Here is a 454,241-nt window from a genome sequence, read left to right as displayed (position 1 = left end):
GGCTCTACGAACGGCTGGGCTTCCGGCTCGCGTCGGAAACCGGCACGAGCGCGAGCATGATCTGGCGCGCGTGACGCGCGCCATTGCAATGCCGCCGCATGACGATTACTGCGTGATCTTCGCGTCCTTCAGCAGATTGCCGATCATCTGCGCGCTCGCCTTCTCGACCGCGATCGCCTGCAGCTGCTGCTGAAGCCCCGGCTTCGCGGCCTCGAAACCCGGCACCTGCGTCGGCCGCTTCGCATCCAGCTTCACGATCGCCCGCACGCCGTCGACCGGAATCGAATCCTTCGTCACCGCGCCGGCGGTCAGCTTCTCGAGCGCCTGCGCGACCGGCAGCGGCAACCCGCCCGTCTTGCCTTCCGCAGCGGGCGTATTGAAGCTCACCCACGGCAGTTCGCCGCCGCTGTCGCGGCTCGGCGCCATGCTGTACTGCCGCGCCAGCCCGTCGAACGACTTGCCCGCTTTCAGCTCGCTCAGCACGGTCGCAGCCGTCACCGGATCCTTGACGACGATCACGCGCGGCTTGTATTCGCTCTTGCCGAGCGTCGCGACGAGTGCGTCGTAGCGCGCCTTCACCTGCTCGTCGGTCACCGGCTCGGGCTTCACGTTGTCGCGCAGGTACAGCTGCACCTCGGCCGTCACCTTCGCCTGCTGTACCGCCGCCTTGACCTCGGGCTTGTCGCCGTAGTTCGCCTTCTCGGCCGCCTGCTGCACCAGCAAGCGCGTGATCAGCTGGTTCTTGATCGCCTGGCGAACCTGCGGCGAGTCGGGCTGCCCGGACGCGCGCAGCAGCGTATCGACGTCGGCCTGCGTGATTGGCGTGCCGTTGACCGTCGCGACGGTCGCCGCCGTCTGCGCGTGGACAGGACCGCTCAATGCGCCTGCGAGCGCGGCAATCAGCAACAGGCGGTTCGGTGTCGTTTTCATCTTCATCGTTTCGTCACTTCGAGCATGGAAAGCGCGGCACGGGGTGGCCGCGCCCGTTCATCGTGCACACCTGCACACGCAGCGTCTGCGTGTGCCGCTGTCATTGTGCACGGAACGGCATTTCCGCGTCGGGAGGTTGGGGAGAGGCCGCGCAACGCGGCACGGCGCGCATTGTGCGCGCCGTTCATTGCATTCGTGTTGTGCAGCAATCCCGCGAGAACGCCCCGATTGCCGTCATGACTTCGCGAGTACGGCCGCCAGCCGAAGCGGCCGCGCGTTCAGCGGCTCAGGGCGTCCACCGGTACACGGTGATGCTGTTCCCTTTCACGTTGTTCTTCATCACCACGTACTCGCCATTCGACCGGCGGTACGCGCGGATGCTGTACATCGCGTCGATTGCGCTGCTGGTATCGACGGTCGCGGGGCTTGCATTGACCAGCGTGGCGTCGAGATTGCCGGTGGTGAGGTTGAACGCGTCGACGTTCGGCCACAGCGGCCCGCTGCTGCTGAACCAGTAGCCGACGAACAGATGATTGCCCACCGCGTCGATCGATTTCGCGCCGCTGTGCGGCAGCGTGATCACCGGATCGGGCTTCGTTGTGTTGCCGGCGCTCCAGCCGTGATACACCTCGATGCGCGTGCCGATCGACGTCCAGTCGTTGCTGCCGGCCGCCCCTTGCGCGAGCACCATCGTGTCGCTGTCCGCGAGATAGACGATGCGCGTCAGCGGCACGATGCTGGCCGGAATGCGGGTCGCGACGCCCGGCCCCCACGACGGCTTGCCGTTCGCGTCGAAGCCGCTCAGCGGGTAATGCGTGATCGCACCGGTCTTGTCGAGGCCGGTCCACACGCCCCCCTTGCTGTCGAGGCTGAAGCCGCTCGTCACGCGTTGCGTCGTGTTGAACGCGGGGCCCGGAATCGATCCGTCCGGAATCGCGATATAGCCGTTCGCCGCGTTGAAATGGTAGAAGTAGAAGACCGGCGGATTCTGGCCGGCCGCGACGAGGATCCGGTTCGCGCCCACTGACGTGAGCAGCCCGAAGTGTTCGTCGCGCTGCGTATCGCTCATGTTGATGCGCGGGTCCGACGGGTAGGCGAACGGGTCGACGGTGTTCGCGACGAACTTGCCGCCCGCGGTACCGCTGTACACGTGCGTGCCGCCGTAGAACAGCGCGCCGTCCGTGACGGGGTCCGGCGCGGCGATGCCTTCGAAGTTCAGCGACTGCAGCGTGTAGCGCAGGCTCCCCGTGCTGCTGTACGCATGAATGTCGGTCGCGCCGTTGCGGCCGAGATCCCAGCTGCCGCCCCACGGGTTGTTGAGCACGTAGAGGTTGCCGCCGGTGTCCTTGCCGATCCCGACGATGCGCGTGAAGCGCTGCGCGCCGACCTGCCCCTTGATGCCCGTCGTCGTGTCGAGATAGCCGCCGCGCACACCGAACGTGCCGGCCAGCGCGGGGCGGCCCGCTATCGAATAACGCTTGATGTTCTGGTCGGGGCCTTCGTCGCCCACCAGCAGCTGGGCGGCCGCCGCATCGACATACAGCGCCGACGGCTGCGAGCCGGCCGGCATCCGGATCGTGTTCAGCAACGCACCGGCCGGGCTGAAGCCGACGATCGAGCCCGCCGCCTTCTGCGCGACCCACACGTTGCCCGCGCCATCCACCGCGAGTGCGCCCGGCGCCGGCACGTCGATGTCGCGCTGCCACACGCCGTCGGTGGTGAACACGCGCACGCGATTGCCGTAGAAGTCGCTGGCATAGAGCAGCGAGCCGGCCGTCGCGAGCCCGGTGACGACATCGATGCGCGGCTGGTTGGTCGCCGCGCTGATCTGGATCACGCGGTCGCGATACTTCGTCGCGCGGTTGTAGCGTCCCACCGCACCGCTGCCGTACGTCTTGCCAGGCTGCAGCGCGACGAACAGCGACGTCGCGTTGCCGGTGATCGCGCTGCCCTGGAATTCCGAATGCGTGCCGATCGAGCCGATGCTCTTGCCGTTCTGGTAGATCGCGACGCCGCCTTCATCCTCGTCCCACATCGACGCCGTGTAGATCACGCCTTCGGGCGCGACCCACATCGCGCGCGCGACGTTGCCGACGTGCGCCGCGAGCGTGCCGTACGTATTCGCCAGCCAGTCGGTGGTATTGCCTGCATGAGTCGCCGGCGCAATTGCGGCGATCGCTGCGGCAAGAAGCGCAGCCTGGATTCGTTTACTGGCGACCATGACGGATGCGCTCCTGAATGAGGCAAACATTCACATGAGGGATCGGGCCGGCCAGATGGCTTGAAATCCGCAATGCGGAACTTCTTCCCCTGAATCATCTGGCGCAGTCGGTATTACGTACGGCATGCCTTCGATAATGAGCAGGGCGAGAATAGCGTTATATAAATCGAAAAAAATTGCGAATCGCACGCTTGCGGCAAGCGCGACTGCGCAACAGTGAATGTTCACTTGCGCGCCGGAACGGGAATGGAGAAAGTCGGGCGTTCGCCTGCGGGAATATCGCCGCTTGTCCAGCGACGACAGATTGAAACGGCGGACGCTTTTACCGGAAAATCGGAACAGGCCGCCGCATACGGCGCAAAGTCATTGCACAAAGCAAATCGCCGGCCTGAATCCGTATCGAATCCAGGCCGGCGATCGTCATGGACGCCGGGGCAGGCAACGCGTCGCCGCGTTGCCGCGCATCATGCCGATGTCTCCCGTACTTTCACGTCGGCAACCGTGCCGCCGTCCGACTCGTTGTCATCGCGCGGATCACCGAGCTGCCCTTCCCACTTCGCGACCACGGCCGCCGCGATCGAGTTGCCGACCGCGTTGGTGGCCGAGCGCCCCATGTCGAGGAACATGTCGACGCCCATGATCAGCAGCAACCCGGCCTCGGGCATGTTGAACTGGTTCAGCGTCGCGGCGATCACGACCAGCGACGCGCGCGGCACGCCGGCCATCCCCTTCGACGTCACCATCAGCATCAGCAGCATCGTGATCTGCGTGCCGAGCGGCAGATGGATCCCGTACACCTGCGCGATGAACAGCACCGCGAACGTGCAATACATCATCGAACCGTCGAGGTTGAACGAGTAACCGATCGGCAGCACGAAGCTCGAGATCTTGCGGTTCACGCCGAAGCGGTCGAGCGCATCCAGCAGCTTCGGATACGCGGCCTCGGAGCTCGCCGTCGCGAACGACAGCAGGAACGGCTCGCGGATCAGCCGGATCAGCGTGAACGCACGCTTGCCGAGGAACGTCACGCCGGCGAGCGTCAGTACGCCCCACAGCAGCGCGAGCGCCAGATAGAAGCTCGCCATGAACTTCGCGAACGTCAGCAGGATGCCGAGCCCTTCGGTCGTGATCGTCGACGCAAGCGCCGCGAAGACCGCGATCGGCGCAAACCACATCACCGCGCCCGTCACCTTCAGCATCACCTGCGCGAGATCCTCGATCACGCCGGTCAGGCGCTTGCCCGCATCGCCCAGCGCGGACAGCGCGGTGCCGAAGAAGATCGAAAACACGACGATCTGCAGGATTTCATTGTTCGCCATCGCCTCTGCGATCGACTTCGGCACCAGATGGACCACGAAATCCTTCAGCGTGAAGGCGCCCGTCTTCAGGTTGAGCGCCGCATCGGAAGGCGGCAGCGGCAGGCTCAGGTGGCTGCCCGGCTGCAGGATCGTCGCGGTCAGCAGACCGAGCAGCAGCGACGTGAACGATGCGATGAAGAACCAGCCGAACGCCTTGACGCCCACGCGGCCCACCGCGCTGCCGTCGCCCATCTGCGCAATGCCGACGGTCAGCGTCGCGAATACCAGCGGCGCAATGATCATCTTGATCAGTCGCAGGAACACGTCGGACAGCAACGACACGTAGCCGGCGACTTCCTTCGCCATTTTCGGGTCGGGAAACGCGCTATGGCATGCGTAACCCACGGCGATACCAAGAATCATCGCGACAACGATGTACTTGGTAATGTTGTGCTTCTTCTTCATTAGTAATCCAAATTACAAAACGTATGTTGCTAACGGCTGGCAAATCATTCGCGTCCGGCTGCGAATCGGAACCTGTGTCGCCGCGCGGGCGACGCGTCCGCTTTGGCGGTCTCTGGCGGTCGCCTGGGCGGACAAGGGGGGGCATTCTAACGCAAATGGCGCACCGGCTTTCAAATCTGAAAGCGGCGCCGGTTGATTTGCGTCCGGATGTCGTCGTAAAAGGCGGGTTTGTCGCGATCCGGCCCGCTTCCTGTGGGGCCGGATGCCGGGGAATGCAGGCGGATCAGGCAGGGAACGGCGCGGCAGGCCCGTGGATGCGTCAGGGCGCGGGGGCCCGGCCGAACTGTGCGAGAAAGTCCGCCGCCTCGGCGGCAAACCGTTGCGCGAGCGCGCGCGCATGACCGGTGCGCTGGAAGCTGCCCATCAAATCCCGTGCGCCGCCATCGTCGGCCAGCAGCAGCAACGCTTCCTGCCGGCGCGTGCGGCCATCGAGCGCTTCGACCTCGATCGACAGGCCGCCCGTGCTGACCGGCCACAAGATCAACGACGTCGTCACGATATTGAGCAGCGGCGACGCGTCGGCCACGCGCGTGATGCGAACGCGAACGGTGAGCGAGGGGCCGGCATCGCCGCTCGCCGGCGCGGCGAAGCGCTTGTGCAGTTCCGCTTCCAGGCTGTGCTGCAGCACATCCCGCACCGCCTGAACCTCGTCGGGTGACACGTCGGCCGATACGGACGGCGTGGCCTGCACCGACTCGACGACGACCCGCTCATAGCGGCCCAGATCGGCCGGCCGCGGCGGCACCGCCATGCCATGCTCGCCGCTTTTCACGAGCCCGCGATAGGACACCGCCTCGCCGGACTTCACCACCTCCGGCGGCGTCGCGCAGGCACCGAGCAGGAGGACGCACACGATCGGCAACAACCGGCTGCACCGTTTGAGCAAGCCTGCAAGCGCATGTATCCAATAATAAACGGAGTACTTCGTCTCGTTAATGAGCAAAAAAAACGACCCGGGCGGGCGGGCCGATGCGTGAACGACGTCGGGCGTCATTGTCTGCATGATGCGATGTTCCTCATGAAGGGCAGCGTGGGGTGTCAGGAAACCAGGACGTAGGTCCGGAAGAAGTCGCCGAGCGCGGCGGCCATGTGCTCGATGTCGCTCGCGGTCCCGAGGCTCTGGTCGAGCCACAGGCCGTTGAACAGCGAGAAGACGATGTTCGCGGCCCCGGCCGGATCCAACGATGGCCTGACCCAGCCATCGGCCTGGCCGCTCGCCAGCACGCGCGCGAACTCCCCGCGCAACTTCCGGTCGAGTGCGACGAAATCGGGACGGCGGTCGGCGTCGCGCGCAAGTTCGAGCCAGCTGTCGACACCGAGGCCGCCATCGGTCTGCCCCGTCATCCCGGCCAGTTCGTCGGCCGTGATGCGGGCGAGCCGCGTCAACCCTTCCCGGTTCAGAAAACGCTCGACATCCCGCGTATAGCGCTCGACCTCGGCCACGATGATCGCGTCGATCATCTCGCGCTTGTCGGCGAAGTAGCGGAACACCGCGCCCGCGCTCATGTCGGCCGCCGCGCAAATATCTTCGGTGCGCGCGCCGTGGAACCCCTTGGCCTTGAAGACTCGGGCGGCCGCGGCAAGGACCTGCTCCCGGCGCTGCCGATGAAGGTTTTCGTTGCGTGTGCGAGCCATGCTTGCAGAGATAACCGGACTAATTCGTCGCATTATATGGAAAGCGCCCGTCGAGATCAAATCCCGGGGGCACATCTTCCAGTCTGGTTCACCGGAGATCGTCACGCCGGTGGCGACACGATCAAGCGATCGCGACACATTTTCACAAAGATGCGCAGACCTCGACACTACGGCACGTAAACGATATGTAATATTTGGAAATGTTTCGCCTTGACGCCATCCCTTGACGTCAATGCGCGATCCAGAGCCGGAAATGCAGCACCGTGTTCGAGTCATTGCTCCCATCAGGCTGAGTCGTTCATTTCATCAGGATTCCTTTGAAGTGAGCGATCGAGAAAAAACGGCATCGTGATGAACATTCTGTACACCAACTTCCACGGCGATTACGGCGGCGGCCAGGACACCTACGTCCGCGATCTCGCCGTCGCGATGAGCCGCCATCACAGCGTGACCGTCGCGTCGCCGGAGGGGAGCCGCCTGTCGCGACTGTTGAAGGACAGTCCCGGCGTGGCCATCTTCGACATGGAATTCAAGCCGCGCTGGAACCGGCTCTGCCAGGAAATCGTCCGGCTGCGCCAGCGGATCGTCGCCGAGCGCTTCGACGTCATCCACGTCAACGGGTCCGCCGATCACCGGCAGGTGATGCTGGCGCTGCTCGGGTGCCGGTACCGGCCCGCGGTCGTGCTGACCAAGCACAACACCTATCGCGCCGACAGCTTCGGCAACCAGTTGCGCGCCCGGCTGGCCACCGACCACACGATCGCGGTCAGCGACTACGTCGCGAGCATGCTCGCGCTGCGCTCGCCGTATGGAAACGTGACGGTGGTCAAGCACGGCGTGCGCCGGCCGGCTGCCGAACGGCTGGCGGGCGACGAGCTCCGCCGCCGCAAGATCGCGCTGTTCGGGTCGTCCGGTGCGGATGCGATCGTGCTGGGCAGCAGCGCCGGCACTGCGCCGGAAAAAGGCTGGATGGATCTGATCGCGGCGCTCGGCCGCCTGCCCGAACCCGAGCGCGATCGGTTTCGCGTACTGCTGGTCGGCGCGGAGCCCTCCGGCGAGCAACGCGAGCAGATCGCGCGGCACGGCATGGCGTCGCGCACCGCCTTCACCGGACGGCTCGACGACGTACGGACACCGTTCTCGATCATCGACGTGTCGTTCGTCCTGTCGTACCACGAGAGCCTGTCGTACGCGTGCCGCGAAGCGATGTCGCTCGGCTGCCCGGCCATCGTGACGCGCGTGGGCGGGCTGCCCGAGAACGTCGAGCCGGGCGTGGACGGGTGGGTCGTCCCGCCGCGCGAGCCCAAAGCGATCGAGGCGATCCTGCGCGCGATCGTGCGGGAACCAGGCTGCGTTCGCGCCATGGGGCGCAGCGCGCGGCTGAAAGGCAAGCACGAATTCTCGTTCGACAAATTCGTCGAGGCGACCTTGTCCGTCTATCAGAACTCGATTCGACACAACCCCTATCGCTGGGTGACATCCCTGGGAACCACGAAATGGCAATGAATATCTGGAAGAAGTACTGGGATCTGCGCACGCAGGAATGCCCGTGCGACGTGCACTTCGTCGAATGGCTGGAATCCGTGCGCCTCAAGGGCGTGCGCATCTATCACTTCGGCACCGGCGGCCATCACCATGTCGGCGTCGAATGCGCGCGGCCGCACCTGAACAACACCGTCTTCGGCGTGACGGCGTCGCCGAAGGAATACAAATCGTATGTCGATCTCGTCACGCGGCAACCCGAGGTGAGCAAGACCTATCTCGCGTATTTCGGCGACATCTACACGAGCAATTCGGGCCTGCTGCCGACATTCGACGTCGTCACGCTGTTCCATCTGTGCGAATTCCGCGACGAGTCGAACAGCCGCTACGGCGCGAAGACCGACGAAGAGGTGCTCGACCTGTTCGCACGCCATACCACGCCCAACGGCCACCTGCTGTTCTACAAGGGTTCGTCGGCGTACCGGAAGGCCGAGCCGATCATTGCGCAATGGGCGGCGAATGCCGATTTCGTCGAGGTCGGCGACTTCAAGACCCTGCGGATTTTCCGCAAGGCCGCGTAACCCCGCTTTCCCGCGATCCGCCGATGCTTGCGCGCACCCCACGCTATCCGATCCTGATGTATCACCAGATCCGCCCGCTGCCGCCGCCGCCCGACCGGCTGCGCGGCCTGAGCGTCGCCCCCGACGCGTTCCGCCGCCAGATGACGCTGTTCAAGCGGCTCGGCTACCGCGGTGTGAGCGTGCGCGAACTCCAGCCGTACCTGCGCGGGGAGCGCAAGGGCAAGGTCTTCGGCATTTCGTTCGATGACGGCTTCCTCAACGTGCTGACGCACGCGATGCCCGTGCTGGACGCGCTCGGGTTCACCGCGACCTGCTACTTCGTCGCCGGCCGGTTCGGCGGGGCGAACGACTGGGACGCAGATGCCCATACGGCACGCTCGCCGCTGATGACGCGCGAGGATATGCTCGCGTGGCGCGATCACGGCCATGAAATCGGCTCGCATACGCTGGATCACGTCGCGCTGTCGTATGTGCCGACGCCCGTATCGGACTTCCAGCTGACCGAATCGAAGCGGCAACTCGAAATGCTGAGCGGCCAGCGTGTCGAATCGTTCTGCTATCCGTACGGCGACCTGGACGCGCGCGTGCGCGACCAGGTCATGGACGCCGGGTACGGCAACGCGACGACCACCCGGCGCGGATGTGCCAGCGCGGCCGACGATCCGTTTCTGCTGCCGCGGATTCCGGTGGCGGGCGGAGTCGGGGCCGTGCGGCTGTGGTTCAAGTGTGCGAGCGGGCGGTTCCGAAGGACCCGGTAGCATGCGCCGCCTCCGGCGTACCCGCCGGAACACGGCCCACCTGCCGACACTCCGATACCCGTCCATGCCGCGACGACACATGGACGGGCTCCGCCGTCCGCTCAAACCGGCGGACGAAACACGCGCGTCGCTGACGGCGCGCGTGCCTGCTGCTTCAGGTAAGCCAGCGCATCGTCGAGCTTCAGCACGTGCTGCTCCCCGCCTCTCGTCCGCAACGACACCTCGCCGGCGAGCGCCTCCTTCCGCCCCGTTACCGCGACGATCGGCGCGGCCAACTCCCGCGCATCGAAGATCTTGCGTGGCAAGCGTTCCGAACGAAAATCCCGCAGCACCCGGCAACCGATTTCTTCGAAGGCGAACGCCGTATCGTCGGCAAACGCGCGGTCGCCCTCCCCGATGTTCGCGACGACGATCTGATCCGGCGCCAGCCACGTCGGCAGCCACCCTTCATAGTGCTCGAGCAGAATCCCGATGAACCGTTCGAGGCTCCCGAGCACCGCGTGATGCAACATGACGGGCGTGGCCTTCGCACCGTCCTCCGCAACATAGGTTGCGCCGAGCCGCTCCGGCAACACGAAGTCGAGCTGAATCGTTCCGCACTGCCACTTCCGCCCCTGACGGTCGAGCAAATGAAACTCGAGTTTGGGGCCGTAGAACGCGCCTTCGCCCGCCAGGACCGCGAAATCCAGGCCCGCCGCTCGCGCAGCGGACGCCAGCATCGCTTCCGCGCGATCCCACACCGCATCGTCGCCGGCTCGAAGCGCCGGCCGCGTCGACAGCGCCACGTCGAATCCGTCGAACCCGAAGTCTGCGTAGATCGTCTTCAGCAGCATGCAGAAGCGCGCCACTTCGGCCTCGACCTGATCGGGCATGCACAGCACGTGGGCGTCGTCCTGCGTGAACGCACGGGCACGCATGAGGCCGTGCAATGCCCCCGACGGCTCCGCCCGGTGAACCGCGCCGAACTCCGCATACCGGACCGGCAGATCGCGATACGAACGCGTGCCTTTCCTGAAAACCTGTACATGGCCCGGGCAGCTCATCGGCTTCAGGCAGTATGGCTTGCTGTCGCTCTCGAGCGAAAACATGTTTCGCCCGAACTTCTCCCAATGACCGCTCTGCTCCCATAGCTCGCGCGAGACAATCTGAGGTGTCCTGACTTCTGCGAAGCCGGCCTGCCGCATCCGGACACGAATATATTCCTCGACGACGCGAAAAAGGATCATGCCGCGCGGATGCCAGAAAATGGCACCCGGGCTTTCATCCTGCTGGTGAAACAGATCGAGCCTGTTGCCAAGCACTCGATGATCGAAATCGTCCATCACGTTCTCCGTTGACGTCAGGTGCCGGTCGAACGGAGCATGAAAAAAGCCCCGTCCGTTTCCGGCGGGGCTTCTGGGGATGATCGACGCATGGATCTACGACGTGCAACCTCCCCCCAGCCCGCCATTGGCGGTCGTGGTGGTGGTCGTGGTGGTCGTGACGAAACGTGCGTTCATGCGATGAATCTAGTCAACCTCGTGCCGCCTGTCAATCAGGCGTTCGAATTTACCCGAATGAATCGCGTCGCACGATCGCGCTGCGCCGGCGATCCGCTGCACCGGACCGCAAGCAGTCACCCGGAAGGGCGACGCCCGTCGGCACTTGCGCCGACGCTGCCTCCGTTCCGACCAGTTTGGTCATCCCGCTGATCACGCCGACGTGATCCTTCGGCACCCGATCCGCGGCCACCCAGCAACCCGCCGCGACCGTGGCGGGAACACAGGCCGGGCAGATCCGGCGCGAAACCCGCGAGGCTGGCGGTATCGGTTCCGACATGAACAGGGAACAGCAGTCGACGGATATCACGAGTAGACGCAGGGGCAGAACAGGCTCGCCCAGAGAAAGTAGCGTCAAAAACTACAAGCTGAAATAAATGCTGCCGGGGCTTCCAGCAGGCAGCGCGACGTGAACGTCAATCGAACAAAGCAGATGTTCGGAGCGAATGCCAACGGCAGCGACTATGACGTCGCGGCAGAAATAGCCCTCGAAGCGGCTCGCCAAAATTCACTCGTGTGGGCATGGATTAGTGAGCGTATCGATAACGATATCAGAGCGAGAAACAGCACAAGTCAATCCGCAAACCCAAGCCCGGACCAATCCGTGAGTCAGCTTTCTGATCGTTCTGGGCGCGCGAGCCTCTTTCAACTCGTGTGTCGACCTTTGATGAGCAAGTCGTTTCAGAAGGGCGCACTGAAGACCTGCTGTGTTACGTCACAGCGCTCAATAACAGGTACAGCGGGATAGCGGCGGATACACCCGTCGCGAGCATACAAAATGGCGACTAGCCAACACGGGTTGCCGGCGCGGACGCGAGCGAAGTTTGCCTGCCTGAGGACAACGCTTGGCCCGGCTCACACAGGACGCCCCCGAAGTGCTTTCCTTCGATTTGACCGTCGATGGGACGCTCGTCTCTATCGTCACCTGGATGGGCCGCATCTGGAAAAATACCCAACTCGTCGTGCTGCTCGCGCGAGATTCTCGTCAGCCGCCCTGCCTTGGCATTCAGTCGGCTGGAACCACCGATAAGATTCCGCTGCCCATTACCGCCCTCACGACCATGAAAATCGCCGCTTCTCGAAGAGGGCTAAAATCAGATCGCCGAGTTAGGTAAAATCCCACTTGTGTCCGCTCACTCGTCACATCAAGGTGATGAAAAATAATCAAACAGACCGAGGCGCGCTCTTCCTGAATGACAACGCGATACCAGGCTGCTACGAGACCATCATTCGCGAGAATTACAGAGTGGAAGGGGATATCGGGTGCCTTCAAAGGGCAGTCTGCCCATTTTCGACATGCGGACCGGAAAACCCACGCGCTAGATACCGCTTGTCCAATATATTGTTCATCGCTATTAGTCGCATTTCACGAGAATGTTCAATTCCCCTCCCGATCTACGCCAGTGGTACTACTTCGTGGCAGTTGCTGAAGAGCGGCACTTCGGCCGCGCGGCCGTGCGTCTTTCAATCACCCAACCTCCCCTCTCACAGGCAATTCGTTCCCTGGAGCGGGAACTCGGCGTCGTTTTATTTGCGCGCACGAACCGAACGGTTGCACTCACCCCGGTCGGCGAAGCGTTGCTCCCCGAGGCGCGCAAACTGCTCGCTGAGGCTGAAGCGCTTCCGCGACTCGCGCAGAGCCTCGCGCGCGGCGAAACCGGGAAACTGTCATTCGCATTTGTTTCCATTGCCGATTACGGGCTCCTGCCATCGCTGCTACGCGAATTCGGCGCCCGCTATCCGCTAGTGCGGCTGCAACTCACCGAAGCGACAAGCGACGTTCAAATCGACGCGCTGGTCGCAGGCCGCATCGACGCGGGCCTGATTATCCCGCCAGTATCGCCGCGCTACGCGGCTGAAATATCGTATTTTCCGGTCTTGAGCGAACCACTCGTGCTCGCGATGCCGGCCGGCGCGTCGAACGCACCCGAGGACGTACCCATTCATCTGCCAGACGTCGCAGCGCTTCCGCTCGTGATTTTCCCGCGGCATCTCGCACCGGCTTTCTACGACACCATTATGGAGTGCTACAGTTCTGCCGGCGTCGTTCCTCGCATTGGTCAAGAAGCGATCCAGATGCAAACAATCGTCAGTCTCGTTTCCGCCGGCATGGGCGTCGCCCTGGTTCCGCAATCGCTTCGCAACTTGCGACGCACGGGCGTCGTCTATCGCCCTCTGGCACACGGGCCATCCATCGTTGAAACGGGTCTTGTGTGGCGGAAAGACGATATCGGGCACGTCCTCGCCAGCTTCATCAACATCGTGCGAACCCTCGCACCTCAAACGAGACAAAATTAATCCCGAGAACGGTCAACGCTCGAGACCGATTCGCCATCCGCTCACGGCTCGACCATCCATACGCGCGTCAATACGCGCGCTCGAGTTGCTCGGTCATTTAAAGCGTCGGGCATGCTCGTCCATTTGTCGGCGCCGTCGCATCCGATCGAAAAGACCGCTTGCTCGTCCATCTTCCGGGTAGAAACGCAGCACCCCGTCCGGTAGCCGGCCAACCAAGCATGGCATCCGTTGCCAACGCAAACAAAGAAGCCCCGCGTATCGGGGCTCCGTCCCACCAGTCGGATCCACGCTGGATCACACTTGCAACGCCTACGTGAGCGCGCTCAATGCAGCCCCCGCGGCACTTCGCCGAGCGTCGGGTGCGCGTGGATCGTGCCGCCGATGTCGTCCACCGGCACACTCACCTCCGGCAACTGCAAGCGCATCGCAGCCTGTCCGCGCACCGCGGCGGGCACGCACCGGCCGCCGGTCAGGCCTTGCCGTGCCCCAGCGATCCGGGGCCGGACGAAAATTCGCGCACGCCGTCGCGATTGATGCCGAAGCCGAGGCCCGGCGCATCCGGCAGCGCCAGCGTGCCGTCCTGCTCGGCCGGCAGGCCGGTAAACAGGTTCCGGCAGATCTCCACCGCGACAACGTGCCACTCGACCGACCCGCCGTTCGCGAGCCCGCCGTGCAGGTGCATGTTGTGGAACGGGAACGTGCCGCCGTTGTCGATCGGCACGCCGAACGCCTGCGCGAGCGCGGCCGCACGCGCCGCGACCGAAAAGCCGCCGCACACGCATACGTTGGGCTGCAGGATGTCGACGGACTCGTTCACGAGGAAATCGCGGAACCGGAACAACTGCCCCTCGCTCTGCCCGGTCGCGACCGGAATGCCGCCGCGTTTTCTCAGGTCGGCGAGCTTGACGGGATCGTTGTCGGCAATCGGCTCCTCGAAAAAGCCGATGTCGCAGTCGGCCACGCGCTCGGCGAGCCGCAGCGCGTGATAGTGGTCGAGCCCGCAATTCGCGTCGATGTAGATTTCCGCGGCATCGCCCACCGCATCGCGGACGGCCCGCACGCGCGCCACGTCGTCAGCGACGACCTGGTCGAGCGGCCGGCCTTCGTTGCGGCGCGCCAGCGCGTGATAGCCGACGATCATCTTGATGCGTCGGTGCCCGGCGCCGACGAGCGCGCGCGCGGCATGCGTCAGCTCTGCGCGCTCGAGCGACGCGAAGCCGAACGTCGTGTACAGCGGCACCACCGGGCGCGCGCCGCCGAGCATTTTCCATACCGGCATGCCGGCGATCTTGCCGATCGCGTCCCAGACCGCGATGTCGATCGCGGAGATCACGTGCCCCGCGTAGCCGGTCTGCCCGCGCGGGCACAGCAGCCAGTAAAGCTTGTCGAGAATCCGCTCGCGCTCGACGACGTTCATCCCGACCAGGTTCGGCGCGGCAACGTGATCGATCGCGGCGGCCACGACCGCTTCGTCGGTGATCGCCGTGAAGCCGTGGCCGGTCACGCCCTGCGACGTCTCGATTTCGACGATGACGCCCGACAGCTTGCCGGACAACCGGACACCGGCGATCTCGGCGTCGCCGCGCGCGAACACCGGCGTCGCGGTCATTTTCACGATGGTGTGCTGCATGTCTGCTCCGTTTTGTTTTGATGAGTGCAACAGGACTTCGTCAGGCCGCGCGCTCGCGCGGCATCACCGGCTCTGCGCGCGACGCAGCACGAACGTGACGCCGATGCCGGTCAGCAACCCCCAGAACGCGCCGCCGATGCCGAAGAACGCGTGGCCGGCGATCGTCACGAGGAAGGTCAGGATCGCGGCTTCGCGCGCCTCCTTGTCGGTGAATGCGTTGAGCAGCGCGCCGCCGAGCGCGTTCATCAGCGCGAGGCCCGCAACGGCCTCGATGATGATCGGCGGTGCGACCGCGATGAAGAGCGTCGCCGCGCTCGCGGCCAGCCCGTACACGATGTACGCGGCGCCGCACACGATGCCCGCCCAGTAGCGGCGCGATTCGTCGGGGCCGGCCTCGTCGCCCGCGCACAGCGCGGCGGTGATCGCGGCCAGCCCGATCGGCGGTGCGCCGAACGGCGCCGCCAGCAGGCTGCACAGCCCCGTGGCGGCGAACAGCCGCGACGCTTCGGGCCGGTAGCCGTTCACGTTGAGCACCGCGACGCCCGGAATGTTTTGCGACGCCATCGTCACGATGAACAGCGGCACGGCGACGCTCATCATCGTCTCCGCCGAGAACACCGGCGCGACGAGCGCGAGATGCGGCATCATGCCGTCCGCACCGATGCCTCCCGTCTTTGCGATGAACGCGATCACGATCAGTGTCGCGACTGCCGCGCACGGCACCGCGAGGATCTTGCGGATCCGCATCATGACGACCCAGACGAGCAGGATCGGCGCGACGACCAGCGGGTACCGCGCGAGCGCATGCACCGGTGCGACGCACAGGTTCAGGATGATCCCGGCGAGCATCGCGTTCGCGATCGGCAACGGGATCTTCGAGATCGCGCGGCCGAGCGGCTTCCACAGCCCGGCCAGCGTCAGCAGCACGCCGGTCAGCACCAGTGCCCCGACCGCCGCCGGATAGCCGCCTTTCACCGCGCCCAGGCCGAGCAGCAGCGCGGCACCGGGCGTCGACCACGCGACGCTGACGGGCATCCGGGTCCGGACGCTGAGCACGATGCCGGCCAGCCCCATCACGATCGACACGGCCATCAGGCCCGACGCGGCCTGCGCGCGCGTCGCGCCGACGTTCGTCAGCGCATTCACGATCAGCGTGAATGTCGACGCGAACCCGACGAACGACGCCAGCGCGCCTGCGCCGGCCGCGCGTGCCGAGAACCCGCGTTCGGTTTTCATTTCCGCGATACTGCTCATCTGTCCTCCGTGGAATGGATTCGGTACAGCAGCGGCCTCATCGCGCGTCGCGCGCCGGCTCGCCGCACTCCTGGTTCAGCGTTCCCGCGTGATACGCGGCGAGGAACGCGTCGAAATTGCCGATCTGCGTGCGTTCCAGATCGGCCTGGCGGCTCAGCGACTCGGCCGCCGTCGCATCGAATCGCGCCTTCAGGTCAGCCGGCAGCGGCCGCGCGCGGAAGTCCCCGGTATGCGTACGCGACTGCCGCATCCCGAACGCAAAGCACGCGCCGCGCGGGTCGTCGCGCAACGTGTGCAGCGCGTCGAGCACAAGTGCCGACGGCGTCGCCCGCGGATCGTCGAGCTTCGCGTATTGCGCATCGAGCGCCGCGGTCGTGCGCGTGTCGCCGCGCTGGAGATCCAGCACACCGGCCGCCTCGTGAACGCGTGCGAGCAGTTCGTGCGCCCAGGTGCGCAGCGCAACGCGTTCGCCGCCGCGCTGCAGTTCGAGCCCCGGGCGCCGGCCCTCCCGTGCAACCGTCGCGAAATTGCGCCGGCACGTGTCCTGTTCGGCATCCGTGAAGCACGGGCTGTCGTCGAGCGCGCAGAACAGCAGGAATGCGTCGACGAAGCGCAACGTCGTCTCCGCTACGCCGTGCGGTGCAAACGGATCGATATCGAGGCACCGCACTTCGACGTACTCGACGCCGCGGCCGCGCAACGCATCGAGCGGCCGTTCACCGCTGCGCACCGTGCGTTTCGGGCGAATCGCCGAATAGAACTCGTTCTCCATCTGCAGCAGGTGCGTGCTGAGCTGCAGCCACTCGCCATCGCGCTTCGCACCGATCGCCTGGTACTCGGGACACGGCTGCGCGACGGCCCGCGCGAGCCCTTCCAGATAGGCCGGCAATGTGTCGAGGCACGGCGCGAACGCGCCCTGCACCCGGTTCTGGTAACCGAGGTCGCTCATGCGCAGGCTCGTCGCGTACGGCCGGTACAGCGTCTGTGCATCGAACGTGTCGAGGTCGTGCAGGTCGCCCGCGACGAAGCCCGCGCACAACGCCGGCGACGCACCGAACAGGTACAGCAGCAGCCAGCCGTAGCGGTGGAAATTGCGGATCAGCGCGAAATAGCCGGCCGAACGCGCGTCGTGCCCGTCGCGGCCGGCCGGCGTGCGCCCGTCGCGCAGCAGCGGCCACACGGCATCCGCGAGCGAATAGTTGTAGTGAATCCCGGCGATGCACTGCATCGCCTTGCCATAGCGGAACGCGAGCCCGCGCCGGTACACGTGCTTCAGGATGCCGAGGTTCGACGTGCCGTACCACGCGATCGGAATGCGGCGATCGTCGTCGAGCGGACACGGCATCGACTGGCTCCACAGCAGCTCGTCGCCGATCGCATCGCACGCGTAGCGATGCAGCTCGTCGAGCCGCTCGATCACGTCGGCGGCGTCGTGCTGCGGCGGCGTGACGAACTCGAGCAGCGGCTCCGCATAGTCGGTCGTGATCGACGGGTGCGTGAGCGCCGCGCCGAGCGCGCGCGGATGCTGCGTCATCGCGAGCCGGCCGGCGGCATCGACGCGCAGCGTCTCGCGCTCGACGCCGCACAGCCCGTGGCCGAGCAACGGCAGGTGGGCCGCGTCGCTCAGCACGCCCAGCCGGCGGCGATAGGTCGTCGTCATCCACGTGTGTCTGGGTGAAGCTTCATGGGTCATTACGGTCTCCCGTCACGAAATCGGATGCGGCGCCGCTCAGTCGAGCGGGCTCTTCGGCCGCGGCAGGCCGATGTTCTCGCGCAGCGTCGCGCCTTCGTAGCGCGTGCGGAACAGGCCACGCCGCTGCAGCTCGGGCACCACCATCGTCACGAAGTCGTCATAGCCGTCGGGCACCGTGTAGAACACGACGATGAAGCCGTCGCATGCCTCCGTCATCAGCCACTCCTCCATCTGGTCGGCGATTTCCGACGCCGTGCCGACCATTTCGCCGGTGCCGGATTCGGCTGCCCGCTTCGCAAGCTCGCGCACCGTCAGCCCCTCGCGACGCGCCAGCGCCGCCCATTCGCGCTGGTTGCCCTGCCCTTGTTCGGTATGCGGCAGCTCAGGCAACGGCTTGTCGGGATCGAATTTCGAGCAGTCGACGCCGAGCCGGATCGACAGGTTCGGAATGTTGCTGTCGACGTGCACGAGATCGTCCATGTAGCGCTTCTTCGCCAGCGCCTCGGCACGCGTGCGGCCGACGTACACCTGGTTCGCGGGCAAGACCTTCAGATGGTCGGGATTGCGTCCGGCCGCGACCGCGCGCGACTTCACGTCGCGATAGAACGCGCGGCCCGTCTCGATGCTGCGTGCGTTGCCGAACACGAGATCGGCCGATCGCGCGGCCATGTCGCGCGCCTCCTCGGACGCCCCGGCGAGCGCGATCACCGGCCAGCCCTGGACCGGCCGCGCAACGTTGAGCGGCCCCTTCACCGAGAAGAACTTGCCCTTGTGGTTGAGCGGCCGGATCCGGTCGAGATCGGAGAACACACCGGCTTCCTTGTCCATCACCAGCGCATGATCGGACCAGCCGTCCCACAGCCCCGTCACGACCTGGAAGAACTCTTCCGCGCGCTCGTAGCGTTCCGCGTGCCGCAACGCCGTCTCGAGCCCGAAATTGAGCGCGGCTTCCGGATTGACGGTCGTGACGATGTTCCAGCCCGCGCGCCCGCCGCTCAGGTGATCGAGCGACGCGAAACGGCGTGCGAGCAGGTACGGATCCTCGTAGCTCGTCGTGCCGGTCGCGATCAGGCCGATGCGGTCGGTGCACGCGGCGATCGCCGACAGCATCACGAGCGGGTCGTACGACGTAATCGTGCCGCTGCGCTTGAGTGCGTTCGGCGGCATCGGCATCACCGCCAGATGGTCGGCCGTGAAGACCGCGTCGAAGCATGCGTGCTCGAGCTTCTGCGCAAGCGACCGGATGATCGGCCAGTTGAAATTTGCGAGCGTCGGCGCGCTGGGATGCCGCCACCACGCGGTGTGCAGGCAGATCGGTCGCATGAATCCACCCAGGCAGAGTTGCTTCGTCATACGGGGTTCCTCGTCGTCGGAATGGGGCGCAATGCGTGCGGGCCGCGCGCGGCGGGCCCGTCAGCGCGCGTCGTTGAAGCGGGCGAAACCGGCCTCCAGATCGCCGATCAGGTCGTCGGCGTTTTCGAGACCGATGTGAAAGCGCACGCACGGGCCGCCCGGATCCCAGTGCGTCGCGGTGCGGTAGGCCGAGCAGTCGAACGGCATCGCGAGGCTTTCGTAGCCGCCCCACGAATAGCCGAGCCCGAAATAGGCCAGCCCTTCGAGCAACGCGGCGACGGCCTGCGCGGGTGCCGGCCGCAGCACGACGGAGAACAGCCCGGTCGCGCCACTGAAGTCGCGCGCCCACAGCGCATGGCCGGGATCGTCCTCGAGCGCCGGATAACACACCCGCCGCACTTCCGGGCGGGCCGCGAGCCAGCGCGCCACGCGCAGCGCATTCGCCTGGTGCTGGCGAATCCGCACGCCGAGCGTGCGCACCCCCCGCAGCGCGAGAAACGCATCGTCCGAGCCGATGCACTGCCCCGTGTCGCGCTGGTACTGCTCGAGCGCGGGCAGCGCGCGCGCCGACGCCGACACCATGCCGATCATCACGTCGGCATGGCCGGCGAGATACTTGGTGCCGGCCTGGATCACGAGATCGGCGCCGTGCGCAAACGCATCGAAGAACAGCGGCGTCGCCCACGTGTTGTCGAACAGCACCACCAGCCCGCGGTCGTGCGCGAGTGCGGCGAGCGCAGGCACGTCGCACATCTCCATGCTCTGCGACGCGGGCGCTTCGAGATACAGCGCGCGCGTGTTCGGCCGGATCAGCGCGGCGAGCGTGTCGACCGACGCGCACGGATCGAAGTACGTAGTCTCGATGCCCGCGCGCCGCAGCACGCCGTCGCACAGCTGCCGGGCCGGCCGGTACACCGCGTCCGTCATCAGCAGATGGTCGCCAGCCGACAGGCACGACGACAGCGCGGTCGTGATCGCGGCGAGCCCCGACGGGCACAGCACCACGCCGGCGCCGTGATCGAGCGCAAGCACCGCGTCCTGCAGCGCGGCGGTCGTCGGCGTGCCGCGCCGGCCGTAAACGTATGGCTGCGTGTAGCCGAGCAGATCGGCCACGCTGGGCGCGAGCACGGTCGAGCCGCGATAGACGGGCGGATTGACGAAGCCGTGATGCGCGGCCGGCGCGCGGCCGCCCGTGACGAGCACGGTGTCGACCTGCGCGTCGGCTGCCGGACGGATCGGGGCGGGCCGCATGATCACCCCTTCACGATGCGCACCGCACCGCGCGCGGCGCTGGTGGTCATCGCCGCATACGCGCGCAACGCACCCGACACGCGGCGCTGCCGCTTCTCCGGCTGCCACGCGCGTTCGCCGCGTTCTTCCATTGCCGCACGACGACGCTGCAACTCGTCGTCGTCGACGACGACACGGATCGAGCGGTTCGGGATGTCGATCTCGATCACGTCGCCGTTCTCGATCAGGCCGATCTCGCCGCCTTCGGCCGCCTCCGGCGACACGTGCCCGATCGACAGTCCGGACGAGCCGCCCGAGAAGCGGCCATCGGTGATCAGCGCGCACTGCTTCGCGAGCCCTTTCGATTTCAGGTAGCTGGTCGGATACAGCATTTCCTGCATCCCGGGCCCGCCCCGCGGCCCCTCGTAGCGGACGATCACGACGTCGCCCGGGCCGACCGCACCGCCGAGGATGCCCTCGACCGCCTCCTCCTGCCCCTCGAACACGCGTGCGATGCCGGAAAAGCGCAGCATCCCGCCGTCGACGCCGGCGGTCTTCACGATGCAGCCGTCACGCGCGATGTTGCCGAACAGCACCGCGAGCCCGCCGTCGCGCGAGAATGCATGCTCGGCGTCGCGAATGCAGCCGGTCTTGCGGTCGAGATCGAGCTCGTCGTAGCGGTTGTCCTGGCTGAACGCGACGTGCGAACGCACGCCGCCCGGCGCCGCGCGATAGAAGCGCGCGACCGAATCGACCCGATTGCGCATCACGTCCCAGCGCTCGAGCATGTGCGCGACGCTCGGTGCATGAACCGTCGGCAGCGTCGTATTCAGCAGCCCCGCGCGATCCAGTTCGCCCATGATCCCGATCACGCCGCCGGCGCGATGCACGTCTTCCATGTGCACGTCCTGCACGGACGGCGCGACCTTGCACAGCACCGGCACGCGGCGCGACAGCCGGTCGATGTCGGCCATCGTGAACGGCACTTCGCCTTCGTGCGCGGCGGCCAGCAGGTGCAGCACCGTGTTCGTCGAGCCACCCATCGCGATGTCGAGCGTCATCGCGTTCTCGAATGCATCGCGCGTCGCGATCGAACGCGGCAGCACGCTCGCATCGTCCTGCTCGTAGTAGCGGCGCGCGAGATCGACGATCACGCGGCCGGCCTCGAGGAACAGCCGTTTGCGCTCCGCGTGCGTTGCGAGCACCGAGCCGTTGCCCGGCAGCGCGAGCCCGAGCGCTTCGGCCAGGCAGTTCATCGAGTTCGCGGTGAACATGCCCGAGCACGAGCCGCAGGTCGGGCATGCGACGTTCTCGACCGCGCGCACCTCGTCGTCCGATACCTGCTCATCGGCGGCCACCACCATCGCGTCGATCAGGTCGAACGACCGCCGCTTTCCGCGGAAGGTCAGCTTGCCGGACTCCATCGGCCCGCCCGACACGAAGATCACCGGAATGTTGAGGCGCATCGCGGCCATCAGCATCCCCGGCGTGATCTTGTCGCAGTTCGAGATGCACACCATCGCATCCGCGCAGTGCGCGTTCACCATGTACTCGACGCTGTCGGCAATGAGTTCGCGCGACGGCAGGCTGTACAGCATGCCGTCGTGGCCCATCGCGATGCCGTCGTCGATCGCGATCGTGTTGAATTCCTTCGCGACCGCGCCGGCCGCTTCGATCTCGCGCGCGACGAGCTGGCCGAGATCCTTCAGGTGGACGTGGCCCGGCACGAACTGCGTGAACGAGTTGACGACCGCGATGATCGGCTTGTCGAAATCGGCGTCGGTCATTCCGGTCGCGCGCCACAGCGAGCGAGCGCCGGCCATGTTGCGTCCGTGGGTGGAAGTACGTGAACGATAGGTAGGCATCCTGATCCTCGGTTGATTCGATTCGAAAAGGTCGGCGCGGCGGGCAAGCAGCCGGCCGTCAGTGCGGCCGGCCGGCCGCACCCCAGTTGTTGTCGTTCTTCGCGAGCGTCGGCAGCACGAACGACAGGATCTTTCTCCGGTCGAGATCGGACGACACGCTGAGCTTGTATTCGAGCGCGGTCAGCTTGATCACGATGGACCTGAGCGCCTGGGTCAGGCGTTCGTAGCCCCCTTCGAAATAGAGTGTTTCGCCACGCTGCGCGATCACGCCGTGACGAGACAGGTAATGAAACAGCGCGACGGACGAGCGCGCGTCGTAGTTGTCGAGCGGCGGCGCCTGCAGCGGGTAGCGGATCAGACGCTCGGCCAGGATGTACTGGATCGATGCGCGCAGCACGCGATCGTCCGAGCGCAGCCGGAACAGCGCGAGGATCGACAGGATGTCGACGCGCAACTCCTCGGCGCCGGCACCGTTGCGCGTACTCTTCGCATCGAGGTACTCCGGAATCGGCAGGAAGCCCGTGCGATGGTGGTATTCGTGCAAATGCACCCAGATCGCGCTGGCCTGCGTCAGCAGTTCGTCATCGGCCGCGAGCAGGTCCGGAAAGGCCGTCGGCGACCATCTCGCCTCGATCGCCGGGCGCGTGTAGCGTTTGAAGCGCTCGACGAACTTGTCGATGAAGTAATACGCCTTGTGATAGGCGTGCAGATCGGCATCGATGAAGTTCTCGCCGAACACGGCGACCGCCAGCGGATTGCGGAAGCCGTCCGTGCACATCCGGATCTGCACCGGCAGCGCATTGCCGTCCGGCGCGATTTCAAGCACGCTCGGCGGAATCGGCACGGGTGCGATGGTGGCCGCCTCGAGAAACGCGTCGGCGTTGTACGGCACATCGAAAAAACCGAGGATGAAGCTAGGGTCAACCGAGTACGTCAGGTCCAGCAGGCGCCCCGATGCGAGGCAACGGTTTTCCAGCGTCACGAGCAGCGCGCGCACGTGCGGATTGTCGGCATAGTTGCCGAGGTGCGTCCGTGCGCATTGCGCAATGCGCGTAACGTCGGTGCGAAAGCCGCCCGCGAGGATCTCGCTCCGGCAGCGGTTGGTGGCTTGTACGATTTCGCGTTTCATGTGAGTCGTCCTGTCGGCGCGCGTCGTTATACGACGCGGAATTCGCGCTGCAGATAGACGAGCGCGTCGTCGTCGGGCGCCGCGCAATGCAGCGACACCACTTCGCCCACGAGCAGCTCGTGCGTCGCGGCGCTCATCGATGCCACGAGCCGGCAGTCGAGCGCGATGCGTGCACTCGCCAGCACCGGCGCGCGCGTCGCGAGCGTGCCCCATTCGCCCACCGAGAAGCGCTCGTCGCGTGCGTGCGCGGTGCGGCCCGCGAACACGTCGGCGAGAAACCGGTCGGCCGCGCCGAGCGTGTTCACGCAGAACACCGCGTTCGCGATCAGCCGCTGCGCCGACACGCTGTCTCGATTGACCGACACCAGCACCGTCGGCGGCGCGTCCGACACCGACAGCACGGCGGTCGCCGTCATGCCGCAGCGCCCCGCCGGCCCGTCGCTCGTGAGTACGTGAACCGCCGACGCAACGCGGCACATCGCGTCGCGAAAGCGTTGCGGCGAAGCGCCGATCGACTGGTCGGTGAACAGCGCGGGTTCGTTGTGGATCATGTCCTGTCTCCGGGATGCATTGGGGGAAACGCCGCGCTACCGGTTCACCAGCGCCTTCGGCAACGACAGCGCGAGCAGCCCGCCCAGCGCCATGCAGCCGGCCATCATGTAAAGGCCTGCGTCGTTCGATCCGGTCACCTGCCTGAGCAGCCCCATCAGATAGGGGCCGAGGAATCCCGCGAGATTGCCGATCGAGTTGATCATCGCGATCCCGGCCGCCGCCGCGGTGCCGCCGAGAAAAGCGGTCGGCAAGCTCCAGAACAATGGAATCGCGGTGAGGATGCCCATCGTCGCGAGCGTCAGCGCCGCGATCGCAAGCCCGGTCTGATGCGCCCATCCGACCGCGAGCACGAGCCCGACCGTGCCCATCGCGCCAGGCACCGCAAGGTGCCAGCGCCGCTCGCGCTGCCGGTCCGAACTGCGCGCGATCGCGATCATCGCGAGCACCGCCAGCGCGTACGGCACCGTCGACAGCAGCCCGATCGTCAGCGGATCGGCCACACCGGTCGCATGAATGAGCGTCGGCAGCCAGAACCCGACGCCATACAGTCCGATGACGAACGAGAAGTAGATCGCGCACATCAGCCAGACCCGCGGATTCACCATCACGGCGCCCAGCGACAGATGCGACTTGACGGCTTCCTCCGCGTTCACGTTGCGCTCGAGCAGCGCGCGCTCGTCGTCGCTCAACCATTTCGCCTGCGCAATCCGGTCGTCGAGCAGCGCATACACGAGCACGCCGGCGACGATCGACGGCAACCCTTCGAGCAGGTAAAGCCACTGCCAGCCGTGCCAGCCGTTGAGCCCGTCGAACGCCTTCAGGATGTAGCCGGACACCGGGCCGCCGACGACCCCCGACAGCGCCACGGCCGTCATGAACACCGTCGTCATCCGCCCGCGCCGGTGCGCCGGATACCAGTAGGTCAGGTACAGGATCACGCCCGGGAAGAACCCGGCCTCGGCGGCGCCGAGCACGAAGCGCATCGCGTAGAACGTCGCCGGCGTCGTGACGAACATCGTCAGCGCGGAGATCGCGCCCCACGTCACCATGATCCGCGCGATCCAGACGCGTGCGCCGACACGATGGAGAATCAGGTTGCTCGGTACTTCGAAGATGAAGTAGCCGAAGAAGAAGATGCCGGCGCCAAGCCCGTAGGCCGCATCGGACAGCCCGAGATCGCCGGCCATCTGCAGCTTCGCGAAGCCGACGTTGACGCGATCGAGATACGACACGAGATAGCAGAACAGCAGCAGCGGCATCAGCCGCCACGCGACCTTGCGATAGGCTGCTTCCTCCGAAACCCGCAATGCGGACGATACGGTCGATACAAGCGTCTCCATGATTTTTCCTTTCTTTCGATCGGTTATTTTTTGTTGCGCACGGCGTCCGGATTCCGGCTTGCGCCGCTCGGCATCGGGCCGCGTCGCCCAGCGCGGCCGAGCGCAGCCGTCACGTTCGCGCGCGCAGGATGCCGCGGGCACGCACGCCTGCGTGCGACGTCCGTTCAGCGGTTCGTCGAATCCGGTTCGGGTGCTGCGGATCAGGTGCGCATCGGTGTCGCGATGGCCGGTCGCGACAGCGCGACGCCTCCGGGGGCTCGTTGTACGTCGTTGTGCCCGGGAACTGCGTCGCCGGCAGGATGGAACGCGCGCAGCGCGCGCGGGTAGTCGAAAGCGTTCTTCATGTTCAGCCTTTTGCTCACATGCCCGCTTAGGGCTCCTTTACAACGTTCGTCGACGTTCGAAGTCGAGAACGCACCGCTGGACCGGACGCCCTTGTGGAGCCTCCGGTACCGTGATTCCATCCGGCCGCGCACGGCGTGCCGTCACTGCATTGCTGGCGGGCGATCGCGCAACCCGACGATGTAGGCGACCGTGCTGTCCCGATACGACGTCGACACGCCCGCATCGGCCAGCCCGCGCACCAGCAGGTCGCGATAGCGTGCACTCGGCGCGGCGTCGCAGTCGAGCGTGACTGCACCGCGATACGTCAGCGCGTGCACGCGCTGCCCGCCCTGCTCCGACACCTCGACCGCGCACCGTACGTAGCGGCCGAGATGCACGCCTTCGCGGCGCTCCAGCGCGGCGAGCATGCCCATCGGCAACCGGTACAGCGCCCCCTCGACGATTGCGCCTGCAGCCGGTTCGATGTTGGCGCAGCAGACCGGCTCGTTGAGCGACGCGTAGTTGAAGGCGAGACGGTGGTCATCGAGCCGCGCCGCGCCCGCGAAATATGCCGCCGCATCGCATCCGAGCGAGGTCGACAGGCTCGCGAGATTCATGCACGAGCCGTACGCGAAATACGCGAAATGCTCGCCGCTCAGCAGGTCTTCCGTCGTCATCGTGTCGCGTCCCGGGTCGTGACGTTCGAGGTTGGACAGGCGCGCATCAGCATGAAGAACCTGCAGCGCGCGGCGTACCCAGCACGTAGTGGTCGTAGATCGCCGCGACCGACGCGATCGAGTCGAGCACGAAATCGCCGATCGGAATCTCGATCCTGAGCGTCTGCTCGATGAACAACACGAAGTGCACGAGCGACAGCGAATCGAGCAGGCTGGCATCGAGCAGGTTCGTCTGCGCCGTCACACGTGCCGGGGCGCCCGGATCGATGCCGGCCAGAAACGTCTTCACGCTGTCGATCAATTCGTCGAGACTCATCATCCGCATCACGATTACGCTCCAGAAACTTTCGTTCGTCCCGTCCCGCATGCATCGCGCCCGCCGGCGACATCCGCATCGAGCCGCACTATCCTTCACATCGTCTTTCGTTTTTGACTTTCGAGCAGGCGTCATGCACCATGCGACGCGTCGACACGACAACCCGGTCAGCTTCCCGATTCATATAAATAGGACACTTAACCAATATGAAAACTCATACGTTGTTCTACTGCCCCGGCCACCTGTCATTTGCACCGCACGTCATCCTGCGCGAGCTCGGCGCGCCGTTCGAACTCGCACTCGTCTCGATCAAGGACGGTGCAACGCAGAGCGCCGAATTCCGGCAACTCAACCCGAAAGGCAAGGTGCCCGTGCTGCACACCGGCGACGATGTGCTGACCGAGTCGTCCGCGATCCTGCTCTATCTCGGCATGCGCTATCCCGAGGCCCGGCTGCTGCCCGATACCGCGATGGGCGTCGCACGTGCCGTCGAGTGGATGAACTGGCTCGCGTCAGTGCTGCCCGGGACGGTCGCGCTCAATTTCCATCCGTCGCGCTTCAGCGACGACACGGCCGCGCACGACGGTATCCGTGCGAAAGGACGCACCGGCATCCTCGCCGCGTACGCGCAAATCGACGAACGGCTCGCCGCGCACGACTGGGCACTCGGCGAGCATTACTCGATTGTCGATCCGATGCTGCTGATCTTCTTCAAATGGGGGAACATGCTGAAGCTCGACATGCGCGGGTTCGCGCATTGGGCTGCGCATACGGAGCGCATGCTCCGCCGCCCTGCCGTTGCGACCGCGCTGTCGGTCGAACAGATCTCGGTCTGGGCGTAATGGCGAAACCGGGTCGGGCATGTGCCCGATCCGGAGTGCTGCCCGCGTCCGTCGCGTCTCCTTCATCTTCTCAGGTCCTTTTCGCCGCTTTTCTTTCTTTGTTGCCCCGGCCTGGCCCACGGACATTATTTTCAATGCCCGGCCGACCCGTGCCACGACTCCGGGAACAGGAGCCGCGACCGCAATCGTGAATGGCGTTCGCTCGTGTCACCTGGCCCCTTCGGCACAATTTCCGCGATCACGGCGAATGCGTGAACAATGCAGCATCCATTTCGAGACGTCCAATATATTTTCGACAACCGATTGAGTCGCGAAAAATATCAATCCGGCGATTCCAGCCTCGTCGGAAACAATCACGCACCTTCTCGCCGATCACCAAACACGGCAAACGTATCGGCTGGCATGTAGATGGAGGGCAACAGATTGAGAAGCCGGACATCTTTTCGGAGAGACAACAACAACTGGGGCCCCTCGGAAAAAGGGACTTTTCCGCCCGATAAAAATCAATGACTTAGCCATATTTTTTGAAACAACCCCATGCTACCCAGCTCGGAAAAAATGTCCTTGGGTATGGGATTTCTCAGAGAATTCGTCTTTGGGAATGTCGCCCGCCTGCATCGGAGTATTCCGGTAGAACCATCCGATGAATGATTTGCCGTGTGCCGCTGGTTTCCGGAAGTCGCTCAGGACCCGAGCCCCAGCGAAATACCATGGCCCATCGTCGGGTAAGGCATGGTCCGGCCGCGATCCGCGCCCGAAATGGCTCGCTGGCAAGCCGCTCGACTACTATCCGGTCGAGCGAGCAGCGAAGCCGTGGTGGCTCGAAAAGGACGCCTGACGCATAGCGACAGATATCTCGGGTTCGATCGAGCATGCGCCCCTGTCGGCCAAGCGGCCCGGGAACAGCAATCCGCCTGGGTATCGGTGGCGTCGAAGCGATCGGATGGCGCCTGTTGGCCCCGCGACTGTTCAACCGCGGTCTGTCGCAAGACACATGAGAGCGCATTTGCCTGCATCCTGGTGCCGAGACAGCAGAGGTTCGCTTTCCGACGCGACGCTTGTCCAGTCCATGACCTGCTTGATCGCTTGTGAACCGGGTCCGTGGCTATGGGGCGCTACCGATCGGAAAGAGGTCGAGCGTACCGTCCCCAGGATCGTATATGTGGAGGCGATACATCCTCGCGGCGTAGCAGAACTTGGGAATCCTTCCCCCAAGACGCCTAGAATTCAGTCATGGCTGCATTCCACAAGGAGGCTGTCATGACTCAGTCGATGATTGGTTGGGTGGTTGGTCTTGCGGTGGTCGCGGTGGTTGCCCTCGCGTTGGCGCGCCGTTACCAGAGCGAACATCCCGGTATGGAAGTTGTTCAGTGGTTGGACTCGCATCACCTGGGGTGGCTGCATCGCAAACATTGACGTGCCCACGCTGGCGGCGACAACCCCGCCTTGCCGAAGTTTACCGGGGGCCAAACGCACGGATGCAGGCGGGCGGGTGTAGTCGACCATGTCGTTGTCTTACCAGGGGTCCTGGCAAGGAAGGCATCATGGATGATGAAGTGTGTACGACCCATACGCACGTGGCACGCCTTCGCGTGGTGAAGACCGTGTCTGGGCGCTATCGCGGAATCGTCCACGTGCACCGCATTGGAGAGGATCCTGACTCCTCTGAGCAACACGATGCCGAAGGGGATTTTTCGACGGACGTAGAGGCGCGTGACGCCGCGCGAACGCTCGCGCGCAGTTTGCTCGACGAGCAAATCGAGGTGCACGAAAAAGCGCAAGGAATCGATTGAATCTGCGTCGGCGGATTGGTCGCTACGCAGCGTCGCTCGGCAACGCGACGTCCATCAGCGCGTAGCGCGCCAGTCGCACAATGCGGCCGCTCGTCCGTTGATCTGCTTTGAGAGCACGGAAAAAAGGAATGCCGGTGCTACGGTGCAAGTTTCCCGTGACCGGCAGCATGGCATCGGCTCGCTCAATATCGGATCGGGACGCGAGTCTCCGATTGACGCGCACGCCCATGCATTGCTGTTCGACAAAGAGTCGTCTCAAAGAACCGCGTCGAGCATCCAGTGCTCGCCTCGGTTCCGGTCGATGATGTCTTCTGCGTAACGTTGCGAGGCCCGGCGTGCGTCACCGGCACTGGCAAACGGCGCACCGTCGACAAGCTTGAAGGTCTGGCTCCGGGTCAGCGTGGTGTCGGTGCCGCGCAGGCAAACCTTGACCGCCGCGTCGAAACCGGCTTCGTAGTTGTGAGTACGGCCGGCGCCTGCGTGAAAGTGAGGGTAGATCAGCGGATATATTTCGAATCCGCGATAGGTACACATACTCATGATGAACTCCTGGTGATTGATGGCTACAAACTGCGTAGACGAGCGCAATCAATCCTGTATCGACGCTACATGGTCAGCGTCGAACAAATCGGTTTCGAGGCGCACTGGGCGAAGCCCGTTCGTCTTTGTGCCGGAAATTGATACGTCCTTTGGTCAGGTCATAGACCGACAATTCGAGCCTGACCTGATCGCCAACGAGAATGCGAATGCGGTGCTTGCGCATGCGGCCCGATGCGTACGCCGCAACGACCGCACCGTTTTCCAGGGTGACGCGAAACCTGCTGTCCGGAAGCACCTCATTCACTACGCCGTCCAATTCCAGCAATTCTTCCTTTGCCAAATCAATTTCTCCAATCGATGTGACGCACCGCAATCGCAGTGGCGTGCGGATCTCCGCCCCCCTGACAGGGCGCGGCTTCATTGCAAATACGAGATTGACCATGCGTGGGGAGCGCGTACCCACACGACATGCGGGCCACGCCCTGTCCGGCCGCTAGCGCGTCCCGGTGGAGCGCTTCTTCCCGCTCGATCTGGCGGGCGCGGCGGGTGCCTTCGGCGGCACCCAGTTCAGCGCCGCGCCGAGCACCGGCCAATCCTTGGAGCGCCGTGGTCTTGCGAGTGATCGCTTGTTGCGCAACTGACTCTTGGTCAAAGTTACCTCCGTACGCGTCGATCGCAAACTCACGATGAATGAGCCGTCCAGTCGTTCGCCGCCGGACGCGCGGCGTCCCCACCTTCTTCCTTGTGGTGTACGTTCGCACATATCCGTGCAAGTCGTCTCGACGCGAAACGGTAGTCGCAGGAGGACCGGGGGCGTCTGCGGCGGATGCGAAAGATCCCGACCGATCACTGCATGACCGACCCTGTACACAGGATCGGAGAATGATGTGGATTACTGAGGAGTGATGTTCGATGCCTGCAGACCCTTGGGCCCGTGCTTCGTCTCATAGCTGACCTTTTGACCTTCGGCCAGCGTCTTGAAGCCATCGCCGCGAATCTCCGAGAAGTGCGCGAACAGATCATCGCCGCCGCTGTCAGGCGTGATGAAGCCAAAACCCTTGTTGTCGTTGAACCACTTGACGGTACCGGTATCCATGGAAACTCTCCTGATATTGGACAATATGCATGCGCCCCGATAGGGGTGCACGAAAAAGGATCAAGGAGGGAGAGGACAACGAATACCGCGTTCCGCGGTCAGTGATGAGCAGCAATCACGCTTCTTGAAGGCTTCAGACACCCACCCTACGCGGGGCCAAACACCCTGTCAAGCTGTTTCGGTCGGAGCATGTCGGGTGGGCGCGCAAGAAGACGCCGCGATAGGCGAAGCTCGCCCCGGTTGCACATCCTCGTCTCCGTTGCTTCGAGTTGTTTCGAATTTCTAAGTGAAATTTCGACGATACCGTCAGGGCACCATCGCTCCGCGTACCGGCGATTGTTCACACGTGACGGAACCGATGCGTCCCCGCGCCCGATCGGGGCCGCAAGCCATGCGGCGGTTCGCGCAGAACTTTCGCTGTACAAGTTCGCCAATGGGCGTAGGATGGATTCGTTGACTGACTCGCTACCGATTCCCGCGCCACTCAAGGCGCGCCCCCCTCCGAACGTGATCGGGCCTCTCATCGAAACCGCGCAATGCGGACGAGCGCGACACGCATCGCCTTCCTATACGAAGCGTCTGATCGATACGTGTCTACAGGGCATGAGCGTGTTGGATAGCGCGTCCCGATCTCTTCCCCTGTCCATCCTGCTTCTGCGTCCGCGGCGGCGCCACAGACTCGAGCACGCCTGGCGCATGGCGTGCCGGCATCGGCGGGAGACTGGACATGAACAGGAAAGACCTGTTGAAGTGAATTCGACACGATGGTTCTGGCGTCATCGAGCAGTTCCTGCCGTATGACGCTCGTGCCGAGCTGGATGACGTCATTCTCGATCGTCGTCATGAAATCGATGAGGATGCCTTTCTGATGTTTCTCTCGATCCGCGCGCTGTTGCGCAAAGGCGGAATGTCGAGCTGAGAATCGGGCCCGGAGGCAGGTCATATCATGGCATTCCTCAATATTTGATGGTCCCGGTCGCGACGAAACGCTCGCGGTGGCCACTGGTCCCGCAGCAACTGAAGGAGGAAGGAAAATGCAGCTCGATTCAACCCGATTCCATATCGACCCGACACCGCGCAGAGCCGACGGGGAATACATGGCACACGCGCGGATCAGCATCAATCGTTCGGATGGCAGCGAGTATGACGTGCAACTGAGCGGAGATCTGGCTGGCTTCGATGTGCGCGAGGACGCAATTGTCTTTGCGAAAAGCTGGGCCCTCGAATGGCTCGAGGCGTATTGGGTCGACGATCTCCCAGCGTCGATGATTTGAACTTCGGGTGGCACGCCAGCCACCCGCGCAGGAAGCGCCTCCATTGCGCCGCTCGTCTTTCCCGCGCTCACGCCATCGGGCCGCACGAGTCCCACGCCCACGAAGTCCGCGACTCTCGCAAGCCGGACTTCCTCCCAGGTGCGGCACGTCGCGTCGGGAAATCATTCCAGTCTATCGAAGGCACCCGCTTCGAGATCTTTCCTGAAATGCTGTAGCCAGTCGCTTTCGTCGCCGACCACGTATTCCCTCGCAATCTGCGTCGAGAACCTGGTTATGGTGACATAGCCCTGCAGACCGAGGTTCTCATCACCCTTCGGGTCGGTCGTATCGGTTTCCTGCAGATCGAAATCGCCCTCTGCCAAACCACGGCGCTCCAGGGTCGCCAGAAAGTCTCGGTGTTCATCCGGTTCGATCAGCCGCATATTCAGCCCCCTTGTGTTCAGCGCGGATGTCGCGGGGCTCGATGTCACGGGGGCCGACGGCACCCGCTCAGGCGTTGAAATCATGCGCACTGAACCCATGCGGTGTACATCACGATCCCCGACATACGGCGCTACCAGACAGCAAGCATCATTGCCTGCGGTTTTATCGTCTCGGTCCTTTCATGCTTTCCGACTCCATGGCCGCATTCCGCTCTTCACTCGCCTCGATGGGGTCCATCGCTTCGTCAACCGACGCCGTTGCGCGCTCAGCAGCCGCTTTGGTTTCGTCTTCCGGGGAGTCGGCATCGCTGTTGCTGTCACCCGGGGGGAGCAGCATGTCCTTGAGCATCGCGCTCAGCTCCGGCGTGTCCCACGGCAGGCCACGGCTGGTTCGGACCTTGATGTAGTGCCTCACTTCCGCGTCCTGCTCCGCAGTTAGCGGCAGCCCCCGGAAGGTGCTTTTGGGGTCGGGGTCTCTCATCACTGTCTCCTACTGCTATAGCGTCTTCAGTGTAGTCCCATTGCGACCATGAGAGCCGTGACCGCAGCGCTCATTCGTTGAATCGAGTGCCATGCGTCGCTGCGGCAGGCAACAGGCGGCCATCAGCTGCCGCTGGCTGCCTACGTCGCGATGACATTCGAGCCGCCGTGTCCCTCGGTTAAGCGGCATTCCGCCCAGGATTCCGTTCGCGAGTACGTCCCCTGGTACCGCAGGCAGTGTCTCCAGCCGCAGGCTGACTACGCACACGATATCCAGGCGCGGGGCGTTCAGGCAGGCGCCCTCTACGTTCACGACCTTCATCCGGACCGGTAACGCAGTTGCAGCCGTCGCAGATATCCTCCTTCGTCGTTCATGACCGACTAGTCCTGCGGACTGCGAATGGATTTAGCCAGGCACCCGGACGATATTGGAGCAAGACAAATCAGCGACGGCCGGTGGCAGCAACTGGCCAACGCGGTTCAGGGGATGCTCGGCAATGCGAGCGATGACGTGGCGCAGGCAGGCTTTAACCGATCCATATGCACGTGGCATGTTGACGTCAACGGAACGGGACACCGGGTCGAACCGCTAATGGCCGGTTTCGGCTTGTGGCCACGGGCAGAGCGAAAATCGAGCGCGCGACGAAGTAGGGGCGGACGCCCCCGATCAACTATGCTGGAAGCTCACAAGGAGCCGACCATGAAGCCACATGACGTGATGACGATCTTCGAGCGGATGAACGCGGAAGGAAAGGCGGCCGCGGATCTGGACCATGCGTGTGCCGGGTTCGCTGGCTGGTTGGCGGAGGCATGGAGTCGATTGAGTGAGGATGAGATCGCACTGCTGACGTCAATCGGCGCTACGCTGTATCGCGAGGGGTATGCGCGGCGGTACTAGGCAGGTTCAGGGGCTGGCGTGACATATGGGCGGGGCGGACCGAAAGGGCGTATAAAGTCCGAATGACTATCCCCTCCGTGACCGCCGAGTCGGTCCTTGGTCTGTTCCGGCTCATTGCCGGGAGGGAGGAGCGCCGGACTTCTGGCGAGTCGGCCAGGATGGTGGCGCTCCTGGCTCTTGCCGAGCAGCTTGCACGCAACCATCAAGCAATGACCGAAGATAGCTGGGATGCAGCCGTTCGTGTCGGCGGCCTGCTGTTGCGAGCGGAAATGCTCAACAACGACGCTGACACGGTGGCACTTGAGCTGCTAAGCCGGCTGCGGCGGCGGAAATGAAAAGCCGCGTTCGGGCGGAGATGGATTCGAAGAGATCGCCACGCACCGAAGAGGAGCGAGGCTGACAGCCGTCGTCACGTGCAGGCAGCGATCCGCTTCGCGGAGCTCGTGATCGCGATACGCGCCAGGCCACCTTCGGTCAATTCAATTGCGGCAATCGTCTCGGCGCCGCCCTAAGGTGCTCGTTCGAAGGTATAGTGACTCACCCCCTGTGGAGTGACCAACATGTCGACACGCCCGCTTCTTTTCTACAAGGGGTATGAGCTTCATCCCCTCGTCTTCGCCCGCACATTCATTCGCTTTGACGGACATTCCCGCTACGCCGAAGGGTATGACGTTGCGGTGCGGATATGTCGCCCGGGCGCGATAGCAACCTCCGCCGCGAGCCGTGTTTTCAGGCTGGACCAACCGCTTGCATTCTCTGACTTTGGAATGGCAAGGCGTGCCGCCCGGCAGCAGGGAGAGGACATCATCGACGGAAAGGTGAGCGGCGCTTCGGTCATCGACATGTGACGAGGCTGCCGATGCCCGGCATCAGCTGACTGGTTCGGGCCGCGAGTTGCTCTCTCGTCGATGGCCGATTTGACCGTCGTTGTTTCTGAAAAACGATCACGTGCGGAGGGTATCCTCCGGCACATTTCTTCGTTCGGTCGAGCGCAGCGATCGGCCACGGCGACGCCAGAAGCCGAACGCACGCGTCATGGGTTCGCTTCCGCGGCGTTCATCGCATCGAAATGACTTGCGATGCCCGGGCAGCGAGCGATCCTCGCGGATATTCCCCCGCCAGGATCGATGCGTGGGCTTGCGCATCAAGGCTGAATCTCGTACGGCGGACATGCCGACAGGCGTGGATCGTCCACCGCGCCACCGACGGTGAAGTGATACAGGGATTGCCAGACATGATCCTTCACGCCGAGCAATGCGTGCATCTCATCATCGAAAAAGCAGCCAATCCCCGTCGCGCGCACACCGGCGGCTTCTGCTTCGAGATAGAGCGCCTGGCCAAGCATGCCGCATTCCCAGAACAGATGGCGATAACGCCAGGGTTGCTTCAACGCGATTTCGAATCTCGCGATCATTCCAAGCGCAAAGCAGGAATCGGCACCGATATCCTGATGGCAGCAAATCAACTTTGCCGCCGCGCACAAATCGTACGGCAGTAGAAGATAGAGCGGCAGATGGTCCGGCCCGATCTTTTGCCACAACCATTCGGGACGCAGAGATCGCTTGAGATCCGGCAGTGCGCCCGGTGTCCTGACGAGCATATACAGGCCCGGCTCCAGCCCGTCGACGCGGTGCACCAACAGCGCCGCATGCACTGCGGCAGGAGACATCAGCGCATTCCACGGCGGCGTGTCGGGATGTGTCAGCAAGCACGCCAGCATGCTGAATAAAGTCGCGTCGCTGATGCGCGTCGTGCCATCGAAATTCACGGCGCTGCGACGCTGTCTGGCGATTCGGGCGAAGCTGAGATCGAGGGTTGGCGTCGCCGGCGCTGGACACTGCTCCGGATGCGGTGGCGAGGGTGGTTCGCGAGTGTGGGGCTTGTGGGTGGCGCGATGAATCGAATCGATGTCCGGCCAGGCCACATGTCCCGAACTCAGTCGATTGGCGCGTCCGTGCCACTGTGCGCCGTCCAAAGCGATCAGCATGCTCTCGAGATCGGGCCGCGTGTCAGGGTTACCAATCCAGAGCAAAAGATCCGGCGCCTCCGTTTCGGCTTCCCTGAAATCTTCGCGGCGGTCCACTCCAAGCAAGCCGGCCACCGCATCATCCGCAACCGACTCCATCAACCGCGTCTGCCAGCCGAGCGCTGCGGCTGCGTAACTCATCGCAGCGATGACATGGCCGCAATCCTGCTGGCAGTAGCGCCAGGCGCGCATGCCGTATTTCCATGCCTCGCGCCAGTGGATCGAGCTTATGCCGACCAGGACACCACTTTCAGAAAACGCCTCGTTCCATCGTGGCTCGTCCACTGAAGCGCGATGTTCAAGCGCATGATCCCGGCTCAGGTAGTGGTAGACGCCTGCGGGCAAGCCGGGCAGAGCCGGACACAGAAGATAGCCCTCGGTCGGATGCAGATTTCCGCTCGAAGGGTTGCAGCGCAGTGCCCACCGCTGGGCACCAAAGGATTTCCACGCCGACAAGCCAAGCGAGAGTTCGAACAGGATTGCCAGAGTGGATAGATCGAATCCCTGCGTGGGCGGCAGGGTGCCGCAGCGTAACGCGTTGTAGCAGGTGGCCAGAGTGTCCGCGGCCAACGGCAGAGCAACGCGCGGAGCGCCGTGAAATACGCGAAACGAATCCGGCTGGGTTGCCCAGTCGAGCCCCCCAGGGCCAGGAGCGTAGAAGTTGAGACGGTGCTTGCTGCGTTCGTGATAATCAAGCACCGCACGCCTTGACCGATCCATGTCCCCTCAGACCCGGAATACCCGCACGCGCGGCGAGTGCAGGTCAGAAAGAAGCCGCGCATGGGGTGCACGCGCAAACGGGGGCCACGCTCACGAGATCGTGTACCGGTTCTGGGGCCCCCCCTTGTAAAGGTCTCTGGCAAGTCCCAGAATCCGGTCGCGATTGCGGTCGAAGGCCGCAAGCAAGGCGGGCTCGCCGGAACCCATGTCGGAGTTCAGTTTCGCCAGCATCGCATCGTCGACCAGAAAGGTAATCTCGCGAGAATTGTCGTAACCCCAGAAGCACACACAGTGTCTGGAAGCGTCGTAGGTGCGGCTGGGATTGGGAAAGTTGAGTGTTACGGCGCTATTCCCCATCTAACCCTCCTGACAGATATAACGCCACTTGCTCGCGTTGACATTAATTCGGGCGTCATTTTCGCGCCGCTTCTCGGCGCGCTCGCTGTCCGCGCGCTTCAGTGCCAAGGCGCGCGCCTTTTTCACGTCAACGTAATCGCCTTGCCTGGCGGGCGTGTCTGGGTTCAGTTCAGTTTGCTTAGGCATGCCGGATCCCAAAAGAAGAAATTCAAGTTTCAGGACCGTCGCGGTGACTGAGTTTCGTCGTCGCCCGCCCCAGACGAGGAGCGGACGACGACCCGCGGGCTTGCGGCCGACGGCATCTCTCGCGCACGGAACTGCCGGATCGAACCTCGGACGGAGGCTCGGTTGACGCGCGAAGTTCGCAGCTTCGACGTTCGCGCGCGGGATCGTCGTGGTGAGCCTTCTGCGTAGCTTGCGGACAGGGGGAAGCGTAAGGAGTCGAAGCAAAACCGTCGGTCGCGCGCATCGAACCTCACGAGAATGCGCCCTATACCACGGCCGTGCAAGCGCTATCTCATGTCAGGGCCATGATCGGCCCGCCCCCCCCAGGCAACGCTACCGTCATCAAAATCTGGGCATGGCGGCCGCCAGCCTTCCTGCCCGATGGCCTGGGACGGGGCGCGTTCATACCATCTTCGTTGAATCGCCTCTTCATTGCCGGTCCTCAACAACCGCCGACAAGCCCTTCCGCCCCCACCTCCCCCGTACCGGCAATCGTCAATCCAACTGTACCGGTACTGTACAGAGAACCGTCGCTAAACTGATCTCCATCCCAGCCTCGAACCGAACGGAGAATCCGCGATGGAATTCCTCACCTTGAGCGCATTGCCCGCCGGCATGCTCTTCGCGCTCGTCACATCGATCACGCCCGGCCCGAACAACACGATGTTGCTCGCATCCGGCGTCAACTTCGGCTTCCGCCGCACGATGCCGCACCTGTTCGGCATCAGCATCGGCGTCGCGATCCTGATGCTCTGCGTCGGCTTCGGCCTCGGCGAAGCGTTCAAGCGCCTGCCGCTGCTGTACACGATCCTCGAAGCCGCAAGCGTCGCGTATCTGCTGTACCTCGCGTGGCGCATCGGCACGTCGGGCGAAGTGAAGGCGCACGGCGCCAAGCCACGGCCGATGACGTTCGTCGAAGCCGCCGCATTCCAGTGGGTCAACCCGAAGGCCTGGATGATGGTGCTGACCGCCGCGACGACGGTCCGCCTGTCCGCCGACTACGGGATGAACGCCGCGTGGATGTCCGTCGTGTTCATCCTGATCGGCTTCCCGTGCATCTGCCTGTGGGCCGCGTTCGGCCTCGGCCTGCGCCGCTTCCTGTCGAACCCCCGCGCGCTGCGCATCTTCAACGTGACGATGGCCGTACTGCTGATCCTGTCGCTGTATCCGCTGATCGCGCACCTGCTGGCGTAGTGAACGCTCACCGCGCGCCCGTTGAGATTCGCCCGATGCAGGCGTACCCTTTTGTTACGAGCGCGCGCCACCGTTTCGCCGGTTGCGCCGCTGCTGCCGGGAGAGTGCCGATGAAGCCACTGCTGAGGGCGGGTGAACACATCGAGGGGATGCACTGGATCGCCGAGTATCACCCGCTCACGCACGAGATTCGTGTGCTGCGCGAAGACATCGAGATCGGCACCTACTGCGCGCCGCCGACGATGTTCGGTGAAGAGGAAGAGATGGGCGCCGCGAACCTCGCCGATCATCGCAGCCGGGAAGCCGCGCTGCGCGCGTATCTGCGCAACTTCGTGAAGCAACACGACGCGGAAGAATAGCCGGCGGCCCGATGGCTGCCGTATCGGCGGGCCGGCGCAGCGCACCGGCCCGCGCTTCGCTCAATGCCCGAGCGACTCGATCTTGCCTGCCGGCTGCGCGACACCATGCGGCCGCGCCATCTGCTTGATCAGCAACGCGATGCACGCGAGCAAGCCCGCAACGGCGATCGTCGCGAACACGCCCGCGAACGAGAAGTGCCGGCGCGTCAGTTCGGCGACGAGGAACGACCCCGCGATCCCGCCGAAGCGGCCGACGCCGAGCATCCACGCGACACCAGTGCCACGCCCTTCCGTCGGATAAAACGCAGCGGCCAGCGCCGGCATCGACGATTGCGCGGTGTTCATCAGCACGCCGGCCACGAACACGACCAGCACGAGCAGCCCGACGTTGCCGGCCGCCTGCCCGATCGCATACACGCTCACCGCCGTCAGCGCATAGCACACGGCGATCACGCGGTTCGCGTTGAAGCGGTCCATCAGCACGCCGCACAACACGGCGCCCACGCCGCCGAGCGGGAACAGCGCCGAGATCAGCGTCGCGCTCTTCGGCGTCAGGCCCGCATCCTTCAGCAGGATCGGCATCCAGTTGATCGACGCGTAGAAGATCACGAGGCCCATGAAGTACGCGAGCCACAGCATCACCGAGCCGACGATGTACGAGCGCGACAGCACGACGCCGAGACCCTTGCTGCCCGTCTGCGGCGCGGCTTCGGTCATCGCGAACGAGCCGGCGTTCAGCGCGTCGCGCGAGATGCGTGCGAGCGTGGCGCGGATCTTGTCCACCTGCTGGCCGCTCGCGACCATGAAGCGCACCGATTCCGGCATCTTCAGCAGCAACAGCACGCCGAGCAGCAGCGGTGTCACGCCGCCGAGCATCAGCACGCTGCGCCAGCCGAAATGCGGAATCATCCACGCGGCCAGGAAACCGCCGAACGCCGCGCCGAGCGGGAACCCGCAGAACATCAGGTTGATCACGGTCGCGCGGCGCTTGTCCGGGCAGAACTCGCCCATCATCGTGACCGCGTTCGGCATCGCCGCGCCGAGTCCGACGCCGGTGATGAAGCGCAGGATCGTCAGGTGTCCGATTGTGTTCGAAAAGGCGGACATCAGGCATGCAACGCCAAACAGGAACACCGAGCCGAGCAGCAACGAGCGGCGGCCGAGCCGGTCGGACAGCGGGCCCGACACGAGCGCACCGCACGCGAGGCCGAACAGCGCGGCGCTCAGCACCGGTGCGAGATCGGGTTTGGTCAGGTTCCATTCGCCGAGCAGCGACGGTGCGATGAAGCCGATCGCGGCCGTATCGAAACCGTCGAGCAGCACGATCACGAAACACATGAGGAACACGAGCCATTGAAAGCCGCCGAACGGCTGCTCGTTGATGAAGGTCTGGACATCGACCACGGGTGTGCGATTCATCGCTAGTCTCCTGTGTGGATCCAGGTTGGCCCTTTAGCGCTTGCCTGGATCCCATGCTTCGCGGTCGACCGGAGTGCGCGCTTCAGCGCTTGCTCCAGCCCCATGCAAAGCCAGTATGTTTATAAGCGACGCGGCCTCGGAACCGCGTCTTGCCTTTGTTCGCGCACCGGCCATCCGGTGCGCCGCGCGCCGATACTCTGCCGGCGCGTTCATTCATCGTCGACGGCCCGCCAACCATCGACGGCAGGCCCCGACTCAGGATCGCACTACAGCCGTTGCTTAACCGGCCTCGTCCTGTTCCTTGAAAATCTTGTCCGCGAGATGGAATGCGGAGTTCGCAGCCGGCACGCCGCAGTAGATCGCGGTTTGCAGCAGCACTTCCTTGATCTCGTCGCGCGTCACGCCGTTGTTGCGCGCGGCGCGCAGGTGCAGCGCCAGTTCCTCGCCACGGTTCAGCGCGACCATCATCGCGATGGTCAGCAGGCTGCGCGTATGGCGCGGCAGGCCGTCGCGCGTCCAGATCTCGCCCCATGCATAGCGCGTGATCAGGTTCTGGAATTCGTCGGTCACCTCGGTGCGGTTCTCGATCGAACGGTCGACGTGCGCGTCGCCGAGCACTGCGCGGCGCACCTTCATCCCTGCTTCGTAACGTTCCTGGTCGTCCATCGCCATGCCCTCACGCGTTGAGGAAATCGAGCAGCGCGCGGTTGAAGCCGTCGGTGCACTCGATGTTCGAAATATGCGCGGCGTCGAATTCGATGTGCAGCGCGCCGGGAATCGCGGCAGCGAGCGCACGGCCCTGATCGGGCGGCGTCGACATGTCCTTCGCGCCGGTCACGACGAGCACCGGCAGCGTGATGCCCTTCACTTCGTCGCGCAGGTCGGCCGCGTTCAGCGCGTCGCAGTTCGCCGCATAGCCATCCTTGTCGGTATGCACGAACGTATCGCGGATCGCGTCGAACAGGCGCGGCTCGCGTTCGACGAATGCATCGGTGAACCAGCGCGGCAGCACGGCGTCGGCGAGCGCGGCCATCCCTTCGGCACGCGCCTTCTGCGCTCGCGGCGCCCACACTTCCGGCGAGCCGATCTTCGCGGCGGTATTCGACAGCACCGCACGCACGATGCGCGACGGGTAGCGCGCGGCGAGCGCGGCGCCCGTCAGCCCGCCCATCGAGATCCCGCAGAAATGCGCGCAGTCGATGCCGACGTGGTCGAGCAGGCCGATCACGTCGCCGGCAAGCTGCTCGATCGTGTACGAACCGGCCGGTGCGTCGGAGTGGCCGTGGCCGCGCGTGTCGTAGCGCAGGATGTTGAAGTGCTGCGTGAGCGGACGGATCTGCGGCGCCCACATCTGCAGGTCGGCGCCGAGCGAGTTCGAGAAGACGAGCCACGGCGCGTCGGCGCGCGCGGCACGGTCGATCCGGTAATGCAGATTCACGCCGTTGACAGTGGCGAAAGGCATCAATGTTCTCCTGGTTGAGTCGTGCCCGCATGCAGCGCGAGCACGGCGTCGACATAGGCCTGCGCCTCGCCGACGTAATGTGCGGGATCGAGCAGCCGCGCGAGCGCGTCGCGCGACAGGTGGGCCGACACGGTCGCGTCGGCGGCGAGCACGTCGAACAGCGTCGCGCCGGTGCGCACGGCTTCCTTCGATGCGTGCTCGACGACATGGTGTGCGTCGAGCCGGCCGATGCGGTCGCCGAGCGCAAGCATCACGGCTTCGCCGAGGATCAGGCCGTGCGTCAGGTCGAGGTTCGCGGCGAGGCGTTCGGTATTGACGTCGAGGCCCGCGACGATCTGCGCGATCTGCGCGAGCGCGCCGCCCGTCAGGCGCGCGAGGTCGGGCAGCGCATCCCATTCGGCCTGCCAGCCGCCGAGCGCGCGCTCGTGTTCCTGCACCATCCCCGCGAACACGGTCGCAACGAGGTTCGGTGCGCGCACTGCGGCGGTCAGCACGGCCGCGCAGCCGACCGGGTTGCGCTTGTGCGGCATCGTCGACGAGCCGCCCTTGCCGGCGGCGGCCGGTTCGCCGAGCTCGCCGACTTCGGTCTGCATCTGCAGCGACACGTCGCGCGCGATCTTGCCGAGCGTGCCCGTCAGCATGCCGAAGCAGGACGCGGCTTCCGCGATGCGGTCGCGCTGCGTGTGCCACGGCACGGCCGGCGCCGCGAGCCTCAGGTCGGCCGCGAGTGCAGCCGTCACGCCCGCCGCCTGCTCGCGCAGGCTCGCGAGCGTGCCGGCCGCGCCGCCGAACTGCAGCACGAGCACGCGCTCGCGCAATTCGGCGAAACGCGCGCGGTGACGCAGCAGCGCATCGAGCCATTGAGCGAATTTCAGGCCGAGCGTGATCGGCAGCGCCTGCTGCAGCCACGTGCGGCCGATCATCGGCGTCGCGCGATGAGCGCGCGCAAGCGCCGCGAGCGACGCGCACGCTTCGTCGAGCATCGGCTCCAGCACGTCGAGCGTGTCGCGCAGCTGCAGCACGGTTGCGGTATCGATGATGTCCTGGCTCGTCGCGCCCCAATGCACGAACTTCGCGGCCTCGGGGTCGTCGGCCTTCACCTGCGCGGTGAGCTGCCTGACGAGCGGAATCGCGAGATTGCCGCCGAGCGCCGCGCCATGCGCGAGCGCGTCGGCGTCGAGCCGGCCGGCGTCGCACGCGCGCTCGATCGGCGCGACCGCGGCGGCGGGAATCACCTGCTGCGCGGCGAGCGCACGCGCGAGCGCGGCCTCGACGTCGAGCATCCGCTGGATCGTCGCGCGGGGCGACCAGATCCGGTTGAGCGGCTCGGTGCCGCAGATGAGGGAGGTCAGGCGGGCGCTGTCTTCGAGCATGGCATCAGATAGGGGAAACGGCGTGCGCCTATTGTCCACCCAAGCGTGCCGGCCTGCGCGCGAGCGCACGCGGCGGCACGCCGGCGGTTCACGCAGCGGCCTTCTGCGTCGCGTCGATCAGCGGCACGCCGGTCAGCTTCTGCAGTTCGTCGAACGACAGGTCGGTGAAGATCTCGCTCACAGCGAGGCCGTCGGCCGTCACGTCGAGCACCGCGAGATCCGTATAGATACGGCTCACGCATTGCACGCCGGTGACCGGATACGAGCACTGCGCGACGATCTTGCTTTCGCCCTGCTTCGTCAGGTGCTCCATCATCACGAACACCTGCTTCGCGCCGATCGCGAGATCCATCGCGCCGCCGACGGCCGGAATCGCATCGGGCGCGCCCGTGTGCCAGTTCGCGAGGTCGCCGCTCGCCGACACCTGGAACGCACCGAGCACGCAGTAGTCGAGGTGGCCGCCGCGCATCATCGCGAACGAATCGGCATGGTGGAAATACGCGCCGCCGGTGAGCAGCGTCACGTGCTGCTTGCCGGCATTGATCAGTTCGTCGTCTTCCTCGCCGGGCGCGGGCGCGGGGCCCATGCCGAGCAGGCCGTTCTCGCTGTGCAGGAAGATTTCCTTGCTCGGGTCGAGGTGGTTCGCCACCAGCGTCGGCACGCCGATGCCGAGGTTCACGTATGCGCCTTCGGGGATGTCCTGGGCAACGCGCTTGGCCATTTCATCGCGGGTCAGTCGTTTCATCTCGGTCTCCTCAGGCGGCTTGCGATGCATGTTCGGCAGCCAGCTCGGCTGCATGCGCAGCCTGCGGCACTTCGACGACGCGCTGGACGAAAATGCCCGGCGTCACGATGTGTTCCGGGTTCAGCGCACCGAGCGGCACGACTTCCGACACCTGCACGATCGCGACCTTCGCGGCGCTGGCCATGATCGGCCCGAAGTTGCGCGCGGTCTTGCGATACACGAGGTTGCCCCAGCGATCGCCCTTGTACGCCTTCACGAGCGCGAAATCGGCATGGATCGGCGTCTCGAACACGTACGGCTTGCCGTCGATCACGCGCGTTTCCTTGCCCTCCGCGAGCTTGGTGCCGTAACCCGTCGGCGTGAAGAAGCCGCCGATGCCGGCGCCCGCCGCGCGGATGCGCTCCGCGAGATTGCCCTGCGGCACGAGTTCCAGCTCGATCTCGCCCGCGCGGTACAGCCCGTCGAACACCTGCGAATCGCTCTGGCGCGGAAACGAGCAGATGATCTTGCGCACCTGCTTCGCCTTCAGCAGCGCCGCGAGGCCGGTCTCGCCGTTACCCGCGTTGTTGTTGACGATCGTCAGGTCGCGCGCGCCCTGTGCGATCAGCGCGTCGATCAGCTCGGACGGCATGCCGGCCGTGCCGAAGCCGCCGATCATGATTGTCGCGCCATCGTGGATGTCGGCCACCGCCGACTGGAGCGATTCGAAAATCTTGTTGACCATGTCTCTTCCTGATACGAACCCGCGGCTCGATGCGCGGCCTGTCGAGGGGACACGCGCGTGCCGCGTGCCGCGCCGGGGCCGATGTCGATCCCGGTATTTGTTCGCTATTAGAACCTAGATTCGATTAGCGAACGATGGGCCGATCATAGAGTCGCGCACAGCGCGTTGTCAAGGCGGGTTCCCTCGGGGGCCGTCGCGTCGTCGAACGGCAGGCCGACATAGTTTTCGGCGAGCGACTGCGCGGCGGCCCGCGAGCGCGTCACGTATTTCAGCTCGGCAAACTTCAGGCGATTGACGAACGGCGAATCGTCCGGCGACGCGTGCAGCATGTTCGTCATGAAGTACGAGAAGTGCTCGGCGCGCCACACGCGTTCGAGGCAGGTCGCCGAATACGTGTCGAGCGGCGTCGCGTCGCCCGTCCGGTAGCGCGCGCCGAGCGCGCGGGACAGCGCGCGGACGTCGGCCACCGCGAGGTTCATCCCCTTCGCGCCGGTCGGCGGCACGATGTGCGCGGCGTCGCCGGCGAGGAACAGGCGTCCGTGCTGCATCGTCTCCGACACGAAACTGCGCATCGGCGTCACGCTCTTCTGCGTGATCCGGCCCTCGGTCGGCGTCCAGCCGGTATCGTTCGAGAAGCGCGTGTGCAGTTCATCCCAGATCCGCGTGTCGGACCATTCGGCCAGGTCCTCGTCCGGCTTGCACTGCAGGTACAGGCGCGTGACCGTCGGCGAGCGCATCGAGAACAGCGCGAAGCCGTTGTCGTGATGCGCGTACACGAGTTCGTCGAGCGACGGCGCCGCGTCGGCGAGGATGCCGAGCCAGGCGAACGGGTAGACGCGCTCGAACGTATTCAGCCGTTCGGCCGGGATCGTCTGGCGCGCGATGCCGTGGAAGCCGTCGCAGCCGGCGACGTAGTCGCAGTCGATGCGGTCGGCGCGGCCGTCCGCGTGCTTGAACGTGACGAACGGATGCTCGCCTTCGACGTCGTGCAGCGCGACATCGCTGACTTCGAAATGCATCGAATGGCCATGCTCGACGCCGGCCGCGATCAGGTCGCGCACGACTTCGTGCTGGCTGTAGACGGTGATCGCGCGCCCGCCGGTCAGTTCGGACAGGTCGATGCGATGGCGCTGGCCGTCGAACAGCAGTTCGATGCCGTGATGTTCGAGCCCTTCGCGGCGCATCCGGTCGCCGAGACCGGCTTCGTTCAGCGTGTCGACCGTGCCCTGCTCCAGCACGCCGGCGCGGATGCGGTTCTCGCAGTATTCGCGCGAACGCGCTTCGACGAGGATGGAATCGACGCCTTGCAGGCGCAGCAGATGGGACAGCAAAAGGCCGGACGGCCCGGCGCCGATGATCGCGACTTGGGTGCGCATTGTTCGTCTCCTGAACATTAATTCGAATCGTCGAACACATTTGAGCGCTTTCCCGACTATGCGGCAACGCGATTCAGGAGATATGTTGTATACGTTTTGACGATACTGGACCGGCGATGGATACGCTCGATCTGAACCTGATTCCCTACCTCGTCGCGCTCGACGACACCCGCAACGTGAGCCGCGCGGGCGACCTGCTCGGTGTGAGCCAGCCGCGCGTGAGCACCGCGCTCGGCCGGCTGCGCGAGTATTTCGGCGATCCGCTGTTCGTGCGCACGTCGCGCGGGATGGAGCCGACGCCGCGCGCGCTCGCGCTGCTGCCGGCCGCCCGCGATGCCCTCGCGCAGATCGAGCGCGGCCTCGTCGCGCCGCACGACTTCGATCCGGCCGAGAGCACGCATACGTTCTCGATCGCGCTGTCGGACGTCGGCGAAATCGTGTTCCTGCCGAAGCTGCTACAGGCTTTCGCGACACGCGCACCGCATGCGAACCTGCGTTCGGTCTCGCTCGCCCACGACGAAGTCGGGCGTGGCCTCGAAGCCGGGTCGATCGATCTCGCGGTCGGCTACTTCCCCGACCTCGACGGCAACAACTTCTTCCAGCAGCGGTTGTTCACGCACCGGTTCGTGTGCCTGATGCGGCGCGGCCATCCGTTCGAGCAGGCGCCGCCGTTCACGGTCGAGCAGTTCCTCGCGTGCGGGCACGCGGTGGTGCGCGCCGAAGGCCGCAGCCAGGAGGTGCTCGAGAAATATCTGGCGAAGCAGCGCATGCAGCGCCGCGCGGTGCTCGAGACGCCGCACTTCATGAGCCTGCCGTTCATCCTGAGCCGCACCGACCTGATCGCGACGGTGCCGCACGCGATCGGCTATGCGTATGCGGCCGAGCACGCGTTCATCGTGCCCGTCGAGCCGCCGCTCGCCCTGCCGCGCTTCGACCTGAAACAGCACTGGCATCGCAAGTACCACAACGATCCGCGCACCGCGTGGCTGCGCGGCGTCGTCGCGTCGCTGTTCAACGACGAGCAGGACGAATGGCCGAAGTGACGAAGGGCGAGCGGCAGCCCGCACGCACGACCCGCGAAAGCATGAAACAATGGCCGGATATCCGCCGCCGCTGGCGGCCTTCGATGGAGCCACTACATGGGTAAGGGTAAGAAATCCGCAGTGACCGAGCCGGCCGCATCCCGGCCGAGCCGCGAAGAAGCAGAAGACGCCGTCCGCGTGCTGTTGCGCTGGGCCGGCGACGATCCCGCCCGCGAAGGCCTGATCGATACGCCCGCACGCGTCGTGCGTGCATACGAGCAGTTCTTCGCCGGCTATGCGCTGGAGCCGCGCGACATCCTCGCGCGCACGTTCAGCGAAGTCGACGGTTACGACGAGATGATCGTGCTGAAGGACATCCGCTTCGAGAGCTACTGCGAGCACCACATGGTGCCGATCATCGGCCGCGCGCACGTCGCGTATCTGCCGAACCATCGCGTGGTCGGTATCTCGAAGCTCGCGCGCCTCGTCGACGCATTCGCGAAGCGCCTGCAGATCCAGGAAAAGATGACCGTGCAGATCGCCGATACGCTGTTCGACGTGCTGCAGCCGAAGGGTGTCGGCGTGATCCTCGAAGCCGCGCACCAGTGCATCTCGACGCGCGGCGTGCACAAGCCGGGCGTTGAAATGGTCACGTCGCGCATGCTCGGCACGTTCCGCACCGATCCGTCGACGCGGCGCGAATTCCTGTCGATCGTCGCCAATCCTTCTTCAGTCAACCTGACGAATACCTGATGGCGCAGACGAAGCAAGCGGCGCACGCGCCCGTCGTGCTCGTGACCGGCGCCGCGCGCCGGGCCGGGCGCGCGTTCGCCGAGTATTTCGCGAAGCATGGGTATCGCACCGCGGTGCATTACGATCGTTCGGCCGATGCCGCGCAAGCGGCCGCCCGCGCGATCGCCGAACGCGGGCACGATGCGGTCGCGCTGCAGGCCGACCTGTCGGATGCCGCACAGATCACCGCGCTGATCGACCAGGTGTATGCGCGCTTCGGGCGCCTCGACGTGCTGGTCAACAACGCGTCGGTGTTCTGGCAGGACCATTTCCCGAGCTTCGACCTCGCGGCGTTCGACCAGGCGTGGGCCGTCAACTGCCGTGCGCCGATCCTGCTCACGCGCGCGTTCTACGAACGGGCGCGTGCGGCCGGCACGCAGGGTGTCGTCGTGAATGTGGTCGACCAGAAGATCAAGGAAAACTTTCATCGCGACCACTTCAGCTACACGGTCGCGAAGGCCGCGCTCGGCAACCTCACGCAGATGCTCGCGCTGTCGTCCGCGCCGGTGCTGCGCGTGAATGCCGTATTCCCCGGGCTGATGCTGCCGAGCGACGACCAGACGCAGGCCGACTTCGAACACGCGAGCCGCGCGTCGACGCCGCTCGCGCGCATCGCCGGCCCCGACGACGTCGCGAGCGCGATCCTGCTGCTGACGGGCAATGCGTACAACGGCGTGGATTTCGTTGTGGATGCGGGGCAGAACCTGATCCGCGTCGACCAGGACGTGCTGTACAAGCACCGCTCGCCCGCCGGCAAGCACTGACGCACGGCACGCGCCCGCGCGAACCGGGCGCGCCGCCGCCCGCCGCATTACGGCTTCTCGGCGCTCCCGCCTTCGCGGACCTTGCCCTGCGCGACGCTCGTGCCGGCCGGCACGCTGTGCGTGAGCCACACGTTGCCGCCGATCACCGAGCCGCGCCCGATCGTCACGCGGCCGAGAATCGTCGCACCCGCATAGATCACCACGTCGTCCTCGACGATCGGGTGCCGGGCATTGCCCTTCACCAGCGCGCCTTCGCCATCGGCCGGGAAACTCTTCGCGCCGAGCGTGACGGCCTGGTACACGCGCACGCGCTCGCCGATGATCGCGGTTTCGCCGATCACGACACCGGTGCCGTGGTCGATGAAGAAGCTCGGGCCGATCTGCGCGCCCGGGTGGATGTCGATGCCGGTGGCCGAGTGCGCGATTTCATTGATGAATCGCGCGAGCAGCGGCACGCCGAGCTGGTGCAGCGCATGCGCGAGCCGGTGGTGCATCATCGCGAGCACGCCGGGGTAGCACAACAGGATCTCGGTGATGTGCTGCGCGGCCGGATCGCCCGCGTACGCGGCCTGGATGTCGCTGACGAGCAGCGCGCGAACCGCCGGCAACTGCCGGCCGAATTCGCGCGCGATCTCGAACGCACGTTCGTCGAGCTCGGCGAACGGCGTATCGGCATGTTCGGGCAGAAACGGCAGCGCACGGCGGATCTGCTCGGACAGGATGCGCAACGTGCTTTCGAGCGTGTGGCCGACGTAGTAGTCGACGCTTTCGTCGGTCAGGTCCGGCGCGCCGTAATGCGTCGGAAACATCGACGCGCGCAGACCGGTCACAATCTTGCAGATCGCATCGCGCGACGGCAGTTCGCGGATGCCGCGCGGATGGCGCGTGCGATGGAGTTCCTCGCGCGACTCGCGCAAGCCGGCAACGATTTCTTCGAGGTCCCACTGACGGACGGGTGATGTCGACATATGCCAATGCAGGCGACCGCGCTCGGTCGCACGGCCGCTAATAAAGTGACGGGTTCCACAAGATTACCGCGTTTTTTGTCCCGGAGCGGTACACCGGGGATCGGCCGGACGGCCGGCGCTGCGCGAGCGCGGCGGCGTCACATCGTGATGCTGCTCGCGTCGATCCATCGCACGGCCCAGTCGCGTGCGTGCGCGATTGCGTCGCCTTCGTCGTTGAACTGGAGCTCGATCGGGAAAAAACGGTTCGCAACGAGTTCCCCGTCGCTCGATCGGGAGATCACGACGTAGGGTTTGAACGAACCATCGCTGGCGCGCGCGGGCGCGCAGTTCAACAGATAACCGCGGTGCGTGAAGGCAGTAGTCGCTTGCATGAATCCGCCACCTCTAGTCCCTTGCTTTGTTGTTCACTACCCGTCTTTAAGGGTGCTGCGGCGCCCCGGCGCGGGCAGAGGCGGCGAGACTTCATCCCCTGTCGCCGCTTCGCAGGAAAAGAATCATACTCTGTAGAAAACGCGTCTTCTAGCTGAAATAAATCATGACAAATCAGTGCGCGTCGCGCGACCGCGGCGATCGCCCGCGCGCCTTTTCCCGTCGTGCCCGGAACGGGATTTGCTTCGATCCGGAGCGTTTCGCCGCCAGGAGAGCCGCGATGGAATCATCCGGTCAAACAGGTCGTGTACGTCCGCGCAGCATCGAGCTCGACAACGACGACACGCACGACAGCACGGTCGACACCGACGGCAAAAATCGCGAAGCGTCGCGCCTCGCCGGCGGCGGGCCGTTCTCGCCCGACCAGATCACGGGCAGCAACGCCTCGCTCGTCAACGCGATGCCGGAAGCCGGCGACGGCTTCGCCGGTTTCGACAGCCGCCCCGGCGGCAACCACCCGGCGTTCGCACTGCGCGCGGGCTACATGGTGGTCGAGAAAGGCTTCGACGCGCCGTCGCCCGGCGATGCGTGGTTCGGCCCCGTTCACAGGATGTACGGCAGCACGTACTGGCCCGGCCACGGACGGCGGCCGGAACGCATCATCGAGCTGACGGCCGTGCCGAGCCAGCCGGGCGTTTGAATCGGTCGTTCGTTTGCGGAGCGGCACCGGTCGACGACCGATGCCGACGGGTCGGCGCGCGCGACCGACGCTCGAGTGAACGATTTCACGCATCGGCGTCGACGGTTTCATGCATGCCGCACATCGTGCCGATGCCGTTGCGTTGATCGAAGTCATGTCGAAACGGCGCAGTTGCGATTGAATGGCGATGCGTGCGGTGCATCGATGTGCCGGTCGCGCACGGTCGATGCGCGTACCCACGCAACGCATCACGTCGCTGCGTGCATCTGCGCTCCGCCGCCGGCGCGAACAGCGGCATCGATCCAGCCACGCGCCACATCTCGCGCGGTGCAGCATGCGCCGCGCGCATGGCCGTTCGCCGCTGCAACAGACGCGATGCGACCACGCGACCCGACGGGCACCTCGCTGCAAAGTCCCCGCCGTTGGTTTACTCTGCCTCGCAGCATTGCGCATTGCCCAGCCTGATCGGCCATCCGGCCGACTTCGTTTCAACCCGCCACTCGGAGACACTATGTACAAGCGTATTCTGGTTGCCGTCGACGGCAGCGACACGTCCCGCCATGCGTTCGATGCAGCACTGGCGCTCGCGAAAGCGCACGGCGCCGAGCTGCAGCCGTTCTACGTCGTCGAGAACGCCGCGATCTACTACAACGTGCCCGGCTACGATCCTTCCGTGCTGCGCGATCAGCTCGTCGCACAGGGCAACGAACTCGCTCGGGATTTCTCGAAGCTGATGCAGGCAGCCGGCGTGAAGGGCGAAACGCGGCTGAACGAAGCGACGTCGCTCAACGATGTCTCGTCGCTGATCCTCGACGGCGCAACAGCGTTCGGCGCCGATCTGCTCGTGCTCGGCACGCACGGCCGCCGCGGGTTCCGCCGGCTCGTGCTCGGCAGCATCGCCGAACAATGCGTGCGGCACGCGACGCTGCCCGTGCTGTTGATTCCGGCGGCCGCGAACGTCGACGAACAGGCCGCCTGAACGCCATCCGGCAGGCGCCACCGGTCGCGACGTTTTGTCACCCGACAGCGGCAACTTGCGGTGGGACAATGATTCCGTCGATTCAACGCCGGAGTAAACGATCATGCTGACGCCCGTCGCCACACGTCCCGCCGCCACGCCTCATGCCGGTAGCTGGGCTCCTCGCCAGGCCGCGCACTGCTCGTCGTGCGCAATGCGGCACCTGTGCATGCCGCAGGGCCTGGCACCTGAAGCACTCAGTCGCCTCGAGTCGGTCATCTGCGCAGCGCGCCCCGTGAAGCGCGGTGAAGCGCTGTTCCGCGAAGGCGACGCATTCGACAACCTGTATGCCGTGCGCTCGGGTTCGCTGAAAACCGTCGCGACGCGCCATGACGGCCGCGAACAAGTCACGGGCCTGCATCTTGCCGGTGAAGCGCTCGGCCTCGACGGCATCTGCGACGATGCCCATCCGCGCACCGCGGTCGCGCTGGAAGACAGCTCCGTCTGCGTGATCCCGTACAGCGCGCTGAAGACCCTGTGCTCGGAAGCCGGCTCGATGCAGCTGCGCATGCACAAGCTGATGAGCGAACAGATCGTGCGCGAAACGTCGCAAACGATGCTGCTCGGTTCGCTGAATGCCGAAGAGCGCGTCGCCGCGTTCCTGCTCGACGTCTCGTCGCGTTACCTGAAGCGCGGGTACTCGCCGTCGGAATTCAACCTGCGGATGACGCGCGAAGACATCGGCAGCTATCTCGGCATGACGCTCGAAACGGTCAGCCGCACGCTGTCCAAGTTCCAGAAGCGCGGCCTGATCGAAATGCAGGGCCGCCACGTGCAGATCGTCGACTTCGACGGCCTGCATCAGGTCTGATCCTGCGCGGCGCGCGCGGTTCGCGCGCCGCCTGCATCGCATCCCGAATCAATCGAGAAACAGTGCGGCGCGCGTCTTCAGCGCCGCGCTGAAATCGTCGAGCCAGCCGATCGACAGACGCCAGCTCTGCCAGTAGAGATCGATGTCGATGGTCCGCCCGCGCGACATGTCCACGAGCTCACCCGCCGCCAGTTGGCGATCGACCATCCGGTCCGGGCACATCCCCCATCCCAACCCCGTTTCGCATGCGCGCAGATAGCCTGCGACGTGCGGTATCCAGTGCTGCGGCGGATCGAGATCCGCGCGCGTCACGCGCCGGATGAAACGCGCCTGCAGCCCGTCCTTCGGATTGAACATCACGCACGGCGCGCGGCGCAGCGCATCGCGCGTGATGCCCGCACCGAAATAGCGTTCGTAAAACGCCGGCGAGCACACCGCGCGATAGCGGATCCGCCCGAGCCGCTCCGACCGGCATCCCTGGATCGGCTCCGCCTGCGCGGTCACCGCGCCCTGCACGCTGCCGTCGCGAATGCGCGACGCCGTGTAATCCTGGTCGTCGATCACGAGGTCGAGCAATGTCTCGCGCTCCGTGCAAAACGGCCCGACCGCATCGATGAACCACGTCGCGACGCTGTCGTCGTTGACGGCCACGCGCAACGTCGGCCATGCACTCGCGATCTGGCCCGGCAGCGCCGGCATCCGGCCGCCCAGTTCGGCTTCCAGCAGTTGCACGCGCTCGGTGTGCCGGCACAGCAGCGCGCCCGACGTCGTCGCGACGCACGGCTGCCCGCGCTTGACGAGCACGCTGCCAACCCGTTCCTCCAGCAGCTTCACGCGCTGCGACACGGCCGACGGCGTGACATTCAGCTCCTTGGCCGCCCGCTCGAACGAACCGTGCCGGATCACGGCTGCGAGGGCATCGAGCAACGCGTAGTCGAGCATTAGATTTCCTTAATCTGCATTAGGTGATTTAGCTTCTCTTATCTTCATGCTGACCGCAGACTAGCGCTACCCGATTCATTCGTCTACTGCTTCTAACGCTGCCCATCATCATGAACTGGCTCGCTTTCTCCCACGGCGCCGCCCTGTGCGGATCGCTCATCGTCACCATCGGCGCACAGAATGCGTTCGTGCTCCGTCAGGGCATCATGCGCTCGCATGTCGGCAAGATCGTGCTGCTGTGCGCGGCGTCCGACATGATCCTGATCGGCGCGGGGGTCGGCGGCGCATCGGTACTCGTCGAGCGCTATCCGGCCTTCGTTCACGCGGTGCTGTATGTCGGCCTCGCCTATCTCGCGTGGTTCGGCATCAATGCGCTGCGCCGTGCGTTCAAGCCGGGCCACGAAACGCTCGACGTGCGCGGCGACGCGGTCGCGCCGCCGCCGCAGAGCGGGCTCTCGATCGTGCTGATGACCCTCGCGTTCACGTGGCTCAACCCGCACGTCTATCTCGACACGTTCCTGCTGATCGGCACGGCCGGCGCGCGCGAGCCGGAAGGCGCGCGGCTCGCGTTCGCGATCGGCGCGATGACGGTCAGCGTCGTGTGGTTCCTCGGGCTCGGATACGGGGCGCGATTGCTGGCGCCGTGGTTCCGCAAGGCGATGGCGTGGCGCGTGCTGGATGGTGCGATCGGCAGCATGGTGCTGTTTCTCGCGGCGGTGCAGTTGCGGTAGGGAAAGGGGTGTCGCGGCAGATCCGGTCTGCCGCGACCTCAGGTCAACCGTTCGCGGTAGCGAACGGCATCGCGCTCGGCATCAGGCCGTCGATGCCGCGTCAGGCAGCGCGCCGCCGGTCATCGCGGGCTGGTTGCTCGCGAGCTGAGGCTCGTTGGCCGCCATCGGATCCTTCTGTTTGGCCGGATCGGCCTTGGCCACCCGCGTGTCGGCATGCTCGGCCTTGTCACCTTCGTAGCGCCAGTACAGGTACTTCTGGGCGCGTTTGCCCATGAAGTACTGGCGGTTGACCGACCAGCGGCTCGATTCGGCAAAGCCGACGTGACCGTCATCCATCTGTTTCTTGAACCCGGCAATCGAGTCGTGCACGTAATGGTCGAAGAACCGGTCGAACGTCGCGCGTGCCGCGGGATCGATGCCGCCCAGCCAGTTGCCCTTGACCCGCGTGGCCGCATCGATGGCCTTGTGCTGCTCCGATACGTAGCTCGTGAAGTAGCCGCCGGCGTCCTCGCGGATGCTTTCGGCGTCGTCGTTCCATTCGCTGTCGGTAGTGGCCATGTACGAATTCACGCCGCCCGGCGGCTTCAGCCGACCGTCGTGCAGGCGCCGGCTGCGGCTGGCACGCCACTGGTAGTAGCGATTCATGTGCCAGATGATCTGGGGTTCGAGCCTGTCGCTATTCGGCGCCACGCCCGCGCGCTTCTCGTTGCCCTGGCCCATGTACATGTTCCAGGCTGCCTCCAGGTCCTTGGAAATCTCGAACAGTTGCCCCGCGCTCGCCATGACTTCTTGCGGCGAACGGAACGGCACGCCGGCCTTCCATCCCTCGATATAGAGGTTGTTCAACGCGACGTTGGCCAGCTCGTTGGTGCGCCCCTCCTGGTAATCGCGCTCGTACCCGCCGCCCACGTCCGAGTGCATGCCCGGGTAGTACACCTCGCGGCAGTTCCCCGGAACCATCTGGTCCTCGCGCACCGAATCGCCGGGGAATTTCTCCCGGACTTCCTGCGACGCCACATAGTGAACGCACTGCCGCACGTAGCCCGGAATGCGGATATCGTTCGCCCACTCTGCATGGCCGCCTTTGTCGAGACCACGCAACACGCCACCCGCAATCGTCCCGAAGAACGGCCCGAGGATCGGCTGAACGAGGGTCGGCGCCTTCTTTTCGAGGCGGCTGCCACCAAAGCCCGTCGACGACACCGTATCGAGAATTCCCAGGAAATAGACGACCAGTTCGGGACGATGCCCCTTCATGTTCTTCTTGTTCCACCAAAGCCGCCCACCGATATTCTCGGTGAGTTTCTGGGTCAGCATGCGGACGAAGGCACGTGCTTCCGTCGCGCCGCGCGAGAAGCCGAACACGGCCACATTGATCTGGCTCACGGCCGGCATGTGTCGGGTCACGTGCCGATCGAGTTCGTTCAGCATCCATTGGATGCGCAATTCGCCTTTTCGCGCAGCGGCCATACCGAGCGCGTTATCGAGCCCCTTACCGGTGTCACCCACTTTGCTGCACGGTGTACCAACGCCCTCCACGTAGTTGCGGGACGTACGAGGAAACACGTCGTCTTCAGCATGCGCAAACTGCCAGAGCTTGGCGATGTTGCTGTACTTGGTCCGGTTGACGTCCGTCGAACCGCCGCCGTCGGCATCGTAGTTGTTGCCGGTACCATCGAAAAACGCCGTGAACCAAACGGGTTTCGGACATTCCTTGCATTGCTCGATCAGCAGCGGATCGAGCGCTTCCCGCTGCTTGCTCCGGATGGCGTCCTCGGCAGGCGTGATATCGGTGATGCGTCGGATGATGGGGGGATTGCTCATGGCAGATAGGCTCCTGTTCCGGCAATGCGTCCGGCGTCAATTCCATTGCGCCGGCTTCTTGCGGCCGTAGAACGGATTCGGAATTTCCTTCACGCATGCGCGATCCGTCAGCTTGGGCTGGCCGTCCCGCCGGGAAAGCTCGACCTTGGTCGGCGCACGGCCCAGGCTGAAATCCATGTCCCCTTCGACTCGGCCGTCCGGAAAGAAATGCAGCAATACGTTACCGTCCTTGTCCTTGATGGGCGGGCGCGTGATCGTGATTTCGCCCTCGCACCACGCCATCCCGGGCTGGGTTTCGCGATGCGTGTATTCGTCGTAGTTCCGGGACGACGCTTCCATCGCGCGCTTGTCGACCACGCGCTCCCACCACACCTTGAACTTCTTTGGCGTTTTCCAGCGGAAATCCCATGCGAGACTCGGCCGCGACCCCTTGCCGCCGCTCCAGTAGCTCTGCGTCCGCGGCGTCGCCCGCGCACCGTCGACACTCGCGGCATCATCCAGGTTGCCCTGGCCCGGCGGCAGCAGGTAGACCCGGTAAATGTCGTAGTCCGAATAGTTGTACGAGCCGGCCTTGATGATCTCGTAGTTCGGATCGTTCCATTTGGCGGTCGCGCCGGTTCCGAGGCTTTCCGGGCCACTCTCGGCCTTGCTGCACCCTGCCGCAAAGAAAGCCAGAACCGACAGCAGCGCGATCCAGCGGTGTTTCGTTCTCGACATCGTTGTTCTCTCGTGACATCCATTTAGGTGCGCATGACGCCCGTACGACAAACCTGACTCGATCGAGCTCAGCGGCGATGCGCACGGCGTGCGACGACATTCGCGCCAGCCGTCATCCCGCTGCTTCCTGCATCCGCTGCCAGCCCTCCGCCGGCACCAGCGCCAGCGCGTCCGGAAACGCCTGCCCTTGCGCCACCGCGTCGAACACGGCGGCCATCGCCGGGTCCTCGTCGAAGCGCGCGCCGTACCGCAATGCCAGTTCGCAATAGATCAGCAGCGACACCGCGCTTTCGGCGCCGTGCGCCTGGCATCGTGCCAGTTGATCGCGCACGAAGCCGTAGTGCTGCGCGGCCGGCAACGACGCCAGCAGCGCGGGCTTTTCGGCACGCAGCCGCTCGAGCATCGTGTACGGATAGCAGGCGGCGAGCAGGCCGTCCTCCTGCGCCTGGGACAACTGCAGCGGAAATTCGGCGGCCTGCCTGGCGTGGGCGGGCACCGCGATTTCCGCCGTCCGGATCCGCAGCTCGGTATCCCGGTGAATCCAGTGCCGCACGCCCTGCGCCAGATACGCGCGATGCGCAGCGGGCAGCATGTCGAGCCAGAACGGCAACACGCGCGGATCGAAGAAGCGCATCAGCATCACGCTCTCCATCTGCTCGAGCTGGACATCCACCATCGGCGCAAGATGCGCGGCCAGTCGCTCGAGCGGCAACGGCGAAACGAGCAGGCTCGCCGCCGGCCACGGAATGCTGCGCGGTTCGATCGCGTCCGCGCCGTCGGCGAGGGGCGCCCATTCGAACAGCAACGGTCCGACCGCTCGTGCATCGTCGTCGGCGTTGTCGAGCAGCGACGCCGCGACAAACGCGGGCCACGACGCCTTTTCTTCGTCCGCCAGGGTCTCCAGCAATGCGCCGTCGATCAGTACGTAAGCGTGCAGCCCGTCCTGCGACGACAGTGCAGCCTGCAGCGCGTCGGCCGCCTGCGCGGCCATCAGGTCATTCGTCATTCGCTGCCTTGCCTCACGCCTTGGCCGCGAACGGCGATGCCATCGACGCCGCATTGACCATGCACGGCGCGCACGCCGTGCCCGGGAACGCCTGCGCGGGCACCGGCAGGCTGTCCGGCCCGATGAACGTATGCGATGCGGCATGCGCAGTCCATTCGCCCTTGGTCCCGTGGACGATGCCGCTGCCGTTCCAGCGCGTATAGCTGGTGCCGCCGTTGATCAGGACTTCTTCCTTTGCGGTGATGGTGATGCGGTTCGCATCGACCTTCACGTCCAGCTTGGCCAGCACGTTGACGCTGTCCTTCAGCGCCTGGATGTCGATGTCCGCGGCGGCTGCCACGAGCCGGATGCCTTTCTCGAACGCGGCGACGCGCACCGCCTCCTGCGCGCTGACCAGCATGCTCTTGCCCGCGCCAATGCTCGTATGGGCGCCGCTCGTCAACGCGACGTGCTGGTCGCTCGCAACGTGGGTCGACCCCGTCGTCGTGGTCAGGATGCCGGCCGGGCTGGCGAGCGCCAGGAACGGCTGCGCGAACTCCGGGAACTCGCCCTGCTGCGGATTCCCACCGCTCCCCTTGAGGCCGTCGTTCTGCGTCCTGAGCGCCTGATGGACCGCATCCTGGTCGCCGGACTCCTGCGCCTTCACGTCATGCGCGGAACCCGACAGCGATTCATGCAGATCGTGCGCCTTGTCGAGGCGCGCGACGGTCTCGCCGAGGTCCGTCGCATGAGCGCGCGCCTCGAAGCGCGCTTCGCTCGTCACCAGCAAACCCTTGGCCGCGCGTACCGCACCGTGCGCGTCGGTCCGCAACTCGAAACCGCGCGCGCGCTGATCGGTGCGCCCTTGCGTCTGGTCGATGCGGACGTTATGTCCCAGCGTCAGTTCGCTCGCGTCGGTATCGCTGCGCAGCTTCAACTGGAGCTGCTGCGGCGTGTCGTCGAGCAGCACGTGATTCGACCGGCCGCCCGCCGCATTGCCGCCGTCACCGGACAACTCGCGGCTGCGCAACCCCGTCAGCACCTGCTGGTCCGGAAGCGCCCACGGCGGCATCCGTTCCGCGTTGTACGTCGTGCCCGACACGACGGGCCGGTCGGGATTGCCGTCGAGGCACATCACCAGCACCTCGCTACCCACGCGCGGATGGGCAATCATGCCCTTCTCGCCACCGGCCCAGCCGGCGGCCACGCGAATCCGCGCGCTGAGCTGTGCCGCGCGATCCCAGTGGTACACGATGCAGACCCGGCCGTACTCGTCGACATCGACGCTGCCGGCGCCCTTCGCGCCCGCGACGGTCGCGGTTTGCGGTGCCAGCACGCGCACGGGTTCGCTGTTGAACCCGCGGCCCGGGCGCCACGGCGTATGCCGGAGGCCCGCGACGAAGCGGTTGCGGTACTCGGGCTTGCCGTCGGCCTGCAGGTAATTGTTCGCCGCTTCGTGCCGGGCTTCGAGAATCAGGTAGCGGTGATCCTCCGGGCTGCCCGACGACACGCTGAAGTGATCGGACAGCTGGAACCAGCGCCCGGGCAGGATGCCGTGATGGTTGCCGGCTGCGTCGAAACGCGATGCCGCCGCCTCGATCTCTTCCATCCGCACGCGCGTCAGCGCATCGCCGGCGCGCGCGTCCTTCACGAAACCGTAGTGCCCCACGTATTCATGGTGCTCGACCTGCGGCGCGACGCCCGGCGGGTGAAGCGTCGGAATCTGCGCATGGGCGGCATGCGGCGCCTTGAAGTCGAACGCCGTCGCGCTGTAACTGCCCGCGGACAACGACCGCACCGCGGACCATTGCGAAATGGCGTCCGCGGCCATCGGGCCGTCGTGCGTCTGGAAGCGGATCTCCGGCGAACGGCCGTCGATGGCCGGGCACTGCACGGTGCTGTCGTCACCGACGATCAGCTTCAGGCCCTTCTCGTCGTGCTCCCACCAGTACAGGAACCCGACGGCTTCCAGATGGCGAACGATGTAGTTCCAGTCGCTTTCGCCGAGCCCTCCGCCCTGGACGTTCATGGTGCGCGCGGGATCGTCGCCGCGCACGCGCCAGTCCCAGGACGGTGCGAGCCCCTGGTAATCGGCGAGCAGCGTGCCGATCTGCTGCTGAAGCGACTGCCCGAGGAACAGGCGGTTGTTCACGCGGGTCCGCAGGAAGTGGCTCCACGGGCGCAGCACCGCGCGATATTCCGCGATCGAGTCGTCGTTGCGGACGAGCGAAAACTCCGTGCAATAGCCGGTGAAATAGCGAAGACCGCCGTCGGGGCGCACCATCGACACCGCGAGCAGCTTGCCCAGCATGTCGGCCAGCGTGACGCCCGCTTCGCCGGACAGCAGCGTCAGCTCGAACGTGAAGTCGATCCCGAGCCCCTCGTGCGCGACGAGCCGCTCGGCAACCAGCCGCGCCGGACGTTGCCGGCCATACGAGTCGGTAACCGAGGGGGCGTCGTCGTGAGGGAAAGACAGCGCAAGCAGGCGCTTGTCTTGCAGAAAAAACGGGGTTCGAATGAGTGCCGCAAGGTCAGCCATGACCGCCTCAGAATGATTATTCGTTCGTATGGCAGCGGCCTGTTGCCGCTCTTAATTTTGGGATGAAAGGATATCGTAGACAATCCACCGCGACAACATTGGCGTCCTGCGTCGCTTCCCTAGTTCCGCACGGAAAATCGGTAATAAATACAGCATCTTGCGTGCGCCGGCTGCGACGCTCGAACGGATATCGGCGCCATGATGACGTCGCCTTGTCCGGCATCCCGGCACACGATCGCGAAACACGCCGATTGGCACGCCCGTGACGGAACCTCGCCACGCGCTTTGCCGTCTCAACGCGACCGGCTTCACCTCCCGCAGTCCCATCCCTTCACCCGCAGCTATCGGAGCAGAACATGGCACACCGCACCCTCGGCACGTCGACTATCCAGGTTTCGCCGCTCGCATTCGGCGGCAACGTCTTCGGCTGGACCGTCGACGAGCACGCATCGTTCGCACTGCTCGACGCGCTCGCCGACACCGGCATCAACTTCATCGACACGGCCGACGTCTATTCGGCCTGGGTACCCGGCAACAGCGGCGGCGAATCGGAAACGATCATCGGCAAGTGGCTCAAGCGTTCCGGCAAGCGCGAGCAGGTCGTGATCGCGACCAAGGTCGGCCTGCTGGCCGCGCGCGCCGGGCTGTCGAAGGGCAACGTCCTGAAGGCCGTCGACGATTCGCTGCGCCGCCTGCAGACCGACTACATCGACCTGTATTTCTCGCACCGCGACCTCGCCGACACGGCCCCGCTCGAAGAAACGCTCGGCGCGTACCAGGCGCTGATCGACGCGGGCAAGGTGCGCATCATCGGCGCATCGAACTACAGCGGCGCGCGCCTGCGCGAAGCCGCCGCCATCAGCCAGCGCGACGGGTTGCCCGCGTACCAGGTCATCCAGCCCGAATACAACCTGATCGACCGTGCCGACTACGAACGCGATCTCGAGCCGGTCGTGCGCGACCTGAAGCTCGGCGTCGTGAACTACTACGCGCTCGCGAGCGGCTTCCTGTCGGGCAAGTACCGCAGCGAGGCCGACCTGAAGAAGAGCGTGCGCGGCGATCGCGTCGCCGGCTATCTCAACGAACGCGGGCTGCGCATCCTCGCGGCGCTCGATGCCGTGTCGGAGAAGCACCGCACGCAACCGGCCGCGATCGCGCTCGCGTGGCAGATCGCGCGGCCGACGATCACCGCGCCGATCGCCAGCGCGACGTCGCTCGCGCAGCTCGAACTGCTCGGCGAAGCGATCCGCGTTCAGCTCGATCAGGACGATATCCGCCAGATCGACAAGGCGAGCGCGACCTGAGGTCCGCGACGGCGGCGGGCCGGCCGGTGGAGCCGCGCAATCCGCGCGGTTTCACGACCGGCCTGTGTCCTGAGTGCTTCGGTTTCGCCGCGTGCGCGAAGGCGGCAGTTCGCGGAATGATGGATGGATACAATGGCGAGCCTCCTTCGCGCCCGAACCCGTCCCACGCACACAAACCGTCGATGATCCGAATCACGCGCCGCGCCCGATTCTCCCGCCCGTTCGCCGCAGCGATTGCCGCACTGCTCGCCTGCGCGCCGGCCGTGTCCTTTGCAGGCTGGTACGAAATCGCGAATTACACCGGCACGATCGGCAATGCACCCGTCCACGTATCGCTGCAGACCTACGACGCAATCAACCACAACGACGCAGGCCGCTGGCGCGTCGACGGCAGCTATTACTACGACGCGCATCGCAAGCCGATCCCGTTGCGGGGCCACCGCGAGCCCGACGGCCGCATGACGCTGTGCGAAGCGTCATCACCCGCATCGAACGCCGATTCGCCGGTCGTGCCGGCCGCATCGCCAGCGCGGCCGAAGCCCTGCCCGATCGCGCTGACGGTCGCCGGAAAAACGGCAACCGGCACCTGGGACGACGGCCGCAACACGCTCCCGATCACGCTGAACGAAGTCGGGCGACTGAACGACAACGACCAGGATCACCCGCAGCTCGACGGCACCGTCGAGATCCCGATGTGGTATCGCACGAAGACGCACATGCTGGTCGGCGCCTATGCGCTGTCCGACAAGTGCGGCGTGGCGATGCAATCGCTGCGGGCCGTGAACATCGCGACGGGCCGCATCGACCGCACGATCGCACTCGGCTGCGATGCGGGGATGGTGATGACGTCGATCTACGCGAACGTCGCCGACGCGCGGCGGGCCGGCTACGTGAGCGTCGAGTTCCGTGACAGCAAGATGGGTTACGAGCAGGACGTGTCGCTCGGGCTGCCGTCGTCTTCATCGAAGTAACCCGGCACGGCCTAGCCCAAAATCGCATACGCGTTTTGACTCGCACGGCCGCTTCCTTTGACTCAGCCGGACATCGATCGCGCAACCGCCCGCAGCGCCCCGCTGCAAGCGCGTCACGCGCTTGCCCCGGGTCTTTCACGGATTGACCGCGCCATTCGGCGTGCCCGAGACTGCGCCGCTCAGGCGGTCATTGGGAGAACGTCATGCCGGACACCAGCACGGAGATCGCCACGGTCTCGACGCGCGCCGTACGCGGCGCCGAGCGCGTCGACTTCTGGGTCGACCATGTCGCGCGCACGCTCGTGCGGATCGAATGCAGCGGAAAGTCGTCCGAAGGCATCGACGCGTCGATGCGCAAGCGCGATCTCGGGCTGTTCGGCGCATGCGACATCGTCGCGAACCGGCACGCGGTCGTGCGCACGCCGCACAACATCCACGCAGACCAGCGCGACGCGGTGTTCATCTGCCTGATGCACGAAGGGCGGGGTTACACGTTCCAGGACGTCGACTGCATGCAGCACGGGCCCGGCGACCTCGTGCTGTACGACACGTCGATGCCGTACGGTCACGGCTTTCCCGCGGACATGGCGATGACCGTGCTCGACGTGCCGCGCGACGTGTTCGAAGCGCGTGTGGGGCCGTGGCGCTACCGCAGCCTCGTCAAGATCGATCGCGACGACGGTGTGACGTCGTGGGCCGTGCGGCAGGTGTACGCGCTGCTCGCCGCGCCGCAGGAGCCCGCGCCCGACGCACGCGAACGGCGCGCCGCCGCGATCCTCGATCTCGTGCAGTCGATGCTGCGGCTGCGCGACGGCGACGCATCGCCGACGAAGTCGACCGTCCACACGCTGTCGCGCGCAAAGGCGTTCATCGACAGCCATCTCGCCGACGACGAACTCGACAGCCGGTCGGTCAGCCGCGCGATCAACCTGTCGCCACGCCAGCTTGCGCGCGTGTTCGAGATCGAAGGGATGCCGCTCACGCGCTACATCCTCGCGCGGCGGCTCGAACGCTGCCGCGCCGACCTGCGCGACCGGTCGCTGAAGCACCTGACGGTCAGCGAAATCGCGTTCCGCTGGGGCTTCAACAACAGCGCGCACTTCAGCCGCAGCTATCGCGCACGTTTCGGCGAGACGCCGAGCGACACGCGCGCCCCCGCCGACGCGCGCTAGCGCGCGTGCGCGCCGCCCCCCGCCGCCATGTCCGGACGAGGCAAGCACGGCGTCCGTCCCGGTCAAATGGGGCCGCAACCCGCTCGCTAAGCTGGCTTCCTGCGCGGCGGCACTCGTTCCGCCGCCGGACAGCAAGGAGAAGAAGCGGGATGGAGACGTACGACCACATCGTCGTCGGCGGCGGTTCGGCCGGCTGCACGGTTGCGCACCGGCTGGTGAAGGCCGGCCGGCGCGTGTTGCTGCTCGAGGACGGCCCGAAGGACGACAGCCTGTTCATCCGGATTCCGGCGACCTTCATCCGTGTGCTCGGCACGCAGCGCACGGTCACGTTCGAGAGCGAGCCGCAACCTGGCGCGGCGGGACGCAAGACCTACGTGCCGCAGGGCCGCACGCTCGGCGGCGGCAGCTCGGTCAACGCGATGCTGTACGTGCGCGGCACGCGCGAGGACTATGACGACTGGGCCGCACTCGGCTGCACGGGCTGGGGCTGGGACGACGTGCTGCCGGTGTTCAAGCGGGCCGAATCGCACCTGCGGCTGTCCGAGCCGTTTCATGGCACCGACGGGCCGTTGAAGGTCGGCGACACGCGCTTCCGGCACCCGCTGAGCCTCGCGTTCGTGAAGGCTGCGCAGGAAACCGGCATCGCGTACAACGACGACTTCAACGGCGCCGCGCAGCACGGCGTCGGCTTCTATCACACGACGATCTTCGACGGGCAGCGCGGCAGCACCGCAGCCACCTATCTGGCCGACGCGATCGCCCATCCGAACCTGCATGTGCTGACCGGCTGCCGCGTGACGCGCATCCGGTTCGACGGCCGGCGCGCAACCGGCGTCGAATGGCGCACCGAAAGCGGCGCGACGGGGTCGGCCGCGGCGCGCGCCGATGTCGTGCTCGCGGCCGGCGCGCTGAGCACGCCGAAGCTGCTGATGCTGTCGGGCATCGGGCCCGGCGCGCACCTGGGCGCGCACGGCATCGACGTGCTGCATGACAGCCGCGACGTCGGCGCGAACTATCAGGACCACCTCGAGGTATCGATCTACGGCCGCAGTCAAGCGCCGGTCAGCCTGCTGGGCGAGGATCGCGGGTTGAAGGCATGGCGACACGGGCTGCAATGGATGCTGTGCCGCACGGGCCTGCTGACGTCGAACGTCGTCGAATCGGGCGCGTTCGTCGATACGACGGGCAACGGCCGCCCGGACATCCAGTTCCACGTGCTGCCGACGCTCGTCGGTGACGTCGACCGCGAACCGCTGCCCGGCCACGGCCTGTCGATCAACCCGTGCCTGCTCAGGCCGCGTTCACGCGGTTCCGTGCAACTGCGCGGCAACGATCCGGCCGCGCCGATCCTGTTCGACAGCGGCGCGCTGTCCGATCCGGCCGATGTCGACGGCCTCGTGCGCGGCGTCGCGCTCGCGCGGCAGATCATCCGCGCGCCGTCGCTCGCGCGCATCGTTCGCGAAGCCGAGACGCTGACCGATGCGGCGCTTGCCGACTACGTGCGGCGTCGTGCGAAAACCGTCTATCACCCGGCCGGCACCTGCCGCATGGGCAACGATGCGGACGCCGTCGTCACGCCGCGCCTCAAGGTGCAGGGCGTCGACGGATTGCGGATCTGCGATGCGTCGGTGATGCCGCGCATCGTGTCCGGCAACACCAACGCGCCGACGATCATGATCGCGGAGCGCTGTGCCGAGTTCATGCTGGCGGAGTGACGCGGCGGGCGCGTTACTGCCGTACGCGCGACGAAAACAAAAGCGGCGCGTGACTCACGCGCCGCCGAACCTTCGAAAACCGGCTATCAGCCCCCGCCCGCACGCGCCGCATCGCGCAGCGCCATCGGCGACGCACCGTAGCGCTCGCGAATCGCGCGGCTGAAGTGCGCCTGGCTCGAAAACCCCCAGCGAAACGCGATCTCTCCGACGCCCGTCTTGCGCAGCCGCGCATCGGTCAGCTCGCGATGGGCGTGCGACAGCCGCTCCGACCAGATGTGCTGCGTGATCGACTCGCCCTCCGCCGCGAAGAGACGGCCCAAGTGCCGCAGCGACAGCCCGACCGCATCGGCGACGGCCTGCGGCCCGAGCTCCGGCTCGCCGAGGTGCGTTGCGATGTACTGCTTCGCGGTCAGCAGGTACGACAGCGACGCGCGCGTCGCACCCGCACCGTTCACTTCCGTGTCGATGAGTTCCGCGATCAGCGTGCGCGTGTGCTCGGCGAAGCGCGCGGCATCGCGCTCGACGGGCGCCTTCATGAACCGCTCGACGCTCGCACGCAACGTCGCGCCGAGCATCGCGCCCGCGCCCGGTTTCGGTGCGATCCGCAGCGGCAGCGCAGCCAGCTCGGCATCGAGCCGGTCGTCGAACGACGTGACCGGAATGTCGATCAGCAGCTGCCGCATCGGCGTCAGGAATCCGAACAGATAAGGCACGCGCGTGTCGTAGACGACGACATCGCCGGCTTCCGCGAGCAGGCACCGGTCACGCTGGATGAAATACGCGCGCCCGCTGAGGATCTGGCACGCGAACAGTGATTCCTTCGGCAACTGGCGCACCAACGCGGGGCTGCGCTCGATCACGTGGTCCCGGCCGCTGATGTCGGCGATGCCGAGGCCCGGCAGCGCGATGTCGGTCTTCTCGACCTCGAGCCCGGCCGGCGACAGCGACGAGCAGCGCAGCCCGACCAGCGTCGCCGCATTGAATGCATCCCAGTACGCCATCCTGTCGCGCGCCGGCACGTCGGCCGTCGAGCCTCGCGTGCATGAAAAAACGGTCGAATTCGTCACGTCGCCTCCTGCGGGCGCCTGTCGTGCGGAGCGGCACGGATTGGGGGATGGTTCGTCTGGATTTTGGTGCGATGCAATGTCCGGCGCGGTCAAGCAATTCGTCCAGCCCAGTCAAGAGTGGCGCGCACCGGCTGGCTAAAGTCGAGCCCACGACAACTCATGCAAGGAGACAAACCGTGGTCGACAAAGCCGTATCCGAATTCTGGCAAAACATCCCGGCGATTGCCAATCCGTTCAAGCCCGATGCGCTGCCCGAAGCCTACATCCCGAACGCGGCCACCGACGACGAGCGCTATTACGTTCCGTTCACCGAAACGGTTTCGTCGCGGCCGCTGTGGATCTCGCCGTCGCAGAACAAATGGTGCGACATCCTGATGGCGAAGGAAGCCGGGCTCGTGAACCGTCACTATCACCCGCACGAGGTGTTCGCGTACACGCTGTCGGGGAAATGGGGCTACCTGGAGCACGAATGGACCGCGACGCGCGGCGATTTCGTGTACGAGACGCCGGGCGAAGGCCACACGCTGGTCGCGTTCGATCATCCGGAGCCGATGCGCGCGTTCTTCATCGTCACCGGGCCGCTGATCTGGCTCGACGAGGAAGGCAACCCCGACGGCTACTTCGACGTGCACTCGTACATCGCGATGTGCAAGGCGCACTACGAGAAGGTCGGCCTCGGCGCGCAAGCGATCGAGAAGCTGTTCCGCTGACGCACGGCGAGGCTCCCCATGACATCCCCAACCTCCTCCAGATCGGCCTGGACGTACGAGAACAGGCTGTTGCTGATCCTGTTCATGACGTTCGGCTTCGTGTTCTTCGACCGCCTCGCGCTGTCGTTCCTGTTCCCGTTCATGTCGGCCGAGCTGCACCTGACGAACACGCAGCTCGGCATGGTGTCGTCCGCGCTCGCGCTCACGTGGGCGCTGTCGGGCGCCGCGACCGGCGCGTGGTCCGACGCGCGCGGCACGCGCAAGCCGCTGCTGATCGCGGCTGTGTTCGGCTTTTCCGTGTGCTCGGCGCTGTCGGGGCTCGTCGGCGGCTTCGCAAGCCTGATCGCGTTTCGCGCACTGATGGGCATCGCCGAAGGCCCCGTGCTGCCGCTGTCGCAGTCGCTGATGATCGAAAGCTCGACGCCGAGCCGCCGCGGGCTGAACATGGGACTGCTGCAGGGCTCGGCCGCCGGCCTGCTCGGCGCGATGATCGGCCCGCCGGTCGTGATCGGCATCGCGACCGCGTACGGTTGGCGCGAAGCGTTCTACGTGTCGTGCATTCCAGGCTTCCTGATCGCGTTCTGCATCTGGCGCTGGGTGCGCGAAGTGCCGCCCGACGGCGTGCGGCATGCGCAGGCCGAAAGCGCCGGCGCGCCGGCCGCGAGCGGCGCAGCCATCAACCGCTGGGCGCTGCTGAAGGAACGCAACATCCTGCTCTGCGTGCTGATCAGCTGCTTCTTCCTCACGTGGTTCGTCGTGATCATCTCGTTCGCGCCCGTCTTCCTCGTGGAAAGCCGCCATCTGTCGCCGTCCGACATGGGCGTCGTGATGACCTGTCTCGGCGCCGCATGGGTGTTCTGGGGCTTCGCGGTACCGGCGATCTCCGACCGGATCGGCCGCAAGCCGACGATGATCGTGTTCGCGCTGATTGCGGCCGTGTGCCCGGTCGTGCTGATCCATGTCGGCTCGGTCTGGGCGCTCGGCGCGCTCGTGTTCGTCACGTACACGGGCCTCGGCTGCTTCACGTTGTTCATGGCGACGATCCCGGCCGAGACGGTGCCGCCGCGCGCGATTGCGAGCGCGCTCGGGTTGATCATGGGCGCGGGCGAGCTGATCGGCGGCTTCGTCGCGCCGACCGTCGCCGGCTTCGCGGCCGACAAGTACGGCCTGCAGTTCGCGATGTGGACGTCGGCTACCGGCGCGATCCTCGCGTGCGTGCTGTCGTTCGGCCTCGTCGAAACCGCGCCGGCCGTGCTGCGCAAGCGCGCGCTCGCCGGCGCTGCCGCCGGCCGCCTCGATACGCAAAACCTCGGAGGACGCTGACATGCGCGCACTTCAATGGCATGGCCCGCGCGACGTCCGTCTCGTGGAAATCGACACGCCGCGCGTCGGCCCCGGCGACGTCCGCATCGCGGTCGCGTATTGCGGCATCTGCGGCAGCGACCTGCACGAATATGCGGACGGCCCGCATGCGATTCCGGTCGATGCGCCGCACCCGCTGTCGCAACGCACCGCGCCGCTGACGCTCGGCCACGAGTTCTGCGGCACCGTCGTCGAAGTCGGCGCAGGCGTGACGGCGCTGCGCGCGGGCGACCGCGTCGCGGTCGAGCCCGAGTACCGCTGCAGCCAGTGCGCGTACTGCCGCGCGGGGTCGTACAACCTGTGCGTGTCGATGGGCTTCGCCGGGCCGATGGGCGACGGCGGGATGGCCGACTTCGCGGTCGTGCCGGCCTACATGCTGCATCGCCTGCCCGACGGCGTGAGCCTCGAGCAGGCTGCGGTGATGGAGCCGGCCGCCGTTGCGCTGCATGCGCTGCGGCGTGGCGAACTGCGGCTCGGCGAGACCTGCGCGGTGTTCGGGCTCGGGCCGATCGGCCTGCTGCTGATCATGCTCGCGAAGCTGCAGGGCGCGACGACGATCGTGGCCGTCGACGTATCGCCCGAACGGCTCGCGGCGGCGACGCGCGTCGGTGCGACGCATGCATTCGATGCGCATGCATTCAGCGCGCTCGCGCTGCAGGACGCGATCCGCTCGGCCACGGGCGGGCTCGGCGTCGATACGAGTTTCGAAGCGGCCGGGTTGCCCGCCACGTTCGAATCGGCCATGCAGGCACTGCGCAAGGGCGGCCGTCTCGTGATGGTCGGCCTGATGCCGCATGCGGGCTTCGACGCGTTCCGTGCGGTCAACGACGAGCTGACCTTCACCGCGAGCGTCGGCTACCGGCATGCGTATGAAGACCTGCTGCGCATTGTCGCGTCGGGCGCGCTCGACCTCACGTCGATCGTCACGCGCACCGTGTCGCTCGAAGACGCCGTCGCCGACGGCTTCGACGCGCTGCTCGCCGACCGCGCACAGATCAAGATCCTCGTTTCACCCGCGCAACGGCCGGCCCGTCGCGCACACACCGTCGGGAGTGTCGAGCATGAGTCGTCAGTGGGCGTTTGAAGGGCAGTCCGTCGTCGTGACGGGCGGCACGTCGGGCATCGGCGCGCGTACCGCACTGCGGTTCGCGCAGGCGGGCGCGTCGGTCGTCGCACTCGGGCTCGACGCGGCCGGCCCGCATGCGCCCGTGCATGCCGGCATCCGCTGCGTGGCGCTCGACGTGACCGACAACGACGCGCTGACACGCACGATCGCCGCGCTGCCGCGGCTCGACGTGCTCGTCAACGGCGTCGGCATCAGCCGGCACGCGGACGAATACCGGATGGATCAGTTCGAGCTTGTGCTGAACGTGAACCTGACGTCGGTGATGCGCGCATCCGATGCCGCACGGCCCGCGCTGTCGGCGAACGGCGGCAGCATCGTCAATATCGCGTCGATGTACACGTACTTCGGCAGCAAGGACCGGCCCGCGTACAGCGCCAGCAAGGGCGGCATCGCGCAGCTCACGCGCTCGCTCGCGCAGGCGTGGGCCGATCGCGGCATCCGCGTGAACGCGGTCGCGCCTGGCTGGATCGACACGCCGCTCAGCAGCGGCCTGATGGCCGACACGCAGGCGTCGCGCCGCATCCTCGAGCGCACGCCGCTCGGGCGCTGGGGCACGGCCGACGAGGTCGCGGAAGCGATCCTGTTCCTGTGCTCGCCCGGCGCATCGTTCGTGACCGGCGCGGTCCTGCCGGTGGACGGCGGGTATTCGACGGTCTAGCGCAGGGCGCGCGCTGGCATCGGCGGCCGACGAGACCTGCCGATGCCCGTTGCGCGCCGCGGCGTCCTTCGGCTGCCGCTGAATCGGGATTCACCCGCTTCATCTTTCTTCATATCAATCAGTAGTCCAATTAAAAATATCCGATCCGATCGGAAACATGTGAGGAGCACTTTGGAGATGACGAAAAAGACCTTTCTGGCACTCGCGGCCTGCACGATTCCGGCTGCGGCGTTTGCACAGAGCAGCGTGACGATGTTCGGGCTGATGGATGCCGGCATCAGCTATGTCAGCAACCAAAGCGGCCACGGCGCCGCGAAATTCGACGACAACATCTTCTTTCCGAACCTGCTCGGCTTCGAAGGCAAGGAGGATCTCGGCGCGGGCACGCGTGCGATTTTCCGGCTCGTGAACCAGTATTCGCTGGGCAACGGCTCGATCATCGGCGGCGGGCTGTTCGCGCGCACGGCCTACGTCGGGCTGCAGAACGACCGGTACGGCACGCTGACACTCGGCAACCAGTACGAATTCATGGTCGATTCGCTGGCCGCCAGCGGCAACGAGATCGCACAGGATCTCGTCGGCCTGTACGGTTTTCGCAACGGGCCGTTCGACAAGCTCGCGCTGCCGAACAACCCGACCGGCGCATTCGACTGGGACCGTGTCGCGGGCAGCAATCGCGTCGCGAATTCGGTCAAGTACACGAGCCCGTCGCTGTCGGGCCTGACCGTCGGCGCGCTGTACGGCTTCGGCAACGTCGCCGGGTCGGTCGGCGCGAACAACACCGTCAGCGTCGGTGCGAGCTACGACAACGGCCCGTTCGGCGCGGGCGCGGCCTATACGAACCAGAAGTACGGCGCGGCCGGCGGGCTGCCGCCCACCAGCGTGCGCAACTGGGGCGCGGGCGTGCATTACACGATCGGCACGGTCACGGGGAAGGCGCTCTTCACGACCGTGCACAACGCACAGAACGGCGCGGGCGCGTGGTCGGCCGAAGCCGGTGCCGCATGGCATCCGTCGCCCGGATGGGTCGTCGGCGCGAGCTACACGTACATGAAGGGCAACGACACGCTCGACAACGCGCACGCGCATCAATTCCTGGCCGCCGTCCAGTACTGGCTGTCGAAGCGCACGATGGTGTACGTGGCGGGCGTGCATCAGCGCACCGGCCACGGCAGCAACGCGCAGATCAACGGCGTGATGGATGCGAACGGTGCATCGAGCGGTGCGCTGCAGTCGATTGCGCGCATCGGGTTCAGTACGCGGTTCTGATGGAAAAAAGCGCCGGCCGCGATATCGCGGCCGACGCCAGCGGGCGCGCTGCCGGGTTTTCATCCGGCAACGCGCCTGTCACTTGCTCGACTCAGAAACGAATCGTGACGGATTTCGGTTCCGTATAGGCATCGATGAACGACGAGCCGTACTCACGGCCAATACCCGATCCTTTCGCACCGCCAAACGGCACGGCCGGATCGACGAGCGTATGCATGTTCACCCACACAGTGCCGGCCTCGATGCGCGGGACATAGCGCAGCGCCTTCGAGAGATCGTTCGTCCACAGGCTCGCGGTCAGCCCGAATGGCGTGTCGTTCATCATCGCGATCAGTTCTTCGTCATCGTCGAACGGCACGAACGCGCCGACCGGGCCGAAGACTTCGTTGCGGTACACACTCGATTGCAGCGACTTCGGCAGCACGACCGTCGGTTTCACGTAAAAGCCGTCGCGCGCATAGGCACCGCCGCCCGTGACGATCGTGTCGCCGTCCGCGCGCGCCAGGTCGAACGCGTCGAGGCACTTGCGAAATTGCGGCTCGTTGCACACCGGGCCGATCATGCCCGCGTCGTCCATCGGGTCGGACGGCTGGAAGCTGTCCAGCCGCGCCTTCAGCTTCTCGACCACCTCGTCGAACTGCGAACGATGCACGAAGTAGCGCTCCGCCGATGCGCACACCTGCCCGCTGTGCAGGAACCCGGCCTCGATCACGCCATCCAGGATTTTCTCGACCGGCGTATCGCGCAAGAAGCCCGCCGCGTTCTTGCCGCCCAGCTCGAGCGTGACGCGCGTGAAGTTCGCTTTGACGGCTTCCTCACCGATGATGCGGCCGGTCGGTACCGAGCCCGTGAACGACACTTTCGCGATGCGCGGATCGCGGATCACCGACGCACCGACCCTGCCCGGGCCGTTGATCACGTTCAGCGTGCCCGGCGGCAAGCCGGCTTCGGTGCCCAGCTCGGCGATGCGCAGCATCGTGAGCGGCGTGAACTCCGACGACTTGATCAGCACCGTATTGCCGGTCGCGAGCGCCGCGCCGAATTTCCACACGGGAATCATCACCGGAAAATTCCACGGGATGATGCCGAACACCACGCCGAGCGGCTCGCGCAACGTGAACGACGTGTACCGCTCGCCGTTCATGCTCGGAAACGACGGCGCGAGCGTTTCGCCTGCGATCTTGGTGGCCCAGCCCGCGTAGTAACGCAGCCAGCGCGCCGACCAGCTCACTTCGATCGCGCGCGACAGGCCGATCAGCTTGCCCGACTGCGCCGTTTCGATTTGCGCGATCTCTTCGCCGTGCGCGTCGATCAGATCCGCGAACCGCAGCAGGATGCGCTCGCGATCGGCCGGCGTCACCTGCGCCCACGCGCCGCGAAACGCACGATGCGACGATGCAACCGCCGCCTCGATCTCGTCGGCGGTCGCCTGCGCGACGGAGCCGATCACCGCGCGCGTGGCCGGGTTGCGTACCTCGATCCGTTCGCCGCCGCTGCCGGCGACGGCCCGGCCGTCGATGTAGTGGCCGTGCTCGCGCGCGAGAAACCGTTTGACCTCGTCCAGCATCTGCACCAATGCCATTTGCCTGCCTCCGGAAACCCATGTGAATGAAACGCTCGATCAAGCCGCGTTGGCGATCAGGTCCGATGCCTTTTCGGCGAGTGCGATGGTCGGCGCGTTCGTGTTGCCGCTCGGGATGCTCGGCATCGTCGAGCTGTCGGCCACGCGCAGCCCGGCGATGCCGTGTACACGCAGTTGCGGATCGACGACGGACGACACCGCATCCGTGCCCATCCGGCACGTGCCCACCGGGTGATAAACGGTCTTCGCTGCGCCGCGCACCCAGTCCTCGATGCCCGCTTCGTCATCGGGCGGACAATCCGGCGAGAAGATCTCGTCGACGTGCTCCGCGAGCGCGGGCTGGCGCAGGATCTTCAGCGCCAGCTTCGCCGCGCGAATCTGGCCGTCGACGTCGCGGCGGTCGGCCAGATAGCGCCCGTCGATGCGCGGCAGGTCTGCCGGATTCGACGAGCGGATCGTCACGCGTCCGCGCGAATGCGGTTGCAGATGGCCCGTCTTGATCGTGATGCCGTGCGTCCTGCCCTGCGTCACGCCGATCGGGTCGTCGAACGAATCGATCGTTGGCAGGAAATGGAACTGCACGTCCGGCTGCCCCTGCCCGCAGGTATCCACGAACGCGAACCCCTCGAGCACCGGCGAAGTCAGGATGCCCGAGCGGAACAGCTTCCATTCGATGCCATGCTTGAGCGCGCGCCATCCCTTGTCCTGGCCGTAGAGCGACACCGGCGTGCGGATCGTCGCGTTGACCGACATGTGCATGTGATCGTGGAAGTTCTCGCCGACCGGCAGCACGTGCTTGACCGCGACGCCCGCGCCGTCGAGCACGCTGCGCGGCCCGATGCCGGACAGCTGCAGGATCTTCGGCGAACCGATCGCGCCGGCCGTCACGATGATTTCCGCACGCGCCTTCGCGGTTGCGCGACGGCTGCCCTGGCGATAGGTGACGCCGATCGCACGGCCGCCTTCGATCTCGACGCGCTCGACCAGCGCATCGACTTCGAGGCTGAATTCAGGGCGGTTCCGGATCGATTTCAGGTACGTCGCGGCGGTCGAGCCACGCTCGCCGTTGAAGATCGTCGCCTGATAGAACCCGACGCCTTCCTGCCGCTCGCCGTTGTAGTCGACCAGGTAATCGAGGCCCATCTGCTGGCCGGCCCGCACGAACGCCTGCGACAGCGGATGCCGGTAGCGGATCTCGGTGACCTGCAGATGCCCTGTGTTGCCGTGATAGGGCGCCGTCAGCGATTCGTTGTTTTCCGCCTTCGCGAAGTAGCGCAGCATGTCGTCCGCGCCCCAGCCCTTGCAGCCGAATTCGTTCTCCCAACGGTCGTAGTCGTTGCGGTGCCCGCGCACGTACAGCATCCCGTTGACCGAACTCGATCCGCCGAGCACGCGCCCCTGCGGCACCGCGATCGAGCGGCCCTTCACGTCGTCCGACGGTTCGGCCGCATACGGCCAGGTGTGACGCGGAATGGCCTTGGCAAGCCCGCCCGGCATGTGGATGAACAGGTCCCTGTCGTGCCCGCCCGCTTCCAGCAGCAGCACGGTGCCCTTGCGGCGCTCGACGAGGCGGGTCGCAATGGTGCAGCCTGCCGACCCGGCGCCAATGACGATGTAGTCGAAAGTTTTATCGGACATCCTGGTATGCGCCCGCCGTCGTCCGCGCAACGTTCGCCGGCGCGTCGTGCCGCCACGTGCGTCGCCTGGCCTCCGGCGGTGTCTCCTTGAAAATCGGTGATGGTTCCTGATGGCGCGAGCCAGCCCGTGCGGTTCGTTGCGGCGCGACGGGAATCGCCGCGGCGAAAGCCCGATGCGCGGACGGCTTGTCGACCGCGTTCCGATTCTAGAAGTGGTCCGCCGGCATACCTCGGCGCTCCGTGCACACTTTTAGCTTCAGCGTGCAGAACGGCATGGCCACCGTACCGGCTTTTTTCATTTGCATTAATCTTGGTGCGTTCCCGGCACCTCCCCTCTCCCGGCCATGGCACATGAACTCGTCGTCAGCGCCAGCAACGGCAGCGCAAACCTGCGAGAACTCGTCGCAGACAGTTTCCTGCCGCTGGTTTTTCACGACACCGGCCCTCTTTTCCAGATGTCGGTGCGCGTCGCATCGGTGGGCGGGCTGCGCATGGCGGAGGTGGACACCACGGCCGTCCGGGTCGACCGCGATCGCGCACTGGCCGCGCGCACCGAAAGCGACTGCTACAAGATCCTGTTCCAGATCGCCGGGCAAAGCCGCATCACGCAACGCCACACGACGTCGACCGTCAATCCCGGGGAATGGGTGATCTACGACGCGACTCAGCCGTACCGGATCGAATCCGCGCATGCGTCGCGCTTCGTCGCCGCGCTGACGCCGCCGCGCAGCAGCACGATGTGGCGGTGGTTCGTCGAACGCGCGGGCGTCCAGGTACGCCAGACCGTCGGCAATGCGCGGCTGGCACTGCAGTCGATCCACTTCCTGATGGACGGGCAGGTGCCGAACGATCCGGAAAGCCTGTTCGGCTTCGAACAGTCGACGCTGATGCTGCTCGATTCGGTGATCCGCCGCGAGGCCGGCGATTCGCTCACCGGCGCCGACGCGCGCAGCGCGACGCTGCGCATGAATGCGGAAATCCATCTCGCGCATCACTACCACGACCCCGACCTGTCGCCGGACCGGCTGGCCAGCGCGCTGAACGTGTCGAGGCGCACGCTTTACAGCGCACTCGCGGCGACCGACCAGACGCCGCAAAGCCTGATCCAGGAATACCGGCTGCAGGCGAGCCGGCGTGCGCTGGAGGATCCGGCGGATACCAACCGGAATCTGCTGGAGCTGGCGATCGCATGCGGCTTCTCGGACATCACGCACTTCGGCCGCGCGTTCAAGGCGCGGTTCGGATGCAGCCCCGGCGCTTACCGGCTCGCGCACCGCACCGTGCCGGGGGCGTGACGCGCCGCGTCCTGCGGCCTTTCATCCTTCTTTCTGCATGCCGTAACAACCACGCCAGACCGCGATCCTCTCCAGCATCGGGAATAAATCCGGCACCGCGCCGGTACATCGGGTGTCGCCACGCCGTTCGCCGCGCCGGACGTGCGGGCGCGCGACGCCCCACCCGATTCCGCGAGACCGATCATGTCACAGCCCAACCACACCGCCTACGCACGCTTTGCGATCGCCATGCACTGGTCGATCGCGATCCTGATCCTGTTGAACCTGTCGATCGGGCTCTACATGGATACGTTTCCGCACAACTCGTCGCAGTTCAACGGCATCCTGTTCTATCACGCGTCGATCGGCAGCCTGATCTTCATGCTGACCGTGCCGCGCCTCGCGTGGCGCGCGACGCACACGCCGCCGCCGCTGCCGGGCAGCGTTCCGGCGTGGCAGGCACGGATCGCCGGCGCATTGCACGGCGTGCTGTACCTGCTGCTGTTTCTCGTACCGCTTACCGGCTACGTGCACCGCCTTGCGGGTGCGCACGCGGTCAGCTTCTTCGGCATCGCGAACCTGCCGATCCTCGTTGGCCGCGACGAGCCGTTGCGACTCCTGACGGATGCGCTGCATCGCGCGCTCGTACTGACGCTCGGATTGCTGCTGGCCCTGCACATCGGGGCCGCACTGAAACACAAGTTCGTCGATCGCGACGGAGTGGCGGGGCGGATGGGGATCTGACGGGAACGGGAACACGCGCCGGCACGCGCGCTGTAAGCATGTGTAATCGATTTGGGAATCGATCCTTCGTACGCTGTCGTCACTCTTCCGTGCGCCCGGTGTCTCCGCAAGCGACGCTGCGCAGGACGGGAGAGATTCAGACGCCGCAAGCGTCGTCACTCAGCCGAGTGTTCTTCAACGATAAAGCGTGAAAGGAACCGTCATGTCCCAGATCCTGAGTACCTTCAACATCATCGATGTGCTGACCGCGTTCGACGTCGACGAAATCCTGAGAAAGAACAACAACGTGCTCAGCACGAATCCGGACAAGCCCACGTCGCTCGGGAACAACCCCGACACCGTCTACATGATCACCACGCTGGCCAACGCGGCGTATGGCTACGGCCAGGGCCCGCTGCAGGGCGTGAACCAGGGCGAAGCCGGCAGCAATCTGCGGATCAAGGCCGACGTCAACGACGTGATCCGCTGGCGCACCGTGTCGTTGACCGACGTGGCCGACTACAAGTGCTTCATGTATCGCTTCACGGCGGTCAGCGGCAATCTGCTGAGCGAGGTGTCGTACCTCACCGCCAACGTCACCGAGCCTTACCCGGCGGCGGGCTGGCCCGGCAGCAACCGCGTGAACGAAGAGCCGCGCGCGGACTACTACGCGCAGGCCACCGTGATCCGGCCCGGCACCGAAACCTACACGTTCGTCGTCGCCATCTACGACCGCCACGCGCAACTGAAGGGCTATGTCACCTGGGATCCGTACATCACCGCCAACAACCGCTGATCCCGGACGGGCGCCTCGACACGGCCGGTGCAGGCTTCGCACGAGGCGCCCGGCGATACCGGGCGGGCCGAACCGGTCCGCCCCATGCCGCTTTCCGGCCAGGCGGGCCCGCGATCAGGTCACAGAAACAGCAGCGCCGGATTCAACGCCGTTTCGTCGCACGGCTGCCCGCGCCAACCGAGTCTCACCGGCACCGAGTACAACCGTTGCGCACCGAAGCGCGGCCAGAAATGGCACAGCCCCGGCGCGATGACCTGCACCACGCACAAGCCGATGTCGGGCCGCGTCTTGTCGACGACGAGCACGTCCATGCCGGCCGCCGCGATGCGCCCGGTGCAATGCGCAAGCGCCGCCGGCAACGACCCGGCATCGATCGGCTGCCACGTCGAGCGTGTCGTTGCGGGCACGCCCGCCGCCGGATACAGGAATCCGGTTTCCGGCAGCGTGTCGCGATCCCACGGATGCGGTGCATCCGCTGCGATATCGAGCAACTGGTTGACCTCGGTCAGCGCCCGCTGCACCGCGATCCGGCCATCGGGGTGGCAACCGAAGCCGATCGAGAAACGCCCGTCCTGTGGATTCTCCGCGAGCGCGGCCACGGTCGGCACCCCGAGATCGGTGGTGATGTCGAGCGCCCACACACGCCATCCGAACGTCGCGTATTCGTGTACGAGCGCGTCGAAATACGCGTCGCCGAAACTCGCGAGATCGATGCCGGGGCGGGCGACCCGGTTGTACCACCAGATCGCGACCGCATCGCGCTCGATCAACTCGAGCATGCCTTGCAGAATCGCCTCGTCGACGCTCGAACCGGCCGCGCAGCCGTTGGGGTTGTGCACGCAGGCGGCCAGGGCCCGCGCACTGCCGGGCGTTTCCGCATAGCAGTAGCTGAGCGGCACGAGCCGGCGCCTGCCATTCACGAGCGACCACGCAGGCGTCCAGTCGATGACGTCATGCGACGTGAAGCGCGGCGGCACCTGCTTGCGAACATCGCGGGTCAATGCATTGATCGCGTCGCGCGTGTCGAATTGCCGATCGCTGAACTGCTGAAGTTCGTTCACGTGGATGGGTTCGGCGTCACCGGCCGGATCGGCGAGCAGGCTTTCCATGCTGCCGGTCAAGGTCGCCTCGTCGCCCTGATACACGCTGCTGAAGCGTTCGAGCGCTTCGCACAGTGCGCTCACGCGGGCTTGCTCGTCGGTGCTGCCCTTGCCGGAGCAGATCCGGTCGAACCGGTTGCTCTCCGGCACGGCGGCCGGGCACACGAGAAAACCCGACGCATAGACCTTGCGCAGGCCCGCGTGCCGCTTCGGCATCGGATGCAGATACGCAATCGCGCCGCTGACCGGCGAGATCAGGTGCGCGTGGCGCTCGAACACCTGTTGCGGACCGGCGGTCCGGTAACCACCGTCGGCGCGTGCCAACGGCGCATGCCCGGCAAGCCGCGGCGCACGCGCCGCCTGCTCGCGCATCCACGCGGGATTGCCGCAGCACGGGCATTGCGGACGCCGGATCACGCGGTGGCGTTCGACGGCCAGCGTGTCGATGCGTTGCGCGACGATATGCGTGTGCAAACGTTCCACCACCGCGCGGTTGACCGCGATCTGCTCGACCGTCGCCGCGACGAGCGCCGCCGCCGCCGCGGCCCCGGCACGCGACGCGGCCGGCGGCAGACGCGCCGCGCCGCTGCCGTGATGACGCGCCAGCAGCGCCTCGACCGGCCGGTTGATGCGAATCCAGTAGCGCACGCATTCGATGCACGGCGCATCGGCATGCGCGCCGCCGCCGGCCAGCAGCGGCCCGATCAACGTCTGCACACCGCTCGCCGCCACGACCAGCAGCGCGCCGCCGCGCGCCGTCACGCGGGCGGCGCATGCGGCGAGGTCGTCGCGGTCGTGCGTATCGGCGATCGCAACCGTCAGTTCGGCATCCGGCACGACAGCGATGCCGGCCGTATCGAGCGCACGCCGCAGCGCCGCGCCGTCGGCGCCGAAGGTTTCCACCGCGACGCGCAGTTGCGCGACGCGCGCCTGCGCCGCGTCGCCGTCCAGCCCGGCGCGCTCGAAGAAGCCGCGCGCCGCGTCGTCGTCGTGCGGCGGATCGGCACGCACGTACCCGCGGCGCACCAGGTGATCGAGCCGCGCGAGCACGTCCCATTCGCCGAACGTGCCGGCCAGCGCCGTCACGATTTCGGCGATCGTCATGCGCGCCCGCACACAGGCGGCAATCTGTACGTAGATCGCGCCGGACAGCATTGCGCGCCTGAATTCGTCGACGACGAACAGGGTCTCGGGCCCTGCATCGAGCACGAGCAAATGCGGCTTGAAGCGCAACACGCGCGAAGGGTCTTCGAGCATCGTCTGGTTCCGTGCGACGGATCGGAAAAACGTTGCGCGGCCCGGACAACCGCCCCGGGCCGCGCAACGGTGCGCGGCTCAGCCGCGCCGGGTCAGCAACAGGTGAACAGGTAACACGGCCCCGCGTCGCAGTAGGCTGCGAGCGCGACGGCCTCCTCGTCCAGGTGCGTCGGCTGCTCCGGTATGCCGACCGTCATCACGTTGCGCGGCAGGTTCCAGCTCCCGCCGCCTTTCCCGTCGCCCGTCCAGCCATGATCGCCGTCGGTCTTCGCGATCTCGATGTCGATGATCCACGGACACTGGTAACCGAAGTATTTCGCGAGCGTATCCAGCGGCTTGTCCAGCAGTTCGCCCTTGAACGCCGGGTCCCGCCATGAAAGCGCGATCGCGCGCAGATAGACCTTCTGAAACTCCAGCATCGATTCGAGCGTCGGATTGGCGTTGTCCTTTGACATGTCGGTTTCCCCGGAGTCATTCCATGATGGTGATGTGGCTCGCGTTGTACGCGGCCAGGGCTTGCGCGAACTGGGCCTCGTCGGCCGGCGCGGGCGGCAAATACAGCGTGAGCCTGTTTTTCTGGCCGGCCGTCCAGTCACCATTGACGGTCGGCGTCCACGCCGACGACTTGATCTGCACCTTCAGGTCGAGCTTGAACGGAAAGTGATAGTCGAAATGCTCGCGCAACGCGTGGACCGGATCGGTCTCGAGCTCGTGCAGAAACGCCGGGGAATGCCATGCGAGGGCGATCGCCCGGATGACGGTCGCGCGGTATTCGAGAAACTGTTCGTACGTCGGTAATCGAAGATCCTTGCTCATCGGTCTGTTCTCCTGAATGACGAATGGAACTGCTTACGGCAACGACTGCAACGTCGCTTCGGCGAGCCTGGCGATCCGGCCCATGCCCGCCGCCGTTGCAATTTCGACTGCGCGCCGGCACGCGTCCAGCGCGGCCACGCCGCCGCAACGCGGATCGGCCTGGCGCAAGTACTCGCACTGCTTCAGCAACAGCTGGGCTTCGTAATACCGTTCCCCGGTCGACTCGCACCATGCGAGACACTGCCCGACCTGCGCGAGCGCGGCACCGTAGTCGCCGCGTCCGGCATCCAGCTCGGCGAGCAGCGACGCGTAGTAGGTCAGCCCCAGCAGGCCGCCCGATTGCCGCTGCGCGTCGAGATGCGCGACGACGCCCGCGCGATCCCCCTGCGCCCACGCATGAATGATCGCCGCGTAGTGCCCGACCGCACGCAGCCGGTGCGCATCCGACAGGCGGAGAATCGCTTCCGACAGCGAGCGCGCCGCGTCGCGATCGCCTGCGAGCTGGTATGTGCGCGCGAGGTACATCATCGTGACGCCGAGCGTCGGCAGATGGTCGAGGCACGTCGCGCAATACACGGCGTCGCGCGCCATCGCGAGCGCCGGCTGCGGGTCGTCGTCCATGCACCAGCGCACGCTCGCGAGCGATGCCATCGTCCACGCGCGCGTATCGAGCCCGAGGATGCGCCGGTGGCCCGCATCGCGCCGTACGTCGTAGCCGGCCAGCGCCGCATCGAACGCGGTACGGGCGCGCGCGAAGTGGCCGTCGACCCACAGGCTCATGCCGCGCATCGCATCCGCCGCGACCTGGACGCCGGCATCGCCGCGCTCGGTCGCGAGTGCATCGAGCCGCAGGCCGATCGCGCGCACAGTGGGACGATCGCCTGCGACGTGGTAATAGGTCGACAGCGTCCACAACGCGCTGATCTCGAGTTCCGGATCATCGAGCGTCTGCACGTGCCGCAGCAGCAGCTCCGCGTGCTCGCGCACCTGCGGATCGGCCCAGCCGAAGCGCGCCATCGTCGCGTGCGTCAGCGTGGCGCGGACGCGCGCGCTGTCGTGCTCGCGCTGCGCGTAGTCGGCATTGCCGAGCCAGTCGAACACGGCCTGTCCATAGCGGATCGCATCGTCGTACCGGGAACGCTCGAGTGCGCGGCGCGCGGCGTCGATGCCGTGAGCGATCGCATCCGCCCAGGCGCCTGCACGCGCGAAGTGCCCGGCGACGCCGAACGCATGCGCACCGGCGCCGCGATCGGCTTGCTCGACCAGCGCACGGCCGACGCGCGCATGGTTGCCGCGCCGCACGGCAGGCGGCATCGATTCGTACGCCGCATCGCGAATCAGCGCATGGCGGAACGAATAGAACACGCGATCGCGTCGATGTTGCGCATACACGATCCGCTCTTCGAGCAGCAGCCGCAGATGCGCGTCCAGCGTGGCCCGATCGTGCGGCGATGCCTCGGCGAGCAGTTGCGCCTCCACCTCGAGCCCGATGGTCGCGGCGAGCTGCACGGTGTCGCGCGCGTCGTCGATCCGGTCGAATGCAAGGCCGAGCATGCCGCCGAGACTGAGCGGAAGCGGATCGGGATCCGTTGCCCACGGTCCGGCGAGCGAGCCGTCCGCGCCGCTCATCGCCAACTCGCGCGCGACGGCCTCGATGAACAGCGGAATGCCCGCCGTGCGATCGGCGAGACGGTCGAGCCACGCCGGATCGAATGCGCCCGTGCCCAGATGCGCCGACATCAGGCGCTGCGCATCGTCGCGCGGCAGGCGGCGCAGCACCAGGCGGTCGGTCGCGCCGCGCCAGCGGGCGAGCTTGTCGGGGCGTGACGTGAGCACGATGCAAAGTGCCGCCGCGCGCGGCGAGCGCTGCAGATACGCGAGAAACGCCTCGGTCGAGCGATCGATCCATTGAACGTCCTCGACCACGAGCAGAACCGGTGCGCCGTTGCCGAGCGACATGATCAGTTGTTCCAGGACGTCGAACAGCGCATGTTGCTCGCGTACGCTCGACCACAGGAACCCGTTCGCATCGCAAGGCAGCCCGAGCCAGGTCGCGAGCGCGACCCGGGCTGCCGCATGATCGCAATCGAGTGGCGCGATCATCGCGTCGATCGCCGCGAGCGCCGCCCCAGGCTCGCGATCGGCTTCGATATGCCAATGCGCGCCGATGAACCGCAGGACCGGGAACAGCGCATGGTTTTCCCGCTCGGGCAGGCACCCGCAATGCGCGAACGCGTGGCCGCGGGTCCGGACGGCCTCGCACAGCTCGTGCGCGAGCCGCGACTTGCCGAAGCCCGCATCGCCGACAATGAGCCGCGGCACGCCGAGCGGCGCAGGCTCGCCGCGCATCGCACGACGATGGCGCCCTTGCGTCTCCTGCCATGCGCGCAGCAGCGCGTCGAGCTCGCGCGCGCGGCCGACCATCGGTGTCCGCATGCCGGCGTCGAGCGAATCGAACGGCGTATCGGCCTGCCGCTCGCCGAGCAGTTCATGAACCGGCTGCGATACGAGGCCCGCCCGCGCGAGCCGCAATGCGGTCGGCCGGGAATCGGCATGCCGTTCGAGCACGAGCCGCGCGTCGTCGCTGATCAGAACCTGTCCGGGCCCGGCCAGCCGCAACAGCCGCGACACCGCGGCCGACGTCGATGCGCCCGACATGTGCGATGCGTGCGCGAGCACCTGCCCGACATGAATCGCGGCGGCCACTTCGACCCGCCAGCTTTCTCCTGCGCCGGCCACGCCGACGGCGGCCGACGGCACCGGCAGCAGGGCACGCTCGGCGACCCGCACCATGTCGAGCGCCGCCCGCGCCGCGCGGCGTGCGGGCCGGTCGATGTCGCCCTGCAGACCGAAATGGAACAGCAGCGTGTCGCCGAGCCGTCCGCCCGCGTGCGCGCCGTAGCCGACCGCGATATCGGCGCACTTCGTCAGCCACTGCGCCTCGTAGCCGTCGAGCGCATTGCCGTGCTCGGTGCCGGCATGGCGTTGCGGGCCCTCTCCGGCAATCGTCACGCAACAGCACAGCGTGGTGATCTGGCGATATTCGCCGACCGCGGCGATCGTCTCGCCGTGGGGCGCAGGCGGGCGCGAACGCGTCTGCCGGCCGGCACGACCGGCGTCGAACTGGCCGACGAGCGCCGCGAAGTTGAGCGCACGAAACTGCGCCGCGAGCGCGTCGGCCGACGCCGCGCGCTGCTGCGGATTCTTGTTCAGGGCGCGCCGCAGCACCGCGCCGAGCGGATGCGATGCGATCGACGGCGGGAGCGCGACATCCACCGGGCTCAGCTGCTGATAGAGGATGTCGGCCACGCTTGCGCCCTGCATGACGACATCGCCCGTCAGGCATTCGATCACGATCAGGCCCCACGCATACAGGTCGCTCGCCGGCGTCGGCGGCTCGTTGCGCAACTGCTCCGGTGCGCAATAAGGCGGCGAGCCGAGCACCTCGGTCGCGAGCGTGGCGGTCTGGCGCGCGATGTCGTCGGTACCGGGCAGCAACGCACCGATGCCGAAATCGAGGAGCTTCGCGTGCGGCCCGTCATCGGCCATCGCGATCACGATGTTCTGCGGTGTCAGATCCCGATGCACGATGCCGCGCCGATGCGCGGCCGCGAGCGCGTCGAGCACCTCCGTCATCAGCCGCCCGGTGTCGACGGCCGACAGCGGCCCCTCCGTGGCGAGCCGGTCGCGCACGGTCCGGCCCTCCACCAGTTCAAATACGGCGAACAGCCGCCCGTCGAGCGCCTCCCCCTGATCCAGCAGCGCAACGATGTTCGGATGCCGCAGCGCCTCGCACAGGCTCGTTTCGCGCCGGAAGCGCGCACGCCGGCGCGCGCGCTCCGCTGCGGTCAGCGCGGCATCGTCTCGCATCAGCTTGATCGCGACGTCTTGCCCGGTCTCGTCGCAGGTCGCACGAAACACCACGCCGTTGCCGCCTTCGCCGAGCAGCGGGCCGAGCCGGTAATGCCGCTTGCCGGCAAGCGCCGCGAGCGGCACGGCATGCTGACCCGGTTCAGGGGCGTCCGGCCCGGCGGGCGGGCGGGATAGGGTCGTCGACACGGCCGGCTCCCCCGCGTTCACGAGCAATGGACAACCGGGCCCGGCGCCGCACGCGGCACGCCGATACGCGGCCCGGCGACCGGCACCGACTGGCATTCGAGGTGCTCGCCGCGCATGATCCGGAACGGAAAATCGCCGAAGCGGACGCTGCCGCGCCGGCGCTCGACGAGCTGGCTCGCGCCCAGCCCCGGCAGGGCCGCGAACTGGCTTCGCGCACGATGAATCTGCACGTTGACATGGGACGTGTCGATGCCGAGCATGCGCGCGAGGCGATCGAGTTCGATCCATCCTTGCGTGGCGGCGTCGTAGCCGGCCTGCATGTCGGCCGAACGTGCGCGAGCGAGCGTGACGAGGCTGTAGTGATGGGCGCGCTCGCCGAGGTCGACCACGCCGCCGCGGACATGCAGCAGCATGCGCACGTGCTCCTCGTTCCGGCTGACGAAGAATTCGAGCAACTGCGCGGGCGCGGCCGGAACGGTGGAGGCGGCGAGCATCACCGTCGAGGCGTTGCGCACGAGGTCGAGGCGCCACGCGAGGTCGCCGGTCGACACTTCGTCGCCGTCATGGAGCGCGCGCGGCGGCAACGTGTCGTCGCACAGCCATTCGCCGGCCGGCGAACGGACGATCGTGACCGGTTGCGCGGCAGGAGCAGGCAGACTCTGGCGCGGCGCGAGCACGATCGGGGCCGCGGCGCCGCGGATCGGCCACAGCGTATCGGCCGGATCGTCGAGCGTCTCCACGCGCCAGGGCGCCACACCGGCCCTGCCGAAGCGGATCACGTCGCCTTGCCGCAGCACCGCGTGCTCGCCGTCGCGCAACGACACGCCCGATACCGACGTGCCGTTGCTGCTGTGATCGTGCAGTTCCCACAGCCCGCCGACCCAGCGGATATGGGCATGCACACGGGACACCGACCCGTCCCGGATGACCGTGTCGCAGCGTGCATCGTCGCGGCCGAATACGTGATACGCGCGGAGCAGGCATGCTTCCCCGGATGAATCGTTCTTGAGTATCGCCATGGCCGCCCCGTGTCGGATTCGCCCGGTTCGCTCGAGTGACGCATCGACGCTGCCGGGCAAGCGATTGATTCAATGATCGCGAACCGTGCCGAATGTCCGCGCCTCGTTACCTGTTTTCTGGTCAGCTTCCTTTCAAATCGTTGTCCAGGCGCCGCGCGTTATTTTCATCAAATTAAATTGTCGAGCGCGTTGTTGTTGTAAAACCATCCAGCCCGATGAAAATCCTGCCAAATAAAATCACGCACCGCAACCGGAATACCCAGCCGGCGATCTTATATTGCAATGCTTTACATTTTCGAAGAAATTCCAGCTCGAAAATAAAAGGGTCGAAATTCTTAATATCCGCGCAAACCTCCGCCAGACATACGCCAAACCAACAAGACGATATTGAATGACGGTGCAAATTTAATGACCTTTGCCACCGCGGAAATTTTGTTTGATCGGCCGAAAATAAAATCTGACAGTTTCAATAAATTAAACAATGTTAATTGATGTTTTTATAATCGCCATTGCTTAACTTATTCGATAAATCGTGCTGCACCACGGCGAATGTTTCGTGGAATGACCGGTAGTCGTCGGTAAACGGGCCTGGGCACCCGTCCCACCGAAGTCGGTGGCGTGCTGCCGTGGGCTTGTGAGCCCACGGCGGTGACAAGCTATTCGCGCAACGCGGTACTTTTTCTCCAGCGGATGCCGCTCAGTGGAGGGGCTTCATACGGGACACGCGCATCTCGTCGGCCAGCTTTTCGGCCATCATGATGACGGTCGGATTCAGGTTGATCTGCGGAATATCGGGCATGATCGACGCGTCGACAACACGCAGCGCCGCGATGCCATGCACGCGGCCGCTCGCGTCGACCACCGCGAGCGGATCCTCGGGTTGACCCATGCGACAGGTGCAGCACGGGTGCTGCAAGGTCATCGCGCCACTCTCGAGTGCCTCGACAATGTCAACCTCGCTGTCGCCAACCAGCGGCCCCGGATAGAGTTCCTCGACGATCAGACTCTTGAGCGGCTCCGTCTGGGCCAACTGGCGAGCGAGCCGGAAGGCCGCCACCATGCGCTGCATATCGCCGTCATTGGTCAGGTGGTTGAAGCGGATATGCGGCTTCGCTGTCGGGTCCGTGCTGCGCAGTTTCACGAAGCCGGTGGAGCGCGCAAACATCAGCTCCAGGCCCAACGAGAAAATCACCCCCGTGGGGCTGCTGCCGGCGTCAAGCAGATGCGAGGGCGAGATACCGATGTCCAGGTCCTCGGGCCGCTCGGCATGCGCGGAGCGGGTCCACAGTTGGGCCGCCACGACGGGGTGCTGCCGTCCCTTCAGCTCGGGCTTGCCCGCGTAGTTGATCCAGAAAAAAACATGGTCGAGCAAGGCGGTGCCTACGGGCGCGTCTTTCAGCACCGGGATCCCCAGAGCCTCGAGATCGCTCTTCGGTCCGATGCCAGAGCGTTGCAGGATGTTCGCCGAACCGAAGGCACCGGCACTCAGGACGATCTCGGCACCAGCGAGCTCCCGGCCGTCGGCCAGCTTGACCGCCCGCGCGCGCAGCCCGTCGAACAACAGCTTGTCCACCACGACGTCGTCAAGGATGCGGAGGTTCGGCCGTCGGCGTACCGCATGCGGCAAGTAAGCCATGCCGGTGTTGACGCGCGTACCGTTGACGATGTTCATCGGATTCGGGCCTGCGCCGTTGTTGGCGCACGGATCGTTGAAATCGTCGACCTTGTCATAGCCCAGCGCCCAGCAGGCCTCGACCATCGCACGTTGCACATCGGTGATGTAGTCCATCGACATCTGATGGATAGGCAGCGGCCCGTCGCGCCCATGCAGAGCGTCGTCGCCGTGCGGAGCGCTCTCCATCTTCTTGTAGTAGGGCAGCACCTCGTTCCAGGACCAGCCCGGCACGCCCTTTGCGCGCCAGCGATCGAAGTCGACCGGTAACGCGCGCACGGCTACCGCGGCGTTGATCGCCGAGCCGCCCCCCAGCACTTTGCCGCGGGGCGCATACACGGGATCGGCCTGCTTGACCGGTTCGGCCGCATAGCCCCATTCGTAGCGCGCATCGCCGTTGGCGGCCACGATGTTGCTGCTGTAGACCAGTTCCGGATTGGCATGCGGATCGAAGGCATGGCCGGCCTCGATCAGCAGGACGCGGATGTCGGCATCCTCGCTCAGGCGGGCCGCCAGCACACAGCCGGCGGAGCCGCCTCCCACGATCACGTAGTCGTAGTTGTCTTGCTCGATGTTCATGGTCTTGCGTGTTCTCACATGGAAGATTCGATATCGCGGTGATTCGAATTGCATTGCTAAACTAATGAAACAACCAGCCTGCCACGGCACGGACGTAGCGCGGCATGATCCAATAGACCATCAGCCAAACCATGACGCCGGTCGTGATCAGATGAGCCAGGAAATCGGGCAACGCCAGGCTCGTGGTTACGCTTCCGAGCGCGGCAGGTACCACCTGACTGAGCGGATAGATTGCCGAGTACGTCAAAAGGAATTGCTTGTAGGGCTTCGCCTGCGGTGCGCCCGTCAGAGCCGGCGCGCACCACAGTCCCATCCCTGCCCGGATACGCTCGGCATGCCGCAGCAGTGGATGCAGCGCCTCCACCAGACGAAGCCTCTGTGCCGACCCGACCCATTCCATCAACTGCGCATGCGTCGCGAAATTCACCATCACCGTGTAGGTATCCTCACCCTTTTCGGGACGAATGACCGCCGCGCCCTGAAAGCCGGGGAATTGCCGGCATGCTTGCGTGACCTCCGCAAGCCATGCCTCGTAACGCTCTCGTGCTTCCGGAGCAATCTCGTGCCGCACCAGCAACGCCGCGTTGTCCGATGCAGCGCCGCTCACAGATCGGTGAAGGTGACGTGCTTGAACTCCAGAAAGTCATCGATCGACGACAGTCCGTTCAAGCGTCCCTGACCAGACTGTTTGAATCCGCCCTCTTCGAACGCATCGAAGATCTGCGCCCAGTCGTTGATCCATACCGTGCCGGCCTTGATTTTTCTGGCCGCGCGCAGCGCGCGTTTCGTATCGCGGGTCCAGATGGCTGCCGCCAGACCAAATTCGCTGTCGTTGGCCAGCGAAATGGCTTGGGCTTCGCTGTCGAAGGTCTGCAGCGTCATCACCGGGCCAAAAGTCTCATTCCGTACGATCGGCAATAACGGGTCGCTGACTTCCAGCAGCGTCGGACGATAGAAAGCGCCTGAGGCAAGCGGGCCATCGCAGATCGGACCGCCGCGAACCAGGACCTTGGCGCCGGACGCAATGGCCTGCTTCACGAGCGCATCCACACGTGCCACATTCGCCTTGTCGATCAACGGCCCCATGTCGCTGCCGGCGTCGGCGGCCGGACCCACGCGTACGGCCGCCAACCTGGCGGCCAGACGCTCACGGACCTGCCCGGCGATGTCTCGATGGACCAGCAAGCGCGAGCCGGTCATACAGAATTGACCTGCAAACACGGTCAGGGATTTTTCGATGACAGGGAGTGCCGTATCCAGGTCGGCGTCATCGAACACCAGATGTGGCGTCTTTCCCCCGAGCTCCAGGCCGAAGCGTTTCAGATTCTCCGCGCCCACGGCAGAGATCGCCTGGCCCGTACGAGTCGAACCGGTGAAGCTGATCACCGGGACGTCGGGCGACGCAACCATCGACTTGGCCCCGTCGGCTCCCCACTCGGTGAAGAGATTGATCACCCCGCGAGGCAAGGATGGGGCTTCCGACATCACACGTGCCACGTGTTCGTTGATTTGAGCGGTCTGGCCTGGCATCTTGATGACGGTCGTGGTGCCTGCAGCAAGCGCCGGCGCCAACGAGCGAATCATCAGGATGACGGGAGAGTTCCAGGGGGCAATGATGCCGGCCACCCCGACCGGCTCGCGCAGGAGAAGCGATACCGCGTTCGGGCGTGGCGTACCGCTGCGCCCCATTTCCGTTCGCGCCATGGCTGCCGCAAATCGCAGCTTGGACGGCACCATATCCACTTCGAATGCGGCCTCTTGCTTGATCTTGCCGTTTTCCAGCGCCAGCAGATCGATCAGGTCGGTGCGATGACGCTCGAAGGACGTGGCCAGTTCCTCCAGCACACGGGCGCGGAGTATCGCATTCTCCGCCCACTCGCCGTGCTCGAATGCATGCTTGGCCGCCGCGATGGCCAGCGCGGCCTCACGGGCGCCCCCGTTTGCATAACGGCCAATCACGTTGCCGGTGGCCGGGTCGATCGAATCGCGACAGTCGTCCGACGTCAACCATTCGCCGTTGATCCAGTGTTGGGCAACGTTGGCGTTGCTGATGGGATGGCTCATTTGATGTTGTTTCCGGTTGAGTAGAAGCGATCGGCGACATGCTCTGCCACGGCAATCGTGGTGACGTTGGTTGCGACCGACACCGTGTCGGGAAAAATCGATGCATCGACCACGCGCAGGCCTTTCAGGCCGCGTACGCGACATTGGAGGTCGAGCACGGCGTACGGGTCGTCGTCGCCGCCCATCGGGACAGTCGAGGTCGGATGATGATAGGTATCGAGCGATTCGAGCATCGAACGCTCGATTGCGTGGTCGTCCCGGGCCGCCGGGCCGGGGGCCAGCTCGGCATGCACCAGGGCATCGAGAGGGGTGGTTTGCCCCAGCTTGCGCGCGAGCTTCACGCCCTCCATCAACCGGGCACGATCGCCTGCGTCGGCCAGGAAGTTCAGGTCGATGCGTGGTGCCGACGCTGGGTCACGCGACGTCAAGCTCAGCTTGCCGGTGGAGCGGGGTAGCGTGAGGGCAACGGCCAGCACGAAGCCGACCTTCGTCGGGCTGAGCTCATGCGGGAACAGATGCGTCGCCGTGATGTGAAGATCCAGCTCGTCTGCTCCGGCCATGCTGCTGCGCGTCCAGAGCTTTGCGCCGATAACCGGCGATTGCGCACCGATCGCCTCCGGATTGGCTGCATAGGCGTTGTAATAGAACGGGTGGTCTTTCAGCCGCACCCCCACCGGCAGATCCGCCAGCACCGGGATCTCCAGTGCGTCGAGGTCGCGACGCGGCCCGACCCCCGAGCGCAACAGGATGGCGGCACTGCCATAAGTGCCGGCACACAGGATCACCTCGTTGGCGTGGACCGTTTGGCCATCGGCGAGCCGCACACCGACGGCCTTGCCCGCCGAAAACAGCACATGATCGACCAGCGACTGCCCCTGGACGCGCAGATTGGCGCGAGCCCGCACGCGGTGCCCCAGATAGGCCATGCCGGTATTGACCCGCACGCCGTTCACGACGTTCATGCGATACGGACCGACACCATGAGGATCAGGGCCGTCGAAGTCGTGCACGGCCGCGTAGCCGAGCTTCCGCGCGGCGTCGACGAATGCGCGCTGCATCGGCGTGATGTCTTCCGCCGTGAGTTGGCGCACCGGCAGCGGGCCACCCTCGCCATGCAGGTCGGTCTTGCCGGCCTCGTTGTCTTCAAGTCGCTTGAAGGCCGGCAACAGGTCCGCATAGGACCATCCGGGCAGGCCCCAGTTTGCGAAGTCGCTCTCACGGGCGCGGATCGCAACAGCACCATTGATTGCCGAACTGCCGCCGAGTCCTTTGCCGCGCAATGCGCCGACCGCGTGACCGATGACACCGGGTTCGGCCTTGTAGCCCCACTCGTGCGTCTCGTCTCCACCGAGGCGATCGCTGCTGCTGACGTGCGCAGGATAGTTCCAGGCCGCATGCGCTGTGCCGGCTTCCAGCAGCAATACGCTGCGATCCGGACGCTCGCTCAGGCGGGCAGCCAGCACCGCGCCGGCTGATCCGCCACCCACAACCAGCACGTCGACTGCTTGCGCATGCTGCGCCGGGCCACGCGGCGATCCGGCATTGGTTTTTCCGTCGATATTGTCCATAAATTCAGGAGTCCATTGTTTACAGAATGCAGGATGAAAGCTTTTTCGGCTAACTGCACGGTCGATTGCTACCGGTCAGCCGAGAGATCGGGCAGCGGGAAATTCGCGTGATTGCCGCAGTACGATCAGCTTTGCTTGTCCGGCGAAAGCTGGCGATATGTCGTCAACATCCGCACTCATTCGGCACAGCAAGCCACGCAGTACGGACGTTCCGAAGGCGATTCGCACCGGATCAGCGTACGACCTCGCGCTTTCCGATACCGGCTGCCTCCAGAATGACTTGAGCCACTTCAGTCGGGTGCGAACGATGCGGTACGTGACTGGACGGCAGGGAGGTCACCTTGGCGTGGATCCTCTCTGCGAGCGCACGCTGGAGCGCCGGCGGAATCATCCGGTCTTCTTCGCTGACCACATACCACGATGGCTTGCTCGCCCACGCGGCTTCGCTGATGCGCTCGCTGAAAGCCCTGGCCTGAATCGGTCCCTGGGTGGCTGCCATCACCCGTGTGACCGAGGCAGGCAAATCCTGTGCAAAGTCCTGGCTGATACCTTGGGGGGTGAGCGTCAGGTAACCGTCCGCCCCTTCGACGAACTGACGTTGGCCTGGCGACGGCGCATCGTCCTTGCCGAGTTCAGCCGTGCTCTGTCCTGCCGCGGGAGCGAAGGCTGCGACATAGACAAGTGCGCTCACTTTCCGATGCGTACCGGCTTCCGTGATCACGCTGCCGCCCCACGAGTGACCGACCAGCACGACTTTTCCAGGCGCACCATCGATGGCGCGACGTACTGCGGCTGCGTCGTCCGACAGAGAGTTCAATCCATTCTGAACCGCCTGTACGTGCAGCCCCCTCGCCTGCAGAAGCGGAATGACCTGGGCCCAATCGGAGCCATCGACGAAGGCACCATGCACGAGCACCACCGACGTCGAAGCCGTGACAGAACCGTCAGCTTGAGCGCCAAGCGGAGCAATCGAGCACAGGGTCAATAATGCCGTGGCGAGCATCTTCATTGGTGTCATATTTAGTCATCCTAGTTAATTGTCGTTTTCCTGTTACCGTTAGCGCCTGCTCGCGCCAAGGCGGTAAACCCTGCTGCGGACTGGCACCATGGGATCATCCGACAACATCAGCCCGTCGATCAGCCGCCCGGGATCGAGATCGAGTGCGCGGGCGGCAACGGCGGCTTCATGAACGACGCGCTCGATGCGCAGTTCCCCTAGCACCACTTCCTCCCGTGCATCCGGGCCCGCGTGAGGCCAGGCGATTGACCCGTCCGCCGTGTTGTCGCCAGCACGAGCGATCTGGAAAACCAGTTGCATGGAAAGCGGCGCACGCCGAAGTCGTTCGGTGAGTTCGTTCGTCAGGTAATCCGCAGGCAGCAGCGGGCGTTCCGCGTCGGAAACGTAGTCCGGCGGCGTAAGTGAATCGATTCGATAGCGTCCGGTCGTCACAGTACCGTCCGCGGCTACAAGACGGAACGCATTGACCCCGAAGTAACGCGTCGAGCCGAAGCTTCTGGGCAACGGCTTGTCGGCTTCCAGGTATCGGCGTGCGCTCACGTTCGATTCGAGGAAAGCTTCCAGCGGCGCCGGATTCGGCCGACTCTCGTTCACGGAAGCTGCGACGGCCTCCAGAAAGCGCAGGAAGTCGCGCGGCGCCCCGACTGGAAATCCGTCGAACGTATGCGCAACGAGATCGGTTGTCTGGTCGGGTGCCGCACGAAACCGGACTCCCAGCCCCAACGGCGTGGAGGTTGCCTCCGCATCGGTGACGGTGGGTACGCCGCTGAATGTGCTGAATCGCATCGTGACGGGGATGGCCGAGCCACGGAAGTGTGCTGCGCGGGACAGCCTCCGCGCGCCGGACGACGCGGTAAAGGTGCCTGCCACGACCAATCCCTTTGCGTGCGTCGCGCGGCATCCGGCATGCTCGCCAAAGGTTGAGTGCAAGGCGGCCAGCAGATCGGCCGGCAGCGTGTCGTTATCGTCGGCACCGCGGTTGGAGGGGCAAGTCATCTGCGGCCCTCAGGATGCCTTGAACGTCTGGTCCTGACGATCGACCCACGGCTGGAACGTCTCTGCGGGCCAGTTGGCGTCCACGTGAGAAATGCGCTCGAGGCACTTCCAGATGCCGTCGCGCTTCTCGAACTTGTCGAAATACGTGCCCGTCGACAGGAACCCTTCGGCTCCGGCGCGCCACGTGACGATCCAGTTCCACTCGACGCGGGCATGACGCCCGTCGCCTTCGATCACGAAAGTGCCGAGCGAATGCCGCATGCGGTCCATCGGAAAGACACTGTGCGCATAGTCGTAGAGCAGCTTGAGGCCATCCGCACCGGTGAAGGTATTCTCGCGAATGTCGTTGACCGTGAAAGTGGCTTCCGGCCAGTAAAGCGACACGTACAACTCGGCCGATGCGCGGCTGGCGTCGTTGTCGATATAGCGTTGGTGACGATGCAGCTGCTCGAAAATTTCGAATCGGTCGATGCTGGAAAGCGGGGGCGAATCAATCATTTGAATCTCGTTGTCGAGGAATTTTCTGGGCAGAACTACGGGATAGCCGACTCCGGCCTGAACGGGCGCGACGCGTCGAACCCGCGACACGGCAGGTCTCGCGACGCCGGTCCGCGGCTCAAGAAAGTGAAGTGTAAGTTTGTCCGAAACGTCAAACTAGCCTGTCGCAGCGGACTGCATCGTGCCGCTGATGGCACACTGAAAGCTCACGTGGCCTCGATACACTGGCAGTTTGTGCCGAGGCACCCAATCGATACTTTTTTATGATTGATCTGAACGATCTGCATTACTTTGTTTTGGTAATCGATCACGGAGGATTTGCGCCTACTGCCCGCGCATTAGGCATCCCGAAAACCAACCTCTGTCGTCGCATCGCGCTGTTGGAAAAGCGGTTGGGCGTGCGGCTGATCGTGCGTAATACACGCAACTTCAAACCGACGGAGATCGGCCAAAGTTATTACACGCACTGCCGCGCGATGCTCGCTGCCGCCAATTCCGCGGAAGACGTCGTAGCGATGACACGTAACGAGCCGACCGGATTGTTGCGGGTGACGTGCCCGATCGCATTGCTGGAGGAGTGCGTCGGCTCCATGGTGACGCAGTTCATGGCCGAACATCCGCGCGTAGAGGTCCAACTCGAAGCGACCAACCGGCGGGTGGATGTCGTTGCCGAAGGCATCGATATTGCGCTCAGGGTACGAGTGCGGCCGTTCGAAAACTCCGACTTGATTACGCGGGAGTTGTCTCAGCGCGTACAACGCCTGGTTGCCAGTCCGTTGTTGCTGGATCGTTATGGCGCGCCCAAATCGCTCGTCGATCTGGCGCGTTTTCCAACGGCTTATCACGGCAATCCGCAACGGGACTACGAATGGGCGCTGTTTCACGAGGACGGAACCAGTCAGGTCATTCGCCACCGGCCCCGTGTCGTGACCAATGATCTTCGAATGCTCCGTCTGGCAGCGTTGAGAAGCGTTGCGCTCGTTCAGTTACCGACGGCGCAGGTTTTTCACGACTTGTCCGACGGACTCCTGGTCGAAGTCCTGCCGGAGTGGGCACCCAGGACCGAGGTGATTCACGCCGTCTTGCCGACCCGGCGCGGCATGCTGCCTTCCACCCGGCTGCTGCTCGATTTCTTCACGGAGCGCTTCCGGCTTCTCGATGATCCGTTTCGTGGACCGCGACATAGCCCATGAAGCGAGGCTCGCGTGCGGGTCGCCTTCAGCGAAAGAACGTCGAAGGGTGCAGCGTCCAAACATCGCTTCCGCATCCTTAAGCGAGGTCGTATATGCCACAAACGCCGAAGGCACCGGTGTCGCCAGAGAGGCCACGAAACCCGTCCCGCAATCACATCGGCGCAAGACCATGCTGCTCCAAAAATCGTCTGATCGTATAGCCGGTCAAAAACAAAAATACCGTACCGAGACAAGACGCCAGGAAGCGCATCGACGGATAACGATGGGCAGGTTCACGTGATCCGATCTGAAGCGCTTTGAATGTCATCGTTTGAAGGCCGTCGAGTAACACGACAACGTCTGTCAACGTGCCCTATGGTCCGGAAAAACGGCCACCACCATAGAGCAGGACTGTCGGCTCCTCCATTCAATATGTGAGAAAACGCTCACAATCATTGAGACCCTACAAAACCTGCAGTCCGCGCCATCCATCATCCCACCCCAATAATTCCCCTTGACGCCCTATCTTTCGAAATATATCTTTAGATATGTTTTACGACACATAGGACAGGATCATGCGACACAACCACTTCCGCGGCCATGCCCGATGCGACGGTCATGGTGCGCAGGCCCGCCCTGACTGGTTCGCCGGTCTCTGGTACGCGATCGGCCGCCACCGCCGCGGCCACGATCCATTCGGTGGCGGCCCGTTCGGTGGCCGTGGCGGGCGCGGCGGCTTTGGCGATTTCGGCGACGACGGCATGCCGCGCGGCCGCCAGTTCAGCTCCGACGATCTCCAGCTGCTGCTCCTCGCACTGGTCGCCGAGCAGCCGAGCCACGGCTACGAGCTGATCAAGGCGCTCGACACGCGCTCGAATGGTTTCTACAGCCCGAGCCCCGGCATGGTGTATCCGGCGCTCACGTATCTCGAAGAAGTCGGCTTCGTCGCGTCGCAGGCGGAAGGCAACCGCAAGCGCTATGCGCTGACCGACGCCGGTCGCACGCATCTCGACGCACAGCGCGAACGCGTCGACACGCTGTTCGCGCGCCTCACGCACCTCGCCCGCAAGATGGAATTCATGCGCCGCGCGTTCGCCGGGGAATCGGCGGGCACCGAAGCGCAGGACGAATCGCAGGCCGGCTGGCTGCCGGAGTTCGTCGAGGCGCGCCTCGCGCTCAAGCGGGCGCTGCTGCACAAGAGCGCCGCCGATGCCGACGAACAGCGCCGCATCGCGGCCATCATGCGCCGCGCGACGGCCGAAATCGAAGGCGGCTCCGGCGCGTGATCCGCGCCGCCCCGTCAAAACCCAAGGAGAACGGATTGATGCAGAACACATCCGAGCGCACCGTCACCCGCGTGCGCCACACCCTCAAGTTCCGCCTGTTGCAGGTCCTGCGCGTGCATGCCGTGACGCCGCATCTGCTGCGCGTCACGCTCGGCGGCCCCGATCTCGCGGATTTCGAATCCGCGTCGTTCGACGATCACGTGAAGGTATTTTTCCCGCCGCCCGGCGCCGAACGGCCCGCACTGCCGACGCTCGGCGAGAACGGCCCCGAGTTTCCGGAAGGCGAACCGAAGCCGGTCGCGCGCGACTTCACGCCGCGCCGCTTCGACCGCGCCGCCTGCGAACTCGATCTGGAATTCGTGCTGAACCATCCGGGCCCGGCGTCGCAGTGGGCCACGCAGGCCCGCGTCGGCCAATGGCTCGGCATCGGCGGCCCGCGCGGTTCGTTCGTTGTCCCGACCGGCTTCGACTGGCATCTGCTGATCGGCGACGATACGGCGCTGCCGGCCGTCGCGCGGCGTCTCGAGGAATTGCCGGAAGGTGCGCGAGCGGCCGTCGTGCTGGAAGTCGCCGATCGCTCCGCGCAGATCGCATTCGACACGCGCGCCGACGTGCATGAAATCTGGCGCTTTCGCGCGGAAGCCGACGCGGCGAATGGCGACGTGCTGCTGAATGCCGTTCGCGACCTGCCGCTGCCGCCGTCCGGCGACGGCTACGTGTGGGCGGCCGGCGAAGCGCTGTCGATGCGCGCGGTACGCCAGCACCTGACCGGCGAGCGCGGCATCGACAAGTCGCGCATCCGCGCGGCGGCCTACTGGAAACGCGGCGCGGCGGCCGTGCACGAAACGCTGGAAGACTGACGTCTACGGGTCGCTGGCGCCGAACAGACGGCATGCGCACACGCTGAAACAATCGTGGCGCCGGCGCACCAGCGGGCTTGGCACCGGTATCGCGGCTGGTATATATCTATGTCTGCGACGCCGCTGTCAGGCGACAGCCGCCGCAGCCCGCCCAGGAGCGCCCGGTCATGACAAAAGCAAGCCACGCTTCGCCTTTCCTTCGCAACCTGAAGATCGCCGGTTATTGCGGCCTTGCCGCGGTGGTCCTCGCGCTGTTTGTCGCGATGTGCGCGATCCTGAAGGAAAGCGCCCTCGACCGCGATGCCGCTCAGCACCCGGCCGATACACCCGAACTGCACGATGCGGGCGGTGGCCCGTCCGCATCGGCCGATGCGTCGACCAAGACACCCGGCTGACGGCGTCCTGCCCAACGACCTCCCGCTGTTTACGGCGCGTGCCGGCGCCCCATCACGACGGCATGCACCGAATCGCCGATCCGTTCGAGCGGCGCGCTCACGCGTTGCCCGTACAGATGCGCGGCCAGCGCGCCGGCCGTGCCGACCAGCACGCCGCCCGCCATGTCGAACGGCCAGTGCACACCCGCGTAGACGCGCCCCCATGCGATGACCACGGCCAGCGCAGCCATCACGAACCCGGTGACACGCGTCGTGCTACCGAGCATCAGGCCGACCGCCATGCTCCACGCGAACGTCATGTGATCGCTCGGAAACGAGCTGTCCGGTGCATGCGGAATCAGCTGCGTACCGACGCCGGCCATGAACGGGCGCGGCGAAAACCAGAAATGTCCGAGTACCTGCGCGAGCGCGAGTGCCACGCAGACGCCGACGCCGGCTTCGATCGCCTGGCGCCGCGCCGGGCGCGCGCCGAAGATCCAAGTCAGCAGCAACATCGCCGGCAGCGCATAGACGAGCCAGTCGGCGGCAAAAATGGCAAGGCGGGCGACGCCCGGCTGCGGTGCAACCCCGGCGTTGATGGCGGAAAAGAGGGTGAGATTGAGGTTCTGCATGAATCCGGTTGCGTGGGGCGTAAAAGGTCGACCGGTTGCCCGGCCAGATACGAACGATGCTAGGGCGTGCCCGCTTAAGCGATGCTTAATGGGGCGGCCGCACGGGGCGAGGCCCGCCGCGGCGAACGCACTTAGAGCCTGCACTGCAACACAAGTTCACACAATTGTCATATTCCCGCGCGACCGTCTCCTGTAAAGGCTCACCCCGCCTCCCGTAAAGGCTCACCTTTTTCACATCATGGCGTCATCGATGCATGCGACCATCGAGCCGCCGGGCGCCATTCAGGCCGTTTGCATCGTTCATCTCAATATTTACGCCGCAAATTATTCGAAATCGGCAACAATTAATTCCAAATGCGGCATCGCACAACGGCAACGCACAGGCATACGATTACGACCACTCATCCACGAAGCGATCAACAACAAGGAGTCCGCATGAAACCCAGCGATGTCCGATCGAAAGCGTTTGCGATGCCGTTGACCAGCCCTGCCTTCCCGATGGGCCCGTACCGTTTCGTCGATCGTGAGTTTCTGATCATCACGTACCGCACCGATCCGGACCGTCTCCGTGAAATTGTCCCCGAGCCGCTGCAGGTCACCGAGCCGCTCGTGCATTACGAATTCATTCGCATGGCCGATTCGACCGGCTTCGGCGACTACACCGAAAGCGGCCAGGTGATCCCCGTCGAGTACAACGGCCAGCCGGGCGGCTATACGCTCGCGATGTATCTCGACGATCACCCGCCGATCGCCGGCGGCCGCGAGCTGTGGGGCTTCCCGAAGAAGCTCGCGTCGCCCACGCTGCACGTGAACACCGATCACCTCCTCGGCACGCTCGACTACGGCAAGGTGCGCGTCGCCACCGGCACGATGGGTTACAAGCACAAGGAACTCGACATCGACGAGCAGACGAAACGGCTCGCCGGCCCCAATTTCCTGCTGAAGATCATCCCGCACGTCGACGGCACCGCGCGCGTCTGCGAACTGGTGCGCTATTACATGCAGGACATCAAGATGAAGGGTGCATGGACGGGCCCCGCATCGCTCGAGCTGGCGCCGCACGCGCTCGCACCGGTGGCCGACCTGCCCGTGCTCGAAATCGTCGAAGCCCGGCACCTGGTCGCAGATTTGACGCTGGGCCTCGGCGAAGTCGTCTACGATTACCTGGCTCAGTAACACGTCCGCAGTCCTTTCTCCCTGTCAATCCTTTCACCACGGGAATTCGAACATGAGCAACCTGAATGGCAAGACCGCAGTCGTCACGGGCGCCGCGAGCGGCATCGGCAAGGAAATCGCACTCGAGCTCGCCAAGGCAGGCGCGGCCGTCGCGATCGCCGACCTGAACCAGGACGGCGCGAACGCGGTCGCCGACGAGATCAACAAGGCAGGCGGCAAGGCGATCGGCGTCGCGATGGACGTGACGAACGAGGAAGCCGTGAACAGCGGCATCGACAAGGTTGCCGAAACGTTCGGCTCGGTCGACATCCTCGTGTCGAACGCGGGCATCCAGATCGTCAACCCGATCGAGAACTATGCGTTCTCCGACTGGAAGAAGATGCAGGCGATCCACGTCGACGGCGCGTTCCTGACGACGAAGGCCGCGCTCAAGCACATGTACAAGGACGATCGCGGCGGCGTCGTGATCTACATGGGTTCGGTGCACTCGCACGAAGCGTCGCCGCTGAAATCGGCATACGTGACGGCCAAGCACGGCCTGCTCGGTCTGGCACGGGTGCTGGCGAAGGAAGGCGCGAAGCACAACGTGCGCTCGCACGTCGTGTGTCCGGGCTTCGTGCGCACGCCGCTGGTCGACAAGCAGATTCCGGAGCAGGCGAAGGAGCTCGGCATCAGCGAAGAGGAAGTGGTGAAGAAGGTGATGCTCGGCAACACGGTCGACGGGGTGTTCACGACGGTGCAGGACGTCGCGCAGACGGTGCTGTTCCTGTCGGCATTCCCGAGCGCCGCGCTCACGGGGCAGTCGTTCATCGTCAGCCACGGCTGGTTCATGCAGTGAAGCCGCGCGCCCCCACCGAAAAGCAGGCCGTCGATGCGGCGGACCTGCATCACGAAGCCGGCGCACCGGCCCCCGCGCGGTCGCTGCCATACGAAACCATCGCGCTCGTCCTGCAGGGCGGCGGCGCGCTCGGCGCCTATCAGGCCGGCGTGTTCGAAGGCCTGCACGAGGCGGGCATTCCGCTCGACTGGATCGCGGGCATCTCGATCGGCGCGCTCAACACCGCGCTGATCGCGGGCAACGCGCCCGAGCATCGCGTCGAGCGCCTGCGCGAATTCTGGGAAACGATCTGCCAGCCGGCGTTCTTTCCGACGATTCCGGCCGCGTTCGAATTCGCGCTGTTCAACAGCATCGACCAGATCCGCACGTTCTTCACCGCGTCGCAGGCGGCCAGCGCAATGATGCAGGGCCAGCAAGGCTTCTTCGTGCCGCGCTTCCCGCCGCCGCTGCCGGGCGTGTCCGACCATCCCGAGAAAATCAGCTGGTACGACACGTCGGCGCTGCGCACGACGCTGCTGAAGCTGTGCGATTTCGACCGGATCAATTCGGGCGAGACGCGCGTGTCGGTCGGCGCGGTCAACGTCGGCACCGGCAACTTCGTGTACTTCGACAACTCGCGCATCCGTCTCGCGCCCGAGCATTTCATGGCGTCCGGTGCGCTGCCGCCCGCGTTCCCGCCCGTCGAGATCGACGGCGAGTATTACTGGGACGGCGGCGTCGTGTCGAACACGCCGCTGATGGAAGTGCTCCGCGCCCGGCCGCGCCGCGACACGCTCGCGTTCCAGGTCGATCTGTGGAGCGCACGCGGGCCGCTGCCGCGCACGATGGCCGACGTCGCCGAACGCACGAAGGACGTGCAGTATTCGAGCCGCACGCGTTTCGTCACCGACACGCTGCAGCGCGAACAGCGCTACCGCAACGTGCTGCGCCACGTGCTCGAACAGGTGCCGGAAGCGCAACGCAAGAGCGACCCGTGGTGCGTCGAAGCCGACGCGATGTCGAGCGGGAAGAAGTACAACATCCAGCACCTGATCTACCAGCAGAAGGCGTACGAGCATCACTACAAGGACTATCAGTTCGGTCTGTCGACGATGCGTGACCACTGGTCCGCGGGTCTCGACGACATCCGCAAGACGCTCGCAGTGAAGGACGGCCTCGCGCTGCCCAACAACGACGCGGGCTTCGTCACGCACGACATTCACCGCCGCCGGTAATGCCGTGTGCAACGGGCCGGCGCGCGTCGTGCGCCGGCCCGTCCTCATTTCAGATTCGACAATGCCGATTTTCATTGCGCTGTTCGCGCTCATCGCCGCCGGATGGGGCGCGGTTCACCTGTTTCACGTCATCGCCGCGCAGTTCGGCCAACCGGTCGCGATCGCGGCCGCCGTGCTCGCCGCCGCGATCCTGATCGCGCTGATCGCGGGGTGGATCAAACGCCGCCGCGACATCGCACCGAATACGAAGGAAGAAGGCTGGACGCACATCGTGCATCGCGCGTGGGGCGAGTTGCGCGTGTCCGCGACGCAAGGGCTGCTGTGGCTGTCGCATGACGGCGCGGACGGCCGCTATACGCTGTCGCAGCTCGACGGCTGCCAGGCCGCGCCGATCGGCGGCCGCTGGCATCTCGTCGTGCGCGTGCGCGACGCCGCGCGCAGCGAATGGAAGCTGCCGATGACGGACAAGCGCGACGCACAGCGCTGGGCGCGCGTGCTCACGCTTGCGAAGGACAACCGGCTCTGAACGCGCGTTCGCCCGCTCGTGCCACCGCGCGACGATCCGCTATCGCCCGCCGAGCGCCCACAGCGCATCGAGCACGTGCTGCGTCGCCCGCTCGACGGGACCGGCCCGATGCGCAATCCCCAGCTCGCGCCACAACGCCGGGCGTAGCGGCCGCATGACGATCCGCGCATCCGGCAGCGGCGCGCCGGCCTCGTGCGGCAAAAGCGTCGCGCCGTACCCGGCGGCGACCAGGCTCTTGATCGCATCGTTGTAGTTGAGTTCGATCCGCGGCTCGGGCCGGTGGCCGCCGAGCGCGAACCACTCCGTCGTGAGCCGTGACAGACGCGTCGTCGCATCGTTGAGAATCAATGGGCGCGCGGCCAGATACGCCGGCGTCACCCGGGCCGGAAGCGGCCAGTCCGCCGGCAGAAAAGCCATCACCGGATCGCGCCGCCACGGGCGGATCGATAACCCCGCGACCGGCGCCTGCGGCAGCGCAACCAGCCCGACATCGAGTGTGCCTTGCGCAATGCGCGCCAGCGTATCCTGCGACGTGAGCACCGCGATCTGCACATCGATATCCGGATGCTGCGCACGCAACCCGGCCACCGCCTGCGGCAACAAGTGCGCAATCGCCCCGGTCGATGCGCCCAGGCGCACCCGTCCGGTCAATCCCTGCACCTGTCGCTGCACATCGTCCAGCGTCGATTCGACCTCGGCCAGCAGACGCCGCGCCCGCTCCACCAGCACTTCGCCGATCGTCGAAGGCCGCACGTTGCCACGCGTGCGGGTCAGCAGCGGCGCACCGACGCGGCTTTCCAGCTCGGCAACGTGAAGACTGACGGTTGGCGGTGCGAGATGAAGCCATTGCGCCGCCGCGACAAAGGATCCCTGGTCCGCGATCGCGACCAGCGTACGCAGGCGGTCCAGACTGATCTCGCGCATCGAACACCTCTCGTTCAGAAAAGCTGAATCAAATGGTCAGCAAATTCAACTTTTCCTATTCTAGGCGTTCGGCGGACCATACGGCTTCCCCCGACGACCGAACGCGAGGAACACGACCATCATGAGCTTCCCCACTGTCTTCATCGACGGAGACCAGGGCACGACCGGACTGCAGATTCTGGAGCGTCTGCGCGACCGCGCCGACTTGCAGTTGCTCACGCTTCCGGCTGCCGAACGCAAGGACCCCGTGCGGCGCGCCGACGCGCTCAACGCATGCGATATCGCGCTTCTGTGCCTGCCCGATGCGGCCGCGCGCGAAGCGGTCGGCTTCATCCGGAACCCCGCGGTACGCGTGATCGATGCAAGTTCGGCCCATCGCACGCAGCCCGAATGGGTCTACGGCTTTCCCGAGATCGCCGACGGACACGCGCAGCACATTGCGCACGCGAAGCGCGTCACCAATCCGGGCTGCTACCCGACGGGCGCGATCGGCCTGCTTCGCCCGCTGTTGCAGGCCGGCCTGCTGCCGCGCGACTACCCGGCGAGCATCCACGCGGTCTCCGGTTACTCGGGAGGCGGAAGGGCCGCCGTCGAAGCATTCGAATCCGGCGACGCCGCCGCACGCATGCTGCCGCTGCAGGTGTACGGCCTGGCTCTGGAGCACAAGCATGTCCCCGAGATCCGGCTGCATGCCGGGCTCGCACACCGCCCGTTCTTCGTGCCGGCCTACGGTGCCTATCGGCAAGGCATCGTGCTCACCGTACCGATCGAGCTGCGCCTGCTTCCGGCCGGCGTGACCGGTGAGCAACTGCATGCGTGTCTCGCGCACCACTACGCCGCCGCGCGTCACGTCGACGTCACGCCGCTTGCTGACACGCACGCGATCACGCATCTCGATCCGCAAGCGCTGAACGGCACCAATGACCTGCGGCTCGGCGTGTTCGTCAATGAAGATCGCGGGCAGGTGTTGCTGTCCGCCGTGTTCGACAATCTCGGCAAGGGGGCATCCGGCGCGGCCGTGCAGAATCTCGACTTGATGCTCGGTACGTCGAGCGCGGCGTGAGTCTCGCGCAGGCACCGTCAAAGGTCTGCCCGGCAGGCAGATCCACGTCGCGCCGGTGCCTGCGCACGCCCCCCGTAAAAGCTCACCTTTAGACGATTTCAGGCCGTATCGTCACCCGCTGCGGCATTCATCCCTGCCAGCGTCTCCGCCAGAAAATCCACACACACACGCACCTTCGCCGACGCCGCGACGCGTTCCGGATACACGGCCCAGATGTTCGCGGGCTGGATCGCGTCCGGCAGCACGCGACACAGTTCACCGCGCTCGATCAGCGGCGCGGCTTCCCAGATCGAGCGCAGCACGATCCCGCGGCCGGCCAGCGCCCATTGCACGGCCACCTCGCCGTGGTTCGTCGACAGCGCGCCGCCGACCTTCACCGTGACCGTTTCGCCGCGCACGTTCAACCGCCAGACGCCGAACGGATGGTCGCGCTCCTTGATTGCAAGACAGTCGTGCGACGCGAGATCCGCGAGCGAGCGCGGCATGCCGCGTCGTGCGAGATAGTCGGGCGACGCGCACAGCACGCGATGGTTCGCGGCGAGGCGGCGCGCGATCAGGTGATCGGCGATCTCGTCGCCGATGCGCACGTCGAGGTCGTAGCCTTCACCCGCGACGTCGACGAGCCGGTCGAACAGATCGAGCCGCACGTTCAGTTGCGGATAGCGCGCACTGAAGTCGAGCAGCGCCGGGGCGACCACGTGCCGGCCAAAGCCGAAGCTGCTCGAGATGCGCAGCGTGCCGCGCGGCACCGTGCGGGTGGTCGACACGTCCTCGACGAGATGATCGACGTCGTCGAGAATCTTCTCGGCGCGCGCGAACACGCGTTCGCCGGCTTCGGTGACGGTCACGCGGCGCGTCGAGCGATGCAGCAGCCGTGTGCCGAGCTGCGCCTCGAGCAACGCGATGCGTTTGCTGACGTAAGCGGGCGACACCGCGAGCTGCTCGGCGGCCGCGCTGAAGCTCGTCAGGCGGACGACCAGGCTGAACACGCGCAGGTCGTCGAGATTCGGCGATTTGTTCACGATTCGTGGAAAGTCGATTAACCTTTCCCGCGATTTTAATCCGGATGGAAATAAATAGAATGGCGTGACGGGCTGCTGCCTCCCCGGCAGCCGGCCGACCAGACAAGGAGAGTTACATGACCGACAGGACCTACAGGATTGCCGTGATTCCCGGCGACGGCATCGGCCGCGAAGTGATGCCCGAGGGCCTGCGTGCGCTCGACGCCGTTACCGCGCGCTTCGGCATCCGCTTCGACTTCGTCGAGATCGACTGGGCGAGCTGCGACTACTACGCGCAGCACGGCAAGATGATGCCGGACGACTGGAAGGCGCAACTGTCGGGCATGGACGCGATCCTGTTCGGCGCGGTCGGCTGGCCCGCGACGGTGCCCGATCACATCTCGCTGTGGGGCTCGCTGCTGAAATTCCGCCGCGAATTCGACCAGTACATCAACCTGCGGCCCGCGCGCCTGTTCGACGGCGTGCCATCGCCGCTCGCGGGCCGCCGTGCGGGCGACATCGACTTCATGATCGTGCGCGAGAACACCGAGGGCGAATATTCGTCGGTCGGCGGCACGATGTTCGAAGGCACCGATCGGGAAGTCGTGATGCAGCAGTCGATCTTCACGCGGCATGGCACCGAGCGCGTGCTGAAATTCGCGTTCGAGCTGGCACAGCGGCGCGCGAAGCGCCTCACCGTCGCGACGAAGAGCAACGGCATCGCGATCAGCATGCCGTGGTGGGACGCACGCGCGGCCGAAATGGCCGAACGCTATCCCGAGATCGCCGTCGACAAGCAGCACATCGACATCCTGTGCGCGCGCTTCGTGTTGCAGCCGGATCGCTTCGACGTCGTCGTCGCGTCGAACCTGTTCGGCGACATCCTGTCGGATCTCGGGCCGGCCTGTACGGGCACGATCGGCATCGCGCCGTCGGCGAACCTGAACCCCGACCGCACGTTCCCGTCGCTGTTCGAACCCGTGCATGGGTCGGCACCCGACATCGCAGGGCAACACATCGCGAACCCGATCGCGATGATCTGGTCGGCGGCGATGATGCTCGACTTCCTCGGCAACGGCGCGGGCCGCGAACGCGACGCGCATGACGCGATCGTCGCCGCGATCGAGGACGTGCTGCGCACCGGGCCGCATACGCGCGATCTCGGCGGCCAGGCGGGCACACACGAAGTCGGTGAGGCGATCGCCGCGCGCATTGCGGGCTGAGAACCGGGGATCGCGCCCGGCGCTCGCGCCGGGCGGCACTTCATGAATCCGTCTGCGGTGAGCGGCACGCGATGCGTTTGCGCACTCGTGCCAATGGATCCGGCGTGGATGCGGTGAAGTCGAGCGGTGAGCAGCATCGCACCGTAACGCGCACTGCTTGCACCGTCGCTCGTCGAAATCGATCCGATCGGTGAGTTGCACGTCACGCACGCCCACACCGATCGTCAATGCCTGGCCGATGCAATCGGCGGGATGCATCACGCGGTGAAGCACACCGCTGCACGTCAACGTGCCCGCTTCACCCGTGCGATGTCGCGCCGAGCGGTTCGAAACACACAGTCCAACGCGACATTTCACTTCATCCCGAAAAATCTCACCTCAGCGTATCGGCTCCCGAATTTCCTCACCATTCAATCCGGGTGAGGCATTCGCCGCTGCGCTGCATCGACGCCAACCTCACAGCCCGAGATCGGACAGCCCCGGATGATCGTCCGGACGACGGCCGAGCGGCCAGTGATAGAGACGATCGGCCTCGCGAATCGGCAGATCATTGATGCTCGCATGACGATGCGCCATCAAACCGTTTTCGTCGAACTCCCAGTTCTCGTTGCCGTACGAGCGGAACCAGTTGCCCGCGTCGTCGTGCCATTCGTACGCGAAGCGCACCGCGATGCGATTGCCGTCGAACGCCCACAGTTCCTTGATCAGCCGGTAGTCGAGTTCGCGCGCCCACTTCCGCTGCAGCAGCGCGACGATCTCGTCGCGGCCCGTGACGAACTCCGCGCGATTGCGCCATCGGCTTTGCGGCGTATAGGCGAGCGACACGCGCTGCGGATCGCGCGTGTTCCACCCGTCCTCGGCGGCACGCACCTTCTGGCGCGCCGTTTCGAGCGTGAAGGGCGGAACGGGCGGACGGACTTCGGGGGATGCGGACATGGATTGCTCCTGTTCAGGGTTCTGGCCGCGCACGTACGCGGCCGGTTCGGATTCGCTGCGTCGGCTACCGCGATACGGTATCGAGCAGCAGTTCGGCTGTCGCGCGCGCATCGCGCGCGGCGCTTGCATCGCCACTGACGAGCGCCACGCCGATCGCGCCGTCGATCAGCACGAGCCATTGACGCGCGATGCGCGCAAGCCCGCGGCGCTCGATGCCCGTTTCGTCGGCATACGCGTCGACGCACTCGCGCACGAACGCCAGCAGGCGTGCCTTGTGCATGCGTGCGACGACGCGCACGGGATCGTCGGCATCGGGAATCTCGCCGGCCGCGTTCAGGAACGCACAGCCGTGAAAATCGGGGTGCCCGAACCAGTCGCGCAGTACGTCGAACATGCCGAGCAGCTGCGCGCGCGGCGTCTTGCCGCGTGCCAGCGTCGCGTCGACGAACCAGCGCATCCAGCGCGCGTCACGGCGTTCGAGCGCGGCGACGACCAGCGCCTCTTTCGATTCGAAATGCGAATAGAAGCTCTTTCGGGCCGCGCCGGATCGCTTGACGATTGCATCGACACCCGTTGCATGGATGCCGCCCGAATAGATCAGCGCTTCGGCCGCGTCGAGCAGCCGGTCGCGCACGCCCGGTTCGCCGGTGGAGTCGTGAAGTGTGTTCATGGGTTTACGGTAGAACGATCGTTCTCCATCGTCAACACCCATGTGAAAAAGCCCTGCCGGCGAGAGGGCCGAATCGCGTCCCGGCCCGCCGCGTTTACGACATTTTTTCTTGAAGCCAGGACGCGACGCTCACTACACTTCGGTCACCCTGTCTGGGCGAAAGGACATCATGCAGCGACCGGAATCCGCGCGCCCCGCGCGCGCCTATGCGGCTTATGCGAAGCGGCTCGACGGCCGCGTCGTCGTGCGGCGCTTCGATCCGCACAACGATTCGTACGACGTGCTGACCGCGCTGTTGCATCGCGCGTTCGCGCCGCTCGGCGCACTGGGCTTCAACTGCCCGGGCGTCGATCAACCGGCATCGGCGACGCGCGAACGCGTGCTGACCGGCGAATGCTTCGTCGCGCTTGGCAACGCCCATCTGGTCGCGACGATGACGATGCTGTCGCACGATCCCGATTCCCGTTGCGATCCGTATCGCAGCCGGCGCGTCGCAACACTCGGCCAGCTGGCCGTCGATCCAGTCTGGCAGGATCGCGGCATCGGCCGCTCGCTGCTCGCGTTCGCGCAACGTCGGGCGGCCGCGCGCGGCGCGACGCATCTCGCGCTCGACGCGCCGTACGCGGCCGTCCGGCTCGTCGATTTCTATCGTCGCGAAGGTTTTCAGCCGGTCGACGTCGTGCGCTTTCCGGGACACAACTACGACAGCACGATCCTGTGCAAGGCCGTCAGCGTCGCGGACGGGCGCCTGCATGCGTACGACTCGACGCAGATCGACGTCGTGCGGCAAGCCGGTGCTGCGTCATGAAACACGATGCACCGAAGCACGATGGCGGCGACGATCGCACGCAGCTCGACGTCCGCCAGGCCCGCGTGCGTGCAGCGCTGCGGCTGCGCGGCGTGATGAAGCTGACGATCGTCGCGATCGCGGTTGCGCATGCGCTGACGTTCGCGTTCGAAGGCCTGCTGGTCACCGCCGGTTTCGCGCCGGATGCCGCAGCGGTGCTGCTGTTCCGTTTCGTGACGTGCGCGCTCGTCAGCTTCTGGCTGCAGGCGGATGCGTTGCGCGCGTACCGGTACGCGGCGCAACACGGGTTCGTCACGGTTCCCGGCACATCCGGCGAGCCGATCGACGTTGCGCCGCAGTGCCCGAAACGCTGGCTCGTCGTGTTGAATCTTCAGCTCGACCCGCGCGGATTGAATGGTGAGCGGATCAAGTAACGCGCTGCGCACCGGTCGATGCCATTGCATCGTGCGCGAGTATGAGTGAGTTGCAACGCGGCGCGCAGCTCACGGTTGATGTCCCGGTCCGACGCGACATCGCATGCGGCCGACAGCGAACGATCGCACGACGAGCGAAGCAGGGAATTACGCGGAAGAGGAGGCAGCAGGCGCCGAATCGCGTGACGGGAAGAAGCGGGGCGGCAGTCGACGGGTGAAGCGAACCTGCGATTGCAAGTCACCGATGCGAGATCGTGTTGCGATTCGGCGCGCAAACACAGCTCCCGAATAATCTCACCTCAAGCGCTGAATCGCGCATTCCGGTGGCGACGGCGAGCGTGAAAAGAAAACGGGGCAGGCGGCAAACCTGCCGCGCTGCCCCGTTTCGACACGCGACTCAAACCGTCCAGTCGAGAATCACCTTGCCACTTTCGCCGGACAGCATCGCGGCAAAGCCTTGCTCGTAATCGTCGGCCGCGAAGCGATGCGTGATGATCGGCGACAGGTCGAGGCCGCTCTGCAGCATCGCGACCATCTTGTACCAGGTCTCGAACATCTCGCGGCCGTAGATACCCTTGATCTCGAGCCCCTTGAAGATCACCTGGTTCCAGTCGATCGCGGTTTGCGCGGGCGGGATGCCGAGCAGCGCAACCTTGCCGCCGTGGTTCATCGCCTCGAGCATGCTCGTGAACGCGCTCGGCACGCCGGACATCTCGAGACCGACGTCGAAGCCTTCGGTCATGTGCAGGTCGGACATCACGTCGCGCAGCGACTCGCGTGCAACGTTGACCGCACGCGTCGCGCCCATCTTGCGCGCGAGCTCCAGCCGGTAGTCGTTGATGTCGGTAATGACGACGTTGCGCGCGCCGACGTGCTTCGCGATCGCGACGGCCATGATGCCGATCGGGCCAGCGCCGGTAATCAGCACGTCTTCGCCGACGAGGTTGAACGACAGCGCCGTATGCGTCGCATTGCCGAACGGATCGAAGATCGACGCGAGATCGTCGGAGATCTCCGGCGGAATCTTGAACGCATTGAATGCTGGAATCGCCAGGTACTCGGCGAACGCGCCTTCGCGGTTCACGCCGACGCCGACCGTGTTGCGGCACAGATGCCGGCGCCCCGCGCGGCAGTTGCGGCAGAAACCGCACGTGATGTGCCCTTCGCCGGACACGCGATCGCCGATCGCGAAGCCGCGCACTTCCTGCCCCATCTCGACGATCTCGCCGACGTATTCATGACCGACGTGCATCGGCACGGGAATCGTCTTCTGCGCCCAGTCGTCCCACTTCCAGATATGGATGTCGGTGCCGCAGATCGCCGTGCGGCGGATCTTGATCAGCACGTCGTTGTGGCCGACTTCGGGACGCTTCACGCGCGTGAGCGTAAGGCCGGGGCCGCGCTCGAGCTTTGCCAGTGCTTTCATGGTCGCGCCTCCTTCAGATGATGCCGAGCGACTTGCCGACGCGCACGAACGCAGCGACCGTCTGGTCGATCTGCTCGGGCGTATGCGCGGCGCTCATCTGCGTACGGATGCGCGCGCGGCCGCGCGGCACGACGGGAAACGAGAAGCCGATCACGTAGACGCCTTCGGCGAGCAGCTTGTCGGCCATGTTCGTCGCGAGCTGCGCATCGCCGAGCATCACCGGGATGATCGGATGCGCGCCGGGCACGAGCGTGAAACCCGCTTCGGTCATCTGCTGGCGGAAACGCGCGCCGTTCTCGCGCACGCGCTCGCGCAGCTTCGCGCCTTCGTCGCTGCCGAGCAGTTCCAGCATCTTCAGCGATGCCGCCGCGATGCTCGGCGTGAGCGTATTCGAGAACAGGTACGGACGCGAGCGCTGGCGCAGCAGCTCGATCACCTCGCGACGCGCGGCGACGTAGCCGCCCGATGCGCCGCCGAGCGCCTTGCCGAGCGTGCCCGTGATGATGTCGACACGGCCTTCGACGCCGCAATGCTCGGGCGTGCCGCGGCCGTGCGTGCCGATGAAGCCGACCGCATGCGAATCGTCGACCATCACGAGCGCGCCGTAGCGATCGGCGAGATCGCAGATGCCTTTCAGGTCGGCGATGATGCCGTCCATCGAGAACACGCCGTCGGTCGCGATCAGCTTGTGGCGCGCGCCCGCCGCGTCGGCTTCCTTCAGCTTCGCCTCGAGGTCGGCCAGGTCGTTGTTCTTGTAGCGGAAACGCTTCGCCTTGCAGAGGCGGATGCCGTCGATGATGCTTGCGTGGTTCAGCTCGTCGCTGATGATCGCGTCGTTCTCGTCGAGCAACGTCTCGAACAGCCCGCCGTTCGCGTCGAAGCAGCTCGAATAGAGGATGCTGTCCTCGGTGCCGAGAAACGCGGCCAGTGCGCTTTCCAGTTGCTTGTGGACGGTTTGGGTGCCGCAGATGAAACGCACCGATGCCATGCCGAAGCCGTCCTGGTCGAGGCCGGCCTTCGCCGCATCGATCAGGCGCGAATCGTTCGCCAGACCCAGATAGTTGTTCGCGCAGAAATTGAGCACGCCGGCACCGCCGGCGAGCCGCACGGCCGCCGCCTGGGGACTCGCGATCTCGCGCTCGGTCTTGTAAAAACCGTCCGCGCGGATCTGGTCGAGCGTCCCGCGCACCTGGGCGAGAAAGGCATCACGCATCGCAAAGCTCCTGACAGGGATTCGCATTCCGCTGCGCACCGCTCGTGGCGGCGGCGCAACGGCCTGCTACTGTTATAGTCGGTCGTTCGGTTGACCGCATTTATCCGATATTCCGAACTAGAATTCGAAATATCGAACAACTCTAAGCGAACGGAATCCAAATGGCAAGTTCCTCCCGGTCGCGGCGCACGCCTGCCGACACCGCACCGCAACCGCCGGCCGTCACGCCGCCGCGTGTCGGCGAGCAGATCCAGCGGCTGCGCAACGAGCGCAAGCTGACGCTCGACGACCTGTCGCGCGCGGCCGGCGTATCGAAATCGATGCTCTCCGAGATCGAGCGCGACAAGGCCAACCCGACGATCGCCGTCGCGTGGCGGCTGACGAACGCGCTCGGCATCACGCTCGACGAACTGTTCTCGCAGCCAAAGGCGCCCGAGACGATCCGCGTGGACGGCCCGCACGACATCCCGACGCTCGCCGGCCACGACGGCCGGTACCAGCTGCGCGTATGGGGCCCGATCGACCTCGCCGGCAAGTTCGAGTGGTACGAACTGACACTGCCGGGCGGCGGCGCGCTGGTATCGAACGCACACGAACCCGGCACGCGCGAGCACCTCACCGTGCTGCAGGGCGCGATGGAAATCGAAGCGGCAGCGGCCAGCCGGCGCCTGAAGGTGGGCGACACCGCACGCTACCCGGCCGACGAGCCGCACGCGATCCGCAATCCCGGCAAGGCCGAGGCGCGGGCACTACTGATCGTGATCCATCGCTGACGGCGCGGATAGCCGGCCAAAAGGTCGATTGCAGGCCAGTTGCGGAAAACACTGTATGTTTGTACAGTATACGGACATTCCGCCATGCACGGGCCGGAGCCGGTGCACCGAGGCGCCCGCCCCGGTCGACAGGAGCCTGCAATGACAGAAGAACAAGATTTGGCCGCGCTCAGCTTCAAGGCTGCCGCGCACGATCTCGAGCTGATCGTCCGGCATATCGCCGGGCGCTACATCCGCCAGCGCGTGCCGCTGACGTGGCGCCTGCTGCACGCGATCGAAGCCGAGGCACTCGCCGATCTCGGCTTTGCCAGCCGGCACGAAGCCGGCATGCGTCAACTGTTCGAACGGCCGTCGGACATGACGTTTCCCGAAACGGACGATCCAATCGACTTCGGGCGCTCGAATGCGCTGCCCGCCGTCTTTTCGTTCGCGGTTCTCGCGTATGAAGCCGCGGCAACGTCGCACGACACGGCGCCGCGCGAGCGCGCTCCCCGTCAGTCCAAGGCGTGGGGCGACTGATGGCCAGGCCCCGGCCGCAACGCACGGCGGCCGGTCCAGTCTCCTGCTGCTCGACATGTTGCGGAAAGGGTTACCATATACGCAACTAACGGAATAAACACCATGTCCCCTCCCGCCTCTCCCGACACCGCTGCGCGCCCGGAAGAAAAGGATCTGTTCGACCGCGGCGCATCCGACTGGATCGTGTCGCCCGAAGCCGCGTTCGACGCCTGGCTTGCAATGCAGGACTATCGTCGCTCGTCGGCCGATGTCTATCGCGCGCAATGGGGCGCGTTTCTCGCGTGGATGCGTGCACATCAGAAGAATCTGGCAACGGTCGACACGGCAACCATCGCAAACTTCGTCGGCGAGTTGCCAATCAAGAAAACCCAGCGCATGCGCTATCTGCGACTGATCGAGCGTGTGCTCGACCACATCCGGCGCACCGAATACGCATCGACCAATCCGGCGCGCTTCATTGCTCAGGATGGCGAAGCGAACTGGCGAAAGGCACGCGACAACGAGCCCACCGGTTTTCTCACGCCGGCCGAGCGCGCGACGTTGCTCGCCTATCTGTTTTCACCGATCGGCGTATCGGGGTCCGCTTACTGGAAAGAGCGGCGCGATCGCGCGCTCGTCGCCGCATTTCTCGGCGCCGGCATCAAAACCGGCGAAGCGCGCGCACTCACGATTAGTTGCATCAATACGAGCGGCACGTCGCTGCAGATCGAGTCGACGCATCCGGATTACGCGCGAGAAACCCATCTCGCATCGTTTGCGATCGCGCTGCTCGAAGCATGGCTCACCGAGCGCAAACGCCAGGAGATTCCGGGAGAACTCGTATTCCCCGCATCGCATGCCGGACGGCCGATGCACAAGGCGACGATGCTGCGCGCCATCGACGCGATCGTCGAATCGGCCGGGCTCACATCGTCGCGCACTGCACGCGCGAGCCCGCAGACGCTGCGCAATACCTATGCGGCCGAACTGTTCGAACACGACGTGCCGTCCGAGCGGGTCGGCAAATGGCTCGGCTTCATGCGGCCGGTCTCGTCGAACCGCCTGCATCGCGCATGGAAAAACTGGCGCGACGGGCTGGCCGACAACAACGGTGACGCAACGGACAGCGACGAAACTCACTGATCGGGAAATGGCTGCTCACGCGAAACGATCCGTGAGTGGCCTTGCGTGGCACAGCCTCACCGTTTCACAGCTCCCGAAAAACCTCACCTCAAGCGTCCCGGATCGTCTCACCTGTGCGGTACCGCCGACCTTCGGGTCAGCTATGGGCAAACCGCGCGACGGCTTCCAACCGGGACGGCCATGCGCCCGAAGCGTGCTCGCACTCGGGGCACGCCACCTCGAAACCCTCGTCACCATGTGACAGCTCCGGTTCGCCATCGCAATGCGGGCACTGCGTCGGCGCCGGAATCTCCTGATCGAGCGAGGTGCCGATCGCGGCGTACGCTTCCGCATCCAGTTGCCCGGCATCGGCCAGGCGCCGGATCAACGCGGCGATTTCCGGATTCATGCCTCGGCTCGCACGCAACGAATTCACGTCGCGCGTCGCGCGGTCCAGCTCATCGCTCTGGGTACGCAGCTGTTCTTCCAGCCGATCCGCGCGGGCTTTGGCCGAGCTCAGTTGCTGCAGGAAATCGAATTCCTTGCGCTGAACGTCGCGCAAACCGTTCTGGTAAGTCGACGCCATGCTGCGCAGCGAGTCCAGCTCGACCAGCATCGGCTTTACGCGGCGTTCGGCTTCGGCCACCGCATCCTTGATTTGTTGCGCGTAGTGTTCGGTACGCTGCTGCAATTCGGCCTGCAGCGCATCGATGCGATCGCGCAGCGCAGCGTTCTGCGCCTGTTCGGCGTCGATGCGCGTGGCCGCCACGGCCAGTTCCTTTTCCAGTCGCGCGACTGTGGTGAGCAACGTTGCCTCGCTTGCCGAACCGTGAGTCGTCTGCGACGCGAGCTGCACCTCGAGTTCCGTCACACGGGCCTGCAACTGCTCGTTTCGGGTTTCACCACGAGCGAGCGCGCCTTCGAGCGTTTCCTGGCGGACAGTTGCGTCGCGCAACCGTTGTTCGGCGTCAGCCACATCGGCGCGAACCTGCTCGCGGTCGCCATCGAGGCTGTCCCGCGCCGCTTTCAATGCTTCTTCATACAGTGCGCCGAGTAACGCTCCGGCCTTTTCCTCGACCGCCTTCGGAATGGCTGCACCGTCGAGCCTGATCTTGGACGCGGAACGGATGCGTTCCCAGAAATGGTCGATGTCTTTCGGAATATCGCTGGCACTGCCGGTCTGGGTGAGATCGCGGACGTTGGCGGCCGACGGCCGGATGCCGAGATCGAAGAACAAGCGCTTGCATGCATGCAGCGACAATTCCTGACGCCGGGCGCCGCTGGCACGCAGCGATTCCAGCTCTTCCCGAATGACTTGACGCATTTCGTCCAGGGTCATGACCGTGCTCACAGACATTGAATTGTGGCAATCATAACGAAATACGTATTTCTTGATACTTGTTTCGTGCTGACGTTGTGAATTTACGTCGTTTCGCACAGAAATCGGATCTGTGAGCCTATCTGGTTGACGATGGCTAACGATTCCGTGAAACAAAGCGAAGAAAGTTAGCCAAGTCCTTGTAGTACAAGCATTTTCCTGCGGACCCCGAATTTCGGCATTTGTTTCACATGACAGCGGATCCGGTTGCCTGTGGGTGTTCAGGGGTTGGGGTGTCTGTGGAAAACTCGTGAGCCAATGTCTTGAGAGTATTAGAAGTAAACACCCTTGAACCCTTAGTTAAAAACGTTAACGCCACGGCACAGCCTTATGTAGCAAGGCTTTCCGGGAGACAAGGTGAAGTTTTACGGGAGCCAAGGTGATCTTCTGCGGGAGCTGAAGTGATGGGGTTCGGGGAGCTGCGTGAGCCGTTGCAGGAAAGGTCGTGAGCGGATTCGGGATCACAGTGAAACACGAGATTTCCCAAAGGTGAGGCTTTTCGGGGCCGCACAGCCACAGAACCCGCGCAGTGCCTGACGGCACAGTTTTCTGCCTGTGCAGACATAGGTGAGAATTTGCGGGACCTGCTTCGCGCCCCGTTTCTGCCCATCTTTTGGGCAGATTTGGCGAAAGGTGAGGTTTCACGGGACTCCACGGGATTTTGCTGTGAGGATTTCCGGGAAACGAACGTTATTTTGCACAGCAAAAGTGCTCTCGGGGGCCTGTGGTGCACCAAAGGTGAGGTTTTTCGGGAGGGAAATCCGGGTTTTCCTGCCCCGATCCCGTTAAGGTGAGGTTTTTCGGGACATGGATCACAGGCTGTGACCTGACCCATTGGTGAGGTTTTTCGGGAACGGTATTTGCTGAAAAAATGGTCACAGGTGAGGCTTTTCGGGACCCTTGACCGGCCAGATTCGCCGAAAAGCCCACCAGGACTGGAAGAAATCTCGTTTTTGCTGTGCCACTCTTTGGCACAGGTGAGATTTTTCGGGGGCTGACATACGGTTGTCGTATGAAGGATTGAGCCCGAAAGGTGAGGTTTTTCGGGGGATCCCTGCGATGCACAGCCAAATGCCTTTTGTGCATAAGTATCGGAAGAGATTGAGATTTTTGATACCGGAGCGGTTACGGTGAGGTTTTTCGGGAGCCCTTCTTGTGCCCGCTGCTGTGCCGCATTTTTCCTTCAGGGTGAGTGTTTTCGGGAGGCGCCGGCAGTCGATCCCGCGTGTGTCGGGCGTTTGTCGGCATTCGAACGAATGAACATGCTGTGCTCAAGGTGAGCATTTTCGGGACCCGGCGCGATTGGCGCGCTGTACAATGCGCGCCCGGGCCGATCAAACAGGCCCGATCGGGCCGGGCAGGCCGGTTTCGACGGCGCTTTTCCAGGCGCCGGATCCGGATTCGACATTCCGGCGAGCCGTGCCTGTACATGCATACAGGCCGATGCGAGGTGATCGGGAAGGTGCGGCGAGGTGCAATCGCAACCCTGTGCGAAACCCACGGTTGCGCAGTCGCAAAATTACGACAATTCGAAAGGTGAGCCGATACGGGAGCGAAATTCGCACGTGTCGTGCACAGGTGAAATTCTGTGAATCGGCGCATCCCGCGGCACGTCTGGAAGAGTCCGAAACGCTGCAACGGCGGACCGGTGAGCGTTTTCGGGAGCGGTTGGGGTGAGTGCCGTTTTGCCGGTGCGCTTCACCGGCTATGGTGAGCATGTCGTTCTGGACGCACATCACCGCAGGCGCTATCCTTCCGGGAAACTTCACCTCCGACCCGACGTATGGCCACGACGAAGCGCGCCAAGAAAACCGATGTGGATGTGGTGAGTGCCAGTTCAGCCGAATTGCGCAAGGCCGTCGAGGCGATTGCCATTCAGCCGAAAAGCGGCAAGATCACGCTCCTCACTCGCAAGCTGTTCAATGTCCTGCTGGCGGTCGCGCAGCAGGCCGACGACTCGGGCGACACGTATCGCGCGCTGCTGTCGGACATCGTCGCCAACTCCGCTTTCGATTCGAACGACACCGCTCTGGTGAAGGAACACCTGCGCCGCATGGTGTCGGTGCAGGTCGAATGGAGCACGGGAACGTCGAGCCAGAAGCCCGGCCGCAAGTGGGGGATCTCCACACTGATCGCCGACGCGGAAATTCTCGAGGATCCGACGACCCGCCGCGTGTGGGTCGAATTCTCGTTCGCGCCGAAGATCAAGAAGAAGCTGCTCGACCCGGTCCAGTATGCGCGCCTGAGCCTGCAGTTCCAGAGCCAGCTGCGCAGCAGCGCCGGTCTCGCACTGTACGAGATCTGCGTGCGTTACCTGACGAACCCGAGCCACCTGACGATGCGCGAGCCGTGGGAATGGTGGCGGCCGATCCTGTCGGGTACGCCCGACACGGAAGCCGGCGACGAGGCAAAGCGCGAGTACAAGTACTTCAAGCGCGACTACCTGCGCCCCGCGATCGCGGAAGTCAACGCGGTCACCAACATCTTCGTCGAGCTGATCGAGCATCGCGAAGGGCGTCGGGTCGCCGAGATCCAGTTCCGCGTAACCGAACGCAAGCAGCCGATGCTCGCGCTCGATGAACACCCGAACGTGTTCGACAGCACGCTGGTCGACCGGATGGTGAAACTCGGGATCCCGCTGAAGGAAGCGCAGACGCTGTACGCGGACAGCGAGGAAAACCGGATTCGTGCCGCACTGCAGATGACCGAGCAGCGGATGCGCAGCACGACGCTGCCGCCGGTGCGCAGCGCGCCGGCGTTGTTCAAGGATGCGCTGAAGAAGGGTTATGCGCCGCCGGTCGAGTCGGTCGACGCGCTGCCTGCGGGCACGCCGTCTGCGAAGGTCGTGGCCGCCCAGCCGGACGATCTGAAGGCGCGTTTGCTGAGCGAGTTCTCGGCGTTCCGTCGCAAGGAAGCGAAGGTGCTGTACGAAGAGCAGGGCGACGCGGAACGCGAAGTGGCGCGCGAGTCGTTCGAAGCTGAGGCGCTGCCGACGATGGGTTCGCATCTGCGCGACGACTGGCGCAAGCGCGGCCTCGATTCCAAGCTGGCCGAGACGGCATTTTTCGACTGGCTGGCCCAGAAGACCTGGGGCGAGCCGACGGACGGCGATCTGCTGTCGTTCACGCTGAACCAGTCGCGGGCCGCCTGAGGCCCGCTCAGGCCCGCTGACGGGCCGCCGCCGGCCCCGCCCGTCAGTCGGGCGGGCCCGGCGTCTTCACCAGGCCCTGCCGGCCGTTTCCATCACTCCGACAACAGCATCCGCTCGAGCTGCTCGAGGATCGCGTCGCGCTTGTCCTTCGGGAGGCCGCGCAGGCGCAATTCGATGCGATCTTCGCCATACGACTTCAGGTCGCCGACCGACTTGCCGCCGAGCTTGATCTCGAGACGCTGCGCATAGCGCTGGCGGCCTGCTGCCTTCGGCGTCTCTTGCGCCGCGACGCGACCCTTGACGATGTCCGACACCTGGCGCGTGCTGAGATCGTCCGACACGATCTTGTTGATCAGCCGCAGCGTGGCCTCGGTACCGCGCGCGTTGTGATAGCGGCCGACCTGATACGCCATGTTCGAACCGAAGCGATCGGGACGCGCAACCATTTCCTGCATGATCGCTTCAGGCAGCTTGCCGATCGACAGCGCGACGGCCACCGTCGACTCGTCGAGGCCGAGGTGCTCGGAAAGCTCCTTCTGGCTTTGGAAATGCTTGTCGTCGAGGAAGCGACGCCACACGACGGCGTTGTCGAACACCGTCTGCGAATCGCGCTGGACGTTGAGGTCGTAGCCGAGCTTGTAGCTCTGGATACCGATCGGCACATCGATCACGATCGCCTTGACCGCTTCCTTGTTCGCTTCCTTCAGTGCCCGCACGCGACGGCCACCGTCGCTGACGAAATACGTGCCCGGGTTGTCGTAATCCGGAATCACGTGGATCGCTTGCTGCTGCCCCTGCTTCGCGAGGTTGACCGCGAGTTCGGCAATCGACGACTTCAGATAGAAGTGGCGCGGATTGAACGGGCTATGTTTGATCGCCTTCAGCGACAGCTCGATCACCTGCCCCGGCGCATAGCGGTTTTCGAGGCGCCACGCGCGATATTGCTGCGATTCGTCGATCGACGGATCGATCGTGAGTTCTGGCGCCGGCGGCGGTGCGATGTCCTTCTTCGCGGATCTGGTCGGTGCCGCGGCGGGCGTCTCGGATTTGACGATGCCGTCAATTGCGTTGAGCCGATCAAGCGCCGTGCGTTTCTCGCTCGTCGTGATATCCGGGCGCGCTTGGAATCCTTTGGCAAATTGGGAAGGTTTCATGTGACTCCTTTGTGCGCATAAAGTCAGGGCAGCATGGCGACGATTTCGTCGGCACATGCGCGAATTTCGGCCGCGGCCAGCTTGCCGCCGCGATCGTTCATCTGCAGCACGGTCTGACCGAGCGCCATCGCCTGCTTGTACGCCTCCCGCGTCGGGATCTGCGTCTTCAGCAGCGGGAAGCCGAGTTCCTCGAGCGCACGCTTGAGTTCGCGGGTCAGCATGCGCTTCTCTTCGGTCTTGTTCAGCAGGAAGACTGCGCGGAGGTCTTCGTTCATGACTTGCGCCTGCTGGATCAGTTTGACCAGCCCGACGCTCGACCAGTAATCGGCCGGCGACGACGATGTCGGGATCACGGCAATCGATGCGGCCAGCAGGACGACGCCGGAGACTTTCTCGGTGATCGACGGCGGGCAGTCCACGACGATGATGTCGTAGTCGTTGATGAACTTCTTGATCTCGCGATGGATCTGGCCGTCGGCTTCGGCAAGGTTGACGACCGGAAACGGAATGCCGTTTTCGCTGTCGCCCGATGCGCTCGACCAGTGAACCAGCGTGTTTTGACGGTCTGCGTCGATGACGAGGACGCGCTTCCCTTTTTCATGGAACGCGGCGCCGAGGTGCATGGCAATCGTGCTTTTGCCGACGCCACCTTTTTGTTGAGTGACTGCAATGATTTCCGCGGCCAATTTTCACTCCTGTTTTGGTCGTTGGAATTCTACAGGACGATATTTGAATTTCAATGAAATTGTCGTTCAACAACTACGCATTAGCCATTCGGGCTATTGGTTTATGCGCATAAACGAGCCGGCGGAGATCGGTGGCCGGCTTTTGAGGGCGTGGCTGATGCTCGAAGAGGTCGATGGGCTACTCGATGATTCTGCCTTGACGTGCTGCATCGTCGGGGAGGGGCGATCGTCGCTCACGCGCTGCCCTTCCGCTGGATGGGAGTGGTCTTGTCGGCGAGCGAGTGGGTTTGTGCGCATAAACTCTGCGGAGACCGAGAGAGCGGATCTGGGTGCGAGATTGCCAGGCATGCGCGAGCGAGGATCGGGATCTGCACACCGTGGCTAGGTACACAGGCTCGTGGCGAGTCACTGAACCGACGTGCGCCGGCACAACGCATTGTCCGGAAGCGACGTTTATGCGCATAAACCGGAGGCAATGGATGGCGAGAGTCGAAGGCGCACGGGCCGACGTCGCCTGAATCCGAGGGCAACGATACCGCTACGGGGCGACATACCGATCCAACGAGACCCTCGGTGCGGTGGCACATCGACATACGGCTGCGCTCTGAATCGTGAGGCATCTCACCCGACGATCGCAGGCTTTATGCGCATAAACCAACCGACTTGCGTCGCGATTATCCGAGCCTCCCTCCACCCAAGGCTGCCGTCACAAGGCATTGGCTCGCGTGCTGCCATCCATCACCTCAAGATAGCGCCCCCCGGCTTTATGCGCATAAACACACCCACGCTTTGAAGTGTGCCCTGCGGCACTCCCCTCTCGCGCTCAAGACGTACTACGTCGCTCGACCGTATAGCGCGTGGCCGAATCCGCGACCGGTCTGGCCTGGCCCATCCCACCGGCCGCTCGACACAGACTGGCTACAATACTGGGCTCTACCATCCAGGCCTGAATGATGATCACGATCTACCACAACCCCCGATGCTCGAAGTCGCGCGAGACGCTTGCATTGGTCGAGTCGCTGAATACCACTGGCACGCCGCTGAACGTCGTCGAGTACCTGAAGACGCCGCCGACGGTCGAGGAACTGGAAACGCTGCATCGGCAGCTCGGCCGCCCGGTTCGCGATATGCTGCGCGACGGCGAGGAGCCGTACAAGGCACTCGATCTGGCTCGCGCAGATCTGACCGACGCGGAAGCCTACGCAGCGATCACCGCGCACCCGATCCTTTTGCAACGGCCTATCGTCGTATACCGCGGCAAGGCAGCCATCGGCCGGCCGCCCGAATCGGTGAAGGCGTTATTCGAATAATTCTTGATGGGTGTATTTTTCTTACAGCATCAGCCCGGCGATCGAACCGGCACGCGATGCCGATGCGATCGCCGGGCAGCCCGCCGCTCGCGACGCGAACGGTAGCGGCACAACACGAGCGCCCTAGCGCTCCCCGGACGACCTACCGTCATCGTCCGGCTCCCGCCCCGCCGCCGCTTTCGCGGCCGTCCGCAACAGCGAAATCTGCCCACGATAGGCTCTGCATCCGCTGCAGGTCGGCAGATGCAAGCGCACCTGTAGTCGCTCGTGCAGCGTCAGATGCCGGTCGAGCGCATCCGACAGCAGTCGCGTGATGTCAGTACATTTCCCCGGCAGCATCTTCGGTCGTCAGTCCTTTTTCGCTCAGGCAGGTTCGCAGGCGCGTGCGCGCCCGATACAGCAGCACGCTGCAATGATTCGTCGTCAGCGTCAATTCGCTGCAGATGTCCGCAATCTCGACATCGAGAAACTCGCGCATCATGAACACGCGTCCGATCTGCTCCGGCAGGTGATCGAGGCAGACCTGGAACAGCGTCCAGAACTGCTGCTGTTGCAACAGCGTTTCGGGCTTCGGCCACGGTCGAGGTTTCGCATGTGCGGCCCAGTGTCCGTTTTCCTTGAACAGTTCGCGATCGAGCACGGATTCGCCGTCGAGCTCGGCGTCGAGCGCGGCCAGGCTGACCGTCCGCTGCCGCGCGCGCAGCACGTCGATCAGTTTGTTGCGCAGGATGCCGAACACCCAGGTCTTGTGGGCCGACAGCCCTGCGAAATCGCCCGCGTGCGACCACGCGGCGGCCAGTGCTTCCTGCACGGCGTCTTCGGCCGCGTCGGCATCGCGGAGCTGGAGCCGCGCGAAGCGCAGCAGGTCGCGCCGCAGTTGCGCGAGATAAACGGGATCGTCGTAGGTGGACGGCATGTCTGGGTTGCAGTGTCTCGAAGCGATCGCGCGGACGTCATGGAGCGGGCGCGTCGCCGTGCGAGCAGCTTACTGGGCGCATCGCCACCCTGCAACGCATGTTCCGTCACGAATTCACGAAACCGGCCGGCGCGCTGCGCTATGCTTGCCGAACCCCGGCTCGCGCGTCGACGGCGCCGCGCGGCAGGCAATCTGTAACGTCAGAACATAACGGTCGAGTTATCCACAATTTCTGTGGAAAACCTTGTGGAAAGTCGGCCGGACGGCCCCGTGGGACGGCTCGCGGGCTGGCTTGCCTATAAACAGACCTTTGTCGCCCATTCGGAAGCAATCGATCCGATTCCTCACTCACTGGAAGGAGAATGCCATGTCCTATCGTATTGCGGTCGTCGTCGGCAGCCTGCGCCGCGCATCGACGAACCGTGCGCTCGCGCACGCCGTGATCTCGCTCGCCCCTGCCGATTTTTCGTTCGAGTTCGTCGAGATCGGCGAACTGCCGCTGTACAGCCAGGACTACGACGCGGATTTCCCGGAAGTCGCCAAGCGCTTCAAGCAGTCGATCGAAGCCGCCGACGCGCTGCTGTTCGTCACGCCCGAGTACAACCGGTCGATCCCGGGCGTGCTGAAGAACGCGCTCGACTGGGGCTCGCGCCCGTGGGGGGCCAACTCGTGGTCGGGCAAGCCGGGTGCGGTACTCGGCACGTCGCCGGGCGCCGCGGGCACCGCGCTCGCGCAGCAGCACCTGCGCAACGTGCTCGCATACCTCGACGTGAAGACGCTCGGCCAGCCCGAGATGTTCGTCAAGCACGACCCGGCGCGCATCGACGATCAAGGCCAGATCGTCAGCGAGGACACCCGCAAGTTCCTGCAGGGGTTCGTCGATCGCTACGCGGGCTGGGTGCGCCTGCTGAAATCGGCCTGATGACGCCGGCCTGATCGGCTCCCCCGCTCACACCGCCGGCGCCGGCCCGCACAACAGCGGGTCACGTGCCGGCGTGCCGTGCGTCGCGCGCTTCGCGGATGCCCAGCAGGATCTCGTCGAGCAGCGCGATGTCGAACGGCTTCGACAGCACGCGGACGTTGACGGTGCGCGTGCGGTCGAGTTCCTCCGCATAACCCGTGACGAGAATCACGGGCAGCTTCCCCGGCCGCTTCTCGACCGCTTCGGCCAGGTCGATGCCGTTCAGGCTGCCCGGCATGTGGATATCCGAAATCACGAGATCGAACGCATCGTTCGCGGCCGCGCCTTCGATCAGGCGCAGCGCATCGTCGGCGGTGGGCGCATAGGTCACGCGGTGACCGAGCAGCGACAGCAGCGCTTCCGTGCCGGCCGCGACTTCGCTGTTGTCCTCGACGAGCAGCACGTGCAGGCCGGCGAGCGCGCCGGTGCCTGCTTCGTGTGCGACGGCCGGCGGCCGCGCGACGACATCCTCGGCGCGCGCGCGCGGCAGGTAGAGGCGCACCGAGGTGCCGGCGCCGACCGCGCTGTCGATCGTCGCGAGGCCGCCCGAGCGTTCGCAGAACGCAAACACCTGCGGCAGGCCGAGCCCCGTTCCCATCCCCTGCGCCTTCGTCGTGAACAGCGGCTCGAACGCGCGCGCGAGCACGTCGGGCGCCATGCCTGAACCCGTGTCGTCGAGCGAGATCTGCACGAAATCGCCGGTCAGCGGAAAGCCGTCCTCGCGGCGCAGTGTCACGTTGCGCGCGCCGACCGTGAAGCGCCCGCCCGTCGCCATCGCGTCGCGCGCGTTGACCGCGAGGTTGATCACGGCGAGCTCGAGCTCCGCGACGTCGACACGGATCGGCCAGACGCCGGGCTCGATCGCGACGACCAGCGACGACTTCGACCCGAGCGACGTCTTGAGCAATTCGCGGCACGTGCCGACCCATTGCCCGACGTCGATCGTCTCGTTGTGCAGCGGCTGCTTGCGCGCGACGCCGAGGAGCTGGCGCGTGAGCGACTGTCCGTTTTTCAGCGCGCGTTCGATCGCGCCGAGTTCCTTGTCGAGATGCTGGACGCCGCGCCGCCGTGCGATCTGCACGTTGCTCGAGATGATCATCAGCAGGTTGTTGAAGTCGTGTGCGACGCTGCCGACGAGGTTGCCGAGCGCCTGCATCTTGCGCGACTGCCGGTACGCCGACTCGATCGAACGCCGCATCGACGCTTCGGCCTGCCAGCGGTCCCACGCCTCCTCTTCCGCCTTCAGCCGCTTGAGCGACAGCCAGATCACGGACCACAGCGCGACCGACGGCGCGAACATCGAGATGAACAGGACGCTCAGGTGTTCGTACCATTCATGCCAGATTGCCGACGTGCGGTACGCGCACGTCACGTAGACGGGGTAGCTGCCGACCTGGCGGTACGCGACGATCTCGCTGCTCGCGCCATCGTGGCGCACGCGCACGACGCCCGCACGCGCATCGTTGCGCGTGTCGCCGAACGTGACCGAGCGATCGGTGTGCGCGAGCGACGGCGGCGGCGGATACGATGCGATCACCGCGCCGTCCGAACGCGCGAGCGCCATCGTCATCGGTGTGCCCGCGCCGCCGAGCAGGTCGCGGTAGAACGCGTTGAAATACGACGACTTCAGTGCGATCGACACCATTCCGGCGAACGAACCGTCGCTATGGCGCCGTGCGACGCCCGTGTTGAACACCGGAATGTTCTCGAGCTTGAGCGGCCCCATCATCAGCCGCGAGATGTGTTCGATGACCTTGCCGTCGCGGATGCCCGCGAAGTCGTCGCGGTTCGCGATCGACGCATACGGTGCCGGATAGTAGAGGCTGTTGGCGAGCAGCATCCCGCTCGCGCCGAAGATCGACACGGCGGCCACCTGCGGATAGCCGCCGCCGATCGTGTTCAGCGCTTCGTGGATGTCGGATTCCTTGTTGCGCACGGTCGCGTCGTCCATGTCCTGCACGAGGTCGACGATGCGCGCATCGAGCGTCTCGCTCAGGTCGAACACCTTGAGCGCGTGTTCCTCGGCAACCCGCACCGTGCGCATCGTCACGTCGCCCGCGGCGGCCTCGCGCGCCTTCAGGTCGTTGTACGCCATCACCACCACGTAGATGCACGGCAGCACGATCGCCGCGACGAGCAGCACGATCAGCGTCACGCGGCGAACCGCGAAATCGTGCTCGGGTGCGCCGGACGCGTAGCTGCCGTCGTCCTGCCAGTCGTCGGCGGGCGGATGGGCGGGAGCGTGGGAGTCGGCAGGCCGTTCGGACGTCATCGAGGAAAGCGGGTGAGGCAGAGGTGCCTGCCATCATAAACGAGTTGGGGGAGCCCGCCGCGCCGCGCCGGACGTGCGAGATCCTGTCGAATCTGACAGAGGGAAACTGTTAGATTGAAAACGCGACGAATCCGGCAGCGCAAACGTACACAAGGAAAAATTTTGCGTGCTTATCTCGAAAATGATCGGGGCTGTTTTCGGAATGGCGTGGGATCGGACCGATTCTGTTCGAAATGGTGAAAATGGCGAGTTGCATCGCCTCCGGTTTACTCCGAGAATCGCGCCTTGCTTTCCCTATGACAGATATATGCGCCCGCCGGCGATCGCCGCGCGGGCGTCGCGCGCACCTGCGTCGCGACGCCCGCGCACGGCCGCAAGGCGGTTGCCCGCGCCCGAACGCATGGCCCCCTAAAGAAGTGCGCCGCGCGGTCGTTAACGCGAGAGAGACCATTCCGTATACCGCATCGCCCCATGCCTTTGCCGATTGTAATTGCCGACGATTCGCTGCTCGCTCGCAAACTTCTGACAAAGGCGCTGCCGGGAGACTGGGACGTTGACGTCGCGTATGCAGCGAATGGTCGCGAGGCCTTGGCGCTCTATCGTGACGGCAAAGCTTCCGTGATGTTTCTGGACCTGACGATGCCCGACATGAGCGGATATCAGGTCCTGGAAACACTGCGCCACGAAGATCTGAACACGTTCGTGATCGTGGTATCCGCCGATATCCAGCCGCAGGCGCAAGCACGCGTGCGTGAATTGGGCGCGATCGCATTCGTTGCCAAGCCCGTGACGTCGGAGGCATTGCTGCCCATTCTCAAGGAGTATGGGTTGTATGCCTGAATCGGTGTTCACGGCGGAGCAACGCGACGCGTTGCAGGAGATCGCCAACCTTGCAATGGGCCGCGCCGCCGCGCGGCTTGCGTTGTTGCTCGGGCGCTTCATCGAGTTGTCGGTGCCGCGCGTGCGCGTCGTGAAAGCGGCCGACGCGGGCAACGCGCTGCGCGAGATGACGGGCATTCACGACAACGTGACCGCCGTGCGCCAGGGCTTCCGTTCCGACATCAAGGGCGAGGCGATCGTGCTGTGCCGCACGTCGGGCGTCGCGCGGCTCATGTCGGTCGTCGACCGCACGTTCGGCGACGGCGTGTATGGCGGGATGGCGACGCCGGACGAACTCGTGTTCGACGTCGCGAACGTGCTGATGGGGGCGTGCGTCGCGTCGATCCTCGACGAACTCGGCCGCAAGCCCGTGTTTTTTCCGCCTGGGCTGCTCGGCGCGAACGTGTCGTTCGACGACGTCTTCGAGCCGAACATGCTTGCGTGGAGCGTCGCGTTGCTGCTCGAGGTGAACTTCGGGCTCGAGGACCACACGTTCCGCGCCCACTTCGTGATGCTGATGGCCGAGGATTCGATCCGATTGATGGGCGACGCGCTCGACGCGTTGCTGTCCGCGCTATGACGGCCGCCGCCCCGTCGCTGAGCGACCTCGTGATCGAGCGGGTCGGCTTCGGCCTGTTCGTGCTCGACCGTTCGATGACCGTGCTGATGTGGAATCGCTTCATGCAGGACCACAGCGGCATCCCGGCGGCCGACGTGATCGGCCGCAACCTGTTCGACCGCTTTCCGGACCTGCCGCACGCGTGGCTGTCGCGCAAGCTCGAGAGCGTGTTCCAGCTCGGCAGCTTCGCCTTCAGTTCATGGGAGCAGCGCCCCTACCTGTTCCGCTTCGAGCACGACCGCCCGATTACCGGCGGCGTCGACTACATGCAGCAGGACTGCACGTTCATGCCGCTCACGCGCGGCCGCGACGTCGAGGCCGTGTGCGTGACGATCTCGGACGTCACGCATGTGAGCGTGATGCAGCGCGAGCGCGAGGAAGCGGTCGCGAAGCTGCGCGAACACGCGAATCGCGACGGGCTGACCGGTATCGCGAACCGGCGCTTCTTCGAGGCGCGGCTCGGCGACGAATTCGCGCGCTGGCAGCGTTACGGCGGCGACATGTCGGTGCTGCTGTTCGATCTCGACCACTTCAAGACGATCAACGACCGCTTCGGGCATGCGGCCGGCGACGCCGTGCTGCGCGAGACGGCGCGTCGCGTCGCGTCGATCGTGCGCGCGCAGGATACGTTCGGCCGCTTCGGCGGCGAGGAGTTCGCGCTGCTGCTGCCGTGCACGAATCTCGACGAGGCGATGCTGGTGGCCGACAAGGTGCGCGATGCGATCGGCAGCCTGCCGGTCGATGCCGAGGGGGTCAGCGTGCCCGTGACGGCGAGCGTCGGCGGCGCATGCGCGAAGACGGGCGCGCCGACCAGCGACGTGCTCGTCAACGAGGCCGACGCCGCGCTCTATCGCGCGAAGCGGCTCGGGCGCGATCGTTCGGTCGCCTACGCGTAGACCGCGCCCGCTTCGCTCAGCTTTTCGCGATGTCGGCGAGCACGCCGGCCAGCACGGCCGGCTGCGACATGAACGGCGAATGGCTGCTGTCGAGCTGGTGCACGTGGGTCGGGTTGCCGGGCGCGAGCGCGTCGGCTTCGTCGATGAAGCGTTGCTGCAGCGCGGGCAGGATCACGCGATCCTCGAGACACTTGATGTAGTGACGGTCGATCGCACCCCAGCGCGCGGCGGTCGTCGGGATCGCGGTCGCGAACGGCGCGGCCGGCACGTCGCAGGTCATCAGGTTCGCGACGGCGTCGAAGTCGGCCTGCGGCACGTCTTCGTACAGCGCGCGCTTCATCGTGTCGCGATACGCGGCATCGCCGCTGCGCGGATCGATGCGCAGCGCACCGGCCACGCGCGGGCTTGCGAGCATCAGCGGGCCGAGCATCTCGCCCTTGTTTTCGGGCGCGCGGACGTAGTCGAGGCCCGGCACGCCCGAGCCCGGCATGAAGGCCGCGAGGTAGACGATCTTCGCGATCTTTTCCGGCGCGCGTTCGGCGGCCGCCGTGATCGCGAGGCCGCCCATGCTGTGCCCGACCAGCACGACCTTGCCGTGGCCGAGCGCGTATGCGTCGTCGACGGCCTGCATCACCTGCGTCGCGTAATCGTCGAGCGTCGTGTTCGCGACCGGCGACGGCTCGGCGCCGAACGCGTCCTTGTCGAGCGGCCGTGCGAGATACGACGCGGGAAAGCGGGCGTTGATGCCGTGCGCGGGCAGGTCGCGCGCGATCGACAGGTGGCCGCGCGCGGCCAGCGCAGCCGCGACGTGCGCGTAGCACCACGCGCCATGCCAGGCGCCGTGCACGAGCACGAAAACGGGATGGCCGGACTGCGGGGGGGCGGTGTCGTTCGTCTCCATGGTGTCCGTATTTTTTCGAGAAAGGTGTCATCTTAGACGAACCCGCCGGCATCCAGACGCGAACGCGCAGCGCGATCGCGTGTCCGGCTTCGATCCAACCCCTTTGTCTCGCGCAGGCCACATTTCATCCGGATACGATTTGAATTTGTGCCGAAGCGCGCTAATTTGTGACTTTGCCCGCGATTGCGCCCCATGAACGTCGACTATCTCTTCTACCGGAAGCCGGACAAGCCCGGCCCCTATTCGCTCGACGACCTGGGCGACATCGCACCGCCGATCGGCCCGGGCGACCTGGTGCGCGCGGGTATCGCGCGCGTGTTCGAGCAAATCGACTGGCGGGAATCGCCGGACGTGCCGGGCGCGTGGTTCGGCACCGGCGGCGCGGTTTTCCAGTTCACCGCCGAGCCCGACGGCCGCGTGACGAGCTTCATGGGTTCGCGCCTCGAGCGCCGCTCGATGCTGCAGCTCACGCGTGAAATGGGGCTCATTGCGCTCGACCTGCAGCGAGACGTCGTTTACGGCTGACGCGCCGTGCGGCACCCGTTGCCGCCGAGGCCGCCGCGCCGGCCCGACAGCGGTGCCCGGCGCCCCGCCGGGCGCGGCGCGTGTCCGCCATCGAACTTCAAAGATTGCTATACTTTCGCCCAATTCCGGCTTCCGGCCGGTAATTTGTGCCTGTCTGCGTCGATCGTTCGCATATCTCGCACGCATTGACACCCTGACCATCCCAGCCGGGCATGGCTTCTTCAATCGCCCCGCGTGGGTGTCTCCGTGGAGCTCGTCTTGGCCGTTTCCAATTCCGTCGTGGACGAACAAGAAACCGACGCCGCTGCCGCCACATCGGGCAGTTCCTTCTATCTGGCGATGCGCATCCTGCCTGCGGTGCAGCGCGATGCGATGTTCCAGGTCTACGCGTTTTGCCGCGCAGTCGACGACATCGCCGACAGCGACCTGCCGCGCGCCGAGCGCAACGCGGGCCTCGATCGCTGGCGCGCGGACATCGACGCGTGTTTCGCCGGCCGTCCGCCGCGCCACCTGGCCGCGCTCGACCGCGAGATCCACGCGTTCAACCTGCAGCGCGACGATTTCCACGCGATGATCGACGGGATGGCGATGGATGCGGTCGAAGACATCTGCGCGCCCGACGAGCCGACGCTCGACCTCTTCTGCGATCGCGTGGCGAGCGCGGCCGGCCGGCTGTCGGTGAGGATTTTCGGGATGCCGGAAGCCGAAGGGATCAAGCTGTCGCACCACCTCGGCCGCGCGTTGCAGCTGACGAACATCCTGCGCGACATCGACGACGATGCGGCGATCAACCGCTGCTACCTGCCGCGCGAACTGCTCGCGCGCGAAGGCATCGCGATCACCGATCCGGCGACGATCGTGCGCGATCCGGCGCTGCCGCGCGTGTGCGCGACGCTCGTCGAGCGCGCGCTCGAGCACTTCCGTCAGGCCGACGCCGTGATGGATACCTGCCCGCGTGCGCAGGTGAAGGCGCCGCGCATCATGTCGGGCGCGTATCGCTGCATTCTCGAAGCCGCGATCGCACGCGGCTTTGCCGCGCCGCGCGCGCCGCTGCGCAAGCCGAAGGCACGCATGCTGATGATCGCCGCGCGCTACGCGCTGTTCTGAGTCGACTGCGTCGATGCCCAGAACCGTCCACGTGATCGGCGCCGGACTCGCGGGCCTGTCGGCCGCGGTCGAGCTGCAACGCCGCGGGCGGCGCATCGTGCTGCACGACGCGCATGCCCACGCGGGCGGCCGCTGCCGTTCGTGGTTCGACGGGACGCTGAACACGACGCTCGACAGCGGGCTGCACTCGGTATTCGCGGGACAGCCCGCGACGCAGCGCTACCTGCGCGCGATCGGCGCGGCCGATCAGCTCGCGGGGCCTGCGCTGCCCGAGTTTCCGGTCGTGGACGTCGCGTCGCAGCAGCGCTGGACGCTGCGCTTCGGCAACGGGCGCTGGCCGTCGTGGCTGTTCGATGCCGCGTCGCGCGCGCCGGGCACGACGCCGCTCGACTACCTCGCGCTTGCCCCGCTCGCGTTCGCGCGCACGGGCCGCTCGCTCGCACAGACGATGCGATGCGACGGCGTGCTGTGGGATCGTTGGCTGCGGCCGTATTTCCTCGGTGTGCTGAACGTCGAGCCGCGCCATGCGAGCGCCGAACTCGCGCGCGCCGCGCTGTGCGGCACGTTTGCCGCAGGCGGCCCCGGCTGCCGTCCGCTCGTCGCGCGCCACGGGCTCGGCAGCGCATTCGTCGAACCCGCGCTGCGGATGCTGCAGCATGGCGGCGCGCAGATCCGGCTGAATTCGCGGCTCGACGCGTTCGAATTCGGCGCGCACGGCAATGCGGTCGATGCGGTTTCGGTCGGCGGCGAGCGTATCGATCTCGCGCCGGGCGACGCGGTCGTGCTGGCCGTGCCGCCCGAGGTCGCGCAGCCGCTCGTACCCGAACTCACCGCGCCCGACACGTTCAGCGCGGTCGTGACCGCGTATTTTGCGGTCGAATCGCCGGTCGGCGCAGCGTTGCAGACGACCGTCGTGAACGGCGTCGTCGATGCGGTGCGCACCGGCGGCGGCCAGCTCGCGGCGACGATCCGCGACGCGGGCCGCTGGCTCGACACGCCGCACGATACGCTCGCGCGGCGCATCTGGGAAGACGTCGCGCGCGTGACCGGCGCGAACCCGGAAACCATCCCCGCGTGGCAGCTCGTCGTCGAGCCGCGCGCGGGCTTTGCGGCGGTGCCGTCGCAGGAAATGAAACGTCCGGCCGTGCGTACGCGCTGGACCAATCTTGTGTTGGCGGGCGACTGGATTGCCACCGGCTTGCCCGCCACGATCGAGGGCGCGATCCGTTCCGGCCAGCTGGCCGCGGACGTGCTCCAGACACAATAAGAGAGGGACCGATGAACGATCTCACCGAAATGGCTACCTTGTCCGCCGGCGCCGTGCCGGCCGGCGTCGACGCGGCCGTCGCACGTGCGACCGACGCGCTGCTGGCCGCGCAGCAAGCGGACGGACACTGGGTCTACGAGCTCGAAGCCGATTCGACGATTCCCGCCGAATACGTGCTGCTCGTGCACTATCTCGGCGAGACGCCGAACCTCGAGCTCGAGCAGAAGATCGGCAAGTATTTGCGCCGCATCCAGCAGGCCGACGGCGGCTGGCCGCTGTTCACCGACGGCGCGCCGAACATCAGCGCGAGCGTGAAGGCGTATTTCGCGCTGAAGGTGATCGGCGACGACGAGAACGCCGAGCACATGCAGCGCGCACGAAAGGCGATCCACGCGATGGGCGGCGCCGAGATGTCGAACGTGTTCACGCGCATCCAGCTCGCGCTGTACGGTGCGATTCCGTGGCGCGCGGTGCCGATGATGCCGGTCGAGATCATGCTGCTGCCGCAGTGGTTCCCGTTCCACCTGTCGAAGGTGTCGTACTGGGCGCGTACCGTGATCGTGCCGCTGCTCGTGCTGAACGCGAAGCGTCCGATCGCGAAGAACCCGCGCGGCGTGCGCATCGACGAGCTGTTCATCGATCCGCCCGTCAACGCCGGGCTGCTGCCGCGCCAGGGCCACCAGAGCGCCGGCTGGTTCGCGTTCTTCCGCGTGGTCGACCATGCGCTGCGCGCGGTCGACGGCCTGTTCCCGAGCTACACGCGCGAACGCGCGATCCGCCAGGCCGTGTCGTTCGTCGACGAGCGCCTGAACGGCGAGGACGGCCTCGGCGCGATCTACCCGGCGATGGCCAACGCGGTGATGATGTACGACGTGCTCGGCTACGCGGAAGATCATCCGAACCGTGCGATCGCGCGCAAGGCGCTCGAGAAGCTGCTCGTCGTGCACGAGGACGAAGCGTATTGCCAGCCGTGCCTGTCGCCGGTGTGGGACACGTCGCTCGCCGCGCATGCGCTGCTCGAGACCGGCGATGCACGCGCGGAACAGGCGGTGATGCGCGGCCTCGAATGGCTGCGTCCGCTGCAGATCCTCGACGTGCGCGGCGACTGGATCTCGCGCCGCCCGCACGTGCGGCCCGGCGGCTGGGCGTTCCAGTATGCGAACGCGCACTACCCGGACGTCGACGATACGGCCGTGGTCGTGATGGCGATGGATCGTGCGCAGAAGCTCGAGCAATCGGACACGTATCGCGAGTCGATGGCGCGTGCGCGCGAATGGGTCGTCGGCATGCAGAGCAGCGACGGCGGCTGGGGTGCGTTCGAACCGGAAAACACGCAGTACTACCTGAACAACATCCCGTTCTCCGATCACGGTGCGCTGCTCGATCCGCCGACGTCCGACGTGTCGGGCCGCTGCCTGTCGATGCTGTCGCAGCTCGGCGAGACGCCGCTGAACAGCGAGCCGGCCCGCCGCGCGCTCGACTACATGCTGAAGGAACAGGAACCGGACGGCAGCTGGTACGGCCGCTGGGGGATGAACTACGTGTACGGCACGTGGACCGCGCTGTGCTCGCTGAATGCGGCCGGCCTGACGCCGGACGATCCGCGCATGAAGCGCGGCGCGCAGTGGCTGCTGTCGATCCAGAACAAGGACGGCGGCTGGGGCGAGGACGGCGACAGCTACAAGCTGAACTACCGCGGCTTCGAGCAGGCGCCGAGCACGGCGTCGCAGACGGCCTGGGCGCTGCTCGGCCTGATGGCGGCCGGCGAGGTGAACAACCCGGCCGTGGCGCGCGGCGTCGACTATCTGATTGCCCAGCAGAACGAAGCAGGCCTGTGGGACGAGACGCGCTTCACGGCGACGGGCTTCCCGCGCGTGTTCTACCTGCGCTACCACGGCTATCGCAAGTTCTTCCCGCTGTGGGCGCTGGCGCGTTACCGCAACCTGAAGCGTGACAACGCGACGCGCGTCACGGTCGGGATGTAACGCGTGGGCGTGTCACGACACAACGGCGCATTGCCCGTCATCGCGGTGACGGGGATGGCATTCGAGGCGCGCATCGCACGCGGCGATGGCGTCGAGGCCGTGTTCGCCGCGCGGGCCGACCGGCTCGAACGCGCGCTGGCCGACGCGACCGCGCGCGGTTGCGCGGGCATCATCAGCTTCGGCACGGCGGGCGGGCTTGCGCCCGACCTGGTGCCCGGCGCGCTCGTGATCGCGAACGCGATCGACGGGCCGTTCGGCCGCGTGGAGACCGATGCGGGCTGGAGCACACGGCTCGTCGCCTCGCTGCACGACACACCGGTCTGGGCGCGCGTCACGCGCGGCACGATCGCGGCCGTCGGCGCGCCGGTCGTCAGCGAACAGGAGAAGACGTCGCTGCATCAGGCGAAAGGCGCACTCGCGGTCGACATGGAGTCGCACATCGCGGCGGCCTTCGCGGCGGCGCGCGGCGTGCCGTTCGCCGTGTGCCGCGCGATCGTCGATCCGGCGTGGCGCACGCTGCCGCGCGCGGCGACGGCCGGCCTGCGCGACGACGGCAGCACGGCGATCCTGCCGATCCTGCGCGAACTGCTGAAGCAACCGTCGCAGCTCGGCCCGCTGCTGCAGGTCGCAAGCGACGCGCGTGCGGCGCGCACGACGCTGATCCAGGCGCGGCACGCATTCGAGCGTACGGGCGCGATGCGGATCGTCTGAGCGACTTTCTCCCTGCTTCCCCGTTTCCCCGCTTCCCGCTACGTACGGACAAAAAAAGAGCGCTGCATGATGCAGCGCTCTTTGTCTTTGCGCGGTCGCCGTTGCGGCGTTACTGCGCGGCCGGACCGCTGGCAGGTGCGGCAGGTGCGGCCGGCACGGTCGCCGAACCGGACGACGCCGGTACGGCGGCCGACGCTGCTGCCGGTGCTGCAGCAGGCGCGCTCGCGGGCATCGCGTTGTCCGCGCCCGGATCGTCATACTGCGGCAACCCCGGCGCAGCCGGCGCGCTGTTCGGCGTGGCACCCGATGCGCCGCCCGACTCGCCCGGATCCTCGTAGTTCGGCAGCCCCGGCACGGCCGGCGTCGCGGCCGGCACGGTGCCCGACTCACCCGGTTCGTTGTAGGTCGGCAGCGCGGCCGATGAAGACTGGCTGCGGTACGTCAGCGACTTGCGCTGCTGCAGGTACGCGTCGCGCACGAACGAATACGGATCGAGCGCGGCCTGCTTCAGCAGGTCGGTCGCACCGAGCAGGTCGGAACGCGCGCTGATGAACTGCGCGATGTACATCGGGTTGCGTGCGGCCGGCTCGATGTAGTTCAGCAGGTTGAAACGCACGTCCACCGCGCGGCCGACGCCGTCGCGGATCGTGCTCGGCCCGAACACGGGCAGCACGAGGTAGGGGCCGGACGGCACGCCCCAGCGCGCCATCGTCAGCCCGAAATCCTGGTGGTGCTTCGGCAGCCCGGCCGGCGTCGCGATGTCGATCAGGCCGGCGACGCCGAACAGCGAGTTCATCGCCACGCGCATCAGATCCTCCGTCGCGTCGGTGATGCGCAGCTGCAGCAGGTTGTTCGCGATGTTGCCGAGATCGCCGAGGTTCGAGAAGAAGTTGCTGATCGCGGTACGCACCGGGGTCGGCGTGACCTTCTGGTACCCCTTCGCGATCGGCTGGGCGATGTTCGTGTCGACCGTGTCGTTGAACTTGTACATCGCCCGGTTCATCGGCTCGAGCGGGTCGTTGGGATTGCGGTTCGGTCCCGTCGCGCAGCCGGACAGCATCGCGCTGGCGGCGACGGTCGCCGCAATGATTCGCACCTTATTCATTGATTCCTTGCGATTGGTTCTTGGCGCGTTTGACGCGCGGTTTGCCCATCAGGACGGGCTGGAACACCACGGCGCCGATCAGCGTACAGGTCAGGGCCAGCGCGAGCAGCTTGCCCATGCTCGACGTGCCCGGATGGTGCGACAGCCACAGGCTGCCGAATGCAGTCGCCGTCGTCGCGGCGCTGAACAGCACGGCATGCGTGAGGCTCGAGTGCAGCAACCCCGTCTGCCCCGCGCGCCACGCCATCACGAAATACACCTTGAACGCGACGCCGACGCCGAGCATCAGCGGCAGCGCGATGATGTTCGCGAAGTTGAGCGGCATGCCGAGCACGACGCACATCTCGAGCGTCACGACGCCTGACACGAGCAGCGGCACCAGCGTGCGCAGCACGTCGCCGAAACGGCGCAGCGTGATCCACAGCAGGACCGTGATCGAGATGATCGACCACAGCGCCGCATGCAGGAACGCGTTGATGATCGTGTCGGCCGAATGCAGGATCGAGATCGGCCCGCCGGTCGCGCCCGGTTCCGCGGCCTTCACCGTCTTCGCGAAACGGCGCAGCATCGTGTCGTCGTTCGGGTCGACGCCCTTCGGCACCTTCGGCGAGATCTGCACGAGCGCGTGGCCATCCGGCGCGACCCAGTCGCGCACGAGTTGCGGCGGCAGCGATTCGCGCGTGATGTCCTGCGGCTGCAGCAGCGACGCGAGCTGGTTGAGCGCGATGCGCAGCGTGTCGCCGAACGCGCGCTCGGCACGGTCGCGCGTCGCGCTGTCGGCGGCCGCGAGTTTCGCGAGCGACGCGGACAGGTGCTGCGCGGCGGCCGCGCCCGGGCCCGGGTGATCCTCGGCCGCGTAGCCGAGCAGGTCCGACACGCGCTTGAGCGCGGCGACGCGCTGCGCGTCGGTCGCGGGCGGTGCGGCCGGCTGCGTCAGCGCGGGCAGCAGGTCGCTCGCGGCCGCGGCGATCGCCGCGCGCTTGGCGGGCTGGTCGGCAGGGATGAAGGTCGACAGCGTGGTCGTGCGGCCGACTTCGGGCAGCGCGTCGAGGCGTTTCGCAGCCGCGTCGGCTTCGGCGAGCGACGGCGCGAGCATCGTCACGTCGTTGACGGCGGCTTCCGGCGAATCCTTCAGCGCGAGCAGCGTCGCCATCGATTCGCTGTTCGGATCCTTCAGGTGCAGCGGGTTGAAGTCGAAGCGCAGGAACGCGAGCAATGGCAGCGCACCGATCACGACCACGAGCGTGCCGATCAGGATCGGCTTGCGATGACGATCGAGGTAATCGTCGACCGGCGCGAGCCACGGGAAGCCCGGCGTCTTCGATTCGCCCGGCGGCGCGAACAGGCGCAGCAGCGCAGGCAGCAGCGTGAGCGTGGTCAGCAGCGCGACGAACATCCCGACGCCCGCGATCAGGCCCAGCTCGGACACGCCGCGATACGCGGTGGGGATGAACGAGAAGAAGCTCGCGGCGACGGCCGCGGTAGCCAGCGCGAGCGGCATGCCCATCGAGTGCGCGGCGCCGATCAGCGCGTGATCGATGCGCGGATCGCGGAAGCGTTCCTCGCGGTACTTCACGCCGTACTGGATCGAGAAGTCGACGCCGAGGCCGACGAACAGCACCATGAACGCGACCGAGATCATGTTCAGCGAGCCGACCATCGCGAGGCCGAGCGCGGCCGTCACGACGAGACCGACGAACAGCGTGACGAGCACCGAGCCGATCATCCGCTTCGAGCGCAGCGCCAGCCACAGGATCACGAGCACGGCGAGCAGCGTGAGCGCACCGTTGAGCGCGGCGCCGTCTTCGACCGAAGCGAATTCGTCGTCGGCGAGCGGCTGTTCGCCGGTCAGGCGCACGGCCGCGCCGTAGCGCGTTTCGAGGTCGAGCGAACGGGCCGCGTCGCGGATCACCTGGCTCGTTTCCGCGCCCGCCTTGAGCGCACCGTAGTTGACCACCGGCTGCACGGTGACGAACGCGCGCGCGGGCTGCCGCGCGGCATCGTTGTCGACCAGCGCGCGCCACGAGAACGCGGCCGGCTTGCCGGCCAGCACGTCGTCGACCGTCGCGGCGCTGCGCGCGAGCAGCTTCGCCATCGCGGACAGCTTCACCTGGCCGGTCAGCAGCGGCTGGCCGAGCGTGGTGGCCAGTGTGGTGGCGAGCCCGGTGAGGCTCGGGTTCTTCGCGAGTTCGTTGACGAGCGGACGCGCGCTCGCGAGCTGCGACGTCGTATCGGAGACGTCCTGCGGCGACAGGAACAGCAAACCGTTGTGCTCGAAGAACGGCCCGCCGCCGGGCTCGGCGACCTGTCCGATGCGGCCGGCATCGGCGTCCTTCTGCAGCGCTTCGGTCAGCGCATGCGCGGCGGCATTCGCGAATTCGGGCGCGGGCGCTTCGACGACCGCGAGGATCGTGCCGTTGCGTTGCGGGAACGCCTTGTCGACGGCCTGGCCGAGCGCGGCCCATTGAGGTTCCGCATCGACGAGCTTGCTGATGTCGGTGTTGATCTTGAAATGTTGCGCGACGTAGACGCCGCTGAAGGCGGCGATGACGAGCGACAGGACGACGACCCAGACGGGGCGGCGCACCGACCACGCAACGAGTCGGACGATGAGAGATGTCACCATGTGGCGGTGGGGAGCGGCTGGCAAGGGCAAAGTAGCCAAGTATACCGGCGCGGCGTGGCGGCGGTCGTGACGTTGGGGGTTTCGGGGCGGGAAGGAGATTTGTTCGCGGCGGCGGAATCGATACCGGCGACCGGTTCATTTGTATGGGGATATTTACATAATCGGTGCGGGGCTGCATTGCGTGTGACAAATGAAGCCGAAAGGTAACAGTCGGTCACCGTGCGGCAGCCGGGCGTCAGGCCCGGTATACTTTGCTCCACCGGCCGATGCAAAGAGCCGGTCGTTTTTTCTCATCGAGTGCGATATCCGTATGAAACGTCATCTGTTTGCTTTCGTCGCGGCCGCCGCCGTGTCGGTTTCCGCTTTCGCGCAGAGCGCGCCGGTCGACATCGTCCGCAATGCGGTCGAGGGTACCGTTACCGCGATGAAGGCCGACCCGGCCGCGCGCGGCGGCGACATGACGAAGGTCACGCAAGTCGTCGAGCAGCGCTTCCTGCCCGCGACCAACTTCGAGCGCACGACCCGCATCGCGGTCGGCGACGCATGGAAGCAGGCCACGCCGCAACAGCAGCAGGAGCTGTACAAGCAGTTCAAGCTGCTGATGACGCGCACCTACGCCGCGTCGCTCGCGCAGCTCGGCAGCCAGGACGCGAAGTTCTCGTTCAAGGCCGGCGGTGCGTCGGGCGCCGACGCGCTCGTGCAGTCGACGGTCACGACGCCGGGCGACAGCCAGTCGGTCGGCTACCGCCTCGGCAAGGTCGGCAACGACTGGAAGATCTACGACATCGACATGTCGGGCGCGTGGCTGATCCAGGTCTACCAGGGCCAGTTCAAGAGCCAGCTCGCGTCGGGCGGGATCGACGGGCTGATCGCGTATCTGCAGAAGCACAATTCGCGGACGAACTGACGGCTGCTGCAAGGCCGAGATCCGGATGCATGAAGGGCGCCCTCGGGCGCCCTTTTTCATGGCGGCGGCGCGTTGACTGCGTATTAGGCGGCGACGCCGAGCATCCGCAGGCAATCGTCGACCACCGCGGCGACGAACGCGGCGCGATCCGTTTCCGGCGCCGCGATGATGTGATCGGTCGCGCCGTGCACGCCGGCGTAGATCAGCAGCGCGGTGACCTGCGGGTGCGCGAGCTGCCAGGTGCCGGCGCGGACGCCGCCGTCGAGAATCGCACCGAGCTGCTCGAGGATCGCGTTCTTGTCGGCATTCGTGCGATCGTGGTGGTGATGGTTCGTGTAGACGATGTCGTGCGTGCGGTAGGTCGCTGCGTAGGTCTCGATGCTGGCGCGAATCCACGCGCGCAGGCGCGCGAGCCAGTCGTCGGCGTCGCACGCGTCCACCGCGTGCTGCAGCCGGTCGAGGAACGACGCCGTGTAGCGCTGCGCGAGCGCGGCGAGCATGTCGGACTTCGATTCGAAGTAGTGATAGAACGTGCCTTTCGCGACCTGCGCGTGCTCGACGATCTCGCTGATGGTCGTCGCTTCCACGCCCTGCGCGAGGAACAGCGTCTCGGCCGCGGCCATCAATTCGTCGAGGCGGACTTCCGCCGGCTTGGTACGCGGCTTGCCTGCCGGCACGTCGTCATTCGCTGTCCTGGTTTCTGCCTTTGTCCTGTCCGTCATCGCGCGGCTCGACGCCCGTTCGTGCAAAGCCCGCAGTTTAGGCCAAGCCCTCCGCTCGCGGGCAACGCAATCCATTGACCGACGGTCAGTCGATATATAAGATAAGAATCATTCTTATTCATGAGCCCATCGAGGGCCGACCGCCATGCCTCGTTACCGTCGCGCCGCACTCGTCCTGGCCGCCTGTCTCGGCACCTTTCTCGCCACGCTCGACATCAGCATCGTCAACGTCGCATTGCCGACGCTGCAGACGGCGCTCGATACCGATATCGGCGGCCTGCAGTGGGTCGTCAACGCGTATGCGCTCGCGCTGTCGGCGTTCATGCTGTCGGCCGGGCCGCTCGGCGACCGCTACGGTCACAAGCGCGTGTGGCTCGCGAGCGTGATCCTGTTCACGGCCGGGTCGATCGTCTGCGCATGTGCAGGACGGCTCGGGCCGCTGCTGATCGGCCGCGCGATCCAGGGGCTCGCCGGCGCGTTGCTGATTCCCGGCGCGATGCCGATCCTCACGCATGCGTTTCCCGATGCGCGCGAACGCGCCCGCGTCATCGGCGGCTGGTCCGCGTTCAGCGCGCTCGCGCTGATCCTCGGGCCGTTGGTCGGCGGCCTGCTCGTCGAGCATGGCGGCTGGCAGGACATCTTCCTCGTCAACGTGCCGATCGGCATCGTGGCCGTATTGCTCGGCGCATGGGGCATTCCGGAGCGGCGGCATCCGGAGCACGCGGCGTTCGATCCGTTCGGGCAGGCGCTGAGCGTGGTGTGGCTCGGGTTGCTCACGTACGGGCTGATCGGCATCGGCGAAGCCGGCGCGGCGCATGCGAAGGTGCTTGCGCCGCTGGCGGGCGCCGCAGTGGCGTTTGCGTTGTTCGTTCGTGTCGAAACGCGCGTCGAGCGGCCGCTGCTGCCGGTGTGGCTGTTCCGCGACCGGCGGCTGGTGCGCGCCAATCTCGCGTCGTTCGTGCTCGGATTCTCGGGGTACAGCAGCCTGTTCTTCCTGTCGCTGTTCCTGCAGCAGGCGCAGGGGCGCGCGCCCGCCGTGGCCGGCTGGCAACTGATGCCGCAGTTCGTGATGACGGCGATCACGTCGATGCTGTTCGGGCGCATCGCGGCGCGCGTTCCGTTGCGCACGCTGATGGTGGCCGGGTATGGGCTGATCGGTGCGATGCTCGCGGTGATGGCCGGCTTCGGGGCGGGAACGCCCTACATGGCGGTTGGAGTCGCGCTGGCGCTGCTCGGCGTCGGCATGGGGCTCGCGGTGCCGGCGACCGGCATGTCCGTGATGGAATTGGCGCCGGCCGAGCGCGCGGGGATGGCGTCGGCGACGATGAACGCGTTGCGCCAGACCGGAATGAGCATGGGCATCGCGGTGCTGGGCAGCATGATGAGCGTCGGTGCGTTGCACCGGATGACGGCCGCGATGCAGGCGGCAGGCGGCGCGCACGCGGATACGCTGGCGCGGCAGGCCGTGATGGAGCATGTGTTCGCGGCGGGGCGGCCGGACATGCTCGGTGCGTATCGGGAGGCGATGGCGCACGGGTTTTCGATCGCGGTTTTGTGTTCTGGAATCCTCAGTGTTGGCGTGGCGGTGATGCTGATGATGCGGCGTGAAGTCAGTCGGCAACAGGGTATTGCGCCGGTGCCGTGCGCGACGCAATCACGGCCGGAATGAACGTGGCCGATCAACCTCTGATGCTATCGAATCACGTATGAAGCGATGTAGAACAGCATTGTGGGCGTCGCCAATGCGATCAAGGAAAGTACCAGTTTTCGTGCTGTGACGCGCTGACGACCGATCTTCCAACCTGCGAAGGCGAATGCAAGTGACGGGCCGAGCAGAATCGCGATGAGTAGCGCGAAAATTGGCCAGGGTAGTGAGCAGAGGTCGATTTCGTGGCAGGAATGGCGGCCGAAGTGCAGTCGCAAACCGGTATGAATCCTCCAATCGATCCGACTCCCGATCCAGCATGCGAGCCAGGTTGTGATCAGGCCTGCGATTCCATGAAGGAGCGAGCATCCGCCACGCCTTATTGTTGACCACATGTCCGGGGATTAACGTGATTTCCTGCGAGTCACGACGCTCGCCGAGACGACCGCGAAGATGACGGACAGCCCACCCCATCCTGCGAAGAACGCATTTGCGATTTCCGGGTTCGTATCGAAAAGACTCCCTCTGCCATGCAGGACGAATGTTCCGTATGCGTAGAGAGATCCCCAGCAGATCAAGGTCGCGAAGGCTACGCCGACAAGTGCGCTCGCGACAGCGGCAACGAATTTCATTTGACGGGAAAGAACAAGATGGTTTTTGAGTTGCGGAAATCAGACCAGAAACCCTCTATCACAATATTCCATGAAATCCGAATGCCCGATGCGAAACCGGTGAGCCTGCTTCCATTCCAGAGGTCGATATGGCCGCCGCTCAAGTTGTCCGGGGAATCACCGTCCTGAAACCAATAGCCATCGAAAAAGACAATTCCGGTTCGATTTGCTACTTTGCTTGCCCAATCGCGTCCCGTAATGTTCTCGGGAGCCAGCACGCCAGCGATCGGCCGCAGCTTCAACCACTCGGCGAATTCGTATGCGCGTGTGGCTGTCGATTTGCCATTGATGAGCAGGCGTCCCAGCGTCGGTTTGCCTGGCATCGGTCCAACCCGCTTCTGCGAAAACGACTTCATCTCGATGCCGACGTTGTGCAGCGTTACGCTCATCCGGATCGCGCATTGGTTCTGGTAATGCCCGTTGGGATCATCGTACGGGTTTCCGTGAGCATAGTTGTTCCAAAGCTCGGAAAACGTCACGGACTTCAACTCGACTTCCTTGTGCGATTTCGGCACGGCGGTCGTCTTGACGGTTGTCTTTCCGTTCGGCATTACGCGTCCCCGCTCAATCTTGCGAGGGCTTCGTCGCCCCAGTAGACAACGTATTCATCCTCGTCTGCGGTGTGAATGCGAGGCAAATACCCGCGATCGTCGAGGTGGCCTGAATGGATGCGTCCGTCTGACGTTTCGATAACGTACGGATAGCCTGTCGATGCGCCACTTCCAATTGCGTGAACGGATTCATCGTAAGCGCCCGCGATTACTGACCCCCCTTCCCGATTTTTTTCGGAGGCAACCACGCCGGATGTTTCCGCCATATCGTCACACCATGATTCGCCAGCGAGCGTTGCCTTGATGCGCGGTGGCGTCGGGCAGCCGCATAAGACGATGTCTCCGTCGGCGGCCGTTTCACCCATGAAATTGAGGCGCCGTGGCCCGCCGGCCTTGGCGATCGGTCCGGTGCCTCTACATGCATCGCAGAATGCGAGACCGCCGATCAGTGCAACCTGGTGGCCAGGATTGCCGAAAGTGAATGTCGGCCCCGCGTAGGCAAGAATCCTTCCCCCGGTTTCCAGCGCGTCGCCGACCACCGCGATACGGCGCATCATGATTTCGCTCCTCGGTTCCGGTCACCAACCCATGTTGGCGATACCGTGTGCCGCGTGACGACGTCGCGCACTCGAAAGCGTGGCTTGTGAGGATGTCGCTCGCCGCGGCAAGCGAAAGGATTTCATCGACCCGGGGAGAGGTCGATTGGACGAGTATGAAATTGGACGACGAATTGCGAGGTAGCGACGCCGTCGGCGCGCGGCTCCTACCGCCGCCGATGCTCGACCGCGAACTTGATCAGCTCGGCCTGCCCTTCGATCTCCAGCTTGCGTTTCAGGTTGAGCCGGTGCGTCTCCACCGTGCGTACGGAAAGCCCCGTCTGCTGCGCGATCTGCTTGCTCGACAGCCCTTCCGCCAGCGCGTCGAGGATGTCGCGTTCGCGCGGCGTCAAGCGGTCGAGCGGCGACGCGGTCGCGCTGGCCTGGATCATCCGCGCGGCCAGCCCTTCGCTGAAGAACGTCTGCCCGGCCAGTACCGCGCCGATCGCGCGGACGATCTCGCTCGCCGGCGAATCCTTCAGCAGGTAGCCGCTCGCGCCGGCGCGCACGGCCTGCGTCACGTATTCGACGTTGTCGTGCATCGACAGCATCAGCACGCGGATGCCCGGAAATCGATCGTGGAACACGCCCGCGAGCGTGATGCCGTTCATCCCGTTCATGCCGACGTCCATCAGCGCGAGATCGGGTTCGAGCGACGCGGCGAGCGCAAGGGCCTCGTCGGCGTTGCCGGCTTCGCCGACCACCGACAGGTCGGCCGCTTCGAGCCGCATCCGCAGGCCGTCGCGCACGAGCGGGTGATCGTCGACGAGCAGCAGTCGGGCGGCAGGCCGGGCGGTGTCGGGGGCGCTCATGCGTCAAAGGTCTCCTGTTATGGTGCGTGTCGTCACGCCGCGCTGCGCAGCGGCACGCGCGCGGCGACGATCGTGTGGCCGACCTGCGACGAGATCGTCAGCATGCCGCCGAGCGCGTCGAGGCGTTCGCGCATGTTGCGCAGGCCGATGCCGCGGCGCACATCGGCCTGCGAGCGTTCGGCATCGAAGCCGCAACCGTTGTCGGCGATCGTCAGCGTCACGGCGTGCGCGCCGACGTCGAGCGTGACGGCCGCGCGCGACGCCTGCGCATGATGCACGATGTTGCTCAACGCTTCCTGCGCGATCCGGAACAGCGCGGTGTTCACGGCCTCGGGCAGCGGCTGCGTGCCGCTGTGCGCGACCTGCGTATAGCCGATATCGATGCCGCTTTCCGCACCGAGTTCACGCACGAGCTGCTCGAGCGCCGCCGCGAGACCGAGATCGTCGAGCATCGACGGCCGCAGCGCATGCGAGATGCGCCGTACTTCGCGCAGCGTATCGCCGAGCCGCCCGACGCCCGACGCGAGCGCCTGCTCCGCCTCGGGCATGCGCGCCGTGCCGCGCTCGAAGCGCGCGAGCGCGGATTCGAGCATCAGCTTCGCGGACACCATCATCTGGCTGATCCCGTCGTGCAGTTCGCGCGACAGCCGCGCACGCTCCTGCTCCTGCGATTCGACGACGCGCTGCGCGAGCAGCTTGAGCTTCGCGTCGGCACTGCGCGACTCGCTGACGTTCAGCACGAGCGCGCACACGGCAATCGCCGCCGCGCCGGTCAGTGCGATCGCGGTGAGCCAGCTCATCGTGCGCTCGATGTTCGCGGACGCGCGCGCGTCGATGCGCTGCAGCGCGGTGTCGACGTCGTCGAGATAGATGCCGGTGCCGACCATCCAGCCCCAGCGTTCGAGCGCGACGACGTAGCCGAGCTTCGGCGCCACGCGGCCCGTCGACGGCCGCTGCCATGCGTAGCGCACGTAGCCGCCGCCGCTCGACGCCGCGCCGATCAGCTTCTGGATCGTCAGCGCACCCTGCGGGTCGCGCATCGACCAGTAGTTGTGGCCGACGCGTTCGGGCTCGCGCGGATGCATCAGCGAATTGCCGTGCAGGTCGTACACGAAGAAATAGCCGTCCGGGCCGAAATCCATCTTCTGCAGCATCGCGAGCGCCTGCGTGCGCAGCAGCGCGTCGTCGCGCGCATTGCGGCCGCTCGCGTCGTAGAGCGGCATGATCGCGCTGGTCGCGAGCTCGACGTAGTGCTTCAGCTCGACTTCCTTGCTCGACAGGTACGCGGCCTGGATCGTCGCGTGCTGCGTGCGCGCGAGCGACGTGGCCTGCTGGCGCACGCCGAAGCCGATGCCGGCGATCGCGAGCAGGAACGGCACGATGGCCAGAAGGAAGATCTTTGCCTTGAGTCTCATGGTGGTGCGAAGCGGCCGCGAACCGGCGCGGGCCGGCCGGGCGCGTCAACCGCGCGGCGGTGCGGTGGCGTATCGAGCCGACATTGTCGGTGATTTTGCGCGCGGGCGGCGGTGGCCCGGCGGCGGCCCCGATGCGGCCCCGCTCAGGCCTGCCGCGACTCGAAACTGTCGGAGGGCGAAGTCGTCTGCACGACGATGCGGTTGCGCCCGCCTTCCTTCGCGCGATACAGCGCGTCGTCGGCGAGCTTCAGCGCGGCCTGCATGTCGTCGTCGTGTTCGGGATAGCTCGTCGTCACGCCGATGCTCACGGTCAGGCGGCCGACCGTGCCGGCGTCATGCCGGATGCCGAGATCGAGGATGCCGGTGCGGATCGTTTCGGCGATCGTCACCGCGCCGGCCGTGTCGATGTCGGGCAGCACCACGACGAATTCCTCGCCGCCGTAGCGTGCCGCATAGTCGGCCGGGCGGCGCAGGCAGCCGGCGATGCAGTGGCCGACCGCGGCGAGCGCGTCGTCGCCGGCCTGGTGGCCCTGCGTGTCGTTGTAGCGCTTGAAGTAGTCGACGTCGATGAACAGCAGCGACAGCGCGTGCTGCGAGCGCGCGGCGCGGCGCCATTCGCGCGCGAGCGTCACGTCGAGCATCCGGCGGTTGTCGAGGCCCGTCAGGCCATCGGTGCGCGCGAGCGCCTGCAATTCGGTTTCTGCCCGGTGGCGCTTGCGCAACTGCACGTCGAGCAGCAGCGACAGGCCGACGAAGCCGATCGCCAGCGCGGCCATCGCGGAGCCGATCGGAATCGCGCGGTCGTACCACGCGGCGTAGGTGTCGGCTTCCGAGCGCGCGACCATGATGATGAGCGGCAGGTGGTCGAGGTGCCGGAACACGTACAGGCGCCGCACGCCGTCGATCGACGCGGTGTCGGCGAAGCTGCCTTCGCTGGCCGTCATGAAGCGCCGGAACGTGCTGGCACGGCTGATGTCGCGGCCGACGATCTTGGGGTCGTATGGCTCGCGCGCGAGCATCCTGCCGTCCGTGTTGATCAGCGCGATCGAGCCGCGATCGCCGAGCGACAGCCGCGAGAACAGGTTCTGGAAATATTCGAGCCGGATCGACATCACCGCGACGCCGCCGAACGACCCGTCGGGTTTCGTGATCCGCCGGCTGAGCGCGATGCTCGGCGAGCCGCCGCGCAGCCGCGAATGGTACGGCGGGCTGACGTACAGGCCGACGTCAGGGTGATCGCGGTGCACGGCGAAGTACGGTTCGTTGGCGAAGTTGGCCTTGCGCGGCACGTCGCTCTTGCCGTCGACCGAGATGTCACCCTTCGCGTCGAGCACGTAGATGCCGCCGAGGTATTTGGCCGTCGTCGCCCGGTCGAACAGCACCTGGCGGCGCAGCGACATCGGCAGCCTGACGACCTCGGGGTCGTTCTCGCCTTCGACGACGGCCTGCAGCGACAGCGAATAGATCTCGATGTTGCGCTCGATGTCCCACGACGCCATCAGCGCAAGGTTCTGCTGCATCGCGGCCGAGCGGTCGCGCGCGTCGATGCGGCCTTCGTACAGCACGATCCCGCACAGCAGCAGCAGGAGCAGCGCGATCAGCAGCCCGGTATAGAAAATCAGGTGCGGCAGCAGGAACCGGCGCAGATGCGCGGCGACACGGCTCGTCAGGCCGGTTTCGCTGGGCATTGCGTAGTCAGTTTCTGCCATGGTCCGTATGGATCGATGGGCATCGTCGCCTGGCGGCGGGCCGATGCGATTGTTCGTATGACGTGACGGCGGCGATCCGCTGCGCGCCCTTCCCGCGCATTCCTCCCGTTCAGCGGAGAAAACGGACACCGATTATCGGTAATCGTGGCTGGATAAACCGATAAATCACTTATTCATAGGTGACATCTCTCGCGATTCGACGATCCGACGAATCGGGCGATGCGAATCCATCGGAGTATAGCGCGCGCGTTCGCGCGCGAGGAAAATGTTGCGACCCGTTGATCCGGATCAAATTTCAGTGCATTCCCGAACTTGCGCATATCGGGCAGAACGTTGCTGTGCAAGGTTTTGCGGCATGGCAGAAGAAGTCGCGCCGCGCGTGGCCGCCGAGCCCGGGGTTTTAACGGCGGGCGCGTGCCACAAACGAAAGCGCGCAATATGTACCGATTATCGATTTCAACGGACCCATTCAACGACCGTGTGAACGCGAAAATGAAAACGGGCGGCCGAGAGGGCCGCCCGTTTCGTCAGGCCGGCATGCGGGCGGACCCGCATGCGCAACCTTATGCGCCGTGCTGTTGCGCCTTGAACGCGAGGCGGAACCGGTGCAGCAGCGGCTCGGTATACCCGCTCGGTTGCGACGTGCCCTGCAGTGCGAGCGCGCACGCGGCCTTGAACGCGGTCGACTGGTCGTAGCCGGGCGCCATCGGGCGATAGTTCGGGTCACCGGCGTTCTGCTGGTCGACGACGCGGGCCATCCGCTTGAACACGTCGAGCACGAAGGCCTCGGTGATCACGCCGTGGCGCAGCCAGTTCGCGATGTGCTGGCTCGAGATGCGCAGCGTCGCGCGGTCTTCCATCAGGCCGACGTCGTGGATGTCCGGCACCTTCGAGCAGCCGACGCCCTGTTCGACCCAGCGCACGACGTAGCCGAGGATGCCCTGCGCGTTGTTCTCCACTTCGCTGAGGATCTCGGCGTCGCTCCACTCCGCGCGCTCGACGACCGGCACGGTCAGCAGCCCTTCGAGCAGCGCGTCGCGTTCGCTCGCGTACGGCGTCTTCTCGAGTGCCTGCTGGACGGCCTGCACGTCGACGAGGTGGTAGTGCAACGCGTGCAGCGTCGCGGCGGTCGGCGACGGCACCCAGGCGGTGTTCGCGCCGGCGCGCGGATGCGCGATCTTCTGCTCGAGCATCGCGTGCATCAGGTCCGGCATCGCCCACATGCCCTTGCCGATCTGTGCGCGGCCGCGCAGGCCGGCCGACAGGCCCGCGAGCACGTTGTTGCGCTCGTACGACTGGATCCATGCCGACGACTTCATGTCGCCCTTGCGGATCATCGGGCCTGCTTCCATCGCGGTGTGCATCTCGTCGCCGGTGCGGTCGAGGAAGCCGGTGTTGATGAACGCGACACGCGCGGCGGCCGCGGCGATACACGCGGCGAGGTTCACGCTGGTGCGGCGCTCCTCGTCCATGATGCCCATCTTCAGCGTGTTGCGCGGCAGGCCGTACAGATCTTCGATGCGCGCGAACAGCGTATCGGCGAACGCGACTTCGACCGGACCGTGCATCTTCGGCTTCACGATGTAGATCGAGCCCGTGCGCGAATTGCGCTTCGCCTTCAGGTCGTGCAGCGCGCACAGCGTCGTGACGACGCCGTCGAGGATCCCTTCCGGAATCTCGTTGCCGTCGCGGTCGAGCACCGCGCCGTTGGTCATCAGGTGGCCGACGTTGCGCACGAACAGCAGCGAGCGGCCGTGCAGCGACAGCGTGCCGCCGTCGGGCGTCGTGTATTCGCGATCCGCGTTCAGGCGGCGCGTGAAGCGCTTGCCGCCCTTCGCGACTTCCTCGACCAGCGTGCCCTGCATCAGGCCGAGCCAGTTGCGGTAGAGCTGGACCTTGTCGTCGGCGTCGACCGCCGCGACCGAATCCTCGCAGTCGATGATCGTGCTGACCGCGGCTTCGAGCACGACGTCCTTCACGTTCGCGAGATCGGCACGGCCGATCGGCGTCGATGCATCGATCTGGATCTCGAGGTGCAGGCCGTTGTGCTTCAGCAGGATCGCGGACGGTGCGTCGGCCGCGCCCTGGTAGCCGACGAACAGTGCCGGCTGCGCGAGAGACACGATGCCTTGCGCGGTTTCGACGGCGAGCTGGCCGTCCTGCACGCGGTAGCGCAGCGCGTCGCGGTGCGAGCCGCTCGCGAGCGGCGCCGCGTTGTCGAGCACGTTGCGCGCGTAGTCGATCACGCGCTGGCCGCGCGTCGGGTTGTAGACCGCGGTGCGTTCGGCGCCGCCGTCTTCAGGCAGCGCATCGGTGCCGTACAGCGCGTCGTACAGGCTGCCCCAGCGGGCGTTCGCGGCGTTCAGCGCATAGCGCGCGTTCGACAGCGGCACGACGAGCTGCGGGCCGGCCTGCGTGGCGATCTCGCTGTCGACGTTCGCGGTGGCTGCCGCGACGTTCGGCGGGACCGGCACGAGGTAGCCGATTTTCTCGAGGAATGCGCGATACGCGGCATGGTCGCGCACCGGGCCGGGGTGTGCGCGGTGCCATGCGTCGAGTTCCTGCTGCAGGCGATCGCGTTCCGCGAGCAGCTCGCGATTGCGCGGTGCCAGGTCATGCACCAGGGCCGAGAAACCGCTCCAGAACGCGGCCTTGTCGATGCCGGTGCCCGGCAACGCTTCGTTTTCAATGAACTGGCTGAGCGCTGGCGCGACTTGCAGTCCTGCTTGGTCGATCATCGTGAATCCTCCCGGGGAAAAATGCGCGCGCGGCTTGGCTGGTTATTCCGCGACGCTCTGTGTGCCGGCGCGAGCGATCTGCGCGTCCTGCTCCGACTTTACGCCAGACACGCCGATCGCGCCCGCAATCCGGCCGCCGACCGAGACCGGCACGCCACCTTCGAGCAACCCCGTCAGCGGCACGCTGAGAAACGCGGTGCGGCCACCGTTGATCATATCCTCATACGCTTTCGTCTCGCGACGGCCGAGCGCCGCCGCGCGCGCCTTGTCCTGCGCGATGTAGGTGCTGGCCGGCGAGGCGCCGTTCAGCCGCGCGAACGCGAGCAGGTGGCCGCCGTCGTCGACGACGGCGATCGACACGGCCCAGCCGTGGCGTTCCGCTTCCGCGCGGGCGGCGGCGAGCATGCGGTCGGCATCGGCGAGTTCGAGTTCGGGTTTCGTCTGCATGGAGGTCCTCCGGAATCAGGTCAGTTGACGAGTCGGTTGTCGACGAGCTCGATCCAGTGGCGCACGGGCGTGCGGCCCGCGCCGTTCAGGTGAGTCTGGCAGCCGACGTTGGCCGTGACAATCAGGTCCGGCCGCGCGGCTTCGAGCGCATCGAGTTTGTTGTCGCGCAGTTGGGTCGCGAGTTCGGGTTGTGTCAGCGAATACGTGCCGGCCGAGCCGCAGCACAGATGGCCGTCGGCGACATTCGTCAGATCGAAGCCAAGGCGTGTCAGCACGCTTTCGACCGCGCCGCCGAGGCGTTGCGCGTGCTGTAGCGTGCACGGGCAGTGGACCGCGACACGGCGGGGCGTCTCGTCCGCCAGCGCGTCGAGCGGCTCGGCCGCGATCACTTCGGCGAGATCGCGCGCGAGCGCGCTGACGCGCCGCGCTTTCTCCGCATAGACGGGGTCGGAGCGCAGCAGGTCGCCGTATTCCTTCACGAACGCGCCGCAGCCGCTCGCCGTCAGCACGATCGCTTCGGCGCCGGCTTCGATCGCGGGCCACCATGCGTCGATATTGCGGCGCGCGCGGGCGAGGCCCGCGTCCTGCGCGTTCAGGTGGTATTCGGTCGCGCCGCAGCAGCCGGCTTCGCGCGCCGGCGTGACGCTGATGCCGAGCCGGTCGAGCACGCGCGCGGCGGCCGCATTGGTGTTCGGCGACAGCGACGGCTGCACGCAGCCTTCGAGCATCAGCACGCGCCGCGCGTGGCGCACGGCCGGGCGCGGTGCGGCCGCGGGGACAGCGGCCGGGATCTTGTCCTGCAGCGTGCCGGGCAGCAGCGGGCGCAGCACGCGACCGGCCTTCAGCAGCGCGGCGAACGTCGCCGGGCGCGGCACGACGTGCCGCAGCCCCGCGCGCAGCAGGCGCTCGCGCGCCGGCCGCCGTGCGCGCTTCTCGGCTTCCGCGCGGCCGATGTCGAGCAGCGTGTGATAGCGCACGCCGGACGGGCAGGTCGTCTCGCAGTTCCGGCACGTCAGGCAGCGGTCGAGATGCTGTTGCGTGCGCTCGCCGCACGGCTCGCCTTCGAGCAGCTGCTTGATCAGGTAGATGCGGCCGCGCGGCCCGTCGAGCTCGTTGCCGAGCACCTGGTAGGTCGGGCAGGTCGCATTGCAGAAGCCGCAGTGCACGCACGCGCGCAGGATCGCTTCCGCTTCGTCGGCCCGGGCGAGGGCCTTGCTTGCTTCGCTGAGATTGGTTTGCATCGGCGGGTCCGGATCGGGTTCGCGTCAGAAGCCGGCGTAGAGCCGGCCGGGATTGAAGATCGCGTACGGGTCGAGCTGTGCCTTGAGTTGTCGATGTACGCGCATCAGCGCAGACGGCAGCGGTTGGAACGGCTCGTGGGTGGAGCCCGGCGTGAAGCAGGTCGCGTGGCCGCCCCATTGCGCGGCTAGCCGCTGCACGTCGGCCGGCGCCGCGTCGCTCGCCAGCCAGCGTTGCGCGCCGCCCCAGTCGACGAGCTGTGCACCCGGCAACGCGCCGAGCGGCGCGGCGGCCGGCACCGACACGCGCCACAGCGGACGCGGATCGTCGAAGAACGGCAGCGCGAGGTCGCGCAGCCGTGCCCAGAAGGCGTCGCCGGTGTCGTCCATCGGATCGCCGCCGATCGTGTCGCGTGCAGCCTTCACCGAGCCTTCGCCGCCTTCGATCCGCACGCGCAGCACGCCGTCCGCGTGGCACGCGCCTGCGAGCGGCAGCCCCGCGCGCCGCCACGCGGCGATGCGCTGCACGGCTTCGCTGGCGGCAAGCGGCAACGCCAGATCGCAGGTTGCGCGCGGCTTCGGCAGCACCTTCAACGACACTTCGGTCACGACGCCGAGGCAGCCGAAGCTGCCCGCGAGCAGCCGCGACACGTCGTAGCCCGCGACGTTTTTCATCACTTCGCCGCCGAAGCGCAGGTGCTTCGCGTGGCCGGTAATCACGCGGCAGCCGAGCACGAAGTCGCGCACCGCGCCGGCCCACGGGCGGCGCGGACCCGACAGCGCCGCCGCGAACATCCCGCCGACCGTTGCCGTGCCGCCGAACGACGGCGGCTCGCACGGCAGCATCTGGCCGGCCGCGTCGAGCATCGTTTCGAGATCGGCGAGCGGGGTGCCCGCGCGCGCGGTGACGACGAGTTCGGTCGGGTCGTACGACACGACCCCGCGATGCGTGCGCACGTCGAGCGTGCGGCCTTCGACAGGGCGGCCGAGGAACGCCTTCGTGCCGGCGCCGCGGATGTGCAGCGGCCGGCGGTCGTGGATTGCCGCGTCGACCTGCGCGACGAGCGCCGCGCTGTCGTCGATCGATTCGATGTCGCGTCGCATCAGAAGCGCTCCAGTTCGGGAAACGGCAGCTTGCCGTGATGGACGTGCATCGCGCCGAATTCGGCGCAGCGGTGCAGCGTCGGGATGTTCTTGCCGGGATTGAGCAGGCCCTGCGGATCGAACGCGGCCTTCACCGCATGGAAGAACGTGATTTCGTCGGCGTTGAACTGCACGCACATCTGGTTGATCTTCTCGCGCCCGACGCCATGCTCGCCGGTGATGCTGCCGCCCGCTGCGACGCACAGCTCGAGGATCCTGCCGCCGAGTGCTTCCGCGCGATCGAGTTCGCCGGGCCGGTTCGCATCGAACAGGATCAGCGGATGCATGTTGCCGTCGCCCGCGTGGAACACGTTCGCGACCGGCAGCCCGTACTCGGCGGACAGCGCCGCGATCCCTTCGAGCACGCGCGGCAGCTCGCGGCGCGGGATCGTGCCGTCCATGCAGTAGTAGTCGGGTGACATGCGGCCGACCGCGGGGAACGCGTTCTTGCGGCCGGCCCAGAAACGCTGACGCTCGGCTTCGTCGCGCGCGACGCGAATCTCGGTCGCGCCCGCGTCGCGCAGCAGCGTGGCGACGCGTTCGGCGTCGTCGTCGACGTCGCTCGCCGCGCCGTCGAGTTCGCACAGCAGGATCGCCTGCGCATCGACCGGATAGCCGGCGTGGATGAAATCCTCGGCCGCGCGGATCGCGAGGTTGTCCATCATCTCGAGGCCGCCGGGAATCACGCCCGCACCGATGATGCGCGCGACCGCGGCGCCGGCCTCGGCGACGTCGTCGAAGCTTGCCATCAGCACCTTCAGGCTCGGCGGTTTCGGCAGCAGCTTCACCGTCACTTCGGTGACGATGCCGAGCATCCCCTCGGAGCCGGTGAATAGCGCGAGCAGGTCGAAGCCCGGTGCGTCGAGCGCATCGGCACCGAGCGTGAGCGTATCGCCGTCGATCGTCAGGATCTCGACCTTCAGGATGTTGTGCACCGTGAGCCCGTATTTGAGGCAATGCACGCCGCCGGCGTTCTCGGCGACGTTGCCGCCGATCGAGCATGCGATCTGCGACGACGGATCGGGGGCGTAGTAGAGGCCGTGCGGCGCGGCCGCCTGCGAGATCGCGAGGTTGCGCACGCCGGGCTGCACGCGAGCGATGCCTGCATCGGGGTCGATATCGAGAATCCGGTTGAACTTCGCCATCACGAGCAGGATGCCTTTTTCGAGCGGCATCGCGCCGCCCGACAGCCCCGTGCCCGCGCCGCGCGCGACGACCGGCACGCGGTGCTCGGCCGCGACGCGCAGCACCGCACGCACCTGTTCGACCGTGTCCGGAAGCACGACCGCGAGCGGCACCGTGCGGTACGCGGCGAGGCCGTCGCATTCGAACGGCCTGAGCGCCTCGCGTTCATGCAGCACGTCGAGGCCGGGCGCCGCCGCGTGCAGCGCGGCGACGAGCGTGTCGCGGCTGACGGTCGTCAGCGGGCCGTCGATCCGTTCGTCGTAGATGAAACTCATTGGTCTGTCTCCACCATGCGGGCGGCTGCGCGATGCGCGACACGCCGGAAGGAGGGGATTCTTGGCGGGCCGCGCGGGCCTGTCCAGACGTCTTCGATGTGGTCATACCAGTTTTTGGAGCGGCCCTCCGTCGATAGTCGGCGAAGCTCAGGAAATCCCAATTGGAACAAGGCTTTGTGCGAAAATCTCCGCTCTCCGTCCAAAGTGGTCATACCAGTATGGAAATGCAGGATCGAGAAGGGCCGGCCCGACGCGTGGCCGACGTCGTCGCCGAACGGATCGAGAAGCTGATCGTCGACGGCGTGCTGAAGGCCGGGCAGGCGCTGCCGTCCGAGCGGCGGCTGACCGAGAAGCTCGGCGTGTCGCGCACGGCCGTGCGGGAAGGGATGAAGCTGCTGCACGCGCGCGGGATCATCGACACGACGCATGGCAAGGGCTCGTTCGTTGCGAGCCTGACCCCGCAACGCGAGATCACGCCGATGATGCATCTGCTCGGCTCGCAGCCGCGCACGCTGTACGACCTGTTCGAGGTGCGCGGGATGCTCGAGACCGAGGCCGCGCGGCTTGCCGCGCTGCGTGGCACGCCGGCCGATTTCATCCTGATCAAGCGCCGCTACGAGGAAATGACGGCGGCCGATGCGCAGGATCTCGACCCCGCCGCGCGCGCGAAGCTCGATCACGCGTTTCATCTTGCGATCTGCGAGGCGTCGCACAACCCCGTGCTCGTCAACACGCTGCAGTCGCTGACCGACCTGCTGCTCAGTTCGGTATTCGCATCGGTGAACAACCTCTATCACCGCGAACCGCTGAAGAAGCAGATCGACCGCCAGCACGCGCGGCTCTACAACGCGGTCACGGGGCGGCTGCCCGACCAGGCGCGCAAGGCCGCGAGCGAACACATCCGCCAGTGCGTCGAGTATCTGCGCGAGATCGAGCAGGAGGAACAGCGGCTCGTGCGTTCGACGTTGCGGCTCGAAGGGTGGACGTGAGCAGGCGACGGCCCGTGCGGGCGATGACGTAAATCAAGCAGAGTGCGTTGACGATGCGGCGTTTTGGTCAAATATGTCACAATGTGATGTATTGAATGTGCGGTCCGTGTTGATGTGCGCACATTCGTGCAACACGCGTCGCGTAACGTCGAGCGTGTTACGCCACCGATCCTGACAGGAGGATGCCGCATGTCGATGCCGCCGCATGGAGACGGCCCCGCCGCCCGCACCGATCCGATTCCGCAAGAAGACCGCGCCGCGTTGCTGACGACGCTCGACGAACTGCTGGAGGCCGAGCGCGCCGGTGCGCGTGTCGCTTCCGAAACGGCTGCCGAGGTCACCGGCGATCCCGAACTGCATCGGCTGATCACGCATATCCGCCAAGACGAGGCGCACTGGTGCCGCGTGCTCGTCGACGCGATTCGTTCGCTCGATGCGGTCCCGACAAGCGCGACCGGCGCGTTCTACGAGAAGGCGATGGCGATCGACGATCTGGCCGAGCGCATGGCGTTCCTGAATCGCGGCCAGCGCTGGGTCGTGCGCAAGCTGCAGACGCTGCTGCCGACGCTCGCGAATCAGGAGATTCATCACGCGCTGTCGCTGATGCTGGTCGCGCACGAGAAGAACATCGGGGCGGTGGATGTGCGATTGCGAGGGGGCGCGGGCGGGGCGTGACCGGCGCAGTAACCGCTAGAATTGCGGTTTTAGCCCGGAATACATCCATGTCCTTCGCCTCCCTTGGCCTGATCGAGCCGCTGCTGCGCAATCTGCAGGGCCTCAATTACCAGACACCTACGCCGGTGCAGGCCAAGGCGATTCCTGCCGTGCTGAGTGGCAAGGACGTCATGGCTGCGGCGCAAACCGGCACGGGCAAAACGGCCGGTTTTGCGCTGCCGCTGTTGCAACGGCTCGTGCAACACGGCCCGGCGGTGTCCAGCAATCGCGCGCGCGTGCTGGTGCTGGTGCCCACGCGGGAGCTGGCCGAACAGGTGCTTCAAAGCTTCGTCGAGTACGGCAAAGGCCTCGATCTGCGTTTCCTGGCCGCGTACGGCGGCGTGAGCATCAATCCTCAGATGATGAAGCTGCGCAAGGGCGTGGATGTGCTCGTTGCCACGCCGGGCCGTCTGCTCGACCTCAATCGCCAGAACGCGGTGCAGTTCGACCAGGTGCAGACGCTGGTGCTGGATGAAGCCGACCGCATGCTGGATCTGGGCTTCGCGCGCGAACTCAATGCCGTCTTTGCCGCGTTGCCGACGCAGCGCCAGACGCTGCTGTTCTCCGCCACGTTCACCGACGATATCCGCGCGATGGCGGCGAGCATTCTGCGCAGCCCGGTCGATATCAGCGTCAGCCCGCCCAATGTCACGGCCAGCAAGATCAAGCAATGGGTGGTGACGGTCGACAAGCGGAACAAGCCGGACCTCTTCATGCACCTGGTGGCCGAAAACAACTGGGAGCACGCGCTGGTGTTCGTCAAGACCCGCATTGGCGTGGATTACCTGGCGGCCATGCTGGATGAAGCAGGGTATGCGGTCGACACCATCCACGGCGACAAGCCGCAGCCCGCGCGCCTGCGTGCGCTGGAGCGCTTCAAGACGCGCGAAGTACAGATGCTGGTCGCCACCGATGTGGCGGCACGCGGGCTCGATATCGACGATCTGCCGCTGGTGATCAACGTCGATCTGCCGATCGTCGCGCAGGACTATGTGCACCGTATCGGCCGTACCGGCCGCGCGGGCGCCAGCGGAGTGGCGGTGTCGCTGGTGTGCGCCGATGAAGCGCCGCAACTGGCCGCGATCGAAGCGCTGATCCGGCAAACGCTGCGGCGTGAGGAAGAGCCGGGTTTCGAAGCCGAACACCGCGTGCCGGAAACGAGTGCGACGGGGCAGATTCTCAAGAAACCCAAAAAGCCGAAGAAGCGCAAAGTGCAGCAAGCGGTGCCGGTCGCCAAGCCGGTGCCCGGCAAGAAGCCGCGCCCGCAGGGCGGCGAAAGCCAGCGCAAGCCTGCGGCACAGCACGCGAAGCCGGCCGGAAACGGAACGGACTACACCATCGGCAGCCCGTTTAGCGTGCAGAAGCCGCGCAGCAAACCTGCGGGGAAGGCGGGTGCGGGCAAGCCGGCGGGCAAATCGGGTAGCCGTAGCAAAACGTCCAAGTAGCATGGCGGATCCTCTGGACAACTCCCCTTCAAAGCCCACATACAGGCGAATGTCGGCCTAGGCACCCGACTGTCCGCGCCTGCCGATGGGATCGTCCGTGCGACGATGGATGTCTGACCAAGGTGCGTTAGCAGAGGAAGATCGGCGTAAATATGGATCTGTCACATTCCGTGAACTTTAAAGATTGCCATCCAATTCGAAGTACAAGCCGTGTAGAAAGAGAACGGCTGTTAATTTGAGATAATCTCGGTTCGGAAGCCGGATTGCTGCGCTAATCTTTCGAAAATATTTGAGATTATGTATTGAGCAAATAGGGGGCTCTTTTCAGAGATAAACCACTTTCAAGTACTTGGTCGCATATATAGCTTCGCTCAATTCTGAATAGAATCGAGCGAGCGACTCATCGTCGAAATGGCTGACCGTCATCCGCGTCGCTTCCTTGGCGGTTGAACGTGAGAGACAAGGAAAGGAAATGGTTTTTCCACCCGTCGATCCCGCAAGATTGCGGGCAGCTACGCTATACGAATCGATACATCGTGGCTTGATGCAGCACGAGCGACTGCTTATGTTCCGCTCCTCGCTGGGGGCGCAAACGCTCATTCCAGTGCGCGCAAAGGGATGGTCCAGAGTCGGGCGAGGCTATCGCTGGATGGTCGACGTCGTTTCGTTACGTGACGATATCGATAACCTGGAACTCGAGCATCAGCCTGTCACGCTGTTTATTCAGCAAATCTCCAAGCCATTTGTTGAATCAGTCTATCGCCCGATTCATGGTTTCGTTCATAAATTTCACACGCTCGGGCAAGACGGAAATCTGACCGTCTACCAGGTTGAGTTCGAGTCGGCGCTTTTCTTTCTTGGCAAGGCGAGCAAGAACGATCATTGGTTCGATAGAGACTCACGGGAAATTCTCTCTGAGTTGCTGGGAGCCTATCCGCAGCTTGCCGGGCGAGTACGTTTTGTCCTGCGGGACGAGCCACGTGCGCGATCGTACACGCGGCAGAGCGAAACCGATCTGAACTTTTTCCATAGAATTCTCGAAGACGAAGGATGGTACTTTTATTTCGAGCATGCGCCAGTCCAGTATGAAGACGATCCGCGCGTATCAACACTCGTCATAGTCGACCGGCTTTCTGCCTTGCCTGATGCGAAGCCGATCGAATTTTTCAACGGTGCAATTAGTGACGAGGTAGATGGCTTCACGCAATGGGCAGTGACACAGACCGCACAAAGTCTCGCCTACGCGACAACCTCCTTCAATTACAAGAATCCGCAACAGAATTATTCGGTGCGCAGTGACTTGGGTGATAGCGCAAGCACCTATGTGATCGAAGAGCGACGTCAGCAGGTGAGGCGCAGCGTTCCATATGCGCCCATGATCATTCGTGAAGCCCTGTCGTATGCCTACCCGAACTCGGACGACGGGCGACGACGTGCATCCAATCGGACCCAGGCTTGGACTTCCGCCGCCCGGCGATACATTGGCCTCGGCGGTGTGCGATGGCTCGACGCCGGATCGCGTTTCACGCTCGAGCATCACACGCGACATATGACGGTCGATTCGAGCCTTCGGGAGTTCATGGTCGTCGAGGTCGAGTGGTTCATTGAGAACAATGTGCCGCTATCCAATCATGCCGCGACCTATCCACTGAGTCTGCAGGGCGCATTGTCCGACTTGCGCCAGGACTATGGCACGCAGTTTGGCTCACGAGCCAATCCCGTCGATGGTTTTGGCGGCATCTACTTGGTCCAAGTAGAAGCGCAGCGGACCAACATCGAGTATCGCAGTCCGTTCGAGCATGGAAAGCCGCTGATGTATGCCGAGCACGCGCTCGTGAATGGCCCGGATAATGAGGAAGCATGGGCCGACGAGCGCAATCGCATTTACGTGACCTACCCGTGGGACGAGCGCGACGGAACGAACCAGACGCAAACATCACCGCCACTGCTGGTTATGCAGGCCGACACCGGATATGGCTATGGTGGCGTTCATGTGCCGCGCAAAGACGAATGGGTCCTCGTCGACTACTTCCAGGGTGATTGTGACCGGCCGTATGTGCTCGGGCGCCTGCCGTCCCAAACGACGCTCCCGCAATGGCATACCAACGTGCTCCTCTCGGGCCTCATGTCGAATGGCTTCGGTAAGAGTGGTGCTTACAACGCGTTCGTACACGACGATGCGACCCATCAAGGGGCTACGCGACTGACCACCTACACGGGTAGGGTCGGGAACAGCTACAGCCTGTACCACCAAGGGGTTCTGATCGACCATGCGGGCAATAACAACGCTCGGGGCCGATACCTTGGAAAAGGAGCTTTGCTGCATACGGATGATTATCTCGGTATGCGGGCGAATCGTGGTGCATATATAGGAACGCACGCGAAGGCGCACAACGATGATCAGCTTGACGTCAAGGAAGCGCAGGGTCAATTGATTAGCGCCGAAAGCATCGTTGAGGCGCTGTCGAACGTCGGCACGCAGCACCACGCGGACAGCTTGAAGGAGAGCCACGCTTCGCTCAAGCAGTTCACGGACGCTACCCAGCAGTCGGAAACGCCGGAAGCTGGCGGGGGTCGTACTGCAGGGGGCGGGACTGGCAGTGCGAACGCGTTCAAGAAGGCGATTCTGCTACTCGCTAGTCCGTTCGGCATCGGCACGTCTACGCAAGACTCCCTGCACATGACTGCGGATCGCCATATCAATTTGGTCAGCGGCCAGAACACGCACATCGGATCTGCTGGAGCATTCATCGTTAATGCCGCCAAGGCGGTCGGCATGTTCTCGCAGACGGCGATCAGGTTGTTCACGAAGGGGCCCGTGCAGATCCAGTCACATGACGCAAATATCGAGGTGATCGCTAAAGCGGTCCTCAAACTGCTGGCACAAGGCGACATCGAGATCGCCGCTGGTGGAAAGCTGGTGATTACTGCGGGTGGCGCATCAATCACTCTTGAAGGCGGCAATATCCGCGGGCATGCGCCCGGAACTGTCGAGTTCAAGGGAGCGAAGCATTCGTTTAGCGGGCCGGCCGGTATGCGCTATTCCATCCCGCCGCTTCCCGTCAGCACGTTGCCGCAAAACCTGACCCACGAATATACGCAGACTTTCGACGTATCTTCGGTCATCGCGAATCTTGGCGTCGGGAAAGCGCTTCATGCGCAGACATATCGCATCTATCTGCCGGACGGAACACTTCAGCAGCAGGGCGGGCTACTCGATGGTGAAACGGCAACCATCCACACACCTACGTCAACGAAAGTGAAGTGCGAGATCGGTGGCGGCGACTGGCACGCGATTGAAGATGCTTACGACCATGAAGAAGCAGTCGACGACGCGAGCGAAGACCAGGTCGATGAGCAGCAGGAAACTTGACCGATTCAACTTCTTATATCAGCGAAATCGATAGGGAGAATAAGTGTCGAAAGCACAACCCGCCGACGCACCGGCACTGAAGGTTAAGACTCAACCAGCTGCATTCGTGGTGGTAACCGTGCTTTTTCGCGACGTGTTGAAAAAGCCTATCGAAGGCCTGTCCGTCCAGTTGACGGCTGGCAAAAACGCGCCGCCGGCCCCCGCGTGGGAAACAGGCCCCGATCCAACGATCATCCACGAGGATTCTGCAATACAGAGCAATGCGTCAACTGCGACGCCCGCTTCCGGTGCCGCGGCCTTACCTGCAGCGGTATCCAGCTCGGCGGCGGCGCCTGCACAAACGCCACCGAATAGCAAAGCCGAACCGACCGCTCCGCGCTCGCCGCCCATTTCGGACAACAAGACGGAGGCGACCACCGACAAGGATGGCTTTGCGGTGACGATCACAAATGCGGCTCGCAACCAACCGATAGATGTGTTCGTCAAGAATCGTCGTGGGGAGTTTGCCTGGAAAGCCCAAATTGTCCCCAAGAAGGATATCAGCGCGTTCACCATCGTCAGTCCCGAATATCACTTGGAGTCGACTACACAACTCACCCCAAAGGACGAGTTTGAGCAAAATCTAAATCTTCCGGTTGTGAAAGAGGGCGAGGTCATGACAATCGAGAGATTGATCAAGGAATTTGGTCAATACATTGCATGGACGCAAAAAGTCACCGAGCAAGGCCGGGTAAAAAAAGATTTTCCCAAGAAAAACAAGGAAGTCACTGTCGATCCAAAATCACGCAAGAAGAAAACCAAGATTGTAATTGAACACCACTATAAGGTGGTGAACACTGGTGAGCCGCGCACCGTAGCATTCAGCATTTTTGGTTCGAGGCTGAGTTACCCAAAGCCAGAGTTTTTTTCGGATGTGCAGTATCAGCGCATGGCTAGTGAACTTAACGTAGAAGTCGCCGCCATTAAGGCGCTGGTTCAACAGGAATCTCAAGGCCATCCATTTTTGGAAAATGGACTCCCTCCCATACTGTATGAACGACGACACTTCTTTGATCTATCCGTAAAGAAGCGCGACAAGGAGGCGGAGGAGAGGGAAAGGGGGGCGGAAAAGGAAGCGGCAGAATCGAAGAGCGCAAAAGCGACTGGCGCTGCCAGGAAGAAAGTGCATTCGCCAAAAAGAAAGGATTTTCCTGAAAATCCTTATCCAAAATTCCCTGATCTCTGCTTCCCAAACGGAGATCAATATGGTGGAGACGGCCTGAATCAATATGAAAAGCTGATTCGTGCTGCGGCTCTTGATTTTGATATCGCCATACAATCATGCTCTTGGGGAGGTTTTCAAATTCTGGGGGAATACTATTCATCGTGTGGGTGTTCGACGCCGACGGAGTTTGCCAATAAATTTATATCTGGAACGGATGGGCAGATGGAAATATTTATCGCTTTCATGAAAAAAGAGAAGCGTGCTGGTGTTAGCGGATTGAGGGAGCACAAATGGGAGCAGGTTGCGACTTCATACAATGGTAGGCACTGGCGCACGAAGAATCCTCACTACGCTGAAAATCTCAAAAAATTCTATGAGCAGTTCAAGTAAATTCATTGTGCTTTTATTGGTTGCATCGATTTCGCGTTTGTCCTTTGCTGGTGATGCGATTTTGTTCAATGATCCCAGTTTAATTGGATTTCGCAATGGGAGTGCTGTATCAGGTTTTTATGATTCGAGGAATGCAAAATTTTCTTGCAGTTTTTTGTTTGTAGAGGACGGTGGTGGGTCAAGTGGTGTAAATGTTGAGGATTATATTGATACACCGTTACTTACCTTCGTTTTGGGTGGGTTATCCCCGGAATTTCAGAATAGAAATAAAGTGTTCGATATCAAAGGGATTTTGTATCGACGCGACAGTGAGTGGGTTATACAGACTGAGATTGGTCAGGCTGGGTGTGAAAATGCAACAGGAGTATTCACATTTGGACCAAAAGACTTTAGATCAACTACTTATCATGTGGTTCGAGAGGTTCCAGCCATCGGAATTCGCATTGTGAAGGGTAAAGCGGCTTTTTATGATAATCGCGACGGAAAGTTTGTGGCACGGAAATCATATCTTGTAGAGGGAGATGGTGTGATTGTAATGAAAAATCAAGGTGATTTTTCATACATTCGTTACGTAGGTACTGGGCCGAAGTTCGATGGGCGCGTTACCTTTGGGTGGGTGCATGCGAGGGATTTGGTGGATCCTTTCCCTCCGAAATAAGATATTAATAATCCTTTATCGAGGCATCAGGTCCTGCGTTGATCGATGCTGCTTGATAAATGGGGTGGGTCGCAATTTTACGCACTAGGGCACGAGCGGTATTGTCGGGCCAGGCGGGTCCGAGAACGCCTCTGCGACGTATCAAGCGAATAAAAATGCCGAAAAAATCGCTCGAACTTTGCCCCGGAAAATCTGCGCGAATCAGGAGTCCGTTGTATCAAGTTTCAGCTGGTCAGGATAATATTATGAAATTTTATGGATTATTTGGATAAGAATCTGTTGTTTGCGACGGCGTTGACAAAGTCTGGCTCGGTATTTTCCGGGAGCGTGGTTCTGTTTCGGCGGCCACACTTGATTGCGTTTGTGAATTCTAATCGTGTGGCTGGGGTTTATTCAAAAAATTAGTGAAACTGGATCTTGCTATTTTTTGTTTTATGGTGTGCTTGATAAGAAATATCCTGAAAAAGCGGATTACTATACCTTTTGGATCAACGCTTTTCTTGGTGGAGATGGGTCGCTCTATTTTAAAGATCGAGACGAAAATTACAACATCGATGGATGTTTATACAGAAAATATGAGGAGTGGGTTATTAAAACGGTGAGCCGTTAGGCTGGTTGCAGTGCACAAGGCATCTTCTCCGCTGACCCGCCGGATGTTTCGTCGAAGGAATTTTAATTTCAAGTGAAATTCAAAAATTAGGTATTCGATTGGTCACGAAAAATCATATTTGCCTGATATAAAAGGCGCTAAATTCATAGTCATAAATTCTTGCCTTGTAAGTGGTGATGCCGTCATTTTTTTAAAAGTGCGCGGTGAGTTTTCATATATCCGCTACGTCAATATGGGGCCGAATTTTGATGGTCGTATTACGTTTGGTTGTTTGCGCTCAAAGGATTTGGTTGATCCATTTCCCCGGGGAGCGCAATAAGATCGACGCCGAAAGCTGTTCATTGAACCTCTTGCGTGGTCCGCAGGCGGCGGATTCGAATCATGGTCTTGCGTTGATCTGGGGGCCAGTTACAGGGTCGTGGATTGCAACCGATGGCTTGGGGCGTTGTGGTTGAGTGCTTATCCGATGCGGCAGGCCTGCACATTGTGACTGTTGAATTGGGTCTGTGGCGAAAGTTTGCATCGCGGCGCCTAGCAACATCCACCCAACCTCGAAAAAATGAAAAAAGCCCGCCGAAGCGGGCAACCTCACGATGCGGAGGGGGAGATACGAAAACGCGTTCGGTGCACGCTCAGCCTTTCGTCGCGCCGAACGTGAGCCCCGCGACGAAATGTTTCTGCATCGCGAAGAACATCGCGACCGACGGCAGCGCGGCAAGAATCGATCCGGCCGACACGAGATTCCACGACGTCGTCCATTGCCCCTTCAGCGCCGCGACGCCGGCCGTGATCGGCGCGGCCTCGTCGCCCTGCGTGAGACACAGCGCCCAGAAGTAATCGTTCCACACGAACGTGAACACCAAAATCGCCAGCGCAGCCAGCGCGGGCCGAATCAGCGGCAACACGATCCGCCAGAACACCGTCCATTCCCCCGCGCCTTCGATGCGCGCGGCCTCGATCAGCTCGAACGGCAACTGCTTGATGAAGTTGCGCAGGAACAGCGTGCAGAACCCGGTCTGAAACGCGACATGAAACAGGATCAGCGCTTCGACGGTATTGAACACACCGAGCCTCAACGACAGGTCACGCACCGGAATCATCAGCACCTGCACCGGCACGAAGTTGCCGGCGACGAACGTGCCGAACAGCGCGGTACTGCCGCGAAACCGGTAGGTCGCGAGCGCGAAGCCGGCCATCGCCGCGAGCGCGATCGAGCCGATCACGGACGGCACCGTGATCTGCACGCTGTTCCAGAAGTAATGCAGCATCGGCGACGTCGTCAGCGCGTCGCGATAGTTCTCGATCATCGCGAAGTGGCGCGGCCAGCCCCAGTAGTGGCCTTCGACGAGTTCCTCGGTCGAGCGCACCGACGTGACGAACACAGCGATCATCGGCAGCAGCCAGATCAGCAGCGCGACGGGCAGCGACAGCTTGTACAGCCGGCGCGAGACGGGCTTCCATCGGGCAACGGGTGTCGGAAACATGATGAGCCTCCCCGGGGTCACTGCTCGTTGCGCAGCATGCGGCGCAACTGGAACACGATGTAGACGAGCATGATCGCGAACAGCACGACCGCGATCGACGCGGAATAGCCGAGCCGGTAATACTTGATTGCCTGGTCGTACATGTAATACGCGAGCACGGTCGAACTCTCGAACGGCCCGCCGCTCGTCATCACCGAGATCAGGTCGAAGCTGCGCAGCGCACCGATCACCGTGACGACGATCGCCATGAACGTGGTCGGCCGCAGCTGCGGCAGCACGACGTGCCACAGCAGTGCGAAGCCGCGCGCGCCTTCCATCCGCGCGGCCTCGATCTGTTCCGGGTTGACCGACGTGAGGCCGGTCAGGTACAGGATCATGCAGTACGCGGTCTGCGGCCACAGCGCGGCGAACACGACGCCGAGCGTCGCATAGCGCGCGTCGCCGAGCACCGGGATGCCGTGCCCCGCGATCAGCGCGAGCAGCCCGAAGGTCGGATCGTAGAACCACGAGAAGATCAGGCCGACGACCACGCCGGACAGCACGAACGGCGCGAAGAACAGCGACTTCACGAGCCGGATGCCGCCGACCGCCTGGTTCAGGTACAGCGCGAGCGCGAGGCCGAGCGGCGGCGCGAGCATGAAGAGCGCGAGCCAGATCACGTTGTTGCGCAGCGCGGTGTAGAACGTCGGCGCCTGCAGCAGCTCGGCGTAGTTCGCGAGCCCGACGAAGGTGCGCTCGGTCATCCCGTCCCAGTTGTACAGGCTCAGCCACAGCGTCGACAGGATCGGCCAGATCACATAGACGGCAACCATCGCGCAGGCCGGCGCGAGAAACAGCCACGCGGCGCGCTGTTGCCGCCGCACGGCGGGCGACGGGCGGCGCGCGGGCAACGCAGCGGCGGATGTCCCGCGCGGCGGCGGCGCGGCGCCGGCGGGCGGGGTGGACGTGATCGGACTGGACACGGCAAGCCTCCTGAACGGACACGGCGGCGCGCGGCCGCCGGTTGGGTCACGCGGTCACTTCTTGTAGATCCGCTTGCGGGTCTGTTCGAGCTGCGCGAGCACCGTATCGAGCTGCGCGGGATTCGCGAGGAACTGCTGCATGCCCTTCATCCCTTCGTCGGCCATTTCCTTCGTCATGTCGCGGTCGTAGAACTGCGCGACGCCTCCCTTCGTGTCGGCAAGGATGCGGAAGCCGATGCGCGAAATCGGATCGGCCGGCTCGGGCGACTTGCTGTTGGCCGACAGCGAGCCGAGGCCTTCCGCGAGCTTCGCGCCCATCTCGGGCGTTTCGACGAACGCGAGGAACGTGTGCGCGTCGGCCTTGTTCTTCGCCTTCGTCGGGATGTGCAGCGACTCGACCGGGCCGTCCTCGGCGGTCGGCACCTTGGGGTCGATGATCGGGAACCGGTAGTAGCCCATTTCCTGCTTCACGCTCGGCGGAAAGCCGGCCGCGATGAAGGTGCCCATCAGCATCATCGCGGCCTTGCCCTGGAACAGGAACGGCTGCGCGCCGTCGAGATCGTAGGACAGCGCGTTGTCGATGAAGTAGCCGGCATCGATCAGCGATTTCCAAGTCGTGTAGACCTTCTTCACGCGCGGGTCGGTGTACGGCACGTCGCCGGCCATCAATTGCTGGTGGAACGCGTTGCCGTTCAGGCGCAGGTCGAGATAGTCGAACCAGCCGGCGAGTGTCCACGCGTCGCGGCCGCCGATCGCGATCGGCGTGATGCCGGCCGCTTTCAGTTTCTTGCACGCGTCCAGAAACTGGTCCCAGGTCTTCGGCTCGTCGGCGATGCCGACCTTGCGGAACAGGTCCTTGCGGTAGAACAGCCCCCACGAGTAGTAGACGGTCGGCGCCGCGTACTGCTTGCCGTTGTACGACGATGCGTCGCGCGTCGACGCATACATCGCGCCCCAGCCGTTTTTCGTCCAGTCGCCGCTCAGGTCTTCGAACAGCCCGCGCTTCGCGTAGTACGCCATCCGCTCACCCGCGTGCCAGTTCACGACGTCCGGCGCGACGGTCGTGAGCCACGCGGGGAGCTGCACCTTGTACGCTTCCTCGTCGACGAAGGTTGCCTTCACGTCGATGTCGGGGTGCGCCTTGCGAAAGGCGTCGAGCGTCGATTGCCAGACCGCGCGCTGGCTCGCGCCCTTGAACGCGATGTTGATCGTCAGCGTGCCGGCATCGGCGGGCGCCGTCATGCCGAGCGACGCGAAGGCGACGGCGGCGGCCGTGGCGAGCCGGGCGGCGGCGCGAAGGGGGCGATGTGTCATGCGTGTCTCCAGTCCTGTGTGTCGTTGTGCGTGACCGGCGCGGCGTGGCGCCGGTGGCGGGATGCTACGAACGGCTTCGATACACGGCCACGTCCCGCGGCCCGACTTGCGCGGCGCCGAGCACGAATGCCGACGGCGGCACTGCGTCGATCGTGTGCGGTGCGTTGCCGTAGTTGAAAACGTAGGTCAGGCCGCCGCGACGGCTCACGCGCACGCCGTCGCCGAGCGGCGCCGGCGCGAGGCCCGCTTCGGCCGCGACGTCGGCGAACAGCTTCGTGGTGGTCGCATCGTCGAACAGCGCAGCCCAGTAGTGCAGCACGCCATGCGATACGCAGGCCGGATGACCGTCGGCGAAACGGGCGCGCACGACGCTGCGCGTGTCGTCGCGCAGCTCGACGAAGTCGCGCCAGTGGCGCGCATCGCCCGCGAGCGGCGAACCGTCGCGCAGCGTGCCGTCGATCCGCTCGGTCACGTTCGGCCGCAGCGACTCGACGCGCCACACGCGCACCGGCAGGATCGACGCGAGCGGGCCGGGCGGCAGCGTCGGCGGAATCTGCAAGTCGACGGTCTTCGAACCGGTACGCGGCCCGAACACCGCATGCGCGCCCGATGCGGCGAGCCGTGCCGCGAAATCGTCGGGCACGACGGGCAGCGGCGGCACGACGACGAGGCGGTAGCCGTCGAGCGGCGCGTTCGCCGAAACGATGTCGACGTCGAGGCCGAGCGCGCGCAGCGCCGAGTAGTACTCGAATGCGAAGCGCGGGTAGTGGAAATCGGCGCCCTGCGGCTGCACTTCGAACAGCCACTTCGCTTCGTAGTCGAAGACCAGCGCGACCGGTGCGCGCACCGGGCCGTCCGCATCCGCATCCTTGCCGGCGTCGTGCACGGCCGCGATCTCGCGTGCGACGCGCTGCGCCTCGCGGCCGCCTTCATCGAGCTTGTCGTCGGGCGTGTGCAGGCCGGCATGCATCTGTTCCTGCGCGAACGGCGCCTGCCGCCAGCGGAAGTACGACACGCAGCCGGCGCCGTGCGCGAACGCTTCCCAGCTCCACAGACGCACCATGCCCGGCAGCGGCGCGGGGTTCCACTGCGCCCAGTTCACGGGCCCCGGCTGTTGTTCCATCACCCAGAACGGCAGCTTCGACATGCCGCGATAGAGGTCGTGATTGAACGACGCGAAATCGGGATGGCCGGTGCGCAGCCAACGCGCTTTCACGTCGGGCGCGAACCATTGCTCCTCGAGCGCGCCGAGCGGGTAGCTGTCCCACGTCGCGATGTCGAGGTCGCGGGCGACCTCGTAGTGGTCGAACTCGGTGAACAGCTGCATGAAGTTGTGCGCGACAGGCCGGCCCGGCGAGTGCGCGCGGATCACGTCGACCTGCATCCGGTGATAGCGCGCAACTTCGTCGGACGCGAAGCGCCGGTAGTCGAGGCGATGCGACGGATGCGCTTCGGTTACGGTGCCGACGGGCGCGTCGACTTCGTCGAAATGGCGATACTCCATGCTCCAGAACACGGTGCCCCACGCGCGGTTCAGCGCGTCGATCGTGCCGTAGCGTGCCTTCAGCCATGCACGGAAGCGTACGAGCGCGGCCGGCGAGTAGCTGACGACGGTCTGATGGCAGCCGAGTTCGTTGTCGGTCTGCCAGTAGCGCACGGCCGGGTGGCGGCCGTAGCGTTCGGCGACCGCCGTGCAGATCTGGCGCGACGCTTCGAGATAGGTCGGCGACGAGAAGTCGTAGTGGCGGCGCGAGCCGAATGCGCGCGGCCGTCCGTCCGCGCCGATCGCGAGGATGTCGGGATGGCGGTCGACCAGCCACTTCGGCGGCGTCGCGGTCGGCGTGCACATCACGATCTCGAGGCCGGCCGCGCCGAGCACGTCGATCGCGCGGTCGAGCCAGCCCCAGTCGTATTCGCCCGGCGACGGCTCGATGCGGCTCCACGCGAATTCGGCGATCCGCACCTGCTCGATGCCGAGCGCTTTCATTCGGCGGGCGTCATCGGCCCACATCGATTCCGGCCAGTGTTCCGGGTAGTAGCAGACTCCGAGGCGCATGCCGATCCTTATGCGTAGTGGTGGACGTGGACGTCGGCGCACGCGGGCACCGCGCGGCCGTCTTCGGTGAAGAGACGGCAGGCCACGGCCGGCGCATGCACGTGCGCGCGCTCGCCGGTGCGCACCTGCGCGTCGCCGGGGACCTTCGCGATCAGCGGCGCGCCGCCGGGCCCGTCGAGGTGCACGTAGGTTTGTTCGCCGAGGCGTTCGACGAGCGCGACGTCGCGTGCGAGCGTCGTTGCGTCGGGTGCGGCGCCGAGCGTCAGGTGTTCGGGGCGAATGCCGAGCGTCACGGCGGTGCCGGCGCCGAGGGCCGAGCCGTCGCGCGGCAGCGTGAAGGTTTCGCCGGACGGCACGAGCGTGACGGTCGTGCGATGTGCGTCGCACGCAGCGACGACGGCCGGCAGGAAGTTCATTCGCGGCGAGCCGATGAAGCCCGCGACGAAGCGGCTGGCGGGGTGGTGGTAGAGGTCGAGCGGCGCACCGACCTGCGCGATGCTGCCGTGCTGCGCGGTGTCCGCGCCCGCGTGCAGCAGCACGATCTTGTCGGCGAGCGTCATCGCCTCGGTCTGGTCGTGCGTCACGTAGACGACGCTCGCGCGTTCGAACTGCCGGTGCAGCCGCGCGATCTCGATGCGGGTCTGGCCGCGCAGCGCCGCGTCGAGATTCGACAGCGGTTCATCGAAGAGGAACACGCCGGGCTCGCGCACGATCGCCCGGCCGATCGCGACGCGCTGCCGCTGGCCGCCCGACAACGCTTTCGGCTTGCGCTCGAGCAGCGTGTCGAGTTGCAGGATACGCGCGGCGTCGCGCACCTTCCGGTCGATCTCGGCTTTCGGCACACGGGCGAGCTTCAGCCCGAACGCCATGTTCTCGTACACCGTCATGTGCGGAAACAGTGCGTAGCTCTGGAACACCATCGCGACGCCGCGCTCGGCGGCCGGCACGTCGTCGATCCGGCGGCCGTCGATCGACAGCTCTCCCGCGCTCAGGTCCTCGAGGCCGGCAATCATGCGCAGCAACGTCGATTTCCCGCATCCGGATGGTCCGAGGAACACGCAGAACTCATGCGCGCCGATCTCCAGATCGACGTCGCGAATGACCGGCGCGTGATCGCCATAGGCTTTCTGCACGCGTCGCATCGAGATGCTCGCCATTGTCTCCGCTCCATGTTTTAATACGCCGTACTGCATGATTAAGCGCTTAATCACCGCGATCAAAAAAAGAGGCGATGCGATCGCGGCCGAGTCGCGCCCGTTCGACGGGCGGCAAGGTGTGCGGCGATAGTGCGCCGCTTCGGTGAGCGAAGCAAATACTGGATCGACGTCTCATATAGTGAGCATACGATGGCAACCCTGGATGAAGTGGCGCGTCGCGCGGGCGTGACGGCCGCAACGGTGTCGAACGTGCTGCGCGGCCGCGGCAGGGTGGGCGACGCGACGCGGGCGCGCGTGCTGGAAGCGGTCGAGGCGCTCGGGTACCGGCCGCATCTCGCCGCGCGGGCACTGGCGGAAGGGCGCGCACCGACGGTCGCGCTGATGGTGTCGAGCATCGCGAACCCGTTCTATCCGGAGTTCGCGCTGGCGGTCGAGCGGGCGGTGCGCCGCAACGGACAGTTCCTGATCGTCTGCAATACGAATGAAGATCCGTTGCAGGGGCGCGCGTATCTCGACCAGATCGCCGGCACGATCTCCGAAGGGATACTCGTGACCAACGCGAACCTGCATCTGCCGGATCTGCTCGACGTCGCGCGACGCGGCGTGCCGGTCGTGCTGTGCCTGTGGGAGCGGCCCGAGGCGCCGCCGGACGGGTTGCCGTGCGTGGCGATCGATTTCCGTGAGGCGGGACGGATCGCGACGCGGCATCTGCTCGAACTGGGTCACGAGAAGATCGGCGTGATCGTCGGCGGCGCAGCGAGCGGCGTGCAAGCGGCGCGCTACGACGGCTTCGTTGACGTGATGCGCGAGGCCGGGCTTGACGCGTCGATCGTCGCGGCCGAGCGCGATTCGATCGAAGGCGGCGTGCGCGCGGCGGGGCGGCTGCTCGATGCGCATCCGCGGTTGACCGCGCTGGTTGCGACCAATGACCTGCCGGCGATCGGCGCCATGCACGCAGCGGCCGATCGCGGCAGGCGCGTACCCGATGATCTGTCGATCGTCGGCCTGACCGACATTCATCTGGCGAGCGACACACGCCCGACGCTGACGACCGTCGCGATCCCGACCGCCGAAGCGGCCGGCCTCGCGGTCGAACTGCTCAATACGTTGCGCGAGGCGGGCGCGCAGAGCGACGCGGCGTCGCGCGTGCGTGTCGCATCGTTGCCGAAACTGAGGGTGCGCGGGACGACCGGGCCGGTACCGCGCGCGGTATAACGGCGTGCGCGCGAGCCGGGCTCACCCGCCTTCGACGAGCCGCATCACGATGTTTCTCGCCGACTCCAGATGCGCGACCGTCATCGAGCGAGCCGCACGCGCATTGCGTTCGCGGCACGCTTGCAGAATCTCTTCGTGTTCGACCTGGAACGACGGCGTATCGGCGAGCAGGGTGGTTTGCAGGCGCTCGTAACGTTCGACCTGACTGCGCAGTTCGGCAATCGACCGCAACTGCCGCGCATTGCCGCAACACGCGTAAAGCAACGCGTGGAATTCGCGATTCAGTTCTCCCTGCCTGCGCGGCACGGCCGCATCGCCGAGCAGGCGATGCACGAGTTCGGCGCGCGCGAGCGTCTCGTCGTCGAGCCGCTTCACGCTCCGGTAGATCGCGTCGCCTTCGAGCAGCACGCGCAGGTCGTAGATTTCCTGTACGTCCGATGCGCTCAGCATCCGCACGACGGCGCCGCGATTCCTGAAGATATCCAGCAATCCCTCGCGTTCCAGCCGCTGGATCGCTTCGCGCATCGGAATCCGGCTGATGCCGAACCGCTCGGCCAGATCGCGCTCGACGAGCCGTTCGCCAGCCGCCAGCTCGCCGTTGATGATCATGTCGCGCAGCGACGCGGCGATGGCGTCTGCCGTAGAGTCGAGTTTGGCTTCCATGCCTGCATGTTCCGTCAATTTGGAATAATGGTATACCAAACGGCAATCCAGTGCCACAATGACGGCCACAGGCGGGTGCTGCAAAACGGCATCCGGCACGGTCGAAGCAACCGACATCAATGGAGAGCGAGATGGCAGCAGGCGAACACAAGTATCGCGTCGCAGTGGAGTGGACGGGCAATCGCGGCACCGGCACGTCGGGATATCGCGAGTACGGCCGCGATCATGTGATCCGCGCGGGTTCGAAGCCGGATATTCCTGGTTCGTCGGACGCGGCGTTTCGCGGCGATGCATCACGCTGGAATCCGGAAGACTTGTTGCTCGCGTCGGCATCGGCGTGCCACAAGCTCTGGTATCTGCACCTGTGTTCCGATGCCGGCATCCGCGTGGTGTCCTATGTCGACCACGCGGAAGGCACGATGCTCGACAGCGCACAGGAAGGCCGCTTCACCGAAATCGTGCTGCGTCCGCACGTGACCATTCAGGCCGGCGGCGATCGCGAAAAGGCGGCGCATCTGCATCACGATGCGCATGCGAAATGCTATATCGCGAACTCGGTCAACTTCCCGATCCGCTGCGAACCCGTGATCGAGTTCGCCGTCGCCTGACGCCGCCAGCCGCCAAACGAAATCGACGATGAAGCTTTTCTACTACCCCGGCAATGCGAGCATGGCGCCGCACTTCGTGCTCGAGGAAATCGGCAAGCCGTTCGAGCTGGCGTATGTCGACCGCACGCACGACCAGCACAAGTCGCCGGACTATCTCGCGCTGAATCCGAACGGACTCATCCCGGTGCTGGTCGACGGCGATCTCGTGCTGTACGAAACCGCCGCGATCTGTCTGCATCTCGCCGATACGCATCCGGAGCGGCGGCTTGCGCCCGGCCTCGGTACACCGGCGCGCGCGCAGTGCTACAAGTGGCTCATGTGGCTCACCAACACGCTGCAGGCAACGCTGATCGCGTATTTCTATCCGGAACGCTGGGTCGATGCGGGCAATGCGTCGGGCGCCGCGCAGGTCAACGCGCATGCGGAGGCAAAGATCGCGACGCTGCTGGATCAACTCGAGCATCAGCTGGAAACGGGCGGCGGGCCGTGGCTGCTTGGTGAGCACTACACGGTGCTCGATCCGTACGCGCTGATGCTGTGCCGCTGGACGCGCGGCTTTGCCGCGCCGGCACGGCAGCGGCCGGTACTCGGCGGTTATTTGCAGCGGGTGCTTGCGCGCCCGGCGATCCAGCGGGCGTTGAAGACGGAAGGGCTCGCAGCGCCCTGGGTGTAACGCGCGGCAGGAGCCGCATGCGCGTCACGCGGCGCGCGTGCATGCCGGGCGATACGGGCGATACGGGCATCCCGGCAACCGATCCGCCGCAGCGTCGTCACAGCGAGACGCCGTAAACCTCCCGCGCCGCCACGCGAATTGCATCGGCCATCACCGCGACGGCTGGCGAATGCAGCCGGTCGGTGCGCGTGATGATCCCGAAATCGTCCATCCGGCAATCCATCTCCAGCGGCAGCACCGTGACGATCCCGTGCCGCGCGTAATAGCGCGCGACGTCCTCGGCCAGCACCGCGATCATGTCGCTCTGTTCGAGCAGTTGCGTGATGAACAGCAGCGCCGCCGTTTCGACGAGGTTGGCGGGCGGCGCGAGGCTCGCACGCTGGAACACGAGCTCGAAACGATGCCGCAGCACGCTGCCGGCCGGCGGCACGACCCACGCGGCGCGCTGCACGTCCGCGAGCGACAGCGGCGCCTGCGCGAGCAGCGGGTGGCCGGTTCGCACGACGGCGGCCACCGGCTCGCCGGTCAGCGGCTCGTAGCGCAGGCGCAGCTTGTCGTGTTCGGCAGAGAGCCGGCCGAGCACGATATCGATCTTCTCCTGCGCGAGATGTTCGAGCAGCACGTTGCTGGTGTCGATCTCGACCGACACGTGCAGGCCCGCGTGCGTGCCCTTCACCGCGGCAACGGCCGGCGGCACGAGCCGCAGCCCCGGCGACGTGATCGCGCCCACCGCCACGTGGCCGAGATGGCCGGCCTTCAGCGCGGCCAGTTCCTCATGCGCCTGGTCGAGACTGCCGAGCGCCATGCGCGCGTGGCGGATCAGCGCGTCGCCGTACAGCGTCGGCCGCATCCCGCGCGGCAGGCGCTCGAACAGCACCGCGCCGATCGATTCCTCAAGTTCGCGCAGCAGCTTCGACGCGGCCGGCTGCGTCATGCTCAGCGCGGCCGCCGCGCGATGGATGCTGCCTTCGTCGGCGAGCGCGACGACCAGCAGGAGCTGGCGTGTCTTCAGGCGGCCACGGTTTCCCCACGGGCTGGCTTCGGGCATCGTACGGGTTTATATCGATATCGGAATCGATATCGTAATCGCCAAAAACGTCATTAGCCAGTTATCAAAATTCTGCCTAGACTGCGCCGGTATCCCGTCACCCGAGGACAGACGATGTCGGCAACAAAACCGAGGCTGCGCTCCGCCCAATGGTTCGGCACGAACGACAAGAACGGCTTCATGTACCGGAGCTGGATGAAGAACCAGGGCATCCCCGATCACGCGTTCGACGGCCGGCCGATCATCGGCGTCTGCAACACGTGGTCCGAACTGACGCCATGCAATGCGCACTTCCGCAAGCTCGCCGAGCACGTGAAGCGCGGGATCTCCGAGGCGGGCGGCTTCCCGGTCGAATTCCCGGTGTTCTCGAACGGCGAATCGAACCTGCGGCCGTCGGCGATGCTCACGCGCAACCTCGCGTCGATGGACGTCGAGGAAGCGATCCGCGGCAACCCGGTCGACGCCGTCGTGCTGCTCGCCGGCTGTGACAAGACGACGCCTGCGCTGCTGATGGGGGCGGCGAGCTGCGACGTGCCGGCGATCGTCGTGTCGGGCGGCCCGATGCTGAACGGCAAGCTGGAAGGCAAGAACATCGGGTCGGGCACGGCCGTGTGGCAGCTGCACGAAGCGCTGAAGGCCGGCGAGATCGATCTTCATCACTTCCTGTCGGCCGAAGCCGGGATGTCGCGCTCGGCCGGCACCTGCAACACGATGGGCACCGCGTCGACGATGGCGTGCATGGCCGAGGCGCTCGGCGTCGCGCTGCCGCACAACGCGGCGATTCCGGCCGTCGATTCGCGTCGCTACGTGCTCGCGCACATGTCGGGCATCCGCATCGTCGAGATGGCGCTCGACGGGCTCGTGCTGTCGAAGATCCTGACGCGCGCGGCGTTCGAGAACGCGATCCGCACGAATGCGGCGATCGGCGGGTCGACGAATGCGGTGATTCACCTGAAGGCGATCGCGGGCCGCATCGGCGTGCCGCTCGAACTGGAAGACTGGATGCGGATCGGCCGCGCGACCCCGACGATCGTCGACCTGATGCCGTCGGGGCGCTTCCTGATGGAAGAGTTCTATTACGCGGGCGGGCTGCCGGCCGTGCTGCGCCGCCTCGGCGAAGGTGGGCTGCTGCCGCACCCGGCGGCGCTGACGGTGAACGGCAAGTCGCTGTGGGACAACGTGCGCGAAGCGCCGAACTACGACGACGAGGTGATCCGCCCGCTCGACCGGCCGCTGATCGCGGATGGCGGCATCTGCATCCTGCGCGGCAACCTCGCGCCGCGCGGCGCGGTGCTGAAACCGTCGGCGGCGAGCCCCGAACTGCTCAAGCATCGCGGCCGCGCGGTCGTGTTCGAGAACCTCGACCACTACAAGGCGACGATCAACGACGAGGCGCTCGAGGTCGACGCCAGCTCGGTGCTCGTGCTGAAGAACTGCGGGCCGCGCGGCTATCCGGGCATGGCCGAGGTCGGCAACATGGGGCTGCCGCCGAAGCTGTTGCGCCAGGGCGTGAAGGACATGGTGCGGATTTCGGATGCGCGGATGAGCGGCACCGCGTACGGCACGGTCGTGCTGCACGTCGCGCCCGAGGCCGCTGCCGGCGGCCCGCTCGCGGCCGTACGCAACGGCGACTGGATCGAACTCGACTGCGAGGCCGGCACGCTGCATCTCGACATTACGGATGACGAACTGCAGCGCCGCCTGTCGGACGTCGATCCGGCCGCGGCACCGGGGGTGGCCGGCCAGATCGGCAAGGGCGGTTACGCGCGGCTGTACATCGATCACGTGCTGCAGGCCGACGAGGGGTGCGACCTCGACTTCCTGGTCGGCACGCGCGGCGCGGACGTGCCGAGCCATTCGCATTGAGCGGCGCGCGGCGCGAGGTGCGCCGCAGCCGGTCGCGGGCGCCCGGCCCGCACGACGTGAAACCGTGAACGCATGACGGCCGGCCGTGACCGGGGCCGAAGCAGGACGCGAACCATGACATCGAGCAGCACGCCGCGTTATCGCGGCATCTTCCCCGTCGTTCCGACGACGTTTGCCGACACCGGTGAGCTCGACCTCGCGAGCCAGAAGCGCGCGGTCGATTTCATGATCGACGCGGGCTCGGACGGGCTGTGCATCCTCGCGAATTTCTCCGAGCAGTTCGCGATCGCCGACGATGAGCGCGACGTGCTCACGCGCACGATCCTCGAGCACGTCGCGGGCCGCGTGCCGGTGATCGTCACGACGTCGCATTACAGCACGCAGGTGTGCGCGGCGCGCAGCCTGCGCGCGCAGCAGCTCGGCGCGGCGATGGTGATGGCGATGCCGCCTTACCACGGCGCGACGTTCCGCGTGCCGGAAGCGCAGATCTTCGACTTCTATGCGCGCGTATCCGACGCGATCTCGATCCCGATCATGATCCAGGACGCGCCCGCGAGCGGCACCGCGCTGTCCGCACCGTGTCTCGCGCGGATGGCGCGCGAGATCGAGCAGGTCGCGTACTTCAAGATCGAGACGCCAGGCGCCGCGAACAAGCTGCGCGAGCTGATCCGGCTCGGCGGCGACGCGATCGAGGGGCCGTGGGACGGCGAGGAGGCGATCACGCTGCTCGCCGATCTCCATGCGGGCGCGACCGGCGCGATGACGGGCGGCGCGTATCCGGACGGCATCCGGCCGATCCTCGACGCGTGGCGCGCAGGGCGCCACGACGATGCGTACGCGCGCTACCAGGCGTGGCTGCCGCTGATCAATCACGAGAACCGCCAGTCCGGGATCCTCACCGCGAAGGCGCTGATGCGCGCAGGCGGCGTGATCGCGTGCGAGCGGCCGCGGCATCCGATGCCGGAACTGCACCCGGACACGCGCGCGGAGCTGCTCGCGATCGCGCGCCGGCTCGATCCGCTCGTGCTGCGCTGGGCGCACTGAGCGATGCGCGAAGGAGACACGCACGATGAGTGATCCGATTTCGCTGGGTGTCGTCGGGATCGGCAAGATCGCGCGCGACCAGCACCTGCCGGCGATCGCCGCCGAACCGGGCTTCGCGTTGACCGCGTGCGCGAGCCGCCACGCGGAAGTCGCGGGCGTCCGCAACTATCCCGATCTGCGCGCGCTGCTGGCGGCCGAGCGCGAGCTCGACGCGGTGTCGCTGTGCGCACCGCCGCAGGTGCGCTACGCGCAGGCACGCGCGGCGCTCGAAGCCGGCAAGCACGTGATGCTCGAGAAGCCGCCGGGCGCGACGCTCGGCGAAGTGGCCGCGCTGGACGCGCTGGCGCGCGAACGCGGCCTCACGTTGTTCGCGACCTGGCATTCGCGCTGCGCGAGTGCGGTCGAGCCCGCGCGCGCATGGCTCGCGACGCGCACGATCCGCGCGGTGCAGGTGCGCTGGAAGGAGGACGTGCGGCGCTGGCATCCGGGGCAGCAGTGGATCTGGGAGCCGGGCGGCCTCGGCGTGTTCGATCCGGGCATCAACGCGCTGTCGATCGTCACGCGAATCCTGCCGCGCGAACTCGTGCTGCGCGAAGCGACGCTGTTCGTGCCGGGCGATGTGCAGACGCCGATCGCGGCCGAACTCGATTGCGCGGATACCGACGGCGTGCCGGTGCGCGCGGAATTCGACTGGCGGCACGGCCCCGTCGAGCAATGGGAGATCGCGGTCGATACGGCCGACGGCGTGCTCGCGATCAGCCGCGGCGGCGCGCAACTGTCGATTGCGGGCGAGCCGGTCGAGATCGGGCCCGAACGCGAGTATCCGGCGCTGTATGCGCACTTCCACGCGCTGATCGCGCGGGGCGAAAGCGACGTCGACGTGCGGCCGCTGCGGCTCGTCGCCGATGCGTTCCTGTTCGGTCGGCGCGTGCAGACCGACGCGTTCGGCCGCTGAACGTGCGCGCTTCGGCACGAAGCGCGCACGACGAATCTTTCCGGCACACCACGTCACGGCACAAGCCGACATAAAGGAGACACCGCATGAACCGCACGACTCACACGATTCGCCGCCATACGTTGCGCGCGCTGCTGGCCGCGCTCTGCATCGCGCCGCTCGGCATGCAGGGCGCCGCGCGCGCCGACGCGCCGCTGAAGATCGGCTTCCTCGTGAAGATGCCCGAGCAGGCATGGTTCATCAACGAGCAGAACGCGGCGTCCGCGCTTGGCCAGAAGGAGAATTTCTCGGTCGTGAAGATCGGCACGCCGGACGGCGAGAAGGTGCTGGCCGCGATCGACAACCTCGGTTCGCAGGGCGCGCAGGGCTTCGTGATCTGCGCGCCCGACGTGCGCCTCGGCCCGGCGATCGCCGCGCGCGCGAAGCGCTACAACATGAAGTTCGTGACGGTCGACGACCAGCTCGTCGATTCGACCGGCAAGCCGCTGACGAACGTGCCGCACCTCGGGATGTCGGCGACCAAGATCGGCAACCAGGTCGGCCAGGCGATCGCCGACGAGATGAAGCGGCGCGGCTGGAAGCCCGAGGAAGTCGGCGCGCTGCGGGTCACGAACTACGAGCTGCCGACCGCCAAGCTGCGCACCGACGGCGCGACGCAGGCGCTGCTCGCGAACGGCTTCCGCAAGGAGAACATCTTCGACGCGCCGCAGAAGACGACCGACGACGAAGGCGGTTTCAGCGCGGCCGCGCCCGTGCTCGCGCGCCATCCGAACGTGAAGAAATGGGTCGTCTACGCGCTGAACGAGGAGACCGTACTTGGCGCGGTGCGTGCGACCGAGCAACTGCACATCCCGTCGGCCGACGTGATCGGCGTCGGTATCAACGGCGCGGGCGAGGCGTTCGCCGAATTCCAGAAGAAGGAGCCGACCGGCTTCTACGGGACGATCGCGGTCAGCTCGACGAACCACGGCAAGGACAGCACGCAGAACCTCGTCGACTGGATCCGCAACGGCAAGACGCCGCCGGCCGACACGCAGACGAGCGGCAAGCTGATGACGCGCGCGAACTGGCAGGCCGTGCGTACCGAGCTCGGCATCTGAGCGCGCGAGGCGAGAAGGCGATGACGATGCAGACGATGACGGCCGTGTCCGGCAGCGACGCCGAGACGGCTACGCCGCCGGGCGGCCCGCTGCTCGCGCTCGACGGCATCTCGGTGACGTTCCCGGGCGTGCGTGCGCTCGATGGCGTGTCGCTGTCGGTGCGCGCGGGTGAAGTGCACGGACTGATGGGCGAAAACGGCGCGGGCAAATCGACGCTGCTGAAGGTGCTGTCCGGCGTGAACCAGCCGCAGGCCGGCACGTTGACGCTGAACGGCGCCGTGCAGCGCTTCGCGTCGACACGCGCGGCGCTCGAGGCCGGCATCGCGATCATCTACCAGGAGCTGCATCTGGTGCCCGAGCTGACGGTCGCGGAGAACCTGATGCTCGGGCAACTGCCGAGCCGGCTCGGCGTGGTCGACGAGCGCACGCTCGCCGCGCGCGCACTCGATGCGCTGGAGCGGCTCGGCGAGCACATCGATCCGGGCATTCCGGTGAAGTACCTGTCGATCGGTCAGCGCCAGATGATCGAGATCGGCAAGGCGTTGATGCGCGACGCGCGCGTGATCGCGTTCGACGAACCGACGAGTTCGCTGTCGGCGCGCGAAACGACGCAGCTGTTCCGGATCATCCGTGCGCTGCGCGCGGAAGGCCGCGCGATCATCTACGTCACGCACCGGATGGAAGAGGTCTATGAACTGTGCGACCGCGTGACCGTGTTCCGCGACGGCCGGCGCATCGACACGTTCGATTCCGCGACCGGTCTCGATCGCGACCGGCTGATCGGCTGCATGGTCGGCCGCTCGATTGCAGACGTATACGGCTACCGGCCGCGCACGGCCGGCGACGTGCTGATCGAGGCGAAGGGGCTGGCCGGGCCCGGGCTGGCCGAGCCCGTGTCGTTCACCGCGCGGCGTGGCGAGATCGTCGGCTTCTTCGGGCTCGTCGGCGCGGGCCGCTCCGAGCTGATGAAGCTGCTGTACGGCGCGGTGCGCCCGAGTGCGGGGCACGTCGAGCTGAACGGAAAGCGCGTCGCATTCGGAAGCCCGCGCGACGCGGTGCGCGCCGGCATCGCGCTGTGCCCGGAAGACCGCAAGCAGGAAGGCATCGTCGCGATTGCGTCGGTGGCCGACAACCTGAACATCAGCGCGCGCCGCCATTTCAGCCCGGCGCGCATGCTGCTCGACGGGCGACGCGAACGCGAACTCGCGCAACGCTACATCGAGCGGCTCGCGATCAAGACCCGCGACGGCGATACGCCGATCGGCGCGCTGTCCGGTGGCAACCAGCAGAAGGTCGTGCTCGCGCGCTGGCTGGCCGAGCGCATCGACGTGTTCCTGATGGACGAGCCGACGCGCGGCATCGACGTCGGCGCGCGCGCGGAAATCTACAACCTGTTCTACGAACTCGCGGAAGCGGGCCGCACGGTGATTCTCGTGTCGAGCGATCTGGCCGAGGTGATCGGCGTGTCGGATCGCATCGTCGTGATGAAGGAAGGACGGATCGCGGGCGAGGTCGCGAAGGCGCACGCGACGCCCGATGCGCTGATCAAGCTCGCGCTGCCGCGCTAGCGGCGTGCTGCAACAACCGGAACGCATACGACATGAGCCAGGCCATGCAACCCCAACGTACTACCCCGTCCCCCGATGCCGCCGCCGTGCCCGCACGCGCGCGCAGCGGCGTGTGGCAACTGATCAACCGCTCCGGCATCGTGATGGTGTTTGTCGTGCTGTTCGCGACGCTGTCGCTGACGGTGCCGGACTTCCTCACGCCGCGCAACATCCAGGGACTGCTGCTGTCGGTCACGCTGATCGGCTCGATCGCGGTGACGATGATGTTCGTGCTCGCGCTCGGCGAGGTCGACCTGTCGGTCGCGTCGATCGTCGCGTTCTCGGGTGTCGTCGCGTCGACGCTGATCACGGCGACGCACAGCGTGCTGTTCGGCACCGCGGCCGGCGTGCTCGCGGGCGGCGCGGTCGGGCTCGTGAACGGCGTGCTGATCGCGCGCTACCGGATCAATTCGCTGATCGTCACGCTCGCGATGATGGAAGTCGTGCGCGGGCTCGCGTTCATCACGTCGAACGGCGATGCGGTGATGATCTCCGAGGAGCGCTTCTTCGAACTCGGGTCGGGTTCGTTCCTCGGCATCTCCTATCCGATCTGGAGCAACATCGTCGGCTTCGTCGTGTTCGGCTTCCTGTTGCGCAAGACGGTGTTCGGCAAGAACGTGCTGGCCGTCGGCGGAAACGGCGAGGCCGCGCTGCTCGCGGGGCTGCCGGTGATGCGCATCAAGATCGCCGTGTTCGTGCTGCAGGGGCTCGTGACGGGCTTCGCGGGCGTGATGCTCGCGTCGCGGATGAGCCTTGGCGATCCGAAGACGTCGGTCGGCCTCGAACTCGGCGTGATCTCCGCATGCGTGCTCGGCGGCGTGTCGCTGACGGGCGGCGTCGCGACGATCTCCGGCGTGCTGGTCGGCGTGCTGATCATGGGGGCGGTGCAGGACGCGATGAGCCTGCTGAACGTGCCGACCTTTTACCAATATCTGATACGCGGCGGAATTCTGTTGCTCGCGGTGCTGTTCGACCAGTATCGTCGCAACCAGCGGCGCGCGATGAAGATCTGACCGGCAGCGCGGCCGCCCGCGAACGCGACAGATCAGATATCGGGAGACGGCATGCAACAGACTCATCCGGCCGCGTCGGCGACGCTGCTGGCCGACAGCCGCAACACGCTCGGCGAGGGCGCGACGTGGTGCGACAGGACACACGCGCTGTACTGGGTGGACATCGAAGGCGCGCAACTGTGGCGCTGCCGCGCGGACGGTTCCGGCCTGACACCGTGGGCGATGCCCGAGCGGCTCGCGTGCTTCGCGCTGACCGACGATCCCGATGTGCTGCTCGTCGGGCTCGCGACCCATCTCGCGTTCTTCGACCTGCGCAGCGGCGCGTTCACGCGGATCGTCGACGTCGAGCCTGATCTGCCGACGCGCCTGAACGACGGGCGCTGCGATCCGTCCGGCGCGTTCGTGTTCGGGATGAAGGACGAAGGCGCCGAGCCGCCGCGCGCGGTCGGCGGGTTCTACCGGCTCAACGCCGACCTGACGCTCGAACGGCTCGCGTTGCCGCCGGCGGCGATCGCGAACAGCATCGCGTTCTCGCCGGACGGGGCAAAGATGACTTTCTGCGACTCGCTCGTGCGCGAGATTTTCGTGTGCGATTACCGCGCGGGCGGCGACGTGGCCAACGTGCGGCCGTTCGCGCGGTTGACCGATGCGGACGGCGACCCGGACGGCGCCACGATGGACTGCGACGGCGGGCTGTGGAACGCGCAGTGGGGCGGCCGGCGCGTGGTGCGCTACGGGCCGGACGGCGTCGAGACGGATCGTGTGGCCGTGCCGACCGCACAGCCGAGCTGCGTGGCGCTCGACGGCGAAGGCCGGTTGTACGTGACGAGTGCGCGGGTCGGGTTGAGCGACGATGCGCTTGCGAGCGATGCCGGTGCCGGCGGCGTGTTCGTCGCCCGGACGCGCTACGCAGGGTTGCCGACCGCGCGGTTCGCCGGCACGCCGCGCGGCTGATCGCGGATTCACGCAAGGGATCCCGTTCATGGGATGCCGCCGACGCTGCGCACTGTGCGCTCAGGTCCGCAGTCCACTGCGGATGCGTGAGCGGCACCGACGCCGTCCGGCTGCCGGAACACCCCGTTCGTCCCTCGACCTGCTGGTAAGATGGCCCGCAATCCCATCCTGCCCGCGCCATGAGCTCCACCCCGACCAAGCCCGCGAACCCGAAGCACGCCGCGACGAACACTACCCGCGTGACGGGCGACAAGCCGAAGGCGCGCGTGCCGCAGCGCATGACCTACGTGATCGGCGGCCTCGACCGGCTGCTGCGTCGCCACATGACCGACGCGCTCGCGCCGCTCGGCATCACGCTCGCGCAATACACGGCGCTGTCGGTGCTCGAGGCGCGCGGCACGTCGTCGAACGCGCAACTGGCCGAGCGCTCGCTCATCACGCCGCAATCGGCGAACGAAGTGATGAGCGTGATGGCCGCGCGCGGCTTCGTCACGCGCGAAGCCGACCCGTCGCACGGCCGCATCATCCTGCTCACGCTGACCGACGCAGGCGCGGCGATGCTGCGCGAATGCGAAACCGTGCTGCGTCCGCTCGAGACGCGGATGCTCGGCGACCTCTCCGCCGACGATGCCGCGCACGTGCAGCGCGCCCTCGAACTGTTCGCGCGCAACCTGCGCGGCTGATCGCTTCCTGAAGTTTCCCGGCGCGGGCCGTCCGGCCCGCTTCCGCGGCCAGTGCCGGTCGCGACTTCTTTCCCCATTTCCGCCGCTTTCCGCTCCGGGTTTACACCGCCACTCGTGCCGCTTGCAATATCAGGTAGCCTGATATTAAATGAAGCCGTCCGCAGCAGGAATGCTGCGCACCGAATCGCACAGGAACGAACGACAGGAACAGACATGAGCAAGTACGACAACCGCTGGCAGACCGTGGACGTGAACGTGGAGGCCGGCATCGCATGGGTGACGCTGAACCGTCCGGACAAGCGCAATGCAATGAGCCCGACGTTGAACCGCGAGATGCTGGAAGTCCTCGACGCGGTCGAGTTCGACGATGAGGCGAAGGTACTGGTGCTGACCGGCGCGGGCGCCGCGTGGACGGCCGGCATGGACCTGAAGGAATATTTCCGCGAGATCGACGGCGGCTCCGACGCGCTGCAGGAAAAGGTGCGCCGCGACGCATCGGAATGGCAATGGCGCCGCCTGCGGATGTACAACAAGCCGACGATCGCGATGGTGAACGGGTGGTGCTTCGGCGGCGGGTTCTCGCCGCTCGTCGCGTGCGACCTCGCGATCGCCGCGGACGAAGCGGTGTTCGGGCTGTCGGAGATCAACTGGGGCATCCCGCCCGGCAACCTCGTCAGCAAGGCGATGGCGGACACGGTCGGGCATCGTCGCGCGCTGCACTACATCATGACCGGCGACACGTTCACCGGCGTGGACGCGGCGGAAATGGGCCTCGTGAACAGCAGCGTGCCGCTGGCCGGCCTGCGCGACGAGACGATCGCGCTCGCCGCGCGGCTGATGGACAAGAACCCGGTCGTGCTGCGCGCGGCGAAGCACGGCTTCAAGCGTTCGCGTGAACTCACGTGGGAGCAGTGCGAGGATTACCTGTATGCGAAGCTCGACCAGGCGCAGCTGCGCGATCCGGAGCGCGGCCGCGAGCAAGGGCTGAAGCAGTTCCTCGACGACAAGACGATCAAGCCGGGCCTGCAGGCGTACAAGCGCTGATACGAGCGCGGACGAACCGCCCACGCAACCGCAAGAGACAGGCAAGGCAGGAGACGACATGACCGACAGACGGATGCTGATCGCCGGCGAGTGGTGCACCGCATGCGACGGCGGGACCTTCGACCGATTCAACCCCGCGACCGGCGCGCTCGCGTCGCGCGCGCCGGCGGCCGGCGTGGCCGACGCCGACGCGGCGATCGACGCCGCGCACCGCGCGTTCCCCGCGTGGGCGGCGCTCGCGCCGACCGAGCGCCGACGCCGGCTGCTGAAGGCGGCCGACCTGATGGACGCGCGCATCGACGAGATCGTCGCGACGGGCGTCGCCGAAACGGGCGCGACGCCGGGCTGGCTCGGCTTCAACGTGACGCTCGCGGCGAACATGCTGCGCGAGGCCGCGTCGATGACGACGCAGATCGCCGGCGACGTGATCCCGTCCGACGTGCCCGGCAATCTCGCGCTCGCGATGCGCGTGCCGTGCGGCGTCGTGCTCGGCATCGCGCCGTGGAACGCACCGGTGATTCTCGGCACGCGTGCGCTCGCGATGCCGCTCGCATGCGGCAACACGGTCGTGCTGAAGGCATCCGAAGCGTGCCCCGGCGTGCACGCGCTGATCGGCGCGGTGCTGGACGAGGCGGGGCTCGGTGCGGGTGTCGTCAACGTGATTACGCACGCGGCAGCCGATGCCCCCGAACTCGTCGAGCGGATGATCGCGCATCCGCACGTGAAGCGGATCAACTTCACCGGGTCGACGCACGTCGGGCGCATCATCGCGCGCCACGCGGCGGCGCACCTGAAACCCGTGCTGCTCGAACTCGGCGGCAAGGCGCCGGTGCTCGTGCTCGACGACGCCGATCTCGATGCGGCCGTCGACGCGATCGCATTCGGCGCGTTCTTCAACCAGGGGCAAATCTGCATGTCGACCGAACGCGTGATCGCCGCGCGGGCGATCGCCGATGCGCTCGTCGAACGCCTCGCCGCGAAGGCGCGCACGCTCGTCGCGGGCGATCCGCTCGCAGGCCATCCGCTCGGCACGATGGTCGACGCGGCCGCCGCCGCGCGCGCGGCGTCGCTCGTCGAGGACGCTCGCGCGCATGGCGCGCAGTTGCCGCTCGGCTGCCGCGTCGAAGGTGCGACGATGCAGCCGGCGATCGTCGACGGCGTGACGCGCGACATGCGCCTGTATCGCGAGGAATCGTTCGCGCCGGTTGTCGCGATCCTGCGCGCGGACAGCGACGACGAAGCGGTCGCGCTCGCGAACGACAGCGAGTTCGGGCTGTCGGCGAGCGTGTTCAGCCGCGATGTCGCACGTGCGATGGCGGTCGCGCGCCGGATCGACTCGGGGATCTGCCACATCAACGGCCCGACCGTGCACGACGAAGCGCAGATGCCGTTCGGCGGCACGAAGGCGAGCGGCTACGGCCGCTTCGGCAGCCGCGCGTCGATTGCCGAATTCACCGAGCTGCGCTGGATCACCGTGCAGACCACGCCGCGTCACTACCCGATATGAGCGAGCCGACGATGAATGTTGCAACGCCCGCGAGCGGGCCGGTGAACGACACGGGCGGCGTGCGCTATCGCGCGGCGGCCGTTGCCGTCGGTGCGGCCGAGATTCGTCGCGCGGATAACGGCGCGTGGTACCTGCGCTCGCGCGAACCGCTCGGCGACTACCCGACGCGCCTGACCGACTGCCTCGTGCGCGGCGCACAGGCGCATCCCGACCGCGTGCTGGCCGCGCGGCGCGGCGCCGACGGTCGCTGGATCGAGATCACCTACGCGCAGATGCTCGAACGTGCCCGCGCGCTCGGCCAGGGCCTCGTCGATCTCGGCCTGTCGGCCGAGCGTCCGCTCGCGGTGCTGTCCGGCAACGATCTCGAGCATCTGCAGCTGATGTTCGCCGCGATGCTGGCCGGCGTGCCGTACTCGCCGATCTCGCCCGCGTATTCGCTGGTGTCGACCGACTACGGCAAGCTGCGTCACACGCTCGGCGTGCTGCGGCCGGGCGCGGTGTTCGTCGCCGAACGCGCGCCGTTCACGCGTGCGCTCGACGCGACGCTGTCGGCCGATGCGGCGCTGATCGTCGCGCACGATGCCGATGGCGATGCCGGAGCGCGCGCGGTGCCGCTGTCGCGCCTGCTCGCCACCGTCCCGCGCACGATCGATGAAATCCACGCGGCGGTCGGCCCGGATCATCTCGCGAAGATCCTGTTCACGTCCGGTTCGACGAAGCAGCCGAAGGCCGTTCCGACCACGCACCGGATGCTGTGCAGCAACCAGCAGATGCTGCGCCAGACGATGCCGGAGCTGACGCGCGAGCCGCCGGTGCTGGTCGACTGGCTGCCGTGGAATCACACGTTCGGCGGCAGTCACAACCTCGGCATCGCGCTGTACAACGGCGGCACGCTGTACATCGACGACGGCCGCCCGGTTCCCGGCCGCTTCGACGAAACCGTGCGCAACCTGCGCGAGATTGCGCCGACGATCTACTTCAACGTGCCGAAGGGCTGGGAGGAGCTGACCGCCGCGCTCGAAAGCGACGCCGTGCTGCGCGACACGTTTTTCTCGCGCGTGAAGCTGTATTTCTTCGGCGGCGCGGGGCTGTCGCAGGCCGCGTGGGACCGGCTCGACCGCGTGACCGACGCGCATTGCGGCGAGCGCATCCGGATCATGGCCGGCCTCGGGATGACGGAGGCGTCGCCGTCGTGCCTGTTCACGACAGGGCCGCTGATGCGCGCCGGCTACATCGGGCTGCCCGCGCCCGGTTGCGACGCGAAGCTCGTGCCGTGCGGCGGCAAGCTCGAACTGCGTTTCAAGGGGCCGAACGTGATGCGCGGCTATTGGCACGCGGACGTCGATCCGCGCGATGTGTTCGACGACGAAGGCTATTACCGCAGCGGCGACGCGGGCGTGTTTGCCGATCCCGAGCGGCCGGAACTCGGGCTGCTGTTCGACGGCCGGCTGACCGAGGACTTCAAGCTGAGCAGCGGCACGTTCGTGAGCGTCGGGCCGTTGCGTGCGAACGCGGTATCGAGTGGCGCGCCGTACGTGCAGGACGTGGTCGTCACCGGGATCAATCGCGACGACATCGGCTTGCTGGTGTTTCCGCGTGTCGACGCGTGTCGTGCGCTGGCGGGGCTTGCAGCCGATGCACCGGTCGCCGACGTGCTGCGCGCGCCGGCCGTGCGCGCGGCGTTCGCGGCGTGGCTTGCCGCGCTGAACCGGCATGCGAGCGGCGGCTCGACATTCGTCGCGCGCATCCGGTTGATGGACACGCTGCCGTCGCTCGATCTCGGCGAAGCGACCGACAAGGGTTCGCTGAACCAGGCGGCCGTGCAGAAGCATCGCGCGGCGACGATCGACGCGCTGTACGACCCGGCGCGGCACGATCCCGACGTGATTTACGCGTAAGCGGTTGGCAGGTACGAGCCGCTACAAGCAGGCGTAACGACCGGCTGGCCACGTGACCGGCAGGCATTCTTGCGGCCAGTGACTCAGGTTGCCTGATAAAGGCGGCCGTTTCGACGACACCTCGCGCACCGATCCGCCACTGGCCGGCGGCGGCGCGCGGCGGTTGTTGCACGGCCGACCGACTACAAGACATCGGATTTGGAGACAGCATGAACACTTACGTTGCCGAAAAACCCACGGTCGCGACCACGCTCGCGCTGTGTTTCGCGATCGCCCTCCTCGAAGGGCTCGACCTGCAGTCGGTCGGCGTCGCCGCACCGCGCATGGCGCGCGAATTCGGGCTCACCGTATCGCAGATGGGCATCGCGTTCAGCGCGGGCACCTTCGGGCTGCTGCCGGGCGCGATGCTCGGCGGCCGGCTCGCCGACCGGATCGGCCGCAAGCGCGTGCTGATCGCCTCGGCCGTGCTGTTCGGGCTGCTGTCGATCGCCACCGCGCAGGTGTCGACGTTCGCGATGCTCGTCGTCGTGCGCGTGCTGACCGGCATCGGGCTCGGCGGCGCGATGCCGAACCTGATCGCACTGTCGTCCGAAGCAGTCGAGCCGCGCTCGCGCAGCAGCGCGGTGGCGGCGATGTACTGCGGCATCCCGTTCGGCGGCGTGATCGCATCGCTGATCGGCGTGCTGCTCGCCGGCGACACCGAATGGCGGCACATCTTCTACGTCGGCGGCGCGGGGCCGCTGCTGCTCGTGCCGCTGCTGGTGGGGTTCCTGCCGGAGTCGCGTGCGTACCTCGACGTCGCCGGCACGCAGGCCGCGCGCGCGAGCGTCGCCCGCACGCTGTTCGGCGACGGCCGCACGACGTCGACGGTCGCGCTGTGGGTCAGCTACTTCTGCACGCTGATCGTCCTCTACTTCCTGCTGAACTGGCTGCCGTCGCTGATGGCCGCGCGCGGACTCGATCGCGAGCACGTCGGCCTCGTGCAGATCGCGTTCAACGTCGGCGCGGGGCTCGGCGCGCTCGGCATCGGCGCGGCGCTCGACCGGATGCGCGCGTCTCGCGTGGTCGGCGGCATGTATGTCGGCATCGTGCTGTCGCTTGCCGCGCTCGCAGCGGCGCCCGGCTTCGCGTCGCTCGCGGCGGCCGCGTTCGCGGCCGGGATGTTCGTGGTCGGCGGGCAGTCGGTGCTGTATGCGCTTGCGGCGATGTACTACCCGACCGCGATGCGCGGCACGGGCGTCGGCACGGCGGTGGCCGTCGGCCGCCTCGGTTCCGTCGTCGGGCCGCTTGCGGCCGCGACGCTGCTGGCCGCCGGCCGCAGCGCGCCGGTCGTGATCGGCGCGAGCATCCCCGTCACGCTCGTCGCGGCCGTTGCCGCGCTGCTGCTGATTCGCCGCCCGCAAGCCGGCGACTGACCTTTCCCGTTTCTTCAATGCGTGCCGTCAGAGCGCGCGATTACTCACGGTCTGGAGACACAACGAAATGAAGACGAAGACAAGGAACGGCCTGCTGGCCGCCGGCGCGTGCTGCGCGCTGGCCGCGCCGGCGGCGCACGCGCAATCGAGCGTGACGCTGTACGGGATCATCGATACGGGCGTCGAATTCGTGTCGCACGCAAACGCGGCCGGCGACCACGTGGTGCGCATGCCGGGCGTGACGGGCGAACTGCCGTCGCGCTGGGGGCTGCGCGGCACGGAGGATCTCGGCGGCGGCTATCAGGCGGTGTTCACGCTCGAAAGCGGCTTCAACGTGCGCGGCGGCGATCTCGGGCAGGGCGGCCGGCTGTTCGGGCGGCAGGCGTTCGTCGGGCTGAAGGGTGGCTTCGGCACGCTCGCGTTCGGCCGCCAGTACACGATGACCTATCTCGCGTTGCAGGGCGCGGACATCATCGGCCCCGACATCTACGGGCTCGGTTCGCTCGATGCCTATGTGCCGAACGGCCGCGCCGACAACGCGGTGACCTACGTCGGCACCTATCGCGGCGTGACGCTCGGCGCGGCCTATTCGTTCGGCCGGGACGGCGCGGGCACCGGCAACTCGCCGGGGCAAGGAACGTGCGCGGGGCAGGTGCCGGGCGACGCCACGCAGTGTCGCGACTGGTCGGTGATGCTCAAGTACGACAGCGCGTATTTCGGGGCGGCGGCGTCGTACGAGGAGCAACGCGGCGGCGCCGGCGCGGCCGCGAACTTCTTCGACGGCATCGCGCCGGTCGCCTTCACGAGCAGCGGCGGCAAGGATGCGCGCACGCACGTGAGCGCCTACGCGCAGGCGGCGGGCGCGCGGATCGGCGCGGGCTGGATCGGGCGGCGCGTGTCGACCGGCTCGCCGGCCGCGGCTGGTGCGCATTCGGACCTGTTCTTCGTCGGCGCGTCGTATGCGGTGAAGCCCGATTTCGTCGTCGATGGCGAAGGCTACCGGATCGTCAACAGCGCGCACGACACGCGCGCGACGATGGCGACATTGCGCGCGACTTATCTGCTGACGAAGCGCACGGCCGTCTATGCGCAATCGTCGTATCTGTGGAACAGCGCGCATGCGCGCTACGCGGTCAGCGGCGGTGGGGCCGGCACGACGCCCGGCGAAGGGATGGGGCAGCTCGGCGCGATGGTCGGCGTGCGGCACATGTTCTGATCCGGCAGCCTGAAGAACGGGAGATATCTTGAACAGGAAATCTGCATTCCTCTGTATCGCGCCGCTGTCCGCGGCGGCCATGCTCGCCGGGTGCGGCGGCGACGATTCGGTCAACGCCGCGCCCACGCATCTGGGCGCCGCGACGCCGGCCGCGATGGCGCAGACCTGCGACGCGCTCGCCGCGAAGCTCGCGTATGCGAACACGTCGTTCACATCGGTGACGACCGCAGCCGCCGGCGCGCTCACGGTAGCCGGCAAGCCGATCGCCGAGCACTGCGTGATCGAAGGGAAGATGAACGAGCGCGTGAGCACGGTGGACGGCAATACCTATGCGATCGGCTTCGAGATGCGTCTGCCGAAAGCATGGAACGGCCGCTTCTTCTACCAGGCGAACGGCGGGCTCGACGGCAACGTCGTGACCGCGACCGGCGAGATCGGCGGCGGCGGGCCGCTGAGCGATGCGCTGAACCTGGGTTTCGCCGTGATCAGTTCGGATTCCGGGCACAGTGCCGCACAGAATCCGCTGTTCGGCCTCGATCCGCAGGCTCGCATCGACTACGGTTATGGCGCGGTCGACGCGCTCACGCCGATGGCGAAGCAGGTGATCCGTCTTGCATACGGCAAAGCGCCCGACCGCAGCTATTTCGGCGGCTGCTCGAACGGCGGCCGTCACGCGATGGTCACGGCGGTGCGCAACCCGGCCGACTACGACGGCATCATCGTCGGCGATCCGGGTTTCCATCTGCCGAAGGCGGCGATCGGCGAGATGTACGGCGCGCAGCAGTTCGCGAAGATCGCGTCGGCGACGGGCACGAACGGGTTGCCGGATATCCGCAGCGGCTTCACCGATGCGGAGCGGCAGTTCGTCGGTGCGAAGATCCTCGACAAATGCGATGCGCTCGACGGTGCGGCCGACGGGATGGTGCAGGACGTCGCCGCATGCCAGGCGCATTTCAGCGTCGATACCGATATCCCGACCTGCGCGAACGGCGCGCGCACGGGCGCCTGCCTGACGCCCGCGCAGAAAACCGCGCTGGAGAACGTGTTCGCGGGTGCGCGAAACAGCGCGGGCACGGCGCTGTACGCGAGTTTTCCGTACGATCCGGGCGTGGCCGGCAGCGGCTGGGCTGCGTGGAAGCAGTCGAATTCGGTCACGCTCGATCCGGCCGCGATGGCGTTCACGTTCATGACGCCGCCGAAAACCGCCGCGACGCTCGCGAACCTGCCCGGTTTCGCGCTCGGCTTCGACATGGACAACGACGCGCCGGCCATCTTCGCGACGAACGGCGTGTACACGCAATCCGCGTGGTCGTTCATGACGCCGCCCGACGAGACGAACCTGTCCGCGCTGAAGTCGCGCGGCGCGAAGCTGATCGCGTATCACGGCACGGGCGACCCGGTGTTCTCGTTCAACGATACGCGCGACTGGTACGCGAACGTCGCGCAGGCGAACGGCGGCGACGCGTCGGATTTTGCGCGCTTCTATCCGGTGCCGGGGATGAACCATTGCTCGGGCGGGCCGGCGACCGACCAGTTCGACATGCTGACGCCGCTCGTCGCGTGGGTCGAGCAGGGGCAGGCGCCGGCCGCGATCGTCGCCGCCGCGCGCGACACGACGAACGCGGTGCCGAATGCCGATGTGCCCACGTCGTGGGGCACGGGCCGCACGCGGCCGCTGTGCCCGTATCCGCAGGTCGCGCGCTATAACGGCTCGGGCGACGCGAATGCGGCGGCGAGCTTCAGTTGTCGGTGAAGTAGCCGTCGATGGGAAGCGGCCGGCGCGAGCAGTGACGCGCCGGCCGAATCGTTCCTGCAAGCAGGCGCTCACTTACTCGCCGAGATCGACCGGCACGTCGAGCCCGACCTTCACGCGGCTCATGCTCACCAGCGTCTTGAACCGCTTCACGTTGTTGTTCGCGAAGAACAGCTCGCGCGTGAGCGCGTTGTACTGATCCATGTTGCGCACCGCGAGGATCAGCACGAAATCCCATTCCCCCGTCACGTAGTAGCACTGCTGGATCTGCGGGCAGCGCTCGAACGCGCGTTTCATTGCATCGAGCTGGCCGATCTGCTCGCTCTCGACCTCGACGTTCACGATGATCGTCAGCGGATGATCGACCTTGTCCGGCGCGATCACGGCCGTGTAGCGCTCGATCACGCCGTCTTCCGCGAGACGTTTCAGGCGCCGGTTCACGGCCGCGGTCGACAGGTTGACGCGCGCGCCGAGCTCGGCCTGCGGCGTTTGCGCGTCGCGCTGGAGTTCCATCAGCAGCTTGCGGTCGAACGCATCGAGTGGGGTCGTCATGATGGCGCGTGAAACCTCGAAAGAATGAGAAATTTTTGCGTTGAAGCCGTCGATTTGGCGATTTTATTGATCGGCCTGCGCAATATTATTTTTCCAACCGACGGCGAGCGCAATTGGCGCTTGCCCGATCCGACCTAACCGGCTGACCGCCCGCGCGGTCCTGCTCAGGAGCCTTCCGCCATGCTGATCGCCAACCCGCGCGCGTCGCGCACCGCTTACCCCCACGCGCTGCGCCGCGTGATGAACATCGCATCGGCCGACGAAAGCGGCGCATGGCTGTCGCACTGGCCGCTCGTCGGCAACGCGCGCACGCCGCTGCGTGCGCTGCCCGATCTCGCCGCGCGGCTCGGCGTCGCGAGCATCAGCGTGAAGGACGAGTCGTGCCGCTCGCCGCTCGGCAGCTTCAAGGCGCTTGGCGCGCCGATCGCGCTGGTGCGGCTCGTGAAGCGGCTGCGCCGTACGCAGGATCTCGATCCGCAAGGGCTCGTCACCGGCGCCTACGCGTCGGAGCTGGCCGACCTGACGGTGATCAGCGCGACGGACGGCAACCACGGCCGCGCGCTGGCCGCCGCCGCGCGCGCGATCGGCTGCGGGTGCGTGATCGTGCTGCACGCGAACGTCGACGCCGAGCGCGAACGCGCGATCTCGGCATACGGCGCCCGGATCGTGCGCATCGCGGGGAATTACGACGAATCGGTGGTCTGCGCGGCGCAACTCGCGCAGGCGAATGGCTGGTATGTGGTGTCGGATACGTCGTACGACGGCTACGAAGCGATTCCGCGCGACGTGATGCAGGGTTACGGCGTGATCGCCGCCGAAGCGGCCGCGCAGGCGGCGGAGGAAGACGGGCGGCCGTTCACGCACGTGTTCCTGCAGGGCGGTGTGGGCGGCCTCGCCGCGGGCGTCGCGAGTTACCTGTGGGAGCGCGACGGCGTGCAGCGGCCGCGCTTCGTCGTCGTCGAGCCGCGCCAGGCCGATTGCCTGTACCAGAGCGCGCTGGCCGGCCGCGCGACCAAGGCGACCGGCAGCGTCGATTCGGTGATGGCCGGGCTCGCGTGCGGCGAGGCGTCGCCGCTCGCATGGGATTTCCTCGAGATGTGCATCGACCACTTCATGCTGATCGACGACGAAGACGCGGTGCAGACGATGCGCGGCCTCGCGGCCGGCAGCGAACGCGACGTGCCGGTCGTCGCCGGCGAATCGGGTGCGGCCGGCGTGGCGGGCCTGGACGTGCTGATGCGTGATCCGGCGCTCGCGCGGCAGGTCGGGCTCGATGCGAACGCACGCGTGCTGGCGATCAATACGGAAGGCGCGACGGCGCCGTCCGTGTACCGGAACTGCGTCGGCGAGACGGCCGACGCGGTGCTCGCGCGGCAGCGCGACTGGCTGAACCGCGCGGCGGTGGCGGCCTGAACGACATGACGACCGACGAGGCGAACGCAATGGACGCAATCGAAGAAAGCACGTTGCAGGGGCAACTGAAGCGCTGGCGCCGCCATCTGCACCAGTATCCGGAAACGGGTTTCGAAGAAGTGAACACGTCGGATTACGTCGCGCGCATCCTGACGACGCTCGGGCTCGACGTGCATCGCGGGATCGGCGGCACGGGGCTGGTCGCGAACCTGACGGCCGGCACCGGCACGCGCGCGATCGGCATCCGCGCGGACATGGACGCGCTGAACATCGCCGAGCACGCGCCGGGCCGCGAACACGCGTCGCGCACGCCGGGCAAGATGCATGCGTGCGGGCACGACGGCCACATGTCGATGGTGCTCGGTGCCGCGCAGTTGCTGGCCGAGCGCAAGGATTTCGACGGCACCGTGCGCTTCATTTTCCAGCCGGCGGAAGAGCATGGCCGCGGCGCGAAGGCGATGATGGCCGACGGATTGTTCGAGCGCTTTCCGGTCGACGCGATTTTCGGCGCGCACAACATGCCCGGCATGCGTGCGGGCACGTTCTCGACGCGCGCGGGCGGCATCATGGCGAGCGAAGACAATTTCGTGATCCGGATCGACGGGCGCGGCACGCATGCGGCGCGGCCGCACATGGGCATCGATCCGATCGTGATCGGCTCGCAGATCGTGCTCGCGCTGCAGACGATCGTGTCGCGCAATCTCGACCCGGGCCAGCAGGCCGTGATCTCGTGCACGGAGTTCATCACCGACGGGCTGCGCAACGTGCTGCCGTCGACCGTGACGATCAAGGGCGATACGCGCAGCTATTCGCGCGACGTGCAGGGGTTGCTGGAAACGCGGATGCGCGAAATCAGCGAAGGGATCTGCCGCACGCACGGCGCGACCTGCACGTTCGAGTACACGCACGAGTTCGCGCCGACGGTGAATTCAGCGGAATGGGTCGACACGGCGGTGCAGGCCGCCGCGCAGATTGCGGGCGCCGACGCGGTGAACGCCGACGTGCAGCCGATGATGATCTCGGAGGATTTCGGCGCGTTCCTGCAGGCGGTGCCCGGCAATTTCGTGTTCATCGGCAACGGCGAAGCGGCTGGCCAAGGCGGCGTGCCGCTGCACAACGCGACGTACGATTTCAACGACGCGATTTTGCCGGTCGGCGCGCGGTATTTCGCGGAAGTGGCGCGGCGCGCGTTGCGGGCCGCGTAGCGGGTCGTCAGACAGCCTTGACGCTTCACGCGCCGGCCGACCGCTGCTCCGGCGCATCGGCCGTGCCGGTGCGGTCGAGGATGGCCAGCACCTCGCGTGCGGTGTTCTCCGAATGGCTGCGCAGCAGCTGCGGCAGCACCGCGTGGTCGGGGTCGGCGAGCGCGGCCATGATGTCGTCGTGTTCGTGCAGCGACTCGGCCCAGCGCAGCGTGTCGGTGTTCGCCGCACCGCGCGCACGGTGCACCTTCGACATCAGCGACGCATAGATGCCCGACAGCACGGGGTTGCCGGCCGCGTCGACGATCATCTGATGAATCTGCTGGTTCAGCCGGAAATACTCGACCCGCTTGCCCGCTTCGTGACACTCGACCATCTTCCGGTGCTTCGCCTGCAGCGCGGCGAGCGTCGGTGCACCGATGCGCTTGCGCAGCAACTCGCCCGCCATCGCCTCCAGCCCGTGCAGCAGCTCGAACGTCGCGACCAGGTCGTCGAGGTCGATCGACGCGACGCGATAGCCGATGTACTGGCGATGCGTGACGGCGCCTTCCGCGACGAGCACCTTCAACGCTTCGCGCAGCGGCGTTTTCGACACGTCGAACGCGAGGCTGAGTTCCTTTTCGTCGATCCGCGCGCCGGGCGGCAATTCGCCCTCGTCGATCATCACGCGCAGGCGCGCGGCGATCTCGGCGGCCATGCCGCGCGTGCGCAGAAGCAGGGGATTGCGGGGTGTCTGGCTCATGATGGTGCGAGCTTATCACGATATCGGGGCTTACCCTGCACCAACATTGTGATATAAGAATCTCAATCAAACCAAGTGTTTACGATAACTGTAATTATAAATTTCTAATTCTATACTCGGCTCCACGTTGCGCGACGTCCTGACCATCCTCGTTCACTCCTGGAGTCCGTCCATGTCTTCAACCTCCGGTGTCGCCGCCCTGACGGTCGGCAAATCCGCTGTTCGCTGGAAGATATTCGTCGTCATGCTGAGCCTCATCGCGATCAACTACGTCGATCGCGCGTCGTTGTCCGTCGCCATGCCTTACATCTCGCAGGAGTTCAATATCGGGCCCGCGATGGAGGGCCTGATCCTCAGTTCGTTCTTCTGGACCTATGCGGTGATGCAGATCCCGGGCGGGATGCTGGCCGACCGGTTCAAGCCGCGCATCGTGATCGCGACGGCGACCGTGTTCTGGGGCTTCTTCCAGGCGATCGCCGCGCTGTGCACGAACGCGCCGTCGCTGCTGCTCACGCGCCTCGGCCTCGGCGCGGCCGAAGCGCCGATCTACCCGGCCGGCGGCAAGCTCAACGCGATCTGGATGACGCAGACCGAGCGCGGCCGCGGCGCCACGCTGCTCGATGGCGGCGCGCCGCTCGGCGCGGCACTGGGCGCGGTGCTGATCGCCGGGCTCATCGCGGTGCTCGGCTCGTGGCGGCTCGCATTCGCGGTGGCCGGCGTCGGCACCGTGCTGGCCGGGCTGCTCGCGTGGCACTACATCCGCAACTCGCCGCGCGAGCATCGGGGCGTCAACGACCTCGAAGCCGACTACATCGAGGCGTCGCATGCGAGCGATCTCGCGGCCGAGCCGGCCGGCGCGTCGGGCCGTTCGCGCGACTTCTTCAAGTACCGCTCGGTGTGGTGCATGTTCTTCGGCTGGATGTGCTTCAACAGCGTGTTCTACGGGCTGCTCACGTGGATGCCGAACTACCTGCACAAGGTGCACGGCTTCGACATCAAGCAGATGGGCGGCTCGACCTTCATCATCTTTTTCAGCGGCTTCGTCGGCGAACTGCTCGGCGGCTGGATCGCCGACAAATGGAAGGCCGCGGGCGGCCGCCCGAACGTCGTGATGCGCACGCTGTTCGGCATCGCCGCGGTGATCGCCACGGTGTCGATCTTCTCGGTCGCGTATGTGAAGGACCCGGTCGTGTGCGTCGCGCTGCTGTCGTCGACGCTGTTCTTCCTGCGCTGGTGCGGGCTGTACTGGTGCATCCCGTCGTCGCTCGGCACGCGCAACAAGATCGGCTTCCTCGGCGGCCTGATGAACCTCGGCGGCAACATCGGCGGCGTCACCGTGCCGATCGCCGTCGGCGCGATCGTGCAGTTCACCGGTTCCTATTTCCTTGCGCTGATGGTGTTCGCGGCGGCCGGCGTCGGCCTGCTCGTGTGCTCCAGCGCGATCGACTACGAAAACAAGCTCCCCGTCTGACCGACCCCTTTCACTGCATCGACTGCATTCACCGGTAGAGAGAAACCATCATGAAAAAACGTACGTTGCTCGGCATGCTCACCCCGTCCTCCAACACGTCGCTCGAACCGCTGACGAGCGCAATGGTCGCGGGCCTGCCGGGCGTGTCCGCGCACTTCGCGCGCTTTCCGGTTACCGAGATCTCGCTGACGGGCCAGGCGCTCGGCCAGTTCGACGACGACAAGATCATCCAGGCCGCGATGCTGCTCGCCGATGCGAAGGTCGACGTGATCGCGTGGAACGGCACGTCGTCGGGCTGGCTCGGCTTCGAAGCCGACGAGCGGCTGTGCGAGCGGATCACCGCGGCGACCGGCATTCCGGCCACCACGTCGGTGCTCGCGCTCAACGAGATCCTGAAGAAGACGAGCGCGCACGAGTTCGGCCTCGTCACGCCGTACCTCGACGACGTGCAGACGAAGATCGTCGACAACTATCGCCGTTCCGGGCTGAACTGCATTGCCGAGCGCCACCTGAACCTGAAGGTCAATTTCTCGTTCTCCGAAGTGACGGGCGACGAGATCGGCAACATGGTGCGCGAAGTCGCGGCGGCCGGCCCGCGCGCGATCTCGATCTTCTGCACGAACCTGAACGCCGCGCACCTGGTGCCGGCGCTCGAGGAGGAAACGGGCATCCCGATCTACGACACGATCTCGACCGTCGTGTGGAAATCGCTGCAGCTCGCCGACTACGACACGCGGCAGGTGAAGGGCTGGGGCCGTCTCTTCAACGAAGTGATCTGAGGCGCGCGCCATGTCGAACGATCTCGATTTCGTGATCCGTCACGCCGACGTCGTGACGGCGGCGGACCGGTTCTCGTGCGACATCGGCATCCGCGCGGGGCGCGTGGCCATGCTCGGCCACGGGCTGCCGCGCGCGCCGCGCGAGCTCGATGCGAGCGGGATGCTCGTGATGCCGGGCGGCGTCGATGCGCATTGCCACCTCGATCAGCCGATGCCCGACGGGCTGCGGATGGCCGACGATTTCCTGTCCGGCACGCGCTCGGCGCTGTGCGGCGGCACGACGACCGTGATCCCGTTCGCCGCGCAGGCGAAGGGGCAGTCGCTGCAGGCCGCCGTCGACGACTATCACCGGCGCGCCGAAGGGCGCGCGCTGGTCGACTACGGCTTTCACCTGATCGTTGCCGATCCGACGCCGCACGTGCTGGCCGAGGAGCTGCCGCGGCTGATCGCGAACGGCTATACGTCGTTCAAGGTGTACATGACCTACGACGACCTGAAGCTGAACGACCGGCAGATGCTCGACGTGCTGTCGGTCGCGCGCGAGCACGGTGCGCTCGTGATGGTGCATGCGGAGAATTCCGACTGCATCGGCTGGCTCACCGAGCGGCTGCTCGGCGACGGTCGCGTTGCGCCGCATTTCCATGCGCACGCGCGCCCGGCCGTGGTCGAACGCGAGGCGACGCACCGCGCGATCGCGTTCGCGGAACTTGTCGACGTGCCGATCCTGATCGTGCACGTGTCGGGCGCCGAGGCGATCGAGCAGATCCGCTGGGGGCAGTCGCGCGGGTTGCCGATTCTCGCCGAAACGTGCCCGCAATACCTGTATCTGACGGCCGCCGATCTCGGCCACGACGATCATGGCTATGAAGGCGCAAAGTGCGTATGCAGCCCGCCGCCGCGCGATCCGGCGAACCAGCAGGCCGTGTGGAAGGCGCTGAAGCAGGGCGTATTCTCGGTGTTCTCGTCCGACCACGCGCCGTTCAACTACGACGATCCGTGCGGCAAGCATCCGGGCGGGCAGGCCGTCTCGTTCGACCATATCCCGAACGGGATTCCGGGGCTCGAGACGCGGCTGCCGCTGCTGTTCGACGGCGTGCGTCACGGGCGGCTGTCGCTGCACCAGTTCGTCGAGCTGACGTCGCTGCGGCCCGCGAAGCTGTACGGGCTGTATCCGCGCAAGGGAACGATCGCGGTCGGCGCCGATGCGGACATCGTCGTGTGGGATCCGGACAAGCGGGTGCGGATCGCGAATGCGTCGCTGCATCATGCCGTCGACTACACGCCGTATGAAGGCATCGACGTGACGGGCTGGCCGTGCCATTGCCTGTCGCGCGGCGAATTGCTGGTCGAGGACGGCCGGCTGCTCGCGGCCGAGCCCGGGCGCGGGCAGTTCGTGCCGGCCGGCAAGCCGCGCCTCGATTGAAGTGAAGGCCCGCGCGATGGCGCGGGCGCAGGATTCGACAGGAGCAGTGATGAGCGTTTCCCACGCAATGCGCGGTATCGCGGCAGCAGCCGTCGTCGCCGGTTCGTGCGGCGGCCCGGCGCTGGCCGCAGGCGGCGCGCCGCAGGACATGCCGAGCGTCGTGCCCGAATCGGCCGGCGTCGATTCGGCGCCGCTCGTGCGGCTGTCGGCCTGGCTGCGCCACGACCGGATGGACGTGCGCAGCCTCGTCGTCGTGAAGGACGGCAAGATCGTGTTCGAGCGCTACGGCGACGGCCTCACGCGCGACCACAACTACGAGCTGTATTCGGTGACGAAGACGATTACCGCGCTGCTCGCCGGCATTCTCGACGGCGAAGGCAAGCTCGGCCCGTCGACGAAGGTCGCGCCGTTGATCGCGGCCGCGCGGCCTGATCTCGCGAGCGAACTCGCGGACAAGCGGGACCTCGAGCTGCGGCACCTGATGTCGATGTCGAGCGGGCTGCGCTACACGACGCGCGAAGGCACCGATCCGCTGTACTACGAAGCACCCGACCGGTTGAAAGTCGCCGTGACGAGCCGCGCGGCGCAGCCGCCCGGCACGCGGTTCGACTATATCGACGTGAACCCGGTGCTGGTGGGCACGGCCGTGTCGATCGCCGCGCGCGAACGCGAGGACGAATTCGCGCGCCAGCGGCTGTTCGAGCCGCTCGGCTTCGCGCACTACCGCTGGAGCGGCGCCGACGGCACGGGCGCGGTGGCGGGCGGCTGGGGCTTGCGGCTGCGCGCGGTCGACATGGCGAAGCTCGGCATGCTGCTGCTCGACCACGGCCAGTGGAACGGCAAGCAGGTCGTGCCGGCTGGCTGGGTCCGGCAGATGACGACGCCGTCGCCGGCCGCGGACGATTACGGCTACTACTGCTGGATTCACCACGTGGTCGAGCACGGCACGCCCGAGTTCGGCGCGATGGGCTTCAAGGGGCAGTTCATCACGGTGCTGCCTGAACAGCGCGCGGTGGTCGTGATGACGAGCCTGCTGCCGACCGACGGCGGGCTGCGCGATGCGACCTACCTGAACCTGTATCGCCGGATGGTGAACGACTATATCTTGCCGGCGCTCACGCCGGCGCAGCCGCCGGTCGAGCGTGCAGCGACGACGCAGGCGCTGCGCGACGAGCTGGCGCGCAGCCGCGAGACGAAGGGCGTGCCCGGCACGGCCGCCGCGTTCAACGATGCACCGGAGATTTGATGAGGATGACGAACATGATGGCCAGCCCGGATGCGTGGCTCGATGCGCGGCGGCCCGGATCGCGCGCCGTGCCTTGCGTGCGCCGGCTGCTCGCGCGGCTTGCGACGATGCTGATCGGCAGCGGTGCGCTCGCGCCGGTGCCGGCGATCTCCGCGGCGCACGCGGCCGCTGCATGGCCGCCGCTGCAAGAAACGGGTATCGAAGCCGCCGTGCCGGAGGACGTCGGCGTCGATTCGCGCAAGCTCGTCGAGTTGTCGCGCTGGATCCGCGAGCAGAAGCTCGACGTGTACAGCCTGCTCGTCGTGAAGGACGGCAAGCTGATCTTCGAGCGCTACGGCGCCAAGGCGTCGCGCGATGCGACCTACGAGTTGTACTCGGTGACGAAGGCCGTGACGTCGCTCGTCGCGGGCGTCCTGGTCGATCAGCGCGCCGTGCGGCTCGACGAACCGGTCGCCGCGCGGCTCGCCGCATGGCGGCCCGATCTGGCCGGCGCGCTCGCGGACAAGCGCGATATCGCGCTGAAACACGTGCTGTCGATGTCGAGCGGCTTGCACTACGACTTCAGCCCGAAGGACGATCCAATCTATTACACGGCGCCCGACCGGCTGAAGCTCGCCGCGTCGGCCGCGCCGAAGGTGGCGCCCGGCACCGCGTTCGAGTACACCGACGTGAACCCGATCCTCGCGGCGGCGATGTTGAGCGCGGCCGCCGGCGAGCCGGTCGAGCGCTACGCGCAGACGCACCTGTTCGGCCCGCTGGGCATGAAACGCGCGGCATGGGAGCGCGCGGATCGAACGGGGCTCGTGTCGGCCGGCTGGGGCCTGCGGCTGCGCGCGGTCGATATGGCGAAGATCGGCATGCTCGTGCTCGACGGCGGCCGCTGGCAGGGGCGGCAGGTTGTCCCGCAGCAGTGGATTGCGGAGATGACGACACCGCGCGTGTCGCCGCACTTCGGCTACTACTGGTGGATCAACAACATCGTCGAGAGCGAGCCTGAGCTCGGCGCGATGGGCTTCAAGGGGCAATTCATCACGGTGCTGCCGAAGCGCAATGCGGTGGTCGTGATGACGGGTGTGCTGCCGGTGGAAGGCGGGTTGCGCGATGCGGAGAACGTGAAGCTGTTCCGCCGGATGGTCAACGGCTACATCCTGCCGGCGCTCGATGGCGCGGCTTCTTCGGTGCAGGCTTCAGGCGGCGATGCGCGCGCTGCGCTCACGCGCGAGCTTGACCTGAGTGCGCACGCCGAAGGCGTACCCGGCACGCAGGTCGATCCGACGGATCTGCCGAAGTAGGTTGCGTGCGAGGTCCCGGTTCGCGTCGATGCGCGAGCCGGGACCACGTCACGTCACACCAGCTCGCCGAGGCAAGCGTCGAACTGCGCGACGAGCCGGTCGACATCGTCGGCCGTCGTCTTCGGGCACACCAGCATCATGTTGTGGAACGGCGTGATCAGCACGCCGCGATTCAGCAGATACAGGTGCACGATGTGTTCGAGTTCGCTGTCGAGCTGCGCGCCGGCGAACGTGCCGTTGCGTGGTGGCGTGGGGGTGAACTGAAACTCGGTGCGCGCGCCGATGCGCGTCACGCACCACGGCAGCCCGTGTTTCGCGATCGCCTGCTCGAGGCCCGTCGCCAGTCGCGCAGCGAGTTCGAACATGTGTGCATACGCGGCGTCGGTCGCGACTTCGGCCAGCGTCGCGCGCATCGCATGCATCGCGAGCATGTTCGCGGTGAGCGTCGTGCCGATGCCCGAATGGCCGGGCGGCGCGTTCAGCTTCGCCTGCTTCGCGCGTTCGGCGAATTCGGCGCTGAAGCCGTACACCGCGCACGGCACGCCGCCGGCGATCGGCTTGCCGACCACCAGCATGTCCGGTTCGAGATCGTGCGCGACCGCGTAGCCGCCGGGACCGCTGCTGATCGTGTGCGTTTCGTCGATCACGAGCAGCGTGCCGTAGCGGCGCGTCAGTTCGCGTGCGGCTTCCCAGAAGCCCGGGTCGGGCAGCACCATCCCGATGTTCGTCATCGCGGGCTCGGCGAGCACGCATGCGACGTCGCCATCCTTCAAGGCCGCCTCGAGCGCGGCCAGGTCGTTGAATTCGACGACGCGCGTGTTCGCGAGCAGGTCGTAGGACTGCCCGAGCAGGCTGTCGCGCTGCACCGGGCGGCCGTCGACGAGATCGACGAACACGTCGTCGACCGTGCCGTGATAGCAGCCGTTGAATACGACGATCGTGTTGCGGCCGGTGGCCGCGCGCGCCCAGCGCAGCACGAAGCGGTTCGCGTCGCTCGCGCTCAACGCGAATTGCCACACCGGCAGCTTGAAGCGGCGCGCGAGTTCGCGCGCGACCCAGGCGGCGTCTTCGCTCGGCAGCATCGTCGTGTAGCCGCGCGTGGCCTGTTCGACGAGCGCACGGGCGACCGGCTCGGGCGCATGGCCGAACATCGCGCCCGTATCGCCGAGGCAGAAATCGACGTAGCGATGGCCGTCGACGTCGGTGAACGTCGCGCCGCGCGCCTCCTTCACGACCAGCGAGAACGGGGTCGACCAGTCCTGCATCCAGTGCAACGGCACGCCGAACAGCAGGTGCTCGGACGCTTCCGCGGAGAGGGCACGGGAGACCGGCATGGCTTCGGTGAACGCTTGGCGCTCGCGATCGAACAGCGCGCGGGCGCGGATGAGGTCGACTCCGTGGCGGGAAGGCAAAGGCAGCTCCTGGGCTGTGAACAAGAGGAAACGATAGCGCGCGCGGCGGGGGGCTGAACAGACGCGGAATTACCGAGGCGGGTTGATGGCGGAATTCGCCGGCGCTTCCTATTTGATTTCAAGATGGAACAGGTGAACGAAAGCCGCACGAAACCGTGAAGGTTTTCATGGATGTCTAACGGGCTTTTCGTGGCCTATCGTTGTTGCATGTCATGGCGCGATGGGTTCGCGCGAGCACGCCAGTATTGGCCGGCGCGCGAATCCGGTAGGTGGTTGCGATCGAATCCGGCCGACTCGATCGTTCGCGCACGCGGCTGGACGCAGCGAATTCGACGGGGGCTTGCCGGCAAATTTCGGGATAGTTGGGTTCCGGAATTGCCTGCGACGGGACGGATTCGGGCGCCCGATTCCAACGCTCCAGAATGCGGGACCGCACAATGAAAATCCGAATCCATCTCGCCATACTCGTCGCCTGCAGCGCATTGACCGGCATCGCTCACGCAGGCTCGACATCGCCGCACGCGGTCGTCAAGAAAATCAGGTTGACCGCGCACATCGGTGACAGCCTGTTCGTGTCGAAGCCGGACAACTCCGCGTACGACGTGGTCGAGCTGAATGCGATGGACGGCACGCAGCAGACGTTCGCGACGACGCTGCCGCTCCGCGTGCGCGCGACGAATCCCGAGATCCACGTCACGTTGCTGCAGCCGCTGCGGCTGTCGAACGGCCGCGACGACATGGTCAACGCGAAGGTCGTGCTGATGGCCGGTGGCGCGGGCAACGCGGACATCGCGCCCGGTACCGCTCGCCCGATCACACTGGTGAGCCCCGGACACGACGGCTTCGACGGCTACGACGAAACCCGCAACGTGAAGATCAGCGCGCAAGCGCCGGGCGCAGGTGGTGCGGTTTCGACGAACGGGTGCTATCGCGGCGACCTCGTGCTGGTGTTCGAGCCGGCTGCTTCGGCGGGACGCGAGCCGGCAACGAAGGCCGTCGCGGCTGCTGACGAGTAGCGGAAATCCCCCGGCGGACATCTTCCGCCGGGTTTTTTAGTTAGAGTTTTTGCGCATAAACATACGACAACGTATCTCTAAAGGTGCACTTCCAGATGTGAGTGTGTGCCCACATTCATGGCATTAATTCAGTAAAAACAGGGTAAACGACAGATGTGTGTCGTGCTCCGATCGCGTCTAGACTGCGCAATGTAGTACGACGACGTATAAATCGTGATCCGCCGCCCGGCGCATCGATACCCCCTACACTGAAGGAGTGCCCATGGCCGCCTATCGCCGCCGTTCGTCTTCGTCTGCCCCGCCGCCCTCGTCGAGGCGGGTATCGCGTCGCGCCTTCATCGGCTGGACCGGCGCACTCGCCGGCGGCGCCATGCTCGGCGGACCGTTCGCGGCGACCCGGGCGCTGGCGGGAGGCGCCGTGTCCAATGCGTCGGCGGTCGATCTCGTGTGGGGCGAGCACGGCGCGGCGGCACGCATCGCCGCGTCGCTCGCGCATGTGTCGCGGCTCGCGCGGCGCGGGCGCGACTTCGACGTGACGCACTACGGCGCGCGCCCGTGCGCGACGGTCGCGCAGACGTCGCCGTACCCGGTGGCGAAATCGCCGGTCAGCCCGGGTTCCGAACTGACGACCGCGCCCGGCGCGTTCGATTCGCACCCCGCGTTCCTCGCGGCGATCGACGCGTGCCGGCGCGAAGGCGGCGGCCGGGTCGTCGTGCCGTCCGGCACCTGGTACTGCGCGGGGCCGATCGTGCTGCAGAGCAACGTCACGTTCCACCTGAGCGCGAACTGCACGATCTACTTCAGCCCGAACCCGGCCGACTACGCGAAGGACGGCCCGGTCGATTGCGGTGCGAACGGCCGCCTGTACTACAGCCGCTGGCAGGCGAACGATTGCCTGAACTACGGCGCGCCCGTCTATGCGCGCAACGCGACGAACATCGCGCTGACGGGCGAAGGCCCGACGTCGGTACTCAACGGGCAGGCGATGACGCCGTTCTCCGGCAGCGGCGCGAACAGCGTCTGCTGGTGGACCTACAAGGGTTCGTCGGGCGCGTACGGCGCAAGCGCGACGGTGCCGAGCCAGGCGTATGCGAATGCGAACAACGTCGACCTGCGGATCGTCGCGCCCGCGATTCCCGACGCGCTCTATGCGTTGCTGACGTCGCCGGTCACGCCGTGGCAGCAGGACCAGAACTATCTGCCCGCGCTGTCCGAGGCCGGCGTGTCGGTCGAGAAACGCATCTTCGGCCTCGGTCACTACCTGCGCCCGTGCATGGTCGAATTCATCGGCTGCACGAACGTGCTGATGGCGAACTACCAGACGCAGAACACGCCGTTCTGGCAGCACCATCCGACCGCGAGCCGCAACGTCGTGATTCGCGGCGTGACGACCAACAGCATCGGCCCGAACAACGACGGCTTCGATCCGGACGCCTGCACCGACGTGCTGTGCGAAGACTGCACGTTCAACACCGGCGACGACTGCATCGCGATCAAGTCGGGCAAGGACCGCGACACCGAATACGGCCCGGCGAAGCGGCACCTGATTCGCAACTGCACGATGAACAGCGGGCACGGCGGCATCACGCTCGGCAGCGAGATGGGCGGTGGCGTCGAGCAGATCTATGCGACGAACCTGTCGATGCTGAACGCGAACTGGCAGACCAACCCGCTGAACATCGCGATTCGCGTGAAGACCAACATGAATCGCGGCGGCTACGTGAAGGATTTCCACGTGAAGGGTGTCGCGCTGCCGAACGGCGTGACGCTGAAGGGCGGCGGCTACGGCAGCGCGCTGCTCGCGGGCAGCCCGGTCAACGCGAGCGTGCCGCTCGGCGTCGTGACGCCGTCGGCGGGCAATCCATCCGCGGCACAGGGCGGCATCGTCACGTTCGACTGCGACTACCAGCCCGCGAACGATGCGGTGCGCACGCGTCCGCCGGTCGTGCAGAACGTGACGATCTCGGACGTGAAGGCGAGCAACGTGACGCTGAACGGCGTGACCGCGTCGTGCTTCCAGGCAATCGTCGCGCAGGGGCCGGTCGCGTTCGACTACAACGGTACGCCGCCCACGCCTGCCGTGCAGCCGATCTCCGGCGTGACGATCAGCCACTGCGATTTCGGCACGCCGGTCGCGTCGGGCACGCCGACGGTCACGTCGCCGGGGCCGATCTATGCGTTCAACGTGAGCGCGATGACGCTGACGAACGTGACGATCGCCGGGCAGGCGGTCAACACGACGATCACCGACAAGCGGTGACGCGATGAGGTGACGGAGGCAAGGCGTTCGCGTGCGGGGTGGCCGGTCGAGGCACGCGAACGCAACCGCACCGGCAAGCGCACAAGCGAGCGAACGTGAACGCGTTACGCGAGCGTCTTCACCATGTAGTGCTCGTCGTAGAACTTGCCATCGACGAACATCGAGCGCGGTTCCGTACCGAACCGCACGAACCCTTGCGACGCATACAGCCGTTCCGCGTTGCCGTTGACCTCGTTCACGCACAGCATCAGTTGCTTGCATGCCCACGCCTGTGCGGCATGCCCGGTCGCGCTTTCGAGCAGCGCCTGCGCGATGCCCCGCCCGCGATACGCGGGATCGACGAACACGCCCCAGATCGTCGCCTTGTGCGCGATCTTCGCGCGCGCATCGCGGCGCACGCCGGTGATGCCGACGAGCGTATCGCCGTCGAATGCGCCGAACACTGCGCGCTCGTGGGTCGGCGTGATGCGCGTCGCGAACTCGTCGACCGGCACCTGCGATTCCTCGTCGAGCGTCGGCAGGAAGGACGTGGGCGCGGTGTCGACCGCACGCAGGCGAACGGTCTGGAAACGGGCGGCGTCGGCCGCATCGAGCAGGCGGGTCGTGATCGTCATCGGGTGAATTCCGGTTGAGGGTCGTGCATGCCGGCGCGGGCCGCTGCGGCCGCGGGATGCATCGTCCTTATCCTAATGGGAATCCGGATCTCGCGTGGCGCCATTCGGCGGAGTTTCGCGCTCGCCGTCAGATCGCGTCGCGCGGCCGCCGCGCATCGCCGTCGACGCAGCACGCGAGCACTTCGGCATCGGTGTCGCCGAGGCTCAGGTACACGTGCCCGACCGCGCTGTCGAAATACAGGCTGTCGCCGGCGCCGAGCCGGTACGCATGACCGTTCTCGAAGCGCAGTTCCAGCTCGCCGCTCAGGACGAACACGAACTCCTCGCCGCTGTGCCGGATGTAGTCGGCGAAGTCCGACAGCTTGCGCGCATGGATCCTGCCGCGCACGGGCACCATCCGCTTGCCCGTCAGGTCGTTCGCGAGCATCCCGTACGCGTAGTTCGGCGTGTCGTAGACCATCTGCTGGCCGGCCGGCGTGAACGACGGCGTCATCGCGCCGGCCGGCGCGGGCCGGCCGAACATCGTGTCGAAGTCGAGTGCGAGCGCATGCGTGAGCGCCGCGAACTTGTCGTAGGTGAGCGCGATGTCGCCGCGTTCGGCCTTCGAGATCGTCGACACCGCGATACCGGAACGCTCGGACAGTTGCGCGAGCGTCAGGCCGCGCGACTTGCGCGCGTCGCGCAGCCGCGCGCCGACCGTCTGGTGGTCGAGCTGCGGAGCGGCGGCGTCGGAGGGCGGCGGAACGGGAGCGGTGGGTTTGGGCATGCGGATACGAATGCGGCGTGAATACGGGTTTTGTCGTATACGAGAATAATTTTTCTCGTATATGATAATTTTCGTCGAAATCGCCGAGGTGGGCGTGACGGCCACTCTAGCATCGGACGGCGCGAAACTCGCGGCGCCGATGCGGCCGGCGCGAACGATGCGGGTACGGATCGGCGCAGCTCGCCCGTGCGGCGGCTGCCCGATCATGTACGTGCCGGCGGTTTTCCTTGTCATTTCCCCGGCCCGATGTGGCCGGGCACGCGAAGGTGCAATCCATGTCCAGTGAAATCAAACGTCTGCAGACCGGCCCGCGCATGAGCCAGGTCGTGATCGCGAACGGTTTCGTCCATCTCGCCGGCCAGGTGCCCGATACGGCCGGCGCGCCGATCGCCGTGCAGGCGACCGAAATCCTCACGCGCATCGACGCGCTGCTCGCATCGGCCGGCGTCGACAAGACGCGCGTGCTGACGGCCAACGTGTGGCTCAGCGACGCCGCGCATTTCGACGCGTTCAACGCGGTGTGGGACGCCTGGGTGCCGGCCGGCCACGCGCCGACCCGCGCGTGCGTGCAGGCGCTGCTGATGAAGCCCGGTCTCGACGTCGAGATCGCGGTGACCGCGCTCGCCTGACGCTCGCGTTGCCCGCCGCGAGGAATTCCCGATGACATTCGACACGCTCGTCCTGGGTGGCGGCATGATCGGCGTATCGGTCGCCGTTCATCTGCAACAGCGCGGCCTGTCGGTCGTGCTCGTCGACCGCAAGGCGCCCGGCAACGAAACGTCGCTCGGCAACGCCGGGTTGATCCAGCGCGAAGGCGTGTACCCGTATGCGTTTCCGCGTGGCTTCGGCACGTTGCTGAAATACGCATGCAACCGCTCGCCCGACGTCCGCTATCACGCCGGTGCGCTGCCGAAGCTGATCCCGTTCCTGTACCGCTACTGGCGCAATTCGCATCCGGCGCGCCATGCCGAGATCGCACGTGCGTATGCGCCGTTGATCGAACACTGCGTGACCGAGCATCGCGCGCTGATCGAAGCGGCCGGCGCCGGCGAATTGCTGCGTGAAGGCGGCTGGCTGAAGGTGTTCCGCACGGCGGCGACGCGCGATGCCGAAACGCGCGACGCCGAGCGCTGGCGCGCCGAATACGGCGTGACGTTCGACGCACTCGATGCGGCGGCGCTGCGCGACGCGGAGCCGCACCTGAGCCGCGCGCTGCTCGGCGCGCTGCGCTATACGGATTCCGATTCGATCAGCGATCCGAATGCGCTCGTCACGGCTTACGCGCGGCACTTCGAGCAACTCGGCGGCCACATCATGACTGGCGATGCGCTGACGCTGTCGGCCGCGAACGGCTGGCGTGTCGACACCGCGCAAGGCCCGGTCGACGCGCGCGCGGCGGTCGTCGCGCTCGGCCCGTGGTCGGACCTGCTGTGCGAACGGCTCGGCTATACGCTGCCGCTCGCGGTCAAGCGCGGCTATCACATGCACTACGCGCCGCAGCCGGGCGCACGGCTGCACCGGCCCGTGCTCGATGCGGACAGCGGCTTCCTGATTACGCCGATGACGCGCGGCATTCGCCTGACGACCGGCGTCGAACTCGGCGATCGCGACACGCCGCCCACGCCGGCCCAGCTCGCCGCCGTCGAACCGGTCGCGCGCGAGCTGTTTCCGCTCGGCGCACGTGTCGACGGCACACCGTGGCTGGGCCGCCGGCCGTGTACGCCCGACATGCTGCCCGTGATCGGCGCGGCGCCGCGCCACCGCGATCTGTGGTTCGCGTTCGGGCATGCGCATCACGGCTTCACGCTCGGCCCCGTGACCGGTCGGCTGATCGCCGACCTGATGACCGGCGCGCAACCGTTCGTCGATCCGGCGCCGTTTCGCGTCGAACGTTTCCTTCACGGCCGCTGAACCGGCGACCGTGCGCTGCAGCAGGGCGGCCGGCACACGACGCCGGCCGCTCCGTCCAGCGGCCGGCCCATCCGGCTCGCCGCAACGATCAACGACTGGAGACAACATGCAACAGCACACGATGCGGCGCGCGCTCGGCGCGCGCCAGATTTCGTTCATGGCGCTCGGCATGGCCATCGGCGTCGGCCTGTTCCTCGGCTCGGCGTCCGCGATCAAGGCGGCCGGGCCCGGCGCGCTCGTCGCGTACCTGATCGGCGGCGCGATGATCTTCCTGATCATGCGCGCGCTCGGCGAGATGGCCGTGCACCGGCCGGTGTCCGGCTCGTTCGGCGCGTATGCGTTCGAATACGTCGGGCCGTTCGCCGGCTACGTGGTCGGCTGGAGCTACTGGCTGCTGATGGTCGGTGTCGGCGTCGCGGAGACGACCGCCATCGGCATCTACATGGGTTTCTGGTTTCCGGACGTGCCGCAGTGGCTGTGGGTCGTGTCGGCGATCGCCGCGATCTCGGGCTTCAACCTGCTCAACGTGAAGGTGTATGGCGAGCTGGAGTTCTGGTTCGCGATCGTGAAGGTCGTGACGATCGTGCTGATGATCGCGGGCGGCGCGCTGATCGTGTTCACGGGGATCGGCCATCACGGCGAGCCGGTCGGGCTGTCGAACCTGTGGCGCCACGGCGGCGTGTTCCCGCACGGCGTGCTCGGTGTCGTGAGCGCGCTGCCGATCGTCGCGTATTCGTTCGCGGGCGTCGAGATGATCGGCCTCACGGCCGGCGAGGCGCGCGAGCCGCAGAAGATGATCCCGCGCGCGATCAACTCGGTGCTGTGGCGCATCCTGATCTTCTACGTCGGCGCGCTGTTCATCATCATGGCGCTGTATCCGTGGAATGAACTCGGCGAGCACGGCAGCCCGTTCGTCACGACGTTCGAATCGCTCGGGTTGCGGCAGGCGGCCGGCATCGTCAACTTCGTGGTGGTGACCGCGGCGCTGTCGAGCTTCAACTGCATCGTGTTCAGCGGGGCGCGCATGCTGTCGAGCATGGCGGAGAACGGCCTTGCCCCCGCGTCGTTCGCGGCGCTGAGCGCGAGCGGCTCGCCGTCGCGCGCGGTGCGGGCGACGGTGCTGTTCATGTCGGTCGGGGTGGTGCTGAACTACGTGATTCCCGCGCGGGTGTTCGGCTGGCTGATGTCGTTCCTGTCGTTCGACGTGGCCGTGATCTGGGCGATGATCGTGCTGACGCACATGCGGTTCCGGCGCGCGCTGGCCGCGCGCGGCGAGACGGTGGCGTTCCGCTTGCCGGGGGCCCCGGTCACGTCGTGGATCTGCCTGGTGTTCGTCGCGTTCGTGTTCGTGATGCTCGGCGTCGATCCGTCGACGCGCGGCTCGCTGGTGGCCGGTGCGGTGGTGATGGCGCTGATGGCGATCGCTTACCGGCGTTCGCGGCATCTGCAGGCCGCTGCGCGGTCGGCGCGCGTCGCACCCGGGGCCGGGCGCGTGTGAAGGCAACGCCGACGCCGCGCCGAATCCGCTGCGCCCGACGTCGAACGTCCGACGTGCGCGCGATCAGGTCACGCGCACGCCAGCGGCATCAATAACGCGACAGCTGGTTGCCGTTGATCTGCACGCGGTCGCCCGGACGCAGGTTGCCCGGCGACTGCACGTCGAACGAGCGCATCGAGCCGTCGCTGACCTGCACGTCGATCCGGTAGCTGCTCGGGCCTTGCGCGGCGCCCATCTGCTGGCCGATCTGGTTGCCTGCCACCGCACCGCCGAGCGCGCCGATCACGGTCGCCGCATCGCGGCCGTGACCGCGGCCGACCTGGTTGCCGAGCACGCCGCCGATCAGCGCGCCGACGACGGTGCCGGCCACGCCCGACGGGCCGACCGAGCCGTTGACCGGCTGGATGTTCGCGACGGTGCCGTATTGCGCGCCGTACGGGTTCGCGTATTGCTGTTGCTGATTGCCGTACTGGTCATACGGCTGCGTGCCGTACTGCGACTGGTTGCCATACTGATCGTACGGCTGCGGCGCCTGGTTCGGATACGCCGGCTGTTGCTGCACGTAGCCCGGTTGCGAATACGCGGGCTGCGCGTAGCCGGGCGTCGCGTATTGCTGCTGCGGATAGCCCGGTTGCGCGCCGTAGTAACCCGGCGCGACGCAGGCGGTCAGCGGAAGCGCCGCCACTGCGACGAGCGAGGCGAACAGAACGGTTTTCGTGGAGGGCATGCGCATCATGATGTTTCCTGCATCGGCGACGTGTCCGCCGATGGATTCCCGTCACGGGTGGCGAACTCGGCGTGAGTATAAGGAATGGCCGGATGCACGTCCGGTGCGGCCGGGTAACAACGTGTAAAGTCTGTTGCCGCGTAAATCGCCGGTCGGGCGGGGCGTTCGAGCCATCGCCAGCAAGGGCGCGAAGCGGCTTCCGGTCATCCGGGTGCCGGCCATGCGGCCCGCGCGTTTCAGGCGGCCAATCCGTCGTTTTCCCCTGCGATCGAACCCCATCGCCGCGCCAGGCCCGGCGGGCATGCGCGCCACACATCGCGAAATCGAATGCGCGGCATCGCGACATTTAATTGGCCTCGGGCGGTACCGTCCGATATCGTGGCCGCATTCCCTGCCGATGGTCGCGCCGCGCCGGCTGCGGTTCCTTCCCCTGTCCGCGCCGGTGTCGCGCAGCGACCGCCCCACATTCCAAGCCATGACCGAACGTATTTTCATCAACGCCGTCGATGCCGGCGGCCAGCCCATCAACCTCGTCGTCCGTGACGGCCGCTTTACCGCGATCGGCGCCGATTGCGCAGCCGCGCCGGGCGCGGAGACGATCGACCTCGACGGCCGCGTCGTGCTGCCCGGTTTCGTCGACGGTCACATCCACCTCGACAAGAGCTTCGTCGGCGATCGCTGGGTGCCGCACGAATCGGTCGGCTCGCTGCGCGAGCGGCTCGCGGTCGAGAAGCGCCAGCTCGCCGCCGCGCCGCCGATCGTCGAGCGCGCCAACGCGCTGATCGCGCAGGCCGCCGCGTTCGGCACGATCGCGATGCGCAGCCATGTCGACGTCGATGCGACGACGGGCCTGTCGAACCTGCAGGCCGTGATGGCCGCGCGCGAACAATGGCGCGGGATCGTCGACATCGAGCTGGTCGCGTTTCCGCAGGCCGGCGTCGTGACGTGCCCGGGCACCGCCGGGATTCTCGACGCAGCGGTGCGCGAAGGCGCGGACGTGGTCGGCGGAATCGACCCGACGACGCTCGACGGCGACGCTGACGGCCAGCTCGACATCGTGTTCGGCATCGCCGAGAAGCGCGGCGCGAAGATCGACATCCACCTGCACGAGCCGGGCGAAACCGGCATCGCGCAGCTGCTGCGGATCGCGGCGCGCACGCGCGCGGCCGGGCTCGGCGGGCGCGTGAACGTGAGCCATGCGTACGCGCTCGGCGAGGTGAGCGATGACGACGTGCAGCGCACTGCCGCGGCACTGGCCGAAGCGGGCGTGTCGATCCTGACGAACGCGCCGGGCGACTGCGCATTCCCGCCGGTGCAGCAACTGCGCGGCGCGGGCGTGCACGTGTTCGCGGGCAACGACAACATCCGCGACGCGTGGTGGCCGTACGGCAACGGCGACATGCTGCAGCGCGCGATGATGGTCGGCTACCGGTCGGGTTTCTACACCGACGAAGCGCTCGGCATCGCGCTCGACATGGCGACGCACGCGGGCGCGCGCGCGATCGGCAAGGAACACTACGGCATCGCGGTCGGCTGCGACGCGAGCTTCGTCGCGGTGCGCGCGCCGAACGCGGCCGCCGCCGTCGCGGGCGTGCCGGCCGAGCGCTGGGTATTCCGCCGCGGCGAAAGCGATACGGGCGCGCCGTTCGCCCCGTCGCTGCGCTTCACGCGCTGACCCATTGACCGGCGGCACGGCATGCGCCGTGCCTGCTTCGCACTGACCGACCTCACCGGAACCGACATGACGAACCTGCTGATCCGCAACGTCCGCACGAGCGCCGACACGGCGCTCGACATCCTGATCGAAGGCGACCGCATCGCGCGCGTCGGCCCGTCGCTCGACGCGCCTGCGGGCTGCGCGATCGAGGACGGCGCGGGCGCGCTTGCGCTGCCTGGCCTCGTCGAAGGCCACACGCACCTCGACAAGACCCATTGGGGGCTGCCGTGGTATCGCAACCAGGTCGGGCCGCGCCTCGTCGACCGCATCGAGAACGAACGCCACTATCGCGCGACGAGCGGCCACGACGCGGGTGCCGCATCGCTCGCGCTGGCGCGCGCATTCCTCGCGGCCGGCACGACGCGCATCCGTACGCACGTCGACGTCGATACCGAAGCGGGGCTGCGCCATCTGCACGGCGTGCTCGCGACGCGCGAGACGCTGCGCGGGCAGGTTGAAATCCAGATCGTCGCGTTTCCGCAATCGGGCGTGCTCAAGCGGCCGGGCACCGATGCGCTGCTGTCCGACGCGCTCGGCGCGGGCGCCGACCTGCTCGGCGGGCTCGATCCGTGCGCGATCGAAGGCGATCCGGTCGAGGCGGTGGACGTGCTGTTCGCGATCGCCGAGCGCCACGGCCGCGGGCTCGATATCCACCTGCACGAGCGCGCATCGATGGGCGCGTACTCGCTCGACCTGATCCTGCAGCGCACGGCCGCGCACGGCATGCAGGGGAAAGTCACGATCAGCCACGGCTTCTGTCTCGGCGATATCGCCGAACGTGAGCGCGATGCGCTGCTCGCGCGGATGGCCGAACTCGGCGTGGCCATCGTCACGACCGCGCCGGCGGCGGTGCCGGTGCCGTCGGTGGTCGCGTGCCGCGCAGCGGGGGTGACGGTGATCGGCGGCAACGACGGCGTGCGCGACACGTGGTCGCCGTACGGTTCGCCCGACATGCTCGAACGCGCGATGCTGATCGGCATGCGCAACGATTTCCGCCGCGACGATGCGCTGGAAGTCGCGCTCGACTGCGTGACGCACAGCGCGGCGCGCGGCTGCGGTTTCGCGGATTACGGGCTGCAGCCGGGCAGCCGCGCGGATGTCGTGCTCGTCGACGCGCTGACGTTCGCCGAGGCCGTCGTCGCGCGGCCGGTGCGGCGTCTCGTCGTGTCGTCCGGGAAGATCGTCGCGCGCAACGGCGCACTGGTCTGAGCGTCGCGTCGCCCCGGTATGATCCGGTTTTCAGCCGGATCTCCGGGGAGACGACGATGCGACGCACGACAGCGGCACGGGCCGCACGATGGATGGCGGCGACCCTGTTCGCCGTGACGGCCGCGCATGCGGTGGCGGCCGGCCCGGCGGACGCGCAGCAGGAAGCCAGCCGGCGGACGGTGCTCGCGTTCTACGAGAAAGGCCTGAACGAAAAGGACGCCGACGCCGCGCTCGCGTATGTCGGCGATCGCTACGTGCAGCACAACCCGAATGCGGCCGACGGCCGCGACGGCTTCCGCAAGTTCGTCGCCTTTCTGCGCGACAAATACCCGCAGTCGCATAGCGAGATCAAGCGCTCGTTCGTCGACGGCGACTACGTGATCCTGCACGTGCATGCGGTGCGCGAACCGGGCACGCGCGGCAGCGCGATCATGGATATCTTCAAGCTCGAGAACGGCAAGCTCGTCGAGCACTGGGACGTGAACCAGCCGGTGCCCGAGCAGGCCGCGAACGGCAACACGATGTTCTGATGCAAGCGGGGCGCAGCACGCCGCGCCCGGCTCCCTGCTGCCGAATGAAACACGCAGCGCCTACTGCCTCTCGAGTTCCAGCATGGCCGCGAGCGTCTTCGTCAGTTCGCTGACCATCGGGTCGGCGGTCGGCCGGTGCAGGATCGCGATGTCCATGTTCTCGATCGGCTCGAAGCCCTGTTTCGCGGTCAGCACGACGTGCTCGTCGGTCACCACGCGCGCGGGCAGCACGCTGATGCCGAGCCCGTCCGCGACGGCGGCCTGGATGCCGCTCAGGCTCGACGTCGTGAAGCTGATCCGCCAGCGGCGGCCGCGTTCCTCGATCGCCTTGATCATGTCGTCGCGGTAGAGCCCGCGCGGTGGAAACACGACGATCGGCACCGGGTCGAGATCGATCGACGGATGCTTCGCGCTGTCGATCCAGCGCAGCTTCTCGGGCCAGCGCACGACGGCTTCGCGGCTGTCGCGCCGCTGCTTGATCAAGACGAGGTCGAGTTCGCCGCGGTCGTATGCGGCGCTGATGTCACGGCTCAACCCGCACATCACTTCGAGCTTGACCTGCGGATGCTCGCGCTTGAACGCCGCGAGCGCGTGCGTCGTCCGGCCCGCCGCGAAATCGTCGGGCACGCCGAGCCGGATCGTCAGCGCGACCGTCGCGCCCGACAGCGCTTCCAGCATCTCGTCGTTCAGCGCAAGCATGCGCCGTGCATAGCTGAGCACTGTCACGCCCGCATCGGTCGGCCGCACGTCGCGCGTACCGCGGTCGAGCAGGCGGTGGCCGGCGATTTCCTCGAGCCGGCGCACCTTCTGGCTGACCGTCGACTGCGTCGAATGCAGGCGCGCGGAAGCCGTCGTGAAACTGCCGCAGTCGGCGACCATCACGAGCGCGCGCAACAGGTCGATGTCGAACAGGGGTCTATTCATTTCTGCACTTCTGTGGATTCGAACATTTCATTTCCAAATGCCTGCGACGACTTTTAACATGACCGGACGCCGCGGGCAATCGCGGTTTCGCCGGACCCGGCGCGGCGTGGTGGGGTGCCGTGCCGGCGCCTGACGCATCGCATCGGCCGCGCATCGGCGTGCGCGGCGCGCAAGGAGGAAACGGGATGTTTTTCAAACGGATCGCGATCGTCGGCTCGTTTGCGTTGACGACGCTGACGTCGGCCGTGGCCGCCGCCGACGGCGGCGCGCCCGAGAACCGGCTGCGCAGCGCGGCCGACCGTGGCGACGCGGGCGAAGTGCGCACGCTGCTCGAGCACGGCGCACAGATCGATTCGCGCGACGGGCAGGGCCGCACCGCGCTGCTGATCGCGACGCACGGCAATCACGCCGAGGCGGCGCGCGTGCTGATCGACGCGGGCGCGGACGTCAATGCCAAGGATGCGATCCAGGACAGTCCGTACCTGTATGCGGGGGCGCGCGGCTATCTCGACATCCTGCGGATGACGCTCGCGCACGGCGCCGATTTGCGCAGCACGAACCGGTATCGCGGCACCGCGCTGATTCCTGCGTCGGAGCGCGGCCATGTGGAGACGGTGCGCACGCTGATCGATGCGGGCGTGAACGTCGACCACGTGAATCGGCTCGGCTGGACCGCGCTGCTGGAGGCAATCATGCTCGGCGACGGCAGCGAGCGCTTTGTGCGGATCGTGCAGTTGCTCGTCGACGGGCACGCGGACGTCGATCTGGCCGATTCGAACGGTGTGACGCCGCTGCAGCATGCGCGGCAGCGCGGGTATGGCGCGATCGAGCGGGTGCTGGCGGCGGCGGGGGCGCGGTAGGGTTTAGCGGGGGCAGGAAGGTACTGCGGTTGGATCCACACTTTCCGATAGAGGTGCAGCGCCTGCGACCATGCGGCAAGGTTTTTCCAGATGGACCGCAGCGGGGTGCCAGAGCGTTCCGCGGCTTCCTCGGCCGCCTGCACGACGACGGGTAGCGGCACCTCGTCGAGAATGACGGCGAACTGCGATGCATACCCTGCCGGGATGTGCCCGGTGGCCAATGCGTCGACCAGTCGCTGCTCGGTCAATTCACCTTTGCAACTGACGTTTGCACTCACGACGGCCTTGTAGAGGTCCTTTTGAGCGGGCCGCGCACGGGTCACGAGTTCGATGCCGAGCAATGCGAGCAACGGAATCAGCTTGTTGATGCCGAGCTCGTTGAGCTTGCCCGATTCGAGCTGGTTGACGGTGAGGCGAGACAGCCCGGCGAGCTTGGCCAATCGGGCCTGTGTGAGGGCGAGTTCCGCTCTCCGTTTCGCCACGGCCTGACCGATCTCATTGAGTTGCATGCGGGCCCCCAGGCACGGATTCAGCAGCGCATGAATATAAGGGCTATCTTGCATCGTCGAACGCGTTATCGTGTTCGAGCGATTTGCCATACGGTATAGGGCGCGTTGTCAACGCCGCCGATTCAGCATCGGGCGCGCCTTCACGTCGATCTCCGGTATAGACACCCTAATCCAGCGAACATCCGGAAAAACGCGCTCTGTGGCTGAGGGGCGTCGCGCAGGGTAAACACCCGAAAACCCCGCGATAAGGCCGCCAATCAAGCGCGATCCCGCCTGCCCGGTCCCCCTCGCCCGTCAATCCGCCACGTCCCCGCATTCCTCCGCTTGCGCTCATAAATTGAGCGGTCTAGACTGCATCGCAGTTTCATCGAAGTCCCGTCTTTCGCGCACCGTGCCGGCGTCCCGGCGCGGCGCCCACCACCGGACGCCGGCGTTGCCCGCCGCGTCGAGACCTTCAAGGACACGCCATGAACCGCACTGCAAAGCTCCTCGTTACCGCGCTGGCGTTCGCGCCGCTCGTGTCGTTCGCCCAGGACACGTCGACGATCCGCTGGGGTATCGACCCCACGTATCCGCCGTTCGAGGCGAAGCAGCCCGACGGGTCGCTCGCCGGCTTCGACATCGACCTGCGCAATGCGATCTGCGAGCAACTGCATGCGAAGTGCGTGTGGGTCGAGCAGGGCTTCGACGGGATGATTCCGGCGCTGCGCGCGCGCAAGTTCGACGTGATCATGTCCGCGATGACGGCCACCGACGAGCGGCTCAAGCAGATCGACTTCTCGAACAAGCTGTATGCGTCGCCGGGCGCGCTCGTAGCGCCGGTCGGCTCGAAGCTGCTGCCGACCGCCGCGTCGCTCGCGGGCAAGCGCATCGGGATCGACCAGGGCACGACGCAGGAGGCGTATGCGAAGGCCGAATGGGCGACCCAGGGCGTGACGATCGTCTCGTACCAGAATCAGGACCAGGTGTACCAGGATCTCGTCAACGGCCGCCTCGACGCGACGTTCCAGGACAAGACGCAGGCCGGCTACTCGTTCCTGAAGACGCCGCGCGGCAAGGGCTACGCGTTTGCGGGCCCCGACGTGACCGACGTGCGGATCACCGGCTACGGCGTCGCGATGGGCGTGCGCAAGGGCGACGCCGACATGGAGAAGCGGCTGAACGACGCGATCGTCGCGATCCGCGCGAACGGCACGTATCAGAAGATCGCCGCGAAATACTTCGACTTCGACATCTACGGCACGAAGCAGCAGCTGACTTCGGCGCCGTGATTCCGTGACTCATTCCATCGACAGGCACACCATGACGAGTATCCACGATCGCGTCGCGCAAGCCGTGACGCCCGAACTGATCGCCGCGTTCCGCGAGGAAGGTGCGGTCTGCATCAAGGGCATCTTTTCGCCCGACGAAGTGGCCGCGCTGCGGGCCGGCATCGATACGAATCTCGCGCAGCCGAGCGAACGCGCGAAAGTGGCGAGCCGGCCCGACGATCCGGGCTGGTTCTTCGAGGATTTCTGCAACTGGCAGCACAACGACGCGTATCGCGATTTCATCGTGCGCTCGCCGGCGCCGTCGGTCGCCGCCGCGCTGATGGGGACCGAGAACGTGCGGCTGCATCACGACCACCTGCTCGTGAAGGAGCCCGGCACGCGGCAGCGCACGCCGTGGCACCAGGACCAGCCGTACTACAACATCGAAGGCGACGACAACGTCAGCATGTGGATTCCGGTCGATCCGGTGCCGCTCGAATCGACGCTGGAGTTCGTCGCGGGCTCGCATCGCGGGCCGTGGCTGATGCCGCGCACGTTCATGGACAAGGAGGCGAAGTGGTTTCCGGAAGGCAGCCTCGCGGACCTGCCCGACATCGAAGCCGACCGCGCGGCGTTCCCGATCCGCCACTGGGCGCTCGAGCCCGGCGACATGGTGTGTTTCCGGATGCTGACGCTGCACGCGTCGGGCGGGACGCAGAACCGCCGGCGAGCGTTCTCGATCCGCTTCGTCGGCGACGATGTCCGTCACGCGCCGCGCCGCTGGAAGACGTCGCCCGATTTCCCCGGGCTCGCGGAGCAGCTGGCCGACGGCGCAACGCTCGACCACCCGCTGTTTCCGGTCGTGTGGTCGCGCGGCGCGGGGCAGGTTGGCGCGATCTGAGCCGCGCCGGTCACGAACACGGCGGCCGTTTCATCACGAAACGGCCGCCCGGTGCTTGTTGCGGATGACGAACGGTCAGGTCGGGTGGCGCCCGGCGCCCGGCTTGAAGCGCGAGCCGAGCCGGTAGCGGTTGCCCGGATGCAGGAAATGCACGAACGTGACGGGCAGCCCGTCCGTCCAGGTGCGGCGCGTGAGCGTGAGGCACGGCTCATCGGCGCGCATGTCGAGCAGGCGCGCCTGCTCGGCGGTCGGCAGCGACGCGTCGACAACGTGCTCGATTTCCAGTTCGTAGTGCGACACGTTGTTGAACAGGTACTCGGACGGCGGCTCGGCCTGGAAATCCTGGTCGATGAAGCCGGGCGCGGCGGCCGGGTTCACGTAGCGGTCCTCGAGCTGGATCGGGCGGCCGTTTTCCTCATGCACGCACACCACATGGAAGACCGGCGTGTTGACCGCCAGGCCGAACGCGGCCGCAACGTCGAACGACGCAGGCTCGCTCGACCGGCTCAGCACGCGACAGCGATATTCGTGCCCGCGTGCGCGGATTTCGTCGCGGATGTGCGCGATCATCAGCAGGTTCGACTGCGGCTTCACCTCGGCGACGAAGGTGCCGACGCCCGCGATGCGCTTGAGCACGCCTTCCTCGGTCAGCTCGCGCAGCGCGCGGTTGACCGTCATGCGCGCGACGCCGAACTGCGCGGCGAGATCGAGCTCGGACGGGATGCGGTCGCCGGGGCGCCAGTCGCCGGACTCGACGTTCTGGCGAACGAGCGTCTTGATCTGCTGGAACGGGGCGGTGGCCTTCGTGACCATCGGGGATCCTTGCGCGAAGAAGTGACGAGGCTAGTCGTCGTGACTGACGATGACCAGGATCTCCGCCTGCGCGGTGCCGAGGCTGCGCGTGCGGTGCGGGATGAGTGCGTTGAAATAGACTGAATCGCCGGTCTTGAGTTGCACCGTCTCGTTCGGAAATTCGATTTCGACGCGCCCCTTGTGCACGAACAGGAATTCCTCGCCCTCGTGCTCGCGGAACGTCGACGCGACGAATTCGTGCGGCGGGTGCACGACGAATGGCAGCATCTTCTTCGGCGCGACGCCGGCCGCAATGCTTTCGAAGCGGTGCGCGTGGCTGTCGGCCGCCGCGCCCATCGCCGTGCGCTCGCCGGCGCGCGTGACCGTGATCAGCTCGCGGTTGTGGCTTTCCGAGAACAGCTGCTCGACGTCGACGTTCAGCGCCTTCGACAGCTTCAGCGCGACCGCGATCGACGGCACGCTCAGGCCGCGCTCGACCTTCGACAGGTAGCTCTTGGTGAGGCCCGTCTCGTCGGCCAGCACATCGAGCGTCCAGCCCTTCTGTTTTCTGAGCAGCTTCAGGCGAATCGTCATGGGGCGCCAGGTGTCCTTCGAAAAACCGATTGTAACGCATGACACAAAGTGTCCTGTGGTGTATCGTGTGTCACGTGGTGCCGGGGAAACGGCCGCGGACGGCGCGGCAGACCCGATCCAATCAGGAGGCGAACATGGCGGAAACGCTGCATTTGACGAAGGACGCGCTGGTCGCGCTGGCGGAGCGGCGGCTTGAGAGCGAAGTGGGCGACAGCGGCTGGTCCGCGCGGCAGAAGCTCGCGCTCACGTGCCGGATCCTGTTCGACGCCGGTCACGACTCGGGCCTGGCCGGACAGATCACCTGCCGTGCGGCCGACGCCGGCACGTATTACACGCAGCGGCTCGGGCTCGGGTTCGACGAGATCTCGGCCGCGAACCTGCTGCACGTCAACGAGGATCTCGACGTGGTCGACGGCGAAGGGATTCCGAACCCGGCCAACCGGTTCCATACGTGGATCTACCGTGAGCGCCCGGACGTGAACTGCATCATCCACACGCATCCGGCGCACGTCGCGGCGCTGTCGATGCTCGAGCAGCCGCTCGTCGTGTCGCACATGGACACCTGCCCGCTGTACGACGATTGCGCGTTCCTGAAGGACTGGCCGGGCGTGCCGGTCGGCAACGAGGAGGGCGAGATCATCTCGAAGGCGCTGGGCAGCAAGCGCGCGATCCTGCTGTCGCATCACGGCCAGCTCGTGGTCGGCAAGACCATCGAAGAGGCCTGCATTCTCGCGCTGCTGATCGAGCGGGCCGCGAAACTGCAACTGCTCGCGATGTCGGCCGGCGAGATCAAGCCGGTGCCGCCCGCGCTGGCGAGGGAAGCGCACGACTGGATCTCGAAGCCGAAGCGCGATGCGGTGACGTTCGACTACTACGCGCGCCGCGCGTTGCGTACACATCGGGACTGCGTCGCGTGAATGCGTACGTCGTTTCCACCTTGTCCGACAATCATTGAGGAATACACATCGTGTCCATCCTGCTGCAAGGCGTCATTGCCTACCCGGTCACGCCGTTCGCCGCTGATGGCGGCGTCGACCTGAAAACGCTCGACGCGCTGATCGAGCGACTCATTGCCGACGGCGTTCACGCGATCGCCCCGCTGGGCAGTACCGGCGAAAGCGCTTACCTGTCCGACGCCGAATGGGAGGCCGTCGCCACCGCGTCGATTCGCGCGGTGCGCCGGCGCGTGCCGACCGTCGTCGGGATTTCCGACCTCACCACGGCGGGTGCGGTGCGCCGTGCACGTTTCGCCGAGCAGGCCGGCGCCGATGCGGTGATGGTGCTGCCGGTGTCGTACTGGAAGCTCGGCAACGACGAGATCGTCGCGCACTACCGCGCGATCGGCGACGCGATCGGCATCCCGATCATGCTGTACAACAACCCGGCGACGAGCGGCGTCGATATGCTGCCTGACCTGATCGCGACGATCTGCCGGAGCGTCGACAACGTGACGATGGTCAAGGAGAGTACCGGGGACATCGGCCGGATGCACCGGCTCGCGCAGTTGAGCGACGGGACGATCCCGTTCTACAACGGCAGCAATCCGATGGCGCTCGCCGCGCTGGCCGCCGGTGCGGCCGGATGGTGCACGGCCGCGCCGAACCTGAATGCCGCGTGGCCGCTGGCGCTGGTCGACGCGATGCGGACGGGCGATCTGGCGCGTGCCAGGGCGGTGTTTCACGCGCAGTTGCCGTTGCTGCAGTTCATCGTCAACGGCGGGTTGCCGGTGACCGTGAAGGCCGGTCTCCGGCTGCGCGGCTTTGACGCCGGCGAGCCGAGGAAACCGCTGCTGCCGCTTGGCGAAGCACGCACACGCGAACTCGAACGCTTGCTTGCAGCATTGCCGGACGGTGTGACGGCATGAGCGAAGACGCACGGCCGGCGATCGCGGCCGCCATCGGCGCGGTGCGCGTCGGCACGAGCCGGCCGCTGGCCGGCACGCCGCATGCGAGCGCGATCGACAAGCAGCCGGTCGATGCACGCCTATGGCTGGGCGCGCTCGGCTTCGCCGGCGACGAACAGGCCGATGCGCGGCATCACGGCGGCCCGGACAAGGCGGTCCACCACTATGCACACGACCACTATGCGTGGTGGTCGGAGCAGATCGGCGCGCGCCGCGTGCTCGCGCAGCCGGGCGCGTTCGGCGAGAACCTGTCGACGCACGGCGTGACCGAGCGCGACGTCTGTCTCGGCGATGTGTTCACGCTGGGCGGTACGGCGCTTCAGGTGTCGCAGTCGCGGCAGCCGTGCTGGAAACTCAACGCACGCTTCGATCATCCGAGGATGGCCGCGCTCGTGCAGCAGAGCGGCCGGACCGGCTGGTATTACCGCGTGCTGCAGGAAGGCTGGGTCGAGGCGGGCGATGGTCTGACGCTGCACGCGCGCCCGTATCCGCAATGGTCGCTGTCGGCGGTGCTCGATGTGCTGTACCGGCGCACGCTCGACATGGCCGCGCTCGATGCGCTGTGCGATGTGCCGTTGCTGCCGCCCGGCTGGCGCAAGATGCTTGAAAAGCGCCGGACGGAACGGCAGGTCGAAGACTGGACGAAGCGTCTCGAAGGTTGACGGGCCGCGCCGCGGCTTATCGGGCCGGCAGGTTCCGCACGTCGGCCGTCGGCTCGGCGCCGAATGCGTCGCTCAGCGCATGGCCGATCAGCTGACGCGCGGCTGCCTCGGGTGTCGCGAGCGCGCCGCTCGACTTCAACTGGTCGAATTTATCGCGCATCGGGAAGTTGTCGTCGCTGGTCGAGCGGATCGTGGCCTGCATGCCCGTATCGACGACGCCCGGCGCGACGCTGCAGATTCGCAGCGCGCCGTTCGCGTCGAGCGCGACCGCGCGCGCATGGTGATCGAGCGCGGCCTTGGTCGCGCAGTAGATGCTCCAGCCCGCGTATGCGTTGCGGGCTGCGCCGCTCGACAGGTGCAGGATCCGGCATTCGGTCGTGGCCGAAGCCGCTCGTGCGAGTGCGGCCGACAGCATCAGCGGCGCTGCGACGTTCAGGCCGACCGCGCGGGCGACGATCGCCGGGTCTTGCGCGGCGAGCGGACCGATCGGATCGACGATGCCTGCGTTGTTGAACAGCAGCACGAGCGACGCGCCGTCGACGAAGCCGCGTAGCGTATCGCCGGCGAGCCAGGTCGCGACTGCCGCGGAGTCGGACAGGTCGAGTTCGACTTCGGAGAAGCGGTCGCCGGCTTGCGAACCGAGCGACGGATGACGGCTGCGCGACACGCCGAGCACGGCGATGCCTTCCAGCAGCAGTTGTTCGGCGAGCGACGCGCCGAGGCCGCGAGTATGTCCGGTGACGATGGCGCGCACGTGCGCGGTAGAGGATGCAGTCATGGCGGTGAACCGGTGAAGGGGGGAACGATGTTGACGAGCGGAGTGCATGCGCGGCGGCAGCACCATAAGGACGGGCGATGCGTGGAGCCTGCGCGCGAAGACGGTGGCGCGCGGCGCCGCGGATATCGGAACGAACGCATATCGTAGCGCCGGCATGCGCGTCGCGCAAACGCCGGGGCGCACGTGACGGGTGAACGTTCGCCGCCGCGCACACGCATCGCCGCGCGGCACCGCACGGCACCGCACGGCACCGCACGGTATCGGGCGGCCCGATAGGTTGGACAAGAGCGCGCTGCGGCAAGTGCGTACGCCGGTGCAGCGAGCGGAGCCGGGCCGCGCGCCGCGAGCTATCATATGGCTCGCCCGTGCGCGATGCCGGACGGGCCGCGATCGTTTCCCTTCACCTGCTGCACGCTGCGACGCCACTCATGAACACCACGCCGGATACGCCTACGCCTCGCGCCCTTCGCGAACTCACGCCCCTCGAGGCCCGCATTCTCGGCGTGCTCGTCGAGAAACAGCACACTGTGCCGGATACTTACCCGCTGTCGCTGAACGCGCTGACCGCGGGCTGCAACCAGAAAACCGCGCGCTTGCCCGTGATGAGTGTCAGCGAGGACGAGGTCACGACCGCGCTCGACGAACTGAAGCGCCTGAGCCTCGTGATGGAGGGCAGCAGCAGCCGCGTGCCGCGTTTCGAGCACAACATGAACCGCGTGCTCGGTATCCCGAGCCAGGCGATCGCGCTGCTGACGATCCTGTTGTTGCGCGGCCCGCAGACGGCCGCCGAACTGCGCCTGAACAGCGCGCGCCTGCACGGCTTCGCGGATATCTCGTCGGTCGAGGCATTTCTCGACGAACTCGCGGCACGCGCGCAGGCGCTCGTCATCCGGCTGCCGCGTGCACCGGGGGCGCGCGAGAACCGCTGGATGCACCTGATGTGCGGTGAAGTGAACATCGCGGACTTCGCAAGCGCGGAGGCCGGCGGCGGCGCGGATTCGGTGCCGCCTTCGGAATTCGAAGCGCTGAAGGCCGAACAGAAGCGCCTCGTGGATGACGTGGCGCGGCTGAATGCGCTGGTCCTGCGGATGGCCGGCGAGCTGGGCATCGACGTCGACGCGCAAGGCGACGCGTCCTGACACGAGCGCCTGCGGTGCATGTGCATCGCCCGGCCCCGTCGCCACGCGGCCGGGCCGGAGCGCGCTGCGGATACCGGCTGCGCCGCCGCGTTACTTCAGCTTGACGCCCGGTACCAGATAGCGTGCGCCGTCCGGTCTCAGGATCGGCGCGAGCGCCGCAAACGGCACATCGAGTTGTGGCCCGAGACAGGCGCCCATCGCATGACCGATTCCGGATACGACGAACGACAGCTTGCCGGGCGCATCGAGCTCGAACGTCAGATACTGCGGGAACACGTCGGCACACGACAGCGAATCGCCTTCGCCGTCCGTCACTTGCTGACCGTGTGTTGCCTTGTCGCGCAACTGCGTAATGAAACTCACCAGCGCGGGGCTCGTTCCCGGGTCGCCGTCCTTGCCTGCCGTAGCCGCGTCGATCACGCGATTCCAATCGAGGTACGTACCACGCAGCAGGTCGAACGTGACCGGATCGTAGTGATTGTTTGGATGAGCGCCGCCGCAGTACGTACTGCCCGATTCCACAATGCCGAGTGCCGCAGGTGACAGCCACGTGACCGTCACCTGTTCGTCGTCGTAGCCGCCGAGCGAACCGGCGGCCGGCCCGTCGTCGGAATAGCGGGTCGACGCGCATTCGAGCGCGGCGAGATTCATCTGCCAGTGCTGCTGTTCGAGCAGGAGGTTGACCCGTGCCATGACCGCTGGATCGGGATGGCGGCTCAGACGCGGATACATGAGCTTCGTGCGCGGGTCGCGCCACATTCGGTACGCGACGGTGCCGTCTCCGATCTCGGGGCCAGCCGGCTCCGCGTGCCCGGCAAGCTTCAGCGTGGCATAAGGCGCCTGCCGCATGTCGATGGCCACGCCGCTTGCGATACCGCTGCCGCCGCCGCCGGCGATGCTGTTGGTGACGGCTTCGACGGAGCCGGGCGCAACCGCGTCGGGATCGTATTCAGCGATGCGTCGCAGCGTGAAGCTGCGCGTTTTGCCGGAGCGTGCATCGGTCCAGCGGCCGCGATAGCCGGCCTTGTCCCGCGTGCCCTGCCAGGTGGCCGCAGCATGATTGAAATCGGCTTGCTCGCGGAATCCCAATGGACTGCGGGCATCGTCCGGCAACTGCGTTCGCACGAGCGGTTCGATCAGTTGCGCGGGCGTGCCGTGCAGCGGAATATCGACGCCGTGCTGCGCATAGAAGTAGCGGCCGGAGATTGAACCGTCCTTGGAAGGGTGATCGTCGAGCTCCATGACGACGGTGCCGGCGCCCTGCAGCGTTCCTTCGTAGACGGCGCGCGGCGCGCCATTGGCGAAGCCCGCGTGCAGCGCGGCCAGCAACCCCGCGATTCGGATCAGCGGGCGCATCACCAGCGGCACCCGGTCTGTTCGGATGCGTCGACATCCAGCGCGCGGCCGAACGCCGTCTGCTTGCCGGTGCGCGCATTGGTGTAGGTCATCGAATAGACCATCGCGCCCTGGGTCATCATTTCGTAGCGCCCGTTGATCCTGCCGCCGACCATTTCGACCCAGGTCGTCGTGTACTGGTGCGGACGGCTTTCGTCGAGCACTTCGTCCTCCTCGTGCTCGATCACCAGCGGCAGGGCCGTTTTCGATTGCGCATACCGGACCATGCCGCCCGACCACTTGACCGCATCGTCATAGTAGGTGCGCATCTCGAAGCGCGCGGGTTTGTCGCCGTCCGACCGGAAGCAGAACACTTCGGTGGACACCTTGGCGAGTGCCGGTAGCGACACGCAGAGCAGCACGGCTGCGAGGACTTTCTTCATGATGGAGCGAGAGAAATGAAGCGGTGCGTCAACCGACGCTGATCCGCGAAGCGCCCGCGTCGACGAGCCGGAAAAGCAGATCCTCGACGGCCGTCTCGGGCGCGGAGCCGAGATCCGCATTGACGCGCCACCCCTGTTCCGTGCGAACCGGTTCCGACAAATAATGCACGATGCCATGCAGGCCGTCTTCGGCCGGCGTGTTCTCGTCGTCGACGTCGAACCACGCGAAGAACCACGTCTTGAACGCATCGGCCGCCGCGCTTTCGTCGAGACCGTCGGCCTCGATCGTGGCCCAGTCCCATACGAACGGGCGGATCGACACGGCCGCCGTTTCGAGGTTGAACGCCAGCGGCTCGAACGCCAGTTGCGCGGCGGAATCGACCATCGTCGGCTGGCCGGCCGATTCGCCTTCGGTCGCGATGATGTCGGCCCGGCACGGCAGCGCGAGCGGCCCTTCGGTGGCGAGCGTGCCGTCGGGGCGCCGGTAGGCCGGTTCGACGATCATGGCCGGTTGTGCAGCCGCTTTCGCGAGCAGGTCGGCATACGGTTGGCGGATGGCGCGGAGCAGTTCGGAGACGGTCATCGTGGCGTGTCGGTCGGGCAGGGAACGATCGGTTGCTGGCAGACGGCGTGCGGCGCGACCGGCGTCGCACGACGCGGCCGCTTCGGCACCGGACAGCCGTGATCGTACGGCACTTCGGCAAAGCGAGGACAGTCGGCCGAATGGCCGACGCGACCCGCATCGTGTGACGGCGGGTTTAGACGTTTACCTTCAAACAATGGAAAACGCCCTTCGATTGCGTTCTCGTTGTGCTTCAATTAATCCGGTTTGTACTCCTACTAAAATTACAGATTCAGAACAAGCCGGATTATTCATTCACAGGAGACAGTCGATGGCTCGGAAACGGCTTTGAAGCGGCACACGATGGTCTGCAACACCGCGAACTTCCTTCGATGAAAGCAGGTTATCCCAGGCGCCCCCACCCATGTCCTCCAGACGATTCATGACCGTCGCGGCCGCCGTGTGCGCCGCGCTGGCCATTGCCGCACCGCCGGTCAACGCCGCCGCGCCGACCGTGCCCGATCCGTTCTACACGTACACCGGCACCACGCCGCTGGCATCGGTTCCACCGGGCACGGTGCTGAAGACGCGCAACGTCACCTATCACGTGGCCGGCATTCCGACCGCCGTGACCGCGCAGCAGCTGCTGTACCGCACCAACAACGCGCAGAACCAGCCGGTTGTCAACGTGACGTCGGTGATCCGCAGCCAGGTCAGCAACGGCCAGGCCATCTCGTACCAGTCGGCCTACGATTCGCTGAACCCGTACGACGAGCCGTCGCAGGTGATCGCCGGCGACCGCGACGTGACCAAGATCATCAACATCGGCACGCTGCTCTACAGCGCGGAATCGATTCCGCTGTCGACGCTGCTGCTGCTCGGCTACAACATCATCGTGCCCGATACGGAAGGCCAGACGGCCGACTTCGCGGCCGGCCCCGAATACGGGATGACGACGCTCGATTCGATCCGCGCGGCGCTCAATACGCCGTCGACCGGCCTGAATCCGTCGAGCAAGGTCGCGATGATCGGCTACTCCGGCGGCGCGATCGCGACGAACTGGGCCGCGCAGCTCGCGCCGAGCTATGCGCCCGAGATCAACAAGCAGCTCGTTGGCGCGGCGGAGGGCGGCGTGCTGGTCGACCCGGCGCACAACCTGCGCTATGTCGACGGCAGCATCGTGTGGGGCGGCGTGGCCGCGGCCGCGCTGGCCGGGTTGTCGCGCGGCTACAACTTCGACCTGACGCCGTATCTCAGCGATACGGGCGTCGCCGTGTTCAAGGACATCCAGAACCAGTCGCTCGCGTACATCCTGCCGAAGTACACGGGTCTGCACTGGAGCACGCTGTTCAAGCCGCAATACGCGAACGACATCAACAGCATTCCGGCGTACGTGACGTATGCGAACAAGGTGAATGCGGGGCTGGCCGCGTCGCCGACGATCCCGATGTTCATCGGCCAGGGCACCGCGGGCGCGCTGGACGGCACCTTCAGCAGCCAGGTGGGCGACGGCGTGATGCTCGCGTACGACGTGCGCGCACTCGCGCAGAAGTTTTGCGCGAGCGGCACACGGGTCACGTACAACGAGTATCCGCTGGAACATGCAGGCGCGATCGTGCCGTGGGTGGCCGGGATGCTGCCCTGGCTCTACGACCGCTTCAACGGGAAAGCCGCGCCGAGCAATTGCTGGCTGACGTCGCTGCTGCCGAGCAACTCGCTGGCGCCGGAGACGCTGCACTAGACGCGCCGCGCAACGCGGCGAATGGCCGGGCGACCCGCGACGGGTCGCCTTTTTCCTTGCGGGTCTCGTGCCGGCCGCATGACCGCCGCCGTCGCCACCCGCATGCGCGCACGGTAACCCGCTGCTGCCGCCTCCGGGTGCCATAATCGAGCCTGCCCATCATTCCAGACGTCCCCCGGAGAATCACCATGCAGAACCTCGACAATCCTTCCCATGATCGCGAGGTAGGCAGCGCCGACGCGACGCAGGACACCACGCGTATCGACGACGTCCGCATCGGCGCCGTGCGCCCGCTGATTTCGCCCGCGCTGCTGCTGGACGAGCTGCCGGTGCCGGCCGGCACGCAGACGCTCGTCGAGGACACGCGCCGCGCGATCGGCGACATCCTGCACGGCCGCGACGACCGGCTGCTGCTCGTCGTCGGCCCGTGCTCGATCCACGATCACGACCAGGCGCTCGAATACGCACGCCGCCTGAAGGTCGCGGCCGATGCGCTGAAGGACGACCTGCTGATCACGATGCGCGTCTACTTCGAGAAGCCGCGCACGACGGTCGGCTGGAAGGGCTACATCAACGATCCGCGCCTCGACGGCAGCTTCCGCATCAACGAGGGGCTGCGCGCCGCGCGGCAACTGCTGCTCGACATCAATGCGCTCGGCCTGCCGGCATCGACCGAATTCCTCGACCTGCTGAGCCCGCAGTACATCGCCGACCTGATCGCGTGGGGTGCGATCGGCGCGCGCACGACGGAGAGCCAGAGCCATCGGCAGCTCGCTTCGGGCCTGAGCTGCCCGATCGGCTTCAAGAACGGCACGGACGGCGGCGTGCAGGTCGCGTCCGACGCGATCGTCGCCGCGGCCGCGAGCCATGCGTTCATGGGGATGACGAAGATGGGGATGGCCGCGATCTTCGAGACGCGCGGCAACGACGACGCGCACGTGATCCTGCGCGGCGGCAAGAACGGCCCGAACTACGACGCCGAGCATGTCGAGGCGTGCTGCGCGGTGCTGCGCAAGGCCGGCTTGCGCGAGCAGGTGATGGTCGACTGCTCGCACGCGAACTCGAACAAGTCGCATGAGCGGCAGATCGACGTCGCGCAGGATCTCGCGCGGCAGCTTGCGCAGGGCGAGCACCGGATCGTCGGCGTGATGGTCGAGAGCCATCTCGAGGCGGGGCGGCAGGATCTGAAGCCGGGCGTGCCGTTGAAGTACGGGGTGTCGATCACCGACGCGTGTTTGAGCTGGACGCAGACGGAGCCGGTGCTGGACGTGCTGGCGGAGGCGGTGCGGCATCGGCGCGTGTATTCGCGAAACGCGTGACCGGCAGCGGCAAGGCAGACGGCCCGCCGTGATGTGCGAGCACTGGGGCACGCTCACCGACGAAATCGTGCATCAGGCGGCCGTGCCGACGTCCGGCAACACGAAGACCTGCGCGCCGGACTACCTCGCACGGGCAGTCAATCGCGCACGCTATCTGCCTGAATTCGTGCAGGTTTGCGATTTGCTGCGTTGTCCGTAATGCTGCGATCGCGCGGGCTGCGTCATCGTGTTCGATGCAGCATTGTGCGAGTGGCGCTAACATGGGCCGGTGCGATGTGTCGCGCATACGGAGGCGGAGAGGCCGTCCGCCGATACCGACAACAATTCACCGGAGTGCATAACAGCATGGCTTTCTACAAGACCCTCATCGCAGCAACCATCCTCGCCTCGAGCGTCAGCGCGCACGCGCAGATCGCCGGCGCCCAGCCGCTCAGCGTGACCGTCGAGCAATCGCAGGCGCTGCTCGAAGGCTGGAGCGTGAAGAAGAGCGTGCTCGGCAAGGCCGTCTACAACGACGAAAACAAGAAGGTCGGCACCGTGCGCGACCTGATCGTCGCGCCGGACGGCTCGGTGTCGGCGGCGATCGTGTCGGCGGGCGGGTTCCTTGGCGTGGCCGCGCACGACGTCGCGGTGCCGATCGCGTCGCTCGACGTGCGCAACGGCAACATCTACCTGCCGGGCGCGACGAAGGACGCGCTGAAGGCGACGCCCGCGTTCCAGTACGCGAAGGTGCCGTCGCCGCCGAAGCCGAAGAAGCTCGACGACAAGCACTGAGCATCGATTCGATGTATCGCAGCCCGCCGCGCATTGCGCCCGGGCTGGCGATCGCCGGCCGTCGATCGCCATGCGGGTCGGCGCGAAACGGCGGAGGCATGGCGTCGCATCATGGCGCCGGACGAATTGTCTCGACGATCGATGGCGACGCGGTTGCGCATCGTGCGCGAATCGGCGCGGTGATCCGCAACACGCCATGAATGCCGCACACACCGGCGATCAGCTCGCCGCCGCCTCCCCGTCCACCCACACCGCGCCGAACCCGAACGCAACCGGCCCGCTCAGGAACACGCTGCCGGCGCCATCCCATTGAACGGTGACGTCGCCGCCGTCGCATGTCACCCGCACGGTATCGTCGAGCAGCCCGCGCCGGATGCCGTTGACCACCGCGCCGCACGAACACGAGCCGGAACCGAGCGGCACGCTGCCGCCGCGTTCCCAGATGCGCAGGCGAATGTGCGAACGGTCGATGACCTGCACGACATGCACGTTGGTTTTCAGCGGAAACAGCGGATGCGTTTCGATCGACGGGCCGAACGCTTCGAGGTCGAGCGCATCGACCGCGTCGACGAAGAACGTGCAGTGCGGATTGCCCATGCTGCACGCGGCCGGTGCGCCGGGCAGCGGCAGCGCGAGCGTATCGACCGCTTCGGCGACGGGCACGTCCTGCCAGCCGACACGCGGCGCGCCCATCTCGACCTTGATCAACCCGTGCGTATCGTGCGCGCACAGCAGGCGCCCGCGATTCGTGCGCAGCAAGACCGACGCCGTACCGGTTTCCCGCATCAGCTTCCACGCGACGCCGCGCGTCGCGCTGCCGCACGTATCGAGCGTCGAGCCGTCGGGATTCCAGAACGCGACGCGCGCGGCCGCGTCGTCGCAGTCCGACATCACCGCGAGCTGGTTGAAGCCGATGCCGTTATGCCGGTCGCCCATGCGTCGCACGAGGTCGCGGTCGATGCGCGGCACGTGATCCTGACCGCGCAGGTCGACGATGACGAAGTCATCGCCGTTTGCGTGCATCTTCTGAAATCCGATCGGCATGGCGGTTCCGGCATGGAGGCAGGCGAATACTGTACGTGGCTCGCCGGCCGCGATCAATCGCGCGCCGGACGATGCACACGCAACCGGTGTCTACGTAATTCTACGTAGCCCCGCATACGTAGTTATCCGCTTGTAAGCGGCCCCAGTCGCGCGGAATACTACGGCCCATCGCCCCGGTCTCAGCGAGACCGGGGCACGACGCATCGACGTCACGCGTGTGCGGCACCCTCGCCGCATGCCATCTAAAACCACATTGGAGACCAGGAGACGCCATGAATCGGGCTTCCAGTACCCTGCTCTGGATCGCGGTCGCGCTGCTCGGCGCGTTCTCGTTCGGGACGATCGCACTCGCACACGGCGAGCGCGTGAGTGCCCTCTGGATCGTGATCGCCGCAGTCTGCGTGTATCTGATCGCGTATCGCTTCTACAGCCGTTTCATCGCCAGCAAGGTCATGCAGCTCGACGGGCTGCGAATGACGCCGGCGGTGAAGTACAACGACGGCCTCGACTACGTGCCGACCAACAAGTACGTGTTGTTCGGTCATCACTTCGCCGCGATTGCCGGCGCCGGCCCGCTCGTCGGGCCCGTGCTCGCCGCGCAGATGGGCTACACGCCCGGCATGCTGTGGATCCTGGCCGGCGTCGTGTTCGCCGGCGCGGTGCAGGACTTCATCGTGCTGTTCATCTCGACGCGCCGCGACGGCCGCTCGCTCGGCGATCTCGTCAAGATGGAGCTTGGCACGGTGCCCGGCGTGATCGCGCTGTTCGGCGCGTTCCTGATCATGGTGATCATCCTCGCGGTGCTCGCGCTGATCGTCGTGAAGGCACTGACCAACTCGCCGTGGGGCACGTTCACCGTCGCCGCGACGATTCCGATCGCGCTGTTCATGGGCGTCTATACGCGCTACATCCGTCCGGGCCGCATCGGCGAAGTGTCGATCATCGGCTTCGTGCTGCTGATGGCGTCGATCGCGTTCGGCCAGCATGTGCACGATTCGCCGACGCTTGCCGCGTGGTTCACGTTCACCGGCACGCAGCTCACGTGGATCCTGATCGGCTACGGCTTCGTCGCGTCGGTGCTGCCGGTATGGCTGCTGCTCGCGCCGCGCGACTACCTGTCGACGTTCCTGAAGATCGGCACGATCCTCGGCCTCGCGATCGGCATCCTGGTCGTCGCACCGGAACTGAAGATGCCCGCGCTGACGAAGTTCGTCGACGGCACGGGCCCGGTGTGGTCGGGCAACCTGTTCCCGTTCCTGTTCATCACGATCGCATGCGGCGCGGTGTCGGGCTTCCACGCACTGATCTCGTCGGGCACGACGCCGAAGCTGATCGACAACGAAACCAACGCGCGCTTCATCGGTTACGGCGCGATGCTGATGGAATCGTTCGTCGCGATCATGGCGCTGGTCGCCGCCTGCGTGATCGAGCCGGGCATCTACTTCGCGATGAACGCGCCGGCCGCCGTGCTCGGCTCGACGCCTGAGGCCGTCGCGAACACCGTCACGCAGTGGGGCTTCGTGCTGACGCCCGACATGCTGACGCAGACCGCGAAGGCCGTCGGCGAAACGACGATCATCGCGCGCGCGGGCGGCGCGCCGACGCTGGCCGTCGGCATGGCGCACATCCTGCACCAGGTGATCGGCGGCGAAGCGATGATGGCGTTCTGGTATCACTTCGCGATCCTGTTCGAAGCGCTGTTCATCCTGACGGCCGTCGACGCCGGTACGCGTGCGGGCCGCTTCATGCTGCAGGACCTGCTCGGCACGTTCCATCCGGCGCTCAAGCGTACGGAGTCGCTGCCCGCGAACCTCGTCGCCACCGCGCTGTGCGTGGCCGCGTGGGGCTACTTCCTGTACCAGGGCGTGGTCGATCCGCTCGGCGGCATCAACACGCTGTGGCCGCTGTTCGGCATCTCGAACCAGATGCTCGCCGCGATCGCGCTGGTGCTCGGTACCGTCGTGCTGTTCAAGATGAAGCGCGAGCGCTATGCGTGGGTGACGATCGTGCCGACGGCGTGGCTGCTGATCTGCACGCTGACGGCCGGCTGGCAGAAGATTTTCGACTCGAACCCCAAGGTCAGCTTCCTCGCGCACGCCGCGAAGCTGCAGGCCGCGGTGGACGAAGGCAAGGTGCTCGCCCCGGCGAAGTCGATCGCGCAGATGCAGCGGATCATCTTCAACGACTACATCGATGCGGCGCTGGCCGGGTTGTTCATCTTCGTCGTCGTGGCGATCGCGGTGTACGGCGTCGTCGCCGTGCTGCGCGCGCGCCGCGAGTCGAAGCCGACCGTGCGCGAGACGCCGTACGAAGCGATGCCGGCCGCGCAGGCGCTCGGCAGCGGACGCTAAGGGGAGGCCGCGATGTTCAGCGATCTTGGCAGCGACCTGCGCAGCGCGGGGCGTTACCTCGGGCAGGCGTTGCGGCTGATGGTCGGCCTGCCCGACTACGACACCTACGTCGCGCACATGCGCGAAACCCATCCGGACCGCGAGCCGATGACGTACGAGGAATTTTTCCGCGAACGCCAGAATGCGCGGTACGGGTCGGGGGCGGGGAAGTGCTGTTGAACCGGGCTGTTCAAGCCGTTCGGTAATCGAAAGGGAAGCGCCGCGATGGAGATCGCGGCGCTTTTTTCTTTGGAGCGGCGGCGCAGCGGCCGCGTCGCCGTTTGCCCGAGCGCAGCACGGCGAAATCCGGCCGCCGGTATCATAGGGTTATCTCTTTTCCCGATGGACCCGCAGGAGAACACGTCGTGCATGTCGGTGAGCGTTTCAACAGTATTTCCCATCTCATCGGCGCGGTGCTGTCGGTGGCAGGCCTCGTGGCGCTCGTGACGATGGGCGCGCTCGAAGGCGATCCGTACAAGGTGGTGAGCTTCAGCGTGTACGGCGCGATGCTGTTCCTGCTTTACGCGATCTCGACGCTGTATCACAGCGTGCGCAACCCGCGCCTGAAGGCGATCCTGCAGAAATGCGACCACTCGGCAATCTACCTGCTGATCGCCGGCAGCTATACGCCGTTCACACTCGTCACGCTGCGCGGCCCGTGGGGCTGGTCGCTGTTCGGCGTGAGCTGGGGGCTCGCCGTGTTCGGCATCGTGCAGGAGTTGACGCTCGGGCGGCGTACGCGCTTGCTGTCGATGATCCTGTACGTGGCCATGGGCTGGCTCGCGCTCGTCGCGGTGCGGCCGCTGATCCACGCGCTGCCGCCGGTCGGTACCGCGTGGCTCGTGGCCGGCGGCCTGATCTACAGCGCGGGGATCTACTTCTTCATCAACGACGAACGCATCCGCCACGGGCATGGCATCTGGCACCTTTTCGTACTGGCCGGCAGCCTGTGCCAGTTCGTCAGTGTCGCGATGTATGTCGCGTGACCGGAACGCGGCGGTGAGCCGATGACCACGCTCGGGCGGCGCATCGGCTGGCGCATTCGCTAACGGCGCGTGGCGGCTTGCAGGTGCGCGGCCGTTGCGCCGGTTGCCGGTGCCTGCCCGGCCGTGATCCACCACGTTGCCGCGGCGAGCGCCGACAACGCGATCGCCATGACCAGCGCTACCCGCATCGCAGCCGGAAACGGCTGCAGCGTCGCGATGCACGCGCCGAAGACCGCCACGCCAAGCGCCGATCCGCTCTGCCGCGCCGCGTTCAGCGCGGCTGCCGCCACGCCGGCGCGGCGCCGGTCGACCGTCCCGAGCGCCGGCGATGTCGCGGCCGGCGAGATGAATCCCGACGCGAAGCCGATCGCGAGCATCGGCGCGACGGCGAGCCACGCGGGCGTCGTTGCACCGATGCCCGTCATCCCGAGCGCGCCGGCCGTATAGAGCCCGAACGCCGCGCACATCGTGCCGCGTGCGCCGAAGCGTGCCACGATCCGCCCCGAACACAGCCCGCCGAGCGCGACCATCGCAGTCATCGGCAGGAACGCGAGCCCCGTGTCGAGCGGGCTCGCGCCGCGAACCTGCCGATAGAACAGGCTGAGCACGAACAGCAGGCCGTAGAACACGAACGCCGACACCATCGACACGAATGTCGACCCCGCGAACAACCGGTTGCGGAAGAACGCGAGCGGCAGCATCGGTTCGCGGCGCCGCGCTTCGATCGCGACGAACGCGATCCATGCGGCGACGCTCGTCACGGCCCCGCCGACGATCGGCGCCGAGCGCCAGCCGAGCGACGGGCCTTCGATCAGCGTACCGATCAGCGCCGCGATCGCGACGATGGCCGCGGCCTGGCCGCCCCAGTCGAAATGCCGCGACCGGTCGACGGCGGCGCGCGCGACCGTGCGGCCGAGCCAGATGCCGGCGAGCCCGAGCGGCAGGTTCACGAAGAAGAGGCTGCGCCATCCGGACAGGTGGATCAGCAGCCCGCCGATCAGCGGGCCGGACGCCATGGCGATGCCGCCGCACCCCATCCACAGGCTGATCGCCGACGCGCGCGCGGCCGGCTCGGGGAAGGCGCGGTTGATCAGCGCGAGCGAGCAGGGCACCAGCATCGCGCTGCCGACGCCTTGCAACGCACGGGCGGCGGCAAGTGCCGGGAGGGTCGGCGCGATGCCGCACAGCGCCGACGCGCCGACGAATACCGCGAGCCCGGCGACATAGACCGTGCGGTCGCCGAACCGGTCGCCGAGCGTGCCGCCCGTCAGCAGCAGGCTTGCGAACGCGAGCGTGTAAGCGTTCACTATCCACTGCAGGCCGGCCACATGGCTGCCGAACGTGTGTGCGATGTCGGTGAGCGCGACGTTGACGATGGACGCGTCGAGCAGCACGAGCGTGTAGCTCACGCAGGTCGCGGCGAGCACGCGGCGGGCGGCGGCGCGGTCCGCCGCGGCGGCCGTCATGCGCGGCCGGGCGACGGCGTGGCGGCCCGCAGCGCGAGAAAGCCGACCCATCCCCAATACACGCGATGATGCGCGATCAGCCCGTCGCGCAGATCCATCACTTCGACGAGATCGACCTGATCGCCGTCCGGTGTGGCGCGCGGATATTCCCATGTCAGCTGGCGGCCGTTCGAGAAGAACAGTCCGGTCCGGTACCAGCGTCCAAGCCGGCTGCCTGGATTGCGCAGGCCGGCCGCGAAGAATCCGCCGATCGCGGCTTTGCCGTGCAGCACGCCGGAGCCGTGCGCGGGCAGCGTGACGACGACGAGCGGCGTTTCGAGCACCGCGTCGTCGGCATACAGCGCCATCAGCGCGTCGAGGTCGCGGGCGACGACGGCCGCGTGCCAGTTTTCATGGATGCGCCGGGCGTCGGCGTCGGTGTCTGCGGGTGTCATGGCGGGTTTCCGGAAGCGTCGATAACGGAAACCCACTGTATGGGCGCGCCACCGCGAGACGTTTCACGCCAACCCGAAACGTGGATGCCGGCGCGCGATGTGCGCGCCGCTCAAGCCGCGTGCAGGGCGCGATACCGCGCGAGGGTCAGGGCTTCGGCGTCGTGCGAAAGCTGGATGGCGGCGGCGTCGGCCGCTTCCCGTGCCGATTCGGTCACGCGCACGAACATCTGCTGCTCGAATGCCGCGACGGCCGCGTCGCGATCGGCATGGGCGATGAGGCCGGCCGCGAGTTCGGCTGCGTCCCGCATCGCGTTGTTTACGCCTTCGCCGCCGAACGGCGACATCACATGCGCGGCGTCGCCGATCAGCGTGACACCGCGACGATGCGCCCAGCAATGTCCGACCGGCAGCGCGACGATCGGCCGGTTGGCGAAGCGGTCGCCGCTGGCGCGAAACAGGTCGTGGAAGGCGTCGGCGAAGCCGTCGAATTCGGCGATCAGCGCGGCACGCATCGCCTCGGGTGATGCGCAGTCGAAGCGCCGTGCGACCCAGTCGAGCGGCACGCGAAAGATCGCATAGCCGCGCACGTGCGCATGCCCGTTGCGTTGCGCGATGATTGCCTTGCCGTTCCCGTGCACGCCGATCTTGCCGCGGCCGACGAGCTGCGACAGCGCGGGATGCTGGCGATCGATGTCGTCGATGCCGAATTCGATGAACGTGAGGCCGCTGTACTGCGGCTGGTACGGCGACAGCAGCGGGCGAAGGCGCGACCATGCGCCGTCGGCGCCGACCACGAGGTCGAACGGTCCCTCCGTCCCGTGCTCGAACACGAGCGTCGCGCGCCCGTCGGACGCCATCCGGACCTCGCGTACCGGGCGGTCCCATTGCACGCAGCCCGGCGGCAATGCGTCGAGCAGCAGCGCGCGCAACGCGGTGCGGTCGACCTCGGGCCGGTTGCCGCCGGCGCCGTCGTCGTCGAACAGCACGCGGCCCGCGCGATCGAGCAGGCGCGAGCCCTGATCCTCGTAGCGCGCGACGGCCAGGAACGCGCCGGTGAGGCCTGCCTGCGCGAGCGCCAGCAGGCCCGACTCCTCGTGCAGGTCCAGCGTGCCGCCCTGCGGGCGTTCGAGCGGATGCGCGTCGCGTTCGTACACGACTGCGTCGATTCCGCCGAGGGTCAGCAGGCGGGCGAGCGTGAGGCCGCCCGGCCCACCCCCGACGATGGCAATGCGGAAACCCGGCTTCATGGTGCGCTCACGGTTTGATAATATAGGTGCCTATATAAAATCATAGCCACCTATGGAATGTCAATATGAGCGCTCCCGAGACGACGAAGACGAATCCGTTGCCGCTGATCGGCTTCACTTACCGGCTGTTCGCGCGCGTGGTCGATCGGCCGCTGCGTGAACTGGGTTTCGCGATGAGCCAGCTCCCGGTGCTGGTGTCGTTGAAGAAGGCGGGCGCGCTGTCGCAGACGGAGCTCGCGCGGCGTGCGCAGGTCGAGCAGCCGAGCATGGCGCAGTTGCTGAACCGGATGGAGCGCGACGGCCTCGTGCTGCGCGTGCCCGATCCGGACGACCGGCGTAGCCGCCTGATCTCGCTGACGGATTCGGCGACGAAGGGGCTTGCGAAGGGGCGGGCCGTGATGGACGGTGCGAGCGAGCAAGCGCTGGCGGGGTTGAGCGACGCGGAGCGAGAACAGCTGGCGGCGTTGCTCGGCCGCGTGAATGCGAATCTCGAACGGATGGCCGGAATCGAGCGCGCGAACGACATCGATTGATCGCGATCGCCGGCTGCGTCGCCGTCGCCGGTCGCCGCGGGCCCTTATCCGGCCAGCGCGTCGAGATTCAGTGCATACGACTTCCCGATCCACACCGCGCAATCGCGATGGTCGCGCAGTTCGTCGTTCGTATTCGGATGCAGGAAGATGTCGAGCGCGCCGTGGTTCAGCACGAGCCACGGCACGATGTCGTCGAATCGCGCGGCGTCGAACGCGATCTGGTACGACCAGGCCGGATGCGGGCCGACGAGGCGCTCGTGAAAGCGGCCGAGTTCGATGACCGCGCCGAACCGTTCGTCGACGACCTGGCGAAATGCCCAGGCTGCGTCGCGGCTGGCCGCATCGAAATAGACGTGTGCATGCCAGCTGGCGATGGCGGTGGTGTCGAGGGCTGCCATGGAAGGACTCGATAAAAAAGGAATGCGTGAGATGCCGTGCGAAACGGCCGATGCGTGATTATCGCGCGTCCTTGCTGCGACCGTCGTGTCGCGATCCGGTAATCCGAAGCAGATGATTTGTCCTGTATCAGAAGAACCGTTTGATCCGATGAAATCATTGTCACGCTATCCGCGTGCGCGATATCACGCCGGAAGCCCTGCCGGCACGGGTGCCGGCCGGAATCGCACCGGCAACACGTCATTTCGGAAATTGAAAAAGCGGTGGGCATGGCGCTTCTGATCGCTCGCAAAAATGCGATCAGGTCGTTGAATGAAATAAAGAAATTCCATTTCGACGGGATTCGCGAATGACACGACTCGCGCGCCCGATTCCGAAGCCGAAAATATCAATTGCGGATTCGTCTATTCAAGCGGCATGCGGCGCGGCATACGATGATTTCAACGCATCGACGATGAACGATCGATGCGGGGACAACCATCTGGAGGCCACTATGCGATCCCTCGTTCCCGTTGCTGTTCTTTCCTGCGCACTCGCTGCGCTGCCCGCCGTCGGTTTTGCGCAGTCGATGGGTACCGGCGACACCCCGAATGCCGCGCGGATGACCTGGTCGGCGGCGCGTGCCGAAACCGATGCGCAGCTGATGCAGATGACACGTGCCGGTTATCGCGCGACGTCGGCCGGCAACCAGAACTATCCGCTCGAGATGCAGCGCGCGCTCCAGCGTGTGCACGATCCGGTGCCAGACCGTTCGCGCGAAGAGAAGGCCGCGATGCAAGCGCAGGCAGCCCGCGACGCGCAGGGCGGTCATCCGGTGAAGGCGTTCTTCGTGAAAACCGCGTACTACCTGAAGGGCGAGAACACGTTCTGATGCAGGAGACGAACATGGCATGCCCCAACCGGTTGGCCGGCGCGTTGTGCGCGTCGGCGATACGCAGGCTGCCGGAAGCATGCGCGACGCGGCAGCGGGCCGATGTGCACGGCGGTCGGCGCCGCGCGAGCGGCCTTCGCGGCGCGGGCCGCGGCGCCGTCGCGTGCCGCTCCTCTTGGCCGGCATTTGCGGCGGACGACGGGGCCACGAGCGAGGCCGAATCATGAAGGCCGCCCGGAAAGTCCGTCGCCATCCGCCATTGACCCGCGAATGGCTGCTGCCGCTGCCGCCCGCGCATGCACGCGACATCTCGCTGAAATGCCACATGGCGCTCGTCGCGCTGCGCGGCGAGCACGGCAGCGAAACGTTGCTGATGCGGCTGCGCACGAGCGTGTATCTGGTCTTTCTCGCGCTCGACGATGCGGTTTCTCCCGAAGCGAGCATCGACCTGTGCGTCGACGCGGAGCGCGCGCTCGACGCGAGCGTGGCGCGCGCCGCGCAAAGCGGCGCATGGACGCTGTACGACGACGAATGCGCGGTACTCGAACCCGTGCTCGCCGCGAACGATGCCTGCGTCGCGACGCTCACCCGGCATCGGCTCGCCGAGCTGTGGCGTCATGTCTGCACGTTCGCGTCGGCCGAACAGCCGGCACTGGTCGCGCAGGCGGCGGCGAAGATGCGCGCGCCCGCCGTTCTGCATTGAGTGACCGGCCGTGGGGCGTGTTTCATACGCGTCCCATTTCATCGTGCCGACGCTCGCCGTCTAATGTCATCACTGGAGCCCGGATGCGTTCGGTCGATGACGGTCCATCCTCGCGTTTGCGACGATCGTGCGTGTCGACGTGAACGCATTCGTTTTGGTCAGGAGGAGCGATGGCGCAATACAGGATCGGCGGCTACTTCACGTGCGGAAGCGGTCGCGCATTCAGCGAGAACCTGTCACCGGGCAGTCAGGTGACCGTTGCGGGCATTTATCGATGCACCGTATGCGGCGACGAGATCGGCATCGCGAAGTCGCAGGCATTGCCATCCGACGAAGCGCATCGCCACGATCTCGATCCGCCGTCCGACCCGGCACGCGATCCGGGCCCGACCGCGTGGCAGCTGATCGCGGCGGCGGAGTCGCGAAGCTAGGCAACCGGCGTTCGCCCCCGGCACGCTGCGCGCAAGCGCAATGCGCGACACCGCGTCCGGAAAAACAAAAGCGCCGCGGAGCGAACTCCGTGGCGCTTTTTCGATACCTGCCGGCGCGGAGGCGCAAGCCTCCGCGTGGCCAACCGCGCTTAAGCCGCGGTTGCCGGCTTGGCCGGCTTCTGCAGCTTGCCCTTGCCGGCGCGCTGGATTTCCTCGAGCTTGATCTCGACGTGGCGCGAGAACACGTACTCGGCCGGACGCTGCTTCGCGATCGAGATGTCCGGCGCGAACGGGCCGTCGGTCTTGATGCCCTTGCGGCTCACGCGCAGCGCCTTCAGCGGGTTCGAGATCGTGTCCATCACGGCGGTGGCTTCGAAGCCGCAGTGGACCATGCAGTCCGCGCACTTCTCGTAGTTGCCGACGCCGTAGTTGTCCCACTCCGTCGTTTCCATCAGTTCCTTGAAGGTCTTCACGTAACCTTCGCCGACCAGGTAGCACGGCTTCTGCCAGCCGAACACCGTACGCGCCGGGTTGCCCCACGGCGTGCACTTGTACGTCTGGTTGCCGGCCAGGAAGTCGAGGAACAGCGACGACTGGCTGAACGACCAGCGCTTGCCGCCTTCGCCGCGTTTCAGGATTTCGCGGAACAGGTTCTTCGTCTTGTCGCGGTTCAGGAAGTGCTGCTGATCCGGCGCGCGTTCGTACGCGTAACCCGGCGACACCGTGATGCCGTCGACGCCGATCGGGCCCAGCGTGTCGAAGAACTTCGCGACGCGCTCCGGCACTGCATCGTTGAACAGCGTGCAGTTGATGTTCACGCGGAAGCCGCGGCGCTTCGCTTCCTTGATTGCCGCGACGGCCTTGTCGTACACGCCGTCCTGCGACACCGAGTGATCGTGCGCTTCCTTGTCACCGTCGAGGTGGACCGACCAGACGAAATACGGGCTCGGCTCGTAGTCGTCCATCTTCTTTTCCATCAGCAGCGCGTTCGTGCACAGGTACACGAACTTCTTGCGCTTCATGATGCCCTTGACGATTTCCGGCATCTCCTTGTGGAGCAGCGGTTCGCCACCGGCGATCGACACGACGGGCGCGCCGCACTCGTCGACGGCCTGCAGGCATTCCTCGACGGACAGGCGCTGGTTCAGGATCGGATCCGGATAATCGATCTTGCCGCAGCCGTTGCACGCGAGGTTGCAGCGGAACAGCGGCTCGAGCATCAGCGCGAGCGGATAGCGTTTGTTGCCGGACAGGTGCTGGCGCACGATGTAGGCGCCGACACGGACTTGCTGGAGCAGCGGAATAGACAAGGGATGTCCTCCTTAAACTTCGCGGGCGACAGCTTGCGTGAGCTTCGCCGGCAGCTTGAATTCGACTTTTTCCTCACGGCCCGCCATCGTCGCGACATCGACGGGCCCCAGCGCGCGCAGCGCGCCAATTACATCCTCGACCATCTCTTCGGGCGCCGACGCACCGGCCGTCAGGCCGACCGTCTGCACACCCGCGAACCATTCGGCCTTGACTTCCGAGCCGTCGGCGACGAGATAGCTCGGCACACCGCTTTCGGTGCCGATCTCGCGCAGGCGGTTCGAGTTCGAGCTGTTCGTCGCACCGACGACGAGCAGCACGTCAACCTGTTCGCTCAGCTCGCGCACGGCGGCCTGGCGATTTTGCGTCGCGTAGCAGATGTCACGCGTGTCCGGGCCGACGATGTCGGTGAACCGGCGCTGCAGCGCTTCGATGATGCCGCGCGTATCGTCGACCGACAGCGTGGTCTGCGTGATGTACGCGACCGGCGTGTCGACGGGCAGCGTCAGCGTATCGACTTCGGCTTCGCTCTGCACGAGGATCACCTCGGCCGGAATCTGGCCGATCGTACCCTCGACTTCCGGGTGGCCCGCGTGGCCGATCAGGATCAGCCGGCGGCCCGCCCCGACATACTGGCGGCCCTGCACGTGCACTTTCGTGACGAGCGGGCAGGTCGCGTCGAGCACGTCGAGCCCGCGCGTTTCCGCGTCGCGCTCGACCGTTTGGGCGACACCGTGCGCGCTGAAGATCGCGACAGCGCCGTGCGGCACCTCGTCGAGTTCCTCAACGAATCGTGCCCCTTTATTACGCAGATTTTCTACGACGTGCCGGTTATGCACGATTTCATGGCGTACATAAACCGGCGCACCGTGCTGTTGCAGCGCGCGATCGACGATTTCGATCGCGCGGACAACCCCCGCACAAAAGCCGCGGGGCTGGGCAAGGATGACTCGCATAGGTGAGCGAACTCCGACGACAGACGCCGGGGTTCAAGGAGCTGGCACCTGCTCGCTCGCCCCGGCTTGATGTTATGAAGGCAGGAACGAACCGGCCGGCCAGGCCCCGGAACCCCGAATTAATCGCGCATTTTAACCCTATCGCGCCGTCCTTGCTCTGGTGCTGTGTCGGCGCTGTTGCAATTGCGGGAGAGCCGCGTCGGCGCTGGCGTGCGCGGAACCCAGTAAACTACGCGGTTTCGCGGGCGGCCGCTCCGGCTGCCCGGCGTCGCGCTCATTTCAAGGCCATTCGATGACCGTCGATTCTTACGCGTATTGCCCGTCCGCCGGTGCGGTTTCGGGCGTTTTGTTCCTGACCCCTATTGATATCGGGCATGCCGGCGTCCGGCAGGAGGCATGCCGATGATGCTGGTGATTGCTTTCCTGGTGTCCGGCCTGTCGCTGATGATCTGGATCGTGCTGCTCGTCGCGCGCGGCAGTTTCTGGCGTGCGCAGCCTGCGCGGCCGCTGCCGCCCGAGGCACGCGGGGCGGCTGCCGAGGCTGGCTGGCCGGCCGTCGTTGCGGTCGTGCCGGCGCGTAACGAAGCCGACGTGATCGCTCGCGCAGCGACCTCGCTGCTCGAGCAGGATTACCCGGGCGGATTTCATCTGATCATTGTCGACGACCACAGCGACGATGGCACTGCCGACGCGGCCCGCGCGGCCGCGCTCGCGATCAACCGCGCCGACCGGCTGACGGTGCTGGCCGCGAAGCCGCTGCCGGCCGGCTGGTCGGGCAAGGTGTGGGCGCAGTCGCAGGGGATCGCCGCGGTGCAGACGCTTGGCCTGCCGGCCGACTACCTGCTGCTGACGGACGCCGACATCGGCCATCCGCCCGATGCCGTCGCGCAGCTCGTGACGCGCGCGCAGGCCGAGAACCGCGATCTCGTGTCGCTGATGGTGCGGCTGCGTTGCGATTCGTTCTGGGAAAAGGCGCTGATCCCGGCGTTCGTGTTCTTCTTCGCGAAGCTGTACCCGTTCTCGTGGATCAACAACCCGCGCAACCGCACGGCCGGCGCCGCCGGCGGCTGCATGCTCGTGAAGCGCACGGCGCTCGAGGAAGCGGGCGGCATCGAGTCGATCCGCGGCGCGCTGATCGACGACTGCAGCCTGGCCGCGCAGATCAAGCATCGCGGCAGCGGCCGCCATCCGATCCGTCTCGACCTGGCCGACCGCAGCGTGTCGTTGCGCCCGTACGACAGCTGGCGCGACATCTGGAACATGATCGCGCGCACTGCGTTCACGCAGCTGCACTATTCGCCGCTGCTGCTGGCCGGCACGCTGCTCGGGATGACGATCATCTATCTCGTGCCGCCCGTCGCGGCGCTCGCGTACGGCGCGCGTGCGTGGCCGGCCTGGCTCGCGTGGGCGTCGATGTGCGCCGCGTATGCGCCGATGCTGCGCTACTACCGGCGCTCGCCGCTGTGGGCGCCCGCGCTGCCGCTCGTCGCGCTGTTCTACGTCGGCGCGACGTTCGCGTCCGCGTGGCGCTACTGGCGCGGCAAGGGCGGCCAGTGGAAGGCGCGCGTGCAGGCGCCGGTGGATCGCTGAGCGTGTTCCGGGAGGCGTGCCTCCCGGCAGCCGGCAAACGAAACAGCCCGATCGGTGCAAACCGGTCGGGCTGTTTCGTTTTTGGCGGGGGCTGCCGCCAGCGCGTGTGCTTACCGCTGGGTCAGCATCATGTACATCTGGATCACGACGTCCGGCGAGAACGTGAACGGCACCCAGCCGTAGCCGGTGTGGCGCGCGACCAGCAGGCGGTCGCCGTTCGACTGCTTCTGCACGGCCATCATCGGGTTCTTCGTCGTCACGAAACGCCAGCCGGCCGGGATGCCGGGCGGCGGCTCCGGCTGCATCGACGCGCGTGCATGCGCGAGTTCCTCGATCAGCTGGCCCAGTTGCTCCGGATTCAGCGTGATCGACTGGCCGTTGACGGTCAGCGTGAGTTCGTTCTGCGACGGGCGCGCGACGTGCAGCGTCGCCTTGTCGGCCGGCGCAGCAGCAGTTTCGGTTTCCACCGCAGGTTCGGCTTGTGCGGCCGGGACGATCGCGGTTCCCGCGTCGGCCGGTGCGTCGGAAACGTCGGCCGTTTCGGCCTCGGCCGGTGCCATTGCGCTCACGACGGTTTCCGCCGCCGGCGTGTCCGACGACGCCGGGGCGACGACTTCGGCGGCTACGGCCGTAGCCGCTGCCGTGTGCGTCGCGGCTTCCTTGACGACGGCCTCGACCAGCGCCTCGGCGTCGGCGATGGCCTTCGCATGGTGCTGCGCGGCCGCTTCGGCCTGTGCGATCGCCGCGGCATGGCGTTGCGTGACGGCCTCGGCCTCGGCGGTCGCGTCGGCGTGGCGTTGCGCGGCGGCTTCGGCCTGCGCGATCGCTTCCGCGTGGCGCTGCGTGACGGCTTCGGCCTCGGCGGCCGCATCGGCGTGACGCTGCGCGGTGGCTTCGGCCTCGGCGATTGCTTGCATGTGACGTTGCGCAAGCGCCTCGGCTTCCGCGATCGCGGCTGTGTGACGCTGTGCGGCGGCTTCGGCCTCGGTGGTCGCTTCCGCGTGACGCTTCGCGGCGGCCCCGGCTTCGACGGTCGCGGCCGCATGACGTTGCGCAGCGGCATCGGCTTCGGTCGCGGCGGCGTGATGGCGCTGCGCAGCAGCTTCGGCTTCGGCGATCGCAGCCGCGTGGCGCTGCGATGCGGCTTCGGCATCCGCGTGACGCTGCGCGAGCGCTTCGGTCAGCGCGGTGGCTTCCGCATGGCGCTGCACGGCCGCTTCGGCCTGCGCGGCAGCATCCGTATGACGTTGGGCGGCGGCTTCGGCGGCGGCGGTCGCGTCGGCATGGCGCTGTTGCGCGGCGTCGGCGTCGGCGGCAGCGGCCGTGTGGCGCTGCGCGGCGGCCTGCGCTTCGGTTTCGGCGGCGGCGTGACGTTCGGCTGCGGCCTGGGCTTCCGATGCGGCGGCGCGCGCGAAGGCTTCCGCGCTGCGGGCCGCCTGCTGGGCGGCGTGGTGATCGTGGAGGAGCTGATCGACGCCCGTGGTGAGCGAAGCGATCTGATCGTTCAGGTTCATGCGTGTCTTCTCTGCGTAAGACCCGCGATTTTACCCGCTGCGCCGGTGCCGGGCCGCGCGGGTCGTGTAACAAAGTGCGCAAAGCGGCGCGAGGTGCGCCGCTTTGTGTTACTTCAGGTAGCCCGCCGAGCCGAACCAGTCGAGCGCATCGCGCAGCCCTTCGCGGTACGGACGCGCGCGGTAGCCGAGTTCGCGTTCGGCCTTCGCGGACGTGAAATACATCTTGTTCTTCGACATCCGCAGCCCGTCCACGGTGACGAACGGTTCCTTCTTCGTGAACTTCGCGACCGCTTCGGCGCCGACCGCGAGCGGGTACAGCGGCCAGCGCGGCAGCGCGATCGTCGGCGCCTTGCGGCCCGTCATCTGCGCGATGTCCGCGAGCATCTGCTGCAGCGGCAGGTTCTCGCCGCCGAGGATGTAGCGCTCGCCGATCCGGCCGCGCTCGAGCGCGAGGAAGTGGCCGTGTGCGACGTCGTCGACGTGCACGAGGTTCAGCCCCGTATCGACGAACGCGGGAATCTTGCCGAGCGCGGCTTCGACGATGATGCGGCCGGTCGGCGTCGGCTTCACGTCGCGCGGGCCGATCGGCGTCGACGGATTGACGATCACGGCCGGCAGCCCCTCGTCGGCGATCATCCGCTCGACCGCGCGCTCCGCGAGCACCTTGCTGCGCTTGTACACGCCGATCGCCTGTTCGGCCGTGAGCGGCCGATTCTCGTCGGACGGATCGCCGGCGCTCGTCACCTTCAGCGTCGCAACGCTGCTCGTGTAGACGATTCGCTCGACGCCTTCCGCGCGGGCCGCGCGCATCGTCGCGACCGCGCCCTCGAGGTTCGCGCGCTCGATCTCGTCGGGATCGGGCGCCCACAGCCGGTAGTCGGCCGCCACGTGCAGCAGGTAGCGCACGCCGCGCAGCGCGGCGCGCATCGACGCCTCGTCGCGCATGTCGCCGGTGACGATCTCGGCGTCGAGATCCGCGACGTTCGTGCGCGGGCTGGTCGGGCGCACGAGCACGCGCACCGCATAGCCTTTCTGCTGCGCGATGCGTGCGACGGCCGAGCCGACGAAACCGGACGCGCCGGTGACGAGAACGAGATCGCGGGAGGTATCAGTCATGCGTTTCCTTCAGGGCCGCGCGCGGGCGGCGCGGCGGTTGAGCATCGGCGAGATTGTACGTGGTCGGCGCGCGCGGCGACGCCTGGCCGGCGCGTGTGCGAAGCGGCCGACGCGACTACAATGCCGGGCTTGAATGCAACCGGAGGGCGACGCGATGAGCCGCAATGAGCTGGACGAACGGATCGAGACCTACTACGTGCGGGTGCGCGGCGTCGTGCAGGGCGTCGGCTTTCGTCATGCGACGGTGCGCGAAGCGCATGCGCTGAAACTGCGCGGCTGGGTCGCGAATCTCGAGGACGGCACCGTCGAGGCGATGATCCAGGGCCCCGGCGCGCAGATCGACCGGATGCTCGCGTGGCTGCGGCACGGGCCGCCGGCCGCGCGCGTCACCGAAGTGACGTTCGAGGAGCGCCAGACCGAACGGCGCTTCGAGCGTTTCCAGCAGCAGTAAGAGGCGCGGAACAATCATGACGGGGTATCCGGAAGCCGGGCGCGGCCTCATGCTGTCGGTGATGGCGTCGACGCTGTTCGCGCTGATGTCGGCTTACGCGAAACTGCTCGCGCCGCTCACGGGGCTCGACATCTTCGCGTGGCGCGTCTTGTGGACCGCGCCGGGCGCGCTTGCGTTGATCGCGCTGCGCGGCCGCTGGCCGGCGCTCGTCGAGCTCGCGCGGCGCACCGTGCGCGACTGGCGCCTGCTGATCGCGCTGCCGGTGAGCGCGGCGCTGCTCGGCGTGCAGCTGTGGTTGTTCCTGTGGGCGCCGTTGCACGGCCGCATGCTCGAAGTATCGCTCGGCTATTTCTTGCTGCCGCTGACGATGGTGCTCGTCGGCCGCTTCTACTATCACGAACGGCTCGATCCGCTGCAATGGGCGGCGGTCGCGTGCGCCGCGCTCGGCGTCGCGCATGAAATGTGGGCGACGCGCGCGTTCGCGTGGCCGACGCTCGTCGTCGCGCTCGGCTATCCGCCGTATTTCGTGCTGCGCCGGCGGATCAACGCCGATTCGCTGGCCGCGTTCGCGGTCGAGATCGCGCTGCTGTGCCCGATCGCGTTCGCGATGGTTTCGACGAGCACGACGCGCGTCGCCGTGCATCCGGTGCTGTGGGCCGTGCTGTTGCCGGGGCTCGGCATCCTCAGCACGCTCGCGCTCGCGAGCTACCTGAAGGCGAGCCGGATGCTGCCGATGGCGCTGTTCGGGATCCTCGGCTACGTCGAGCCCGTGCTGCTCGTCGCCGTGTCGCTGCTGCTGCTCGGCGAGACGCTGAGCGTCGCGAAGCTCGCGACCTACGGCCCGATCTGGGTTGCCGTCGCGCTCACCGCGTGGCACAGCGCGATGCTGATGCGGCGCTTGCCCGCACGCGGATAAGCACCGGTCGCGATGCGGCGGCCGCACGGAACGTGCCGCGTATCGTGCATCATCCAGCGGTCGGGCATCGATCGCTCGGCACGCGCATGCAGCGAGGCTGACCGCAAACTGGCGTCGCGCTGACGTGAATCTGGCGACGCTGACCGCTTCTCTCCACAAGGCTCGGGCGTGTAATCGAACAGAAGATTCGGTTGCACTTTGTTACTTAGGGTCTGCCCGGATCGGCCATTAGACTGGCCTGACCGACTTCCCTTCGTATGCAGCTTTTCAATGAACGGTCATCTCCGTGCCTGGCCGGCCGGGTTGGCGCGATGCGAGCATACGCGTATCGCCGCCGATCGCGCTCGCCTTCTCCTTCCCGATTCCCTCCCCGGTGCGCGTCGCACCGCCGTCGCGCAGGTGCGCTCATGTCGTTGAGCCCGCCGCCTGCCGCCACGGTTCAGCCGTCGCGCGGCGGCCGCCTGATCGAAATCGACTTCTTCCGCGGGCTCGTGCTGTTGATGATCGTCGTCGATCACATCGGCGCGAGCGTGCTGTCGCGCGTGACGCTGCACGCGTTCGCGCTGTGCGATGCGGCCGAGGTGTTCGTGTTTCTCGGCGGCTTCGCGACCGCGAGCGCGTACGGCGCGATCGCCGAACGGCACGGTGCGCGTGCCGCGCAGCAGCGCTTCGTGCGTCGCGCGATGCAGATCTACCGCGCGTTTCTCGCGACGTCGACGCTGATGCTCGTCGTGTCGGCCGTGCTCGATCACTACGGGATCGACGCGCCGAACCTCGCACTCGACGACGTCAGCGTGATGCTCGCGTCGCCGCTCACGGGCGCAGCCGAACTGCTGACATTCCAGCGCCAGCCGTATCTCGCGTCGGTGCTGCCGATGTACGTGCTGTTCGCGCTCGCGTCGCCGGTGCTCGTGCCGTTCGCGCGGCGTCATCCGTGGCTGCTGGTCGCGCTCAGCGCCGCATCGTGGATCGCGGCGGGCTGGCTCGGCCCCGAGCTGCTGGACACCGACGGCTTCCGCTGGAGCTTCAACCCGTTCGCATGGCAGCTGATGTTCGTCGCCGGCGTGCTGGCGCGCTGCCAGCCGTTTTACCGGCACCTCGCGCTCGGGCGCTGGGGCGCGGCGGCAACCGGGCTCGCGTGCGCGGTCGTGCTCGGTTGCGCAAGCTACAAGCTGTTCTCGGGGTTGCCGCTGCCCGAAGGCGTGCTCAAGCGCGACCTCGCACTGCCGCGTGTCGTGAGCTTCGCGGCCGTCGCGTGGCTGATGGCCGATTGCGTGCGCTTCGGCTGGATCGCGCGGATAGCGCAGGGCGTGCGGCCCGTCGTGGCGGTCGGCCAGCGCGGGCTGATCTGCTTCGTTGCGGGCGCGGCGATCTCGCTCGTCATCGATTCGCTGCTGCATCCGGTCGTGCGCAGCGACGATCTGCGGCATGTCGGCGTGGGCCTCGTGGCCGACGCATGCGCGCTCGGGCTGATGATGGCCGTGGCCGGTTCGGGAACGTGGATCGCGCGGTGGCGCAGTGCGGCTGCGTGAGCGGTGCGAAAGGCGGCGCGTGCGGCACGGAATGTGCCGCGCGGCGTCAGTGAGGTGAGCCGATACGGGAGCGGGGAACGGCGGTTGCGTCGTCGGATTCGGTGTCGTCGCGTTCGTCCTGCGCCGGATCGTCAGGCTCGGCGAGAACCGCGTCGGCTTCGGCTGCGGCCCGGGCGGCGCGCATCGCGGTGCAGCGCTGAGCGTGCCGGATGTCCGACAGTATTCTCAGCAGCCGCGTTGTCTTGCTTTTCATGGCTTTCTCCCGCCAGTGCGCATCGTGCGAAGCAGATGCACGTCCTGCAACCAGTGTAGGACGCGTTCGCGTGCCTGGCGGGAGAATGTGGCGTGCAGGCCGCACGCCGAGGGATATTACTTACTGCGCCGTGGCGACGCCCTGCGCCTGCAGTGCCTCTTCGCGGCGCTCTTCCGCGCAGCGTTGATGCTGGCGCGACAGGCGGTTCATCAGCGGCAGCAGCAGCAGCGCGAGCACCATGCCGATCGCGGCGAGCCAGCCGAGCTTCTCGAACAGCGACAGGTAGAGCGGCAGCGAATCGGTAGCCGGCAGGTCGTGCGACGGCATCTGCGCGAAGTTCGCGACGACGCTGCCCAGGTACTGCGACACGCCCGTCGCGACGAAATACGCGCCCATCATGAAGCCGCTCATGCGCGCCGGCACGTAGCGGGCGATCATCGCGAGGCCGAGGCCGCTCACCAGCAGTTCGCCGAGCGAGTAGAGGCCGTAGCCCCACACCATGAACCACGACGACACGCGGCCGTCCACCGCGTAGCGGCCGCTGATCGTGAACACCAGGTAGCCCGCGGCGACCGCGCCGAAACCGAGCGCGTACTTCGCCGCGACCGGCAGGTCACGGCCGCCCTTCGCGATGCCGTTGTAGATCAGCACGAGCACCGGGCTCAGCAGCATGATCCAGATCGGGTTCAGCGCCTGGAACTGCGCGGCGCTCCACGTGAACAGCGTCGTGCCGAACAGCATGAAGCGCGGATCGACGTTGCGCAGCGCGAACAGCGTCAGCGACGTCGACATCTGCACGTAGAAGATGAAGAACAGGATCACCTGGCCGATCAGCACGAGTGCCGCGATCAGGCCCGCGCGCTCCGAGCGCTCCGACTTCGCGATCATGTAGGCGAAGATCGCGAGGATCGCGAACGCTGCCGTCCACACGCTGGCGACCGCGAGCTGCTTGTGCTGCAGCACGTACAGCGTGACCAGCGCGAGCGCGACGCCACCCAGCGCGACCGCGCCGAGGCGCTTCCAGCGGATCGGTTCGTCGTCCGGCTTCGAGCCGACGTGCGCGAGCGTGCGGTGCATCAGCATGAAGTTGAGGATCGCGAGCAGCATGCCGCCGCAGCAGACTGCGAACGCGGTGTGCCAGCCCCAGTGATCCTTGATCCACGGCGTCGCGAGCATCGACACCGTCGAGCCGATGTTGACCGCCATGTAGTAGATCGTGAACGCGCTGTCGATGCGCGCGTCGTCGCCTTCGTAGATGCGGCGCACGAGGTTCGCCGCGTTGGCCTTGAACAGGCCGTTGCCGACGACGATCACGCCGAGCGACGCATACATGTACGTCAGGTGATCGTTCGGTACCGCGAGCATCAGGTAGCCGGCGCACAGCACGGACGCGCCGATGATCATCGTGCGGCGGGCGCCGAGCACCTTGTCGCCGATCCAGCCGCCGATCGACGGCGCGGCATAGACGAGTGCGGTGAACGCACCCCAGGTCAGGTTCGCATGGCTGTCGGTGAAACCGAGCCGGTCGACCATGAAGAGGACCAGGAGCGCGGCCATGCCGTAGTAGCCGAAGCGCTCCCACATTTCGATGAGGAAGACCGTCGTGAACGATCGGGTTTGTGAAACAGGTGCATGCATCATCAATCTCGGTTGAAACGGACGGCACGGATCGCGCGTCGTCTTGGGGTCGAACTGGCGCCTGTGCGCAATGGGCCGGGTAAGCTTTGCGCTGGCGATGGAACAGTCGGGCGGATTAGCCCGGGCCGGGGTCGGACACCGCCTGGTGGGGCGGGGAAGGTCCCCGACCGGCGCGCGCATGGTAACGGTTGCCGGTCCGGTGCGACAGGTGTGTGCTACCTAGGGAAACTCCCGATTTGGCAGCAGCTTTCAGGAACATTCGTCTCATCATCTATTTGTAAGAATCCGCGCAGGTCCTCCGAAGATTCCCGGAGAGCCGCTTGCAGCTTGCCTGTGAAGCGGGCGAGTCTGGCAAGATAGCGCGTCGTTTCGCTCGCCTCGTGCCCTGTTTAGCGCACCGGGCTCAACACCGAAGACGTGTGCGAACCCGAAGACTAAGCTATATCGATCTAACTTAGTTATTTTCCATCAAACATTTTTTGACGATCACTTTTCGGCCTGCTATGGTTCCCCCCACTGAAAACTCGCGGTCTGCAGACGCTGCCGCCGCACTGGGCAGCAAGATTCGCGCGTTGCGCCAACGACTCAAGCGCACGCTCGACGACACCGCTACCGCCGCGGGGATTTCGAAGCCGTTTCTGTCTCAAGTCGAGCGCGGGCTCGCGTCACCGTCCCTGACATCGCTGGCCGGTATCGCGCACGCGCTCGGTGTGACGGTGCAGTACTTCGTGGATACGCCGAGTGAAGAGCGCTCGGTCTGCCGAGGCGAGCAGTTGCGCTTCTTCGGGTTTGCCGATTCGGCGAACCTGTTCGCGCGGCTGACGAACGTATCCGAAGGGCGCCAGCTGGAGGCGATCCTCGTGAGGATGCCGCCGGGGCAGAAGCGGTCGGAGGTGACGACGCATGCAGGAGAGGAGTTCCTGTATGTGATTGAAGGGGAAGTGTCGCTGACGCTGGAAGGCAAGACGTTCGTCCTGCAGGCCGGCGACAGCTCGCACTATCAGTCGACGGTGCCGCACAGCTGGGTCAACACCGCGAAAGTGGAGTCGGTGGTGGTCTGGGTCGGTACACCAAGGCTGTTCTAACGCACAGGTATTCCTTCGTTTCCAAGACGGGATGCCTGTCGAAAGAAACGTAAGGAATACTAATATGCAATACGAGAATCACGGGCCTCCTCAATCGCTGTACCCGTCAGCGTCTCACGCGTAATCCGCGGCATCCGCCGCGCGACGCCCCGAACCAACCTTCTCTAGACAGCCACGATGAAATCCTTGCATGCCATGTCGGCCGTGCTGGCCGCGCTCGCCCTGACGACGCCTGTTGCCCACGCCGTTACCGTCCCGTCGAACGTCGCGCTCGCTCCTCAACAGGATCTGACGCGACAGGTGCCCGCCGAAGTCGAGTCGCTCGACCCCGCGCACATCGAATCGTGGACCGGCAACACGATCGGCCTCGACCTGTTCGAAGGGTTGGCCCGCATCGATGCATCCGGCCAGGTCGTGCCGGGCGTCGCGCTGTCGTGGGAACGCAAGACGCCGCAGACGTGGATCTTCAAGCTTCGCCATGACGCGAAGTGGAGCAACGGCCAGCCGGTGACGGCCGCCGATTTCGTTTATTCGTGGCAGCGCCTCGTCGATCCGAAGACCGGCTCGAAATACACGATCCTCGTCGAGTTCGTGAAGAACTCGAAGGACATCATTGCGGGCAAGGCCGCGCCGTCGACGCTCGGCGTGCGCGCCGTCGATCCGTACACGCTGGAAGTGACGACCGACGTGCCCGTCGCGTTCTTCCCCGAACTGACCGCGATGGCGCCGCTCGTGCCGGTGAACAAGGACGTCGTCGCGAAGTTCGGCGACGCATGGACGCGCCCGGGCAACATCGTCAGCAACGGCGCATACCAGCTCGTCGACTGGCAGCCGAACAACCGTATCGTCGTGTCGAAGGACGCGAAGTACTGGAACGCGCCGAAGGTCGTGATCAACAAGGTCACGTACCTGCCGATCGAAAGCGACGAAACCGCGATGCGCATGTACCAGGCCGGCCAGATCGACTACAGCTACTCGATCCCGTCGGGCATCTTCCAGCAGGTCAGCAAGCAGTTCGGCGGCGAACTGCGCCCGGGCCTGCAGCTCGCGACGTACTACTACTACCTGAACAACAGCGACGCGGCGCTGAAGGACAAGCGCGTGCGCCAGGCGCTGTCGATGGTGATCGATCGCGACGTGCTGACGCAGAAGCTCACGCAGGCCGGCGAGAAGCCGATGTACGGCCTGATGCCGAACGGCACGAAGGGCGTGCAGTCGTTCACGCCGGAATGGGCGGCGTGGCCGATGGCCAAGCGCGTCGAAACCGCGAAGAACCTGCTGAAGCAGGCCGGCTACTCGGATGCGAAGCCGCTGTCGTTCACGCTGACGTACAACACCAACGACCTGCACAAGAAGGTCGCGCTGTTCACCGCATCGGAATGGCGTACGAAGCTCGGCGTCAACACGAAGCTCGAGAACGTCGAGTTCAAGGTGCTGATGAAGGAGCGTCATGACGGCAAGGTGCAGATCGCGCGCGACGGCTGGTTCGCCGACTACAACGACGCGATGACCTTCTTCGACCTGATCCGCTGCGGCAGCTCGCAGAACACCGTCGGCTACTGCAACAAGCAGGTCGATGCGTACGTCGAGGAAGGCAACCAGAAGCTCGACGACAAGGCGCGCGCCGCACTGCTCACGCAGGCGCACGACGCAGCGATGAACGACACGCCGATGGTGCCGCTGTTCCAGTACTCGGCCGACCGTCTCGTGAAGTCCTACGTGGGCGGCTACTCGCTGAAGAACGTGATCGACATGCGTGCTTCGCAGGACATGTACCTGATCAAGCACTGAGCGGAGCGATCATGCTGGCCTACGCATTGAGGCGCACGTTGTGGGCGGTGCCGACCATCCTCGCGGTCATCACCGTCTGCTACCTGCTGCTGCATTTCACGCCCGGCGGTCCGTTCGATACGGAGAAGCAGCTGTCCGCCGCGACGCTCGCGAACCTGAACGCGAAATACCACCTCGACGAGCCGCTGTGGAAGCAGTACCTGATGTATCTCGGCTCGCTGCTGCACGGTGATCTCGGCCCGTCGTTCCGTTACGTCGACTGGTCGGTGAACGATCTCGTGAAGAAGGCGCTGCCCGTGAGCCTCGGCGTGGGCGGCGTGTCGATCCCGATCTCGATCGTGTTCGGCGTGCTGCTCGGCACCGTCGCGGCCGTGCGCCGCGACAGCGCGATCGACCGCTTCGTGATGCTGATCGGCAACTTCGGCAACGTCGTGCCGCCGTTCGTGCTCGGTCCCGTCATGGTGTGGATCTTCGCGATCCTGCTGAAGACGTCGGAAGGCAACGGCTGGCTGCCGGCCGGCGGCTGGGGCGACGGCGGCTGGCGCTACCGGCTGCTGCCGATCGCGCTGCTGACCCTCATCAACGTGTCGCTGCTCGCACGCGTGATGCGCGGCTCGATGATCGAGACGCTGTCGAGCAACTACATCCGCACCGCGCGCGCGAAGGGCCTGCCGGGCTCGACGATCGTGCTGCGCCACGCACTGAAGCCCGCGCTGATGCCGGTCGTGTCGCTGTTCGGCACGGTCTGCATCACGTCGATCACGGCGGCCGTCGTCACCGAATCGGTGTTCGCGCTGCCGGGCCTCGGGCAGCTCGTCGTGAACGGTGCCATCAACCGCGATTACACGCTGGTGCTCGGCCTCGTCGTGCTGACGACCGTCTGCGCCGTGCTGTTCAACCTGCTGGTCGACCTTGCGTACGCATGGCTCGATCCGCGCATCCGCTATTGAGCGAGGCACAGCGATGACTCCGACTACTCCTGTCGTCGGCCTGCCCGTGCAGACCGATTCGCCGCCGCGTTCGCGCTCGCCGCTCGAGCTTGCGTTCGCGCGCTTCCTTCACAACCGCGCAGCGGTGCTCAGCCTCGTGCTGCTCGCGCTGATCACGCTCGCTTGCTTCGTCGGCCCGTGGCTGCTCGCGGCCGATCCCGCCGCGAGCGACTGGGGCTCGATCAGCCTGCCGCCGACCTGGGCGAACCAGCACTGGTTCGGCACCGACGAGCTTGGCCGCGACCTGCTCGTGCGCACGCTGATCGGCGGCCGCGTGTCGATCGAGGTCGGCCTGCTCGGCACGCTCGTGTCGGGCCTGTTCGGCGTCGCGTGGGGCGCGACCGCGGGCTTCGCGGGCGGCCGTGTCGACTCCTTGATGATGCGCGTCGTCGACATGATGTATGCGATCCCGTACCTGCTGATCGCGATCCTGATGATGACCCTGTTCGGCCGCTCGTTCATGCTGGTCGTGCTGACCATCAGCGCGTTCTCGTGGATCGACATGGCGCGTGTGGTGCGCGGCCAGACGCTGTCGCTGCGCAACCGCGAGTTCGTCGATGCGGCGCGCGCGATCGGCGTGTCGCCGGCCTCGATCGTGCTGCGCCACGTCGTGCCGAACCTGCTCGGCGTGGTCGTCGTGTACGCGACGGTCTCGGTGCCGAACATCGTGCTGACCGAATCGGTGCTGTCGTTCCTCGGCCTCGGCGTGCAGGAACCGATGACGAGCTGGGGCGTGCTGATCCAGGACGGCGCGCAGAAACTGGAATCGATGCCGTGGCTGCTGCTGGCTCCGGCCGTCATGCTGTGCGTGACGCTCTATTGCGTGAACTTCGTTGGCGACGGCCTGCGTGACGCGCTCGACCCGAAGGATCGCTGACGATGAAACAACTCCCACGTTCGCTTCGCTCGCCCGGGGGCGCGCAGCCCCCCCGGGCGCTTCCATCGAAGTACCGGGCGGCCCGGCGGAGGCTGACATGACAGCACTGCTGGAAGTCGACAACCTCGGCGTGCGCTTCACGCGCAAGGATGCGCCGCCGATCGACGCCGTGAGCGGCGTGTCGTTCTCGCTCGAAGCCGGCAAGACGCTCGGCATCGTCGGCGAATCGGGCTCGGGCAAGAGCCAGACCGTGATGGCGCTGCTCGGCCTGCTGGCCGGCAACGGCGCGACGACGGGCGCCGCCCGCTACCGCGGCGACAACCTGCTCGAGATGGATACGCGCGCACTGAACGCGGTGCGCGGCGACCGGATCGCGATGATCTTCCAGGATCCGATGACGTCGCTCAATCCGTTCCTCACGATCGAGCGGCAGATGACCGAGACGCTGCAGCTGCATCGCAAGCTGTCGCGCAAGGAAGCGACCAAGCGCGCGATCGAGGCGCTCGAATCGGTGCGCATTCCCGATGCGGCACGCCGCATCCGCATGTATCCGCACGAGTTCTCGGGCGGCATGCGGCAGCGCGTGATGATCGCGATGGCGCTGCTGTCCGAGCCGGAAATCCTGATCGCCGACGAGCCGACCACCGCGCTCGACGTGACCGTGCAGGCGCAGATCATCGACCTGCTGCGCGAGCTGAACCGCGAGCGCGGCACCGCGATCGTGCTGATCACGCACGACATGGGCGTGGTCGCCGGCCTCGCGGACGACGTGATGGTCATGTATGCGGGCCGCACCGTCGAACATGCGCCGGCCGAATCGATCTTCGCGGCGCCGTCGCATCCGTACACGATCGGCCTGCTCAATGCGCTGCCGCGCCTGACCGACGCGGACGACACGCCGCTCGTCGCGATTCCCGGCAATCCGCCGATGCCCGGCACCGCGCCGGCCGGCTGCGCGTTCGCGAAGCGCTGCACGTATGCGGAAGAACGCTGCGGCGCCGCGCGCCCCGCGCTCGAAACCTATGGCGCCGTGGGCGCGGTGCGCGCATGCCACCGGCCCGTGGCCGATCTGACGGGAGGTTTGCGATGAGCGTCAATGAACGCCGCGATGCCGGCGCGACGGACGACACGCTGCTGTCCGTCGACAATCTGAAGGTGCATTTCCGCGTGCCGCTCGGCGGCTATCCGTGGTCGCCGAAGGGCACGCTGCGCGCGGTCGACGGCGTGTCGTTCGACGTGAAGCGCGGCGAGACGGTGGGGCTCGTCGGCGAATCGGGCTGCGGGAAGTCGACGCTCGCGCGCGCGCTGATCGGCCTCGTGCCGATGACGGCCGGCACCGTGAAATGGCGCGGCGAAACCGTCACGCCCGATCACCTGCGCGGCAACGCGATGCGGCGCGAAGTGCAGATGATCTTCCAGGATCCGCTTGCGTCGCTCGACCCGCGCATGACGATCGAACAGGTCGTCGCGGAGCCGCTCGTCACGCACCAGTCCGGCCTCGGCCGTACCGAAGTGCGCCGCCGCGTGATCGCGATGCTCGAACGCGTCGGCCTGAACGCGCATCACCTGTTGCGTTATCCCCATGAATTTTCCGGCGGGCAGTGCCAGCGCGTCGGAATTGCACGTGCGCTGATCGGCGAGCCGAAGCTCGTGATCTGCGACGAACCGGTATCGGCGCTCGACGTGTCGATCCAGGCGCAGATCGTGAACCTGCTGCGCGACCTGCAGCGCGAACTGTCGTTGTCCTATCTGTTCGTCGCGCACGATCTGGCGGTGGTCAAGGCGATCAGCCAGCGTGTGCTCGTGATGTATCTCGGCCGCGTGATGGAGTTCGGCACGCGGCATGACGTGTACGGCGTGCCTCAACACCCGTACACGAAGGCGCTGCTCGATGCGGCGCCGACGCCGGAGCCGGCGCGCGAGCGTGCTCGCCGTCCGATGCTGCTGGCGGGCGAGATGCCCTCGCCGCTCAACCCGCCGTCCGGCTGCGCATTCCGCACGCGCTGCCCGGTCGCGATCGACGCGTGTGCGCAGGACGTGCCGCTGCCGGAAGTTCGGCAGGGGTCGGCGGCGCGCGTCGCATGCATCCGCGCGGGCGCGGCGTGATGTGAAGTGACGCAGCAAACATAACCAAGGCAGGTCAACAGGGGTAGGTGCGGCGCGAACGATCTTCGCGCCGCGGGTACAGGCGCGTCCTTAGCCGGGCTCGCCGGGGGGCCGGAAGCGGATCGCAACCGGCGTGGACGATATCAACACAAGACGAGAATTACGATGAAAAAGCAGAAGACGATCGGGACGGCATCGAAGATGCTGCTCGCATGGGGACTGCCGGCACTCGCCGGCGTCTCGTTGACGGGCGTCGCGCACGCCGACGACGCGGCCCCCGCGCCGCTGACGGTCGCGCAGGCCGCACCGGCCAACGGCACGGGCGCACCGACGCAGAACGCCATTGTCAACGCCGAAGCGACCCAGGCCGTCACGCCGCCCGATGAGCCGTCGGCGCAGTCGAAGTCGAAGGGCTTCATCGCCGACAGCCACCTCGACTTCCTGTTCCGCAACTACTCGGACGTCCTCGACAGCAAGGGCGGCCCGCATCGCCACGCATGGGTCCAGGGCGCGATGGCGAACTTCGAGTCGGGCTACACGACGGGCCTGATCGGGATCGGCTTCGACGCATCGCTGTATGCGGCACTCAAGCTCGACGGCGGCCAGGGTGCCGGCAGCATGGTGCACATCGCGAAGGGCGGCGGCGGCGGCAACCAGCTGGCGTGGGCATACCCCGGCATCTACGACATCAAGGCGCGGATCTCGAACACGGTGGTCAAGTACGGTCTGCAGGCCGTCGACAACCCGTTCATGGAGCAGCACGACAACCGTGCGCTGCCGCCGACGTTCCTCGGTGCGACGATCGTCAGCAATGAATTCAAGAACGTGATGCTCGAGGCCGGCAGCTTCACGAAGACCGACGCGCGCGGTCACACGACGCTCACGAACCTGACGACGCAGTACGGCGGCACGCGCGTCAATCGCCTGTCGTACGTCGGCGGCACGTGGGACTACTCGCCGAACGGCGAAGTTGCGCTGTACGCGAACCAGGCCGACGACGTGTGGCACCAGTACTACGCGTCGGTGAAGCACAGCATCGGCAGCCCGCAGACGATCAAGTGGACCGGCTTCGGCAACGTCTACTCGACGCACGACACGGGCGATGCGCTGCAGGGCAAGATCGACAACAACGCATACAGCCTGTCAGTGGCCGCACAGCACGGCCCGCACGAGCTGCTGCTCGGCTTCCAGCAGGTGCTCGGCGACCAGTTCTTCGACTACCTGAACGAAACGAACGGCATCTTCCTGACCAACTCGATGGACGTCGACTACAACGCGCCGCACGAAAAATCGCTGCAGCTGCGTTACACGTTCTACGGCAAGGAAGCGGGCCTGCCGGGCTTCAAGGCGATGGTCTGGGGCGTGACGGGCTGGGGGGCGGACGGCAGCGCGGGGGCGGCGAACGACCCGAGCAAGTCGAGCATCTACTGGAGCAACGGCGCGCCGGTGCAGGGCCGTCACCACGAGTTCGGCTTCATCCCGTCGTACACGTTCCAGAGCGGCAAGCTGAAAGACACGAAGGTCACGTTCATCGCGATGTGGCACAACGGTTCGGCTCACTATTCGGACGCGACGAACCGCGAGTACCGTCTGGTCGTGAACCTGCCGCTGCACGCGTTCTGATTGGCGGGGCGAGAAACTGGAAGGGCATGCGCGCGGCGACGTCCGCGCGCTCAATACGCGTACTTGCCGAACCTGGATCGGTTGATGCGGATCACTGTTGGATGGTTTGTGCCACTACCGTAGTAAGCACAGCCGCTGGTGCATCGACAAGCCAGATGGCAGCCTGTTCTTGACTGTCGTTGTCATGGTTCGATGATCTCGCAGTTGACGCGGATCACGGGCTTGCGTTTCTCGGCAAAGCCGCAAAGTTCGTCGATCTCGTTCGAGAACGTGGCATAAGGCACGTGGTATTGCAGCCAGGCCCCAACGCTGTCGGGAAAGGCGTTGATCAGTAGCCAGCCAAGCCACAGGGGAATGGCGACAGGTGCCCAGAGATTGCCGTATGGCCTGGCCAACGTGCGACGCAAGCCGGCGTACCAGTCGCGGTAGGGTTGCAACGTGGCCTGCCCGCGGCTGAGCCGGGGAGGCAACGGCGGGGGCTCGGGCAAGCCTTCCGGGCCGTGTGCCATAAAGGCTTGCAGATACGCCCACAACGATCGAGCGGAGCGATCGCCGTCGACCATGCCGAGATTGCCGGCTGCCGCGCAGATCTCGGTGGGCGGGGTCATGGCGTGATCGACGCCGATCAGGTAGAGGGGATGACGGCTGGCATAGCCGCTGGCCGAGACGATAGGGATATAGCCGGCGAGGACTTCGAGCTGATCCCAGTCGAGCACATGCAAGCGCGTGAGGTCGTTGGGGTAGATGAAGTACAGCTTGCGGGTGCCGCGATGGATGCGGATGAAGCCGCCGCGGCAGCGGTGCGCGCCGCTTGCGTAGTAAAACAAAAAAGCCATTCCAGTCAGAAGTGGAGCGCAAATCAGCATATTCATCGCGATTTGGACAGTCATCTCGTCCAGACCAACAATGGAAATACCTAGGATCGTGGTTGCAATGGTCACAATGACCGACATTCCAACGAATCCTGCGCTTCCTCCACGCGTGAAGTTGGCATAGGTCTCCAACTCCACACACTGCATATTGACTCTCCGCACGCCATCCGGCTGCGGTGATGCGCCTGTGCCCTGACCGTGATACAGCTTCGTGCCACCCAGGCGCAGGTTGCCCGGCAACCGTTTGATTGCATCGCTCATTTGGGCGCTCGTACCGGCTCCAGCTTGGCCGGATCGATCGGGCCGCGGAACACGCCGCTAGAGGTGAATACCAACGGGGCTGGTGCACCAGCCTGATCGATGACTAAACCAGGCTGCGTTTCCGGTGCAGGCCGATACAGGTACTCCAGCGCTACCACAGAGTCCTCATGCATCTGGATAGCCCAGCCGCACTCGCTGCCGGTATGGCCAAGGGCGGTGACTAAGCATTGAGCTTTGTAATTGATGGGATTGCTTCCCATGGAATGCATAATCGGGCCGTCGATCCGCGTTAGCAGATTGCCCCGAAGGGTGACCTTCAGGCGTGCCTGGAAACGCTCGCCAGGCCGATCGTTAACGCCGGGCAGTTGGCAATGGATACGTAGCGTGCCGACCTCATAACCGGAGGCTTGGTCCCATTCCGCGCTTAGGCGCGGGCGGAAATAGAGACCGTGGATGGCATCGAGTTCCTCGCTGTTGGTGTAATGGCGGTGATTGGCGCCCCACGCGCTGTGTTTGAGCCATATCTCCACTGGCCCATGTTTCGTAAGATCCGCTCCGACGGAAAAGGCGATGCCCACGCCCAAGGCAATCAGGCCCACCACGACCCATCCTGCCGGTGTGAGACCCAGTACTGCGGCGGCCGGGCCGGTGCCGCCAACTATAGTCGCCACGGTTGCCGTGCCCCCGCCCCACGCAGCGAGCGCCATAACACCTCCGGCGAGACCTGAAGTCAGATACATACTAGCTTGCACGGTGTTGCTGTCGCTTAACGCGTTACCTGCACGAACGGTGTCAGCCAATGCCGCAAGGCCGGCGCCTCCGGCACCGAACATGGCAACACCGTACTTGGCGGAAAATACCCTGACACTGGCTGCCAGAGTCGCGTTGATACGCTTTTCGGCACCGAACGCGACTGCTGTTGCCGACATTTCAATTCCGGTGCCAATGAGAGCGCTGCCAGCTCCAAGAAAGCTCGCAAAGTTTGCTGCATCGTTTCTTGCCATATTGAACTCGGTACCTGCGTCTTTTAGACCTTTCCAAGCCAGATATCCCCCCACTCCTGTAAAAACGTACCCCCCCGGCCCCCGCACACGATTCACCGCATTGACAAAGGGATTCCCTTCCAACCGGATAGGACGCTTCGGTGGCAAAGCCGGTCGTTGGGGAGGTGCCTGATCCAGTTCACGGAAAGTGGTTTCGCCAACCTTGACCCAGTCGTAAAACACGACGCGTGCTGCCCCTTCCACATGAATCACCGTGGGCGAAGACAGTTGCCAGCCGCGCATGCGCTCCGCGCCCAGCGTCTGGAATCCCTGGAATTCCCAAAGGAAGCGCTGGAAATCGGCGACCGCGAGTTCGTAAAGAACAATGGTGGCGTTGAAGCGGATTTCGAGCACGTGGCGCATGCGCCGCACCAGCACATCAGCGGATCTCTCTGGCGGTAGTGCCTGCAACAAGCCGATCAACGCGTTGGTAGCCGGCGTGGCCGCGTGCTCCTCGAGGAATTTGTCCACCACGTCGAAAACGTTTCTGGCAATGTCCAGTGTCTTGTCTTTCACGCGCTCCATGAGCACTTGGCTGCCGTTGATCAAGGCCAGCCAATAGGGGCTTTCGTCGGCCGACATCTCGACGATGTCCGCCAGCGTTTTCTGCCCTTCGTCGGTATGAACCAGGGCACCGAGACACTGGAACACGGCTTTTTCATAGTCGCGTGCGTTGCACAGCACGGTCAGGTCGAAGCAACTGAGCGCAGCACCTAGCCGTCTGGGTTTGCCGAGGTGCTTGACCCAGGCCACGACATCCGAAACGGCTATCGTGATACGGGTATCGAACTCGGAAAGCTGATTGGCGTGTTTCGCAGGAAAGGCGATGGCGCCGTTGTAGTCGATCAGGTCGCGCTGCCTGGCGACGACTTTGGCCACGTCGGGTGACCGTTGCGCGCGCTGTTGCGCGGCCGCGAAGTAATCGGCGATGTACTTCGCACTTTGCAGTTTGTGGGCATGCTTGCCCTCGTACCGGGCCTTCGCTTTGACAGCGTCTGCGGCCAGATGGTGCAACTCGCTGACCACGCCGATCGGATCCTGCAACACCACGGCCAATGGTGTGATGTCTTTCCGCGGCGCCGTGGCGATAGACATGGCGGTCAGGATAGCGCCGTACCCTGGTATACCGTCAGGGAGCGAGATTTCGCTCCACGTGTACTGCATGGGTACGCCATACACGGCGGGCGGTACCAGTTCGCGCGTGGCGTTGCCTAGCAGGGCGGCATTGAACGCATGCGGCTGCCCGACGCCATTTGCCGGTTTGACGGTCGTGGCGAGTTTGTCGCGCAGCCCGTCCTTGTTCGTTTCGATACGCCAGAGCGTGTCATGGGTGAGCACTGTATCGGCCGCCAGAACGTATACCGTCTCGGCAGTTTCGGGTGCCAGCAGATAGGGCTTGGCCACGGCGGTATCCGGTTCAGACAGGCGTCCCGGTGCGTCGTGGTCGTCGTCTGCCTTGCGCCACCAGATGCGCGCAAAGCGCACTTGCTCGGTCACCTGGTAGTGCTGCGTCCACATGCGACCGTTCTCGAAGTAGCAGAGGTAGACGTAGCTGCCTGGACGCAGCACGCGCAAGCCGTAGGCTCTGCCTGCCGTGAGCGCAGGATAGCCGTCGGTGCCAAGTGTGGAAAACACCGTTTTATCCGGCGCTTGATCCGCGATGCCATAGCGCAACGGGTAGACGGGCACGCCTCGTTCACATGATGGCGGCGAGATGGCTTTGCCCACTTGCTTCTCGTTGGGACGATTCGGGCCGAGGGCCTTTGGGGAGGTGGTTGCCATGTGGTGTCCTTCAGGACGTTGCGGCGGTCCGCGCCGCCAGCAGCGCCTCCGCATTGGACAATCGCTGTTTCCCCTTCACCTGCCGCTGGAGCAAGATGTTGCGCAACGATGCGTCCGTGGCAAAGAAATCATGCGGATACCGGAAACGCAGCTCCATGTAGTGGCGCACGTCCCGCTCTGCGGTAAGTGCTAGTCGATCAATCGCTTCGTTGGCGAAGTGGATCAGGTAGCGCCGTAGCACTGGTTCGTTATCCGGATGGTCGTAAACCGGAAAGCGGTGGCGGAACTCGCGGGCGCAGTCGCGCATGAACCATGCGAAGCTGGCTTGATCGAGTGCGAACTCGTCGTCGTGCGTCAAAGCGATGGGTTCGTCGGTCACGGTCTGCGGACGATCGGTTGCCGGTGCATCGGCAAACAACCATTCAACCGTCCGCTCATCATCCGCATGCCAGATGAGGCGCTGGATAGGGCCGAACAGTTCGGACAGACGTTCGGTCGGCAACGCTTCGCAGAGTTCTTCGAGTTGTCGCGCGGCATGCAGGCTGAAGCCGAGCGGAAAGCCGTCGGGTGCCGTCAACTGACGCAATCGTTGCAGATGAATCACCAGGTCGTCGCCATCAGCGGGGGCCAGCAGGATCAGTCCGGCTTGTCGGGTTATCCAATGGTCGACGGCGTGGGCGTACACCGCTTCGTCGAGCGGCACCAGCAAGGGGCCTTCACGATAGCCTGGGGAGCCGTACTCCCATGCCGTGTTGCGCCAGACCCAACGATAATCAAAGCCCTTGGTGATCGCTTGCACGTCTTCTTCAAGCGCTTTGCTGTGAACCCCGCTTAAGCAAAGCCAGGGGTGCGGCCCCTGTTCCAGCGTCGCCCAGCTCGTGCAAGGCAGTGTGCTCACCACCTGACGCGACCAGGGGAGTGGATCGATCGTGTTCATCATGCTGCTCCCTTGCTGCAGGGACACGGCCTGCGTGGGCAGGAACCATCGACGCGCATCGTGCAGGCGAGGTCCATACCTTGCCCTTTACGGGGCGCTGCAGGCAGCGTGAGCGCGTTGCTTGCCGTGCCGGAGTTGATTTGCATCGACCCCTTCGTCCGAATCGTCACGCCTTCCAGCGTGATTCCGCCGCCATCGATGCGCACGGTGCCACCTGGGCCTTTGACTTCCAGCAAATCGGCAGCGTTGATTTCATAGACCTTGGTGCGTTGGCGAATGGCTTGCCCCGCCTCCAGTTCGGCACGGCCCTGCACGCGCTGCGTTAGATGCCCACCGATATCCACCGTGTGATCGGCAACGGTCTTGTCGCAGCGATGGTTGCCGACTTCCTCGGTTCGATCCTTGCCGGTGTGGATCGTGTGGTTGCGGCCGATAGCCTGGAAGTCGTCCTGCCCGATGTCGTGGCGCCGGTCCTGACCGATGGTGACCTGCTCGTCGCGACCCACGGTTTCTTTGCGATCGTTGCCGATGGCGATCGTTTCGTCGTGCTCGACCTGCTCGCTGCGGTCGTTGCCCACGAAGGTGGTTTCGTCGTGGTTGACGTGGATGTTCTGATCCCTCTGCGCGTGGACGTAGATTTCCTCCTGACCCGCCTCGTCCTCGAAGCGCAGTTCGTTGTAGCCCTCGCCCTTATGCGTCTGGCTCTTGATTGTCATCCGCGTCTTGTGTCGCGGCAGCTCGTACGGCGGCAATTGCAGGCGGTTGTACGCCCGCCCGATGATGAGAGGCTGGTCCGGATCGCCATCGAGGTTGACCACGATCACTTCCTGCCCGATGCGCGGAATCGCCATATGTCCCCAGGTCGCACCGGCCCAGTTCTGCGCAACCTGGATCCAGCACGAGCTGTGCTCGTCGTGCTTGCCGTCGCGATCCCATGGGAACTGCACCTTCACCCGGCCGTACTCGTCGGTGTAGATCTCTTCGCCTTCGGGGCCCACCACCGTCGCCGGCTGCGGGCCGTCGATGCGCGGGCGCGGCAGCGGCTCGGCGCGCCACTCGATATCGTCCGGCACCAGTACGGCGTCATAGCGGTAGTGCGTGCCTTGCCGCGCGTCAGCGCTTTCCTCCGCCTGGCTGGTGGTCTGTACGCCGTGATGCACGATGCTGACCGGACGCCAGCCGCGGTTCATGTCCTCACGCGGGTGGCCAGTCAGGTCGAACGCGATGCCCGGCTGCAGGCGCGCATCGTCGCCGCTAACCCGCGCGATACGCGTATCGCGGCGGTGGCCGCGCAGCCGGTCTTGCGTGAAGGCCTTGCCGCTACCCTCGTGCTTGTAGCGGCCCGGATAGTCGTAGCGCGCGTAGCTGCGGCCCTGGTGATGGAGGTCAGTGCCCTCACGCGGATATTCGTGCGGATAGCGTGGGCTCTTGAACGTGTAGTCACGCTGCACCTGGCGCGCGGTGCGCACGTTCTCGGTATAGGCGAACGTACGCAGGCACGGCTGCGACTGGTCGCCGCCGGGTGTGGGGTTATACAGCACCGGCTCGCCCTGCTGGCGACCGAAGATAAAGAGTCGATCGCAGTGGATCAGCCGGTGGCCGTCGGCCTTGTGCTGGAAGGCGTAGAAAAAGCCTTCCTCGCGCAGGATGCGCTCGACGAAATCGTAGTCGGTATCACCGGCCTGCACGCAGTACTCGCGCGCCAGATGCTCGTTGGTGACACGCTGTTCATAGTCCAGCGTCTGGTGATGCGCCTTGAGCACGACCGTGGCGATCTCAGGCACGCTCAGAGTCTGGAAGATGCGCCAGTCGGAAGACAGCTTCAGGCGCGCCAGGCGCGGCTCGACTACAGCGGCATACCGAGTGCGCCGGAAACCCGTGTCGCGCTGCACGAAACTGGACACCGCGCCGTACACGTAACGCACGGGCACGCCGCCCTGCCAGATGGTGAGCAGGCCGCTGCGATCGAGCACTTGGCCGAAGTCGATGGCGCCGTTGGCGCTGGCGAGTTCGATCTGCAACAGGAAGGTTTCGGACAACCCCTCGTGCAGTGTGAACTCCACCACCTCGAACGATTCATCGCCAGCGGTGAAGGTAAAGCGCAGGTCGGATTGCGTGGGCATAGTCGGCTCATTACCTCGAAAATGGCTTTCACAATGTATTGCCGAACGAGTAGTGATGAACGTCCACCACAAGACCCGGCTTGGGGGCGTCACCAAACGAGCCATCGCAGCAACATCCCTGGGCTTTCAGCCTGCCAACGCTGCATGGTTGCCGTTGTCGACGATATCGAACGGGAGACTCGTCTTTTGCTTCATGCTTTGAATTCATTTACCTGCAGGCATGTTTTACGTAGCGATCATTCGACCGTGGGTATGTTCGGTGAGCAACGTAATCGCCATCTTCATGACGCCGCCGACGGTGCATGCGGACGCTTGAGTGGTGATGGTTGACGAAGACGACATGTCCGTCTATGGGACAAATTCGAAAATGGAGTGGTGCGCGAGAGGAAAGTGATGCCTGACGATTTAGTGAATGCGCTGGCAGGTCGAAAGCGACCTCGGTCAGATCTGTAAATGTCGAATTGCGTAACTGTTTCAGAAATGACGCAGCCATGCGACGAGCAAATTTGCTCCAGTGAGATAAGATCGATATTCATGAAGGAATGCGAAATTATTCGATATATTTTTTGTAAATGTAGCTAATCAAAAATATCTATCGAATAAATTTCGTCGTACGAAATCCGGAGTTCGGATAACCATTTTCGCGGGATGTTTCCCTCGCAAGGGATTCCGCGGCGATATCGTGCAAGGAGACCCTGAGGTTGGCGAACTGGTTGGTCGATCTCCGGCTCAGCTATACCGAGCATTGAACGGGTGGCCGTCGGTGGTCTTGCAGATCCACAGGAGACGCATCCGGGCGCACTAGCGAGGCGACGAGCTGAAAGCGCGAGCAGTTGAATGTCGTTGGGGCTTGATCAGGCAATCGTCGATACCTACGCGGGCATCGATCGAATTCTCAGGAGGGTGTTCCGGGCAACGGATGGCGTGTCGAAATCGACGCTTTGCCGGGCCGTCAAACGGGATTTCGGCGGCGATACGGACGGTGTTTGCTGACTAGGAGCGGCGCTCGTGTCGCGGCAGATCGTTGCGTGGCGTTGAGTTACCACACTGCAGTACGGCTCTTTACAACGGTGTCGTTACCATGAGCGTTTGAAACAGCTACCGTATAACCCGTGCTCAGGCCGGCTTGTGCAACCCCGCGACCGGATCGTTCGCGGCGGGCATCTCTTCCACGAGCGACGTGAGCTGGCGGCCCGTATCGCGCCATGCGTCGAGGCCGCCGCGCAGCGCGAGCGCATCGGTGAAGCCTGCGTCGAGCAGGCGCTTCGCCATCAGCGCGGCCGTGAACTCGTTCGGGCACGAGCAATACACGACGAACTTCTGCGTGATCGGATAGCGCGCGACGATGTCGCCGATCTGGCGTTCGTCCGCAAACTGCGCGCCGGGAATCGTGAACGGGTCGAGCTTGCGGTGCTCGGGCGAGCGCACGTCGAGGACCACCGGCGCGGACGTATCGCGCAGCATCGCGTCGAGCTCGTCGACGCCGATCCGCGCGCTCGCGAGCTGGCGGATCAGCGCGCGGCGGCGCATCCAGCGGATCGCCGCGTACACCGCCAGCACCGCGACGGCCGCCAGCAGCGCCACACGGCCGAGCTGGCCCGCGCCGGCGAACAGCCAGTCGATCTGGCGATAGAACATCACCCCGACCACCAGCCCGACGATCGTCCACAGCGCGGCGCCGAGCGCATCGTAGCCGACGAACGTGCGATAGCGCGTGCCGAACGCGCCGGCCATCGGCACCGACACGAGCGACAGCCCGGGAATGAAGCGCGCGACGGCGAGCACGCGCACGCCGTAGCGGCCGAAGAAGCGTTCGGTCTTTTTCACGCAGCTGTCACGCGACAGCGACAGCCGGCAGATGGTCTTCAGCGTCGTGCCGCCGAAGCGCCGACCGGCGAGGTACCAGACGGTATCGCCGATCAGTGCGCCGAGCACCGACAGCGCGACCACCGTCACGAGCTGCGACCCGATCATCGCCGGATGCATCGCGGACATCGCGCCGAACAGCACGAGCGTCGGCATCGCGGGCACCGGCAGGCCGATGGCCGCCGCGAGCACGTTGACGAACACGAGAAGCGGCCCGTACTGGGCGACGAGGTCACGTAGGAGCATGACGGCTGGCCGAAAAGGAATGGCGTGGGCAGGAAATGCAGATGGGCCGATTATCGGCCTTTTTCAAGACAACGGCGGGAATGACGGAAAGCGCCTGACGGCGGCAGGGGGATGTCGGTGAGCCTGCGCATTGCGCGCGGCTCACCGTTCGGAATCAGGACGGGGTACGGGCGAGCGACGCGGCACCGTGGTTTTCGCCGGGCAGCTCGGCGCCATGCGAGCGGATCGCGGCGATCAGTTCGGCCGGCGTGATCTCGTAGCGAACCTCGCGGTGAATGCCGGGCTTGCGTTCGTCGATCTCGATCAGCAGCACGCTCTTGCCATCGCCCGTTGCTTCGAGCCGGAGCGAGCGCAATTCACGGCCGTCGGCCGGGTCGTGTTCGGTGAGCAGGGTCATTGCCCCGGATGAGCCGGTAGTGCGCATCGAACCTATCCTCGTATCGTGTCGTGGATGCCTTGGCGGCAAAGATGTCTTTGTTGAATACGGCTTGACGCAGTTTAACGCGAACGGGCCGCAACACGGAGCATTTTCGTGCGGTGAAATGAGGGTTGTACCACCGATCCTTCTGATGTTTGAGCCATGCCGGGCGGGCGTTTCAGCCAGATCGGGCACCGGCCGCGGCCGGCGCGGGACCGGCGTTCGCGGTCGCGCCGGCGCGGGCGGCGACACGCGGTGCGATGCGTGTCGCCGAGCGTGGCGTCAGAAGCGGTCGGCGAGCCCCATCGCCGGATCGCTGACCGAATGGCGTCCCGTTTCGACGCGGCCGGCCACACGCCGCGAGAAGCTCGCGTCGCTGTCGGCGGTCACGATGAAGTCGTACCAGTGGCCGGTCGAGTCGAGCTTCCAGTGCAGTTCGGACTGGTCGCCGGCGTGCACCGTGACGGTCCACGTGGTACCGGTGCCGTGACCGTGGCCGCGCCCCTGGCTGTTGCCGTCCTCGTTGCCATGGCCATGGCCATGACCGTGGCCGTCGTTGCCGCCGCGGCCGGACAGCGGCCCGTAGACCTGGTTCGACTTCACCGTGAAGCGCACCGTGCCGCCGCCTTCGTTGCGCAGCCGCAGATGGAGGTTGCCGCTGGCGCCCGCATAGCCGACGCGCACTTCCGGGCGCGGCGCGCGCGTATCGGCGAGGCGGCCCAGGTCCCCGGTGAAGCGGCGGTGATAGCCGTTCGGGCCGAGCACCCACAGGTCATATTTACCGCCATTGTCGGCGCGCGCGGCCCAGTTGCCGTGCAGCGTCTTGCCCGGCTCGACGACGTAGCGCTGCGGCAGCCGGTCGAGGTGCAGCTTGTCATAGACGTGAAACACGGCCGCCGCGCGGCCGGTGTTCGCGAACTTCAGCGTGACCGTGCCGGTGCCGGCGTCGGTACGCGCGCTCGCATGCAGCTCGTACGGCAGCGCGCGCGACGGGCGCACGCCGGTGGTTTGCGCGGGCAGCGCGGGCGCGGTCGGCGGCACGATCTTCGGCGCGGCCTGCTGCGCGGCGCTCAGCGCGTCGACCTGGCTTTTCGTCGTATGGCCCGCGAGCGTCGGCAGCGGCTCGTTGTTCGGCGAGCGGAAGTTGAACGCGCTCGTCAGGTCGCCGCACACCGCGCGGCGGTACGCGCTGATCTGCGGCTCGGCGACGCCGAAGCGCTTCTCGAGGAAGAGCAGCGTCGACGTATGGTCGAACACCTGCGAGTTGACCCAGCCGCCGCGGCTCCACGGCGACACGACCCACATCGGCACGCGCGGGCCCGGGCCGTACGGGCGGCCATCGCTGGCCGGCTGGCTCGACGTGGCCGGCGTGAAGTCGTGGTATTCGGCGGCGACGTCGGCGTCGCGCAGCGTATGGCCGCCTGCGAGCGTGCCGTCGGCGTTGCGCGACGGTACGGCCGGCGACGGCATGTGGTCGAAGAAGCCGTCGTTCTCGTCGTAGTTGATCAGCAGCACGGTCTTGCTCCACACCTCCGGGTTCGCCGTCAGCGCGTCGAGCACGGCCTGCACGTACCAGCCGCCCTGCGCGGGGCTCGACGGCCCCGGGTGTTCGCTGTACACGGACGGCGGGATGATCCACGACACTTCCGGCAGCGTGCCGTTGCGGATGTCGTCGCGGAACGATTCGAGAAATCCGTACGGCATCGTGTTGCCGAACCCTTTCGCAAGCGGGCTCAGCGGATCGTCGATCGCCGGGTCGTAGAACGCGCCGGCGGCCGTCACCGGCTGCGTGATGTCCGTCGACGCGACGTACGCGGGCCGGCGCGCGGCCGGCATCTGCTCGATCGCCGCGCGCCAGTGGCGGAAGCTCATCATCTCGTTGCAGCCGAAGTTGTCGATCAGGCTCTGGTAGACCTTCCAGTTCACGCCGGCCTGCTGCAGCCGGTCGGCATAGGTCGTCCAGGTCCAGCCCTGGCTCGACGGGCCGATGTCGTTGCCGCCGTTGAACTGGTTGTTCAGCGCGGCGATCTTCACGCGGCTGCCGTCGGCCGGGCTGATGCCGTTCGGGCCGTTGGTGCCGCTCCAGTAGAACAGGCGGTTCGCGATCGTGCCCGTGTGCATCCCGCAGTGGTAGTGGTCGCACAGCGTGAATGCATCGGCGAGCGCGCGCTGGAACGGTACTTCCGCGGCGTCGTAGTAGCCCATCGACAACGGCGTCTTCGCGTCGGGCCAGCGGTTCATCCGGCCGTGGTCCCACGCGGCCTGCGCATCGGCCCACGTGTGCGGCGTGCCGCCCGCGCGCTGCGCGTTGCCCTGGCTCGCGTCGAGGTGATACGGCGTCACGGTCGTGGCGGGCGTCGCCTTCGTGTATGACTGGTAGAACACGTCGCGGCCGTTCGGCGACGGCACCGCGAAGCGGTCGCCGTAGCCGCGCACGCCCTTGAACGTGCCGAAGTAGCTGTCGAACGCGCGGTTCTCCATCATCAGCAGCACGACGTGCTTGACGTCCTTGATGGTCCCCGTTTCGTGGAACGCGGGAATGGCGAGCGCGCGGCGGATGCTCGGCGGGAACGCGGACAGCGCGGCGGCGGCGAGGCCGGAAGTGGCGGTCTGCTGAAGGAATTTGCGGCGTGACGTCATGGCGTTCGGATCCTGTGATGGTGGGAGCGTTCGTGACTTCGTGTGGAGGCGCCCATGCGTCGTCCCCCCGGGACGAATCGCGATGCGTGTGGGTTCGGGTGCGCCGGCCGCACGCGGCGGAGATGCGCGCATCGCGTCCGGCACGGGGTGTCGCGCAGAGGCAGCGGCCGTCGACGCGATCCTGCGTGCCGCGCGCTCGTGATGCGCGGGACAGGGCGGCGGCACACACCGGTCCGGCGCATGCCGGGCTGGGTGGCGCCCAGTCTAGGGAGACGAGATGACGTCGACGTGATGAAGGCATGACACCGCATGTCGCGCGTGTGACGTTGCGTGCGCAACTATGTCGGCAGAAAAGGCTAGGAATTACCGATTCCCTCGCGCGGGACCGGTCAGATATTTCCGACTCGTGGCCCGTGCGCGTGGTCGCCTGTCGTTGTAAAGGCAACGACCCAGGAAGCTGCGTGACGCCCGTGTTTCAAATGCGTGAAATCGGATAAGCTCGACACGTTGCTGCATACGTGTTGCAGCACGCGCCGCTGGCGCGACTTTTCGGAACCGGCCTACCCATGACCGACATCAAGATCCGGCACAGCGAGACGCACGACGTCGACGCGATCCGGCAGATCGCCGCACATCCCGCGGTGTACATGAATACGCTGCAGCATCCGTTTCCGTCGCTCGGGAAATGGCAGAAGCGGATCGAAAACGTGCATGAGCACGGTGTGAGCCTCGTCGCAGAAATCGACGGCACGGTGGTCGGCCATCTCGGCCTGCATCCCGAGCCGAATCCGCGCCGGCGCCATGCGGCAGGGCTCGGCATGATGGTCGATGCGGCCCGTCACGGGCACGGCATCGGCAGCCGGCTGCTCGCGGCCGCGATCGATCTCGCGGAGAACTGGCTGAACGTCACGCGCCTCGAACTGACCGTGTTTGCCGACAACCGCGCGGCGATCGCGCTCTACGAAAAGCACGGTTTCCGGATCGAAGGCGAATCGCCGGGCTATGCATTGCGCGACGGCGTGCAGGCGTCCGTGTATCACATGGCACGGATCAAGGGCCGGCAGTGAAGGGCCGGCCGCCGCCCGGGCGTCGGCACGCGCGGCCGCGATGCCGCGCGTCATATTCATTCGAGAATTCGTTCGTTTTCCCCCGGCTGTACCCGTCGTATCGTTGAACGATTTGCCGGCCGCTTCGGCCGGTGCTCGCTTTTCCGACTCGATGCATGCGCGGCGTTGCACGTCGGCTGGCTTCTTCGTCATCGCTTCACGGCCCGTGTTTTGGCTCGCCTTGCTGTCCCGCAACCGTCCCTTTCAACGGAACCCGCTTCCATGAAAACCGTTCTCCGGAATCTGACTGCCGCCTGCCTGTTCGCCGCCGCGGGTGCGGCGTTTGCCGCTGCTACGCCTGCAGGCGCGCCGGTGGCGAGCGCCGCGTCCGATGGCGCGCATCTGCCGCCCGGCATCGCGTGGCAACACGGTGACGTCGATGCCGCATTCGCGCTCGCGAAGCGCACAGGAAAACCGCTGCTGCTGTACTGGGGCGCGGTGTGGTGCCCGTCGTGCAACCAGGTGAAGTCGACGATCTTCAGCCAGCAGGCATTCAAGACGCGCTCGTCGTTCTTCGTGCCCGTGTATCTCGACGGCGATACCGAAAGCGCGCAGAAGCTCGGCGAGCGCTTCAAGGTGCACGGCTATCCGACGATGATCCTGTTCCGCCCCGACGGCACCGAAGTGACGCGGCTGCCGGGCGAAGCCGATCTCGACCGCTACATGCAGGCGCTGTCGCTCGGGATGACGGCCGCGCATCCGGTGCGGCAGACGCTCGCGACCGCGCTGAAGAACGGCGCGTCGCTGACGCCGGACGAGTGGCGCCTGCTGGCCGACTATTCGTGGGATACCGACGGCGCGTTGCCGGTGCCGGCCGATCGTGTCGCGGAGACGCTGCAGTCGCTCGCGCAACGCGCGCGGGCGGCCGGCGCGAAGGCCGAAGCGGCACGCTTCGCGCTGAAATCGGCGGCGGTCGCCGCATCGGACGATCCGGCGCAGGCCGGTGCGCTGGACAAGGCGGCGCTCGCCGAATCGCTGCGCACGGTGCTGCACGATCCGGCGCTGTCGCGGGCCGATTCGGATGTGCTGGTCACGGCGCCTGCGCGGGTGGTTGCCTATCTCGGGGGTGACGACGCGCAGCGCGCGAAGCTCCGCGGCGCGTACGACACGGCGCTCGCGCGCCTGTCGGCCGACACCACGCTGTCGTCGATCGACCGGTTGATGGCGTTGCATGGCCGCGTGCTGCTCGCGCGCGGCGACGCGGGCAAGGGCGCGCCGCCCGCGTTGGCCGATACCGCACGCAAGCAGATCGCCGCATCGGTACAGGGCGCGGCAAATGCGTACGAGCGGCAGGCGCTCGTCAGCGAAGGCGCGGACACGCTGACCGACGCGGGGCTGTACGACGCGTCGGATGCGTTGCTGAAGGCCGAGTTGCCGCGTTCGTCCACGCCGTACTACTTCATGTCCGGGTTGGCCGCGAATGCGAAGGCGCGCGGCGACAAGGCCGCGGCGCTCGACTGGTACCGCAAGGCCTACGACGCGGCGAGCGGGCCGGCGACGAAGCTGCGCTGGGGCGCGACTTACTTTGCGAATGCGGTCCAGCTGGCGCCGGACGATTCGGCGCGTATCGAAGGGATCGCCGCCAGTGTGCTCGCCCAGGCCGACAAGACACGGGACGCGTTTTACGGCGCCAACCTGCGCGCGCTGACCAAGGTCGTCACGCAGCTGAACCGCTGGCGCGCCGGCGGCGCGCACGATGCGTCGGTCAGGTCGGTCGTGAAGCAGTTCGACGGCGTATGCGGAAAACTGCCCGCGGGCGATCCGCAGGCAGTGGCGTGCACGAAGCTGATCCAGCCCGTGAAGGCCTGACGAAGCAAGCAGGCATCGTCGAGCGGGCCGGACGATCGATTACCGGCCCGACTCCGACGACGTGCCGCGATCGCTGCCGTAGCCGGCATCGTGCTGGCGGGCGATCTTCGCTTCGGCGGAAACGATGCTGGCCGGATAGAACCAGTCGCTCGACTGGAAGCCGGCCTGCTTGAGTGCCTTGACTTCGGCGTGGACCTGCGCGCGCGTGAGCGGCGGGTTCGACTGGGCTTGCGCGGCGAGCGGTGCCGAGACGGCGAGGGCAATGGCAACGGCTTGGATCAGGCGCTTCATGATCGGGACCTCCACGATTCCGGTAAATCGCTGCACTTCGTTCGCCGAAGCGCCGTGCGACGTTGAAACCAGTGTAGGCCGAGGCGGGCGCGTGAAAAATGCGATCGCGCCCAACGCTGTGTTTTGTTGCGGGCAACAATGGGCGGGCGGCGGCGATGCCGAATGGCGGCCCGGCGGTGCTGCGCAGGCCCGCGGCGGCCTGGTTTCGACCGGGGCCCGGCGAGCGTACAAAAGAAATCGGACCGGATGCGAAGGCCGGAATCCGTTCCGGTTCGCATGCGGTCCGATCCTGAAGGACAGGTCGCGAGGCGGCGTGCAGGACGCCGCCTCACACAAGGCGCTTACACGAGCCCCGTCGCGTAGTACACGGCGATCACGAAGAACACCGCGAGCGTCTTGATGACGGTGACCGCGAAGATGTCGCGATACGACTCGCGGTGCGTGAGGCCCGTGACCGCGAGCAGCGTGATGACCGCGCCGTTGTGCGGCAGCGTGTCCATGCCGCCGCTCGCCATCGCGACGACCCGGTGCAGCACGTCCATCGGGATGTTGGCCGCTTGCGCGCCCTTGATGAACAGGTCCGACATCGCGGCGAGCGCGATGCTCATGCCGCCGGACGCGGAGCCCGTGATGCCGGCGAGCGAGCTGACCGACACGGCCGCGTTGACGAGCGGGTTCGGGATGCTCTTCAGCGCATCGCTGACGACGAGGAAGCCCGGCAGTGCGGCAATCACGCCGCCGAAGCCGTATTCCGACGCGGTGTTCATCGCCGCGAGCAGCGCACCGGCGACGGCGGCCTTCGAGCCGGCCGCGAAGCGGTCGCTGACGCGCTTGAACGCGGTCAGCACGACCAGCACGATACCGAGCAGCAGCGCGGCTTCGACCGACCAGATCGCGACGACGGTCTTGATCGACGCCGTGACCGGCGCATGCACGCCCGGCAGCACGTCCGGCGCGACCGTGTACGACGCGGCGCCGTACCACTGCGGGATCAGCTTCGTGAACGCGAAGTTCGACACGCCGACGAGGATCAGCGGCAGGATCGCCAGCGCGGGATTCGGCAGCGACGTCGCCTCGACGCGTTCCGGCTCGTTGACGAGCGACGTGCCGTAGCCTTCACCCTTTGCCATGGCCGAACGGCGACGCCATTCGAGATACGTGAGGCCGACGACGATGATGAACAGCGAGCCGATCGTGCCGAGCGCGGGCGCGGCCCAGGCGGTCGTCTTGAAGAACGTGGTCGGGATGATGTTCTGGATCTGCGGGGTGCCCGGCAGCGAATCCATCGTGAACGAGAACGCGCCGAGTGCGATCGCGCCGGGCATCAGCCGTTTCGGGATGTTGCTCTGGCGATAGAGTTCGGCCGCGAACGGGTAGACCGCGAACACCACGACGAACAGCGATACGCCGCCATAGGTGAGCAGTGCGCACACCGCGACGATCACCGCATTCGCGCGCGAGCGGCCGATGTAGCGGATGGCCGCATGGACGATCGACTCGGAGAAGCCGGACAGTTCGATCACCTTGCCGAACACGGCGCCGAGCATGAAGACCGGGAAATACAGTTTGACGAAGCCGACCATTTTCTCCATGAAGATGCCGGAGAAGACCGGGGCGACGGCGGCGGGTTCGGTCAGGAGCACCGCGCCGAGCGCGGCGATCGGCGCGAACAGGATCACGCTGTAGCCGCGATAGGCGGCGAACATCAGGAACGCCAGCGCGGCGAGGACGATCACGAAAGACAAGGGAGTCTCCTAATGGCTTTGGTTGTTGTTCGATCGCGCGATGCGCCGCGGACCGGCTCAGGTTCGTGCAGGTTTCGTGCCATCGGCCGGATTGCGCCGCCGGACATGGGTCCGCCGGAGGCTGGCGGGCCCGCGCCGGCCTATGTCTGACGATTCTACATAAATCGTCTCCGTCTGGAGACGATATGGCCATCCGGCCAGCCCATGAAATCGTGCAGGGCTTGTCCGGACAACGCATTGCGGCGCGTCTCCATAATGAGATAATCCGTCTCGTTCCGGAGACATCCGGTCGAAAATACACGGAGACGAAGACACGATGATGAACGACTGGGCCCGCCTGCCCGTCAACTACGGCGACGTGCTGCGGCGCGCCGCCGAGTCGCTGTTCCGGACCTTCGAGGATTCGAGCGCGGGCACGGTGGTCGTCGATCGCGATGCGCGCGTCGTGTGGATGAACGAGCGATATGCGGCGCGTTTCGGTTTCGCCGATCCGCAACAGGCCGTCGGCCTCGACTGCGAGACCGTGATCCCGAACAGCCTGATGCGCGAGGTCGTGTCGACCGGGCAGCCGATCCTGCTCGACATCATGGAGACGGGCCGCGAGCCGCTCGTCGTCACGCGCCTGCCGTTGAAGAACGAGGCGGGCGAGACGGTCGGCGCGATCGGCTTCGCGCTGTTCGACCAGTTGAAGACGCTCACGCCGATCTTTTCCCGCTACGCGCAGTTGCAGCAGCAGCTGATCGCGACGCAGCGCTCCCTCGCGCAGGCCCGCCGCGCGAAATATACGTTCGCGAGCTTCGTCGGCACGAGTGCCGCGAGCCTCGAAACCAAGCGCCAGGCCCGTCGTGCCGCACAGGTCGATTCGCCGGTGCTGCTGCTCGGCGAGACGGGCACCGGCAAGGAACTGCTCGCACACGCGATCCATGCGGCGTCGGCGCGGGCGCTCCAGCCGCTCGTGACCGTCAACGTCGCCGCGATTCCCGACACGCTGCTCGAAACCGAATTCTTCGGCGCGGCGCCCGGCGCCTACACGGGTGCCGATCGCAAGGGGCGCGTCGGCAAGTTCGAGCTGGCCGATCGCGGCACGTTGTTTCTCGACGAGATCGGCGATATGCCGCTGCCGTTGCAGGGCAAGCTGCTGCGCGTGCTGCAGGACAAGGAGTTCGAGCCGGTCGGCTCGAACCGGATCGTGCGCGCGGACGTCCGGATCATCGCCGCGACGTCGGCCGACCTGCCGGCGCTCGTGGCGGCCGGGCGTTTTCGCGCGGATCTCTATTACCGGCTGAACGTGCTGACGATCCATGCGCCGCCGCTGCGCGAGCGCGCATCCGACATCGCGGCGCTCGTCTACGCGACGCTCGAGGAGCTGGCCGCGCAGCACGGCCGCGCCGCGCATTGCGAGCTGACCGACGATGCGCTGCGGATGCTGTGTGCGTATCCGTGGCCCGGCAACGTGCGCGAGTTGCGCAATACGCTCGAACGCGCGCTGATGCTGTCGGACCGTTCGGTCATCGATGCGCGCGCGCTCGCGCCGTTCCTCGGACCGGTGCGCGTATCGACGGATGGCGCGTCACCGGTGCAGCAGGTTGCCGCGTCGCCGGCCGGGCGGCGCGCAGGCGATATGGCCGGTGAATCCGGCGCACCGGCCGCTTCGTATGCCGATGCATTGGCGGCATGGGAACGCCAGTTCCTGACCGACGCGCTGGCGGCCTGCGACGGGAAGGTCGTCGAAGCGGCCGCGCGCATCGGGATCGGCCGCGCGACGCTGTACAAGAAACTGGCTGCGCTGGGCATCGACCGGTAGACCGGCCGGCGATGCCGATGCGGCGTGACGTCAAGCATCGAACAGGAGATCACGATGAAGCGGATCGGCATCGCAGGGTGGCTGACCATGTTGCTGGCGACGTCCGCGTTTGCGCAGGCCGGCGACGCCGACGCGCCCGAGGCGCGGCGCAACTGGTACAACGATCCGTTCGTCGCGCTGTCGCGGGACGTGGCCGAATGCCCGCTGCCGCTTGGCCCGTGGATGACGCGCGCCGAGATGACGGACGACGCGCATTACCGCGCCGAACGCGGCACGACCTGCTGGCTCGCCCATCGCTGCACGAAGCCGAACTCGTATATGTATGACGCGTCGATCGCCGATGCGGCGAAGGCCCACTTCGCCGGCTCCGATCATCTGCGCGGCACGAGCCTGTGGATCACCGTGCAGCGACGTTTCATCTACGTCGAAGGATGCGCGGATGCAGCGTTCGATCGTCAGGCGCTGCAACGCGAATTCGAGGCGCTTCCGGACGTCGAGCAGGTGTTCGTTCGCATCACCGACGATCCGCGCAAGCGCTTGCCGTACAAGGCGCGTGGGCAACCCGACCGCAAGCCGGACTGACAGCCGGAGGGCCGCGCATGGCATACTCGCGACATTCAAAAAATGGTTGACGGGAAGAACAATGAAACACATGCTTGCGTCGGTCTGTCGGTGGCCTCGGGCGGCCGCAATGCTGGTTCTGGTTGCGGGGCTCGGCGGGTGCGGTGGCAGTGCCCCGCTCTTCACGTCGGACGGCCGTCCGACCACCCAGGTGCAATGCACCGGCAGCGACTGGAGCAATTGCACGGACAATGCCCGGGCCATGTGCAACGGGGATTTCGAAGTGATTCAGCAATCGACTGATGACGCCGTGCGAAATCTTCTCTTCGCATGCAAGAAGAAGAGCGGTTATTGATCCCGAAATGACCGGCTGAGGAGACCACGATCGGGCGAAGTGCTTTTCTGTTTGCATGAAGTCACCTGTTTTTCACGAATAACATTCACGGAGTCCCATCCATATGGCGACCTACAGGCAACTGACCGCGCAGCTCGAAAGGCTTCAGCAAAAGATCGACAAGGAACGTGAAAAGGCGATTGCCGACGCGATTGCGGATATCCGCGCGAAAATCGAGGAATACGACATTACGCCGGAAGAGCTCGGTTTTCGTCCGGTGGGGGCGAGTGCCGCTGCCGCCGCGAAGCCCAAGCGGACGCTGCCGCCGAAATACCTGAACCCGAAGACGGGCGAAACGTGGAGTGGCCGCGGAAGATCGCCGACCTGGCTCGGCAAGAACCGCGCACGTTTCCTGATCAAGGACTGACTCCCGAAAATCCTCACCTTTCGCGAGTTGACCGACGGTGCGAATGGCCATGCGGCCGTCGCACCGTTTTGTTTTTGGGCAGTCGCCATGCGATTTTCCCTGACGAATGGACGTGTCATGTCGTGCAATTAACGGATCCTGTTTTGCCAATTCGCCGCGATCCGGCTGCATATTGCGGGGAATTCCGGTAAACAATCGCGTAATGACGCCAGGCACGCGCATTGGCATTCGCGATTTTCGCGGTGCAGGCATGCAGCGGATAATCATCACCTTTCGCGTGTTTGCGCGGGGTGTCGTGCAAATCCCGAACATACTCACCATCGCTCCTGTAAATCCTCACCTTTGAGGAAGCGGCCGCCGTGCCGTGCCGCGTTGCTTGCGTCGTGCGAGCGGCGCTGCGATGCCGGACGCGTGTGTTGCAGGTCCATGGTGCGAGCATTGACGTTCGTCGAACAGTCGGCCGTTCGGCATATAGGCAGCCGCAGGCGCTTCGCCTATGCTTGGGGTTCGCGTCGATCGGCGCCCGGCCTGCCCGGCCGCGTGCCGATCGTGTCGTCTTTCGTCACCGCAGGGAGCCGATGTGACCGTTCGCCATCTCGATGCGTTGTTTCAGCCCAGGTCCGTTGCGGTCGTCGGCGCGTCATCGCGTGCGGGCAGTATTGGCGCAATGGTGTGGTCGCGTGTGCTCGACGGTGCGTTCCAGGGGCCCGTGTGGCCCGTCAATCCGAAATATCGCGCGCTCGACGGGCATGCCGTTGTCGCCGATGTCGACCGGTTGCCTGCGCCGCCGTCGGTTGCCGTGATCTGCACGCCGCCCGCAACCTGGGCCGGCATCGTGCGCAAGCTCGGTGAGCTCGGCACGCGCGTCGCGGTGATCGTCGGCGAGGCGCGCACCGATGCCGATCGCGCCGCGGTCGATCGCACGTTGAAGGCGGCGAAGCCGTTCGTGCTCCGTATCGTCGGGCCCGGCAGCCTCGGCGTGTTGTCGCCTGCGCGGCATGCGCATTTCGGCGCGCCGGCGTACACCGCGCGATCGGGCGGCGTCGCATGGGTGTCGCAATCGAATGCGTTGACGAACGCGGTGCTTGGCTGGGCCGATGCGCGGGGTCTCGGCTTTTCGCATGTCGTCGCGCTCGGCAGCGAATCCGACGTCGATGCGGGCGATGTGCTCGACTATCTGGCAAGCGATCCCGGCACGCGCGCGATCCTGCTCGAACTCGATACCGTGCGCGCGGCGCGCAAGTTCATGTCGGCTGCGCGTGCGGCCGCGCGCAACAAGCCGGTGCTCGCGTTGCGCACCGGCCGCGCCGATCCCGGCGACGCACTCTATACGGCGGCGTTCCAGCGTGCGGGCATGGTGCGCGTCGATGCACTCGACGATCTGCTCGACGAAATCGAGACGCTCGGCGTCGGCCGTGTCACCGCGCGTGGCGCGGCGACGCTCGTGACGAGCGATGCGGGCGTGGCGAAACTCGCGGTCGATGCGGTTGCCGAGGTACGCGACGTGCTGGCCGACTGGTCGCCCGCGGCCACGTCCGCCGTGGCGGCCGCGCTGCCGCATCTCGCGGCGCCCGCCAATCCGCTCACGCTGGGCGACGACGCACGCCCCGAGCACTTTGCCGCGGCGATCAAGGCGCTCGCGCCGTTTCCGCAAACGGGTACGCTGTTCGTCGTCCATTCGACGTCCCACAGTGCGCCGGCCGAGTCGGTCGCACGCACGCTGATCGACTCGCGGCAGTACGCGCATCGCGGCATCCTCGCGTGTTTCTTCGGTGCGGTCGACGCGGCGACGCGCGATGCGCTGCACGCGAACGGCATTCCCGTGCACACGACACCGCAGCGGCTGGCACGCGCGTATGCGCGTCTCGTCGACTACAACCTCGGGCGGCAACTGCTGATGCAGACGCCCGAAGGCACGCCGCCGCAGCCGGCCGAGTGCGTGGCATCCGCACAGGCCGACGCGCGCAGGATGGTCGAAGCCGGTGAGCATGATCTGGCCGGCGAGGCCGCGCTGCGCTGGCTGTCCCATTTCGGCTTGCAGGGCGAGCAGGCCAACGAGCCTGTCGGCACGAAGGTCGTCGATATCACGGTCGACATGTACGACGATGCGAATTTCGGTCCGGTGTTTCGCTATGCCGTGCCGCCTGCGGACGGCGTGTCGGCGCCGTTCGTCGTCTACGGCCTGCCGCCGCTGAACAGCGTGCTCGCCCGTGCGGTAATGGAGCGCTCGCCGTATGCGCGCCGTACGCCCGTCGAACCGACGCTCGATGCGCTGACGGCGCTGTCACAGGTCGTCTGCGACGTGCGCGAAGTCGTCGCGATGTCGGTCACGCTGCGCGTGATGTCCGACCGCGCAAGGGTACTCGCGCCGCGCATCACGCTGGCCACGGGGCGCAGCCGGCTGGCGATCATGCCGTATCCGCGGCACCTCGAGCAGACGCTCGAGTGGCGCGGCGAGACGGTAACGATCCGCCCGATCCGTCCGGAGGACGAGGCTGCGCACAACGAACTGCTCGGCGCGATGACGCCGGAAGATCTGCGGATGCGTTTCTTCGGTGCGGTGCGCAGCTTCGATCATTCGCAGGTGGCGCGCATGACGCAGATCGACTACGACCGTGAGATGGCTTTCATCGTGTCGTTCACCGATGTGTCGGGGCGTGACCACACGCTTGCGGTGGCGCGTGCGGTTGCCGATCCCGACAACGAGACGGCGGAGTTCGCGATTGCCGTGCGGCCCGATCAGAAGGGCAAGGGGCTCGGCCGGCTGATGATGGCCCGCATCATCGACTACGCACGCTCGCGCGGCACCGCATGGATGGTCGGCGAGGCGCTGCGCGAGAATTCGGCGATGATCTCGCTCGCGAAGTCGTGCGGCTTCGCGGTGTCGACGACGGAAGAGCCCGGTGTCGTGGGTTTCAGGATGAAGTTGCAGCCGTAGGCATCGGCCCGCGGCCTGAGATTTGGGGTTGCCGCATGCAGTCGATGCCTCCGACGTTTCGCCTCGCCGCAAGCTTACTCAGGAATGCAGGATATTTGAACCAGCCTGTCGAGCGAAGCGTCTGCGAATGCGCGGGCCCTGTCAGCCGCGGCAATATCAATGCACGCGAGGTGTCCGACGATGCAGGGCGGCATGGCGCGATACGCGTCCGGCGAGCGGGTTCAAACGATGTGTTTTCGCAATGTCGCTGCCGCATTCCGGCCTCGGAGATTCGAAACCGTCACGAAGGTGAGATTTTTCGGGAGCCGTACATGAGCCGTTCCGGAATGGCACGGTGAGCCGATACGGGAGCATTCGGTGAGCCTTCCCGGGAACAGCCGGTGAGGACCTGCAGGAGCCGCTGGTGAGCCTTTCCGGGACGCGTCGGTGAGCACCTGCGGGAGGTGTCGGTGAGGACGTTCGGGAGGTGTCGGTGAGGATCTCCAGGAGCCTTGGGTGAGCTTTTTCGGGAGATATGGGTGAGTGCTTGCGGGACGCCGAGGTGAGGCTTTTCGGGAGCGTGCGGAAGCACGACTCCCGCGAGCGCGGCGCCGGCCCATGCCGGCGTCATACGCGGGTGCGGGCACGCATGAACCGTGCCCGCCAGCAGCATTACGCCGCGAGTTTCGACGCCGCGTCGTTCACCTGGTCGCGCGAAATCGCGAGTTCCTCGAGGTGCGGATCGGCATAGACGGCACCGGTTTCGCGCTCGAGGCGGGCGATCGTCAGCGCACAGCGCGCGGTGTCTTTCGGCATCGCGATGAAGCGCTTGACCGATTCGCCGGACGTGAATGCTTCGAACAGCGCGCCGCGCACGTCGTCCGGAAGCGTCTTGGTCCATTGGTACGGCTTGCCGTTGAACGTGATCGACGGCGGCAGCGTGCGTTCCTTCTTGGTCGCCGTGATGAGCCCGTAGGTGCGGGCCGCGTCGCCGATCTGCTCGGGCGAGAAGAGTTCGTCAGGCGTGATGTCGAACTGCTCGATGTAGTTCTCGATCGCCTGCATTGCGGCGGCACGATCGTCGCGCTTTTGCTGCGCGCGCGCGACGATATCACGCAGCTCGTCCGCTTCCTCGGGCGTGATCGTGAAGCTTGCCTGCTTCTGCTGAAGTTCGGAGAAACGCTGGAATTCTTGATCGTTCAGAAGTTTGGCCATGACATCCATCGGACACGACGGCCGCGACAACCGGCCGCCGTAGTTTTTGAGAGGGCCGCTATTTTAGCGTAGCGCCGTGGGCGCGCGATGCGACGGCGTGCATCGCGCGCCGAACGGGCGTCGCGCGCGACCGGGGTCGGCGCCATTGCGCCGTACCCGGTGTGCTTCATCGAACCCGCGTGTCAGCAGGTTTCTGTGCGGCCCATCGACAGATGGGCGGCCGTGTCGCGCAGCGCTTCGACGGCCACGTCGACGGATTGCACCGTGTGCGCGTCGATGCGGCGCATGTACGGGCAGGTCAGCACCGCGATCGCCAGGCCGGACGGCCCGAGGATCGGTACGGTCAGATCGGTCACGCCGTACGCCTGGCGGCTGTCCTGGCGCAGGTAGCCGGACTGCCGGATGGACTGGCACGCAATCGCGAGCTCCTGCTCGTTCAGCGGCGCTTCGCCCTTGACCTTGCGGTGCTCGGCCAGCATGTGCGCCCGTTGCTCGGGGCCCTGGAACGCCAGCATCATGCGCCCCGATGCCGTATCGGCGAGCCCGACCCGCGAACCGAGGCGGACCGACACGCCCCATGGGCCAGGCCCGTCCACCTGCGCGATCACGAGCAGGTTGCCGCGATCGTAGACGGACAGATGGCACGATTGCTCGGCGGCATCGGCGAAGCGCTGCATCGGCGGCAGGGCCTCGGCAATCAGCCGGTTCATCGGCGGGTGCCGGTGCGCGAGCGCAAACAGCTTGAGGCTGAGCGTGTAGCGGTCGCCGCCGGTGGAGCGCATCACGTAGCGGCGGGCGACGAGGCGTTCGAGCATCCGGTAGATTTCGCTCGCGTTGCGGCCGAGTTCCTTCGTGATTTCGGTGCGGGTGAGTCCTTCTTTCTGTTCGGACAGGAGTTCGAGAATGTCGAGGCCCTTGTCGAGCGCGGGTGCGCGATAGCGGTCGATAGCGGCCATCGATTCCCGTGCGTCGCAGCCGGGAAGCGGGTCGTTGGTTGTCTGCATTGTCGGTGTGAGGTTGGGGGATTACCGTCGATCGGTTGGCGACGCACGCTGGCCGGTTCTGCACGCGCATGGTTCGGGCCCGCGTATGGCAATGAAAGCCATTCGTACGAGCTTAGCAATAAACAAATAGTGTGCAATGCAGCGTCTTTTTACCGATCGTTACCGGACAAGAACGGATCAGCAACCGTTCTCGATGACAGGGGCAGCCCGAATATCCAGTATTCATGGTCTGATGGCAGGCGACGCCGGCAGCCGCAAGCGGTCGGCCGGCGTTCGTGCATTCGATGCTGCGCCGCAACGTCGGCAGGCGCACCAATAGTCGGTATCCGTCGCGCGTCATTTCACGATGCGCGGCCGATGGTACAAAGGCTTGCGGGCCAGCGACGGTGCGGCCGCGCGTGAAGCCGGCCGCCATGGGCCGGCACGCGTCGCGGGTGCCGGGCCGTCGTCGCCGATGCGCAGACCGGCGGCCGCCCGTTCGATGCGCGCCGTACTTTCGTGCGGCGCCGCGATCGCTGCGCCCGCGCGACCTTCGCGCGTCGAACCGCCCGCCGGATGCGGTACCGACGCGCGCAATCGACGATCGACAATCAGTCCGGCGCGCGGCCGCGAAGGGTCGCGTCGACCGGTAATCCTGTCCCATTCGACAACAGAGGTTAAGCACGATGAAACTGCTTCGCTATGGCCCGTCCGGCCAGGAAAAGCCCGGTATCCTCGACGCGGACGGCCGGATTCGCGACCTGTCCGCGCACGTGCCGGATCTTGCCGGCGATGTGCTGACCGACGCGGGTCTCGCGCGGCTGCGCGCGATCGATCCGGCTACGCTGCCGCTCGTGTCCGGCGAGCCGCGCATCGGCGCGTGCGTCGGGCACGTCGGCAAGTTCATCGGCATTGGGCTGAACTATGCCGATCATGCGGCCGAAGCCGGCATGCCGGTGCCCAAGGAGCCGGTCGTGTTCGGCAAGTGGACGAGCTCGATCTGCGGCCCGAACGATGGCATCGACATCCCGAAAGGCTCGGTCAAGACCGACTGGGAAGTCGAGCTGGGCGTCGTGATCGGCGCGAAGTGCAAGGACGTCGACGAGGCGAGCGCGCTCGATTACGTCGCGGGCTACTGCGTTGTCAACGACGTGTCCGAACGCGAATGGCAGATCGAGCGCGGCGGCCAGTGGGACAAGGGCAAGGGCTTCGACACGTTCGGCCCGATCGGCCCGTGGCTCGTCACGCGCGACGAGGTGCCGGATCCGCAGCGTCTCGACCTGTGGCTCGAGATCGACGGCCACCGTTTTCAGAACGGCAACACGCGCACGATGGTGTTCACCGTCGCACAACTGATCGCGTATCTGTCGACCTGCATGACGCTGCAGCCGGGCGACGTGATCACGACCGGCACGCCGCCGGGCGTTGGCATGGGCATCAAGCCGTCGCCGGTGTTCCTGAAGGCTGGCCAAATGGTGCGCCTCGGGATCGAAGGGCTCGGCGAACAGTTGCAGAGCACGCGCAACGCGCAGTAAGCATGTGCCCGGCGCGAGCCGGGCCGCGGGTGCAATCAGTCGCAACCCGGCCGCGCCGCCCGGTCGTCGGCGTGCCTGCCTGCGGCGCGCGTCGCGAACCGAACATCGATGCAGCAAGGACAAGGGCCCGATTCCGCGCGATGCGGAATCGGGCCCCTGCCGTTTGTACGTGGTGTATGCGGGCTCGATCACACGACGTTGTCGAGTTCGCAATGCGCTTCCAGCCGATACCCGTCGGGATCGACGACGAACGCGGCGTGGTAGCCGGGGCCGTAGTGCTCGCGCTTGCCGGGCCCGCCGTTGTCCTGGCCGCCGTGCTCGAGCGCGGCGCGGCAGAACGCGTCGACCTCGACGTGCGAAGCCGCCTTGAACGACAGGTACGGCCCCGACTCGGCATCGGCGGCGACCGGGCGGGCAGCGTGCTGCAACCACAGCTCCGGTTCGGTCGTGCCGTACCCGATGGCGCCGTCGTCGCTAGTCGCTGGGTATTTCCAAGAAAGACTATGACGCCATGTCGGCCGCCGACAAGCTGAAGGTCGCCGAGAACGTGTCATTGATGATGCAGCAGCTGTCGAAGGCCGACCAGGCCAAGCTGGCCAGCTGACCTCCTTACGGGGGCGACGACACGTCAGTTCCGCCTTTCGGCACGACGTCAGCCTCCATGTCGGCGAGCCGGCTGCGCGCTTAAGTCTGGCCGCCCGTCTCGCGCCGTTGCAGCATGCGGGCGACACGTTCGCCCGCCGCCTGAAAGCGCAGCGCCAGCGAGTCGGGCGCCAGCACCTCGAATTCCACTTCCAGCGCCATCAGCCAGTACGTCAGCGATTCCAGCGATTGCCCTGTGCAGCGCAGCAGGCAGCGGCTGTCGTCGTCCAGCGCCTCGACCTGGCCGGCCGATGCGGGAATGCGCGCCGCCATCACCGCGCGCGGCGCATGCAGCACGATGCGGGCTTCTTCGGCATTGGGCGCCTGGCCCACGGAACGCGCCACATACGCGCGCAGGTCGCCGCCTTCCGGGGGCGGCCGCGGCGCGAAGTGCGCGCCCAGCGCCACGGGGCCGGCAATGCGGTCCAGCCGGAAGGTGCGCCAGTCGTCGCGCGCCGGGTCCCACGCCACCAGATACCAACGCCACCCCGTGTGCGCCAGCCCTTGCGGCTCGACCTGGCGCGTGCTGGCCTGGCCGCGGCTATCGGCGTAGTCGAAATTCACGCGCAGCTGATCGCGGCAGGCGGCCGCCAGCGTGGCCAGCTGGCCGGCGTCCACCAATGGGCCGGCGCGCGGCAGCGGCACGATGGCCGAGCGCAGCGCATCCAGTTTGTGGCGCAGCCGCGTGGGCATGACCTGTTCCAGCTTGACCAGGGCGCGCAGCGCGGCTTCTTCCACCCCGCCGATCGACCCGGTGGCCGCCGTGCGCAGCGTGATGGCCACCGTCATGGCCTCGTCGTCGTCCAGCAGCAGGGGCGGCAGCGTGTTGCCCGCGCGAAACGCGTAGCCGCCCGCCACGCCGCTGCTGGCCTGGATCGGGTAGCCCAGTTCGCGCAGCCGGTCGATGTCGCGCCGCAGCGTGCGCGGGTGCACCGCCAAGGCTTGCGCCAGCTCGGCGCCGGCCCAATGGCGGCGGGTCTGCAGCAGGGAAAGCAGGCGGAGCAGGCGGTTGCTGGAACTGAGCATGGTGGGGCGACGATACCTCGTATCGAGGGCAGAAACTGTCCGCAATGGATTCTACAGTTCGTCCGTCGTCAGCGGCCACGGGGCCGCGGCACTCACCCCCCGAAATCCGGAGCCTTTTCCATGTCTATCGTTTTCTATTGGCACCCCCAGTCCAGCGCCTCCCCCATCGCCTGCGCCCTGGCCGAATTGCAGGTCCCGCACGAACGCGTCAAGGTGGATATCCGCGCGGGCGAACAGCGCCGCCCCGAATTCCTGGCCCTCAATCCCAATGGCAAGGTGCCCACGCTGACGGTGGACGGCGCGCCGATGTTCGAGGCCCTGGCGATCCATCTGTGGCTGGGCGAGAACTGGGGCGTCAAGCAAGGCCTGTGGCCCGTCGCCGGTACCCCCGAGCGGCTGGCCGCCCTGTCGTGGTGCGCCTGGGCCTACGTGACGTATGGCGCGGTGCTGTCGCGCCTGTTCCTCACGACCCACGGCGATGAACAGATTCGCGATGCCGGCCAGGCCGCGCGCGCCACCGCCGACCTGGATTCTCTGCTGGGGCTGCTGGATGCGCACCTGGCGCGCCAGCCCTGGATGCTGGGCGGCGAATACTCGCTGGCGGACCTGGTGGTCGGGTCGGTGGTCGGGTATTCCGCCATGGTGGGCGCGCCGGTGGCCGCGCACCCGAAGGTGCAGGCCTGGCTGGGCAAGGTCAAGAGCCGCCCCGCGATGCAGGGCGACGTCTGAATGTGAAAACGCCGCGCCAGGCCGCTCGCTTATCAGCCCCAGCAGGTGCCGGCGGCGGGCTTGCCGCAAGCGCGGTAGTTCACCGAATACCACAGCTTGCCTGCGGTGCGCCTCGGCATCGAAGGGCCTGGCGAGCAGTTGCAGCGCACGCGCGGCGCGCAATAACCGCGCATGCCGCGATTCCGCTGAACGACCGCCTGCGGCGGTCGTCGGCAACCGGACGGCGATGATTCAAAAGCGAGGGCCCGATTCCGCATCAAGAGGAATCGGGCCCTTGGCGTTCGTACGCGAACGGGTCACACGATGTTGTCCAGTTCGCAATGCGCTTCCAGCCGGTATCCGTCGGGATCGACGACGAACGCCGCGTAATAGCCGGGGCCGTAGTGCTCGCGTTTGCCGGGCCCGCCGTTGTCCTGGCCGCCGTGCTCGAGCGCGGCGCGGTAGAACGCGTCGACCTCGACGGGCGACGCTGCCTTGAACGACAGGTGCAACCCGGACTCGGGATCGGCGGCGATGGGGCGAGCTGCATGCTGCAGCCACAGCACCGGTTCGGTCGCGCCGTAGCCGATCGAGCCGTCGTCGCTATACAGCCGCTTGTAGCCGAGCGCGCCGAGCGTGCTGTCGTAGAACGTGCGGCTGCGGCCGATGTGGGCGACGCCGAAGGAAAGGTGATCGATCATCTGTGGGCTCCTTGAACTGAGGGGGACGTCAGTGCAGCAAACCGGCTTACAGGCACCATGCCAGCCGCTTGCAGCGAAGCGCGCCGAGCGTGCTGTCGTACGACGCGCGGCTGCGGTCGTTGTGGATAACACCGAAGGAAAGTCGATCGATCATCTGTGTCTCCTTGATCTGAAGGGGCCAGTGCAGCCAACCCGTTCGTAACCACCATGATGGTTATGTTAGAAAGCGGCCGGAAGCTTGTCAACCGGCATGATGGTTAGATACGATCGCGTCATGAGCAAAACGCAACCTTTCGTCATGACGGACTGCCTGATTCCGGCGCCGCCGGAAACGCTGAGCATCGATTTCGCGAACACGCTGTACTGGCGCGGCGCCGATGCGCCGACTGAAACCCTCGGGACGCTGGACGACCTGGTCACGTGGTGCCGCGAGCAGGCAGGCGTACCGGCCAGTCTGGCCGACGCGTGTCACGTACGGGAGAAGGGGGACGAACCGGCGACGCTCGCTCGCGCGCTCGCGTTGCGCGAGGCGCTGTATCGGCTCTTTCATGCGCAGGCCGAGCAGCGCGAGCCGCACGCCGACGATCTGGCGCTGCTCGGCGGTTTTCTTGCAGAAGCGGCGCCGCGCGTCGCGCTGGCGCGCATCGACGGCGCCTATGGGTGGCGGATCGGCGGCACGGGCGCCACGCTCGCGGCGCTGCTGAGCCCGGTGCTGTGGTCGGCGATCGACCTGCTCGGCGGGGCGCGGCTCGCGAAGGTCAAGCGTTGCGCGAACGACGCCTGCCAGTGGCTGTTCATCGACGACAGCAAGAACGGCAGCCGCCGCTGGTGTTCGATGTCGTCGTGCGGCAATCGCGCGAAGGCGTACCGCCACTATCACAAGGCCGAGTGACGGACCGTTTCAGGCAAGCGCGCCGGCGCGTCGAATCCGGCCTGCCTATTTCACCGACAACTTCCGCCACAGCGTCGTCTTGCTGATGCCGAGCATCGCGCACGCGCGGTCGCGGTCGCCGCCGCACGCGTCGAGCACCGCGCGGATCTCGTCGGCTTCGGCACGGCGGCGGCGCGCGTGCAGTGTCTGCGCATCGTCGATGTCGGCCGCGTCGGGCGGCGCCGCGAACAGCTCGGGCGCGATCGCCTGCAGCGCGTCGGGATCGAGCGCGCCGCAAGCGGCGGCCGGATCGTTTTCGTCGGCTTCCTCGGCCAGCTCCACCGCGATCCGCTCGATCACGTTCTGCAGTTCGCGCACGTTGCCGGGCCACCGGTAGCGCGCGAGCGTCGCCCGGGTTGCGCCGAGCACGCGCGTCGCGTCATCGGCGTCGCGCAGGCGTTCGGCGAGGCGCGGTTCGCGTCGTGCGGCCTGCACGAGCAGCGTTGCCGCGAGCGCGGGAATGTCGGCCGCGCGCTCGCGCAGCGGCGGCAGGCCGACGTTCAGGATGTTGAGCCGGTAATAGAGATCGGCGCGGAACGTGCCGGCCTCGACGGCCGCGAGCAGCGGACGATGCGTCGCGGCGATCACGCGCACGTCGATGCGGATCGGCTCGGTCGAGCCCAGGCGGATCACCTCGCGCTCCTGCAGCACGCGCAGCAGCCGGCTCTGCAGCGACGGCGGCATTTCGCCGATCTCGTCGAGAAACAGCGTGCCGCGGTGCGCGGCCTCGAACAGGCCGGTCTTGCCGCCGCGCCGCGCGCCGGTGAACGCGCCTTCCTCGTAACCGAACAGTTCGCTCTCGAGCAGCGCTTCCGGAAACGCGCCGCAGTTGACCGCGACGAACGGATAGCTGCGCCGCGCGGACAGCGCGTGCAGGCTCTGCGCGATCATTTCCTTGCCGGTGCCGCTTTCGCCTAGCACGAGCACGGTCGCGTCGGATTTCGCGTAGCGGCGCACGAGGTCGCGCACGCGCGCCATCGGCGCCGACGCGCCGACCACGTCGTCGAGCGCGTAGCGCGCGGCGAACTGCTGCGTGGTCGGCTGCGAACGCAATGCGCGGTCGAGCCGTTCGACCGCGCGCGATTCCTGGAACGTCAGCACGCTGCCCGACGTCACGCCGCGATCGACCAGCGGCCCGCGATGCACGACGTAGCGCACGCCGCGCACGGTCGCGAGCGCGTCGCCGTCCTCGCCGCGCAGCGTGCGCAGCTCGGGGCGCAGGTCGACGAGCGCGCGGCCCACGGCCGCCGCGGGTTCGACCCCGAGCGCCGACGCGAGCCGTTCGTTGATCGCCTCGACGCGGCCGCGTGCGTCGAGCGCGACCACGCCATCGCGCAGGTGTTGCAGCAGCGTGTCGAGCCGCTGGCGGCGGAACCCCTCGGCGTGCGTCGCATACGCGACTTCGAGCGCCGTCTCGACGGCCTTGCGCACCGAAGCGTGCGAATACAGGAACACCGCGCCCATGCCGGCGCTGGCCGCGAGATCGGTGACGAGGCCCGGGCCGACGATCGTTTCGATGCCGCGATCGCGCAGGTCGTGCACGCAGGCTTCCGCTTCCTGCGCGGACTGATATGACGCAAACTGCACGTCGAGGCCGTACGCGGCGACGAAGCGGCGCACCTCGGGCGGCGTTTCCCCGGCGCTGACGAGTGCGATCCGCGATGCGTCGCGCCGCGCGCGTGCGAGCGCCTGCATCACGTCGAAGCCGGTCGGCGACACGACCACCACCGGCACCTGCGCACGCGTTTTCAGGAAGCCGCCGTTCGAGCCGGCCGCGACGATCACGTCGGGCCGCGTGGCGCCGGCCTCGGCGATCGCGCTGAGCGCATCCTCATACGCGCGCGTCACGATGCGCACGTCGGCGCGTTCGTCGAATTCGCCGGCGATCTCGCGAAACAGGTCGCGCAGGCGGCTGATGCCCATCGCCCAGATGCGCGGGCGCACCGTGCGGTCGGCCGGGCCGGCGGGCTTGGTCGAGGAGAGGTCCATGACGGCCGATTATGCGCGTGCGATTTCATTTTTGAAACATGAAATTGCCGAATTGAAATCTCAGGACGCTGTAGCGCTCGGGGCGGTTGCTTAAGAATCAGTGGGTTAGCGACGTTTCGCGAGCTGGCCCGGTCCTTGCTGTTATCGGGCATTCCATCAGGAGGCCGTTCATGAGCAATACGCATCTTCAGAGCGCCGGCGCGAAATTCCGCGCGGCAGTCGCGGCGGAACAACCGCTGCAGGTGGTCGGCGCGATCACCGCGTACGCGGCCAAGATGGCGCAGGCCGTCGGCTTCAAGGCCGTGTACCTGTCGGGCGGCGGCGTCGCCGCAAACTCGCTCGGCATTCCCGACCTCGGCATCAGCACGATGGAAGACGTGCTGATCGACGCGGGCCGGATCACCAACGCGACCGACCTGCCGCTGCTGGTCGACATCGACACGGGCTGGGGCGGCGCGTTCAACATCGCACGTACGGTCCGCTCGTTCATCAAGGCCGGCGTCGCGGCCGTCCACCTCGAAGACCAGGTCGGCCAGAAGCGTTGCGGCCACCGTCCGGGCAAGGAAGTCGTGCCGGTCGAGGAAATGGTCGATCGCGTGAAGGCCGCGGTCGATGCGCGTACCGACGACCAGTTCGTGATCATGGCGCGCACCGATGCAGCCGCCGCCGAAGGGATCGACTCGGCGATCGAGCGCGCGGTGGCCTACGTCGAAGCCGGCGCGGACATGATCTTCCCGGAAGCGATGAAGTCGCTCGACGACTACCGCCGCTTCAAGGCCGCCGTGAAGGTGCCGATCCTCGCGAACCTGACCGAATTCGGCTCGACGCCGCTGTTCACGCTCGACGAACTGCGCGAGGCGAACGTCGACATCGCGCTGTACTGCTGCGGCGCGTATCGCGCGATGAACAAGGCCGCGCTGAATTTCTACGAAACGCTGCGTCGCGACGGCACGCAGAAGGCAGCCGTGCCGACGATGCAGACGCGCGCCGAGCTGTACGACTTCCTCGGCTATCACGAATACGAACGCAAGCTCGACGAGCTGTTCGCGCAGGGCAAGAAGTAACGCGGCCCGCCCCCACGAGACACGAATCTGAACGTTGTATGGGGCCAGCACAAGCGCTGAGGCGCCAACACTGGCCGACAAATCGGAGAATCCAGAGATGAGCGAGACGAAAGACGCAGCAGCACCGGCCGCCGCAGGCGCATTCAAGCCGAAGAAGTCGGTGGCGCTGTCGGGCGTGACGGCCGGCAACACGGCGCTGTGCACGGTCGGCAAGACCGGCAATGACCTGCATTACCGCGGCTATGACATTCTCGACGTCGCCGAATCGTGCGAATTCGAGGAAATCGCGCACCTGCTCGTGCACGGCACGCTGCCGAACCTGACCGAACTGGCCGCATACAAGACCAAGCTGCGCGCGCTGCGCGGCCTGCCGAGCGCGCTGAAGGTGGCGCTCGAGCAGATCCCGGCGTCCGCGCACCCGATGGACGTGATGCGCACCGGCGTGTCGGTGCTCGGTACCGTGCTGCCGGAGAAGGACGACCACAACCTGCCGGGCGCGCGCGACATTGCCGACCGCCTGATGGCGTCGCTCGGCTCGATGCTGCTGTACTGGTATCACTTCTCGCACAACGGCAAGCGCATCGAAACGGAAACCGACGACGACTCGATCGGCGGCCACTTCCTGCACCTGCTGCACGGCAAGACGCCGTCGAAGTCGTGGGTCGAGGCGATGCACACGTCGCTGATCCTGTACGCGGAGCACGAATTCAACGCATCGACGTTCACGGGCCGCGTGATCGCGGGCACGGGCTCGGACATCTACTCGGCGATCACCGGCGCGATCGGCGCGCTGCGCGGGCCGAAGCACGGCGGCGCGAACGAAGTCGCGTATGAAATCCAGAGCCGCTACAGCTCGCCGGACGACGCCGAAGCCGACATCCGCCGCCGCGTCGAGAACAAGGAAGTCGTGATCGGCTTCGGCCACCCGGTCTACACGATCTCGGATCCGCGCAACAAGGTGATCAAGGGCGTCGCGCACAAGCTGTCGAAGGAAGCGGGCGACGTGAAGCTGTACAACATCGCCGAGCGTCTCGAATCGGTGATGTGGGATGCGAAGAAGATGTTCCCGAACCTCGACTGGTTCAGCGCGGTGTCGTATCACATGATGGGCGTGCCGACCGCGATGTTCACGCCGCTGTTCGTGATCTCGCGCACGTCGGGCTGGAGCGCGCACATCATCGAGCAACGCGTCGACAACAAGATCATCCGCCCGAGCGCGAACTACACGGGCCCGGAAGACCTGCAGTTCGTGCCGATCGAGAAGCGCTGATCGCCCGCCGCGCGTGCCGGCGCCCGTGATGCGGGCCGCCGGCGCGCGCGGAACGTCATACCCAGATTCCCGCCCCACATCATGAATACCGCCAACCGCAAACCCCTGCCCGGCACGTCGCTGGATTATTTCGACGCGCGCGCCGCGGTCGACGCGATCGCGCCCGGCGCCTACGACACGCTGCCGTACACGTCGCGCGTGCTCGCCGAAAACCTCGTGCGCCGCTGCGATCCGGCGATCCTCGCCGAGTCGCTGAAGCAGATCATCGAGCGCAAGCGTGAACGCGACTTCCCGTGGTTTCCGGCGCGCGTGGTGTGCCACGATATCCTCGGGCAGACGGCGCTCGTCGATCTCGCCGGCCTGCGCGACGCGATCGCCGACGGCGGCGGCGACCCGGCGAAGGTCAACCCGGTCGTGCCCGTGCAGCTGATCGTCGACCACTCGCTCGCCGTCGAATGTGGCGGCTTCGATCCGGACGCGTTCGCGAAGAACCGCGCGATCGAGGATCGCCGCAACGAGGATCGCTTCCACTTCATCGAGTGGACGAAGAAGGCGTTCGAGAACGTCGACGTGATCCCGCCGGGCAACGGCATCATGCACCAGATCAACCTCGAGAAAATGTCGCCGGTGATCCAGGCGCAGGACGGCGTCGCGTACCCGGACACCTGCGTCGGCACCGACAGCCACACGCCGCACGTCGACGCGCTCGGCGTGATCGCGATCGGCGTGGGCGGCCTCGAAGCCGAGAACGTGATGCTCGGCCGCGCGTCGTGGATGCGCCTGCCCGACATCATCGGCGTCGAGCTGACCGGCAAGCGCCAGCCCGGCATCACCGCGACCGACGTCGTGCTCGCGCTGACCGAGTTCCTGCGCAAGGAAAAGGTGGTGGGCGCGTACCTGGAATTCCGCGGCGAAGGGGCGGCGAGCCTCACGCTCGGCGATCGCGCGACGATCTCGAACATGGCGCCCGAATACGGCGCGACGGCCGCGATGTTCTTCATCGACGGCCAGACGACCGACTACCTGCGCCTCACCGGCCGCAGCGACGAGCAGGTGAAGCTCGTCGAGACCTATGCGAAGGCAGCGGGCCTGTGGGCCGATACGCTCGCCAACGCGCAATACGAGCGCACGCTGACGTTCGACCTGTCGAGCGTCGTGCGCAACATGGCCGGCCCGTCGAACCCGCACAAGCGGCTGCCGACGTCCGATCTCGCCGCGCGCGGGATTGCCGGTCAGTGGGAAGAAAAAGCGGGCGAAATGCCCGATGGCGCGGTGATCATCGCCGCGATCACGAGCTGCACGAACACCAGCAACCCGCGCAACGTGATCGCCGCGGCCTTGCTCGCCCGCAACGCGAACGCGCGCGGCCTCACGCGCAAGCCGTGGGTGAAGAGCTCGCTCGCGCCCGGCTCGAAGGCGGTCGAGCTGTATCTGGAAGAAGCGAACCTGCTGCCCGAACTCGAGAAGCTCGGCTTCGGCATCGTGGCGTTCGCGTGCACGACCTGCAACGGGATGTCGGGCGCGCTCGACCCGAAGATCCAGCAGGAGATCGTCGATCGCGACCTGTACGCGACGGCCGTGCTGTCCGGCAACCGCAACTTCGACGGCCGCATCCACCCGTATGCGAAGCAGGCGTTCCTCGCGTCGCCGCCGCTCGTCGTCGCGTATGCGATCGCCGGCACGATCCGCTTCGACATCGAGAAGGACGTGCTCGGTCACGACCAGGACGGCAAGCCCGTCACGCTGAAGGACATCTGGCCGACCGACGAGGAGATCGATGCGATCGTCGCGTCGAGCGTGAAGCCCGAACAGTTCCGCAAGGTCTACGAACCGATGTTCGCGCGCAGCGCCGATGCGGGCGAGCGCGCGGCGCCGCTGTACGACTGGCGCGCGCAGAGCACGTACATCCGCCGTCCGCCGTACTGGGAGGGCGCGCTGGCCGGCGAGCGCACGCTGCAGGGCATGCGCCCGCTCGCGGTGCTCGGCGACAACATCACGACCGACCACCTGTCGCCGTCGAACGCGATCCTGCTGGATAGCGCGGCCGGCGAATACCTCGCGAAGATGGGCCTGCCGGAAGAAGACTTCAACTCGTACGCGACGCACCGGGGAGACCACCTGACCGCGCAGCGCGCAACCTTCGCGAACCCGACGCTGATCAACGAGATGGCGGTCGTCGACGGCGCGGTGAAGAAGGGCTCGCTCGCTCGCGTCGAGCCGGAAGGCAAGGTCATGCGGATGTGGGAAGCGATCGAGACGTACATGAATCGCAAGCAGCCGCTGATCGTCGTGGCCGGTGCCGACTACGGCCAGGGTTCGTCGCGCGACTGGGCTGCGAAGGGCGTGCGGCTCGCGGGCGTCGAGGCGATCGCCGCCGAAGGCTTCGAGCGGATCCACCGCACGAACCTGATCGGGATGGGCGTGCTGCCGCTCGAGTTCAAGCCGGGCACGAACCGGACGACGCTCGGCATCGACGGCACCGAGACCTTCGACGTGATCGGCGAGCGCACGCCGCGCGCCGACCTGACGCTCGTGATTCACCGCAAGAACGGCGAGCGCGTCGAGGTGCCGATGACGTGCCGGCTCGATACGGCCGAGGAAGTGTCGATCTACGAAGCGGGTGGCGTGCTGCAGCGTTTCGCGCAGGACTTCCTCGAATCGTCGCAGGCGGCCTGACGGGCGCACATTGGGAACACACATATGGCTCACATTCCTCAAATCAGGATTCCCGCGACCTACATTCGCGGCGGCACCAGCAAGGGCGTATTCTTCCGGCTGCAGGATCTGCCGGACGCCGCGCAGGCGCCGGGCGCCGCGCGCGACGCGCTGCTGCTGCGCGTGATCGGCAGCCCCGATCCGTACGGCAAGCAGATCGACGGGATGGGCGGCGCGACGTCGTCCACCAGCAAGACGGTGATCGTGTCGAAGAGCACGCGGCCCGGCCACGACGTCGACTACCTGTTCGGCCAGGTCGCGATCGACAAGGCGTTCGTCGACTGGACCGGCAACTGCGGCAACCTGTCGGCGGCCGTCGGCCCGTTCGCGATCAGCGGCGGGCTCGTCGATCCGGCGCGCGTGCCGCGCGACGGCGTCGCGACCGTGCGGATCTGGCAGGCGAACATCGGCAAGACCATCATCGCGCACGTGCCGGTCACGAACGGCGCGGTGCAGGAGACGGGCGACTTCGAGCTGGACGGCGTCACGTTCCCGGCCGCCGAAGTGCAGCTCGAATTCATGGACCCGGCCGCCGAGGAAGAAGGGGCGGGCGGGTCGATGTTCCCGACCGGCAACCTCGTCGACGATCTCGCGGTGCCGGGCGTCGGCACGCTGAAGGCGACGATGATCAACGCGGGCATCCCGACGATCTTCGTCGAGGCGGAAGCGATCGGCTATACGGGCACCGAGCTGCAGGACGCGATCAACGGCGATGCGAAGGCGCTCGAGAAGTTCGAGACGATCCGCGCGCACGGCGCGCTGCGCATGGGCCTGATCGATACGCTCGATGAAATCGCGACGCGGCAGCACACGCCGAAGATCGCGTTCGTCGCGAAGCCGGCCGATTACGTCGCATCGAGCGGCAAGCGCGTGAACGCGGGCGACGTCGACCTGCTGGTGCGCGCGATGTCGATGGGCAAGCTGCACCACGCGATGATGGGCACGGCGGCAGTCGCGATCGGCACGGCCGCGGCGATCCCCGGCACGCTCGTCAATCTCGCGGCGGGCGGCGGCGCACGCAACGCGGTGCGCTTCGGCCATCCGTCGGGCACGCTGCGCGTCGGCGCGGAAGCACAGCTCGAGAACGGCGAGTGGAGCGTCACGAAGGCGATCATGAGCCGCAGCGCGCGCGTGTTGATGGAAGGCTGGGTGCGGGTGCCGGGCGACGCGTTCTGATCGTTGCGGGCGGTATCGATGGAGATGCGGGCGGCTTCGGCCGCCCGCGTCGTTTTCGTCAGCCGTGCAGGAAGCGGCGCAGCGCGTCGTGGCTCAGGCGGCGCGCCGTTTCGGACACGCGTGCGCCAGGCACGATGTCGAAACCGTGCACGCCGCCGGGCAGCACGTGCAGTTCCGTCGGCACGCCCGCGCGGAGCAGGCGCTGCGCATAGTCGAGATTTTCGTCGAGGAACAGGTCGAGCGAGCCGACCGACAGGAACGCGGGCGGCAGGCCGTCGAGCCGCGTGGCGCGCGCGGCGGCCGCGTAGGGCGACACGCCGTCGATGCCTGGCGCGTGACCGAGCAGCGAGGTCCAGCCGAACCGGTTGTTGGCCGCATGCCAGACGAATTCGCCGGTATGCGGATGCGGCGTGCGCGTGCAGGTGCGATCGTCGAGCATCGGATAGACCAGGTGCTGGAACGCGAGCCGGTATTCGCCGCGGTCACCGGCCAGCAGCGCCAGCGCGGCGGCGAGCCCGCCGCCCGCGCTTTCGCCGGCCACGCCGATCCGCGTTGCGTCGATGCCGAGCGTATCGGCATGGCGGAAGACCCAGGCGAGCGCCGCGTAGCAATCTTCGATCGCGCCGGGAAACACGGTTTCCGGCGCGAGCCGGTAGTCGATCGAGATCAGCGCGCAGCCGAGCTGCGTGACGAGCGACCGGTGCACCGCCTCGAGATCCTTCGCCTTGCCGCGCACGAAGCCGCCGCCGTGCATGTGGACGATCGCCGGGAGCGGGCGCGCGTGATCGTCGGGCAGGTAGACGAGGACCGGGACGTCCGGCGCGCCGGCGGGACCGGGCACCATGTGGCGTTCGAGCGTGCTGCCGGCAAGGTCGGGCGGCGGCAGCGGCAGCACGCGTTCGCGCGACTGCGCGAGGTTTTCGACGCCGAGCGTGACGGTCGGCCAGGTCTCGAGCAGCGGGCGGATTTCAGGATCGACGAGATGCAGGGTGTCCAACGCGTGGCTCCATCATGAAGGTAGGAGGTGCGCCGTGGTCAGAGCACGCTGCGCGCGATGACCCAACGGTGCACCTCGGTCGGGCCTTCGAAGATGCGCATCAACCGCGCTTCGCTGGCCATCTGCTGCAACGGCATTTCCTTCGTCATGCCCATCGCGCCGAGCGTCTGCATCGCATGATCGATGACGGTCGATGCCATTTCGGTGGCGAACACCTTGACCATCGAAATCTGCGTGCGTGCATCCTGCCCGGCATCCACGCGCGCGGCCGCTTCGTAGGTCATGAGGCGGCACGCGTGGATCTGCGTGAGCGCGTCGGCGACCCACCACTGGACCGCCTGGCGTTCCGCGAGCGGCACACCGAAGGTCTTGCGCTGTTTCGCATAGTCGCACAGCATCGTGACCGCGCGCTCGGCGCGGCCGATGCACCACGCGGCCATCTCCAGCCGCCGGTTCGCGAGCCGTGCCTGCATCGGCGCGAAGCCGGCGCCTTCCTGGCCCAGCAGTTGCGCCGCGGGAATGCGGCAGTCCTCCAGCACGATTTCATACGTCGACAGTCCGCCGATCATCGGGATCCGGCGCTCGATGACGAAGCCCGGCGTGTCGCGATCGACGATGAACGCCGACATGCCGCCGCGCTTGCCCTTGCTTCGATCGGTGAGCGCCATCACGATCGTCCAGTCGGCTTCAGGCGCGTGGCTGATCCAGATCTTCCGGCCGTTCAGTACCCAGCTGTCGCCATCGCGCACGGCCGTCGTCGACAACGCGCCCGGATCCGAGCCGGCGCCGGGTTCGGAGATCGCCATCGCGGCGTGCGTGACGCCGCGTGCGTACGGGGCGAGATAGCGCGCGCGCTGTGCGTCGTCGGCCACTTCGCACAGCATCCGCAGGTTCGGTGAATCGGGCGGCAGGATGTACGGTGTCACGGTCGTGCCGATCGCCTCGTTCACGCCGACCATCGCGACGGCCGGCAGGTCCGAGCCACCGGCATCGAGTGGCGCGTCGAGGCCCCACAGGCCGAGTTGTCGGGAACGCTCGTCGAGGTGCGAGCGTTCATCGTCGAGCAGCCCGAAACGCTGGCCGTCGGCCTCGCGCGCCATGACGGCTGCTTCGAGCGGAATCAGCTCGTCCTTCACGAAACGTGCGACGAGGTCGCGGATCATCCGGTGTTCGAGTTCAAGGTCGAAATTCATGGGAGTCGATGAGTGGGAGAAAAGGGAGGTCGATGCCGTCAGCCGGCGTTCGCGCGTGACACCGCGCGGCCGCGCAGCGTGCCGAGCAACGCGATGGCGCCGGCCGCGAGCAGCGCGGCGTTGAAATACAGCCCGCCGCGCATCGACCCGGTGGCCGTGTTGAGCACGCCCATCAGAAACGGGCTCGCGAACCCGCCGATCGCGCCGGACATCGTGATCGCCGCGATCGCGACCGCCATCGAGCGCTTCGGCAGTGCGAGCCCCGGCAGCACCCAGAAAGCGGGCAACGACGCGGCGTGCGTGGCGACCGCGAGGCAGAGCGCGATCAGCAGGTGCGATGTGCCGCCGACGCTCGCCAGCCCGGCGAGCGCGGCCGCACACGCGAGCATCGCGACGGCGCCGTGCCCGCGCCATTCGCGCCGGCGCTCGGTGCGCCAGCCCATCGCGAGCATGCCGACGATGCCGCACAGGTAGGGGAGCGCGGACAGCAGACCGATCTGCATCGCGCCATGCAGCCCGCCGCGATGCAGGATCACGGGCATCCAGAACACGAGCGCGTAGCCGGCGGCCGCGATCGCGAAATTGGCCGCGCACAGCAGCCAGAAGTCGCGGTGTGCGAGCAGTGGCCGCGCCGCGTTTGCGTCCGGCGTGCCGGCTTCGGCCTGCGCATGCGCGGCGCGCAGCGCGGCCTTGTCGGCATCCGACAGCCAGCGTGCGTCGTCCGGCCGGTCGTCGAGAAAGCGCAGCGCGACGAGGCCGAGCACGCTGCTCGGCAGCCCTTCGACGAGGAACAGCCATTGCCAGCCGCTCAGGCCGGCGGCGCCGTCGAAGTAAGAGAGGATCGCGCCCGACACGGGGCCGGCGATCAGTCCCGCGAGGTACAGCGCGGTCATGAACAGCGCGAATGCCTTCGCGCGCTGCCGCGGCGGATACCACGCGCCGAGATAGAACAGGATGCCGGGGAAGAAGCCGGCCTCGAACACGCCGAGCAGGAAGCGGCACGCGTAGAACTGCGCGGGCGTCGTGACGAACATCGTCGCGGCCGAGCCGAGCCCCCACAGCACCATGATCCGGGCGATCGTCTTGCGTGCACCGATCCGCGCAAGCAACGCGTTGCTCGGAATCTCGAATGCCATGTAGCCGATGAAGAAGATGCCCGCGCCGAGCCCGTAGACGGCGTCGGAGAAGTGCAGTTCGGCGGCCATCTGCGCGTGCGCGAAACCGATGTTGATCCGGTCGATGAACGACAGCGTGTAGCAGAGGATCAGGAACGGCAGCAGCCTGCGCGAGATCCGGCGGTAGAGCGCCTGCGTCGCGCGCTCGTCGACGGCGGCCGGGTGAGTGGAAAGGGTCGGGGTCATGGACACTCCGTCAGAAGCGGTGAACGATGCCGAGCGCGAACACCTGCTCGGTGCCGCCCGGTTGCGGCTGCAGGCCGACGACGACCGTGTTGCGGGCGTCGCCGCCGTTCTTCATGTAGAGATAGCGTGCATAGAGCGAGGTGCGCTTCGACAGCGGATGGTCGTAGCCGACGCCGAGCGCGGTCGCGTCGTTCGCCGAGCCTTTCACGTCGCGGCGCACGATCGAGACGAGCACGCGATCGAGCGCGCCGACGTTGATCGACGCGCCGGCGCTCGCGGTCGAGAACGCGGGCAGGTGCGGCGCCGTGCCGACGCCGTACAGGAACGCGGCGTACAGCTTGACGCGCGCGAACGCGTAGTTGGCCGCGAATACGTAGTGGCGCGTCGTCGACGGCGAGACGACGGGCGCCAGGTTGCCGGCCGATGTGTCGCCCTGGAAGCCGGCGCCGAGGTAGAGCCCGCCGATCCGGTACTGGAGCCCGGCGCCGTAGTTGCGCCCGGCTTGCGTCGACAGCGCGTTCGGCGTCGGAAAGCCGTACGTGGCCATCACGCGCAGGCCGTTCCAGTCGGGGCTCAGATACGACGCCGCCTGGTTGAAGCGCGGAATCGGCGGGGTCGTGTTGCTCGTGATCGTGTCGGTCGACGTCGCGAGCAGCGCGAGCGGCGACAATCGTTCGTTGAGCCCGAACGGATCGCCGTCATACACGACGTAGAACGCGGGCGTGTATTGCCGGCCGAGCCGGAGGTCGCCGTAGCGCGTGTTCTGCAGCGACACGTAGGCCTGCCGGTAGAACAGCGTGCCGCCCTGGAACGATCCGTCGGCCGGCGAGAAGCCGCTTTCCAGCACGAACTTCGTCGATGTGCCGCCGCCGAGATCCTCGACGCCCGTGAGGCCGAAGCGGCTCGTCGACGAGCCGCCGCCGCTTTGCCGCACGCTCGACAGGCTGCCGATGCGATCGAATTCGACGTAGCTGTCGACGATCCCGTACAGCGTGACCGACGACGCGTGCGCCGACGTGGCGCACAGCATGCACACGCCGATCAGGAGTGCTTTCCGTTGCATGAAGGTGTCTCCGTTCCATGTCTTTTTTTTGCGCGCCCGCGTTCTGGGAGCGGTTGCGCGCGGGGTGTCGCCGTGCCGTATCGGGTTCAGCGCCCCTTGAATACCGGCTTGCGCTTCTCGAGAAACGCGCGGGCGCCCTCGATCCGGTCCTCGCTCGCGTAGACGTCGGGGCCGACGTCCAGCCGCAGCGCGGCGGCCACCGGCAGCCCCTGGCTGCGCGTCGCGGTTTCCTTGATGCGGCGGATCGTGAGCGGCGCGTTCGCGGCGATCGTCTGCGCCAGTTCGCGCACGGTGTCGTCGAGTGCGGCGCCGGGGACGACGCAGTTCAGCAAGCCGGCGCGCTGCGCTTCGTCCGCGTCGAAGCGGCGGCCCGTGAACAGCAGCTCCATCGCGATCGCGCGCGGCAGCAGGCGCGGCAGCAGCACGCTCGCGAAGTTCGCGCCCATCCCGACCCGCGCTTCGGGCAGCGCGAAGGTCGCGTGATCGGCGGCGATCCGCAGGTCGCACGCGAGCGCGATTTCGCAGCCGCCGCCGATGGCGTGGCCGTTGACGGCCGCGATCGTCGGCTTGCGCAGTTCGAGAATCAGCTCGTGCACGTTGCGGGCGAGCCCGCGCATCGGCTGCATCCCGCGTATCTCGGGATCGCCGAGATCGACGCCCGCGCTGAACGCGCGTTCGCCCGAGCCGCGGATCACGATGACGCGGATCGACGGGTTGTCGTCGAGCGTGACGAGTTCGTCGCACAGGCGCCGGATCGCTTCGGCGGACAGCGCATTGGCGACGTGCGGGCGATGGATCGTCAGCCACGCGATGCCGTCGTCGTCGTTGCGCAAGATCGACGGCGCGTCGTCGCCCGTCAGCGAGGAAAACGAGCCGGACGCGCTCATGACGTGCTCCCGGTGGCGTCCGCGCGCGTGTCGTGGAGTACGCCAGCCTGCCGCAGTACATCCCGGCGCGCTGCGTCGATGCCGAACGCGTCGAGCACGGCGTCGGTGTCGGCGGCGAACGGTTGGGGCGGCCGGCGTATCGAGCCGGGCGTGCGTGACAGTTTGGCGGGGATGCCTGCGCCGGTGTACGTGTCGGTGTCGACGAACATCGCGTTGCGCGCGGCCTGCGGGTGGCCGAATGCATCGGCGACGGTATTGACCGGCCCGGTCGCGACGCCGGCCTGCATCAGCCGCTCGACGACGTCGTCGGCACGCAGCTCGGCGGTCAGCTGGCCGAGCAGCGTGTCGAGCGCGTCGCGATGCGCGACGCGCTGCGCGTTGGTCGCGAACCGCGGGTCGCGCGCCAGCTCGGGCACGCCGAGCGCGTCGACGAGCCGTGCGAACGTTCGGTTGTTGCCGGCGCCGGTCGCGACCGGCTTGTCCTTGCACGGATAGACGCCGTACGGCGCGATCGCGCCGTACACGTTGCCGGTCGCGACGGGAACCTCGCCGGTCGCGATCCAGCTCGTGCTGACCGGATGCAGCATCGACAGCGCGGTGCTGAACAGGTCGATGTCGACGTGCTGCCCGAGGCCGGAGCGCGTCCGTTCGACCAGTGCGAGCAGGACGCTCGATACCGCGCTCAGGCCGGCCGCGAAATCGACGACCGGGAACGGCACCTTGAGCGGCATGCCGCCCGGCTCGCCGTTGATCGACATGAAGCCGGCGAGGCCTTGCGCGACGGCGTCGTAGCCCGGAAAGCGCGCGAGCGGGCCGTCGGTGCCGTATCCGGAGATCGAGCAATGAACGAGGCGCGGGAAGCGCTCGCGCAGGCAGTCCTCGTAGCCGATGCCCCAGCGTTCGAGCGTGCCTTGCTTGAAGTTGTCGATCAGCACGTCGGCTGTTTCGAGCAGACGGAACAGCACGTCGCTTCCGTCGGGATGCGACAGGTCGAGTGCGAGATTGCGCTTGTTGCGGTTGAGCCCCCAGTAGTAGCTGGAAATGCCGTTCGGCATCGCGGGCCCCCAGTCGCGCGTCTCGTCGCCCTGCGGCGGTTCGATCTTGATGACGTCCGCGCCGTGGTCGGCGAGCGTCTGCGCGCAGAACGGCCCCGCATAGACGCGGCTCAGGTCCACCACGCGCACGCCTGCGAGCGCGCCTTCGGTACTGCTGATCATGACGATGTCTCCTTCGATGTGGATGCGATGCGCCGGCAGACCGGCACGCGCCGGCTGCACGGCCGTGATGTGTCGCGGGTTCAGCCGCGCGCGGCGAACAGCGCGTTGACCGCCGCGCGATGTTCGGGCGTTGCGTGCGCGAACGCCTGGTACGACGCGGACAGGTCGAGCAGCGTGTCGAGGCTTGCATGGCGGCCTTCGCGCAGCAGCCGCTTGGTCAGGCGCAACGCGGTACCCGAGTGACGGGCGATGCGGCCGGCGAGTTCGTGGGCGTGCGCGAGGAGGTCGCCGTCGGGCACGACGCGCGACACGAGCCCGCAGCGCAGCGCCGCTTGTGCGTCCAGCGCGTCGCCCGTGAACGACATTTCCGCGGCGACGGCGGCGCCGACGATCTGCGGCAGGAACCATGCGCCGCCGTCGCCGGGCACGAGGCCGAGGGCGATGAAGCTCTCGGCGAAGCGCGCGCGGTCGGCGGCGATGCGGATGTCGCACATGCACGCGAGATCGGTGCCGGCGCCGATCGCCGGGCCGTTGACCGCCGCGATGGCCGGCACTTCGAGATGCTGGAACGCCTGGGCGAGGCGCTGGATGCCGCGACGGTAGCTGGTCCGGATCGCGGCGAGATCGTGCGGGTCCGATTCCATGAACGCGCGCATCGCCTTCACGTTGCCGCCCGACGAGAACGTCGTGCCGGCGCCGGTCAGGACCAGCACGCGGATCGATTCGTCGCGGTTCGCGTCGTCGCAGCATTCGGTCAGCGCGTCGATCGCATCGGTGTCCGAAATGGCGTTGCGGGTTTCGGGACGGTTCATCGTGACGGTCAGGATCGGGCCCTGCCGTTCACGGATCAGAAAGGCTGCCATGGTTGGTGTCTCCGTGTGTTCTGTGCCGCGGGACTTCACGTCGCGGGCCGAAGCCTAGTATCGTCACGACGGTTGGCGGCGGGAAATTCCGTTCCACATATGTGGAAGGCCCGTCCCGGTAGCTGCGGAGAGGGCGGGATGAGCGGAAACGTGGTCAAGAGCGCGGCGCGCGTGTTCGAGGTACTGGAACTCTTCAGCACATTGCAGCGGCCGCTGAGCGTGCGCGAGATCGCCACGCGCTGCGGGTATCCGGGGTCGAGCGCGGCGGCGCTGCTGACCAGCATGAAGGCGCTCGGCTATCTCGCGTACGACGACGCGACCCACGCGTATGCGCCCACCGCGCGGCTCGTCAATCTCGGCGAAGCGCTGGTCGATTCGGCGGCCGGCAGCCGGCGGCACTGGCATGCCGTCGCGAAGCGACTGGCGGCACGTACGCACGAGGCGGTCGTGATCGCGGTGCAGAGCGATCTGTACGTGCAGTACATCGATGCGGTCGAGGGTTCGCATACGATTCCGATCCAGTTCTACGCGCCGATCGGCACGCGTCGCGAGATGTGTATGTCGGGGCTCGGCTGGGCGCTGCTGAGCCTTCAGCCGGACAGCGCGATCCGCCGGCTCGTCTCGCGCAGCATCCGCAGGATCGGGAAGTCGGGCAGGACGATCGACGAGGATGTCGTGCTCGACAAGGTCGAACAGACGCGCCGGCTCGGCTATTCGTATTCGGCGCATACGGTCACGCAGGGCGCGGCGATGATCTCGATGGTGATCGCGGACGGCTGGAACGGCCTGCCGCTGGCGATGGGGGTGGCCGGTCCCGTCGAGAGGATCGACGCGCGTCGCGACGCGATCGTGAAGGCGATGCGGGAGGCGCTTGACGCACGGCGTCCGGATGCGGCAGCCGGCTAGTCGACTAGTCGGCCGACGCCGGCGCGAGCCGGCATTCGCATAGAATCGGGAAGTTTCGCCGCTCCTGTTCCGGCTGCATTTCAGCGAGGTCGCCATGGCATTGAACGCGCCGCTTTCCGGCATCCACATCGTCGAATTCGAAGGTCTCGGCCCCGGCCCGCTCGCGGGCTGGATGCTCGCCGGGATGGGCGCACGGATCACGCTGATCGCGCGCCCGTCCGGCCGCACGAGCGCGCCGGACGCGCTGCGGGCCCGCGACGGCGATCTGCTGCGCGAAGGCAAGACGATCGTCGAGCTTGACCTGAAGGCGCCGGCCGGCCGCGATGCGGCGCTCGACCTGATCGCACAGGCCGATGCGCTGATCGAGGGGCTGCGGCCCGGCGTGATGGAGCGGCTCGGTCTCGGGCCCGACGATTGCTCGCGCCGCCACCCGAAGCTCGTGTACGGGCGGATGACCGGCTGGGGGCAGCACGGCCCGCTCGCGGCCGCGGCCGGGCACGACCTGAACTACGTCGCGCTGACGGGGCTGCTGTCGCTGTCCGCGCCGCGCGACGGCCGGCCGGGCGTGCCGCCGACCGTCGTCGGCGATGCGGGCGGCGCGCTCGGGCTCGCGTTCGGGATCGTCTGCGCGCTGTTCGACGTTCGCGGCGGCGGGCCGGGGCGCGTGGTCGACGGCGCGATCGTCGACATCGTGTCGATGCTCGGCTCGCTTGCGCTGTGGGCGCGAGCGAACGGGCAGCTCGACGGCGCGCAGCCGAGCCTGTTCCACGATGCGCCGTTCTACGACGTGTATCGCTGCGCGGACGGCGAGTACGTGACGATCGGCGCGCTCGAACCGCCGTTCTATGCGTTGCTGGTCGAACGGCTCGGGCTGGCCGACGTCGATCCGGCATCGCAGTACGACCGCGCGCGCTGGCCGGCGCTGAAGGCGCGTTTTGCCGACGTGTTCGCGCAGCAGCCGTCCGCGCACTGGCGCGCGCTGCTCGAAGGCACGGACGCGTGTTTCGCGCCGGTGCTGAGCGTGGCCGACGCGGCCGTACATCCGCACAACGCGGCGCGCGGGATCTATCGAACTGACGAGAACGGAAACGTGCGGGCGCGCGTGGCGCCGCGTTTCTTGCCGCTGGCTGACGACGCCGCCGGTTAGCGGCGCGAAGGCTTGCTGTGCGAAATCGGGTAGCGGCCGCTCAGACCGTTATCCGGCCCGTCTCACGCCGTTTCCTCCGGCGCATCCGACATCTTCCCGTCGCCGACGCGGTTGATCGTGCCTTGCGCGATCGCGACGAGCCGCTCGTGGTCGCCGTCGATGACGAACACGTGACACTGGCAGGTCGCCTGGTGCCGTCCCGCATAAACGAGCTTGGCACGCGCGACGAGCGTGCCGTTCACGGCCGGCCGCAGGTAGTTGATCTTGTATTCCGCGGTGATCACGCGCGGGCCGAGCACGAGCGCGCCCGCGAACGTCAGCGCATTGTCCGCGAGATAGCTGATGACGCCGCCGTGCACGAAACCGTGCTGCTGCCGCAGTTCCTCGCGCACGGGCAGACACAGCGACACTTCGTTGTCGCCGATATGCATCAGCTCCGTGCCCAGCAGCATGCTGAACGGTTGCGCGCGCAATGCGCCGCGCGCGTGGTCCGTGATGTCGGTCATCGAACTTCCTTCGAAATGAGTGCCCGCTTGCGCTGAACTCTAGGAAGGGGGCTGCGGATAAGCAAGGAAATTCGTCCGCATTTCCTGCAAATTCCGGTGCGATGCGACGCGATTATTGCGTCAAATACCGGAGATCTCCCGGTTTGCGGGCGATTCCGCGGGAATGCGCGGGCAACGCGAACTTTGCCGCGTTCCGTTCCTAAAGTCCGACGAAGAAATGCCGCTAATGCCGGGGCATTGCTTCATCGTCCGCTCTCCAGGAACCTCCCCATGTTCGGAAAAATCAAGCTCGCGTCGGGTCTGCTCGGCGTGTTGACCGTGTTTTGCCTCTTCCTGCTCGCGATCGAAGCGCTCGGCTTCTGGGCGCTCACGTCGACGCGTAGCGGCGTCGACGATCTGTCGAACGTCGCGATCGCGCAGGTCGGCGCGGCCAGCCGGGCGACCGAGCAGCTGCTCGACGCGCGCATCAACCTGTCGCGCGCCGGCACGCGGATGGTGCGCGGTGGCCCGAAGCCGGAAGACATCATCCGTCATGCAGGCGCGTCGCTCGCGGAAGCGGACAAGGCGTTTGCCGTGCTGACGGCCGCGCAGGCGGTCGACGACACGAACCGCGCACGCGTCGCGGCGCTGACCGAGCGTTATCGCGCGCTGCGCGGCGCGCTGGGCGAACTCGTGCAGTTCCTCGACGCCGACAACATCCAGGCTTTCCTCGACCAGCCGACGCAAAGCATCCAGGACGCCTATATCGCCGAACTGCACCGCTTCACCGACTACGGCGGCGCATCGAGCCGCGCGGCCCTCGACACGATCGACGGCGGCATGCTCTGGTTCAAGTCGGTCGGCATCGTGCTGCTGGTGGCGATGCTCGCGGCGAGCGCCGCGATCTACGCGGCTGCACGGCGCGCGGTGGTCGCACCGCTGGAGGAAGCCGGCCGCCACTTCGAGCGGATCGCGCAGGGCCGGCTCGACGAAGCCGTGCGCGCGGGCGGTGTGTTCGAAATCGACCGGATGCTGCGCGGCCTCGCCACGATGCAGGCGAGCATCGCGGGCACCGTGCGCACGGTGCGCCAGGCGTCCGACGCGATCCACCTCGGCGCGGGCGAGATCGCGGGCGGCAACGCCGACCTGTCGGCGCGCACGGGCACGCAGGCCGCGTCGCTCGAGGAAACGGCCGCGAGCATGGAGGAACTGACCGCAACCGTCCGGCAGAACACCGACAGCGCACGCGCAGCCAGCGCGCTGGCCGACGCGGCGCTCGAAGCGACGGGCCACGGCGGCGGCGTGGTCGACAGCGTGATCGACCGGATGCGCGGCATTGCGCAGAGCTCGGGGCGGATCGCGGAGATCATCTCGGTGATCGACGGCATCGCGTTCCAGACCAACATCCTCGCGCTGAACGCGGCGGTCGAGGCTGCGCGGGCCGGCGAACAGGGGCGTGGTTTCGCGGTGGTCGCAGGTGAAGTGCGCTCGCTCGCGCAGCGCAGCGCGCAATCGGCGAAGGAGATCAAGGCGTTGATCGAGGATTCGGTCGCGCAGATCAACGGTGGCGCAGCGCTCGTCGAGCGCGCCGGCGATGCGATGCGGACGGTGTCGGCGTCGATTACGCGCGTCGTGCAGACGATGTCGGAGATCACCTCGGCGTCGGTCGAGCAGAGCGTCGGGATCGAGCAGGTGAATCAGGCCGTCACGCAGATGGATCAGCTCACGCAGCAGAACGCGGCGCTGGTCGAGGAAGTCGCGGCGGCGGCCGCGTCGCTGAACGACCAGACCGCACACCTGATGCAGGCGGTGTCGGTGTTCGAGCTGGGTGACGGACGTTCCGCACGCGGCGAGCGCGCGGCGCCGTCGTTCGCCGGGGCGGGTTACGAACCGGCCGGCAGCGCCGCGTAGGCGGTCGCGAGGTGGTAGGGCGTCGTCGACGGCATGTCGGCGCGCGCCACCTGCCCGTCTGCCGTCTTGCACTCGAACCAGCCGCGCGGATGCAGGAAGCGCGCGGCGAACCGCTCGATCTGCCGCGCGAGCGGCGCGGAGGCCGGCGTGCCGCCGTGCGTCGCGAGCGCGCGCAGGTATTCGGTCTGCGCCCAGATCCGCTGCGTGCCGTCGACGCACGCACCTTGCGCATCGAGCGCCGCACAGACGCCGCCCGTCTGCGGATCGACACCGTATTGCTCCGCGAACGTGAACGCGCGCGACAGCGCGGCGGGGAGCCCGGTCTGCGCGAGCCGCGCGCCGGCCGCATCGACCAGATAGAACCACTCGAACTGATGGCCGGGTTCGAAACGGTTGTCGGCTGCGCCAAGCGGCAGTTCGGCCACGCAGCCGGTGGCCGCGTCGACGAACGTGCGCTCGACGGCCTGCGCGGTGCGCATCAGCGCATCGTCGAACGCCGCGTCGCCGAAGGCATCGGCGGCCGCGAGCCACGCTTCGGTCAGGTGCATCAGCGGATTCTGCAGCGCCCCGCTGCCGGACGACGAGAAATCGGCGTGTCGCGCCGCATCGAGCAGCGCGTCGCCGTGGTGCGGCGCGAAGCGGTCCTGGATCAGCCCGGCAGTCTCCTCGGCCACTTTGCGCGCGGCGGCGTCGCCCGACGCTGCATGCCACGCAGCGCACGCGAACACGATGAACGCGTGCGTATAGAGATCCTTGGTCGTATCGAGCGGCGCGCCCTGCGCGTCGACGCTGTAGATCCAGCCGCCGTGGCGCGCGTCGCGAAAGTGCCGGCACAGTGCGTCGAACAGCGTGGCCGCGTGCGCGGTGTCGCCGGCCTGCGCGAACACAAACAGTTGCCGTGCGCACGCCATTGCGCGATAACGGGTGACGGGCAGCGGCGCGTGGGTGGCCGGATCGACGGCCTCGAACGGCAACTGCAATGTCTGGTCGAACCCTGAACCCCGCCAGATCGGCAAGACGACGTGCGCGAAATGGTGGCGCAGCTGGGCGGCCTGGGCGGAAGCGGAGTCGGAAACGGGCATGACGGGGTTGAGCGCTTGGATCGAAACGTGTCGGCGCGGCCCGGAGGATCGGCGCGGCCGGGGCCAAGGATAAAACATTCCGCGCGGCCGGCACCAAAAAAAGGAGAGAAATCGGATGCTCAGCAACCTGGAACTCGTGATGCGGCTCGTTCTGGCGGCGGCGCTCGGCAGTGTCATCGGCTTCGAGCGCGAGCGCCTGTCTTGGGCGGCCGGCCTGCGCACGCACATGCTGGTGTGCGTCGGCTCGACGCTGATCATGATCGTGTCGGCGTTCGGCTTCGCCGACGTGCTCGGCAGCAGCGACCACGTCGTGCTCGATCCGTCGCGGATCGCCGCGCAGGTCGTGTCGGGGATCGGCTTCCTCGGCGCGGGCTCGATCCTGCTGCGCGGCGAGATCGTGCGGGGGCTGACGACGGCCGCGAGCCTGTGGTCGGTCGCCGCGATCGGCCTCGCGGTGGGCGGCGGGCTCTATCTCGCGTCGATTTCGGCGACCATCATCATCCTGATCATCCTGGCCGGCATCAAGCCGCTGGAACGCCGCTACTTCACGGTGCGCCAGCGGCGCCAGCTCGCGCTGACGGTCGTGAGCGGCGCGTTGACGTTCGATTCGCTGCACGCGGCGCTCGGCCCGGACAGTGCGCGCGTGAAGCAGTTCATCGTGCAGCGCGCCGACGATACGGGCGAGCACGACGAAGTGCGCATCGCGCTCGCGCGGGTGTCGGAACTCGAATACCAGGCGATCTGCGACAAGCTGCGGGCGCTGAAGGGTGTCACGCGTTTCGAAGAGGGCAACGGGCTGTCGGGCGACGAATAGGCTGAATCGGCAACGGGGCATGCGACAATGGCCGACCACCGATTCCGTTCGACATCCGGTTCCGCGCCTGCGGGCCCCGCCATCCGATTTCCATGACCGAATCCGTCTCCTTGCCTCGCCCCCGTTCCCGTTCCAGTCGTTCGTCGACCCGTTCCCGCCAGCGCTCGGCCGCTGCCGCAGGCAGCACGTCCGCAAGGGCGACGGCGCGGCCCGGCAACGCGCCGGCCGGCGATGCGCTGCGGGACGAACGGACGCTCGACCTGTTCGGCGATCCGGTGCTCGAGCCGGGCGAGCGTGCGCCGGGTGCGGCGCGCGATGAGGCTGTCGTGGAAGACGACGCGGCAGCCGGTGTCGCGGACGGGCGACAGGCCTCGCTGGACGGGTTCATCGCGCCGGAGGGGGCGATCGCGGCCTCGGCTGTGCACGCGGCAGCGGAAGGTGCGGCGGCGCCGGATGTCGTGGCGGCAGCGGAGGGTGTTTCGACGCCGGAAGGTGATGCGGCCGCGGACGCCGCCGGTACATCGGCAGCGGGGCGCGTCACGAAGGCAGCCGATCTGCCTGCGGCCGATGGCGTGGCCACGAAGGCCGGCGTGCCTGCGGCCGACGGCGCCATGAAGGCGGCAACCACGCTGCAAACGTCCGATGGCGCTGCGGCGAAGGCGATCGAATCGCCAGCGGCGGATGCTGAAGTCGAGCAGCCCGCGGCCGAGGTCGTGGCCGTCAAATCGCGCGACGGGAAAGCCTCCGGCGATGCCGTGAAAGAGCGCCGCCCATCGTCGGGCGGCAAACGCCGCGCGGCTGCCGGTGCAGGCGAAGCGGCGGCAACGCGATCCGGAGCGGTTGCGACGCGCGCCGACTCGACGCCGGAAGCGACCGAATCGAACTTGCCGCCGGTTGCCGCTGCGCCGGTCGAAGCGCAGACGCCGGCGCAGCCGGCCGAACCGGCCAGCACCGCGCATTCCGCGAAGCCCGGCGAAGCGACGCCTCAGCCCGACGTTTCGCCGTCGCCGGTCACGCAGCCGGTGGCATCCGCCGCGTCTTTCGTGACCAGGCCGTCGTCGGAACGCGCGCAGCCGGCCGCGCCGGCGTTCGACCCGGACACGCACCTGCGCCCGCTGACCGACCGGCTCGCCGCGCTGCAGGCCGACGTGGACGGCCTGACGCACACGGCCGATCGCGAGATGCGCCGCGTCAACCGTTTGCTGCTGGCGCTGGCCGTCGTCGTGCTGGCGGGGCTCGTTGCACTGGTGATGCAAACGCGGCAGATCGCGCTCCTGAAGCAGGACGTGGCCACGAAGCAGCAGCGGATCGATCGCCTCGCGGCCGATCTGTCGACGCAGCAGGCAACGCTGATGACGCTCGAAGAGCACCACGAAGCGCTGCTGTCGCAAGTCGACCGGCTGCAGCGCAACGCGAACCGCGAGGCGGCCGTCGCGAAGCGTGCTCACCGCGCGCGTTAATCGTTTCGACCCTGTCATGAAAGCCTGACGGAGCAAGGATCGCCGTTCTGCATCGACGATCGGCGGTTGCGCGCCTGCGGCAAACTGATGCGGTTCACTGGCAGAGTTCAGGGAAAACCCTTAGAATGGAGGTCATCTAAGGGATAACCCTAGTCACATCTGTCAGGAGTCTCACATGAGCTTCATCCTCGCCCTGCTGCAAAAGATCGACGACCTGTTCGTGTCCCCGCATCTGCCGCTCGACGCCGAATACTCGTACGCTGCGCGTCGCGCCGAAGCCGAGCGCGTGCGCCGTGCGCACCTCGTGCCGATCGTCCTGTACCGTCGCTGATTCGCTGATTCGCTGATTCGCTGATTCGCTGATTCGCTGATTCGCTGATTCGCTGATTCGCTGATTCGCTGATTCGCTGATTCGCTGATTCGCTGATTCGCTGATTCGGCGCGGCGCTCGCTGCACCTGCCTGCCCGCTTTCCGCCGTCGCGTTGCGCGCCGGTGCGACCGTCCCGCTACACTGGAAGTCCGATTCCCTTTGCGGCGACCGGGCCATGTTGCAGATGCGGCCGATGACGGCCGGCGAATTCCGTGCGTACCGCACGCGAGCCATCGACGGCTACGCGCGCGATCTCGTTTCATCCGGACAAAACGCTGTCGAAGACGCCGTCGATCGTGCGCGCGCCTGTTTCGACACGCTCCTTCCGGACGGCCTGCTGACAGCCGGCCAGACCCTCGTGATGCTCATCGACGGCGCCGGCGGCGACGCGGTGGGCGACCTCTGGTACGCGATCGTGCCCGAAGGGCCGAACCGCACGCTGTTCATCTACGACCTCGACATCGCCCCGTCCCGGCGCCGCCAGGGCTGGGCCACGCGCACGCTCGATGCGCTCGACGCCGAGGCGCGCCGGTACGGCGTCACCGAGATCGGTCTGTCGGTGTTCAATCACAACACGGCCGCCCGGGCGCTGTATCGCGCGTGCGGCTTCGCGCCGATCACGACGACGTTGATCAAGCCGGTCGTGTCGGACTGAATCCGCCGGCCGGCGATGCGTCGTGACGCGCTGCCGGTTCGAGGTTCGACACGCCGCAACCGGCCAGCGCCGGCACGCCTCCCGATCCTTCCTGTTGGCCGATGGCCGCTGGCCGAATGGCCGTTCTGCCATCCGGCCAGCGCCACCGGCACGCTTCAGCGTGCGCGGCCTTTCCATCTCCGCAGCAGCAATGCGTTCGTCACGACGCTGACGCTCGAAAACGCCATCGCCGCGCCCGCGATCACCGGGTTCAGCAAGCCGAATGCCGCGAGCGGCACGCCGACCAGGTTGTAGACGAATGCCCAGAACAGGTTCTGCTGGATCTTCCGGTACGTGCGTTTCGAGATGTCGATCGCGTCGGCGACGAGCGCCGGGTCGCCCCGCATCAGCGTGATACCGGCCGTGTGCATCGCGACGTCCGTACCGGTCGCCATCGCGATGCCGACATCGGCCGCGGCGAGCGCGGGCGCATCGTTGATCCCGTCACCGACCATCGCGACGATTCCGCCGTGCGTGCGCTTCAGCTCGGCGACGACGCGCGCCTTGTCGTCGGGCAGCACTTGCGCGTGCACTTCGCCGATGCCGAGCGACGCCGCGACGGCCGCCGCGCTGCCGCGGTTGTCGCCGGTCACGAGTGCGCTGACGACGCCGCGCGCGGACAGCGCCGCGATCGCGTCGCGGGCGCCCGGCTTCACGGTGTCGCCGAACGCGATCAGCGCGAGCAACGTGCGCGGCGCATCGGCACGCATCAGCCACGAGATCGTGTTGCCGGCGCGTTCGAGTTCGGCCGCGCGGGCGTCGAGCTCGGGCGGCACCGCGATGCCGAGCTCGTCGCGCCAGCGCGTGCTGCCGAGCGCGAGCAGCTGGCCGCCGACACGCGCCTCCACGCCGCGTCCGGCCACCGCGCGTGCATCGGCCGCGACGGCCGGCGGCGTGGTGTCGCCGCGCGCGGCAACGTCCGCATCGTATGCGGCGACCACGGCACGCGCGAGCGGATGGTCGCTCTGCCGCTGCACGGCCGCCGCAAGCGCGAGCGCGTCGGGGCGCGACACGCCGACGGCTTCGAACGCCGTCACGGACGGCTTGCCTTCGGTCAGCGTGCCGGTCTTGTCGAACGCGATCACGGTCGTGCGTTGCGCGAGTTCGAGCGCTTGCGCGTCCTTGATCAGCACGCCGTGCCGGGCTGCCACGCCCGTGCCGGCCATGATCGCGGCGGGCGTCGCGAGACCGAGCGCGCACGGGCACGCAATCACGAGCACCGCGACCGCGTTGAGGATCGCGGTTTCCGTCCCGGCGCCGGCGATCAGCCAGCCGACCAGCGTCAGCACGGCGATGCCGAGGATCGCCGGCACGAACACCTCGCTGACCCGATCGACGAGCCGCTGGATCGGCGCCTTCTCGGCCTGCGCGGATTCGACGAGGCGAATGATGCGCGCGAGCGTCGTTTCCGCGCCGATCGCGGTGGTTTCGACGACGAGCGCGCCTTCGCCGTTGATCGAGCCGGCCGTGACGGCGTCGCCGTCGTCTTTCGGCACCGGCAGGCTTTCGCCGGTGATCAGCGATTCGTCGATGTGCGAGCGGCCCGACACGATCCGGCCGTCGACGGGCACGCGCTCGCCGGGCCGGATGCTGACCTGCGTGCCGACGCGCACCTGCGCCAGCGGCACGTCGCGCTCGACGCCGTGCTCGACGACGCGCGCACGGTCGGGGCGCAGCGCGTTCAGCGCACGGATCGCCTCGGTGGTCTGGCGCTTCGCGCGCGATTCGAGCCATTTGCCGAAGCGCACGAGCGTGACGATGACGGCCGACGCCTCGAAATACAGATGGCCGGGATGCGCGGGATCGCGCAGCAGCATCCACAGGCTCAGGCCGTATGCGGCCGACGTACCGAGTGCGACGAGCAGGTCCATGTTGCCGGTGCGCGCCTTCACCGCATGCCAGGCCGCGCGGTAGAAGCGCGCGCCGAAGCCGAACTGCACGATCGACGCGAGCACGAGCTGCAGCCAGCCGGGCAACATCAGGTCGATGCCGAACGGCGCGACGAGCATCGGTGCGACGAGCGGTGCGCTCAGCACGGCGGACCAGATCACGAGGTTGCGTTCGCGCACCGCTTCGCGGCGCTTGCGGGCATCGGGGTCCTGCGCGGGGCTGGCCGGTTGCGCGTCGGTGCCGGCCGTTGCGCCGGCTGACGGCGCGGCGGCGAGCGATGCACGGTAGCCGGCTGTGGTGACCGCCGCGATCAGCGTGGCGGCGTCGAGTGCGCCGGCGCCATGCACCGATGCGCGCTCGGTCGCGAGATTGACCGTCGCGCGCGCGACGCCCGGCACGGCGGCCAGCGCTTTTTCGACGCGGCCGGCGCAGGACGCGCAGGTCATGCCGCCGATGTCGAGTTCGAGTCCGGCGGAGGCGGAGACTGCGGGCGGCGTGGCGGCGGCGACCGGTGTCGCGCCGTAGCCGGCCTGTTTCACCGCTTCGGCGAGCCGCGCGGCGGACACGCCGGCTGTGGCGTCGACGGTGGCGCGTTCGGTCGCGAGGTTGACCGACGCACGCGTGACACCCGGCACGTTTGCCAGTGCTTTTTCGACGCGCGACACGCAAGACGCACAGGTCATCCCGTCGATGTCGATTTCGATTTCGATGCTGGCGGGCGTGACGGGCGTGACGGGCGTGACGGGCGTGACGGGCGTGACGGGCAAGGCGGCGACGGCGGCCGGGATGGCGGTGTCCGGCACCGCGGGCGTCGCACCATAGCCGGCCTGCTTCACGGCATCCGCCAGTTGCGCTGCGGAAACCCCCGCCGACGCGTCGACGGTGGCGCGTTCGGTTGCGAGGTTGACCGATGCGCGCGTGACGCCCGGCACTTTCGCCAGCGCCTTTTCGACGCGCGACACGCATGACGCACAGGTCATGCCGTCGATATCGAGCTCGATCGTGGCGGCGGCGGGAGGAAGCATGGTCGCTGCGGACGGCGCTGCTTCGTGCTGCACATGCTCCGCCGGTGCGGCCGCGGCGGCTTCAACGGCCACGTCGCGCACGGCCGCGCGGTAACCGGCTTCGTGGATTGCGTCGACGAGCCGGCCGGGCTCGACCGTGTCCTGCGCGGTCACCGTCGCCGCATGCGCATCGAGATCGACCGCAGCATCGACGACGCCCGGCACGGCGGCCAGCGCGCGCTGCACGCGGCCCGTGCAGCCGCCGCAATGCATGCCGTCGACGCTCAGCCCGATCGTTTGCAGCGCTGCGGAGGCAAGTGGTTCTGTCATGTCGGATTCCCCAAAAGCGCGGTTTGTGCCGCGAATGGTTCCAGTATCAACATTCCCATGATGGTAAGGTCAAGCACCAGATTGCAAGTGCGGAGGGGGCGCGGATTCCGGGAGCCCCCGCGGGCCCCTTTCAGCCTGTCGATCCTATATGGGGGTGATCGCGCTGCACACCAGTTGTTCGCTTTCGTAGAAAGCGGCGCATGATCTGCACCTGACGGAACAATATGCCGACCCCGGCTGTAAAATCCGACGCTCTATAAACAGGCGCGGGGGCCATCCGATGTTCGATTTCAAAAATTCCAGCAAAGAGGCATTGAAGGCGGAATACAAGCGTATTTCCCGGGAAGTCGGCGACGATCAATTCTTTACGAAAAAGGAGTTGAATCATCTGCCTGAAATCCTGATGGACGGCGAGCAGGTGTTGGCCTTTTCGTCCGGATTGATGGACGGCAATACCTGGTTGATCGTACTCACCGACCACCGCGTCGTGTTCCTCGACAAAGGTCTCATTTACGGCCTCAAACAGGTTTCGATCAATCTCGACAAGGTGAATTCGGTATCGGGAACGACCGGAATGATGTTCGGCGAAATCCGCATCGAGGATGGCGCCAGCGAGCGGATCATCAAGAACGTCTGGAAGAAAACGGTTGTGCCGTTCACGAACAAGGTGAGAGACGCGATTCGCGAGTACACGCGGGCATCGAATCCGGCGATCGCCGTATCCGCGCCGCCTGCCGCCGACGACGTCGTATCGAAGCTGGAGCGGCTTGCCGCGTTGAAGGAGCGGGGGATTCTCACCGATGCCGAGTTCTCGGAGCAGAAGATGAAGATCCTGGCGTCGTAATCCCGAGGTGACAGGCATTGCGGGCGGGCCGTTGCATCGCGGGGAAGCGACGGGCTTGCCGACAATGCAAACCGCGCCCGTTCCGTGCAAGGCATTGCGCTGCCTCTGCCCGGAACGCGTAATCGTCGACGTTGTACCGGTATTGACTGGCCGTCGAGAGCCGTCGCTATTGGCCGGCGCGTCATGATCCATACCGGATAGTTGGCGACGCCGAAAAATATAACCGGTCAATTCTCCTGACTAACTGCGCGCCGGAACGGCGCCAAATCCCGCGGCCCCGCGCCATACCGTTTCGCATTTCGTCTTCGATACGAGGCGCCAGCCGGAAGTTTTTATATTAACAATGACGGTATGCCTCCCTTCGTTAGCCTTGCGGTGCTTTTAAATGGCGGTCAGACAGGAGCAAAAGCCCGTTGAAACGGTGAGCGTCACCGCATCGGCGCTGTTCACCGCTTGCGACAAGAACGAAGTCTCCGCGGACCAGACATGCAAGGGCAAGGCCCTGGCCGTGGGCGGAACGGTTCAAAGCATCGACAAGGATCCCTTCGACAACATCGTCGTGAAGTTGAAGGCCCGCAACCGGTTCATGCCGGTCAATGCCTATCGGAGCAAGGCGTACGAAGCGCGCGCCGCGTCGCTGGAAAAGGGACAGAAAGTGTCGTGGGTGCGCGAAGGCGCCGGGCGCCTCATCGGCAGCCCGATCCTGCGAGATTGCTTTCCTGCGTAATCGTTGAGCAGGCCCGCGTGACGAAGCCCGCAATTGCGGGCTTTTTTGTTTTCACCGATCGAGGCGCGGAGGGCGCGACAGACGGTGCGTTCGTCGGCGGTACGAACCGCCTGCCTGTGCTTTCATTTCCACAACAACGGAAATCTGGTCAGAAGTCTGATGTATTCGGCGTATTAGGGATTGCCCCGAGGCGCTATGATACCGGCCTGACATCAGCGCCCACCGTTGCGAAACCTGGCAAAACGGCATCCGGGCAGGCTGGGGTGCCTTGCATTCGCCGTTCGCGAGACGAACAAGGCGTTGACTGAAAAGAACGATATTCGGCCAGTAATCGATGATTGAAAACCTGCAGGAATCAGTTTCTCTGCGGCGCGCGTGCGCGTCGCTGGCCATGGCGGCGTTGCTCGCGGGGTGCGCGTCGCAACCGGATGCGATCCAGCGGAAAACCGGCTGGATGCGCGCGGAAGTCGCCGACTCCTATGTGTATGCGTATCCGCTCGTGCTGATGGACGTCGCGAAGGAAGCGGCGACGGGCGGCGACGGCGCGCAACCGGGGCAGGCGCCGCTCAACACGCTGCGCCACGCACAGGCGCTGCCGCCCGTCGGTGCGGTCAATCCGCCGCTGCCGGGCGTTGACACGCTCGACTCGACCGGCTGGCTCGACGTGACCGCCGAACCCGTGATCGTCACGTTGCCCGACACGCGCGGCCGCTACTGGGACGCGCGCGCGCTCGACATGTGGACGAACGTGCTGTGGTCGGCGTCGAGCGTCGTGCCGCGCGGTGCCCGCGGTGCCGTGCGATCGCAAACGATTGCCTTCGCCGCGAAGGACTGGCAAGGCACGCTGCCGAAGGGCGTGCTGCGCGTCGACGTGCCGTCCGCCAATGCGTGGCTCGACGTGCGGCTGCAGACGAGCGGCGGGCGCGACCTCACGAACGTGAAGAAACTGCAGCGGGCGATCCGCGTGGTGCCGCTGTCCGTCTACACGGGCGCCGAGCGCGGCGCGTCGGTCGCGGTGCATGCGGGCAGCGCGCCGTCCGAAGCGGTGGGCGGCGGCACGCCGGCCGAGCAGGTGGCCGCGCTCGACCCGAAGGCGTTCTTCGCACGCTTCGCGCAGGCGCTTCAGGACAATCCGGCGCCGGTCGACGACGCGCACGCACTGGAATCGCTCGGCGACATCGGCGTGACGGCCGGCTACCCGGTGCTGTGGACGGGCGACCGCCTGACGGCCGCGACGGCCGGCGTCGCCGAGGCGCGCGCGCGGCTCGCGGCGGCGCCGTCGAACCTGCTGAACGCGAACGGCTGGAGCTGGATCGGCGACACGGCCGGCAAGTACGGCCAGGACTACGCGCTGCGCGCGTATGCGGCCTACACGCAGTTCGGCGCCGCGACGCGCGACGACGAGACGCTCGCGGTCGTCCGCGTCGACAGCGACGGCCACCCGCTGAACGGCGCGAACCGCTACGTGCTGCGTTTCGCGCCGGGCGCGCTGCCGCCGGCCCGCGCGTTCTGGACGCTCACCCCCTATATGACGAACGGCGCACTGCCCGACGTCGGGTCGGCGCGCCGCTCGCTCGGCGATCGCGACCGGCTGCGCCGCAACCACGACGGTTCGATCGACATCGTCGTGTCGGCATCGCCGGGCGGCGCGCATGCGGGCAACTGGCTGCCGGCGCCGCGCACCGATTTCGCGCTCGCGTTGCGCCTGTACGCGCCGAAGCCGCAGGCGAGCGACGGGTCGTGGATGCCGCCCGTCGTCGTCCGGAAATGAACGGTTGACCGCCACCGTTGTCCGACCGGCGGGCGCGGTGGTGGCGCCCGAACCCCGTATCGTCACCTCCTGAGCCTATACTTTCGGGATAGCGTGCGCGGCCGCCCGGTTGTCCGGCGCGGCCCGGCATCCATTCCCGAGGCATTCAAGCATGGCAAGCCCAGACAAAGAAACCGTATCCTCGACCCTCCATGCCCTCGGCGGTGTTGCACGCTCGCGCCGTGCCCGGCGTATCGGCATCGGCGTGCTGATCTTCCTCGTATTGTTCGGACTGCTCGGGTTCTTCGCGGCGCCGCCGCTGATCCGTCACATCGCCGAACAGCAGCTGAGCAAGCAGCTCGACCGGCCGGCCACGATCCAGCGGATCGCACTGAACCCGTACACGCTGAACCTCGAAGCCGACGGCATCCACCTCGGCGAGCGCGGCGGCCAGGGCGACTTCATCGACATCGGCAAGCTCGTCGTGAGGCCGTCGTGGTCGTCGCTGTTCCGCGGTGCGCCGATCGTCAACGAAATCCGGCTCGACTCGCCGCGCTTTCACATCGTCCGCTACGACGCGCAGCGCTTCAACTTCACCGACCTGATCGAGAAGTTCTCCGCGCCGTCGCCGAAGCCCGAAAGCAAGCCGACGCAGTTCTCGGTGTCGAACATCCAGGTGAACGACGGCCGGATCGATTTCGACGACCGTCTGCTGAACGAAAAGCACGTGGTCGACAACTGGACGCTCGGCATTCCGTACATCGCGACGCTGGCCTCGAAGACCGACATCTTCGTCGAGCCGAAGCTGCGCGCGCGCTTCGACGGCAGCCCGCTCTCGATCGACGGCAAGACCAAGCCGTTCGCGCAGTCGCGCGAATCGGAGATCGCGCTGAAGTTCGACGGCCTCGACGTCCCCAAGCTGATCTCGTACGTGCCGGCGAAGCTGCCGGTGGCCGTGACCAGCGGCCTGCTGAGCAGCAACCTCACGGTCAATTTCGTGATGAGCGGCGAGACGCCCGCGCTGCGCGTATCGGGCACCGTCGACCTGAGCGACGCGAAGGTGACGGACCATGCGTCCGCGCCGCTGTTCGCCGCGCGCGGCGTGCACGTCGCGGCGGCCAGCCTCGAGCCGCTGCGCAACGCGATGCACTTCGACGAGATCAAGATCGACCAGCCGGTGGTCGACCTGTCGCGCGACAAGCAGGGCGTGCTGAACGTCGAGAAGCTCGTCGCGCAGCCGGCTGCCGCCCCGAAGGCCGAAGCCGGCAAGCCGGCCGCACCGGGTGCCGCCGCCGCGAAGGAAGCGCCGCCGCTCGACCTGACGATCCGTCATTTCGCGATCGACGGCGGCACGGTCAACGTCGACGACCGCGTGCCGGCGACACCGACCGCGATGTCGCTGACGAAGCTTGCCGCGACGCTCGACGGCTTCTCGCTGCAGGGCAAGACGCCGGCGAAATACACGTTGTCGACGTCGCTGTCGCGCGGCGGCGACGTGACGGCCGAAGGCGCGTTCAACCTGGCGGACAAGCAGGCCGACACGAAGCTGACGGTCGCCGCGCTCGCGCTGCCGGCGCTGCAGCCGTACCTGGGCGAGGCGACGCGTGCGCGCGTGCTCGACGGCACGCTCGGCGCGACCGTCAACGCGAAGACCGACTGGGGCAAGACGCCGCTCGCCGCGGAAGTCGCCGACAGCACGATCAGCCTGAAGTCGCTGAAGATCGCGACGCCGGACAACAAGGCGCCCGCGATCGTGCTGCCCGACGCGAGCGCGAAGATCGCGAAGGTCGACGTCGCCGCGCGCACCGCGGAGATCGCGAGCGTCGACGCGAGCGGGCTCGCGCTCGACGTGAAGCGCCTGAAAGACGGCAGGATCGACCTCGCCGCGCTGGCCGAACCCGCGCAGGCGTCGGTGCCGAAGCGCACGGTCGCGCGCAAGGCCGAGGCCGCCGCGCCGTCGTGGCACTACCGGATCGACGCGCTGAACGTGAAGGATTCGTCCGCGAACTTCACCGACCTGTCGACGCCGCGCCCGGTGAAGCTGGCGATCAAGCCGCTGGAACTGTCGGTGCAGAAGCTGAGCGACGACCTGACGAAGCCGCTGCCCGTGCAGCTGAAGGCGACGCTGAACCGCAAGGGCTCGCTGAACGTGACGGGCGACGTGACCGCGCAGCCGCTGAAGGTCGGCCTGAAGATCAACGGCAACCGCCTCGACGCGGCCGCGTTCGAGCCGTACTTCGGCAGTGCGCTGAACGCGACGATCGCGAGCGCGCTGCTCAACGCGCAGGGCAACCTGACGTTCGCGCAGGTGAAGGACACGCCGCGCGCGACTTATCGCGGCGACGTCGCGCTGGTCGACGTGCGGATGCTCGACAAGGCGACGTCCGACCCGTTCGCGGGCTGGCGCTCGCTCGCGCTGTCGAACCTGAAGGCGAACTACGACGAGAAGGGCACCGACGTCGACGCCGCGCGCGTGACGTTCTCGAACTTCTACGGCCGCGTGCTGCTCGATGCGCAGGGGCGTCTGAACCTGAAGGACGTGGTCGCGAAGGAGACGGGCCCCGCGCAGTCGCTCACGCGTGACGCGAGCAAGGGCGAGCCGGTGCCGCTGTCGCCGCAGGCCGCGTCGGCGCCGGCCGCCGCGCAGCAGGCATCTGCGCCCGCACCCGCGTCCGCGACGGTGGTCGTGAAGGCCGCGACGCCGCCGCAGAATCCGGTTCGGATGCACTTCGGCGAGCTCGTGCTGCAGAACGGCCGCGTGACCTACACGGACAACTTCATCAAGCCGAACTACACGGCGAACCTCGTCGCGATCAAGGGCACGGTCGGCGCGTTCGGCACGGATTCGACGACGTCCGCGCCGGTCGACGTCGCCGCGAACCTCGCGGGCAACGGGCCGATCTCGATCAAGGGCTCGGTGAACCCGCTGATCGAAAAGCCGGCGCTCGACCTGACGGCGACCGCACACGACATCGAGCTGACCAACCTGACGCCGTACTCGGCGAAGTACGCCGGTTACCCGATCACGAAGGGCAAGCTCAACGTCGATCTGCACTACCAGCTCGCGAACGACCAGCTGTCGGCGAACAACCACATCTTCATCGACCAGCTCACGTTCGGCGATCGCGTCGAGAACGACACCGCGACGAAGCTGCCGGTGAAGCTCGCGATCTCGCTGCTGAAGAACACGCGCGGCCAGATCGACGTGAACCTGCCGGTGTCGGGTTCGCTGTCGAATCCGGAATTCAGCGTCGGCGGGCTGATCTGGCACGCGGTGCTGAACCTGATCGCGAAGGCCGTCACGTCGCCGTTCACACTGCTCGCGAATGCATTCGGCGGCGGCGGCGAGGACCTCGGCTATGTCGAGTTTGCGCCGGGCTCGTACGAGCTGACCGACGCGCAGCAGAAGAAGCTCGACACGGTCGTGAAGATGCTGACCGAGAAGCCGTCGATCCGCCTCGACCTGATCGGCCGTGTCGATCCGGCCCAGGACACGCCGGGGCTGCGCGACGCGTACGTCGAGCGGCTGGTGCGCCAGCAGAAGCTGAAGGACGTGGTCGGCCAGGGCGAAAGCGTCGATCCGATGTCGGTGAAGGTCGACAAGACCGAATACACGAAGTACCTGACGCGCGCGTACAAGGCCGCCGACTTCAAGAAGCCGCGCAACCTCGTCGGCCTGCAGAAGACGCTTCCCGATGCGGACATGAAGCAGGCGCTGGCCGATCACGCGCCGGCCGACGACAACGCGCTGCGGGCGCTCGCGCAGCAGCGTGCGCAGGCCGTGCGCCAGTACCTCGACGGGAAGATCGATTCGAGCCGCGTGTTCGTCGTCGCGCCGAAGCTCGACGCGAAGGGCATCTCGGACAAGGGCGCGACGACCCGCGTCGACTTCGGGCTGCAGTAAGCCTTGCCGCCATCCGCCGCCGCGCCCGCACCTGCTGGGCGCGGCGGTTTTTTTCAGCGCGCGGCGATCGCCGGTTCGCGCTTGTCCAGTTCCTTCCTCGCGGCCAGCGGCAGACGGGCGTCGTCCCACTGCGTCAGCCATTCGATTTCCTTCGCGGTGAACACCTGTCCGTAGTTGCGCAACGCGTACTGCAGCGCGTCGACGACGTGGTGGCGAATGATTTCGGGGGTACGTGCATCGTCCAGCACGAACCGGAGAGCTTCCAGGGTCGACATACTCGTGCTCCGGGTCAGGGAAAACCCTTTATCACACGCCAATAGTCGCGGGCCAAGCCGAAAAAAATCCGGTTGCACGCGTTGGCCCCCGAACGGCATCGCATTGCGACCGCGTCATGTCACTTGCGATTGGTTACGTTTGACAGAGAACAGAAAGCCCCGCTTCATCCGGTCGCCGCACGATCCGGCGATATTTTGCGCGCCTGATGGCAAGTCGTGCAGTTCAACGTCAATCGATGAGGTGGGGTGATGATTTCCAGGTTCGTCAAGCAACGAAAAATGGCGGTGATGGTGGCGGGCGCGCTGGCGCTCGCAAGCGCGGGCGCGTATGCGGCGCAGCAGGATGGCAACAGCCAGGGCGAGAACGGCGGCAATGCGCGCCGCGTGGTGAAGCACGTGCTGCTGCTCAGCGTCGACGGTCTGCACGAGCAGGATCTCGCGCGCTGCATCGGCGCGAACACGTGCCCGAACATCGCGGTGCTCGCCAAGAGCGGCGTGACGTACGCGAATGCGTACACGCCGGGCCTGTCGGATTCGTTCCCGGGCCTCGCGGCGCTCGTGACGGGCGGCTCGCCGAAGACGGCCGGCCTGTTCTACGACGTGTCGTATGACCGCAACCTGTATGCGCCGGGCGATACGACGTGCTCGGGCAAGCAGGGCTGGAACGTCGTGTTCGACGAAACGACGGGCATCGACGCGATCAACGGCGGCAAGCTCGTGCACCTCGACGGCGGCGGCGCGTTCAACCCGCAGGCGATTCCGCATGCGCGCGTGAACGGCCAGTGCGTGCCCGTTTATCCGCACAACTACGTGAAGACCAACACGGTGTTCGAAGCCGTGAAGGCCGGCGTGCCGAACGCGCACACCGCGTGGGCCGACAAGCACGCGTGGGGCTACGACTGGCTGAACGGCCCGTCGGGCATCGGCGTCGACGACATGATGCGCACCGAGATCAACTCGATCGACCCGGCGACGAACACCGACTACACGGACGTCTATTCGCACACCGCGCGCTTCGACAACCTGCACGTGCAGGCACTGCTCAACCAGATCGAAGGCCGCGATTCGACGGGCACGAAGCGCGCGCCGGTGCCGACACTGTTCGGCGCCGACTTCCAGACGCTGAGCGTCGCGCAGAAGTCACCGGTCGCAAAGGGCGGCGGCTATCTCGATGCCGACTTCACGCCGAACGGCCAGGTCGCGAACGCGATCACCTACGTCGACAACTCGATCGGTCATATCGTCGCGGCGCTGAAGCAGGCGAACCTGTACGCGTCGACGGCCGTGATCGTCACGTCGAAGCATGGCCAGTCGCCGACCGATCACACGAAGCTCGTGAAGAACGGCGACACGCTGACGAAGCTGCTCGAAACGAACAATTACCTCGATCCGAACGGCAACTTCGGCCAGAACAACACGACGACGGGCAACCTGAACGACGGTTCGGGCCTGGTCGGCACGGGCTTCGTGCAGACCGACGACGTGGGCCTGATCTGGCTGCGCGACCGCAGCCAGCGCACGGCGGTGGTCGAGACGCTGAAGGCGAACCTGGGCTGCAATGCGCCGGGGATCTGCGCGAACGGTCCGCAGGCGTATGTCCTGCATGGCGCGGCGCTGGCCGACCGCTTCGGCGATCCGGCCAACGGCCGTACGCCGGACATCATCGTCCAGCCGAATCCGGGCGTGATCTACACGGCGAGCACGAAGAAGGACGAGGAGCACGGCGGCAACGCACCGGACGACAGCCATCTCGGCTTGCTCGTGTCGTATCCGGGCATCCACCGCGCGCGCACCGTGAACGACCTCGTCGGCACGAAGCAGGTCGCGCCGACGATCCTCGAACTGCTCGGCGCCGACCCGCGCCTGCTGCATGCGGTCGTGGCCGAGAACACGCGCGTGCTGCCGGGGCTCGGGATCGGGCGCTGACGCGGCAGGCCGGATGTCGCCGCCGGGCGGCGTCCGGCGCCGGGCGCGCGTTGCCGTGCGGCGGCGCGCGCCGTTCGCTTTCGAGGCGACGTCGTGCCGCCCTACGCGCGCCCCGATTCGTCCAGCATCCAGTCCCTGAATCGCCGCAACGCATCGCTCGTGTCGAGACGCTCCGGCGCGTAGCAGAGGTAATGTCCCTGCGCGTCCACGTCGACCGGTGCGTCGAACGGCTCGACCAGCGTGCCCGCCGCGAGATTGTCGAGAATCAGGAAACGCGGCACGAGGGCGATCCCGAGCCCCGCCTGTGCGGCCTGGATCAGCACCGAATACTGCTCGAAGCGCGGCCCGGCCAGCGCGTTCATCTGCGATGCGCGATGACGCTCCGCCCATGCGGACCACGCGATCTCCGCCTGCTCGTGCACGAGGCGCGGCGCCGTCGCCGCGTCGGCGGGCGCGTGCAGCGCATGCCGGTCGGCGAATTCGCGCGAACAGACCGGCACGAAGGTTCGCCCGCCCAGATAGTCGCTTCGCACACCTTCCCATCCGCCGTCGCCGTAGCGGATCGCCGCGTCGAGTCCGAAAGGAAACACGTCGCCGGGTGCGAGATGGCGGCGAAAGCTCAGCGTGACGTCCGGCGCCGTGGCGAGAAAGCGCGTGAGGCGCGGCAGCAGCCACTTGGTCGTGAACGTCGGCACGCTCGCGATCGTCAGCAGGTCGCTGTTCTCGCGCGCGCTCAGCAGTTCGATCGATGCGTTGCCGATTTCGCGCAACGGCCCGACGACGCGTGCGTGATACACCTGGCCCGCACGCGTGAGCGCGAGGCCGCGCCCCTCGCGCACGAACAGCTTCACGCCGAACAGGGCTTCGAGGTTCGCGATCTGCCGGCTGACTGCGCTCGGCGTCAGGCCCAGCTCGCGGGCCGCGTAGGAGAAGTTCAGGTACTTCGCAGAGGCGGCGAATGCGTGCAGCTCCGCCACGTTCGGATACAGGTGCTTCATGGCGGGCTGTTCCGTCCTTGCACAGGTCGATGCGCGCTTTTTACGTTTTTTTCATGACGATGCCATGTCGAAACCGCACACTGCGCCGGCTTCGACAACGCAAGCGGGCCCCGTCCGGCGGGCGTCGAGCGAGGCATTCCCCGATCGTCAGCGAGTGAGTTCATGCATCCGTCAACCGCCCCGGCATTGGCCGACGGTGTTCCGATTCGTCGTAACAGACCGGCCTGTCCGCGCGTCGGCAGGCTGTTGCTGCAGGCGCTGCTCGCGGTGTTCGCGCTCTACCTGCTGTTGCCGATCGCGTTGCTGCTGATCGGCGCCGTGGGCGAATCGTGGACGAACACGCTGCTGCCCACCGGTGTCACCGGGCACTGGTTTGCCGACCTGGCTGCGAACCGGAGCTTCACCCGCGCGTTCGGCGTGAGCTTCATGGTGGCGCTGGCGTGCTGCGCGCTCAACGCGGTGATCGGCCTGCCGCTCGCGTATGCGCTGCATCATCGCGCGCAGGCCGGCGGCGGGTTCGCGACGCGCGTCGTGATGCTGATGCCGGTCGCCGTGCCGGCGCTGACGCTCGGTTTCGGCTACATCGCGATCTTCAGCGGCGACACGCTGCCGTGGCTCGGCACGTTGCCGTTGATGATCGCGGCGCACGCGGTGCTGACGTTGCCGTATCTGCTGCAGACGCTGCTCGGCGACCTGCGCCACCTCGGCCTCGCACGGCTCGAGGCCTGCGCGGCGACGCTCGGCGCGACGCCGCTGCGCCAGTTCGTCACGATCGTGCTGCCGAACCTGCGGCACAGCCTGTTTTCCGGCCTCGTGATGGTCGCCGCGCTGTCGATCGGCGAATTCCAGATCTCGAACCTGATCGCCGGCTTTCGCTACCGGAACTATCCGATCGTGCTGCTGCAGGCGTTCTACGGCGCGACGGGGATGGCGTGCGCGGCCACCGTCGTGCTGCTCGTGCTCGCCGTGCTTGCGACGCTCGTGTCCGTCGGCACCGTGCAACGTCTGAAATGAGCCATCCATGAGTCTCGAATTCGAACACGTCAGCTTTCAGTATCCGGGCGCCCGTCATGGCGTCGACGACGTCACGCTGTCCGCTGCGCAGGGCGAACTGCTCGCGGTGATGGGGCGCAGCGGGTCCGGCAAATCCACGCTGCTGAGGCTCGCGGCCGGGCTGCTCGACGGCTGGCGCGGCCGCATCGCGATCGGCGGTGCCGACGTGGCCGGCGTGCCCGTGTGGCGGCGCGAAGTGGGGATGGTGTTCCAGCACTACGCGCTGTTCCCGAACCTGTCGGTCGTCGACAACGTCGCGTACGGGTTGCGGATGCGCGGCGTGGCGGCCGGCCTTCGGCGCCGGCGCGCGCTCGACATGCTCGAGCGGGTCGGGCTGTCGGCCCATGCGACGCGCGGCGTCGCGATGCTGTCCGGCGGGCAGCAGCAGCGCGTCGCGCTTGCGCGGGCGCTCGTGATCGAACCGAAGCTGCTGCTGCTCGACGAGCCGCTCGCGGCGCTCGACGCCGGCATCCGCCATCAGTTGCGCGACGAGATCCGCGCGCTGCAGCGCGCGTGCGGCGCGACGACGTTGTTCGTCACGCACGACCAGGACGAAGCGCTGAGCATGGCCGACCGCGTCGCGATCGTCGACGGCGGCCGCGTGCTGCAGGCCGGCACGCCGCGCGACCTGTACGAGCGCCCGGCCACCGCGCAGGTCGCGCGCTTCGTCGGGCATTCGACACTACTGCGCGGGCGGGTACTCGCGCACGGCGAAATCGACGTGAGTTTCGCGACGCTGCATGCGGAAACGGGCGCGCATCGCCCGGGCGAGGACGTCGCAGTGCTGGTGCGGCCCGAGCACGTGCAGGCCGATCCGCCGGCGCAGAGCACGAACCGCATCGAAGGCCGTCGCGGGGAAGTGCGTTATTTCGGCGCGACGCAGCGTTACGACTTCATGCCGGACGGCTCGGCCGACGTGCTGCTGTGCGAAGGGCGCGAACCCGCCGCGCGCAGCATCGCGGTCGACCCGCGCCATCTGCTCGTGCTGCCGGCATCGCCGGACGCGCACTGATCCCTTTCGTTCAACGGAGATTCACGATGCTTGCAGGCTCCCCTCTTGTGAAGGCCATGCGCGCCCGCGTGCTGGCGCTGTGCGCGCTCGCGGCGCTCTCTTGTGCGGCAGCGCAGGCCGCGCCGCTGTATCCGGGCGAAGACGCGCTGTACGCGAAGGCCGCCGACGAAGGGCTCGTCGTGTCGTTCGATACCGGCCCCGAATGGGCGAACTGGAAGGCGCTGTTCGCCGAATTCCGCAAGCGCTATCCGAAGGTCGAGATCACGTACAACGACATCGGCTCGGCCGCGACCGTCGTCGCGCTCGACAAGTCGCGCCGCCGTCCGCAGGCCGACACCGCGTACTACTTCGCGGCGTCGGCGCTCGATGCCGCAGGCAAGGACGTCGTCGCGCCGTTCCGGCCGGTCAACTTCGACAAGCTGCCGGGCGTGTTCCGCGCGGCTGACGGCCGCTGGTTCGCCGTGCATTCGCTGAACATCGCGTTCCTCGTCAACCGGAAGCTCGTCAAGAACGTGCCGCAGCGCTGGTCCGACCTGCTGAAGCCCGAGTACCGCAATGCGGTGGTCTATCTCGACCCGCGCTCGACCGGGCAGGGCCAGGTCGCGGTGTTCGCGGCCGCGTATGCGAACGGCGGCAGCGTCGAGAACCCGAAGCCGGGCGCCGACTTCTTCGGCAAGCTGAAGCAGGCCGGCAACGTGCTGCGCGTCGAGGGCACGACGCCGTACGCGAAGTTCGTGAAGGGCGAGATCCCGATCCTGATCGGCTACGAGAACGACGGCCTCAAGGCGAAGTACGCGGACGGCATGGGCGATGCGGCCGACGTCGTGCTTCCGCAGGACGGCAGCGTATCGGCGCCCTATGCGATGAGTCTCGTGAAGAACGGCCCCAACCCGTCCGCCGCGCAGCTCTGGCTCAACCTCGTGATGAGCGACGTCGGGCAGGCGCTGTTCGCGCAAGGCTATGTGCGCCCGGCGGTGCCCGGCACGCCGGTCGCCGCGGAGGTCGCGGCGAAGCTGCCGAACGCGCCGCAGGTGCGTCCGCTCGATGTCGCGAAGGCGGCGGCGCGCAAGGCCGAAGTCGACCAGCTCTGGTCGCAGGCCACGCTCGGCCAGTAAGGGGCGCGGGATGCACGCTTCCTTACCGGAACGCGGTGTATTGCGCCGCTTCGGCGCGCTGCCCGCGGCGGCCTTGCTCGCGGTGTGTTTCGTGCTGCCGCTGGCCGCGTTGGTCGAGGCGGCGTGCGCGGACGGTGGCCGCGCGTTTGCGGCGGTGTGGCGCGATCCGCTCGTCGCCGACGCGATCGCGCGCTCGCTGGCGTTGGCGATCGGCGCCGGCACGTTGTCGGTCGGCGTGGGCGTGCCGGTCGCATTCGCGCTGGCCGGGCAGTCGCCGGCGCGGCGCCATTGGTCGCTCGCGCTGCTCGGTGTACCGCTCGCGTTTTCCGGGCTGGTGATCGCGTACGGCTTCATCCTCGCCTTCGGCCGCGCGGGCTTCGTGACCACGCTGCTGGCCGCGCTGGGCGCCGATCCGACCGTGGTCGGCGGCGCGATCTACACGATGCCGGGGCTCGCGGTCGCGTACGCGTACTACCTGATCCCGCGCGTCGCGCTGATGATCTACCCGGCGCTCGCGAATCTCGACCGGCGGCCGCTCGAGGCGGCGCTGACGCTCGGCGCGCGGCCGTGGCGTGCATGGCTCGACGTTGCATGGCGCGAGCTGTGGCCGTCGGTCGCGTCCGCATGGTGCCTCGTGACCGCGATCGCGCTCGGTACCTACGGCACGGCGATCGCGCTGGCCGGCACGCAGATCAACATCCTGCCGCTGCTGATGTACCTGAAGCTGTCGGACGGGCAAACCGATTTTTCGCAGGCGGCTGTGCTGTCGATCGTGCTGACGGCGATCTGTACCTGCGTTCTGGCACTGGGGGAAGGTCTTGTTCGCCAACGACGTCATTGAATGCGTGTGGTCCGAGCCGGCGCGCGATGCGCTCGCGCGACTGGCGCAGCGGCAACGCGGCACGCGCAGGCACCGGATGCCGGTCGGCCTGATCGGCCCGCGCGACGCGACGGATGAGCAGATGCGCACCGCGGAACGGATTGCGCACGCGGTCGCGTCGACGGGCGTCGCGCTCGTCGGCGGCGGCAAGCAGGGCGTGATGGAGGCCGCCGCCCGTGGCGCGCATGCGGCCGGCGGCTGCGCGATCGGGCTGTTGCCCGAAGACGATGCGACGCTTGCGAATCCGTACCTGAGCGTCGCGCTGCCGACCGGGCTCGGCATCACGCGCAATGCACTGGTCGCGCGAGCGTCGCTCTGCCTGATCGCGGTCGGCGGCGGGCTCGGCACGCTGTCCGAAATCGCGCTCGGGCTGCAGTGGGGCAAGCCGGTGTTCACGATGTGCGGCGCGCCGCAGGTGGCGGGCGTCGAGTGCTTCGACGAAGCGGACGGGCTCGTCGTGCGGGTTGCCCAGTGGCTGGCCGATTCGGCATAGCGCCGACGGGCGCGCGTCGGGCACGGGCTTGAAATGACCGGCGCAACCCGCCATATTGGCTAGGCATCACCCGTTCAACGACGTACCGAGAGGATCGTTCATGCGCCTTCTGCTTGCCCTGCTGCTGCCGTGGTTCCAGTTTTTCACGATCGGTCGCCCGATCGCCGGGATCATCTGCCTGGTCCTGCAACTCACGATCATCGGCTGGCTGCCGGCCGCGATCTGGTCGGTGTATGCGTTGAGCCAGTACAAGACCGACCGCAAGATCGACGCGGCGTTGCGCGAGCGGCGCTGACGCAGGCGGCCACGGGCGTCGCCGCTCGCCGTGGCTACCGCCGGTTACTGCGGCGGCGGCCCGTCCAGTTCCTCGGCCCGCGCGAACAGCCAGTCGACGAACGTGCGCAACGCCGGATCGTCGTCGTTGCGATACAGGCAATGAAACGGCGGCCCTTCCAGGTGGACGTCCGGAAACAGGGCGACGAGCCGGCCGCTCGCGAGAGCGTCGCGCACCACCGCGCGCGGCGCGAGGCACACGCCGAGCCCGCTCGCGGCGGCCTGGACCAGCAGGAAGAACTCGCGATAGAACGGTCCGCGCAAGGTTTCGGTGACGTCCGTGCCGGCCTGGTGGAACCAGTATTGCCACGCCTGCGGCAGCCCCGCGTAGTGGAGCAGCGGCGCGCTGCGGAGGTCCGCCGGCACACGCGCCTGTGCGAGCACCGGATGGCCGGGCGCGCACACGGGTAGCGCGACGTTCGCGAGCAGCGGGCGCGACACGAAGCCCTTGCGGCGCAGCTCCGGCGTATAGCGGCGGATCACGATGTCGCACGTCTCGTCGATCTGGTCGCGCTCCACGTCGGCACTCGTGACGAGCTGCACGTCGATGTCGGGATGCGCGGCCTGGAACACGGCCAGTTGCGTCAGCAACCATCCATGCGCGAATGACACGGACGCATTGACCCGGACCGAATGGCCGCCGACGGGCTCGAACATCTGCCCGGTCGCCTGTGCGAGCCGGCCGAGGCAGCTCGCGACGTCGACGAGGTAATGCCGCGCGCGCGGCGTGAGCCGCAGCGAACGCCCGTCGCGTTCGAACAGCTTCTGCCCGAAGAACGATTCGAGCACGCGGATCTGCTGCGCGATCGCGCTCTGGGTCACGTTCAGTTCCTCGGCGGCGAGGGTGATGCTCTGCAGTCGGCCGGCAGCTTCGAAGCTGCGCAGCGCGTTCAGGGGCGGCAATCGGCGCATCGTGAGATCGCGAAGAAAAGCTACACAGTGGGTCAAAAAATGTCGTTTGTCGCGGCTTGGGCGCGTCCCTATGATGGCGCCGACAGGAGAAAACCGCGATGACGATCATAGCGCCACCCGATTGCCGATCAACCGGAATTCGCCGCCGTTTTCGCGACCGGCGCACGGCGCGGCGCGCGATGCGCCGCGTGGCAGCGGTGCCGCCGGTGCGCGGCCGCGGTGCGCTGGCGCTCGCCTGCGCCGGGCTGCTCGCGATGCTGGCCGGGTGCGCGGCGAAGCCGCAGAACGAACGCCAGATCGGCAGCGGCGGATCGCTGGTGCGCTACAGCTCCAGCCAGACTGAAGTCGACCTGACGGACCACGAGCAACAGACGCTGCGCATGATGACCGATCGCCGCTATGCGGGCGCGACGCAGGCGCGCACGCTCGACGCGGTGGCGGCCGTGCTGCGCGCGCAGGGCTATGCGCCGGTGACGGTCGACCGCGACATGGGGCTGATCGAAGGCGGCCGCAGCAACACGCTGATTCCGAAGTGGCGGCAACTGCTGCGCGGCGCGCTGAAGGCGAAGATCGGCGGCTTGCCCGCGAAACCGGATCACGAGCGCGTGGCCGCCGTCGTTTCGGTCCGCGTCACATCGGCGCGCGACGCGATCGTGCGGGCGCGCTTCGACCGCACGGTGTGGGACAGCAACGGCGATTCGCGGATGAAGACCGTCGTCGAGCCCGATTGCTACCAGACCTTCTTCGGTGCAATGGACAAGGCGATGTGCACGACGTCGTGCGAGCGGTGAGCGGCACGCACGTGCCGAGGCGGGGAGGAATGGAGGGGGGCTGCCGCCCGACGGCGGGCGGATGCGCGAGCCGGGGCGCGCGGCGCGCAGCACGAAGGCGCCTGCGAGAAAACGGCCGCCCGGATCGTCGTTCGACCGGGGCGACCGCTTCGCTTACTTCACGGCAAACAGCGTCAGATTCATGAAGATCTTGAACGCATAGCCGAGCGTGACGGCGCCGATCACGCCGCCCGCCCACAAGACGACGAACCACATCCAGCCGCGCATTCGCGGCCGTGGCGCCTCGGGTGGACGATCGGCGGAATCAGTGGTGGTAGTAATGCTGGTCTTCATGGCGCACCTTGCCTCGGAATACCCAGTAACCCATCGTCGTGTAGGCGATGATGATCGGGAGGATAACCGCTGCGCCGACCAGCGTGAAGGTCTGGCTCGAACGCGGGGCCGCCGCTTCCCAGATCGTCATCGTCTGAGGAATCGCATACGGGAACAGCGTGACGAGCAGGCCGACATAGCCGAGCAGCACCAGCGCCAGCGCGAGCACGAACGGCGTCATGTCGTGCCGGTCGCGTACCGCACGGCGCATCCACACCGCGCACCCGGCGACCAGGAACGGCACCGGCAGCAGGCGCCAGAACAGCCCCGAATCGAACCAGCGCTGCGCGATGGCCGGATCCTGCAGCGGCGTCCACAGGCTGACGACCGCGATGAAGCCGAGCAGCACGACGGTCAGCGGCCATACGACGCGATGCAGGCGGCGCTGCAGGTCGCCTTCGGTCTTCGCGACGAGCCAGCAGCAGCCGAGCAGCGCATAGGTCACGATCAGGCCGAGGCCCGTCAGCAGGCTGAACGGCGTGAGCCAGTCGAATGCGTCGCCTGCGAACACGCCGTCCTTCACGTTGATGCCCTGCAGGAACGCGCCGAGCGCGATGCCCTGGAACAGCGTCGCGCCGGCCGACCCGCCGATGAACGCGAGATCCCACAGCTGTTTCGTGCGTCGCGCCTTCGCGCGAATCTCGAACGACACGCCGCGGAAGATCAGGCACACCAGCATGAAGATCAGCGGCAGGTACAGCGCGGACAGCACGGTCGAATAGACGATCGGGAACACGGCGAACAGCCCGGCGCCGCCGAGCACGAGCCATGTCTCGTTGCCGTCCCACACGGGTGCGACCGTGTTCATCATCAGGTCGCGTTCCTTCTCGTCCGGGAAGAACGGGAAGACGATGCCGATGCCGAGGTCGAAGCCGTCGAGCACGACGTACATGAAGAGCCCCAATGCGATGATCGCGGCCCAGATTACGGTGACGTCCATAGGTTTTCTCGTTTGCGAAAGGGGGGCTCAGACGGTTTCGAGCGGCTCGTCGACGGCCGACATCGGGCGGCGCGCGGTGTGATCGGGGCGCGTGCCGGGCGTGTCGTCGTGCTTCGCGTCGGGCAGCGCGGGGCCGGCCTTCATCAGCTTCAGCATGTAGTACACGCCGGTGCCGAACACGAGGAAGTACACGATCACGAACGTCATCATCGACAGGCTGACCTGCTGCACCGACAGCGGCGACACGGCCTGTGCGGTACGCATCACGCCGTAGACGACCCACGGCTGGCGGCCCGCTTCGGTCGTCACCCAGCCCGCGAGCAGCGACACGAAGCCGGTCGGGCCCATCACGAGCGCGAAGCGCTGGAACCCCTTCGATTCATACAGGCGGCCGCGGCGGCGCAGGAACCACGCGAGCGCGGCAAGGCCGATCATCGCGAAGCCGAGGCCGACCATGATCCGGAAGCTCCAGAACACGACCGTCGAATTCGGCCGGTCTTCCGGCGGGAATTCCTTCAGCCCGCGGATCTCGCCGTCCCAGCTGTGCGTGAGGATCAGGCTGCCGAGGTGCGGCACTTTCACTGCGTAGCGCGTCGTTTCCGCCTTCATGTCCGGGATGCCGAACAGGTTGAGCGGCGTGCCGCCCTTTTCGGTTTCCCACAGCCCCTCGATCGCGGCGATCTTCGCGGGCTGGTGCTTCAGCGTGTTGATGCCGTGCTGGTCGCCGATCACGGCCTGCAGCGGCGCGAGCACGAGCAGCAGCCACAGCGCCATCGAGAACATCTTCTTCACGCTCTTGTCGCGGCGGCCCTTCAGCAGGTGCCACGCGCCCGTCGCGGCCACCACGAGCGCGGCGACGATGAACGCGGCGATCGCCATGTGGAACAGGCGGTACGGGAACGACGGGTTGAAGATGATCGCGAACCAGTCGGTCGGCACGACGCGGCCGTCAACGATCTCGAAGCCCTGCGGCGTCTGCATCCAGCTGTTCGACGCGAGGATCCAGAACGTCGAGATCAGCGTGCCGATCGCGACCATCAGCGTCGCGCCGAAGTGCGCGCGCGGGCTGACGCGGTTCCAGCCGAACAGCATGATGCCGAGGAAGCCGGCCTCGAGGAAGAACGCGGTCATGACCTCGTACATCAGCAGCGGCCCGGTGACGGCGCCGGCGAAGCTCGAGAAGCCCGACCAGTTCGTGCCGAACTGGTAGCTCATCACGACGCCGGAGACGACACCCATCCCGAACGCGACCGCGAAGATCTTCGACCAGAACAGACAGAGGGTTTTGTAGTACTGCTTGCCGGTCCTGAGCCAGCGGTATTCGAGCACGGCGATGAAGCTGGCGAGGCCGATGCTCAACGCCGGAAAGACGATGTGAAAGGAGACGGTAAACGCGAATTGCAGGCGGGCCAGATCGAGGGCCGAAAGTGCGGTGTCCATACCAGATGACCGAAGCTGACGATACCCGCCGGCGGGTGCCGGCGGACCCCGGCAGACAGGCGTCGGGGTTGGCTGGAGTATGTGCCGCGATGTTGCACCGCGAAATGCGCCAACTCGTCGCAGATGTCCAGCCTGTCGCGCGTGATTGCGGGATAAATCGTTGATTCGTATCAAGAAGGCCGTTCGCGGCGCACGCGGGTGCGGCGTGGCGCTCTGACGCACGTGCGTCAATATGGCGCGTCGCGTCATCGGAACGGTTCCGGCCATGCGTAAATCGCGCGGCGGGCAGTCCGCGCGCGGCGCCAGGTGCAGCCGATCCGTTTCGGCGCATTAACGCGTAACGGACGCCGGCGTACCGGCGGGCCGTCGCGGGGAGCGGTGTCACACGGGTAACGTCGCGCAACATTGGCGTGGCCGCCGGTAATGGATGCCGGATCGCGCGCGGCGTAGCGTTCCGGGTGTCGGGTTCGCATCGACGAACCGGCCTGCCGGAGAACGTGACGTGAATGGATTGAAGCTCGCGCTGGGCGCGGTTGCCGCGGTGGCGCTCGCGACGGGCGGCGTGGCCCATGCTGCCCGGGTCGGGGTCTATATCGGCCCCGGCTACCCGTATTACACCCCCGTCGTCCCTGTGCCGTACTACTACCCGCCGCCCGTCGTCGCGGTACCGGTCGATCCGCCGCCGCCGCCCGAGTATGTCGAGAAGGGGCAGCCGCAGGACGACGGCGACGCGAGCCTCTGGTACTACTGCGACGCGTCGAAGCACTACTACCCGTATGTGAAGACCTGCAAGTCGGGCTGGCGATCGGTGCCGGCGCGGCCGCAATAACGGAGCCGCGACGATGACATCCGCCTATCGATTCTTGCGCGTGCCGGCTGCGCTGGCGCTGGCTGGCCTGCTGGGCGCATGCGCGTACATGCCGGCCGGGCCGAGCGTGATGGCGCTGCCCGGCACCGGCAAGTCGTTCGACCAGTTCCGCGCCGACGACGGCAGTTGCCGTCAGTACGCGTTCGAGCAATCCGGCGGCGTGAGCGCCGGACAGGCGTCGACCGCGAGCGCGGTCGGCAGCGCGGCCGTCGGTACCGCGCTGGGCGCGGCGGCCGGCGCCGCGTTCAACGGCGGCACCGGTGCCGCCGTCGGCGCGGGCGCGGGGCTGCTCGCGGGCAGCGTCGTCGGTGCGGGTGCCGCGCAGGGCTCGGCCTACGATGTTCAGCGCCGTTACGACTACGCGTACCTGCAGTGCATGTATGCGACGGGCAATCGCGTGCCGGTGCCGGGCGGGATGAGCGGCGGCAGGGGGGGCGGGTATGGCGGTGGCGGATACGGCGGCGCGCCGCCGCGCGCGGCGCCGCCGATGCCGCCCGCCGGCGTCCAGCCGCCGCCGCCGCGATATTGACGCGCGATTGCGGCTCGCGGCCGGCACACGCTGCGTGAATTGCGTACACTCTGAGTCTCGTTTCGGCAGGGCCGGGCGCAGGGATGCCGGTCCGCGTTTACTCAGGGCTTAGCGATGATCGATTTACGCAGCGATACCGTGACACGTCCGAGCCAGGCAATGCTGGCCGCCATGATTGCCGCCGAGACCGGCGACGACGTCTGGGGCGACGACCCGACCGTGCTGCGCCTGCAGGCGGTAACGGCCGAGCGGGCCGGCAAGGAAGCCGGCCTGTTCTTCCCGAGCGGCACGCAGAGCAACCTGGCCGCGCTGATGTCGCATTGCGAGCGCGGCGACGAATACATCGTCGGCCAGCTCGCGCACACCTACAAGTACGAAGGCGGCGGCGCGGCCGTGCTCGGCAGCATCCAGCCGCAGCCGATCGAGAATGCGCCGGACGGCACGCTGCCGCTCGCGAAGATCGCCGCGGCGATCAAGCCGCTCGACAATCACTTTGCCCGCACGCGCCTGCTCGCGCTCGAAAACACGATCGGCGGCCAGGTCTTGCCGGACGGCTATGTGCAGGAAGCCGTCGCGTTCGCGCGCAGCCGCGGGCTGTCCACGCACCTCGACGGCGCACGCGTGTGCAACGCGGCCGTCGCGTCGGGGCGGCCGATCGCCGAGCTGTGCGCGCCGTTCGACACCGTGTCGATCTGCTTCTCGAAAGGGCTCGGCGCACCGGTCGGTTCGGTGCTGGTCGGCAGCCGTGCGCTGATCGAGCGCGCGCAGCGCTGGCGCAAGGTGCTCGGCGGCGGGATGCGGCAGTCGGGCATCCTCGCGGCGGCGTGCCTGTATGCGCTCGACCACAACGTCGAGCGGCTCGCGGACGATCACGCGAATGCCGTGCATCTCGCGGAAGGCCTCGCGCGCATCGATGGTGTGAAGGTGCTGTCGCATGCGACGAACATGGTGTTCGCGCAATTCCCCGAAGCCGATTGCGCGCCGCTCGAGGCGTGGCTCAAGGCGCGCGGGATCCTCACGCAGATGCTGTACGCGTCGCGCTTCGTCACGCACTGCGACGTATCGCGTGCAGACATCGACACGTTCCTCGATGCGGTTGGCGCGTTTTTCGCGCAGCACCGCGCGTAAGGTGGCATGCGCCGGCCGGCGGGGGCGCCGGCGAGACGTGGCGCGAAGCAGGGAGCGAAGAGGCGACGGGGGCGGCGTGGCAACCCGTCTGTCGATATCGGGCGAGTCGGCGGGTTACGCTTGCCGCGGTGCGTCGGCGGGCGGCGTGCCGTCGCGGAACAGCGCTTGCAGTTGCGTGCGCAGTTCGGCGCTGTCGGTGTGCTGGTGCACCAGCACCGCATGTTGCACGGCGGCCTCCAGCAGTTCGTTGTCGGAGTCGGCAGAAATCGCGACCGAGCAGTTCATCGCGCTGGGAAACTCGCGGCAATCGATATAGCGGCGGGACATGATGTTCTCCTTGCGGGAAAGGGAACGGCCGGATTGGCTTGATCGGCCGCGCGGCGCATTCGCGAGGCCGATGAAAAAAGTATAGGCGGCGCGGCAGGGATGCTCGCCGCGACGCGCACCACGTCGGAGGTGTCGATCACCCGCGCGTCATGGCAGCGGCGCGAGCAAGCGGCGCGCCGCTTCGACGACGCGCTCGGACAGCGACGCCATCGTCGGCGACTGCACGGTCCAGGCGTGCCAGTACAGCGTGACGTCGGTCGGATGCGCGGGCGCGAGGTCGACGAGCCCCTGTGCATCGAGCGGCGTCGCGCCGATCAGCGGCTCCGGCACCATCGCGTAGCCGAGCCCGTGCCGCACCGCCGCAAAGTGCGAATGGGTGCCCGGCACGTAGTGGCACGGGTATGCGCCGTCAGGCAGCCCGAACTTCTCCTTCAGGAACGACGACTGCAGCGTGTCGCGCCGCGAATACGCGACGACGGGCGCCTTGCGCGCGCTCGTGCGGTTCAGCCCGCGCGGAAACCAGCGCACCGCAAACGCGGCGGCCGCGAGCAGCCGGTAGCGCATCGTGCCGAGCGGCGTGGCGATGCAGCCGCGCATCGGCTTCGGCTCGGTCGTCACGCAGCCGACCGCCATCCCGCTTTCGAGCAGGGCGAACGTGTGGTCCTGATCCTCGACGATCAGTTCGAACAGGATGCGCTCGCCCGCGAGCACGGATGTCAGCGCGGGCAGGAACCACGTGCCGAGGCTGTCGGCGTTCAGCGCGATCGTCACCGAGATCGGCGATTCGCGCTCGGTCGCGAGCGTGCTCTGCAGGTCGGCTTGCAACAGCGCGACGCGGCGCAGGTGCTGCAGCACGCGCTGGCCGGCCACCGTCGGGCGGCATGGACGCGTGCGCAGCACGAGCGGCGTGCCGAGGCTGGCTTCCAGCGCGCGGACCCGCTGCGTGACGGCGGAGGCGGTCACGTGCAGGCGCACGGCCGCCTGCTCGAAGCTGCCGGTGTCGGCGACGGCCAGCAGCGCGGCGGCCTGCTTCGGATCGATCGTCATCGACATGTCGGTGGAATTCCTGTGAACGCGGATGAAAACAGGCCGTAGTGTAAGGCAGTGGGCGCACCCATCCGGGCGTGGCGAATCGTCATCGGAATGGGTTGCCGCGCATGGGATGCCGGCGGCGCGTGCATTTTGATCTACGCTGTAGGGATGTGCGAAACGCGGCGGGCGCGATGCCGCTCGCGCGGCGGCGATGTCATCATGCCGAAGCCGAAGCCGAAGCCGAAGCCGAAGCCGAAGCCGAAGCCGAAGCCGAAGCCGAAGCCGAAGCCGAAGCCGAAGCCGAAGCCGAAGCCGGCGACGATGTACATCACGCAGGCCCGACCCCACCTCACCGAAGAACCAGCGACGGAGCGACTGAGCGATGATCTTCCGGCAACTTTTCGACCCGCAATCGTCGACTTATACGTATTTGCTCGCTGACAGCGCGTCACGCGAAGCGCTGCTGATCGACCCGGTGTTCGAGCAGGTGCGCCGTGATGCGGCGCTGCTCGACGAGCTCGGGCTGCGGCTCGTCGCGACCGTCGACACGCATGTGCATGCCGATCACGTGACCGGCGCGTGGCTCCTGAAGCAGCGCACGGGCAGCGCGATCGCGATCTCGGCCGCGAGCGGCGCGCAGGGCGCCGACCGCTACCTGAACGACGGCGACCGCTGCGCGTTCGGCGCGCGCTACCTGACCGTGCGCACGACGCCCGGCCACACGAGCGGCTGCATCAGCCTCGTGCTCGACGACGAATCGATGGCGTTCACCGGCGATTGCCTGCTGATCCGCGGCACCGGCCGCACCGACTTTCAGCAGGGCGATCCGCGCGCACTGTATCGCGCGGTGCACGGCCGGCTCTTCACGCTGCCGGCCGCGTGCCTTTTGTATCCGGCGCACGACTATCGCGGGCTCACGGTGACGAGCGTCGGCGAAGAGCGGCGCTTCAATCCACGCCTCGGCGGCGATCTCAGCGAAGACGATTTCGCGGGCTACATGCGCAACCTCGGGCTCGCGCATCCGCGTCAGATCGACGTCGCGGTGCCGGCGAACCTGCAATGCGGCGTTGCCGCAAACGCGCCCGATGTGCAGGCGGCGCCCGACTGGGCGCCGCTCGTCTATACGTTCGCGGGGTTCTGGGAAATCGATCCGCAGTGGCTTGAGGATCACCTGCCGGCCGTGCAGGTCGTCGACGTGCGCGAGCCGGACGAATTCGCGGGCCCGCTCGGCCATCTGCCCGGCGCGACGCCGATCCCGCTCGGCGAACTGGCCGCGCGCGCCGGCGAGATCGCGCGCGACCGGCCGGTCGTGACCGTGTGCCGGGCCGGCGGGCGCTCCGCGCAGGCGACCGTGATCCTGCTGAAGGCCGGGTTCGATGCGGTCGCGAATCTCGGCGGCGGGATGCTGCGCTGGCGCGCCGAGGGGCGTGTCGTGAGGGACGGCCGGTCGTAGCGACCGAAGTCGCAAAAAAATATCCGGAGCGATGTCGAACCGGCCCGGCGCCGTTCGTCGTCAAGGTATCCGTTCATGTGGCGCCGCAAGACGCGGCGCCGAAACCCTGAGAGAACCCGCGATGATGCCGACGCTCTATGCCCATCCCTTTTCGTCCTACTGCCAGAAGGTGTTGACCGCGCTGTACGAGAACGGCACGCCGTTCGAGTATCGCCTGCTTGCACACGACGATCCGAAGCCGATGCAGGAACTGACCGCGCTGTGGCCGCTGAAGCGCTTTCCGGTGCTGGTCGAAGCAGGCCGCACGGTGATCGAGGCGTCGATCATCATCGAGTATCTCGGCCTGAACCATCCGGGCCCCGTGCGCCTGCTGCCCGACGATCCGCACGCCGCGCTCGAGGTGCGGATGATGGACCGTTTCTTCGACAACTACGTGTCGACGCCGCAGCAGAAGGTCGTGCACGACGCGCTGCGCCGGGAATCCGAGCGCGATGCGCGCGGGGTCGCCGATGCGCGCGCGATGCTCGACACGTCGTACGCGTGGCTGGACAACAAGATGGCCGATCGCGAATGGGCGGCCGGCGATCATTTCAGCCTCGCCGATTGCGGCGCCGCGCCGTTCCTGTTCTACGCGGACTGGACGCACCGGATCGATCCGAAGTTTGCGAACGTGATCGCGTATCGCAAGCGTCTGCTCGCGCGGCCGTCGTTTGCGCGCGCGGTGGACGAGGCGCGGCCGTTTCGCTCGTTCTTCCCGCTCGGCGCGCCCGATCGCGACTGACCTGCGCGGCCGTCGCGCGGCGCGCCGCCGCCGCGCACGGCCGGCAGCGCGCGCCAGGGCGACGGAACGAAAGCAGCAGCGGCAGCATCGCGGCTCCGGTCCGTCACATCGTATGCGTGACCGACTGCGCGAGCGTCAGCAGTTCGTCGAACTGCGTGATCAGCTCGAAGCACAGCAGGAACGCGAGCGTATAGGCGGGCGCGGGGAAGCGCCGGATCGTCGCCAGCACCTGCGGCGCGAAGCGTGACCGGATCGTGTCGCGCGTCAGCAGCCACGCGATCGCGATGCCGATCGCGGCGCCCGCGATCAGGTCGGTCGGGTAGTGAAAGCCGAGATACGCGCGCGGCAGGCAGATGAAGACGACCGAATACAGCAGCGCGACGATGCCGACGCGGCGCGCGATGATGAAGATGCCGGTCGCGATTGCCATCCACAGCATGGCGTGATCGCTCGGGAACGAACTCCATGCCTGCAACGTGGCGGCGCGCAGTCCGGCCGACGGGAAGTGCAGGTGCAGGTCGGGGTTGTAGATCGGCCGCACGCGGAACGGCAGCACCTGCGCGAGCAGGCGGCCGAATGCGAGTGCAATGAGTCCGCTCGCAATCGTCGCGACGACCAGCTCGCGTTGCCGCTCGCGCTCAGGGCCCGGCTGGAACCACAGCCAGCACAGCACGGGAATGAGCACGAAGCCCTTGAACGTGTACAGGCCGGCAATCACGCGGATCGCGTGATTCATCAGCGGGCCGAACGTCACGTGGGTGAGGAAGATCTGGATCGTGGTGTCGAAATTGTTCATGTTCTGCGACCCCGGCGGACGCAGCACATGACATGCGGCCGGCAGGATCTGGAAGCGCGCTCGCCCGGAGCGCAACGGGGGGCAAGTATGTCACCCGTTTTTTCGAAGAAAATGCGAAAAAATACCGGGAATCCCCTGATAAAACGGGGCTGTGTGGTGGGGCCGGATGGGAGAGCGCCGCGCGGTGCGGCAGGGTCGAATCGTCCGACGTTTGCGCGCGAGCACGCATCGCCGTTGTAAAAATATTGGGTTGAACTGGGCAATCTGGCCGGCCGGTGCGGACCTTGCGCCGGATGAACGATTGCCGGGCAATACGCGAGCGAATCTGCCGGGCCGCGCGGCGTCATGCCTGCGCCGATCGAAAATAAAAGAAAAGGCGGGCAAGCCCGGTGGGTCTGCCCGCCTCGTCTGCGCGACGCCGGATGTCAGTTGCGCCAGACCCGTACGGCGAGCGCGGCCAGCGACGTCGCAACGGCCAGCGCGGTCACCGCATTCCAGCCCAGTTGCGCGAGCAACAAACTGCCGATCGCGGCGCCGGCCGCCATCCCGATGAACATGCCGACGAACAGCACCGCGTTGAGGCGGCTGCGCGAGGCGGGATCGATCCGGTAGACGATTGCCTGGTGCGCGATCAGCGTCGCCTGCACGCCGAGATCGAAGCCGATCGTCGCGACCGCGAGCAGCACGAGCTGCGCATGCGGCGACATCAGCGGCGCGGCGGCCATCGACGCGAACGACAGCGTCGCGATGCCGATGCCGATGCGCGTGACGCGCTCGGGGCCGTGATGGTCGGCCAGGCGCCCGGCGATCGGTGCGGCCAGCGCGCCAGCGGCGCCCGCGAGGCCGAATGCGCCCGCGGCCGCGCTGCCGAGATGAAACGGCGCGCCGTGCAGCATCACCGCGAGCGTCGACCAGAACGCGCTGAAGCCGATAGCGAGCAGCCCCTGCGCGAGCGCGGCGCGACGCAGGGCCGGATGATCGCGCCACAGCGCGCCGAGCGACGCGATCAGTGCGCGATAAGGCAGGCGCGTGGTCGGCTCGAAGCGCGGCAACCCGCGCGCGGCCACCGCGCCGATCACGGCGACGCTGACGGCCGCGAGCGCGAACATCGCGCGCCAGCCGGCCGTTTCCGCGATGAAGCCGGCCACGACGCGCGACAGCAGGATGCCGAGCAGCAACCCCGTCATCACCGTGCCGACGATGCGGCCGCGATGCGTGTCGTGCGCGAGCGTCGCGGCGGCCGGCACGACGTCCTGCGCCATCGTCGCGGCGAGGCCGATCGCGAAGCTCGCCCCGAGCAGCAACCCGAGCGACGGCGCGATCGACGCGAGCAGCAGCGCGACGACCAGCGCGGCAGCCTTGGTCACGATTACGCGGCGCCGGTCGAAGCGGTCGCCGAGCGGCGCCAGCAGCAGGATGCCGAGTGCATAGCCGAGCTGCGTGAGCGTCGGCACGAAGCCGATCGCGCGCGCCGACGCGCCGAGATCGGGCCCGAGCGCGCCGAGCATCGGCTGCGCGTAGTAGAGCGGGGCGACGCCGAGGCCGGCGGCGGCCGCGAGCAGCAGCACGAGCCGGCGATCGGGCATCGAATGGGCGGCCGGATGGGTGGCCGGATGGGCCGGGGCATGCGCCATACGGGGCGCGGTGTCGAGTCGGGTCGGGGTGGACATGGTGTGCATCCTCGGTTGGATAACGCGATGGACGCGAGTGTGGCGGCACGTGGCAGGCCACGGTAGTGCCGCCTTGCGCAGATTTGTTATACGCTGCGCGAATGACCGAGAAATCTTCCTCTTCTCCCGCTGCTGGCGGGCCTCAGCGCGTTCAGGCCGTGCCGGTGGACGGCGCCGGCTATCGTTTCGAGCTGATGGAAACCTTCGTACGCATAGTCGAGGCCGGCAGCCTGTCGGCTGCCGCCGCGCAACTGCATACGACGCAGCCGACCATCAGCCGGCGGCTGCAGGCGCTCGAACGTTCGCTCGGCATGCGGCTGCTGCAACGGACGACGCACACGATGCGGCTGACCGTCGACGGCGAGCGCTGTTTCAAGCGCGCGAAGGAGCTGCTGGCGAACTGGGCGGCATTCGAGGCCGACTTGCGCGGCGCGCAGGAGGAGCCCGACGGGCTGCTGCGCGTCGCGGTACCGCACGCATTCGGGCAGGAGCGTTTCGTCGCGCCGCTCGCGCAGTTCCTGCGCGACTATCCGCGCGTGTCGATCGAATGGCTGCTGCAGGACGAGGTGCGCGATTTCGTCGGCAGCGGTATTGATTGCGCGATCCAGGTCGGCGAGCCGACCGATCCGGGCGTGGTCGCGATCCGGCTGACGAAGGTGCCGCGCTTCGTGGTCGCCGCGCCGTCGGTGCTGAACGGCGCCGACGTGCCGGCCGACCCCGACGCGCTGGCCGAGCTGCCGTGGCTCGCGCTGCGCACCTACTACCGCAACGAGCTCGCGCTGACGCACGCCGCCACCGGCGATACGCGGCGCATCGCGATCCGGCCGCGCATCACGACCGCGAACCTGTATGCGCTGCGTAGCGCGGCGCTGCTGGGCGTCGGCGCGTGCGTCGGCTCGTCATGGATGCTGGCCGGCCATCTCGCGCGCGGCGAGCTCGTGCACCTCGCGCCCGAGTGGCAGGCCGCGCCGCTGCCGGTCTACCTGACCTATCCGCATGCGCAGTTCTATCCGTCGCGGCTCGTGCGGTTCGTCGCGATGATGCGCGAGGCCGTGCCGCCGCTCGTCGAAGGGCGCGAGGGCGATCCAGCCGGCGCGTGATGGCACGTGCCGTCAGCCGCGCCGGATCCCTTCCGGCAGCGCGCTGATGCGGCGCACCTCGGGCGAGTCGAGCCATGCACGCGACGTCGCGCAGTCGACGAACATGTCGGTCGCGTCTTCGCCCCAGAACAGGTCGCCGTCGAGTGCGAAGGTCGGCACGCCGAATACGCCGTCGGCGATCGCCTGATCGGTGTTCGCGCGCAGCGCGTCCTTGACCGGTTGTGCTTCAACGGCCGTCACGCCCTCCGGGAAACCGACGGCTTCGCACAGCGCGGCGAAGCCTTCCGGCGTCGATACGTCCTGGCCGTCGCGCCAGACATGCCGGAAGATCCGCCGGATCGCGTCGCGTGAACTGCCCATCGCGATCGCGAGGCGCAGCGGCTTGATCGGGTTGAACGGGTGCGCGGGCGGCATCCGGAATGCGATGCCGAGCTTGTCCGCGCGATATTGCGCGTGACGATAGGTGAAGACGCGTTTGGCCGCGATTTCCGCCGGCGCTTTCTGGCCCCAGTGCGCGAGCAGCGCGCCGAGCACGATCGGCCGCGGCTCGAACGCCGCGGCGGGCGGCAGGCGGTCGAACTGTTCCTGTTGCAGATAAGCGAACGGCGAAACGAAATCGAAATACCAGGTGGCGGTACGTGCGGCGTTCATCGCGAGCGTCTCCTCGTGCGGGTCCGGATGGATCGGGGCGGACCAGTGTCGCACGCGGCGGCGTTTTGCGCTGCCGCATCGCTTTTTCGCCGCCGGCGCGACCGGTGCGCTATGCGGCTTCCACCAGCGCCGCGAGCCGCGCCAGCGCCATCTGCCAGCCGGTCTCGTTGTCGGCGGCCGGCACGCCGGGCGGTACGCCGTCGTGCACGGCGTCCACGCGCGTGCCGCCCGCTTCGTCGGACAGCGTGATCGTGATCGTCATTGCGCCGCGCAGCATCGGATCGTCGGTTTCGAACACGTCGATCTCGACGATCTGCTTGTCCGGCACGAGCGTGACGAAGCGGCCGTGATAGGTGTCGGTGCGTGCGCCGGACTTGCCGGTGCCGGCCAACGGCGCGTCGTAGCTCAGCGACACGCGCAGCGCGCCGCCTTCGCGTGCATCGTACGCATGCACGCGGCACGTCATGCCGTCGGGCACCTTCCATTGCTCGACTGCGTGCGGGTCGAGCAGCGCGCGGTAGACGCGCCCGCGCGGGGCGTTCAGGTGCCGGCTGACCCGGGTCGAATGCGTGTGCGTATGCAACATGTGGCCTCCCGCGGAGCGCGCGCGACGGTGCACGCCGGAGCCCGGCGTGTCGTCATGCTTCCTTCAGGAATCCTAGGCGTGGGCGCGGCGCCACGCAACGACCGCGCATTCGTCTGCGTTCAGCGTAGCGTTGCGGCGAATGCGTCGAGCTGCGTGATGCAGGTGTTCCAGCCCTCGAAAAAGCCGAGCGCTTCGTGGCGCTCGCGCGTCGCGGCATCCGGATGCATCACGCGCGCTTCGTAGCGGCTGCCCGCATCGTCGTCGGCCATCGTGACGACTGCCGTGAAACCCATCCATGGCGCCTGCGGCCGCCAGCCGCCGGTGAGCATCGACGTGAAGGCGATGCGCGATTCCGGCACGATTTCGAGGAAGCAGCCGGGGTTGTCGCTCGTGCCGCCGTCGGGGCCGCGCATGAACGTGTGGAAAGCGCCGCCCGGCCGCAGGTCGAATGCGCGCACCTCGGTGGTCCACGGCTGCGGGCACCACCATTCCTTCAGCAACTCGGGGTCGGTCCATGCGCGCCACAGCGCGTGGCGCGGCGCGCGCAGCGTGCGCGTGATGACGAGATCGTGGGCTTCAACGGGTTCGACGTGGCTGGCTGACATCTTGCTCCTCCTGATGATGGCGTTCGACGAATTCGACGAGACGATCGGATCGTGCTTCCCACAGCGCGCGCTGCGCGGCGAGCCATGCCTCGGCCTCGGTCAGCCGGCTGCCGACCAGCGCGCAGGTGCGCGAGCGGCCGGTTTTCCGGGTCTCGACGAGGCCGCTGCGCTCGAGCACGGCGACATGCTTCATGAACGACGGCAGCGCCATGTCGAACGGCGCGGCCAGCGCGGAGACGGTCCGCTCGCCCTGGCCGAGCGCGCTGACGATCGCGCAGCGTGTCGGATCGGCAAGGGCGTGGAAGACGTCGCTGATGCCGGGTTGAAAGTTAGCCATATGGCTAAGTGTAGACGACGTGACGGGCGATGCAGCGAAAATTTTCGTCGCGTACGATGATGGGGCGGTAACGCGCGCCGACCGGGTGCGACGTTGCCGGACGCCTGCCGCCGTCGCGAGCTTCGATGGCCGGCCGGTGCTCTTTCGATCCCGGCCCATGCCGAACCCGCGCGTGCGGCCCGCCTGACTACCGGAGATGGCATGACCGAATCTGTTACCGTCCGCCGCGTCGACGCGCGCGAAGCGATGAGCTGTGTCGACGCGCTGGCCGACGTGCTGGTCGATTGCGTCGAAGGCGGCGCATCCGTCAGCTTCATGCTGCCGATCGAGCGGCCGACTGCCGTCGCGTTCTGGACGCGCGTGGCCGAGGGCGTCGCGCACGACGAGCGCATCCTGCTCATTGCCGAGGACGCGTCCGGCCGGATCGTCGGCACTGTGCAGGTCGTGACCGGCCAACCCGAGAACCAGCCGCATCGCGCGGACATCGCGAAGATGCTCGTGTCGCGGCATGCGCGCCGGCAGGGCATCGCCGCACGGCTGATGGCGGCGGCCGACGCGGCCGCGCGCGACGCCGGCAAGACCGTGCTCGTGCTCGACACCGTGACGGGCGGCGACGCCGAGCGGCTGTACGAGCGGGCCGGCTGGCAGCGCGTCGGCGTCGTGCCGAACTACGCGCTGATGCCCGACGGTGCGCTCTGCGCGACGACGTACTTCCACAAGCAGTTGGCGTAACGGCATCCGTCATGCATCCGGTCGCCCCGGCGCTCCTGTGCTTCACGCTCGCGGCGGGTGTCGTGGCGCTGATCGCGCCGGCGATGCTCGCGGTCGCGTGGCGGTGCCGCACGCAGGTGCCGTTGCGCGTGTTTTTCTACGGCATGCTGACCTTCTTCGTGTTCCAGCCGGTGCTGCGCCTGTCGTGGCAGATGCCGCTGTTCTACTGGCTCGGGACCGGTCCGCGCTGGCGTGTGCCGATACTCGTGTTCGCGGCGTTGACGGCCGGGCTTTTCGAGGAATGCGGGCGCTGGGTCGCATTCCGGTATCTGCTGCCGAAGCGGCACGACATGCAGACGGCGGTGATGCTCGGGTTCGGGCATGGCGGGCTGGAAGCGATGCTGCTGGTCGGTGTCGGGTTTGTCGTGCTCGGCACGGGCTACCTGCTCGCGGATGCGGGCTACGCCGTGTCGGCCGGCAATCGGTCGCTGATCGGGGCGCAGTTCGCGGCCATGACGCCCGGATCGCCGTTTCTCGCGCTGTTCGAGCGGGCGAGCGCGATGGCCGCGCATGTGGGGCTGTCGCTGATCGTGCTGCAGGCGTTCGTCCGCGGCACGAAGCGCTGGCTTGCGTATGCGATCGCGTTCCATTTCATGTTCGACCTCGCAGCGGTGCTGCTGACGCGGTACTGGCATGTCGATACCGTGCTGGTCGAGGTGCTGCTGTTCGTGTGCAGTGTCGCGCTTCTGGGGTTGGGGATGCGCTGGAGCCGACGGGGCGCGGGGGCGGGCGATGCGCGTACGGGGCCCGCCGTGTGACGGACCTGCTTCGTTTCAGCCCTGCGCGGCGGGGTTTGCCCGGCGGATGGCCTGCCGTTCCCCCATTCGCCACCGGCTCACGAGACTCAAGCCCATCCCGGCCGTGACGATTGCAATACCCGCGAGCGCCGGCGCATGCGGCCGTTCGCCAAGCAGCAGCACCGCCTTGAGCGTGGCAAGAAGCGGCATCATCGCGGCGAAGGTCGCGCCGATCGCCGGGCCGAGCGCGACGACGGCCTGGCTGAAGCAGTAGAGCGCCAGCACCGACATCAGCACGCCCTGGTAGGCCGCCTGCGTCGCGATGGCCGCGACCGGCGCATGCAGCACGGCATCGCCGCGCATCGCGAGATAAAGCGGGCAGTAGAGCACCGCCGAGCCGACCGCCACGACGGCCGTCGCGTGCAGCGCACCGGTTCCGGCCCGCTTCGTGGTCACGTTGTAGACGGCCCACAGCAGGCCGCCGAGCACGAACAGCGCGAGCGCAGGCAGCCCGATCGCGCCGTGCAATGCGTCGGACGCAGTCAGCACGATGCCGAAGAGGATCGCGGCGATGCCGGCGATCTGCGCGGCACTCAATCGTTCGTGCGCGACCTGCCGGCCGAGGATGGCCGTGAACGCGATCATGCTGCCCGGCGTCAGCGCGAAATAGCCGACCGGCGCGCGGCTCAAGGCTGCCGAGACGGTCAGGATGTACGGCGCGCCGGCGCCGGTCACCATCAGCGCGATCGATGCCGGGCGCAGCGTGCCGAGGCCACGGCGCAGCAGGACGGGCAGCAGCAACGTGCCCGAAACGGCGAAGCGGATGAATGCGATGTCGTACGCGTCGAATGCCGAGTGCGTGACGCCGAGGCGCGTGACGACCGGAAAGCCGCCCCAGATGAGCGCGGCGAGCAATCCGTAGCTGATGCCGGCGAGCCGTTCGTTGCTGTTCATGTGCTGTCCTTGCCAGGCGGCCGCTGCGCGAGCGGTGGAGCGAGCCGATAGGGGGCAAGGATGCTGCGCTTCGAATCGTACGTCCAATATATTATTTGGACGCTATTAGGTCGTAAAAAGTCTTTATCGAGGCGGGAGGGGGCTCGTGGCGGCGCGCGCGTGGACGTCTGCCGGGTCGCGGCGCGTGCTGGCCGTCGAGCGGAAGCCAGCCGGCATGAAAAGCGGGGCTGGACGCGTTGCCGGTCCGATATATTCACGTTCACGCAGGAAGACTCCACCGCCACGCCACGGAACCGCGCCTCGATGAAACGCTCCCACGTCGCTTTCGCCCTCACGGGCCTGCTGGTCGCGCTGCCGATTGCCGCGTATGCGCTCGTCAAGCCGCTGCGCGTCGTCGCGCCCGCGCTGGTCCCCGGCGTGTCGTGCCCGAGCGCCGACATCTGCACGGACGATGCCGCGAAGCTCGGCGACGCGCAGCAACTCTATCGCGACGGTTATGCGCGTGCGGCGGCGGCCGTCGGCGCGTTCCGCGACGCACCGCGCGTCGTGTTCTGCTCGACGCGCGCGTGCGCCGACGCGTTCGGCCTCGGCACGCGCGCGGCGCTGACGCTCGGCGATTTCGGCGTGGTGATCGCGCCGCGCGGCTGGCAGACCTACTTCCTCGCGCACGAACTGATCCATCACCGCCAGGCGGAAGCGCTCGGCAACCTCGCCGTCGTGACCAAGCCGCGCTGGCTGATCGAAGGGATGGCGTATTCGCTCAGCGAAGATCCGCGCCATCCGCTGGCCGAGCCGTTCCAATCGTGGCGCACGCAGTTCGCCGCGTGGAATGCGGCGCGCGGCGGGCAGCCGCTGTGGGATGCCGCGCGGGCGGTGGAGTAGCGCAGCGCGCCGGGTGACGCGCGAGCGGCGTCAGTGGGCGGCGAAGGGATCGTAGCTGCCGAAGGTCCAGACGTTGCCTTCGGGGTCGCGCACGTTGTAGCCGCGGCCGGGATAGCCGTCGTTGTCCGTGGGCTCGGTGAGGATCTCGGCGCCGGCCGTCCGGGCGCGGGCGCAGTGCGCGTCGGGGTCGTCGATCACCGCGCATACGCACATGGTGATACCGCCTGCCTCGGACGCAGTCTTCCAGCGATACAGGTCGCGCACGGGGCCGGGGCGGGCCGAACCAAGCATCACCATCTGGCCGTGCAGCGTCAGCTCGGCGTGATGAATCAACGTCGGATCGCTCGCGTCGGCATAGACCGCGTGGCGCTCGAAGCCGAAGGCGTTGCAAAGGAAGTCGATGGCGGCCGGCGCGTCCACGTAGCGCAGGCAGGGGATGAGGGCGTGATGGACTGGCATGGTTCGAACCTCCGGGTTGGGGTCGGGTTCTGCTTCGTCGCTGCTTCAGGGGAAAAACGCGCAGGTTCGACCCGCCGCCTGCGCTCCGGGGCGCGGCGGCGGGCCGGCCCGTCAGACCGTCGTGTCGATGATGCCCGGGATCTTCACGTCCGGGTTCACGTCCGCGTCGTAGTCGACACCGGCGATCTCGAAGCCGAACAATCGCAGGAATTCGGTCTTGTAGCCGGCGAAATCGGTCATCTCGTAAAGGTTCTCGTTCGTCACGTGGTCCCACATCGCGACGACCTTCGACTGCACCTGCGGATCGAGTTCCTTGTAGTCGGCGCGCAGGCGGCCTTCTTCGTCGGTGTGCGGCGTCGTGCCGTACAGGCTGTCCTTCAGGAGCCCGTACACCTGCTCGATGCAGCCTTCGTGCGTACCGGTTTCCTTCATCACCTTGAACAGCAGCGACAGGTACAGCGGCATCATCGGGATCGCCGAGCTGGCCTGCGTGACGACGGCCTTCAGCACCGACACGCGAGCGTCGCCGCCGTGCGCGGCCAGCTTGTCGCGGATCGACAGCACCTTCTTGTCGAGATCCTTCTTCGCTTCGCCGATCGAGCCGTTCCAGTAGATGTCGTGCGTGATCTGCTCGCCGAGGTACGTGAACGCGGTGGTCTTCGCGCCGTCGGCCAGCACGCCGGCTTCAGCCAGCGCGTCGATCCACATCTGCCAGTCCTCGCCGCCCATCACGGCGACGGTGCCGTCGATCTCTTCCTGCGTCGCCGGTTCGAGCGCGACCTCGCGGATCACTTCCTTGTCGGTGTCGAGACCGCGGAACGTGACGGCCTTGCCGATCGGCTTGAGCGTCGAGCTGATGGTTTCGCCGGTCTTCGGATGCGTGCGGCGCGGGGCCGCGAGGCTGTAGACGACCAGGTCGACCTTGCCGAGATCCTGCCTGATGGTGTCGATCGTGACCTGCTTGACGTGGTCGGAGAATGCGTCGCCGTTGATGCTGCGCGCATAGACGCCCTTTTCGGCGGCGAATTTCTCGAACGCGGCGCTGTTGTACCAGCCGGCCGTGCCGGGCTTCGTTTCGCTGCCGGGGCGCTCGAAGAACACGCCGAGCGTGTCCGCGCCCGAGCCGAATGCGGCCGAGATCCGGGCGGCGAGGCCGTAGCCGGTCGATGCGCCGATCACGAGCACCTTTTTCGGGCCGTTGGCGATCGGGCCGTGCGAAGTCACGTAGTCGATCTGTTCCTTGACGTTGGCTTCGCAGCCGACGGGATGAGTCGTCACGCAGATGAAGCCACGCACGCGCGGTTTGATGATCATGGAAACCTCTTGTCAGAAAGGCAGAAACGGCCTGAAATCGGAAAAATCCCGCGCATTGTAATGGATGCGGCCGATCGCGGGCGGGCGCGGCCGGACGGTGCCGGATCATCCGGTTATTTCTCTCTTGACAGAAATAACTGAAATGAATAAATTTGCCGACATGGAACTCACACCGATAGCCGAACGATTCATTCTCCACTGGGGCGAAATGGGCTCGCGGTGGGGCGTCAACCGTACCGTCTCGCAGATTCACGCGCTGCTCTACCTGGCTGGCCGGCCGGTCGCGGCCGACGAGATCGCCGAGACGCTCAACGTCGCGCGCTCCAACGTCAGCACGAGCCTGAAGGAACTGCAGGCGTGGCGCCTCGCGAAGGTCGTGCACGTGCTGGGCGACCGCCGCGACCACTTCGAGACGTCGACCGACATCTGGGAGTTGTTCAAGCTGATCGTCGAAGGGCGGCGGCAGCGCGAGATCGAGCCGACGCTTACGGTGCTGCGCGACTGCCTGACGAATCCGGAGATCGCGAACGAGAGCCGCGAGACCGAACAGCGCATCCGCGACACGCTGCAGTTCGTCGAGACGCTCACGACCTGGTCGGACGAGATGCTGCGGCTCAAGCCCGATACGCTGATGAAGGCGCTCGGCATCGGCGCGAAGATCAGCCAGACGGTCAGGCGCAAGCCGTCGAAGTAAGCGGTAACGGCAGTGCGGGCGGACAGCCCGCTTTTTTCGGGGTTGTTATTTCTGTCTGTACAGAAATAACTGTAAATAGAGGATGAAAATGAACGTAGTCCTGCCGTCGACCTGCCAGCACGATCGCACCGGCGCGCGCAGCATGACCGTTCTCGTCTGCGGCGCGAACGGCTTCATCGGGCGGGCGCTGTGCGCGCAGCTCGAAGCCGGCGGCCATCGCGTGCTGCGCGGCGTGCGTCACGCTGCCGGGCCGTGCGACGTCGCGATCGACTTCGCGAAGGATGTCGATCCGCAAGCGTGGCTGGCGCGGCTGGCAGGCGTCGATGTGGTGATCAATGCGGTCGGCATCCTTGCCGATCGACGCGGCGCGACGCTCGACGCCGTGCATCGCGCCGCGCCGTGCGCGCTTTTTACCGCGTGCTGCCGCGCCGGCGTGCGGCGCGTGATCCAGATCTCGGCACTGGGCGTCGAGCGCGGCGATACGCGGTACTTCGCGAGCAAGCACGCGGCCGACCGCTTCCTGCAGACGTTGCCGATCGATTGCCGGATCGTGCGGCCCGCACTCGTCTACGGCGTGGATGGCGCGTCGGCGCGGTTTTTCCGGATGCTCGCGAGCCTGCCCGTGCAGATGCTGCCGGCCGGCGGCCATCAACGGCTGCGTCCCGTGCATGTCGACGATCTCGCTGAAGTCGTCGCGCGGCTCGTCGTGCAACCCGGCGACGCGCAGGCGGCCGGCAGCCGGGTGATCGACGTGGTCGGCAACGACGAAGTCGAATACCGCGAGATGCTGGCGAGTTACCGTGCCGCGCTGGGCTTTCCGCCGGCTGCCCGCGTGATGCTGCCGGGCCCGCTGGTCGGCGCGGCGGCCGTGCTGTCCGGCGCGTTGCCGGGCGCGATGCTGACGCGCGACACGTGGACGATGCTGCGCGGCGGGAACACCGGCGATCCGGCGGCCGCCGCGGCCGTACTGGGCCGGCCGCCGCGCGGCATCGGCAGCTTCATCGGTGCGGACGCCGCCGCGCTGCGCCGCGACGCGCTCGCGATGTGGCGGCGCCCGTTGCTGCGGGGCGCGCTCGCGATCGTGTGGATCTGGACGGCGATCGCCAGCGCATTCATCCATCCGCTGCACGCGAGCCTCGCGCTGCTCGCACCTGCGCACCTGACGGGGCTGCCCGCGCTGATTGCGCTCTATGCGGCCAGTGCGCTGGACTTCGCGTTCGGCATCGCGTCCGTCGCCGCGCCTTCGCGGCGCCTGTGGGCCGCGCAAGCCGTGCTGATCGTCGCGTATTCGACCGTCATCGCGGTCACGATGCCCGGCCTGCTGGCCGAACCGTTCGGCCCCGTGCTCAAGAACGTGCCGATTCTCGCCATCCTGTTGATCCTTTATTCAGAAGAAGAACGAGCATGAATACCTATCTCGTCATCAAGGCGCTTCACATCCTGTCCTCGGTGCTGCTGGTCGGCACGGGGTTCGGCACCGCGTTCTACCTGTTCTTCGCGAACCGCACGCGCTCGGTGCCCGCGATCGCGGCCGTGTCGCGGCTCGTGGTGCGCGCGGACTGGTGGTTCACGACGCCGGCCGTGATCTTCCAGCCGGCGTCCGGGCTATGGCTCGCGCATACGGCCGGCTGGCCGTGGCACACGCCATGGCTGCTCGCGTCGATCGTGCTGTATGCGGTCGCCGGTGCGTGCTGGCTGCCGGTCGTATGGCTGCAGCTCGAACTTGCATCGATGGCAAAGCTCGCGCACGCGAATGGCGACGCCGCGTTGCCGGAGCGCTACTGGCGCTACGCGAAGCGCTGGGAACTGCTCGGTTATCCGGCGTTCTTCGCGATGCTGACCGTCTACTTCCTGATGGTGGTCAAGCCGATGTGAGTCTGTCGCCGCCGTGCGCGAGCGGCGGTTACCAGCACCGGAATGCAGTCAACCGATCGATTCATGATGCTTGCGAAAACAAGAAGGAGTGCAAAGCATGAACTCAAGTGAATTGGTTCTTTACTTCGACGGGCGGTGTCCGTTATGCGTCGCGGAAATTCGGCGTCTCGGGGCCCGCGACGCGCGGCATCAACTGGCGTTCGTCGATATCGCCAGGCCGGGCTTCGACCCGGCGCCGCTGGGCGTCGACCTGCACGCGCTGAATCGCGAGCTGCATGCGCGCCTGCCTGACGGACGCATGCTGACCGGCGTCGACAGCATCCTGGCCGCCCATGCGCTGGCCGGGCGTCGCTGGCTCGTCTGGCTGCTGCGCGTGCCGGCGCTGCGCGCTGCGCTTGCGCCGCTGTATCGCCGCTTCGCGCGCAACCGGCACGCTGTTTCGCGCTGGCTCGGGTATCGCGCCGAAGCGTGCTGCGACGACGCAGTGTGCGGTACCGGCGAGCCCGCCGAAAGCCGGGAAGCAGGCCACCCTGCGCGCGACACCCTGCGCCGCATCGTCGTGAACTGGATGGTGGCGGTAGCGATCGTGCACCTGCTGGCCGGCGCAGTCGTGCCGTGGGTGGCCGGTACGCCGTGGCTCGACGCGTATCACCGGGGGATCGAACTGCATTTCCGGGCGGGAGCGGCACCCGAAGCCGCGCGTGCCCAGCAGATCTGGTGGATGTCGCTGATCGGCGCGACGGTGCAGTGCGCGTCGGTCTGGATGCTCGCGCTCGTCCATCTCGGCAACCGGTTGCGGAAACGGGAAGTGTGGGGCTGGCTGCTGGCCGGCCTGTTGATCTGGGCGCCGCAGGACATGCTGTTGTCGTGGCAGGCGCATGTGTGGGGCCACGTGGCGATCGACGTTGCCGCGCTCGTCGCGATGGTGCCGCCGCTTGTCTGGCTGTGGAGGAGGGATACGGTATGAACACCTTGCCTGCTTACGACTGGGCGCTCAACCTGCTGATCGTGCAGGGCGCGATGGGCGCATTCGATACGCTTTATCACCATGAACTCACGCAGGACCTGCCGCACAGCCCGCGCGCGCGGCTCGAGCTGGCGATTCACGCGGTGCGGTCGGTACTGTACGGCCTCGTGTTCGCATCGATCGCGAACGTCGCGTTTCACGGCGCGTGGGTCGCGGCGCTCGCGGCGGTCGTGCTCGTCGAAGTGGTGCTGACGTTGTGGGATTTCGTCGTCGAGGACCAAAGCCGCAAGCTGCCGGCGACCGAGCGCGTGCTGCACACGCTGCTGGCCGTCAACGGCGGCGCGCTGTTCGGGATGATCGCGATGCAACTGGCCGTTTGGGCGCACGAACCCACCGCGCTGCAGCCGATCGATCTCGGCTGGCGCGGCTGGCTGCTCAGCCTGTTTGCCGTCGGCGTGACGGTGTCGGGCATTCGCGACGGGATCGCCGCGTGCCGCATCGCGCACCGCGCGCCGGCCGCCAACCCGTTCGCGGGGCAGCCGCCCGGCAACGTGCTCGCGACCGGCGGGACCGGCTTCATCGGCGAAATTCTCGTGAACCAGCTGCTCGATGCGGGGCATACCGTCACGTTGCTGGCGCGCGATCCGCTGCGCGCGGCCTACCTGTTTCACGGCCGCGTGCGCAGCGTGACGTCCGCCGAACAGCTGCAGCCGCACGAGCGTTTCGACACGGTCATCAATCTCGCGGGCGCGCCGGTGCTGGGCGCACGCTGGAGCAAGCGTCGGCAGGCGGTGCTGCTCGCGAGCCGCGTCGGCGTCACGCAGTCGCTGATGCGCTGGGTCGAGCGCGCCGAGGTCAAGCCGCGCACGTGGATCCAGGCGTCCGCGATCGGTTATTACGGCGTGCGGCCGGGCGACGAACGGCTCGACGAAGGCAGCAGCGCCGGCACGGGCTTCATGTCGGATCTGTGCCGGCAGTGGGAGCAGGCCGCGCAGCCGCTCGAGCGTCACGGCGTGCGCACGGTGGTGCTGCGGCTGGGCGTCGTGTTCGGCCCCGGCGGCGCGTTGCGACCGATGCTGCTGCCGCACTACTTCGGGATGGGCGGGCGATTCGGCGACGGCGCGCAGGTGATGAGCTGGATTCACCGCGACGACGTGCTGCGGATCGTTGCGCGTGCGATGTCGAACGCGGGCATGCACGGCGTCTACAATGCGGTCGCACCGGTGCCGGTGACCCAGCGCGAGTTCGTGCAGGTCGTGACGAAGGTGCTGCGCCGCCCCGCGATGCTGCATGTGCCGGGGGCGCCGCTGCGCGTCGCGATGGGCGAGATGGCCGAGCTGCTGCTGGACGGGCAGCGCGTGATGCCGGCGCGGCTGCATCAGGACGGCTTCATGTTCCGCTTTCCAACGGTCGAGCACGCGCTGCGCGACCTGACGAACCGGCCGCACACCGATTTCGCACACACGGCCTGCCGTTTGCCGCGAGGTCGTGTATAAATTCGGCGTGAACGCGTTCGGGGCGTGTCGTACGCCCCGAATGCTCCGCATCCGACCTCACAAGGAGACTGCATGCTGCACATCCTCGGCAAGATCCCGTCCATCAACGTCCGCAAGGTGCTGTGGCTGTGCACCGAACTGAACCTGCCGTTCGAACAGGAAGACTGGGGCGCGGGCTTCCGCACGACCAACGATCCGGCCTATCTCGCGCTGAATCCGAACGCGCTCGTGCCCGTCATCAAGGACGACGACTTCGTGCTCTGGGAATCGAACACGATCATCCGCTACCTCGCGAACCGCTACGGCGGCGACGCGCTGTATCCGGCCGAGCCGCAGGCGCGCGCGCGGGTCGACCAGTGGATCGACTGGCAGGGTGCGGACCTGAACCGCTCGTGGGTCGGCGCGTTTCTCGGCCTCGTGCGCAAATCGCCCGATCACCAGCATCCGGACGGCATCGCGCAGTCGATCGCGGGCTGGACGAAGCACATGCACGTGCTGAATGCGCAGCTCGAAAAGACGGGCGCGTACGTGGCCGGCAACACCTTCACGCTCGCGGACATTCCGATCGGCCTGTCCGTCAACCGCTGGTTCGGCACGCCGTTCGAGCATCCGGATCTGCCGGCCGTGTCGCGCTACATCGAACGTCTGGCGACGCGCGAAGGTTTCAAGCAATACGCGGGCAGCGCGAATCCGTAATGCAAGGCAGGTAGCGCGTGAAGCGGCAGTGTTGCAATCGCTGCCGCCTTACGCCTGATTCATCGGCTCATGCACCCGGCGCCGGCACCGCATCGAGCACGCGCGCGAGAAACGCCTCGTGATTCCACGCGGATTCCGGCCGCGACAGCCCGAGCCGCACGACCACCAGCTGACGGCTCGGCACCACGCTCACGAACTGACCTTCATGGCCGACCGCATGAAACGCGTCGGCCGGCATCGCGGGCGCCTGCGGATCGCGATCGTTGAACGGCTCCGGCACCTTGACCCACAGCTGCGCGCCGAACTCCTGCCGCGCCGACTGTGGTGTCGCGCGCGTCAGGTAGCGCACCCAGCCTTCGGGCAGCAGCCGCTGCCCGTTCCACATCCCGTCCTGCAGCAGAAGCTGGCCGAAGCGCGCCCAGTCGCGCGCGTTCGCATACAGGTACGACGGCGCGACGAGCGTGCCGGACGCATCGGGCTCGAACACCGCGCTGCGCATCCCGAGCGGCGCGAACAGCGCGCGGCGCGGATACGCGAGGTAGTCGTTCTCGCTGCCGCCGAGCGCTTCGTGCATCACGCGCGCGACGATCGCGCTCGTGCCGCTCGAGTAGTACCACTGCGTGCCGGGCGTCGCGATGAGCGGTTTCGCCGACGCGAACCGTGCCATGTCGGGCTGAGTGAACAGCATCACGGCGACGTCGGACAGCGGGTCGTCGTAGTCCTCGTTGAACTGCAGGCCGCTCGTCATCCGCAGCAACGCGTCGAGCGTGATGGCCGCACGCGGATCGCCGGCGCCGCGCCATTCGGGCAGCAGCGCCGCCGCGTCGGGCGACAGCTTGTGCTGAGCGACGAGCGTGCCGACCAGCGCGGCCGTCACGGTCTTCGTCATCGACCAGCCGGGCAAAGGCGTGTCGGCCGTGAAGCCGGGCGCGTAGCGTTCGGCGATCACTTGGCCGCGCCACATCACGACGATCGCACGCGTGCGCCGCGGCCGTGCCGGATCGGGTTCGTCGAACGCGCGGTCGAGCGCGGTCTGCAGCTTGTGCGCGTCGATGCCGGCAGGCGGGGTGACTGATGCAGGCTGGCCGGGCGGCGGATCGGGAAGCGGCGGCAGCGCGGCGGGCAGGGCGGTCGACGTCGCGCCGGGCGACGCCCCGGGCACGAGCGTGCAGCCGAGCCCGGGCCGGAAGTCGGCTTCGCGCTCGGCGAAACCGGCGAAGGTCGCCGTCGCGCGGTGGTGATCGGGATCGATCGACGGGCGCACCAGTTTCAGCAGCGGATGGACGCCGGCCATGATGTCGACGTCGATCACGGACGCGGCCGGGCGGCCCGACACGAACACGCCGGAGCACAGCGCCTTCGCCGCGTAGCCGGTCGCGATCGGCGCGAGCCGGGACAGCATGTAGCCGGCATAGCCGACCGCGGCGGCGAGCGCGAGCGCGACACCGCGCAGCATCAGCTTCTTGAAGGGAATCGTCATGCGCGAGCGTCCTCGGTTGTCTGCAGGCAGGCCAGGAACCGGCAGTGTCGCAGGTTCGGGCGAGCGGTGGCAATGGCGGGGCGGGCGACGCCGGACGGCGTCGGTCGGGCGTATGTTGCCCGGCGTGTGCGAATCGGTTGTGTCGGTCGTAGCGGGGGCGAACGGGCCGCGCGCGGCCCGTTCAGGTCACGCTCACTGCATGTTGCTGTCCGGACGCAGCGTCCAGACCGTCGCGGTGTTCGTGTTGTCGTCGACGGCCGCGAACTGCGGCTGGCCTTTGCTGCCTTGCCCGAACGCCAGGCCGAATGCCGACCCCGGTGCGGTATCGACCTGCATTTGCGCGATGAAGCGGCCGTTCACCGTGAATTCGACGATCTCGCTCGGATGCAGCGGGTCGGGATTGACCGCGTCGCCGTTGGCGGTCACGAGATGGCCGTTCGGCGCGAGCGCCAGCGCGAGCGGCCCGTGCAGGTGCGCCGCGTCGAAGTAGATCATCCGTCCGACGCCGCCGTTACGGTTCGTCGACGCGGCGTTCTGGATCGCGAACACCGCGTTGTCGCCGGTGGACGCGACATACAGCACGTCGATGTTCGGGTCGTACGCGAGACCGGTCGGGCCGACGACGAGCGCGCTGGGATCGGTCCGGTTCACATAGCCCGACGCGATGATGCGCGAGCTCGGCAGCATCGCGACGCCGTCGTTGCCGATCGACAGGTCGATCCGCGCGACCGTCCCGTTCAGCACGTTCGACACGAACGCCGTGACGCGCTGGCCGCGATCGATCACGGTCATGTCCCACGGCCCGTCGAGCAGCGCGGCGCTGACGAGTTGCGTGACGAGGCCGCCTTGCGGATTGATGACGAGCAGCGAGCCCGGCGCGACCACGGTCTTGCCGTCCGGCGCAGGGACGTTGCCGACCAGCACGAAACCGCTGCGCAGCACCGCGAGCGCGGTCGTCAGGCCGAGATTGCGACCCTGGAAGAACGTCGCCGGCGGTTGGCCGGGCGACAGTTTCACGATCGTCGTGCCGGTGCCTTGCGCGTTCGACGCCGCGTTGAAGTTGGACACGACGACGTCGCCCGGTTTCAGCGTGCTCCACGACGGCACGCCACGCGGCACGAACGCGATGCCGTACGGATTGACGTCGCCGTTGGCGGGCACGGTCGATGCGGTGACCGATGAAATCGGCAGGATGACGTCGTCGCCGGCCCACGCGAAAGCCGACGACAACGCGATGAGCCCGGCGCCGCAAGCTGCCCGGCATAGCGTGCGCGCCATCGTGCGACAGGCGTGCGCGAAGCGCGGCGGATGAGCGGTGAAGACGGTCGGGGCGGGCGAACGACAGGAGGGAAGAGGGTCCATGGCATGACTCCGGTTGATGATCGCGATCAGTCATCCCGGCTGCCGGCCTGCGCAGCCGACGGGTGTCCGGTGCGGGTTCGCCAGCTTGCCGCGCGAACCCGCACTCGAAATAAACGGATGGCGACGGCCGGATATTCCATCCGGCAACACACGTCGAAGGCGAGCCGCCGTTCATTGTTCGCCGCGCTGGCGCCAAGGCCTGACAAGTTGAAATCCGGCCCGCCATCGGTCGATAATCGTCCGGCATTGCTCTCGCGGTCCCACTGTTCAACCGATATCGGAAAACGCCATGTCCTATGACAACAACAACCCGTTCGCGAAAATCCTGCGCGGCGAACTGCCGTGCGTGAAGGTCGCCGAAGACGACGCGACGCTCGCGATCATGGATCTCATGCCGCAGGCCGACGGTCACGTGCTCGTGATCCCGAAGGAGCCGGCCGCGCAGATCTTCGAGCTGTCCGGCGACGCGGCCGCGGCTGGCATCCGCATGACGCAGCGCGTCGCGGCGGCGGTGCGCGCGGCGCTCGAGCCGGACGGCGTGTTCATCGGCCAGTTCAACGGCGCAGCGGCCGGCCAGACGGTTCCGCACGTGCACTTCCACGTGATCCCGCGCTGGGAAGGCGCCGAGTTGCGGATGCATGCGCGCGAGATCGCCGACGCGGCGACGCTCGAAACGCTCGCGCAGCGCATTCGCGCCCGTTTCGTGTAACGGGACGATTGCGGGCGGCGCGGCAACGGCCCGCCGGCCGGCCGCCGCGCCGCCACCGGTTGTTTCAGCGGTCATGCGAGGTAACACGTGTAACGGCTGGCGAAACTCGGCCGGCCAGGCCCGGCGCTAGACTCCGCGCATTGCATCATCGAGCGACAGGAAGGGCGGATCGCCTCTTCGTGCCGGCCACCGCCTGGTGCGGCGGCGCGGCCTTCGCGAGGTGCCATTCGTCTTTCGCGCCGGGAACCGAGCCATGTCCAGACTTCTCATCACGCTTGCCCTGATCGGCGGCCTGTCCGGCTGCTACGTCGCGCCGCCGTACGGCTACGCGCCCGCGCCGGCCTACTACGGCTATGCGCCCGCGTACTACGCGCCGCCCGTCAGCGTCGGGATCGGCGGCAACATCCGCATCCGCTGATCCGGCACCGCGCGCGAGCCCCGGCCGCCCCGGCCTGGTTCGCCGCCTTTCGCCGGACGATTCGCGCGGATTCGCGCACCGCATGACGGCGACGCACGGCGTTTCGTGTGCGCGCTTCCTATACTTCACAGGAAAGCGCATCCCCACGAGGCCGTCATGACCGTCACCCGCAAGGTCGCAGTCCTGTCGGGCGTCTCCACGCTCGTCTATCTCGGGCTCGCCGTACTCGGCAGCGGTGGGTTCGCGGTGTTTTTCTCGCATCCCCAGCTGACCGTCGTCGTGATCGCGACGCTCGTGATGGCCGTCGCCGCACTGTTCACCGAAGGCAACCTGAGCAGCGGCGAGCGCGAGAGTCGCGACAACCGCTGGGTGCTCGCCGCATTCGCGGTGAGCGGGTTCCTGCTCGCGTACCTGCCTGCGCTGACCGACCGGCTCGATGTCTGGACCTTCGGCGGCGACACGGTGCGCTGGATCGGCGTCGTGCTGTACATCGCGGGCGGCGCGCTGCGGATCTGGCCGGTGTTCGTGCTCGGCAAGCGCTTCAGCGGGCTCGTCGCGATCCAGCCGGGCCATACGCTCGTGACCGACGGCATCTACCGCCGCATCCGCAATCCGAGCTACCTTGGCCTGCTCGTCAATTCGGTCGGCTGGGCGCTGGCGTTCCGCTCGGGCGTTGGCGTGCTGCTGGTCGTGCTGATGCTGGTGCCGCTCGTCGCGCGCATCCGCTCGGAGGAGGCGCTGCTGCGTTCGCAATTCGGCGCCGAATACGACGCGTATTGCGCGCGGACGTGGCGGTTGCTGCCCGGCCTGTACTGACCCCGTCAATCTTCCCCCGACCGTCGCCCGGCCGCCCGCTCACGACGCGTGCCCGATGTGTTGCCACGTGTGTCTCAAACGTGCGGCGCCGCGCATGGCCGGCCGGTCGCCGTGCGCGGCCGGACCCTTGCCGGAGCCAATGCCGGCGCGGGTTTCAGCCGATTTCGGGATGCCCGTTCGACCGCCTCTATTCGTAAACAACTTGTTACCAGAATGTCCACGGCAAGGAAGCGGGACCGGTGCTATTCTTCGCCGCAAGCTCATTGAAATGAATTGGTCCGCGGTCCGGCACAATGCCTCACCCGACGTCGATCGATTCAGATCGTCGTACCGGGCGGACCTTCAATAACCAGATTGCGAACAAGGAAGAATACGGGAATGTGGAAGAAAATCGCCCCCGCTCTCGTCGTCGCCGCGCTGACCGGCGCGACTGCGCTGCCGGCTCTGGCAGGTGACATGAACAATGCGCTTGGCGGCGCGCTCGGCGGGGTAGCCGGCGCAGCAGTCGGCGGCGCGCTCGGCGGCAGCACGGGCTCGGTAATCGGCGGCGCCATCGGCGGCGGCGCGGGTGGAGCGGTGACGTCGAACCGTCACGAGCGCACCGGCGCGATCATCGGCGGCGCACTCGGCGGCGGCGCAGGTACCGCGGCAGGCAACGCGATGGGCGGCCGCACGGGCGGCCTGCTGGGCGCGGCAGTCGGCGGCGGCGCCGGCGCGGCACTCGGCGGCAACATGTCGCGCAACTCGTACGAGCGCGATCACGGCGACCGCGGCTATCGCCACCGCAAGCATCGTCATCACCGCGACTGGGACTGATCGCCGCTGGCGCGGCACGGTGCGCGCCATGCGCACCGGCGCGCCACGGCGTCGGCACCCGACGCGAGATTCGGCCCGGCGGCCTGCCGGGCCGTCATCGCCGGCCTGGCCGGCGACCCCCTCCGGCTTCATCAGCCGCTGCCATGCGCCCGATCCACGGGCCGGCAATCACTCTCCCGCGCTGTTTCCCCGTTTCTCGGCGACTTGGCCTGCCACGCTTGAACGCGCCGGCACAGCGTCAGCACGCGTCATCACGAATCGTTCAGCGGCCCGTTCCGGCCTGACAACTGCGACGCAGCGATCCGCGCCGCGAGCCCATCTCCGTTCCCTCGCTTCGCATGACCGGACGGGTTGCGGCCCCTCCGCCGCAGTCAGGATTTCCCTGATAGCCAGCACGCTGCGCAACGCCCCGTCACCGCGCATCGCGGGCGCCGGCGGGTAGTGGGAAATCGAATGGATATCATCGCAACATTTAATTGGTCGATCGTGATCGACTTCGCTATCGTCAACGATGCCCGCGTACGGAGTCGACCGTGCCGCCCGCCGCGCCTCGCCGCATGATCGCGAGCGCCGCGGCCCGGCCACCGGACCCAGCAACCTGGGCCGCCGCGTCCGATCAACCGGACGGACCCGACGCGAAGCCTGGCCGACCGAACGAAGGCGCATGCGCTTTCAAGCCACCCCGGCAACGATGTCCCGCCGCCGCATGCGTGCCCCACGCGCGTGCGAACCGCCCGATGCCGTTTGCGCCAGGGGCCGGACCAACCCATTGCCTGGATGCAATATGTCTAAGACAACGTATTACGCGCCGCATGGCGGCCACCCGCCGCAGACGGATCTGCTGACCGATCGCGCGATGTTCACCGAGGCGTACGCGGTGATCCCGAAGGGTGTGATGCGCGACATCGTCACGAGCTGGCTGCCGTTCTGGACGAACACGCGCCTGTGGGTGATCGCCCGCCCGCTGTCGGGTTTCGCGGAAACCTTCTCGCAGTACATCGTCGAAGTGAATCCGGGCGGCGGCAGCGACAAGCCCGAGCAGGACAAGAACGCCGAAGCCGTGCTGTTCGTCGTCGAAGGCGAAGCCGAGCTGACGCTGCAGGGCAACAAGCACACGCTGAAGCCGGGCGGCTACGCATTCATTCCGCCGGGCGCGGACTGGACGCTGCACAACGTCAGCGATGCCGCGGTGCGCTTCCACTGGGTGCGCAAGCACTACCAGGCCGTCGACGGCATTCCGCTGCCGGAAGCGTTCGTGACCAACGAGCAGGACGTCGAGCCGATCCCGATGCCGGGCACCAACGGCGCATGGGTCACGACGCGCTTCGTCGACATGAGCGACATGCGCCACGACATGCACGTGAACATCGTGACGTTCGAGCCGGGCGGCGTGATCCCGTTCGCGGAAACGCACGTGATGGAGCACGGCCTGTACGTGCTGGAAGGCAAGGCCGTCTATCGCCTGAACCAGGACTGGGTCGAGGTCGAAGCGGGCGATTTCATGTGGCTGCGCGCGTTCTGCCCGCAGGCATGCTACTCGGGTGGCCCTGGCCGCTTCCGCTACCTGCTGTACAAAGACGTGAACCGTCACATGAACCTGTTGCTGAACCCGGCGCGCTGAGCGCCGCGCAAGTCGGACACGAAAGCCCGCCGGTGCATGCCGGCGGGCTTTTTTCATGGGCGATGCGTTTCGCTACAGGCCGAGTGCCGCCGCGGCCAGCGTCGCGACTTGCAGCCGCGTATCGGGCAGCAGGCCGTCCTCCATCAACCACACGGCCGACAAACCGGACCACGCGAGAATCCACTGCAGCAGCCGTTGCCGGTCGAGTTGCGCGGCATCGGCCACGAGCGCGACGCGCCGCCCGAAACGCGCGGGATCGACCGCGATGTCGTGCACGGGATTGCAGAACAGGTTTGCGTAGTCGAACGTGCGCTCGCCGCGTAGCCCTTTCGGGTCGATCGCGAGCCAGCCGCGATCGCCGAAATGCAGGAGGTTGCCGTGATGGATGTCGCCATGCAGGACGACATCGTCGACGGGCGAAGCGGCTTCGGCCAGCAACTGGCGCGCGATTGCGGCCGAGCGGCGCAGCACGTTATGGTCCGCGTCATTCGTCAGCAGGGCACGGAACCAGTCATGAAGCGGCACGATCTGCGCAGGCGGCTGCGGCGCACGATGCGCATGCAGCCGCGCGACGACGCCGCACGCGATGCGCATCGTGTCGTCGTCGTGGCCCGATGCCGACAACGCGGCCAGCGACGGTGCCGGCTGCGCACGTTCGAGCAGGATCGCATCGACGTCGTGCTGCCACACCTGTGCGGCGCCTTGCCCGTTCCACCAGGCCATCAGTGCATTGCCGCGCCGTTCTTCGTCGCACGTGGCGACTTTCAGCATCGCGGGCCGCGCATGCCACACGACGGGTAACAGGCCGCCGCTGGCGGTCAGGATCGGGCAGCCGTCGGGAGCGAGGCCCCACAGGTCGAGGTATCGATCGAACATCACACGATGGTACAAGCGAACCGGATCGCGCGCCGCGCGCCTTGCCGCGACGACATGCCGCAGGCCCGCGCATGCGGCGCGAATGGCCCCCGGCGCGCTTTCCTAAATAAAATTTAGCCAGCCAAACTTTGGCTAAAGAATGTTCCGGTTTCGGGCTATCCCTTCGACAATGCGCGCCTTCCGTGACCGGTCGGCGCCCATCTTGCGCCGGCCGGCGCGGGCACTGAAGAAGGAGCCCGACATGACCGACCACATCGCCAATCCGCCACCGCAACCCGCGCCGCCGCCGCGCCGCCGCCGCGTGTGGCGCACGCTCGCGGGCGCGCTGCTGGGCCTGACGCTCGCGTGCGCCGGCATCGGCGCATGGACGATCGATCGCATCTGGACGCAACTGCCGTCCGTCGAACACCTGGCCGTCTATCGTCCCGCGCTGCCGTTGCGGATTTTCTCGCGCGACGGCGACCTGCTTGCCGAATACGGCGTCGAGCGGCGCGAGTTCGTGCCGCTCGAACGCATCCCGCCGCTGATGCGGCACGCGCTGCTCGCGGCCGAGGATGCGAAGTTCTACGAGCACGGCGCGGTCGATATCGGCGGCCTCGCGCGCGCGACGTTCGCGAACGTCGTGACCGGGCAGCCGGGGCAGGGCGGCAGCACGATCACGATGCAGGTCGCGCGCAACTTCTACCTGACGCGCGACAAGGTGCTGAGCCGCAAGCTTGCCGAGATCCTGATGGCCGCCAAGCTCGAACGCGAATACAGCAAGGACAAGCTGCTCGAGCTGTACATGAACGAGATCTACCTGGGCGAGCGCGCGTACGGCTTCGCGGCCGCCGCGAACGTGTATTTCGGCAAGCCGCTCGACGCGCTGAGCGCGGGTGAAGCGGCGGTGCTCGCGGGGCTGCCGAAGGCGCCGTCCGCGTTCAACCCGGTCGTGAATCCGTCGCGCGCGACCGCGCGGCGCAACTACGTGCTCGGCCGCATGCATGCGCTGGGCCAGCTCGACGACGCGACCTATCGCGCGGCCGTCGACGCGCCGATCGCGCTGGCGACCACGCCGCCGCCCGGGATCGTCGCGGCGCCGTACGTCGCCGAGCGCGCACGCCGGATGATGGTCGAGCGGTTTCATGACGACGCGTACACGCTCGGCCTCGACGTGACGACGACGATCTCGATGCGCGACCAGCGCGCGGCCGAAGCCTCGCTCGACCGGACGCTGAGCCGGCAGCCGCGCGCGAAGCGCGATGCGCGCAACGGGCTCGAAGGCGCGCTCGTGTCGCTCGATGCGGCCACCGGCGACATGCTCGCGCTCGTCGGCGGCGCGGATTTCAATCGCAACGTGTTCGACCATGCGCTGCAGGCGTATCGCCAGCCGGGGTCGAGCTTCAAGCCGTTCGTCTATTCGGCGGCGCTGGAGAAGGGCTACTTCCCCGGCGTGCTCGTCGACGATACGCAGCGCACGCTCACGCACGAGGAAACCGGCGCGCGGCCGTGGCGTCCGCGCAATTTCGGCAATCGTTACGAGGGCTTCATTCCGGTGCGGCGCGGGCTCGTGCGCTCGAAGAACCTGGTCGCGGTCAGCCTGATGCAGGCCACCGACGCCCGCTACGTGCAGCAGCACGCGGTGCACTTCGGCTTCGACGCGCAGCGCAATCCGGCGTCGCTGCCGCTCGCACTCGGCGCGGGCGCCGTGACGCCGCTCGAACTCGCGAGCGCCTACAGCGTGTTCGCGAACGGCGGCACGCGGATGGAGCCGCGGCTGATCCTGTCGGTGAAGCAGCGTCACGGCGGCGCGATGTACGAGGCGACCGCACCGTCGGGCGAGCGGGTCGTGTCGGCGCGCAATGCGTTCGTGATGGACAGCATGCTGCGCGACGTCGTGCGGGCCGGCACCGCGCGCGGCGCGCTCGCGCTGCGCCGCGACGACGCGGCCGGCAAGACGGGGACGTCGAACGGATCGAAGGACGTGTGGTTCGCCGGCTACTCGTCGGGCATCGTCGCGGTCGCGTGGCTCGGCTACGACACGCCGCGCCCGATGGGGCGCGCAACCGGCGCGACGCTGGCGCTGCCGGTCTGGCTCGACTACATGAAGACGGCCGTGGACGGGCGCACGCCGGTCGATGCGACGCCACCGCAGGACGTCGCGCTCGTCGACGGCGATTTCGTCTACGCCGAATACACGCGCGGCACGTGCACGTCCGACGTGCCGGCCTATATCCGCAGCCGCTTTGCGTGCGGCGGTGCGCTGGCAACCGATGCGCCGGATGCGCAGGCCGACCGCGGCCGGCGCGACGAACCGATGCCTGCCGCGGTCGATGCGGCCGAGCGCGAACGCGTGCTCGACCTGTTCCGGACCGACGACTGACGCACACCATGCATACGCTTTATCTGATTGCGATCGTCGCGGAAGCGATGTCGGGGGCGCTGATGGGCATGCGCCGCGGAATGGACCGCTTCGGGCTCGCGCTCGTCGGCGCGGTGACGGCGCTCGGCGGCGGCACCGTGCGCGACGTGCTGCTCGGCCACTATCCGCTCGGCTGGATCGCGCATCCGGAATACCTGGTGATCACGCTGGTCGCGGCGACCGTCGCGTCGTGGGCGGCACGGCACGTCGCGCGGATGAAAACGCTGTTCGTCACCGTCGATGCGATCGGCCTCGCGGCATTCACGATCATCGGCTGCGACATCGGTGCGTCGACCGGCATCGCGCCGATCATCGTCGTGCTGGCCGGCGCGATCACGGGCGTCGGCGGCGGGATGCTGCGCGACCTGCTGTGCAACGAGATGCCGCTGATCCTGCGCGAGGAGCTCTATGCGAGTGTCGCGTTCGTCACGGGCACGCTGTATGTCGGGATGCAGCATCTGGGCATCGACGCGGGTTTCGCGACGATCGTCGCACTGGCCGCCGGTTTCTCGATGCGGATGCTCGCGGTGCAGCTGGGCTGGAAGATGCGGACCTTCGGCGCGGCGGACGTCGAGCGTTGAGCGCGCGCGGCCACGCGCGCCGCGCCGGCGTTCAGTCCGGCTGCATCACCTGAAAGACGTTTCCTTCCGGATCGATGCCGTCGTACATCGCGTACGGGAAGCCGTCGAAGCGCTTGAGATCGCGCACGGTCACCCCGTCGCGGGCGAGCCGGTCGCGATGCGCGTCGATACCGGCGTCGATCCTGAATACGAGTTTCACGTTGCTGGTGTCCGCTTTTGCGCTTGCAGGCGCAGGCGCCGTCGCATGGCGGAACGCCGGGCCGGCCAGATGCAGCGCGAGTTCAATCGCGCCCGCGTCGAGCACGACCCATTCGCCGTCGATTTCCTCGATGACGGGTAACTCGAAATACCGCTGGTAGAACGTTTTCAGCAGCGTGACGTTCTGGACATACAGGATGATGCGGGTCATCGGAAGCGGCATGGGCGTCTCCTCGAAGGGGCAGTGTGGACGATCTCAAATGACAGTCGCGGACGATGGCAGCGCATCGCGCCGGGTAACGATCCCGCGCTACGCGGGCACCATCACCGGCGGCGCACCGTCGCCGGTTTCCACCATCTTCACCGCGAATCCATAGCATTGCGCGATATGCGCAGGCGTCATCAAGTCGTGCGGCGTGCCATGCGCGACGATCGTGCCGTCGGCGAGCATCGCGATCGTATCGGCGTGCCGTGCGGCGAGGTTCGGATCGTGGACGATCGCCAGCACGCCGAGCTGCCATTCGCGCGCGACCGCGCGCACGGTGTCGAGCAGGCGATGCTGGTGCGCGAGGTCGAGCGCGGCGGTCGGTTCGTCGAGCAACAGGTAGCGCGGGCCGCGTTCCGGCGCGTCGTCGTCCGGCCACAGCTGCGCGAGCACGCGAGCGAATTGCACGCGTGCGAGTTCGCCGCCGGACAGCGTCGTGACGTCGCGGCCGACGAGCGCATCGGCGCCTGCGCGTTCGAGCGCATGCCACGCAATGTCGCGATCGCGGTGCGACGTCGCACCGCTGCGCCGCGCGTGCGGATAGCGGCCGAGCAGCACGATTTCGTCGACGCTGAACGGGAAGGCCGGCTGCGCGGCCTGCGGCAGCACCGCGCGCAGGCACGCGAGCCGCGGTGCGTCGATGCGTGCGAGCGGTTCGCCGTTCAGCGTGACGTCGCCCGTCACGCGTACGCCGTTCGGCGCGACGCTGCCGGTCAGTTCGCCGGCAAAGGTCTTCAGCAGCGTGCTCTTGCCCGCGCCGTTGCGGCCGAGCAGCGCGGTCACGCGGCCGGGTTCGATCGACAGCGACAGGTCGCGCAGGATCGCGTTGTGGCGGCGCGCGACGTCGAGATGGTGGACAGTCAGCATGATCGTCATGAATAAAGGATTACCCGCCGAGCGCGCCGCGGTTCTTCCACAGCAGCGCGAGGAAGAACGGCGCGCCGAGCAGCGCGGTCAGCACGCCAAGCGGAATCTCGGCCGGAGCGGCGACGGTGCGTGCGGCGAGATCGGCGGCGAGCGTCAGCAACGCGCCGAGCAGTGCGGCGCCGGGCAGCACGATGCGCTGGTCGGGGCCGCACGCGAGGCGCACGCAATGCGGTGCGACGAGCCCGATGAAGCCGATGATGCCCGCGCATGACACCAGTGCGCCGACGGCAAGCGCGACCGCCACGAGCACGCGCCGCTTCAGCCGCTGCACCGGCACACCGAGATGCAGCGCTTCAGTTTCGCCGAGCTGCAACGCGTTCAGCGCGTCGCGTTCGCGCGCGAGCAGCACGCAGCCGATCGCGACGCACGGCGCCACGGCCGCCAGCGCGGACCATTGCGCGCCGCCGAGGCTGCCGAGGCTCCAGAAGGTCAGCGAGCGCAGTTGCGCGTCGTCGGCGACGAACGTGAGCAGCCCGATCGCCGCGCCGACCAGCGCATTGATCGCGATGCCGGCGAGCAGCAGCAGCGGCAGCGCGAGCCGGCCGCGCGACGCGGCCAGCCGGTAGACGAGCGCCGCGACCGCGAGCGCGCCTGCAAAGGCGGCGACGGGCAGCGCGGCTGCGCTCGCGTGCGCGGCAAAGAGTGCGGGACCGAGCACGATCATCGTCGTCGCGCCGAGTGCGGCGCCGCTCGACACGCCGACGAGCCCCGGATCGGCGAGCGGATTGCGGAACAGCGCCTGCATCGCGGCGCCGGTTGCACCGAAGCCGCCGCCGACCAGCAGCGCGAGCACGACGCGCGGCGCGCGGATGTCGAACAGCACCGCGCGTGCCTGCTGCGCGGCGGCATCGCCGGTCAGCGCGGCCCAGGCTTCCGCGAGCGGAATGCGGTACGCGCCAACACACAGTGCGACGACGGACATCGCGCACACGAGCACGGCGAGCGCGGCCAGCGCGAACGGCGCGAACGGCGCGAAGCGGCGCGACGTGCCGACGCGCGCGGCGCCGGAGCGCGAAGCGGGCGACGGCGCGGGGAAGGGCGAAGCGTGAGCGGGCATCGAGGCAATCCGGAATCAGGCGAGCGCATCCGACAGGCGCCGGTGCAGGGTCGTGACGGCAAGCGGCAGGCGCGGGCCGAAGCCGAGCAGGAACAGCGCGTCGAGCGATACGACACGCTGTGCGCGGCCGGCCGGCGTCGCGCCGAAGCCGGGCGTTGCCAGCAGCGCGGCGCGGCCGCCAACGGCCGCGAGCCCTTCGTCGGAGATCAGCACGACGTCGGGTGCGGCAACCGCGAGCGCCTCGGTCGTCAGCGGCTTGTAGTGATCGAAGCCCTGCATCGCGTTGCGCGCGCCCGCGTAGCGGATCATCGCGTCGGCAGCCGTGCGCTGGCCGGCGACGAGCGCCTGGTTGCCGGTATGGTTCAGCACGAACAGCACGCGCGGCGGTTGCGCGCCGCCGGGCACGCGCGCGGCGACCGCGTCACGCGCGGCCTGCCAGTCGCGATCGAAGCGTTGCAGCAGCGCGGTGCCGGCGTCGCGGACGTCGAGCGCCTGCGCGATGCCGGCGATCTTCGCGCGCACCGATTCGACGTCGTGGCGTTCGTCGAACGTCGTCACCGTGACGCCCGCGCTTTTCACCTGCGCGATCGCGGCGGGCGGGCCGGCTTCCGCCGATGCCAGGACGAGATCGGGCCGCAGCGACAGCAGCCCCTCGGCCGACAGCGCGCGCTGGTAGCCGACCTTCGGCAGGCGTTTCGCGGCGTCCGGATACGTGCAGGTCGTGTCGGCGCCGACGAGCCGGTAGCGCGGCGTCTCGGCGCCGCCGAGCGCGAACGCGGTTTCCGCGAGTGCGCCGCCGATCACGACCACGCGCTTCGGGGTGGCCGCCGCAACTTGCGCGAGCGCGCTGCCGGGCAGCGCGCCCGCGAGCGCACCGGCCGCCGCGCTTGCCAGCACCGCGCGGCGGCGCGGATCGAACGGCCGCGCGCTCATCGCGCGTCCCCGCGTGCGGCCGCCGGCAGCGTCGCGACGAGCGCACGCCAGTCGTCGCGTTCGACCTTGCCGGGCTTGCGCTCGCCGAACAGCAGCGCGACGTGGTCGCCCTGCCGGTCGAACAGTTCGAGCGACGTGACGATGCCGTCGCTCGTCGGCTTCTTCACGACCCACGCGGCCGCGATCAGGTCCTCGCGCACATGCAGGTTGAAGCCGGGGTCGAGCACGTTGATCCACGCGCCGACCTCGCGCACGTTCGCGACGGGGCCGGTGTGGATCTGGATCATCCCCGCATTGCCGACGAACACCATGATCGGCTGTCCGCTTTGTGCGGCCTGCTGGAGCACGTGGCGCAGTGCATGCGCGGTCTCGACCGGATACGCGTATTGCGGATCGGCGAGGCGCAGCGCCTGCATGCGGCTCACGCCGAAACGCTGTGTGAGGCCGAAGAACTGGTGCGTGTCGGTCATCGCGTCCCAGGCGGCGCGGAAACCCGCGACGTCGATCTCGGTGTCCGCGCGCTCGGGCGCTTTCGGCGCGGCGGGCGCGACCTCGAGGCCGGGCTCCTGCGACGGCGCGCGCCAGCGTTCGACGAACGCATCGTATGCCGCGTGGTCGCTGTGCGCGCGCAGGTAGACCTTGTGGATCGCATGGCCCTGCGCATCGAAGAATTGCAGGCTTTTCAGCGGGCCGTGCGCGGTCTCGTCGCGCACCGCGAACGCCGACACCCAGTGGCGGTAGAAGATGCGCAGGTCGATGTCGCCGAGCGCGAGGCCGACGGGGCCGTCATGGCTCATTTGCGCATATTCGCCGTCCTTCTCGTGGACGGCCGTGTCGTTGCGCGTGAGCGCCATCACGCGGCCGAGGCGCGGCATTTCCTCGAACATCGCCGGAAAACGCGCGTCGAGCCGCACGACGTGCTCGCCGACGAACGCGGCGAGCGCCTCGCCTTCGCTGACGCCGAGCGCCTGCGCGACGTCGCGGTTGCGCAGCTGGCGCTCGGTCTTGAGCTTGACGAATGCGTCGCGCAGCGCGGCGGCTGCACGGGCCGGGCTGGCCGATTGACCGGGAAGGGCGGATTGCATCATGTCGGACTCCTTCAAGTAACGGTTGGGGTGGGTGCGCAGGCGGTGCGCATCAGAAATCCACTTTCATGCTGACGGCGACCGTGCGGCCGGGCGACGAATACGCGTCGAGCACCTGCGAATCGGCCGCGATGCCGCGCACGTCCGACCAGTTCCAGTACTTGCGGTCGAACAGGTTGCGGATGCCGATCGTCGCGCTCACGTGCTTGTTGAAGCGGTAGCCGCCACGCAGGTCGACGACGAACGACGACGGCGGCGTGAAGCACGCCTTGTTCGAACAGTCGGACTTGTCGACGTCCTTGTCGCGTTTCGCGGCCTGGAACAACAGGTCGGTCTGCACGAACCAGCGTTCGCTCGGCTCGTAACGCACGCCGAACACGGCGGAGAACGGGTTGACGGTGTTGAGCGGCTGGCTGGCCGCGCCGTCGTTCTGCGTCGAGCCCTTCGTGAACGCCATCGCCGTCTTCAGCGTGATGCCGTTCGGCATCACCCATTCGGCGCGGCCCTCGAGGCCGTGGATGCGCGCGTCGGCGAAGTTCACGTACTGGAACACGAACGGGTCGGCCGGCCGGCCGCTGCCGGCGATCGTCGTGCGCGAGATGAAGTTGCGGTAGCGGCCCGTGAACGCGGCCGCGCTGTAGCGCACGACGCCGTAGCCGGCGCCGGCCTTGCCGCGCAGGCCGGCTTCGAACGTGTCGCTCGTCTCGGGCTTCAGGTTCGGATTGCCGATCGACGTGTAGCCGTACACCGGGTTCGAGAAGCTGCTGTTCACCTGGTCCGGCGTCGGCGCACGGAAACCGTGCGCGTACTGCACGTACGGAATGACCGCGGGCGTGATCTCGTAGAGCACGGCGACGCGCGGCGACAGTTCGTTCGCGCTCGTCGACACGGCCTTGCCGGTGAACAGCGGATCGTTTTCGGTCGGGCTCAGCCGGTACGTGTCGAAGCGCAGGCCCGGCGTGACGAGCAGGCGGCCGTAACCGATCTGGTCCTGCACGAACGCGCCGAACAGCGTGTAGTCGGTGTCGGGGAACGCCTTGTTCGGGAATGCTTCGCCGACGCCGGGCACCGTGCCGTCGCGCATGTTCGTCACGCGCGACACGCTGCCGTCCACGCCGTACAACAGCTTGTGCGCGAACGGGCCGGTCGCGAAGCCGCTCTCGGCGAACGCGGAGCCGCCGAACGTGCGTTCCTTGTACTGGTTGTCGCGCGAGCGCGAAGGCTGTTTGCCGCGCGTCTCGAACGCGTACTGATCCTGCTTCGCGTCCTGGTAGTAGAACTGCACGTGCGCGGTCTGGAACCAGCGGAACGCGTCGTCGCGGAAGTCGTAGTCGACGCTGAAGCGGTTGCGCTCGAGCCGGTCGTGGGTCGTGAGGCCGAGCGTGGTCGGCGCATTGATCGCGGACAGCACGTCGGTGCTCACGCGTCGCTGCACCGTCTCGGCGGTGAACTTGAACGTGTCGCGGGTGGTCGGCGTCAGCACGAGCTTGCCGAGCAGCGATTCCGAATAGACGTCCTGCGGGTTCGACGTCGTGCGCAGCGTGCTCGCCGAGTTGTTGCTGCCGCGCGTGTCGACTTCGTGGCCGCGCCGGCCGTCGGCGATGATCATCCCCTGGATGCGGTCGTTGCCGCCCGCGGCCGACACGGTCGCGCCGAGGCTGCGGTCGGCCGAGTCGTAGCTCGGCCGGAACGAGAAGTAATAAGGCTTGTTGTAGATCGACAGCAGGTCGCGCGGGTCCTTCGTGATGAAGTTCACCGCGCCGGTCAGGCCGTCGCTGCCGTACAGCGCCGACGCCGGCCCGCGCAGGATCTCGATGCGCTTGAGCGTGTCGAGATCGGCGTAGTCGCCGCGCCCCGCTTCGAGCGGGCCGAACGAGAACGCGTTCGGCAGGCGGATGCCGTCTTCCATCAGCAGCACGCGATTGCCTTCGAGGCCGCGGATGTTGATGCTCGAATCGCCGTCGCGGCCGCCGCCGAGCGCGGCGCTGCCTGGCCGGTACGCGGTGCGGCGCACCGTGATGCCCGGCTCGTAGCGCAGCGCGTCCTTGATGTTGGTGGCCTGCTGTTCCTCGAGATCCTCGTCGGTGATCACCGACACGGACGCCGCGGTGCGGCTTGCAGCGGTGGCGGTACGGGTGGCCGTGACGGTGACGGGGTCGAGCAGCGCCGCATCGCCGCGCGCGGACGCGGCGACGAGCACGGTAGAAGGCAGGGCGGCGCCTTGCGGCGACGAATCGGCGTGAGCCGTGGCGGCGGACAGGCCGAATGCGCCGAACAGCGCGGCACAGATCGGCCGCCGCGCCAGCGTATAGCAATGCACAGGTGGTCTCCCATTGACGATAACAAGCCCGAAGGCTGGCTGGGTGACGCGTTCACCTGGCTGGCCCGTTTGCGCGCGACATGCGGCAAACGGCGAATTGAAAGGCAACTGACAACTTTACCAGTGTAAATGAGAATTATTATCAATACAAGAACGAAGCGCGGCGCGTGTGAGCGAGCGCTCGCCCGCGCGGCTCGCGCGAGCCGCGGCGGGAATGTCGCGAGATATGTGCGGGCCGGTCAGGCCAGCGCTTCGATGCGGATCAGCAGGTTGCGCGCATGCGCGATGAACGCATCGTGCGTTGCGCGATCGCTGTGGACATCGAGGCCCGCCTGTTCGGCGAAGACGATCTGTTCGGTGTAGAGGTCGACGAGCGCACGGCGTGCGTCAGGGGGAAGCGCGCGGATCATCGACACGATCAGCAACTCCTGCGCGCGAAGCGTGCCGGACAGCGACTGGACGTTCATGCTGGCCTCCTCGGACGATGCGGCGGCGGGCCGCTCTTTCCATACTAGGCGGTCGGCGGGCGCAGCGCAGGTGCAGGGCGGGCGATGACGGACAGGAATGCGATTCGACGAGGCAGCCGCACGCGCCGACACTCGCCGCATGCGTCCGGCAACGTCGAGTCGAAACGTGCAGCCGTGCGAACGGAATCAGCCGGCGGGACTGACGGTCCTGGCGGCCTGCGCATCGCGCACGACCTGCGCGACGCGTTCGACGAACGCGGCGTCGGCGCTCGACAGCGCTTCGCGCTTGCCGTCGGGCATCTCGACCATCAGCCGGTACGTGATGTCCTGCGTGGCCCACGCGAGATAGCCGACGACGACGAGCATCACGCCGACGACGAGTGCGGCGCTCGATGCGCCGATGCCGCCCGCGATGGCGACGGCCGCGCCGATCAATGAGATCAGCGACGGAACGAGACGGTTCTTCGGAATCTTGACGACATCGACCTGGCGGATGTCACGCAGTGCGAATACCTGCCCGGCGGCCGACAGGCCGTTGCGCGTGACCATGACGCCACGTTCGTTGAATGCGTTTTCCATCGTGTGTTGCGTGGACGAAAACGCGCAGCGTAGCAGGTTTCGTTGCCGCGTCAAACGAGACCGACTGCCGCACGATGCGTGCGGGACGGCCGAAAGACGGGAAGCGGGTGGCGCGGGAACGCGTTCAGAACTGCAGCCGGCCGTCGCCGTAAAGCCGGCCCGGCACGTGCGATGCGACGACCTCGGCGATCTCTTCGTCGGTCGATTCGGCCGGCACGATCTGGCGCCGCGCGGGCGCGTCGAGATGCATCGTCCATTCGACGAGACGATACGGGCGGCCCCAGGGCCGCTGCATTTCAACCGATACGCGGCAGCTCTGGACCGGCATCGAGTGTTGGCACGTCAGAATCGCGTGCAGATGGCTGAAAACGGTATCTTCGATCATCATGGCCTCCGATCCTGTCTTGTGGGCAATCGATGGCGGCGCCGTCGGCATGTCTAAAAAAAAAGCCGCCGATGCTCAGGCGGCCAACAGGGGGGGTGAGAGCATCCTCTCAGCCCAGAATTAAGCGAAACTTAAAAGCCCATAAAAAAGCGCCCCGCGTGGAGCGGGGCGCTTCTTGCCGTCGTGATCCGCGAGTTAAGCGGATGCTTTAGAACTTGTGACGGATACCGATACGTGCGGCGATCTGGTTCTTCGAACCCGTGCCCGACGTATTGAAGTAGCTCGTGCTCGAGCCGATCTGCGCTTGCACGCCCTTGCCCGAAGCCTGCTGGTACACGACCAGGCCGTACACGTCCGTACGCTTGCTGAGCGCGTAGTCGGCGATACCGTTGACCTGGTTCCAGTGCCACGAATTGCCGTTCTGCGTGGCGTTCGTGTACGTGTAGCCGAGGCCGCCCGACAGAGCCGGCGTGAAGGCGTACTTCGCGCCTGCTTCGTAGGCGTTGTAGAACGTGCCGCCCGCGCCCGAAACGGTCGAGAACTGCGTACGCGTCCACAGCAGCCATGCCGTTGCCGGACCCCAGACGTAGCGGCCACCGACACCGTACGTGCGCAGGTCGCGGACGTTGCCCGTGCTCAGGTTCGCGATTGTCGTCGAGAATGCCGGCGACGACTGGCTCGGGAAGCGGATGTCCGTGTACGCTGCGCCGACCGACAGCGGGCCGTTCGCGTAGTTCAGGCCGAAGCTGTATGCGCGCGACGAGCCTGCGGTCGTCGTCGTGCCCGACGTCGTCGCGGCTGCGCCGGCGAAGTCGGTCGAGTTCGAGAAGCCGTACAGCGCGCCGAACGTGAAGCCCGAGTAGTTCGCGCTCTGGAACTTCACGGCGTTGTTGATGCGGCTCGACGTGAGCTGGTCGATGTCGTTCACGTGGTACGCGTAGTTACCCGCGACCGTGTTGCCGCCCGTCGAGTAGTTCGAACCGAGGATGTCTGTCGAGAACGAGTACTGGCGGCCGAACGTGACCGTGCCGTATTGCGACTGGCTCAGGCCGACGTAAGCCTGGCGGCCGAAGATCGCGCCGCCCTGGCCGATCGTGCCGTTGCCGCTGTTGAAGCCGTTTTCGAGCACGAAGATCGCCTTCAGGCCGCCGCCGAGGTCTTCGGTGCCGCGCAGGCCCCAACGGCTGCCTTGGGCAACGCCGTCGTCATACTTGAACAGCTTGCCCGTACCGCCGTTGGCGGTCTTGCTGTGGTTCACGTAGCTGATACCGGCATCGATGACGCCGTACAGCGTCACGCTGCTTTGTGCGTGCGCCGTGCCGGCCGTTGCTGCCAGGACGGCGATGGTCAACAGTTTCTTGTTCAAAGGATTCTCCGAGCGAATAAATGGCGTGTCCAGTTGCGGTTCCGGCGCTCTCTATGGGCGCTTTCACGGACCGGCGGCAACTTTATCGGCGGGGCACGTAATGAATATGACAGCGACTGTCATATGAAGAATGTGTGGTGCCGATGCGACACTGAATTCTGCCCGGTTGTACAGTCGGGAGTTATACCGAATTCGGCTGAGAATCGATCCGGATCAGGAATATGCACATGAAATAAGCTTGGTTGGTGGCGTTCCGGCCCCGTGCCACGATCCGTGCTCCAACAAACGACACGGGACAAGAGGACACCATGCGACGTTCATTCCTGACCGGCCTCGGCGCACTCGCTGCCGCGCTGGCATTCGCGGCGCCCGGCGCGCACGCCGACTCGCAAACGCTGAAGATCGGCACGATGAGCGGCCCCGACGCGCAGATCTGGACCGAGGTGACGAAGGTCGCCGCGCGCGACGGCCTCGCGATCAAGGTCATCGAATTCAACGACTACGTGCAGCCGAACGCGGCGCTCGATTCGGGGGATCTCGACGCGAACGGCTTCCAGCACCAGCCGTTCCTCGACAGCCAGATCAAGCAGCGCGGCTACAAGATCGTGAACGTCGGGCTCACCTATACGGCGCCGATGGGCTTCTATTCGAAGAAGCTCAAGTCGCTGAAGGACTTGCCGGTGGGGGCGAAGGTCGGGATCCAGAACGATCCGTCGAACGGCAACCGCGCGCTCCTGCTGCTGCAGAAGTACGGCGTGATCAAGCTGAAGGCGGGCGCCGGTACGAACGGCGTGAACGCGACGCCGCTCGACGTCGCCGAGAACCCGAAGAAGATCAGGATCGTCGAACTCGACGCCGCGCAGCTGCCGCGCGCGCTGCCCGACGTCGATGCCGCATCGATCAACACCGACTACGCGGTGAAGGCCGGGCTCACGCCGGTGAAGGATGCGATCGCAATCGAGGATCTGCGCGGCCCGTACGCGAACCTGATCGCGGTGCGCGCGCAGGACAAGGACAAGCCGTGGGTGAAGAAGCTCGTCGCGGCCTATGAATCGGACGACGTGCGCAAGTTCATCGACCAGAAGTTCAGCGGCGCGATCGTGCCGGCGTTCTGACCGGTCTTCACGCGTGCCGGCCGGCGGCCGACGCGCCCGCCGGAAAGCAAATCGCCCGCGCAAGCGGGCGATTTCGTTGGTGCATGCGAGGCGCGCCGTGGCCCGGCGCGCCCAGCGGGCGCTCAGGCCGACAGCAGCGAACCCGTGCGGATCGCGGTCGCGCCGGCGATCCGTGCGACTTCCATGCCGGCCGTCGCGAAGCGCACGATCTGGCGCGCGTACAGCACGCCGGATACGCTGCTCTTCAGCGTGACGACGCGATCGGTCAGCGGGTCGACGATGTCGGCCACTGCCTCGCCGACCTCGATCATCGCGCCGACCGGCGTGCGGAACACGATCACGCCCGACACGGGCGCGACGAGCGGATCGGTGCCCGCGAGCGGCGTCGCCGGATGCGCGAGCGGCGGCAGCGGCGCCGGCGTGCCGTCGACGACGCCGCGCTCGGTCAGGTATTCGACGATCGCCTGCGCGTCCTTTTCGGCGAGCTCGTACGACACGTCGCGTTCGCTGCGCAGTTCCACCGTGACGGAAATCGCGCCGTTCGGGATCGGGAAGCGGTCGCCGAAGCGGCTGCGCAGATCCGACCAGCAGAAGCTGTGGATTTCGTCGAACGGGTTGCCGACCGAATTCAGCGCGAGCAGCGACGCCTGCGCGTCGAGATAGCGCGACAGCGGCTCGACGTCCGGCCACAGATCGGGATTCGTGTAGAGGTGCATCACGGCATCGCTGTCGCAGTGCAGGTCGAGCACGATATCGGCGTCGAACGACAGCTTCTGCAGCGCGAGGCGCTGCGAGTCGAGCTCGGTGCGCGGCTTCTGTTCGTCGAGCGCTTCGCGCATCGCGGCGCGCACGGCGACGAGGTTGCGCTGCGCGTCGTTCGTGAGGTGGTGTTCGACGCGCGGCAGCACCAGCGCCGCGAGATCGTAGAAATTGCGGTTGAAGTTCTGCATCGAGCCGAGCTCGAAGCGGCCGAGGTGATCGCCGAACACGTGCTGCGACAGGCCGATCGGGTTCGGCACGGGCACGATCACGACTTCGCCGCGCAGCTTGCCGGCCGTCTCGAGCGCGGCGATCTTGCGGCGCAGCAGCGTGGCGACCAGCATGCCGGGCAGTTCGTCCGCGTGCAGCGACGACTGGATGTAGACCTTCTTGCCGCCGCGCGGGCCGTAGTGGAAGCTCGTGATCTGGCGTTCGGTGCCGACGGCGGGGGAAATCAGCGGATGGGTCTGCGTTTGCATGATGAGGGGAGTGCGGCGCAGCCGCGAATGTCCGGTGTGCGTGGAAGGACGATTGTACGTTGCCTTTCTCACCGCCACCAAACCGGCGCCAGAACATGCAGTTTTCCGTTGAGAATCATCAGGTTGGCACGGAAAAAATAATGTTGTCTGCACTGCGCGCGCAAAAAAAAACGGGCGCCTTGCGGAGCCCGTCTGTGCCGAAGCGAAGCGTGCGCTTGCGTGGCGGATTACTTGCCGTAGACGTCGAAATCGAAGTACTTCTTCGCGATCTTGTCGTACGTGCCGTCCTTGCGCATGCCGGCGATCGCGCCGTCGATCTTCGACTTCAGGTCGGTGTCTTCCTTGCGCAGGCCGATGCCGGCGCCGTTGCCGAGCGTCTTCGGATCGTCGATATCCTTGCCGGCGAAGTCGAAATTCGCGCCGCGCGGCGTCTTCAGGAAGCCGATTTCGGCCTGCACCGCGTCTTGCAGCGCGCCGTCCAGACGGCCCGAGATCAGGTCGGCGTAGACCTGGTCCTGGTTCTGGTAAGGCACGACGTTCACGCCCTTCGAGGCCCAGTACGTCTTCGCGTAGGTTTCCTGGATCGTGCCCTGCTCGACGCCGACCGACTTGCCCTTCAGCGATTCAGCCGTCGGCATCAGGCCCGCGCCCTTCTTCGTCACGAGGCGCGTCGGCGTGTTGAACAGCTTCGCCGAGAAGGCGATCTGCTCCTGACGCGCCGGCGTCATCGACATCGACGACAGCACGCCGTCGAACTTGCGGGCCTTCAGCGCCGGGATCATCCCGTCGAAGTCGTTTTCGATCCACACGCACTTCGCGTTCATGCGGCGGCAGATTTCGTTGCCGAGATCGACGTCGAAACCCACAACCTTGCCGTCAGCGCCTTTCGATTCGAAAGGCGGGTAGCTTGCGTCGACGCCGAACCGCACGGTCGACCAGTCCTTCGCGTACGCGCCGCCGGCCGATACGGCGAGCAGGGCAACGGTCACAGCCGCAAGAATCTTTTTCACCAGGTGACTCCTCGTTTTGTTCGATGGGTGCGCGGTTGTGCCGCGCCGTAAGCCTTCGGCCCGCCGCGGCTTCGCGTCGGACTGTCCGTTTCGCCCGCCCGATGCGGGCGCGCGACGTGCGCAAGATTATCAAGACAAAATACCGGCAGGGCGCCTAGGACAAGCCCCGATACCGGGCCCGGCGGCGGCGCGTTGCGGGCGCCGCCGTTTCAGACACAGGAACGATTCAGCCGAGCGTTTCGTTGACCGCGCGCTGCAGGCACGTGACGAATTGCGATACGGCCGGCGTGGGCAGCAGGTCGCGCCGCGCGATGATCGACAGGTCGAAGCGCGGCATGCTTTCGTCGAGTTCGGCCGTGCGGATGCCGAGCGGCGCGACCATCTCGGCGAGCGGGCGCGTGAAGCAGCCGATCACGTCCGAGCGCGCGACGAGCCCGAGCGTCACCGCGAACGACATCGGCGAGCGCAGCAAACGTTTGGGCAGCGGCAGCCCGTGCGTCTCGAACATCCCGACCATCACGCTGTGCGGAAACTGCTCGGCGCCGACGGTGACGATCCACTCGGCATCGAGCAGTTCCTCTAGACGGCGCGCATGCGCGAGCGGGTGGCCTTCGCGCATCACGATCGTGAATTCGGTCGACAGCAGCGGCGATTGCGTGAAATCGCGATCGAGTGCGGGCACATGGTGCATTGCAGCGATGTCGAGCGTGCCGTTGCGCAATTGCGCGAGCGCGTCGGGCACCGTCACTTCCTCGAGATGCAGGCTCACGTTCGGCATCGACTGGCGGAAGGCCGTGACCGCATGCGGCAAAGCGGTCAGCGCGATCGACGGCATCGTGCCGACCGCGACGCGTCCCGACATCTCGCCTTTCACCTGCTCGACGGCCTCGACCGTGCGACGGATGTCGCCGAGCAGCTGCTCGGCGCGCGGCAGCAGCGCGTGGCCGCACGCGGTCAGCTCGACGCCGCGCACGCTGCGCGCGAGCAGCTCCGCGTTGAGCGCGGTTTCGAGTTCGCGGATCGTGTGCGTGATCGCCGGCTGCGTGACGCCGAGTTCGCGCGCAGCGGCGCGCAGGCTCTTGAGGTGCGCGGCGGACACGAACGCCTGGAGCTGCGCGATGTTCAGGGGATTGCGGATGCGGGTCATCGGTCGGGTCCGGTTGGCGCGAATGGGGGCGGCGGTTTCATGCTGCAGGTCGTGGTCCCGGGGAACGTCACGCGCCGGCGCGTGCGCGGAACGCCTGGCGATAACGTTGCGGCGACGTGCCGACGATGCGGGCGAACCGTTCGCGAAACGCGGTGACCGAGCCGAACCCGGCTTCGGTTGCGACATGCTCGATCGACAGCGCCGTCACCTCCAGCAACTGCTGAGCATGCCTGACGCGCGCGGTCTGCAGCCATTGCCGCGGCGATGTGCCGGTCTGCTCCTGGAAGCGTCGCGTCAGCGTGCGCACGCTCGTCGATGCGTGGCGGGCCATCGCATCGAGCGTGAGCGGCTTGCGCAGGTTCGCCTGCAGCCAGTCCATCAGGTCGTGCAGCCCGTCGCTGCCGGCCGGCCATTCGGGCGCGATGAACTGCGCCTGCCCGCCTTCGCGCACGCGCGGTGCCACCGCGGCGCGGGCGGCGTCGACGGCGACCGCCGCGCCGTAGTCGGCCTGGATCATGTGCAGGCACAGATCGAGGCCGGCCGCCGCGCCGGCCGACGTCAGGATCTGCCCGTTGTCGACGAACAGCACATTCGGGTCGACCTCGACGTCCGGATAGCGGCGCGCGAGTTCGGCGGCCGCGAGCCAGTGCGTCGTCGCGCGCAGGCCGTCGAGCAGCCCGGCTTCCGCGAGCACGAACGCGCCGCTGCAGATCGACGCGATCCGGCAACCGCGCGCGGCCGCATCGCACAGGGCGGCGATCGCGCGGCGCGGTGTGGGCGCGAGCGGCACGGACGTGCCGGGGACGATGATCGTATCGGCGTCGGCCAGTGCGTCGAGACGAAACGGCGGGCGCAGCTCGAACAGGTCGCCGGCGACGCGCGGCTGCTCGCTGCACACGCGCACGCGGTAGGCGGGCGCGACGTCGGGCGACCGCACGCGCGCGAACGTATCGCACGCGACGCCCAGGTCGAACGGGACGACATCGGGCAAAGCGAGAACGGCGACCGTGTGCATGGCGTTCGTGGCCGTGGCCAGAATCCGTTGAAAGATGTCATTCTAGCCAATGGCTCGAACCCGCACCACACGCGACAATCGCCGTGGACCAACCCGGAGCCCTGCCGATGAAACAAGACGATCGCAATGCATTGCGGAACCTGCAATACCTGTCGTTGCTGGAGGCCACCACGCTCGTCGTGCTGGTGTGCGTGGCCGTGCCGCTCAAGCATCTGGCCGGCTATCCGGTCGCGGTATCGGTCATGGGCCCGGTTCACGGGATCGCGTTCGCGATGTATGTGTGGGCGGTCGTCGGCACCGCGTCGAGCGGGCTGTGGAGCAGGGGCGAGGTCGCGCGGCTCGTGCTGTCGGCCGTCGTGCCGTTCGCGGGGCTGGCGAGTGCCGGATGGATCGCGCGCCGGAGGCACGCGCAATGAGCTACCTGGTGCTGAAGGCCGTGCATGTGGCGGCCGTCGTTACGTTTGCCGGCGGGCTGCTGATGCTGTCCGTCGGTGTCCGGATCGCGAACCTCGCCGTGCATCGCGCGGTGCGGCGCTGGGATCGCACGGTGACGGCGCCTGCACTCGCGATCGTCTGGATCACGGGGATCGCGATCGCGCTGAGCGGTCACTGGTTCGGGGCGGCGTGGCTGTCGGTGAAGCTTGCGGTCGTCGTCGCGTTGTCGGCGCTGCACGGCATGCTGGCCGGCACGCTGCGGCGCATGGAGCGAGACGATCTGGTCGTCGTGCCGGCACCGTGGCTCGGGCAGGCGGCGGGCGCGGTCGTGGCCGCGACGGCGATCGTCGTCGGGCTGGTCGTGATCAAGCCGTTCTGATGGATTGCGCCTAAGCCAGCGCCATCTCGACCGCCGCCAGCGTGCGGCGCCGGATCCAGCCGCTCCCCAGCCGGATCGCGAGCCAGTACGGCGTGAACAGCCAGCGCGTGCGCGCGCTCGGGCAATGAATGAACGTTTCCGTGCGCAGCATGTGCGCACCCGATGCGAGCCCGACGACCTCGAACCGGAGCACCAGCTTCGCATCGCGCGGATCGTCGTGCCGGATGAAAGCCGCTGCATCGGCGATGGTGCGCACGTCGGGCGTGGGACGCCAGAAGCGGCCGACGAGGCCGAGCGACAGCGACGTGTCGTCGCGATGGAGCAGCGTGAACGAGTTGAAGCCGAAGCGCGCGCGTTGCGGGCGGGCCGGCCCGTTGCGGAGCGCGCCGGCGGCGGCCGCCGGGAATTCGCGCATCATCATCAGCGCGTCGATGACGGGATCGGCGCGCATGTCGAGCGACGCGACGGCGTCGATGATGCGTGCGGGCGGCGCGCCGATCGGCTGCGATTCATGCACTTCGTGGAAACCGAACGACGGAATGAACGGCGGCTTGCGCGCCGAGGTCCGGGTGCTCGATTCGGAGACGATGCCGAGCGCGTTCATCGCGGCTCCTGAAGGGGCAAAGCGCGATCGTAGCACCGGGCGCGGATTCGCGTCGCGCCGTTTCGGCGACGCGCATCGTGCTGCGCCGCACCGATAAAAAAAGCCTGGAAACTTGCGTTCCCAGGCTTGGAGACCATCAACGATGATGGTGGAGGAGACGTCGTCGTCCCGATGCGCGCCGCCCTTCTGCAGGCGACGTCGCGCATGTTTCGCGGTCAGATGGCCCAGCCGCCGAGATAGAAGGTGACGAGCACGGCCGCGATGAGCACGGTGCCGACGTTGAGCTTGCGGAATTCGCCGCTGGCGATGCGGCCGATCACGAGCGTCGAGAAGCCGAGCATGATGCCCGTCACGATGTTCGCGGTCAGCACGATGAACACCGCGCAGACGAGGCCCGACATCGCGTCGACCATGTCGTCCATGTGCAGCTTGCTCACGCTGCCGAGCATCAGCAGGCCGACGTACATCAGTGCCGGCGCGGTGGCGTACGACGGCACGAGGCCCGCGAGCGGCGAGAAGAACATCACGACGAGGAACAGCAGGCCGACCACGGCGGCCGCGAGGCCCGTCTTCGCGCCGGCGGCCACGCCGACGCTCGACTCGATGTAGGCTGCCGCGGGCGCGCCGCCGAGGAAGCCGGAGAAGATCGAGCTGATCGAATCGGCGGTCAGTGCGCGGCCGCCGTTGATGATGCGGCCGTTCTCGTCGAGCTGGCCGGCTTGCCCGGCGACCGCGCGGATCGTGCCGGTCGCGTCGAACACGGCGGTCATCACCAGTGCCAGCACGCTCGGCAGCACGGCCATCGACAGTGCGCCCTTGATGTCCATCGCGCCGATCAGCGATGCGTGGCCCGGTGCGCTCAGCGACGGCAGCGCGAAGATGCCGTGGTACTTCACGGCCGGATCGAAGATCAGGCCGAAGATCGAGATCGCGATCACGACGAGCAGGATGCCGCCCGGCACGCGACGCTTCTCGAGGCCGAAGATCGCGGCGAGGCCGACGACCGACATGATGACCGGGAGCGCGGTGATCTGGCCGAGCGAGACCGGCAGGCCGGCGCCCGGGTTCTTGATCACGAGACCGACGTCGTTCGATGCGATCAGCAGCAGGAACAGGCCGATGCCGATACCCGTGCCGTGCGCGACGCCCGCGGGCAGGTTGCGCAGGATCCACGAACGCACGCCGGTGACCGAGATGCCGGTGAACACGAGGCCCATCAGGAACACGGCGCCGAGCGCGACCGTCGGATGCAGGCCCTTGCCGAGCACGAGGCCGAATGCGGTGAACGCGGTCAGCGAGATCGCGCAGCCGATCGCGATCGGCAGCTTCGCCCACAGGCCCATCAGCAGCGAGCCGAACGCGGTGGTGAGGCAGACCGCGACGAACACCGCACTTGTGTCGAAGCCGGCCTTGCCGAACATGCCGGGCACGACGAACACGGAATAGACCATCGCGAGGAAGGTGGTGACGCCGGCAACGATCTCGGTGCGCTGCGTGCTGCCGCGCGACGAAATGCCGAAGTACCGGTCGATGACTCCCTTGGTGCCAAAGTCAGTTTCTGCCGAGCCGACGTCGACCGTCGGCTGCACCGGGGTATCACTCATGAGCTTGCTCCTTTATCAGCATGCTGAAACGGCCCGTAGCGAGCCGTCGTCAGGGTGTCTCGTATCTATCTAGTTGGGATTTGTCGGCAACGTCGTGGGGACGAATGACGCGTGATGCGTGTCGTTACGTGCGAATCGAAACGAGCGCGAGGGTGTCGCGTCGGACGACGCGTGGTGTGGTCGACCCCGTCACGTGTGCTTTGCCGTAGCGAAGGTTAGGCGAGCGGCCCATCACGTCCCATCGGGGGAAGAGCATGCAGCGCATGTCGCAGCGCTTATATCGGCGTGCAACCGGGCTTCGTTGCGATGACACGCGTGTATACGCCTAGTTCGAATCCGTTAAGGCGACTATTTGAATGCGGGGTCGGCGGGCAGGGTGGAAGCGGGTGAGGCATTGAATCTTACGAATGTCTTTCATGGGGGCCGCGCACATGCATGACGGCGGCGGCGTGCGGCGCGATGCGCGGCCGCGCGCAAGCGGCACCCGGATGATACCGGTGCCGCGTGCGGCTTGCGCTCGCGCGTTCTGGCCCTCATGGGTCAAGCGGGTGCGAGATGCGCGAGGTACGCGCAGAACATGTCGGCCATCGCGGTCGAAAAAGCGTCGATTTCCGCCGGCGTGCGTGCGGTTTCGGAGAACACCTTGCCGCCCGACGTGAGCGTCGTGACGATCAGCTCGCAAGCGAGCGCATGCGTCGCGTCGGACACGTCGGGCAGCGCTTCGCGCATGAACGCGCTGAAGGCCCGGTTGCCCTCGGCCCTCGCTTCCTGCGCCTCGGGGGCGTCGCGATAGAGGGGCGCCGCGTCGTCGAGCGCGATGCGCATGCTCGCCTCGTCGCATTCCGACCGGATGAACGCGTGCACGGCCGCGCGCAGCCGCTCGGGGGGCGTCTTCCGCGGGTCTTGCAGGATCCCGCACAGCATCTCGTACGTCTGGCGCCATTCGTCGTGCTGCAGCCGGAACAGCACCGACGCCTTGTTCGGGAAGTACTGGTACAGCGAGCCGACGCTCACGCCGGCGCGCTCGGCGACGCGCGCCATCGTGAAACGCTGCGCGCCTTCGGTGGCCAAAACCTGAATAGCGGCCTGGAGGACGTCTTCGACGAGACGGGTCGAGCGCGCCTGCCGAGGCAGCTTGCGCGTGGCGATCGGGGCGTTGCGGCGGTCGGTCATGGGCGGTTTGCCAATGCGAATAGTAAAACCTGAATAGTTCGTCATATTCTAGTCGGGCGCATTGACGCACTCAACCTGACCCTGGAGATCCGCATGACCACCCTGATTCAAGACCCGCTGGCGCCGCTGCTCGCGCGCCTGTTCGACGAAGCCGAGGCGTCGTCTCCCGCGACGAGCCCGGCCTTCGCCGACGTGTCGCGCGACGAGCAAGCGCGGCTGATGCGCAGCAAGACGGATTACATCGATCTGTATGCGCGCCTGAAGGATTTTCCGCTTCCCGTGTCGCGCGAGACGGGCACGCTGCTGTACATGCTCGCGCGCAGCGGCGGCGCGCGGGCGATCGTCGAATTCGGCACGTCGTTCGGCATTTCGACATTGCATCTCGCGGCCGCGTTGCGCGACAACGGCGGCGGGCGGCTGATCACGAGCGAGTTCGAGCCGTCGAAGGTCGTGCGCGCGCAGGCGAACCTGACTGCGGGCGGGCTTGCCGATCTCGTGGAGCTTCGCGAAGGCGATGCGCTGCGCACGCTGGCCGTCGATCTTCCGGATTCGATCGACCTGTTGCTGCTCGACGGCGCGAAGGCGCTGTATCCGGAGATACTGGCGCTGGTTGAACCGCACCTCAGGGCGGGGGCGTTCGTTGCGGCCGACAACGCGGAATACAGCCCCGACTACCTCGCTTACGTGCGCGCACCGGAAAACGGCTATCTGTCGGTGCCGTTCGGCGGCGACGTCGAGTTGTCGATGCGGATACGCTGAGCAGGCGGAACGAAGGTGCCGGCGATTTCACGCTTCCACGCCTTAAAGGCAGGATAACTGATCAAATGGAGGCGTGATGAAGCGCGCCGGGATGGTACCCGGTGCGTGTGAAGCCGCCCACATCACTTCAGGAACACGTATCGCGCGAAGTACGGAAAGCGGCCGACCGCATGCTCGGTCGTGCACGTCGCGGCCGGCGGCGTGCCGCCCGCCGTGTCGAGCCGCTGCACGAAGCGCACGCCGGCGAGCGTGCCCGTGGCGGCTGGCGTTGCGGCAAGCAGCAGTTGCGGAATGCTGGCCGGGCGCGTGCTCGGCGCTTCCGCGAGTTTCTTGCCGGTAATGCGGCTGCCGTCGAGCGCTTCCCACGACGGCCCCGCGCCGTGCCGCACGACGAGCGTGCCGTTGGCATCGAACAGCAGCGCCTCCGGGTGCTGGAAGGCCCACGCGAGCCGGTGTTCGGCGTCGTATTCGCACGTGTAGACCTGCACGCCGCTCGCGGCGGTCGCCAGTACCGGCGTGGCCGGCGCTGGCGGCGTCAGGCCGGCAGCCTCGTCGGCCCGCGCAGGCGCGCTGAATGCCGCCAGGGAAAGACCGGCCGCAAGGGCCAGCAGCATGTTGCGTGTCGGGGAGCGGCGTGGCATGGCGGGGCGTCCTTTCAGGTCGGGTGACGGTCGTGCTCGTGCGGAGTCGATCCCGTCAACGTTAGACGCCGATTGCGCGAGCTGCAATTCGGAAATGACAATCGCGGCGATAGCGGCCGCGATTGTCGGGGGGCGGATGCGCGATCAGCGGATCGCGACCGGGTTGATGTTGACCTGTGTGGAGCCGACGTACAGCGGCTGGCCGAGCACGAACAGGAATTCCCACGCCTTGTCGCGCACCAGCGCGCGGCTGTCGATCAGCTCCAGGTTGTAGATGCCGCGCTTCGCGAGCATGTACTGGTTGATCGGGAACTCGTCCTGCGTGTGCGGATTCGGATAAACCTCCGACGCCCACGTGTCGCCGCCGAACGCGACGATTCCCTGGTCGGCCAGCCACTGCGCGGCTTCCATGCCGATGCCGGGCTCGACTTCGAGGAACCGCTTGTTGTCCTTGCCGATCAGCTCCAGCCAGCCGGTGTTGAACAGCACGACGTCGCCTTTGCGCAGCGTCAGCCCCTGCTTCTTCAGCACGGCCTGGATGTCGGCGACCGTGAACTCGGTGCCGCCCGGCACGATCGGCTTGCCGTAGTAGGCGGTCATGTCGAGCACGACGCCGCGCGTGACGATCGGCGGCACCTTCTCGACGCCGAGCTTCTTCACGCCGTCGACGGTCACGAAATCGGCCGCCTTGTTGCCGTTGTAGTACACGTTGTCGATGCCGATGTGACCGATGCCGTTGAGCTGCGTGCCGACGCCGGTCCACGCGTTGACGAGTTCGTCGTTGAACGTGAACTTGTTCGGGCCGAGGCTCTTGCCGGCCTGCTGGCCGACCTGCACGTTGTACAGGCGGAAGCTGCGGTGGCGGAATGCCGGCAGGTTCTTGTCCACCGGCACGGCCAGCGGATAGGTCTTGCCGGCCTTCACGAGGCCGACGGCCTGCTTGATGACGTCGGGCGTCAGCAGGTTGGCCGCGCCGATTTCGTCGTTCGCGCCATAGACGGACGGATACCAGTCGGCCGCCGCTGCGGACGGGGCGGCGTGGGCCGCCTGTGCGGCCGCGAACGGCAGGATCGCGGCGAGCGCGAGCCGGGCGAGTGTTGCTTTCATGCTGGACTCCAGTGATCCGTTCAGGCCGCGGCTTGCGCGAGCGTCGGATAGTCGGTCAGGCCCTGGGCGCCGCCGCCGAACAGCGTGTTGCGGTCATGCGGCGTGAGCGTGGCGCCGGTGCGCAGGCGCTCGGGCAGGTCGGGATTCGCGACGAACGGGCGGCCGAAGGCGACGAGGTCGGCCCAGCCGGCGGCGATCGCTTCGCGCGCGCGCTCGGCGGTGTACGCGCCGGCATAGATCAGCACGCCCGGGTACGCGGCGCGCAGTTGCTGCTTGAAGGCGACCGGCATCAGCGGTGCGTCGTCCCAGTCGGCTTCCGCGATGTGCAGGTAGCCGACGCCGAGTTCGCCGAGCAGCTTCGCGGCGGCGAGATAGGTCGTTTCCGGATCGTCGTCGACGCAGCCGTTCAGCGTGGTCAGCGGCGCGAGGCGGATGCCGACGCGCGATGCGTCGCCGGTGCCGTCGATCAGCGCCTGCGTGACTTCGCGCAGGAAGCGCAGCCGGTTCTCCAGCGAGCCGCCGTATGCGTCGGTGCGCGTGTTTGCGTTCGAATCGATGAACTGGTTCACGAGGTAACCATTCGCGCCGTGCAGTTCGACGCCGTCGAAGCCGGCTTCGATCGCATGGCGTGCGGCGGCGCGGTATTGATCGACGATCTCGCGGATCTCGTCGACGGACAGTGCGCGCGGCTCGGACGCCTGCACGAAGCCCGGCGTGCTGCCGTCTTCACCGGCGACGAACACGTTCACGCCCTTCGCCTGGATCGGCGACGACGATACGGGCTGCGCGCCGCCGAGCAGGCTCGTGTGGCTCAACCGGCCGACGTGCCACAGCTGCGCGAAGATCCGGCCGTGCGCGGCATGCACGGCGTCCGTCACCTTGCGCCAGCCGGCGACCTGCGCCGGCGTGTGAATGCCGGGCGTCCATGCGTAGCCCTTGCCGAGCGGCGCGATGTAGGTGCCTTCGCTGACGATCAGGCCCGCACTCGCGCGCTGCGCGTAATACGCGGCCATCAGTTCGTTGGCTTCGTCGCCGGGCTGGCTGGCGCGCGAACGCGTCATCGGCGGCATCACGATGCGGTTCGGCAGCGTCAGCGCGCCGAGTCGCAACGGTTGAAAAAGCGGGTCCTGGATCATGGTGGTGTCCTGTCGGTGCCGCGGCCGGCTGGCCGCGGACGGGTCGATTGAGGGGGCAGGGCTAGCGCAAGCCCGCTATTCGCGGGAACAGGCCCTAGTCCCACTTCGGCGCGAGGCCGGCCGGGTCGACTTCGCGGCCGTTGCGCTCGAGCGCGGCGATGTGCGCCATGTCTTCGTCGGTCAGGCGCAGCGTCTGTGCGAGCAGGTTGCTTGCAAGGTTTTCGCGCTTCGTCGACGACGGGATCACCGAGTAGCCGAGCTGCAGCGCCCAGGCGAGTGCGACTTGCGCGGGCGTCGCGTTGTGACGCTGCGCGATCGCGCCGATCACCGGGTCGCCGAGCACCTTGCCGTACGCGAGCGTCATGTACGACGTCACGTGGATGCCTTCGTGGTTCAGGAACTCGACGAGCTTGCGGTTCTGCAGGTACGGGCTCAGTTCGATCTGGTTCGTCGCGATCGCATCCTTGCCGACGGCCGCAATCGCTTCCTTCGTCAGTTCGATGTTGAAGTTCGAGATGCCGATCTGGCGCGTGAGGCCCTTCGCTTTCGCTTCGGCGAGTGCGGTCATGAATGCCTGGATCGACACGCCGTTGCCCGGGGCCGGCCAGTGGATCAGCGTCAGGTCGACGGTGTCGGTACGCAGCTTGCGCAGGCTTTCTTCGAGGCTCGCGACCAGCTTTTCCGGTGCGTAGTTGTCGACCCAGATCTTCGTGGTCAGGAACAGGTCTTCACGACGCACGCCCGATGCGGCGATCGCTTCGCCGACTTCGGCTTCGTTGCCGTAGATCTGCGCGGTGTCGATCGCGCGGTAGCCGGCTTCGAGGCCGTTGCGGACCGAGTCGATGACAACCTGGCCTTGCAGGCGGAAAGTACCGAGGCCGAATGCGGGAATCTTGCTCATCATGTGCTCCTGGGAGGGGGAACGGTTGCGGTATGGGAGTCATTCTGGCGCTTGAGACTGATGAAATAAACGCCTTTAGAGGTCAATAATATTTGATTTAAAATCAAATATTGATCGTGCCGCGGGCCTGCCGAAGACCGTCGCCGGCCTTATGCGGCGCGCGTTTGCGCGTTCGTCTTCGGATGGAATGCGGGCAGCACGTCCGATGCGATCTCGGCCATCGTCTCGTCGAGCGGGCGGCGGTTGCGGCGCAAATGCAGGCCGATGTGCTGCACGCCCGCGTCGCGCATCGCCGCGAGTTCTTCCGTCAGCGCGAGGCGGCCCGCGCGGGCGCCGAAGCGGTGCCGCTGCAGCGGCTCGTGCGGATCTTCCGCGAGGTCGAGGTGGATGAAGCTCACGTACGGCTTGCCGCCGGCCACCGCGCGCCAGTTCGCGCTGCGCTGCGCATGGTCGGCCGGCGTACCCGGATATGCGAGGCAGCCGTCCATGTGCTCGCCGATCCATGCGGGCGTCTGCTGGGCGAGACCCGCGACGAGCAGCGGCACCGGCGAACGGGCAGCCGGCAGCACGTCGAGGCCGGGCGGCAGGTGGCCGCGCGCGCCGTCGCGCAGCAGTGCGATCTGGGCGCGGAAATTCGCGCCGCGCGACGCGAAGTCGCGGCCGAACAGCGGATATTCGACCGGCCGGTCGCCGCTCGCGACGCCGAGCATCAGGCGCCCGCCGCTCAGTTCCTGGATCGTCGCGGCCGATTTCAGCGTCAGCAGCGGCTCGCGCAGCGGCAGCACGACGGCGGCCGTACCGAGCAGGATGTCGTGCGTGATGCCGGCGAGGTAGCCGAGATACGAGAACGTTTCGAACACTTGCGCGGCGTCGCCGAACGACGGGTCGTACACGGGCACGTCGCGTACCCAGAGTGCGCGGAAGCCGAGCGTGTCGGCCAGTTGCGCAAGCTCCGCGTGGATCTCCAGGTCGGGCACGCCGGGGCGGCGGCCCTGATGCTGGCGCTTCGCGTCGCCGGCCGGCGACCAGTCGTTGTCGAGCGGCAGTTCGATGCCGACGCTGAAGCCGCCGTCGGCGAGTTTGTCGAGTGAAGTGGGCATGTCGGGCTCCGTTCAGACCGCGCGCAGGCTGCCTTCGAGGCGATGGAAATCGAGCGACGACGCGGTGAAGAACGTGCGCGACGTGCCGGCGGCGAAATCGTCGATGTGCACGACCGTCGCGCGGTCGGCTTCCTGCCACGAGATCGCGTAGGTCTCGCCGGCGATGCGCTGCCACGCGTATTCGACTTCACCCTGCGCGCCCGTGTACGGGCCTGCGGTGATCTCGTAGCGCATGTGGAGGCCGTCCTCGTCGTACGCGTTGAGTGCGGTGAGGCCGTCGTAACGGACTTCGAAAGTCTTGCCGGCGAACGGCGGACGTTGGGTCGATGCGTTCATGCTGATGAGCTCCTGCAAAAAAGTGACGTTCAATGAGCGAGTTCGACGGGTTCGGCCGTGCGTTCCGGCAGCCCGTGGCGGCGGTCGAGACGGCCGCCCAGTGCGGTGAGCGCGAACGCGCCCAGCGTGACGACGGCAGCGATCCAGGGCGTGTGGCCGAGGCCGACGTTCGCGACGATCAGGCCGCCGAGCGACGAGCCGCCGGCCACGCCGAGGTTGAAGGCGGCGATGTTGAAGCCCGAGGCGACGTCGGTGGCGTCCGGCGCGAAGTGGCGCGCCTGCTTGACGACGTACACCTGCAGGCCCGGCACGTTGCCGAACGCGACGGCGCCCCACGCGAGCATCGTCAGCACCGCGAGCCATTTCACGTGGATCGTGAAGGTCAGCGCGAGCAGCACGATCGCGAGCAGCAGGAAGATCCGCTTGAGCGCCTTCACCGGGCCGACGGCGTCCGCGAGCTTGCCGCCCCACACGTTGCCGAACGCGACCGACACGCCGTAGCCGACGAGCACGAGGCTGACCTGCGACGGCGTGAAGCCGGCGATCTGTTCGAGCAGCGGCGCCATGTACGTGAACGCGATCAGCGAACCGCCGTAGCCGACGGCCGTCATCGCGAAGACGAGCAGCAGGCGCGGCTGGGCGAGTACGCGCAGCTGGCGGGCGAGCGGCGCCGGCGGCGTCTGCGGCAGCCCGCGCGGCACGAAGGCGACTGCGCCGAGGAAAGCGACGAGGCCGAACAGCGCGACGATGAGGAACGTCGCGCGCCAGCCGAAGTGCTGGCCGATGAAGGTGCCGAGCGGAATGCCGGCGACGAACGCGACGGTCATCCCGCTGAACATCGTCGCGATCGCGCTGGCGGCCTTGTCCTTCGGCACGAGCGTCGTCGCGATGATCGAGCCGACCGAGAAGAACACGCCGTGCGCGAGGCCGGTGAGGACGCGCGCGACGATCAGCGATTCGTAGCTCGGCGCCTGCCAGGCGACGAGGTTGCCGACGGTGAAGAGCGCCATCAGCCCGGCGAGCAGCGTCTTGCGCGGCACGCGGCCGGTGAGCGCGGTGAGCAGCGGCGCGCCGATGGCGACGCTCAGCGCATAGAGGCTGACGAGCAGGCCGGCCGACGGCAGGCTGACGCCGAGATCGGCGCCGATCGTCGGGATCAGCCCGACGATCACGAATTCGGTCGTGCCGATGGCAAAGGCGCTGATGGTCAGCGCAAGCAGGGCGAGTGGCATGATGGGATCCAGGTTCCAGTAAGGATGGATCGCAGTGTGCCGACTTTACTTTTGCGGAAAAACTGGTCTATAAACCAAATTGTTTTGATTTCAAGTCAACAATGAAGATCACGCTCGACGAACTCCAGGCCTTTGCCGCCGTGGTCGACACCGGTTCGATTACCGCTGCCGCCCAGCAGCTCGACCTCACCGTGTCGGCGACGAGCCGCACGCTCGCGCGGCTCGAGGAGAAGCTGAAGACCACGCTGCTGCGCCGGACCACGCGCCGGCTCGAACTGACCGAGGAGGGGCGTGCGTTCCTGCAGGATGCGCGCGCGATCATCGAATCGGTCGAGAACGCGGAAGAACAGATGCTCGCGCGGCGCGAGATGCCGTCGGGGCGCCTGCGTGTCGACGCCGCGACGCCGTTCATGCTGCACGTGATCGTGCCGCTCGTGCGCGGCTATCGCGAACGCTTTCCGAAGGTCGAGCTGGAACTGAACAGCAACGAGGGCATCATCGACCTGCTGGAGCGGCGCACCGACGTCGCGATCCGGATCGGCCGGTTGAAGGATTCGACGCTGCACAGCCGGCGTATCGGCAACAGCCGGCTGCGCATCCTCGCGAGCCCCGCGTATCTCGACGCGCACGGCCAGCCGCGCAAGGCCGAGGATCTCGACAAGCACACGCTGCTCGGCTTCACGCAGCCCGAATCGCTGAACGTGTGGCCGATCCTCGGCACCGACGGCGAAGCGTGCCGCATCGGGCCGGACGTCTGTTCGTCGAGCGGCGAGACGCTGCGGCAGCTCGCGCTGGAGGGTGCGGGCGTCGTCTGCCTGTCGGATTTCATGACCGCGCAGGATCGCGAAGCGGGCCGGCTCGTGCAGGTGCTCGCGCGCCAGACGCTCGAGGTCGAGCAGCCGATCCATGCGGTGTACTACCGCAATACCGCGATCTCGTCGCGGATCGCGTCGTTCGTCGACTACATGATCGAGGTGCTGGGCGGCAGCAGCAGCGATGCGCCGGCGCGGCGCAAGGCCGCGTGGCTGGAGCCGCTGTAGCAGCGGGCTCGCCGGGAAGACGGGGCGGGCGCCGCCCCGGGTGATCGGGCGTGCCGCGCGGGCGGCACGCCGTCGTGCAGCAGCCGTTACGCCTCTTCCGCCCAGGACATCCCGTCGCGCGCGAGCAGCGCCGACGATGCCGCGGGCCCGAACGTGCCGGCCGTGTACAGCCGCGGCCGGTCGCCGAGCTGCTTCCAGCCGTCGAGGATCGGCTCGACCCACGACCATGCGGCTTCGAGCTCGTCGCGGCGCATGAAGTGCGTGAGGCGGCCGCGGATCACGTCGATCAGCAGCCGTTCGTACGCTTCCGCGCGCCGCTCCGGAATCGCCTGCTGCAGGTCGAGGTTCAGGTTGACCGGCACCATGTTCATCCCGCTGCCCGGTTCCTTCGCGAGCATCTGCAGCTGGATCGACTCTTCCGGCTGGAGCTGGATCACGAGGCGGTTGCTGTAGTGGCGCGGGCCGGTCGGGATGATCGAGAACGGCATGTCCGCGAACTCGATCACGATTTCCGACTGCCGGCGCTGCAGCCGCTTGCCCGTGCGCAGGAAGAACGGCACGTTCGCCCAGCGCCAGTTGTTGATGTGCGCGCGCAGCGCGACGAAGGTCTCCGCGCGGCTGTCGGCCGGCACGTTGTCTTCCTCGAGATAGCCTTTCACCGGCTGGCCGTCGACCGCGCCGGCCGTGTACTGGCCGCGCACGGTGTCGCGCGCGACGTCGGACAGCGACATCGGGCGCAGCGAGCGCAGCACCTTCAGCTTCTCGTCGCGCACCGCGTCCGGGTCGAGCGACACGGGCGGCTCCATCGCGACGATGCACAGCAGCTGCAGCAGGTGGTTCTGCACCATGTCGCGCAGCGCGCCCGTATGGTCGTAGAAGCCCGCGCGGCTGCCGACGCCCACCGTTTCCGCCACCGTGATCTGCACGCTGCGGATGCTCGGCGCCTGCCACAGCGGCCCGAAGATCGGGTTGCCGAAGCGCAGGACCATCAGGTTCTGCACGGTTTCCTTGCCGAGGTAGTGGTCGATCCGATAGATCTGCGATTCCTCGAAGTGCTTGCCGACCGCATTGTTGATCGCCTTCGCGGACGCGAGATCGTGGCCCAGCGGCTTTTCGAGGACGACGCGCGAGCGCGCGTCGACGAGGTGCGCGGCCGACAGGTTGTCGCAGATCGTCGTGAACAGCTCCGGCGACGTCGACAGGTAGAACACGCGGATCGCATCGCCGCGCGCCGCTTCGGCGAGCCGCAGGTAGTCTTCCGGCGCATTCACGTCGATCAGCACGTACTTGAAGAGATCGAGGAAGCGGCTCCACGCATCGGCGTCGAACGCCTTCTCGTCGATGAACGGGCGCGACTGCTCTTCCATGAACGTGCGATAGCCGTCGATGCCCCAGTCGCGGCGGCCGACGGCGATGATGCGCGTCTCGGGCGGAAGGTTGCAGTGCAGGTGCGCCATGTACAGCGCGGGCAACAGCTTGCGGGCGGCCAGGTCGCCGCCGCCGCCGAAAATGATCATGTCGACGGGCCGGTCGGCCGCGGTCTGGGTAGGCTGATTCGTCATGGGAGGTTCGCGGTTTGAAACGGTGAACGTGAAACGAACGTCGAGGGCATCGGGCCAGGTTGCGCCGCCGCCGGTACGGCAAAACCCTAATAGTGCACCGTTTTGATGGATTGCGTATGCGTTCGGCCAGATGTAACAGCGCTTGCCTTTCACATGATCGCCTGATTATGATTGAGCGCTCACTCATTAAAGGAATCGAACGTGGCCCGACCGCGCAGTCCCGACAAGCACGATGCCATCCTCGCCGCCGCCGCCCGCGCGCTCGCGGAGGACGGCGCGACTGCGACGACCGCACGCATCGCCCGGCTCGCCGGCGTGGCGGAAGGCACGGTGTTCACGTACTTCGAGACCAAGGATGCGTTGCTGAACGCGCTGTATCTCAGCCTGAAGGCCGACATGCGCGAAGCGATGATGGCCGGGTTTCCGGAACACGCGCCGGTCGAGCAGGCCGTGCGGCATGCGTGGAACGGCTATGTGTCGTGGGGCGCCGCGAATCCGGACGGGCGGCGCGCGCTGCAGCAGCTCGGCGTGAGCGGGCGCATCGACGATGCGCATCGCGCGGCCGGCGCCGAAGGCTTCAGCGGGATCAGCACGCTGCTGCGCGAGCAGGTCGCCGCGACGGGCGCGCTGGACCGCGACGACGCGCATGCGTTCTGCTCGGCATTGTTCATGTCGATCGCGGAAACGGCGATGGAGTCGATCGCGCGCGATCCGGCGCGGGCCGATGCGTACCGGGAAGCCGGGTTTCGCGCGTTGTGGGCCGTGTTGCACGCGGTGTGAGTCAAGGATTGCGGTCGTGGCGGCGCGTGCGGTTGCGCGCGTCGCGACAGTGGCCGGCAGCGGGTGTCAGGCAGGGCGATGCAGGTCATGAACGACCGAATCGTCGTCCATATTAATGAGTGAGTAATCATTCATTTTTGTGATTTCACCACGATCAAGGAGTGGAAAATGTCGAAAGTCTGGTTGGTAACGGGGGCCGCGCGCGGCCTGGGGCGAGCGATTTCGGAAGCGGTGCTGGCGGCAGGCGACCGGCTGGTGGCCGGTGCACGCGATCCCGCACGGCTGGCCGATCTGGCCGAGCGGTACGGCGACCGGCTGCTGCCGGTCGCGCTCGACGTCACCGACGAAGCGGCGGCCGCGCAGGCCGTCGCGGCGGCACATGCGGCGTTCGGCCGTATCGACGTGCTGGTGAACAACGCGGGATACGGCCACACGGCGCCGTTCGAGCAGATGGGCACCGGCGATTTTCGCGATCAGATCGAAACGAACCTGTTCGGCGTGATCAACCTTACGCGTGCGGTGCTGCCGACGCTGCGCGCGCAGCGCGCGGGGCACATCTTCCAGGTGTCGTCGGTCGGCGGCCGCACGTCGACGGCCGGGCTGTCCGCGTATCAGGCCGCGAAGTGGGCGGTCGGCGGGTTCAGCGACGTGCTCGCGAAGGAAGTCGCGCCGTTCGGCGTGCGCGTGTGCACGCTCGAGCCGGGCGGGATGCGCACCGAATGGGCCGCGCAGGCGAAGCGCGGCGTCGACGACTTGCTGCCCGACTATCAGCCGTCGGTCGGGAAGATTCTCGACCTGCTCGGTGCGTATGGCGGCCACGAGATCGGCGATCCCGCGCGGATCGCGGCGCTGATCGTCGACTTGTCACGCCGCGACGACGTGCCGATGCGCTTGCTGCTCGGCGGCGATGCACTGTTCGTCTGCGAGCAGGCGGAACAGCAGCGCGCGGAAGAAGCGGCGCGGTGGCGCGATGCGACGCTGTCGACGCAGTTTCCGGATGCGAAGCTGCCGGGCGGGCTGGATGCGCTGAAGGACATCGGGTAAGCGTGGCAGCCCGGATCGCACGGAAGGCCGGCGCGGCGATGTGCGCCGGCCTTCCGTCCCGATGGCGTCACGGTTTCCGCTGCCGGGCGCTCAGCGGCCCAGCGCGTAAAACTCGGCGTTGGGCCGCATGTTCGTCACGTTCGCGATGCGGTTGGACATCCCGAAGAACGCCGAGATTGCCGTAATGTCCCAGATGTCTTCTTCGGCGAAGCCGTGCGACTTCAGCGTGTCGAAGTCCGTCTCGCCCACCTGGTGCGCGGCCTGCGAAACCTTCATCGCGAAGTCCAGCATCGCCTTCTGCCGCGCGGTGATGTCGGCCTTGCGGTAGTTGGCGGCGACCTGGTCGGCGATCAGCGGATCCTTCGCGCGAATGCGCAGGATCGCCCCGTGCGCGATCACGCAGTACTGGCACTGGTTCACGCTGCTGGTGGCCACGACGATCATTTCGCGCTCGGCCTTGCTGAGATTGCCCGGCTTGTCCATCAGCGCGTCGTGGTACGCCATGAAGGCGCGGAACTCGTCCGGGCGATGCGCGAGGGTGAGGAACACGTTCGGGATGAAGCCCGACTTTTCCTGGACGGCCGCGATGCGTTCGCGAATGTCGTCGGGCAGGTCTTCGAGGGCCGGCACCGGGAAGCGGCTGACGGGTGCGTTGTCCGAAACAGTCATGAGGTCTCCTGAGAAAGTGACATGGCCGCCGTGGCGGGCGTCACGCGTTGACGTCGACGACGATGCGGCCGCGCACCTTGCCGTCGATCAGTTCCGCCGCCAGCGGGATGGCATCGGCCAGGCCGACCTGGCGGCCGATGGCGCCCAGCTTTTCGACATCGAGATCGGATGCGAGCCGGCGCCATGCGTCCAGGCGGTCGGCGCGCGGGCACATCACGCTGTCGATGCCGACGAGCGTGACGCCGCGCAGGATGAAAGGTGCGACGGTGGCGGGGAAGTCCATGCCGGCGGCGAGGCCGCAGGCCGTCACCACACCGCGATAGCGCGTGGTCGCGCACACGTTGGCGAGCACATGGCCGCCCGCGACGTCGACCGCGCCGGCCCAGCGTTCCTTGCCGAGCGGCTTGCCGGGCGCGCTGAATTGCGCGCGCTCGAGGATCTCCGCCGCACCGAGCTGCCGCAGGTAGTCGGCATCGGCCGGGCGGCCCGTCACGGCGGCGACGCGATAGCCGAGCCGCGCGAGGATCGCGATGGCGACGCTGCCGACACCGCCAGCCGCGCCGGTCACGACGATCTCGCCGTCGTCCGGGCGCACGCCATGCCGTTCCAGCGCCATCACGCACAGCATCGCGGTGTAGCCGGCCGTGCCGATGGCCATCGCCTGCTGCGGCGAAAAGGCAGACGGCAGCGGCACCAGCCAGTCGCCGTCGACACGCGCCTTCTGCGCGAGGCCGCCCCAGTGCGTTTCGCCGACGCCCCAGCCGTTGAGCACGACGCGGTCGCCGGGGCGGTAGTCCGGGTGCGTGCTGTGTTCGACTTCGCCGACCAGATCGATGCCCGGCACCATCGGGAACTTGCGCACCACCGGGATCCTGCCGGTGATCGCGAGCCCGTCCTTGTAGTTCAGCGTCGAATAGCCGACGCGGATCGTCACGTTGCCGGCAGGCAACTGCGCGTCGTCCAGCGTCTGCAGCCGCGCGTGCTGGCCGGTTTCGTCCTTGTCGATCACGATGCCCTGGAACATCCGTCCTCCTTTTTAGACCGATCGTCTAGTCAATGGTAAAAAAACTCAGCGGCGAGGCAATCCATTGAAGAAAAACTGCGCGAACAGCGCGAGCGGCATGTCGTTGCGTTCGAGCTTCGCGCGCAGCACCGCGCCTTCCCAGCCGATCCAGAAGAACGCGGCCAGCGCGGCAGGGTCGGCCGATTCGGCCAGTTCGCCTGCCTGCTGCGCGGCGGCCAGGCATTCGGCCAGGCGGCGCTGCCAGTCTTCGAACGTGGCGCGCAGACGCGCGCGGAAACTTTCGGGCAGCGTGCCCATTTCCTGCCCGAGATTGCCGATCAGGCAGCCGCGGCTGTACGCGTAGCGGGCCATGGCGTCGCGGGCATCGTCGACGAAGGCACGCACGCGCGCCAGCGGCGCGTGCCCGGCCTGGCTGAAATGGCGGTCCAGCTTGCGGGCGAAGAACTCCGCGTAGCGGTCGATCAGCGCCAGGCCGAACGCTTCCTTGCTGTCGAAGTAGTGATAGAAGGAGCCCTTGGGCACGCCGGCGCGCCCGAGGATCTCGTCGAGCCCGGTGGCCGAAAAGCCTTTTTCGGTGAGGATCTCCAGCCCGGTGCGCAACAGCACGTCACGCGTGGCGACGAGATCGTCGTGCTGCTTGGGCGGCCTGCCGCGGCGACGCGGCGGATCGGTTCGAGTGTCCATGCGCGAATAATAGACCGTTCGTCTCAAAAATCAATGGCCGACATGCCGATCGCGTCGGGCGAGGTCGGTCCGGCAACTGTTGCCCGTATTAACCCTGATTAAAAAATCTTATCGCGGTGAAAAATTCCGCATCTTATTGAACCGATATCGGCTCGATATAGTGGCTCGCTTTCCCGCACGCGCCTTCGGCGTGCGCAGACAAACGGCAGGAGCCCCTTGATGACCACCGATACCCGATTCACCGAAGTCGAGGATCTGATGCCCGCCGTCGGCGGGCTGCGCGAGATCCGTCACCACATCCACCACCATCCCGAGCTGGCGTACGAAGAGCACGACACGGCCGCGCTCGTCGCGGACAAGCTCGAGCAATGGGGCTGGCAGGTGACGCGCGGGGTCGGCAAGACGGGCGTCGTCGGCACGCTGCGCGTGGGCGACGGCACGCGCAGTATCGGCATTCGCGCCGACATGGATGCGCTGCCGATCGTCGAGGCGACCGGCCTGCCGTATGCGAGCGGCACGCACGGCAAGATGCACGCGTGCGGCCACGACGGCCATACGACGATGCTGCTCGGCGCCGCGCAGCATCTCGCGAAAACGCGCCACTTCTCGGGCACCGTGCACCTGTATTTCCAGCCGGCGGAAGAGCACGGCGTCGACAGCGGCGCGAAGAAGATGATCGACGACGGCCTGTTCGAACGCTTCCCGTGCGACGCCGTGTTCGGCATGCACAACCATCCGGGCGCGGCGCCCGGCGTGTTCCTCACGCGGCGCGGCCCGTTCATGTCGGCCGGCGACAAGGCGATCATCACGATCGAAGGCGTCGGCGGCCATGCGGCGCGGCCGCATTTGACGGTCGACCCGGTCGTCGTCACGGCGAGCATCGTGATGGCGCTGCAGACGATCGTCGCGCGCAACGTCGATCCCTCGCAGCCGGCGGTCGTCACGGTCGGCTCGATGCACGCGGGCACCGCGAACAACGTGATTCCGAACGGCGCGCGCCTCGAACTGAGCGTGCGTTCGTTCAGCCCGGACGTGCGCGCGCTGCTCAAGCGCCGCATTACCGAGCTGGCCGAAACGCAGGCCGCGAGCTACGGCGCGACCGCCAATGTCGAGTACATCGAAGGCTATCCGGTCGTCGTCAATACGGATGCCGAAACGGATTTCGCCGCGCAGGTCGCGCGCGAGCTCGTCGGCGATGCGCACGTGGTCGAGCAGACCGACCTGCTGATGGGCAGCGAGGATTTCGCATTCATGCTGCAGCAGCGGCCGGGCTCGTTCGTGCGGCTCGGCAACGGCGAAGGCGAGGACGGCTGCATGGTGCACAACCCGAAATACGACTTCAACGATCGCAACCTGCCGATCGGCGCGGCGTTCTGGACGCGCCTCGTGGAGCGTTACCTCGGGCAGTGATCGTGGCGGTGGCGCGCGGCCGGCGCTTCCGGCCGCAATGAGAGGAGACGACAACGATGCAGAAAGACCATCTCGCGCTGCACCCCGCGTCGACGGGGGCCGCCGCAACCAGCGCCCCGGACGCGCCTGCCGTCACGCGGCGCGGTGCGATCGCCGCGGCCGTGATCGGCAACTGGCTGGAGTTCTTCGATTTCACCGTGTACGGGTTCTTCGCGGTGCTGATCGGCAAGCTGTTCTTCCCGTCGAGCGACGCGACCACGTCGCTGCTGCTGTCGGTCGCGACGTTCGCCGCCGGCTTCTTCACGCGGCCGCTCGGCAGCGTCGTGCTCGGCGTCTATGCGGACCGCAAGGGACGCAAGGCCGCGCTGAACCTGACGATCATGCTGATGGCGCTCGGCACGGGCCTGATCGCGATCGCGCCGACCTATGCGCAGGTCGGCGTGGCCGCACCGTTGCTCGTCGTGTTCGCGCGGCTGCTGCAGGGCTTCTCGCAGGGCGGCGAATTCGGCGCGGCGACGACGACGCTGCTCGAACAGGGCGGCACGTCGCGCCGCGCGTTCCGTGCCAGCTGGCAGCTCGCGACGCAGGGCGGCGCCGCGCTGATGGGCTCGGGCTTCGCGGCGCTGCTGTCGAACACCATGACGAAGGATGCGCTCGAAAGCTGGGGTTGGCGGCTGCCGTTCCTCGTCGGCGTGCTGATCGCGCCGGTCGGTATGTACCTGCGCCGCCGGCTCGCGAACGACGCGCCCGGCGAAAGCCATCACGGGATCGAGCGCGGCGTGCTGCACGAGCTGTTCTCGAAGCACGCGCGCACGGTGTTGCTGCTGATGCTCACGGTGATGGGCGGCACGGTGTCGACCTACGTCCTGACGTTCTACATGCCGACCTACGCGATCCATACGCTCGGGCTGCCGATGAAGCTGTCGATGTTCGTCGGCGTCGCGTCGGGCTGCGTGATGCTGGTCACGTGCCCGCTGTTCGGCTGGCTGTCGGACACGCTCGGCAGCCGGCGCCTGCCGATCTTCGTCGGCCGCGGCGTGCTGGTCCTGCTGCTGTTCCCGGCGTTCTGGCTGATGAACCATCATCCGACGCTGTCGGTGATCCTGCCGCTGACCGCACTGATGCTGCTGTTCTATTCGCTCGGCTCGGCGTCGGAAATGGCGCTGATGTGCGAATCGCTGCCGCGCCACGTGCGGGCGACCGGCATCTCGATCGCGTATGCGCTCGCGGTGACGATCTTCGGCGGCACCGCGCAGTTGATCGCGACCTGGCTCGTGAAGACGACCGGCAGCAAGCTCGCGCCGGCCGGCTACGTGGCCGCGTGCGTGGTGCTGTCGCTGATCGCGGTCGCGATGCTGCGCGAGACGGCCCAGGAGTCGCTGGACTGACGCGTGATGCGGGCGGCGGGGCGCGCTCGTGCGCTTACCGCCCGCGCACCATCCTCAGGTACGACGCGAGCATCGTCGCGAGTTCCTGCGCGGCCGGCGTCAGCGGCACGGCCGCGCGTTGCAGCAGGCAAATGTCCTGCGATTCGGCCTGCTCGCGCACGGGCACCTTCGCGAGCGCGCCGGCGTACGGCCCGTGCCGCGTGATCGCTTCGGTTTCGAGCGCGAGGGAATCGGTCTGCGTGACGATCTGCAGCGTCTCGAACATCCCTTCGACGGTGGCGAGAATCTTCGGCGGCGGCTGGCCATGTGCATCGAAGTACGCGAGCAGCCGGTTGACGACCGGGTCGGCGCTCAGGTTCGGCGAGCGGGTGGACACCCATGCGTAACCGGCCAGCTCCGCGAGCGATTGCGCGTGCATTGCCGGATGCCCGTTGCGGCAGACGACCACCGGTGCCGACGCACGCAGCGGCGTGACCGTGAGATCGGTCGTGTCGGTCTGCTTCGCGACCAGCGCGATCGCGAAATCAACCGCGCTTTCGCGCAGCCAGCCGACCATCATCCGCGACGTGCCGGTGCGCAGGTGCACGTCGACCTTGTCGAAGCGCGCGCGAAACGCGGTCAGCACGGGCGCGAACGCATCGATCAGCGGTTCGGCCACGAGGCCGAGCGTGACGGTGCCTTCGTACGCGCCGCTCAACTGACGGATTTCCCGTTCGACCTGCTCGCATTCGCCGAGGATCGAACCGGAGCGCGCGAGCAGCCGCTGGCCGACGGCCGTCGGCACGATCCCGCGATTGGTGCGCGTGAACAGCGTCGCGCCGAGCGTCGCCTCGAGGCTTTGCAGCTGCTGCGTGACGCCGCTTTGCGCGAGATCGAGCGCGCGTGCGGCGGCGCGCAGGCTGCCGTGCTCGACGACGGCCTGGAAGATGCGGAGCTGGGACAGCGTGAACGCCATGGATGAGCGCGAAGCCGGTGATCGGAAATACCGATCATGATAAGGCAGTCGATGGTTCCGGCGGCGGCGCGTGCCGCCTACGATCGCAGGCAGTCCGGCTCATGCCGTTTGCCCTGCTTCCTGCCCTCCGTCGACCATGAAACGTTGCCTCGTCCCGCTGGTTTCCCTGTGCCTTGGCCTGGCGGCCACGTCCGCGTCTGCGCTCGACGCGCACGTGGTGCGCCTCGGCATCGATCCGACCTATCCGCCGATGGATGCGAAGGCGCCCGACGGCAGCCTGAAGGGCTTCGACGTCGATCTCGGCAACGAGATCTGCCGCCGCGCGCAGTTGCGCTGCCAGTGGGTCGAGCTCGAGTTCTCCGGGATGATCCCTGCGCTGCAGGCGCGCAAGATCGACGCGATCCTGTCGTCGATGGCGATCACGGAGAAGCGCGAGAAGCAGATCCTGTTCTCGTCGAAGCTGTTCCGCTTCAAGTCGCGGCTCGTCGCGCGGCCCGAGAGCCGGCTCGGCAGCACGACCGCGTCGCTGGCCGGCAAGCGCGTCGGCGTGCAGTCGGGCACGCAGTTCGAATCGTGGGCGCTCGCGCACTGGGCGCCGGCCGGCGTCAGCGTGGTGCCGTACAAGAGCCAGGACGACGTGTTCGCCGATCTCGTGAACGGCCGGCTCGACGCGGCGCTGCTCGGCACGGTGGAAGCCGACTACGGGTTCCTGCGCCAGCCGCGCGGCAAGGGCTTCGCATTCGTCGGCGCGCCGCTCGACATGGGCGATCGCGGCGTCGGCATCGGCATGCGGCAGTCGGATACGGCGCTGAAGGCGTCGATCGACGGCGCGATCGCATCGATGCTGAAGGACGGCACGTATGACCGGATCGCGAAGCAGTACTTCGATTTCAATCCGTACGGCGACTGAGCGTCGTGCAGGCCGATTTCCCCGATTCACCCGATTCACCCGTTTTCATCCGTTCGAGACCGTCGATGCAGATTCGCACCACACCGCTCCTGTCGCCGTCGATCGGCACGCAGCGCACGCTGACGAGCTTTCATTTCGGGCCGGCCGATGCCGGCCGCAAGATCTACCTGCAGGCCGCGCTGCACGCGGACGAGACGCCCGCGATGCTCGCGGCGTTCGTGCTGAAGCAGCGTCTCGCGCAGCTCGATGCCGAAGGCCGGCTCACGGCCGAGATCGTGCTCGTGCCGGTGTCGAACCCGGTCGGCCTCAATCATCATCTGCTCGGGCAGTTCATCGGCCGCTTCGACCTGGCGAGCGGCCGCAACTTCAATCGCGGCTTCCTGCCGCTCGCGGAGATTGCCGCGCGCTCGCGCGACCGGCTCGGCGACGACGGCGAGCGCAATCGCGCGATCGTGCGCGAATGCGTCGGCGCGGCGCTCGACGATATCGCGCCGCGCACCGAATTCGATGCGCTGCAGCTTGCGCTGCTGAAGCTGTCGCACGACGCCGACGTCGTGATCGACCTGCATTGCTCGCTCGAAGCGGTGATGCATGTGTACACGAGCGATACCGCCTGGCCGGACATCGAGCCGCTCGCGCGTTATCTCGGCGCGGAAGTATCGCTGCTCGCCGAGGATTCGGGCGGGCACGCATTCGACGATGCGCATCACCTGCTGTGGTCGCGGTTGCGGCAGCATCTGCCGGAAGGCACGCCGATGGCGGCCGGCGCCGTGGCCGTGACGGTCGAGTGCCGCGGCCAGCGCGACGTGACGTATGAACATGCGCAGCGCGATGCCGGCGCGCTCGTCGACTATCTCGTCTGGCGCGGCGCGGTGCAAGGCGAACGCACGCCGCTGCCGCCGCTGGCCGCGCCGGCCACGCCGCTCGCGGGCAGCGAGCAGTTCTACGCGCCGGTGAGCGGGATTCTCGTGCACCGCGCGGCGATCGGCGCGACGATCCGCGCCGGCGATCCGCTGTTCGACATCGTCGATCCGCTGACGGATGCGATCACGACGATCTCGAGCGCGACCGACGGCGTGTTCTACATGCGCCGTGCGATCCGCTTCGTGACCGCCGGCGCACCGCTCGGCCGCGTGACGGGCACGGTGCCGGTGCGCACGGGGATGTTACTTGGGGCGTGAATGGCGCGCGCGGAACCTGACCCGTACGAAACCGGCGAGAAATGTCGGGTTCCTCAAATAATCAATCGCCGCATGATGTCGGCTTGCGCCGGGTCGGCCGATTTCCCGCAGCCGGCGAGGCGGGCTGCATTGTCGGTGGGGACAATCATGATCGGCCGCGATTCCCCGCCGCCCGCTTGCCGGCCTTGCCGCGCGCCGTTGTCCTGCCGTTGCGCCCGCCCGCGTTCGAAAACATCTTCATGTCCCGCAGGATGCCGCGCAGCAGCGTATCGGCTGCCACCCCGAGCGTGCGGCCGGCCTTGACCAGCAGCCGCGCGTTGGCTGCCTCGAGCAGCGGATGGGCGACGGGAAGGGCGACGAGTTCTCCCGCCTCCAGTTCCTGATACGCGGCGAACGCGGCGAGCAGCGTGACGCCGCTGTTGCGCTTGACGAAGTGGCGCAGCACGGCGAGCGAGTTGGTGGTGAGCGTCGGGTGGAGCTGGATGTTCTCCGCGTAGGCGAGCATCTGCACTGCCTGTCCGAGACCGAACGCCGGCGGCATCAGCGCGAGTGGATATTCGGCGAGTTCGCGTACCGCGACTGGCCGGCCCCGCACGGCGAGCGGGTGCCCGGGATGCACGAGCGCCACCACGGGCTGCGGCGCGGTGGCGACGTACTCGATATCCGGATGCGCCGGGGGATTGTAGGCGAGGCCGATATGCGCGCGGCTCTCGGCGACTTCCTGGAGCAATTTGCTGACCGGCAGGAGATCGACGGTGACGTCGAGCTTCGGATAGCGCGCGCAGAAATCGGTGAGCACCTCGTCCATCAGGCAGTCGATATAGCCTTCGCTGGTGGCGATGCGGATCTGGCCGTGTTGCAGGCCGTGCAGCGCCTGCAGGCGGTCTTCGAACAGTTCCTGCTGGGAGCGGCAGCCGTGCCAGTACTCGAGCAGGTGCGCCGCGGCTTCGGTCGGCTGCACGCCGCGAGGCTGGCGCTCGAACAACGGGGCCCCGATTTCTTCCTCGAGCAAGCGGATCTGCCGCGTGATGACGGACGGCGACGTGTTGATGCTGTCGGCCGCGCCGCGGATGGAGCCGTGCGTCAGGACTTCATGGAAATAGCGCAGGCGGCGCTGGTTCAGTTCGCGCATGGTGTCGGTCCGTTGGCCGGTGAAGTGTTGCTCGTTGAGCAACGATAACTCGCTTAGGTTGCTCTTGCGCTGCTTTTTCGTCTCCTCGACGATTCGAACGGAGTCGAACATCGATGCGGGATTTGAAGCAATACGCCCTAAAGGAGAGCGCATGTCCGCCATTCCATCCCCTCAAGCCCCGGTCGCGCCCGACAGCCCGGCGCATCAGGCCCTGTACCGCAAACTGAACTGGCGCCTGCTGCCTTTTCTGCTGCTCTGCTACACGTTCGCCTATCTCGATCGCGTGAATATCGGGTTCGCCAAGCTTTCGATGCAGAGCGACCTGGGTATTTCCGATGCGGTGTACGGGCTGGGCGCGGGCATCTTCTTTCTCGGCTATGTGCTGTTCGAGATTCCGAGCAACCTGCTGCTGCCGCGGATCGGCGCACGCAAGACCATCAGCCGGATCATGGTGCTGTGGGGCCTGACGTCGGCCGGCATGATGTTCGTCCATGACGAGACCACGTTCTACGCGATGCGCTTCCTGCTCGGTGTGTTCGAGGCCGGCTTCGCGCCCGGGATGATCTTTTACCTGACCTACTGGTATGGCCAGCGCCGCATGGCCGGCGTGATGGCGGTCGTCATGCTCGCCGGCCCGATCGGCGGCGCCTTCGGTTCGCCGCTGTCGGCATGGCTGATGACCGGGCTGGCCGGTGCCCACGGCCTGGCAGGCTGGCAGTGGATGTTCGTCGTCGAAGGCCTGCCGTGCGTGCTGTTCGGCGTGCTCGCACTCAAGGTCCTGTCCGACCGGCCGGCCGACGCGAAGTGGCTGACCGACGACGAGAAGCGGATGCTCGCCGCCGAGCTGCACACCCCCGGCGCCGGTCATCACTCGTTCGGACAGGTGTTGCGCGACCCGCGCGTGTACCTGCTGGCGTTCGCCTATTTCACGATCATCTGCGGGATCTACGCGGTGAGTTTCTGGCTGCCGTCGATCCTCAAGGCCGACGGCGTGACCGATACGATGCAGATCGGGCTGTACTCGATGATCCCGTACGTCTGCGCCGCGATCGCGATGGTCGTCATCGGCCGCCGGTCGGACCGCCGCGGCGAGCGCCGTTTCCACAGCGCGGTGCCGGCCCTGATCGGCGCGATCGCGCTGGCCGTGGCGACGACGGCCAACGGCAATCTCGTCATTTCACTGGTCGGCATGACGATCGCCACGTCGATGATCTGGGCCGCGTACACGGTGTTCTGGGCGATTCCGTCGCAATACCTGAAGGGCGACGCCGCCGCGGGCGGCATCGCGTTGATCAATACGATCGGCCTGATCGGCGGCTTCCTGAGCCCGACCATCATCGGTGCGATCCACTCGGCGACGGGCAGCATGGCAGCCGGCCTGCTGGTCATGGTCGCGCTGCTGGTCGCGGGCGCCGCGGTGCTCGTGGCGAACCGGCTTCCCGCGCCGCACGACGCATTGGCGACGGCGTGACGTCGCGCTCGCGCAAGCGTCCGCGACATCCATCGCGGTGCGGGACTGACGGCGCTTTGTGCCGGTGCATTGACTCATTACTTCCGGAGACACGTTTTTGAACACGCGCATTTTAATCGCCGGCTTTCAGCATGAAACCAATACGTTCGCGCCGTCGAAAGCCGCTTACGCGAACTTCGAGCGCGGCGAGGGCTTCCCGGCCATGGTGCGGGGCGACGACGTGCTCGCGCTGCGCGACGTCAACATTCCCGCGGGCGGATTCATCGTCGCGGCGGAACGGCGCGGCTGGACCCTGCTGCCGGTCATCTGGGCGGGCGCAAGCCCGTCGGCCCACGTGACCGAGGACGCGTTCGAGCGCATTGCCGGCGAAATCCTTGCGGCGGTTCGCAACGGAGGCTACGACGCGGTGTACCTCGACCTGCACGGCGCGATGGTCGCGGAGCATGCCGACGACGGCGAAGGCACGTTGCTGGAGCGCGTGCGCGCCGCGGTCGGCCCGGCCGTGCCGGTGGTCGCGTCGCTCGACCTGCATGCCAACGTCACCGCGAAGATGCTGCACGAGGCCGACGCGCTGGTCGCCTTCCGCACCTATCCGCATGTCGACATGGCCGAGACCGGCGAACGCGCGGCCGTGCTGCTCGAGCGCCTGCTCGTCTCGCGGGCGGCGGGCGGTCGCCCGCTGCATCGCGCGGCGCGCCGGCTGCCGTTCCTGATCCCGATCAACGGCATGTGCACGCTGCTCGAACCTTCGCGCGGCATGTATGCGCAGCTCGCGGCGCTGGAAACCGGGGCCGTGGCGTCGTTGTCGTTTGCGCCGGGTTTTCCGGCGGCCGATTTTCCGGAATGCGGCCCGGTCATCTGGGGTTACGGCGACGACGCCGTGTCGGCCGAGGCAGCCGTGCAGGCGCTCTACGATAGGATGCTGGCGGACGAGGCCGCGTGGCAGGTGCCGTTCCTGTCGCCCGATGCCGCCGTGCTCGAAGCGATGCGGCTTGCCGAGGGGGCCGGCAAGCCGGTCGTCATCGCCGATACGCAGGACAACCCCGGCGCGGGCGGCGACTCGAACACGACGGGCATGCTGCGGGCGTTGCTGCGCAACGGCGCACGCGATGCGGCGATCGGCCTGATCTGGGATCCGGCGGCCGCGGCGGCGGCCCATCGCGCCGGGGTCGGTGCGTTCATCGAGGTGGCGCTCGGCGGTGTCTCCGGCGTGCCCGGCGACGAGCCGTACCACGCGCGTTTCGAGGTCGTGAACCTGTCCGACGGCATCTGCCGGTATGACGGCCCGATGATGAACGGCATGCGCGCGGATATCGGGCCGGTTGCCTGCCTGCGGATCGACGGCGTGCTGATCGTGGTGAGCAGCGGCAAGGCGCAGATGCTCGACCGCAATCTCTATCGCGTGGGCGGCGTCGAGCCGGAAGCGATGCGCATCCTCGTCAACAAAAGCTCCGTGCACTTTCGCGCCGATTTCCAGGGCATCGCCCACGCGGTGCTCGTTGCCGCGGCGCCGGGCCCGATGACAGCCGATCCGGCCGAGTTGCCATGGACCCGGCTGGCTCCGGGCATCCGGATGAAGCCGGCAGGAGCGGCATTCACCGGCAACGGTTGAAGCGCGGCACGCCGTCGACGCGTGGCCGGGCGGGCGCGATGTGCGCACCCGGCCACGTCGCTCAACCGCGCCGTGCAACCAGCTCCGATACCGTCTGCGCGGCCTGCTGCAGCGGCCCGAGAAACTCCTTCACCATCTGCTTCGCGGTATGCCGCTGCGCGTTGCCGCTGATGTTCATCGCCGCGATGATCTGCCCGCGCCGGTTGCGGATCGGCGCGGACAGCGACATCAGGCCCACTTCGAGTTCCTGGTCGACCACGGCCCAGCCCTGCTGGCGCACCTGCGCGATGGTCGCCTTCAGCTCGCCGAGATCCGTGATCGTGCGCGGCGTATGCGCGCGGATGCCGCTCTGCGCGAGCGTTTCGTCGAGCGCCGCGTCGTCGAGCGCGGACAGCAGCACGCGGCCCATCGACGTGCAGTACGCGGGCAGCCGGCTGCCGATCGACAGGTTGATCGTCATGATCTTGTGCGTCGGCACGCGCAGCACGTAGACGATCTCGGTGCGGTCGAGCACGGCCGCCGAGCAGCTTTCGTGGATCTGTGCCGACAACTGCTCCATCACCGGATCGGCGAGATTCCAGAACGGCATCGACGTGAGATACGCGAAGCCGAGCTCGAGGATCTTCGGCGTGAGCCGGAACAGCCGGCCGTCGGCTTCGACGTAGCCGAGCGTCTGCAGCGTGAGCAGGATCCGGCGCGCGCCCGCGCGCGTGAGCCCGGTGGCCGATGCAACCTCGGTGAGCGTCTGCTCGGGGCGTGCCGCGTCGAACGCGCGGATCACCGCGAGGCCGCGTGCGAACGACTGTACATAGGAGTCGCCGGGTTTCGTCTGAGTGTCTTCGGTTGTCATGAGCGCCTGGAATGTCGTGCAGCCGAGAAGATAGCGCATGGGGCCTGACACGCCAACCGCGCGGCGGACCGCGCGCTTGACAGGTCGTCCCTGCACTCCCTATGATGCGTTGAACGTTCGATACACGATCTTATGTTCGTATATAGAACATTTAAGCGCATCCCGGCGGGCAATGCAAGGGGCGCGCCCTGTTCATTTCCCAGCCTTCATGGGACCGGAGACACTGATGACCGAAGCTTTTCTGTGTGATGCGATCCGTACGCCGATCGGGCGTTACGGCGGCGCACTGTCCGGCGTGCGCGCCGACGATCTGGGCGCGGTGCCGCTCAAGGCGCTCGTCGAGCGCAACCGCGACGTCGACTGGACGGCGATCGACGACGTGATCTACGGCTGCGCGAACCAGGCCGGCGAGGACAACCGTAACGTCGCGCGCATGTCGGCGCTGCTCGCGGGCCTGCCGCAGGGCGTGCCGGGTTCGACGATCAACCGCCTGTGCGGTTCCGGGATGGATGCGGTCGGCGTGGCCGCGCGCGCGATCAAGTCGGGTGAAGCCGCGCTGATGGTTGCGGGCGGTGTCGAGAGCATGACGCGCGCGCCGTTCGTGATGGGCAAGGCCGCCAGCGCGTTCGCGCGTCAGGCCGACATTTACGATACGACGATCGGCTGGCGCTTCGTCAATCCGCTGATGAAACAGCTGCACGGCGTCGACTCGATGCCGGAGACGGCCGAGAACGTCGCGGTCGACTACAACATCAGCCGTGCGGATCAGGACCTGTTCGCACTGCGCAGCCAGCAAAAGGCCGCGCGGGCGCAGCAGGACGGCACGCTGGCCGATGAAATCGTGTCGGTCACGATTCCGCAGAAGAAGGGCGACCCGGTGGTCGTGTCGCGCGACGAACATCCGCGCGAGACGTCGCTCGAGACGCTCGCGAAGCTGAAGGGCGTCGTGCGCCCGGACGGCTCGGTGACGGCCGGCAACGCGTCGGGCGTCAACGACGGCGCCGCCGCGCTGCTGCTCGCGAACGAAGAAACCGCGAAGCGCTTCGGCCTGACGCCGCGTGCACGCGTGCTCGGGATCGCGACGGCTGGTGTGGCACCGCGCGTGATGGGCATCGGCCCGGCGCCGGCCACGCAGAAGCTGCTCGCGCGGCTCGGGATGACGATCGACCAGTTCGACGTGATCGAGCTGAACGAGGCATTCGCGTCGCAGGGCCTCGCGGTGCTGCGCATGCTGGGTGTCGCCGACGACGATCCGCGCGTGAATCCGAACGGCGGCGCGATCGCGCTCGGCCATCCGCTCGGCGCATCGGGCGCGCGTCTCGTGACGACCGCGATGTACCAGCTGCATCGCACGAACGGCCGCTTTGCGCTGTGCACGATGTGCATCGGCGTGGGTCAGGGCATCGCGATCGCGATCGAACGCGTCTGATCAGTGTGACGAGGTGAAGCGGCCGGACCTGTGCCGCTTGACTGCTGTTGCGCTTCGCAACGATGGGCGGCACGAGGATTCCCGTGCCGCCCATCGTCGTTAACCGCCTTCCGATAGCTGCCCGAGGCGCGCGTCGAGCGCGCCGATCTCGGTGTCCGCGAACACCTCGATGCCATGCTCGCGCAGCAACGCCGCCGTGACCCCGGCGCCCGCATGCCGCCGGTTCCCGAAACTCCCGTCGTAAATGAACGTGCTGCCGCACGACGGACTGCCGTCTGCGAGGATCGCGAAGCGGCAATCGTGCGCCTGCGCGATGGCCAGCGCGGTGTGCGCGCCGGAAACGAACGGCGCCGTCACGTCGGTGCCGTTCACGTCGACGATGCGTGCCCTGCCCGACAGAACCTGCGCTCCCGATTCGCCGCCGGCGATTTCGGCGGGCGGGCGCGGCACGCTGAAGCCGCCCGCCAGTTCCGGGCAGACGGGCACGAGACGCCCTTCACGCTGCCACCGCTCGAGCGCGTCGTGCGCGGCGGTCTTCGCCGAGCCGTTGTAACGGACCGGATGGCCGATCACGCACATGCTGACGAGAATCTTCGGCGTGGCTTGCGGTTGCGGGTCGTTCTTCAATGTCGTGCTCCGTGATGGCGGATGGCGGTTGAGGCAGAGCGGGAAATTCTACGCTTCACCCGCGTGCCGGGCGGTCAGGCCGCCGGTCCTTCCAGATGAATGTCCTCGGGCTCGAGCGCGTAAAGCTCGGGGTCGGGCGCCGGGCTGACCGTGAAGCCGAGCCGCAGGTAGAAGTCGATCGTGCGCTGCGACGGCGTGGCCGACACGTACAGGCGTTCGGCGCCCATCGCGCGCGCCTGCGCCCGGGCCGCGTGATAGAGCTGTTCGCCGAGCCCGCAGCCGCGCCAGTCGTGGCTCACGTGCAGGAACTTCAGTTGCAGCATGTCGCGTCGCGGGCCGAGCGGCCGGTTGTCGACGACGACCGCCGCGACGAGCCTCGCGCCGTCGAACCTGCCGAGAAACCAGCCGCCGCGATCATGGCAGTCGAGCAGGATCGGCGTGTAGTGGTCGGCTTCGCCGTCGGGCCAGCCGGCTACGTCGTAGAACTCCGGCACGCGGCGCAGCGTGCCGTCGCGCAGCACGTACAGGTGCTCGATGATCTCGCGCCGGTCGATGGTCCACACGAGCGGCACGTCGTCGCGCGCAAGGAGGCGGGCGGACAGCGCGTCGCGTTCGGCGGCTGTGCGGCGCGTCATGCGGCCACCCGGTGCGCGGCGATCGCGTACATCAGCGGCAGGCGCGGCATGCCGTCGGGCGGCACCATCCGGTGGCCTTCGAGCTCGCGCATGCCGTCGAAACCCTTCCAGCCGTTCGCGTACGGATATTCGTTCAGGCGGTCGATCGCGAGCCCGGCCGACACGAGCGCATTCACCACGTCGCCGATGCCCCACATGAACTCGTAGCTCGGATGCGGGTTCGCGAAATCGACGACGCCCGGATGGTCGTGCTGCGTGCCGAGCCCCGTGCCGGAAGCCGCGACGTAATCGCCGACGCCTGCGGGCTCCTCGGTCGCGTCGCCCTTGAAGTAGTCGTAGTGCGGCTGCCAGTGTTCGTCGAAATACAGCGCGAACGGATGGAACTCGACCATCGCGAAGCGGCCGCCCGGCGCGAGCAGCGCGGCGATGCCGCGCGCCCATGCGGCCAGGTCCGACAGCCAGCAGATCGCGCCGTACGACGTGAACACGCGATCGAAGCGCTCGCCGCGCGCGGCGGCGTCGGGCATCCAGTCGAGCACGTCGGCGCGCTCGAACCGTGCGGGCAGCCCCGCATCGGCCGACAGTTGCCGCGCGAAGGCGATCGCCTCGTCGGAGATGTCGACGCCGGTTGCGTCCGCGCCGTCGCGCACGAGGCTCAGCGTGTCCTGTCCCGCGTTGCATTGCAGATGCAGGAGCCTCAGGCCCGCGAGATCGCCGAGCAGTTCGCGCTCTTCCGGAAACAGCGTCGAGCCGCCGTTGCGGAAAAACGCGGCCTGATCGCCTTTGTGGCTGTTATGCGCGACCGTCGCCGTATTCCAGGACAGCCGATTCAGTTCGTGCAATGCCTTTTTCATTGAATTCGAATTACGGTGGAATGGGGCCGGATAGGCCAAATTGTCTCGCCGCGTGCAACGGATGCCGGCATTGTCAAGCGGTACGGGGCTTTGTGACAAGCGGATAAACGCGCGCGGAGATTATCGCCGGATTATTTGATCGAAATCATGGCAATGGCCCGATTGCATATTTTATGCGCGACAGGATTAAGGTTTTCCGACGAATTGCCGACAGTAAGGACGAGACCGTCGTAAAGCGATCAACCGTTTTTCGGCTACTGAGCGTGATATCAACGCGGCGCGGACAACAGATCCGCCTTTCGGAGCCTTGCATGCGCAATAACCAGCCCGTTACCCAACAGGAATTCGATTTTCCCGACGACGTCACGCTGATGTCGACGACCGATGCCGACAGCTATATCACCTACGCGAACACGACGTTCGCGCAGGTAAGCGGCTTCTCGAACGAGGAGCTGGTCGGCCAGCCGCACAATGCCGTGCGCCACCCCGACATGCCGCGCGAGGCGTTCGCCGACATGTGGGCGACACTCAAGCGCGGCGAGCCGTGGACCGCGCTCGTGAAGAACCGCCGCAAGAACGGCGATCACTACTGGGTGCGTGCGAACGCGATTCCGGTGATGCGCAACGGCGAGCCGCAGGGCTACATGTCGGTGCGCACGAAGGCGCCGAGCGACGAGACCGCGGCCGCCGACGCGCTGTATCGCGCGTTTCGCGAAGGCAAGGCCGGCCAGCGCCGGTTTCACAAGGGGCTCGTGATCCGCACCGGGCTGCTGCGCATCGCGTCGCTGCCGCAGACGATGTCGGTGCGCGCGCGCGTTCATTCGGCGCTGTGCGTGCTGGCGCCGGCGGTCGTCGGCGCGGGCTGGGCATGCGGGCTGTCCGGCGGCGGGCTCGCGGTGTTTGCCGGCGTGACGGCCGGCGTGGCGGCCGCAGCGGGCTGGTGGCTCGACGCGCAGATCGTGCAACCGCTGAAGCGGCTGCACGAGCAGGCGCTGAACGTCGCGACGGGTGAAAGCCGGCGCGGCGTGCGGATGAACCGCGTCGACGAGATCGGCATGACGCTGCGCACGATCAACCAGCTCGGGCTGATGTTCCGCTGGCTCGTCGACGACGTCAGCGAACAGGTGCACAACGTGCAGCGCGCGAGCAACGAGATCGCGCAGGGCAACAACGACCTGAGCGCACGCACCGAGCAGGCCGCATCGAGCGTGCAGGAGACGGCCGCCTCGATGGCCGAGATGACGGCGACCGTGTCGAGCAATGCGGAGACGGCGCTGCAGGCGAATCAGCTGTCGGTTTCCGCGAGCGACGCGGCCGAGCGCGGCGGGCAGGTGGTGAGCGAGGTCGTCACGACGATGAGCGACATCACCGACAGCTCGCGCAGAATCGCCGACATCATCGGCGTGATAGACGGCATTGCATTCCAGACCAACATTCTTGCGCTGAACGCGGCGGTCGAAGCCGCGCGTGCGGGCGAGCAGGGGCGCGGTTTCGCGGTGGTCGCGGGCGAAGTGCGCGCGCTCGCGCAGCGCAGTGCGAACGCGGCGAAGGAGATCAAGACGCTGATCGGCGCGAGCGTCGAGCGGGTCGAGTCGGGCGCGCGGCGCGTGGACGAGGCGGGCAGGACGATGGAGGATATCGTCACGCAGGTGAAGCGCGTGTCGGACCTGATCGCGGAGATCAGCTCGTCGACGGCCGAGCAAAGCACGGGTGTCGCGCAGGTGGATCAGGCGGTCGTGCACCTGGACAACATCACGCAGCAGAACGCGGCGCTCGTCGAGCAGAGCACGGCGGCGTCGGAGAGCCTGAAGCAGCAGGCGACGCGGCTGGTGGATGCGGTGAACGTGTTTCGGTGATGGTCGGGGCGCGCACGCAATGTGCGCGCCCGATCAATGCATCATGGTTGACGCGTGCGATGCGCGTTCAGGTTTTTCGATTCAATTGGAATGCGCCAACGGATCGACGTTCCTGTTTCGGATTTTGTATTCACGCATTGAATTGAATAGCCGGAACGGAACGCGATAAATGGCGAAAAGACCGGAAAGCTGTCACTCGACTCAATTTATCTGTAGATCGACTGATGAGAAAGGCGGTGCGCCGCGGAATCAACGTATCCGATTTCAAATCATTCACGCTTGTCATCGGTCACCTTGGAGTCGGTGCTATTGCGAGCAACCGGGTAGGGTGAATACGAATACACGGTGCCCGGATCGCGAGCGCTACACCACATCGAAGCGTCATTCGTGCCGCACGGCCAATGGGAGTCAGTTGGATCGCGACGCGAACCTCGCTAGGCAATTGCGGTTCGCGGCGCGTCAGGTACGGCGACACCAACCGGCTGCGAACTCCCGAGCAGCATCAAAGCCGCTGTCAGTGACGTTGAAGGGCGAATCACAAGAGCTTGGACAAACCTAAGAGCACGGTTGAGCACGCTAGCGCCATCTTTTTTTTGTCCTGTTCCGACTTCGCAATGGACATCCGCTTGTTGAGACTTAGGACAGGTCCAATTTTTTGTCTGCGCTAAATTCGATTCGACAAAAAAGATTAAATGCTTCGATGGCGCTTTATGCTAAATAGTTTTCGAATCGTATCGTTAAACAATTTTTGAATAAGATTTTTATCATAAAAATATTGTGTCACATAAGTTGTCAAATACTGTTTCTCGTGACGCCATTTTTCATCTCAATATATAAATTTCAGCATCAAGCTGCATGGGTTTGATATTCTTCGTGCGATAAATTGCGAATGAAATTATTTTTATTGGGATTTCGGTTCGGATGAAATTGAATTCGGGCCGAGAATAATGAGATTGCCGTCGTGCAGATAGCAGCAATACTTCGTACCTTTGCATCCGCTCCGGTCGACTGGAGCACGCGACCGGTCGCTTTTCATTTCGGGAAAGAGCAACGCGCAGCCGGTCGTCTGAAGGCTGTCCGTCTCGCTGACGTCCGTGAACGGATGATGGCGGGCACTTGCGATTCCACGCGTGACGATCCGTCGTCCCGGTTGTTTCTCGAACGGCCAGTGTCGGTGTGCCTTACGAGCGACACGACCGGCGAACTGCCGGCTGGCTATGCCGGCCAGTTCGACACGCTGGCGGTGCAGCTCATCGATGAGCATGGTTGAGACCATGACCGACTCGTTTCTCGATCCTCGGCCGGTAGCGGCTACGCACGCCGATGACACGGCCACGACAGCCGGCGCTCCCGACGCAACGGCATCGCGGTCCGCCCCGCCGCCTATCATCGTTGGCCGAACCCAAGGGCCGACGTTGTTCGACAAGGACAAGCGGCTCATCTGCGTCAAGCAACTGCCTTTGCCCGGCGTCGTCATCTTCGTCCACGGCGTCAACTCCGAGGGCGAATGGTTCAAGGCGTCCGAAGAGGGATTGTGCAAAGGCCTGAATCGTCGGCTGGGACGACTGGACGACCAGATGAAGTATCACGGTGTCGACGCCGGGCAGTTGACGCCTGCGAGGTACACCGAGAGCGTGACGCCGGAGGGGTTTCTCAATCCGAAGCTTTGGGCGGGAAACTATGTCAAATCTGATCCATCGTTTTCGCCCGTCATCCATTTTCGGTGGGGCTACAAGGCGACACTGGATGAACTGAAGGAATACGGCGACAAGATCTTTCTCAACGAGAAGGATTATTGGGGAGGTGGCCCGTTTACCAATGGCTGTTCGAGCTTGCCCGATCTTTGGCACGGCGGCCTCGACGATCGAGCCATGGGCTGGATAACCGTGCAGGGCATCAACCCGACCAACCGGCCGCTGTATCGCGCGCCGCCGCGTGCGTATGGCGTGCTTGCCGCATTGCGGCTTGCCAAACTGATCGAGTCGATTCGAAAGATGCGCGCCGACGTGCCGATCACCGTCGTGTGCCACAGCCAGGGGAATATCGTCGGCCTCACGGGCGCGTTCTTCGGTGACGCGTTACCGGAAGTGGAAGATCCGTGGGGGTGCGAGGGGCGATGCGTCGCGGATGCCTATGTGCTGGCCAACGCTCCTTATAGCCTGGCGAATAGTGAAGGCCCGCACAAATCCGACACGTTCATGGATACCTGGTCGCAACGTGCGACGAAGGATGCTGCGGGCAATCGTGGTCGACAGACCTACGCGGCGCGCACTCAAACGCTCCGCACTTTCTTGTCCCTGATCGGCAATCGCGCTGCCCATGAACCGTCGCCCGACACGGTCGATGCCGACATGGCGAATCACCGGGTATCGCCGACGAGCAACAAGTCGTATACCGCACTGGCCGACCGTGCGCGCCACGGCCTGAACGGATCGACGTACGGGCGCGTCACTGCATATTGCTGTCCGCACGATCAGGTGATCTCGGCGATCACCGTGCAGGGTATCGGTTGGCGCGGCATCGGCAAGCACGAACTGACGGATATCGGCGTACACGGCGTCCTGACGCAACGCGTGTTCGCTTCCGGTTTCGATGTCGGTGTGCAGGAGCGCTACCGCTATTGGGAAGACGACTGGCGGTACGGCAAGAAAGGCACGAAGAGGGGCTTCTGGTATCCGCCCTCGCCGCCGGCGAAGTTCAATCTGGTCGGTGCGCTCAAGGGGAATGAGTCGGTCTGGGGGATGGCGGCAACGCTGTTCTCGGCGCCGATCATGTTCGTCGCGACCGGGTTCAGTTCGGCAATGAACATGTTTCGCGTGAACGCCGATCCGCCGAAGGGTTGGGAGGTATTGGCGGACGCACCGGCGCTGGACGAGACGTTTCCGCCACAGGCGTTGAGGTTCGACAAGCCGATTCTGACCGAGGATGGCGAAGCAACCAGTACCTTCAACGAAGGCAACGATCCACTATCCGCATGGCGCGATGCGAGCAAGGCCGATGCGGACAAACAGGCCGACGATCCTTACGACCAATACAAGGCGAAGACCATGGACGGCGACGCTCACGGCACGGCCGAAAGTGAAGCCGGGCAGCGTTACGAGGACCGCGCCCTGCTGCGGATGGAGGCTCGCCGAACGTTGAACACGGAGTGGGTCGACAGCGATGGTCACGTCATCGGTGAGGACGGCAAAAGCGCTCTACCTGAAGGCTACAAGGAATGGCGCGACAAGCAGATCGTGGATTGGCTTGATCGCGGTACGACGAACAGCCCGACGAACCACTCGACGACGATGACCAACCCGGAGCATGCGGAAAAAGCGCTGGCGTATGACGTGGCGATTGGTCCGTGTTACCTGACGCCTGAACAAATGAAAGCGCTTCGAATTGAGGCAGACTGGCGAATGGGCAAAGGGATTTCCGACGGCAGTCTGGTAAATAAGTACTGCGACTATTTTTCGCGCGGCGATATTGACCAACTTCCTATGCACCAGTGGATTCATATCGAAAACAGTGAAGGAAAGATGCCCACTTCAATCGTGGACGACCGCGAAGGCCAGTTCTATCTCAAGGTTGGGGGTTCGGGATGAGAGCAATCATCGCAACATGGCCGCGACGCATTGCCGTCACGGTCGTGGCATGGATAATCGCGACCCTGCTGATGGCCACTCTAATGGCATATGTAGAACAACCGGACCCGGCACACTTGAAAACAGGAGATTGGATGAAACGATTCGTAGTCGTGCCCGGCTTACTAGCGCTAATGGTGTTTTTACTCACCACGGCCATGACGCGTACCGCGCAAGCGGTGCCGCCGCCCGCTGCAGCGACTACCGCAGTCACTCACTCTGAAGTACCCGCAAGACCCTTCGTTGCACAGGTCGTCGGCCTGATTTGGCTAAATCCGTTGCAACGCAAAGACTATTCAACAGAGTGGCAAACGCTGTGGACGCAAGGGCTTGTTGCACCAAACAAAAACGACGACATGATGCGTACCGACCCGAAGTCGTTTACGACACTCCAATCAGTCGCTGGGATTGCCTACGGAAATGAAGGTACGGAGACATTCAAGGGTTTCTATCACAAATATATGTACGAATTCCCGCTTCTGTTACGTTCACGCTATGCGACAAACCCGAAGTATTTCTACACAGTGAGCCCTGATGATCGAAAAGACTGGCGGGAGCTGGCCGGTATTCGCGTAGAGCTTGCCATTCCTGAGCGGCTTGACGCGTCTGATTCTCAAAGCTACTTGCAAGACTCGATTCGAAAGACGTTTTCCATCGGTAATCCACATTTTCCGAAGGTATGGAGCCACAGCACACCCCCAGATGTGCAGATCACGCAAGGCGGCGCAAGCGCTGGCTTCACGTCGCTGAACAACGCGCTGGACTACCTGCAGGCGAACCCCGACAAGAGCGTATGGGTGATGAATTGGGACGCGCCGAGTTTCCCGCCCACCGATGCCCAGATCAACGAGAACCTCGTCGTGTTGTTCCTCGCTGGTCCGACCTTCAACACCGAGCGCGAACCACTCGCGTGGATCGGCAGGACTGCGACCGGCAACACCGATGCGTTTTCGCAAAAGACCGGTACAACACGAACGGTGCAAGCATGGAAGGCAACCATCGACCAGGCAGCACGCAACGCAGGGATCGCGACCCCAGATATCAAGTACGTCGTTCATGACGCCGGTGCCGGCAGCGATGCCGCATCGGCTCGTCTTGTCGGACTGTCGCAGACATTGACTGAAATCCTGCCCGAATACGACCACAAGAATCAGACGTTCAACACGGCAGCATTGCTCGGCGACATGGGAACCGGTAGCGCATTGACGGACGTCGTGCTGGCGATCGGCCGGATCAATCACTTCGGCGGTAACGCGTTGGTTGCTGGCACGACGGACCCGAAACATCCAGTCGCTGTCGTAGTGACGCCCCCGTCGAAACTCACACCGATCGATCCGGACAAGGACTGGTTTCGCGCGCGCGGCGAAAACAACGCTTACCTGCCGTGGTGGGGGCGTCGTCACGACACCAACTACGGGATGCAGGGCTATTCGTGGTGATGGCGGGGGACGTCGCACACAGGTTGCGCGCGGACCGCTCCTGAACGGGATCGAAGCGAAACGCTCGATTCAGCAGCTTGCCGCGGAACGAGCAATGAGGCGTGAACGAAATTCGCGAACGGTGTGACGTTCCGCCTGGGCGGCAGCGAATTCGCATATGGGGAACCGGAAGACTTCGAAAGTAGCACTGCGAGATGACGCGGGCACAACGGAGAGGGACGCCGGCCCGCGTCGGACCGCCCGGTTCCGGCCGGGCGGTCAGGGCCTGTCGCCGAAGCGGCAGGCCCTGAACCGTCAGACGGCCAGGCAGAGGTACTTGATCACGACGTAGTCGTCGATGCCGTAGTGCGAGCCTTCGCGGCCGAGGCCCGATTGCTTGACGCCGCCGAACGGCGCGACTTCGTTCGAGATCAGCCCCGTGTTCACGCCGACCATCCCGTATTCGAGCGCTTCCGCCACCTTCCACACGCGGCCGATGTCGCGGCTGAAGAAGTAGGCGGCCAGGCCGAACTCGGTGTCGTTCGCGAGACCGATCACTTCTTCGTCGCTGCTGAACTTGAACAGCGGCGCGAGCGGCCCGAACGTCTCTTCCTTCGCGACCTTCATCGCCGGCGTGACGCCCGTCAGCACGGTCGGCTCGAAGAAGCCGTGGCCGAGCGCGTGGCGCTTGCCGCCCGTCACGACGGTCGCACCCTTCGCGAGTGCATCCTCGATGTGCGCCTCGACCTTCAGCACGGCCGCTTCGTTGATCAGCGGTCCTTGCGTGACGCCCGGCTCCGTGCCGCGGCCGACCTTCAGCTGGCCGACGGCTGCCGCGAGCTTCTGCGCGAACTGGTCGTACACGGCTTCATGCACGTAGAAGCGGTTCGTGCACACGCAGGTCTGGCCGCTGTTGCGGTACTTCGACGCGATCGCGCCCTGCACGGCCGCATCGAGGTCGGCGTCGTCGAACACGATGAACGGCGCGTTGCCGCCGAGCTCCAGCGACACCTTCTTGACCGTCGCCGCGCATTGCGCCATCAGCAGGCGGCCGACCGGCGTCGAGCCGGTGAACGACAGCTTGCGCACGATCGGGTTCGACGTCAGTTCGCCGCCGATCGCCTTCGGGTCGCCCGTGACGACGCTGAACACGCCGGCCGGCACGCCCGCGCGCTCGGCCAGCACGGCCATCGCGAGTGCGGAGAACGGCGTCGCTTCCGCCGGCTTCACGACGATCGGGCAGCCTGCCGCGAGTGCCGGGCCGACCTTGCGCGTGATCATCGCCGCCGGGAAATTCCACGGCGTGATTGCCGCGCACACGCCGATCGCTTCCTTCGTCACGACGATGCGCTTGTCGCTCGCCGGCGTCGGGATCGTGTCGCCATACACGCGCTTGCCTTCTTCCGCGAACCACTCGAGGAACGATGCGGCGTAGCCGATCTCGCCCTTCGCTTCGGCCAGCGACTTGCCTTGCTCGGTCGTCAGGATCAGCGCGAGGTCGTCGGCGTTTTCCATCATCAGGTCGTGCCACTTGCGCAGGATGACCGCGCGTTCCTTCGCGGTCTTCTTGCGCCACGCCGGCCATGCGGCGTTCGCGGCGTCGATCGCGTGACGCGTCTCGGCCGTGCCCATTGCCGGCACGGTGCCGAGCAGGCCGCCCGTCGCCGGGTTGCGGACTTCGAACGTCTCGCCGTTCGTTGCGCCTTGCCATTCGCCATTGACGTACGCCTGCTGGCGGAACAGCGACGGATCTTTCAGTGCCAGGGTTTCCTGAACGGTGCTCATATGCATCGCCTGCTTTGAAAAGGACGGGTAAGGACGGAAGAAAACGGCCGCCGCCGTCTTCGCGACGGCGGCGGCGCATTCAGTTGACGTGGACGGGAACTCAGGCCGGCACGCCGACCGTTTCCTTCAGCACTTCCTCGAGGATCACGAGCGCTTCGTCGAACACGGCTTGCGTGATCGTCAGCGGGAACAGGAAGCGCACGACGTTCGAGTACACGCCGCACACGAGCAGCAGCAGGCCGCGCTCGAGCGCACGCGTCTGCACACGCTTCGTGAACTCGGCATCCGGCTCGCCCGAACCCGGCTTCAGGAACTCGACCGCGATCATCGCGCCCGGGCCGCGCACGTCGGCGATCTGCGGCACGTCGGCCTGCAGCGAATTCAGCTTCGCCTTCAGCACGTCGCCGAGTTGCGTCGCGCGGTCGCACAGCTTCTCTTCGTCGATGATCTCGAGCACCGCATGTGCCGATGCGACGGCCAGCGGGTTGCCCGCGTACGTGCCGCCGAGGCCGCCGGGCGCTGCCGCGTCCATCACGTCCGCACGGCCGACGACGCCCGACAGCGGCATGCCGCCTGCCAGGCTCTTCGCCATCGTGATCAGGTCGGCCAGCACGTCGTAGTGCTGCATCGCGAACAGCTTGCCGGTACGCGCGAAGCCCGTCTGGACTTCGTCGGCGATCAGCAGGATGCCGTGTTCGTTACAGATCTTGCGCAGGGCGCGCACGAATTCGGCCGGCGCCGGGTTGAAGCCGCCTTCGCCCTGGACCGGTTCGAAGATGATCGCGGCAACGCGCTTCGGATCGATGTCGGCCTTGAACAGCATCTCGATCGCCTTGATCGAGTCGGCCGTCGTCACGCCGTGCACCGCGTTCGGGTACGGGGCGTGGAACACGTCGCCCGGGAACGGGCCGAAGTTCAGCTTGTACGGGGCGACCTTGCCGGTCAGCGCCATGCCCATCATCGTGCGGCCGTGGAAGCCGCCCGAGAACGCGATGACGCCCGGACGGCCGGTCGCTGCACGCGCGATCTTGATCGCGTTCTCGACGGCTTCGGCGCCGGTCGTGAAGAACGCGGTCTTCTTCGGGAAGTCGCCCGGCGCGCGGTCGTTGATCTTTTCGGCCAGTTCGACGTACGACGCGTACGGGACGATCTGGTAAGCGGTGTGCGTGAAGTTGTTCAGTTGATCCGCGATCGCCTTGACGATCTTCGGGTGGCGGTGGCCCGTGTTCAGCACCGCGATGCCGGCGGCGAAATCGATGAAGCGGCGGCCTTCGACATCCCACAGTTCCGCGTTCTCGGCGCGGGCTGCGTAGAAATCGCACATCACGCCGACGCCGCGCGGGGTGGCGGCGTTCTTGCGGGCCTGCAGGTCGGCATTCTTCACGGTCATCTCCTTGATGTTCTTTCCGGTGAGTAGAAAATCGGGCGCCTTGGCAGCCCATGCAGGGGACTATAATCACATTTGGCTCTGACAATCAGAGCCATTTCAATAAATATTCAGGAGCCAATCATGCGCGCGAGCGTGTTGTCGGACTGGCTGGCGCAGCGCCTCGTGCGCGGCGGCGAGCAGCCGATCTACCGGCAGCTTCACCGGCTGCTGCAACAGGCGATCCTGTCGCGCGAACTGCCGGCCGGCACGCGCGTGCCGTCGTCGCGGCTGCTGGCCGCCGAGCTCGGAATCGCGCGCAACACGGTCACGCAGGTTTACGAACAGCTTGCGCTCGAAGGCTATGTGAACTCGGCGACCGGCCGCGGCACGTTCGTCGCCGACAGCGCGCCGGATGAGATCGTCGGCGCAACGCCCGACGCGGCGGCCGGCCCGGCCGTCGTGATGCCGTCCACGCGGCGGCTGTCGGCGCGGGGTTCGCGGCTGGTCGACGGCGCCGGCGTATCGAAGCGCCAGGGCGGCGCGTTCATGCCGGGCGTGCCCGATGTGTCGCGATTTCCGGCGCGCGTATGGACGCGGCTGCACAACAAGTACTGGCGGCGCCTGCGCCCCGACCTGCTGACCTACGCGCCGGGCGGCGGGCTCGCGCTGCTGCGCGAGACGCTGGCCGACTACCTGCGCACGTCGCGCTCGGTGCGCTGCACGCCCGAGCAGATCGTGATCACCACCGGCATCCACCAGTCGATCGACCTCGCGGTGCGGCTGCTGACCGATCCGGGCGACGCGATCTGGACCGAGGACCCGTGCTACTGGGGCGTGCGCAGCGTGCTGAACGTGTCGGGGCTGACCACGCGGCCGATTCCGGTCGACGACGAAGGCATTGCGCCGTCGGCCGCCGATCTCGCCGAACCGCCGAAGCTGATGCTCGTCACGCCGTCGCACCAGTATCCGCTCGGGATGGTGATGAGCCTCGCGCGGCGCCGGATGCTGCTCGAATACGCGCGCCAGCACGGCTGCTGGATCATCGAGGACGATTACGACAGCGAATTCCGCTACGGCAGCCGGCCGCTTGCGTCGCTGCAGGGCCTCGATACGGCCGGGCAGGTGATCTATGTCGGCAGTTTCGGCAAGACGCTGTTCCCGGGGCTGCGGGTCGGCTATCTCGTCGCGCCGGAGCCGCTCGCGGAAAGCTTCGCGACCGCGAGCGCCGAGCTGTATCGCGAAGGGCAGTTGCTGCAGCAGGCCGTGCTCGCCGAATTCATCGCGGAGGGGCACTTCGTGTCGCATATCCGCAAGATGCGCACGCTGTACGGGCAGCGCCGCGAGGTGCTGCTCGACGCGGTCGCGCACCGTTACGGCGACACGCTGCAGGCGCTCGGCAGCGATGCGGGGCTGCATCTCGTCACGCAGCTGCCGGAGGGCGTCGACGATCGCGCGGTTGCGCAGGCCGCGCTCGAACGCAACATCGTCGTGCGGCCGCTGTCCGGTTACTACGCGGATCGCGCGCGCGCGGCGTCGGGGTTGCTGCTCGGCTATGCGTGCGTGCCGGAGGACGAGATCGCGACCGCGTTTGCGACGCTCGCCGAGGCGATCGACGAGCGGGCGTTCGGCAAGGTGATCGAGGTGGCCTGAGCGGCACATGCCGCTGCCGTATCGCGCGAGTATGGCCGTCGTTGTACCCGGGCCGGGCCATGCGCTCCGCATCGCGGAGAGCATGTACGTGACGTAGCGCCGCCGAACCTCAATACCCGATCCACACCGCGAACGTCAGCGCGACGCACGACAGCGCGAGCAGGATCGCGAACAGCGGCAGCACGAAGCGGATCCACGCGCCGAAATCGACGCGCGCGGTCGCGAGATAGGCGAGCAGCATGCCGGACGTCGGCGTGACGAGATTCGTCAGCCCGCCGCCGAGCACGAACGCGAGCACCGACGTCTGGCCGCTCACACCGGACAGCTGTGCGATCGGCCCGATGATCGGCATGCTCACCGCGGCCTTGCCCGACACCGATGGAATGAACACGTCGAGCACCATCTGCACGCCCATCAGCCCGTTCGCGACCCACACCGGCGACTGCCCGTCCGCGAGCCGCGTGAAGAAATTGATCAGCGTGTCGAGCACGAGGCTGTTCTGCAGCAGCAGTTCGACCGACGCGGCGAGCCCCATCAGCAGCGCCGCGAGCATCATGTTCTTCATCCCGTCGACGAATGCATCGGCCGCGCTGCGCGAATCGAGCCGGCCGATCGCGGCCGTCGCGATGCTCACGGCCGCGTAGAACGCCGCGAGTTCGACGTTGCCCCATTTCAGTTCGCGCGTGCCGTAGATCAGCATCGCGACGGCCGCGGCGAACACGACGAGCGTCGCCTTGTGGCGCAGCGACAGCTTCGCGGCCGCGTGCGCGCTGTGACCGGCGGCCGTTTGCCCGGCGCGATAGCCGGTGTTGCGCACATGGCGCAGCAGGTACAGGATGCCGATCGTCAGGAATACGACGAATACGGCCGCGCGCAGCGCGACGCCGCTGAACAGCGGCACGCCGACGAGCGGTTGCGCGACGGCGAGCGCGAGCGGGTTCGTGACCGACGCGATGTAGCCGATCTTCGCGGCGAGCGCGACGAGCGCGACCGCGTACAGGTCGGAGAGCCCCAGGCGCCGCGCGATCACGACGACCATCGGAATGATCACGAGGTACTCGGAGATGAAGCCGAGCAGCGTGCTGCCGAGCCCGATCAGGATCATCAGCATCGGCGTCAGCAGGTACGCGTTGTTGCCGGTCAACTGCAGCAGCCGGTCGATGCCCGCATCGACGACGCCCGTGCGGCGCATCACGCCGAACATCCCGCCGACGAACATCACCATCACGATCAGCGGCGCGTTCTTCAGCAGCCCCTGCGGCACCACGACGAACGCGGATACGAGGCTCGCCGGCATGGCCTGTGCGGGCGTGCTGTGGCTGACGGCCGGCGCGACGAGCGTCGACAGGTCGGTCGTCTTCGGCACCACGTGATAGGTGCCCGGCACGACGAGCCGGCCGTTGCGCTCGAAGTGGCCGGAGTCGACGATCCACGTGAGCGCGATCGCGGCGGCCAGTACCCACAGCATCATCACGACCGGGTGCAGCATCTTGCCGTGCGGATGCGGTGCGTGGCCGGCGGGGGCGGCCGGATCGTCGGCCGCGCGCGCGGCGGGGTCGGCGCCGTGCGCGCCGGCCGGGTTCGGGGAAGAGGCGGACATCGGATCCTCGTCGAAGAAGGAGCGGGCCGTCAGGCCGGTTGCAGCGCGGCGCGCGCCGGGACGTAGCCGAGTTCGGCGGAAATGGCGTGGCTGCACGCCTGCAGGCGTTCGAGATAGTCGGGGATGTCGGCGTGGCTCACGCGCACCTCGGGGCCCGTCACGCTGACGGATGCAACCGTCGCGCCCGTCAGGTCGCGCACCGGCACCGCGATCCCGACCGCGCCGGGCGTCACCTCGCCGCTGCTGACCGCGTAGCCCTTGCGCGCGACTGCGTCGAGTTCGCCGGCCAGCTTCGCCGGATCGTCGGCCTGCCCGTTCCGGCGCAGTTGCGCGAGATATTCGTCGCGCACGGCTTCCGGCGCGAACGCGAGCAACACCTTGCCCGACGCGCCGAAATTGACCGGCCGGCGGTTGCCGACCGCGCCGACGGTGCGCACCGCGTGCGTCGTTTCGCAGCGCGCGACGCATACCGATTCGAGCCCTTCGCGCACGCGCAGCACGATCGTTTCGTTGATCGCCTGGTTGAGCGCGAGCATGTGCCGGTGCGCGGCGCGCACGAGCGCGTTCTGCTGCGACGCGGCCACGCCGATCACGAACGCCTGCGGGCCGAGCGCATAGGTGGACGTGCGCGCGTCCTGCACGACGAAACGGTGCAGTTCGAGCGTGCACAGCATCCGGTACGTGCGCGATTTGTTGATGCCGAGCTGCGACGCCAGTTCGGTCACGCCGAGGTTCGGATGCTCGGCCACGTAGGTCAGCAGCTTCAGCGCGCTGTCGACGGCGTCGACGATGTAGGTCGTCATGCGGTGTCTCCTGGCGAGGCGATGCGTGCGCGCACGTAACCGGCGAGCGCGTCGAGGTATCCATCGACCGAGCGTTTCAGCGCGGCGAAGCCGTCGTTTTTGGCGAACGCGGCTTCGTCCATGTACAGCGCACGGTTGAATTCGATCTGGATGCTGTGGCGCTGCTGCGCCGGGTCGGCAAATGCGGTCAGCAGGTCGCCGCCCTGGTACGGGTCGTTGATCTGCACGCGGTAGCCGGCGCTGGCGAACCATTGCGCGGTCCACGCGGTGAACGCCGGGTCGGCGGTCGTGCCGCGCCGGTCGCTAACGACGACGTCCGGCCGCAGCGCACCCGCGTCGACGTTCATCGCGTTGCCGCGCGACTTCATCGAGTGGCAGTCGATGTGCCACAGCGCGCGGTGCGCGGCATGCAGCGGCGCGGCGATGCCGGCGAGCGCGCGGCGGTACGGCAGGTAGTACGCGTCGATCCGGTGGCGCACTTCGGCGAGCGACAGCTTGCGGTCGTACAGCGGCACGCCGGGCAGCGCGTCGCGCCGGATCAACCCCATTCCGCGCTGCGTGTACGGCTGCGGCGCAAGCGGCGCGGGCCACGGCTCGGCGAGCAGCGTTTCGTCGATGTCGGTTTCCGCACGGTTCGGATCGATGTAGGCGCGCGGGAACGTCGCGCCGAGCAGCGTGCCGCCGCGTGCGGGGGCACCGGCCCACAGTTCGTCGATATACGCGTCCCACGTCGTGCGGATCGCGTCGTCGGGCGCGACGGTCGAGAAGTCGGGCGGATACGCGATGCCGCTGTGCGGCGAATCGACGACGATCGGCAGCGCGGGCGCCGTCGGTTGCGCGACGAAATACGCGGGCGGTATGCCGGCGGCCGCGTTGTTGCAATTAAACGTCACCATGGGGATCAGGTTCTTTACCTAGTTTCTCGAAGTGTCTCGTTCGTTTGTTTTAATGATTAAAACAGCGTATCAATATTTCACAACGGCAGAAAATTGCGGTCAAGGGCTTTTTTCAAAGCCGGATCTGCGCGCTTTGATCGGCCTGTAATGCCCGTCGTTATTGGATTCGTTTCATTCTTCGAAACGCCTTGAGAATCGGAGGATTTGACCTTCGCGTTCTATTTTTGGCATGACTTGACGCTGCAAATCGTCGAAATCAACAATTAATAAGACGATGTTTTATTCAATAAAACAAGTCATGGGCGATTTAAATCGCTCCCCATATTTAGTCGACAAAAAGGGGTCGGAGATGAAGCGGAAGGAAATGGCGGCCGCGCTGGCAGGCATCGCAATCGCGGCAGGCGCGACGCATGCGCACGCGCAATCGAGCGTGACGCTGTATGGCGTCGTCGATTCGGGGATCACCTACACGAACAACCAGAACGGTCATGCCGCGTGGCAGGCGACCGGCGGCAACGAGCAGGGCACGCGCTGGGGGCTGCTCGGCAAGGAGGATCTCGGCGGCGGCACGCGCGCGGTGTTCCGGCTCGAGAACGGCTTCAACATCGAGACCGGCACCGCGAGCCAGGGCGGCCGGCTGTTCGGGCGGCGCGCGTACGTGGGGCTGGACAACGACCGCTGGGGCACGCTGACGATGGGCCGCCAATACAACGCGGCTCAGGAAGTGCTGGAGCCGCTGCAGATCGGTGCGACCACCGCGCTCACGCAGTACGCGCTGCATCCGTTCGACACCGACGACCTGAACAACACGTTCCGCACCAACAACGCGGTGCAATACCAGACGCCCACGTGGTACGGGCTGCGCGCGGTCGGCCTGTACGGCTTCTCGAATTCGACGTCGTTCGCCGAAAACCGCGTGTGGAGCCTCGGCGCGAGCTACGAGAACGGGCCGCTGCAGCTTGGCGCCGCGTACGTGCGTGTCGATCATCCGGCACTCGACACGACCGGCGCGGCCGCGTCCGACAACTACTACACGTTCGTCAAGGGCGTGACGCGCCAGCAGATCTGGGGCGCGGGCGGCGCGTATGCGTGGGGCGCCGCGACCTTCGGGCTGCTGTACACCAGTTCGCTGTTCAACCTGCAGACGGGCGGTGCGATGCGCTTCAACAACTACGAGGGCAGCGTGCGCTACCTGATGACACCCGCGCTGCAGTTCGCGCTCGGCGAAACCTACACGCAGGTGCTCGCGTCGCAGGGGCCCAAGCCGAGTGCGCACTACCTGCAGACCAGCGCCGGTGCGCAGTATTTCCTGTCGAAGCGCACCGATATCTACGTGAATGCGTTCTACCAGCGCGCGTCGTCGAACGCCGTGGCCGCGATCGAAGGGATCTCGAATCCGTCGAGCACGCGTACGCAGATCGTCGCGGTGACCGGCATCCGCCACAAGTTCTGACGCGGCGGCAGGCCGCGGGCGCGCGCTGTCCGCTTACAGCCGGATCAGCGCCGCGCCCGCAACCACCAGCGCGCACGCGGCGAGCCGCTGCACGCCCGGCCGCTCGCGCATCGCGAACCAGGCGATCGCGACCGCGAAGATCGAGCTCGTTTCGCGCAGCGCCGATACCGTCGCCACCGGCAGGTGCCGGTACGCAAGGATCACGATCCCGTAGGCGGCGAGCGAGATCGTGCCGGCGATCGCGCCCTGCACGAGCGCGGTGCGCGACGCGAGCACCGCGCGCGGGCCGCCGCGCAGCGCGCAGACGAGCACGAGCTGCGGCACGCTCCACAGCAGGTACACCCACGCGATGTAGCCGAGCGCGCTGCCGGAGATGCGCGAGCCGATCCCGTCGCAGATCGAATACGCGGCGATGAACACGCCTGTGAGCAGCGCATACGGCACGCCTTCGCCGGAGAACCGGAAGCCGCGCCGCAGCGCGAGCGACATGATGCCGAACGACACGAGCGCGATGCCCGCGAAGCCGAACGGCGTCGGCCGCTCGTGCAGCAACGCGAGCGCCAGCACCGACACGAGCAGCGGCGAGATGCCGCGCGCGATCGGATAGATCTGCCCGAATTCGCCGCTGCGGTACGCACGCGCCAGCGTGAAGCAGTACGCGACCTCGAGCGCGGCCGATGCGGCGATGTACGGCCACGCGGCGGGCGCCGGCGCGGGCAGCAGCGCGGCGCCGGCGACGCCGAACGCGAGATACGGCAGCGACATCGTGCCGAGTTGCACGAGCCGGTCTTCACTGACGTGGAGGAAGGCATTCCAGATCGCGTGCAGCAGCGCGGAGCACAGCACGAGGCCGATGAACAGGTGATCCATGAACGGAAGTGAGGACGGGAGCGGGGGAGGAGCAGCGCCGTCAATTATGTGGGTATCCGGCGCGTTCGCGCGGAATTGTCGATAATGGAACGTTGTTATTCACCGGATGCCGACGATGACCGAAGCCACCCAAGCCCAGCCTGCCGTTCCGCGCCTCACGAGCCTGTCGCACGGGGGCGGCTGCGGCTGCAAGATCGCGCCGGGCGTACTGTCCGAGCTGCTGAAGCGCGCGACGCCGCCCGCGCTGTTCCCGGACCTGCTGGTCGGCACCGAGACGTCCGACGACGCGGCCGTCTACCGGCTCAACGACGAGCAGGCGATCGTCGCGACCACCGATTTCTTCATGCCGATCGTCGACGATCCGTTCGACTTCGGCCGCATCGCGGCGACCAACGCGCTGTCCGACGTCTATGCGATGGGCGGCAAGCCGATCCTCGCGCTCGCGCTGGTCGGCATGCCGATCAACGTGCTGCCGCACGAGACGATCGCGGCCGTGTTGCGCGGCGGCGAATCGGTGTGCGCGGATGCCGGCATTCCGGTCGCGGGCGGCCATTCGATCGATTCGGTCGAGCCGATCTACGGGCTCGCGGCGATCGGCGTCGTGCATCCGTCGCGCGTGAAGCGCAATGCGGCCGCGCGCGCGGGCGACGTGCTCGTGCTCGGCAAGCCGCTCGGCGTCGGCGTGCTGTCGGCCGCGCTGAAGAAGAACCAGCTCGATGCCGACGGTTACGCGCAGATGGTCGCGACGACCACCAAGCTGAACCGGCCGGGCGCCGAGCTGGCTGCGCTGCCGGGCGTGCATGCGCTGACCGACGTCACGGGCTTCGGGCTGCTCGGCCATGCGCTCGAGCTGGCGCGCGGCGCGCAGCTCACCGCGCGCGTGCACTATGCGTCGCTGCCGTGGCTTGCCGGTGTCGAGGCGTTCGTCACCGACGGCGTGTTCACCGGCGCGTCGGGCCGCAACTGGGCCGCATACGGCACCGACGTGCGGCTCGCCGACGGCCTGCCCCCCGTCGCGCAGGCGTTGCTGACCGATCCGCAGACGTCGGGCGGCTTGCTGGTTGCGTGCGCACCGGAAACCGTCGATGAAGTGCTCGCCTGCTTCCGTGCCGACGGTTTCGACCGCGCGGTCGTAATCGGCGAGATGGTTGACGGGCCCTCGCGCGTCGACGTCGCCTGACGCCGGATTCACACACCGGATCGTTTTGACGTCGCTAGAATCGATGCCTTCCATGAAGGCATCGACGACCGATGAACGACTTCCTGTTCGGGCTGATGATCGCGCTGTCGGTCGGGCCCGTCGCGCTGATGATCGCGAACTACGGCATGCGCGCCGGCACGGCGGCCGGCGTGCGCGCCGCAATCGGCGTGGCCGCGGCGGACGGCTGCTATGCAGTCGTCGCGTTCACGATCGGCGCGATGCTTGCGAGCACGCTCGCGTCGCATCTGTCGGTGTTCCGTATGGTCGGTGCATGCGTGTTGCTCGCAATGGGCATGCGGATGCTGTGGCAGGCGCTGCGTGACCGGCGCCGCACGCTCGACGGCGATGCCCTGCCGCCGCCGGGCGATCGCCCGTTCATGTCGATGTTCTTCGTCACGCTCGCGAACCCGCTGACGATCCTGCTGTTCTACGGCTATGCAACGGCTGCCGCCGGTGCACACCGGCACTGGTTGCCCGGTGCCGCGTGCGTGTTTGCGGGCAGCCTGGCGGGGCAGCTCGTGTTCGCGTTCGGTGGCAGCGCGATCGGTCGCTTCGTGAAGTCGCCGGGGTGGCTCGCGGCGAGCCATGCGGCCGCCGCGCTGGTCGTGCTCGGTTACGGCGTCGCGGGGTTGATGCGCGTGTAGTACCGCAGGAAACGACCGACGTTGCACGTGGCGACAAACCCGATAGCATTCCTGATGTTCGCAATGCAGCGGCGCATGCGCGAATTCCATCACGCAACACGCATCCATTCGCACGAAACACCGCTCGCCGTTTCGTAGCCGGGTTCCGCATTGCGTACGCCCGTTCTATACTCCCTCGCGCAGTCTCCGAGAGCCGTTCTCACCCAACATCACCGAAACAAGGAACGCCGATGCTGACTCGCTCCATTCTTTCCGCTGCTGCATTTTCGCTCGCAGCCTGCGCGACCGCGCCGTCGATCGCGCAGGACAACCAGGGCAACAACGCGGGCAACACTGCATTCTCCGAGACCGGTGCACAGGGCCGCCCGGTCAAGGTCATGATCATCACGATGTTCGGGCCGGAGGGCCAGGCATGGCTCGACCGGATCGGCCCGTGGCGCGACATCGCCGTGCCCGGCCTGTCGCCCGACTATCCGGCCGTTCACTGCAACAAGCAGGACGTGTGCGTGGTCACGACCGGCATGGGCTATGCGAATGCGTCGGCGACGATCATGGCGCTTACGTTCTCGCAGCGCTTCGATCTGCGCCGCACGTATTTCCTGATCTCCGGCATCGCGGGCGTCGACCCCGCGCAAGGCACGGTCGGTTCGGCCGCGTGGTCGAAATACCTCGTCGATTTCAGCCTGCAGTGGGAGCTCGATGCGCGCGAGATTCCGGCCGGCTGGAACACGGGCTTTCTCGGCATCAATACGAAGAGCCCGAACGACAAGCCGCCGCTCGACTATCGCACCGAAGTCTTCCAGCTCAATCCGCAGCTGACCGATGCCGCGGTCGCGTTGTCGCGCAACGTCGTGCTCGCCGACAGCGCGCAGGCGCAGGCCGCGCGCGCGAAGTTCACGTATGCGCCGGCGAACCGGCCGCCGACGGTGATCCAGTGCGACACGTCATCGGGCAACACGTGGTTCTCGGGCACGCTGATCGGCGAGCGCGCGCGCCAGTGGACGAAGATCCTGACCGACGGCAAGGGCACGTACTGCATGACCGCGCAGGAAGACAACGCGACGTATGAAGCGCTCAAGCGCGCGGCCAGCGTGAAGCGGGTCGACCTGTCGCGCGTCGCCGTGTTGCGTACGGGGTCCGATTTCGACCGGCCATACGCGGGGCAGACGAGTGCCGACAACCTGCTGAACTACGCGGACCAGGGCGGTTTCGCCCCGGCGACCGAAAACCTGTACCGCGCGGGCAATCCGCTCGTGCAGGACATCGTCACGCACTGGGGCGAATGGCGCGACGGCGTGCCGCGTCGTTGAGGGCCGGACGATGACTCAGCCGGCGCTCAATGCGAGTGCGGGGCCGAACGGAACGGCGTCCAGACCGGCGTGGTGTCGTCCCAGTGATCGAGCGGCGAAGGAAGGTGGTCGTTCATCATGTGCTCCTGCAGCTAACTGACTCAGCGAGTCGTCGATTGGTGTGTCGCGACGCCGCGCACGGGGCAACCCGCTGCGCGGCGTTGCGCGTTTACCGGCCCCCGCCGGCGAGCTGGTTGCTTTCCGGCATCGGGCGATACGGGCCCTGTGCGAGTTCGAGCCCTTGCGGATACGAATTCGCCTTGCGCAGGTACGCGAGCGTGCCGTCCTTGCGCGCTTGCTCGACTTCCGCGCTCACTTCGGCACGCGTACGCGGGCCGTAGTGCTGCGAGTACCACGACGTGTTGCCGTAGTCGCCGGCGTGCGGCGTGCCCGAATCGGCGAAGGCCGGTGCGGACACGGCGAGCGTGAGGGCCAGGGCGGAGAGAAGGTTGCGGCGGTTCATGACATAACTCCTGTGTCGATATGAGTTAGCGCTTCAGCGCTTACTCAGATCCCATGTCGGAGCTGGCGCTTCGGCGCTTACTCCGGTCCCGTCAGGCGGGATCTGTTCGATGCGCAACGAGGTGCGCGACAGGGTTTACTCTAGGTATCTGCTCCGTCGCGATAAATGCGGCAGACGCGAATTGATTTGTCGTCGCAAAGGAACAATCGACATCCGCATGGACGGCAGGGTTATGCGGAAATCGCCGGCAGCCCCGTGCGGCGGGGCTCGCACGGATGCGACAGCCACCCGCGACGGCGCACGCGGGCGATTGCTGCGCGCGGCACAAAGGTTTGCTGCGGAATCGGGAAGGATCGAAAGCGCCGCGCGGAACGGCGGCTTGAAGACGCGCGGGCCTGGCGGCCCGCGCAGGCAGGTCAGAGGATTACGCGACCCACTCGTTGATGACCGGCGTATCGAGCGCCGGCGCGCGTTCGGCTTCCTCGAACGTGCGCTTGCTGCACGTCGCGTCGAGGCTGCCCTTGCCGCTCAGCAGCGGGCAGCGGTCGAACACTTCGGCCACCCAGTCGACGAACACGCGCACCTTCGGCGACAGGTGACGGCTGTGCGGATACACGACCGAGATCGGCATCGGCAGCGGCTTGACGCCGGGCAGCACTTCCTTGAGCCGGCCTTCGCGCAGGTGCGGCAGCACCATGAACAGCGGCGGCTGAATCAGCCCGAAGCCTTCGATCCCGCAGGTCACGTACGCATCCGCGTCGTTCACCGACACGATGCTGTCCATCTTCACCTCGACTTCCTTGCCTTCGCTGAGGAACGTCCAGTCGATCGTGCGGCCGGTGCGGCTCGAGAAATAGTTGACGGCCTTGTGCTGGCCGAGATCCTCGATCGTCTGCGGCTCGCCGAAGCGTTCGAGATAGTCGGGCGCGGCGACCGTCACGCCTTCGAACAGGCCGACGCGGCGCGCGACGAGCGACGAATCCTGCAGCGCGCCGACGCGGATCACGCAGTCGACGCCTTCCTGCAGCAGGTCGACCGGCCGGTCGGACAGGCCGAGCTGCAGGTCGATGTCCGGATAGCGCGTATGAAATTCGCACAGCGACGGAATCACGAGCAGCCGGCCGATCGAGCCCGGCATGTCGATACGCAACTTTCCGTGCGGCTTCCGGTTGTTGGCCTGGAAGCTTGCTTCGGTTTCCTCGACATCCGCGAGGATCCGCACGCATCGTTCGTAGTACGCGGCGCCGTCCGGCGTGAGCGACAGCCGGCGCGTGGTCCGGTGCATCAAACGCACGCCGAGGAAGGCTTCGAGATTCTGGATGATCGTCGTGACGGACGCCCGCGGCAAGCTGAGCGTTTCTGCTGCCTTGGTGAAGCTGCTTGTATCGACGACGCGAGTAAACACCTGCATGGCCTGAAGCCGGTCCATCACAACCTCCGCAATCTAATGAGCCTCCGGAACGACAAGGCTGCGCTACCTCGTGGGTAAACGCAGCCTCGGATTGTTCGGGGGCGTTGAATTGTGTTGCCGGATTATAGGCATTTATCCCAATGTCTGCCGGACCCAGAATTCGTTCCATCTCGAAATGGATGCTGCATCGTCATGGACGCTTCTGAATTCAGCAAATTCCTGAAAGCCGCGCTGCCCGCGCAAGCCTTGGCAGGCGCGGCGCTGACGGTCGCCGAAGTGGAAATTCCCGGCTACGCGCAGGACATCGTGCTGCGCCTCTACCGCCGCCCGGACAAGACCGGGTTGCCAGTAGTGCTTTATTTCCACGGCGGCGGTTTCGTCCGCGGTTCGCTCGAAGACGCGGATTTCGCCGCGCGTTTTTTAGCAGAACGCTTACCAGCTCTCGTAGTGTCGGTCGACTATTCGCTCGCGCCGGCCTTTCCTTTTCCGGCCGCGCCGGAGGATGCGTATCGCGCCGCCGTGTGGGCCGCGACACGCGCCCGCGCGTTCGGCGGCAACCCGAAGAAAATCGGGGTCGCGGGCCACGACGCGGGCGGCCAGCTCGCGAACTGTCTCGCCTTCATCGCACGTGACCGCGGTGAAGTGTCGATCGTCGCGCAGGCGCTGTTCGGGCCGATGCTCGACCCGAGCATGACGCGCATCGGCGACGCCGAACGTCTCGCATCAGACATCACCGCGCGCGAATGCGCGGCCTGTTATCGCGCGTATCTGCCGCAGGCGGCGCAGCGCATCCACCCGTACGCGGCGCCGCTCGAATCGGTGCGCCTCGCGGGGCTGCCGCCGACGCTCGTCGTCACCGCGCAGAACGACGTGCTGCACGTCGAAGCGGAGAAATATGCGAGCTGCCTGATCTCGTCGGGCGTGCTCACGCAGGTGATCCGCTACCCGGACATCACGCACGCGACGCTCGCCACGCACGAAGCCGCATTCGAGGAAGCCGTGCGCTTCTTCCAGTGCCGCTTCCAGGCGCGCCAGCCGAACCCATAACCAAAACCAATCCACGTTTACTGGAGATCCACATGGCCATCCTACGCACCTCCCGTTCGCGAATCGCCACCGCGGCGATCGTGACGCTCGCCGTCGTCGGCCTCGGCACGTTCGGCGCGATGCGCGTCAATGCGAACGCGCCCGAGAAAGCGGCAGCGCCGCTGCCCGAAGTCGACGTCGCGACCGTCGTCCCGCAGACCGTGACCGACTGGCAAAGCTATTCGGGCCGCCTCGAGGCGGTCGAGAAAGTCGACGTGCGCCCGCAGGTATCGGGCACGATCGTCGCGGTGAACTTCAAGGACGGCGCGCTCGTGAAGAAGGGCGACGTGCTGTTCGTGATCGACCCGCGCCCGTACCAGGCCGAAACCGATCGCGCGGCCGCGCAGCTCGCCGCCGCCCAGGCGCGCAACGGTTATGCGCAGACGGATTGGCAGCGCGCGCAGCGGCTGATCGGCGACAACGCGATCGCGAAGCGCGACTACGACGAGAAGCAGAACGCGGCGCGTGAGGCGGCGGCGAACCTGAAGGCTGCTGACGCCGCGCTGGAAACGGCGCGCATCAACCTCGGCTATACGCGGATCACCGCGCCCGTGTCGGGCCGCGTGTCGCGCGCGGAAATCACGCTCGGCAACGTCGTGTCGGCCGGCGCGTCGGCCGCGCCGCTGACGACGCTGGTGTCGGTATCGCCGATCTACGCATCGTTCGACGCGGACGAACAGACCTATTTGCAATACATCAACGGCGCGCGCAGCGGCCGCAAGGTGCCGGTCGAGCTGGGCCTCGCGAACGAGACCGGCTATTCGCGCAGCGGCGAGATCGACTCGGTCGACAACCGGCTCGATACGTCGTCGGGCACGATCCGCGTGCGCGCACGCTTCGACAACGCCGACGGCGCGCTCGTCCCGGGCCTGTACGCACGCGTGAAGGTGGGCGGCAGCGCGCCGCACGAGGCATTGCTCGTCGACGATGCGGCGATCAACACCGACCAGGACAAGAAGTTCGTGTTCGTCGTCGACCAGCAGGGCCGCGTGTCGTACCGCGAAGTGCAGCAGGGGATGCAGCACGGCAACCGCCGCGTGATCGTGAGCGGGCTGGCGGCCGGCGATCGCGTGGTCGTGAACGGCACGCAGCGCGTGCGCCCTGGCGAGCAGGTGAAGCCGCACATGGTCCCGATGACGGGCGGCGATGCGCCGTCCGCGCCGCTCGCGAACAACGCGAAGCCGGCCGCACCGGCGAAGGCGGATTCGTAAGCGGCCCGCCGCTTCGCATCCGCGTTCAACCAGACAGAGCCATACATGAACATTTCCAAATTCTTTATCGACCGGCCGATCTTTGCAGGAGTCCTATCGGTGATCATCCTGCTCGGCGGGGTGATCGCGATGTTCCTGCTGCCGATTTCGGAATATCCGGAAGTCGTGCCGCCTTCCGTGATCGTGAAGGCGCAGTACCCGGGCGCGAACCCGAAAGTGATCGCCGAGACCGTCGCGTCGCCGCTCGAGGAGCAGATCAACGGCGTCGAGGACATGCTCTACATGCAGTCGCAGGCGAACAGCGACGGCAACATGACGATTACCGTCACGTTCAAGCTCGGCACCGATCCTGACAAGGCCACGCAGCTCGTGCAGAACCGCGTGAACCAGGCGCTGCCGCGCTTGCCGGAAGACGTGCAGCGGCTCGGCATCACGACGGTGAAGAGCTCGCCGACGCTGACGATGGTGGTCCACCTGATCTCGCCGGACAACCGCTACGACATGACCTACCTGCGCAACTACGCGCTGATCAACGTGAAGGATCGCCTGTCGCGGATCCAGGGCGTCGGCCAGGTGCAGCTGTGGGGTTCGGGCGACTACGCGATGCGCGTGTGGCTCGATCCGCAGAAGGTCGCGCAGCGCGGGCTGTCGGCCGAGGACGTGGTGCAGTCGATCCGCGAGCAGAACGTGCAGGTCGCGGCCGGCGTGATCGGCGCATCGCCGTCGCTGCCGGGCACGCCGCTGCAACTGTCGGTGAACGCGCGCGGCCGTCTGCAGACGGAAGACGAATTCGGCGACATCGTCGTGAAGACGACGCCGGACGGCGGCGTCACGCGCCTGCGCGACATCGCGCGGATCGAGCTCGATGCGTCCGAATACGGGCTGCGCTCGCTGCTCGACAACAAGCCGGCCGTCGCGATGGCGATCAACCAGTCGCCGGGCGCGAACTCGCTGCAGATTTCGGACGAAGTGCGCAAGACGATGGCCGAGCTGAAGCAGGACATGCCGGCGGGCATCGACTACAAGATCGTCTATGACCCGACGCAGTTCGTGCGCTCGTCGATCAAGGCCGTCGTGCACACGCTGCTCGAAGCGATCGCGCTGGTCGTGATCGTCGTGATCGTGTTCCTGCAGACCTGGCGTGCGTCGCTGATTCCGCTGATTGCGGTGCCGGTGTCGATCATCGGCACGTTCTCGCTGCTGCTGGCGTTCGGGTATTCGATCAACGCGTTGTCATTGTTCGGGATGGTGCTCGCGATCGGGATCGTGGTCGACGATGCGATTGTCGTGGTCGAGAACGTCGAGCGGAACATCGAGAGCGGGATGAACGCGCGGCAGGCCACCTACAAGGCGATGCAGGAAGTGAGCGGGCCGATCATCGCGATCGCGCTGACGCTCGTCGCCGTGTTCGTGCCGCTCGCGTTCATGTCGGGCCTGACCGGCCAGTTCTACAAGCAGTTCGCGATGACCATCGCGATCTCGACGGTGATCTCGGCGTTCAACTCGCTGACGCTGTCGCCGGCGCTGTCCGCGATCCTGCTGAAGGGCCATGGCGACAAGGAGGACTGGCTCACGCGCGTGATGAACCGCGTGCTCGGCGGTTTCTTCCGCGGCTTCAACAAGGTGTTCCATCGCGGCGCGGAGAACTACGGCCGCGGCGTGCGCGGCGTGCTGTCGCGCAAGACGCTGATGCTCGGCGTGTACCTCGTGCTGGTGGGCGCGACCGTGCTCGTGTCGAAGGTCGTGCCGGGCGGCTTCGTGCCCGCGCAGGACAAGGAATACCTGATCGCGTTCGCGCAGCTGCCGAACGGCGCGTCGCTCGACCGCACCGAGAAGGTGATCCGCGACATGGGTTCGATCGCGCTGAAGCAGCCGGGCGTCGAGAGCGCGGTGGCGTTCCCGGGGCTGTCGGTGAACGGTTTCACCAACAGCTCGAGCGCGGGCATCGTGTTCGTCACGCTGAAGCCGTTCTCGGAACGGCATGGCAAGGCGCTGTCGGCCGGCGCGATCGCGGGTGCGCTGAACCAGCAGTACAGCACGATGAAGGACTCGTTCGTGGCGGTGTTCCCGCCGCCGCCGGTGCTGGGCCTCGGTACGCTCGGCGGGTTCAAGATGCAGATCGAGGATCGCGGTGCGGTCGGCTATGCGCGGCTCGCGGATGCGACCAACGACTTCATCAAGCGCGCGCAGCAGGCGCCTGAACTCGGCCCGCTGTTCACGAGTTACCAGATCAACGTGCCGCAGCTCAACGTCGATCTCGACCGCGTGAAGGCGAAGCAGCTCGGCGTGCCGGTCACGGACGTGTTCAACACGATGCAGGTGTATCTCGGCTCGCTGTACGTGAACGACTTCAACCGCTTCGGGCGCGTGTACCAGGTGCGCGTGCAGGCCGATGCGCCGTTCCGCCAGCGCGCGGACGACATCCTGCAACTGAAGACGCGCAACGACAAGGGCGAGATGGTGCCGCTGTCGTCGCTCGTCACGGTGACGCCGACGTTCGGCCCGGAAATGGTCGTGCGCTACAACGGCTACACGGCGGCCGACATCAACGGCGGACCGGCGCCGGGTTTCTCGTCGGGGCAGGCGCAGGCCGCGATCGAGCGCATCGCGCATGAAACGCTGCCGCGCGGCGTGCGGTTCGAGTGGACCGACCTCACGTACCAGCAGATTCTTGCGGGCGATTCGGCGATGTATGTGTTCCCGATCAGCGTGCTGCTCGTGTTCCTCGTGCTCGCCGCGCTGTATGAAAGCCTGACGCTGCCGCTCGCGGTGATCCTGATCGTGCCGATGAGCATTCTGTCGGCGCTGACGGGCGTGTGGCTCACGCAGGGCGACAACAACATCTTCACGCAGATCGGTCTGATGGTGCTGGTGGGGTTGTCGGCGAAGAACGCGATCCTGATCGTCGAATTCGCACGCGAGCTCGAACATGACGGCAGGACGCCGCTCGAGGCCGCGATCGAGGCGAGCCGGCTGCGGCTGCGCCCGATCCTGATGACGTCGATCGCGTTCATCATGGGTGTCGTGCCGCTCGTCACGTCGACGGGGGCCGGTTCGGAAATGCGTCATGCGATGGGTGTCGCGGTGTTCTTCGGGATGCTCGGCGTGACGCTGTTCGGGCTGATGCTGACGCCGGTGTTCTACGTCGTGCTGCGGACGCTCGCGGGCGGCAAGATCCACGTCGCCGGCAAGGACTCGGCGGGTTACGGCGTGACGACTCCGGGCGTGCCTGCATCGGATGCTTGAGGACAACAACATGAACAACTTGCACAACACGAACGGCCTGATGCGTTTCGCGAAGGTGGCGGTCGCGAGCACCCTGCTCGCGACGCTGCTCGCCGCGTGCGCGGTGGGCCCCGACTACAAGCGCCCGGATGCCGCGGCGCCGGCCGCGTTCAAGGAAGCGCCGACGCTCGCCGCCGGCGAGCAGGCCGGCACGTGGAAGACGGCCGAGCCCGCGGACAGCGAACATCGCGGCGAATGGTGGAAAGTGTTCGGCGACCCGGTGCTCGATTCGCTCGAGACGCAGGCGCTCGCCGCGAACCAGAACCTGAAGGCCGCGGCCGCGCGTGTCGAGGAAGCGCGTGCGGCGACGCGTACGGCGCGTTCGCAGTGGTTCCCGCAGGTCGGCGCCGGTTTCGGGCCGACGCGCCAGGGGCTGTCGTCGGCGTCGCAGTTCCAGCCGCAGGGCACGGGCCCGACCAACGCGACGCTGTGGCGTGCGCAGGGCACGGTGTCGTACGAGGCCGACCTGTTCGGCCGCGTCGGCCGCAACGTCGAGGCGTCGCGTGCCGACCAGGCGCAGAGCGAAGCGCTGTTCCGTTCGGTGCAGCTCGCGCTGCAGGCGGACGTCGCGCAGAACTACTTCGAACTGCGCCAGCTCGATTCGGACCAGGACCTATACCGCCGCACGGTGGAGCTGCGCGATCAGGCACTGAAGCTCGTGCAGCGCCGCTTCAACGAAGGCGACATCAGCGAGCTCGACGTATCGCGTGCGAAGAACGAGCTGGCGAGCGCACAGGCCGATGCGGTCGGCGTCGCGCGCCGGCGCGCGGCGTCCGAGCATGCGCTCGCGATCCTGCTCGGCAAGGCGCCGGCGGATTTCGGGTTCAAGGAAACGCCGATCGTGCCGGTCGCGGTGAAGATTCCGCCGGGCCTGCCGTCCGCGTTGCTCGAACGCCGTCCGGACGTGTCGGCGGCCGAGCGGGCGATGGCGGCCGCGAACGCGCGGATCGGCCTCGCGAAGTCCGCGTACTTCCCGAAGCTCGATATCACCGGAGCGTTCGGCTATGAGGCGTCGACGCTCGGCAACCTGTTCCTGTGGTCGAGCCGCACGTTCCTGCTCGGGCCGTTCGCGGGCACCGCGCTGACGTTGCCGCTGTTCGACGGCGGGCGCCGGGCGGCCGGCGTGCAGCAGGCGCGCGCGCAGTACGACGAGCAGGTCGCGAACTACCGGCAGCAGGTACTCGTCGCGTTCCGCGAGGTCGAGGACAATCTTTCCGACCTGCGTCTGCTCGACGACCAGATCCGCGCGCAGGATGCAGCCGTCAATGCGTCGCGCCGTGCGGCGACGCTGTCGCGCACGCAGTACCAGGAAGGCGAGGTCGCCTATCTCGACGTGATCGACAGCGAGCGTTCGGTGCTGCAGTCGCAACTGCAGGCGAACCAGCTCACTGGCGCGCAGGCCGTGTCGACCGTCAACCTGATCCGCGCGCTCGGCGGCGGCTGGGGTGCGGCGCCGACGGCGGTCGGCGATGCGGCGGCCGTCAAGGCGGAGGTCGCCGCGCGCTGAAACAGCGGCCCGCCAAGGGCCGTTCACGCAGGTGGCCGAACGAAGCAGAACCCCGGTCCGTGGCAACGCGGATCGGGGTTTTTTATGGGCCGCTTGCTATGGCTGCTGCTCGGGCCGTACGTCCGTACGCTCGGCGATGACCACCGCATACCGGCCGACCGCATCGGCGATGCGCTGCGCCAGTTCGGGATCGCGCACCGCGCGTGCGAGCGTGACGCCGCCCGACAGCAGCGCGAGGAACGCGATCGCGCGGTCGTCGTCGGGCGTGTCGCCGAGCCCGGACGACACTTCGTCGACGATCTGCCGCAACGCCTTTGCGTATGCGTCGCGCGTGTCGTCGTCGGCGCGCATCACTTCGGGCGACAGGCTCGGCAGCGCACAGCTTTCGCCGAGTGCGCAGGTGCGCCGGGGCCCGAGGTAGAACGACACGAACGGGCGCCGCCAGCGCGCGCCATGCTCGGCCTTGAACGTCGCGACGCCTTGCCGGAGCTGGTCGAGGCCGTCGAGCACAACGTTGCGGAACGCCTCGCCTTTCGATTTGAAATGTCCGTAGAACGCGCCGTTGGTGACGCCGGCCGCCTTCGTCAGCGGACCGATGCCGGAGCCGCCATAGCCCTCCTGGCGGAACAGGCGGCTCGCGGCTTCGAGGATGCGCGCGCGGGTTTCGTGCTTGTGCTCGACGGAATAACGCAT

Annotated in this window: 415 protein-coding genes and 3 pseudogenes (1 of these 418 running past the window's edge); 213 read left to right on the top strand and 205 right to left on the bottom strand. The window is 66.7% G+C overall.

Translation table 11 applies throughout. The features are described 5' to 3' along the window. Window positions 1-74 carry the end of a GNAT family N-acetyltransferase gene (locus OHZ10_RS19240; RefSeq protein ID WP_342705563.1) on the top strand. It extends 364 nt beyond the left edge of the window, so 74 of the gene's 438 nt are visible here — the last part of the coding sequence; its start codon lies off the left edge, out of view; it ends in the stop codon at window positions 72-74. Window positions 75-105: 31 nt separating this feature from the next. Here OHZ10_RS19240 and OHZ10_RS19235 read toward each other — a convergent pair whose 3' ends face one another. The 5 genes from OHZ10_RS19235 to OHZ10_RS19215 all read right to left on the bottom strand — a co-directional run bounded on the left by OHZ10_RS19235 (window position 106) and on the right by OHZ10_RS19215 (window position 6,747). Then, window positions 106-936, bottom strand: a complete 831-nt coding sequence (locus tag OHZ10_RS19235) for a peptidylprolyl isomerase (RefSeq protein ID WP_059238100.1) — start codon at window positions 934-936, stop codon at window positions 106-108. 280 nt (window positions 937-1,216) lie between these two features. Next, the gene (locus tag OHZ10_RS19230) at window positions 1,217-3,151 is read right to left on the bottom strand and encodes an SMP-30/gluconolactonase/LRE family protein (RefSeq protein ID WP_342705562.1); all 1,935 of its coding nucleotides are present in this window, start codon (window positions 3,149-3,151) and stop codon (window positions 1,217-1,219) included. A 464-nt stretch (window positions 3,152-3,615) separates the two neighbouring features. After that, window positions 3,616-4,914 carry a dicarboxylate/amino acid:cation symporter gene (locus tag OHZ10_RS19225; protein ID WP_059238104.1) on the bottom strand — a complete coding sequence of 433 codons (1,299 nt, stop codon included), beginning with the start codon at window positions 4,912-4,914 and terminating at the stop codon, window positions 3,616-3,618. A 319-nt stretch (window positions 4,915-5,233) separates the two neighbouring features. Beyond that, window positions 5,234-5,977, bottom strand: a complete 744-nt coding sequence (locus OHZ10_RS19220; protein WP_174993994.1) for a DUF3313 family protein — start codon at window positions 5,975-5,977, stop codon at window positions 5,234-5,236. 35 nt (window positions 5,978-6,012) lie between these two features. After that, window positions 6,013-6,747: a TetR/AcrR family transcriptional regulator gene (locus OHZ10_RS19215; RefSeq protein ID WP_342705561.1), complete on the bottom strand. Its 735-nt coding sequence runs from the start codon at window positions 6,745-6,747 to the stop codon at window positions 6,013-6,015. Window positions 6,748-6,960: 213 nt separating this feature from the next. On the opposite strand from OHZ10_RS19215, the gene OHZ10_RS19210 reads away from it, so the two are divergent. The 3 genes from OHZ10_RS19210 to OHZ10_RS19200 are packed head-to-tail and all read left to right on the top strand — an operon-like array spanning window position 6,961 to window position 9,430. Further along, a complete protein-coding gene (locus tag OHZ10_RS19210) occupies window positions 6,961-8,115 on the top strand; it encodes a glycosyltransferase (protein WP_342706016.1) in 1,155 nt (384 codons plus the stop codon). After that, window positions 8,112-8,672 (top strand): hypothetical protein, encoded by a 561-nt coding sequence (locus OHZ10_RS19205; RefSeq protein ID WP_342705560.1) that lies wholly within the window; start codon window positions 8,112-8,114, stop codon window positions 8,670-8,672. Before OHZ10_RS19210 ends, OHZ10_RS19205 begins: the two co-directional genes overlap by 4 nt. Window positions 8,673-8,695: 23 nt before the next feature. Beyond that, the gene (locus tag OHZ10_RS19200) at window positions 8,696-9,430 is read left to right on the top strand and encodes a polysaccharide deacetylase family protein (protein ID WP_340625519.1); all 735 of its coding nucleotides are present in this window, start codon (window positions 8,696-8,698) and stop codon (window positions 9,428-9,430) included. A 101-nt stretch (window positions 9,431-9,531) separates the two neighbouring features. On the opposite strand, the gene thrS is transcribed toward OHZ10_RS19200, so the two are convergent. Continuing rightward, window positions 9,532-10,752: a threonine--tRNA ligase gene (gene thrS, locus OHZ10_RS19195; RefSeq protein ID WP_342705559.1), complete on the bottom strand. Its 1,221-nt coding sequence runs from the start codon at window positions 10,750-10,752 to the stop codon at window positions 9,532-9,534. Window positions 10,753-11,813: 1,061 nt separating this feature from the next. On the opposite strand from thrS, the gene OHZ10_RS19190 reads away from it, so the two are divergent. Together OHZ10_RS19190 and OHZ10_RS19185 are read left to right on the top strand one after the other, a co-directional pair. Next, window positions 11,814-12,083, top strand: coding sequence for a hypothetical protein (locus OHZ10_RS19190; RefSeq protein ID WP_342705558.1), 270 nt, complete (start codon window positions 11,814-11,816; stop codon window positions 12,081-12,083). A gap of 259 nt (window positions 12,084-12,342) precedes the next feature. After that, window positions 12,343-13,266, top strand: a complete 924-nt coding sequence (locus OHZ10_RS19185) for a LysR family transcriptional regulator (RefSeq protein WP_342705557.1) — start codon at window positions 12,343-12,345, stop codon at window positions 13,264-13,266. A 469-nt stretch (window positions 13,267-13,735) separates the two neighbouring features. On the opposite strand, the gene OHZ10_RS19180 is transcribed toward OHZ10_RS19185, so the two are convergent. From OHZ10_RS19180 to OHZ10_RS19130, 11 genes are all read right to left on the bottom strand, one after another. Next, window positions 13,736-14,896 carry a mandelate racemase/muconate lactonizing enzyme family protein gene (locus tag OHZ10_RS19180; RefSeq protein WP_059238122.1) on the bottom strand — a complete coding sequence of 387 codons (1,161 nt, stop codon included), beginning with the start codon at window positions 14,894-14,896 and terminating at the stop codon, window positions 13,736-13,738. A gap of 63 nt (window positions 14,897-14,959) precedes the next feature. Further along, the gene (locus OHZ10_RS19175) at window positions 14,960-16,150 is read right to left on the bottom strand and encodes a benzoate/H(+) symporter BenE family transporter (protein WP_059238123.1); all 1,191 of its coding nucleotides are present in this window, start codon (window positions 16,148-16,150) and stop codon (window positions 14,960-14,962) included. 37 nt (window positions 16,151-16,187) lie between these two features. After that, window positions 16,188-17,810, bottom strand: a complete 1,623-nt coding sequence (gshA, locus tag OHZ10_RS19170; RefSeq protein ID WP_174994021.1) for a glutamate--cysteine ligase — start codon at window positions 17,808-17,810, stop codon at window positions 16,188-16,190. Window positions 17,811-17,879: 69 nt separating this feature from the next. Then, the gene (locus tag OHZ10_RS19165) at window positions 17,880-19,196 is read right to left on the bottom strand and encodes an LLM class flavin-dependent oxidoreductase (RefSeq protein WP_059238127.1); all 1,317 of its coding nucleotides are present in this window, start codon (window positions 19,194-19,196) and stop codon (window positions 17,880-17,882) included. A 60-nt stretch (window positions 19,197-19,256) separates the two neighbouring features. After that, window positions 19,257-20,447 (bottom strand): cystathionine beta-lyase, encoded by a 1,191-nt coding sequence (metC, locus tag OHZ10_RS19160; RefSeq protein WP_342705556.1) that lies wholly within the window; start codon window positions 20,445-20,447, stop codon window positions 19,257-19,259. Window positions 20,448-20,449: 2 nt separating this feature from the next. Next, window positions 20,450-22,291 (bottom strand): dihydroxy-acid dehydratase, encoded by a 1,842-nt coding sequence (ilvD, locus tag OHZ10_RS19155; RefSeq protein WP_174993991.1) that lies wholly within the window; start codon window positions 22,289-22,291, stop codon window positions 20,450-20,452. A 58-nt stretch (window positions 22,292-22,349) separates the two neighbouring features. Continuing rightward, entirely contained in the window at window positions 22,350-23,420 is a 1,071-nt protein-coding gene (locus OHZ10_RS19150; RefSeq protein WP_342705555.1) for a DUF6421 family protein, read from the bottom strand. A 26-nt stretch (window positions 23,421-23,446) separates the two neighbouring features. Continuing rightward, a complete protein-coding gene (locus OHZ10_RS19145) occupies window positions 23,447-23,971 on the bottom strand; it encodes a flavin reductase (protein WP_342705554.1) in 525 nt (174 codons plus the stop codon). Between the two features lie 36 nt (window positions 23,972-24,007). Then, entirely contained in the window at window positions 24,008-25,312 is a 1,305-nt protein-coding gene (locus OHZ10_RS19140) for an MFS transporter (RefSeq protein ID WP_342705553.1), read from the bottom strand. 485 nt (window positions 25,313-25,797) lie between these two features. After that, window positions 25,798-26,313: a gamma-glutamylcyclotransferase family protein gene (locus OHZ10_RS19135; RefSeq protein WP_342705552.1), complete on the bottom strand. Its 516-nt coding sequence runs from the start codon at window positions 26,311-26,313 to the stop codon at window positions 25,798-25,800. 46 nt (window positions 26,314-26,359) lie between these two features. Then, window positions 26,360-26,638, bottom strand: a complete 279-nt coding sequence (locus tag OHZ10_RS19130) for a phosphopantetheine-binding protein (RefSeq protein WP_196486645.1) — start codon at window positions 26,636-26,638, stop codon at window positions 26,360-26,362. A 197-nt stretch (window positions 26,639-26,835) separates the two neighbouring features. Between OHZ10_RS19130 and OHZ10_RS19125 the strand changes: the two genes are divergently transcribed. The 3 genes from OHZ10_RS19125 to OHZ10_RS19110 all read left to right on the top strand — a co-directional run bounded on the left by OHZ10_RS19125 (window position 26,836) and on the right by OHZ10_RS19110 (window position 29,264). Then, window positions 26,836-27,471 (top strand): glutathione S-transferase family protein, encoded by a 636-nt coding sequence (locus OHZ10_RS19125; protein WP_059238139.1) that lies wholly within the window; start codon window positions 26,836-26,838, stop codon window positions 27,469-27,471. A gap of 1,233 nt (window positions 27,472-28,704) precedes the next feature. Further along, entirely contained in the window at window positions 28,705-28,887 is a 183-nt protein-coding gene (locus tag OHZ10_RS19115) for a hypothetical protein (protein WP_174993978.1), read from the top strand. Between the two features lie 128 nt (window positions 28,888-29,015). After that, window positions 29,016-29,264, top strand: a complete 249-nt coding sequence (locus tag OHZ10_RS19110) for a hypothetical protein (protein ID WP_342705550.1) — start codon at window positions 29,016-29,018, stop codon at window positions 29,262-29,264. A gap of 255 nt (window positions 29,265-29,519) precedes the next feature. Here OHZ10_RS19110 and OHZ10_RS19105 read toward each other — a convergent pair whose 3' ends face one another. From OHZ10_RS19105 to OHZ10_RS19095, 3 genes are all read right to left on the bottom strand, one after another. Further along, window positions 29,520-29,804 (bottom strand): hypothetical protein, encoded by a 285-nt coding sequence (locus OHZ10_RS19105; RefSeq protein ID WP_059240859.1) that lies wholly within the window; start codon window positions 29,802-29,804, stop codon window positions 29,520-29,522. 73 nt (window positions 29,805-29,877) lie between these two features. Continuing rightward, the gene (gene infA / locus OHZ10_RS19100; protein ID WP_081051969.1) at window positions 29,878-30,144 is read right to left on the bottom strand and encodes a translation initiation factor IF-1; all 267 of its coding nucleotides are present in this window, start codon (window positions 30,142-30,144) and stop codon (window positions 29,878-29,880) included. Between the two features lie 552 nt (window positions 30,145-30,696). Beyond that, the gene (locus OHZ10_RS19095; protein WP_059238145.1) at window positions 30,697-30,900 is read right to left on the bottom strand and encodes a cold-shock protein; all 204 of its coding nucleotides are present in this window, start codon (window positions 30,898-30,900) and stop codon (window positions 30,697-30,699) included. 1,034 nt (window positions 30,901-31,934) lie between these two features. On the opposite strand from OHZ10_RS19095, the gene OHZ10_RS19090 reads away from it, so the two are divergent. Beyond that, window positions 31,935-32,174, top strand: coding sequence for a hypothetical protein (locus OHZ10_RS19090; RefSeq protein ID WP_059238147.1), 240 nt, complete (start codon window positions 31,935-31,937; stop codon window positions 32,172-32,174). Window positions 32,175-32,335: 161 nt separating this feature from the next. Here OHZ10_RS19090 and OHZ10_RS19085 read toward each other — a convergent pair whose 3' ends face one another. Together OHZ10_RS19085 and OHZ10_RS19080 are read right to left on the bottom strand one after the other, a co-directional pair. Then, window positions 32,336-32,596 carry a transcriptional regulator gene (locus tag OHZ10_RS19085; RefSeq protein WP_256086993.1) on the bottom strand — a complete coding sequence of 87 codons (261 nt, stop codon included), beginning with the start codon at window positions 32,594-32,596 and terminating at the stop codon, window positions 32,336-32,338. A gap of 163 nt (window positions 32,597-32,759) precedes the next feature. After that, entirely contained in the window at window positions 32,760-33,077 is a 318-nt protein-coding gene (locus OHZ10_RS19080) for a hypothetical protein (protein WP_059238152.1), read from the bottom strand. A 699-nt stretch (window positions 33,078-33,776) separates the two neighbouring features. Between OHZ10_RS19080 and OHZ10_RS19075 the strand changes: the two genes are divergently transcribed. From OHZ10_RS19075 to OHZ10_RS19065, 3 genes are all read left to right on the top strand, one after another. Further along, window positions 33,777-33,974, top strand: a complete 198-nt coding sequence (locus OHZ10_RS19075; protein ID WP_059240860.1) for a hypothetical protein — start codon at window positions 33,777-33,779, stop codon at window positions 33,972-33,974. A gap of 62 nt (window positions 33,975-34,036) precedes the next feature. Then, window positions 34,037-34,309 (top strand): hypothetical protein, encoded by a 273-nt coding sequence (locus OHZ10_RS19070; RefSeq protein WP_059238153.1) that lies wholly within the window; start codon window positions 34,037-34,039, stop codon window positions 34,307-34,309. A gap of 225 nt (window positions 34,310-34,534) precedes the next feature. Beyond that, window positions 34,535-34,822: a hypothetical protein gene (locus OHZ10_RS19065; RefSeq protein WP_059240861.1), complete on the top strand. Its 288-nt coding sequence runs from the start codon at window positions 34,535-34,537 to the stop codon at window positions 34,820-34,822. A 296-nt stretch (window positions 34,823-35,118) separates the two neighbouring features. Here OHZ10_RS19065 and OHZ10_RS19060 read toward each other — a convergent pair whose 3' ends face one another. The 3 genes from OHZ10_RS19060 to OHZ10_RS19050 form a co-directional block, all read right to left on the bottom strand. After that, window positions 35,119-36,699: a SagB/ThcOx family dehydrogenase gene (locus OHZ10_RS19060; RefSeq protein ID WP_342705549.1), complete on the bottom strand. Its 1,581-nt coding sequence runs from the start codon at window positions 36,697-36,699 to the stop codon at window positions 35,119-35,121. Window positions 36,700-36,810: 111 nt separating this feature from the next. After that, on the bottom strand, window positions 36,811-37,077 hold the full coding sequence (locus OHZ10_RS19055; RefSeq protein WP_174993986.1) for a DUF1488 domain-containing protein: 267 nt from the start codon (window positions 37,075-37,077) through the stop codon (window positions 36,811-36,813). Continuing rightward, window positions 37,078-37,263, bottom strand: a complete 186-nt coding sequence (locus OHZ10_RS19050) for a hypothetical protein (RefSeq protein ID WP_174993985.1) — start codon at window positions 37,261-37,263, stop codon at window positions 37,078-37,080. Between the two features lie 618 nt (window positions 37,264-37,881). Between OHZ10_RS19050 and OHZ10_RS19045 the strand changes: the two genes are divergently transcribed. Next, window positions 37,882-38,496 carry a LysE family translocator gene (locus tag OHZ10_RS19045; RefSeq protein WP_059238161.1) on the top strand — a complete coding sequence of 205 codons (615 nt, stop codon included), beginning with the start codon at window positions 37,882-37,884 and terminating at the stop codon, window positions 38,494-38,496. 110 nt (window positions 38,497-38,606) lie between these two features. Next, window positions 38,607-38,855, top strand: coding sequence for a hypothetical protein (locus OHZ10_RS19040; protein WP_059238163.1), 249 nt, complete (start codon window positions 38,607-38,609; stop codon window positions 38,853-38,855). Between the two features lie 60 nt (window positions 38,856-38,915). On the opposite strand, the gene OHZ10_RS19035 is transcribed toward OHZ10_RS19040, so the two are convergent. The 7 genes from OHZ10_RS19035 to pobA all read right to left on the bottom strand — a co-directional run bounded on the left by OHZ10_RS19035 (window position 38,916) and on the right by pobA (window position 45,954). Beyond that, the gene (locus OHZ10_RS19035; protein ID WP_059238166.1) at window positions 38,916-40,274 is read right to left on the bottom strand and encodes an MFS transporter; all 1,359 of its coding nucleotides are present in this window, start codon (window positions 40,272-40,274) and stop codon (window positions 38,916-38,918) included. Window positions 40,275-40,553: 279 nt separating this feature from the next. Next, window positions 40,554-40,940: a 4-carboxymuconolactone decarboxylase gene (pcaC, locus tag OHZ10_RS19030; RefSeq protein WP_059240862.1), complete on the bottom strand. Its 387-nt coding sequence runs from the start codon at window positions 40,938-40,940 to the stop codon at window positions 40,554-40,556. 10 nt (window positions 40,941-40,950) lie between these two features. Next, the gene (pcaD, locus tag OHZ10_RS19025) at window positions 40,951-41,736 is read right to left on the bottom strand and encodes a 3-oxoadipate enol-lactonase (RefSeq protein ID WP_059238167.1); all 786 of its coding nucleotides are present in this window, start codon (window positions 41,734-41,736) and stop codon (window positions 40,951-40,953) included. After that, on the bottom strand, window positions 41,736-43,109 hold the full coding sequence (locus tag OHZ10_RS19020) for a 3-carboxy-cis,cis-muconate cycloisomerase (protein WP_059238169.1): 1,374 nt from the start codon (window positions 43,107-43,109) through the stop codon (window positions 41,736-41,738). Before OHZ10_RS19020 ends, pcaD begins: the two co-directional genes overlap by 1 nt. Before the next feature lie 88 nt (window positions 43,110-43,197). Beyond that, window positions 43,198-43,854 (bottom strand): CoA transferase subunit B, encoded by a 657-nt coding sequence (locus OHZ10_RS19015; protein WP_059240863.1) that lies wholly within the window; start codon window positions 43,852-43,854, stop codon window positions 43,198-43,200. A gap of 10 nt (window positions 43,855-43,864) precedes the next feature. Beyond that, on the bottom strand, window positions 43,865-44,578 hold the full coding sequence (locus OHZ10_RS19010) for a 3-oxoacid CoA-transferase subunit A (protein ID WP_059238171.1): 714 nt from the start codon (window positions 44,576-44,578) through the stop codon (window positions 43,865-43,867). Window positions 44,579-44,721: 143 nt separating this feature from the next. Then, window positions 44,722-45,954, bottom strand: a complete 1,233-nt coding sequence (gene pobA, locus OHZ10_RS19005; RefSeq protein WP_174991754.1) for a 4-hydroxybenzoate 3-monooxygenase — start codon at window positions 45,952-45,954, stop codon at window positions 44,722-44,724. A gap of 116 nt (window positions 45,955-46,070) precedes the next feature. Between pobA and OHZ10_RS19000 the strand changes: the two genes are divergently transcribed. From OHZ10_RS19000 to OHZ10_RS18990, 3 genes are all read left to right on the top strand, one after another. Beyond that, window positions 46,071-46,997 carry a LysR family transcriptional regulator gene (locus OHZ10_RS19000; RefSeq protein WP_059238176.1) on the top strand — a complete coding sequence of 309 codons (927 nt, stop codon included), beginning with the start codon at window positions 46,071-46,073 and terminating at the stop codon, window positions 46,995-46,997. Window positions 46,998-47,093: 96 nt separating this feature from the next. Next, complete coding sequence (folE, locus tag OHZ10_RS18995; protein ID WP_059238178.1) at window positions 47,094-47,729, top strand: GTP cyclohydrolase I FolE; 636 nt, start codon at window positions 47,094-47,096, stop codon at window positions 47,727-47,729. Further along, window positions 47,729-48,532 carry an SDR family oxidoreductase gene (locus OHZ10_RS18990; protein WP_256086997.1) on the top strand — a complete coding sequence of 268 codons (804 nt, stop codon included), beginning with the start codon at window positions 47,729-47,731 and terminating at the stop codon, window positions 48,530-48,532. The genes folE and OHZ10_RS18990 overlap by 1 nt, the downstream gene beginning before the upstream one ends. 47 nt (window positions 48,533-48,579) lie before the next feature. Here the strand turns inward: OHZ10_RS18990 and epsC are convergent, their stop codons facing one another. Further along, on the bottom strand, window positions 48,580-49,500 hold the full coding sequence (gene epsC, locus OHZ10_RS18985) for a serine O-acetyltransferase EpsC (protein ID WP_059238182.1): 921 nt from the start codon (window positions 49,498-49,500) through the stop codon (window positions 48,580-48,582). Window positions 49,501-49,637: 137 nt separating this feature from the next. Further along, on the bottom strand, window positions 49,638-49,871 hold the full coding sequence (locus OHZ10_RS18980; RefSeq protein ID WP_059238184.1) for a hypothetical protein: 234 nt from the start codon (window positions 49,869-49,871) through the stop codon (window positions 49,638-49,640). A gap of 278 nt (window positions 49,872-50,149) precedes the next feature. Between OHZ10_RS18980 and OHZ10_RS18975 the strand changes: the two genes are divergently transcribed. Beyond that, a complete protein-coding gene (locus OHZ10_RS18975; protein ID WP_342705548.1) occupies window positions 50,150-50,569 on the top strand; it encodes a DUF3005 domain-containing protein in 420 nt (139 codons plus the stop codon). Between the two features lie 85 nt (window positions 50,570-50,654). On the opposite strand, the gene OHZ10_RS18970 is transcribed toward OHZ10_RS18975, so the two are convergent. Next, the gene (locus tag OHZ10_RS18970; protein ID WP_059238188.1) at window positions 50,655-50,918 is read right to left on the bottom strand and encodes a hypothetical protein; all 264 of its coding nucleotides are present in this window, start codon (window positions 50,916-50,918) and stop codon (window positions 50,655-50,657) included. 162 nt (window positions 50,919-51,080) lie between these two features. Between OHZ10_RS18970 and OHZ10_RS18965 the strand changes: the two genes are divergently transcribed. Both OHZ10_RS18965 and fnr read left to right on the top strand, forming a co-directional pair. After that, entirely contained in the window at window positions 51,081-51,548 is a 468-nt protein-coding gene (locus OHZ10_RS18965; RefSeq protein WP_059238189.1) for a universal stress protein, read from the top strand. A gap of 103 nt (window positions 51,549-51,651) precedes the next feature. Then, window positions 51,652-52,398, top strand: a complete 747-nt coding sequence (fnr, locus tag OHZ10_RS18960; protein WP_059238191.1) for a fumarate/nitrate reduction transcriptional regulator Fnr — start codon at window positions 51,652-51,654, stop codon at window positions 52,396-52,398. Between the two features lie 48 nt (window positions 52,399-52,446). Here fnr and OHZ10_RS18955 read toward each other — a convergent pair whose 3' ends face one another. Continuing rightward, window positions 52,447-53,340: a LysR family transcriptional regulator ArgP gene (locus OHZ10_RS18955; protein WP_059238193.1), complete on the bottom strand. Its 894-nt coding sequence runs from the start codon at window positions 53,338-53,340 to the stop codon at window positions 52,447-52,449. Between the two features lie 110 nt (window positions 53,341-53,450). On the opposite strand from OHZ10_RS18955, the gene OHZ10_RS18950 reads away from it, so the two are divergent. Further along, the gene (locus OHZ10_RS18950) at window positions 53,451-54,071 is read left to right on the top strand and encodes a LysE/ArgO family amino acid transporter (protein WP_059238194.1); all 621 of its coding nucleotides are present in this window, start codon (window positions 53,451-53,453) and stop codon (window positions 54,069-54,071) included. Window positions 54,072-54,152: 81 nt separating this feature from the next. Here OHZ10_RS18950 and OHZ10_RS18945 read toward each other — a convergent pair whose 3' ends face one another. The 4 genes from OHZ10_RS18945 to OHZ10_RS18930 all read right to left on the bottom strand — a co-directional run bounded on the left by OHZ10_RS18945 (window position 54,153) and on the right by OHZ10_RS18930 (window position 60,136). Then, window positions 54,153-55,895 (bottom strand): T6SS phospholipase effector Tle1-like catalytic domain-containing protein, encoded by a 1,743-nt coding sequence (locus OHZ10_RS18945; protein ID WP_174991750.1) that lies wholly within the window; start codon window positions 55,893-55,895, stop codon window positions 54,153-54,155. 36 nt (window positions 55,896-55,931) lie between these two features. Then, window positions 55,932-56,612 (bottom strand): DUF3304 domain-containing protein, encoded by a 681-nt coding sequence (locus OHZ10_RS18940; RefSeq protein WP_174991749.1) that lies wholly within the window; start codon window positions 56,610-56,612, stop codon window positions 55,932-55,934. A gap of 112 nt (window positions 56,613-56,724) precedes the next feature. After that, window positions 56,725-57,618 carry a DUF4123 domain-containing protein gene (locus OHZ10_RS18935; protein ID WP_342705547.1) on the bottom strand — a complete coding sequence of 298 codons (894 nt, stop codon included), beginning with the start codon at window positions 57,616-57,618 and terminating at the stop codon, window positions 56,725-56,727. A gap of 13 nt (window positions 57,619-57,631) precedes the next feature. Continuing rightward, window positions 57,632-60,136, bottom strand: a complete 2,505-nt coding sequence (locus OHZ10_RS18930) for a type VI secretion system Vgr family protein (RefSeq protein WP_342705546.1) — start codon at window positions 60,134-60,136, stop codon at window positions 57,632-57,634. Window positions 60,137-60,492: 356 nt separating this feature from the next. Here OHZ10_RS18930 and OHZ10_RS18925 point away from each other — a divergent pair, with 356 nt between their 5' ends. The 4 genes from OHZ10_RS18925 to OHZ10_RS18910 all read left to right on the top strand — a co-directional run bounded on the left by OHZ10_RS18925 (window position 60,493) and on the right by OHZ10_RS18910 (window position 65,298). Further along, window positions 60,493-61,440, top strand: a complete 948-nt coding sequence (locus OHZ10_RS18925; RefSeq protein ID WP_342705545.1) for an aldo/keto reductase — start codon at window positions 60,493-60,495, stop codon at window positions 61,438-61,440. Window positions 61,441-61,622: 182 nt separating this feature from the next. Next, a complete protein-coding gene (locus OHZ10_RS18920; RefSeq protein WP_059238207.1) occupies window positions 61,623-62,411 on the top strand; it encodes a hypothetical protein in 789 nt (262 codons plus the stop codon). A gap of 203 nt (window positions 62,412-62,614) precedes the next feature. After that, a complete protein-coding gene (locus tag OHZ10_RS18915) occupies window positions 62,615-63,583 on the top strand; it encodes a helix-turn-helix domain-containing protein (RefSeq protein ID WP_059238209.1) in 969 nt (322 codons plus the stop codon). 149 nt (window positions 63,584-63,732) lie between these two features. Continuing rightward, window positions 63,733-65,298, top strand: a complete 1,566-nt coding sequence (locus tag OHZ10_RS18910; protein WP_342705544.1) for a GMC family oxidoreductase — start codon at window positions 63,733-63,735, stop codon at window positions 65,296-65,298. A gap of 86 nt (window positions 65,299-65,384) precedes the next feature. On the opposite strand, the gene OHZ10_RS18905 is transcribed toward OHZ10_RS18910, so the two are convergent. Further along, a complete protein-coding gene (locus OHZ10_RS18905) occupies window positions 65,385-66,365 on the bottom strand; it encodes a helix-turn-helix domain-containing protein (RefSeq protein WP_342705543.1) in 981 nt (326 codons plus the stop codon). Between the two features lie 176 nt (window positions 66,366-66,541). Here OHZ10_RS18905 and OHZ10_RS18900 point away from each other — a divergent pair, with 176 nt between their 5' ends. From OHZ10_RS18900 to OHZ10_RS18880, 5 genes are all read left to right on the top strand, one after another. Beyond that, window positions 66,542-67,075 (top strand): 2,4'-dihydroxyacetophenone dioxygenase family protein, encoded by a 534-nt coding sequence (locus OHZ10_RS18900; RefSeq protein WP_174991743.1) that lies wholly within the window; start codon window positions 66,542-66,544, stop codon window positions 67,073-67,075. Between the two features lie 18 nt (window positions 67,076-67,093). Further along, window positions 67,094-68,398 (top strand): MFS transporter, encoded by a 1,305-nt coding sequence (locus OHZ10_RS18895; RefSeq protein ID WP_342705542.1) that lies wholly within the window; start codon window positions 67,094-67,096, stop codon window positions 68,396-68,398. Window position 68,399: 1 nt separating this feature from the next. Next, window positions 68,400-69,521 carry a 2,3-butanediol dehydrogenase gene (locus OHZ10_RS18890; RefSeq protein WP_342705541.1) on the top strand — a complete coding sequence of 374 codons (1,122 nt, stop codon included), beginning with the start codon at window positions 68,400-68,402 and terminating at the stop codon, window positions 69,519-69,521. Further along, the gene (locus OHZ10_RS18885; protein WP_256087003.1) at window positions 69,499-70,221 is read left to right on the top strand and encodes an SDR family NAD(P)-dependent oxidoreductase; all 723 of its coding nucleotides are present in this window, start codon (window positions 69,499-69,501) and stop codon (window positions 70,219-70,221) included. Before OHZ10_RS18890 ends, OHZ10_RS18885 begins: the two co-directional genes overlap by 23 nt. 177 nt (window positions 70,222-70,398) lie before the next feature. After that, window positions 70,399-71,490, top strand: a complete 1,092-nt coding sequence (locus tag OHZ10_RS18880; RefSeq protein ID WP_059238227.1) for a porin — start codon at window positions 70,399-70,401, stop codon at window positions 71,488-71,490. 91 nt (window positions 71,491-71,581) lie between these two features. Here OHZ10_RS18880 and OHZ10_RS18875 read toward each other — a convergent pair whose 3' ends face one another. Together OHZ10_RS18875 and OHZ10_RS18870 are read right to left on the bottom strand one after the other, a co-directional pair. Next, complete coding sequence (locus tag OHZ10_RS18875; protein WP_342705540.1) at window positions 71,582-73,072, bottom strand: aldehyde dehydrogenase family protein; 1,491 nt, start codon at window positions 73,070-73,072, stop codon at window positions 71,582-71,584. Between the two features lie 39 nt (window positions 73,073-73,111). Next, the gene (locus OHZ10_RS18870; protein ID WP_342705539.1) at window positions 73,112-74,710 is read right to left on the bottom strand and encodes a GMC family oxidoreductase; all 1,599 of its coding nucleotides are present in this window, start codon (window positions 74,708-74,710) and stop codon (window positions 73,112-73,114) included. A gap of 343 nt (window positions 74,711-75,053) precedes the next feature. Between OHZ10_RS18870 and OHZ10_RS18865 the strand changes: the two genes are divergently transcribed. The 3 genes from OHZ10_RS18865 to OHZ10_RS18855 all read left to right on the top strand — a co-directional run bounded on the left by OHZ10_RS18865 (window position 75,054) and on the right by OHZ10_RS18855 (window position 77,502). After that, the gene (locus OHZ10_RS18865; RefSeq protein WP_174991738.1) at window positions 75,054-76,004 is read left to right on the top strand and encodes a helix-turn-helix domain-containing protein; all 951 of its coding nucleotides are present in this window, start codon (window positions 75,054-75,056) and stop codon (window positions 76,002-76,004) included. A gap of 183 nt (window positions 76,005-76,187) precedes the next feature. Continuing rightward, window positions 76,188-76,727, top strand: coding sequence for a cytochrome b (locus OHZ10_RS18860; RefSeq protein WP_059238236.1), 540 nt, complete (start codon window positions 76,188-76,190; stop codon window positions 76,725-76,727). Window positions 76,728-76,929: 202 nt separating this feature from the next. Next, window positions 76,930-77,502, top strand: coding sequence for an AidA/PixA family protein (locus OHZ10_RS18855; RefSeq protein ID WP_059238238.1), 573 nt, complete (start codon window positions 76,930-76,932; stop codon window positions 77,500-77,502). Between the two features lie 119 nt (window positions 77,503-77,621). On the opposite strand, the gene OHZ10_RS18850 is transcribed toward OHZ10_RS18855, so the two are convergent. The 12 genes from OHZ10_RS18850 to OHZ10_RS18795 all read right to left on the bottom strand — a co-directional run bounded on the left by OHZ10_RS18850 (window position 77,622) and on the right by OHZ10_RS18795 (window position 94,238). After that, the gene (locus OHZ10_RS18850) at window positions 77,622-79,859 is read right to left on the bottom strand and encodes a TOMM precursor leader peptide-binding protein (RefSeq protein ID WP_342705538.1); all 2,238 of its coding nucleotides are present in this window, start codon (window positions 79,857-79,859) and stop codon (window positions 77,622-77,624) included. Between the two features lie 92 nt (window positions 79,860-79,951). Beyond that, window positions 79,952-80,314 (bottom strand): BMA_0021/BMA_0022 family TOMM bacteriocin, encoded by a 363-nt coding sequence (locus OHZ10_RS18845; protein WP_059238242.1) that lies wholly within the window; start codon window positions 80,312-80,314, stop codon window positions 79,952-79,954. 16 nt (window positions 80,315-80,330) lie between these two features. Further along, on the bottom strand, window positions 80,331-80,675 hold the full coding sequence (locus OHZ10_RS18840) for a BMA_0021/BMA_0022 family TOMM bacteriocin (protein ID WP_256087008.1): 345 nt from the start codon (window positions 80,673-80,675) through the stop codon (window positions 80,331-80,333). 33 nt (window positions 80,676-80,708) lie between these two features. Beyond that, on the bottom strand, window positions 80,709-84,755 hold the full coding sequence (locus OHZ10_RS18835) for a TOMM system kinase/cyclase fusion protein (protein ID WP_342705537.1): 4,047 nt from the start codon (window positions 84,753-84,755) through the stop codon (window positions 80,709-80,711). Beyond that, window positions 84,752-85,753 carry an FHA domain-containing protein gene (locus tag OHZ10_RS18830; protein ID WP_174991734.1) on the bottom strand — a complete coding sequence of 334 codons (1,002 nt, stop codon included), beginning with the start codon at window positions 85,751-85,753 and terminating at the stop codon, window positions 84,752-84,754. Before OHZ10_RS18830 ends, OHZ10_RS18835 begins: the two co-directional genes overlap by 4 nt. Window positions 85,754-86,450: 697 nt before the next feature. After that, complete coding sequence (locus tag OHZ10_RS18825) at window positions 86,451-88,004, bottom strand: GMC family oxidoreductase (RefSeq protein WP_342705536.1); 1,554 nt, start codon at window positions 88,002-88,004, stop codon at window positions 86,451-86,453. Between the two features lie 61 nt (window positions 88,005-88,065). Next, on the bottom strand, window positions 88,066-88,611 hold the full coding sequence (locus OHZ10_RS18820; RefSeq protein ID WP_342705535.1) for an antibiotic biosynthesis monooxygenase: 546 nt from the start codon (window positions 88,609-88,611) through the stop codon (window positions 88,066-88,068). Next, window positions 88,608-90,068 carry an aldehyde dehydrogenase family protein gene (locus OHZ10_RS18815; RefSeq protein ID WP_342705534.1) on the bottom strand — a complete coding sequence of 487 codons (1,461 nt, stop codon included), beginning with the start codon at window positions 90,066-90,068 and terminating at the stop codon, window positions 88,608-88,610. Before OHZ10_RS18815 ends, OHZ10_RS18820 begins: the two co-directional genes overlap by 4 nt. Further along, window positions 90,065-91,636, bottom strand: a complete 1,572-nt coding sequence (locus OHZ10_RS18810; protein WP_342705533.1) for a GMC family oxidoreductase — start codon at window positions 91,634-91,636, stop codon at window positions 90,065-90,067. The genes OHZ10_RS18815 and OHZ10_RS18810 overlap by 4 nt, the downstream gene beginning before the upstream one ends. A gap of 232 nt (window positions 91,637-91,868) precedes the next feature. Next, complete coding sequence (locus OHZ10_RS18805; protein WP_342706015.1) at window positions 91,869-92,645, bottom strand: alpha/beta hydrolase; 777 nt, start codon at window positions 92,643-92,645, stop codon at window positions 91,869-91,871. Between the two features lie 48 nt (window positions 92,646-92,693). Beyond that, window positions 92,694-93,650 (bottom strand): catalase, encoded by a 957-nt coding sequence (locus tag OHZ10_RS18800; RefSeq protein ID WP_342705532.1) that lies wholly within the window; start codon window positions 93,648-93,650, stop codon window positions 92,694-92,696. 9 nt (window positions 93,651-93,659) lie between these two features. Continuing rightward, window positions 93,660-94,238 (bottom strand): nuclear transport factor 2 family protein, encoded by a 579-nt coding sequence (locus tag OHZ10_RS18795; RefSeq protein ID WP_342705531.1) that lies wholly within the window; start codon window positions 94,236-94,238, stop codon window positions 93,660-93,662. A 173-nt stretch (window positions 94,239-94,411) separates the two neighbouring features. Here OHZ10_RS18795 and OHZ10_RS18790 point away from each other — a divergent pair, with 173 nt between their 5' ends. From OHZ10_RS18790 to OHZ10_RS18775, 4 genes are all read left to right on the top strand, one after another. Then, a complete protein-coding gene (locus OHZ10_RS18790; protein WP_342705530.1) occupies window positions 94,412-95,341 on the top strand; it encodes a LysR substrate-binding domain-containing protein in 930 nt (309 codons plus the stop codon). Between the two features lie 554 nt (window positions 95,342-95,895). After that, window positions 95,896-96,606, top strand: a complete 711-nt coding sequence (locus OHZ10_RS18785) for a PadR family transcriptional regulator (protein WP_059238253.1) — start codon at window positions 95,896-95,898, stop codon at window positions 96,604-96,606. A gap of 38 nt (window positions 96,607-96,644) precedes the next feature. Next, entirely contained in the window at window positions 96,645-97,466 is an 822-nt protein-coding gene (locus tag OHZ10_RS18780; protein WP_174991731.1) for a siderophore-interacting protein, read from the top strand. A gap of 167 nt (window positions 97,467-97,633) precedes the next feature. After that, complete coding sequence (locus OHZ10_RS18775) at window positions 97,634-97,861, top strand: hypothetical protein (protein ID WP_174991730.1); 228 nt, start codon at window positions 97,634-97,636, stop codon at window positions 97,859-97,861. Window positions 97,862-97,890: 29 nt separating this feature from the next. Here OHZ10_RS18775 and OHZ10_RS18770 read toward each other — a convergent pair whose 3' ends face one another. After that, on the bottom strand, window positions 97,891-98,472 hold the full coding sequence (locus tag OHZ10_RS18770) for a phosphatase PAP2 family protein (RefSeq protein WP_059238259.1): 582 nt from the start codon (window positions 98,470-98,472) through the stop codon (window positions 97,891-97,893). A 250-nt stretch (window positions 98,473-98,722) separates the two neighbouring features. On the opposite strand from OHZ10_RS18770, the gene OHZ10_RS18765 reads away from it, so the two are divergent. The 5 genes from OHZ10_RS18765 (at window position 98,723) to OHZ10_RS18745 (ending at window position 102,226) form a co-directional block, all read left to right on the top strand. Continuing rightward, window positions 98,723-98,911 (top strand): hypothetical protein, encoded by a 189-nt coding sequence (locus tag OHZ10_RS18765; protein WP_342705529.1) that lies wholly within the window; start codon window positions 98,723-98,725, stop codon window positions 98,909-98,911. Further along, window positions 98,908-99,648: an acetoacetate decarboxylase gene (locus OHZ10_RS18760; protein ID WP_059238261.1), complete on the top strand. Its 741-nt coding sequence runs from the start codon at window positions 98,908-98,910 to the stop codon at window positions 99,646-99,648. Before OHZ10_RS18765 ends, OHZ10_RS18760 begins: the two co-directional genes overlap by 4 nt. Before the next feature lie 52 nt (window positions 99,649-99,700). Then, window positions 99,701-100,486, top strand: a complete 786-nt coding sequence (locus OHZ10_RS18755) for a 3-hydroxybutyrate dehydrogenase (RefSeq protein WP_105391308.1) — start codon at window positions 99,701-99,703, stop codon at window positions 100,484-100,486. Further along, window positions 100,483-101,700: a patatin-like phospholipase family protein gene (locus tag OHZ10_RS18750; RefSeq protein WP_256087012.1), complete on the top strand. Its 1,218-nt coding sequence runs from the start codon at window positions 100,483-100,485 to the stop codon at window positions 101,698-101,700. Before OHZ10_RS18755 ends, OHZ10_RS18750 begins: the two co-directional genes overlap by 4 nt. Before the next feature lie 61 nt (window positions 101,701-101,761). Further along, window positions 101,762-102,226: a hypothetical protein gene (locus tag OHZ10_RS18745; protein ID WP_059238268.1), complete on the top strand. Its 465-nt coding sequence runs from the start codon at window positions 101,762-101,764 to the stop codon at window positions 102,224-102,226. Window positions 102,227-102,265: 39 nt separating this feature from the next. Here OHZ10_RS18745 and OHZ10_RS18740 read toward each other — a convergent pair whose 3' ends face one another. Further along, the gene (locus OHZ10_RS18740) at window positions 102,266-103,150 is read right to left on the bottom strand and encodes a LysR family transcriptional regulator (RefSeq protein ID WP_059238270.1); all 885 of its coding nucleotides are present in this window, start codon (window positions 103,148-103,150) and stop codon (window positions 102,266-102,268) included. A 121-nt stretch (window positions 103,151-103,271) separates the two neighbouring features. Here OHZ10_RS18740 and argC point away from each other — a divergent pair, with 121 nt between their 5' ends. Further along, window positions 103,272-104,213, top strand: coding sequence for an N-acetyl-gamma-glutamyl-phosphate reductase (gene argC / locus OHZ10_RS18735; protein ID WP_342705528.1), 942 nt, complete (start codon window positions 103,272-103,274; stop codon window positions 104,211-104,213). Window positions 104,214-104,311: 98 nt separating this feature from the next. Here the strand turns inward: argC and OHZ10_RS18730 are convergent, their stop codons facing one another. After that, on the bottom strand, window positions 104,312-105,235 hold the full coding sequence (locus OHZ10_RS18730) for a LysR substrate-binding domain-containing protein (RefSeq protein WP_174991726.1): 924 nt from the start codon (window positions 105,233-105,235) through the stop codon (window positions 104,312-104,314). 116 nt (window positions 105,236-105,351) lie between these two features. Here OHZ10_RS18730 and OHZ10_RS18725 point away from each other — a divergent pair, with 116 nt between their 5' ends. Next, entirely contained in the window at window positions 105,352-106,437 is a 1,086-nt protein-coding gene (locus tag OHZ10_RS18725; protein ID WP_342705527.1) for a tartrate dehydrogenase, read from the top strand. A 456-nt stretch (window positions 106,438-106,893) separates the two neighbouring features. On the opposite strand, the gene OHZ10_RS18720 is transcribed toward OHZ10_RS18725, so the two are convergent. Both OHZ10_RS18720 and OHZ10_RS18715 read right to left on the bottom strand, forming a co-directional pair. After that, window positions 106,894-107,373, bottom strand: a complete 480-nt coding sequence (locus OHZ10_RS18720) for a DUF1348 family protein (protein ID WP_050013484.1) — start codon at window positions 107,371-107,373, stop codon at window positions 106,894-106,896. Window positions 107,374-107,437: 64 nt separating this feature from the next. After that, complete coding sequence (locus OHZ10_RS18715) at window positions 107,438-108,043, bottom strand: TetR/AcrR family transcriptional regulator (RefSeq protein WP_342705526.1); 606 nt, start codon at window positions 108,041-108,043, stop codon at window positions 107,438-107,440. 169 nt (window positions 108,044-108,212) lie between these two features. Between OHZ10_RS18715 and OHZ10_RS18710 the strand changes: the two genes are divergently transcribed. Continuing rightward, complete coding sequence (locus tag OHZ10_RS18710; protein ID WP_059238280.1) at window positions 108,213-108,851, top strand: GNAT family N-acetyltransferase; 639 nt, start codon at window positions 108,213-108,215, stop codon at window positions 108,849-108,851. Next, entirely contained in the window at window positions 108,848-109,264 is a 417-nt protein-coding gene (locus tag OHZ10_RS18705; protein ID WP_342705525.1) for a hypothetical protein, read from the top strand. The genes OHZ10_RS18710 and OHZ10_RS18705 overlap by 4 nt, the downstream gene beginning before the upstream one ends. Window positions 109,265-109,661: 397 nt before the next feature. Here the strand turns inward: OHZ10_RS18705 and tdh are convergent, their stop codons facing one another. Both tdh and OHZ10_RS18695 read right to left on the bottom strand, forming a co-directional pair. After that, a complete protein-coding gene (gene tdh, locus OHZ10_RS18700) occupies window positions 109,662-110,690 on the bottom strand; it encodes an L-threonine 3-dehydrogenase (protein WP_059238284.1) in 1,029 nt (342 codons plus the stop codon). Between the two features lie 13 nt (window positions 110,691-110,703). Continuing rightward, window positions 110,704-111,903: a glycine C-acetyltransferase gene (locus tag OHZ10_RS18695; RefSeq protein ID WP_342705524.1), complete on the bottom strand. Its 1,200-nt coding sequence runs from the start codon at window positions 111,901-111,903 to the stop codon at window positions 110,704-110,706. A gap of 161 nt (window positions 111,904-112,064) precedes the next feature. Between OHZ10_RS18695 and OHZ10_RS18690 the strand changes: the two genes are divergently transcribed. From OHZ10_RS18690 to OHZ10_RS18680, 3 genes are all read left to right on the top strand, one after another. Further along, window positions 112,065-112,676, top strand: coding sequence for a helix-turn-helix domain-containing protein (locus tag OHZ10_RS18690; protein WP_174991722.1), 612 nt, complete (start codon window positions 112,065-112,067; stop codon window positions 112,674-112,676). A gap of 141 nt (window positions 112,677-112,817) precedes the next feature. Further along, window positions 112,818-113,195 carry a DUF2471 family protein gene (locus tag OHZ10_RS18685; RefSeq protein ID WP_059238290.1) on the top strand — a complete coding sequence of 126 codons (378 nt, stop codon included), beginning with the start codon at window positions 112,818-112,820 and terminating at the stop codon, window positions 113,193-113,195. 102 nt (window positions 113,196-113,297) lie between these two features. Then, a complete protein-coding gene (locus OHZ10_RS18680) occupies window positions 113,298-114,317 on the top strand; it encodes a tyrosine-type recombinase/integrase (protein ID WP_059238292.1) in 1,020 nt (339 codons plus the stop codon). Window positions 114,318-114,453: 136 nt separating this feature from the next. Here OHZ10_RS18680 and OHZ10_RS18675 read toward each other — a convergent pair whose 3' ends face one another. Continuing rightward, entirely contained in the window at window positions 114,454-115,635 is a 1,182-nt protein-coding gene (locus tag OHZ10_RS18675) for a DNA-binding protein (protein WP_059238294.1), read from the bottom strand. A 1,822-nt stretch (window positions 115,636-117,457) separates the two neighbouring features. Here OHZ10_RS18675 and OHZ10_RS18670 point away from each other — a divergent pair. Then, entirely contained in the window at window positions 117,458-118,825 is a 1,368-nt protein-coding gene (locus tag OHZ10_RS18670) for a replication initiation protein (protein WP_059238296.1), read from the top strand. Between the two features lie 92 nt (window positions 118,826-118,917). Here the strand turns inward: OHZ10_RS18670 and OHZ10_RS18665 are convergent, their stop codons facing one another. Beyond that, window positions 118,918-119,979 carry a ParB/RepB/Spo0J family partition protein gene (locus OHZ10_RS18665; RefSeq protein WP_342705522.1) on the bottom strand — a complete coding sequence of 354 codons (1,062 nt, stop codon included), beginning with the start codon at window positions 119,977-119,979 and terminating at the stop codon, window positions 118,918-118,920. Between the two features lie 23 nt (window positions 119,980-120,002). Next, window positions 120,003-120,665 (bottom strand): ParA family partition ATPase, encoded by a 663-nt coding sequence (parA, locus tag OHZ10_RS18660; RefSeq protein ID WP_059238301.1) that lies wholly within the window; start codon window positions 120,663-120,665, stop codon window positions 120,003-120,005. Between the two features lie 953 nt (window positions 120,666-121,618). Between parA and arsC the strand changes: the two genes are divergently transcribed. Next, the gene (gene arsC / locus OHZ10_RS18655; protein ID WP_059240865.1) at window positions 121,619-121,975 is read left to right on the top strand and encodes an arsenate reductase (glutaredoxin); all 357 of its coding nucleotides are present in this window, start codon (window positions 121,619-121,621) and stop codon (window positions 121,973-121,975) included. A gap of 123 nt (window positions 121,976-122,098) precedes the next feature. Here the strand turns inward: arsC and OHZ10_RS18650 are convergent, their stop codons facing one another. After that, the gene (locus OHZ10_RS18650; RefSeq protein ID WP_342705521.1) at window positions 122,099-122,314 is read right to left on the bottom strand and encodes a zf-HC2 domain-containing protein; all 216 of its coding nucleotides are present in this window, start codon (window positions 122,312-122,314) and stop codon (window positions 122,099-122,101) included. Continuing rightward, on the bottom strand, window positions 122,292-122,891 hold the full coding sequence (locus tag OHZ10_RS18645) for an RNA polymerase factor sigma-70 (protein WP_174991720.1): 600 nt from the start codon (window positions 122,889-122,891) through the stop codon (window positions 122,292-122,294). Before OHZ10_RS18645 ends, OHZ10_RS18650 begins: the two co-directional genes overlap by 23 nt. 367 nt (window positions 122,892-123,258) lie before the next feature. Between OHZ10_RS18645 and OHZ10_RS18640 the strand changes: the two genes are divergently transcribed. Beyond that, window positions 123,259-123,813 carry an NADPH-dependent FMN reductase gene (locus tag OHZ10_RS18640; RefSeq protein ID WP_059238305.1) on the top strand — a complete coding sequence of 185 codons (555 nt, stop codon included), beginning with the start codon at window positions 123,259-123,261 and terminating at the stop codon, window positions 123,811-123,813. Between the two features lie 61 nt (window positions 123,814-123,874). On the opposite strand, the gene OHZ10_RS18635 is transcribed toward OHZ10_RS18640, so the two are convergent. Next, complete coding sequence (locus tag OHZ10_RS18635) at window positions 123,875-126,124, bottom strand: hybrid sensor histidine kinase/response regulator (protein WP_059238307.1); 2,250 nt, start codon at window positions 126,122-126,124, stop codon at window positions 123,875-123,877. 471 nt (window positions 126,125-126,595) lie between these two features. Here OHZ10_RS18635 and OHZ10_RS18630 point away from each other — a divergent pair, with 471 nt between their 5' ends. The 3 genes from OHZ10_RS18630 to OHZ10_RS18620 are packed head-to-tail and all read left to right on the top strand — an operon-like array spanning window position 126,596 to window position 128,518. Continuing rightward, window positions 126,596-126,964 carry a response regulator gene (locus OHZ10_RS18630; RefSeq protein WP_011548759.1) on the top strand — a complete coding sequence of 123 codons (369 nt, stop codon included), beginning with the start codon at window positions 126,596-126,598 and terminating at the stop codon, window positions 126,962-126,964. Further along, on the top strand, window positions 126,957-127,583 hold the full coding sequence (locus tag OHZ10_RS18625; RefSeq protein ID WP_059238309.1) for a chemotaxis protein CheC: 627 nt from the start codon (window positions 126,957-126,959) through the stop codon (window positions 127,581-127,583). Before OHZ10_RS18630 ends, OHZ10_RS18625 begins: the two co-directional genes overlap by 8 nt. Further along, a complete protein-coding gene (locus tag OHZ10_RS18620; RefSeq protein WP_059238311.1) occupies window positions 127,580-128,518 on the top strand; it encodes a GGDEF domain-containing protein in 939 nt (312 codons plus the stop codon). Before OHZ10_RS18625 ends, OHZ10_RS18620 begins: the two co-directional genes overlap by 4 nt. Window positions 128,519-128,534: 16 nt before the next feature. Here the strand turns inward: OHZ10_RS18620 and OHZ10_RS18615 are convergent, their stop codons facing one another. Further along, entirely contained in the window at window positions 128,535-129,419 is an 885-nt protein-coding gene (locus OHZ10_RS18615) for an alpha/beta fold hydrolase (RefSeq protein WP_059238313.1), read from the bottom strand. Window positions 129,420-129,611: 192 nt separating this feature from the next. Here OHZ10_RS18615 and OHZ10_RS18610 point away from each other — a divergent pair, with 192 nt between their 5' ends. The 5 genes from OHZ10_RS18610 to OHZ10_RS18590 all read left to right on the top strand — a co-directional run bounded on the left by OHZ10_RS18610 (window position 129,612) and on the right by OHZ10_RS18590 (window position 135,014). After that, entirely contained in the window at window positions 129,612-129,944 is a 333-nt protein-coding gene (locus OHZ10_RS18610; RefSeq protein WP_059238315.1) for a hypothetical protein, read from the top strand. 258 nt (window positions 129,945-130,202) lie between these two features. Then, complete coding sequence (hpnD, locus tag OHZ10_RS18605; RefSeq protein ID WP_059238317.1) at window positions 130,203-131,051, top strand: presqualene diphosphate synthase HpnD; 849 nt, start codon at window positions 130,203-130,205, stop codon at window positions 131,049-131,051. A gap of 13 nt (window positions 131,052-131,064) precedes the next feature. Next, window positions 131,065-132,318, top strand: coding sequence for a hydroxysqualene dehydroxylase HpnE (gene hpnE, locus OHZ10_RS18600; protein ID WP_342705518.1), 1,254 nt, complete (start codon window positions 131,065-131,067; stop codon window positions 132,316-132,318). 11 nt (window positions 132,319-132,329) lie between these two features. After that, window positions 132,330-134,303, top strand: coding sequence for a squalene--hopene cyclase (shc, locus tag OHZ10_RS18595; RefSeq protein ID WP_226196136.1), 1,974 nt, complete (start codon window positions 132,330-132,332; stop codon window positions 134,301-134,303). 54 nt (window positions 134,304-134,357) lie between these two features. After that, window positions 134,358-135,014 (top strand): phosphorylase, encoded by a 657-nt coding sequence (locus OHZ10_RS18590; RefSeq protein ID WP_059238323.1) that lies wholly within the window; start codon window positions 134,358-134,360, stop codon window positions 135,012-135,014. A 109-nt stretch (window positions 135,015-135,123) separates the two neighbouring features. On the opposite strand, the gene OHZ10_RS18585 is transcribed toward OHZ10_RS18590, so the two are convergent. Together OHZ10_RS18585 and OHZ10_RS18580 are read right to left on the bottom strand one after the other, a co-directional pair. Beyond that, a complete protein-coding gene (locus OHZ10_RS18585; RefSeq protein WP_059238326.1) occupies window positions 135,124-136,119 on the bottom strand; it encodes an MlaA family lipoprotein in 996 nt (331 codons plus the stop codon). Next, a complete protein-coding gene (locus OHZ10_RS18580) occupies window positions 136,112-138,745 on the bottom strand; it encodes an MMPL family transporter (protein WP_256087019.1) in 2,634 nt (877 codons plus the stop codon). Before OHZ10_RS18580 ends, OHZ10_RS18585 begins: the two co-directional genes overlap by 8 nt. 310 nt (window positions 138,746-139,055) lie before the next feature. On the opposite strand from OHZ10_RS18580, the gene OHZ10_RS18575 reads away from it, so the two are divergent. Next, complete coding sequence (locus OHZ10_RS18575; protein WP_059238330.1) at window positions 139,056-139,652, top strand: MlaC/ttg2D family ABC transporter substrate-binding protein; 597 nt, start codon at window positions 139,056-139,058, stop codon at window positions 139,650-139,652. Between the two features lie 83 nt (window positions 139,653-139,735). Here OHZ10_RS18575 and OHZ10_RS18570 read toward each other — a convergent pair whose 3' ends face one another. After that, entirely contained in the window at window positions 139,736-140,374 is a 639-nt protein-coding gene (locus OHZ10_RS18570) for a TetR/AcrR family transcriptional regulator (RefSeq protein ID WP_059238332.1), read from the bottom strand. A gap of 145 nt (window positions 140,375-140,519) precedes the next feature. Here OHZ10_RS18570 and OHZ10_RS18565 point away from each other — a divergent pair, with 145 nt between their 5' ends. Further along, window positions 140,520-142,043, top strand: a complete 1,524-nt coding sequence (locus OHZ10_RS18565; RefSeq protein WP_059238334.1) for an MFS transporter — start codon at window positions 140,520-140,522, stop codon at window positions 142,041-142,043. 604 nt (window positions 142,044-142,647) lie between these two features. On the opposite strand, the gene OHZ10_RS18560 is transcribed toward OHZ10_RS18565, so the two are convergent. From OHZ10_RS18560 to glcD, 10 genes are all read right to left on the bottom strand, one after another. Then, window positions 142,648-143,241 (bottom strand): type VI secretion system amidase effector protein Tae4, encoded by a 594-nt coding sequence (locus tag OHZ10_RS18560; RefSeq protein ID WP_342705516.1) that lies wholly within the window; start codon window positions 143,239-143,241, stop codon window positions 142,648-142,650. Next, window positions 143,241-143,798, bottom strand: coding sequence for a PAAR domain-containing protein (locus OHZ10_RS18555; protein ID WP_081051976.1), 558 nt, complete (start codon window positions 143,796-143,798; stop codon window positions 143,241-143,243). The genes OHZ10_RS18560 and OHZ10_RS18555 overlap by 1 nt, the downstream gene beginning before the upstream one ends. Window positions 143,799-144,004: 206 nt before the next feature. Continuing rightward, window positions 144,005-144,649: a response regulator gene (locus OHZ10_RS18550; protein ID WP_059238338.1), complete on the bottom strand. Its 645-nt coding sequence runs from the start codon at window positions 144,647-144,649 to the stop codon at window positions 144,005-144,007. A gap of 32 nt (window positions 144,650-144,681) precedes the next feature. Then, a complete protein-coding gene (locus OHZ10_RS18545) occupies window positions 144,682-146,064 on the bottom strand; it encodes a cache domain-containing protein (RefSeq protein WP_256087022.1) in 1,383 nt (460 codons plus the stop codon). Between the two features lie 143 nt (window positions 146,065-146,207). Then, window positions 146,208-147,773, bottom strand: coding sequence for a sensor domain-containing diguanylate cyclase (locus OHZ10_RS18540; RefSeq protein WP_174991711.1), 1,566 nt, complete (start codon window positions 147,771-147,773; stop codon window positions 146,208-146,210). Window positions 147,774-148,336: 563 nt separating this feature from the next. Continuing rightward, on the bottom strand, window positions 148,337-150,511 hold the full coding sequence (locus OHZ10_RS18535) for a malate synthase G (protein WP_256087023.1): 2,175 nt from the start codon (window positions 150,509-150,511) through the stop codon (window positions 148,337-148,339). A gap of 42 nt (window positions 150,512-150,553) precedes the next feature. Further along, on the bottom strand, window positions 150,554-150,958 hold the full coding sequence (locus OHZ10_RS18530) for a GlcG/HbpS family heme-binding protein (protein ID WP_174991709.1): 405 nt from the start codon (window positions 150,956-150,958) through the stop codon (window positions 150,554-150,556). A gap of 20 nt (window positions 150,959-150,978) precedes the next feature. Continuing rightward, window positions 150,979-152,199 (bottom strand): glycolate oxidase subunit GlcF, encoded by a 1,221-nt coding sequence (glcF, locus tag OHZ10_RS18525; protein WP_342705515.1) that lies wholly within the window; start codon window positions 152,197-152,199, stop codon window positions 150,979-150,981. A 24-nt stretch (window positions 152,200-152,223) separates the two neighbouring features. Further along, on the bottom strand, window positions 152,224-153,300 hold the full coding sequence (gene glcE / locus OHZ10_RS18520; protein WP_342705514.1) for a glycolate oxidase subunit GlcE: 1,077 nt from the start codon (window positions 153,298-153,300) through the stop codon (window positions 152,224-152,226). Beyond that, entirely contained in the window at window positions 153,300-154,799 is a 1,500-nt protein-coding gene (glcD, locus tag OHZ10_RS18515; protein WP_342705513.1) for a glycolate oxidase subunit GlcD, read from the bottom strand. The genes glcE and glcD overlap by 1 nt, the downstream gene beginning before the upstream one ends. A gap of 218 nt (window positions 154,800-155,017) precedes the next feature. Between glcD and glcC the strand changes: the two genes are divergently transcribed. The 7 genes and pseudogenes from glcC (at window position 155,018) to OHZ10_RS18480 (ending at window position 164,182) form a co-directional block, all read left to right on the top strand. Next, the gene (gene glcC / locus OHZ10_RS18510) at window positions 155,018-155,788 is read left to right on the top strand and encodes a transcriptional regulator GlcC (protein ID WP_059238354.1); all 771 of its coding nucleotides are present in this window, start codon (window positions 155,018-155,020) and stop codon (window positions 155,786-155,788) included. A 252-nt stretch (window positions 155,789-156,040) separates the two neighbouring features. After that, window positions 156,041-156,463 (top strand): annotated as a pseudogene (locus OHZ10_RS18505) (DUF6306 domain-containing protein); the annotation flags it as partial. A 47-nt stretch (window positions 156,464-156,510) separates the two neighbouring features. After that, a complete protein-coding gene (locus tag OHZ10_RS18500; protein ID WP_342705512.1) occupies window positions 156,511-157,947 on the top strand; it encodes a DEAD/DEAH box helicase in 1,437 nt (478 codons plus the stop codon). 565 nt (window positions 157,948-158,512) lie between these two features. Beyond that, window positions 158,513-161,320 carry a type VI secretion system Vgr family protein gene (locus OHZ10_RS18495; protein ID WP_256087027.1) on the top strand — a complete coding sequence of 936 codons (2,808 nt, stop codon included), beginning with the start codon at window positions 158,513-158,515 and terminating at the stop codon, window positions 161,318-161,320. 43 nt (window positions 161,321-161,363) lie between these two features. After that, window positions 161,364-162,914, top strand: coding sequence for an N-acetylmuramidase domain-containing protein (locus OHZ10_RS18490; protein WP_342705511.1), 1,551 nt, complete (start codon window positions 161,364-161,366; stop codon window positions 162,912-162,914). Next, complete coding sequence (locus OHZ10_RS18485) at window positions 162,898-163,572, top strand: hypothetical protein (protein ID WP_342705510.1); 675 nt, start codon at window positions 162,898-162,900, stop codon at window positions 163,570-163,572. The genes OHZ10_RS18490 and OHZ10_RS18485 overlap by 17 nt, the downstream gene beginning before the upstream one ends. A 376-nt stretch (window positions 163,573-163,948) precedes the next feature. Beyond that, window positions 163,949-164,182, top strand: coding sequence for a hypothetical protein (locus tag OHZ10_RS18480; RefSeq protein WP_342705509.1), 234 nt, complete (start codon window positions 163,949-163,951; stop codon window positions 164,180-164,182). A 632-nt stretch (window positions 164,183-164,814) separates the two neighbouring features. Here OHZ10_RS18480 and OHZ10_RS18475 read toward each other — a convergent pair. The 5 genes from OHZ10_RS18475 to OHZ10_RS18455 form a co-directional block, all read right to left on the bottom strand. Next, window positions 164,815-165,666 (bottom strand): carbohydrate ABC transporter permease, encoded by an 852-nt coding sequence (locus OHZ10_RS18475; protein WP_174991704.1) that lies wholly within the window; start codon window positions 165,664-165,666, stop codon window positions 164,815-164,817. Window positions 165,667-165,683: 17 nt separating this feature from the next. Further along, complete coding sequence (locus tag OHZ10_RS18470) at window positions 165,684-166,628, bottom strand: carbohydrate ABC transporter permease (protein ID WP_174991703.1); 945 nt, start codon at window positions 166,626-166,628, stop codon at window positions 165,684-165,686. A 54-nt stretch (window positions 166,629-166,682) separates the two neighbouring features. Further along, a complete protein-coding gene (locus OHZ10_RS18465) occupies window positions 166,683-167,942 on the bottom strand; it encodes an ABC transporter substrate-binding protein (protein WP_174991702.1) in 1,260 nt (419 codons plus the stop codon). A gap of 64 nt (window positions 167,943-168,006) precedes the next feature. Beyond that, window positions 168,007-169,998 carry a beta-galactosidase gene (locus OHZ10_RS18460; RefSeq protein WP_342705508.1) on the bottom strand — a complete coding sequence of 664 codons (1,992 nt, stop codon included), beginning with the start codon at window positions 169,996-169,998 and terminating at the stop codon, window positions 168,007-168,009. Window positions 169,999-170,006: 8 nt separating this feature from the next. Next, entirely contained in the window at window positions 170,007-171,155 is a 1,149-nt protein-coding gene (locus OHZ10_RS18455; RefSeq protein ID WP_342705507.1) for a sn-glycerol-3-phosphate ABC transporter ATP-binding protein UgpC, read from the bottom strand. 189 nt (window positions 171,156-171,344) lie between these two features. On the opposite strand from OHZ10_RS18455, the gene OHZ10_RS18450 reads away from it, so the two are divergent. Further along, entirely contained in the window at window positions 171,345-172,370 is a 1,026-nt protein-coding gene (locus OHZ10_RS18450) for a LacI family DNA-binding transcriptional regulator (RefSeq protein WP_256087033.1), read from the top strand. 21 nt (window positions 172,371-172,391) lie between these two features. Here OHZ10_RS18450 and OHZ10_RS18445 read toward each other — a convergent pair whose 3' ends face one another. Next, a complete protein-coding gene (locus OHZ10_RS18445; RefSeq protein ID WP_174991698.1) occupies window positions 172,392-173,033 on the bottom strand; it encodes a GntR family transcriptional regulator in 642 nt (213 codons plus the stop codon). Window positions 173,034-173,164: 131 nt separating this feature from the next. On the opposite strand from OHZ10_RS18445, the gene OHZ10_RS18440 reads away from it, so the two are divergent. After that, window positions 173,165-173,641: an OsmC family protein gene (locus OHZ10_RS18440; protein ID WP_342705506.1), complete on the top strand. Its 477-nt coding sequence runs from the start codon at window positions 173,165-173,167 to the stop codon at window positions 173,639-173,641. 28 nt (window positions 173,642-173,669) lie between these two features. Next, on the top strand, window positions 173,670-174,314 hold the full coding sequence (locus tag OHZ10_RS18435; RefSeq protein WP_340625561.1) for a glutathione S-transferase family protein: 645 nt from the start codon (window positions 173,670-173,672) through the stop codon (window positions 174,312-174,314). Window positions 174,315-174,411: 97 nt separating this feature from the next. On the opposite strand, the gene OHZ10_RS18430 is transcribed toward OHZ10_RS18435, so the two are convergent. Then, on the bottom strand, window positions 174,412-175,362 hold the full coding sequence (locus OHZ10_RS18430) for a LysR substrate-binding domain-containing protein (RefSeq protein ID WP_256087034.1): 951 nt from the start codon (window positions 175,360-175,362) through the stop codon (window positions 174,412-174,414). Window positions 175,363-175,476: 114 nt separating this feature from the next. Here OHZ10_RS18430 and OHZ10_RS18425 point away from each other — a divergent pair, with 114 nt between their 5' ends. The 14 genes from OHZ10_RS18425 (at window position 175,477) to OHZ10_RS18360 (ending at window position 193,417) form a co-directional block, all read left to right on the top strand. Beyond that, window positions 175,477-177,228: an IlvD/Edd family dehydratase gene (locus tag OHZ10_RS18425; RefSeq protein ID WP_342705505.1), complete on the top strand. Its 1,752-nt coding sequence runs from the start codon at window positions 175,477-175,479 to the stop codon at window positions 177,226-177,228. Between the two features lie 114 nt (window positions 177,229-177,342). Beyond that, window positions 177,343-178,272 (top strand): dihydrodipicolinate synthase family protein, encoded by a 930-nt coding sequence (locus OHZ10_RS18420; RefSeq protein ID WP_256087036.1) that lies wholly within the window; start codon window positions 177,343-177,345, stop codon window positions 178,270-178,272. A gap of 25 nt (window positions 178,273-178,297) precedes the next feature. Beyond that, window positions 178,298-179,227 (top strand): Gfo/Idh/MocA family oxidoreductase, encoded by a 930-nt coding sequence (locus OHZ10_RS18415; protein WP_342705503.1) that lies wholly within the window; start codon window positions 178,298-178,300, stop codon window positions 179,225-179,227. An 86-nt stretch (window positions 179,228-179,313) separates the two neighbouring features. After that, on the top strand, window positions 179,314-180,327 hold the full coding sequence (locus OHZ10_RS18410; protein ID WP_340625563.1) for an arabinose ABC transporter substrate-binding protein: 1,014 nt from the start codon (window positions 179,314-179,316) through the stop codon (window positions 180,325-180,327). A 20-nt stretch (window positions 180,328-180,347) separates the two neighbouring features. Further along, the gene (gene araG, locus OHZ10_RS18405) at window positions 180,348-181,895 is read left to right on the top strand and encodes an L-arabinose ABC transporter ATP-binding protein AraG (RefSeq protein ID WP_342705502.1); all 1,548 of its coding nucleotides are present in this window, start codon (window positions 180,348-180,350) and stop codon (window positions 181,893-181,895) included. A 32-nt stretch (window positions 181,896-181,927) separates the two neighbouring features. Beyond that, window positions 181,928-182,947, top strand: coding sequence for an L-arabinose ABC transporter permease AraH (gene araH, locus OHZ10_RS18400; RefSeq protein WP_059238391.1), 1,020 nt, complete (start codon window positions 181,928-181,930; stop codon window positions 182,945-182,947). 51 nt (window positions 182,948-182,998) lie between these two features. Beyond that, complete coding sequence (locus OHZ10_RS18395) at window positions 182,999-183,901, top strand: SMP-30/gluconolactonase/LRE family protein (protein ID WP_256087038.1); 903 nt, start codon at window positions 182,999-183,001, stop codon at window positions 183,899-183,901. Between the two features lie 179 nt (window positions 183,902-184,080). Next, a complete protein-coding gene (locus OHZ10_RS18390) occupies window positions 184,081-184,584 on the top strand; it encodes a MarR family winged helix-turn-helix transcriptional regulator (protein ID WP_059238396.1) in 504 nt (167 codons plus the stop codon). Between the two features lie 213 nt (window positions 184,585-184,797). Further along, window positions 184,798-185,628, top strand: coding sequence for a p-hydroxycinnamoyl CoA hydratase/lyase (locus OHZ10_RS18385; RefSeq protein WP_342705501.1), 831 nt, complete (start codon window positions 184,798-184,800; stop codon window positions 185,626-185,628). A 58-nt stretch (window positions 185,629-185,686) separates the two neighbouring features. Further along, a complete protein-coding gene (locus OHZ10_RS18380; RefSeq protein ID WP_342705500.1) occupies window positions 185,687-187,135 on the top strand; it encodes an aldehyde dehydrogenase in 1,449 nt (482 codons plus the stop codon). Beyond that, the gene (locus tag OHZ10_RS18375) at window positions 187,132-189,033 is read left to right on the top strand and encodes a feruloyl-CoA synthase (RefSeq protein WP_425394789.1); all 1,902 of its coding nucleotides are present in this window, start codon (window positions 187,132-187,134) and stop codon (window positions 189,031-189,033) included. The genes OHZ10_RS18380 and OHZ10_RS18375 overlap by 4 nt, the downstream gene beginning before the upstream one ends. Before the next feature lie 209 nt (window positions 189,034-189,242). Beyond that, window positions 189,243-190,448: a 3-(3-hydroxy-phenyl)propionate transporter MhpT gene (gene mhpT, locus OHZ10_RS18370; RefSeq protein WP_174991690.1), complete on the top strand. Its 1,206-nt coding sequence runs from the start codon at window positions 189,243-189,245 to the stop codon at window positions 190,446-190,448. 67 nt (window positions 190,449-190,515) lie between these two features. Beyond that, window positions 190,516-191,664 (top strand): porin, encoded by a 1,149-nt coding sequence (locus OHZ10_RS18365; RefSeq protein WP_342705498.1) that lies wholly within the window; start codon window positions 190,516-190,518, stop codon window positions 191,662-191,664. Window positions 191,665-191,692: 28 nt separating this feature from the next. Then, on the top strand, window positions 191,693-193,417 hold the full coding sequence (locus OHZ10_RS18360) for a tannase/feruloyl esterase family alpha/beta hydrolase (RefSeq protein ID WP_059238409.1): 1,725 nt from the start codon (window positions 191,693-191,695) through the stop codon (window positions 193,415-193,417). A 75-nt stretch (window positions 193,418-193,492) separates the two neighbouring features. Here the strand turns inward: OHZ10_RS18360 and OHZ10_RS18355 are convergent, their stop codons facing one another. After that, entirely contained in the window at window positions 193,493-193,969 is a 477-nt protein-coding gene (locus OHZ10_RS18355) for an Lrp/AsnC family transcriptional regulator (RefSeq protein ID WP_059238411.1), read from the bottom strand. Between the two features lie 180 nt (window positions 193,970-194,149). Between OHZ10_RS18355 and OHZ10_RS18350 the strand changes: the two genes are divergently transcribed. Together OHZ10_RS18350 and OHZ10_RS18345 are read left to right on the top strand one after the other, a co-directional pair. Then, window positions 194,150-195,382, top strand: coding sequence for a diaminopropionate ammonia-lyase (locus OHZ10_RS18350; RefSeq protein ID WP_059238412.1), 1,233 nt, complete (start codon window positions 194,150-194,152; stop codon window positions 195,380-195,382). A 29-nt stretch (window positions 195,383-195,411) separates the two neighbouring features. Further along, window positions 195,412-196,587, top strand: a complete 1,176-nt coding sequence (locus OHZ10_RS18345) for a M20 aminoacylase family protein (protein ID WP_342705497.1) — start codon at window positions 195,412-195,414, stop codon at window positions 196,585-196,587. 25 nt (window positions 196,588-196,612) lie between these two features. Here the strand turns inward: OHZ10_RS18345 and OHZ10_RS18340 are convergent, their stop codons facing one another. Then, window positions 196,613-197,326: a GntR family transcriptional regulator gene (locus OHZ10_RS18340; RefSeq protein ID WP_059238416.1), complete on the bottom strand. Its 714-nt coding sequence runs from the start codon at window positions 197,324-197,326 to the stop codon at window positions 196,613-196,615. A gap of 172 nt (window positions 197,327-197,498) precedes the next feature. On the opposite strand from OHZ10_RS18340, the gene OHZ10_RS18335 reads away from it, so the two are divergent. From OHZ10_RS18335 to OHZ10_RS18315, 5 genes are read left to right on the top strand one after another with little or no spacing between them, the layout of a single operon-like run. Next, window positions 197,499-198,797 carry an MFS transporter gene (locus tag OHZ10_RS18335; RefSeq protein WP_059238417.1) on the top strand — a complete coding sequence of 433 codons (1,299 nt, stop codon included), beginning with the start codon at window positions 197,499-197,501 and terminating at the stop codon, window positions 198,795-198,797. 50 nt (window positions 198,798-198,847) lie between these two features. Next, window positions 198,848-199,576 carry a maleate cis-trans isomerase family protein gene (locus OHZ10_RS18330; RefSeq protein ID WP_059238419.1) on the top strand — a complete coding sequence of 243 codons (729 nt, stop codon included), beginning with the start codon at window positions 198,848-198,850 and terminating at the stop codon, window positions 199,574-199,576. Between the two features lie 10 nt (window positions 199,577-199,586). Continuing rightward, on the top strand, window positions 199,587-200,999 hold the full coding sequence (gene hydA, locus OHZ10_RS18325; RefSeq protein ID WP_342705496.1) for a dihydropyrimidinase: 1,413 nt from the start codon (window positions 199,587-199,589) through the stop codon (window positions 200,997-200,999). 49 nt (window positions 201,000-201,048) lie between these two features. Next, window positions 201,049-202,245: a serine hydrolase gene (locus OHZ10_RS18320; protein WP_342705495.1), complete on the top strand. Its 1,197-nt coding sequence runs from the start codon at window positions 201,049-201,051 to the stop codon at window positions 202,243-202,245. Continuing rightward, window positions 202,245-203,537, top strand: a complete 1,293-nt coding sequence (locus OHZ10_RS18315) for a serine hydrolase (protein ID WP_342705494.1) — start codon at window positions 202,245-202,247, stop codon at window positions 203,535-203,537. Before OHZ10_RS18320 ends, OHZ10_RS18315 begins: the two co-directional genes overlap by 1 nt. 53 nt (window positions 203,538-203,590) lie before the next feature. On the opposite strand, the gene OHZ10_RS18310 is transcribed toward OHZ10_RS18315, so the two are convergent. Then, window positions 203,591-204,949 carry an aspartate aminotransferase family protein gene (locus OHZ10_RS18310; protein ID WP_174991683.1) on the bottom strand — a complete coding sequence of 453 codons (1,359 nt, stop codon included), beginning with the start codon at window positions 204,947-204,949 and terminating at the stop codon, window positions 203,591-203,593. A gap of 437 nt (window positions 204,950-205,386) precedes the next feature. Here OHZ10_RS18310 and OHZ10_RS18305 point away from each other — a divergent pair, with 437 nt between their 5' ends. Together OHZ10_RS18305 and OHZ10_RS18300 are read left to right on the top strand one after the other, a co-directional pair. Further along, window positions 205,387-205,965, top strand: coding sequence for a hypothetical protein (locus OHZ10_RS18305; RefSeq protein WP_342705493.1), 579 nt, complete (start codon window positions 205,387-205,389; stop codon window positions 205,963-205,965). A 262-nt stretch (window positions 205,966-206,227) separates the two neighbouring features. Then, window positions 206,228-208,225 (top strand): glycoside hydrolase family 28 protein, encoded by a 1,998-nt coding sequence (locus OHZ10_RS18300; protein WP_342705492.1) that lies wholly within the window; start codon window positions 206,228-206,230, stop codon window positions 208,223-208,225. Window positions 208,226-208,329: 104 nt separating this feature from the next. Here OHZ10_RS18300 and OHZ10_RS18295 read toward each other — a convergent pair whose 3' ends face one another. Together OHZ10_RS18295 and OHZ10_RS18290 are read right to left on the bottom strand one after the other, a co-directional pair. Then, a complete protein-coding gene (locus OHZ10_RS18295) occupies window positions 208,330-208,839 on the bottom strand; it encodes a GNAT family N-acetyltransferase (protein WP_342705491.1) in 510 nt (169 codons plus the stop codon). Window positions 208,840-208,966: 127 nt separating this feature from the next. Then, on the bottom strand, window positions 208,967-209,605 hold the full coding sequence (locus tag OHZ10_RS18290; RefSeq protein WP_059238429.1) for a helix-turn-helix domain-containing protein: 639 nt from the start codon (window positions 209,603-209,605) through the stop codon (window positions 208,967-208,969). A 275-nt stretch (window positions 209,606-209,880) separates the two neighbouring features. On the opposite strand from OHZ10_RS18290, the gene OHZ10_RS18285 reads away from it, so the two are divergent. From OHZ10_RS18285 to OHZ10_RS18275, 3 genes are all read left to right on the top strand, one after another. Next, complete coding sequence (locus OHZ10_RS18285; protein ID WP_059238431.1) at window positions 209,881-210,234, top strand: RidA family protein; 354 nt, start codon at window positions 209,881-209,883, stop codon at window positions 210,232-210,234. A 31-nt stretch (window positions 210,235-210,265) separates the two neighbouring features. After that, on the top strand, window positions 210,266-211,516 hold the full coding sequence (locus OHZ10_RS18280; protein ID WP_342705490.1) for an FAD-dependent oxidoreductase: 1,251 nt from the start codon (window positions 210,266-210,268) through the stop codon (window positions 211,514-211,516). A gap of 106 nt (window positions 211,517-211,622) precedes the next feature. Beyond that, window positions 211,623-213,014 (top strand): amino acid permease, encoded by a 1,392-nt coding sequence (locus tag OHZ10_RS18275; protein ID WP_256087048.1) that lies wholly within the window; start codon window positions 211,623-211,625, stop codon window positions 213,012-213,014. An 88-nt stretch (window positions 213,015-213,102) separates the two neighbouring features. Here the strand turns inward: OHZ10_RS18275 and OHZ10_RS18270 are convergent, their stop codons facing one another. Further along, on the bottom strand, window positions 213,103-213,750 hold the full coding sequence (locus OHZ10_RS18270; RefSeq protein WP_342705489.1) for a glycine zipper 2TM domain-containing protein: 648 nt from the start codon (window positions 213,748-213,750) through the stop codon (window positions 213,103-213,105). A 466-nt stretch (window positions 213,751-214,216) separates the two neighbouring features. Between OHZ10_RS18270 and OHZ10_RS18265 the strand changes: the two genes are divergently transcribed. The 3 genes from OHZ10_RS18265 (at window position 214,217) to OHZ10_RS18255 (ending at window position 217,197) form a co-directional block, all read left to right on the top strand. Beyond that, the gene (locus tag OHZ10_RS18265) at window positions 214,217-215,416 is read left to right on the top strand and encodes an amidohydrolase family protein (RefSeq protein WP_059238438.1); all 1,200 of its coding nucleotides are present in this window, start codon (window positions 214,217-214,219) and stop codon (window positions 215,414-215,416) included. A 66-nt stretch (window positions 215,417-215,482) separates the two neighbouring features. Beyond that, window positions 215,483-216,667 carry an amidohydrolase family protein gene (locus OHZ10_RS18260; RefSeq protein ID WP_059240870.1) on the top strand — a complete coding sequence of 395 codons (1,185 nt, stop codon included), beginning with the start codon at window positions 215,483-215,485 and terminating at the stop codon, window positions 216,665-216,667. A gap of 56 nt (window positions 216,668-216,723) precedes the next feature. Next, entirely contained in the window at window positions 216,724-217,197 is a 474-nt protein-coding gene (locus tag OHZ10_RS18255) for a nuclear transport factor 2 family protein (protein WP_342705488.1), read from the top strand. Between the two features lie 60 nt (window positions 217,198-217,257). On the opposite strand, the gene OHZ10_RS18250 is transcribed toward OHZ10_RS18255, so the two are convergent. Next, window positions 217,258-218,121 carry a LysR family transcriptional regulator gene (locus tag OHZ10_RS18250; RefSeq protein ID WP_059238442.1) on the bottom strand — a complete coding sequence of 288 codons (864 nt, stop codon included), beginning with the start codon at window positions 218,119-218,121 and terminating at the stop codon, window positions 217,258-217,260. A 185-nt stretch (window positions 218,122-218,306) separates the two neighbouring features. Between OHZ10_RS18250 and OHZ10_RS18245 the strand changes: the two genes are divergently transcribed. Then, window positions 218,307-218,981, top strand: coding sequence for an ankyrin repeat domain-containing protein (locus OHZ10_RS18245; protein WP_174991678.1), 675 nt, complete (start codon window positions 218,307-218,309; stop codon window positions 218,979-218,981). Window positions 218,982-219,316: 335 nt separating this feature from the next. On the opposite strand, the pseudogene OHZ10_RS18240 reads toward OHZ10_RS18245, so the two are convergent. Continuing rightward, window positions 219,317-219,490: pseudogene (locus OHZ10_RS18240) on the bottom strand (helix-turn-helix transcriptional regulator); the annotation flags it as partial. A gap of 467 nt (window positions 219,491-219,957) precedes the next feature. Here OHZ10_RS18240 and OHZ10_RS18235 point away from each other — a divergent pair. Together OHZ10_RS18235 and OHZ10_RS18230 are read left to right on the top strand one after the other, a co-directional pair. Continuing rightward, the gene (locus OHZ10_RS18235) at window positions 219,958-220,761 is read left to right on the top strand and encodes an ABC transporter substrate-binding protein (RefSeq protein ID WP_342705487.1); all 804 of its coding nucleotides are present in this window, start codon (window positions 219,958-219,960) and stop codon (window positions 220,759-220,761) included. A 31-nt stretch (window positions 220,762-220,792) separates the two neighbouring features. Then, window positions 220,793-221,641, top strand: coding sequence for a phytanoyl-CoA dioxygenase family protein (locus tag OHZ10_RS18230; protein WP_174991677.1), 849 nt, complete (start codon window positions 220,793-220,795; stop codon window positions 221,639-221,641). Between the two features lie 75 nt (window positions 221,642-221,716). Here OHZ10_RS18230 and hutC read toward each other — a convergent pair whose 3' ends face one another. Beyond that, the gene (gene hutC, locus OHZ10_RS18225; RefSeq protein ID WP_174991676.1) at window positions 221,717-222,454 is read right to left on the bottom strand and encodes a histidine utilization repressor; all 738 of its coding nucleotides are present in this window, start codon (window positions 222,452-222,454) and stop codon (window positions 221,717-221,719) included. A gap of 30 nt (window positions 222,455-222,484) precedes the next feature. Next, entirely contained in the window at window positions 222,485-223,027 is a 543-nt protein-coding gene (locus OHZ10_RS18220; RefSeq protein ID WP_048246144.1) for a helix-turn-helix domain-containing protein, read from the bottom strand. Window positions 223,028-223,161: 134 nt separating this feature from the next. Between OHZ10_RS18220 and OHZ10_RS18215 the strand changes: the two genes are divergently transcribed. Genes OHZ10_RS18215 through OHZ10_RS18205 form a run of 3 tightly spaced genes read left to right on the top strand, consistent with a single transcriptional unit; the run spans window position 223,162 to window position 225,592 of the window. Next, a complete protein-coding gene (locus OHZ10_RS18215) occupies window positions 223,162-223,944 on the top strand; it encodes an aldolase (RefSeq protein ID WP_342705486.1) in 783 nt (260 codons plus the stop codon). A gap of 50 nt (window positions 223,945-223,994) precedes the next feature. Next, window positions 223,995-224,891: a dihydrodipicolinate synthase family protein gene (locus tag OHZ10_RS18210; RefSeq protein WP_342705485.1), complete on the top strand. Its 897-nt coding sequence runs from the start codon at window positions 223,995-223,997 to the stop codon at window positions 224,889-224,891. Next, a complete protein-coding gene (locus OHZ10_RS18205; protein WP_174991674.1) occupies window positions 224,888-225,592 on the top strand; it encodes an MOSC domain-containing protein in 705 nt (234 codons plus the stop codon). Before OHZ10_RS18210 ends, OHZ10_RS18205 begins: the two co-directional genes overlap by 4 nt. 16 nt (window positions 225,593-225,608) lie before the next feature. On the opposite strand, the gene OHZ10_RS18200 is transcribed toward OHZ10_RS18205, so the two are convergent. Next, window positions 225,609-226,370, bottom strand: coding sequence for an SDR family oxidoreductase (locus OHZ10_RS18200; protein WP_342705484.1), 762 nt, complete (start codon window positions 226,368-226,370; stop codon window positions 225,609-225,611). A 428-nt stretch (window positions 226,371-226,798) separates the two neighbouring features. Between OHZ10_RS18200 and OHZ10_RS18195 the strand changes: the two genes are divergently transcribed. Next, window positions 226,799-227,509: a YceH family protein gene (locus OHZ10_RS18195; protein ID WP_342705483.1), complete on the top strand. Its 711-nt coding sequence runs from the start codon at window positions 226,799-226,801 to the stop codon at window positions 227,507-227,509. 90 nt (window positions 227,510-227,599) lie between these two features. On the opposite strand, the gene OHZ10_RS18190 is transcribed toward OHZ10_RS18195, so the two are convergent. Genes OHZ10_RS18190 through OHZ10_RS18180 form a run of 3 tightly spaced genes read right to left on the bottom strand, consistent with a single transcriptional unit; the run spans window position 227,600 to window position 229,870 of the window. Next, entirely contained in the window at window positions 227,600-228,865 is a 1,266-nt protein-coding gene (locus tag OHZ10_RS18190; RefSeq protein WP_342705482.1) for a hypothetical protein, read from the bottom strand. After that, a complete protein-coding gene (locus tag OHZ10_RS18185) occupies window positions 228,865-229,287 on the bottom strand; it encodes a hypothetical protein (protein WP_342705481.1) in 423 nt (140 codons plus the stop codon). Before OHZ10_RS18185 ends, OHZ10_RS18190 begins: the two co-directional genes overlap by 1 nt. 28 nt (window positions 229,288-229,315) lie before the next feature. Next, on the bottom strand, window positions 229,316-229,870 hold the full coding sequence (locus OHZ10_RS18180; protein WP_174991672.1) for a hypothetical protein: 555 nt from the start codon (window positions 229,868-229,870) through the stop codon (window positions 229,316-229,318). Between the two features lie 403 nt (window positions 229,871-230,273). Here OHZ10_RS18180 and OHZ10_RS18175 point away from each other — a divergent pair, with 403 nt between their 5' ends. The 4 genes from OHZ10_RS18175 to OHZ10_RS18160 all read left to right on the top strand — a co-directional run bounded on the left by OHZ10_RS18175 (window position 230,274) and on the right by OHZ10_RS18160 (window position 233,683). Next, entirely contained in the window at window positions 230,274-231,590 is a 1,317-nt protein-coding gene (locus tag OHZ10_RS18175) for a lipase family protein (protein ID WP_059238466.1), read from the top strand. A gap of 188 nt (window positions 231,591-231,778) precedes the next feature. Next, window positions 231,779-232,909 carry a 3-deoxy-7-phosphoheptulonate synthase gene (locus OHZ10_RS18170; protein ID WP_059238468.1) on the top strand — a complete coding sequence of 377 codons (1,131 nt, stop codon included), beginning with the start codon at window positions 231,779-231,781 and terminating at the stop codon, window positions 232,907-232,909. 31 nt (window positions 232,910-232,940) lie between these two features. Further along, complete coding sequence (locus OHZ10_RS18165) at window positions 232,941-233,108, top strand: hypothetical protein (RefSeq protein ID WP_196486646.1); 168 nt, start codon at window positions 232,941-232,943, stop codon at window positions 233,106-233,108. 146 nt (window positions 233,109-233,254) lie between these two features. Continuing rightward, window positions 233,255-233,683, top strand: coding sequence for a PRC-barrel domain-containing protein (locus OHZ10_RS18160; protein ID WP_059238470.1), 429 nt, complete (start codon window positions 233,255-233,257; stop codon window positions 233,681-233,683). 219 nt (window positions 233,684-233,902) lie between these two features. On the opposite strand, the gene dapF is transcribed toward OHZ10_RS18160, so the two are convergent. Further along, window positions 233,903-234,727 carry a diaminopimelate epimerase gene (gene dapF / locus OHZ10_RS18155; RefSeq protein ID WP_174991669.1) on the bottom strand — a complete coding sequence of 275 codons (825 nt, stop codon included), beginning with the start codon at window positions 234,725-234,727 and terminating at the stop codon, window positions 233,903-233,905. A gap of 272 nt (window positions 234,728-234,999) precedes the next feature. Here dapF and OHZ10_RS18150 point away from each other — a divergent pair, with 272 nt between their 5' ends. From OHZ10_RS18150 to trhA, 3 genes are all read left to right on the top strand, one after another. Further along, window positions 235,000-237,078: a carbon starvation CstA family protein gene (locus OHZ10_RS18150; protein WP_342705480.1), complete on the top strand. Its 2,079-nt coding sequence runs from the start codon at window positions 235,000-235,002 to the stop codon at window positions 237,076-237,078. 12 nt (window positions 237,079-237,090) lie between these two features. Beyond that, window positions 237,091-237,297, top strand: coding sequence for a YbdD/YjiX family protein (locus OHZ10_RS18145; RefSeq protein ID WP_006480280.1), 207 nt, complete (start codon window positions 237,091-237,093; stop codon window positions 237,295-237,297). Between the two features lie 185 nt (window positions 237,298-237,482). Beyond that, window positions 237,483-238,103, top strand: a complete 621-nt coding sequence (gene trhA / locus OHZ10_RS18140) for a PAQR family membrane homeostasis protein TrhA (protein WP_059238479.1) — start codon at window positions 237,483-237,485, stop codon at window positions 238,101-238,103. A gap of 59 nt (window positions 238,104-238,162) precedes the next feature. Here trhA and OHZ10_RS18135 read toward each other — a convergent pair whose 3' ends face one another. From OHZ10_RS18135 to OHZ10_RS18125, 3 genes are all read right to left on the bottom strand, one after another. Next, on the bottom strand, window positions 238,163-239,569 hold the full coding sequence (locus tag OHZ10_RS18135; RefSeq protein ID WP_342705478.1) for an MFS transporter: 1,407 nt from the start codon (window positions 239,567-239,569) through the stop codon (window positions 238,163-238,165). Beyond that, entirely contained in the window at window positions 239,566-240,003 is a 438-nt protein-coding gene (locus tag OHZ10_RS18130) for a nuclear transport factor 2 family protein (protein ID WP_340625584.1), read from the bottom strand. The genes OHZ10_RS18135 and OHZ10_RS18130 overlap by 4 nt, the downstream gene beginning before the upstream one ends. 110 nt (window positions 240,004-240,113) lie before the next feature. Beyond that, entirely contained in the window at window positions 240,114-241,250 is a 1,137-nt protein-coding gene (locus OHZ10_RS18125) for an NAD(P)/FAD-dependent oxidoreductase (protein WP_342705477.1), read from the bottom strand. A 65-nt stretch (window positions 241,251-241,315) separates the two neighbouring features. Between OHZ10_RS18125 and OHZ10_RS18120 the strand changes: the two genes are divergently transcribed. Next, entirely contained in the window at window positions 241,316-241,783 is a 468-nt protein-coding gene (locus tag OHZ10_RS18120; RefSeq protein ID WP_342705476.1) for a MarR family transcriptional regulator, read from the top strand. A gap of 44 nt (window positions 241,784-241,827) precedes the next feature. Here the strand turns inward: OHZ10_RS18120 and OHZ10_RS18115 are convergent, their stop codons facing one another. Beyond that, the gene (locus OHZ10_RS18115; protein WP_059238488.1) at window positions 241,828-242,181 is read right to left on the bottom strand and encodes a DOPA 4,5-dioxygenase family protein; all 354 of its coding nucleotides are present in this window, start codon (window positions 242,179-242,181) and stop codon (window positions 241,828-241,830) included. Between the two features lie 491 nt (window positions 242,182-242,672). On the opposite strand from OHZ10_RS18115, the gene OHZ10_RS18110 reads away from it, so the two are divergent. The 3 genes from OHZ10_RS18110 to OHZ10_RS18100 all read left to right on the top strand — a co-directional run bounded on the left by OHZ10_RS18110 (window position 242,673) and on the right by OHZ10_RS18100 (window position 244,184). After that, window positions 242,673-243,050, top strand: coding sequence for a hypothetical protein (locus OHZ10_RS18110; protein ID WP_342705475.1), 378 nt, complete (start codon window positions 242,673-242,675; stop codon window positions 243,048-243,050). Window positions 243,051-243,273: 223 nt separating this feature from the next. Continuing rightward, window positions 243,274-243,753, top strand: coding sequence for a hypothetical protein (locus OHZ10_RS18105; RefSeq protein WP_174991664.1), 480 nt, complete (start codon window positions 243,274-243,276; stop codon window positions 243,751-243,753). Between the two features lie 170 nt (window positions 243,754-243,923). Continuing rightward, a complete protein-coding gene (locus tag OHZ10_RS18100) occupies window positions 243,924-244,184 on the top strand; it encodes a hypothetical protein (protein ID WP_342705474.1) in 261 nt (86 codons plus the stop codon). A gap of 149 nt (window positions 244,185-244,333) precedes the next feature. Here the strand turns inward: OHZ10_RS18100 and hpnH are convergent, their stop codons facing one another. Together hpnH and ispH are read right to left on the bottom strand one after the other, a co-directional pair. Then, the gene (gene hpnH / locus OHZ10_RS18095) at window positions 244,334-245,494 is read right to left on the bottom strand and encodes an adenosyl-hopene transferase HpnH (protein ID WP_059238496.1); all 1,161 of its coding nucleotides are present in this window, start codon (window positions 245,492-245,494) and stop codon (window positions 244,334-244,336) included. Window positions 245,495-245,506: 12 nt separating this feature from the next. Next, entirely contained in the window at window positions 245,507-246,448 is a 942-nt protein-coding gene (gene ispH, locus OHZ10_RS18090) for a 4-hydroxy-3-methylbut-2-enyl diphosphate reductase (protein ID WP_059238498.1), read from the bottom strand. Between the two features lie 402 nt (window positions 246,449-246,850). Here ispH and OHZ10_RS18085 point away from each other — a divergent pair, with 402 nt between their 5' ends. Further along, window positions 246,851-248,038 carry a glycosyltransferase gene (locus OHZ10_RS18085; protein WP_342705471.1) on the top strand — a complete coding sequence of 396 codons (1,188 nt, stop codon included), beginning with the start codon at window positions 246,851-246,853 and terminating at the stop codon, window positions 248,036-248,038. 110 nt (window positions 248,039-248,148) lie between these two features. On the opposite strand, the gene OHZ10_RS18080 is transcribed toward OHZ10_RS18085, so the two are convergent. Further along, window positions 248,149-249,552, bottom strand: a complete 1,404-nt coding sequence (locus tag OHZ10_RS18080; RefSeq protein WP_174991661.1) for a phage tail protein — start codon at window positions 249,550-249,552, stop codon at window positions 248,149-248,151. 108 nt (window positions 249,553-249,660) lie between these two features. Continuing rightward, entirely contained in the window at window positions 249,661-250,668 is a 1,008-nt protein-coding gene (gene hpnA / locus OHZ10_RS18075) for a hopanoid-associated sugar epimerase (protein ID WP_011353724.1), read from the bottom strand. 154 nt (window positions 250,669-250,822) lie between these two features. On the opposite strand from hpnA, the gene OHZ10_RS18070 reads away from it, so the two are divergent. The 3 genes from OHZ10_RS18070 (at window position 250,823) to OHZ10_RS18060 (ending at window position 253,567) form a co-directional block, all read left to right on the top strand. Beyond that, window positions 250,823-251,119 carry an acylphosphatase gene (locus OHZ10_RS18070; RefSeq protein WP_034205906.1) on the top strand — a complete coding sequence of 99 codons (297 nt, stop codon included), beginning with the start codon at window positions 250,823-250,825 and terminating at the stop codon, window positions 251,117-251,119. Between the two features lie 16 nt (window positions 251,120-251,135). Next, complete coding sequence (gene rarD / locus OHZ10_RS18065) at window positions 251,136-252,035, top strand: EamA family transporter RarD (protein ID WP_342705469.1); 900 nt, start codon at window positions 251,136-251,138, stop codon at window positions 252,033-252,035. Between the two features lie 407 nt (window positions 252,036-252,442). After that, window positions 252,443-253,567, top strand: a complete 1,125-nt coding sequence (locus OHZ10_RS18060; RefSeq protein ID WP_340625588.1) for an OpgC domain-containing protein — start codon at window positions 252,443-252,445, stop codon at window positions 253,565-253,567. Between the two features lie 46 nt (window positions 253,568-253,613). On the opposite strand, the gene OHZ10_RS18055 is transcribed toward OHZ10_RS18060, so the two are convergent. Together OHZ10_RS18055 and OHZ10_RS18050 are read right to left on the bottom strand one after the other, a co-directional pair. Beyond that, on the bottom strand, window positions 253,614-253,820 hold the full coding sequence (locus OHZ10_RS18055; protein WP_059238506.1) for a hypothetical protein: 207 nt from the start codon (window positions 253,818-253,820) through the stop codon (window positions 253,614-253,616). Window positions 253,821-253,940: 120 nt separating this feature from the next. Continuing rightward, window positions 253,941-255,461: a peptide MFS transporter gene (locus OHZ10_RS18050; protein ID WP_059238508.1), complete on the bottom strand. Its 1,521-nt coding sequence runs from the start codon at window positions 255,459-255,461 to the stop codon at window positions 253,941-253,943. 500 nt (window positions 255,462-255,961) lie between these two features. On the opposite strand from OHZ10_RS18050, the gene OHZ10_RS18045 reads away from it, so the two are divergent. The 7 genes from OHZ10_RS18045 (at window position 255,962) to OHZ10_RS18015 (ending at window position 263,929) form a co-directional block, all read left to right on the top strand. Continuing rightward, window positions 255,962-256,543 (top strand): cupin domain-containing protein, encoded by a 582-nt coding sequence (locus tag OHZ10_RS18045; RefSeq protein WP_059238510.1) that lies wholly within the window; start codon window positions 255,962-255,964, stop codon window positions 256,541-256,543. A gap of 177 nt (window positions 256,544-256,720) precedes the next feature. Further along, window positions 256,721-258,334: a peptide ABC transporter substrate-binding protein gene (locus tag OHZ10_RS18040; RefSeq protein ID WP_059238512.1), complete on the top strand. Its 1,614-nt coding sequence runs from the start codon at window positions 256,721-256,723 to the stop codon at window positions 258,332-258,334. 11 nt (window positions 258,335-258,345) lie between these two features. Further along, window positions 258,346-259,284, top strand: coding sequence for an ABC transporter permease subunit (locus OHZ10_RS18035; RefSeq protein WP_059238514.1), 939 nt, complete (start codon window positions 258,346-258,348; stop codon window positions 259,282-259,284). Window positions 259,285-259,297: 13 nt separating this feature from the next. Further along, a complete protein-coding gene (locus OHZ10_RS18030) occupies window positions 259,298-260,200 on the top strand; it encodes an ABC transporter permease (protein WP_059238516.1) in 903 nt (300 codons plus the stop codon). A 97-nt stretch (window positions 260,201-260,297) separates the two neighbouring features. Beyond that, on the top strand, window positions 260,298-261,290 hold the full coding sequence (locus OHZ10_RS18025) for an ABC transporter ATP-binding protein (RefSeq protein ID WP_174991658.1): 993 nt from the start codon (window positions 260,298-260,300) through the stop codon (window positions 261,288-261,290). Beyond that, on the top strand, window positions 261,287-262,306 hold the full coding sequence (locus OHZ10_RS18020) for an oligopeptide/dipeptide ABC transporter ATP-binding protein (protein ID WP_342705468.1): 1,020 nt from the start codon (window positions 261,287-261,289) through the stop codon (window positions 262,304-262,306). Before OHZ10_RS18025 ends, OHZ10_RS18020 begins: the two co-directional genes overlap by 4 nt. 165 nt (window positions 262,307-262,471) lie before the next feature. Further along, on the top strand, window positions 262,472-263,929 hold the full coding sequence (locus OHZ10_RS18015; RefSeq protein WP_059238522.1) for an OprD family outer membrane porin: 1,458 nt from the start codon (window positions 262,472-262,474) through the stop codon (window positions 263,927-263,929). Window positions 263,930-264,111: 182 nt separating this feature from the next. Here OHZ10_RS18015 and OHZ10_RS18010 read toward each other — a convergent pair whose 3' ends face one another. Genes OHZ10_RS18010 through OHZ10_RS17995 form a run of 4 tightly spaced genes read right to left on the bottom strand, consistent with a single transcriptional unit; the run spans window position 264,112 to window position 270,947 of the window. Continuing rightward, window positions 264,112-265,062, bottom strand: a complete 951-nt coding sequence (locus OHZ10_RS18010; protein WP_342705467.1) for a hypothetical protein — start codon at window positions 265,060-265,062, stop codon at window positions 264,112-264,114. Continuing rightward, entirely contained in the window at window positions 265,059-267,887 is a 2,829-nt protein-coding gene (locus OHZ10_RS18005; RefSeq protein WP_342705466.1) for a toxin VasX, read from the bottom strand. Before OHZ10_RS18005 ends, OHZ10_RS18010 begins: the two co-directional genes overlap by 4 nt. Window positions 267,888-267,897: 10 nt before the next feature. Further along, window positions 267,898-268,824, bottom strand: a complete 927-nt coding sequence (locus OHZ10_RS18000) for a hypothetical protein (RefSeq protein ID WP_342705465.1) — start codon at window positions 268,822-268,824, stop codon at window positions 267,898-267,900. Beyond that, window positions 268,824-270,947, bottom strand: a complete 2,124-nt coding sequence (locus tag OHZ10_RS17995) for a type VI secretion system Vgr family protein (RefSeq protein ID WP_342705464.1) — start codon at window positions 270,945-270,947, stop codon at window positions 268,824-268,826. The genes OHZ10_RS18000 and OHZ10_RS17995 overlap by 1 nt, the downstream gene beginning before the upstream one ends. Window positions 270,948-271,784: 837 nt before the next feature. On the opposite strand from OHZ10_RS17995, the gene OHZ10_RS17990 reads away from it, so the two are divergent. Continuing rightward, window positions 271,785-271,940, top strand: a complete 156-nt coding sequence (locus OHZ10_RS17990; RefSeq protein WP_342705463.1) for a hypothetical protein — start codon at window positions 271,785-271,787, stop codon at window positions 271,938-271,940. Window positions 271,941-272,063: 123 nt separating this feature from the next. Here the strand turns inward: OHZ10_RS17990 and OHZ10_RS17985 are convergent, their stop codons facing one another. From OHZ10_RS17985 to OHZ10_RS17975, 3 genes are all read right to left on the bottom strand, one after another. Further along, the gene (locus OHZ10_RS17985; protein ID WP_174991652.1) at window positions 272,064-273,059 is read right to left on the bottom strand and encodes a DedA family protein/thiosulfate sulfurtransferase GlpE; all 996 of its coding nucleotides are present in this window, start codon (window positions 273,057-273,059) and stop codon (window positions 272,064-272,066) included. Window positions 273,060-273,213: 154 nt separating this feature from the next. Next, entirely contained in the window at window positions 273,214-273,483 is a 270-nt protein-coding gene (locus OHZ10_RS17980) for a hypothetical protein (protein ID WP_012493620.1), read from the bottom strand. Between the two features lie 276 nt (window positions 273,484-273,759). Next, entirely contained in the window at window positions 273,760-276,117 is a 2,358-nt protein-coding gene (locus tag OHZ10_RS17975; RefSeq protein ID WP_342705462.1) for a phosphocholine-specific phospholipase C, read from the bottom strand. Window positions 276,118-276,683: 566 nt separating this feature from the next. Between OHZ10_RS17975 and OHZ10_RS17970 the strand changes: the two genes are divergently transcribed. Together OHZ10_RS17970 and OHZ10_RS17965 are read left to right on the top strand one after the other, a co-directional pair. Beyond that, window positions 276,684-277,184 (top strand): GNAT family N-acetyltransferase, encoded by a 501-nt coding sequence (locus tag OHZ10_RS17970; RefSeq protein ID WP_340625594.1) that lies wholly within the window; start codon window positions 276,684-276,686, stop codon window positions 277,182-277,184. Between the two features lie 261 nt (window positions 277,185-277,445). Next, a complete protein-coding gene (locus tag OHZ10_RS17965) occupies window positions 277,446-279,032 on the top strand; it encodes a thioredoxin family protein (protein ID WP_342705461.1) in 1,587 nt (528 codons plus the stop codon). A 39-nt stretch (window positions 279,033-279,071) separates the two neighbouring features. Here OHZ10_RS17965 and OHZ10_RS17960 read toward each other — a convergent pair whose 3' ends face one another. Together OHZ10_RS17960 and OHZ10_RS17955 are read right to left on the bottom strand one after the other, a co-directional pair. Continuing rightward, window positions 279,072-279,323: a DUF4148 domain-containing protein gene (locus OHZ10_RS17960; RefSeq protein ID WP_059238533.1), complete on the bottom strand. Its 252-nt coding sequence runs from the start codon at window positions 279,321-279,323 to the stop codon at window positions 279,072-279,074. Window positions 279,324-279,664: 341 nt separating this feature from the next. Further along, on the bottom strand, window positions 279,665-281,068 hold the full coding sequence (locus tag OHZ10_RS17955; protein WP_059238535.1) for a GntP family permease: 1,404 nt from the start codon (window positions 281,066-281,068) through the stop codon (window positions 279,665-279,667). A 316-nt stretch (window positions 281,069-281,384) separates the two neighbouring features. Between OHZ10_RS17955 and OHZ10_RS17950 the strand changes: the two genes are divergently transcribed. The 5 genes from OHZ10_RS17950 to OHZ10_RS17930 all read left to right on the top strand — a co-directional run bounded on the left by OHZ10_RS17950 (window position 281,385) and on the right by OHZ10_RS17930 (window position 287,132). After that, a complete protein-coding gene (locus OHZ10_RS17950; RefSeq protein WP_256087065.1) occupies window positions 281,385-282,872 on the top strand; it encodes a sigma-54 interaction domain-containing protein in 1,488 nt (495 codons plus the stop codon). Window positions 282,873-282,926: 54 nt separating this feature from the next. Continuing rightward, a complete protein-coding gene (locus OHZ10_RS17945; protein WP_059240875.1) occupies window positions 282,927-283,454 on the top strand; it encodes a BON domain-containing protein in 528 nt (175 codons plus the stop codon). A 61-nt stretch (window positions 283,455-283,515) separates the two neighbouring features. Further along, window positions 283,516-283,788: a hypothetical protein gene (locus OHZ10_RS17940; RefSeq protein ID WP_063805267.1), complete on the top strand. Its 273-nt coding sequence runs from the start codon at window positions 283,516-283,518 to the stop codon at window positions 283,786-283,788. Between the two features lie 103 nt (window positions 283,789-283,891). After that, window positions 283,892-284,194, top strand: coding sequence for an H-NS family nucleoid-associated regulatory protein (locus OHZ10_RS17935; protein WP_059238540.1), 303 nt, complete (start codon window positions 283,892-283,894; stop codon window positions 284,192-284,194). A gap of 580 nt (window positions 284,195-284,774) precedes the next feature. Continuing rightward, window positions 284,775-287,132: a GNAT family N-acetyltransferase gene (locus OHZ10_RS17930; RefSeq protein ID WP_174991644.1), complete on the top strand. Its 2,358-nt coding sequence runs from the start codon at window positions 284,775-284,777 to the stop codon at window positions 287,130-287,132. Between the two features lie 651 nt (window positions 287,133-287,783). Here the strand turns inward: OHZ10_RS17930 and OHZ10_RS17925 are convergent. The 3 genes from OHZ10_RS17925 to OHZ10_RS17915 all read right to left on the bottom strand — a co-directional run bounded on the left by OHZ10_RS17925 (window position 287,784) and on the right by OHZ10_RS17915 (window position 289,745). Then, window positions 287,784-288,335 (bottom strand): hypothetical protein, encoded by a 552-nt coding sequence (locus OHZ10_RS17925; RefSeq protein ID WP_059238544.1) that lies wholly within the window; start codon window positions 288,333-288,335, stop codon window positions 287,784-287,786. A gap of 173 nt (window positions 288,336-288,508) precedes the next feature. Then, complete coding sequence (locus tag OHZ10_RS17920) at window positions 288,509-289,330, bottom strand: IclR family transcriptional regulator (protein WP_059238546.1); 822 nt, start codon at window positions 289,328-289,330, stop codon at window positions 288,509-288,511. A gap of 112 nt (window positions 289,331-289,442) precedes the next feature. After that, a complete protein-coding gene (locus OHZ10_RS17915) occupies window positions 289,443-289,745 on the bottom strand; it encodes a hypothetical protein (RefSeq protein WP_174991643.1) in 303 nt (100 codons plus the stop codon). A 250-nt stretch (window positions 289,746-289,995) separates the two neighbouring features. Between OHZ10_RS17915 and OHZ10_RS17910 the strand changes: the two genes are divergently transcribed. Then, window positions 289,996-290,844: an ureidoglycolate lyase gene (locus tag OHZ10_RS17910; RefSeq protein WP_059238549.1), complete on the top strand. Its 849-nt coding sequence runs from the start codon at window positions 289,996-289,998 to the stop codon at window positions 290,842-290,844. Between the two features lie 188 nt (window positions 290,845-291,032). Here the strand turns inward: OHZ10_RS17910 and OHZ10_RS17905 are convergent. Together OHZ10_RS17905 and OHZ10_RS17900 are read right to left on the bottom strand one after the other, a co-directional pair. Next, window positions 291,033-291,320 (bottom strand): annotated as a pseudogene (locus tag OHZ10_RS17905) (VOC family protein); the annotation flags it as partial. Window positions 291,321-291,528: 208 nt separating this feature from the next. After that, window positions 291,529-292,512: a helix-turn-helix transcriptional regulator gene (locus tag OHZ10_RS17900; protein WP_059238553.1), complete on the bottom strand. Its 984-nt coding sequence runs from the start codon at window positions 292,510-292,512 to the stop codon at window positions 291,529-291,531. Between the two features lie 120 nt (window positions 292,513-292,632). Between OHZ10_RS17900 and OHZ10_RS17895 the strand changes: the two genes are divergently transcribed. Then, entirely contained in the window at window positions 292,633-293,241 is a 609-nt protein-coding gene (locus tag OHZ10_RS17895) for a glutathione S-transferase family protein (RefSeq protein WP_059238555.1), read from the top strand. A gap of 296 nt (window positions 293,242-293,537) precedes the next feature. On the opposite strand, the gene OHZ10_RS17890 is transcribed toward OHZ10_RS17895, so the two are convergent. Beyond that, window positions 293,538-293,921, bottom strand: a complete 384-nt coding sequence (locus OHZ10_RS17890) for a VOC family protein (protein WP_059238558.1) — start codon at window positions 293,919-293,921, stop codon at window positions 293,538-293,540. Between the two features lie 250 nt (window positions 293,922-294,171). On the opposite strand from OHZ10_RS17890, the gene OHZ10_RS17880 reads away from it, so the two are divergent. Then, on the top strand, window positions 294,172-294,813 hold the full coding sequence (locus tag OHZ10_RS17880; protein ID WP_340625765.1) for a CGNR zinc finger domain-containing protein: 642 nt from the start codon (window positions 294,172-294,174) through the stop codon (window positions 294,811-294,813). A gap of 45 nt (window positions 294,814-294,858) precedes the next feature. Here the strand turns inward: OHZ10_RS17880 and prpR are convergent, their stop codons facing one another. Next, window positions 294,859-296,841, bottom strand: a complete 1,983-nt coding sequence (gene prpR, locus OHZ10_RS17875) for a propionate catabolism operon regulatory protein PrpR (RefSeq protein WP_174991639.1) — start codon at window positions 296,839-296,841, stop codon at window positions 294,859-294,861. Between the two features lie 170 nt (window positions 296,842-297,011). On the opposite strand from prpR, the gene prpB reads away from it, so the two are divergent. From prpB to prpF, 4 genes are all read left to right on the top strand, one after another. Then, entirely contained in the window at window positions 297,012-297,905 is an 894-nt protein-coding gene (prpB, locus tag OHZ10_RS17870; RefSeq protein ID WP_059238564.1) for a methylisocitrate lyase, read from the top strand. Window positions 297,906-298,002: 97 nt separating this feature from the next. Continuing rightward, the gene (prpC, locus tag OHZ10_RS17865; protein ID WP_059238566.1) at window positions 298,003-299,175 is read left to right on the top strand and encodes a bifunctional 2-methylcitrate synthase/citrate synthase; all 1,173 of its coding nucleotides are present in this window, start codon (window positions 298,003-298,005) and stop codon (window positions 299,173-299,175) included. An 81-nt stretch (window positions 299,176-299,256) separates the two neighbouring features. Then, a complete protein-coding gene (gene acnD, locus OHZ10_RS17860) occupies window positions 299,257-301,851 on the top strand; it encodes a Fe/S-dependent 2-methylisocitrate dehydratase AcnD (RefSeq protein ID WP_340625599.1) in 2,595 nt (864 codons plus the stop codon). 24 nt (window positions 301,852-301,875) lie between these two features. Continuing rightward, window positions 301,876-303,066 (top strand): 2-methylaconitate cis-trans isomerase PrpF, encoded by a 1,191-nt coding sequence (prpF, locus tag OHZ10_RS17855; protein ID WP_174991636.1) that lies wholly within the window; start codon window positions 301,876-301,878, stop codon window positions 303,064-303,066. Window positions 303,067-303,124: 58 nt separating this feature from the next. Here prpF and OHZ10_RS17850 read toward each other — a convergent pair whose 3' ends face one another. The 7 genes from OHZ10_RS17850 to OHZ10_RS17820 form a co-directional block, all read right to left on the bottom strand. Then, entirely contained in the window at window positions 303,125-304,063 is a 939-nt protein-coding gene (locus OHZ10_RS17850; protein ID WP_059238572.1) for an alpha/beta hydrolase, read from the bottom strand. Window positions 304,064-304,101: 38 nt separating this feature from the next. Continuing rightward, window positions 304,102-305,256 (bottom strand): acyl-CoA dehydrogenase family protein, encoded by a 1,155-nt coding sequence (locus tag OHZ10_RS17845; RefSeq protein ID WP_059238574.1) that lies wholly within the window; start codon window positions 305,254-305,256, stop codon window positions 304,102-304,104. A 38-nt stretch (window positions 305,257-305,294) separates the two neighbouring features. Then, window positions 305,295-306,617 (bottom strand): MFS transporter, encoded by a 1,323-nt coding sequence (locus OHZ10_RS17840; protein WP_059238576.1) that lies wholly within the window; start codon window positions 306,615-306,617, stop codon window positions 305,295-305,297. Window positions 306,618-306,627: 10 nt separating this feature from the next. Then, complete coding sequence (locus OHZ10_RS17835) at window positions 306,628-307,680, bottom strand: porin (protein ID WP_340625602.1); 1,053 nt, start codon at window positions 307,678-307,680, stop codon at window positions 306,628-306,630. A gap of 86 nt (window positions 307,681-307,766) precedes the next feature. Continuing rightward, complete coding sequence (locus OHZ10_RS17830; protein ID WP_174991631.1) at window positions 307,767-308,567, bottom strand: enoyl-CoA hydratase/isomerase family protein; 801 nt, start codon at window positions 308,565-308,567, stop codon at window positions 307,767-307,769. Further along, window positions 308,564-309,784 (bottom strand): CoA transferase, encoded by a 1,221-nt coding sequence (locus OHZ10_RS17825; protein WP_342705458.1) that lies wholly within the window; start codon window positions 309,782-309,784, stop codon window positions 308,564-308,566. The genes OHZ10_RS17830 and OHZ10_RS17825 overlap by 4 nt, the downstream gene beginning before the upstream one ends. Before the next feature lie 80 nt (window positions 309,785-309,864). Next, entirely contained in the window at window positions 309,865-310,647 is a 783-nt protein-coding gene (locus tag OHZ10_RS17820) for a crotonase/enoyl-CoA hydratase family protein (protein ID WP_059238580.1), read from the bottom strand. A gap of 138 nt (window positions 310,648-310,785) precedes the next feature. Between OHZ10_RS17820 and OHZ10_RS17815 the strand changes: the two genes are divergently transcribed. Continuing rightward, window positions 310,786-311,553 carry an IclR family transcriptional regulator gene (locus OHZ10_RS17815; RefSeq protein ID WP_059238583.1) on the top strand — a complete coding sequence of 256 codons (768 nt, stop codon included), beginning with the start codon at window positions 310,786-310,788 and terminating at the stop codon, window positions 311,551-311,553. Between the two features lie 94 nt (window positions 311,554-311,647). Continuing rightward, window positions 311,648-312,700, top strand: a complete 1,053-nt coding sequence (locus tag OHZ10_RS17810; RefSeq protein WP_059238585.1) for a CaiB/BaiF CoA transferase family protein — start codon at window positions 311,648-311,650, stop codon at window positions 312,698-312,700. Between the two features lie 62 nt (window positions 312,701-312,762). Here the strand turns inward: OHZ10_RS17810 and OHZ10_RS17805 are convergent, their stop codons facing one another. Beyond that, window positions 312,763-313,206, bottom strand: coding sequence for a PaaI family thioesterase (locus OHZ10_RS17805; RefSeq protein WP_059238587.1), 444 nt, complete (start codon window positions 313,204-313,206; stop codon window positions 312,763-312,765). A 270-nt stretch (window positions 313,207-313,476) separates the two neighbouring features. On the opposite strand from OHZ10_RS17805, the gene OHZ10_RS17800 reads away from it, so the two are divergent. Continuing rightward, window positions 313,477-315,096 (top strand): methyl-accepting chemotaxis protein, encoded by a 1,620-nt coding sequence (locus OHZ10_RS17800; RefSeq protein WP_174991630.1) that lies wholly within the window; start codon window positions 313,477-313,479, stop codon window positions 315,094-315,096. Here OHZ10_RS17800 and OHZ10_RS17795 read toward each other — a convergent pair. Next, window positions 315,069-316,178 (bottom strand): AGE family epimerase/isomerase, encoded by a 1,110-nt coding sequence (locus tag OHZ10_RS17795; RefSeq protein WP_059238591.1) that lies wholly within the window; start codon window positions 316,176-316,178, stop codon window positions 315,069-315,071. The two genes, OHZ10_RS17800 and OHZ10_RS17795, sit on opposite strands and share 28 nt — an antisense overlap. Before the next feature lie 115 nt (window positions 316,179-316,293). Here OHZ10_RS17795 and OHZ10_RS17790 point away from each other — a divergent pair, with 115 nt between their 5' ends. The 4 genes from OHZ10_RS17790 (at window position 316,294) to OHZ10_RS17775 (ending at window position 319,478) form a co-directional block, all read left to right on the top strand. Beyond that, window positions 316,294-316,992 (top strand): MgtC/SapB family protein, encoded by a 699-nt coding sequence (locus OHZ10_RS17790; protein ID WP_175845840.1) that lies wholly within the window; start codon window positions 316,294-316,296, stop codon window positions 316,990-316,992. 92 nt (window positions 316,993-317,084) lie between these two features. Beyond that, entirely contained in the window at window positions 317,085-318,452 is a 1,368-nt protein-coding gene (locus OHZ10_RS17785) for a flagellar hook-length control protein FliK (RefSeq protein WP_342705457.1), read from the top strand. A gap of 175 nt (window positions 318,453-318,627) precedes the next feature. After that, window positions 318,628-318,783: a hypothetical protein gene (locus OHZ10_RS17780; protein WP_006481665.1), complete on the top strand. Its 156-nt coding sequence runs from the start codon at window positions 318,628-318,630 to the stop codon at window positions 318,781-318,783. 215 nt (window positions 318,784-318,998) lie between these two features. Then, window positions 318,999-319,478: a GNAT family N-acetyltransferase gene (locus tag OHZ10_RS17775; RefSeq protein WP_059238597.1), complete on the top strand. Its 480-nt coding sequence runs from the start codon at window positions 318,999-319,001 to the stop codon at window positions 319,476-319,478. A gap of 155 nt (window positions 319,479-319,633) precedes the next feature. Here OHZ10_RS17775 and OHZ10_RS17770 read toward each other — a convergent pair whose 3' ends face one another. Next, window positions 319,634-322,741: a heavy metal translocating P-type ATPase gene (locus OHZ10_RS17770; protein ID WP_342705456.1), complete on the bottom strand. Its 3,108-nt coding sequence runs from the start codon at window positions 322,739-322,741 to the stop codon at window positions 319,634-319,636. A gap of 280 nt (window positions 322,742-323,021) precedes the next feature. On the opposite strand from OHZ10_RS17770, the gene OHZ10_RS17765 reads away from it, so the two are divergent. The 4 genes from OHZ10_RS17765 (at window position 323,022) to OHZ10_RS17750 (ending at window position 329,966) form a co-directional block, all read left to right on the top strand. After that, entirely contained in the window at window positions 323,022-323,585 is a 564-nt protein-coding gene (locus OHZ10_RS17765; RefSeq protein ID WP_342705455.1) for a PH domain-containing protein, read from the top strand. Between the two features lie 385 nt (window positions 323,586-323,970). Next, window positions 323,971-324,312, top strand: a complete 342-nt coding sequence (locus OHZ10_RS17760) for an OB-fold protein (RefSeq protein WP_342705454.1) — start codon at window positions 323,971-323,973, stop codon at window positions 324,310-324,312. A 334-nt stretch (window positions 324,313-324,646) separates the two neighbouring features. Next, a complete protein-coding gene (locus tag OHZ10_RS17755; protein WP_342705453.1) occupies window positions 324,647-326,083 on the top strand; it encodes a DUF1254 domain-containing protein in 1,437 nt (478 codons plus the stop codon). Window positions 326,084-326,234: 151 nt separating this feature from the next. Continuing rightward, window positions 326,235-329,966 (top strand): DUF748 domain-containing protein, encoded by a 3,732-nt coding sequence (locus tag OHZ10_RS17750; RefSeq protein ID WP_342705452.1) that lies wholly within the window; start codon window positions 326,235-326,237, stop codon window positions 329,964-329,966. A gap of 53 nt (window positions 329,967-330,019) precedes the next feature. Here OHZ10_RS17750 and OHZ10_RS17745 read toward each other — a convergent pair whose 3' ends face one another. Further along, window positions 330,020-330,241 (bottom strand): hypothetical protein, encoded by a 222-nt coding sequence (locus OHZ10_RS17745; protein WP_059238606.1) that lies wholly within the window; start codon window positions 330,239-330,241, stop codon window positions 330,020-330,022. 249 nt (window positions 330,242-330,490) lie between these two features. On the opposite strand from OHZ10_RS17745, the gene OHZ10_RS17740 reads away from it, so the two are divergent. Next, window positions 330,491-332,167 (top strand): alkaline phosphatase family protein, encoded by a 1,677-nt coding sequence (locus OHZ10_RS17740; RefSeq protein ID WP_342705451.1) that lies wholly within the window; start codon window positions 330,491-330,493, stop codon window positions 332,165-332,167. Window positions 332,168-332,268: 101 nt separating this feature from the next. Here OHZ10_RS17740 and OHZ10_RS17735 read toward each other — a convergent pair whose 3' ends face one another. Beyond that, window positions 332,269-333,165, bottom strand: coding sequence for a LysR substrate-binding domain-containing protein (locus OHZ10_RS17735; RefSeq protein ID WP_342705450.1), 897 nt, complete (start codon window positions 333,163-333,165; stop codon window positions 332,269-332,271). Window positions 333,166-333,327: 162 nt separating this feature from the next. Here OHZ10_RS17735 and OHZ10_RS17730 point away from each other — a divergent pair, with 162 nt between their 5' ends. The 6 genes from OHZ10_RS17730 to OHZ10_RS17705 all read left to right on the top strand — a co-directional run bounded on the left by OHZ10_RS17730 (window position 333,328) and on the right by OHZ10_RS17705 (window position 338,013). Next, a complete protein-coding gene (locus OHZ10_RS17730; protein ID WP_342705449.1) occupies window positions 333,328-334,179 on the top strand; it encodes an ABC transporter permease in 852 nt (283 codons plus the stop codon). A gap of 7 nt (window positions 334,180-334,186) precedes the next feature. Continuing rightward, a complete protein-coding gene (locus OHZ10_RS17725) occupies window positions 334,187-335,230 on the top strand; it encodes an ABC transporter ATP-binding protein (protein WP_340625611.1) in 1,044 nt (347 codons plus the stop codon). Window positions 335,231-335,256: 26 nt separating this feature from the next. Further along, window positions 335,257-336,345: an extracellular solute-binding protein gene (locus OHZ10_RS17720; RefSeq protein ID WP_342705448.1), complete on the top strand. Its 1,089-nt coding sequence runs from the start codon at window positions 335,257-335,259 to the stop codon at window positions 336,343-336,345. Window positions 336,346-336,355: 10 nt separating this feature from the next. Next, complete coding sequence (locus OHZ10_RS17715; protein WP_342705447.1) at window positions 336,356-337,186, top strand: ABC transporter permease; 831 nt, start codon at window positions 336,356-336,358, stop codon at window positions 337,184-337,186. Between the two features lie 76 nt (window positions 337,187-337,262). Beyond that, window positions 337,263-337,718, top strand: a complete 456-nt coding sequence (locus OHZ10_RS17710) for a TIGR00725 family protein (RefSeq protein ID WP_155627300.1) — start codon at window positions 337,263-337,265, stop codon at window positions 337,716-337,718. A gap of 100 nt (window positions 337,719-337,818) precedes the next feature. Then, entirely contained in the window at window positions 337,819-338,013 is a 195-nt protein-coding gene (locus OHZ10_RS17705; protein ID WP_048023552.1) for a YqaE/Pmp3 family membrane protein, read from the top strand. Between the two features lie 44 nt (window positions 338,014-338,057). Here OHZ10_RS17705 and OHZ10_RS17700 read toward each other — a convergent pair whose 3' ends face one another. Beyond that, entirely contained in the window at window positions 338,058-338,963 is a 906-nt protein-coding gene (locus OHZ10_RS17700) for a LysR substrate-binding domain-containing protein (RefSeq protein ID WP_342705446.1), read from the bottom strand. A gap of 179 nt (window positions 338,964-339,142) precedes the next feature. Here OHZ10_RS17700 and OHZ10_RS17695 point away from each other — a divergent pair, with 179 nt between their 5' ends. Beyond that, window positions 339,143-339,754 (top strand): hypothetical protein, encoded by a 612-nt coding sequence (locus OHZ10_RS17695; protein WP_342705445.1) that lies wholly within the window; start codon window positions 339,143-339,145, stop codon window positions 339,752-339,754. A 153-nt stretch (window positions 339,755-339,907) separates the two neighbouring features. Here the strand turns inward: OHZ10_RS17695 and OHZ10_RS17690 are convergent, their stop codons facing one another. From OHZ10_RS17690 to OHZ10_RS17680, 3 genes are read right to left on the bottom strand one after another with little or no spacing between them, the layout of a single operon-like run. Continuing rightward, on the bottom strand, window positions 339,908-340,087 hold the full coding sequence (locus OHZ10_RS17690) for a hypothetical protein (protein ID WP_034187692.1): 180 nt from the start codon (window positions 340,085-340,087) through the stop codon (window positions 339,908-339,910). Beyond that, the gene (cydB, locus tag OHZ10_RS17685) at window positions 340,059-341,066 is read right to left on the bottom strand and encodes a cytochrome d ubiquinol oxidase subunit II (protein WP_034187693.1); all 1,008 of its coding nucleotides are present in this window, start codon (window positions 341,064-341,066) and stop codon (window positions 340,059-340,061) included. The genes OHZ10_RS17690 and cydB overlap by 29 nt, the downstream gene beginning before the upstream one ends. Window positions 341,067-341,093: 27 nt before the next feature. After that, entirely contained in the window at window positions 341,094-342,506 is a 1,413-nt protein-coding gene (locus OHZ10_RS17680) for a cytochrome ubiquinol oxidase subunit I (RefSeq protein WP_256087080.1), read from the bottom strand. A 502-nt stretch (window positions 342,507-343,008) separates the two neighbouring features. On the opposite strand from OHZ10_RS17680, the gene OHZ10_RS17675 reads away from it, so the two are divergent. From OHZ10_RS17675 to ltaE, 3 genes are all read left to right on the top strand, one after another. Then, a complete protein-coding gene (locus tag OHZ10_RS17675; RefSeq protein WP_059238627.1) occupies window positions 343,009-343,335 on the top strand; it encodes a hypothetical protein in 327 nt (108 codons plus the stop codon). Between the two features lie 13 nt (window positions 343,336-343,348). Continuing rightward, window positions 343,349-343,903, top strand: coding sequence for a YMGG-like glycine zipper-containing protein (locus OHZ10_RS17670; RefSeq protein WP_342705444.1), 555 nt, complete (start codon window positions 343,349-343,351; stop codon window positions 343,901-343,903). A 114-nt stretch (window positions 343,904-344,017) separates the two neighbouring features. Then, window positions 344,018-345,031, top strand: coding sequence for a low-specificity L-threonine aldolase (ltaE, locus tag OHZ10_RS17665; protein ID WP_342705443.1), 1,014 nt, complete (start codon window positions 344,018-344,020; stop codon window positions 345,029-345,031). Window positions 345,032-345,145: 114 nt separating this feature from the next. Here ltaE and OHZ10_RS17660 read toward each other — a convergent pair whose 3' ends face one another. The 3 genes from OHZ10_RS17660 to OHZ10_RS17650 all read right to left on the bottom strand — a co-directional run bounded on the left by OHZ10_RS17660 (window position 345,146) and on the right by OHZ10_RS17650 (window position 346,719). Then, on the bottom strand, window positions 345,146-345,358 hold the full coding sequence (locus tag OHZ10_RS17660) for a DUF1059 domain-containing protein (RefSeq protein ID WP_011353793.1): 213 nt from the start codon (window positions 345,356-345,358) through the stop codon (window positions 345,146-345,148). Window positions 345,359-345,505: 147 nt separating this feature from the next. Continuing rightward, window positions 345,506-346,411 (bottom strand): HTH-type transcriptional regulator ArgP, encoded by a 906-nt coding sequence (locus tag OHZ10_RS17655; RefSeq protein WP_342705442.1) that lies wholly within the window; start codon window positions 346,409-346,411, stop codon window positions 345,506-345,508. 134 nt (window positions 346,412-346,545) lie between these two features. Continuing rightward, entirely contained in the window at window positions 346,546-346,719 is a 174-nt protein-coding gene (locus OHZ10_RS17650; RefSeq protein ID WP_342705441.1) for a hypothetical protein, read from the bottom strand. A 53-nt stretch (window positions 346,720-346,772) separates the two neighbouring features. Between OHZ10_RS17650 and OHZ10_RS17645 the strand changes: the two genes are divergently transcribed. Then, a complete protein-coding gene (locus OHZ10_RS17645; protein ID WP_059238635.1) occupies window positions 346,773-347,843 on the top strand; it encodes a rhodanese-like domain-containing protein in 1,071 nt (356 codons plus the stop codon). 121 nt (window positions 347,844-347,964) lie between these two features. Beyond that, window positions 347,965-348,624 (top strand): glutathione S-transferase family protein, encoded by a 660-nt coding sequence (locus OHZ10_RS17640; RefSeq protein ID WP_174991610.1) that lies wholly within the window; start codon window positions 347,965-347,967, stop codon window positions 348,622-348,624. Between the two features lie 103 nt (window positions 348,625-348,727). Here the strand turns inward: OHZ10_RS17640 and OHZ10_RS17635 are convergent, their stop codons facing one another. Beyond that, complete coding sequence (locus OHZ10_RS17635) at window positions 348,728-349,420, bottom strand: phosphatase PAP2 family protein (RefSeq protein ID WP_059240880.1); 693 nt, start codon at window positions 349,418-349,420, stop codon at window positions 348,728-348,730. Between the two features lie 425 nt (window positions 349,421-349,845). Then, window positions 349,846-351,090, bottom strand: a complete 1,245-nt coding sequence (locus OHZ10_RS17630; RefSeq protein WP_342705440.1) for an MFS transporter — start codon at window positions 351,088-351,090, stop codon at window positions 349,846-349,848. 101 nt (window positions 351,091-351,191) lie between these two features. Here OHZ10_RS17630 and OHZ10_RS17625 point away from each other — a divergent pair, with 101 nt between their 5' ends. Continuing rightward, window positions 351,192-352,190 (top strand): LysR family transcriptional regulator, encoded by a 999-nt coding sequence (locus OHZ10_RS17625; protein WP_059238639.1) that lies wholly within the window; start codon window positions 351,192-351,194, stop codon window positions 352,188-352,190. Window positions 352,191-352,202: 12 nt separating this feature from the next. Here the strand turns inward: OHZ10_RS17625 and OHZ10_RS17620 are convergent, their stop codons facing one another. The 4 genes from OHZ10_RS17620 to OHZ10_RS17605 form a co-directional block, all read right to left on the bottom strand. Then, a complete protein-coding gene (locus tag OHZ10_RS17620) occupies window positions 352,203-352,841 on the bottom strand; it encodes a 2-hydroxychromene-2-carboxylate isomerase (RefSeq protein ID WP_342705439.1) in 639 nt (212 codons plus the stop codon). A gap of 109 nt (window positions 352,842-352,950) precedes the next feature. Beyond that, window positions 352,951-353,427 carry an SRPBCC family protein gene (locus OHZ10_RS17615; RefSeq protein ID WP_174991609.1) on the bottom strand — a complete coding sequence of 159 codons (477 nt, stop codon included), beginning with the start codon at window positions 353,425-353,427 and terminating at the stop codon, window positions 352,951-352,953. Between the two features lie 119 nt (window positions 353,428-353,546). Continuing rightward, window positions 353,547-354,032: an SRPBCC family protein gene (locus OHZ10_RS17610; protein WP_059238645.1), complete on the bottom strand. Its 486-nt coding sequence runs from the start codon at window positions 354,030-354,032 to the stop codon at window positions 353,547-353,549. Further along, on the bottom strand, window positions 354,004-354,369 hold the full coding sequence (locus OHZ10_RS17605) for an ArsR/SmtB family transcription factor (RefSeq protein ID WP_174991783.1): 366 nt from the start codon (window positions 354,367-354,369) through the stop codon (window positions 354,004-354,006). Before OHZ10_RS17605 ends, OHZ10_RS17610 begins: the two co-directional genes overlap by 29 nt. A gap of 201 nt (window positions 354,370-354,570) precedes the next feature. Here OHZ10_RS17605 and OHZ10_RS17600 point away from each other — a divergent pair, with 201 nt between their 5' ends. Beyond that, on the top strand, window positions 354,571-355,101 hold the full coding sequence (locus OHZ10_RS17600; protein WP_059238649.1) for a GNAT family N-acetyltransferase: 531 nt from the start codon (window positions 354,571-354,573) through the stop codon (window positions 355,099-355,101). A gap of 11 nt (window positions 355,102-355,112) precedes the next feature. Next, window positions 355,113-355,898, top strand: a complete 786-nt coding sequence (locus tag OHZ10_RS17595) for a YhfC family intramembrane metalloprotease (protein WP_059238651.1) — start codon at window positions 355,113-355,115, stop codon at window positions 355,896-355,898. Window positions 355,899-355,913: 15 nt separating this feature from the next. On the opposite strand, the gene OHZ10_RS17590 is transcribed toward OHZ10_RS17595, so the two are convergent. Then, on the bottom strand, window positions 355,914-356,831 hold the full coding sequence (locus OHZ10_RS17590; RefSeq protein ID WP_342705438.1) for a DMT family transporter: 918 nt from the start codon (window positions 356,829-356,831) through the stop codon (window positions 355,914-355,916). Between the two features lie 303 nt (window positions 356,832-357,134). Here OHZ10_RS17590 and OHZ10_RS17585 point away from each other — a divergent pair, with 303 nt between their 5' ends. Continuing rightward, on the top strand, window positions 357,135-357,713 hold the full coding sequence (locus OHZ10_RS17585; protein ID WP_342705437.1) for a hypothetical protein: 579 nt from the start codon (window positions 357,135-357,137) through the stop codon (window positions 357,711-357,713). Window positions 357,714-357,743: 30 nt separating this feature from the next. On the opposite strand, the gene OHZ10_RS17580 is transcribed toward OHZ10_RS17585, so the two are convergent. Together OHZ10_RS17580 and fabV are read right to left on the bottom strand one after the other, a co-directional pair. Further along, a complete protein-coding gene (locus OHZ10_RS17580; protein ID WP_174991604.1) occupies window positions 357,744-358,172 on the bottom strand; it encodes a VOC family protein in 429 nt (142 codons plus the stop codon). Window positions 358,173-358,283: 111 nt separating this feature from the next. Next, window positions 358,284-359,486, bottom strand: a complete 1,203-nt coding sequence (gene fabV, locus OHZ10_RS17575) for an enoyl-ACP reductase FabV (RefSeq protein WP_256087089.1) — start codon at window positions 359,484-359,486, stop codon at window positions 358,284-358,286. Between the two features lie 160 nt (window positions 359,487-359,646). On the opposite strand from fabV, the gene OHZ10_RS17570 reads away from it, so the two are divergent. From OHZ10_RS17570 to OHZ10_RS17545, 6 genes are all read left to right on the top strand, one after another. Continuing rightward, window positions 359,647-360,180: a GbsR/MarR family transcriptional regulator gene (locus OHZ10_RS17570; RefSeq protein WP_006480371.1), complete on the top strand. Its 534-nt coding sequence runs from the start codon at window positions 359,647-359,649 to the stop codon at window positions 360,178-360,180. Between the two features lie 88 nt (window positions 360,181-360,268). Next, complete coding sequence (locus OHZ10_RS17565; protein ID WP_340625620.1) at window positions 360,269-361,588, top strand: SDR family oxidoreductase; 1,320 nt, start codon at window positions 360,269-360,271, stop codon at window positions 361,586-361,588. After that, window positions 361,585-362,055 carry a DUF2269 family protein gene (locus OHZ10_RS17560; protein WP_059238660.1) on the top strand — a complete coding sequence of 157 codons (471 nt, stop codon included), beginning with the start codon at window positions 361,585-361,587 and terminating at the stop codon, window positions 362,053-362,055. Before OHZ10_RS17565 ends, OHZ10_RS17560 begins: the two co-directional genes overlap by 4 nt. Before the next feature lie 97 nt (window positions 362,056-362,152). Further along, window positions 362,153-363,022 (top strand): DUF393 domain-containing protein, encoded by an 870-nt coding sequence (locus OHZ10_RS17555; protein ID WP_342705436.1) that lies wholly within the window; start codon window positions 362,153-362,155, stop codon window positions 363,020-363,022. Next, window positions 363,019-364,518 (top strand): TIGR01777 family oxidoreductase, encoded by a 1,500-nt coding sequence (locus OHZ10_RS17550; protein ID WP_342705435.1) that lies wholly within the window; start codon window positions 363,019-363,021, stop codon window positions 364,516-364,518. The genes OHZ10_RS17555 and OHZ10_RS17550 overlap by 4 nt, the downstream gene beginning before the upstream one ends. 72 nt (window positions 364,519-364,590) lie before the next feature. Next, window positions 364,591-365,214, top strand: a complete 624-nt coding sequence (locus OHZ10_RS17545) for a glutathione S-transferase family protein (protein ID WP_059238665.1) — start codon at window positions 364,591-364,593, stop codon at window positions 365,212-365,214. A 67-nt stretch (window positions 365,215-365,281) separates the two neighbouring features. On the opposite strand, the gene OHZ10_RS17540 is transcribed toward OHZ10_RS17545, so the two are convergent. Beyond that, window positions 365,282-366,694 (bottom strand): serine hydrolase, encoded by a 1,413-nt coding sequence (locus tag OHZ10_RS17540; protein ID WP_342705434.1) that lies wholly within the window; start codon window positions 366,692-366,694, stop codon window positions 365,282-365,284. 192 nt (window positions 366,695-366,886) lie between these two features. Beyond that, window positions 366,887-368,056 (bottom strand): YncE family protein, encoded by a 1,170-nt coding sequence (locus OHZ10_RS17535; RefSeq protein WP_174991597.1) that lies wholly within the window; start codon window positions 368,054-368,056, stop codon window positions 366,887-366,889. 289 nt (window positions 368,057-368,345) lie between these two features. Between OHZ10_RS17535 and OHZ10_RS17530 the strand changes: the two genes are divergently transcribed. The 5 genes from OHZ10_RS17530 to OHZ10_RS17510 all read left to right on the top strand — a co-directional run bounded on the left by OHZ10_RS17530 (window position 368,346) and on the right by OHZ10_RS17510 (window position 372,436). Further along, window positions 368,346-368,765, top strand: coding sequence for an HIT family protein (locus OHZ10_RS17530; protein WP_059238668.1), 420 nt, complete (start codon window positions 368,346-368,348; stop codon window positions 368,763-368,765). Window positions 368,766-369,018: 253 nt separating this feature from the next. Beyond that, window positions 369,019-369,183 (top strand): hypothetical protein, encoded by a 165-nt coding sequence (locus tag OHZ10_RS17525; protein WP_174991595.1) that lies wholly within the window; start codon window positions 369,019-369,021, stop codon window positions 369,181-369,183. Between the two features lie 156 nt (window positions 369,184-369,339). Beyond that, window positions 369,340-369,999: an isoprenylcysteine carboxylmethyltransferase family protein gene (locus OHZ10_RS17520; protein WP_342705433.1), complete on the top strand. Its 660-nt coding sequence runs from the start codon at window positions 369,340-369,342 to the stop codon at window positions 369,997-369,999. 378 nt (window positions 370,000-370,377) lie between these two features. After that, the gene (locus OHZ10_RS17515; protein ID WP_059238672.1) at window positions 370,378-370,815 is read left to right on the top strand and encodes a hypothetical protein; all 438 of its coding nucleotides are present in this window, start codon (window positions 370,378-370,380) and stop codon (window positions 370,813-370,815) included. Window positions 370,816-371,599: 784 nt separating this feature from the next. Then, window positions 371,600-372,436, top strand: coding sequence for a bifunctional allantoicase/(S)-ureidoglycine aminohydrolase (locus OHZ10_RS17510; protein WP_059238674.1), 837 nt, complete (start codon window positions 371,600-371,602; stop codon window positions 372,434-372,436). A gap of 72 nt (window positions 372,437-372,508) precedes the next feature. Here OHZ10_RS17510 and OHZ10_RS17505 read toward each other — a convergent pair whose 3' ends face one another. After that, window positions 372,509-373,312 carry an aminoglycoside phosphotransferase family protein gene (locus OHZ10_RS17505; RefSeq protein ID WP_342705432.1) on the bottom strand — a complete coding sequence of 268 codons (804 nt, stop codon included), beginning with the start codon at window positions 373,310-373,312 and terminating at the stop codon, window positions 372,509-372,511. 241 nt (window positions 373,313-373,553) lie between these two features. On the opposite strand from OHZ10_RS17505, the gene OHZ10_RS17500 reads away from it, so the two are divergent. Both OHZ10_RS17500 and OHZ10_RS17495 read left to right on the top strand, forming a co-directional pair. Next, window positions 373,554-375,674 carry a PBP1A family penicillin-binding protein gene (locus tag OHZ10_RS17500; RefSeq protein ID WP_340625626.1) on the top strand — a complete coding sequence of 707 codons (2,121 nt, stop codon included), beginning with the start codon at window positions 373,554-373,556 and terminating at the stop codon, window positions 375,672-375,674. A gap of 8 nt (window positions 375,675-375,682) precedes the next feature. After that, the gene (locus OHZ10_RS17495) at window positions 375,683-376,294 is read left to right on the top strand and encodes a trimeric intracellular cation channel family protein (RefSeq protein ID WP_256087096.1); all 612 of its coding nucleotides are present in this window, start codon (window positions 375,683-375,685) and stop codon (window positions 376,292-376,294) included. Window positions 376,295-376,325: 31 nt separating this feature from the next. Here the strand turns inward: OHZ10_RS17495 and OHZ10_RS17490 are convergent, their stop codons facing one another. The 10 genes from OHZ10_RS17490 to OHZ10_RS17445 all read right to left on the bottom strand — a co-directional run bounded on the left by OHZ10_RS17490 (window position 376,326) and on the right by OHZ10_RS17445 (window position 385,876). Next, entirely contained in the window at window positions 376,326-376,715 is a 390-nt protein-coding gene (locus OHZ10_RS17490) for a VOC family protein (protein WP_174991592.1), read from the bottom strand. A gap of 87 nt (window positions 376,716-376,802) precedes the next feature. Further along, entirely contained in the window at window positions 376,803-377,624 is an 822-nt protein-coding gene (locus tag OHZ10_RS17485) for a heme ABC transporter ATP-binding protein (RefSeq protein WP_342706014.1), read from the bottom strand. A 19-nt stretch (window positions 377,625-377,643) separates the two neighbouring features. Then, the gene (locus OHZ10_RS17480; protein WP_342705431.1) at window positions 377,644-378,741 is read right to left on the bottom strand and encodes an iron ABC transporter permease; all 1,098 of its coding nucleotides are present in this window, start codon (window positions 378,739-378,741) and stop codon (window positions 377,644-377,646) included. A 15-nt stretch (window positions 378,742-378,756) separates the two neighbouring features. Continuing rightward, a complete protein-coding gene (locus OHZ10_RS17475) occupies window positions 378,757-379,674 on the bottom strand; it encodes a heme/hemin ABC transporter substrate-binding protein (RefSeq protein WP_256087099.1) in 918 nt (305 codons plus the stop codon). After that, complete coding sequence (locus tag OHZ10_RS17470) at window positions 379,671-380,762, bottom strand: hemin-degrading factor (protein WP_059240885.1); 1,092 nt, start codon at window positions 380,760-380,762, stop codon at window positions 379,671-379,673. Before OHZ10_RS17470 ends, OHZ10_RS17475 begins: the two co-directional genes overlap by 4 nt. 49 nt (window positions 380,763-380,811) lie before the next feature. Further along, window positions 380,812-383,079 carry a TonB-dependent hemoglobin/transferrin/lactoferrin family receptor gene (locus OHZ10_RS17465; protein ID WP_342705430.1) on the bottom strand — a complete coding sequence of 756 codons (2,268 nt, stop codon included), beginning with the start codon at window positions 383,077-383,079 and terminating at the stop codon, window positions 380,812-380,814. Between the two features lie 239 nt (window positions 383,080-383,318). Beyond that, window positions 383,319-383,546, bottom strand: coding sequence for a hypothetical protein (locus OHZ10_RS17460; RefSeq protein WP_059238692.1), 228 nt, complete (start codon window positions 383,544-383,546; stop codon window positions 383,319-383,321). Between the two features lie 186 nt (window positions 383,547-383,732). Continuing rightward, window positions 383,733-384,125, bottom strand: a complete 393-nt coding sequence (locus tag OHZ10_RS17455) for a DUF6232 family protein (RefSeq protein WP_059238694.1) — start codon at window positions 384,123-384,125, stop codon at window positions 383,733-383,735. A 124-nt stretch (window positions 384,126-384,249) separates the two neighbouring features. Beyond that, the gene (locus tag OHZ10_RS17450) at window positions 384,250-384,510 is read right to left on the bottom strand and encodes a DUF2866 domain-containing protein (protein ID WP_011353838.1); all 261 of its coding nucleotides are present in this window, start codon (window positions 384,508-384,510) and stop codon (window positions 384,250-384,252) included. Between the two features lie 208 nt (window positions 384,511-384,718). After that, window positions 384,719-385,876, bottom strand: coding sequence for a porin (locus OHZ10_RS17445; RefSeq protein ID WP_059238696.1), 1,158 nt, complete (start codon window positions 385,874-385,876; stop codon window positions 384,719-384,721). A gap of 308 nt (window positions 385,877-386,184) precedes the next feature. Between OHZ10_RS17445 and OHZ10_RS17440 the strand changes: the two genes are divergently transcribed. Further along, window positions 386,185-386,991, top strand: coding sequence for a MetQ/NlpA family ABC transporter substrate-binding protein (locus OHZ10_RS17440; RefSeq protein WP_059238698.1), 807 nt, complete (start codon window positions 386,185-386,187; stop codon window positions 386,989-386,991). A 122-nt stretch (window positions 386,992-387,113) separates the two neighbouring features. On the opposite strand, the gene OHZ10_RS17435 is transcribed toward OHZ10_RS17440, so the two are convergent. The 4 genes from OHZ10_RS17435 to OHZ10_RS17420 form a co-directional block, all read right to left on the bottom strand. Beyond that, complete coding sequence (locus OHZ10_RS17435; RefSeq protein WP_059238700.1) at window positions 387,114-388,229, bottom strand: succinylglutamate desuccinylase/aspartoacylase family protein; 1,116 nt, start codon at window positions 388,227-388,229, stop codon at window positions 387,114-387,116. A 227-nt stretch (window positions 388,230-388,456) separates the two neighbouring features. Then, a complete protein-coding gene (locus OHZ10_RS17430; protein ID WP_059238701.1) occupies window positions 388,457-389,239 on the bottom strand; it encodes an ABC transporter substrate-binding protein in 783 nt (260 codons plus the stop codon). Window positions 389,240-389,465: 226 nt separating this feature from the next. Then, the gene (locus OHZ10_RS17425; RefSeq protein ID WP_174993760.1) at window positions 389,466-390,386 is read right to left on the bottom strand and encodes a LysR family transcriptional regulator; all 921 of its coding nucleotides are present in this window, start codon (window positions 390,384-390,386) and stop codon (window positions 389,466-389,468) included. Between the two features lie 67 nt (window positions 390,387-390,453). Next, window positions 390,454-391,401, bottom strand: coding sequence for a GlxA family transcriptional regulator (locus OHZ10_RS17420; protein WP_256087103.1), 948 nt, complete (start codon window positions 391,399-391,401; stop codon window positions 390,454-390,456). A 107-nt stretch (window positions 391,402-391,508) separates the two neighbouring features. Here OHZ10_RS17420 and OHZ10_RS17415 point away from each other — a divergent pair, with 107 nt between their 5' ends. Together OHZ10_RS17415 and OHZ10_RS17410 are read left to right on the top strand one after the other, a co-directional pair. After that, window positions 391,509-391,817, top strand: a complete 309-nt coding sequence (locus tag OHZ10_RS17415; RefSeq protein WP_059238707.1) for a DUF3817 domain-containing protein — start codon at window positions 391,509-391,511, stop codon at window positions 391,815-391,817. Next, window positions 391,814-392,215, top strand: a complete 402-nt coding sequence (locus tag OHZ10_RS17410; RefSeq protein WP_059240886.1) for a CopD family protein — start codon at window positions 391,814-391,816, stop codon at window positions 392,213-392,215. The genes OHZ10_RS17415 and OHZ10_RS17410 overlap by 4 nt, the downstream gene beginning before the upstream one ends. Before the next feature lie 10 nt (window positions 392,216-392,225). On the opposite strand, the gene OHZ10_RS17405 is transcribed toward OHZ10_RS17410, so the two are convergent. The 3 genes from OHZ10_RS17405 to OHZ10_RS17395 form a co-directional block, all read right to left on the bottom strand. Next, the gene (locus OHZ10_RS17405; protein WP_059238709.1) at window positions 392,226-392,819 is read right to left on the bottom strand and encodes a hypothetical protein; all 594 of its coding nucleotides are present in this window, start codon (window positions 392,817-392,819) and stop codon (window positions 392,226-392,228) included. 215 nt (window positions 392,820-393,034) lie between these two features. Next, entirely contained in the window at window positions 393,035-394,423 is a 1,389-nt protein-coding gene (locus OHZ10_RS17400) for an NCS2 family permease (protein WP_059238711.1), read from the bottom strand. A gap of 540 nt (window positions 394,424-394,963) precedes the next feature. Beyond that, on the bottom strand, window positions 394,964-395,641 hold the full coding sequence (locus OHZ10_RS17395) for a TetR family transcriptional regulator (protein ID WP_059238712.1): 678 nt from the start codon (window positions 395,639-395,641) through the stop codon (window positions 394,964-394,966). A 48-nt stretch (window positions 395,642-395,689) separates the two neighbouring features. On the opposite strand from OHZ10_RS17395, the gene OHZ10_RS17390 reads away from it, so the two are divergent. Next, window positions 395,690-396,355 carry an O-methyltransferase gene (locus OHZ10_RS17390; protein WP_342705429.1) on the top strand — a complete coding sequence of 222 codons (666 nt, stop codon included), beginning with the start codon at window positions 395,690-395,692 and terminating at the stop codon, window positions 396,353-396,355. Between the two features lie 122 nt (window positions 396,356-396,477). Here OHZ10_RS17390 and OHZ10_RS17385 read toward each other — a convergent pair whose 3' ends face one another. From OHZ10_RS17385 to OHZ10_RS17355, 7 genes are all read right to left on the bottom strand, one after another. Then, a complete protein-coding gene (locus OHZ10_RS17385) occupies window positions 396,478-396,996 on the bottom strand; it encodes a DUF3455 domain-containing protein (RefSeq protein WP_059238717.1) in 519 nt (172 codons plus the stop codon). A gap of 144 nt (window positions 396,997-397,140) precedes the next feature. Next, complete coding sequence (locus OHZ10_RS17380; RefSeq protein ID WP_059238719.1) at window positions 397,141-398,103, bottom strand: cyclase family protein; 963 nt, start codon at window positions 398,101-398,103, stop codon at window positions 397,141-397,143. A 20-nt stretch (window positions 398,104-398,123) separates the two neighbouring features. After that, the gene (locus OHZ10_RS17375) at window positions 398,124-399,239 is read right to left on the bottom strand and encodes an alkene reductase (RefSeq protein ID WP_342705428.1); all 1,116 of its coding nucleotides are present in this window, start codon (window positions 399,237-399,239) and stop codon (window positions 398,124-398,126) included. Between the two features lie 94 nt (window positions 399,240-399,333). Next, complete coding sequence (dkgB, locus tag OHZ10_RS17370) at window positions 399,334-400,140, bottom strand: 2,5-didehydrogluconate reductase DkgB (RefSeq protein ID WP_059238723.1); 807 nt, start codon at window positions 400,138-400,140, stop codon at window positions 399,334-399,336. A gap of 149 nt (window positions 400,141-400,289) precedes the next feature. Further along, window positions 400,290-401,240 (bottom strand): LLM class oxidoreductase, encoded by a 951-nt coding sequence (locus OHZ10_RS17365; protein ID WP_342705427.1) that lies wholly within the window; start codon window positions 401,238-401,240, stop codon window positions 400,290-400,292. A 12-nt stretch (window positions 401,241-401,252) separates the two neighbouring features. Next, window positions 401,253-401,576 carry a MoaF-related domain-containing protein gene (locus OHZ10_RS17360; protein WP_059240887.1) on the bottom strand — a complete coding sequence of 108 codons (324 nt, stop codon included), beginning with the start codon at window positions 401,574-401,576 and terminating at the stop codon, window positions 401,253-401,255. Between the two features lie 29 nt (window positions 401,577-401,605). Continuing rightward, window positions 401,606-402,808 (bottom strand): MFS transporter, encoded by a 1,203-nt coding sequence (locus OHZ10_RS17355; RefSeq protein WP_342705426.1) that lies wholly within the window; start codon window positions 402,806-402,808, stop codon window positions 401,606-401,608. 101 nt (window positions 402,809-402,909) lie between these two features. Here OHZ10_RS17355 and OHZ10_RS17350 point away from each other — a divergent pair, with 101 nt between their 5' ends. Next, complete coding sequence (locus tag OHZ10_RS17350) at window positions 402,910-403,848, top strand: LysR family transcriptional regulator (protein WP_059238730.1); 939 nt, start codon at window positions 402,910-402,912, stop codon at window positions 403,846-403,848. A gap of 86 nt (window positions 403,849-403,934) precedes the next feature. Here the strand turns inward: OHZ10_RS17350 and zwf are convergent, their stop codons facing one another. Continuing rightward, window positions 403,935-405,410, bottom strand: a complete 1,476-nt coding sequence (gene zwf, locus OHZ10_RS17345; protein WP_059238732.1) for a glucose-6-phosphate dehydrogenase — start codon at window positions 405,408-405,410, stop codon at window positions 403,935-403,937. Between the two features lie 201 nt (window positions 405,411-405,611). Between zwf and OHZ10_RS17340 the strand changes: the two genes are divergently transcribed. Further along, entirely contained in the window at window positions 405,612-406,190 is a 579-nt protein-coding gene (locus OHZ10_RS17340; RefSeq protein ID WP_174993751.1) for a TetR/AcrR family transcriptional regulator, read from the top strand. Between the two features lie 168 nt (window positions 406,191-406,358). Then, window positions 406,359-407,234 carry an SDR family NAD(P)-dependent oxidoreductase gene (locus OHZ10_RS17335; protein WP_059238736.1) on the top strand — a complete coding sequence of 292 codons (876 nt, stop codon included), beginning with the start codon at window positions 406,359-406,361 and terminating at the stop codon, window positions 407,232-407,234. A gap of 90 nt (window positions 407,235-407,324) precedes the next feature. Here OHZ10_RS17335 and OHZ10_RS17330 read toward each other — a convergent pair whose 3' ends face one another. Genes OHZ10_RS17330 through OHZ10_RS17320 form a run of 3 tightly spaced genes read right to left on the bottom strand, consistent with a single transcriptional unit; the run spans window position 407,325 to window position 409,611 of the window. After that, window positions 407,325-407,903, bottom strand: coding sequence for a peroxidase-related enzyme (locus OHZ10_RS17330; protein ID WP_174993749.1), 579 nt, complete (start codon window positions 407,901-407,903; stop codon window positions 407,325-407,327). 40 nt (window positions 407,904-407,943) lie between these two features. Further along, window positions 407,944-408,927 (bottom strand): MDR family oxidoreductase, encoded by a 984-nt coding sequence (locus OHZ10_RS17325; RefSeq protein WP_342705425.1) that lies wholly within the window; start codon window positions 408,925-408,927, stop codon window positions 407,944-407,946. A gap of 45 nt (window positions 408,928-408,972) precedes the next feature. After that, window positions 408,973-409,611: a TetR/AcrR family transcriptional regulator gene (locus tag OHZ10_RS17320; RefSeq protein ID WP_174993748.1), complete on the bottom strand. Its 639-nt coding sequence runs from the start codon at window positions 409,609-409,611 to the stop codon at window positions 408,973-408,975. A gap of 219 nt (window positions 409,612-409,830) precedes the next feature. Between OHZ10_RS17320 and OHZ10_RS17315 the strand changes: the two genes are divergently transcribed. Both OHZ10_RS17315 and OHZ10_RS17310 read left to right on the top strand, forming a co-directional pair. After that, entirely contained in the window at window positions 409,831-411,021 is a 1,191-nt protein-coding gene (locus OHZ10_RS17315; protein WP_342705424.1) for a M20 aminoacylase family protein, read from the top strand. Between the two features lie 56 nt (window positions 411,022-411,077). After that, a complete protein-coding gene (locus tag OHZ10_RS17310; protein ID WP_342705423.1) occupies window positions 411,078-412,409 on the top strand; it encodes an MFS transporter in 1,332 nt (443 codons plus the stop codon). 34 nt (window positions 412,410-412,443) lie between these two features. Here OHZ10_RS17310 and OHZ10_RS17305 read toward each other — a convergent pair whose 3' ends face one another. After that, window positions 412,444-413,364: a LysR family transcriptional regulator gene (locus tag OHZ10_RS17305; protein WP_059238747.1), complete on the bottom strand. Its 921-nt coding sequence runs from the start codon at window positions 413,362-413,364 to the stop codon at window positions 412,444-412,446. Window positions 413,365-413,500: 136 nt separating this feature from the next. On the opposite strand from OHZ10_RS17305, the gene OHZ10_RS17300 reads away from it, so the two are divergent. After that, entirely contained in the window at window positions 413,501-414,274 is a 774-nt protein-coding gene (locus OHZ10_RS17300) for a transporter substrate-binding domain-containing protein (RefSeq protein ID WP_059238748.1), read from the top strand. A 65-nt stretch (window positions 414,275-414,339) separates the two neighbouring features. Further along, window positions 414,340-415,455, top strand: a complete 1,116-nt coding sequence (locus OHZ10_RS17295) for a succinylglutamate desuccinylase/aspartoacylase family protein (RefSeq protein WP_059238749.1) — start codon at window positions 414,340-414,342, stop codon at window positions 415,453-415,455. A 145-nt stretch (window positions 415,456-415,600) separates the two neighbouring features. Here the strand turns inward: OHZ10_RS17295 and OHZ10_RS17290 are convergent, their stop codons facing one another. Beyond that, entirely contained in the window at window positions 415,601-416,587 is a 987-nt protein-coding gene (locus OHZ10_RS17290) for a LysR family transcriptional regulator (RefSeq protein WP_059240888.1), read from the bottom strand. A 151-nt stretch (window positions 416,588-416,738) separates the two neighbouring features. Between OHZ10_RS17290 and OHZ10_RS17285 the strand changes: the two genes are divergently transcribed. Together OHZ10_RS17285 and OHZ10_RS17280 are read left to right on the top strand one after the other, a co-directional pair. Then, window positions 416,739-418,058, top strand: a complete 1,320-nt coding sequence (locus OHZ10_RS17285; protein WP_256087114.1) for an MFS transporter — start codon at window positions 416,739-416,741, stop codon at window positions 418,056-418,058. A gap of 97 nt (window positions 418,059-418,155) precedes the next feature. After that, window positions 418,156-419,670, top strand: coding sequence for a M81 family metallopeptidase (locus OHZ10_RS17280; RefSeq protein ID WP_059238752.1), 1,515 nt, complete (start codon window positions 418,156-418,158; stop codon window positions 419,668-419,670). Window positions 419,671-419,731: 61 nt separating this feature from the next. Here the strand turns inward: OHZ10_RS17280 and OHZ10_RS17275 are convergent, their stop codons facing one another. Then, window positions 419,732-420,520: an IclR family transcriptional regulator gene (locus tag OHZ10_RS17275; RefSeq protein ID WP_059240889.1), complete on the bottom strand. Its 789-nt coding sequence runs from the start codon at window positions 420,518-420,520 to the stop codon at window positions 419,732-419,734. 226 nt (window positions 420,521-420,746) lie between these two features. Between OHZ10_RS17275 and pcaF the strand changes: the two genes are divergently transcribed. After that, window positions 420,747-421,949 carry a 3-oxoadipyl-CoA thiolase gene (pcaF, locus tag OHZ10_RS17270; RefSeq protein WP_059238754.1) on the top strand — a complete coding sequence of 401 codons (1,203 nt, stop codon included), beginning with the start codon at window positions 420,747-420,749 and terminating at the stop codon, window positions 421,947-421,949. A 99-nt stretch (window positions 421,950-422,048) separates the two neighbouring features. Here the strand turns inward: pcaF and OHZ10_RS17265 are convergent, their stop codons facing one another. From OHZ10_RS17265 to OHZ10_RS17255, 3 genes are all read right to left on the bottom strand, one after another. Further along, the gene (locus OHZ10_RS17265; protein ID WP_404823535.1) at window positions 422,049-422,528 is read right to left on the bottom strand and encodes a DUF523 domain-containing protein; all 480 of its coding nucleotides are present in this window, start codon (window positions 422,526-422,528) and stop codon (window positions 422,049-422,051) included. Between the two features lie 122 nt (window positions 422,529-422,650). After that, a complete protein-coding gene (locus OHZ10_RS17260) occupies window positions 422,651-423,211 on the bottom strand; it encodes a GNAT family N-acetyltransferase (RefSeq protein ID WP_059238758.1) in 561 nt (186 codons plus the stop codon). After that, window positions 423,208-424,065 (bottom strand): class I SAM-dependent methyltransferase, encoded by an 858-nt coding sequence (locus OHZ10_RS17255; RefSeq protein WP_174993741.1) that lies wholly within the window; start codon window positions 424,063-424,065, stop codon window positions 423,208-423,210. Before OHZ10_RS17255 ends, OHZ10_RS17260 begins: the two co-directional genes overlap by 4 nt. A gap of 311 nt (window positions 424,066-424,376) precedes the next feature. On the opposite strand from OHZ10_RS17255, the gene OHZ10_RS17250 reads away from it, so the two are divergent. Further along, window positions 424,377-425,921 (top strand): methyl-accepting chemotaxis protein, encoded by a 1,545-nt coding sequence (locus OHZ10_RS17250; protein ID WP_059238761.1) that lies wholly within the window; start codon window positions 424,377-424,379, stop codon window positions 425,919-425,921. Between the two features lie 901 nt (window positions 425,922-426,822). Here OHZ10_RS17250 and OHZ10_RS17245 read toward each other — a convergent pair. Beyond that, the gene (locus OHZ10_RS17245) at window positions 426,823-427,197 is read right to left on the bottom strand and encodes a hypothetical protein (protein WP_155627253.1); all 375 of its coding nucleotides are present in this window, start codon (window positions 427,195-427,197) and stop codon (window positions 426,823-426,825) included. Between OHZ10_RS17245 and OHZ10_RS17240 the strand changes: the two genes are divergently transcribed. Next, a complete protein-coding gene (locus OHZ10_RS17240; RefSeq protein WP_081051983.1) occupies window positions 427,196-429,508 on the top strand; it encodes a T6SS effector phospholipase Tle3 domain-containing protein in 2,313 nt (770 codons plus the stop codon). The two genes, OHZ10_RS17245 and OHZ10_RS17240, sit on opposite strands and share 2 nt — an antisense overlap. Window positions 429,509-429,642: 134 nt before the next feature. Then, complete coding sequence (locus tag OHZ10_RS17235) at window positions 429,643-430,986, top strand: virulence factor (RefSeq protein WP_081052057.1); 1,344 nt, start codon at window positions 429,643-429,645, stop codon at window positions 430,984-430,986. 294 nt (window positions 430,987-431,280) lie between these two features. On the opposite strand, the gene gabD is transcribed toward OHZ10_RS17235, so the two are convergent. Both gabD and OHZ10_RS17225 read right to left on the bottom strand, forming a co-directional pair. Continuing rightward, on the bottom strand, window positions 431,281-432,750 hold the full coding sequence (gene gabD / locus OHZ10_RS17230) for an NADP-dependent succinate-semialdehyde dehydrogenase (protein ID WP_059240892.1): 1,470 nt from the start codon (window positions 432,748-432,750) through the stop codon (window positions 431,281-431,283). 100 nt (window positions 432,751-432,850) lie between these two features. Next, entirely contained in the window at window positions 432,851-434,140 is a 1,290-nt protein-coding gene (locus tag OHZ10_RS17225; RefSeq protein ID WP_059238763.1) for a 4-aminobutyrate--2-oxoglutarate transaminase, read from the bottom strand. Window positions 434,141-434,260: 120 nt separating this feature from the next. Between OHZ10_RS17225 and OHZ10_RS17220 the strand changes: the two genes are divergently transcribed. Then, window positions 434,261-435,769: a PLP-dependent aminotransferase family protein gene (locus OHZ10_RS17220; protein ID WP_059238766.1), complete on the top strand. Its 1,509-nt coding sequence runs from the start codon at window positions 434,261-434,263 to the stop codon at window positions 435,767-435,769. Between the two features lie 109 nt (window positions 435,770-435,878). On the opposite strand, the gene OHZ10_RS17215 is transcribed toward OHZ10_RS17220, so the two are convergent. From OHZ10_RS17215 to OHZ10_RS17205, 3 genes are read right to left on the bottom strand one after another with little or no spacing between them, the layout of a single operon-like run. After that, the gene (locus OHZ10_RS17215) at window positions 435,879-437,369 is read right to left on the bottom strand and encodes a YfcC family protein (protein WP_059238769.1); all 1,491 of its coding nucleotides are present in this window, start codon (window positions 437,367-437,369) and stop codon (window positions 435,879-435,881) included. Window positions 437,370-437,398: 29 nt separating this feature from the next. Next, entirely contained in the window at window positions 437,399-438,172 is a 774-nt protein-coding gene (locus tag OHZ10_RS17210) for an IclR family transcriptional regulator (protein WP_059238771.1), read from the bottom strand. Beyond that, window positions 438,169-439,068, bottom strand: a complete 900-nt coding sequence (locus tag OHZ10_RS17205) for an N-formylglutamate amidohydrolase (protein ID WP_059238773.1) — start codon at window positions 439,066-439,068, stop codon at window positions 438,169-438,171. The genes OHZ10_RS17210 and OHZ10_RS17205 overlap by 4 nt, the downstream gene beginning before the upstream one ends. Before the next feature lie 349 nt (window positions 439,069-439,417). On the opposite strand from OHZ10_RS17205, the gene OHZ10_RS17200 reads away from it, so the two are divergent. Next, on the top strand, window positions 439,418-440,521 hold the full coding sequence (locus OHZ10_RS17200) for a porin (RefSeq protein WP_342705422.1): 1,104 nt from the start codon (window positions 439,418-439,420) through the stop codon (window positions 440,519-440,521). Between the two features lie 33 nt (window positions 440,522-440,554). On the opposite strand, the gene OHZ10_RS17195 is transcribed toward OHZ10_RS17200, so the two are convergent. Then, a complete protein-coding gene (locus OHZ10_RS17195; RefSeq protein WP_059238777.1) occupies window positions 440,555-441,391 on the bottom strand; it encodes a DMT family transporter in 837 nt (278 codons plus the stop codon). Between the two features lie 115 nt (window positions 441,392-441,506). Here OHZ10_RS17195 and selD point away from each other — a divergent pair, with 115 nt between their 5' ends. The 3 genes from selD to OHZ10_RS17180 all read left to right on the top strand — a co-directional run bounded on the left by selD (window position 441,507) and on the right by OHZ10_RS17180 (window position 444,546). Then, window positions 441,507-442,571: a selenide, water dikinase SelD gene (gene selD, locus OHZ10_RS17190; RefSeq protein WP_081052058.1), complete on the top strand. Its 1,065-nt coding sequence runs from the start codon at window positions 441,507-441,509 to the stop codon at window positions 442,569-442,571. Between the two features lie 71 nt (window positions 442,572-442,642). Continuing rightward, window positions 442,643-443,236: a LysE family translocator gene (locus OHZ10_RS17185; protein WP_342705421.1), complete on the top strand. Its 594-nt coding sequence runs from the start codon at window positions 442,643-442,645 to the stop codon at window positions 443,234-443,236. A gap of 230 nt (window positions 443,237-443,466) precedes the next feature. Continuing rightward, the gene (locus OHZ10_RS17180) at window positions 443,467-444,546 is read left to right on the top strand and encodes a purine-nucleoside phosphorylase (RefSeq protein WP_059238784.1); all 1,080 of its coding nucleotides are present in this window, start codon (window positions 443,467-443,469) and stop codon (window positions 444,544-444,546) included. Between the two features lie 208 nt (window positions 444,547-444,754). Here OHZ10_RS17180 and OHZ10_RS17175 read toward each other — a convergent pair whose 3' ends face one another. Continuing rightward, complete coding sequence (locus OHZ10_RS17175) at window positions 444,755-445,048, bottom strand: DUF4148 domain-containing protein (RefSeq protein WP_342705420.1); 294 nt, start codon at window positions 445,046-445,048, stop codon at window positions 444,755-444,757. A gap of 424 nt (window positions 445,049-445,472) precedes the next feature. Continuing rightward, window positions 445,473-446,477, bottom strand: coding sequence for a putative multidrug efflux transcriptional regulator CeoR (gene ceoR / locus OHZ10_RS17170; protein ID WP_059238788.1), 1,005 nt, complete (start codon window positions 446,475-446,477; stop codon window positions 445,473-445,475). Window positions 446,478-446,651: 174 nt separating this feature from the next. On the opposite strand from ceoR, the gene OHZ10_RS17165 reads away from it, so the two are divergent. The 4 genes from OHZ10_RS17165 to opcM are packed head-to-tail and all read left to right on the top strand — an operon-like array spanning window position 446,652 to window position 453,548. Continuing rightward, window positions 446,652-447,506, top strand: coding sequence for an alpha/beta hydrolase (locus tag OHZ10_RS17165; protein ID WP_059238790.1), 855 nt, complete (start codon window positions 446,652-446,654; stop codon window positions 447,504-447,506). A 32-nt stretch (window positions 447,507-447,538) separates the two neighbouring features. Beyond that, window positions 447,539-448,756: a multidrug efflux RND transporter periplasmic adaptor subunit CeoA gene (gene ceoA, locus OHZ10_RS17160; protein ID WP_059238792.1), complete on the top strand. Its 1,218-nt coding sequence runs from the start codon at window positions 447,539-447,541 to the stop codon at window positions 448,754-448,756. 45 nt (window positions 448,757-448,801) lie between these two features. After that, window positions 448,802-452,002, top strand: a complete 3,201-nt coding sequence (ceoB, locus tag OHZ10_RS17155; RefSeq protein ID WP_174993728.1) for a multidrug efflux RND transporter permease subunit CeoB — start codon at window positions 448,802-448,804, stop codon at window positions 452,000-452,002. Between the two features lie 10 nt (window positions 452,003-452,012). Continuing rightward, window positions 452,013-453,548, top strand: coding sequence for a multidrug efflux transporter outer membrane subunit OpcM (gene opcM, locus OHZ10_RS17150; RefSeq protein ID WP_342705419.1), 1,536 nt, complete (start codon window positions 452,013-452,015; stop codon window positions 453,546-453,548). Between the two features lie 96 nt (window positions 453,549-453,644). On the opposite strand, the gene OHZ10_RS17145 is transcribed toward opcM, so the two are convergent. Beyond that, window positions 453,645-454,241 (bottom strand): TetR/AcrR family transcriptional regulator, encoded by a 597-nt coding sequence (locus OHZ10_RS17145; RefSeq protein ID WP_342705418.1) that lies wholly within the window; start codon window positions 454,239-454,241, stop codon window positions 453,645-453,647.

Origin of the sequence: Burkholderia arboris, assembly GCF_038723655.1 — a bacterium.
Lineage (GTDB): Bacteria > Pseudomonadota > Gammaproteobacteria > Burkholderiales > Burkholderiaceae > Burkholderia > Burkholderia arboris.
Note: the sequence above shows the minus strand (reverse complement) of the source record. Positions and strands in the feature narration are given on the sequence as shown.

Bases quoted from the DNA above. Each gene is read 5' to 3' on its own strand.
- OHZ10_RS19110 (WP_342705550.1), top strand. From the start codon at position 29,016: ATGGATGATGAAGTGTGTACGACCCATACGCACGTGGCACGCCTTCGC.
- OHZ10_RS17550 (WP_342705435.1), top strand. From the start codon at position 363,019: ATGAACACCTTGCCTGCTTACGACTGGGCGCTCAACCTGCTGATCGTG.
- OHZ10_RS18915 (WP_059238209.1), top strand. From the start codon at position 62,615: ATGCCGGACACCAGCACGGAGATCGCCACGGTCTCGACGCGCGCCGTA.
- OHZ10_RS19020 (WP_059238169.1), bottom strand. From the start codon at position 43,109: ATGCTCGAAGACAGCGCCCGCCTGACCTCCCTCATCTGCGGCACCGAG.
- OHZ10_RS17950 (WP_256087065.1), top strand. From the start codon at position 281,385: ATGATGAACGACTGGGCCCGCCTGCCCGTCAACTACGGCGACGTGCTG.
- OHZ10_RS18000 (WP_342705465.1), bottom strand. From the start codon at position 268,824: ATGAACACGATCGATCCACTCCCCTGGTCGCGTCAGGTGGTGAGCACA.
- glcF (WP_342705515.1), bottom strand. From the start codon at position 152,199: ATGCAAACCAATCTCAGCGAAGCAAGCAAGGCCCTCGCCCGGGCCGAC.
- OHZ10_RS17225 (WP_059238763.1), bottom strand. From the start codon at position 434,140: ATGACCGTGAAGAATGCCGACCTGCAGGCCCGCAAGAACGCCGCCACC.
- OHZ10_RS17255 (WP_174993741.1), bottom strand. From the start codon at position 424,065: ATGAAAAAGGCATTGCACGAACTGAATCGGCTGTCCTGGAATACGGCG.
- OHZ10_RS19070 (WP_059238153.1), top strand. From the start codon at position 34,037: ATGACTATCCCCTCCGTGACCGCCGAGTCGGTCCTTGGTCTGTTCCGG.
- ceoB (WP_174993728.1), top strand. From the start codon at position 448,802: ATGAACATTTCCAAATTCTTTATCGACCGGCCGATCTTTGCAGGAGTC.
- OHZ10_RS18610 (WP_059238315.1), top strand. From the start codon at position 129,612: ATGAACGTCGACTATCTCTTCTACCGGAAGCCGGACAAGCCCGGCCCC.
- OHZ10_RS17415 (WP_059238707.1), top strand. From the start codon at position 391,509: ATGAAACAAGACGATCGCAATGCATTGCGGAACCTGCAATACCTGTCG.
- OHZ10_RS18180 (WP_174991672.1), bottom strand. From the start codon at position 229,870: ATGACCGTCTCCGAACTGCTCCGCGCCATCCGCCAACCGTATGCCGAC.
- OHZ10_RS18930 (WP_342705546.1), bottom strand. From the start codon at position 60,136: ATGGCTGACCTTGCGGCACTCATTCGAACCCCGTTTTTTCTGCAAGAC.
- OHZ10_RS18330 (WP_059238419.1), top strand. From the start codon at position 198,848: ATGAAAAAACGTACGTTGCTCGGCATGCTCACCCCGTCCTCCAACACG.
- OHZ10_RS18755 (WP_105391308.1), top strand. From the start codon at position 99,701: ATGAGCAACCTGAATGGCAAGACCGCAGTCGTCACGGGCGCCGCGAGC.
- OHZ10_RS17235 (WP_081052057.1), top strand. From the start codon at position 429,643: ATGAAACGATTCGTAGTCGTGCCCGGCTTACTAGCGCTAATGGTGTTT.
- OHZ10_RS18945 (WP_174991750.1), bottom strand. From the start codon at position 55,895: ATGAGCAATCCCCCCATCATCCGACGCATCACCGATATCACGCCTGCC.
- OHZ10_RS17935 (WP_059238540.1), top strand. From the start codon at position 283,892: ATGGCGACCTACAGGCAACTGACCGCGCAGCTCGAAAGGCTTCAGCAA.
- OHZ10_RS18270 (WP_342705489.1), bottom strand. From the start codon at position 213,750: ATGATGCGCATGCCCTCCACGAAAACCGTTCTGTTCGCCTCGCTCGTC.
- glcC (WP_059238354.1), top strand. From the start codon at position 155,018: ATGGAAATGCAGGATCGAGAAGGGCCGGCCCGACGCGTGGCCGACGTC.
- OHZ10_RS19055 (WP_174993986.1), bottom strand. From the start codon at position 37,077: ATGGGGAATAGCGCCGTAACACTCAACTTTCCCAATCCCAGCCGCACC.
- OHZ10_RS19235 (WP_059238100.1), bottom strand. From the start codon at position 936: ATGAAGATGAAAACGACACCGAACCGCCTGTTGCTGATTGCCGCGCTC.
- OHZ10_RS18050 (WP_059238508.1), bottom strand. From the start codon at position 255,461: ATGATGCATGCACCTGTTTCACAAACCCGATCGTTCACGACGGTCTTC.
- OHZ10_RS18125 (WP_342705477.1), bottom strand. From the start codon at position 241,250: ATGAAGCCGGGTTTCCGCATTGCCATCGTCGGGGGTGGGCCGGGCGGC.
- OHZ10_RS17795 (WP_059238591.1), bottom strand. From the start codon at position 316,178: ATGCCCGTTTCCGACTCCGCTTCCGCCCAGGCCGCCCAGCTGCGCCAC.
- OHZ10_RS17360 (WP_059240887.1), bottom strand. From the start codon at position 401,576: ATGAACGCATCGACCCAACGTCCGCCGTTCGCCGGCAAGACTTTCGAA.
- hydA (WP_342705496.1), top strand. From the start codon at position 199,587: ATGTCGAACGATCTCGATTTCGTGATCCGTCACGCCGACGTCGTGACG.
- OHZ10_RS17545 (WP_059238665.1), top strand. From the start codon at position 364,591: ATGCTGCACATCCTCGGCAAGATCCCGTCCATCAACGTCCGCAAGGTG.
- OHZ10_RS18415 (WP_342705503.1), top strand. From the start codon at position 178,298: ATGAGTGATCCGATTTCGCTGGGTGTCGTCGGGATCGGCAAGATCGCG.
- OHZ10_RS17315 (WP_342705424.1), top strand. From the start codon at position 409,831: ATGACCACCGATACCCGATTCACCGAAGTCGAGGATCTGATGCCCGCC.
- OHZ10_RS18765 (WP_342705529.1), top strand. From the start codon at position 98,723: ATGCATGCGACCATCGAGCCGCCGGGCGCCATTCAGGCCGTTTGCATC.
- OHZ10_RS17645 (WP_059238635.1), top strand. From the start codon at position 346,773: ATGATCTTCCGGCAACTTTTCGACCCGCAATCGTCGACTTATACGTAT.
- OHZ10_RS17600 (WP_059238649.1), top strand. From the start codon at position 354,571: ATGACCGAATCTGTTACCGTCCGCCGCGTCGACGCGCGCGAAGCGATG.
- OHZ10_RS18530 (WP_174991709.1), bottom strand. From the start codon at position 150,958: ATGCAGACGAAACCCGAACTCGAACTCGCCGATGCCGACCGCATGCTC.
- OHZ10_RS17175 (WP_342705420.1), bottom strand. From the start codon at position 445,048: ATGAACCGCCGCAACCTTCTCTCCGCCCTGGCCCTCACGCTCGCCGTG.
- OHZ10_RS19145 (WP_342705554.1), bottom strand. From the start codon at position 23,971: ATGATCCACAACGAACCCGCGCTGTTCACCGACCAGTCGATCGGCGCT.
- OHZ10_RS18190 (WP_342705482.1), bottom strand. From the start codon at position 228,865: ATGCGCCCGCTGATCCGAATCGCGGGGTTGCTGGCCGCGCTGCACGCG.
- OHZ10_RS17460 (WP_059238692.1), bottom strand. From the start codon at position 383,546: ATGAACGTCCAGTCGCTGTCCGGCACGCTTCGCGCGCAGGAGTTGCTG.
- OHZ10_RS19090 (WP_059238147.1), top strand. From the start codon at position 31,935: ATGCAGCTCGATTCAACCCGATTCCATATCGACCCGACACCGCGCAGA.
- OHZ10_RS19210 (WP_342706016.1), top strand. From the start codon at position 6,961: ATGAACATTCTGTACACCAACTTCCACGGCGATTACGGCGGCGGCCAG.
- OHZ10_RS18130 (WP_340625584.1), bottom strand. From the start codon at position 240,003: ATGACACCCGCAGACACCGACGCCGACGCCCGGCGCATCCATGAAAAC.
- OHZ10_RS17735 (WP_342705450.1), bottom strand. From the start codon at position 333,165: ATGAAGCACCTGTATCCGAACGTGGCGGAGCTGCACGCATTCGCCGCC.
- OHZ10_RS18990 (WP_256086997.1), top strand. From the start codon at position 47,729: ATGGCGCAGACGAAGCAAGCGGCGCACGCGCCCGTCGTGCTCGTGACC.
- OHZ10_RS18770 (WP_059238259.1), bottom strand. From the start codon at position 98,472: ATGCAGAACCTCAATCTCACCCTCTTTTCCGCCATCAACGCCGGGGTT.
- OHZ10_RS18675 (WP_059238294.1), bottom strand. From the start codon at position 115,635: ATGACCCTGGACGAAATGCGTCAAGTCATTCGGGAAGAGCTGGAATCG.
- OHZ10_RS19135 (WP_342705552.1), bottom strand. From the start codon at position 26,313: ATGACGACGGAAGACCTGCTGAGCGGCGAGCATTTCGCGTATTTCGCG.
- OHZ10_RS18200 (WP_342705484.1), bottom strand. From the start codon at position 226,370: ATGACTGCATCCTCTACCGCGCACGTGCGCGCCATCGTCACCGGACAT.
- folE (WP_059238178.1), top strand. From the start codon at position 47,094: ATGGGTAAGGGTAAGAAATCCGCAGTGACCGAGCCGGCCGCATCCCGG.
- metC (WP_342705556.1), bottom strand. From the start codon at position 20,447: ATGCGGCCCGCCCCGATCCGTCCGGCAGCCGACGCGCAGGTCGACACC.
- ilvD (WP_174993991.1), bottom strand. From the start codon at position 22,291: ATGCCTACCTATCGTTCACGTACTTCCACCCACGGACGCAACATGGCC.
- OHZ10_RS17590 (WP_342705438.1), bottom strand. From the start codon at position 356,831: ATGAACAGCAACGAACGGCTCGCCGGCATCAGCTACGGATTGCTCGCC.
- OHZ10_RS18575 (WP_059238330.1), top strand. From the start codon at position 139,056: ATGAAACGTCATCTGTTTGCTTTCGTCGCGGCCGCCGCCGTGTCGGTT.
- OHZ10_RS17750 (WP_342705452.1), top strand. From the start codon at position 326,235: ATGGCAAGCCCAGACAAAGAAACCGTATCCTCGACCCTCCATGCCCTC.
- OHZ10_RS17275 (WP_059240889.1), bottom strand. From the start codon at position 420,520: ATGACAACCGAAGACACTCAGACGAAACCCGGCGACTCCTATGTACAG.
- OHZ10_RS18740 (WP_059238270.1), bottom strand. From the start codon at position 103,150: ATGCGCGAGATCAGTCTGGACCGCCTGCGTACGCTGGTCGCGATCGCG.
- OHZ10_RS19095 (WP_059238145.1), bottom strand. From the start codon at position 30,900: ATGGATACCGGTACCGTCAAGTGGTTCAACGACAACAAGGGTTTTGGC.
- OHZ10_RS18650 (WP_342705521.1), bottom strand. From the start codon at position 122,314: ATGCTGCCGGGGAAATGTACTGACATCACGCGACTGCTGTCGGATGCG.
- OHZ10_RS17245 (WP_155627253.1), bottom strand. From the start codon at position 427,197: ATGGTCTCAACCATGCTCATCGATGAGCTGCACCGCCAGCGTGTCGAA.
- OHZ10_RS17425 (WP_174993760.1), bottom strand. From the start codon at position 390,386: ATGACCCGCATCCGCAATCCCCTGAACATCGCGCAGCTCCAGGCGTTC.
- OHZ10_RS18685 (WP_059238290.1), top strand. From the start codon at position 112,818: ATGACAGAAGAACAAGATTTGGCCGCGCTCAGCTTCAAGGCTGCCGCG.
- OHZ10_RS17790 (WP_175845840.1), top strand. From the start codon at position 316,294: ATGCTCAGCAACCTGGAACTCGTGATGCGGCTCGTTCTGGCGGCGGCG.
- OHZ10_RS17625 (WP_059238639.1), top strand. From the start codon at position 351,192: ATGACCGAGAAATCTTCCTCTTCTCCCGCTGCTGGCGGGCCTCAGCGC.
- OHZ10_RS18840 (WP_256087008.1), bottom strand. From the start codon at position 80,675: ATGAGCAAGGATCTTCGATTACCGACGTACGAACAGTTTCTCGAATAC.
- OHZ10_RS17985 (WP_174991652.1), bottom strand. From the start codon at position 273,059: ATGCTCCTACGTGACCTCGTCGCCCAGTACGGGCCGCTTCTCGTGTTC.
- OHZ10_RS17995 (WP_342705464.1), bottom strand. From the start codon at position 270,947: ATGCCCACGCAATCCGACCTGCGCTTTACCTTCACCGCTGGCGATGAA.
- OHZ10_RS17395 (WP_059238712.1), bottom strand. From the start codon at position 395,641: ATGACGAACTATTCAGGTTTTACTATTCGCATTGGCAAACCGCCCATG.
- OHZ10_RS18315 (WP_342705494.1), top strand. From the start codon at position 202,245: ATGAGGATGACGAACATGATGGCCAGCCCGGATGCGTGGCTCGATGCG.
- OHZ10_RS18165 (WP_196486646.1), top strand. From the start codon at position 232,941: ATGTGCGAGCACTGGGGCACGCTCACCGACGAAATCGTGCATCAGGCG.
- OHZ10_RS17220 (WP_059238766.1), top strand. From the start codon at position 434,261: ATGCGCGCGAGCGTGTTGTCGGACTGGCTGGCGCAGCGCCTCGTGCGC.
- OHZ10_RS18025 (WP_174991658.1), top strand. From the start codon at position 260,298: ATGACAGCACTGCTGGAAGTCGACAACCTCGGCGTGCGCTTCACGCGC.
- OHZ10_RS18005 (WP_342705466.1), bottom strand. From the start codon at position 267,887: ATGGCAACCACCTCCCCAAAGGCCCTCGGCCCGAATCGTCCCAACGAG.
- OHZ10_RS17670 (WP_342705444.1), top strand. From the start codon at position 343,349: ATGACATCCGCCTATCGATTCTTGCGCGTGCCGGCTGCGCTGGCGCTG.
- OHZ10_RS17490 (WP_174991592.1), bottom strand. From the start codon at position 376,715: ATGCCGCTTCCGATGACCCGCATCATCCTGTATGTCCAGAACGTCACG.
- OHZ10_RS18680 (WP_059238292.1), top strand. From the start codon at position 113,298: ATGTCCCCTCCCGCCTCTCCCGACACCGCTGCGCGCCCGGAAGAAAAG.
- OHZ10_RS18880 (WP_059238227.1), top strand. From the start codon at position 70,399: ATGACGAAAAAGACCTTTCTGGCACTCGCGGCCTGCACGATTCCGGCT.
- OHZ10_RS17700 (WP_342705446.1), bottom strand. From the start codon at position 338,963: ATGCGCCGATTGCCGCCCCTGAACGCGCTGCGCAGCTTCGAAGCTGCC.
- OHZ10_RS17715 (WP_342705447.1), top strand. From the start codon at position 336,356: ATGCACGCTTCCTTACCGGAACGCGGTGTATTGCGCCGCTTCGGCGCG.
- OHZ10_RS17500 (WP_340625626.1), top strand. From the start codon at position 373,554: ATGACCGACCACATCGCCAATCCGCCACCGCAACCCGCGCCGCCGCCG.
- OHZ10_RS18010 (WP_342705467.1), bottom strand. From the start codon at position 265,062: ATGAGCGATGCAATCAAACGGTTGCCGGGCAACCTGCGCCTGGGTGGC.
- OHZ10_RS17780 (WP_006481665.1), top strand. From the start codon at position 318,628: ATGAGCTTCATCCTCGCCCTGCTGCAAAAGATCGACGACCTGTTCGTG.
- OHZ10_RS17260 (WP_059238758.1), bottom strand. From the start codon at position 423,211: ATGACGCGCCGCACAGCCGCCGAACGCGACGCGCTGTCCGCCCGCCTC.
- OHZ10_RS19140 (WP_342705553.1), bottom strand. From the start codon at position 25,312: ATGGAGACGCTTGTATCGACCGTATCGTCCGCATTGCGGGTTTCGGAG.
- OHZ10_RS19185 (WP_342705557.1), top strand. From the start codon at position 12,343: ATGTTCAATTCCCCTCCCGATCTACGCCAGTGGTACTACTTCGTGGCA.
- OHZ10_RS18320 (WP_342705495.1), top strand. From the start codon at position 201,049: ATGAGCGTTTCCCACGCAATGCGCGGTATCGCGGCAGCAGCCGTCGTC.
- OHZ10_RS18055 (WP_059238506.1), bottom strand. From the start codon at position 253,820: ATGAAAAGCAAGACAACGCGGCTGCTGAGAATACTGTCGGACATCCGG.
- OHZ10_RS17805 (WP_059238587.1), bottom strand. From the start codon at position 313,206: ATGACCGACATCACGGACCACGCGCGCGGCGCATTGCGCGCGCAACCG.
- OHZ10_RS17630 (WP_342705440.1), bottom strand. From the start codon at position 351,090: ATGTCCACCCCGACCCGACTCGACACCGCGCCCCGTATGGCGCATGCC.
- OHZ10_RS17825 (WP_342705458.1), bottom strand. From the start codon at position 309,784: ATGATCAGCAGTACCGAAGGCGCGCTCGCAGGCGTGCGCGTGGTGGAC.
- OHZ10_RS17510 (WP_059238674.1), top strand. From the start codon at position 371,600: ATGTCTAAGACAACGTATTACGCGCCGCATGGCGGCCACCCGCCGCAG.
- OHZ10_RS18205 (WP_174991674.1), top strand. From the start codon at position 224,888: ATGAGCGAAGACGCACGGCCGGCGATCGCGGCCGCCATCGGCGCGGTG.
- OHZ10_RS17290 (WP_059240888.1), bottom strand. From the start codon at position 416,587: ATGCGCGAACTGAACCAGCGCCGCCTGCGCTATTTCCATGAAGTCCTG.
- OHZ10_RS18895 (WP_342705542.1), top strand. From the start codon at position 67,094: ATGACATCCCCAACCTCCTCCAGATCGGCCTGGACGTACGAGAACAGG.
- argC (WP_342705528.1), top strand. From the start codon at position 103,272: ATGAGCTTCCCCACTGTCTTCATCGACGGAGACCAGGGCACGACCGGA.
- OHZ10_RS18445 (WP_174991698.1), bottom strand. From the start codon at position 173,033: ATGGAAGCCAAACTCGACTCTACGGCAGACGCCATCGCCGCGTCGCTG.
- tdh (WP_059238284.1), bottom strand. From the start codon at position 110,690: ATGAAAGCACTGGCAAAGCTCGAGCGCGGCCCCGGCCTTACGCTCACG.
- ceoR (WP_059238788.1), bottom strand. From the start codon at position 446,477: ATGGACCGGCTTCAGGCCATGCAGGTGTTTACTCGCGTCGTCGATACA.
- OHZ10_RS18665 (WP_342705522.1), bottom strand. From the start codon at position 119,979: ATGAAACCTTCCCAATTTGCCAAAGGATTCCAAGCGCGCCCGGATATC.
- OHZ10_RS17450 (WP_011353838.1), bottom strand. From the start codon at position 384,510: ATGATCGAAGATACCGTTTTCAGCCATCTGCACGCGATTCTGACGTGC.
- OHZ10_RS17960 (WP_059238533.1), bottom strand. From the start codon at position 279,323: ATGAAGCGCCTGATCCAAGCCGTTGCCATTGCCCTCGCCGTCTCGGCA.
- OHZ10_RS17400 (WP_059238711.1), bottom strand. From the start codon at position 394,423: ATGAGTGATACCCCGGTGCAGCCGACGGTCGACGTCGGCTCGGCAGAA.
- OHZ10_RS18350 (WP_059238412.1), top strand. From the start codon at position 194,150: ATGCTGATCGCCAACCCGCGCGCGTCGCGCACCGCTTACCCCCACGCG.
- OHZ10_RS17725 (WP_340625611.1), top strand. From the start codon at position 334,187: ATGAGTCTCGAATTCGAACACGTCAGCTTTCAGTATCCGGGCGCCCGT.
- OHZ10_RS18265 (WP_059238438.1), top strand. From the start codon at position 214,217: ATGACCGAACGTATTTTCATCAACGCCGTCGATGCCGGCGGCCAGCCC.
- OHZ10_RS18925 (WP_342705545.1), top strand. From the start codon at position 60,493: ATGGCACACCGCACCCTCGGCACGTCGACTATCCAGGTTTCGCCGCTC.
- OHZ10_RS18230 (WP_174991677.1), top strand. From the start codon at position 220,793: ATGACGAGTATCCACGATCGCGTCGCGCAAGCCGTGACGCCCGAACTG.
- OHZ10_RS18690 (WP_174991722.1), top strand. From the start codon at position 112,065: ATGGCAAGTTCCTCCCGGTCGCGGCGCACGCCTGCCGACACCGCACCG.
- OHZ10_RS18085 (WP_342705471.1), top strand. From the start codon at position 246,851: ATGATGCTGGTGATTGCTTTCCTGGTGTCCGGCCTGTCGCTGATGATC.
- OHZ10_RS17250 (WP_059238761.1), top strand. From the start codon at position 424,377: ATGCGCAATAACCAGCCCGTTACCCAACAGGAATTCGATTTTCCCGAC.
- OHZ10_RS18815 (WP_342705534.1), bottom strand. From the start codon at position 90,068: ATGAGCCATCCCATCAGCAACGCCAACGTTGCCCAACACTGGATCAAC.
- OHZ10_RS17385 (WP_059238717.1), bottom strand. From the start codon at position 396,996: ATGCCACGCCGCTCCCCGACACGCAACATGCTGCTGGCCCTTGCGGCC.
- OHZ10_RS18705 (WP_342705525.1), top strand. From the start codon at position 108,848: ATGAAACACGATGCACCGAAGCACGATGGCGGCGACGATCGCACGCAG.
- OHZ10_RS18340 (WP_059238416.1), bottom strand. From the start codon at position 197,326: ATGAGCCAGACACCCCGCAATCCCCTGCTTCTGCGCACGCGCGGCATG.
- OHZ10_RS18015 (WP_059238522.1), top strand. From the start codon at position 262,472: ATGAAAAAGCAGAAGACGATCGGGACGGCATCGAAGATGCTGCTCGCA.
- OHZ10_RS18695 (WP_342705524.1), bottom strand. From the start codon at position 111,903: ATGCGTGATGCCTTTCTCGCCCAGGTGCGCGGGACGCTCGACCAGATC.
- OHZ10_RS17375 (WP_342705428.1), bottom strand. From the start codon at position 399,239: ATGATCCAGGACCCGCTTTTTCAACCGTTGCGACTCGGCGCGCTGACG.
- OHZ10_RS17585 (WP_342705437.1), top strand. From the start codon at position 357,135: ATGAAACGCTCCCACGTCGCTTTCGCCCTCACGGGCCTGCTGGTCGCG.
- OHZ10_RS18245 (WP_174991678.1), top strand. From the start codon at position 218,307: ATGTTTTTCAAACGGATCGCGATCGTCGGCTCGTTTGCGTTGACGACG.
- OHZ10_RS17380 (WP_059238719.1), bottom strand. From the start codon at position 398,103: ATGAAAGCAACACTCGCCCGGCTCGCGCTCGCCGCGATCCTGCCGTTC.
- OHZ10_RS18970 (WP_059238188.1), bottom strand. From the start codon at position 50,918: ATGCGCGCGGCGCATGCTGCACCGCGCGAGATGTGGCGCGTGGCTGGA.
- OHZ10_RS18250 (WP_059238442.1), bottom strand. From the start codon at position 218,121: ATGAATAGACCCCTGTTCGACATCGACCTGTTGCGCGCGCTCGTGATG.
- OHZ10_RS18885 (WP_256087003.1), top strand. From the start codon at position 69,499: ATGAGTCGTCAGTGGGCGTTTGAAGGGCAGTCCGTCGTCGTGACGGGC.
- OHZ10_RS17555 (WP_342705436.1), top strand. From the start codon at position 362,153: ATGAACTCAAGTGAATTGGTTCTTTACTTCGACGGGCGGTGTCCGTTA.
- OHZ10_RS18545 (WP_256087022.1), bottom strand. From the start codon at position 146,064: ATGAGACTCAAGGCAAAGATCTTCCTTCTGGCCATCGTGCCGTTCCTG.
- OHZ10_RS17185 (WP_342705421.1), top strand. From the start codon at position 442,643: ATGAACGACTTCCTGTTCGGGCTGATGATCGCGCTGTCGGTCGGGCCC.
- OHZ10_RS18390 (WP_059238396.1), top strand. From the start codon at position 184,081: ATGAGCTCCACCCCGACCAAGCCCGCGAACCCGAAGCACGCCGCGACG.
- OHZ10_RS17205 (WP_059238773.1), bottom strand. From the start codon at position 439,068: ATGGTGACGTTTAATTGCAACAACGCGGCCGCCGGCATACCGCCCGCG.
- OHZ10_RS18810 (WP_342705533.1), bottom strand. From the start codon at position 91,636: ATGGACAATATCGACGGAAAAACCAATGCCGGATCGCCGCGTGGCCCG.
- OHZ10_RS18630 (WP_011548759.1), top strand. From the start codon at position 126,596: ATGCCTTTGCCGATTGTAATTGCCGACGATTCGCTGCTCGCTCGCAAA.
- OHZ10_RS18260 (WP_059240870.1), top strand. From the start codon at position 215,483: ATGACGAACCTGCTGATCCGCAACGTCCGCACGAGCGCCGACACGGCG.
- OHZ10_RS18845 (WP_059238242.1), bottom strand. From the start codon at position 80,314: ATGTCAAAGGACAACGCCAATCCGACGCTCGAATCGATGCTGGAGTTT.
- OHZ10_RS17740 (WP_342705451.1), top strand. From the start codon at position 330,491: ATGATTTCCAGGTTCGTCAAGCAACGAAAAATGGCGGTGATGGTGGCG.
- OHZ10_RS17800 (WP_174991630.1), top strand. From the start codon at position 313,477: ATGTTCGGAAAAATCAAGCTCGCGTCGGGTCTGCTCGGCGTGTTGACC.
- OHZ10_RS17915 (WP_174991643.1), bottom strand. From the start codon at position 289,745: ATGGCGGCCGGCTTCACGCGCGGCCGCACCGTCGCTGGCCCGCAAGCC.
- OHZ10_RS18410 (WP_340625563.1), top strand. From the start codon at position 179,314: ATGAACCGCACGACTCACACGATTCGCCGCCATACGTTGCGCGCGCTG.
- OHZ10_RS17940 (WP_063805267.1), top strand. From the start codon at position 283,516: ATGAAACACATGCTTGCGTCGGTCTGTCGGTGGCCTCGGGCGGCCGCA.
- dapF (WP_174991669.1), bottom strand. From the start codon at position 234,727: ATGCCGATCGGATTTCAGAAGATGCACGCAAACGGCGATGACTTCGTC.
- OHZ10_RS18955 (WP_059238193.1), bottom strand. From the start codon at position 53,340: ATGCTCGACTACGCGTTGCTCGATGCCCTCGCAGCCGTGATCCGGCAC.
- OHZ10_RS17300 (WP_059238748.1), top strand. From the start codon at position 413,501: ATGAAACGTTGCCTCGTCCCGCTGGTTTCCCTGTGCCTTGGCCTGGCG.
- OHZ10_RS17945 (WP_059240875.1), top strand. From the start codon at position 282,927: ATGAAGCGGATCGGCATCGCAGGGTGGCTGACCATGTTGCTGGCGACG.
- OHZ10_RS18365 (WP_342705498.1), top strand. From the start codon at position 190,516: ATGAAGACGAAGACAAGGAACGGCCTGCTGGCCGCCGGCGCGTGCTGC.
- OHZ10_RS17710 (WP_155627300.1), top strand. From the start codon at position 337,263: ATGCCGGTCGGCCTGATCGGCCCGCGCGACGCGACGGATGAGCAGATG.
- OHZ10_RS18290 (WP_059238429.1), bottom strand. From the start codon at position 209,605: ATGCCCAAACCCACCGCTCCCGTTCCGCCGCCCTCCGACGCCGCCGCT.
- OHZ10_RS18865 (WP_174991738.1), top strand. From the start codon at position 75,054: ATGGCACATGAACTCGTCGTCAGCGCCAGCAACGGCAGCGCAAACCTG.
- OHZ10_RS18975 (WP_342705548.1), top strand. From the start codon at position 50,150: ATGGAATCATCCGGTCAAACAGGTCGTGTACGTCCGCGCAGCATCGAG.
- OHZ10_RS17765 (WP_342705455.1), top strand. From the start codon at position 323,022: ATGTTCGATTTCAAAAATTCCAGCAAAGAGGCATTGAAGGCGGAATAC.
- OHZ10_RS18175 (WP_059238466.1), top strand. From the start codon at position 230,274: ATGTCCTCCAGACGATTCATGACCGTCGCGGCCGCCGTGTGCGCCGCG.
- OHZ10_RS17440 (WP_059238698.1), top strand. From the start codon at position 386,185: ATGCGACGTTCATTCCTGACCGGCCTCGGCGCACTCGCTGCCGCGCTG.
- OHZ10_RS19010 (WP_059238171.1), bottom strand. From the start codon at position 44,578: ATGGTCAACAAGATTTTCGAATCGCTCCAGTCGGCGGTGGCCGACATC.
- OHZ10_RS17760 (WP_342705454.1), top strand. From the start codon at position 323,971: ATGGCGGTCAGACAGGAGCAAAAGCCCGTTGAAACGGTGAGCGTCACC.
- OHZ10_RS17530 (WP_059238668.1), top strand. From the start codon at position 368,346: ATGTCCTATGACAACAACAACCCGTTCGCGAAAATCCTGCGCGGCGAA.
- OHZ10_RS17305 (WP_059238747.1), bottom strand. From the start codon at position 413,364: ATGGCGTTCACGCTGTCCCAGCTCCGCATCTTCCAGGCCGTCGTCGAG.
- OHZ10_RS17830 (WP_174991631.1), bottom strand. From the start codon at position 308,567: ATGAGCGCGTCCGGCTCGTTTTCCTCGCTGACGGGCGACGACGCGCCG.
- OHZ10_RS17635 (WP_059240880.1), bottom strand. From the start codon at position 349,420: ATGAACAATTTCGACACCACGATCCAGATCTTCCTCACCCACGTGACG.
- OHZ10_RS18385 (WP_342705501.1), top strand. From the start codon at position 184,798: ATGAGCAAGTACGACAACCGCTGGCAGACCGTGGACGTGAACGTGGAG.
- epsC (WP_059238182.1), bottom strand. From the start codon at position 49,500: ATGTCGACATCACCCGTCCGTCAGTGGGACCTCGAAGAAATCGTTGCC.
- OHZ10_RS19075 (WP_059240860.1), top strand. From the start codon at position 33,777: ATGAAGCCACATGACGTGATGACGATCTTCGAGCGGATGAACGCGGAA.
- OHZ10_RS18475 (WP_174991704.1), bottom strand. From the start codon at position 165,666: ATGTTTCCGACACCCGTTGCCCGATGGAAGCCCGTCTCGCGCCGGCTG.
- OHZ10_RS17895 (WP_059238555.1), top strand. From the start codon at position 292,633: ATGTCTATCGTTTTCTATTGGCACCCCCAGTCCAGCGCCTCCCCCATC.
- OHZ10_RS17925 (WP_059238544.1), bottom strand. From the start codon at position 288,335: ATGGATGTCATGGCCAAACTTCTGAACGATCAAGAATTCCAGCGTTTC.
- OHZ10_RS18170 (WP_059238468.1), top strand. From the start codon at position 231,779: ATGCAGAACCTCGACAATCCTTCCCATGATCGCGAGGTAGGCAGCGCC.
- ltaE (WP_342705443.1), top strand. From the start codon at position 344,018: ATGATCGATTTACGCAGCGATACCGTGACACGTCCGAGCCAGGCAATG.
- OHZ10_RS18450 (WP_256087033.1), top strand. From the start codon at position 171,345: ATGGCAACCCTGGATGAAGTGGCGCGTCGCGCGGGCGTGACGGCCGCA.
- OHZ10_RS17770 (WP_342705456.1), bottom strand. From the start codon at position 322,741: ATGACAGAACCACTTGCCTCCGCAGCGCTGCAAACGATCGGGCTGAGC.
- OHZ10_RS18830 (WP_174991734.1), bottom strand. From the start codon at position 85,753: ATGGCGATACTCAAGAACGATTCATCCGGGGAAGCATGCCTGCTCCGC.
- OHZ10_RS18105 (WP_174991664.1), top strand. From the start codon at position 243,274: ATGAAGGCCGCCCGGAAAGTCCGTCGCCATCCGCCATTGACCCGCGAA.
- OHZ10_RS17515 (WP_059238672.1), top strand. From the start codon at position 370,378: ATGTGGAAGAAAATCGCCCCCGCTCTCGTCGTCGCCGCGCTGACCGGC.
- OHZ10_RS17615 (WP_174991609.1), bottom strand. From the start codon at position 353,427: ATGTTGCATACGCACACGCATTCGACCCGGGTCAGCCGGCACCTGAAC.
- OHZ10_RS18790 (WP_342705530.1), top strand. From the start codon at position 94,412: ATGATTGATCTGAACGATCTGCATTACTTTGTTTTGGTAATCGATCAC.
- OHZ10_RS17980 (WP_012493620.1), bottom strand. From the start codon at position 273,483: ATGCGCACTACCGGCTCATCCGGGGCAATGACCCTGCTCACCGAACAC.
- OHZ10_RS19125 (WP_059238139.1), top strand. From the start codon at position 26,836: ATGAAAACTCATACGTTGTTCTACTGCCCCGGCCACCTGTCATTTGCA.
- araG (WP_342705502.1), top strand. From the start codon at position 180,348: ATGACGATGCAGACGATGACGGCCGTGTCCGGCAGCGACGCCGAGACG.
- ceoA (WP_059238792.1), top strand. From the start codon at position 447,539: ATGGCCATCCTACGCACCTCCCGTTCGCGAATCGCCACCGCGGCGATC.
- cydB (WP_034187693.1), bottom strand. From the start codon at position 341,066: ATGGACGTCACCGTAATCTGGGCCGCGATCATCGCATTGGGGCTCTTC.
- OHZ10_RS18485 (WP_342705510.1), top strand. From the start codon at position 162,898: ATGAGCAGTTCAAGTAAATTCATTGTGCTTTTATTGGTTGCATCGATT.
- OHZ10_RS19085 (WP_256086993.1), bottom strand. From the start codon at position 32,596: ATGCGGCTGATCGAACCGGATGAACACCGAGACTTTCTGGCGACCCTG.
- pobA (WP_174991754.1), bottom strand. From the start codon at position 45,954: ATGCGCACCCAAGTCGCGATCATCGGCGCCGGGCCGTCCGGCCTTTTG.
- OHZ10_RS18850 (WP_342705538.1), bottom strand. From the start codon at position 79,859: ATGCTCGAAGACCCTTCGCGCGTGTTGCGCTTCAAGCCGCATTTGCTC.
- OHZ10_RS17475 (WP_256087099.1), bottom strand. From the start codon at position 379,674: ATGAGCGCGCGGCCGTTCGATCCGCGCCGCCGCGCGGTGCTGGCAAGC.
- OHZ10_RS18785 (WP_059238253.1), top strand. From the start codon at position 95,896: ATGCGACACAACCACTTCCGCGGCCATGCCCGATGCGACGGTCATGGT.
- fnr (WP_059238191.1), top strand. From the start codon at position 51,652: ATGCTGACGCCCGTCGCCACACGTCCCGCCGCCACGCCTCATGCCGGT.
- OHZ10_RS18110 (WP_342705475.1), top strand. From the start codon at position 242,673: ATGCGATCCCTCGTTCCCGTTGCTGTTCTTTCCTGCGCACTCGCTGCG.
- OHZ10_RS17210 (WP_059238771.1), bottom strand. From the start codon at position 438,172: ATGACGACCTACATCGTCGACGCCGTCGACAGCGCGCTGAAGCTGCTG.
- OHZ10_RS18070 (WP_034205906.1), top strand. From the start codon at position 250,823: ATGAGCCGCAATGAGCTGGACGAACGGATCGAGACCTACTACGTGCGG.
- glcE (WP_342705514.1), bottom strand. From the start codon at position 153,300: ATGCGACGCGACATCGAATCGATCGACGACAGCGCGGCGCTCGTCGCG.
- OHZ10_RS18145 (WP_006480280.1), top strand. From the start codon at position 237,091: ATGTTCAGCGATCTTGGCAGCGACCTGCGCAGCGCGGGGCGTTACCTC.
- OHZ10_RS18745 (WP_059238268.1), top strand. From the start codon at position 101,762: ATGCCGATTTTCATTGCGCTGTTCGCGCTCATCGCCGCCGGATGGGGC.
- OHZ10_RS17570 (WP_006480371.1), top strand. From the start codon at position 359,647: ATGGAACTCACACCGATAGCCGAACGATTCATTCTCCACTGGGGCGAA.
- OHZ10_RS17355 (WP_342705426.1), bottom strand. From the start codon at position 402,808: ATGCCACTCGCCCTGCTTGCGCTGACCATCAGCGCCTTTGCCATCGGC.
- OHZ10_RS17485 (WP_342706014.1), bottom strand. From the start codon at position 377,624: ATGCTGACTGTCCACCATCTCGACGTCGCGCGCCGCCACAACGCGATC.
- OHZ10_RS19080 (WP_059238152.1), bottom strand. From the start codon at position 33,077: ATGAGAGACCCCGACCCCAAAAGCACCTTCCGGGGGCTGCCGCTAACT.
- prpB (WP_059238564.1), top strand. From the start codon at position 297,012: ATGAGCAATACGCATCTTCAGAGCGCCGGCGCGAAATTCCGCGCGGCA.
- OHZ10_RS19130 (WP_196486645.1), bottom strand. From the start codon at position 26,638: ATGCGGATGATGAGTCTCGACGAATTGATCGACAGCGTGAAGACGTTT.
- OHZ10_RS18500 (WP_342705512.1), top strand. From the start codon at position 156,511: ATGTCCTTCGCCTCCCTTGGCCTGATCGAGCCGCTGCTGCGCAATCTG.
- glcD (WP_342705513.1), bottom strand. From the start codon at position 154,799: ATGAGTTTCATCTACGACGAACGGATCGACGGCCCGCTGACGACCGTC.
- OHZ10_RS17745 (WP_059238606.1), bottom strand. From the start codon at position 330,241: ATGTCGACCCTGGAAGCTCTCCGGTTCGTGCTGGACGATGCACGTACC.
- OHZ10_RS17900 (WP_059238553.1), bottom strand. From the start codon at position 292,512: ATGCTCAGTTCCAGCAACCGCCTGCTCCGCCTGCTTTCCCTGCTGCAG.
- OHZ10_RS17680 (WP_256087080.1), bottom strand. From the start codon at position 342,506: ATGGACACCGCACTTTCGGCCCTCGATCTGGCCCGCCTGCAATTCGCG.
- OHZ10_RS17180 (WP_059238784.1), top strand. From the start codon at position 443,467: ATGCTGACTCGCTCCATTCTTTCCGCTGCTGCATTTTCGCTCGCAGCC.
- OHZ10_RS17820 (WP_059238580.1), bottom strand. From the start codon at position 310,647: ATGGCAGCCTTTCTGATCCGTGAACGGCAGGGCCCGATCCTGACCGTC.
- OHZ10_RS18565 (WP_059238334.1), top strand. From the start codon at position 140,520: ATGCCTCGTTACCGTCGCGCCGCACTCGTCCTGGCCGCCTGTCTCGGC.
- OHZ10_RS18280 (WP_342705490.1), top strand. From the start codon at position 210,266: ATGACATTCGACACGCTCGTCCTGGGTGGCGGCATGATCGGCGTATCG.
- OHZ10_RS17200 (WP_342705422.1), top strand. From the start codon at position 439,418: ATGAAGCGGAAGGAAATGGCGGCCGCGCTGGCAGGCATCGCAATCGCG.
- OHZ10_RS18935 (WP_342705547.1), bottom strand. From the start codon at position 57,618: ATGACGAATGACCTGATGGCCGCGCAGGCGGCCGACGCGCTGCAGGCT.
- OHZ10_RS18215 (WP_342705486.1), top strand. From the start codon at position 223,162: ATGGCGGAAACGCTGCATTTGACGAAGGACGCGCTGGTCGCGCTGGCG.
- hpnE (WP_342705518.1), top strand. From the start codon at position 131,065: ATGCCCAGAACCGTCCACGTGATCGGCGCCGGACTCGCGGGCCTGTCG.
- OHZ10_RS18375 (WP_425394789.1), top strand. From the start codon at position 187,132: ATGAGCGAGCCGACGATGAATGTTGCAACGCCCGCGAGCGGGCCGGTG.
- OHZ10_RS18725 (WP_342705527.1), top strand. From the start codon at position 105,352: ATGACCGACAGGACCTACAGGATTGCCGTGATTCCCGGCGACGGCATC.
- OHZ10_RS18395 (WP_256087038.1), top strand. From the start codon at position 182,999: ATGCAACAGACTCATCCGGCCGCGTCGGCGACGCTGCTGGCCGACAGC.
- OHZ10_RS18295 (WP_342705491.1), bottom strand. From the start codon at position 208,839: ATGACGATCACGACCCGCCTGCTCGATGCGGCCGACGCCGCCCGTTTC.
- OHZ10_RS17910 (WP_059238549.1), top strand. From the start codon at position 289,996: ATGAAACTGCTTCGCTATGGCCCGTCCGGCCAGGAAAAGCCCGGTATC.
- OHZ10_RS17730 (WP_342705449.1), top strand. From the start codon at position 333,328: ATGCATCCGTCAACCGCCCCGGCATTGGCCGACGGTGTTCCGATTCGT.
- OHZ10_RS18715 (WP_342705526.1), bottom strand. From the start codon at position 108,043: ATGAACACACTTCACGACTCCACCGGCGAACCGGGCGTGCGCGACCGG.
- OHZ10_RS17580 (WP_174991604.1), bottom strand. From the start codon at position 358,172: ATGCCAGTCCATCACGCCCTCATCCCCTGCCTGCGCTACGTGGACGCG.
- fabV (WP_256087089.1), bottom strand. From the start codon at position 359,486: ATGATCATCAAACCGCGCGTGCGTGGCTTCATCTGCGTGACGACTCAT.
- OHZ10_RS19035 (WP_059238166.1), bottom strand. From the start codon at position 40,274: ATGAATCGCACACCCGTGGTCGATGTCCAGACCTTCATCAACGAGCAG.
- OHZ10_RS19040 (WP_059238163.1), top strand. From the start codon at position 38,607: ATGAAGCCACTGCTGAGGGCGGGTGAACACATCGAGGGGATGCACTGG.
- OHZ10_RS18345 (WP_342705497.1), top strand. From the start codon at position 195,412: ATGGACGCAATCGAAGAAAGCACGTTGCAGGGGCAACTGAAGCGCTGG.
- OHZ10_RS17390 (WP_342705429.1), top strand. From the start codon at position 395,690: ATGACCACCCTGATTCAAGACCCGCTGGCGCCGCTGCTCGCGCGCCTG.
- OHZ10_RS17640 (WP_174991610.1), top strand. From the start codon at position 347,965: ATGATGCCGACGCTCTATGCCCATCCCTTTTCGTCCTACTGCCAGAAG.
- OHZ10_RS18910 (WP_342705544.1), top strand. From the start codon at position 63,733: ATGGAGACGTACGACCACATCGTCGTCGGCGGCGGTTCGGCCGGCTGC.
- OHZ10_RS18760 (WP_059238261.1), top strand. From the start codon at position 98,908: ATGAAACCCAGCGATGTCCGATCGAAAGCGTTTGCGATGCCGTTGACC.
- OHZ10_RS17495 (WP_256087096.1), top strand. From the start codon at position 375,683: ATGCATACGCTTTATCTGATTGCGATCGTCGCGGAAGCGATGTCGGGG.
- OHZ10_RS17480 (WP_342705431.1), bottom strand. From the start codon at position 378,741: ATGCCCGCTCACGCTTCGCCCTTCCCCGCGCCGTCGCCCGCTTCGCGC.
- acnD (WP_340625599.1), top strand. From the start codon at position 299,257: ATGAATACCGCCAACCGCAAACCCCTGCCCGGCACGTCGCTGGATTAT.
- OHZ10_RS18120 (WP_342705476.1), top strand. From the start codon at position 241,316: ATGAGCGCTCCCGAGACGACGAAGACGAATCCGTTGCCGCTGATCGGC.
- OHZ10_RS17560 (WP_059238660.1), top strand. From the start codon at position 361,585: ATGAATACCTATCTCGTCATCAAGGCGCTTCACATCCTGTCCTCGGTG.
- OHZ10_RS17785 (WP_342705457.1), top strand. From the start codon at position 317,085: ATGACCGAATCCGTCTCCTTGCCTCGCCCCCGTTCCCGTTCCAGTCGT.
- opcM (WP_342705419.1), top strand. From the start codon at position 452,013: ATGAACAACTTGCACAACACGAACGGCCTGATGCGTTTCGCGAAGGTG.
- rarD (WP_342705469.1), top strand. From the start codon at position 251,136: ATGACGGGGTATCCGGAAGCCGGGCGCGGCCTCATGCTGTCGGTGATG.
- OHZ10_RS18590 (WP_059238323.1), top strand. From the start codon at position 134,358: ATGGCATTCGAGGCGCGCATCGCACGCGGCGATGGCGTCGAGGCCGTG.
- OHZ10_RS18860 (WP_059238236.1), top strand. From the start codon at position 76,188: ATGTCACAGCCCAACCACACCGCCTACGCACGCTTTGCGATCGCCATG.
- OHZ10_RS17330 (WP_174993749.1), bottom strand. From the start codon at position 407,903: ATGACTGTTTCGGACAACGCACCCGTCAGCCGCTTCCCGGTGCCGGCC.
- prpC (WP_059238566.1), top strand. From the start codon at position 298,003: ATGAGCGAGACGAAAGACGCAGCAGCACCGGCCGCCGCAGGCGCATTC.
- OHZ10_RS18150 (WP_342705480.1), top strand. From the start codon at position 235,000: ATGAATCGGGCTTCCAGTACCCTGCTCTGGATCGCGGTCGCGCTGCTC.
- OHZ10_RS18870 (WP_342705539.1), bottom strand. From the start codon at position 74,710: ATGTCCGATAAAACTTTCGACTACATCGTCATTGGCGCCGGGTCGGCA.
- OHZ10_RS17595 (WP_059238651.1), top strand. From the start codon at position 355,113: ATGCATCCGGTCGCCCCGGCGCTCCTGTGCTTCACGCTCGCGGCGGGT.
- OHZ10_RS19000 (WP_059238176.1), top strand. From the start codon at position 46,071: ATGGATACGCTCGATCTGAACCTGATTCCCTACCTCGTCGCGCTCGAC.
- OHZ10_RS17350 (WP_059238730.1), top strand. From the start codon at position 402,910: ATGAAGATCACGCTCGACGAACTCCAGGCCTTTGCCGCCGTGGTCGAC.
- OHZ10_RS18780 (WP_174991731.1), top strand. From the start codon at position 96,645: ATGCAGAACACATCCGAGCGCACCGTCACCCGCGTGCGCCACACCCTC.
- zwf (WP_059238732.1), bottom strand. From the start codon at position 405,410: ATGACGAATCAGCCTACCCAGACCGCGGCCGACCGGCCCGTCGACATG.
- OHZ10_RS17325 (WP_342705425.1), bottom strand. From the start codon at position 408,927: ATGTTCCAGGGCATCGTGATCGACAAGGACGAAACCGGCCAGCACGCG.
- OHZ10_RS17620 (WP_342705439.1), bottom strand. From the start codon at position 352,841: ATGAACGCCGCACGTACCGCCACCTGGTATTTCGATTTCGTTTCGCCG.
- OHZ10_RS19015 (WP_059240863.1), bottom strand. From the start codon at position 43,854: ATGAAACGACTGACCCGCGATGAAATGGCCAAGCGCGTTGCCCAGGAC.
- OHZ10_RS17470 (WP_059240885.1), bottom strand. From the start codon at position 380,762: ATGATGCAATCCGCCCTTCCCGGTCAATCGGCCAGCCCGGCCCGTGCA.
- OHZ10_RS19220 (WP_174993994.1), bottom strand. From the start codon at position 5,977: ATGCAGACAATGACGCCCGACGTCGTTCACGCATCGGCCCGCCCGCCC.
- OHZ10_RS17720 (WP_342705448.1), top strand. From the start codon at position 335,257: ATGCTTGCAGGCTCCCCTCTTGTGAAGGCCATGCGCGCCCGCGTGCTG.
- OHZ10_RS19105 (WP_059240859.1), bottom strand. From the start codon at position 29,804: ATGAGTATGTGTACCTATCGCGGATTCGAAATATATCCGCTGATCTAC.
- OHZ10_RS18235 (WP_342705487.1), top strand. From the start codon at position 219,958: ATGAACCGCACTGCAAAGCTCCTCGTTACCGCGCTGGCGTTCGCGCCG.
- OHZ10_RS18255 (WP_342705488.1), top strand. From the start codon at position 216,724: ATGCGACGCACGACAGCGGCACGGGCCGCACGATGGATGGCGGCGACC.
- OHZ10_RS17285 (WP_256087114.1), top strand. From the start codon at position 416,739: ATGTCCGCCATTCCATCCCCTCAAGCCCCGGTCGCGCCCGACAGCCCG.
- arsC (WP_059240865.1), top strand. From the start codon at position 121,619: ATGATCACGATCTACCACAACCCCCGATGCTCGAAGTCGCGCGAGACG.
- OHZ10_RS19065 (WP_059240861.1), top strand. From the start codon at position 34,535: ATGTCGACACGCCCGCTTCTTTTCTACAAGGGGTATGAGCTTCATCCC.
- OHZ10_RS18195 (WP_342705483.1), top strand. From the start codon at position 226,799: ATGAACACCACGCCGGATACGCCTACGCCTCGCGCCCTTCGCGAACTC.
- OHZ10_RS17365 (WP_342705427.1), bottom strand. From the start codon at position 401,240: ATGCCCACTTCACTCGACAAACTCGCCGACGGCGGCTTCAGCGTCGGC.
- OHZ10_RS17195 (WP_059238777.1), bottom strand. From the start codon at position 441,391: ATGGATCACCTGTTCATCGGCCTCGTGCTGTGCTCCGCGCTGCTGCAC.
- OHZ10_RS18045 (WP_059238510.1), top strand. From the start codon at position 255,962: ATGGTTCCCCCCACTGAAAACTCGCGGTCTGCAGACGCTGCCGCCGCA.
- OHZ10_RS17845 (WP_059238574.1), bottom strand. From the start codon at position 305,256: ATGAATTTCGACCTTGAACTCGAACACCGGATGATCCGCGACCTCGTC.
- OHZ10_RS18040 (WP_059238512.1), top strand. From the start codon at position 256,721: ATGAAATCCTTGCATGCCATGTCGGCCGTGCTGGCCGCGCTCGCCCTG.
- OHZ10_RS17535 (WP_174991597.1), bottom strand. From the start codon at position 368,056: ATGGACCCTCTTCCCTCCTGTCGTTCGCCCGCCCCGACCGTCTTCACC.
- OHZ10_RS18625 (WP_059238309.1), top strand. From the start codon at position 126,957: ATGCCTGAATCGGTGTTCACGGCGGAGCAACGCGACGCGTTGCAGGAG.
- pcaF (WP_059238754.1), top strand. From the start codon at position 420,747: ATGACCGAAGCTTTTCTGTGTGATGCGATCCGTACGCCGATCGGGCGT.
- prpR (WP_174991639.1), bottom strand. From the start codon at position 296,841: ATGGACCTCTCCTCGACCAAGCCCGCCGGCCCGGCCGACCGCACGGTG.
- OHZ10_RS17295 (WP_059238749.1), top strand. From the start codon at position 414,340: ATGCAGATTCGCACCACACCGCTCCTGTCGCCGTCGATCGGCACGCAG.
- OHZ10_RS17435 (WP_059238700.1), bottom strand. From the start codon at position 388,229: ATGCAAACGCAGACCCATCCGCTGATTTCCCCCGCCGTCGGCACCGAA.
- OHZ10_RS18560 (WP_342705516.1), bottom strand. From the start codon at position 143,241: ATGCCGAACGGAAAGACAACCGTCAAGACGACCGCCGTGCCGAAATCG.
- OHZ10_RS18285 (WP_059238431.1), top strand. From the start codon at position 209,881: ATGTCCAGTGAAATCAAACGTCTGCAGACCGGCCCGCGCATGAGCCAG.
- OHZ10_RS18355 (WP_059238411.1), bottom strand. From the start codon at position 193,969: ATGACGACCCCACTCGATGCGTTCGACCGCAAGCTGCTGATGGAACTC.
- OHZ10_RS19175 (WP_059238123.1), bottom strand. From the start codon at position 16,150: ATGAGCAGTATCGCGGAAATGAAAACCGAACGCGGGTTCTCGGCACGC.
- OHZ10_RS17890 (WP_059238558.1), bottom strand. From the start codon at position 293,921: ATGATCGATCACCTTTCCTTCGGCGTCGCCCACATCGGCCGCAGCCGC.
- OHZ10_RS18585 (WP_059238326.1), bottom strand. From the start codon at position 136,119: ATGAATAAGGTGCGAATCATTGCGGCGACCGTCGCCGCCAGCGCGATG.
- OHZ10_RS18720 (WP_050013484.1), bottom strand. From the start codon at position 107,373: ATGTCCGCATCCCCCGAAGTCCGTCCGCCCGTTCCGCCCTTCACGCTC.
- OHZ10_RS17690 (WP_034187692.1), bottom strand. From the start codon at position 340,087: ATGAAGACCAGCATTACTACCACCACTGATTCCGCCGATCGTCCACCC.
- OHZ10_RS19045 (WP_059238161.1), top strand. From the start codon at position 37,882: ATGGAATTCCTCACCTTGAGCGCATTGCCCGCCGGCATGCTCTTCGCG.
- hutC (WP_174991676.1), bottom strand. From the start codon at position 222,454: ATGGTCACGAAGGCCACCGCCCCGTTCCAGCAGATCAAGACGCTCGTT.
- OHZ10_RS19180 (WP_059238122.1), bottom strand. From the start codon at position 14,896: ATGCAGCACACCATCGTGAAAATGACCGCGACGCCGGTGTTCGCGCGC.
- OHZ10_RS17310 (WP_342705423.1), top strand. From the start codon at position 411,078: ATGCAGAAAGACCATCTCGCGCTGCACCCCGCGTCGACGGGGGCCGCC.
- gabD (WP_059240892.1), bottom strand. From the start codon at position 432,750: ATGAGCACCGTTCAGGAAACCCTGGCACTGAAAGATCCGTCGCTGTTC.
- OHZ10_RS18495 (WP_256087027.1), top strand. From the start codon at position 158,513: ATGTTCCGCTCCTCGCTGGGGGCGCAAACGCTCATTCCAGTGCGCGCA.
- OHZ10_RS18305 (WP_342705493.1), top strand. From the start codon at position 205,387: ATGAAAATCCGAATCCATCTCGCCATACTCGTCGCCTGCAGCGCATTG.
- OHZ10_RS18825 (WP_342705536.1), bottom strand. From the start codon at position 88,004: ATGAACATCGAGCAAGACAACTACGACTACGTGATCGTGGGAGGCGGC.
- OHZ10_RS18950 (WP_059238194.1), top strand. From the start codon at position 53,451: ATGAACTGGCTCGCTTTCTCCCACGGCGCCGCCCTGTGCGGATCGCTC.
- OHZ10_RS17815 (WP_059238583.1), top strand. From the start codon at position 310,786: ATGAGCGGAAACGTGGTCAAGAGCGCGGCGCGCGTGTTCGAGGTACTG.
- araH (WP_059238391.1), top strand. From the start codon at position 181,928: ATGAGCCAGGCCATGCAACCCCAACGTACTACCCCGTCCCCCGATGCC.
- OHZ10_RS18775 (WP_174991730.1), top strand. From the start codon at position 97,634: ATGACAAAAGCAAGCCACGCTTCGCCTTTCCTTCGCAACCTGAAGATC.
- OHZ10_RS18380 (WP_342705500.1), top strand. From the start codon at position 185,687: ATGACCGACAGACGGATGCTGATCGCCGGCGAGTGGTGCACCGCATGC.
- OHZ10_RS17990 (WP_342705463.1), top strand. From the start codon at position 271,785: ATGTCGTTGGGGCTTGATCAGGCAATCGTCGATACCTACGCGGGCATC.
- OHZ10_RS18940 (WP_174991749.1), bottom strand. From the start codon at position 56,612: ATGTCGAGAACGAAACACCGCTGGATCGCGCTGCTGTCGGTTCTGGCT.
- prpF (WP_174991636.1), top strand. From the start codon at position 301,876: ATGGCTCACATTCCTCAAATCAGGATTCCCGCGACCTACATTCGCGGC.
- OHZ10_RS18335 (WP_059238417.1), top strand. From the start codon at position 197,499: ATGTCTTCAACCTCCGGTGTCGCCGCCCTGACGGTCGGCAAATCCGCT.
- OHZ10_RS18440 (WP_342705506.1), top strand. From the start codon at position 173,165: ATGGCAGCAGGCGAACACAAGTATCGCGTCGCAGTGGAGTGGACGGGC.
- OHZ10_RS17965 (WP_342705461.1), top strand. From the start codon at position 277,446: ATGAAAACCGTTCTCCGGAATCTGACTGCCGCCTGCCTGTTCGCCGCC.
- OHZ10_RS19115 (WP_174993978.1), top strand. From the start codon at position 28,705: ATGGCTGCATTCCACAAGGAGGCTGTCATGACTCAGTCGATGATTGGT.
- OHZ10_RS17320 (WP_174993748.1), bottom strand. From the start codon at position 409,611: ATGGACACTCGAACCGATCCGCCGCGTCGCCGCGGCAGGCCGCCCAAG.
- OHZ10_RS18135 (WP_342705478.1), bottom strand. From the start codon at position 239,569: ATGACGGCCGCCGCGGCGGACCGCGCCGCCGCCCGCCGCGTGCTCGCC.
- OHZ10_RS19230 (WP_342705562.1), bottom strand. From the start codon at position 3,151: ATGGTCGCCAGTAAACGAATCCAGGCTGCGCTTCTTGCCGCAGCGATC.
- dkgB (WP_059238723.1), bottom strand. From the start codon at position 400,140: ATGAGCAAGATTCCCGCATTCGGCCTCGGTACTTTCCGCCTGCAAGGC.
- OHZ10_RS18030 (WP_059238516.1), top strand. From the start codon at position 259,298: ATGACTCCGACTACTCCTGTCGTCGGCCTGCCCGTGCAGACCGATTCG.
- OHZ10_RS18425 (WP_342705505.1), top strand. From the start codon at position 175,477: ATGTCGGCAACAAAACCGAGGCTGCGCTCCGCCCAATGGTTCGGCACG.
- selD (WP_081052058.1), top strand. From the start codon at position 441,507: ATGACCGAAGCCACCCAAGCCCAGCCTGCCGTTCCGCGCCTCACGAGC.
- OHZ10_RS18080 (WP_174991661.1), bottom strand. From the start codon at position 249,552: ATGAACCTGAACGATCAGATCGCTTCGCTCACCACGGGCGTCGATCAG.
- OHZ10_RS17610 (WP_059238645.1), bottom strand. From the start codon at position 354,032: ATGTCAGCCAGCCACGTCGAACCCGTTGAAGCCCACGATCTCGTCATC.
- OHZ10_RS18220 (WP_048246144.1), bottom strand. From the start codon at position 223,027: ATGACGATTCGCCTGAAGCTGCTCAGAAAACAGAAGGGCTGGACGCTC.
- OHZ10_RS18805 (WP_342706015.1), bottom strand. From the start codon at position 92,645: ATGAAGATGCTCGCCACGGCATTATTGACCCTGTGCTCGATTGCTCCG.
- OHZ10_RS18435 (WP_340625561.1), top strand. From the start codon at position 173,670: ATGAAGCTTTTCTACTACCCCGGCAATGCGAGCATGGCGCCGCACTTC.
- OHZ10_RS18620 (WP_059238311.1), top strand. From the start codon at position 127,580: ATGACGGCCGCCGCCCCGTCGCTGAGCGACCTCGTGATCGAGCGGGTC.
- OHZ10_RS17695 (WP_342705445.1), top strand. From the start codon at position 339,143: ATGCGCCGCGTGGCAGCGGTGCCGCCGGTGCGCGGCCGCGGTGCGCTG.
- OHZ10_RS18100 (WP_342705474.1), top strand. From the start codon at position 243,924: ATGGCGCAATACAGGATCGGCGGCTACTTCACGTGCGGAAGCGGTCGC.
- OHZ10_RS17655 (WP_342705442.1), bottom strand. From the start codon at position 346,411: ATGTCGATGACGATCGATCCGAAGCAGGCCGCCGCGCTGCTGGCCGTC.
- OHZ10_RS18460 (WP_342705508.1), bottom strand. From the start codon at position 169,998: ATGCGCCTCGGAGTCTGCTACTACCCGGAACACTGGCCGGAATCGATG.
- OHZ10_RS18580 (WP_256087019.1), bottom strand. From the start codon at position 138,745: ATGGTGACATCTCTCATCGTCCGACTCGTTGCGTGGTCGGTGCGCCGC.
- OHZ10_RS18540 (WP_174991711.1), bottom strand. From the start codon at position 147,773: ATGGCAGAAACTGACTACGCAATGCCCAGCGAAACCGGCCTGACGAGC.
- OHZ10_RS17880 (WP_340625765.1), top strand. From the start codon at position 294,172: ATGATGGTTAGATACGATCGCGTCATGAGCAAAACGCAACCTTTCGTC.
- OHZ10_RS18855 (WP_059238238.1), top strand. From the start codon at position 76,930: ATGTCCCAGATCCTGAGTACCTTCAACATCATCGATGTGCTGACCGCG.
- OHZ10_RS17810 (WP_059238585.1), top strand. From the start codon at position 311,648: ATGGCATTGAACGCGCCGCTTTCCGGCATCCACATCGTCGAATTCGAA.
- OHZ10_RS18275 (WP_256087048.1), top strand. From the start codon at position 211,623: ATGCAACAGCACACGATGCGGCGCGCGCTCGGCGCGCGCCAGATTTCG.
- OHZ10_RS18115 (WP_059238488.1), bottom strand. From the start codon at position 242,181: ATGGCAGCCCTCGACACCACCGCCATCGCCAGCTGGCATGCACACGTC.
- OHZ10_RS18550 (WP_059238338.1), bottom strand. From the start codon at position 144,649: ATGAGCGCCCCCGACACCGCCCGGCCTGCCGCCCGACTGCTGCTCGTC.
- pcaD (WP_059238167.1), bottom strand. From the start codon at position 41,736: ATGCCTTTCGCCACTGTCAACGGCGTGAATCTGCATTACCGGATCGAC.
- OHZ10_RS18035 (WP_059238514.1), top strand. From the start codon at position 258,346: ATGCTGGCCTACGCATTGAGGCGCACGTTGTGGGCGGTGCCGACCATC.
- OHZ10_RS18640 (WP_059238305.1), top strand. From the start codon at position 123,259: ATGTCCTATCGTATTGCGGTCGTCGTCGGCAGCCTGCGCCGCGCATCG.
- OHZ10_RS18160 (WP_059238470.1), top strand. From the start codon at position 233,255: ATGGCTTTCTACAAGACCCTCATCGCAGCAACCATCCTCGCCTCGAGC.
- thrS (WP_342705559.1), bottom strand. From the start codon at position 10,752: ATGGACGATTTCGATCATCGAGTGCTTGGCAACAGGCTCGATCTGTTT.
- OHZ10_RS18670 (WP_059238296.1), top strand. From the start codon at position 117,458: ATGGCCACGACGAAGCGCGCCAAGAAAACCGATGTGGATGTGGTGAGT.
- OHZ10_RS17975 (WP_342705462.1), bottom strand. From the start codon at position 276,117: ATGACGTCACGCCGCAAATTCCTTCAGCAGACCGCCACTTCCGGCCTC.
- OHZ10_RS19225 (WP_059238104.1), bottom strand. From the start codon at position 4,914: ATGAAGAAGAAGCACAACATTACCAAGTACATCGTTGTCGCGATGATT.
- OHZ10_RS19050 (WP_174993985.1), bottom strand. From the start codon at position 37,263: ATGCCTAAGCAAACTGAACTGAACCCAGACACGCCCGCCAGGCAAGGC.
- OHZ10_RS18800 (WP_342705532.1), bottom strand. From the start codon at position 93,650: ATGACTTGCCCCTCCAACCGCGGTGCCGACGATAACGACACGCTGCCG.
- OHZ10_RS18060 (WP_340625588.1), top strand. From the start codon at position 252,443: ATGTCGTTGAGCCCGCCGCCTGCCGCCACGGTTCAGCCGTCGCGCGGC.
- shc (WP_226196136.1), top strand. From the start codon at position 132,330: ATGAACGATCTCACCGAAATGGCTACCTTGTCCGCCGGCGCCGTGCCG.
- OHZ10_RS18635 (WP_059238307.1), bottom strand. From the start codon at position 126,124: ATGACGTCCGAACGGCCTGCCGACTCCCACGCTCCCGCCCATCCGCCC.
- mhpT (WP_174991690.1), top strand. From the start codon at position 189,243: ATGAACACTTACGTTGCCGAAAAACCCACGGTCGCGACCACGCTCGCG.
- OHZ10_RS18570 (WP_059238332.1), bottom strand. From the start codon at position 140,374: ATGACGGACAGGACAAAGGCAGAAACCAGGACAGCGAATGACGACGTG.
- OHZ10_RS18535 (WP_256087023.1), bottom strand. From the start codon at position 150,511: ATGATCGACCAAGCAGGACTGCAAGTCGCGCCAGCGCTCAGCCAGTTC.
- OHZ10_RS17525 (WP_174991595.1), top strand. From the start codon at position 369,019: ATGTCCAGACTTCTCATCACGCTTGCCCTGATCGGCGGCCTGTCCGGC.
- OHZ10_RS17505 (WP_342705432.1), bottom strand. From the start codon at position 373,312: ATGTTCGATCGATACCTCGACCTGTGGGGCCTCGCTCCCGACGGCTGC.
- OHZ10_RS17920 (WP_059238546.1), bottom strand. From the start codon at position 289,330: ATGCAGACAACCAACGACCCGCTTCCCGGCTGCGACGCACGGGAATCG.
- OHZ10_RS18965 (WP_059238189.1), top strand. From the start codon at position 51,081: ATGTACAAGCGTATTCTGGTTGCCGTCGACGGCAGCGACACGTCCCGC.
- pcaC (WP_059240862.1), bottom strand. From the start codon at position 40,940: ATGGACGACCAGGAACGTTACGAAGCAGGGATGAAGGTGCGCCGCGCA.
- OHZ10_RS17420 (WP_256087103.1), bottom strand. From the start codon at position 391,401: ATGCACACGGTCGCCGTTCTCGCTTTGCCCGATGTCGTCCCGTTCGAC.
- OHZ10_RS17540 (WP_342705434.1), bottom strand. From the start codon at position 366,694: ATGACGATTCCCTTCAAGAAGCTGATGCTGCGCGGTGTCGCGCTCGCG.
- OHZ10_RS18555 (WP_081051976.1), bottom strand. From the start codon at position 143,798: ATGATGCGCCGTATCGCGGTGGTCGGCGACGCGCTGGAAACCGGGGGA.
- OHZ10_RS17520 (WP_342705433.1), top strand. From the start codon at position 369,340: ATGACCGTCACCCGCAAGGTCGCAGTCCTGTCGGGCGTCTCCACGCTC.
- OHZ10_RS18465 (WP_174991702.1), bottom strand. From the start codon at position 167,942: ATGACACATCGCCCCCTTCGCGCCGCCGCCCGGCTCGCCACGGCCGCC.
- OHZ10_RS18645 (WP_174991720.1), bottom strand. From the start codon at position 122,891: ATGCCGTCCACCTACGACGATCCCGTTTATCTCGCGCAACTGCGGCGC.
- OHZ10_RS17840 (WP_059238576.1), bottom strand. From the start codon at position 306,617: ATGACCCCGACCCTTTCCACTCACCCGGCCGCCGTCGACGAGCGCGCG.
- OHZ10_RS18615 (WP_059238313.1), bottom strand. From the start codon at position 129,419: ATGGAGACGAACGACACCGCCCCCCCGCAGTCCGGCCATCCCGTTTTC.
- OHZ10_RS17410 (WP_059240886.1), top strand. From the start codon at position 391,814: ATGAGCTACCTGGTGCTGAAGGCCGTGCATGTGGCGGCCGTCGTTACG.
- OHZ10_RS18300 (WP_342705492.1), top strand. From the start codon at position 206,228: ATGGCCGCCTATCGCCGCCGTTCGTCTTCGTCTGCCCCGCCGCCCTCG.
- OHZ10_RS18420 (WP_256087036.1), top strand. From the start codon at position 177,343: ATGACATCGAGCAGCACGCCGCGTTATCGCGGCATCTTCCCCGTCGTT.
- OHZ10_RS17605 (WP_174991783.1), bottom strand. From the start codon at position 354,369: ATGGCTAACTTTCAACCCGGCATCAGCGACGTCTTCCACGCCCTTGCC.
- OHZ10_RS17775 (WP_059238597.1), top strand. From the start codon at position 318,999: ATGTTGCAGATGCGGCCGATGACGGCCGGCGAATTCCGTGCGTACCGC.
- OHZ10_RS19165 (WP_059238127.1), bottom strand. From the start codon at position 19,196: ATGACGAAGCAACTCTGCCTGGGTGGATTCATGCGACCGATCTGCCTG.
- OHZ10_RS17755 (WP_342705453.1), top strand. From the start codon at position 324,647: ATGATTGAAAACCTGCAGGAATCAGTTTCTCTGCGGCGCGCGTGCGCG.
- OHZ10_RS19205 (WP_342705560.1), top strand. From the start codon at position 8,112: ATGAATATCTGGAAGAAGTACTGGGATCTGCGCACGCAGGAATGCCCG.
- OHZ10_RS17970 (WP_340625594.1), top strand. From the start codon at position 276,684: ATGACCGACATCAAGATCCGGCACAGCGAGACGCACGACGTCGACGCG.
- OHZ10_RS17165 (WP_059238790.1), top strand. From the start codon at position 446,652: ATGGACGCTTCTGAATTCAGCAAATTCCTGAAAGCCGCGCTGCCCGCG.
- OHZ10_RS17405 (WP_059238709.1), bottom strand. From the start codon at position 392,819: ATGAACGCGCTCGGCATCGTCTCCGAATCGAGCACCCGGACCTCGGCG.
- OHZ10_RS17835 (WP_340625602.1), bottom strand. From the start codon at position 307,680: ATGCAACGGAAAGCACTCCTGATCGGCGTGTGCATGCTGTGCGCCACG.
- OHZ10_RS18875 (WP_342705540.1), bottom strand. From the start codon at position 73,072: ATGGCATTGGTGCAGATGCTGGACGAGGTCAAACGGTTTCTCGCGCGC.
- OHZ10_RS18430 (WP_256087034.1), bottom strand. From the start codon at position 175,362: ATGCCCGAAGCCAGCCCGTGGGGAAACCGTGGCCGCCTGAAGACACGC.
- OHZ10_RS18980 (WP_059238184.1), bottom strand. From the start codon at position 49,871: ATGCAAGCGACTACTGCCTTCACGCACCGCGGTTATCTGTTGAACTGC.
- OHZ10_RS17660 (WP_011353793.1), bottom strand. From the start codon at position 345,358: ATGTCCCGCCGCTATATCGATTGCCGCGAGTTTCCCAGCGCGATGAAC.
- OHZ10_RS18020 (WP_342705468.1), top strand. From the start codon at position 261,287: ATGAGCGTCAATGAACGCCGCGATGCCGGCGCGACGGACGACACGCTG.
- gshA (WP_174994021.1), bottom strand. From the start codon at position 17,810: ATGACGACGACCTATCGCCGCCGGCTGGGCGTGCTGAGCGACGCGGCC.
- hpnA (WP_011353724.1), bottom strand. From the start codon at position 250,668: ATGACTGATACCTCCCGCGATCTCGTTCTCGTCACCGGCGCGTCCGGT.
- OHZ10_RS17650 (WP_342705441.1), bottom strand. From the start codon at position 346,719: ATGTACATCGTCGCCGGCTTCGGCTTCGGCTTCGGCTTCGGCTTCGGC.
- OHZ10_RS18890 (WP_342705541.1), top strand. From the start codon at position 68,400: ATGCGCGCACTTCAATGGCATGGCCCGCGCGACGTCCGTCTCGTGGAA.
- OHZ10_RS19200 (WP_340625519.1), top strand. From the start codon at position 8,696: ATGCTTGCGCGCACCCCACGCTATCCGATCCTGATGTATCACCAGATC.
- OHZ10_RS18920 (WP_059238207.1), top strand. From the start codon at position 61,623: ATGATCCGAATCACGCGCCGCGCCCGATTCTCCCGCCCGTTCGCCGCA.
- OHZ10_RS17565 (WP_340625620.1), top strand. From the start codon at position 360,269: ATGAACGTAGTCCTGCCGTCGACCTGCCAGCACGATCGCACCGGCGCG.
- OHZ10_RS17335 (WP_059238736.1), top strand. From the start codon at position 406,359: ATGTCGAAAGTCTGGTTGGTAACGGGGGCCGCGCGCGGCCTGGGGCGA.
- OHZ10_RS18710 (WP_059238280.1), top strand. From the start codon at position 108,213: ATGCAGCGACCGGAATCCGCGCGCCCCGCGCGCGCCTATGCGGCTTAT.
- OHZ10_RS17240 (WP_081051983.1), top strand. From the start codon at position 427,196: ATGACCGACTCGTTTCTCGATCCTCGGCCGGTAGCGGCTACGCACGCC.
- ispH (WP_059238498.1), bottom strand. From the start codon at position 246,448: ATGCGAGTCATCCTTGCCCAGCCCCGCGGCTTTTGTGCGGGGGTTGTC.
- OHZ10_RS19150 (WP_342705555.1), bottom strand. From the start codon at position 23,420: ATGAAACGCGAAATCGTACAAGCCACCAACCGCTGCCGGAGCGAGATC.
- OHZ10_RS18185 (WP_342705481.1), bottom strand. From the start codon at position 229,287: ATGAAGAAAGTCCTCGCAGCCGTGCTGCTCTGCGTGTCGCTACCGGCA.
- OHZ10_RS17145 (WP_342705418.1), bottom strand. From the start codon at position 454,241: ATGCGTTATTCCGTCGAGCACAAGCACGAAACCCGCGCGCGCATCCTC.
- OHZ10_RS17705 (WP_048023552.1), top strand. From the start codon at position 337,819: ATGCGCCTTCTGCTTGCCCTGCTGCTGCCGTGGTTCCAGTTTTTCACG.
- OHZ10_RS17455 (WP_059238694.1), bottom strand. From the start codon at position 384,125: ATGGAAAACGCATTCAACGAACGTGGCGTCATGGTCACGCGCAACGGC.
- OHZ10_RS18455 (WP_342705507.1), bottom strand. From the start codon at position 171,155: ATGGCGAGCATCTCGATGCGACGCGTGCAGAAAGCCTATGGCGATCAC.
- OHZ10_RS17265 (WP_404823535.1), bottom strand. From the start codon at position 422,528: ATGTGCGTGATCGGCCATCCGGTCCGTTACAACGGCTCGGCGAAGACC.
- OHZ10_RS17215 (WP_059238769.1), bottom strand. From the start codon at position 437,369: ATGTCCGCCTCTTCCCCGAACCCGGCCGGCGCGCACGGCGCCGACCCC.